The sequence below is a fragment of the Desulforhopalus sp. genome, from assembly GCA_030247675.1.
Lineage (GTDB): Bacteria > Desulfobacterota > Desulfobulbia > Desulfobulbales > Desulfocapsaceae > Desulforhopalus_A.
In genome coordinates this window covers 1-461,373 of the sequence record JAOTRX010000002.1, presented here as the reverse complement: position 1 = coordinate 461,373, position 461,373 = coordinate 1, and the positions used below count along the sequence as shown (strand labels likewise).

Here is a 461,373-nt window from a genome sequence, read left to right as displayed (position 1 = left end):
TACAATTGTCACGCAGAAGTGTCGGGCAGAACACCCGACGTGTGTATTTCAGCAGCCGAATAAACCCCAATTCCCTTTTTCAGTCAAAGACGGTTATGAGATATTTTCTTTTGAACTTGACCTGTTACGCACAATCCTCCGGATGCCGCGATTTCATTGCGTCGGCACCCTGGAGCCTCCGCTCCCCCCTTATTTTTCAGGCACTCACTTCCACATGACTTTTCCTCCGCCAAATAGCACCCTTACACAGCAATCAACAAAGTTATCAACAATTTCATCATCACATTTATTTCCAATTTCCTCATTTTTTCTAAATCTATGTCCATATTCCTCAATATTCCATATGATCAAACCCCGGATCCACGTCATTTCACGACCTTGTCGGACCATCAGGAAATAATCTTTTTTTCCATCTACTTTACCGCATTCCGCCACGTTGTAGCACCACAACACGTGCCAGGGTAAGTACTCTCACCTCTCTCGCCCCTTCGGACATCAATACCCGTGCACACTCTTCCACCGTAGTTCCGGTAGTAAAAACGTCATCGACGAGACAGACCGCTGTCCCCGCCAGCCGGTTTCCAGCGCGCAACTGAAAAGCGCCCACCAAATTTTTCCGTCGCTCTGCCCCGCCCAACAATGTCTGGGCTGGCGTGTTTCGCGTCCTGACAAGCCAATCCATCCGAATCAGTTGCCTTTTCCCTGGGAAAAACAGCCCGGCAAGGATGGTTGCCTGGTTGAGCCCCCGATAACGATGACGGTCCAGGTGGAGTGGCACCGGGAGTATCCACTGGCAGTCAGCAAATTCGCTCAAATCACAATTCGCCACGATGTCGGTGATACCAGATACTACAGAGGTATCTCCGGCGTATTTCAAGCGTTGAACCAGCTTTTGTACGACCGGTTCATAGCGAACCAGAGATCTGGCGATGGTATAGGGAGGAGGCATCCGTAAACATCTGCCGCATAGGTGAGTACGTTCCTCTGGACCGGCGAGTTCCATGCCGCAGATCCGGCAAAGCGGTTGACAGGAGTAGCGGATTCCGGCAGTGCATTCTGGACAGAGATTTTGTGATTGGTGAGCATCAAGGCGAATCCGGCAAGCCCCACAAACCGGCGGGAACAAGATGTTCATACAATCACGTGCTAAGTGCAGCATCTTACGCATTCAAATCTCTCGCCCGTGTGGGTTCAGAATACTTCCACATGATATCACCGATCCCGGCAACTTTATAAATTCCCAAAACTAAGCCTGTTGAATATCGCAAAAATGCATAATACCCACCTTTTCCCACATTTTTCCCTAATGCCTACAAGCTTCCTTTGCAATTACCAAGAAACATGGCATAATACGCGAGTTTTTTCGGCGAGATTGGCAGTCTACAGTTCAGCCTCTCTCTTATTGCTTCTCGTTATGAAGCAGTTAATCACATATCCGCTGGTTGCCCGCAGTCATGTACAACCTGACTGCGTGGTCATGTACAGGAAGGTACTCTATGACTGTGTCAAGAAATGTGGTCCCTAGCACTTCGCTCAGGCTTTCCCTGGTTGCCCTGTCGTATCTGCTGGTATTTCTCTTTTCGCCCCAGCTCGTGTTTCCGGCCAGCCAGAAAACCAGCTTTCTGCCTCTCAACGTCCACAGTCCAAGTGATGCAAAGGCCCTTCAGACAGCTGCAGATAAAGCGTTGCAAACTGCCATCGGCCAGACGACTATCCGCCTGATCCCCAGGAACGATGCGGAAAAGCTGGTCAATTACAATGAGGCATGGCCGCCTTCAGCAAAAACGCTAAGATCCCTCGCGGAAAAAATCGATTCAGACAATATCGCCGTAGGCGACTTAACCCTTATAGGCAGTAAAATCAGTATCGACATCAAAGTATTTGACATCCTCTCCCCCGGTACCCCGGCCTTCTTTTTTCAAACTGCCGAATCACTCGACGGATTGCCACAGGCGCTCAGCAAAATTGCCGCCGAGATGAAGAATCATCTTGAGCGGGAATCTCGCATTGCATCAATTGCTCCGGAAGGCAATCAACGGATTGACTCCGGTGCCATATTGAGCAAAATACTCACCAAGGTAGGCGACCCCTATAGCCAGACCGGGCTTCGAAACGATCTTAAGGAAATATTCAAGATGGGTTTTTTCAATGATGTGCAAATCGACATCAAAGATAGTGCCCAGGGGAAAAAGGTGGTCTTCCGGGTTATCGAAAAACCGGTCATCAACACCATCGTCTATGAAGGAATTAATGAACTGAAGGAAGACGATGTAAAGGCCGCAGCCAACATCAAGGAACACTTCATTCTCAACCCGGCCAAGATCACCGCGGCTGAGGAAGCGATCAAAAAACTCTATAAGACCAAAGGCTTTTATAACAGCAAGGTCACCTCGACTATCACCTATCCGGACGACAAAGGCGCGAACATTCGCTTTGCCATCAACGAGGGGCAGAAAGTCTTCATCAAGGAAATCAGCGTTGAAGGCAACACCACCTTTACCGACAAGGAGCTTCTCGCCGACATCGAGACCGATGAAAAATGGTTTATGTCCTGGCTGACTGACGCTGGTCTCCTTGACATGGCCAAGGTTCAACAGGACGCCCAAAAAATCATCAGCTTCTATAACAACAATGGTTTTCTGGAGGCAAAGGTCGGTGAACCAGTCATCACCCAGCAGGAAGAATGGCTCTTCGTAAAATTCATAGTCGAAGAAGGTCCACGGTTTCGGGTCGGTGCAGTTGATGTTACGGGAGACCTGATCGGCGACAAAGAGAAGATGCTTTCCTTGCTTTCCATTCGTAATGAAAAATATGTCAGCCGGCAGATAATCAGGGACAATATCCTTGCCCTCACTGATTATTATGCCGAATCCGGCTACGCTTTTGCCAATATCAGGCCTATTACCGCCAAATCTCCAACCGGAGACCGCATGGATGTTACCCTGAAGGTCACCAAGGGTAACCTTGTGTACATCGACAGGATCTCCATCAAAGGCAATTCTCGAACCCGTGATAACGTTATTCGCCGGGAACTGCGCATCGCCGAGGGTGGGGTCTTCGACTCAAAGGCCCTGCGGCAAAGCACTCAGGCCCTCCAGCGCCTCATGTATTTCGAGGAAGTGAACATCACCCCGGAACCGTCACTTGACCCCGACCGCATGAACGTCATCGTTCAGGTAAAGGAAAAAAGCACCGGCACCTTCAGTATCGGCGCCGGCTACAGCTCGGCCGACAAACTCATTCTCATGGGGCAGATCTCGGAAAACAACTTCCTCGGTCGGGGCGACAACGTCTCTCTCAGCGCCAATGTCAGTGCCAACAGTTCCAGGTACAACCTGGGATACACCAATCCGCACCTGAACGACTCCCCTCTGTCCTGGGGGGTGGATCTGTTCAGCACCGAACGGGAATATGATGATTACACCAAGGATTCGCGTGGTGGTGGCATCCGTCTCGGCTACCCGATCTTTGAAAAATGGCAGGTGTACGGCAATTATAGCTATACCGACACCGACCTGACCGATGTTTCGGAAGACGCATCGTACATCATCCGCAAATCGGTTGACCTCCACGTTACCAGCGCCGTCAAGATTTCCCTGGTGCGTGACACCCGTAACAAACGATACGGTGCCTCAGAAGGCTCAAAAAACAGCGTCAGTGTCAAATACGGCGGCGGGCCGTTTGGCGGCGATGCCGAGTTCACCAAGCTTGAAGGCTCCTCCGGTTGGTATTTCCCTATGCCCTTGCGGACCGTCTTTCATGCCAATTTATCCGTTGGCCAGGTGTTTGAAAATTCTACCGACAAGCTCCCGGTTTACGAACGGTTCTATCTGGGTGGCCTCAACTCGATGCGTGGCTTTAAATATGCCAAGGTCAGCCCCATTGATCCTCTAACCGGGGATCGCATCGGCGGTGACCGGATGTGGTTTACCAACACCGAGTTCATCTTTCCCCTTCTTGAAAGCCAGGGGCTGATGGGGGTTCTCTTCCTCGATGTTGGTCAGGTGCTTAACGATGATGAGAGTTGGGGAGATGACAACGATGCGGTGAAGAAGGCATCAGGCGTCGAGGTTCGTTGGTTGTCACCCATGGGACCGCTTCGCCTCGTCTGGGGCTACAATCTTGATCCCGTTAATGGTGAAGATGATTCCGTCTGGGACTTCAGCGTCGGCGGCACCTTCTAATACCGAATTTTCCACATATCCTTTACCTGCTGCCGGTTATGTGTAAGCATAACCGGCAATTTTGTTGATGATTCTTGACACTCTCCTCGATCAACTGAGCAATACTGCCCTTTGTACCGTCTCTGGCATGCGTGGTGCGAGTCCGGCCTGGCTTGCTGCCCAACTCGCTGAGCGCCGGCCGTGCTGCGTCATCGTCCCGGACGAACATCTTATCCCGGTGATTGAACAGGATCTTTCTCTCTTCACCAACGCCCAGATACTCACATACCCAGGCCATGAGATTCCTCCGTACACCCCCCTGTCACCGGACCAGCGCATCGCCGCCACCAGACTGTCAACACTGTACCGCCTGAAAGCGGGTTCAGGGCACATTCTGGTCACCTCCATTGAGGCCCTGTTACGGCGGATCATGCCAGAAACCCTGCTCAGTCAGGTGGCCGAATATATCCTCTCCGGCGAAGACTGCAATCAAGAGGAACTCCTCGCCAAACTTGAATATCTTGGCTATGAAAAAGTGGCCTTAGCACAGTCGGTAGGGGATTTCTCGGTCAGGGGTGGAATCATTGACATCTATCCGCCGCCTTTTCCCTTAGAGGGCGGGGCTGTGCACGACGGCCCGATTCGACTCGATTTCTTCGGGGACACCATCGAATCGCTCCGCCCCTTCGATCCATTTACCCAACGGTCGAGTGGTGAACTTGCCGAGGCAACCCTGCTCCCGGTAACTGACATCCTTCTCGATGCTGGCGCGCCTGAAGAACACAAAAAAGCCGCGGCGCTCTTTCACGAGTACGCGATCAAATACGATTGGGACAGCGAGGAAACCGCCCGGATTGCCGAGCGGATTGCCACCGGCCAGCGCTTTGCCGGAATGGAGTTTTTTCTCCCCTTGTTTTATCACGGCCACGGACGACCAAGCTCGGCGGTTCTCGATTTTGTCGCACAAAATGCCGTTCTCCTCCTTATCGATCCAGAGGGGATTGAGCAGAGCATGGAGCTCACCCTGGAGCGCATCTACCGCAACTACCAAAGTGCCGGAGAAAAGTTCGCCCCGGCCATTCCCCCATCCGACCTGTTTGTCGAAAAAGCGGAATTGCAAAAGCAGGTGGGTGACTTTCGACAGTTGTTGATAACGGATTTCTGCGGGCCAGATGATCCCGCCATAGCCATTGGCGCCGGTAATCATCAACTGCTCAAACAGGACATTGCCCTCAAGCGGGCAAAACTTGGCATCCTCGCACCGCTTTCCGAGGCAATTTCGGCGTGGCAAAAAAATGGGGAGCGGGTGGTAATCTGCTGTCGTTCCAGCCGCCACACGAAAAATCTCGCCGAACTGCTAACCAAGCATTCTCAACAGATTCAAATCCTTCCGGCACCGCTTGACCTCGAGGCACTTGCCGGCAGTCTCAATCATGAGCTGCTGTATCTGGTTGATCACCCCTTATCCGAGGGGTTTTCTCTACCTGCCCTGCGGCTGCATATCCTCTCGGAAAGCGAGTTGTTCGGCGAGATGCGTCTTGGCGGCAAGAAACAACAAAAGCAAAAACAGAAAGAGGATCCCCTGCTCTTTACCGAGCTGCATACTGGCGACATCGTCGTCCATCGCGACCACGGCCTGGGTATCTATCGCGGCCTGGAAACGGTCAGCTTTCAGTCTGTTATCAACGACTTTGTCTGTATCGAGTACCGCGACGGCGATAAACTGTTCCTGCCTGTCGACCGGTTGAACCTCCTCAATAAGTACCAGGGGCTCTCCGACCGGGAGCCGAAGATCGATAAGCTCGGCAGCCAGAACTGGAAGACCACCAAATCGAAGGTGAAAGAAGAGGTCTGGAAGGTCGCCCAAGAGCTTCTCGATATCTATGCCAAACGCGAACTGCGCGAAGGTAAACAGTTTTCTCCGGCGGGCCAGCTTTTTCATGAGCTGGAGGAATCCTTTCCCTTTGATGAGACACCCGGCCAGGAGCAGTCTATCAACGATGTCATCGGTGATCTGACCAGCGACCGCCCCATGGATCGCCTGGTCTGCGGCGATGTCGGCTACGGGAAAACCGAGGTGGCGGTTCGGGCGGCCTTCAAGGTCGTCGAGGATGGCTACCAGGTGGCGATACTCGTACCTACTACCGTCCTCGCCGAACAACACGCCAAAACCTTTGCTGAACGACTGCAGGGCTTTCCGGTTACCATCGCCTGCCTCAACCGCTTCCGCAGCCCGGCCGATCAGCGAAAAATCCTCAAGGACCTCGCCAAGGGTGGTGTGGATATCGTCATCGGCACCCACCGTCTGCTGTCAAAGGACGTGGTTTTTAACAATCTCGGCTTGGTGGTGATTGACGAGGAACATCGCTTCGGCGTAGCCCACAAGGAGCGGCTGAAAAAATTACGCGCCGAGGTGGATATCCTCACCCTCACCGCCACCCCCATTCCCCGTACCCTGCAGATGTCGCTCCTGTCCATTCGCGACCTCTCGGTCATCTCCACCCCACCAGTACACCGGCAACCGGTGAAGACCTTTGTCGCCAGGTACGACGAGCTGGTCATTAAAGAGGCAGTCAGCAAGGAACTCCGCCGCGGAGGCCAGGTGTTTTTTGTCCACAACCGGGTCAGATCCATCCATCAAATGGCCGCTACCGTCCAGAAACTGGTGCCGGAGGCCAGTATCGCCGTGGCTCACGGCCAAATGGGCGGTAAGGAGCTGGAAGAGATCATGGTCAACTTTGTTACCAGAAAGATCAATGTCCTGGTGAGCACAACGATCATTGAATCCGGCCTCGATATCCCCTCCGCCAACACCATCATTATCAACCGCGCCGACATGCTCGGTCTCGCTGAAATCTACCAGCTGCGCGGCCGGGTCGGCAGGTCAAGCACCCAGAGCTTTGCCTATCTCCTCGTCCCATCGCTTGACGGCCTGAGCAAGGATTCCAAAGAACGGCTCCGCGCCCTCATGGATTGTAGCGACCTAGGCGGCGGCTTTAAACTGGCGATGAATGATCTGCAGATTCGCGGTGGCGGCAACCTGCTGGGTATCTCCCAGAGCGGCAATATTGCCGCCATCGGCTACGACCTCTATCTCGATCTGCTGCAAAAAACCGTCGCCGACCTGAAAGCTGAAGCCAATTTGAGCGATACACGCAGCCTTGAAGACCTCGACCCCGAGGTCAACCTGCAACTCTCCGCCTATATCCCGGACACCTATATCCCCGATATCAGTCAGCGCTACATCACCTACCGCAGGATGGCCGCTCTTATCAATGCGCCACCAGAAAGACTCGACGACCTGCGTGAAGAGCTAGTCGACCGCTATGGAGCCTTGCCGGTGGAGGCTTTCACCCTGCTTCGCATCATCACCGTTAAAAAGGAATTGGCGACCATGCGCATCGCCAAACTCGAGCAGGGCCGCGACAGTCTGGTCTTCACCTTTCAAAATGACACCCCTATTGCACCGGAAATGCTCTTGGATTTTCTCGAAAGATGCGCCAAGATCAAAAATCGTATTCCCCCAAAACTGGCACCGGACGGACGATTGATTATCAGCGGCAAACTGGCTTCCACGGAGCATATCTTTGATACTATCGCAACCACACTCCATGAACTCGGCAAACTCATCCCCAGCGCCTGAACCGGCAAAACGGGCACGTCCCGAATTTCTTTGGCAGGAGATCGAAACGGTCTTTCTCGACATGGACGGCACCCTCCTCGATAAGTACTACGACGACTTCTTCTGGGAACACTATGTTCCCGAGACCTACGCCAACAAGAACAATCTTCATCATCCTGAGGCCCGGCAACTGCTGCTTTCGATATATCGAAGCGTCGAGAACACCCTGCAGTGGACCGACCTAGATTATTGGTCAGAGCGCCTCGGCCTTGATATCGCAAGTCTTAAAAGGGAGGTGAGCCATTTAGTAAACGTCCATCCCCATGTTGGCGATTTTCTTTCCTATATGGAAGAACTGGGGAAAAAGGTCTATCTCATCACCAATGCCCACCCGAAGGCACTGGAGGTAAAGATGGAGAAGGTGAAGATCGGCAAATGGTTTCAACGACTCATTACCTCCCAGGAGGTCGGTGCAGCCAAGGAGCAGCCCGAATTTTGGCATAAACTGCAGGAAATCCTGCCGTATAATAAGGCAACAACACTTTTTGCCGATGACACCGAAAAAGTACTCCATTCCGCAGCCGGATACGGGATTGGCCATCTTGTTCATATCGCCAAACCAAGCTCCAGGCTTGACCCGCAACCCTCCCTTTATTACCCGTCTATTCTGTCTTTTCAGGAGTTGCTGTTTAGAAGTTGAATCCTGCTTTTGTAAGCATGCATTCGGTGAAGGTGTGGAACTTGTGTCAATTATCCCTTCAGAGAGGAGCAATTACGACAGGCCAATCAGCGTTTTTTGAACCGGAGAATAATATTGCCAAGGCAAGGCAAGATGACTACAAAATACATGGTAATCGCACATGCCATTTTCCAGTTTCTGCGATCAATTGCTTGTAAACACACCTCATATGGAGAACGTACAATGAAAAAAATCACGCTTTTATTACTGCCGGTATTTTTACTCAGCCTTACCTCTTGTGCCAATGAATACAGTAAGGGCCAACAAGGTGCCCTTATCGGTGCAGGAAGCGGTGCAATAATCGGCCAAGCCATCGGCCGCAACAAGGAAGCAACCCTTATCGGTATAGCGGTGGGCACCCTCCTCGGCTACATCGTCGGTAACGAAATGGATAAATACGACCGCATGCAGTTAAATCATGCGTACGAATTCGGCCCATCAGGGCAAAGCACCGCCTGGAGCAATCCAGACAATGGCAAACGCTACGAAGTTGTCCCGCAACCGGCCTATGTTCAACCCAACCAACCTGACAGACCTTGCCGCCGCGCAGAAATCCTCGCCACCATTGATGGCCGCACCGAGAGGACGTACACAACTGCCTGCCGCAACAATGCCGGCCATTGGGAGCTGCAAAACTGATTCTTCAGGCAAAACAAGAGCAGATCAACAAAACTTAAGCAAGAACCAGCGATATGCTCAACTGGCAAGGTGGAAAAGGGGGCGAAACACGACCCAAATGAGCGGCGCTTAGTGTTCCCTTGTGGGACACTAAGCGCCGCGGAGATACACCGGACATACACCGGTACACCAAGAACTGTCCGGTGTTACTACGCTACTGAATTTGTGGAGTTTCCGCAACTTCCGCCAGAGGCGCTTGCTGCGGGCTGGGATAGTCGACAACAAGGGGTGTCGGCTGCCTGGCGATGCCTGCCCCTCGACTCATCAGATTGTTGTAACTGGCGGTAATCTTGTCCGAGGCCCAAGCCTCGCGGTTTTTGCAGACCATCTGCCGGCAGATGCGTTCTTCAGTCAGCACATCAAGAATAAAGTCCATAAATTCATAATGAAAATCAGGCCAGGCAAGTTTCTTGTGCACCGGGCCGTCATAAAACCAGATATTCTGCTTGTATTCACCACTGGCGGTAAGAAGCGTGTAGCCGAGTTTCTCGTAGAACCGCGGCCCGCCGTCAAGTGCCGGCAGGTGGTCGCTCGTCACCACTATCAGCCCCCGCGGATCAAGGGCTTTCAGCTTTTTGATATAATCGGCCAAGGCCCCAGCACGGTAATAGAATTGCTGAATAGCCAAGTAGGTCTGGGAATCCTTTTCCACGCCAACAATTTCCACCTTGGGCGGGAAACGAGCGACATCGGTATGATGGGGCAGGTGACCATAGGTGCCAAGGACATAGTTGAGGATAGGCCGCCCTTCGGCCATTACTTTCTCGACATAGGCAAGATTTTGCACAAAGAGATCGCCATCGAATATATAATTCTTCGGATCTTCATGTTTCAGGTAGGTTGTTCTGTTGCCGGCAAAAACCGTCGGAAAATTGATCTCCTCAAATCCAATTGAACGGTAGGCCTTCTCAGAATTAAAGAAATCCGGTTTATAAGACTGGGTGGCAATGGTTCGGTAGCCGACCTCGGCAAGCATATTCGGCAGGCAGGGGGTCTTGGCCCCATCAAGCATATTGAATTCGGCCGAGGTGTAAATCTCAAGGGCTGGAACTCCGCAGAGGATCTCAAATTCCGCCTGAGCGGTACCACCGCCAAACACCGTCGAGGTAGCCACATGCAATTTCTTGCGTACCTCAGTAAATTCAGGTGGAGAAGGCGGAGTCTTAAATTGCAGTCCTTTAAAACGCTCTGGGTCAAGAAAGGATTCAAGAACGATGATATGGATGTTGCGCTTCTCCTGCAGGCTGCTCTTCAGCAAGGCCGGGTCCCGACCAGGATCGTCAAACATCGGCATAAGGGCCAATTCACCGGCGGCTTTATGCTTGGCCGCGGCAAAAAGCATGAGGGAGGTAGCTCTTCCCATCAGCGCCACAGTCCACCGGTCTGACCAGGGGACAATGTTTACCCCGCGGCTGTCGGCCATCTTGAGGAACTGCGCCGGGGCGGTAAAGACCATGATAAGCGGGGCCGCCGCCAAGGCAACAAGCACACTCGGAATGACAAGTTCCACCGGGCGGCGCTTGAGCAAAAACAGAAAGGTCAGCACCCAGGAAAGAAATGCAGCCCAGACGCTTATCTGTACCCACGCCGGAGAAACGATCAATCCCTCGGGAAGCAGCAACAGATCATCGAGCTTGGCGATACTGCTCATGAATGTGTAGTACAGATCCATGCCCAAATAGAGGACAATGATCGGGGCTGCCGCAATCAGCACCCGTAGCGCACCCGGCCGCAAACAATACAACAGGGCTGCGAAAGCCAGCAACAAAAAGGGCAATTCAAAGCGAAAGGCCAACAGATACTCATCAATGCCGCCGACTAGGCCAAAGGACAAAGAAATAGTCAGGACAATCGCCGTGACAACAAGAAACGGGGCTATTGCCCTTCCAGCTTTACGGAGAGTTATGCCCCTGGCTTTAAGGGGAAAAGACCTGAATTGAAAAAAGGAAGGGCTTTGCATGGAATTTTTGGAGGCGTCTGATGGCCTGCCACAGGCATAAGGGGGAAAGGCAATAGATAGTAACGGGATGAAAAAACATCCCTCGATGCTTACCTATTTTTTGAAGAAAATAATAATACCCTTTTTCGGTGATTTCTGCAAGATGTATCGGGGTACGGCCGTGGCGGCAAAGCTAAAAGCAAGGATTGACCCCCGTAATCAGTTGACCACTGAATCGCTCAGATTTCTCAGGTATTCTGGGTTGATCATCCGAAAAAACGAAGATCCTTGCCCCAACCACAACCGCATGTCCGCAAAAAAATTGCAGAATATTGCGGAAAAGGGTAGCTTGTCGCAGGGCAAATCATTTTCTAAGGTACTGAAAAGCAATGAAGGGCCCCTGAACTGCAGTCCTACTAGACTGCGCATTGAAGGCAAAAAAGGATCAGGGAATCCTCTTGCCCTGCTTTAATTAACGTTATTTGGGAGGTCAAAATGAAACTTCGTTTGTCGGTCTTGGCCGCGCTGTTTTCCATGTTCCTCATAGCCGTTCCATGCTTTGCTCTCAGTTCCGGAGGACAACGGACTGTGGAGATGCTGGTACGTGGCGGTCCTGAGTCGCAGAGAGATGCCGCCCAGAGTATATATAATAATATCGAAAGGAATCCCGAGGTGCTTGATGTAGTCGCTGAGGTGCTGTTGCAAACATACCAGCGCCCCGGATTCATCCAGACGGACTCCACTGCCTGGCTGTGTAAGGCCCTGGGAGGTTCCAGCAACCCGCGCTACAAATCGGTGCTCCGTGAGGTAGCCGACAAGGCCTCAGAGAGAAAGGTCAGGAAATACGCCTCTCAGGCACTGGAAATGCTCCCGCAAGGAGAAACTGATCAATACCGCGCCGGCATGGTGGACCTTGCCAAGCTTCGCGACGGTGTGTCCAGGGACTACGATAGACCGGCGACAAGCCCTAAAGCAGGCCCGCCTCCTTCCGGCAAGGCCGGTGATGCCTCCTTTGACCACATCACCATCGGTATGAGCATGGAGGAGGTCTTCGACCGTATCGGCCAGCCCACTGCAACCACTTCGCGCATCACCGGTAAAGCCTGGGCCCCTTTCTATCACGGTGGTGACACGGCCCGCATGTTCGCCCTCTACAAAGGCAAAGGCCGCATCATCTTCTCCAACACCTCACGTTACGCCCCGGTCTGGCGGGTTATCGAAGTCGTCAGCGACCCTTCGGAGAGTGGATATCCTTGATTGCTGTGCCACGGCGAGGCACGGATAATAGCTGCCCCACGGCAATTATTACCGGCAAGCTAGAGTAACCAAAAGCCGTTATCTACCTTGAAAGACCCAAGGCAGATAACGGCTTTTTTCTTGCGTCACCTGAGACACAATGCAACCATGGTAACCTGCCGAGATTCATCGTTATCAACAACGATAGCGAGGTCCGGCATCATTACTTTCAATATATCCGCCTGGGATTATTTAAAACAAATTCGTTTCACCTCATCGAAGGTCGCCACAAAGTGGGCGGTGAGTCCTTCTTTGATGTGCGCCGGCAGCATCTCAAAGTCCTCCTGGTTATCCTTTGGCAACAGAACTTCCTGAACCTTGGCGCGCTTCGAGGCGATCATTTTTTCCTTAACTCCACCTATCGGCATGACCAAACCGCTCAGCGTCAGCTCGCCGGTCATGGCGATATTCGGACGAATCGGTTTATTCATCACCAGTGAATACAGGGAACAGGCCATGGTAATGCCGGCTGACGGCCCATCTTTCGGCGTCGCCCCGGCCGGGACGTGGAGATGAATGAGATTATTCTTGAAAAAATCACTCCCCTCTTTATTGTCGCGCATCAACGACCGCACGTAGCTGTAGGCAATCTCCGATGACTCGATCATCACCTGGCCAAGCTGGCCGGTCTGTTTGAAGCCCGGTTGGCCGGTAGGGATAGGGATCGACTCGATATGCAGAGTAGCCCCGCCCATGGTGGTGAATGCAAGACCGGTGATAACTCCCACCCTGGGCTTACGGAAGGCGTGCTCCTCGGAGAAGACCCGCTTGCCGAGAAATTCCTTCAGATCATCAACATGAACACGGATGTTCTCCTCAGGTTTGTCAATGATCTTATTGACTGATTTGCGGAGAATTTTCTTAATGGCATTTTCCAGGCCGCGCACTCCGGCCTCGCGGGCATAGCCATCGGCTATCGCTGCTAGCACCGCCTTGGGCAGGGTAATCTGTCCGGCGGTCAGGCCATGCGCCTTCAGCTGTTTAGGGATAAGGTGGCGTCTGGCAATTTCAATCTTTTCCTCCATTATATAACCCGGCAGCTGGATAACCTCCATCCGGTCCATGAGGGGACTGGGGATGGTATCAAGCTGGTTGGCGGTGCACATAAAGAAAATCTTCGACAGATCAAAACGTACATCGAGATAATGATCAAGGAAATCACGGTTCTGTTCGGGGTCGAGCACCTCAAGGAGGGCTGAGGCCGGATCGCCATGAAAGCTGGCGCCGATCTTGTCGATCTCGTCGAGCATGATCACCGGATTGGCGGTCTTGCAGGTTTTGATCGCCTGAATGAATTTGCCGGGCATCGCCCCGATATAGGTGCGCCGATGCCCCTTAATCTCCGCTTCATCACGCATGCCACCGAGGGAAAAGCGAAAGAACTCCCGGCCAAGGCTCTGGGCCACCGACCGACCGATGGAGGTCTTGCCGACACCCGGTGGGCCCTGGAGAAGAAGAATGGTCCCGGACAGATCGCCCTTGATGACGCCCACCGAGATCAGTTCGAGTATCCTGTTCTTGACATCCTCCAGACCGTAATGATCCCGATCGAGGATCTTCGCCGCCTTTTTGCGGTTGTAGCTGTCCTGGGAATACACCCCCCATGGTAAGACAGTCAGCCAGTCAAGATAGGTCCTGGAGACATTGAATTCCGGGGAAGACGACCCAAGGAGTCGCAATTTTTCGATTTCTTCCTTGACCTTGTCCCGCGCCTCGTCGGAGAGGACAAGCTTTTTCAGTCGATTCTCGTATTTCTCGATTTCCGACTGGGTATCGTCTTTGGCAAGGCCCAGTTCCTTTTTGATCTCCTGCAGCTGGGCCTTGAGGAAGAATTCCCGTTGCTGCTTGGACAATTGTTCTTCGATGCGTTTGGAGATTTTCGCCTTCAGTTTGGAAATCTCCACCTCATTTTTCAGGAGGATCAGCACCGATTCAAGCCGCTGGCGGATATCAGCTGTCTCTAGGATCTTCTGGATCTCCTTGCCGGATGAGGTGGTCATGGCTGCGGCAAAATCGGCGAGCGATCCGGGATCACTGAGATTTATCCGTTCAATGAGCAGCGACAAACCCTCTTTGAACAGGGGGTTCATATTCACCAGATCCTTGATGCAATCGATGATCGCCACCGAATAGGCCTTCAGTTCATCGGTATTTTCCTGAATCGGCTCATACCGGTACCGAACATCGGCAACAAACATACCATCCTTCTGTTTTAGCGCCAGGATGTCAAAACGCTCCAGGGCCTGCACCAAGATCTGTAATGGTTCTCCGGGTTTAAATGGTGAAACCTGGACAACCCTGGCCACCGACCCAACCTTGAAGAAATCTTCGGCACTCTCGGCGGCGTGGGCGAGGCCATCCTCCTTGGGAACCTGCAGAACGAGACCAAAATACAGCGGTGCATTTTGGTTCATATGTTTCATGACTGCCTGTTGCAGCCTCATGTCTTCAAGGATAATCGGTCCCATCATTTTCGGGAACATCGGCCGATCATGAAGGGGAATGATCATCAATTTGTCCGGCAGCAGATCCTTGGCAACCACCAATGATTTTGCCGATCCCTCTTGCTCTCTTTCCTCTCCCGGTGATTCAATTCCATCGGGGGTTAACACCGTAGTTTCCTCAGACATTCTCTTTCTCCTTATCTCTGCGAACAAACATAAACACCGCCTCTCGCAATTCTTGTCTCGGTAGTACAAATTAGCGGCAAAAGACCCATCCTTGTCAAGCCCCTTGTTGGTACCCTGGTCTGTCGCCTTACAAACAAAGATAATCATTTGCAACTGAATGCAAACTCTTTTCCCTTTTTTGCCACTTTTCAGATATCATTCTGCCTGTACCGGCAGCAAGAGGTTCTTGATATCCGCTCAACCGGCCTTATCCTAGTTCCAATAAGATCATAGAAAAACCGGATGAATTTGCCCGATAATTTATCCCAGCCGTAAGCGATGCAGGAAACGCCAGGATGTTGTCCGGCATTCCGGCCCTGCACCTAACCCATACCAAAGGCCACCTATGAATGTCATTGATGCTCTCAGCAAAAGGAAGTCGACCCGAGCCTTTCTCCCTCGACCGGTAGATCGGGAAAAGATTATCTCCATACTAGAGGCTGCCCGCCATTCCCCCTCCGGAACCAACGCTCAGCCCTGGCAGGTTGCAGTGGTAACCGGCAAGAAAAGGGTCGAACTGACCGAAGCCATGGTAAAAACCTTTCAGCAAGATGGTCCTGGCGCCATGGACTATCTTTACTATCCGGAACAGTGGCATGAACCATTCAAGAAGCGTCGCGTCGTCTGTGGCGCCCAATTATATGAAGCACTTGGCATTGATCGGCAGGATAAAGAACGCCGGATCGAACAATGGGTCGCCAATTACCGGGCCTTTGATGCCCCGGTAATACTTTTTTTCTTTCTCGACCCGGTAATGCAAAAAGGCTCCTTCCTCGATTTCGGTATGTTTATCCAATCGATCATGCTGGCAGCGGTGGAAGAGGGCCTCGCCACCTGCGCCCAGGCCGCTCTCGGCGAATATCCTGCTCTCGTTAAGGATATGCTTGGCTATAGCCGCGAGACTATTCTCATTTGCGGTATGGCTCTCGGCTACGAAGATACCTCAGCCCCGGTCAACGGGTACAGGACGGAGCGGGAGGAGGTGGCGGTTTTTACACGGTTTTTCGACTAGGGGTTTTGTTGCCCGTAAAAATCCTGTACAATGGCAAGTCACCTTGCTAACCATCTATTTGCCACAGGAGACCCCAGTGTTCACCATCGCCGATATTCGCAATATCGCCGTGCAGATTGAAAAAAACGGCGAAGAAACCTATAGAAAGGCCGGGCTTGCCAGTGAAAACGTCGAATTGGCCAAACTATTCGCCATCATGGCCGACGATGAAAGACGACATGGAGAGTGGCTGGCGAGAATCACCTCGAACCGAACACTCTCCGAGGAACAAAGAGCTATGGAATCGATGGGCCGGGATCTGCTCCAGGATATGGTAAGAGGCAACCCCTTTCTTCTCGCGGAAGAGGAGCTCAATCAGGCCAAAAACGTTCAAGAGGTACTGGTCCGGGCAAAAGGTTTTGAGGAGGATACGATTCTCTTCTACCAGTTCATCCGCGAGTTTCTCGACAACGACGAGACAATACGGCAGATGGATGTGATCATCGCCGAAGAGCGCAACCATATCTGCCACCTCCAGGCTATGGAGAAAATTCAACAAAAAATGCCGGGCGAAAAGCCTTCCTGATGCGGGTGCCCTACCGCCCATTCATCAGCCAAATGCAGCGCAGGTCTTGTCATTTTCCGCCTTTTTCTATATCCTTGAGCACAACCTGCTGCGGCACCACCTCAACGAAAGGCACCGACCATGCGGAAAAAACATCAATCAACCATACTCGTTGTCACCGTTTGCCTACTCCTCTTCGCCCTGCCCCTGGCCTTCGCCTCCGAAGAAAAACTGCCGACGTCCAAGGGGCAGACCGTCTATGTCCCTGCATACTCGCATATCTACCATGGCAACCGGGAGTCACCACTGTTGCTGACGGTTACGATCAGCATCCGCAACATCTCCCCAACCCGCTCTCTGACAGTCACCGCTGTCGATTATTACGCCACTCAAGGCGGTGTCCTTAAAAAATTCGTCTCCACTCCCTTGGTTCTAAAACCCTTAACTGCTGAGCGGTTCGTCGTCCCCCAAAATGACGATACCGGAGGTTCCGGAGCAAATTTTATCGTCAAATGGCACGCCGCCGAACTGCTCAGTCCGCCGATTATCGAATCAATCATGATCGGCAGCCAAAATCAGCTCGGCATCTCCTTTACCTCACGGGGACAAGCGATTACCCAATAACAGTCAACTTCAGGATGAAAATGACCATGACCAACCAGGACTATGTTAAGCAACTGCCGGGAGACGGTAAGGCCTATCATTTTTATGCCATAAACGAACTTGCCAGGGCGGGTTTTGGGGCCATAGACCGGCTTCCTTTCTCAATCCGCATCCTGGTTGAGAATATTCTGAGAAAATTTGACGGCAAGATCGTCGGTGAAAAGGACCTCATGGCTATTACCGGTTGGCAAAAGCGGTACGCCGCGCCGGTGGAGATTCCTTTCCACCCCGCCCGCGTGCTGATGCAGGACTTCACCGGCGTACCAGCTGTAGTTGACCTGGCGGCGATGCGCGACGCGGTCAAGCAGCTGGGCGGCGACCCGGCCCGGGTCAACCCGCGGGTGCCTGTGGAACTGGTCGCCGACCACTCGGTGCAGATCGATTATTCCGGCACTGGCACAAGCCTCACCGCCAACGTCGCAAAGGAATACGAGCGCAACAGCGAACGCTACACCCTGCTCAAGTGGGCCCAGCGGAATTTCAATAATTTCAAGGTTGTGCCGCCGAATTCAGGCATCTGTCACCAGGTCAATCTCGAGCACCTCGGCCGGGTGACCATCGCCGAGGAGCGTGGCGGCAAGGCCTTCACCTACCCCGACAGCCTGGTCGGCCTCGACTCCCATACACCAATGATCAACGGCATCGGTGTCCTCGGCTGGGGTGTAGGCGGCATCGAAGCAGAGGCGGTAATGCTCGGCCAACCGTACTACATGTCAATCCCCGAGGTTATCGGCGTGCGCCTCACCGGCCGGTTGCGGCCCGGAGTCACCGCCACCGATCTGGTTCTCACCCTTACTGAGCTGCTCCGCCGCAACAAGGTAGTGGAGAAATTTGTCGAATATTTTGGACCGGGCATGGAGCATCTCTCTATCCCCGACCGGGCAACAATTGCCAACATGACCCCGGAATACGGGGCGACCCTCGGCTTCTTCCCCATTGATGGCAAGACCATCGACTACCTGAAAATGACCGGCCGCCGCAAGCAGGCGGCCCTTACCCAGGCCTATGCCACAACCAACAGCCTGTTTTATACCGGCCGAGAAGCGTGCGACTACACGGCGATCATCGACCTCGACCTGGCCGACGTTGCCCCCTGCCTGGCCGGCCCGACGCGGCCGCAGGACCGGGTCCCCCTGCCGGCCATGCGTACCGCCTTCCAGGCATTTCAGGGCGACAAGGCGGAGGCCGCCGATTCGGCAAGCACTGCACAGAGCGGGGCAGTAGCCACCCTGATCAACGACACCCCCGTAACTATCGGCCACGGCAGCGTGGTCATCGCCGCAATCACCTCCTGCACCAACACCTCGAACCCCCACGCCCTGATCGGCGCGGGGCTGCTGGCCAAGGCAGCGGTCCAGCATGGCCTGCGGATTCCGGCACACGTCAAGACCTCCTTCGCCCCAGGATCGAGGGTGGTAAGCAGGTACCTTGAGGAGTCCGGCCTTCTCCCCTACTTCGAGGCGCTGGGCTTTCATATCGCCGCCTTCGGCTGCACTACCTGCATCGGCAACAGCGGGCCGCTCAATCCACAGATCGAGCAGGCCATCAAGGAGCACAACCTCAACGTCGCTGCCGTCCTCTCCGGCAATCGCAACTTCGAGGCGCGCATTCATCAGTCGATCAAGTCGAACTACCTCGCCTCGCCGATGCTCGTCCTCGCCTTCGCCCTCGCCGGTAGAGTCGACATCGATCTCACCACGAGTCCACTGGCAACCGATCCGAACGGTCTTCCGGTCTATCTCAAGGACCTGTGGCCGGGAATGGAGGAGGTTGCCGCGCTTGCCGGCAAATACGTCACCGAACAGGCCTTTACCCTGGAATACGCAAGGATCTTCGACGGCGACGCCTTTTGGCAAGACCTCAAGGTCACGGAGAGCGCCACCTACCAGTGGCAAGACGATTCCACCTATATCAAGAACCCGCCGTATTTCATCGGCTTCACCGACACCCCGGTCTCGCCGCAGGATATCGTTGCCGCCAGGGCCTTTCTCCTTCTTGGTGACAGCGTCACCACCGACCACATCTCGCCGGCCGGGGCCATTTCCAAGTCCTATCCGGCCGGACAATACCTGATGGCCCAAGGTGTCAATCCCGAACATTTCAACTCCTATGGTTCACGCCGTGGCAACCACGAGGTCATGATGCGCGGCACCTTCGGCAACATCCGCATCAAAAATCGCATGGTCGCGCCCAAGGAAGGGGCCTTCACCATCAAGTACCCGGAAGGCAAGGAGATGTATAATTACGACGCGGCCATGGCCTATCTTGCAGAAGGCACACCCCTGATCGTACTTGCCGGCAAGGAATACGGCACCGGCTCCTCCCGTGACTGGGCTGCCAAAGGGACCAACCTGCTCGGGGTGCGGGCGGTGATCGCCGAGTCTTTTGAGCGGATTCACCGCAACAATCTGGTTGGTATGGGCGCCTTACCCCTCGTTTTTAAAACGGGACAGAACGCTGCCACGCTCGGCCTGGACGGGACGGAAACCTATTCCATAATCGGCCTATCCGACATACGTCCCCGCAAGGAACTTGTCGTAGAGGTAAAGAAAACCGACGGCACGACAAGCACCTTTTCAGCCGTCGCCCGCCTCGACACCGAGGTCGATGTCCTCTATTTCCAGCATGGGGGTATTCTCCCCTATGTGCTCCGCCAGATGATGAAGGAATAGCCAAGGGTCGGTAAAAAGAGGGCCATATGGACCAGGAAAAGCTTACCGAATTGCTGCGGGCCAGCGCTGTCGCAAAACACCGGCCGGACAGATCCCCCTACACCGGTCTGCTCCTCGCTGATGCCCAAAAAATTGCAAAATCAACCGGCATCTCCTTGCGCCATGTGGAAAGCGCAGCCCTTGCCTGCGAAATTATCCCGGAGCGTTACAGCCGCAATCAAAGTTCTCTGTCCTGTGCCGACCAACTCCGTCTGCTGCAATGCCATGTGGCGATAATCGGTTTGGGGGGGCTGGGAGGTATCACCGCTGAGATTCTTGCCCGACTTGGTGTCGGCCAATTGACCCTGATCGATGGCGATGTCTTTGATGAAAGCAATCTGAACCGGCAACTACTCAGCTCACCCGCTCGAATCGGCGAAAAAAAGGCAACTGCTGCCTGCACCCGAATCCAGGAGATCAACCCGGCGGTGGAGGTGTTGACGATTGCTGAGTTCTTCACCGCCGCCAATAGCGAAGCGATCCTGACCAATGTCCACCTGGCCGTCGACTGCCTCGACACCATCCCTGCCCGCTATGTTCTGCAGGATGCCTGCGGCAAGGCGGCCATTCCCATAGTCTCCGGAGCCATAGCCGGATCAAGTGGACAGGCGACAACTATCTTCCCGGGCGATCCCGGGTTTGCTTTGATTTACGGGGCACCAGGCAAGGCGAGACAGCGTGGCATTGAGGCATCCCAGGGCACCTTGCCTTTTGCTGCAGTATCCATGGCCGCCGCTCTCTGCGCCGAGGCCACCTCCATTCTCCTCGGCAGGTCGCCACAACTACGGCACCGGCTGCTGATGGCCGATACCATCGATCACACCTCGGAGATTCTTGAATTTCCCGAACGGCCTTAAACACCACCAATACAAAGATGACCCCAGCCGACTTGGCAGTTGCGGCAAAGGCCCCTTCGTATTAAGATTATCCGGACAGACTCCGGCACAAACCCTCCTTCACCCCTACCCCGCCGAAGCATGTACCTTTTTCCTCTCCTTCATCAGGCAAGGTCGATCAATGATAAAAGTATACACAATTGCCGATAACTATCTGGTGCCCCTCGCCCCGGAGCAGCACGATGAAGGCCTCGAAAATGCTGCATGGATCGACATGATCAACCCAACACCCGCCGAGATAGCGAATGTTGAGAAGTTCTGCAATTTGACATTACCCAATATCCAGGATACGGAAGAGATTGAGGCGAGTTCACATTACGAGGTGTATCCGCATGGTTTGTCGATCAACTGCTCTTTCTTGCACCAGGAAAGTGGCTATTTCTCCATCACCAACGTCGCTTTTTTGTTTAATAACAAATGCTTAATAAGTCTTTGCTCACGCGAGGTCTCCACTCTGAACCAGTTACAGGAACGGGCCCAGAAGATGAAGGACCTGGTTGGCGATCCAATGTCGACTATCGTTTCATTGATCGAAGACAAGATTGAAAGATTAGCAGATTTGTCTGAAGAGGCTCATGTGGCCATTGAGAAGATAAGCCGGCAGATTTTCAATCGTGATGGCGTCATTCTTGAGGAAACCATCGACAACCTTTCCCGTCAAGATGACCTCAACGGCAAAATCCGCCTCTGCCTTATGGATGGTCAGCGCGATCTAAATTTCTTGCTGCGCCGCGGACACATGGTAGAGGAAAACACCAACACCACCAATGATACCCTGGAGGATATTAAGACCCTTTTGTCGCACAACACCTTTCTCTCAGAAAGACTGGACTTTTTGCTCAATGCCGCCCTTGGCTTTATCAATATTGAGCAAAATAAAATTATTAAAATATTTTCGATAGTTGCCGTTGTATTTATGCCGCCGACAGTTATTGCCAGCATCTTCGGCATGAATTTCCAGCATATGCCGGAACTTGAGTGGGCTTGGGGCTATCCGCTGTCCCTGCTATCCATGGTCATTGCCGGTCTCGCCCCTTATATCTACTTCAAGCGCAAGGGCTGGCTCTAACCACGGAGTATCTATTCAGGCCCTCTTCATGAATGGTCATACCCAATCCTTGGGGAGCAAGCACCACGCAGTAGTCTCTTATTTGAAAAAATTCAGCAGGGCGTGGAGAGTGGTAAGGGGATGCGGCGGACACCCGGGGATGTAGAGATCCACTGGAACGATACTCCCGAGGTCGCCAATAATCTCCGGGCTGCCATAAAACGGCCCACCGGATATTGAGCAGGCACCGCTGGCGATGACCACCTTCGGTGCCGGAACCGCCTCATAGGTGGCGATCAATGCCGCCTTCATGTTTTTCGACACCGGCCCGGTAACGTGGATGCCGTCGGCATGGCGGGGAGAGGCAACGAAATCGATACCGAAACGGGAAAGGTCGAAAAACGGGGTATTGAGGACGTTGGTATCCGCTTCGCAGGAATTGCAGCCGCCCGCCGACACCTGGCGTAATTGCAGAGACCTGCCGAAGAGCTTTTTGAAATGCTTTTTTGCGTGCTCCGCCAAGGCGGGAAGGGTCCCATCGCAGAGCAAGGCCTCACGGCTGCTTGTCCCCATGGCAAAATCCTGACTGAAGGTCACGAAGGCCCCGTCGCCGACATTTTCGCAACGGCCGCAAAAAGTGCATTTGCCAAGATCAATCTTCCGCTCCTCGCAAAGAATAGCATCCTGCGGGCAGATTGCGGCGCACTGCCCAACCGTGGCCGGGTCGCAGTCGCCGTTTATCTTCGGCAGCCCCCGAAAGCGTTTATACAGGGCGATCGGCTCCTGCGGATAATTACTGGTCTTGCAACCCTGCTCGTAGCGGTTTCTGATAATTTTAAGCATATTCTCTCTACCTTATGTCACGCCGGCAACGGCCCACGTTGAGTGGCCCTGCAAAGCAACCCACCATCAAAGATCAAAGCCGCAATAGGACAGATTGAAGCTTTTATTGCACAGAGGAAAATCGGAGATCTCCTGGTTCCTGAGGGCCATGGCAAGACCGGTCCAGTTGTGGAAGGAGGGGTCTTTGATTTTATACCGTTCAATCCTGCCACCCTTGTCGGTCAGGAGACAATGGGAAACCTCGCCGCGCCAGGCCTCGTTAACGGTCACCACAAAGGAGTCGGGTTCAAGGGAAATTTCGTGCATGGTTCTTTTCGCAGAGACCTCTCCAGCCCGGTTTACCAGGGATTTAATGAGGTGCATGGAGTGCATGATCTCTTCCCGGCGAACCGAGGCCCGGCTGTATACATCGCCGTTGACCATTTCGTTTCGGTTGGCATGAAGCGCGCCATAGGCCTCGGTTGGAAATGCCACCCGGGCATCGTAGGGAAGCCCGGAGGCCCGGCCGCTGTAGCCGACCAGCCCGAGATCCTCGGCCATCTTTGTGGAGACGGTGCCGGTATTTTCAAACCGGGCCTGCACCGTGTGGGCACTGAACAGCAGGTCACAGACATGGCTTATCTCCGGCTCCAGTTCCTTGAGCTTGTCTTCGATAATTTTAGCCTGCTCTTCGCCCATGATCTGCGAAATTCCCCCGGGTAGCACCAGGCTTTTGCCGAATCTGTTGCCGCAGAGCACCTGCAGGAGATTGAGAAACTCGCCGCGCAGGCGTCCAAAATAGGCGGCCGGCGGATTGAAGGCGACATCACCGCTCAGGGCGCCGAGATCGCCGATATGGTTGGCGAGACGCTCAAGTTCAAGAGCAATACAGCGAACAACCTGCGCCCCCGGATCAACAGCCAGTCCAGTCAAGGCCTCCAGGGCCTGGCAGCAACAAAGGTTATGGCCGATGCTGGTATCGCCGGCAATCCCTTCACAGATAATCGACAGGCGCTTCATCGGCACCTGGGTGAGCATCCTCTCGATACCGCGATGCTGATAGCCAAGCTGAATTTCGAGAGAAAACACCTCCTCACCGGCACACTGAAAACGAAAATGTCCAGGTTCGATAATTCCGGCATGCACCGGCCCTACAGCCACCTCATGTACACTATCGCCCTCAACCTGAAAGTACTGGTAATTACCAGGGATATCTTGCCGATAGTCGTTGCCGAAGACATCAGCCGCCTGGCGATAGTTGGCATGATAACGAACCATCTTCAACCAGGGGTGATCAACAGGGGTGATACCATATTGTTCGGCGATCTCCCGCTCAAACATATGGAATTTGCTGCTGGATGAAGCCGTCAGCGAAGGAAAGGTTTCCCCAACCTCGGTTGCTGCGACATAGAGCTGATTATTGCGCACAACCGCCACAAGCTTGTTTCGGCCATCCTCAACATGGGCAAAAAATTGGACGATAAAACCGTCGTTCTTGACAAAGGCGTCCAGCAATTCGGCAAAGCGAGGAAAGGGCAGGCAGGGTATGGATGAGCGTTTAATGGCTTGGCCGTTATTGATCTGCAGGAAATTATCCATGGATTGTTCCGCCAATTATTTTAATGGTATTGAGGATTGTCGTATATATCTCGTCGGGGATCCACACAGTGAGAAGAATCGAGGCACCCAGCAGAACGTAGGGAGGAAGGACCCGAAGGAATTTTTCTACACCGTGTATCTCGGCGATATTTTTTGCAAAAGACATATCGGTGACGATTTGAGCAGCGCCGGCCACGACCAGGATCAGGCAAAAAATGAAGATGGCGGCGCAAACCGGATGACCACTTTTTATCGCTCCGATAAGGATGATCAGTTCACTGACGAAGAGGCCGAAGGGCGGCAGACCGGAGATGCCGACAAATCCGGCAAAAAACGACACGAAGGTCTTTGGTAGAAATTTTACCAGATTGCCGATGCGACCAACCAGCTTGGTCTTAAAACCGAGCATGATGTTGCCGGCAGAGAGAAACAACGACGATTTAATCAGCGAATGGTGGATCATATGGAGAATGGCGCCGTATATCGCTATACCGCCGATCCCTACGCCAAAGGCGATGATACCCATGTTCTCAATGCTCGAATAGGCGAGCATCCGCTTGTAATCCCCCTGTCTGACCATAAAAATCCCGGCCACCAGCATCGAAGTTAAACCGAAACCGATCAAGAGATGGCTGGAAAATTCCCCGAGTCCGGCCAGATACATCAGGGTATGGGCCTTATAGATCCCAAGAAAGGCGCAGTTGAGAAGTGCCCCGGACAGCAGGGCGGAAGCCGGGCTGGGGGCCTGACTGTGGGCGTCTGGAAGCCAGGTATGCATCGGGGCAAGTCCCATCTTGGTGCCAAAGCCGATGATTATAAAGATAAATCCCGCCTTCAGCCACAACGGGTCAAGTTGGGCGGCCACCCGGTTCAGGGAGGTGAAGGTTAATGGCACATCGATCTCGGCAATATCGATGGACAGGGTGATGAAAAAACAGCCGAGCAGCGCCAGGGCAATGCCCACCGAGCAGATGATGATATACTTCCAGGTCGCCTCCAGAGCCTCCCGTGAGTGATGCAGATAAATGAGCGGCGCGCTGAGCAGGGTCGTTGCCTCTATGGCAATCCACAAAACGATGGGATGATCGGCAAGGCTTACCATGCTCATGGTGCCGAGGAAAAGCAGCATACAACCATGGAAAACATGTTCGTTTTCCATCTCCGCTTCGCGCACGTAACAGATCGCATACACCGAGATGCAAAAAAAGATAAAGGAGGTGAGCAGGAGCACCAGAAGACCGATCGGCTCGGCGGAAAAGAACCCCTCGGTATAAACCGGCAGCTTGTCAAGCCAAGCCATGATCATCAATTGGAGATGAAAGAGTGCTGCAACCAGGAGCATCCATCGCCCAAATATGGCCGGCACAAAAAGGGCAGCAAGACCGGTGGATATCGGGAGTAAAAAGATCAGTTCGAGCATTGTGTCATTCCTTTAAGCGATTAAGCTGATCGGTATTGATACCATCGAAGGCGTGATTGATATTGTGTAAAATAATGCCCATGATCATGACCCCTACCAAGAGGTCGAGCAGTACGCCGAATTCCACGACATAAATGGTATGAACATGTTTGGTGAGGGCGGTACCGACCAGATAAATGCCGTTTTCCAGCATCAAATAGCCAATGACCTGGGTGATTGCCTTTCTTCTGCACATCATCAGGAAAAATCCCGCCGACATGGTGGCAATCGCCGTCGTCAGTAGCAACTCGTGGCCTTTCGGCAGGGCGAGATGCAATCTTTCGGTGATAAATATCGAAAGCAGAATAATAATCAACCCGGCAAAAAGAGAGGCGTGGTAACCGATAATCGGCTGGACTTCTCTTTTAATAACCACGCGTTTCAGAGCAACATAGAGAAGTCCGGGAATGAGTACGCCCTTGATGAGGATCATCACCTGAAAAAAGATCAAACCACCGCTCCCCATACGACTATGATGCTGCAGGAGAAGGGGCAGCAGCGACACCATTACCCCCTGCAGGGCCATGACCTTCACCAGGGTAACCAGCCGGCTTGAGGCGAGGGACAACAGCACCGACAGCAAGATGATGACTATGATTATGTTATTTATATCTATCATTTAACGAACTCCATGGTGAGGATTGCCGCGAAAAACACCAGGATCAGAGAGGTCAGGACGAATTTCGGCACAAGGTTCATCTTCAGCCTTGCCATTCCCGATTCGACCAGGCCAATCGCCACATACACCAGGCAGATTCCCCCAAAGAACAACGGCACATTGGCCAATCCCCAGGTTGCCTTGAGCGGACAAACAATGAGAAAGATAAAGGCCGAGTAAAAGAGCAGTTTATAAAAGGAGCCGAGTTCGATAAGGGCCAGGTCGGGACCGCTGTGATCAAGAATCATCACCTCGTGGATCATTGTCAGTTCCAGATGGGTCGCCGGATCATCGACCGGCACCCGCGAATTCTCGATGAGCAGCACCATAAACAGCGAGACAATGACCAGGAGCAACAGGGCCCCCGCCGGACCGGCCAGGCTGATTGGTGTTGCCCCGGTGAAATACTCGGCAAAACTGAGCGCCCCGGTCATCCGATAAAAAAGAATGAGGATGGCAAAAATCGAGGCCTCGGCAAGGGTCCCAAAGAATGCCTCCCGGGCAGCCCCCATCCCCTGAAATGGCGAGGCGGTATCCAGGGCTGCGGCGATAGTGAAAAACCGTCCAAGGCCGAGAATATAAAAAAGGACTATAACATCGCCATGAAAACAGAGAATCGGCGACATTCCGCCCAAGGGAAAAAACAGCAGAATCATCATTGCCCCGGCACAGGAAACAATCGGCCCAAGCTTGAAGACGAAGGTCGTGCTGGTGCTGTATACCGAGCCTTTTCGTAGAAGCTTCGACAAGGTGTAGTATTTAATGAACAGTGGCGGCCCCTTCTTGCCGGCAAAGGCGGCCTTCACCTTGAGAATAATGCCCGGAAAGAGCGGTGCCAGCAGCAGCGCCAGAGCTATTGTGAGCAACGATTCCATACCCAATCCTTTTCCCATCATGTATAACCGAAGAAGATGTTAATACCCCAGAATTTGTATTATTAGAATGTGTGATTACAAATAGATAATCAATCCAGTTGTGGTCGGCTTAGAAGAACGAGGCCAACAGCAGGACACTGATCGCTATGATGATATAACCTATATACAGCTGCACATTGCCGTGCTGTATCCAGCGAAACTTGCCGAGCAGGACCAGAAGCGGCGTGGCAAGCCCCCGGTGCATGGCGATATCAGCGATATCTTCGATCCGGGTAAAGTATTCGGTTTTCCCCGGGAAGATCTTTTCAAGTAATACCTTGCTCTCTCTGACGATGACAAAGGGCCTAAAAAAATTGACCACGCTGCGGGCAAAGGAGGAACCTGTGTACTGGATTCTGGTTGTTCCTTGAGTGAATCCACACCCCCAGGTAGGCCCCTTGGTGATCACCTTGTTGCGGTACAGAAGCCTTCTGAACGTAAGAACGACAACAAAGATCAGGAGGAAAAGACGGGAGGCAAGCGCAAGATTTATTCCTATGGACTCAACGATCGCGGCATCAACTCGGCCGATCCTGACCATGTCGGCAAGACCGGCAAAGGCTAAGTCCATAAAGCTCTGGGGAAAGATGCCAATGGCCAGGCACAGGGCCGCCAGAATGGTCATGGGCAAAGTCAGCAGGCGACCACCCTCCCTCGCCTCCGCCGCATGTTGACTGCGAGGCTCACCGAGGAAAACGATGCCCACTACCTTGGTAAAGCAAAAAGACGCCAAACCGCCAATGGCTGCCAGCGAAATAATTGCCAAAATGGCCAGGAGCAGTGTCGAATGGGTATATTTCAACCCCTGAAAGGCGGCAAAATAGACCAGAAACTCACTGACAAAGCCGTTAAATGGCGGAAGTCCGGAAATCGATACCGAACCCACCAGAAAGGTCCTCCCGGTGATGGGCATCCTCTTCATCAGGCCGCCGAGATGGTCGACATGGCTGGTCCCGGCCTTCTTGATGACCGCGCCGGCCCCAAAAAACAACAACGATTTAAAGATCGAATGGTTGAGGACATGGAGCAGGCAACCGGCAAAACCGAAACCGGCCATGGTGACATTGCCCTTTGCCACCCCAATCATACCGAGGCCCGCACCCATGAGAATAATACCTATATTTTCAACGCTATGATAGGCGAGCAACTTCTTCAAATTATGCGTCCCCAAGGCGTACAGTACCCCCAACACCCCGGAGATCATGCCAAAGACCAACACTGCCTCACCGATGCGCAGATCACTGGTGGCAAGGGCTGCGTACATCCTGAGTATGCCGTATATCCCCATTTTGATCATGACTCCGGACATAATTGCCGAGATATGGCTGGGTGCCGCCGGATGGGCATGGGGCAGCCAAACATGCAGGGGAAAGACACCGGCCTTCGAACCAAAGCCAAGAAATGCCAGGAAAAAGACAATCAGCTTCACCTCTGCCGGAAGCAACGCAAGCTTTGAAAATTCCAGCTCACCGGTTTGGCTGTACGCCACGCCAAAGGCAGCAAATATCAGCAGGGCACCGGCCTGGGCAAAGAGAAAATACAGATAGCCGGCGGTTCTCGTTTCCGGCTTTTCGTAGTCGTACATAACAAGTATATAGGAGGACAGCGACATCATCTCCCAGACCAGGGCAAAGCTGAGGATATTGGCGGCAACCGTCACCAGGGCCATGGCGACGATGAGCATATTCGTGCAAAAAAAACTGATGGCGGTCCTCAACGAGTTTTCGGTCTTATCGAAATAGGCAAATCCATAGATAGCCGCCAGAGGACAGATCAAAAATATCGGTATCAAAAAGAAAAAACTCAGCGAATCGCAGGAAAAGACTAAAGTAAAGCAATGCAGCCACGACCACGCCCAGGTCAAACCGTGGAGATTTGCCGAGGCGGAGAAGAGGGAGATAAGGCCAAAAATGCAACCGAACAAGGTGGTTCCCAAATAGAGCCCTTTGGCAATCGCCATATTTCGATAGGTGGCAAGGGGCAAAAGACCTCCAACCACTATTATGGCCAGGGCGACAAGAAAAGTATTCATGGAGTTTCAGGAGTTATGTTCAAAGGTTGGATGAATTCATACCACGTAATGTTTGTCTTGCTGCCGTAACCGCCCCAAGAGATCATCCTGGACCAGTAAATAATCGTGTTCCGGAGAATCGCCACTCTCGGCTATATATGCCTGGCATGGCACAAAATAATGATCCTCTTCCCCAGTAAATGCAGTCATATCGATGTCCAAGCCGGTGATGTACATCAGTTTTCCAGAGCTCGACTTATGTTTCTCGGCAAGCCTCGCCACGTCCCGGGCAAAGATTCCCAAGAGATGCCTTTGCGCGGCCCGCAGATTGGGGGTTGCATGGGTGACGATCTCCGCCAGGTGCGGCAGAATCGTCGCAACATAGGGGCTGTCGCTGGTAATGATCCGCTCGGCAAATTGAAACGAGAACAGGCCCTTGAGGTACTGGCCGATTGCCATGGTTCTACCCGCTTGCCAATCTTTCAAGAGCTCGGCCATGGATTTAGACAAGCTGCCTGTGACCACGAAGGTTTGTTGGGTATCGCTTGTCATAACAGGGCGCAGGACCCCGCCCGTATCCGCTTCGACAATCCGGTCGAGATGAATCCTCAGTTTGCCGGCAGCGCATGCCACCCCTTCTCGGACGATGGATTCCGGCAGGGTGATAAGGCACTGTCCTTCTGCACTCAGGCTGAGATGGATGTTTTCCTGGGCATAACTGTAACACAGCAAAAAAGGCGCAATAAAATCGGCAGGTGTCTCCTCGTGCATACCGCCATCTTTTTTCTGGTGAAAAAGATGCGGCATACCGCCGAGAACTCCCCAACTTGGGTTATAGGCAACACTTGTTGAGACAACAACGACCTCGTCCTTTCCCTCAAATTGATCAACGCTGCCTACTGATGAGGCCCTTACCGAAGGGCTGGGCATATGAATAGTCACCGGGCCAAAGCCGAGTGAGGTACAAAATCCTTTCAACCGCTCAATAAATTCCTCGTAGGATACCATCCTACCTCTGATCTTGAATGAGGCTACGGCTGACTCCGCCAGCTCAGGCATAAAGGTATTCATGTAAACGCTCCGATTTAAGATTCCAGCCCTTGCTAGTCGTCTTATGGCGCCAGCGAAACAATCATCGAGAGATGGGCAATTGGGGCAAAATGCCGCTATCTCTTACTCTTCAACAGTGAATCCATACCATTGCCTTTCCCGGTTGGTAGTCTCTGCGACAAATGCTATCTCGCTGTTATTGATCCGGCTGTGCAATGAATTCATCCAGGAACATGCCTGATTTTTTGAAAAAAATGGGCCCACCTCGGTCAGGGAGGTGCTGTCCAGCATGCGCCTTTTCATGACTTTGGTTACATCTTCTTTATTTTGAAATATTCCAATAATTATGCGCATTGGAGGTTCTTCTCTTGGGGCTTGGTTTTTTCATAAAAAACTTTTCACTGCGGTACCGGGTAGCACGATTTATGCCACCCGTGAGCACTGGCTCGGCGTTTTACCCACAACACCCTCTCCTGTGCCAGCATCGACAAAGTGTATCACCTTGTTAATCCGGGAAATCTGCATCGGAAACCAAAAGAAAACAGTCTGCTGGACGGCAAGATTTCCCAAAAAGAAGGGCTTCACCAGGAAATCATCCTGGGGCATTTTGCCCCAGTCCAGGCAATTCGCCCCACAGAACTCTACCAACCGGTACACAATGAAATCGCCCGGCGGCATGGTCACAGCTTGTTATTTTATGTACCGAGCATGGGGAAATGGATGGGTGATGGACAGAGTCGTGCAGTACGGCGGGGAGCCGCAGAGAGCAGAAACTCGAACTAACGTTTGATTGAAAATTGGAATTACTCGGTCGGTTTTTGCAAGCGGCGATACAGGGTTTTGCGATCTATTCGCAGAACCTCGGCGGCAAGACTCTGATTGCCTTTGGTGGTCTTCAGGATGTAGGCGATGTAGCGTTGAATCATCTCTTCAAGAGAGATGAGCTCAGGTGGAGCGGCGGTTTCCCAAAAGAGGGTTCGGCCGGTATGGTCCTGAATCTTCTGCGGCAGGTCCTCAGGGACAATTTTCTCAAAGAGGGTCATCGCCACACCGTGCTCCATGGCATTGCGCAATTCCCTGACATTGCCCGGCCATTGATACTGCAGCAGACGTTTTATCGTCGAGTCGGCAAGACCGGTTACCGGTTTGCAAAGTTTTTCGGCAAAATCGCCGATGAACTTTTGGGCGAGAAGGAGGATATCAGAGCCTCGCGCCCGCAGCGGCGGGATATCTACCTTAATGACATTGAGCCGATAGTACAGATCCTCGCGAAATCGCCCCTCTGCCACAGCGGCTTCGATATCGATATGAGTCGCCGCGATAATTCGGGCGTCAAAGGCCTTCTCCCGGTTTCCCCCGACCGGCCGAACGGTGCGCTCTTCCAGGGCACGCAGCAATTTTGGCTGCAAACTAATTGGAATATCGCCTACCTCGTCGAGAAACAAGGTGCCGCCGCTGGCCTCCAGCAAAAGGCCGGTGCGGTCCTGCCAGGCATTGGTGAAGGCCCCTTTCACATGGCCGAAAAGTTCACTTTCGAGAAGATTTTCAGGGAGGGCCGAACAGTTGATGGCAACAAAAGGCCCTCCCTTGCGACGACTGTAGTCATGCAGGGTCCGGGCGGTTATCTCTTTACCGACTCCGCTGTCTCCGGTTATCAGCACCGAGGTCTCGGTATCAGCAATACGCTGCAGCCTGACAAAGAACTCCTTCATAATCGAACTTTCGCCGATGAGTCGTGGGAAGGTGTGGCTACGCTCGATCTTCGCACTGAGGATTTGCACCTGGCGTTTAAGGTTCCTATGGTCCACCGCCCGCAGGAGGGTGAGGGAAAGCAGATCCATATCAAGGGGCTTGGTGATAAAATCATAGGCCCCGGCCCTGATCGCCTCAATGGCCGTGTCGAGGGAACCGAAGGCGGTCATCATGATTACCGGAATTTCCGGCCACTTCTCAGCCACCTCCCGGCATATCTGGATACCGTTGATATCTGGAAGATTGATGTCGGTAAGCAGGACATCCGGTTGCTCTCCCGGTATCGCCTCTATTCCGGCCTGTCCGCTAGGCAGGGAGAGGGTGGTAAAGCCGCGGCGGCTGAGCCCGGCATCGAGCATTTCCCCCATATCTTGGTCATCTTCAATTATAAGAATGTGGCCCTTCATACCCCGGTCTCCTCCAATTTAAAATAGAGTGTAAACTCGGCACCTTTTACCGGTCGATTCCGCACCTCGATCCAACCGCCGTGTTCCTCCAGCAGTTCTCGGGCAATTGACAGCCCCAGTCCCGTGCCCAAACCAACACTCTTCGTGGTAAAAAATGGGGTGAATATCTCCATGAGGTTCGCAACGGGTATCCCCGCCCCTTCGTCGCGGATGTCGACACGGAGAAACTCTTTGACCTGATTATCGGTATGGAGCATCGATTTCAAAAAGATATTGCTAAGCTCTACCTGCACTACCCCTTTATCCGGTGTCGCCTGAATGGCATTCATGATGATATTCATAAAAACCTGTTGAATCTGCTGACTGTCGACAAAACAGCGCACTTTCGCTTCGGGTGCAACTCTGAGAAGCAACTCGACACCCTGCTTGCCGGCCAGGGGAGTGAGAAGATGAAAAACCTGCTTGAGCAGGGTTACCAGGTTTTCATGGGACTTGCTGACAATCTTCTTCTTTCTTGAGAAATCAAGGAGCTGGCGAATAATCAGGGTCATCCGCTCGGCTTGGGTCTTGATGATTTTTGCACAATTGACTATCTCCTCGTGCTCGAGCGGTTCGGAGATAATCATCTTTGCCCGCCCATCGACAACATTCAAGGGGGTACCTATCTCATGGGCTATACCGGCGGCAATCTGCCCTACGGTTGAGAGTTTCTCGGTGTGCCGAAGTTGTTCAAGGGTCTTTAAACGGGCAAGGTTTTCGAAATGGATTTTCTTCTGGGCGATAAACAGCCTTGTACACATATCATTTACTATTCCAGCAAGTTGCACAAGTTCATCGTCACCCTGTATCTCCAGATCGGCGGTAAGATTGCCCTTGCCGATCTCCAGCGCCTTGCTGGACAGTTTTTCGAGAGGTCTTCTTATTTTCCGATAGATAAGAAAATAGGTCACAGTTCCGCTAAAGAGGAGGAGTACGGCCGAAATGGCGAGAATTGTCAGCAGGGTTTTGTGGGTGAAGGCGGTAAGGGCTTCAAGGGATTGGGTAAGTTCCAGCATCCCGCGCCTCTCTTCTCCTGGGATAGCGACAGGAACAAAGGTGTACCGCAGCCTTTTCCGATTTTCATCGAAGGTGATAAAGGTGATCGGCCGACCACCATTCTGGTCATCGAGGTCAGCTATTTCCGGTTGTCGCGGGCCAAACCGTTGTTTCACTTCACCCAACCATACCCAACGGATGGCTATCTCCGGGAGGGCCTCATCAGCGGCGGCAATCTGCAGGCTGGCCATTTCCGCGCCACCATCCATCCATGCCCTGCCTATGGCTCCCGCCAAGCTTTTACCAACCGCCTGAGTGCTGGCCACTAAATCCGCTTCAAACTGCCTGATCTGCATCTCGTAGTGCAAATTCCCGACAATCAGCAGCAATCCAACAATGCCAACCAACAAAGAGGAAAATATCTTTGAAAATAGATTCATGACATTAATGGATCATTCAGCAAAAGACAGTATTTTTATCCAACACTTCTCCCATGCCCCGAACCTTGGCCATCACATCGCCTGCCATTATACAGAGCGTTTTTAAAACCAATCGTCACGGCGACTATACCGCTTCAACCCTTTATACGCAAACCTCCCTTGGAAAAAGCAGGCTGGCACAGAGCGGGCCTAGGGTAAAAAAAATCATGCCGAAGCTTGTACATCACGGCTCTCAGAGCATATACTTCGACATCTATCTCTTTTCGTTGCAATTGAAGGCATGGCCTTAAAATGCCTACGGTTTCCGGCGAACCACTCAGGACAACAAAGTAAAAGTCATATAAAAGGAGATGCAATATGCTCAAACGATTTTCCGTAAAAGGAAGGATGTACTTAATAATTCTCGCTATTTTTACTCTGTTCTTGGTCATGGTGTTCTTTGCAGTGCAGAGTGGCAATCGGGTAAAGGCCTTAGGCCTTAATAAAACCGGCGAAATCATGCTGGCCGATCAGAAGGCGAAGCTCCAGGTCGCCAGCCATTCTCTTGCCCTGGCGATCGGTCACGCCATCGAAAAGGTCGACAGCCCGGAAAAAAAGATCGAGATCATCCGTACCCTGGTGGACGATATCCGTTTTGAAGAGGATAAATCCGGCTATTATTTTGTATATCAGGGTACTACCAATGTTGCCCTGCCGCCGAAGAAGGAATCGCAAGGAAAAGACCTGGGGGAAATGAAGGATAAAAATGGCGTGTATCTCGTACGCGATCTGCAGACCAAGGCCAAGGCCGGTGGCGGGTTTGTCGAATATATCTGGCCAAAACCAGGATCAGAGGACACTCCCAAGCTCAGTTATGCGGAAATGATTCCAGGGACGGATATGTGGATCGGCACCGGTGTCTATCTGGATAATATCTCCGCCTATAAGGCCTCGATGGAAAAGGATATCAACGCCGGGGTCGCCGCCAATCTTACCACCATGCTGATTATCGCCGGGGCAATTTTTGCTGGAATTATAAGTCTTTGCCTTATGATTGTCTTTGGTTTGGTCGGAGCTTTAAAAATAATGATCGGTAAATTCCGGGATATTGCCGAGGGTGAAGGCGACCTGACCAAGCGAATAGCAATCAACTCAAAGGATGAGATTGCCGAATTGGCTACGTGGTTCAATACCTTCCTGGATAAGCTGCAGGACGTTATGAAGACCATTGCGCAAAACACCTCTTCCCTTGGCAATGAAGCCGGAAATTTGGCGGAAATCGCTTCAAATCTCGCTAAAAACGCCCAAACCACATCGGAACGTTCCAATACTGTGGCAACGGCGGCCGAAGAGATGAGCGCCAATCTCAATAATGTTGCTGCTGCCATGGAAGAATCGACGACCAACACCGGCATGGTTGCCAGTGCCGCTGAGGAAATGACCGCAACGATCAACGAAATTGCCAGGAACTCGGCGCAGGCCAATGAAATCTCCGGAAAGGCCGTAAAACAGGCGGTGGCGACCTCGGAACGGATGGCACGACTTGGTGCCTCCGCCGACGCCATCAGCAAGGTAACGGAAACAATCACGGAAATTTCCGAGCAAACCAATCTTCTCGCCCTGAATGCAACCATTGAGGCGGCAAGGGCGGGAGAGGCCGGCAAGGGATTTGCCGTTGTTGCCAATGAGATAAAAGAGCTGGCAAAGCAGACTGCCACCGCGACCTTGGATATTAAAACCAAGATAGATGACGTCCAGCAGACCACCATGGGTACCGTGCAGGATATCGAGGAGATCACCACCGTTATCAATAACGTCAATGCCATCGTCGCAACCATTACCACGGCGGTGGGCGAACAGTCGAAGGCCACGGAAGAGATTGCCTCCAATATCAATCAGGCGGCCGGTGGCCTTGGCGAAGTAAACGAAAACGTCAGCCAGATATCGGTGGTTGCTTCTACCATTACCGCCGAGATCGCCTTGGTTAATTCGGCATCCGGAGACCTGTCAAACAGCAGCACCAGGGTTGACGCGAGCAGCAGCGATTTGCGCCATCTCGCCCAGGAACTACAAAAGGCGGTCGGAAGCTTCAAAATCTAGCAAGCGTCCGTACCGCCGGTGGATCCCTCCCGGCGGTACGGTTAGCGTGGTTAATGTGTTCTTTAAGGTCCATTTATGGGTGATGAAATACAACCAAAAGAATCGGCCATCGAAAAAGCTGCCTATGCAAAGATCACCTGGCACCTTATCCCCTTTCTGTTCATATGCTACATCGTTGCCTATCTTGACCGGGTAAATATCGGCTTTGCAAAGCTGCAGATGCTCTCTGATCTGCAATTCAGCGAAACGGCCTACGGTTTTGGCGCGGGGGTATTCTTTCTTGGCTACATATTGTTCGAAATACCGAGCAATATCATTTTGTATAAAGTTGGGGCGCGAATCTGGATCGCCCGGATTATGATCTGTTGGGGGGTGGTTTCCGGCCTGACCATGTTTGTGACAAGCGAGTGGTCATTTTATGCCATGCGTTTTTTACTCGGTGTGGCCGAGGCCGGGTTCTTCCCCGGCATCATCCTCTACCTCACCTACTGGTTCCCCTCGGAAAGGCGGGGAAAGATAACTACCCTGTTTATGATCGCGGTGCCGGTGTCAGGGGTCATCGGTGGTCCATTATCCGGCTGGATACTGCAGAATATGGCAGGAATCAGGGGCTACGCTGGGTGGCAATGGTTGCTGCTCATTGAGGCCCTTCCGGCGGTGTTGATGGGCATATTGGTTTTAACATACCTGAAAGACGGAATAGAAACGGCAAGTTGGCTTTCAGATGCCGAAAAAACCATCCTCCGAAGGAGAATCCAGGCGGATAACGAAGACAAAGAGGACTACACCTTCAGGCAACTGCTCTTCGATTCGCGGATTTGGCGTTGTGCGCTCATCTACTTCTGCTATGTCATGGGCCTGTACGGCGTGGGGTTTTGGCTGCCGACCATAATAAAGGCGATGGGAGTGGCCGGGATGTTTTCTATCGGACTGCTCTCGGCGATTCCCTCAATAGTCGCCATAATCGGTATGGTCTTGGTAAGCAGCAGTTCCGACAGACACAGGGAAAGACGCTGGCATGTTGCCATGCCGGCAATCTTCGGTGCCGCCGGACTGATCTGCAGCGTTGTCTTTTCCGGGAATACCTGGCTCGCCATGGCCGCCCTGAGCCTGGCCTCATTTGGTATCGTGACGACATTCCCCTTGTTCTGGAGTCTGCCAACTGCCTATCTGCGCGGCGCGGCTGCAGCTGCCGGGATAGCGCTCATCAATTCATGTGGAAATCTCTCAGGCTTTATCAGTCCTTATATGATTGGTTTAATAAAAGATGCCACCAACAGCACCGATGCCGGCATGTATGTGCTTGCCGGCTTTCTTGCCGTTGGGGCCGTCTTGACTCTCAGTTTTCCTTCTCAACTGGTAAACCGATAAGCCACTTCTTATAATTAACATTCCAATATAGCTGGATAATTTCCCCAGAATTGACAATCATTGGCACGTAATGCGGCTGATGAGAAACGCCCCATATTAAGGAGACAGAGCTCGTATGGTACAATCTTTCACTATCGTTTTACTGGTTTTCTGGCTCTTTTCCTTCCCAAGCGCCGCCCTGAGTCTCTGCCCTGAGCCGATTCTGCCCGAATCACTGCGCTGGGGAGGCCCGCCAAACCTGCCGGCACTCCAGGGAGCATGGGTGCTCGGCGCCGAAGGAGTACCGGGCAACTACATTCTGCGGGTAAAGCTTGCAGCCGGAGGGAAGATTCCTCCCCATACCCATCCCGATGAACGTAATACCACGGTGCTTTCCGGAACAATCTCTGTCGGATTTGGCGAGCAATTCGACGCAAGCCAGGTCGTCTCCGTGCCGGCAGGTGCCGTGTACGTGGCTCCTGCCGATGTCCCGCATTACATCTGGGCCAAAGAAGGACCGGTGGTGTATCAGGAGGCAGGGACCGGACCCACCAAGACCTCCTTTATCAAACCGTAGCGAGGACACCCCGCCCAGCAGACCAAAACAGGCGGTGACCGTTTATATTAAAAATACGGGATGCGGGGGATCCGCAGCAGGCCTTCAAAAATGAAGGCGTAGGTTGATAAAAGAAAAAGCGGAGTGAGACCCAGGGCGAGCAGTGAACGGTTGACCGCATCATAATTCACCCCATAGAGAATACCGAAAATCGGCACAATGGGCACAAGATAGCGGCCCTGGGGCTGAAAATCCATCGTCCAGGAATGGTATAGAGAAACCCCGATGAGCGCCACAGAGAGACAGATTGCCCCCATCGCCAACCCCCTGCCGGCCCAATCGCCTCGGCAAAGGATGGATGTAAAAAAAATAACCAAGAGGACGGCGCCGGACCAGCGCACCAGGTCATAATAGGCCTGCGTCCCGAAAATTTTTGAGTAGCCAAAGGTGCCGAAGCTGCTTTGAAAAGTTCGTTCAAACCAGCGGTACTCAAAAATTATCCGTTCGAGGGTCGTGCCCCGGTCTTTCATCAGGAGAGAGAAATGCTTTTTCTCCAGTTCGGTACTCGGTTTATAGTCTTGGTGGGCATAGGTCTCCTGCAATTCTGCAAGCTTGGCCGTGCTGTCATAACCGTTGACCCAATAGTCGGCCCCGACCCGGGTGGTGAAAACTGCCATTCCCACACAGCTCATGAGCACAACCCCTATTACAGCCGTTTTCACCTCCCCGAAAAACTCATAGGTGCAGAAAAGCTTGACCGCCAATACCAGGTAAACGAAGCTTACGAAGGGCAGATAATTTGCCTTGAGTAAAAAGACGATTCCGAAAAGCATCCCAAGGCCAAGAATCCCCGACACCCTGACCGTCCAGCTCTCCTTTTTGAGGCTTCGATACAGCAGACTCTCCGGGTCAACCAGTTGACACCCGGCGACAAAGGCGAAGAACAGGCCAAAGGCATCAGAAGAGCAATAGCTGAACAGATACCAGATCTGCGGGGAAACAAGAAACGGCAGGGCAACCATGCGGGCATACCGGTTAGCGACCGTATACAGGAGGATCAGCCCAAAAAGACCGACATTAAACAGGCGCATGGCAAAGATATCGGATATCTCCAAAATCTTCATCAGGCTGTAAAATTTTCCGGCAAACAGGTAATAAATCTCGCCGTTGTTGAGGCGTGACATACCATAGACGCTGTAGGTGTTGCCGACTGCCGTGTCGCCAAGGACCGGTGGCAGCCAATGATCTTTGTAGTAGGCGGTGGCCGCAAGATGGACATATTCATCAGGGTGGGCGTTTTCCATGCTGATGCCAGCCATGATACCGATCATCAACCAAACGCCAAAGAGCAGGACCGGCACAAAACGCAGGTCTGGTAGAAATGGCCCGGCAAAGTGAAGAATCGCCGCCATGATGAGGAAAATCCCCGCCAGCCTGACGAAAAGCCGTCCATAATCAAGTCCGAGGTACTGCGGGGACAACGCTATCTCAAAGTTTGCGTCCTCGCCGCCGGCCTTGATCCACAGGCCTTCACCGTCAATCCGGAATTCTTCGACATCATGGAGGGGGACAAGCCTGGAAAACTGCTCGGGAGAATCCAGGACAATCGGTGCATATCCTTCCTGCCTGATGGTAATCTTTTTGATTGTGGCCTCGCCCTGATAAGCATGCGGGTCAATGCGCAGCCGGGCCACCGAAGCGATATTAGTCAGAAAGAAATCATAGGTGGTCCGTTCCGGAAATACCTCGGCCATCGCCATGTTTTTCTCGGCATAGGCCTTACCATCCCCCGCCCAGTAGATTTTAAAATCAGTTCTTTGGCTGACCTTGAGCTCCACTTCGACATAGGCCTTACCGACGTAAAAATATCCATACAGTGCACAAGCGACAAGGCAGACAATTAAGCCGAAGCCCCTGCCCAGCCACACCCGCCGGTTGTTGGTTACGTCATGGGAAGACGCAATTGATCCGAACATCAGTTATGCTCCTTTTTCGTGTTCTCTCATCGAAAGTGCGGGGCTCGAAACTACAGACCCAGACTTTTTTCCACCTTTGGATAAATTTTTTCCAGCAAATCTTCGCGCTTAAGATATGGACAGGGGGTGTCGTAAGGGAAGGCACGACATTGTTCCGGTCGTGCCTCATGAATGGTGCAGCGCTTGCTCAGTTTGCCGCTCGCGAGAAAAATGCAAGAACCGTCATTGCGAACCTGGAAGGTATTACGCCCCTCTATATATCGTTTGCGTACCTCCCCGTCGGAAATTTGAAAATGTCTGGCGATACGGTTGATATCGGTTGCGGTGACATAAAGGGTCGATCCCGGTAAACGGTAGCAGCAGAATCCGGGGCAAAAGTTGCAAAAGGCTCTGTTCTTTTCCATCTCAGGCGATACCGCTGTAATTGTCATGATATTCCTTACAATGCCGCAAGGGCATACGTATTGTTTAAGCAGACCAGCTGCGCAACTCAGCTATTTAAAAAGTTAAGAGATATGGCCCTTTACCTTCAAGAACGGCCGATCCGGCAACCTTACCAATGATTTTTCCGGGTCGTGCGAAACGATCGGCTGAACGGGCAAAAAACACCCCCGATGTCCGGCTGGCAATGGCTACTTTGGCCCCTGTACCGGGATTTTTCATGGGTTGCGTAACCAGGGCCACCGCCTCACCGGCAGCCACCAAATCGCCTGGCTGCTTGAGATAGGAAAGAATGCCTGCGCCCGTCGAGGTCAAATAGTCCACTCCTGCAAGTGGCGTTGCTTCAGCAAAAAGTGCCGGCAGTGGCGGTGTATGCCCGCTGATAAAGCCGCGCCGCTGCAAGAAGAAGTAGAGGTTCCGGGCGTCTTGTTCGGTGTGTTCAGGATCCGTGTCGGCAACTCCACGCAATTCAATGGTCGCAGCGAGACAGGCAGGTGGAATCGCCGCCTCGGGAAATTTCTTGGCCAATTCCCACCATATCTTGCTGTTGGCCTCATCAAAAGGCATATCGCCCGAATCATCGGCCAGCAGGGTCGCCATGGCACCCATCTGGGCGGACAGGTCGGCTCCCTCCGGCCACAGGGCCTTGCCCATATAGACATGCAGCACTGCCTGATGATCACAGTGCAGATCAAGAACAATGTCGGCATCGCAGGAGAGGCTGAGGAGCAAGTGTTTCAGGGATTCTCCCTCGGTTGTGGGCTTTTTCTCCCGGAGGATCTCCCTCAGCTGCTTTCTGATCAACCGGACATTGGCCGCACCATCCTCCTGCTGGAGACCCTGCATTCTTTCGACAATGCTGTCAACCAAATCATAGTAGCGCCGGTTGAAATTGACATGGTCGCTATCATCAAATCGGCCCTGCACGGTATCGGTGCCCCACTGGGCTAAGCCTATCGGATTGGCGACCGGGACAACGATGATCTCCTCGCAGATCTCCCCTGCCGCATGCGCCCGGTGGAGTAATTCCACCAGCCGCGCCGCAACCAGATATCCCGGTGCTTCATCGGCATGCAATCCGGCCTGGATATAGGCCTTTCTGGTGGCCTTCGGCGGAGCAAAATGGACACTCAGCAGTTTTCTCGCTGTTCCGATCGCCGCCTCGGGGAGGTGATGTTCCCTTGTAGTGCAGGTTGCCATTGGGGTATCAGTCTTTTCCATAGGCCTTACAAGCCAGCATATCAGATAGATATCATGGTTATCTTAAAGGGCCTTATCCACAAGCGTACGGATATAAACAGTCTATGAGAGCCGTAACGAATATAACCGATGTGGTCAAGTTATTTCAAACAATCCCTTTCTCTCCGGTTTGGCGCTGATTGCCTGCCCTATTCCCGGTAAATCCCCGGCATTTTATCAGCCGTAGGAGGCGATCCGCCTTGCGCAAAGAAAACCTTTGTTTTAATGTCTTCTCTCACCTCCTCCCTCATTAAGAAACAGGTGGCAACCCGCCGGCAGGAAGGCCAAACCACGCTCCAAGATAAAAACAATTGCACCACCGCCCAAGGAACTTCTCCGAATGAAAATCGATAGTCGGCAAATCGCCCCGCGTGTGCTTGGCACGGCGTTCATTCTTTGTCTTGCCGCCTGCACCGCCGTCGGCCCCAATTATCAACCGCCGCCGCAGGAGATGCCACAACAGTGGAACGCCGCCACCCCGGTCATCGATCCCACTCCGGGTCGCACATCCGCAAAATGGTGGTCCGTATTCAATGACCCGCTCCTCGAATCCCTGATAGCGGAGGCTACCGCTGCCAACCCCAGCCTGCGCAAGGCGGAAGCGAGAATTCGCGAGGCAAGGGCGCAGAGGATAATTGCCGGGGCAAGCGGTTCTCTCGATGCCTCTGGCGGGGCAAGTACCAGCCGGCGCAGCGACAACACCGGCTCAACCGGCGGCAGGCAGGATCTCTTCCAGCTCGGCTTTGATGCCGGCTGGGAACTCGACCTCTTCGGCGGTGTGCAAAGGGCGAAAGAGGCTGCCGAGGCCAATCTCGCCGCCAGCCACGAGGACATGCGCGATGTCCTCGTCTCCCTGCAGGCGGAGGTGGCGAGTAATTATCTCGATCTACGCGGCAACCAGAGCCGGCTCGTCACAACCCGCAATAATATCGCCGCCCAGGAAAAGACCGTCGAACTGGTCCGGGGACGTTTTCAGATGGGCCTGGGCAATGAACTCGACCTGATGAACGCCGAGACCCAGCTGGCCCTTACCAAGGCGGCACTTCCGGCACTCCAGCGTTCAATACAGCAGGCAATGCACCAGCTGGCCATCCTTCTCGGCCAGGCCCCGGCCAGCCTGACGAGCCGTTTGTCGAAAGAAACCGGCGATCTCCAAGTGCCGCCGCAGATACCGGTCAACCTGCCGTCGGAGCTACTGCGCCAGCGCCCGGACATTCGCGCCGCCGAGCGGCGGCTGGCAGCGGCCACCGCCGAAATCGGTGTTGCCACCGCCGAACTCTTTCCTAAATTCTCCCTGTCCGGACTCCTCGGCCTGCAGAGCCGCAACCTCTCCGACCTGATCTCCAGCGGCAGCCGCTACTGGTCGATCGGTCCGACACTATCCCTGCCGCTGTTCGACCAGGGAAGGATCCGTGCCGGTATTGAGATCGGCAAGGCCCGCCGCGACCAGGCGCTGGCCGAGTACCAGGGGACGGTCCTTGCGGCCCTTGCCGAGGTGGAGAATGCCCTCGTCGCCTTTGCCGCTGAGCAGGACACCCAAGGCATTCTCACCAAGGCCGTCGCTTCCGGCAAAAAGGCAGTGACCACCGCCAATGGCATGTATGAGGCGGGGCTTACCGGTTTCCTCGATGTCCTGCAAAGTGAACGGGCCCTGTACCAATCCGAAGACCAACTGGCGCAGAGCCGGCAGCGGCTGACCCTCTCGCTGGTAGCTATCTTCAAGGCCCTTGGCGGTGGCTGGCAGGGCGAAAACACCGAGCCTTCGGAAGTTGATAAAATTCCACCCGCATACAATCCGACATGACCATCACCGTCTCTCCCACAACAAGGGCTATCAGCCCAGTCCTGAAAACACCAATTCTCCTGCTGCTTCTTGCCATTCTTAGCCTTGGCGGATGCTCCGACACCTCGAACGGTAAGGCCAAGGCCGAGGCCGGTCCGAAAAAGCGCGCCGTGCCGGTAACCATCGGCATCAGCGACAAACAAATGGTTCCAGTGGAGATCCAGGCCATCGGCACCGCCGAGCCCAATGCCTCGGTGGCGGTTAAGGCGCAGGTCACCGGCACCCTGCAGCGTATCCATTTCAAGGAAGGCGATGATGTGAAGAAGGGCGACCCGCTCTTTTCCCTCGACCCGCGCCCCTTTACCGCCATGCTCAACCAGGCGCAGGGTACTTTAATCCGTGACCGGGCGCAGCTCGACCTCGCCCGTCAGGAACTCGAACGTTACGGCAAGGCGGTGAAAAAGGGCTATGTCTCCACCGAGCAAACCGAGCAGGCGGCCACCAAGGTGGCGACCCTTGCCGCGACCATCAAGGCGGATGAAGCGGCGGTGGAAAACGCCCGGTTGCAGCTGGAATACTGCACGATCTTCGCCCCCATCGACGGCCGCACCGGTGAACTGCAGGTGACCGAAGGCAACCTCATTAAGGCAAACGCCGATACGGCGATGCTGACCATCAATCAGGTGGCGCCGATCAAGATCGCCTTTTCCGTCCCCGGCAGGCATTTTTCCGATATCGTTAAGTACCGCAACGAGGGTAGCTTGCAGATCTTTCTCGCCTCCCCTGGCGGGCCGTTGCCCGCGACCTTCGCCTTTCTCGACAATACCATCGACCAGACCACCGGAACCCTGCGCCTCAAGGCGGAGTTCGCCAATAGCGAACGGACCTTCTGGCCGGGACAGATGACTGATGTCCGTCTGCGTCTCACCTCCCGCCCCGGCCTCACCGTCGTGCCGGCCACCGCGGTACAACTCAGCCAGAAGGGTCCGCACATCTTTGTGGTAAAGGATGACGGCACCGTCGAGGACCGTCAGGTAGCCACCGGGATAAGTCTCGACGGGATGACGGTCATCGAATCGGGATTGATCCCGGGCGAAAAGGTGGTCACCGAAGGCCAGCTTCAGCTGGTGAACGGCAGCCGGGTCGAGGAGCAGGGCAAGGGCAAGAAAGCAGGCGAGGGGACGGATAGCCAGGCCAAAGGAAAGGCCACGCCATGATCTCCATGTCCGATATCTTCATCCGCCGGCCGGTCATGACCGTCCTGACCATGCTGACCATCCTCCTCTTCGGTCTCATCGCCTACAGGCAGCTGCCGGTCAGCGACCTGCCCAACGTCGACTATCCGACCATCAACGTCACTGCCAATCTGCCGGGGGCAAGCCCGGAGACCATGGGCGCCTCGGTGGCCACCGTCCTTGAGAAGGAGTTTTCGAGCATCGCCGGCATCGATTCGATGAGCTCGGTGAGCACCACCGGCCGCACCCAGATCACCCTGCAGTTCTCCCTGGAGCGCGACATCGATTCCGCCGCCCAGGACGTGCAGTCGGCGATCAGCTCGGCGACCCGCCGCCTGCCGGACGGTATGCCCGCGCCGCCAACCTTTCGTAAGGCCAATCCCGCCGATATCCCCATCCTCTATATCTCGCTGTCCAGCCCGACCCTGCCCCTGCCGGCCCTCGATCGCTACGGCCAGACCATGAGCCAGCGTTTGTCGACCATCCAGGGCGTCGCCCAGGTGCAGGTGCGCGGTTCACAGAAATACGCGGTGCGCGTCCAGCTCGATCCAGTGGCCATGCAGGGCCTGGGCATCGATGTCGGTGAGGTCGCTGCCGCCATTGATGCCCAGAACAGCAACCGGCCGATGGGCCAGCTGAACGACGAGCGGCGCCGAGTCACCCTGCAGTCAAACGGCCAGCTGAACGAAGCAAAGGAGTATGCCGAGATCGTCGTCGCCGTGCGGGCCGGCCGGCCGGTGCATCTGAGAGAAATCGCCACAGTCCTTGACAGCGTCGAGAACGACCAGTCGGCCGCCTGGTTCTTCACCAGAGACAGCAAGGCCCAGTCGATCTTTCTCGCCGTCTACAAGCAGCCGGGGATGAACACCCTGGCGGTGGCCGAGGCGGTAAAGGCCACCCTGCCGGGCCTTACCGAGTCCCTGCCGGCCTCGACCAAACTCACCGTTCTCCGCGACGGCAGCCTGCCGATCAAGGACTCGGTCGAGGATATCCAGTTCACCATGGCCCTCACCCTCGCCCTGGTGGTCATGGTCATCTTTCTCTTTATCCGCAATATCTCGGCGACAGTCATCCCCAGCCTGTCCTTGCCGATGTCCATCGTCGGTACCTTCGCCGTCATGTACACGCTGGGTTACAGCCTCGACAATATGTCACTGATGGCCCTCACCCTGTCGGTCGGCTTTGTCGTCGATGACTCCATCGTCATGCTGGAGAACATCGTCCGTCATATGGAGATGGGCAAGAGCCGCATGCAGGCCGCCCTCGACGGGGCAAAAGAGGTCGGCTTCACCATCGTCTCCATGACTATTTCCCTGGTGGCGATCTTCATTCCCCTGTTCTTCCTCGGCGGCATGATGGGCCGGCTGTTCCGGGAGTTCGCCGTAACCATTGGCATAGCGGTTCTCGTCAGCGGCATCATCAGCCTGACCCTGACCCCGATGCTCGCCAGCCGTTTTCTCCGTGAGCCGCACCTCATCCGCCACGGAAAAATCTACCAGGCCACCGAGCGGATATATCAGGCAATGGTCGGCTGGTATGACCGCAGCCTGCTCTTTGTCCTCCGCCACCGCCTCGCCACTTTGCTGTTCTCCCTGATCATGCTGGCCGGCACGGTGTACCTGTTCGCTCTCGTGCCAAAAGGCTTCATCCCCGCGGAAGATCGCGATATGATAATGATTTCAACGGAAACGGCGCAGGATGCATCCTGGCCTTCGGTGGTCGGCAACTCCATGCGGCTGGCGGCCATCCTCCAGAAAAACCCCAACGTCGACCGCTTCATGGTCGACGTCGACTCCTCGGCCTTCATGCTCGTCGTCCTCAAGCCTCGGGCGCAGCGCAAGGAATCGGTCGATCAGGTCATCCAGATCCTCCGGCCGCAGCTCAACTCAGTGCCGGGCATCCGCGCCATGCCCATCAACCGCCCGCCGGTCAACATCGGCGGCCGCCGTGCCCGCAGCCAGTATCAGATGACCCTGCAGGCCATCGACCTCGACCTCCTGTACTCGTCGGCAAAAAAACTCGAACTGGCGATGAAGGAGATGCCGAGCCTCCTTGACGTCTCCAGCGACCTGCAGCTGGAGAACCCCGAGCTGAACATCGAGATCAACCGCGACCGGGCACTGCTCCTTGGTATCTCGCCAAAACAGGTCGAAGAAACCCTGTACAGTGCCTACGGTACCCGGGTGGTCTCGACGATCAACGGCGCCACCGATCAGTACGACGTCATCATGGAGCTCCAGCCGCGCTACCGCACCGACGCCTCGGTACTCGACAAGCTCTACGTCCGCTCCAGCCAGGGCAAGCTGGTGCCGCTCACCTCGGTGGCAGCGCTGCGGCAAGGCGTTGGCCCCCTGTCCATCAATCATACCGGCCAGTTACCGTCGGTTACCCTGTCGTTTAACACCAAACCCGGTGTCGCCCTGGGTGATATCCTCGCCGATCTGAAAAAACTCAACGCCACCGTCCTGCCCGACGGCGTCAACGCCTCCTTCCAGGGCAACGCCCAGCAGTTTCAGGAGGCCCAGGGCAGCATGGGCTGGCTGCTCGCCCTGGCCATCGTCGTCATCTATATCGTCCTCGGCATCCTCTACGAGAGCTTCATCCATCCGCTGACCATCCTCACCGCCCTGCCCTTTGCCGGATTCGGCGCGGTGCTGACCCTGCTCCTCTTCAACACCGAGCTGTCGATCTACGCCTTTGTCGGCATCATCATGCTCATCGGCCTGGTGAAAAAGAACGGCATCATGATGATCGACTTCGCGGTAGTCGCGCAGGCCCAGGGCAAGAGCGCGGAGGAGGCGATCCATGAGGCCTGCATCATCCGTTTCCGGCCGATCATGATGACCACCATGGCGGCGCTGATGGCCGGCCTGCCGATCGCCCTCGGCTACGGCGCCGGTGCTGAGTCGCGGCGGCCCCTTGGCCTTGCCGTGGTCGGCGGCCTGCTGTTTTCCCAGACACTGACCCTCTACGTCACCCCGGTCTTTTACATCTACATGGAAAAGCTGCAGCAGTGGCTGAAGGGTCGATCAAAAAAACCAAGGCCACCAGTATCTGTGGTATAATCGCAACACCCATCAATCAACATTTGCACACACTAACGGAGGAAGTACCATGTCAAGCACGGCGGAAAAGGAGGCCCCATCACAAAATGTCGGTCTCGGACTTGCCGACATCACCATCTGTGAGTCCGAGATCTGCTATATCGACGGCGATGCCGGCACCCTGATCTATCGCGGATACGATGCCATTGAACTCGCCAAGCATTCGACCTTTGAAGAGGTTGCCTACCTTCTTTGGTACGGGGCACTGCCGCGACCCACCGAATTCAAGGCATTTCTTGCCGGATTTACCGGCTCCATGGCCCTGCCCATCGAAACGGTGATGATCCTCAGGATGTTTCCCAAGGCCGCTACGCCGATGGAGGTCATCCGTACCGCCGTTTCCTCCCTAGGCCACTGGGACCCGGACAGCGGCAATACCGGCCTCGACGCCAGCCTGCGCAAGGCACAGCGCCTTGCCCTGCGCATCCCACTGCTTATCGCCGCCCACCAGCGGCTGCGCGAGGGCAAAGAGCCGCTGAAGCCCCTTCCCGGTCACGGCATAGCTTATAACTTTCTCTACGCCCTGTTCGGCAAAGAACCCGACCCGGTGGTTGAAAAGGCCTTCGACGCCGCCCTTATCCTCCACGCCGACCATGAACTCAATGCCTCGACTTTTTCCGCCCGGGTCACCGCCTCGACCATGGCCGATATCTATTCCTCGGTAACCTCGGCGATCGGCACCCTGAAAGGCCCGCTGCATGGCGGCGCCAATACCGAGGTCATGCTCATGCTCCAAGAGATCGGTGAACCCGGCAAGGCCCGGGCCTACATCGAGAACAAGCTGGCGGCGAAAGAGAAGATCCCCGGCTTTGGCCACCGGGTTTACCGTTGTGAAGATCCGCGCGTTGACCCATTGCGTGACTACGCCAGGATTTTATCAGAAAGGGCCGGTGACACCACATTCTTCGAAATCACTCAGGAAATCCAGAAGGTTGTGGTCGAAAAAACCAAGGTCTTCCCCAACGTTGACCTCTATACTGCGTCTCTGTACCACGCCATCGGTTTACCAACGGATCTCTTTACCCCGATTTTTGCCATAAGCCGGACCATCGGCTGGACCTCACACATACTTGAACAATGGAGCAACAACAAACTCATTCGCCCCCGCGCCGAGTATATCGGGCCGAAGTCGTATTGCTACATCCCAATCAAAGAACGGATCCACGGGTAAGCGTCTGCACCAGGAATACCAACTGCGCTTTGCCGGAACACCCATCTGCCGGCCGGTATCTTGACGAATCCGGTCGGCAGCTTAAGGTTTAAAGCTGAGTTGAACAGCTTGCCTGCTCAAACGTAACTTATGCCCTTGCGGTATAACCATGCATACCACCCTGATTATCCTCGATAAGGCCTCCGACTGGAAACCTTATTACGAAACCGAGAGCACCATTACCGCCGGAGAATACCTGCAAAATGAGCAATTGAGCCAGGAGCGGCTGCTGATTATCAATTTATGCAGTGATCTCAGCTACAACTCCGAAGGTTACTACTGCTCCTTGCTGGCGCAGGCCCGTAAACACAAGGTCATCCCCTCCGTCGATGCCATCAACAGCCTTGATTGCGACCGTACCATCAAGCTCCAGGGCCTGCTCAAGAAAACCTGCCATTCCTGGGTCTGCGGCAGCCCTACGCCCCATGGCGACGCCTCGGCCTGCACCCTCGATATCTTTTTTGGCGACTGCGAAGACCCATCACTGCGGCGTCTTGCCAAATTTATCTTCGACCAGTTCCCCTTTCCCATGCTGCGGGCGACCTTTTCCGACAGCAAGTTCACCCAGCTCGAACACTTTCGAACCATGGCCCTCAGCGAACTTGACGATGCCCAGCAGACCCTTTTCGCCAACGCCATCGACCGCTTCAATAAAAAGATCTGGCGATATCCGAAAAGCCGCAAGCCCTTCGGCTACGACCTGGCCATCCTCCACGACCCGAAGGAAAAGATCCCGCCCAGCAACCTGTCGGCGCTGCATCTCTTTGTCTCCGAGGCGAAAAAAATGAATATCAACGCCGAATTGATCACCGCCGACGATTCCTCACGGCTGATGGAGTTCGACGCCCTGTTCATCCGCCAGACAACGGCGGTCAACCACGTCACCTACCAGCTGGCCAAGAAGGCCCAGCAAGGTGATATGGTGGTTATCGACGACCCGACCTCGATCATCCGCTGCACCAACAAGGTCTACCTGAAGGAACTCCTCGACCGGGAGAAGGTCCCCTGTCCGCAGTCGCGCCTGGTTTTTAAGACCAACCCGGCAAGCTACCAGGAACTTAGTCAGGCCCTTGGTAAAACCATGGTGGTCAAGGTGCCGGATGGCTCGTTCTCCATCGGCGTCACCAGGGTCACCAACCAGCAGGAATATGAAAAGACCATTGCCGAACTTTTTTACCGCTCGTCGATTCTCCTGGTCCAGGAATTCCTGCCGACCGATTATGACTGGCGTATCGGCATTCTCGGTGGCGAATGCATCTATGGCTGTAAGTACTACATGGCCCGCGGCCACTGGCAGATCATCCAGCACCGGGCCAACGGCATCCCCAAGGAAGGCGGCTACCAGACCATCCCCCTCTATGATATCCCCACCAAGGTGCGCAAGCTGGCCGTCAGGGCCACCACATTGGTCGGCAAGGGCCTGTACGGAGTCGACATCAAGGTGATCGACGACCAGCCGATGGTCATTGAGATCAACGACAACCCTTCCATCGAGCACGGTGTCGAGGATAAGATCATGGGTAACGAGCTCTACCGGATCATCCTCCGGGAATTTGTCAACCGCCTCAATCACAAACAGCACAAATGACGGGGCAAGAGGTTGTCTTTAGCCCGGCCGTCGTTGCCGATGTCGACCAGCTGGCCGCCCTGGAGATTGCGCTTTTCCATACCGACCGCTGTTCGAAAAAGAGTCTGCGGCACCTGATACGCCACGCCCATGTCATCGTTGCCAGACGACTGCAAGCGCCAGAAATCATCGGCTATGCCGTATTGCTCTCCCGAAAAAACAGCAGAAAAATGCGGATTTACTCATTTGGCATGGTCGCCGCCGCAAGGAACCAGGGACTTGCCGGTAAATTACTGGCGGAGCTGGAAAAGAGAGCGCAAAAGGCCAGCTGCCATATGCTTACCCTGGAGGTTGGCGACGGCAATACCGCCGCCATCAATCTCTATACAAAACATGGCTTTGAACAGTATGGATTTCGCTATGGCTATTATGAAGACGGCGGCCACGCGATTCTCATGCGTAAACCTATCTCCTCGATATAACTAACCATGATCATTCCCTGCACCAAGGTAGCCTACATTAACGACACCAAGGGCAACGGCGTGGTGGCAACGGAGAGAATCCCCCTCGGCACTGTCACTTGGGTGTTTGACGACCTCGACCGGGAGATTCCCATGGCCAAGCTGAACGGCATGTCCGAGCCCTGCCGGGACGCCATCCTCACCTATTCCTATCGTAACAACAAGGGCAACCTGATCTTTTGCTGGGACAACGAGCGGTTTATCAACCACAGCTTCTGGCCGAACTGCTGCCTCACCCCCTACGGTTTTGAGCTGGCCATCCGTGATATCAAGGTAGGCGAGGAACTGACCAACGACTACGGCACCTTCAATATCATCGCCCCTTTTCCAGTGGATGCCGAGGGCGGGGAGCGGTCAGTCGTTTACCCCGACGACCTTCTCAGCTACAGTGACATATGGGACCAGCAGCTGCGAGCCGCCTTCAATCATTTTCTCCACGTTGAACAGCCCCTTCGCCCGCTTTTTGCCAAAGAAACCTGGCAGCTGGCCGAAGCGATCGCCCGGGACGACAAGGCCATTGCCTCGGTAAGGGAATGCTACTTCAACGAAGAGCGGAGGTCTTGATCCTGAACGCGCAGTAGCCGGCGCGCGGCCCTATACCCGGATGGTTGCGACAGGTGTCGGGGCGATTATGGTAAATGGTGCAACGCCTGGCCGCCTCATCAAGGAACAGACAATCGCCGTTGGCGCGTCTGGCAAGGGTGAAAGTGGCCGTCTTGGCGTGAAAATGCTCTACCAGACCCTTCTTCATCAGCCTTCTGGCAATGTATTTGGGGTCTTCCTCTAGAGAAAACTCGTCGATAAGGCCCATGCGAACCAGATCCGTGGCCTTCACCTCCACCGGCAGACCGCAGCAGGAGGCGGCGCAGTGGCTGCAGAGTTTTGAGGTATATCTCGCCCAGGTTGCGGTATTTTCGGGATCGGCATTCTGCCATGGCAGGTGAAACATGGTTGTGCGGTGTTGCTGAATGTGGGAAAAGATCTTGCGGAATAACCAATTGTTTGCAGGGGGAGGATTTCTACCACGGAGGCACCGGCCTTGGCAAGTCATTTTGGCTTGGACCTGCGATTTGGCCCTTGGCATGAAAAAGGCGGTGCAATCTTTAGGATTTCATGGATAATTACAGAAAATTGCAGCAGACAACCCTTGCGTCACCCGGAAATTTGCCAGATCTTCCGCTGCTTGCCGCAAGAGATAAGCCCTTGGTGCTCTAAACCTCACAGATTATGACTATGGATAGATTTACCCGAACCCGCCGGCTACTCGGCGAAGATCGTTTTACCCTGCTCCAGTCACGGATGGTGACGGTGGTCGGTATCGGCGCCGTCGGTGGCTATGTTATCGAGGGACTGGTACGGGCCGGAATCAGCAACCTGCGGGTGGTGGACTACGATACCATCCAGGCAAGTAACCTCAATCGTCAGCTCCTTGCCCTGGAAAGCAATCTGGGCAGGCCAAAGGCCGAGGTTGCCCGGGAAAGAATCCTGGCGATCAACTCGGAATGTCGAGTCGAAGCCCTGCAGCTCTTTGCCGGCGAAGAGACCCTGGAGCAAATCCTCGAACCACGGCCTGACCTGCTCATCGACGCCATCGACTCACTTAACCCAAAGACCCAGCTGCTGCATGGTGCCTATGTCCGCGGGATCCCGATCATCAGCTCCATGGGTGCCGCCCTGCGCACCGACCCGGCCTTGATCCGCAGCGGCGACCTCTTCGATACAGCCAATTGCCCCCTGGCCAGACATTTGCGTAAACGCCTGCGCCGGCGCGACGTCGGCCCTGGGATTTCCTGTGTCTACTCCACTGAAAAGATCGAGTTTGAGTATCAATTAGCAGAGGAAGATGAAGGCGGGATCGCCCCCAGCCCCTACGCCGACCGGGGCCGCAAGCGCAATGTCCTCGGTAGCCTGCCGACCATCACCGGCATCTTCGGCCTGACCATCGCCAATCAGGCGATCATGCGGCTGTCACAGCCGTGACAGTTGACCAAGGTCTTTCTCTTCTTTTTTGATATTTCAAAGCCTGCAAATCGGCCATTATTGCTGCCGCCGTTCCAGCATCCGTTGCCGCTGTTCCGGTGTGGCATTCTCCCATCTATCGAGAAACCTTTCCCGCCTATCAGGCGTCGCCCGGCGAAACCGCTCGCGCATTGCCGCTCTTTGCTCCGGATCAAGCGACCGCCAGCGCTGTCGCAGTTCCTGCCTTTTTTCCGGCGGCAGCTGGCGAAACCTCTCGCGAGCGCTGCGCAGGCGCTGCTTTTGTGTGGGAGAGAGCTTCTGGTATTGGTCGAAACGTTCGCGAATACCCTGCCGCTCCTCCGGCTTGAGATTCTGCCATTGCTTAAATCGTTTTTTGGCCGCGGCCTTCTCCTCCTGATTCATTCCCAGCCAACGTTCAGCGCCCTTGCGCAAACGCGCCTGTTTTTCCGGAGAAAAGGTCTGCCATTCTCCGGAAAAGGGCTGCAGCACACCTTGCTGTTCCTTGGGCAGGTCGGCAAAGGCTTGAGCTGCGGCAGCAGATGGGCGGAGCAACGCCATAGCAAGGACGAGCAGTACAAAAAACCTCGCCAAGACAGGAAGACTACTCGATTTCATCGCTGTCCCCCTTTGCTGATGCATCTTTCTCCTCCATAGGCCGCAAGGGCAGTTGTTTCGTTTGGGCAGACAAGCTGCTCAACGCAGCTATATCTTCCAGTTCAAAAGGATCCACCCAGCCCGACTCTGTATCTTCGAAGGCGCCTAAAAACTCCAGCAACTCGGCATCAGGCGCCTCGACCTTCTGGCCCTGGGACTGGCATCGTCCCTGTTCCGTCGTGAAAAGGACCAGGAACACTGCCAGGACCACCGGTAGCAGGCGCCTCGCCTTCCAGAGCGGAGATCCACTCGTAGAATTCAATATCTTCAAATAAATCAATAGGTTCCTCGGAGGTAATTATGCTTAAATCAGCAACCAGCCCAAGCTCCGACCGGCCTTGGCCGATGGTTTTCGGCATAATCAGAACTATCAGAAGAATGGCACCGGCAAGAGAAGCGGCCGAACCAAACCAAAAAAACGGCCGGTAGATAAAACTCTTTTGCGGTTTATGACCAGCCAAGGCTGCCTTCCTGGCGCGGGCCAATGAGGCCAAGGTTGCTCCATCGATATCTGCAAGTGACTCGTCGAGGAGCCTCTTTGCCGAATCAACAAAGGTTTTCTCTTCTATGGTCATGGCCAATAATCCCCCAACTGTCGCTGCAACACCTGCACCGCCCGAAAATAATGCGTTTTTACCGAGCCCTCGGTACAACCCATGACCTTCGCGGTATCCGCCACGCTGAGTTCCTCCCAGCCGCGCAGCAGAAATGCCTGACGCTGGCGGTCGGGAAGAAGGAAGATGGCCTCCTGCAGGGCGGCATAGGCCTGCCCCACCCCGGCGCGGTGTTCGGGATCAGGACTCTTTGTGTCGGCAATCTTCTCCAATTCGTCACCCTCATCCTCAGCCCTGCCAATTCCAAATCGTCTCAGGCAGCGCCGCACCGTCTTCCGCCGGCCATAATCGCGGATGCCATTGTGGAGGACCTTGTAAAACAGCGGTTTCCAATCCTCCCGCGGCTTGTCCTGGTATTTGTCGACAAATTTATACATGGCGTCCTGCACCAGATCGAGGGCATCTTCCCGTTCCCCGCTGGCAAAGAGCGCCATGCGGTATGCCGACCGTTCAATCGATTGCAGAAAGAGATCCATATCTGGCCGGGCCTATGACGTTTTTTGAGGTGGCTCTGGGCAATGTCCTGACCTTGTTTTATAACGGCAAGGGACGGTACACCGATGTCCCTGCCCCACCAGCCCCAGCATCGTCAACCAATCAATCGTGGTGACGGTCGTAGCGGCGGTCGATCCTTTGCCCCCGATGATCCAGCCGGTTGTCTATCCGGTCGCCTCTCGCATCGAGCCGGTTGTCAATCCGGTCACCCATGCGTTCAAGACGGAGGGCTCGATTCTCATGGCCGTTGGCCTCGGCACGTGCCGATCGTCCGTCCAGCCGGTAATCGATCCTATCACCCCTGGCGTCCAGCCGGTTATTGATCCGGTCTCCCCGAAGATCCAGGCGATCTTCTATGGCGTCGCCACGATCTTCGGCCCTCACAATGGCACCAGGAACAAGCAGAAAACAAGCAACCCCTGCGGCAGCAATAAATGTCTTACATTTCATAGCAATAATCTCCTTTATAGTGAATAGTCAACCTGCCTCTACAGAAGACAACGCACGACGAGGAGATTGGTTGACATGAAGGCTGAAAATTTGGTATCGCACCCTGGCGGACGTGCAGGAACCACATTGACCAGAGATGTCACCGTTGCCATAGTTCTGTTGGCGACGGCCTGACGCGCAGACCCTGGCCGTTGCTATAAAACCGCTCTGAATACCCTTTTTTGCTATTAGCTGTTCTACTCAGCCTTCTTCAACGATAAACCGACGGGATAATAGATCATGCAAAATGCCGACACAAAGAATACCGCAAGCCTCGAACGCTCGGCCTTGATTGTCGCGACCCTGACCTCCTTTATCGGACCCTATATGATTTCCTCGGTAAATGTCGCCCTGCCGGCCATCCAGAGCGAGCTCCACATGGATGCCGTCCAGCTCAGCTGGATCGCCACAGCCTACCTGCTGGCGGTGGCCGTGGGTCTTGTTCCCGCCGGGAAAATAGCCGATATCCATGGGCGTAAAAAGGTATTTGCAACTGGCCTGGGGGTGTATACCATCGGTTCGGGGGCAGCGGCCTTTGTCAATTCCGTCACCCTGCTCATAGCAACCAGGGTCCTGCAGGGTCTTGGCGCGGCGATGTTCGTCACTACCGGCATGGCCATTCTCACCTCGATCTTCCCGCCAAGCCGGCGTGGACAGGTCATCGGCATCTATGTTGCCGCCGTGTATATCGGCCTCTCGGTAGGACCCTTCGTCGGCGGTCTTTTGACCCAACATTTCGGTTGGCGGAGCATCTTCCTGGTCATGCTGCCCCTCGGCCTCTTTTCCTTTGTCCTGACCCTGGTTTGTCTGCGCGGCGAATGGCGTGGCGAACCCGGGCAACGGCTTGATATTGGCGGTTGTCTGCTGTATGCCTCAGCCATTTTTGCCCTGGTCTACGGTGCCACCCGGTTGCCGGAACTGATCGGCATTATCCTGCTGGCAAGCGGATCTCTGCTGTTTTTCCTCTTTGTCCGCCACCAATTGGCAGCCCGCTTTCCGGTCTTTGACATGCAGCTATTCGCCGCCAACAAGGCCTTCGCGTTTTCGAGCCTGGCGGCCCTTCTCAACTACTCGGCGACCTTTGCCGTTACCTTCCTGCTCAGCCTGTACCTTCAATATATCAAAGGCATGTCGCCCCAGGCGGCGGGTACCGTGCTGATAGCCATGCCGATCATGATGGCCATGCTTTCACCGATAGCCGGCAGGCTGTCGGACCGTATCGACCCCCGCAGGCTGGCAACTGCCGGGATGACGATCACCGTCATCTGTGTTTCGTTGTTCGCAACGCTGACAGCGGAGACCGGAGTACACCTGATCGTCATTAACCTGATCCTCCTTGGCACCGGCTTTGCCCTGTTCAGCTCACCAAATATGAGCGCCATCATGGGCTCCGTCGAAAAGCGCCACTACGGCCTGGCCTCCGGGGCAGTGGCCACGATGCGTCTGCTCGGCCAGATGGCCAGCATGGCGGTAGCCACGGTCGTCCTTGCCTTGATTGTCGGCCGCCGGGCGATAACCCCTGACAATTACGATTTATTCCTCAGCAGCATGCACATGGTCTTTTTCATCTCGGCCACGCTCTGCCTTATTGGCGTGTATTTTTCCTGGTTCCGTGGGGCACTGCCCAGAGAGTAAGTAAAAAACAATCACTCGGCTAGAAACCGCTCCAGCTCGCCCTCGTCATAAAAGGCCTTCTCAAAAAACAGTCCGGCCGCCGGAGCGGTGTTATTGAAGGGGATGGCGGAAGAGGTGTGCAGCAAGGTGGCTACCTCCGACTCGGGCAAACGGCCGCAGCCGACTTCAACCATGACTCCGGCCATTCGCCGCACCATATGCCAAAGAAAGTGTGAGCCGACGACGCGCACCCGAATCAGTTCACCGTCGGTCAAAAGCCGCACCTGGTACACCAGGACCTTGGTCGATTTCTTCAGTTCTTGTTTGTCGGCAAAGGCAGCAAAATCGTGCAGGCCGGCAAAAACCTTCCCGGCCCGCTGCATGGCGGCAAGATCCATCTTGTCATGAATCCACCAGCTATAGCGCTTGCCAAAGGCCGATTTGCGGTTGCGGAGCTGGTAGATATAGCTCCTGGCAATACAGCTATGCCGGGCATGAAACCGCGGGTCGGCCAGTTCAACTGCCACGAGCGCGATGTCCTTCGGCAGGGTGTCACCAAGCAACCCGGCCACCGCCGATGGTGGCATGATGCTTGCCACCTCCAGATGGGCGACATACTCCAGGGCGTGAACTCCGGTGTCGGTGCGGCCGCAGCCCTGGATGTCCATAGGTACATCGCCAAAGACCCGGGCAGCGGCCTTGTACAGATCACCCTGAACGGTGCGGGCATCGTTCTGTTTTTGCCAGCCGCTGAAATTAGTGCCATCGTATTCGAGAAGCAGGCAATAGCGGCGAAACACTGTCTTTTTCGTCATCAGATCTGATCACCCTTTTCTCTGCCAGATCGTCACCTGGCTTATGGAATGCTGAAACTTACGTTGCGTCTCGCGGATGACAAAGGGCACATCGCGCGGTTCGCCAATCATGGAAAAATGCGTCCGCAACAGGTCATGCAAACCCTCCAGGGTAAAATACGGCTCGCCGTCCTTGCGAAAGCCGCCCAGCCATTTATCGCGATCGGTGAACTCCGCAAGCCAGGTGTAGGGTGAGGCCAGGACCAAAATCCCCCCGGCATTGAGCCGCTCGTGCACGGAACTCAGGAATTTCCGTGGATCAGCCAGGCGATCAAGAAGATTTGCGGCCAGGATGAGGTCATAATTGGCAAATTGCGGTTTGAGGTTGAGGGCATCGGCCTGAAAGAATTCCACCCGGCTCGTTGTATCCGCAAGGCCTAAATCCACCAGGCGCTTCTCATGGTAGGAAACGATATCCCCCTCCTCCGGCAGTTGGTAGCGAATCACCCCTTTTTCCTGCATCTGATAGGCGATGCGAATGAACCGTGCCGAAAAATCAAGGCCGTTGACAAAGCCGAACTCCCTAGCCAGCTCAAAACTGGCGCGGCCTACCGAACAGCCGAGATCAAGGGCCCGATCCTTCTTTTTATCCTCCATGACTTCCAGGCAGATCTTGGCGCACGCCGCCGGGAAATTGGCCACATCAAAGAAGGTCCTGCCATAATGGGCTTCGCAATACTGGGAAACGGCGGTGTCGCTTTCGTACATTGCCTCAACCACCTCAAGGGCTTGATCGGCCTCGACATAGCGAAAGCCGGCATGCTGAAAGAAGTGGCGGCGGAAGGCGTAGCGGCAATCGCGAGTCGCCTCGTTACCGGTTGAAATCCACGACCCGCCCTTGATCAGGTTGTGCTGGGTATCAAAGGTCGGGGTGGAAAAATCGTCGTACCAGGGGTGGACTGCAAAACCCTCAAAGCCGGTTATCGGCGTCTCCGTCCATTGCCAGACATTGCCGATAATATCGAAGAATTGCCCGAAGGCAAAGCGGTCGACTGGACAGGAAGAGGCCCAGTGTTCCAGATTAATATTGCCGGGCGCCGTCTGCCAGTAGGGCTGATCAGGGATGTTGTGCAGGTCGCGCAGCCGGTACCACTGATCCTCGCTCGGCAAACGAATCTTTGCCGCCTTTTTTTCGGCCAGCCAGTTGCAGAAGGCCTTTGCCTCCAGGTAATTGACCTCAACAGGCCAATTCCAGGGCATGTCAATGATCCGGGCGAGGGTGCGCAGCCGATACCCTCCCGCCTCGCCCTGCCAGAACAGCGGCTGACGGGCCTTGGTGAACTGCCGCCAGCGCCAGCCCTCATCGGTCCAATACTGCTCCTTGTCGTAGCCACCGGCCTCAACAAACTGCAGATATTCTCCGTTCGATACCAGATACTTGCTTGCGGCAAAATCGAGGACCTCCGCTTCACGCCGGCCAAATTCATTATCCCAGCCATAGAGAGGATGATCCTTGTTCTTGCCGAGCACCACCTTGCCGCCGGGAACAGCGACCAGGCTGTTTGCCGGGGCGACCCCGGCATGGGGACACAGCTCCCAGCCGGCAAGAGGCCGGACCTCGTCAATCGGCATGCGGCGGATTATTACCGAGGAGGTCTCTAGATGAATCCGCTGGTGTTCGATACCCATCATAATCGCCCAAAATGTCGAGTCCCAGGTTATCGGCATAGTCAGCGGCAGCTCACCGATACGCTCGGTAACCAGTTGACGGACTGCGTGGCGATATTCTCGTACCTCATCAACCCTTGGCCAATTGTAGTTTTTGGCGCTTAGATCGTCCCAGCTCATCTCGTCGACGCCGATGGCAAACATCGATTCATAGGCCGGATTGATCCGCCGGTCGATGAGTCTGGCGATATTCAGTTTATTGATATAAAAGGAGGCGGTGTGACCGAAATAGAAAATCAGCGGATGGCGTAGCGGCTCGGCACGCCGGTAGAAGGCCGCATCGCTTGCCAGATGGTCGTACAGCTGCTCGTCGAGGTCGAAGGTTTTCTGAAAATAGTCCAGTATCTCTCTTCGTTTTTCCTCTGGATTTCCGGTATTCAGGATGGTGGTACGGGTATTCTTCAGATCCATGGCCTGCTCCTCATTGGCAGATAGTAGAGTGATTTTTAGTACCCGGGAAATTGCTACCCGCTTAAAACTCTAGGTAATCAAGGAGATTGTGTCAACGACGAGGCGCCCTTGGCGACAGCGACATTGATGGTTTGCTGTTGTCCGGCAAGGCTTTTTTGCGTACACTGGCGGCAGTGCACTTTCACTCCCCAGACCTCAACCACCACCCAGAATTGCAGCAGTCATGATACGCCTTTTTATTGCCGTTTCCATCCCCCCATCAATAAAGGACGAGATTGCCGGTCTTGGCAGAGCAATTCCAGGCGCCCGGCCGGTGCCGGTCGAGCAGATGCACCTCACCCTGAAATTCATCGGCGAGGTGGAAGGCAGCAGGCTTCTGGATATTCAGGGGGCACTGACCGAGATCTCTTTGCCGGAATTTGTCCTGAGTTTGCGCGGTGTCGGCACCTTCCCGCCACGCGGCACCCCACGCGTTCTTTGGGCCGGAGTACAGCCAACCGATAAACTCACCATTCTCCGTCAGGCCATTGACAAGAAACTTGCGGCAATTGCTATCCCGCGGGAAAAACAAAAATATTCGCCGCACCTGACCTTGGCGAGGTTAAACGCTCCGCCAATCCATCGCCTCCAGCAGGTTCTTGCCGGCAACGCCTTTCTGCAAACGCCGGAGTTTACGGTATCTGCCTTTGCTCTTTATAAAAGCCAACTCACGCAACGCGGCGCGATACACACACTGATCACGAGCTACCCTTTACAACCGGCATCCGGCGACGACCTCTCCCTATAGCCGGTCAGCCACCTCCGTCCCCTCGGCTATCGCCCTCTTGGCGTCAAGCTCGCCCGCCTTCAGAGCGCCACCAATGAGATGATAGCGCACTCCCAGGGCGTCAAGCTCTTTTGCCAGACCAAGCTCCGGGAGTTGCCCGGCGCAGACTACTATATCATCGACTTTCAGGAGCTGCTCCTTTCCTTCATGACGGATACGAAGCCCATCGGCGGTCACTGCCAGATATTCCACCCCGACCAGCATCTTCACCCCATTTTTTTTGAGGATCGACCGATGGATCCAGCCGGTGGTCTTGCCAAGTCCGGCACCAGGCTTCGAGGTCTTGCGCTGCAACAAGTAGATCTGGCGCCGAGGCGTTTCCTTATGCACCTCGCCCAGGCCGCCTTCACCACTGTAGCTCATATCAACACCCCATTGCCCCATGAACTCTGCAACCGTTTCCGTGCCGTTTTTTTGATGAAGGAGAAAGGTCGCCATGTCAAATCCGATACCTCCGGCGCCGATAATCGCTACCCTGGTGCCGACATTTTTTTTGCCGGTGAGCACTTCAGGGTAAAGAGTGACCTTGCTGCTCTCACTGCCCTCGATGTTAATAGCCCGTGGCCCCACCCCAGTGCTCATGACGATCGCGTCGAAAGGCTGCAAATCGGCTGGACTTGGTTTGGTCTGCAGCCGAAGAGTAATGCCCTGCAGGACAATCTGCTGCTGGTAATATCTGAGGGTCTCGGCAAACTCGTCTTTCCCTGGGATCTGCCGGGCCAGACGGAACTGGCCGCCAATCTCACCTCCTGCCTCAAAAAGCGTCACGGCATGGCCCCTGGCGGCAGCGGTAATCGCGCAGGCAAGCCCTGCCGGACCAGCACCAACCACCGCCACCATCTTCGGCGATTTGGCCTTAACAAAGGGGGCAATCGTTTCTCGGCAGGCCCGTGGGTTGACCAGGCAACTGGCAGACTTTCTCGAAAAGATATGGTCAAGGCAGGCCTGGTTGCAACCGATACAGGTGTTGATCTCCTGCTCCCTGCCGGTTGCCGCCTTTTGCACCCAGTCGGGATCAGCGAGGAAGGGCCTGGCCATGCTGACCATGTCGGCACAACCACTCGCCAGCACCGCCTCCGCCACCTCCGGCATATTGATACGATTGGTGGCCACCAGGGGGATTGCCACCTCGCCCATCAATCTCTTGGTCACCCAGGCGAATCCACCCCGCGGTACCACCGTGGCGATGGTCGGCACCCGGGCCTCATGCCAGCCGATGCCGGTGTTGATGATCGTCGCACCGGCCTGCTCGATCTCTTTGGCGAGGATGACCACCTCATCCCAGGTACTGCCACCCTTTACCAGGTCAAGCATCGAGAGCCGGTAAATGATGATGAACTGGCTCCCAACCGCCCGGCGAACACCTCGGACGATTTCCAGGGGGAAACGGATGCGGTTGGTAAAAGAGCCGCCCCAGTCATCTTCACGCAGATTGGTTTTGCGGGCAATGAATTCGTTGATCAGATACCCTTCAGAGCCCATGATTTCCACCCCATCATATCCCGCCTCCTGGGCAAGCATGGCGGTTTTCACAAAGTCGCCGATCGTCGACCTGATACCCCGGTCACTCAAGGTCCTCGGCTTAAACCTGTTGATCGGTGCCTTGATCGGCGACGGCGCCACACATAAGGGATGGTACCCATAACGCCCGGCATGGAGGATCTGCAGGCAGATCCTGCCGTCTTGTCGGTGAACCGCCTCGGTTATCAGGCGATGTTCCGCCACTTGCGAGGATTTTGCCAGACGGAGGGAGAAGGGAGCAACCCACCCGGCCCGGTTCGGCGCCACGCCGCCGGTGACGATCAAGCCGACCCCGCCCCGAGCGCGGGCTGCGTAATACGCTGCCATGCGCTCAAAGCCGTTTTTTTCCTCCTCAAGACCGGTATGCATCGAGCCCATGAGAACTCGATTCTTCAGGGTTACAAAGCCGAGATTGAGGGCTTGCAGAAGATGCGGGTAGCGCTCGTGCGGAGTATGAATCATTTTTCTTTCCTCTCATGATGGTAATCCGGCAGGTGCAGGTTTTCCATATTGCACCCCAGCCCTTGAGTTCGTATAAAACAAAGTTGAGTAGAGCAGCTCGTCTGCTCAAACGAATCGTATGCCCTTGCGGTACAAGATCCTTTCCCCGTCAACTATTTTTGCCAAACAAAAACCATGCACTATCAAGGTAACATCTTCCGGCCGCCGAGTGAAGCCTACTCGATTTTACTGCAGATAACCACCGGCTGTTCGCACAACAAATGCACCTTTTGCGGTATGTACAAGGGGACCCGGTTTTCTATCAAGGATGAGCAGACTATCGCTGCCGATATTGACTTTGCCGCCCAGCATTGCCGCAACCAGGATCGGCTGTTTCTCTGCGACGGCGACGCCCTGATCCTGCCGCAGGAGCGCTTGCTTAACATCCTTGCCGCTATCCGCACAAAACTCCCCTGGGTGACGCGAATCGGTACCTACGCCAACACCAAGAGTATCCGCATGAAAAGCCCGGAGCAGCTGCGTGAACTGCGGGAAGCCGGCCTGGGTATCGCCTACATGGGCCTTGAATCGGGTGATGATGTCACCTTGCAGGCTATCAGCAAGGGCGCGGATGCTGCCCGGATGATCGAAATGGGCAAGAAACTGCGCGCCGCCGGGATTAAATTATCGATCACTGTCCTCCTCGGCATCGGTGGCAGGGAGCGCTCCCTCATTCATGCCCGAGAAACCGGCCGGGTCCTCACCGCCATAGATCCGGAATATGTCGGGGCGCTGAGTCTCATGCTGACGCCTAATACCCCGCTTTTTGCCGCAACCGAGCGGGGTGAATTCACACTCCTTGACTCCAAAGAGATGCTCGAAGAACTGGCGGTGATGATTGCCGCAACCGAGCTGACCGGCGGCTATTTCCATGCCAATCACGCCTCGAACTACCTGCCGATCAAGGCCAAACTGCCGCAGGACAAGGAGGCCACCCTACAGCTCATCGATCTGGCCCTTCGGGGCAAGGTCAGCCTCAAACCGGAATATCTGCGCGGCCTGTAAGCGCTTGCACCCTGAAACAACAAACCCCCTTACTGCCTATCGGCAATAAGGGGGGGGTACTATTCTTACTTCTAAAAAACTACAAAAACTAGAACCGGTAATTCAAGCCACAAGACACCAAGATTGCCGAGGCATCGGTGAACTCACCGTACACTGTGCCGGTCGGGGTAACTTCAACCTTACGGGTTTCTTTATAATCATACAGGAAGGCAACACCGATATCCATTTTCTCGTTGAGCTTGTATTGAGCGCCAATTGAATACAGCCATGCATCTGAATCAGGTAATTCGAAGCCGATGGTTCTGTCGGGAGCCGGGCTCTCGTCATAGCCAAAACCAACCATAAGATCCAGGGTTTTCGTTACACCATAGGTCACGCCAAGGCGATAGGCATTGGAATCATCCCAGCTTTTATCAACTGGTGGATCATAAGGGTTACCGGGGATGACAGGCGAGAACTCGAAGTCGAGGTTCTCATACTCTGACCAGAAGGTCCTATCCAAGGTCAACTCGACATTGAGGTTTGGCAAGATGTCGTAGGCAACGGAGAGGGCCAATACCGCCGGAGCCGGCAGAGAGACATCGGCATCCAACTCGACCCGGGTGCCCATCAAATTCAGCCGGGCCTTGTCTTCAAAGTCCATATCGATTTTTGAACGGTATGTCGCGGAAACATTGAGTTTCTCAATCGGTTTTACCGAAACTGCGGCATTCCATCCCCATTCCACGGTATCTCCTTCCATCTCCCTGGAGAGTGGACGGCCAATGCCGTTGGCATCACTCTTAACTGTGGCGTCGGCATAGAGCATTCTGGCACCGGCAGCAACGGAAACCATCTTTCCAAAAGTATACGAAGCAGTGGGATTAACCTCGACCGTCACCAATGAAAATTCTTCTGCAAAGGCTTTTGCGTAGGGGTCTTTCCAACGCTTAGCCAAGCCGTAAGGTGCAGTAACAGCCAGACCAATTCGCGCCCCACCGAGTGACGGAGAGACCATGAAGGCAGTCGGGAGGAGGAAGTGCTCATCTTCTGATTCGCTATCATACATAGCGGTACGAGAATCATCATAACTGACTGGGGAAAGATAGATGTATGTGGCATCCATCTGTACTTGCAAAGCATCAGCCATCCAACCCATATTGGCAGGATTGTAGTAGGCTGCATCAGCTCTGGTAGACGAGGCTACGTTGGCACCTACTTTAGCTGTTGAATCAACTGACTGTTCGGGTATTCGATACCCTGAAGCCATGGCCGAGCCCGCAGCCAGAATGGACGTAAATGCCAGTACGGAAATCGCTTTTTTCATACCTTTCTCCCCTTCTGTATTTAAATTGTTACTGCCTCCGACAAAGATCTTCCTCCACAAAGACATTTTGTGGAACGATGAAGGATCAACAACCGCTACGAATTTGCGCATCGCCGCAGTTACTGTCTCTTCGAACCTGTCAATGCCATTGACAGACGCACATTACTCTCCACCCCAGCGGTTTAAGCTTGAATTAGAGAGCCTTCCCTCGACAATATAACTTTTACGTTCAGGTTAAACGGTACCACAAAGCACCGCCAATCCTCCTCGTTGTTGTTGATTAATATATAACCACGATGAATGTCAACTATAAATCCTGTTTGGTGTCCACGAATAGCAAGCCTCATTATGCAGACCAGAACCAGCGGTTAGGGCCACCTCTACGCACAAAGCAGGATGTGAACAATTAGGCCAATTTTTCGATTTCCGTACGAACCTCGCCGTCCATGGTAACCGCGCGACCAGTCCGGTCGGAAATAACAAAGGTGATCAATGCATCAGCTGCAACTTCGCGGCTTTTTTTCAGGAGAATCTCCTGCTTGAGGACAACACTTCTATTGCCGATCTTTTCCAGCTTGGTAGTAACGATTAAGGTCTCGCCAACCGGAACGGCCTTACGATAATTGACGTTGATATTGACCACAAGGAAAATAAGGCCCTTCTCCGCCCATTTCCGCAGATCGATTTTCGACTCCAGGTGCGCCCAGCGATCTTCTTCAAAAAACTCCAGGTATCTGGCATTATTCACGTGACCATAAAAATCGGCATGATAGCCTCGAACCTTTATTTCTGTCAGGTGTTCCATTCGTTGCATCCCTTGTTAAAGAATTGAGGAGTTAAAAAACACGTTGGCCATGCTATCGACCAAGAAGTCCTGCTCTTGGCCGCTACTTGCCAAAACAGCGCAAAAAGTCGAGAAGCGCCGAAGGATTATTGGATTTAATCGTGCCGATCATGAAATCCTTCATCCCCGGCCGATAGTTGTCTTGCCAAATCTTTAAGAAAAATTCCGGGCTGGTTTTACAAACGCAATCGGCATTCTCCAAGGCCTTACCATCAGTAACCCGGCAGCTGTCACTATTCAACTCAACGGTTTTCTTGATTTCGCCCAAAGAAAAGTAAAAGCTTTTCGGTTGGGAAATGGTTTCCGGAACAAAAGACTCTGGCAGGGTGGAAAATATTTCTTCTATCATAGCGCAACCTTGAAATATGTAATTGAAGTTTGAATCATACGTTGACTATCACGAGGGCAAACGCTAAGGACGCAGCGATTGAGAGCACCGCGCCGACGTTAGAGTACTGCTTCGATTTATACCTGCAATGATCAGCGCACCATCCGCACGAACATCGCGAATGATGCGCCAAGACTTGCATAAAAAGGGAGGGGATCTACAGGGCCTGGATTTTTTCGGTAAGCATGGGCACGAACTGCTTCAGATCGGCGACGACCAAGACATCGGCTACATCACCGATGGGCGCGTCCTTATCGGTGTTGATTGCCACAATGAATTCCGACTTCTTCATACCGGCGAGATGCTGGATTGCCCCGGAAATCCCGCAGGCAATGTAGAGTTTCGGGGCAACTGTCTGCCCCGTAGTGCCAACCTGACGATTATGCTCAACCCACTCGGAATCGACAACCGGCCGGCTGGCGCCATATTCGCCGCCTAGGGCCTTGGCGAGACCGGCAATCATCGCCACGTTCTCCGGCTTGCCGATGCCACGTCCGGCTGAAACAATTACCTGGGCCTTGCCAAGATCGACGCCACCGGTTGCCGCTTGCTCGTAGCCGGTGAACTGCACTCTTGCCGCGCCTGCACCGGCAATCTTCTCAACAGCCGGAGTACCGCTCGGCTCATCGGCCAGGCCAAAGGCGCCGGCCTGCAGGGTTACTACCGTCTTGGCGGTTTTGGCCTTTACATCACGACGCAGCTTGGCGTTACAAACGGGAACCACCGGCACACCGCCTTCAACGCCGACAACCTCGGAGATCTGTGCAGCCTTTAAAGCATAGGCAAGGCGTGGTGCCAGATCCCAGCCATAGGACGAATGACAAAGCGCCACCATATCCGGGTTTTCCTTGGCGATTACATCTAAAACCAGCTGTTTATGAACATCTGGATTGTATTCTCCAAAAGTCTTGCTGTCGGCCAGATAGACCTTGCCATTGTATTTCGGCAGAGCAACCTCATCACCGACCAAAAACATAACGCTCTCTGCATTCATCTTGGCGGCAAAGGCCGCGAGCTCATAGGTCCCACCGAGAAGCTTACCTTCCCGACTTTCTGCAATCAGCAATATCTTCATTATCGTCTCCTCCTATGCCAAGACAGCGGTTTTCTCTTTCAAGATCTTGATCAGTTTATCGGCCATTTCGGCTAGATCGCCTTCGAGGACGAGACCTCCACCTTTCTTCTCGGGGAAATACATTTTGGCCGTTTCCTGGCGGGCGTCGACTTTCAGGAGGCCCGCCACCGGAATGGAGAGCAGCTCTTTCTTCTTGGCCTTCATGATATTCGGCAGGGTAGGATAGCGCGGCGTATTCATACCAAGCTGACAGGTAATAACCACCGGGGCCTGCACCTTGACACAGGCCTTGACCCCGCCCTCAAGCTCTCGCTTTGCCGTGACCTCGCCACCAGCGTAAGCAAAATGGACAACGGTTGAAACGCTCGGCAGCCCGAGCATCTCGGCCACCAGAACACCAACCTGGGCGCTGCCCCGATCCTGGGACTGCATGCCGGTAAAGATCAGATCAAAACTTTTATCTTGAGCATATTCAGCGATGATTCCGGCGATCTCGAAGGGCTCTTTGGCCGCGGCATTGTCATCGGCAATATGGGCACCGCGGTCGCAGCCCATGGCCAGGGCCTTTTTCATGGTCTCTTTAACCTGGTCGGAACCTATACAAAGGACGGTGAGATCGGCGTCTTTCACCTGCTCTTTCAGCTGTACCGCCTGCTCGACGGCATACTCATCGTACTCATTCATCCGCCAGGCGAGATCGGTCTTCGCGTACCAGGTGCCACCAGCGTCTACCATGAATTTTGATTCCATGTCCGGAACCTGTTTTATACAAACCAGAATTTTCATACTCTCCCTCCAGTTGCTCTCGTTTACTTTAACTACTAGAATTTCTAACCCTTAATGGATACGTTCCGCCAGTATCTCGGCGATGTCCTTTGGCCTCAGACTTTCCTCAACGCCCGCCCCCTTGACGCCATCCTCAAACATAGTCAAGCAGAACGGACAGTTGGAGACCAAAGTCGATGCTCCGGTCTCGACAGCCATTTTCACCCGTACGATATTGATCCGCTCGCCGATCTTTTCCTCGGCAAGGATTCTGCCGCCGCCGGCACTGCAACAAAAGGCCTCGGCTCGATTTCTGTCCATCTCCACCAGCTTGCCTCCTGCTGCGGCGATGAGTTTCCGCGGCGCCTCGTAGATGTCGTTGTGGCGGCCAAGGTAGCAGGAATCGTGGTAGGTACAGGACAAATCAGCGGCATCGATTTTCAACCTGCCGGTTTCGATCAACCCCTCCAGAAAGACGGTGTAGATCTCAACCGGCACCTCAAGACCAAGGTCACGATAATCCTTGGTCAGGGTATTGTAGCAATGCGGGCAGGTGGTGACGATTTTCTTCACCCCGTAAGCCTTGATGAGTTCAATATTTTCGACAGCCAGACTTTGATACAGGTATTCGTTGCCCATCTTGCGCATCGGCTCGCCGCAGCATTTCTCTTCCTTGCCAAGAATGCCGACCTTGAGGCCCGCTGCCTGGCACAGCTTCAAAAAGCTCTTAGCAACGGCGATATTACGCTTGTCAAAGGAGCCGTAACAGCCGACGAAAAACAGCACATCGACCTCGCCATCCTCGGCCAGTGGTTTAATCCCTAGCCCTTCCGCCCAATCGCCTCTCTCTGCATAACCAATGCCCAGCGGATTGCCGTTGACCTCGGTCGCCTCCATGGCGGTCATGACTTCTTCGCCGGGGAACTCACCTTCCATCAGAACCATGGAGCGGCGCAACTCAACGATCTTGCTAACATGTTCGATTGCCGCCGGACAAATCTCCTGACAGGCGCGGCAGGTGGTGCATGACCATAAAACATCCTTGCCGATGACCTCAATGAGATTGGCCTCTGGATTGGTAAAGGCAGCTTCGCCAATTTGACCTACCACCTTCATCGGCGACAACGGCTTGCCGGTGGCATAGGCCGGGCAACGATCCTGGCAACGCTTGCAGAGGGTGCAGGCGTCGGCATCGAAAATATCCTTCCAGGTCATCTCCTTGATGCTTGTTGCGCCAAAGGTCTCGGATTCCTCGTTTTCCAGATCGAGATTGACCAGTTTGCCCTTCGGCCCAAGATCGGAAAACAGGTAGTTGCTACTGGTGGTGAGAATATGCCGAAATTTAGTCAGCGGGATGATAATGAAAAAACCCATGACCAGAAGGAGGTGAAACCACCAGGTGAACTTATGGAGCAGCAGCAAGCCATCCTTGCCAATACCGCCAAGAATCTTGGCGATTACCAGTCCGACCGGCGACCACATCGCCAGAGGTGTGCCCATCTCGGTGACCGCCATCCGCGAACCTTCAATAATAAAACCGGTAATGAGGATGGTGAACATCAGGCCGTGCATGATTGCATCGTCTTTCTTTGTCTCAAGCCCTTCCGGAGTAAAGACATAGCGGCGGAGCAGAAGACCGCCGAGCATAACGATACAGACGAGACCGGCCAGGTCAAGGACGATGGAAAAAAGCTTATAAAATGTGCCCTTCAAAAATTTCACATTAAAGAACAGATCGGTGAAATCCGCCTGGATGACGATAAGCGTCGTGCCAATAACGAGGAGTCCGAAGCCCCAGAAAAACAGGCCGTGCAACAAGCCGGGCCAGGGTACCCTGGCTACCTTTTTTTGCAGCAGGACATTTTCAAGCATGAGGCTTATGCGCCTGCCCAGCTGGTCCGTCCTGGTGAGCGGCAAGCCCTGTTTATAAAAAGGGATTCGCTGTAGTGCCCCTTTGACCAGCAGTCCGATTGCCACCGCCGCCAGCAGATACATGGGCACCAAGGTCCATGCGCTATGACCGACATTCCAGTAAATTTCTCGGGTAAATTCCATAGCCTTCTCTAGTGTTTGTGAATCATCCCTGGTTGTTCTTTATCCCGATTAACGGGACGTTCCTTGATACCCTTTTCACGGGGTTTCTAATCCTTTTTTTTTCGAATGGTTCTTCAGCGAAACTAGCGGGTCAATGCACTGCCGATGACCATCCGTTGCACCTCGCTGGTGCCTTCGTATATCTCGGTGATTTTCGCATCGCGCATCATCCGTTCAACGGGAAACTCCCGGGTATAGCCGTAACCACCGAGCACCTGCACCGCCTGGGTGGTGACCCGCATTGCGGTTTCGCTTGCCATGAGCTTGGCCATCGCCGATTCCTGTGAGTAGGGGAGGCCTTTGCTGGCCCTGTAGGCGGCCTTATACACGAGCAACCTTGCCGCCTCGACCTGCGTTGCCATATCGGCGAGCTGAAACTGTATCCCCTGGAAGCGGCTGATTGGGCTGTCAAACTGCTTTCGTTCTTTCGCGTAGCCCACGGCAAAGTCAAGCGCCCCCTGGGCTATGCCCAGCGCCTGAGAAGCGATACCGATACGTCCGCCGTCGAGGGTCTTCATGGCTACCTTGAAACCCGCACCCTCCGCGCCAAGGAGATTTCCTGCCGGGATGCGGCAATCCTGAAAAACCAGCTCCATCGTCGGTGACGAGCGAATACCCATCTTCTGTTCCTTCTTGCCGAAAGAGAAACCCGGTGTCCCTTTTTCGACGATAAAGGCGCTGATGCCGTGATGTTTCTCGGCGGTTTTGTCGGTTCTGGCAAAAACCACGTAGGTTTCCGCCTCACCGGCATTGGTTATGAAGATCTTGGTGCCGTTCAGCAGCCAATCTCCGCCGTCCTTTACCGCGGTGGTTTTGGTACCTCCGGCATCCGTCCCGGCCGATGGTTCGGTGAGACCGAAGGCCCCCATTTTCTGGCCCTCGGCCAGTGGCGTGAGAAAGGTTTGCTTCTGAGCCTCACTGCCGAAGAGATAGATGGGGTTGGCGCCAAGCGACAGATGCGCCGACAAGGTCACCCCTGTTGAGGCACAGACCCGTGACAATTCCTCCACGGCGATGGCATAGCTGATATAATCGGCACCTGCCCCGCCATATTCCTCCGGGAAGACAATGCCGGTCAGGCCCAACTCCGCCAATCGACCAAACATCAGCGGCCGGTCAAACCGCTCTTCTTCGTCGCGGGCTCTGGCCGATGGACCTACTTCTTTTTCTGCAAACTCGCGAACCATGTCGCGAAGCAGATTCTGTTCTTCGGTATGTTCAAATTGCATAGCTGGTTCTCCTCAATACGCCGCAGCCCACCTAAGATGGCCCCTAGAATTTTCATTACCCTCTTTTATAAAATGTGTTTACGTAAAGGTCAAGAATTTTTCTGTCGCTATTAGCAACCCCGGCTAAATGCTAACAACACCAGCCGAAACCATATTTTTTTATTTGACAGGGCAATAATCAGCGTGCTACCTTAGCACTCAAACATTACGTAAAGGTAAATAAACACTGCTAACCAACGTACTATACCATTTATCTACCGAACGCTCAATCGCCATGGGCAAGAAGTACCCGATCGCCTCACCGGGACATCATTGACCTTTGAGGTTATTGCGGTAAAGGAAAACCAGTATGAACAATCCAGAAATGAAATCAGTCCAAATCGGTGAGCTTGCCAAGACACTCAATATAACTACCCGGACAATTCGATATTATGAAGAAATTGGTTTGATGGGCAAGACCGAGCGACTGGGGGGAGGCACCAGAACCTATGGCAAAGACGAGGTTCTCCGCCTAAAGTTTATCCTCAAGCTGAAGACCATGGGTATTTCACTCAAAGAGATGAAAGACCTTTCCGATATTTTCGACATCCACGAAAACGACTTCGCCAAAATAACCCCAAAACTTATTGAAATACTCGATAATCACATTGCCAAAGTCGATGAGAAGATGGCCAGCCTGTCATCACTGAGAAAGGATATTGTCGATTATCGCATCCGCATGACCGACTTCCTCACCCATTTTGACCGAGAGTAATCTGCAGCTCAGCCCTTTCTCCCCTCATACTTCACCAACAGCCGCCCCAGCAGGGAGGCTCCCAAGATTACCGCCATGCCAAGCAGCACCGTCCCGGACACCTCCTGGTGGTGAATCACTGCCACCAGGAAAACTGCTAATGGTGGGGTCAGATAACTGAGAAAACCGATGATCACGACGTTTCCGCCGGTCATCGCCCGGTTCCACAGGAAAAATGACAGGCCAAGCGGAATGCAGCCGAGATACACCGCCGCGCCAAGGGCGGCGGGTGCAGGCAACGCATGGGGCATCGACCACAGGAAAAGTACCGTCGACAGCACTGCCGCATATATTGTAAAGGCGGTCATCGGTTCTCTTTTAACTTTTATATGGGCAAGGCCAACGGAAAAACTCGACCAGATCACCCCGCAGAGCAGTGCGAGGAGATAGCCCTTCAAGTGGCTGGTGTCAAAGGACAGCTCCTTGCCGGCACTGATCACCAGTCCCGCCCCGAACAGGCCGACCAATGCGGTAACAACAATCGAGAGCTTGAATTTCTTAAAGAGTAGCAGCGAGGAAAACACCACAATCCAGAAGGACCAGGTGGTGGCAAGGATCGCCCCTTCGGCAAGGGGAGCATTGTCGAGAGCCAGATAGTAGATGTAGTGGTAAAGGAAAATCCCCCATACGCCCATCAGGGACACCTTCACACCTGGAAAGTACACCTTGGCCGTGCGTTGAATAATAAAATCCTGGGTGTAGAGAAACACTGCAGCGCTGGCGAAGCTGTAGAACATCAGCTCCTCAGTGGAGAGCCCCTTGAGCCCGGAACCGGTCGCCGCCGGCAGACTCGCCCAGCACAAAATCGCCCCGAGGGCGTACAGATAGTGTTTCATATTTGCTAGTTTTCCAGTTGGAGCTTGATCAGGCTAGTTCCTGATTAAACCTTACCCACCGCCACTTTCACCACAACCTTATGAATTACCTCGGACGAAATTAACGGCAGATGGGCATCCTCTGGGTAGAAGATGGCAAACATTCCCGGCAGAACAAACAGCAAAGAGGTCGGCGGATCGACAAAAAAGCGGATATCTCCGTCAGGATCATACGGCCCTGATGGCTGTTGACAGAAGGCTCTTGGCCGCCATCCCATCTCGTCGGTCCCGGCCAATACCAGCTGAATATCGATATATTTATCATGTATCTCCAACTGTGCTTCATCCTTGCCGCGCCCTTGGTCTTTTGCCACCATCGCAAAAACCCGCTCACCGTCAATCTCATATCTGCCAACAGCCAGTTGCCGCAGATCTGTTCGTTGCAAAAAGGCAAAGGCCTCGGCAAATCCCACATGCAGACCTTCATAACGGCCGGAGTTTTCCAATATATCGCAAATCATGAATATTCCTCTATCTTTAATCTGAACGGGCAAATATCACAAAAAAGTCTCGCCATCAAGGGCTGAAACCAGGCAACCTAAGGAACAGTAGCCAATTCCATTAGCCGACGCAACCATGCCGTACAGCCAATCAATGCTGAAATGCACCGCAACCTGGGAGAAGACTGAAAAACAAGAAATGACAAAGGAGAAAATTACTGCGGCGGTAGAACTGATTTACGTCGAAAGTCTACTTATACCACAAGGGCATAAGTTTCGTTTGAGCAGACAAGCTGCTCAACTCAGCTTTATCCCATCTTCAAGGTGCGGCGAAGGGCCTTCTTGATACCGCTTACGATATATGGAGCTAATCTCTTCTTTTCTTTAAGTATTTGCTTAAAGAGATCCTTCTTTTTCTCCGGCGGCAGTGGCCGTCCGGCAGCGTATACAAGAGACAGTGATTTGTTTGGGCAGGCACTGATGCAAGCCCCGCACCCCAGGCAGTTGTCGCCAATCACTTGGGCGAGCTTTTTCTTTTTGCCGTTCTCACCATCAATAATTTCCAGCGCCTTGACATTACACGCTTTTTGGCAGAGTCCACAGCCAAGACAGGTCTGGACATCGACCTGAAGGGTGTAATTGGTTTTGGCTACCCCCATGGGATAACCCATCTGCACACCACCCAGCAACTCACAGCAGCAGGAACAGCAATTACAGATAAAAGAGGGTTTGTGGCGAATATTGTCGGTTATGTGGGTCAATTGCAAGTCACGAGCCCGGTCCAGGATTGCCAGAAGCTGCTCGGTGCTGCGCTGTTCGGCAAAACCCCGCCGTACCATAAACTTTGCCGCAGTCCCCAGAGAGATGCAGATTTCCCTGGTCGGTGCCTTTTTTTTGCAGCTCTCGCCCAGATGATCTTTCTTGTGCCGGCAATAGCACATGCCGATGGCACCATACCCGGTCTTCTTGATGATTTCCCTGGCACTTTCGTATGTCGCCACCTGGGAACTTACCGGGATATGTTCCTCATAGGGCAGCGAGCGGGTTAAAGGCGTTTTACTGGTAAAGAATTCCCGGCCCATCTTCTGCTCGGGATCGCCATACAGATATTCAGTCATCAACTGGGCAAGTTCGACCACCGGCAGATCGTTGCGCTGTTTCATGAAGGTGAGTTCGAAAAAACCGATCAATCCCGGCATGAGCAGATAGAAGGTCTTGCCGCTATAAACCGTATCCATGACCAGACCTTTGTCGGCCATTTCCTCAAGTTTGACCTTCAGTTTCGAACTATCCCAACCGGTTGCCCGGACAAGCTCAGCCAGCGTCGCCTCAGTCAGGGGAAACCGTGAGGCGATAAAGGCCTCATCCTCAGAAAACAGGAGGGCAAGTATCCGCCGCAGCGTATCGCTATCGGGCAGACCGATGGGATATTTGTTTAACCGGTCGATGAGAGGTACGATGCTGCTTTTGCCGTCAAGATGATGCCCCATTTTTGCTCCCTGTATTCCCTTTTCATCACCCGAAGTATACGTTGGTGGCCAGCCTATTCGTTCATGATGTACGTGCCCTTAAGACCGTAGACCATTTGCCAGACCCGCTTAAATCCATCGGCATCTTTTACCGGTTTTTTGATCATCTTGGTAAAGATTTCCTCTTGAGCCGTAGAATTTTCCTGGCCAAGGATCATTTGTAGGGCCTGGGTGGAAAAATCTTGCACCATAAAGGTGAAAATCTGCTCCAGCACATCGGCGTTGGTGCTGTAGAGTTTGGCATTTTCGAGGATCAGCTGCCCATAAACAATGAGGGTAAAGAGCTCACCGGCAGCGAGCATATAGTCGATGTTTTTGGCCTGCTCCTTACTCGGCGGGGCGGTGATCAGCAGGGTTCGAAACAGCTCGACCTGCTCGCGGAACACCAGGATATTGGGGGAATCCATTCCCTGGTAGGCCAACCGGTAATCGGGGAAACGGACGGTGGCCAGCCCGCCGGTCTTCTGATTGAAGAGATAGCTGTCATCGCCTGCCTCGCGCTTTTGCCCAACCGCTGGATAGTCAAGAGGTTCAAAAAAGTAGTTGCGGACAAACTTGATAATGAGGGCCATATTGACATGTTCTGTGCCTTCAAGTTTTGGCAGCATGCCGATATCGCGAATGGCCATCTCAAAATAAGTGTCCTGCTCAAAACCTTTAGCGGCAATGATCTCATGGAGGCATTTTACTACCTTCTCGCCCTGGCCGGTCACCTTCATCTTGACGATGGGGTTAAAAAGCAGATAACGGCGATCGTCATCAGAGGCGACCCGCAGGTAATCCGCCGACCGGAAAGCCACCAGTTTCATGGCAATGAGACGGGCATAGCTCTCGGTGAAGAGCTTTTGCACATGGGGGAAATCGGTGACGTAGCGGCCGTAAAGACTGCGATCTGCCGCGTGGTTCAGCGCCTCGTAAAAGCAGTGGGTAGCGATACCGATGGAGGCGCATCCCAGTTCAAACTTGCCGACATTAATGGTGTTCAGGGAGGAATTCCAGGCGTGCTCGCCGCGCGACAAGATATCCGCCTCGGTGATCGGATAGTCATGCAATGCATATTCGGCGACATAGGCCTGGCGAACTCCCGAGGTATCGATTTTCTTGACGCATTCATATTTTTCGTGCTTGGGATCAACCACGAAAAAGACGTACTCGCCTGTGCCCTCAATTTTGGCAAAAGTCGACACTAAAGCAGCGCAGTTGCCGTTACCGATGTAGTATTTCGACCCCCTGGCCAGATAACTGCCATCGCCTTGCGGGACCAGCACCATCTCGCTGGAATAGAGATCGGCGCCGTGCGTTCTCTCCGAAAGGCCAAAGGCAAAGACTCCTCCGTTTGCGAGCAACTCGGCGGTTTTCTTCTTCACCGCCTCATTTTTGCCCATCCAGATCGGCCCAAGGCCAAGGATGGTCACCTGCCAGGCGTACCAGTAGCACAGACCGTAGAAGCCAAGCACCTCATTGAACTCACTGATCCGCCACATATCCCAACGGCCGCCATCTAGGCTGTAATCCTTAGGGGTGAGAAAATCGGCGAAGATCTTTTCTTCCTTGATGAACTGCAGGAAATCCTCATACCAGACCATTGACTGGTCGTCGATCTTAATCTTCTTCAGGCCCTTTTTTTCAAAAAAATCAATGGTCTTTATAACCATCTCCCACGACCTGATATCGGCATGAAAACGTTGATAGTTGCTAGGATTAAACAGTTGCACTGGGTATCCTCCCTAGGAGTATTTTCGGTATTCTCAATCAAATTAATTGTAATTCAAACGATGCTTCTGCCGGCCTTATAGCCCTGATGATTGGCCTCGAATACCGTGGCCGGGGCCAGGGCATCACCGACCACCAGGCAGTCTATCCCTAATTCTTCGGCAACCGGCTGGAGAGGATTGGCCGAGCGAGTTCCAACGGCCAGCACGACGGTATCAGCCGCCAATTCGGCAATCTCACCGCCATGTTCCAGAATTATGCCCTTTTCTGTAACCTCAAGAACCTTGGCCTGCAAAAGGGTTTTTATAGCATAGCGGCCGACATCCTGAAGCATACCCCAACGGGTCGATTTGCCAAAATTGCTGCCGAGGGTGTCGGCCATCTCGACTACCGTTATCATTTTACTGCCCTCGGTTGCGAGTCTGTAGAGTTTATCCGGTGTCACCGCCCCATTGACCAGCAGGAATTTAATTTCATCACCTGACAAGGTTCCCTTTTCGGCGAGAAAAAGTGCTGTCTCGATCCCAACCGCCCCGCCGCCAACTACCACCACCCGGTGACCAGTTGCAACATTACCGGCAAGGACATCCCAGGCCTGTACCACATGTTCTTTGGCAACACCTGGGATCCGTGGAGTGATGGGCTCGCCACCGGTTGCCAGGATGAGGAAGTCGGGTCTTTCAGCCTCAAGCAGAGCACGGTCCACCTGGCAATTCAGCATTACCTTGACCCCGTGCACAGCAACCTGACTCGCCAGGTCACCTGCAAAGATCAAAAACTCGCCACGACCCGGAGGGGCGCCCGCCAGATGCAACTGTCCACCAAGACGCATGCCCTTTTCGCAAAGACTTACCTGGTGGCCGAGTTCCGCCGCGGCAATTGCCGCCGACATCCCGGCGACACCACCGCCAACCACCAACACCTTTTTCGGCTGCGCGCTCCTTGCCGGTTGCACCTCGTATTCATGGCCGGCGCGAGGGTTGCAGAGGCACTCCACCGGCTTCATCTTGAAGATATGGTCAAAACAGCCCTGGCCACAAGCAACACAGTGGACGATTTCCTTCTCCCGCCCGGTCTGGGCTTTTTCCGGGAACAAAGGATCGGCGATGAGCGCCCGGCCCAGGGCCACCATATCGCAAAACCCTTCCTCGACCAGCATCCGGGCGATGGCCGGATCGTTAATGCGATGGCTGGCAATGACCGGCACCGCCACTCGCCGCTTGATGTCACGGGCCAGGTAGGAGAATGCCCCCCGCGGCACCTTGGTGACGATCTGCGGCACCTGCGCCTCGTGCCAACCAACATTGACGCAGAGGGCATTAACACCGGTCGCCTCAAGGGCCACGGCAAATTCCAACAAATCATCCGGGCCAATGCCACCTTCCATAAAATCGTTGCCGTTCAGCCGTACCAGCACAGGGAAATCCTCACCCGCCTTTCTCTTGATTGCCCGGATAACTTCCAGACCAAAGCGCATCCTGTTTTCCAGGCTGCCGCCATACTCGTCCATGCGTTTATTGGTGAGAGGTGACAGAAATTCACTGATCAGATAGCCGGTACCAGCGAGGACCTCGACAAGGTCAAAACCGGCGGTGCGCACCCGGCCGGCGGCATCGGCAAACCGTTCGATGGTGGCCTTGATCCCCTCAAGGCTGAGCTCCTCCGGGGTCTCGCGAGTTAGCCGGGAAGGCACAGGAGACGGGGCTACCGGTTTTTTGCCGCCAAGAAAAAACGAGGCATTATAGCGCCCGGCATGATTGAGCTGGACAGTCGCTTTCGCCCCCCCGTCATGGATCGCCTTGGCTAGAGAGGTAAGGCCGGGCAGATGCTCATCGCGATGGGCACCAATATTGGTCGGGGTGCCGGAAAATTCATCGATTGTGGCATAGCCGACGCTGATCAAGCCGACTCCGCCCTTTGCCCGTTCCCGGTAGAATTCGCATAATTGCTCAGTGACCAGGAAGTTTTTGCACATATTAAGGTGCATGGCCGGCATGTACAGGCGATTCTTCACATTAACCGCGCCGATAAACATTGCCGTAAAGAGTGGATCAGACATGGGTTCTCCTTAGGGAGCCGTTACCGGCCTTGAAAATGACCAAGTTATTCATGAATGCCCGCTTAATGCCCCGTAGCGGCCTGATACTGTTCCCGAACCTGCTCGAAAAGGCCGATCTCCTCCAAGGCCTGTCGAAGTATCTCCGGTTGCTGCAAAAGGTCTTTCATAAAGACCACTTCTGAGGCTTTCAGGTAGAGATGAAAGACATCTTGAATTCCGCCGCCAAGCAGTTTTTCTATCATAACCATCAGGTTCTTTTCATCTTTATGGGGGCGAAGCTGTTCGACTCTGACAAGCAGCTTTGAGATATAGAACAACAGGGTGGTATCAATGCCAGCGATAGTTTGGCGATGACCGGGCAGGATCGTATGGTTTCGCAGGCCGGCCAGTTTCACCAAGGAGCTGCAATAGACCTCATAATTATTAAAACGCTCCCCACTTTCAAGGTCGACATCAAGAAGCGGCGATTGAAAAATGCCGCGCAGCAGAGTGTCGCCGGTGACCGCCCAATCGTCCCCCACATATACCACATCACTTTGCGAGTGACCGGGGCAGTTGAGTATCGTGATTTCTAGATGCTCAGGGAGCTCCTTCTCGGCGACTTTGTACTTCTTGGGAAATGGCGGAAAGAGCAGGCCGCTGTTGAAGATCCGCCGCAACTCGCCAAGGGATGGTTTATCAAAATCAAGGGAAGCAAGTAGTTCAGCCATCCCATCGATCCGCTTATGGTGATGAGCGACCTTCAGACAATCCCGATAGGGCAGATAAATCGTGGCATCGCTGTTTTTTTCAAACCACCTTGCCTGACCGTAGTGATCGATGTGGCCATGGGTGATGATGACATGACGGAGATTGGCCAGATCGATATGCTCCCGCATATAACGCTCTGCTTCAGGGGTTGGTGGGCCGGTATCAAAGAGAACGAGTTCACCCGCCAGCGTCCCGGAATAACAGTGAACCGGGCCGACCATATACGGAGTGTTGATGGTGTGCTGCGTTAATCCGGCCATACGATCAGAGGGAGTTCGCTATAAGGCAGGAAGCCGGCGCCCGCAGGGGGATGCGGACACCGGCCGGGAGGTACTACTGGCTAAAATACGTATTTTTCCGCCTCACATGCAGCCTTGGCAAGGCTCCGCTTGGCGGCGAGAAGGCCGGTGGCGTCGTATTTGCCAAAACGCCTGATACCGGAGAGGATCATATTCAAGGTATCCCCTTCCTCGATAAAGAAGGCACCCTTACGCGCGGAGCTGGCAGCGGTCTCGGAGGCCTCGAAGGCAAAGATCTTCACTGCGGCAAGCAGCTGCTCACGTTTGCTGTCACTGGCCTTGTCAAGGTTCTTCTCAGCGCGCAACACGGTGCTCTCCAGGGCAAAGATCTGGATAGCGATGTCGGCTGCAGCAAGGAGGATCTCCTGCTCGTTGGCCAACTTGTCCATAAATTTCTGGACACCGACGCCGGAGAGGATGAGGAACAGGGTCTTGAGGTTTTTGATCAGGGCCTTCTCCTTGACAAAGGGGATGGTCTCGTCGAGTTCCTCGAAACTCGGGGTCATCAGCGATTCAAAGGCCTTCATCGCCTCAGACTGGAGGGGCAACTCGCCCTTCATTGCCTTGCGAAGAATCATGCCGGGGATGAGCAGGCGGTTGATCTCGTTGGTGCCCTCGAAGATGCGGTTGATCCGCTCGTCGCGGTAATAACGCTCGGCCGGATATTCGGCACAAAAACCGTAGCCGCCATGAATCTGCAGAACCTCATCGACGGTTCTGGCGAGGACCTCACTGCAGAAAACCTTGGCGATGCCGCACTCGGAGGCGTATTCCTCGATGCCCTTCAGGTATTCTTCATAGTAGTTATCAATACCTTTGGTGATGGTCGCAAGCTTGGTGTCAAGAAGACCGGCAAGGCGGTAAACCAGGGACTCAGAGGCGTAGATGTTGGCGGTCAGATCGGCGATCTTCTCGCCGATGGCCCCAAATTTGGCGATTGGAGTATTGAACTGTTTGCGCTCGTTGGCGTATTTAATGCCCGCAACCAGGGCCATTTTCGAGGCGCCGCAGACACCGGCACCGAGTTTGAACCTGCCGACGTTCAGGACATTGAAGGCAATCTTATGGCCCTTGCCCTTCTCGCCGAGGAGGTTTTCAACAGGTACCTTGCAATTATCGAGGATGATCTGGGTGGTGGAGGAACCTTTAATGCCGAGTTTCTTTTCCTCAGGCCCAACAATCAAACCGGGAAAGCTTTTCTCCACGAGGAAGGCGGTGAAATGCTCCTTGTCGATTTTGGCGAAGATGGTGAACAGTTCGGCAAAGCCGCCGTTGGTGATAAACTGTTTGGTGCCGTTCAAGATATAATGTTTGCCGTCCTCAGACAGAACCGCGGTCGCCTGGGCGCCAAGGGCATCGCTACCGGAGCCCGGCTCGGTTAAACAGTAGGCGGCACACCACTCGCCGGAGGTGATTTTTTCAAGATACTTTTCTTTCTGCGCCTTGGTACCATAGTAAACGAGAGGAAGGGTACCGATACCGGTATGGGCCGAAAAGGCCACGGAAAACGAGCCACCTTGGGACATCTTCTCGCTGACCAGCATGGTTGAGGCCTTATCGAGTTCCAGCCCGCCGAACTCTTCCGGGGCGTCCATCATCAACAGCCCGAGTTCCCCGCATTTTGCCATCCCGCCAACAACGATGTCGAAGTTCTGCTTATCGATCTCCTCGACCTTCGGATAGATCTCGGCGGCAAGAAATTGCTCGACGGTCTCACCCATCTGCCGTTGCTCATCGGTGAAATCCTCCGGTGTAAAAACATCGGCACAAGGAGTTTCCGCAATCAGATATTCGCCACCTTTCAATATTTTTTCAGCCATTATCGTTACCTCGTAGGTTGAGAGTCTTTATTATAATCTTTCAAAAATTCCGGCAGCACCCATACCGCCGCCGATACACATGGAGACCATGCCATACCGCAGTTTTCTTCGACCCATTTCATGGAGAAGGCTCGTGGTCAGCTTGGCACCGGTGCAACCGAGCGGATGACCGAGGGCGATGGCGCCACCATTGACGTTGATGATGTCAGGGTTGAGCCCGAGGGTCTTGATGACCGCCAGGGCCTGGGCGGCGAAGGCCTCGTTCAGCTCGATGAGCTGGATATCTTCCTGTTTGAGACCGGCGAGTTTCAGGGCGGCCGGGATGGCGACAATCGGGCCAATCCCCATGACCTCTGGCGCACAACCGTTGGCGGAGAAGGCGAGGAAGCGGGCTATCGGGCTCTTGTGGATCTTTTCAAGGTATTCTTCCGAAACGACCAGGGCAACCGCCGCGCCATCGGTCATCTGCGAAGAGTTGCCGGCAGTAACCGGCCCACCGATCTTAAAGGCCGGGCGAACTTTGGCAAGTGACTCAAGGGTCGTCCCCTCGCGCACGCCGTCGTCGACAGTCACCATTTCTTTGGTGCGCTTGATTTTGCCGCCGACGATGGTGTTTTTCTCAATCTCCACCGGGATGATCTCATCGGCAAATCTGCCGGCGGCGATTGCCGCTGCCGCCTTGGCGTTACTGGCTACGGCAAAGGTGTCCATGGCCAGGCGATCAATACCATAGCGCTCGGCGACCAGTTCGGCGGTGACGCCCATGGAGGCGAAGGCCTCCGGCCAGTCGACCATCATGCCCGGGTTGGCGCTGTATTTCAGTCCACCCAGCGGGACGCAGGACATCGACTCGACCCCACCGGCGACAATACAGTCGGCAAAGCCGCACATGACCCGCTCAGCGGCCATGGCGATGGTCTGCAACCCCGAGGAGCAGAAACGGTTGATGGTCTGGCCCGGCACCTCAATGGGCAGGCCGGCCTTCATCGCCGCCACCCTGCCAACATTCATGCCCTGCTCGGCCTCGGGAAAGGCGCAGCCGAGATAGACATCATTGATAGTCATTGGGTCGATGCCGGTACGCTCGACGAGACCCTTGATGGCCAGTGCCGCCAGATCATCCGGCCGCACATCTTTAAATTTTCCCTTATTTGCCCGGCAGCCAGGAGTTCTGTAACTTGCCAGTATATATGCTTTTTTCATATTGATTCTCCCTCTATGGGTAATTTTCTTGGCAGCAGTCTTAGTTCCGCAATGGTTTACCGGTCTTCAGCATATGTTGGATACGCTCGGCGGTCTTCTTATTACTGCAGAGTTTCAGGAAGCCTTCCCGTTCGAGTTGAAGGAGATACTCTTCACTGATCGGGGTACCGGCGTTGATGTCGCCACCGCACATGATCTGGGCGATAAGCGCTCCCATTTCCATTTCATATTCGGTAATGAAATTACCCATCTTCATATTCCACAGCTGGCTCTTGATGGCCGCGGCAATGCCCCGACCCGGTGCCGGGATATTCTCCACCGGCCGCTTCGGCCGGTAGTTGACCGCAAGCGCCAGCACCTTCTGTTTGGCATCGCCGATCAATCGGTCGATATCCATGCTGATGCTGTCACCGTTGCGCATATAGTCCATGCCGTACAATTCCGCCGCGCCCATGGATACCTTGGCCATGGCAATCTGCTGGAAGTTTTTGATAATGAAGGGCTGGACGTCGGTATTGAACTGCTGGGCCAATTGGATGGCCCGCATGCTCATTTCCTTGGTGCCGCCGCCGGCGGGAAGAAGGCCTACGCCGATCTCCACCAGGCCCATATAAGTTTCCGAATAGGCGTTGATCGCATCGGCATGCAGACAGAACTCCGCACCGCCACCAAGGGTCATGGCAAAGGGTGCGGCAACCACCGGCACCTTGGCGTATTTCACCGCCATGGTCGCCTTCTGGAAGGCCCGCAGGACCATATTGATATCGTCATAGGCGCCTTCGGCAAGCGCCACCGCCATCATCATCAGGTTGGCGCCGACCGAGAAATTCACACCCTGGTTAGCGATAACCAGACCGACACCTTCATCCTCGGCCCGTTTGATGGCCTTGTGGGTCATCGCCAGGATGTCGCCGCTGATGGCGTTCATCTTCGAATGGAACTGGAAGCCGAAGACGCCATCGCCGAGATCAAGCACCGAGCAGTTGGCGTTTTTCTCGACCACCTTGCCGGCTTTTTTGAGAATCTCCAGACGAATCTCGCCATCTTTTACCGGTACCGGCACATAGCTGCCCTTCAGCAGATCGTAATACTGCTTGCCGCCTTTCTCGTCATAACGATAAAAGGATTTGATTCCCTTCAGACACTCCGGCACCTTAACGCCGTCTTTTTCCGCTCGTTTGACGAAGTCGGCAACGCCGATGGCGTCGAACATCTCAAAGGGGCCGATCTCCCAGTTGAAACCCCAGCGCATGGCGTTATCGACATTGACCACATCGTCGGCAATCTCCGGGATACGGTTGACGGCGTAGATAAGGGTGTCGCGGATACTCTTCCAGGCAAATTCGGCGCCTTTATCGCTCCCGCCGACCACCATCTTCACTTTCTGGCCGGGGCTGTCGACCTGCTTAACCGCCATGACCGAGGCAAATTTCGGCTTAGCAAGGGGCTTATACTCACCGGTGGTGTAGTCGTAGTAGAAGAGGGCCTTCTTGCCGCCAACCATCTCTTTCTTGTAAAAGCCGCCACCACTTTTATTGCCGAGCAGGCCACCGTCGATCATCTTCTTCATGAAGTCCGGCATCTTGAACACCCCACGCTCCTCATCGTTTGGCAGGAGGTCGTGGGAGTTGGTGCCAACATGACCAAGGGTATCAAGACCAACCAGGTCGGCGGTACGGAAGGCGGCGCTCTTTGGCCGGGCGGTTGCCGGACCGGCAATGGCATCGACCTCTTCGACCGTCATGCCCATCGCCACCATGTGCTCGATACCTTTATAGATTGCATAGGTACCGATGCGGTTGGCGATAAAATTGGTGGTATCCTTGGCGTAGACGATACCCTTGCCCAGACGCTTGCTCATAAAGTCGGCCATGGCCTTGATGGCTGCCGGATCGGTGTCCTTGCAGGGCACGATCTCCATCAGGCGCATATAGCGGGGTGGGTTGAAGAAATGGGTGGCAAAGAAATTTTTACGAACCTCCTCCGGCAATACCGCCGCCATCTCATTCACCGACAGGCCACTGGTGTTGGTGGTCAGGATCGCACCGGGTGCAAGATTCGGAACGAGTTTCTGCAGGAGATCGAGTTTTATCGGCATGTATTCGACGACTACCTCTATAACCCAGTCACACTCTTTGAGTTTTCCAAGGTCATCGACCAGGTTGCCGACCTGAATCTGCCCCGCATAATCGTTCAGGTAAAACGGAGCCGGTTTCATTTTCAGCAGGCCTTGCAGACCGTTTCTTGCAATCCGGTTACGTACCGCCGGGCTGTCGAGGGTCAAACCCTGCGCTTCCTCTTGCTTGTCCAATGCCTTGGGAACGATATCAAGCAAAAGAATTTCCAATCCCGCGTTGGCGAGATGAGCGGCAATGGTGGCCCCCATTACTCCGGCGCCAAGTACGGCTACTCGATTAATTTGCCTCATGTTTTTTCTCCGTTAGATTCAAATCACAATTTTTCCGAGAGACTGCCTCTCCGACTGATAGCCTTTTTTGCACTAAAGCACTGTCACCCTTCTCACCAGAATCCATTCTTGGGGTGACGTCACTTTTTTCTATCGGCTAGTATCACCACTGCCCTTTCCTGCATAAAGATCCTCGATAAGATCCTTGTATTTTTCAAGAATGACCTTGCGCTTCAACTTCAGGGTAGGCGTGAGTTCACCGCCTTCAATTGAGAAATCATTAGCCACGACTGCGAAATACTTGATGGTCTTATACGGTGGGTAACTCTTATTCAACTCCTTAATGCGGGATGCATACAGGTCCTTAATCTTGGGATTTTGCACCAGATCATCATTGGTGGTAAAATTTATTTTTTCTTCCCGGGCATACTCTTTGAGAACCTCGATATCAGCGGTGATTATCGCCACCAGGTAAGGTTTCAGGTCACCAAAAACGATTGCCGAGGAGATATATTTGTCGAGTTTCAGCTCGTTTTCGATGGGCTGGGGGGCGATATTCTTGCCACCGGCGGTGACGATCAACTCTTTCTTCCGATCAACGATGTAGACATAACCCTCTTCATCAATCTTGGCGATATCACCGGTTTTAAACCAGCCGTCTTGCATGGTATCGAGTGTCGCTTCGTCATTTTTGTAATAACCAAGCATAACCTGTGGCCCTTTAACCAATAACTCTCCATCCGGGGCCAGCTTCAGTTCGGTCTCCCGTAAGGGTTTGCCGACCGAGTCGAAACGCACCTTGCCGGCGCCACTGATGGTCAGCGCAGGACTGGTTTCGGTCAGACCGTAGCCATTATATACCGGCAGACCGATGATCCACATAAACTCACAGACGGTTTTATCGAGGGGCGCTCCACCACAGAGGAAGTAGGTCAATCGCCCGCCGAACCTCGCCCGAATCTTCTTAAAAATCAGCCTGTCATACATTTGGTATTTCAGGTTAAGCAGCAAACTGATGGGCTCTTTGGTAATGTGTTTTTTATTGACGTACTCCCGCCCTACCTCCATCGCCTTCTCGAAGATTTTCTGACGAGCCGGCGGCATTTGTCGGACTCCTTCATAGACACGGGAATAGATCTTCTCAAAGAGTCGGGGTACGCTGACCATCGCAGTCGGTCTGACCTCTGCCATGTTCTCCATAACCAGCGCCGGACTTTCTGCAAAGGCCAGATGGTTACCGTTCATCAAAGTTGCATAGTACCCGCCAGTGCGCTCCAAAACGTGGCTGAGCGGCAAAAAGCTGAGCATTGTCATGCCACTCTGCGGCATACCGAGTTGTTCGATACCGTATTCGGCGTTGATCATGATATTGCGCTGGGTGAGAAGGACACCCTTCGGCACACCCGTTGTTCCCGAGGTGTAGATAACCGTAATGAGATCATTCTGGGTGATCTGGGCAATCTGATCCTCTATCATCTGCCGATCTTCGTCGGAAACGGCAGTGTCGATCTCTGACAGCTGATCTAAAGCGAAGACCGGAAAGGAGCGTCGCCCCATAAAGGGCACGAAGGAAACCACCAGATCGACATTGGGAAGATCGTCTTTTATGGAGTAAAGCTTGTCGTATTGGGATTTTGTCGAGCAAAAAACGACCCGCGCCTCGCAGTGGTTGATAATGTAGGCTGCCTGCTTGCCGGTGTTGGTGGCATAAATCGGCACGGTAATGCCGCCTACGGACTGGATCGCGAAATCGGCAATCGCCCAGCCAAGTCGGTTTTCAGAAAAGATGGCCACCTTGTCGCCGGGCGTGACGCCGTACTTGCTCAGCCCCCTCGCCAACTTCAACACCCGTTCATAAAATTCCTCATAGGTGAGCGTGACATAGGTGCCTTTTTCTTTGTAACTGATCGCAGCTTTGTCGCCGTACTTCTTGGCATTGTCTTTGAGTATTGCCGGGATTGACTGATATGACATGATGCTCATATGTTTTTGGCTCCCCTTTTCCTGATCTCGCTGACCTGAGTATGATAACGTTTACGTTAATCCCTCTGCTTTTTCCCTGTATATATCACCTTAACGTTTAAGTCAATATCAAAATACAAGCCGCAAGGTAGCATTGACAAACTCCTTAACACTCCTTTTAAATTTCCACTTTTACGTAAGAATCAAACATCCGGCTTTTCCATTATCAGTCTAATGTTTCGTTAACGACAAATCGGTGCCACTGACCAACATGTAATAGGCGGTCGACCAAAGTATCGAAGGATACTCTGGAAGGATAGCGAACAACCATCTCCTGCCCACAACAATTGTGAGCTCGCCATGTTGAGATTAAAATCGTAGGCAAAGCCCATGAAAGCATGAGTTGCTTCAGAGACAATCTTGGATCAAAACATACAACGCAAGAAGGGGACGCGATAGGAGCACCCAAGCAGGGAAGGAAATGCAAACAATCCCTCAAAACTGGAGTATTTCAATACTATCCCTCTGCGAGGTGAGGCAGAAGCCTTTGCAGGTAAGAATTTTTCTTTTCTAAAAAGACTACGTAAGGCAATAAACCAGGAAATATCAGACGATTTTTGCCGGAGATTTGTCTTTGACAAACTCAGGATAGAGCTTGGTTGCGCAATCCGGACAGAGACCATGAGAAAATTCTGCAGCTGAGTGACTGGTAACATAATCCTCGATCCGCTGCCAATAGCCCGCATCATCGCGGATATTTTTGCATGAGGCACAGATGGGGATGATCCCGCGGAGTACGGCGATTTCTTCCCGAGCTTGACGCAATTCCGTAATATCCTTAGAGATACAAATAACAAAGGATACTAGTCCCTGCCCGTCCTTCACTGGTTTCACCGTTGTCAGGAAAAATCTCTCGCCTCCTCCCGGCAGAGGCACCCTTACTGCAATGGTTCCTGTTTCGCCGGTTTGGAAGACCTCTTGAACTTTAGCAAAACGCCTATCGGCTTCATCTTTGCTGAATACATCCCAGATCTTCTTGCCGATCACATCCTGCTGCAGTCTCCCTATGGTATCCGCAAATACTTTATTAATATAGAGATATGTACCATCAGCAGAAAAACTGAAAATGGGGTCACTTGATTCGTCAAGAAGGATGTGCACCCGCTCATTTTTTTCCCGAAACACTTCTTCCCGGTCCCGGCTTTGGCGAAGATGGCTTATTAAGGCCTGATAGGGTTTGCGGTCGGTGGCTAACAAGACAACAATCTGGTCATCTTGATGCAGCACCGAAAACGGTGAGGGGAAAATGTTTCTTTTTTCAAGGGGTAAATGCATGATCCCCTGTTGGGCTAATTGGTAGCTCTGTTGCCTTACCAAGGTCGACAATTCGGCAATCCCAACCAATTGTTCCTGAAGCGCATTATGGAAATGCTCCCCCACCTGGAGAATGGTACTGGACGTATCCAACACCAAAATAAAATCTCGGGACTTCTTTAACAATTCACTGAGCCACATCATTTGCACCTTTCCCCCAATAAGAGCCGGCGAAAACCGGTGTCAAGAATTCCGCATGCCTTTCATTATAGGCCTTCAATCAAAGATAATTCAAAGAAAAACAAGCGGAGCTGAGAGAAACTTCCTCCAGCGTTATTCACTGACATGAGGTTGCCACGATGGTGGGAAACAAGCTGGAGATTAGCGGACGATGAAACCGAGCACCCTCAAGTCATGAGCCCAGCTGCCCCAAGGACCCGTTTGAAAGGAAGCTGTCATTTTCTGGGGATCGTAGATGACACGGGCATCTTCATCAAGATGGCACTGGCGGTCATAATTGGTGTGGCTGACCCTGAGCAACCACGTTCCATTGCCATTCTTCATGGCATTTTCAACATAAACCGGATGACCGGTATACATCTTCCGCCGGGGATTGACGTCCAATACCATGACAGTACCACCAGCCGGAACAGTCACGGCGTTGCCCATTTTTTTAGCACAGGAGAACCATTGCACAGGGCTGGTGTCACCCAATCTACAACTCATCATCCCGGTCCGACACCTTGCGTAGATCAAACTTTGCGGTTGACAGCAGCTGACCTTTTCAGTGCCTTTTTTTTTCTTTTTGCCAGTCGATACTGCAGCCGGTTGCAGGTCATAACACAAGGCTCGATCTTTCTTTACACCGAGCACCGAAATTTTATCAGTATTTTCAGGATCATATAGTGGCTGCCACACCTCATCTTCCCCTATATATGGCGATGCGCTGGCATCTGATTCCACTGCAATCGAATCGGCCTCTATCCCTTTTTCAAATAGCTCACTTGGCCGTGGCTGACCACATCCGGCAATCAAAACGAAACTGGCGATAAAAATGAAGGTGATACCTTTATGGAGCATACGGCACCAACATATTGTTGAGCAGTCGAAACAAACCACCGCTGTGGAAACTGCCGGGCCGATGGTTTTGGTAAATGGTTCAATAAAACGCTGCCATGTAACCATCAAACAAGGTGCCTCCGCAATAAAATTCAGCAAAAACGAATGTCTCAGCAACCAAAACAAAAAGGCCCGCTCTCGCAGATGCTGCGAAACCGGGCCTAATACGTCAAAAAAGCAATCGAATAATGTCTTACCCTGTAAAAACGGTAAGATAGCTACTTAGGACTAAACCGTTATCAGACAATGACATGGCTATTGCCCTCCGAACAACATAATGAGCCGTAAGGAAATGGCAGAAAATGACCATGTCACTTTCCTAACGGTTACTAGAAACGAATACCTCCATTGAAGGTCACGACAAAGCCACTAAGGTCGCCATAGTACTCAACCGGAATCGAGGCAACTGTGTCACTGAGCTCGACGTCGTCAGTCCAGCGATACCGGCCTTCCATGCCGACAAAGAAACGATCATTGATATTGTAATTAATACCTGCTACCACATGGGCACCAAAGACCCCATCGGAATCATCAGCATCCAAATCACCATAGTATGTGGAATCGATCTCGCTGTCCAGAAGAACAGAATAAAGGCCCACACCGGCTCCTGCAAACAAATCAACCGGACCAGATGAGAATTCGCCCTTCAAGGTTACGAGCAAAGCGGCACCACTGAGTGTGGTATCCTGATCATAATACCCCGCATGAGAATTATAACCGCTGCTATCCTGGCCAGAACCAAAGAGATCAATGGCACCTTCGAGAACCAAAAACTTATTGAGATGCCGGCCATAAGCCGCGGAAAAATCACCGCCGGTGTCATACCCGGCGTCGTCCTGATCACCGGACGGTTGAATCATACCGACTTTCAACTGGCCATAATTCATTTTATCGCCGCCGGCGGCCGCCATAACAGTCTCAGCAGTAAGAAAACTCACTACACTCACCGCAGCTAACACTCCTACCAGATACCTTTTTTTCATATTCATTTCTCCTCTCCTTGTTGCGATTGTTTTTTCGGTGGAGCCCATATCCCGGTTATTATCTCCCAAACCTCGGCCAACCGGGTGCCATCCATACCTGCAGACTCCAGCCATTGTTATTGTTACGGTAATCCTCCTTCTTCGCAGGGTTTAGGCATTTTCAACTCACTCCCTACAACCCTAAGAAACACACCACCGATATACATTGCTTATTTACCAAACCCAGGACATCACATCTGTAGTGATTATGTAGTAAATTGTATCAATTTGTAGGTTTCGCAAAAGAGTGGCGCAACCATTTCTTTGAGTATTCTACAAATTGTTACAATTGGACACAGAATACCAACAGTCCGTCTCGAATGTTTGTGCTAAGGTACGTTGCACCGTTGCCCAAATAATGCAGTGACGGTCCACAACCTCCCCGCTAGCCAGAGGTTAATTATATCATAAGAAGAGGTGGTTGTAACTATGTCTGAAATGTCCCGTATTTTGCTTATCGAAGATGATGCTCGATTGGCCAAGCTCGTCAAGGAGTATCTCGAAGGCCACGGCTTCTTGGTCTCCATAGAAGGTCGAGGCGATACCGGGTCCGCAAGAATCCTAACCGAACAGCCGGATCTGGTTGTCCTCGACCTCATGTTGCCGGGAATGGACGGCCTGACTGTCTGCCGAACGATCCGCCGCGATTACACCGGACCAGTGCTCATGCTAACTGCCCGGGAGGACGATACCGACCAGGTTGTTGGACTGGAACTTGGCGCCGACGATTACGTTAAAAAACCGGTTGAACCTCGGGTCCTCTTGGCCCGTATCCGCGCCCTCCTTCGCAGGTTCGATAATACCCAGCAAAACAGCCGCAGTGGGCCAGAAGAAACTGAAGAGCTGGTCTTCGGCAACCTCCGTCTCAATCATGCCTCACAAACGGCCATCCTGTGCGGCGCCCCGGTTGAGTTAACCAGCAACGAATTTGCCCTGCTGTGGATCCTGGCAGTCAATGGTGGTCATACCCTCGACCGGGAGACGCTGTTTCGAGCTACCCGGGGAATCAACTATGACGGACTGGACCGGTCGGTGGACATCGCCATCTCCCGGTTGCGGAAAAAACTGGGCGACAATACAACAAAGCCGTGGCGGATCAAAACGGTTTGGGGACTGGGGTACCTCTTCGTCAAAGATGCCTGGGAAAACAATGACCACCGGAGTCCTGATAATCCATGAAAAGGCTTTTTTTCGCTACCTGGGTCTTCCTCATCGCCTCGCTGCTCTTTGTCCAGTTCATCCTCGGACCGATCATCGGCAAGATCGCCAAAACGCATCTTGATGACTCCATAGCCGAATATAGCCGGCAGCTCGCCAGGGGCACCTTCCACATGATGGAACTCGACCTGCTGCGCCTGCCGGAGGATGAGTGGCCAAACCGCATCATCCAGCTGGCACCGCACTTCGGCTATAATATAGTACTGTTACCGATAGGCGAACTGCCGTTAAGCAAATACCAGATGGATCAGCTCCGGGATGGCATAATAGCCGTCGCCGAAGATGGCGAGCTCCTTTATCATCGGATCGGCAAAAGCCATATGGCCCTGCGTAAAGGGCCTTTCTCGGTATTGGAGCCTGATTCCGGCTATTTTAACCTGATTATCTGGCTGGGTATAACCGCGATAATCGGCGTTCTGACCTTTATCTGCGTCCTCCCCTATTGGCGGCAACTGCGCAAGATTAGCAATGCGGCTACGGCCTTTGGCGATGGTGCACTTGACACCCGTGTTGAGATATCAAAAATATCGACCCTTGCCCTGCTCGCCCAGGCCTTTAACACCATGGCCGACCGAATCCAGGAACTGATCAGTTCCCATAAGGAACTGACCAACGCGGTTTCCCACGAATTGCGCACGCCACTGTCGCGCCTGCGCTTTGGCCTGGAGATGCTTGAAACCGCAGAAGATCAAGAAAAACGCCGTCGTTATGCCCGGGGACTGCGGGCCGATGTCACCGAGCTTGACGAACTGGTTTCAGAACTGCTCACCTTTGCCCGCTTCGACCGCGAGAAACCGGAATTACAGCTGAGCATCCTCTCCCTTGAACCTTTCCTCCGCCAGGTTATCGCCGAATCAATCCCCGAGGACCACCCCGTGCACTGTCAGCTGCAATACCGTATCAATTCAGCATCAGGGAACCCATGCTTTGAGCCGAAATACATGGCCAGGGCCATCGGCAATCTGTTGCAGAACGCCTTGAGTTACGCCGAAAAAGACATTGAGATCGTAGCCGAGCGCAACGGCGAGACCTGCATCATCCATATTGACGACGACGGACCGGGGATTCCCGAGGCTGACCGGGTGAAGGTCTTTGAACCGTTTGCCCGCCTTGATGCCAGCCGTAGCAAGGCCTCCGGAGGCTATGGCCTGGGGCTGGCTATCGTCACGCGCATCATGCAGTGGCACAATGGCCAGGCAACCGCCGGCAACTCACCACTGGGAGGAGCCAGGCTGACCATCACCTGGCCGGGATTTTCCAAATAGAAGATCTCTCCGGGAAACCATTCGGGGTTTGCCGGTGGAGGCCCCGGGCATGCGACATTTAGCGGATATCATTTAATCGCCAATCATACTCGAGAAACTCAATTGGTATTTCCCCGGCCGCCAGTGCCTCCCCTTTCTTCCCGGAAAGCCCCAAGGCCTGTGCATAGCCAGCCAAAAAAGCAGCAAGAGAGGGAGATGGCCTGCCCCCGGCAAAGTCGTCGCGGTACCACTTAAAGAGCGAAGAAACCTCCAGCACTTTGCCGTTCAGGCGGTTTCTCAGGCGATCACCAAGGAACAGCCGGGTCGCCTCTTCCAGCTGCCGGTCCAGATCGACGCCGCGGAAGGCTTCGGGCCGCAGGGCCGGGCAACCGATGCTTGCACAGTTTGCGGCAAAATGAATCCGCGGTTCCTGATATCTGCCGGAGCCACGGATCATCCCGTGCTCGATATCATCTAGCGACCGCATTTCCCCGAGGAGGGGGATAAATTTCTTTTTCCAGGGTGACTGAAGAAAACTGCCAAGGTCCTTTATCGACTGCAGATCCGGATATCTGGTAAGGATGAGCTCAACCGTCCAGGCGTTATAGGCATTGAGGAGAAAGGCCAGTTGCTCGCCCTTTGGCCAGGAATCAAATTCCCCAACCGCAACCGCCGTAAGTTTTTGTAAATACTCCTTCAGTTTGGTCCGTTGGGCCATAAAGCCACGGTAATCAACCTGACTTGCCCGCCCCTCCTCCAGCACCCGGACATGGGCCTGCAGCAGCCTATCCCAGGTGCCGTGATCAAAAACCGTTGTCGCCGGTGCCGCCGAGGCCACCAGCAGCAGCCATAAAAGTGCCACAATTCGAATCATCCTTATCCCCTCCTCCAGGCATGATATCTTGCAAGAAGATTAAGAATCCTCGCCGGGGCATGGGCCCGTTTCCATTCTCCCGCCGCATATTTACCCGCCTCGGACATGGTTGGATAGGTGTGGATGGTGCCGAGGATCTTATTCAGGCCAAGGCCATGTTTCATGGCCAGGACAAATTCCGCAAGCAGATCGCCGCCATGCGCACCGACGATGGTCACCCCAAGAATCCGATCCTTGCCGGGCAGAGTCAGTACCTTGATAAAGCCCTGGGCAGCGCCGTCGGCAATGGCCCGGTCAAGCTCGGCGAGGTCAAAGCGCGTCACTTCATAGGCAATGGACTTGGCCCGAGCCTCCTGTTCATTCAACCCTACCCGGGCGACCTCGGGATCGATAAAGGTCGTCCAGGGAATCACCCGGTAATCGGCCTTGAATTTCTTCCATGGGCTAAAAAGGGCATTGACCGCGGCATACCATGCCTGGTGCGCTGCAACATGGGTGAACTGATACGGTCCGGCGACATCGCCTGCCGCGTAGATATTGGGATACAGGGTTTCCAAATAGTCGTTGGTGACTACCGTCCGGTCCGTAGCAATCCCCAACTCACTTAGGCCATAACCGGTCAGGCGGGCACTGCGCCCCAGTGCACAGATCATTACATCGTAGGCAACACGCTTTTCCACCCCCTGGTGCGAAACGATGACCGCCCTGCCCTGATCATCTTTGACGCAGGATAAGGCGCTATGGCCGGTGAGGACGCTCACCCCATCCTTTTCAAGGGCCTGGCGGGCGAAGGCCGAAACCTCGGCATCCTCCCGGGCGAGGATCCTCTCCCCCCGCTCCACCTGGGTCACCCGGGCGCCCAGACGGGCAAAGCACTGTGACAGCTCACAGCCGATCGGACCACCGCCGAGAACCACCAGGCGCTTTGGCACCTCCTCGCAGGAGCGCAGGGCCTCCCACAGGCTGTCGCTGGTGAGATACCCTGAGGTCTCAATTCCCGGCAGAGGTGGGACAACGGGCCTGGCCCCGGCGGCAATGATGATCGACCGGGTGGTGAGGCTCTGTTTTCCCCCACCGACAGTTGTAACCTCGACGGTCCAGGGATCGACAATCCTGGCATATCCTTGAAGAACATCAACACCAAGCCCGGTGTAGCGTGCGATACTGTCGTGCGGCTCGACTTCGGCAATAATCCGCTGCACCCGCTCCATTACCTCACGAAAGTTGAAACAGGGCTGCATATCCTGAAGACCATAGGAGCTGGCGTGTCTCATCTGCTGGGCCAGCTTGGCACTCCTGATCAGGGCCTTACTGGGAACACAACCGGTGTTGAGACAGTCGCCGCCCATCCTGTTGGCCTCAATGAGAGTAACCTTGGCCCCCACAGCGGCTGCAATATAGGAACTGACCAAGCCGGCCGCCCCGGCCCCGATGACCACGAGGTTTCTGTCGAATTTTTTTGGCCTCGGCCACTTGCCGTAGACCCGCCGCCTTGTCAGCCAGTCATTGAATTTCTTGGCAATTAGCGGAAAGATACCGAGGAGGGTAAAGGAAAGAAACAGCCCCGGCGAGAGTATCCCCTGCAGACCGTCGATCTTTGCCAGCTGCGTCCCGGCATTAATAAACACCAGGGTTCCGGCAAACATTCCCAGCTGACTGACCCAATAGAAGGTAAATGTCTTAATTGGCGTCAGGCCCATGAGGATATTGATGAGAAAAAAGGGAAAGATCGGCACCAGGCGCAGACTGAAGAGATACAAAGCACCTTCCCGCGCCACCCCCTGATTGATCGCCTCGAGACGGTCGCCAAACCTCTTCTGCACCCAATCACGCAACAGATAGCGGGCAACGAGAAAGGCAAGTGTTGCCCCGATGGTCGAGGCAAAGGAGATTATGATAAAGCCCCAGACCAATCCGAAAAGCCCGCCGCCGGCAAGGCTCATGACCGCCGCGCCAGGTAGAGACAGAGCGGTCACCAACACATAGATGGCAAAGAAAACCATGCTGACCATAATCGGAGCCCGGTCCCGCCAGGCGATCAGCTCCGCCTGCTGCGACTTGATGTTTTCAAGGGTGAGCAGCTGGTTGAGATCAAAGGCGAAAAAACTGACAATGGTACCGACAATGATAAAGATGATGAGTTTTTTCATGTTCTTTTCCAGGTGGAGAAATAGCACAGCCTACCGAAACGGTTTAACACCGCGATTAAGGAAAACCGGAAGACCAAATGGCAAGGAGAGCCAGCCGATCAGCCGTCAATCATTGCAGCACCTCTTACAATGTCGTGGCGATTCCCTCAATTTTACAGGGTCTTGACAGGTAATCATTCAGCCTCACCGCCAGGCTCCGTTGCTGATCCTCTTGCATAGCGTGGGCGGTAACCCCAAGGATCGAGAGATTAAGGATTTTTCTTATAAATCCTTCGACATACACCACGTGTTTTCCAGCAAGGGCTCCCTTGAGGGATAAGTTCAGCCAAAAAAAATAGATCTGTAAAAAATACCCGGCAACCCCGACGGTGGTGGCCTCGAAAACCCACGACAAGACCTGCGGCCGGAGAGATTTAATTGTCATTTTGCCGGAACAGTTTTACAATAATCACCCAGCGGATAAACCTCAATGCCAGGCGGTCCGACGCCAAATCCCCCTGCCGGCTGCATGGGGGCGACCCGCTCGCCCACCTTCGAAAACCACTATGGCAATGAAAGATTATTATCAGATACTAGGGGTCACAAAAACCAGCACGGCCGAGGAAATTCGCAAGAACTACCGGAAACTGGCCATGCTCCACCACCCCGACCGCAACCCCAACGACCCAACCGCCGAGCAAAAGTTTAAGGAGGTCGCCGAGGCCTACGGCGTACTTACCGACCCGGTTAAACGCCGGCAATACGACAGCTGCCGGGCAAGCGGCGTTACCCATCCAAACAGCCAGCCGGCCGGCGACTTCACCTATAGCCAAGAGGACATTCTTCGGGATCTCTTCAAGGATCCACACTTCCAGCAGCTATTTTCCGGATTACTGAGGGAATTTCAGCGCTCCGGCTGGCGTTACGGCTCGACATTCATCAAGCGAAGTTTTTTCGGCGGCAAGGGCGGCGTTTTCATTGGCGGCATCTTCTTCATCGGCTCACTGGCCGGGCCGCTCCTTGCCGGCGCTGCCAAGAAAGGTCTCTCGGGCAAATCTTCCCTGCTGAAATCAGCCGGCAGAGCCTTGGGCTCCTTAGTCAACACCGGGCTCAAGACAATTACCCAAGGCATTACCCAAAATGCCAAAGCAACATCCCCTCATCTCCTCGAACTCGACACCACCTACACCACACCACTCACCGCTGCGGAGCTGCAATACGGCAAGACCATTCAGATTCTCGTCTACGGCGAGGCAGGCGAGCAGACTCTCCAGGTGAAAATCCCAGCAGGCAGCAGAAGCGGCCAGAAACTCCGCCTGCGCGGTAAGGGCCGCATCGGTACCCTCGGTCGAGGTGATTTGTATCTGCAATTGGTGAGAAAGGAAGGGTGATTTTCCCTTCATCGCTTAGCTGTCTCACCATTTCGCTGCAGGATTAACATTGCGACGAGCACGACCAGGATTCCGGGCAATACCCGCAAGGGCGGCAGTCCATGCCCAAATCCCAGATCGATGAGGAGAACCAGCCCCGGATATAGATAGGAATAGGCCATCACCCTGGTAGGCCCGAGGTAGGGAACGGCGTATTGGGTGAGAAAGAAGGTGATGATCGTTGTGAACACCGCCAGATACCCGACACCAAGCCAGGCAAAAGGGGGAACGGTTGCCCAGGATATGGCCGGTAGCTTGCCGCCGACAAAGGCCAGCAGCCAGATGCTGCCGGTCACCAATACCCAGAAGGTCATGACGGCCATTGATTCCCCTCGGTGGAGAAGTTTAATCAAGGGCGTATACAGTCCCATGGCAAAACAGCCGCCAAGAAAGATCACATCCCCCCGATTCCACTGCATCGCCAGAAACTGGGCCGGATCGCCCCGGAAGATCACCCAGACCACCCCGATCATGCCGCACAGAAGGGCCAGCAATTGTCCCCGTCCCAGCCGCTCACGGTTGAGTATCAGGGCATAGCCCCCGGAAATCGATGGAACTAAGGCAAAAATCACACTGGTATGTAAGGCGGTGGTGTAGCGAAGGGATAAAAACATGCAGCAGAAAAAAACTACCAGACAGCCACTGATCAGCGCGCAACGCAGAAAGAGGGACGGTGAAAAACAAAAACCGTAACGATAATAAACCCATGGGCCGAAGAGACCAGCCGCCAGGACAAAACGGACAAGGGTCAAGACTGCCGGATCAAGCTCCCTGGTGATCGCCGCCCCAACCGTGAATGAGGTAGAAACAAGACCTGCCGCAACAAGCATCAACAGGTGGACGGTGATTATCGAAGAGGTTTTGCCGCCTGCGGCTGACTCACGAAGGTCCTTCCCTGCCGCAAGCCTCAATTCCGCGGCCGGATCTCCGGTGAGCCGGCATCCCCTCTTTCGTCGGCTTCCTCGCCATCCTCGGCTGGGGTGGAGGGAAAAAACCGTTTTTGAAAATATGTTCTGCTACAAAACAGGGTGATAAGCGAGGCAGCGATAAAGAACCCCAGCTGCAAGACAATAGCCGTGGCCGGCAACAGCCAGGCGAGAAGGGCGGTCGCCATCGCACCGACAGCGAAGAAAAACATTATAAAACCAGGCAGAACCAGCCCGAGGACAAGAAGCATTACACCAATTATCAGCCAATACAGGGCGGGATCGACCATCATTTCTTCCACCTTTGACAACCCGGTATCGCCAGTGCCCCGGGGCTTGTTTATAAAAATCATCGGATCATGAAGATGAGGGGAAAAGACCATCCCCATCCCTCACCTTCATCAGCTATACTCGCCCTGTGAGGGCTCAATCCATTTGTCTTTCGATCCCGAATAGCGAGCGATACAACACCCCGCCGAGGACGACGAACATCGGCCAGGTCCAGATAAGGCCAATCCCCAAGGGTATCATGGATACCAGCAAGATCAGACCCATGACCAAGGAAAGTCCAAAAACCTTCCACCACTCGTTGTGAATGGCCTTGCGTGACGTCTCCATAGCCTGCCACGGCGACATCTTCCGGTCAATGATGAGTGGGATGGTCATCGCATAGCCAACCGTCAGATAGATGCCCGGCAGCACGAGGAGTAGAAAACCTATACAAATCAACAGCATCTGTAGAATGAAGGCACCGGCAAGCTTGCCGGCCACAGAAAATCCCTCGAACACCATCTTCCAGGAAATATCCCTGCCCGCGACCTTATTAATACCAATGGCGATAAGTCCCGCCGAGAAAATCATCGACGCCATGTTGGTAACAAACTGAAAAAGGAAGCTGCTCGCCACCCATTGTACAGTCGGCCCCCCCGCCTGCTGCTCCGGCAAAAGGAGGGCCCCGGCTGCGGCCAGAAGCAGCAATACCAGATACATCAATCCTGTTCCCGCCCATATGGCCGCCTTGGCACCGGCAGTTTTGGCCCACGATTCCCGCAAAAGACCATTAATGGTGAAACTGTATCTTGGTTGGTTGGGAGCATCTTCTTTAACATCCTGGCCTTGACCCTCATCCATCATCGCTGCCGTCACGGCATCCCCACTTCCCTCTTCTGCCGGTTTCTCGGCTGGAATGCAATCAGGGCAATACAACCGTCCGCCTTCGGCGATAAACGGCACACCAACGCTGTCCTCTTTCCCGCACTGTGAACACTTCTCCTTGGCGATATCCTGAGATTGCCGGTCGATTTTATCCGGGGCAACCTCTTTCTCACCGTCCCCCTTGCCGGAAAGGCCGGCGGCCAGCGCGCCCCCGGCAACCACCGCAGATACGGGGATATCAATGGCCGGGGCCATGGTTTCAGCCGGCTCTTCAAGCTCCTGTTTCGTTTCGGGAACACCCGGAGTATCAACGAGCGGCTGGCTGTCGACAAAGAAGTCGTTGAGGGCTGCCGGATCCCCTTCCGCTTCTTTCTCCAACTTTGCATCATCGGCCAATTGTTGATCGATCTCCGAGGCGATGTCCGACCAATCAAGGACCTGATCCTGCGGAACCTCGGCCTCGGCCGGGGTATCGACCAGGCCGTCCTCAGGCACGACGTCCTCCAGCGCCTCGACGAGACCGTCTTCTCGCTCGGCATCCGCTGAAACTTGGCGAAGATCATCTGCAGATGCTGTTTCTCTTGGTTCTTCGGCAAGATCATCCTCAAGCAATGCTTCTAGCGATCCCTCGACAGAATCATCCGCAGCCGCAACTTCCATTGGTTCTTCGACAGTATCATCTGCAGGTGCGGCATCAAGCAACTCCTCGGCAACATCGTCGTCAGGTGTGGCACCCATCAGCTCCTGATTTGCTTCAATCGCGGGAGCAGCTTCCATCGGTTCCTCGGCGAGAACTTCGTTGGTAAGGTCCATCAGTTCCTTGGCAACATCGTCGTCACCTGAAACGTCTTGCGCCAAGATATCCTCAAGATAATCGGCAGGTATTTCACTGCTTCCATCCGACTGCAGATCATCAACCGCATCATTTTGCTCACCAACCACCTCTTCGGCAGTCGAAGGGAGATCGGAAGTTGAGGACACATCATCTTCGCTTGGTTCATCGGGAGGGGCTACCACCGGTGGAAGATCAATTTTCGCTTCCTCGACCACATCGGAAAGAACAGCAAATACCCCCTGACATTTTGGGCATTTTACTTTTTGGCCGAGATACGAGTCATCCGCAGAACCTTTCACCCCGCAGTGGGGACATTGTATTTTCATAAAGCTCCTCCAACTCCCTTAGTCAGATCTTCCCGTCAATCATTCGTGGCGCCCCAGCGAACACCCCTGAAGGTGTGCACTGCATACTCCATTACGGTGCAACACCACAACAACCCGGTATTTCGTCATTGCAAGGCAGGCTTTGCCACAACAATTTGCTAATAAACCGAAAATGCGTATAATTGTCGTATTATTAAATAGAACCTGATGTAAATACAATATATTTCTCCACCACACCTGGTGAATGGTCATCCTATGGAAATAATACTCATCGCGGCAATGGCCCGAAACCGCATTATCGGTCGCGACAACAAGCTGCCGTGGCATATCCCCGAGGAGTTGCGTCTATTTAAAACAACTACCATGGGTTATCCGATGATTATGGGTCGAAAGACATTTGACTCATTCCCAGCGCCTCTCCCCGGTAGGCGCCATATCGTTCTCAGCCGCAATAAGGCATTTGTCCCAAAGGGCGCCGAATGCGCACCATCCCTTGAGACAGCTTTGGCGCTGTGCGGCCAATCCGAGAAGGTCTTTATTATCGGTGGCAGGCAGGTCTTCGCTGCGGCAATGGGTATCGTGACAACCATTATTCTGACCATGATCGACGTGGAAGTGGAGGGGGATGTGTCTTTCCCCGAATTTTCCGAAAAGGATTTCCGTGAAACGGGGAGGATCGATTACCCAGAGGCCAGCACGCCATTCACGGTTGTCACCTACCACCGCTGACCGCCAAAGTGCTAAGCGTGGGGTTGCCTGTGGTAAGCAAGCCAACAGCCCGGACAATCAGAACTGGTCTATTTCCTGAAAATCACGGTGAATATCGACGAATTTCTGACGATTGCGTTGATAGCTTTCGACAATCTGGGGATCGAAATGTCGGCCCGTTCCCTCTTTGATTGCGTGTTCTGCATGATATAAAGACAATGGGTCTTTATACGGCCTCCGGGAAAGCAAGGCATCGTAGGCGTCGGCAAAGGCCATAATCCTCCCCGACAAGGGGATATTCTCTCCCTGCAGCCCCAGAGGGTAGCCGCTTCCGTCCCATTTTTCATGGTGAGTCATGGCTATTTCATAGCCCAGGAGTATATAGATGGAGCCACTTTGCTGATACATTTTTCTGAGCAAAGTACCACCGATTGTCGTGTGATCCTTGATGATTTCGTATTCCTTCGGCGTGTATCTGCCGCGCTTGGTCAACAATCCATCCGGCAAGCCGATTTTACCGATATCGTGGAGCACGCTGATCTCGGCAATATCCCCTACCCGCTCCATGGTTAAACCAAGGTCCGGGCAGCGTCGACGAAGGTCGTCAGCGAGTATGTAGCAGTACCTTTTCGTTCGCTGCAAATGCCCGGCTGTCTCTCCACCCCGTTCGGCTGCCAGCTCCGTCAAGCCCGCCAGCAGATCAGTAACATCATGCAATCGCAAGCGCAACTTGGCGGTGTGCAATAAGGCTTCCAACTGATCAATTTCAATCGGTTTATGTATCCATGCATCCACCTCGCCATGGATAATATCCTGCGAATGAGAACTCGTTGCCTGACTAGTTAACGCCACTATATACGTTGCCAAATTTTCTTCGATCCGGATTGTCTTGATGACCTCTGACCCATCAACCTCCGCCATTTCCAGATCAACGACAACAAGACGGATCGCCTTCATTTTTTCCGCCCAGATCTCGATACCGGATTGCCCGCTCTCAGCAAAGAGCACGTGAAACCCCTGGCCGGCAAACATATCGGCGAGCATTTGCTGATATACCGTCCTGCCGGCAATGATCAACGCTGTTGGTTTAAGGCCTATCGAGTGTAACATCTTCCATCTCCTTCCAGCTGCGAGCCAAACGACCTGCTCTGTCATAACGCACCCGATTGTATTCAAGCACAAATAGTTGTCAAAAGACAAGGCGGGATTGCGGCTGTACGAAGGAGCCTGGGTTGAACAAAAAAGGGCCGATCCGCTGCAGGCGAATCGGCCCTTTTTTGACGCTGGTATTACGGTGTGCAGTTTTCCGGCGTTATCAGGAAATAATGAGTGGCTTGCACAAATCGCCACTTTCAGAAGCGACCCTGCCACAGGACTGACAAGAAAATTTCATCGCCGCAAGCTTTTCCTTACAAACATGGGCGACGCCGACATCACTTGCACCACAAAATTCACAGGCAATAGTCTCAACGGACGGATTACACAAATGGCCGGGATCATCAGCCACGGCCCCACAGTTTTTACAGGTATGAGCCATAACAAGCCTCCTTATTTAGCGAAAGAAAAGGTCTTTGTTCCGATCAGCAACAAGCGGAACACCACCGGCAAGCCGAGGATAGAAAGACCGGAATCAATCCAATTACACTAGGAACCGAAATCTACCGAGCTTTGCCGGACGCTGCCACCCTCGGTGAACGAGGCTGGTACTTTCACAAAACTCCCATCTGAAAAACCAGCAAGGAGTTTTCACCCCACAAAAAGAGGTGTGTACCCTGACAAATTCAACAAAAAAACGAGAATGAATGTCTAAGGTACTAGAGACCCTAAGCAAGCTCTATCCGTTGTCAATGGGAGCAGCACTCGGCAACCCTGGGTGATTGTGGGTATCCTTGACAGCAGGTATCACGGAATTCTTCAAGATTTGCAGATCCTGATACAATGATTGGTAGCAGCAAGCCCTTGAAAAACCGTAGTGCAGAATACAAATTCTCTAATGAACGCGTAGGGTTGTCGAGTTTTACAATGCCTTTTCCCATTTTTCATCAACCGACCCCTTTGCGAAAGTAGTATTTGGGCTCTCAGACACCAGGGAGAATCCTGCTTTTCGGTAAAGCTCTCTCGCTTCGATTTGATTGTTTGTTGTCCAAAGACTCAATTTCCTATAGCCAATCTCTTGTGCTTTTTCCAACAGCGCATTAATGAGGAGCCATCCAATACCTTGTCGCCTCGCGCTGTCGGAAACAAATAACACTCGTACTTTCCCAAGATCTTGGGAATCTTCCATGAGCATAATACAACCAACAGGCAAGCCATTTTGTTCCGCAATATAACATGCTTGTCTATTAGATTTCAGGGAGTCAAGGTATTCCACCATAATTTTGGCCACGATACATTCAAAGTCTTCATACCAACCAAATTTCTCGGCGTAGTATTGGCCATGAACCTGAACTATCCATCCATAATCACCAGGTAATGGTGAACGTACTGTAGTTTTATCGATATTTGATTTATATCTCGACAACATAGCCAAGGATCCTAGCGGGTTTTGTCACTATCACAGTGGAGACTTCTTTGATTCATCAGAACAAATTGCGGATACCCCTCTCTACCAGAGGACTCTGCGCGTAAATGGCGGAAAAAATCACAGCCCTAACCGTCTGTGGGACAATGACCATTCCCGATGCAATTCCGGAGTGGATCGCTAGATCAGGCCGGGATGGGATTTAATCTCTTCCTCGATAAGGTCGGGATCTTCAGCGTTATAGCGGATGATATTCTGCAGGTGTAAAAGGTTTTCCGGATCAATCTTGGTAAACTTTAGGCTTATCTCACCCTGACCGGCGCGGATGATCTCCCCATAGACATCGACCCCCGGCCCCATGCGTTGCAGAAGGATGGTGAATTTGCACGGTTGTCCCGGCTCAAGGTGTTCATCAATCTCCAACTGACAGCCGCCTACACTTAAATTGAGTATTCGCTCTACCGGATACACATTTTCTCCAACAGTAAGCCTTGCCCCTACATTGAAGATAATCCGGCTGAAACGCCTTTTTTCTGCTGTCATGAACTCACACCTTTTTGGCTGTTAACGCTTGTGTACATGGGAAAAATCAACGCCATTCAAGAAAACTATAGCCCAATCATTTTTTTATTCAAGGGTTCTTCACCGACATCCCCATGCTTTGCATGGTAAATGGCTTGCCTGCCGATGAGCCACCAGTCGTTTATCTCACTATTTTTCATTGTGCGATGCCCCGCCTGACGGTATACAGAAAGGCTGCTGCTCAAGGGATTGCCGCCACTTCCTGCCAACCTGCGGAATGTCTGCAACTGCCGGCTTGGATAGTATCCTGCGCCATCCGAGATATTGTCGAAGACACCAGATTCCACCTGTTCTTTTTTTGAGGAAACCAACCATGGAAGCAACCACCCGTCCCGAAGGCAAACTCATTCTCAGGACTCTGGCCATGCCGGCCGACACCAATCCACATGGCGACATCTTCGGTGGTTGGATCATGGCACAAATGGATATCGCCGGCGGCATCCTCGCCCGGGAAATTGCCTGTAACAGGGTGGTTACTGTGGCCGTCGACTCAATGGTCTTCATCAAGCCGGTGCATGTTGGGGATGTCGTCTGCTGCTATGGCCAGGTGATACGGATCGGCACCACCTCTCTCACCGTCGAGCTGGAGGTTTGGGTGAAGCCTGCCTTAGATAAACCCGTCAAGGAGATCCCCGAGCAACGGGTGACAAAGGCCGCCTTTACCTATGTGGCTGTTGACCGGGACGGCAAGAAACAACCGATCAATCGCGACTGTCTCTGTTGACCGGCAAGGGAGGAGTTACGCTTTCTTCCTGCTTATAAAATCCTCTGGCTAAGGGTGCCGTTCATTCATTGTTTATAAAACGGAGAATCGCCGGCCAGTAGTCAGGGAACATGTCAATTGTTCCGTGATCGGCCCCAGCGATAAAGACAATCTCCTTTTCACTCTTTATATGGCGGATAAGATTTTCCGTATGCTTCGGCGCAATCACCTGGTCCGCCCCACCATATATCACCAGGAGGGGACAGCGGATTTGCAGCAATGAGTCGAGAGAGGCAAAGCGATGTCGGAGAAGCAGCGTTATCGGCAACCACGGATAATGCGCTCTGGCAACATTTTCGATGCTGTCAAAGGGAGTCACGAGAATCGCCCCCTGAACGGGTCGCCTGGCCGCAACATAGCAGGCCACCCCTGAACCGAGGCTGCGGCCAATGAGATAGATCTCCTTTGGTGCCCAGGTGCGCATGATATCATCGACCACGGCCAGGGCATCGGCGTATAGTTCCGCCTCTCCCGGTTTACCGGAACTTGGTCCGTAACCTCGATAGGCGACAAACAGAGTAGCCGCCTGAACAGCTTGGTATTCATCGATATTATAAAAAATGTCCTCGGCATTGCCGCCATAATAAACGAGCAGTTTCTCCCGAGCATAGAGGGGGTTCACCAACCATCCACGAAGATTTATAGTTTCCTGCTGCAGGTGGTAATCGATGACCTTCTCATTGCCATGGTCTTCATGGCGGGCAGCGGTTAGATAGAAGATAAATGAATCCTGGCGCAGATACATAAAAAGTGCGCAAAATAGATAGAACACCACCAGATAGGCCAAAATCTGTAATACCAATGGCATCTTCATTTCCTCTCGCGCATGGTAGTAATCATGCCTTATACCGCAAGGGCATAGGTTTCGTATGAGCAGACAAGCTGCTCAATTCAGCTTTAGCTTTCCGGCCCCTTCCTTGTTGCACCCTGAGCCAAGAACTACCATGGACACAATGCTCCTGTCAACGAAGCGCGGTATCAGCTCACCCTTGCAGAAACACCGGAACAGCCTGGCTCCCGGCTTACTTTTTTACAAAGGACATGGTAATCTTGGCCAATGCATATTAAAAAATTCCATCACCACGAACTGCTCATAGACGAATTCGTTACCGCTCCCGACCAATCTTGGTGTGTCTTCGGCGAAAACCATTCCGGTATCGATCGCTTTATCGAGTTGCTTTCGGGAAAGCTCACCACCTACTCCGTCGACATCCTCGATCTCCCGAAGGCCCCGGGTATTGTGTCCTTTCGTGCCCAACAGGAACTTTACGAAAACGAGATTCGCAACGATGACAGCGACTTCCTCGACAAACCTGATCCCGGCACACTGGTCCGGGAATTTTTGCCCGGTGATCCAAAGGCCCACCTCACCCTGCTTGACACCTTTGCCTTGAGCCATTGTCTTGACCTTGGTTATCGACAACTCAGCTCCGGCCAAGCAAGAAAGCTTCTCATCCTTTGCCGACTCGTCCAAGGCGTTACTACATTAATCCTTGAAAACCCCTACGACGGCCTTGATGAACAAAGTTGCCAGGAGCTCAATCAGATACTCATGCGCCTCCCTGAAAGCAATGTCGAGGTGGTGATAAGTGTCAATACCCTCTCTGACATTCCCGCCGAGTGTAGCCACCTGGCGATAATCAAAAATGGCCGCATGGTTCTTGCCGGCCCGAGAGCATCGGTGCTATCTGAGGAAAACCGGCTGACAGGTGATGGCAAACCGTGGCTACTTGCCGTTGCCGATATCTTCCGAAATCCATCGCCAAGAGATGCCAAGCAGAGGGAAGAACTGGTCTACCTTCGCAACGGCTTTGCCGGATATGATGGCAAGTCGCTCTTCGACCACCTTGACCTGACAATCTTCCAGGGCGATCATTGCCTGATCACCGGGCCAAACGGCTGCGGCAAATCGACCCTTCTCGACATCATCATCGGTGACAATCCCAAATGTTACGCCAACGAACTCCGCATCTTCGGACGGGCACGGGGCAGCGGAGAATCGATCTGGGAAATCAAGAAAGACATGGGCATCGTATCGCCATCTCTGCATCGTGAGCACCGCGTTCCGGGCAGTGCCCTCCAGGTCGTTGTCTCGGGACTCTTCGACTCCATCGGTATATACCAAAGGGCAGCGAATGCCGAGATCAGAACCGCCCGGAGCTGGCTGGCGTGGATCGGTCTTGCATCCCGCGCTGACACCCCGTTTCGCCATTTGAGTTTCGCCGATCAACGGCTGGTACTCATTGCCAGGGCTCTCATAAAGGGCCCGAAGCTCCTCATTCTCGACGAGCCAACCCAAGGCCTGGACGACACCAATCGCCACGCCCTTCTCAACCTTCTCGAAGAAATTGCCGACCGCCATGTTTCAACCATGCTCTTTGTCAGCCATCGCAGAGACGAACACCGGCCATTTTTTCGCCAGCATATCCACCTCGACGCCTATTCAGCATAATGGTACAATGGCTGCCTTGATAAACTGGCCGCCTGGCCATACCCCTATCAGCAACTGAGGACCATGCAGATGGCCATAAATTTCCGTCATATTCTTACAACCATCTGGTATCGATTAACCTCTCCACAGTATCGTCTTCTCCTCAGATCCGGCCTCTTTGATCCTGACTTCTACCTTGAAAATAACCCAGATGTCGCCGCCTCAGGGGCAGAGCCACTCGCCCACTATCTGACAAGGGGTTTTGCCGAGCTTCGCCAGCCAGGGCCACTTTTTGATGCCAGATACTATATCCATCAGGTTCCTTCTCTTGACCAGGGGCAAAGCAACCCCTTGCTCCATTATCTCACAATCGGCAGATATCAAGGACTCCGTCCCAATCCCCTTTTTGATCCAGAATACCTGGGCCGGCAATCTGGCGATGATGATGCGTCTCAACCTGACCTCTTTTCCCGCTTCCTTCAAGGTGAACTGCCGGGAATGCAACAAAGCTCGCCATCTCCCTACTTCGATCCACACTTTTATTGTCTGAAATATCCGGATGCTGCCCATCTTCTCAGCGATCCGGTCGCGGCCTACATCCACTTTTTAAAGGTCGGTCGAGGCGAAAACCGCCAGCCAAGCGCCTATTTCGACACTGCCTTTTACCTCGACAAAACTCCCGTGCTCCGCGACATGGGCCTTGACCCGATCAGCCATTATTGCATGTTCGGATGCCGCGAATTTAAGAGTCCTTCTCCGGTATTTGACGCCGCATTTTATCTCAGAACCTATGGCCCGGTGGAGAACGACGACCCCTTTGCCCATTATCTGCGAAACCAAGGGCATGATAACCGGCGCCCCTGCGCCTGGTTTGATCCGGCCTTCTACAAAGAGACCTATCTCAGCGAGCTGGGTGATGCCCCGCCGCCCCTCAAGCATTTTCTCGAAAGCGGTCTGAGGGAAGGCCTGTATCCGAATCGGCAGATTTTTGACTGCGCCGAAAAACCGCTGATCTCCGTCATAGTCCCAGTATATAACGTTGAAGCCGCCCATCTTAATAACTGTATCCGCTCCGTGCTTTATCAATCCTATCCCCATTGGCAGCTGTGTCTTGCCGACGACTGCAGCACTGCCCCGAAGGTCCGTCCACTGCTAATGGACTGGGCCGCCGCCAACCCCAGAATTAAGGTAACTTTTCTTCCCGAAAATAGGGGGATATCTCTAGCGACCAACACTGCCGCAAGACTTGCTGAGGGGAGCTATCTCGCCTTTCTTGACAACGACGACGAGCTTGCATTAGACGCCCTGGAAACCATTGCCCAACGTATCAGCACCGACCCTGCCAAACTGTATTATAGCGATGAAGACCTCATTGGCGCCGACGGCCGGCAATTCAGCATCTTCCGTAAACCAGGCTTCAATAGCGAACTGCTGCTCTGCCACAATTATGTCACCCATTTGGTAGTGGCTCAAAAAGAGCTGTTTGATGATGTCGGGGGTTGCGACACGGATCTCAACGGCGCCCAGGATCTTGACCTCTTCCTCAAGCTCTCGGAAAAAGCCGATGCAGTTCTCCACATACCGAAAATTCTCTATCACTGGCGTGCCTCTGCCTCTTCAACCAGTATCAATCATGACCAAAAGCACTACGCCGACGAGGCCGGACGAAGGGCTGTCGCCAAGGCCATGGCCCGCCGTTGCCTTCCTGGAGATGCACTCTTTACCGACTGGAAATTCTTCTACCGCGCCAAGAGATCCGTCAAAAAAGACCATTTAGTGTCGGTGGTGATTAGTTGGGAGCGCGCACCAAGCCTTATGTTGCCGTGGCTGACTGGCCTTTTGGCCCGAGCCGGGTATGCGGTTCACCAACTGCTCATACTCGCGACCAACCGGGAATGCGCGGCAATTGCCACCACCTTTGGCGAAAAGACAGGGATCGCCACCGTCTGCCGAATAGTCGCGGGCGACCTCAACCTAGCCGTGCACTGGCCGTCCCTTCTCCCCGACATCCAAGGCGAATTTGTCACCTTCGCAAGTGGTAGCTTAGAAAATTTTAGTGAAGAGTGGCTTACCGCCCTCCTCGAATACGGGCAATTGGCGGATGTAGGTCTTGTCTCAGGCAGGGTAGATTACCCCGAAGGGTATGAAGACATCGCCAGCCCTATTCCCGATTGCAGCAGAACCTCACCTTTTTACTTTCACCACTTTCTCACCGGCAGTTCACAACTCATGAACGGCCTGCATTGTCCCCAGGAAGCGATTGGAGTCAGTGGCGATCTTTGTCTCATCCGCAGTCAGTTGCTAAAGGCAATGACACCCTGCGATTCCGCTGATTTCCCCTTTATTTTTGCCTTTACCGATATTTCCTACCGGCTGATTGAACAGGGCAAAATACATATGTACACCCCCTATTGTAAGGCGACCATGGCCCAGGACGGCATCGCTCGCCGCCAACTTTGGCCATTGGCAGCCCTGCAGGATGAAAAAGCTCGGTTTCAAGACAAATGGTCCACGTTCTTGAAGAATGGCGATCCCTTTTACAATATCGGCATCGTTACTGACAATGGCATATCAGAGGACGCCTTTCGGCACTGGCTGGCTGGCGAAGGCGGGTGCGCCTGAAATGATAGACCGACAGAAGCCTATCCTCGATAGGTGCCTTTACTTTTTTGAATCCGGCCCAATGGTATAGCTGGAGTTCCCCTGCCAAATCTTGCACGGAGTCATAAGTCACAATGGGTCTTGAAAATCATAACACCAAGCTTTTTCTAGAATTTTTACACCAGATGACATCAGGAAACACCGAAACGCAGGTGTCAATGTATGAAGTCGGCACAGCGATGGGCCTTGCGAAAGTGGAGGCGGGAGCGCTCGCAGAGGAGCTAATGGTTGCAGGATTAGTGGAACTGCGTACCCTCGCCGGGGGTATTAGTATCACCCACGAAGGCATGGAAACTCTTGGTGTTTCTCAACCGGCCGCATATTCTGCAAACATTGGACAGCAGCTCAGCAAGGACTCTATCGCCAGCACAACTGATTGCCAATTACTCAAACACCTCCTTGACGATATCAAGGCCAACCTTTACGAAATGAAGCCCGAATATCAACAACTGGAAGAAATCATTATTGATATCAAGACCATTGAGGTCCAGTTGTTATCCCCCAGGCCGAAAAACGCTGTATTTCGTGAACTTCTCCGCTCACTGCACGCTTCTTTTGTGACCCTTGGCAACGCAGCAATGGCCGCGAATCTTGAGACACTCAGCAGATAAGTTTCGTACACCGCAAGGACAGACGTTTCGTTTGCGCAGATTAGCTGCTCAACTCAGCGAAGCTGCCCCGGTTACCTCTTCATGAAGAATTGAAATCAAAGCACATTTTCATCCCCTTCAATATACTGATGCACCCGATTGCGCCCCCGCTTTTTGGCAATATACAAAGCTTGATCCGCGCACTTAATGAGTTTCTCATATGAAAGTGCACCTACAATCCTGCTGGTAGCAATGCCCAGACTAAGTGTAACAATACCCCCCGTAGTTGAACCTAGGTGCCCGATCTGCAGCTCTTCGATACGGTGCCGGATCCTCTCGGCAACGGTCACCGCACCTTTCAGCGTGCTGTTGGGGAGGACAACCACAAACTCCTCCCCGCCATAGCGAGCACAGAAATCAACCGGCCTTTTCAAGGACTCCTGAATACCTTTCGCTACCCTTCGTAAACATTCATCTCCAGCGATGTGGCCATAATAGTCATTGAACTTTTTAAAATCATCAATATCACACATGATCACAGAAAGTTCGGCATCACCTTTGCGGCAGATTGCGAATTCCGCCAGAATTCTTTCAGAAAAACTGCGCCTGTTGGGAATCCCGGTAAGGGCATCCATAACCGCCTGGCGCCTGATCACGTTGTAGGATCGATCCAATTGGAAGCCAAGAAAATTCATCCCGAGCATACCAATTGCCCATATCAGGAGGTGCGGCAAAGCCATTGCTTCAAGGGCAATATTCATGGAAAATGGTAGAGATACGCTTATTCCGCCACGAACATCACCCTCTTTATATCCCTGCTTCTGGTGACACGCGAGACACGATTTTTCGGTTTGCAAGGGCGCCATATATTTAATGACCGACCGGCCGTCCTCCTCAAGAAAAGCATGCTCTTCTTTTTTACCCTTATCAAAGTTCTGAAGGAATTGTTCCTCTATCGGGCTAGGGGCATTTTCCGGGCGAAGCGGTTTCAGACTGGTGATGTGGAATTGAACGCCATCTTCCCGCATGGCTATCTCGCTCATCTGCCTGGTCATGTAGGCCGGATTGATTTTAGTGAGCAGGAGATTTTCATCAAATCGGAGATCGCGACGGGGATCCTCAAGATACGGATTAGGTTGATTCCTCTCTGTTACGGAGGCATAAACACCTCCGTGGGAGGAATTCCATCTCCTGGCAATAATTATTTGCTTAAATATCGATCGGGCGGAAATTAGGGCGATACGTTGCTGTTCATCGCGGGCCTTATGTACCATCCAGGCCAGGGATGCAGCTATGAGAAGGGCCCAAAGCACATTAAAGATGATTATGTTTCTGCGAATGTTCATCCCTTCTCCTACAAGGTATTTTCCCAAAACCCGTCAGTGGTTGTCTTCTCCGAGGTATTCTTGATGAATCGCCTGTCATCAGGATACCCTGAAAAGCAAACGGAGAGCAAATTCCCGTAAGAATTTCTCTCCGTTTGTTTGGTAAAACAGGATGAACTGCTCTGTTGTCCTATACCGCAAGGGCATAAGTTTCGTTTGAGCAGACAAGCTGCTCAACTTAGCTTTAAACGTGCCACCCTTTTGAGCGAGAAATATCCCCCTCCTTGCCGATGATGAAGCACTGATAATCGGGCCGGCGGTTGATAAATTCGACACCGGCAACAGGTTCCATTACGAATACAGCCGTGGCCAAAGCATCGGCATCCATACAGGTCGGTGCCATAATCGTCACACTGCTGGACAGGTTCGGAGAATGGCCGGTGCGCCCATCAACGATATGATGAAACATCATTTCCTTGTCATAATAGATCTCGTAGCTCCCCGAGGTGGCAATCGCCCCATCGCGCATGGTGATGACATCCGGAAATTCTCGCCGTTTAGCTGGATCCTGTATGGCAACTGTCCAGTCCTTTCCCTGGGCGGCAAGACCGCTGACCCGGATATCACCGCCGGCATTGATAAGATGATTGGTGACGCCGTTCCCACGGAGCACTCCCGATGCCTTATCAACGATGTACCCTTTGGCAATACCATCAAGGGTGATGGCCATGTCGCTTTTCCCGAAAACGAGGCCACCACCCTGAACATGCAGATTCTCAATACCTACGTTCTTGAGGGCAGTATCAATCTCCGCATCAGTCGGCGTTGTATTGCTCGCAAAGCTTGTCTTGTAGAGATCGATGATCGGGAGGACGGTAATATCAAAGGCTCCACCGGTTTCCCGGTTAAGGTACAGTGAACGGGCAATTAATTCCTGCATTTCACCGGGAACAGCTTCAATCTTGCCGCTGGCATTAAAAGACCCAACCGGAGAACTTTTGTCAAAATGGGTCAACATGTTGTTCAGCCGGTCTATTTCCTCGAACGCTAGGCCGATGGCCTGCTCTGCTTCGTCGCGGGACGAGTGAATGGCGGTAATGGCCACAAAGGTGCCCATTGCCAATTTTGTTTTGGTAACCTTGAATTCCTTTTTGCCAAAAAGAAAGGCCTCCGCCTTCTCAGCCGGGAGAAGGGCGGCCGACGCGGCTCCAAGCCCTAAGAGGCCGGAGAGCTTTAAAAAGGATCTTCTTTTTTGATCGAAGGCAGTTTCTGGAGTTTTCATATCAATTTCCAATCATTAATTGTTAGGAGCCGTAATGCACCCAGCCCTTTTGGCCTTATGATTACGTTGCCTTATTCAATAGGAGTACACCTTGGTATTATTTCTCACCCAGCCATCTTCAGGCCGTCGACACCACTGCGGGCAATCACCTGACGGCCCTGGTAATGCCGGAAAATCTCTCGCGGGCACTTAGTCACGCAGGCAGTTTCACATGATGGACCATATGCAATACAGGCTTTATGGTCGATCTTGGTAAGATTGTTTTCGTAAGTGACCGCACCAGCCGGGCAGGCCTTGACACACATCTTGCAGCCGATACATCCCACCTGACAAACCGCTTTAACATTTTTTCCAAGATCTTTTGTCGAACAAGGAACAAAGACCCTCGCCTTGAGGGTCTGAATTTCGATAATCGCCTTCGGACAGGTCCGCACGCAAACCCCACAGCTCACACATTTATCGGGGTTGATGATCGGGAAGTTTTCCACCATGTCGATGGCGTCAAAGGGACACGCGGCAGCACATTCACCTAAGCCGATGCACGCGTATTGGCAAGCCGATGGCCCGCCGAAGCTGAGGTTTGCAGCAGTGCAGGAAGCAAAGCCGTAATACTCATGCTTATGGCTGACCCTTCCTTCGACCCTTGAACACCGCACCACGGCAATCTGATCCTCAACCGCCGCCATCTTCTTGCCAGTGAGCTCGGCTACCCGATTGGCTACTTTCTCCTTACCAGGAAAACAAAGATTAGGTGGAACGTCAGGATCAGTGACAACAGCAATGGCATACCCTTCACATCCCGGATATCCGCACCCTCCGCATTGGGCGAGAGGCAGTGACTCGACCACATGCTCAATAAGCGGATTAACCTCCACTGCGAATTTGTGGGCGGCAATAGCCAGGCCGATTCCAAAGAATAAGCCTATGCAGCCGAGCAAAACCAAGCCCCCTAACGCCAATTTGATTAATTCCGGATCCATATTTTGTTACTCTCAAACGTAATCTGGTTAAACAAATAAAATACCAAGTTAAGGCATCGATAACCGGAGAAAAAACTCCTTCCCGCGAGGAGCAGCGAAATCAAAACAATGTGCCGAATTGTTTCGTTGTCAGCCCCTAAAAAATTTGCAATCCCGAAAACCCAAGGAAAGCCATGGCGAATTGTCCGGCAACGATAAAGGCAATGGGCAATCCCTTAAAGCTTGGTGGTATCTTTGCGAGCTGCAAGCGTTCGCTCACTGAACTCATCAAATACAGAGCTAACAAGAAACCGCCGCCAGCTCCCAACGCCAACATGAAGGTCTCAAAAATGTTGTAATTATTATTGGCGAGTATCAGAGGCACCGCAATAATGACACAGTTGGCAATGACCAGAACCAAGTACACCCCAAAGGAATTGAAGAGTACCGGATTAACCTTCCGGAGTACGGTGTCAACGGCCTGGACGGTCAGGGAAACCAGGCCGATAAATACGACAATCTGCAGGAAATTCAGGTTGAAGGGGGTCAAGATATAATTGAAGAAGAACCAGCTCATCAGGGCCGAAACAACCATAACAATGGTAAAAACGACCCCCATTCCCTTGGCGGTACTCTTCTTCTTGGAAGTGCCGAAAAACACGCAAAGACCAAGATATTTGGTAAAAACAAAGTTATTGATCAGCAGCGCTGAGATAAAAATGCCAAAAAGATACCCAAGATACGATTTGCTCACCCGGATGGTCGTCTTATCGGTTCCTGGTAAGCCTTTTACGGTTACCACATGGGTCTTCACCGAATTGAGCGGTGCCTTAAACTGCAAGGTTACGCTTTTGCCGTCTTGCCCAAGAACTGCCGATTGCAAATCTAAAAGGATGTCTGGATCAGGTTCTTCAAATATCGTGTAGTTACCAATGGTCTCAGCGATATTTTTATCGACCGTACCAGCAAAATTAACGGTAATTTGGTTTTTTGCTGAAAATGTTTGACTGACTATAAATCCCTCCGCCTGTGCCAACAGGGGAGCGAACCAGAAGATCAGCGCCGCCAGTACGAAATATTTACTCTTTGTCAGCCTCATCATTTTAACCCTTTTGAGCGTTTGTAATACACTTCTATCCAGTTGAAAAAGGCCATCATCAAACCAACCACAAAGAAACCAGCGCTTGGAAGAATAAAGAAAAGCAGGGGCTTGAAGCCAAGAACATCGATGCCCAATATTGCCCCCGAACCGAGTATCTCGCGAACAAAACCGATAACCATCATGCCGATCATAAAACCGAGCCCCATGCCCATGCCGTCCCAAAAAGAATCCTTCACCGGTTCCTTACAGGCAAACATTTCAAGACGCATGGTGATTATGGCAAAGGCCACGATAAGCTTGACGAAGATACCCATTTTCGCGTAGGCATCCGGCAGGTAGGCTGCAAGTACAAGGTCGATGACCGTGACCCAGGTAGCGATGGTCAGGGTATACGTCGGGATGCGAATCCTTGGATGGATGACGTTTTTGAAAAGGGAGATCGTCACACTTGAAAAGACCTGTACAAAGAGTACGGCTATGCCGAGCATGAACCCGTTCATGACCGTAGTGGAAATACCAACGGCCGGACACATGGAAAGTGCCAATTTAAAGATCGGGTTTTCGCTTAAGATGCCGCGCGTAATCAGCTGCATGCTTGTTTTATCATTAGCCACGTCGACTTCCTCTCACAGTAATGAGTACCTTCGTGCAATTCTTGGTTTAAAAATGCCTTTTGTGAAGATACTTCTTCCCCCTTGCGGGGTGTTAAAACGACACAGCGAGTTGCTGTTCTTTCAAAATCTTATCCAGGACATTGATACGATACGCGAACTTGGTAACAATGCCCTTCACCCCTTCAGCCACCGCCTTACTGGAAATAGTGGCTCCGGTAAGCGCATACACTGCCTTATCCTTATACTGTTCGCGAAATTTCGCGATGTCCTCTTCACCGACCTTGCCGTTCAAGGCCTGAAGATAATCAGGAGGAATCGGCGCTTTAACAACCTCAATCGCTTTCAATGCCTCAAAGGGTTTGCCTTTAAACTGATTCTTGAAGTAGTCTTGGTCGATCTCCGCACCAAGCCCCGGATCTTCTTCATGCTCAAGAACCTCCAAGCCAAGGAGGGCAAACTTTGGATCGACTGCCAGCATGACGTTGACAAAGGTTTTAAAGCCTTGGAATTTTCCGCCTAGAAGGTAGGCAACGCGGGCGCCATTATTGGTGACGACGATGGTCTGATCGGCAAATTTCACCGCATAGCCTGGGCCAGCCGCCTGTGCAACAGCCTTGTCGCGCGTCTTCGACTCTAGGGCCTCAGTCTCACTGAGAACAACCGCCTTGTTTGCCAGAAGCTTGCCGTTCAGGTCGATGTTAACGAACAGGAAACCCTTCTCCTTGCCATGCCCTTGTGGAACAAGATAGCCGATAGATTGTTTATCGGCGCCGGTGATAACATACCGGTACACCTCGTGCAGAGCCATGGTTGAGGGAATCTTTGCCCCGCCCTTATACCCCAGCAGCTCATACATTACCCGCTGCTCTTGTACATGCTCATTATGCTTTTTGGCGTTGCTGGTGAGGACAAAGCACAAGCCCATTACGCTTGCCGCCAACAGACAAGACACGGTAAGACGAAAGACTATGGTGATGATATTTTTCATTTTGCACCTCCAACCGGCGGTGCAAAACGCACGGGCTTGAACCACCCATCAAGAACGGTACTGAGAGGATTCATCAGCAGGATGGCGTAACAGATACCCTCTGGATATCCCCCCTTCATCCTAATAAGTACAGTCAGTGCTCCGACACCGATTCCAAAAAATATCTTTGCCGTCTTATTGCTCGGGCTGGTCACATAATCCGTGGCCATGTAGAAAGCGCCAAGGATGGCACCACCGGACAACACGGCAAGCAATGGATCCCCGGTCAGATACCCTTCGCCGCCGAATATCCAGGTCAGGACGGCGATGGTGCCTAAAAGGGAAACTGGGATATGCCAGGAAATGTAGCCACGGTAGAGGAGATAGAGTCCGCCGAGGACCAGCAGAAAACCGGAGGTTTCTCCTATACAACCCGGGCGCCAGCCAAAAAAGAAACTGCCGTACAGATCGCTGCCGCTGCCGAAGGCCTCGGTAAAGGCAACCATTCCCTTTTCTTTCATTACCGCCAAGGGCGTTGCCGTTGAGACTGCATCAACCGCACCGCCAAGGTATGAGAAAATTGCCAGATTTTTCACCGGCGGCAACCAGGCGGACGTCATGGCAACCGGAAATGATGCCAAGAGAAATGCCCTGCCGAGCAAAGCCGGATTAAAGAAATTGTAGCCAATGCCGCCGAGAAGGTGTTTGCCAATGTATATTGCGAAGATAGCCGCCAAAATCGGCAGAAGAGGCGACACCCCGGGTGGAATGACAAAGGCCATAAGCATTCCAGTCAACACCGCGCTGCCGTCCTTGATGGTCACCGGCCGACCGAGCAATTTTTGGCTCGCCCACTCGACAACCACGCAACTGACAACTGAAACTGCTGTGATCAGGAGGGTTTGTATGCCGAAGACGAATACCGACAGAATCAGTGGTGGCACCAGACAGGCCACAACAGTCCACATGATTTTTTCGACCGATTCATTGCTTTTCAGATGCGGCGAAGTGGAAACCTTCCACAAACTCGCAGGTGCAGCCGATTGGTCGTCCAACGTTTGCTGTTTGCTCACGACTCTCCCCAAAGCCTCCTCTTTATCGTCCAAACCCCGTTTATCGGGATTAATCATTTTAGGTAAAATCTTGCCGACTCTTCTTCGACCCTGTTATGGTCGCTTCGCCTTCATCTTTGCCAAGCGCACAAATTGCACGAGAGGACGCTTCGCCGGGCAAACATAGGCACAGGAACCGCACTCAAAACAGTCAAAAACCCCAAATGGTTCGGTGGCCTCTGCTTTGTTTGCCTCAACATGAAGAGCTATTTCTTTTGGCTCCAAGCCCATCGGACAGGCCTCAAGACACCAACCACACCTGATACACTGGGAATGGGGTTTGGTATCAACTTCATCTTCAGTTAGAAACAGCACCGCTGAGGTGGTCTTGGTAACCGGCACATCAAGGTTTGAGACAGCAAATCCCATCATCGGCCCACCAAGTATGATTTTCGTCAGACCGGGCTGCGTTCCCCCGAGATACTCGACTATATCACTCACCTTTGTGCCGATCTTCACCAGCAAATTGGCCGGTCTGCCAATGCCTTTGCCGGCCACGGTAATGACCTTCTCGTACAAGGGTTTACGATACACAACCGCATCATAGATGGCCTTGGCCGTTGAGACATTCTGTACAACGACACCGACCGCCGAGGGCAGGGCCATTGCCGGAACCTTTCTGCCGGTGACGGCGTGAATGAGCTGTTTCTCCGAGCCTTGCGGATATTTCACTTGGAGGGTGCGAACCTTGACGGAGGCATCCGGGCTGGAGGCCTTTTCAGCTGCCTGGGTCATTGCCTGGATCGCATCAGGTTTGTTGTTTTCAATACCAATGTGGCATTCCTTTATTCCGAGAATTTTCAGGATGATCTTCGATCCCTCGACAATCTCCTCAGAATATTCGAGCATCGCCCGATGATCGGCGGTGATGTACGGCTCACATTCGGCACCATTGAGAATCAGGGTATCGACCGGCGAATTGGCCGGTGGCTTCAGTTTCACATGGGTCGGAAATCCAGCGCCGCCGATGCCGATAATTCCTCCGTTATGAACCCTGGCCAGCAACTCTGCACTATCAAGGCCTTGCCAAGCTTCCTTCTCATAGTGTGTCGCCTCTGCCTCACGGTTGACCGTCAGGGTGATGGACGGCACACTTACCCGCACCGGATGTACCGAGCTGCCGATATCCTTGACCTTTCCCGCAACCGGTGCATGAAGGGGCACCCCTAATCCCTTAAGCACCTCGCCAATCAAGCCGCCCTCTACGATCTCCTCGCGCTTGGCGACCGTTGGTTGGCACGGAGCACCGATATGTTGTCCGAGGATCAACTCCAGTTCATCGGGCACAGGCATAATTTCTATACCCAAGCTTTGGGTCTGGGCCTTGCATTCGGGTGGATGGATCCCGCCTTTGGGAAATGTCAGCAACGATTTCATAAATATCCGATGGTAGCAATGATGAGGAAGAGTAGATATTTCCTTGTGTTGCCTATGTGGGAAAACCCCTTCAGAGTAATTTGATCAGGATATCCCGCCATAGTATTTCATAAACTGAGTGCGCTCAAAGACTGCAGGATCTGCCGCCTTTTCGTAACTGAGTTTGCCGCGGAATTCAGTAAGGTTGGTATATGATTTCCGGGTCATCCACTCGTCAAGACCCGCTAGCATAGCCGGGATCTGGCCAACGCCATTTTTATAGATGGTTGATACGACCTGAACGGCAGTTGCCCCGGCAAGTAGCTGCTTGACCAGGCCTTCACTGTCATGAACTCCGGTGGATGCCACCAGGTCTTTGTCAATGTGACCGTACATCAGGGCAATCCAGCGCAGAGAATTGCAGCCCTCACTGGGATTACTGAACATTTCTGCCGACTTGACGACCATTTTCTCGATATCAATATCCGGCGTGTAGTAGCGGTTGAAAAGGACAAATCCGCCGACCTTCTTGATCCAGCTCAGTTTTTGGATGAGGTTAGCAAGCGATGCCGAATAATGACTCATCTTTAAAGCAAGAGGGATCGAAACTAATTCGCCTATGCAGTTAATGATTTCTGCGTATTTTTTTTCGTTGTCGGCACTGGTAATTTTAGGATTCGAAGGAAGCAGGGAGACATTGAGTTCGATGGCATCGGCACCCTCTTGCTCGACCGCTTTGGCGAAAGACACCCATTCGTTGGCCGATACACAGTTAATGCTGGCAATGATGGGAATCTGAACAGCCTTCTTGGCCTCGGCAATGAGCTTGAGATAGGCTTCAACTTCATTGCCCCGGGTGTACTCCCGGATATAATCGGAAGCCCCTGGGTAATCAGCAGTGTAACTTTTCAAATTTGCAGAATATTCTGCCTGAATCTGTTCTTCAAAAAGAGATTTCAGGACGATCGCTCCTGCCTGGTTATCCGCAAGCTCCTTAATCTTGGTAAGACTATTGGTAAATCCGCAACTGCCGACAATAATCGGGTTTTTCAAATCCAGCCCAAGGTATTTCGTCGAGAGATCATTCATATCGTTCGGCTAATTCTCCATGTAAATAATCTGCCAGGCCCTCAACACTCAGAATGTGCAGCGTGGGCGTACGTGTTGCAAAACCGGACCAACCTTTCTAGCAAGTGATTCAAGAGCCAAAGAAATACACAACTCTCCCAGAAAATCAACAAGAAATTCCCCGTAAACCTCAAGAAAAATTCGACCAACAAACGATAAAAAAACAAGAATTTATGGAATACTTTTTAAAATTCAAAAAGTTACCGGAATCTCTGCACAAAACGCACAACGACACTTTTTGATTCACCAACCAGCTTGCCTCCCTGATCCTCTCACTGGTCGACTCGAAATAGAACCTAGCGGCTGGCAGATATTCCTTGAAATAGAGTGTTTGCGAAAATTTCCTGCTATTAGCCACTTGTACAATGCGCTTGGGGCGTACTTATGTCTCATTACCACCTTCTCGTTGCATTCAGACTTTTTTGGTCTATTATGTAATTGAGGTTGATCAAGATGCAGGAACAGATAAATAATCACCCGATAACTAACCATGAAAATCGCCAATTACCAAGATTGTCCCGCTCAACGATTTGATACCGAAACAGTGAAAGGAGTTACCGGCCGAGTCGTTATCGGCAAAGCCGACAGCGCCGAAAATTTCTGTATGCGCGTCTTTACCGTTGCACCCGGTGGTTTTACCCCAAGACATAAGCACGCATGGGAACACGAGATCTTCATCCACTCTGGCAAGGGGAAGGCTTATCAGAACGGTGAATGGCGGGAGGTCAGCAGCGGAACAGTGCTTTTCATTCCCGGCAACGAGGAACATCAATTCATGAACGCCGGTGGCGAGGACTTTGTTTTTATCTGCCTCATTCCTTCCGGGGTATCCGAACTCTAAGGTCGGACGGGCGTCCAGACTCTCGTCGGCGGTGGCTCGCCAGGGAACACCTGCCTGAAACGGCAGGCTGAATCACCGTGCTATGGGCAGCCGAAGCAATTGGTTCCTAGGTTGAGATAAACCGCCCGGATCAATCTAACAGCCACCAGAAAAGACCGACGCCGGAGAGTGCAAAGCAGGCACAGGGTGCCACCAGCCTCTTCCAAGTACGCACAAGTTCCGTTTCAAAATAGCTGCAGGTCAGGACAAAACAGATATGGAGGGGAGAAATCATTACCCCGGTAAATCCGGAAAATAGACCGAGGACGAGAAAGGGAATGATGTTCTGCTCCATGCCCAGCGACTGCAGCAACCCGATCAACAGAGGAAATGTGGCACCGACATAGGCAACGGTAACACCGGACACGGCACCCACTAGAAAAGGCAGAAAAACCGCTGCAGCAAAGAGCGCCACCCCGCCACCGGCCCCAGCGGCCATTTCGGTCACAATCCCGGCGGCCCCCATCACATCTTTGAAAATGAAGATGGCGGCGATCACCATCAACATTGACCATAGGCTCTTCTTCCGCAGCACCTCGTACAGGAACCGCATTCCCAGCCGGTTTCGCACCATATTGCTGGCGATGGCAAGCAGCAGGGCGCCAATGACCCCCCATTCAAAGGGAATTGTCGGAGCCAGCCCAGGGAGAAGGCTCTCCATGCCGACCGCACCAACAATGGCAATGATGAGTGGCAGTCCTTCCTTGATGGCCGTTCGGCCACTTCTGCCCGAGGATTGGGTCGTACCCTCGAGGCTCGATGGCTTCAACACCTCCGCCCTGAGAAAAAAATACCAACCGATCGCAAACATGGCGACCACCCCGGGCCACGATCTGACAATCAGATCGCCGATTGGGATATCAGCAAGGGCCACAGTCAAGATTATTCCAGGATACAGCGGCCAGGCCATCTCCCAAACATGCCTGAACCAGTGGTTAATGATGGCCTGTTCAACGCCGGTGAGCTGCATCCCAGTACTAACGGCCTTAACCATCGGGGCGGAAAACACCGCGCCGCCGGGCATCGGCAAAAGACCGATCAGAGCCGGAAAAAAAATCAGCCGCAGGCGCGGCCTGACAAGATATCCCGATAATGCGGTCATGAGCCGTGTCGACTGGCCAGACTTCTCCAGCCCATCGGACAGGACAAGTATAGCGCCGACAATGGCAATCAGGAGGAGAAACTTCTCCTGCACCAAAGCGGTCGCACTTACCCTAAACCAATCGCCAATCGACAGGCCGAAGACCAGCCCCAGAAATGCCCCGCCGAGCAGGATGGATAGGGAGAGGCCAAGCTTATTCCTGATCCCGATCAACATCAGGACAAAGGCTCCGACGACCTTCCCAAAAGGCAATGCTGCGGCCAATACTTCCATCAGCTACCAATAGTCCATTCAAGGAGTGAAAAACTCGGCATTTTGCGGTTTAAGCGTTAAATTCCCGAGATGAAAGACCTGGTAGTGAAGGTATAATCTGCCGATCCTCCAGGTTAAAACCTGCCTGTTTATTTCTTGTAGCTGAGAAGACTGTCCTTCAAGCCGCTGTTAACCGGTTTCTCTCCCAGCCAAATTTTCAGAAGGGCATCATTGAAATCGTTGCCTTGAATAGTCCCTTTTTTCTGTCCATTGAGTGCTACAACCGTACCGGTCGCCTGAGCGTAATCGAGGGTGATGATATCGCCTTTTTTCACATCGACAAAAAGGGCGTTGAACTGGTTGATTCTTTCCTGCAAGGTAGCAAGCTCCTCTGCGCTGCTATTATCCTTAAATCCATCATTCCAAGCGCTCACCAACTTATCTTTACTTACTTCACTATGCAGGAAATGCATAACGATTCTCTTTTTTGCCTTGGCTGCAATCACCTCAGCCGCTATCGCCGATGGTTTTTCCAGATACAGCTCAGCAATATACACATCGACGAAAAATTTTGATCTGATTCCGGCACCATTCAACAGCAAGGTCGTGCCGTCTTCAGTCTGCACAGTGTCGTTGACCATCACCCCGGCGATTTCCTTGGCGTATGCCGGCATACTCATCAATAACAATGTAAAGAGAACAAATATTCGCATAGTTTTACTCCTGATCATGAGGTTATTGGAGGGATACTGGTTGGCGGGGTATTCTACTCTTTTCTGACTGGCACGTAAACGTGAACTTTTTGACTGCTGCTCGAAGGCAATACCCTCCGGCCCTCTGGCCGGTTAAAGCGGTACAATACGGCAGGTTCGCCGGATTTGTCTGCGCGCATGTTTCCCTGCGGCGCCTTCCGTGCTATAGTGACAGCACATTTCTTTATCGCTGCCCCAGACAACCAAAGGGGATTCTTCAAATTATCAGCATCTTCTCTATCGCCATGGCCGACCTTATCGAACGAGTTATCTCCGAAGCGGGCAATTTCTTTGGTGTTGCCTGTACAACCACCACACTCGTGGCCGAGGCCTGTAAAAGGCACGACGTCGGACCACTCGCCGCCACCGCACTCGGTCGGGCCCTGACCGGGGCCGCCTTGCTCGCGGCGCTCCTGAAGGATGACCAAAGCGTCCTGCTCAAATTCGAAGGAAACGGCCCGCTTCGAAAAATCATCACCGAAGCGGGGTCGGCGGGTTGGGTGCGTGGTTACGTCGCCAATCCGCATGGCGAGACTCCACTGGCCAATGGCCGTATTGACGTCGCCTCGGGCCTTGGCCGAGCGGGTTTTCTTACTGTAGTCAAAGACATCGGCTGCAACACCAAATATCCCGGGACCATCCAGCTCTACACCAGCGAAATCGGTGAGGACCTTGCCTATTACCTGACCCAATCGGAACAAACCCCATCGGCGATTGGCCTTGCCACACGCCTCAATAGAGATGGGACAATTGCGGCTGCCGGAGGTTTTCTTATCCAATCGCTGCCTCCGGCCGATGAACCGCTGCTGGCGCGGATCGAAAACCAAATCGCAACCATGCCTCCCCTCTCTACTCTTCTGTGCGAGGGAAAAAGCCCGAGCGATATCCTCTCGGTGCTCTTCCAGGACATACCACACCGAAAAACCGGCAGCAGCGACCTGTACTACCAGTGCAGCTGCACCCGCGCCAAGATGCAAAGTGCTCTCTTTTCCCTTGGCCGGGAAGAGATCAGCGATCTTCTGGAAAAAGAAGGCGGCGCTGAGGTATGCTGTGAATTCTGCCGACAATCCTATCTGTTTGATAAAAAAGAGCTGGAAGCCCTCCTGACGATTCCCGCCAAAGAACTGCATTAAACAGTAGTCTCCCTCTTTTTTTCATTATTACAAAAAATAAAGAGGGGGGCTCGCTCTGTGATACCCCTTCCCAGTTATACTCCCCATAAACCCGATAAACGGGATACGTCACTTATCAAAGATAATATACGCAAAAACGTGCATGTATTTCTTGTGAATGACCACGACACTATAAGGGAGGAGTCTCATGAAAGAGAATTCGGGAAGCATCAATCAGGTTCTGTTCAGTCAGTTCTTCAGTTCGGTCTTAGACGACGGCTACGAAAGCCACCTGCGGCGGATGCGAAGGAGAATCCACTCCTGGATTAAGGAAACTATCCCAAGTGCTATCGCGACCTGCGTAATGGGAGTGGTGTTTTTTGTCTGCATCACCCTCTTTCTCTATCAACTGGCGGAGTTCGGCTGGTAGCCGACTGCTGCCTATCGCCGGAAAGACCCTGCTTACCTGCCGCCGGTGACCACTTTCAGGGCATTCGGGAAACATGCACCGAGAACATTATGCAGCCACACCAGAGAGGCAATGACCGCAAGAGGGACGAGCAGGTATATCAGGAGCATGGTGTAGGGTAGTTGTACGGGAGAATACTGGAAGGCGATTGTACGGATGATGCCAAGGAGAGGCTCATGGGCCGCGTAAACGAAAAAACTCGACCCGCTGAGCCATAGCAGGCTGTCTGTCAATCGTTTATGGGCGAGGATCCGTTTGGTGATAAAGAGCGTTGCAACCAGACCGACGACGATGCCGCAGCGGTGCAGACAAAGGTTGAAAGGGGCTGTATACCAGATCACATCGACAGCCAGGATGATGATATAGGCGGCCACAAACCACGCGCCATATCTATCCAGGATAAAAAGGCTTTTCCTTTTCATACCCATATATCCGCCAAAGGAAAAAAACAGCACCCCCACCACATCGGGGGTGTAAATCGACCAGTTGGCGGTAATCCACAGCCAAAAGATCGCGATGAAAAACGGCCAGGCGGCATATCGCAGCACCACCACAATCAATGGACTCAGAACCATCAAGTAGATAAGATCACGTATAAACCAGAAATGGTAAGCCTCGGGCACCCAGGTCAAGCCAAACATGCTGTTGAGCAGGACATAGACGGAGAAATTGTCCAGCAACTGCTTGAATTCAGGAAAATATGCTGCGACAGCCGGGCTGGAGTGACCGAGAAAGCTGACGGCAAAGATGAGACTTGTCCAAAATAGGTAGGGTGCCAGCAGGGTCTTTATCCTGACAGTCAGTTTTTGCACATAGCCCTGCCAGGACCAGGTGAAACCGAGGAAGAAGAAATACCCGGACATCAGAAAGAACAGCGGTACCGCAATCCGGGCAAGCCCTTGAGAAATAAACAATCGTACGAACTCGGTAAGATAGTTAACATGCTCGACACCAAGCCTTTCCCCCGCGTAGTCAATGGAGATGGAAAAAGCGTGGATATAGACCACCCCAATGATCAGGGGGAAGTTGAGAATTCTAAGACGGACGGACTCCTCGGTTGACAATGCTGGCATGACTTTTGGAAAATGTGGATTGACGGCGGATGACCTGGCCTCTGCAGCCTCCTGGCAGAGGAGCAGCTGAAAGAACCGGAGTGAACAAAGGCCCCGAATATACCTCATTTTGCCCAGCAGTTCGACAGAAATGACCAGTCTTCCGGGCGATTCAGCGTGATTCGAGGAGGATTTCCAGCATCTTGCCGTGAATCAGTGGGGCAGCGGCCAATACCGAATAGGGCGGTGTCATGCATTCGTTACTGCCGTTGATGGCCGTAACTGTCGCCCCTGCCTCTTCAGCGATTAAGGCCCCTGCCGCCAAATCCCAGGGTTTCAGGGAGAGCTCCCAATAACCTTCAAAACGCCCGGCGGCCACATAGCAGAGGTCGAGGGCCGCAGACCCTAAACGGCGCACCCCTTGTGAGATCCTCGAAAATCTGCTGAAATGATCGAGGTTGTTCTGCTCTGTTGTCCGAATATCGTAGGGGAAACCGGTGACGAGTAAGGAGCGGGCAAGCTCGGTTTCCGACCTGACGGCGAGAGGTCGGCCATTGAGCCAGGCACCTTTGCCGCGCTCGGCACTGAACAGCTCACCACGCATCGGATCAAAAACCGCCGCAAGCGTCAACGAACCGGCCACCGCGTAGGCAATCGATACACAGAAAAACGGCACGCCATGCGCGTAGTTCACCGTCCCGTCAAGGGGATCGATATACCATTGATGTCCACCGCCATCCTTGCCGCCACCTTCTTCGGCGAGCACCTGATGGCCTGGAAACTTCTTTCGCAACTCACCCACCAGAAATTCTTCGGAGCGGTGGTCGATCTCAGTCACCAGGTCAATCTCACCCTTAAAGGCAAGCTGGTGTTCTTGTTCGTACCCGGAGGCAAGGATTTCTCCGGCTTGCCGGACCAATTGCTGCACATCAGCTAGTACGGGTTGTGATTCCATATCTTTTTGCTTTTTATTCTACTTTTAATCTCAAACCTATGACCACAACCGCAAGCTCTCCATCCTGCTATTGTTGCCTGGCGTTATATACTAAGCGACCGCTGGCGCTAAACCAGCGAAAAAGATCGAAGGCCTCCTCGCGTAGGACACCTTCTTGAAATGCTATACCCCGCTTAGCCAATTGGTCCAGCCACTGGGGATGGATCGGTCCCTCATCAAAGCCGGTAAGCGTCTCAAGTTCCGGGCCGCTGCCGGCTATCGTCAGCTTTCTGATACCCGACCAAAGCACTGCCCCGAAACACATGGCGCAGGGTCGCCAGTTGACCACCAATTCATGTGCCGGTTGTCGATTCGAATACTCTGGCGGCAAAGGGGCCACCGGTGTCTTCTTCGACATTTAGCCTGACAAACTGGAAGATGAGATCCATACGTTTTTCGACGGTATAAAAAAACTCTGGTAAGGCGGCAAGTCTGTCCTTGGTCCAATGCGGTAAAGAAACAGTAAAACCTAGTGAAATATCATTTATCATACGGGCCACTGGCAATCGAAAGATTCATTCCATAACAATGAACCACCACACACAATGTACTGAACCCATTGCCCAAGAAGAATTGACCGTTGTGAAAAAGGATGCGCAACAGAGGTGAGGATGGTCTGCCCATCCTCACCTCTAGCCGTCATCTATTTGATGTCCGGAACTGGGAAAATGTACCCGCCAAAGAGTATGTATGCAAGTAGCAGGGTCCAGAAAACATTAAATATTTGGGCGAGGATAAAGGCAAAGGCTGGGCGGCCGTTTTCCATACCGACCAATTCACTGAACCGTGTTTCAAGACCGATCGAGGTAAAGGCAAGGGCAAACCAGACAGTCCGCATGCCGGTTAAAAGTCCTTTGGTATCGGTTACAAGTTTGTCATCAAGGAGGAAAGAAAAGACAAACGAACAGATTATAAAACCGAGGACAAATTTTGGGAAACGCTCCCAAATGACCATTGCACTGACCTTCTGACCGGTTTCCGCCCCAGACTTGATGGTCCACCAAACTGACAGGGCAAATGCGGCGACACCCAACAAGACGTTTTGGGAGAACTTGACGATAACACCGGCCTTCATTGCCGGTTCGCTAATCAGGGCACCGGCTGCCACGACCGAGCCGCTGGTATCAAGAGTGCCGCCCAGCCAGGCCCCTCCGACAAGATCCGGAATGCCAAAGAATTTGACAATCCAGGGCATGGCAATCATCATCGGCACTGCAACAATAAGCACCAGAGAGGTTACATAGGACAGTTTTTTCTTATCACCTTCAATGGCACCGCAGGTTGCTATTGCCGCCGATACACCGCAAATGGACACGGCGGAGGACAGTATCACTGCGAACTCTTCATCAACCCGAAGCTTTTTGGCTATCCAGAAACAGGCATACCAAACCACCGTTACTACGCAGAGCGCTTGCACGATGCCAAGTGCACCACCCTGGAGAATTTCTTTAAAAAGGATGCCTGCACCGAGGATGACCAGGCCGGTTTTGATATAATATTCGGTGCGGACCGCCTCCATCAGCCAGGCGGGTACCCCCACCGTGTTGCTGATCAATAGGCCGATGATTAGGGCGAATATAACATATTCTATCCCGTAGTAATTGACTGTGGCATTTCCGGAGATAAACTGGGCAAGGCAAGAAAGCAAAAAGACGAAAGGAAATCCAATCGCATATTTCCCAATGTTACCTCCCATACAAAGGATACCAACCGAGGAAACCACCAGCAAGGCTATGCCGATTATGGCAATATTTTTTAGATTTTCTGCTGAAAACACCTTACTTGATAAGGCCCCAGCCGAAGCACTGAGCTTTTTGCCAAGATCACCGCCCTTTTTCTTCAGCCCGGCATCTTTAGCATCTTTACTGGCATCACTCAGTTTTTTCGCAGCACTGCCGATGGCAGCCCGCTCACCGGAAGCCATTGCCGCCTGTAATGCAGTTGCTGACTGCACCAACGCGGTTTCGCCCTTGGCTTCGGCATCTTTACCGAGCTTTGTAGCTTTCGCTTTGGCGGTTTCAACGGTTGCCGCAAACTCACCGGCCGTTTCCCATTTAAAGGTCGGTAAGGTTGGCCTTAATCCGGCAATAACGCAGATAATAATAAAGAATCCCAGCCAGACTGCCAGCCAATCTTCATTTCTGATTAAGTTTGACCAGCCTTGTTTTTTCGGAATCGCACATTTTTCTTCCATACTTGCACCTCCCCATGTCGAGATATGAAATTGATAATGAACCTTACCGAATAGCCGACGAGCTCGTTCCTACTACCTGGATAGCCGCGTGTGTCACCTCCTTTGTGCAACAAACCTTATTAGAACAATATTTTCAGTATGTTGGAAAAACCCTATAAAGTTCACAACCCTTTTTTGTATACTATCTTATATCCTCCTCCATCGCAATTTGTTTCACGATATCGCACTATAAATACGGCACAATCAAACAAGCGTGCTGTCAGGAACCTCAACTGCTATACCCCCTTTTCAACAGGTTCCCGTCAACTGGATAAAGGCAAATTCTGTACAACCTCGCCCAACAGGAGATCCACTTGCAAAAGTGGAGAATTGGGTCCTTGATAGCCAGTCAGCCGAAGCCCCGCTCCAGCCTCCAACGCACCAAGAACCGTATTTGCCCTTGGGCCTGGATAACTTTTATGGTATGGCTGAGATCTGGCAACGAGGCAATGACACCCCGATTCCCGGCATCGAGCCGGTAATCGGTTTTTATCAACTTCATTCATCAAAACAAATTGTTATGCTGCTAACAAAACTGTGCTATCTGCTCATTGGACTGCTCCTTCTCCCCACTTTCGTCAGTGCCGCCCCCACACCCCAAGCACCACAGCAAGATACCGGGATATCCACACAGACACCGCCCCCGCCGCGGTTTATCGCCAAAGGAGCGAAGATCTTCGACCTCAAGCGTTCCGCTCCGGTCTTTTTTCGGGGAATCGGCTACTCGCCCTATCTGCCTAAAGAGACGCCCCTGCGCGGCGATCCCCCCGGCAACGACGACCGCTACCGGGAACATCTCGACCTCATGAAGGCCATGGGCGTTGATTATCTCCATGTCTTTCCCATGAAAATGCCGCCGAAATTCTTTGCAGCTCTCGACAATACCGAGATGGTTTATGGCCAGGATATTTGGATTTGGGCCTATGAAGAGGATTTCCTCGCCGAGCCGTTTCTTGCCAAGACCATGGAGGACATTAAGGCAGCCATTGACCATGTCTATAAGGTCGGCCGGCCCGACCGGTTGGTGCTGTTTAGCGTTGGTGACGAATTGCAGGCCGATTCGGTGGTACGTACCGACACCCGCCATCCCGAGGTGCGCAACTTCAAGGGAAAACACCTGGAGGTAAGCAACCGGACACCGACTGAGATCGCCCTGGCCCGCCTGATCGACGGTGCCATGGATTACGAGTTGAGCAAATACGGCCAACGCCATCTCTACTGCCACACCAGCTGGACCCATATCGGCCCGATCACTGACCGGCCGGACATTGAAGTGCCGAAAGAAAACGCCATCAACCCAAACCTCGGTGACCTGGTCTGCCTCAACGTCTACACCTATGCCAAAGGCGTGCGCACCTCACAGCCCGGATCGGTGACCGGTACTAGCTACCAGGGCTACCTGGAGGATCTGGCGGCCCAGTCGAACAAGCCGATCTTTATCACCCAGGTTGGACTATCTACCTCGCCCTTTGAACCGAAGTCCTGGGTTCCCGGTTTCGGTGGCCACAAGGTAGAAGACGTACCCCGGGACTTTACCGCCATCTGGCAGGATCTCCGTACGGCCAAGGGAAAGGAAAAATTCTGCGGGGTGTCTTTTTTTGAACTGCAGGATGAATGGTGGAAAAGCGGCGAGGACCCAACCGACTCCACCCGGCATGAGCTACAAGATCCGGAGGAGTGGTTCGGACTGTATGCGGTCGGTAGCGATAATCGCTTAATACCAAAAGGAAAGATCCCAGAAACCCTCGGCAAATTGTACAAGATGCCGTAAAGGCACTGAAGAGCCTTCCAGCTATGAACCCATCTTCCCGGCAGCCAATCGACAACAGGCCATGACTGCCGGGCGTATCTTCGTTACAAGGCTACTGCCGGTTATTCGGTTTCCAAGGCCCTGATCCTATCCTCAAGAGGCGGGTGGCTCCGAAAGAGCATGGCCAAACCGCCCGCCTTTGGCCTGATACCAAAGGCTGCCACCTGCTCGGGCAGATGCGAAGGCTCATGATGGGCCTGCAATCGCCGCAGGGCACTGACCATCTTGCCCTTGCTGGTCAGATACGCCGCACCCCGGTCGGCGGTATATTCCCTTCTCCGCGAAAACCACATGACGATCATCGAGGCAAAAAGACCAAGGACCAGTTCGAGAACGATGGTCACCGCCATATAGCCAAAGAAACCGAGCCCCTCGCCATCTTCGTCACTACTCAGGAAATTGTTGATGACATTGGCCGCAAGCCGCGACAGCAGGATGACGAAGGTGTTCAGAACTCCCTGGATAAGGGCCAGAGTTACCATATCGCCGCCGGCGACATGGCTGATTTCATGGGCAAGTACAGCCTCCACCTCGTCTTTCGACATATTCTGCAAAAGGCCGGTAGATACCGCCACCAGGGCGTCATGCTTCTTCATTCCGGTGGCAAAGGCGTTCATGTCGGGAGAATCGTAGATCGCCACCTCCGGCATGCCGATCTCCGCCTGTTCAGCCATCCGCCTCACGGTAGTGTACAGCCACTGCTCGGTCGGATTACTGGGATTGACGATGACCTGGGCACCGGTTGATTTTTTGGCGATCCATTTCGACATGGCCAAGGAAATAAATGATCCGCCCATGCCGAAAATTGCCGCCATTACTAGCAGCCCCGAGGTCGTCCGCGGATTTACCCCGAGAACACTCATTACCACGCCGAGCAAGACGAGGATGGCCAAGTTGGTTGCCAAAAACAGCACAATTCTAAACACGCTAACCCTCCATTATTAAAGATTTTTCACTATTGTTACTGCGCCAGAAAACGCACACAACCAACTACAACTGTGACTGACAAGGCCTTGTTATACTGTACGCGTACTCTTCATTCTCTCTTTATGCCTCTATCTTTTTTTTGAGTTTGAGCGACTCGCCGGTCCTGTGACGGTGTACTCGTATGTTAAGCATTTCAACCACCACAGAAAAGAGCATCGCAAAGTAAATATATCCTTTTGGTACATGAATATCGAAACCTTCCGCAACGAGGGTAAAACCTATCAAGATAAGAAAAGACAGGGCAAGTATCTTAATGGTCGGATGGTTGTCCACAAAGGTTCCGATAGGTTTAGCGGCAAACAGCATAACCACCACCGCCCCAATTATGGCAATAACCATCACCGAGATATGCTCCACCAGACCGACCGCCGTGATCACCGAATCAAGCGAAAAAACGATATCGATAATGGCGATCTGCACGATGGTAGCATAAAAACTGCTGGAAACGCTTGCTGTCTTGGTGCCTGCCGGAACCACGGCGGCCTCCAGGCTGCCATGGATTTCATGGGTTGCCTTGGCAAGAAGAAACAAACCGCCGCAAATGAGCACCAGGTCCCTCCCCGATATCTGCTGGCCCAGTACCGTGAACAAAGGTTCCACCATACCAATAATCCACGCCAGACTAAACAGTAGAGCAAGCCGGGAAACCATTGCCAAACTGATCCCCAAGGTTCTTGCCAGATCCCTCTTCGCTTCCGGCAACTTACCCACCAGGATGGTTATGAAAATTATATTGTCTATACCGAGCACAATTTCCAGGGAGAGAAGAGTTGCCAACGCCACCCAGGCCTCGGTCATATAGATCCATTCAAACATGTCCGTTATTCCTTGCCTGTATCCTGCAAACAGGCGATCTTCAGACTGTCAATATTTTCAGCCACCGGCCTATCAAGCCATACCTCAACATTCAAGAGGTTTTGTGCTACATCCAGGCAACCGAGCCGGGGAAGGTTACCAGTTTTTTCAATGCCCTGTTGCACCTGTGCCACCTTCTCCGGCAGCCTGGCATCTGCTGCAAAATCAGCCACACCTTTGAAAGCAGCAAACCCCACCCAGAAGACAAGACCGCCGAGGAGGAGGAATCCTCCCAGGGCTATGCCGAGAATAATTTTTAACCTTCGTTTCAATAAATGATTGGTTGGTACATTGTGGTGAGATGACGGTGACATGGTTTGTTTCATTTGGCCTCTCTTATATCGCTTGAACATTATTGCATTACAGGTTTTCCTGTGCAAAAACTCAAACTTCTCGTACTCTGCAGAAGAAGAATTTTTGTAGATTGTGTCTTGCTGGACACGATAGCAATCAACATCAGTTTGAACAAATAGATAATAACAGCTCGCTTATTCGATATAATCGAAAATTAAAATGGAATGGCTTAACTACCACCACCTCCAATACTTCTGGATTGTTGCAAAAGAAGAGAGCATCACCAGGGCCAGTGAACAGCTCCGGCTCGCACCCTCGACGGTCAGTATGCAAATAAGCAGGCTTGAAGAGTCGCTAGGCGGCAAACTCTTCCGGCGGGTGGGACGCAATCTGGAGCTTACTGAATTCGGACATGTGGTTTTTCGCTACGCCGACGAAATCTTTAACCTCGGCCTGGAATTGCTCGATACAGTGAAGGGAAGGGCGGTTGCCGGGCCGCTCCGCTTTGAGGTAGGTATTGTCGACATGCTCCCCAAATTGATGGCGAGAAGAATATTGGAGCCAGCCCTGATGCTTCCCGCAGGCTTGCGTCTTGTCTGCCATGAAGGAAAAGAAAAACAACTCTTGGCGGAACTGGCCATTCACAGCCTGGATATTGTTCTCACCGACACACCGATAAAACCCGGCATGAGCGTCAAGGCATACAGCCATCTTCTCGGTGAATGCGGTGTAACCTTTTGCGCAGTGGAGTCGATCGCCGCCCCGCTGCGCCAAGGCTTCCCGCAATCATTGGACAATGTACGGATGCTCCTGCCAACACCGATGTCGGCATTGCGCGGCAGCCTCGATCAATGGTTTTCCTCGCTTGACATCCGGCCGGAGATTGCCGGTGAATTTGATGACCATGCCCTTCTCAAGGCGTTCGGCCAAGCAGGTGACGGAGTCTTTGCCGTACCAACGGTCATTGAGCAGGAGGTGTGCCGCCAACATAATGTTGCCATAATCGGCAGATCAGATATCGTCAAGGAACGCATTTATGCGATTTCCGTTGAACGGATAATAAAACACCCAGCCGTCGTCGCCATTCGCAACGCGGCCCGCGGTTTCGGTGAACAATGGAACAATGACCGCCCATAAACCACGCCGGCTGCCACACAAAGGATTTGAAGAACACTGTAAGCGCTGCACGCTCAATGCCGACTTTTCGGCCTCTCACGCTAAGGAATGGAAGAAGATGGAAATCGTACCTTTTTCGTTTGTCAGGTTATTGTTCTTTGTCATTGTCACCCTCGTCTTCCTCAGTCTCTCCTGGAAAGCCCTGCAGAATCCGCGATGCCATGGCTTCTATCGATTCTTTGCCTTTGAGGGGATCCTTTTCCTGGTGCTCTACAACCACCCTTTTTGGTTTACTGATGTGTTTGCCCCACAGCAAATTGTCTCCTGGCTGCTGCTGACTGCCTCCATCCTCTTCGTCATCCAAGGACAGCACCTGTTACGAAAGATTGGCGGCGAAAGGCCCAGGGCCGACTCGCCGGAAAACCTCGCCTTCGAGAACACCACCGCCCTGGTCACCGAAGGCATCTACCGCTACATCCGCCACCCCATGTACAGTTCACTGCTCTTACTGACCTGGGGTGCCTTCCTCAAACACTTTAGCCTTCCGGGACTTGCGGTTGCCCTTGCAACAACTGTGCTATTGTTTATTGTCGGCCGCATCGAAGAACAGGAAAACCTGGCATTCTTCGGCCCGGTCTACCAGGAGTACCGCAAATCTACCAAAATGTTCCTGCCGTTTGCCCTGTAGTATCCAGCACCACGCCCATCATCTGCCCCTGATACTGCGCATTGCTTGGCGATAGAGGACCTCTGCCTGGTAAGAGCTGCGGACAAAGGGTCCGGCGGCAACGCCTGCAAAACCAAAGGCCAAGGCCCTCTCAGCCAAATTTGCGAATTCCTCGGGCGGCAGGAAACGCCGCACCGGAAGATGGAGCGTACTCGGCTGGAGGTACTGGCCCATAGTGAGGATGTCGCAGCCAACCGTGCGCAGATCGCGCCAGGCTTCTTCAAGCTCGCTGTCCGTTTCGCCAAGGCCAAGCATGATTCCGGTCTTGGTCGGTATCTGCGGATGGCTTTTCTTGGCCCGGCGGAGCAGCTCAAGGGAGCGACCATATTCGGCCTGCGGCCGCACCTCGGGATACAATCGTGCCACCGTCTCGATATTATGATTGAGGACGTCCGGACCGGCATTGAGGATGGCGGCAAGGGCCTGACGGTCACCCTGCAGATCAGGGATAAGCAGCTCCACCAGGGTGTTTGGCTGACGTTCGCGAATGGATGCCACAGTTTGGGCGAAAAGCGCCGCCCCACCGTCCGGCAAGTCATCACGGGTCACCGAGGTGACCACGGCATAACGCAGACCGAGAAGGGCCACCGCCTTGGCGACCCGCCCCGGTTCCTCAAGATCTGGGGGTGCTTCGGGCGAATGACCGACCGCACAAAACCGGCAGTTGCGGGTGCATTTGTCGCCGAGGATCATAAAGGTCGCCGTCCCCTTGCCATAGCACTCGAACAGGTTCGGACATTTAGCTGCCTGGCAGACGGTGGTCAGACCATGGCCTATCAGCAGCTTACGGATCTTCTCATATTCCGGTCCGGTCGGCAGACTGCGCCTCAGCCATTTGGGTTTGCCCGAAGGGTTCGGGCTTGTGCACGATGACATGAAGATTTTCCTTACTAAGGGGGATAAAAGGGCGACCAAATATCCGTGTAAGTTGTCCAAGGAGGTCTTTTTTTAACGCTCCCACCTCGACTTGCCGGCCACATTCCCGGCTGAGAGAGGTCATCTGCACCCCAGCAAGGCCACAAGGATTGACCCAGGAAAACGGTGCGAGGTCAAGGCTCACATTGAGGGCCAGGCCATGAAAGGTGATGCCGTGGCGGATGGCGATGCCGACGCTGCCAAGTTTTTTCCCGCCCGCCCAAACCCCGTGGTTGCGGGGATCCCGTCCGGCGACGACTCCGCTTTCGGCGGCGAGACGGAGCATGATCTCTTCCAGGCAACACACATACTCGGCAACCCCAAGCCCCGCCTGGCGCAGGTGAACTATCGGATACACCACCAATTGCCCTGGGCCGTGATAGGTTATATCGCCGCCACGTTCGATATGCAGCAGAGGTATCTGCCTTTCCCTAAGAAATTCCTCTGACACCATAAGATGCCGGCGGCCTCCCCGTCTGCCAAGGGTGAAGGTGCGGGGGTGTTCGGTCACCAAAAAGACATCGTCCACCGGTTGGCCACTGCGTCTTTTCTCAACGAGGGCCAATTGCAGGGCACGAACCGCCGCGTAGTCGACTAAACCCAGATCGACTACGCAGGCGGCCTTCCCGTCATGAACCACAGAGGCAGGGGTGTCGTGCCGCCAGGGTTTCATCAAGGCGCCGCATCTTTGCCCTCTGGGGTGCCTGGCGCAGGAGCTCAGGATTTTCCTTGGCCTCGCGGACAATCATCTGCACCACCTCGATGAACTGGTCGATATCGGCCTTGCACTCCGTCTCGGTCGGTTCAATCATGATCGCCCCATGCACCACCAGAGGGAAATAGATGGTCGGCGGATGATAGCCGCAGTCGATAAGACGCTTGGCAAGGTCAAGGGTACTGATCTTATCCTCCTGCAGCCAGGCGTCGGAAAAGACACACTCGTGCATACACGGCCGGTTATAGGCGAGCGGCAAGGTATCTTTCAACTTTTCCTTGATATAGGCGGCGTTGAGCACCGCCAGCTGACTGGCCTTCTTGAGGTTTCTGGCACCCATGGTGCGAATGTAGCTGTAGGCGCGGAGAAGCACTGAGAAGTTACCATGGAAGGCGTGAACCCGGCCAATCGATTCAGAACCGCCATAATCCAAAAGGTAGCCGTTCGCCACTTTTGTTGCGCGCGGCGCGGGCAAATATTTCGTCAGTTCCTCAGTGACGCATACCGGCCCGGCCCCCGGCCCACCGCCGCCGTGGGGGGTCGAGAAGGTCTTATGGAGATTGAGGTGCAGGACGTCCACCCCACAGCTCCGGGCATTGATGATGCCCATAACTGCATTCATGTTCGCCCCGTCGCCGTAGACCAGCCCGCCCTTGGCGTGCACCAGCTCGGCAATCTCGCGGATATTGGTCTCAAAGAGGCCGAGGGTATTGGGGTTGGTGATCATGATTCCGGCGGTTTCTTCGTCCATGACCGCCGCGATGGACTGAACATCAATGATGCCGTTCGGCCCCGACTTGATGGGTACAGGCTTGTAACCGCACAGAGCGGCGCTGGCCGGGTTGGTGCCGTGGGCGGTATCGGGAATAAGGATCTTGTTGCGCAGGGAATTGCGGCTCTTGTGATACGCGGCAAAGATCAGCATGCCGGTCAGCTCACCATGCGCCCCAGCCGCCGGTTGAACGGTCACGCCCGGCAGGCCGGTAATGGCCGCGAGAGACTCCTGTAACTCGTACATCACCCGGAGATTGCCCTGCACCAGCTCATCGGCAAGCATCGGATGGGCAGCGGCCAGCTCAGGCGTTGCCGCCACCTTTTCGTTGATCTTCGGGTTGTATTTCATGGTGCAGGAGCCAAGGGGATACATGCCGGTGTCGACCCCGTAATTCCATTGTGACAGCCGGGTATAATGGCGCACCACATCGACCTCGCTGAGATCGGGAAAATCGATGCCCTGCCCCTGCAACTCGGCGGGTAGCGTGGCCTCCGGCACATCGCTTGCCGGAACGCACATCCCCCGTCGACCTTTTTTGCCTTTCTCCCAAAGCAGGGCTTCGTTTTGAATGATGCCGCTTGCCCCCGGTACCTGTGTTGCGCTCATGACCTCACCTCCCCTGCGACTGCGTCCAGCACCTCTTTTGAAGCCGTTTCCGTGGCACAGAAAAGGTACCGACCGGCATGTTCCGGATAGTATCTTCCCAGGTCGAGACCAGCGACAATTTTTTTTGCGAGCAAGCGGTGGTATGCCGGCCGAAAATCCTCCTGGAATTCAACGACAAATTCATTAAAGGTCGGAGAATCAAAGACGATCTTCGCCCCCTTGGCGCGAAACTGGGCCTTGAGATATTCGGCCTTGCTGTAATTAAGTCGAGCCAGTTCACTGAGACCCGAACCACCCAGCGAGGCCATATACATGGCGGCGATCAAGGTGCAGATCCCCTGGTTGGAGCAGATATTCGAGGTGGCCTTTTCCCGGCGGATATGCTGCTCGCGGGTGGAGAGCGTCAAGACAAAACCGCGTTTGCCGTCGAGGTCCTGGGTCTTGCCGACCAAACGACCCGGCATATTGCGAACAAATTCGTCGCGGCAGGCAAACATGCCAAGGGCCGCCCCGCCAAAGGACCGTGACAGCCCAAAACTCTGGCCCTCGCCACAGACGATATCGGCACCGCAATCCCCGGGATTTTTAAGTAAACCGTAGGCCAGAGGCTCGGTAAAGGCGGTGATAAAGAGCGCCCCAGCGGCATGGATCGTTTTGCCCAACCCGGTAAGATCCTCGACCACCCCAAAGAAATTTGGCGACTGGATCGCCACCGCCGCAAGCTCACCAAGCCCGGCAAGACCACTGAGGTCGGTCCGGCCATCGGGCCCAACCGGCAGCTCGACCATTTCGTAACAGGTTGGAGAAAGATAGGCCCTGGCGACCTCCCGGTAATGGGGATGGACAGCGGCAGAGACCGCCACCCGAACCTTTTTCTTGGCTATCCGCAGTCCCATCAGCAAGCCTTCGGCGAGTGCTGAGGCGCCGTCGTAGATTGAGGCATTGGTGACATCCATGCCGAGCAATCGGGAGGTCAGTGTCTGGTATTCGAAGATGCCCTGCAGGGTGCCTTGGGCCATCTCCGGCTGGTACGGGGTATAGGCGGTGAGAAACTCGGAGCGGCTCATAATCGTCCGGATGGTCTCCGGGATATGGTGGTGATAACTGCCGGCACCGATGAGAACTTTATAGGTGTGATTAACCTGCATCGCCGCCGCCAGTTGCCCGACATGATCGGTTAATTGCCACTCATCCATCGACGGGGGCAGATCCATGTCTCCGACAAAGCGGCAGGCATCCGGTACCGAACAGAACAACTCGTCGAGACTCTTTCGCCCCACAACCGCCAGCATTTCCTGAATTTCATCATCGGTATGCGGTAAGTAGCGCATGAGATTATCCTTTGAGAAGGGTACGATAGGCATCAGCGGTTAAAAGTTGGTCAAGCTCACTGCTGTCGGCAGGTTTGATCTCGACAATCCAGTTGCTGTAGGAATCCTGATTGATCAATTCCGGGGCATCGCCAAGGGCCTCGTTCACCGCCACGATCTCGCCGCCGATCGGCAGGTAGAGTTCGGATACCGCCTTGACCGATTCGAGGGTACCGAACTGGTCTCCTTTGGCAAAGGTCGCCCCTGCTTCGGGCATCTCAACAAAGACGATATCCCCCAGTTGATCCTGAGCATAATCACTTATCCCGACCTTGAGGGTGGCGCCACTGGTGGTCACCCACTCGTGATCCTCGGTATAACGCACTTCCTCACTAAAAATCAGCTCACTCAGTTCCTTCATGATCCAGCCTCCCTTAAGAGTATTATCAAGCCAGCATCTTGTCCATTGGCCTTCTGGCAGTTCTATTCGGACGAATATCCGCTCGTATTTCAACGGCTATCTTTCTTTTTCCATCGGTCAGGACAACCCTTTCACCAGGAGCGCAGTTCCGGTCCAGCAACACGAAACCACAGCATAACCCTTTGGCCGGGAAGTCCTTATTGTCGGCAACACTGACTATCACTCCGTCCACCCGACCAATGGCCATATCGGTGGTGCAGGTCAAGATGGTACCGATGGGCTCGCCGGCCTCGTTCGTCACCCAATTCCCCTCACCGGCATTGATCTTTCGCGGATCAAACCCGGCAAAGGCAAGGGTGTACTTCCGCCATGAGGTCTTCAACAACGCGGCAGCACCAATAAAATCCTTGGTAAACCCAGTCCTTCCATCATTCCAGGCAAGTGCGAATTGCCAGGGGTTGTGCAAGAACGGCCATGCCCCGATATCCTGATGGGAAAGAGGCAGTACCGCTCCCGCTCGAAGCGAATCCCGAGCGGCAAGACCGCAGGCCAGCAGCCCGCTCTCCCGCCCTGCCTCCAGAAGCATTAACCAAAGAGGGAGAAGCCGATCGATGGCGACAAAGAGTTCAAAGCCAAATTCGCCGGTATAGCCGGTACGCGATACAAGCACCGGCGTGCCGTCGACCAGGGTCTGTGGACAATCGGTTGCGAATGTCCCAAAACCGCCTTTAAAGGAAAAGTAGGGCAACTGGTGAAAAACACCCCCGGGGTCGACCAGGACTTTCTGTAAAATCGCCGCCGCCAACGGCCCCTGAATATCCATTTTGCCGACCTTGTCGGTCAGGTCATTAATAACCACATCGGGGCTGCTTGCGTGCTTCTGCAGATGGCCGGCAACAACCCCGCCCATACCGGCATTCACCACCACCATAAAGGATTCGGCCTGTAACTGATAGAGGATGGCGTCGTCGATGACCGTTCCATCATCGTCAAGAAACACTCCGTACACACATCTCCCGGCAACCAGAGGTGTTTTTTCCTTGCCGACGCAGGTACGAAGGTCCTTGCAGAGACACAGCTGCAGGAGCTCTCTAGCTCCCTGGCCGCGCACCGCTACCACTGCCATATGGCTGGTATCAAAAATGCCAGCCGCCTGGATAACCGCCAGATGCTCGGCCTTGGCGCCGGTTTTATACCACAGTGGCATATCGTAATTGCCAAAAGAGGCCATATTTGCCCCCTGCTCGACATGCCAGCCATGCAATACCGTTTTCTTTGGATTGTCCATTTTCCCACCTGGGTTTTAGTGCCCTTATTCAGCTTTGGTCAGCAGATTATCGCTCAAATTGATGGCAGTTTGCAAATATGAATCCCTGTTCTTTTGGAATTACTTTCTTCTTCTCGAGACTGCAGATGAATACCAAGGATGTCTTTCAGAGTGCCGCTCTCCTTTGGGAATCTGAAAAAACAAAAAACGAAGTCCCGGGGCATTAGAGGAATTTGGCAAACACTTCCGATGCCCCAGAGGCGTGGGCATTGCGCAAGGCTTTATCGGCAAGGCGATTGATGGCCGCAATATTACCATGGCTCAAGGCATGAATCTTGCGAATGGTTTCATAGGGAAAAAGGGCAGTTGAGTAGCCGCCCCCGCCGCCCGCAGCAAGTTGCAGGCAGAAACGGAGATAATCAGCAGTATCTTTGATGTTCAGTGGTTCAAGATGGAGCTGGCAATTGGTCTCGTCTTCGAAATATTCAGTCGTGGTTGCAACCATTTTACTGTCCATTTCCTTGGTACCGACGAGGACAATCTGTAGCATCTCCTCGCCATTCTCGTGATCATAGGCATTAGTTAGAGATCGAATCATCCCTTCCATGGCGGCGGGATACATCTGTTCGACATCATCTACCAGGAGCACCACCCGCCGACCGGCCCGCCTCTTGTCACCAAGAACGGCCTTAATTTGACTCAACAGTTCAGACTGGGATGCCTCAGAATAACCAGAAATTTTCAGACCAGCCGCGACTTCCTGCAGAATGGCAATAACCGATCCACTCAGGTCCTTAACAAGAAGAACCTCATAAAACGCCGGCAAGGCCTGCCGCAGCTTTTCGATCAACTGTGATTTGCCGCTACCCGATTCGCCGGTGACCTTGACAAGGTGTTTACCTTTTTCAAGAAGCTCCAGAAGCTGGCTATACATTTCAAGACGTTCCGACCAAGGAACATCCATGCAGCAAGGCCTGATACCTTCTCGAAAGGCTGTAAGTAAGGGGCTAAGGTCAACCACAGGCTGCACTGTACCGACGGTAGCGCATACAACCGGGCCGTTGCCACGTGCTGCACCACTTTGCAAAGCACAATCAAGAATAGCCCCGGGTTCAACGGCAAGCTTTATGGTCTCCACCGTCCCGACATGGCGACCGGTTCGCAGCAAGGTCAAGGACTCGGTAATGACCGACCCTTCCATGTGGCCGGCGCAACTGATCACCTTGGCGGCAATGTCTCCGGCCACCCTTCCGGTTTCCCGAATATCAAGATCCTGGCCGGAGAATGAACCCTCTAGCGCCCCTTCGAGAACCACCCGGCCACGACACTCTACCCGCCCGGAGATAACCATCTGTTTGGTTATTATACTTTCATATTCATGAATCATGAGCCACTCGCCGGGACCCGCATCGGGCCAATCATAAACATCTTTTCGCGATCCATTGGTGCAAATGGTCGCATGTTCCGCGCCAGCCGCAAGAAAAACATGCTTTTTTCTGCAATCATAATTGTACATCCTCCTTTAGCTCGAAGGAGAGTGGATATTGCCATCTATCTACCCATAAAGAGCCAGGTTTTCCCAATCCAGCGGGAGATCCAAGGCCGGCTTTATCATATTTTGACGAGTGCTGACTAAAATAAGGGTTGATAACTGATTGGCGAATTCGTACTTTCTGGCATGAGAGATTACACCTTCAGCCACAGAAGACAATAACGACGTTTTTTCCAACCCAAGGACACCCGATGGATACCAAACCACAAAGCACTATCGATACCGGCAAGCAGCTTGACATTGAAGACGACAAGGCCCTTGATATGGCCTTGCAACAAATGGAAGTCCTCTACAAATCGCGCTGCGTTCAAGCGTCAACCGGTGCGAATATTACCATCCGGGAAGTAAAAAAAGAAGAGTAGTCCCTGATGTTACATAGTGGCACGCTCATCAAGAAGAGAACCGGCCGTATCCCATTCCATCTGGCATTCTCTTTTCGGATCTGGTACAGACTGCCAAACTCATAGCCAAAAGCGCTATCCCACCCGAAAATTCAAATGGAAGTCAGTAACATGATCCTGGATAATCCGGCCCTCCTGCAGTTCATCAAGTACGCCCTGGCAGGCGGCCTTGCCACTGTTACTCATATCACTATATTTCACCTTATCGCCTGGAAAATCTTTCCTTCATTGCAGGAAAGAGACCATGCAGTTCGATTATTCAACTTAGCCATCCACAAAGTCAACGTCACCACCAGGGCCCGCAACTCGATGATCGGCAACTTCATCGCCTTTCTTGTAGCCAATATGGTGGCCTATATCACCAACATTCTCTTTGTCTTTCAGGCTGGAAAATATCCTATTGTTATCGAAATCCTGTTATTTTACGCTGTTTCGGGAATAAGTGCCTTCCTGGGAACCATGCTGATGGGCATTCTCATCAAACGTTTCGGCCTGCTCACGACCTATGCCTTTGTCGCCAACATCTTCACGTCGGTAATGATCAACTACGCGGTGCGGAAGTTTTTCATTTTCCAAGGATAGTCTGCAATTCACTCTCCGACCAATTGCTCTGGGGGACCAGAAAAGTGTTTGGGCGGCACCAAAGAGGGCTCGGGAAGAGATGAATTGAGGGAATGGGGCCCTTCCTCCCATCCCCGATCATCGGAATACATTATTACCAGGTACGTATTCGCGAAGAAGGAGCACACAATTTCCCGAGAAACATAGAAAAGACGAGATAGGTACTCTGGCACATAGCCTTATGGCTCAAGGGATTCCGATTCCCCCCATTTCCAAACCAGCATAGCGCCAATAATATAGTTGTTGTGGGTTTCGACGAGAGGGCTATCCTCAAAGGCCGCACCGCTACTGTTTATCCATCTGCCGTAAGCGCTGACCCAAAAACTGGAGGTCAACTCCTTGGTGATACTTCCGGACAGTTGTAACCCGCTATAGCCACCATCCGCCTTGTAGTATTGCCTGTTTACCGTGACCTCATCACGAGCAACATCGTAGAAGTAGCTATGCATCTCGGCATCGGCAAAGCGTATTCCGGTACTGAGATGAAAGCGAATTTTCTCTTCCTTGAAGATCCTCGAGTCCCTGAATATCAACGTTAAATCTGATACGTACCCTTCATACCCCATATCGAGTCCGTCTTCAAAATCAAAGGAAAACGCCGCCCGCAGATCTGCCTGGAGAAAGAGAGAGTCCCTCTCTCCGTATTCGTAGAAATAGAAATTGACTGCTGGACCAATTTCACCCAGGGCGTCGAGGTCATCCATACCTTCTCTGGCCTTGTTATCTCCTGCTGGAGGGTTTCCGTTCATGGAGATATCCATTTCAACTTTCTTCGACTGCCAGAAAATGCCGCGAATCCCTTCTCGATCTGCCTTTAATACCTCGCCCCGGTAAACAAAATATGGCGCGGGAAAGGCATAGACCTGATATTCATCCGACCCTGTGTAATGCGGGATGGTGGCCCCCAAACCAACAATTCCATACTCGTAAAGCGGCAGTTTTTCCACCGGCGGAGTCGACGATTCACTTGCGTATACCCCTGAGCACCAAAGTGCCGCAGACAACCCAACCAGTAGAAACTTATTTCCTTTACCCATCCTTCTCCTCACTCATCCCACAGTGAAACTTTTGGGCCCTGCGGATTTTTTTCCCAACGCCCTTTGATGACATGGGCAAATCAGCGGGGCTGAGTATCATATATTTATCTGCGATATGCTGCGAAAACAGGCGCACCCTGCTTGTACTGGTTCATGGGTGGTGCCTGTAACCGCCTGGCCTGCCAATATTTTTCCTGCCAATAGGAATCGTCTAGACTGGAAAGGGTTACCCCCTTTGAAAGGGATGCGTGCACAAACTGGTCTTCGGCCAGGTAAATACCCACATGTTTCTTGGCTCGCCCAGTGTTGAAGAAGACCAAATCTCCGGTCCGCAAGGCAGCTCTTGAAACCTCTCTGCCACTTTCAGCCTGCTCAATCGCCGTTCTCGGCAACGACACACCAAACAAATCCCGGTAAGCAAGGAGGGTGAACCCCGAGCAGTCGATACCCGAAGGTGACATCCCGCCATCTACATAGGGCGTTCCCCGCCATTTTTCATAATGCTGTTTCAGCTGGAGGATATTTGTATTGGCAACCACAGGCGCCTCGGCTGCGAGGACCCGCCGTTGTTGCGGAACATAGGTCACATGAACCTTTGTCGCGCAGCCCTGAATCGACAAAACAAAAGATATTATTACAAGTAGATAGCTAATATTAAAAGTCCGGCACCTTCTCTCTGTATCCCTTGCACCGAGCATCATCCCTGCCCCGCCATCCATAGTATCCTCTCTGTCGTTCCGCCTTTCTTAGCAAACTGCTCCGATCCAAACCGACACAACCTCGTTGATAATAAAGGAAATATACGATAAATACAATGATAGGGTTAACGAAATTTTCGGAATATACCAGTTATTGCGATCCGTGTGAGACCACCAGCGGTTCATTTTTTCAGGAAGTCAAATCCGAGGTGCCCCGTGAGCATACAAGATCTCTCTGACCGAAGTTCCAAAACCTATGACCGCGACCGTCGGCGGTTAATCCCGTGTTACGACGATTTCTACTCTATTCCCTTGGAAATCATCCCCTTTCTTCCAGATCGCGAATTGCGTATCCTCGATCTCGGAGCCGGCACCGGCCTTTTGAGCGCTGCCATTGCGGCGCTCTATCCACGGGCCCTGCTCACCCTAGTCGACCTTGCCCCTGAAATGCTGCGCGTCGCCGAGGCAAGATTTGCACCTGGCGACAGTGGTCGATTGACATTCCAGGTCATGGACTACGGCAGTGAACCCCTGAAAGGCACCTACGATTTGATTATCTCCGCCCTCTCAATCCACCACCTGGGCGGCAGCAAGAAGAGAGAGTTATTTCAGAAAGTCCACGACGCACTCGAACCGGGTGGACTTTTTATTAACGCCGACCAGGTACTTGGCGAAAATGCGGTGGCCGAAAGTATCTGTACCCGGATCTGGCTGCAAAAGGTGCGGGCTAGCGGTATCACAGAAAATGCGCTGAGCGAGGCCCTTGAGCGTATGCGAGAAAACCACATGTCCCCTCTTTCCAGCCAGCTCGACTGGCTAGAAATGGCCGGCTTTAACGATATCATCACCTGGTACCGATATTATAACTTCGTTGTTTATTCGGGCACAAAGCCTCTGCCAGCCTGATCTATCAAACGGTAACACCGGCCATTGCGTCCTGGGAAGGAGCCTTAGAAGTGCGATGCTTTTGTGTAACACTTGTCGCGCACTAGCTGCAGAAACGTTGCTTGCAAACATTTTATAACAAACTGCCGCCCCAATTTCGCTGACCGGCACACAACAGTATTCCTCTTTTTCAATATAAATTTCCCTGATACAAAGCTTTGTTTTTTTCTCTGATAATTTTTACCTCCGGTAAAACAAAAATTTCCAAATTGCCGCTTCTATGTTATAAAAGCCTGTTTGCAGTGCCGCCGACTTGCAAATCAGTCCAGACGAAGTTGAGTTTTTAATCAATTTTATTTAATATTGTTTTTCTTTTTGTGCTTCCGCAATGGTGCCGTGAGGCTAACAGTTCGTTTTTATAAACATGAGGAATAACGTATGTATAAAATTTCATATGAAAAAGATGATATTGTCATTCGCTTTGACAAAGAACTGGCAGACAGTGAAGTGTTGTCGAGGTTTCTCGGGCACATCAGCCTCCAGTCAATGTTAAAGAAAAGCAAGGACACGGAAACCACCAAGAAGCTCAGAGAAAAAAATCGCCTCAGCACCTTCCCCTCTGGGTTCAACCTCATTCGCGACCCGGCCTTGAACAAGGGCACCGCTTTCACCATCGAAGAGCGCGAAGCATTAGGCCTGACCGGTCTCCTTCCACCACGGGTCCATACCATTGACGAACAGGTTGAACGGGTATTGTGGAATCTCCGCAAGAAATCCACCGATATGGAGCGGTATATCTTTCTTACCGGTCTCCAGGATCGCAACAAGACGTTGTTCTATCGTGTTATTGTTGATAATATCGAGGACCTGATGCCCATTATCTACACCCCTACAGTGGGGCAGGCATGTCTCGAATACGGGCATATTTTTAGACGTCCCCGTGGTATTTATATCACCACCAACGACAAAGGCAGAGTAGCCGAACTGCTAGGCAACTGGCACAAAAAAGATATCAGGGTAATTGTCGTGACCGATGGCGAGCGTATTCTCGGCCTTGGCGACCTTGGCGCTGATGGCATGGGGATTCCTGTCGGCAAATTGGCCCTTTACACTGCCTGTGGCGGAATCCACCCATCGCTCAGCCTGCCCGTCACCATTGATGTAGGAACCAACAATCAAACCCTCCTGAACGATCCGCTCTACATCGGCAATAAACACCCGCGCATACGTGGCGAAGAGTACGATGATCTGATCGAAGAGTTCGTGCTGGCGGTGCAGCAGGTATTCCCCGGAGCAATGATTCAGTTCGAGGACTTTGCCAACGCCAATGCCTTCAAATTGCTGCAGAGGTATCGGGACCAAATCTGTTGCTTCAATGACGATATCCAGGGAACCGCCTCGGTAACGGTTTCAGGTCTTTTCTCCACCCTGCGGATTACCGAAAGTCGTCTGACTGACCAGAAATTTCTTTTCCTCGGGGCGGGGGAAGCTGGTATCGGCACAGGCGATCTGCTGGTTTCGGCCCTGATGGAAGAAGGCCTTTCCCGGGAAGAAGCGCGAACCCATTGCTGGTTTTTCGATTCCAAAGGACTGGTGGTCAAGGCCCGAACCGACTTGAAAGGGCATAAACTCGACTACGCCCACGACCATGAATGTGCCACTGATTTCCTGGCCGCTGTTGAATCCCTCAGGCCAACTGCGATTATCGGAGTCTCCGGCCAAGCTGGACGGTTTACCAAAGAGGTACTTGAAGCAATGGCGCGAATCAACGAACGTCCTGTAGTGTTTTCCCTGTCGAATCCTACTTCCAAGGCCGAATGTACCGCTGAAGAAGCCTATACCCATACCGCCGGACAGGCAATCTTTGCCAGCGGCAGCCCCTTCGGTCAGGTGATGGTCAATGGCAAGCGACTGGTTCCCGGGCAGGGGAATAATGTTTACATCTTCCCGGGGGTCGGCATGGGAGTCTTGGCCAGCGGAGCTTCACTCGTCACCGACGAGATGTTCCTTGTGGCGGCCCGAACCCTAGCTATGGAAGTGTCCGAGACGGATCTACGTGTCGGCCGCGTGTATCCGCCCCTTCCTAGAATCAGGGAGGTGTCTCTGGCGGTGGCAGTTGCCGTCGCCGACGTTGCTTATGCGAAAGGGCTCGCATCCAGGCCAAGACCGGTCGATCTGCCGGCCTTTATCGAAAGTCTGATGTACGAACCGGAGTATCAGCCATACGTGTAACAATCCTACCCACTCTCTGGAAAGAGTAGGTTCGTAAGGGGAGTTACCATGGAAGCCCTATATTGCAGGTGCTCGCAAAGAGCGAACCGGCCCGAGATTTGGTAGAAACGAAATGGCAACTTTCTGGGGCCGTTATGGGATGTTTCTTGTTCCGTAACGGCTCAATAGAAATAAACCCTACTACTCCAAGCTTTTCCAAAACAATGAAGCTCCATTTCCCAAACCCGCAATGCCTGTTCAGCCTTGATTAGCTCTACTGCTGCCGGATGCCTGCCGGCATAGATCAACTGGTCATAGGGATCTCGCTCCGATTGGCTTACCTGTGCGCATCACTTTGTCCTGTCCGGCTTAAGTCACCCTTTGGACGATAGACAAAAAACCGCTACACACTGAGTTGGTTTGCTTCCCCCCGGCAAGTATGCTAGAATAATGCAACTGCAAAAAGGATATATATTAAAATTTCACGGACTAAGAACATCTTTCGCACTTAGTCGGCGAACGAGCAGTTGTTTGAGAGAGTTGCTAAATTCACCCATATCCGCAAGGAGGAATGTATGATTGGTCCACTCAGGCTAGCAGTTCTTTTTCTTATCGGCCTCTTTTCCTTGGCTGGTTGCTCAAAAGAATATGTTCCCGTTGAACCGGCTCCCAATACCGGCACCGTCTTTCAGAAAACACCGCAAGAGGTACAGGTTGCCGCCCGCAACGCCTTAAGCAAGCTCAGCTTTGCCATTGTCAAGGAAACTGGAGAATACATAGAAGCGGTTTACCTCAAACCGGGAGAAACCGTCGCAGACAACACCGGAGAAAGAGCGTATATCTGGATAAAACCGCGTGAAAACAACGTCCTCGTTCTAACCTATACGCGCATGATTGCCGTCGGAACTAGCGGCATTGCCAAGCAAAAGCTCTGGGATCAACAGATCATTGCCAAGATGATTCAGGAATTGCAGTAAGGCTTGCAGTCAACTTGGCGTCCCGGCCGGCTCCTCCGTGTCGGGACGCCAAGGAGGTTAACCCATGACCTCTTTTTTAATCATTCACCAAACAAGGCTGGCTTGGTGCCTTGCCGTGTTTCTCCCCCTCGCCAGTTCCGCCCTTGTCGCTTCACACGCGGAAGGATCTGCCGGCAGTCCACCGGCCGTTGACTCAACCGCCCCTCAACACGGTCCAATTCATTCTACTCCCGCCGGGAAAAGTATCCCGGTAAGCGTCACTACAGGAGATACTGATGAGATGGTCGAAGTCCGCCTCTATTTCAAGACCATGGCCGCCAAAGACTACCTCTTCCTGCCGATGACCAATTCAACCAAGGGCACATTTACCGCCAATCTACCTCCGGCCAAAAATGACACTAAAGGTATCGACTACCTTCTGCTCTTTAAAAACACGCTGGGAGGAATACGAAAAACCAAACCATTTCGTTTACTGGTTCTAAACGACTACTCCACCCGATCGACAGCAGCCGGGATTTTTCACGCCCAGATCGAATACGATTCAAAGCAACTAATAAATAGTGACTTTGCCGTCCCCATCGAACTCTCACCAGCGGCACAACCCCTCCTCGCTGAAGCAATTGAAGATCCTTATACGCCTTTGGCGAGCCAGGGATCTAATACCAGCAAGGGCTTCACTGGTGGTCTCGGTGATCTGGGTGGTGTATCTTTCTCAATTAACGTGGGCGGGGTAGGCATTTTCTACCGCGGATTTTCAAGTCAATAGGGAAAGTGGATAGCGATACCACACGATCAAGAAAGCAACGGATATAAAGCGAGAAGAACGGTACCAGTGATGAGAGGCACGGAAAGGTTATCGTTGATTTTCAATCTACTTCCGAGGCTGATGGGGAAAAGTTCGAAGAGGGTATTACAGAAAGATGCTATAATAACAAGGGGCAACGGCACCGTCCCCTGCCACCTGTCAAGCAACAGCGGTACATGCGGATACACAAAAAAGAACAGCAATAGACCGAGGAAAAAGCAGGCTGCTGACCCCTCCAAGGACTTTTTGCCGATTTTTATCCGCCCGATACTGATCCCGACAATTGCCGCAACGGCATCTCCCAGAATAAAAAGAGATAATGCTATAAAGGCGATGTGCGGGTGATTCATGAAAATTACAGAGCAAAGAAATGCCGATATAAAAATATAGGTAGATCCGGTCAAGGTATTTTTCTCAGAACTTCTGAGCACGCCCGAACCAAGGGAAGCGAAGAGCCTTTGCAGAGCTGGATGATGAAAGCGCATGTACTCAAAAAGAATGGAACCCACCGTAAACACCCCGAGAAAAATTATTGGGGTCAAGGGAGAATATCCTTCAATCATCGGCAGATATAAAATCCCCGCTGGAATCAGCGTCCCCGAGAGTATATGTAAAAGTTTGCGATTTATTTCTTCTTTGGTAAGGGCCATTCTTATCTCCAAATACCTACACAAATTATGCGGTGCTGGATCTCAACTCTATCGCGGCCCCCAGCTTCAGCCATTATAAAAACAATCAAGACAATCAGCGCCGTTTTCGACCACACCAAATTACGAACTTCTGCACTTTAATCAGCTGTAAAAACAAATACAGGATCACCCACAGCTACAAGCCGATCAATGACCTTACCGTTTGGTACATCCGGTAGATTGAAACTGGCTGAGCCCATTAAATAATTTCCCCTGAATGAAGCCGCGACTTCGCCGATCAGGCTGTCGGCCAAGCTTTGTGCCTGTAGCACAACCACGTCGAGGTAATCAAAATCAAGACTCTGCTTTCACAATCTGTTTAGTGTAACCTGGAAGGGGAGGAAGAGAATAGTGAAAGAATGCAGAACGGCACAAAAAAACTCGCAGCGCAGACAAGCGACCAACCATAGCAGTTTCAACAATGCCTTAGCAACCTATCCCTTATATCATACCGATGCAATGATGGCGCAATTTTTAAAAAACAAGAGCCGAAAGATTCCGTCATCCTGCCAAATTCCCTGAGAATCAAGGGATAGCCACCAAATCAATGCTGCCGGTGAGAGTGTGACTATGAAGCCAAAGTCCTGATGATGTCTCCTTTGCCGATTACTCCGACTAATTTTCCCTCCCGTAAAACCGGCAAGGTATGGACATTCTTTTCCGCCATGATGGTTGCCAACTCATCTAGCGGGGTATCCTCGTCGACCGTCAGCGGATTCTTGGAGTAGATATCTGCAACCGTTGCACCAGCAAATTTGCGGATATCTTTTTCCATTTTATTAGGCCGCTCAAGAAATATCAGGGAATCCAGAATAGCGACGACGGTCGGGATATGGATTCTTTTCGTTTGATCGATCAAATCACTCTCAGTGACCACCCCCAAAAGACCACCTGAACCGTCGACAACCGGCACCCCACCAATATTTTGCGCAGCAAGGAGTCGCGCGAGATCTGTGACCGAAGTCTCAGGAGTTACGGTTATCACGTTGCTGGTCATGATGTCCCTGGCTTTCTGCATAGCGCCTCCTTTTATATTGATACCATCATCAAGGGAATTGTCTGTTACTCTTTTGTGATCTGGAAAAGAACACCGATGCAATTGAACTCCCACAGAATATGCTCAATTACAGGTTAAAGCTTTCCACCGGAGATGTCCAGTCCCCTCTTTTGGTGGAATATTTTCTCTTTTGCGAATTATGACCTTTCGGTCAATTTCGGTTACAATGATTTACTGGAAACGGATATATTGATCTATTTCCAACTATCATCAATCACAGGAGGGTTTCATGAAGAAAGCACTCATCGCCTACCACAGTCGCACCGGCAAAACCGAGGCAATGGCCAATTACATCGGAGAGGGATTGCGGTTCTGCGCCATTGAAGTGGCAGTGAAGAAAATCTCGGAGATTGACAACGAACTGGATATAGTTGGTTACGACGCCTACATCTTCGGCTGTCCGACCTATCACAAAGATATGACCGGGGGAATGAAGCAGTTCCTCTTTAAGGCCGAACTCGCCAACCTCGTTGGCAAAATCGGTGGTGCCTTTGGTTCGCACACCCATAGCGGTGAAAGCGCGCCAATGCTCTTTGATACCATGATGTATGTTTTTAAAATGGATATGACCGACCTCGGACCGCTCAAACTTACCGAGGATATGGTTGGCAACACGGAAGGCATCAAGGCCTGTCAGGACTATGGCAAGTCCCTTGGCGAGAAGTTGGCAAGGCACTGATGCAGGCGACAAAGCTGTGAATCCAACTAGCCGGGCTTGAGATATGGCAAGGAATACTTTTCGCCCTACCTCAAGCCTCTATGACTCTTGTTTCAATCCGTCAGGCACTAATCGGAAAGGAGCTTAAAGGAGAGCTTAACCCTCGCCCGAAATATCGCCGGCTCATTATTCTCAATCTTCATATCGAGAGTCATAACCTCAGCGATGCGCAGGTCACGTAGGCTAAGCCCCGCTGAATTAACGGCATTTTTTGCAGCCTCTTCCCAAGACACAGGACTTGATCCAACCAGTTCAATGATCTTGTAAACACTCTCAGACATGGGCATTCTCCTCGGTTTAAGTTTTTTGTCAACTTCCCTTTTGAGCACCTTTTGTCGATAACGCGCACAGATGAGTTATGCGGCCAGAAAACAACCTGAGCCAAATAATCACCTCAAACCCCTTGAAGTGTTCAGTACCTTATAAATTCATTTCGGCTTTTTGATAGCAATCTAGTGAAATGACAACTCCGTTTTTCGGAGGAAATTTTCCAGGCATTACCGATGTCCCCCTCAACCTCCCCCACTCATGAGATACCGCTCTGCGGTGGATGCGGATTTTTACCGTCATGATATTGTAGCGCTTGTAAAAAAAGAAATGAATCAAATAATCCTGGTCTTTAAAAAAAAAGTGCCGACATCATTTTTTACAGAATTGGTACATCTAACAACACGTTATCACGTGAATATTAAGCATTCAAAACCGAGAATTCTCGCTGAGAATAACTTCAAATCGAAGCAGCCATCGTAATTTCGCTTGTATTAATTCAGGAAGTAAATATAATAGGACGTTCATATCTTCTTAAGTAGAAGCACATTTCCTTCAGGTTCTCCTCGTTAGTCTCATTGTCTCCCTAGCGTCGCTCGTTGCTGTCGAAGTTCATGCTGTTTACTTAAACCGAAGGGGCCAGCAAGAAATCCTTGGATGGGTATCTTTGCCGCACCTTAGCAATTTATTACGATTTTCCTTTGCTGCCTGTTCTTCGGTCATAGCTATCAATCCCATCCGTTATCATTTTATCAGTCAACTGCATTTTTATCGACTCGTTAACGATCATCAAGCCACAAAGCTCGGATTCGTTACAACCCAACGAGATAGAGACAACGCAGAAAATACCGGCGGATTCTTACGGCATCCGCACTTTCGAGCTGTCCGGCAAAAGCCCTGGCAGCTCACCACGAATTACTTTGGAGTTTAAATGAGTTTTAATGATTTCCAGTTCCACCCGACCATAGCCGACGGCATTGCCGCTTGCGGCTACACCAGCCCCACCCCTATCCAAAAAGATGCAATTCCACCGATTTTAGCGGGCCGCGACATCCTTGGTCTCGCCCAAACCGGTACCGGCAAAACCGCTGCCTTCGTCCTCCCGCTTCTTGAGCGGTTACGAACCGCCCCCCGCAAAGGTGTACGAGCGCTCATTGTTGCGCCAACAAGGGAACTTGCCGAACAGATCCACGACAACATCAGCAAGATGGGCCAATATACCAACCTCCGCAGCGTCGTCATTTATGGCGGTGTCGGCAAAGGTCAACAAATCAAGACCCTTCGCGAAGGTGTAGAAATAGTCGTTGCCTGTCCGGGTCGCCTTCTCGACCTGCTGAACGACAAGGCCTTGACCCTGAGCACCGTTGAAGTGCTCGTCCTCGACGAAGCTGACCATATGTTTGACAAGGGCTTTCTCCCGGACATAAAGCGGATCATCAGACTGTTGCCGAGAAATCGCCAATCACTGGTATTTTCCGCCACCATGCCGGGAGAAATTCGCCATCTGGCAGAAGAGATCCTCAACAATCCAGTTACCGTACAGATCAACCATACCCTGCCGGCCCCGTCGATCTCCCATAGTCTCTTTCAGGTGACAACCAGCCAAAAGACCTCTTTACTGAAAAATATCATTAAAGAACGAGAAATGACTAGCACATTGGTGTTTACTCGTACCAAACATAAGGCGAAAAGCCTGGCATTGCAGCTGGAGTCTTCAGGCTTCAATGCCGCGTCGATACAAGGAAACCTTTCTCAACAGAAGCGCCAACAGGCGCTTGACGGTTTTCGCGACGGCACCTATAAGATCCTCGTTGCAACAGACATTGCCGCCCGAGGCATTGATGTGACCGGTATTTCCCACGTCATTAATTATGACATGCCGGATACCGCCGAAACCTACACCCACCGGACCGGGCGTACCGGTCGAGCGTCCCGCACCGGCCAGGCATTGACTTTCGCCGGCCACGAAGATGGCAAGATGGTTGCACTGATCGAGCGTACTCTCGGTAAAAAAATGACCCGCGAAATTACCCCCGTTTTTGCACCTTCAATGGAAGAAGACCGCCGGGACGAAAGACGTGAAACCTCAACCCGGCAGATGCCTCGAGCAAAGAAAGCTACCCCTCGGACCACTGAAGGAAAAAGCCGACGCGATAAGGCCTGTGCCTTCGATTTCGGCACAAGAAAGCCGTACCAGCGGTAATAGAATTTTTTTGTCTGGATTCCCAGACTTCCAGTCGAAGTGTCAGGTGATATTTCGGCTACATGACAAAGGGGGAAAACCCCCGAACAAAGGAGTAGTACAAGATGGCACAAGGAACAGTAAAATGGTTTAACGATGCAAAAGGTTTTGGATTCATTGAGCAGGACGGCGGCAAGGATATCTTTGTTCACCACACTGCCATTCAGGCCCAGGGCTTTAAATCCCTGGAGGAAGGTGCGCGAGTTACCTTCGAGGTCGTCGACGGCCCCAAAGGTCCGGCAGCCGCAAACGTTGTTCAGCAATAACAGCTCGTCGCAAACGCTTGGCAAGACCCCGGTGATGTCCGGGGTTTTTGCATGACCTGACAATAACCAGACGGGTCCCTCAGAGATTTTTCCGCACAACCTGCGGATTATCCCCAGGGACCTTTCTGGTTATATCGTTATCCAAAGGCAACACAACGGAAGGAGACTCTTATGGCGAAACCCAACTATTCATTTGAAAAGCGCCAGAAAGAGCTGGCTAAAAAGAAGAAAAAAGAAGAAAAACGCCAGCAAAAACTGGAAAAGCAGAAAAATCCCGAAACCGACAAAGACGACCTCGATCTTCCGGATGACCAGTCATAACTGCTTATTATTTATGTAAATTCATTTTAGGCCATGGGGATATCCTGTTGGCTTTTCTGAGGACATAACCATGATTACCGCATCCAACATTGCTCTCTCCTATGGCAAGAGGGTTATCTTCCAAGACGTCAACATAAAGTTCACACCCGGCAACTGCTACGGTCTCATCGGAGCAAACGGTGCCGGCAAATCAACTTTTCTCAAGATCCTTGCCGGCCAGCTCGAACCTGACCGGGGAGAGATAAGCAAGGGTCCCCGAGAACGTATTGCGGTCCTCAGCCAAGACCAATTCGCCTTCGACGAACACTCGGTTATCAACACCGTGCTCATGGGCCACAAAAAACTTTTCAAGATCATGGCCGAACGTGAGGCCATCTACGCCAAAGCTGATTTTTCCGAGGAGGATGGCGTCCGTTCCGCGGAACTCGAAGCAAAGTTCGGGGAAATGAACGGCTATGAGGCGGAAGCGGAGGTGGCCGTCCTTTTGAAGGGGCTTGGCGTCCCGGAAGAGATGCGAGAAAAGAAAATGAAGGAACTCGATGGTGCCGACAAAGTGCGGGTGCTGCTCGCCCAGGCTCTTTTCGGTAATCCGGATATACTCCTTCTCGACGAACCAACCAACCAGCTCGACTTACCTACCATTAACTGGCTTGAGGAATTTCTCTCCCGCTTCCAGAATACAGTTATCATTGTCTCCCACGACCGCCATTTTCTCAATCAGGTCTGCACCCATATGGCCGATATCGATTTTGGCAAAATCCAGGTTTACGTAGGCAATTACGACTTCTGGTATGAAGCCAGCCAACTGCATTTTCACCAAAGGGAAACGGAGAGCAAAAAGGCCAAGGCCAAGGCTGAAGAGCTCAAGGAATTTATCCGCCGATTCAGTTCGAACGCCTCGAAAGCAAAGCAGGCAACCTCCCGGAAAAAACTGCTGGAAAAACTCACCATTGAGGAAATGCCCTGCTCTTCGCGAAAATACCCCTATATAACCTTTAAACCCGAGCGGCCCTGCGGTGATATCATTCTCGAGATCAAGGGTCTTAGTAAAACAATTGATGGTGTCTCGATGTTTCGCGACCTCACCCTCACTGTCAACAAGGGTGACAAAATCGCCTTCATCGGCACCAACAGCCTGGCAAAGACCACCCTGTTTCAGATTCTGGCAGGAGAGATGCAGCCGGACGAAGGCAGTTTCCGCTGGGGAGTGACCATGAAAAATTCCTACTTCCCCAAGGAAAACGGCCAATACTTCAACAGTGGCGAAATGGATCTGGTCGGCTGGCTGCGGCAGTATGCGCCAGTCAAGGAAACGGAGAGCTTTATCCGTGGATTTCTTGGTAAAATGCTTTTCTCAGGGGAAGAGGCACTAAAAAAGACCTCGGTCCTCTCCGGAGGCGAACGGGTACGCTGCATGCTCGCCAAAATGATGCTTGCCGACGCAAATGCGCTGATCCTCGATGAACCAACCAACCACCTCGATCTGGAGTCAATTACCGCCCTGAACAATGGCCTGATTGCCTTCCCTGAGATTGTGCTCTTTTCCTCCCATGACCATCAATTTGTATCAACAATCGCCAACCGAATTGTCGAAATTACTCCAGACGGTATTATCGATATGATGATGACCTTCGACGAATATCTCGCAACAAAAGAGACGGGTGAAAACGGCTATCTTGATAAGCAAGCCGCCTGAAAAATCACCACTGCACATTCGTCAAAGCACTTCCACCGGGCCCCTCCTTCGGCGATACTCCATTGAGGGGTCCAGTAAAAAGTGAAGTCGTATCTATTATCTCGCATATCACCAAGCCACATCCCTGATAGACGGAACGTCCTTCCTCAGTCTATCCCCCTGAGTTTGCGCGCCACACAGCCCGCCACTGACTTCCTTCCTTTTTACAAAGCCCGTTGCATTCCTATTGTGATTTGTGATTATATAAAAAAGTGGGTGACAGAGTGCCGATAAAGACCGTCTGACCTTGTGTCTATTACATTCCTTACATAATTTTTCTCTTCGAAAAAAGCATCGAGGATAAGAAGGTGCCATGACTGAGGTAAATGCACGAGAGAAGATACTGATTGTCGACGACGAACGACAGGTTCGGGGCGTTATCGCTGCTATTGTTGAAATGGAAGGATATCGCTACAGCTTAGCGGAAGATGCGGAGTCCGCCCTAACCATACTCGCCGAACAACCCATCGATCTACTAATCAGCGACATTAATATGAACGCCATATCGGGGGTGGAACTTCTCGGTATTGCCTTGCAGCGTTACCCGGACCTCGCCGTCATCATGGTAACTGGTGTCGATGACCGTGAAACTGCCATAGAAACCCTGCGTATGGGCGCTTACGGCTATGTAACCAAGCCCTTTCAGGCTAACGAGCTGGTTATCAATATTGCCAACGCCCTTCGACGCCGGCAACTGGAGATCGAAAACAGGCGGCATCGTGAAGAACTTGAGATCCTGATAGAGGAGCGCACCAGAGAGTTGTTTAAATCGCGGGAGGAGTCGATCCACATCCTCTCGAAGGCCGCAGAATTCAGGGACAACGAAACTGCTAAACATACCATAAGAATGGGCCATTACTCGGAGCAATTGGCCCGGCTGTGCCCGCTTCCGGAATCCTATTGTCAAAAAATCAAGATAGCCGCCCCTCTCCATGATGTAGGCAAAATTGGCATATCCGACACTATTTTGTTAAAACCCGGCAAGCTCACGGCCGAGGAATTCAATATCATGAAGACCCATTGCGTGATCGGTTATCGTATCCTTTCCGAATCCACCTCCGACATCCTCAGCCTCGGCGCGGAAATTGCCCTCAACCATCATGAAAAATTCGACGGCAGTGGCTATCCAAATCGCCTTGCCGGCGAAAAGATCCCGATCACGGGACGAATAGGGGCAATCTGCGATGTATTCGACGCCCTGACCACGGAACGCGTCTACAAAAAGGCGGTGCCTCTTGACGAGGCCTTAGCAATCATGAGCGAGGGCCGCGGACAACACTTCGACCCCATTCTGTTTGAGCACTTTTCCCGAAATTTCGATAAATTCGCAGCAATTCGCAATCGTTTTACCGACTAATTCTATTTCCCAATTAAGATTGGAACAAACCTGCAAACAAGCCGCAATGAGAAAGTACAGTGCAATGCGGCGAGTTGCCGTATTGTACCGCAGCAAAAATTTACGCTTGATTGAGAACCGGAATGATGATGCAATAAAAGCAGAGCAACCGACAATATATTTTGCCTGCGAGCTAGAAGACGGAAGCTTTCAATAGCGGCAGATGCTGTTAATTGGACGACCTAGCCTCTGCAGCCAACCCACCGCTTCTTTGGACCAGGGGAAAACTTAAGATAAAGGTAGTGCCAACCTGGGGTGTCGACTGCACATCAAGGTACCCTTGATGGGCTTCGACTACCTCTTTGACCAACGCAAGCCCCAGTCCCGATCCGGTTATATGGCGTGTAGCCTTGCCTTTTACCCGGAAGAAACGATCGAATATATGGGGAAGGTCTTCTTTGCTAATGCCAATACCAGTATCCTGCACGATGAAATTAACAAAACCGCCGATAACCTCGGTGCTCAAGAGAACTTGACCACCATCCGGCGTGTATTTAATGCTATTTGAAACGATGTTCATAATCGCTGTGCGCATATGATCGTAATCGACGTTGAACGCCCAATCTTCGCCACACGGCCTGTACTGGAGGTCTATGCCCTTGCCGTCCGCCTGCGGCCTGGCAATTTCAATGACGTCGCGGATGATATCCTCACCTCGTACCGGTTCAAGATTGAAGACCACCGTTCCGCTTTCAAGTTTTGATAGATTGAGAAGGTTCTCAATGAGACGCAGCAAATCTTTGGTCCGTGTCGTCATCCTCCCATGCAAGGCATTGCATGAACTGGTCGCCTCATGCTCACAGCCGATCTGCAAGGCATAAATCATCTGCTCGATTGAGGCGAGGGGCGATTTCAATTCATGAGCGACCATGGCCACGAAATCGGACTTCATTTTATCGATTTGTTTGTGGGCGCTAATGTCCTCAAAGGTAGTAACCGAACCGATCACCGCACCCTGCTCGTTGGTGACCGGTGAACAATAGGCCCGGAGAAATTTTCTAGAAATAGAGCCAGGCGGAAACTCCCTTGTTACCACCATGGCTTTGCTCATGGCCTCTTCAATCACCTTGACCGCTGTTGCATCTCGAATAGAGGCTGCCAGATGTTTGCCAATGAATGGATCAGTCTGAATCTCGAGAATTTTAATTGCCGCCGGGTTGTGCAGCACAACTATCCCTTCGGTATCGGTGATAACAACCGCCTCCGCCATACAGCTGAAAACTGTTTTCAGGCGGCTCTGCGATTTATCGATGGCCTCAAGGCCCATGTTTTTTTCTTCCCGGAGCCGCTCGGTTTCGGCACGCATGTTCAGCTTATCGATGGCCCGGCCAACCACTAGCCTGATGTAGTCAGGGGTAAACGGTTTACCGACAAAATCAAAGGCCCCTTGCTTCATAGCACTCACAGCCTTGGTCACCGTGGCAAATCCCGTAATAACGATAACTTGGACTTGTGGCTGGTTTTCCTGTATCCAATCAAGAACGGCAAAACCATCGAGACCGGGCATCATCAGGTCGGTAAGAACAATATCGAATTTTTGTTCCTTCAGCAGCTCTAGGCCCCTATTGCCATCCTCTGCCTTGGCAATTTCATAGCCGCTCTTTACCAGGGCGCGCTCTACTCCTTCTCGGATAACCTTCTCATCATCGATGACCAGAATGCGCACAGTTTCCATAGTAGTATCACTTCGAACCTGAGGATGAACCACCAGTGCAGAGGAGAAACGATCCTCTTGTCATCATTTGCCATCAGAAAACTGACAAGAGATCCTGCCGAATTATTTCAACCAGCTTTTAATCAGCGCCAGCAACTCTGTCGGCTCTACCGGCTTCGGCATATAATCTTCCGCTTCGCTTTCCAGCATATCCCGATGGGTATAGGTACTCGTGGTGACTCGATCTGCCACGGCGGTAAGGAGGATGATCGGGATAGAAGCCGTGGCTTTATCGGCTTTCAGACGGGCGCAAGCCGCATGGCCATTCATTACCGGCATCATCACGTCAAGGACGATCAGATCCGGTTTTTCCTCGGCGACTGCATCAAGACCTTCCTGACCGTCATAGGCCACCCGCACTTGATATCCGCCGCTCTCCACGATAACGCGCACTGCTTCAACAAAATCTGGATCATCATCTACCAGCAGAATTTTCTTTTTCTCAGCCATTTCTTTCCTCCATTATTAAGATTCTTATAACTGTTACATAGAAGATTATCTGTTGTTTTTAATATTTACCAGTATATTATTCTCTTTCACCAACTGTTTCTCTCATGCAAGCTCTGCCATCATTCGATCACTGGCCGAGGAAGCAACCCAGCACCGCCGATGATCTCCGCAAGCTTCTCCTCCCATTCAATTGCCATGACATGAATCCCGGCGACTCCTTCCACCTCTTTTAACTCCTGAATTTGCTCGATACACATCTCGATGCCCTTTGCCGCCTGCTTCTCTTTCGGTTCAGCGGCAATACGGCTGATCACCTCTTCCGGAATATCCATTCCGGCAACCATCTTGCGCATAAATTTAGCCATTCCCGCCGATTTAAGGGGTGTCACCCCGGCGAGGATTTTGACTTTCTCATGAAGCCCCTCTTTTTTGGCAAGCTCCATATATTCTTTGAATTTCTTCATGTTATAAATGCACTGGGTCTGGACGAAATCAGCACCGGCGGAAACCTTCAGTTTCAAGCGCGGCACCCTGATCTCAAAGGGATCGGCAAAGGGATTGACGGCGCAGCCGATAAAAAACTTCGGCGCCCCCTCAAGGGGTTTGCCGGAGGGGAAGGTCCCTTCATCGCGCATAAATTTGACCAGATGAATAAGCTGCATTGAATCGATATCAAAAACATTTTTTGCCTGGGGGTCATCACCGAATTTTTGATGGTCACCAGAAAGACAGAGGATATTGCGCACACCAAGGGCCGATGCCCCAAGCAAATCGGACTGCAGAGCAATCCGGTTCCGGTCGCGAACCACCATCTGAATCAATGGTTCTATCCCCTCATCCTTGATCAGCAAGCATCCGGCGAGAGAACTCATCCGTACAACCGAGGTCTGGTTGTCGGTAACGTTGCAGGCATCGACGTTGCCTTTGACAAAAGACGCCTTCTTTCGAACGACTTCAGGGTCGGCTCCCCGGGGAGGGCCGCATTCCGCGGTTACTGAAAAATGCCCGGCCGCGAGTACCTTTTCCAGATTGCTTCCCGATTTCATTATATCATATCCTCCCTGATAATGCGGCGCGGCCCGCCATCGCGTGCGCTCGACCATCCCTTGAACGGTTTGAATTTCCCGTAATTTTCCATCTGATTAAGGGCCTTCAAACGATCGATTATCAGCTGCCAGCCGCATTTCACTGATTTATCGACCTCGCAAATTCCCTGCGCCGAACCACCGCATGGTCCGTGGAAAAGCGATTTGGCGCAGCGGGTGACAGGACAGATGCCGCCGGTCAAGTGCAGGACACAATCGCCGCAACCTTGACACCTCTCAGACCATTCGCCCTGACGCTCGGTCACCCCGAGAAAACCGGTATTGATACCGGGCAGAAGTGGTGTGGTCGTAAACTTTTCGGCCAGAAACTGAATCCCGGCACCGCAGGCGATAGACAACACCGCCTGGTAATCACTGACATACGGGCGCATTTGCTCGACATATTCGGGATCGCATTGCCTTTCAAGGCTTACCTCCCTAATGCTAATTGCCTTACCCGCCGTCTCCCGGGCCAGCCGCAGCGTCGATGCCAGAACCTGCACCTCCTTCTCGCCGCCTACCCTGCAGACGGTGACACAACCATGACAACCGGCCACGATGATGTTGTCGTATGGTTCGATCATCTCCATGATCTCTTCGATAGGTTTTGGTGTACCAGTTATCATGTCGCCTCCTTCTGAGATACTGCGTAAGCTTGTCCGGCACGCACCAGATTGATGGGACTCGGTCCAAGCTCCCGGATTTTTTCGACAAACTCATTGGCATATGCGGCAAACTTCGAGCCTTCTCCGGCACTGAGGTTGAACATCCGGATGCGTTCGGCGCCAAGTTTGATTGATTCAAGTATTCCGTAAATCCGCTTTACCCGTGCCCGGGCGCGGATATTTCCCGAGATATAATGACAATCTCCCTCAAGACAGCCAACCACCATGACCCCATCGGCCCCGTTTTCGAAGGCCTTGAGGAGTAGCGATTCATCAATACGGCCGGTGCAGGGCAGCATGACGATGCTGATCGCCGGGGGATATCTTCTTCTTTCCGAACCTGCCAGGTCCGCTGCGGAATACGCTCAATGGCGACACGCAAAGACAATGACATTGGGCGAAAAGTCACTCATGATTCTCCTCCTCCTGGATAGACACCTTGCATTCCGACCTAAGACGCACTGTATGCCTCGATTTTTGCTCGAATATTTTTGTCATTATAGCGGCCAAGATAAATGGTCTTGGCCGGACACTCGGCGACACAGATCCCGCAACCCTGGCAGAGGGCCGGGTTGATTTCGGCACTATGCTGGTCATTAATAAACGGCACCCCATACGGACAGGCCCGGACACAGGTCAGGCAGACCGCGCAATGGGTCGGGTCGACTACCGAAACGACGGCTGACATCTTCATGCTCTTCTTCGACAGCAGGGTCGCCACCCTGGCAACCGCTGCCTGGGCCTGGGTGATACTCTCGGTGCTGCTCTTCGGTCCATGGGCCGTGCCGGCCATGTACAGGCCCTCGCTCGGCAGATCGACCGGCCGCAATTTGGCATGTGCCTCGATAAAGAAGCCATTGCTGTTGCGCGGCACGCGGAGCATGGAGGCGAGTTCCTCGGCATCGCGAGGCTTCATGCCGGTGGACAACACCAGTAAATCCGGACGGAAGCGCACCGGTATGCGGATTGAAGGATCGACGACAGTGATCTCGATACCCGATTCCTCGGCAATGATCTGAACGGGATTCTCCTCGGGATCGTATCGCACGAAATTGATACCCTCCCGCCGGGCCAGGGTGTAATCGCCCTCGGCCAGACCATAACAACGCATATCGCGGTACAACACATCGATCCGCGCCTGGGGATGCAGTGCCTTCAAGCGCCGGGCATTTTTCACCGCATGGTTACAACAGACCCGGGAGCAATAGGGCAGATGTTCGGCATCGCGGGAGCCGGCGCATTGCAGCATAACTACCCGTAGATGCTTCCACTCCTTGTCTACACTGTTTTCCAGGGCTGCTTCAAAATCGGTCTGGGTCATGACCGTATCGAGCCGACCCAGGCCATGGATGTCCGGACGATTTTCCTCGGCCCCGGTGGCAATGAGAATCGCCCCGTGCTTTAAGGTTCTTGTCCCCCCGGAGGGCATGGCAATCTCCGACTCAAAGGAACCGACAAAACCCGATTGTTCCACCACCTCGCTGTTGGTAAAGACCTTTATCTTCTCGTTACTCAGCACCTGGTTCTTTAATTCGCCAAGAAAATCGGCAAATTTCCGGCCATCGCTGCTGCGCTGCAAATGAAGGAGCTGGCCACCGAGCTGCGAATCCCTTTCCACCAGATAGACGCCGAATCCCTGACGGGCAGCCTCAAGGGCTGCGGTCATGCCCGCCACCCCGCCGCCGACCACAAGGAGCCGGGCATCGACGGTAAACTCCATCTCCGGCAAAGGCTCGCCAGCCGCGGCATTGGCTACAGCCATACGGGTGAGCCGCTTTGATTTCTCCGTGGCCAGGACCGGATCATCGGGATGCACCCAACTGCATTGGTCACGGATGTTGGCCATTTCAAAGAAATATTTATTCAAACCGGCTTGCTGGAGGGTGGACATGAACAGGGGTTCATGGGTGGTCGGTGAACAGGCGGAGGTGACCACCCTGTTCAACCGGTGTTCCTGAATGATTTTACGCATCCGCTCCTGCGAGTCCTGAGAGCAGGTATATAGCGGGTGCTCGGCATACACCACTCCGGGTAGGGTTTTTGCGTATTCGGTTACCGCGGCAACATCAACCACTGAGGCGATATTGGTGCCGCAGTGGCAGATAAAGACCCCGACGCGCAGCCCCTCATCGGCCTCGATTGCCCGCTCCGGCGGCAGAGGCTCGGAGGTTATCAGGCTACCCCGGGCCTCGGCGAGGCTGGCCGAGGCTGCCTCCGCCGCGGCCGAGGCCTCACAGACCGTTTCCGGGATATCCTTTGGCCCTTTCACCGCACCACTGACAAAGATCCCCGGCCGGGAAGTAGCAAGCGGCTGGTAGCAATCGGTAGTCACAAAGCCAAAGCGGTCGAGATTAATGTCCAGGGTTCCGGCCAAGTCTCTGGCAGCCTGCGGAACCTGGATACCGACGGAAAGAACTACCATATCAAATACTTCGCTCTTTCTAACGCCGCTGTCATCAACGAAACGCAGCTCAAGGTCGCCGCTTTGCGGATCTTCGAAGATCCTGCTAACCATAGCCCGGATGAAGCGAACGTTGTGACCTTTGGCCCTCGTCACATAGTCGTCGAAGTTCTTGCCGAAGGAACGCATATCGATATAGAAGATAGTCGGCTCGATGTTCGAGTCGTGTTCCCTGGCAATAAAGGCCTCCTTGGTGGCGTACATGCAGCAGACCGACGAGCAATAGTCGCGGCCACACGATGAATCGCGGGAGCCTACACACTGAATCCAGGCGATCTTCTTCGGATGTTTGGCGTCACCGGGCCTGGAAACCGTCCCGGAGGTTGGCCCGGATGCCGAAAGCAGCCGCTCGAATTCAATGCTGGTTACGACATTTTTATACAAGCCATAGCCGAATTCACCGCGAATCCGGGCATCAAAGACCTCAATGCCCGGCGAGAAAATCACCGAGCCGACGGCAATCTCGATCTCCTCTTCCCGGTGGTCGTAATGGATTGCCCCCACACCACAAATCGAGGCACAGGTACCGCAGGCCCCGGTATTCAACCGGACGCAACTCGCCTCATCAATAATCGGCACCCTGGGTACCGCTTGAGGATAGAGGATGTTCACCGGTTTACGGCCATTTAAGCCCTCGTTGAAACGGTTGAGAAGCGGTCGCGGTGTTTTGTTGGTGACCTGGTCGATGGAAAGGAAATCCACCGGGCACACCGACACACAGGCACCACAGACCTGACAGATATCAAGCCCGGCCTCAATACCACTCTCAACCATCTTCAGGGCGCCAATATTCATCACTTTATCGCAGGTAACGACACACAGCCCGCAGCGGATGCAGTCGCGCTGCCCCGTCCCCTGAAACTGCTTTTTCAACAGCTGCGACCTGGCATGTACCGCTGCGCCAACGCTCTTCTCAAGATCGACTGCCTGGCTGACAGTGATTGCCGAAAATTTTTCCGGGCAGGCGACATAACAGGCACCGCAGCCGGTGCATTTCTCCTGGTCAATGACCGCCACCTGCTTCTTCTCCCAGCTGACCGCGCCGTGTAGGCATGCCTTGAAACAGCCGCCGCACATGCCACAGAGGGTGTTGTCGACGGTGAAGGTCCACTTGCCATCCTTGGTCGGCTGCGGTAAGCCCGGACCGGGGATTTCCCTCTTTTCTTTGGCGCGCGCCCGAACCTTTTTTTCACCTTCAGCCGGCAACTCGGGGAAATGTGAGATTTGGGTAACCGGGCAGACTATTTCGCAAAGACCACAGCCGGTACAGGCACCAATGTCAACATAGCGGGCATGCCTGACTACGGTAGCCGTGAAACGTCCGGCATCGCCGCTGAGATCCTTCACTTTGCTATGGGTAAAGAGCTGTATATTCTTGTGCCGTCCCACCTCAACCAGTTTGGGCGAGACGATACACATCGAGCAGTCATTGGTGGGAAAGGTCTTGTCGAGCTGGGCCATCTTGCCGCCAATGGCCGCCGAACTTTCCACCAGATACACCTTGATTCCGGCATTGGCCAGATCAAGCGCCGACTGCATTCCACTGATACCCCCACCGATGACAAGCACGGCGGCAGTCGGGTTTTCGATTTTTCCTGAAGGCACCTGTTGTAGCGCTGTCATACCGGTTCCTCCTTCTTCATGCCGACATCCCGGAAAATCTCCGAGAGAACCCCGGGAGAGACGAGATGGGCCTTTTGCTGTTTCGCCGGGTAGGTGCCTGTCATCGCCGCATCAAGAAGTTCGGTAATAAAGAACACCGGCATGGCAACAACGCCGACCTCCTCTTTTTGCCGACTCTCAACATTGGCCTGGCACATCGGGCAGTCGGTTACCATGGCGGTCGCTCCGGCCTTCACTGCAGCGCCGACGATATCACCGACCAGCTTTTCGGCGATATCCGGTCTTGCCATGGTGAGACTGCCGGAGCAGCACTCGGTGCGATGCGACCAATGCACCGGTTTTGCCCCCAGAGCAGTCACGATCCGTTCGAGGGTTTCCGGCCTTTCCCAGTTAGGCGCATCGGTTATCCGTGGGTTACGGAGCGACAGACAGCCATAGTAACAGGCGATCGCCAGCCCACTGAGATCTTGCGTGATTTTAGCCTCTAGGACAGCCAGGATCTCCGGCCGGGAAAGGAAGGTGCTGATATGCACAATGGTGAAGTCAGGTTCATAAGCACCGACATCCCACAAACCCGGATCCGCCCGGAGAGCCTTGTCGGCGGCCTTCAACCGCTGAAAACAGGCGGCACAGGGCACCAGAATGTCGTGCCCGGTCCGAGCGGCCAAAAGAAGATTGCGCATCGGCAAACGCATACCGACCTCGTGATCGGTCATGTGGGCGGATGATGCGCCACAGCAATTCCAATCGGGAATGTCGATCAGGTCGATATCCAGCTTCCGACAAACGGCCCGAACCGAATGATCATAATCGAGCGCCGTTCCTTCGAGGGAACAGCCAGGGTAATAGGATAGTTTCATCTGTCATACTCCTTTCCCTTACCGGCAAAGATTTCTTTGATTTCTGCCTTACCCTTGATCGCATGGGGCAATAGTTTCAGTTTCCCCTTCAAAAACATGCTGAGGCCAAGCTTCATATCACCGGCAAGATCTCCGGACCGCACCTTGTAATTGCCGATCATGCCGATTTCCCAGGCCCGGCCCCAGCTGCGTATCGAACCAAGGAAGGATTGATGAAAGAGTGGAATTCTTGGTTCGGCCGGGGCAATGCCCCGGCGTAAGGCGAGTTCACGCAATACATCCATCAGACCAGCGATTTCAATCTCGTTCGGACACCTGGTGGCGCAGGTCTCGCAGGCCGCACACAGCCAGATGGTATGGCTATGCAGGAGTTTTTCTTCGCTGCCATAACTTGCCAGGCGCACCACCTCCATGACTTGCAAATCAAAGAACTCGCCAATCGGGCAGCCCGAAGAACAGCGGCCACATTGGTAGCAAGCATTCACATCAATATCTCGGTCCTGCAGTTTCCTGAGGAATTTCTCATTCCGGTCATCTGGTGAAATGCAGCTTTTATCCATGGTTTTCTCCAATCAAGTAATCCGTTATAACGGGAAACTTCAAGGTAAAGGTAGTTCCCTTTTCCGAGGTCGAAGTCACCCTGATTGAACCCTTGTGTTCCTTGACTATCGCGTAGGAAAGCGACAATCCCAGGCCGGTCCCTTCACCGGTTTCTTTTGTAGTAAAGAAGGGTTCAAAGATCTTCTCCAGCAAATTATTTGGTATCCCCGGCCCGGTATCCTCAATCAATATTTCGCTGATGTCTTTATTGGCCCTGGTTCTGCTGATAATCCGAAGCTGCCCATTGCCCTTCATCGCCTGCGCGGCATTAACGACGATATTCATGACCACCTGGTTCAGCCTGGTGGCATTACCATGTATGGCAGGCAATTCATGATCCAACTGACGAATTATGGAAATGTTCTGAAAAAGCGGTTGATGCTGGAGGATAGTCAAGGTCTTCTGGATCACCTCATTGAGATCGACGGGTTCCATATCGTAGGTGTTCTGATGCGAGAACTCCAAAAGGTCGGCAACGATCACCTTGCACCTCTCTGCCTCGTGGATGATGGTCTGCAGATCGGCGCTCAGGGGATGGTCTTCCCCCAATTCTTCCTGCACCAGATTCGCGTACAGCATGATTCCCGACATCGGGTTATTGATCTCATGAGCTACCCCTGCGGCAAGACGGCCAAGGCCGGCCATCTTCTCAGAATGCATCAGCATTTTGTGGGTTTGTTCAAGGTTTTCCTCAATCTCCTGCAAGGCACGCAGATCAGTGAAAATGCCAAAGGTGGCGATCTCCTGGGCACGATCATAGATGATGCCACCGGAAAAGCTCACCGGAATATCTTGACCGTTCTTGTGCTTAACGACCATTCTCTGATGCAGTAACCTCCCTTTCCCTCCGAAATCATCGCTACGCATCTGTTTAATGAGCTCATAGGCCACCCCCTCATCGTAGAGCTTGGTCACATGCAGGTTTTTGCCACCCTCCTCATCATAGCCAAGAAGCGCCTGGGCGCCGGAATTGAAGATGACAATCTTCCCCTTCATGTCTGAGGCGATGATTCCGTCCACCGAACTGTCAATCAAATTATGAAAAAAGGCATTGCGCCGCCTGAGCTCACCCTCGAGAATCTTTTGCTGGGTGATATCGATGAGGTACAACAGATAATAGTCAGGGGAAGCGGGAGGATAAACGGCCACCCCATAGAGAATACAGTGTTGACTGCCTCGCGTAAAATCGACTTCCTGCTTGATCTTCCAACCATACACAGGGTTTTCCAATCGGAACTGTTCCTCTATCAGTTTAAAAAGGGCGAGGTTCTTCTCACCGAGGATATCCCGGACTGTACTCCCGACAAGATCACCGTAGGGGACCCCACTGAAGCGGCTGGCTGCTGGATTGGCATGAATCACCCTGTGGTCAAGACCGGCGACTACCACCCCATTCGGCGTTTCTAAGAGGATCGTGTGCAGATAATGATATGGGCCAAGACTCTGCGCCAACGATCCGAGATCCTTGTTTGCTGTTGACTGAACGGCATCGGTCATAAAGACTCGCTAACGACCAATGAGATCCAAAAATTCCGGTAGCCTATCCTTCCAGCCTATGGCAAGTAAGACAATTCCATCTCCCAACGGGGCCAATTCCCTAAGGAGATCTGCAGCTGCCTGCATTCCCGCATCCTTTTTCACCGGTGCCTGAATCATCTTTTTCAAAAACTCGTGAGGGATCGATGGCACACCCGGCAGATTGTTGAGGTAGCGAACCATGGTGACCGATTTCAGAAACATTACCGAAGTGAATATCCGTATGCCGGTCTCTTCAGCCACTGGCAGAAACTGTTCTATGATATTCACATCATAGGTTGGCCCCAGGGTGACTGATTTCACACCATAATCCTGCATTTTCTTGAAAAAATCAGCCCGTTCCCGGTTATACTTGACATCGTCGGAGAGATCGATCCCCACCCCGACCTGAAAATCGGTCGCCCCGTCGAGGGGTTCACCGGCGAGGTCTTTTCCGTTGTTCAGTGCCGCAACACATTGCAGCATCGAGTCAAGGTTGAGATCGCCGCTCGTCCTGGCCACCGGCTGGTCGCCTTCGGCCGGATCATGGCCCTCCTTGAGAACGATCTTTTTTATTCCAAGGGCAGCGGCGGAAAGCAGATCAGCCTGAAAGGAAATCCGGTTGCGATCCCGCCCGGTGATGATCATTTCCGGGTCAAATCCTTTTTCCTTCAAGGCCAGGCATGGGGCTACGGGTGACATACGCATGATCGCATGTTCACAATCAGTTACCCGCACGGCATCAACTCGTCCCCGAACTTGCAAGGCAGTACCGAGAAAGGCTTCCAGGTTTGTGCCCTTGGGAGGATCTACTTCAGAGATAAGGGTAGGTTTTGGGGTTTTGGGAGGGATACTTCCTTGTGCAGCGTCCATTGAACCTCCTGTAAGATGATAATAATGAATTACTTTCTTCAGGGAGACTGGAAATCAAGCGCTTCGTCAATAGCACCTTTCAACTGGTCAGGAAAAATGTCAAAATAACTCCTCTAGAATAATATCAGTTTCATTTAACTAATAATTAAGATAATTATCAAGGCAAATAATTCCCTTAATTTCCGGGTAACTCTCACCTTGGCGAGTTCTTTTTGCATCCATTGCGCAAAAGTTTTAATGCCGTAATAATTCATTTCTTGTTTATTAAGAAGGAGTTTCCTTGGGGCATCAAAGCCCCACAAGGTGGCACCATGCGCAGCCTTTTTTTGCAAACAGGGCAAAGTTTTCTGCAAAGGTGTGGCAATCATCTCCCATGACACACCTGAATCGATTTGTTAGTGTTACCCCTTCTTCTTTTCCACAAGCTTGCGTAGTCCTTAAAACCATTAAAGACTATTTGATCAAAATGTACCCCGATACTTTTGCGAAGACCAATGAACCACCTCGACACAGAACATTTTAAGACCTGCCCAATGTGTGAAAAACGCTGGGCCTCACGGGACACCTTTCTCGACGACCCGACCATCAATTTTAACGGGTATCAGGCCAATTTTGGCATCATGGATCAAGGATTATTCTATTTTACCCATCAAACCGATGAATGCGGTTCAACCATGGTGATTAAGGCTGAAGCCTTTCTTTCTCTATACAACGGCCCAAGATTCTCGGAGGAAAAACAGCTTTCCAAAGAATGTCCGCGTTTTTGTCTGGACAAGAGGCAACTGAAACGATGTCAGGCACACTGTCGATATGCCTTTATCCGAGAGGTAGCGGAAATCATAACGAATCGATCCAACCAGCCTGCCATTAGCGAATAAGATCTTCAAGAATTTCTTCGTGAGCACAATAGTGCTTCAGGCTGCAAGAAGCCTAATCTTTGGGTAAACGCGGTTTCGTTATTGTCTTTATTGATTTATAGCTGTCATAGTTCCAGAAAAACGAGATCCCCGTACTAAACAGGGAGCGGGTCCGCCAAAATGTCTTAAGCCCGCGCGGCAGAGACCGGCGAAAACTTGCAACCTCCTGATAGGCGTCGATCAGGCCCGTATAGAGTGCATCAGGGCTGATATTTTTGGGTTGGAAGACCGGTTCAAAAATATTGTACGCCTCCCAGTCTCCCGGATAATCAGTCAAGAGTAACCGATTGCTCTCCGCCAGTTCCCGGTAGAGCTGGGTTCCGGGCAGCGGTGTTTGGATGCTCAGCTGTACCGCATCGATGCCAGAATCAAAGATGAAATCAAGCGTCGCTCGAAAGGTGTCGAGGGAATCCTCGTCGTCACCAAAGATAAAGCCACCAATAATGGCAATGCCATGATCCTGAATTTTCTTTATAGATTCCTTGAAGTTACGAGTTGTTGGCCGGAGATTCATCTTTTTATTGTAGGCAGCTAACGATGATTCCCGCAGTGACTCAAAGCCGATGAGAAAGGCCTTTGCGCCGCTTTTAGCCGCCGCCGCAAGTAAACCCTCATGTTCGACAATATTCAGGCAGGTCTGGCCACCCCATTCCTTGTGGCAATGACGCAATCTTTCAAAGAGCTCAAAGGCCCGCTCGGTGCAACGATCGCCTGCACCGATAATATTATCATCGATAATAAACAGTCTCTTGTCCGGGATGGCCTCGATCTCCTGGATGACATTGTCGACATTCCGCATGCGGAAGTTGCCGCCATTGAATTTGGTCACCGAACAAAACCTGCAGTTATGTGGACACCCTCTTGAGGTCTGTACTGTCTGAACAAAGTATTTATTGTCAAGCAGATCTCGCCTGGCGGGGAGAAGACCGGAGAGATCGGGCCGGGTAACCGCTGTATATCTTTTTTTCAGCTCGCCGCAGAGAAAATCATTCAGCAACTCCGGCCAGGCCTCTTCACCTTCTCCAATAACCACTGCATCGGCGTAATGCTCTGCCTCCTCCGGCAACATCGATACATGGATTCCGCCCAGCACCACCGCTACACCGCGCCTCCGAAACTCTCCGGCTATTTCATAAGCTCGGGGCGCCAAGGGAGTCATGCAAGTAATGCCAACCAAATCGGCGTCACACTCATAATCGATGTCAGTAAAGGCCTCATCGAGGATTTTCACGGAAAAGTTAGGCGGTGTATAGGCAGCGAGCATAAGGAGATTTAATGGCGGCAGAGCCAGCACTCGGACATTTTCCAGGAGTTTGGTCCGGTAGGCCGGATTAATTAGAATGATCCGTTTCATATCGCTTCTCTCTCCATGCCGATCTCTATCTCGCCGCAAGGTCTTGAATAATTATGTAATTGGCTGCCTGCAATACCGCAAGGGTATACATTTCGTGTGAGTAGATAAACTGCACACTCAGCAAGGAAATACCTGGAAAGGACCTGCACCGACGTTGAGTCAGCATCTATTAATTCTTAGGTATTCTCTTTGCCGGATCGTTATAATAATGCGGATTGGTCGATTCTTCTTTAGTGTCTTTTTGTTGAAGCTTATCAACAATTTCTCTTGGCAGAGTGGCAATGCTTTTTCCCGTCAACAGCTGATAACCGTACATAACCCCTAATATTACAATGAGATAAAGAGCTATCTTTTTTAATAGTCCTACCATATTTCACCCCGTATTCTCGCTGTTCTCTGCGGCTTTTCCGCCTCATGGCAAGTCGATCCTGCCGCCTCTTTTTGCATAGCCGAAAGTATCACTTGGCTTTCAAAGCTTTACCTACATTCCAAGCTTTGCCAAGGTTTTCTCCAACGGACCAGTAGGTATTGTCCGGCATAGTTAAGGCAAACGGATTGATCTTCTTTATGTCCAGCTTGCTATCCGTCATATATTGCTCTTCGGTGAAAACCTCTTTGGCTTCTCCGATAAACAAGGTATCAAACGGCAGTTCAACAGTATCATACACAGAGCAGGCAATGCACACCGGACATTCTTTGATAAGCGGGGCCTTGTCCAGACTCCCGTAGAAAACCTCAAAAAGTCCGGACTTATCGGTTTTACTCCCGGAAACCAAGCCACAATAATCCACCTTTTCGATTAGAGAGACGTTGGGAATGTTGATACTAAATTCTTTGTTTTCCTCAATACCTTTATTGGTATGATGTGGACCCAGGGCGATGGCAAACAACGGTGGCTTGAAATTGACACGCGTCACCCATGCGGCAGCCATGAAATTCGCTTTTCCTTCAACAACAGAGCCGACTACGACCATCGGCATCGGGAATAAAAACGCGGAGTCCTTGTCAATTGTGATTTTTTTCATCATTGTCTCTCTTTGTTAAATTGATGAAGGCAGCAATAAAAAAGCAAACGGTATCTCAAGATTTTTTATTGGAAAAACAGAGCGTTTCCCCTAGTATTTAAACATATTCAAAAATTTTACGAAAGGAATTGGCATGCAGCCATTGATTTTATGAATACCGCCTGGGAGGATGCGATAGGTAGCGGCGATATCCGAATGGTTCGTGAAATTCTTCATAAGGGGATTGATGTCAATTCCCGCAATAGCCACGGACAAACCGCCCTCATGCTTGCCGCACATGCCGGTCACCTGGAAGTTGTCGAAGCACTCATCGGTCACAAAGCCAATTTAAACATCACCGGTAAATTTGGATTGAGTGCCTTGATGCTGGCCCTGGTCTCCGGTTATGAGGATATTGCCCGTGTCCTAGCAAAAGCTGGGGCCGACCTCTCCCTGCTCGGGACGGGGGCGCCAGGATTCACCGGCAAGACCGCCTATGATCTCGCTGTGGCGCGCGGCATGATCGATGTATTAGAGGAACTGAGGCCTAAACCGGCCGGAGGGAAGCGGTGAAATGATGAAAAAAAACGCTGAACGATGTGCCGAATACGCACAATTTCAGAAAATCGACACCGCTTTTCGAGCAGGCGACCTTGCCGCGCTGCGGGAAGCAGTCAGTGATCCAGACAGCATACCGAACGGACCAATGCCGCTGACGATCGGTTCGTGCCTCGAATACGCTATCTACCACAGCCCTTTACCATTCATTCGTACGCTGCTTACGATAGGCGCTGCCCCCAACCCAACAGATCACAACGGATTTCCACCCCTCATCGCTGCCCTCTCATGCAGCCGACCTCGACCTGGCACACGGGAAAAACGTGATGTTCTTGATATACTGAGACTCTTACTTGAATTCAAGAGTGACCCCAACCAACGTGGAATCAACGACTACACACCTCTCCACATAGCAGTGAGCGAATGCAATCTACCGGCGGTTGAATTATTGCTTTCCGCCGGTGCGGACCCGCGTTTGCGGACACGAATAGACGACTTCGAAACAGCACGTGATATGGCTGAAAACTCCGGCCTCCACGAGATCGCCGAGCTGCTTGCTGCCCAGGAGATACGGCTGCAAACCTCATAGTGTAGACAAATGCCGGTTCAACAGGGAAGCTGTTTACACCGCAAGGGCATAGGTTTCATTTGATCAACCAAGCTGCTCAACTCAGCTTTAATATCACGGTTTCTTCGGTCTTCCGAATTGGTCATACTCCACACCGGAGACTACGGAATTCATAATGGCATCGCCGCCACCGGAGATATTTACCCCACCACCTGAAATATTCGTGACACCTGCTGAATTGACGACCGACCCAAGGATTGCCCTGCCACCACCCGCGACATTGACACCTCCGCCAGAAATATTAGTCACCCCTGCGGAGTTAACTACCGAGCCAAGATGAGCGGCACCACCCCCTGCAACATTGACGCCTCCGCCGGAAATATTTGTTACACCTGAGGAGTTAACGACCGATCCAAGGTTTGCCTTACCTCCAGCCGCAATATTGGTACCTCCACCTGAAATATTGGTAACACCGCTGGAGTTAACCACCGAACCAAGATTTGCCGTGCCCCCCATCGCAATGTTGGTTCCTCCACCGGAGATATTGGTAACACCACTGGAATTGACCACTGAACCAAGGTTTGCGGTACCGCCCGCAGCGATATTGCTACCTCCACCGGAGATATTGGTAACACCGCTCGAATTAACTACCGAACCAAGATTGGCCTTTCCACCACCTGTCGCTATATTGGTGCCTCCCGTCGATATGTTGACGGCATCCGATGAATTAACCGTTGAACCAAGGTTCGCAGTCGAGCCTACGGCAACGTTCGTTCCTCCACTTGAGATGTTGACGGAGTTGCTTGAATTGACGACTGAACCAAGATTTGCCTTACCGCCGGCGGTGGCGATATTGGTGCCGCCGGACGAAATATTGACTGTATCTTTGGAATTTATGGTAGAGCCAAGATTTGCCTTAGAACCGTCTGCCGCAACGTTTAGGCCTCCGCTGGAGACATTGACCGTACCTTTCGAGTTTACAGTCGAGCCAAGATTCGCCGTACTACCGCTACCGACAGCGATGTTAGTGCCACCTGTTGAAATATTGACCGCCTGTCCGGAACCCACAACACTCCCGAGATTTGCCTTATTACCGCTGCCAACCGCAAGATTGGTACCGCCTGTGGAGATGTTTACCGACTCCGCAGAGTTCTCAGTAGTGCCAAGATTGGCCTTATTGCCTTCTCCAATCGCCATATTAATTCCAGCTTCGCTCTTATTGACCACCGCGTCGGAATTCTTCACGCTTCCAAGATTGGCCTCATTGCGATCACCGATAGCGGCATTGACTCCGCCCTTGCTCATGTTGATCACACCTTCCTTGATGCCATCGACGGCGACGCTTCCCTGGCTGGCCTTATTGTCTTGTCCCACGGCAATATTGGTACCACCCTCATTCATGTTGAGAATGGTTCCGGTACTGTTGCTCATTTTGACCGAACCAAGGCTGGCCTCGTTACCCTTGCCGACGGCGAGGTTCATACCCTCCTTGGACGTATTGACCACGGTTCCCTGGCTTTGAGTCATGTTAATTGACCCGAGGCTGGCTTTGTTGCCTTCACCTACGGCCACGTTGGTTGTCGGCCCGGTAGTCTTATTGACAACTATTCCTTCGATCGATTTGAGCTTTATCGAACCGGTGTTTGCAACGTTGTTCTCGCCAACTGCGATATTCATTGTTGCAATGCTATCCGACTGATTGGAGACAACGGCATCTGAACCGACCACTCCAGCAGGCTGCAAAAGTAAGACGCCTGAGGCAATAGTGCACAGTATCTTTTTCATAACTCCAACTCCTCGCTACGTGTTTTTCTGAACTCCCAAGCACGACCCAGGATTGACAAACAGGCTCTGACAAAAACCTTTCCCAAGATACTCTCGGCAAAGAAACCTTCCCCAAACACCACAACGAGACTCTAATCATTGAGAAGGCCCATAGCAAATAATACCGGCAGCAAGCTCGGTTAGTCAACTGCTTCATCCTTTATGCCAAAAAGAATTTGCGCACTCATTGCTAAACGCCGAGCAAGAAAACCACGCCGCAGGAAAATCTATCCAACTTTTAGCAGAGCAAAATAGGCCGATTGGCACACTGGTGTTTGCCAATCGGCAGCTACCTGGGAAATTGTTGGCAAGGTGCAGTGTGTTTCGGAGGCCATTGGCGGAGTAAATGACATGGCCCGGCAGAGTGCCGCCCTGGCGACAGGTATCAGTGAGAATGTCGAGTTCCTGCGCGACGATTCAGTGCGGATCTCCTCCTCCAGCACCGAGGTTAACCACAATGCCGACGACCTTTCCAGTATGGCTGAAAAACTCTAGAAGCTCGTGATCAGATCCGCAGTTTAAATTTCCGGAACGACCAACGGAGAATTGTACTTTCGATAAATGGCCAATGTTTTGGCTGTTGGCAGGGCTGCTTGGGCAAGGCATCAATACGGAGGCAGACTATCGGTTTGACGGTGAAGGCAGGGCCCCATCCCTAAAATCCCCCAAACGCCCGGCCTGGCCATATTGTGGCCTGAACCTTTGGCGGCGTTGCTGGGTGCTTCTAGGCCTTGAGCAACATTTCAATGTGAGGGATATCGTCCTCCATATATGCATCGGAGACCACCCGAAAACCAAAGCCCTCATAGAAGCCCCGGAGATACGCCTGGGCGCTGATCCTGATGCCAAGCCCTGGAAAAATCGATTGCGTTCGATCTATACCAACTTCGGTTACCTTCCTGCCAAGTCCTGTGCCCCGATACCTTTTTGATGTGAGTACTCTCCCAAGTGAAGGCTCAGAATACTTATATCCAGGTTCGACAATACGGAGGTAACAGGAAATACCAGAATCATTACAACCAATTAAATGCCATGAATTTTTATCAAGCTGGTCAGCATCTTGATATGGACAGTTTTGTTCGACGACAAACACTGCTTCGCGAGCAGCTAAAAGAGCATGAACCTCAGGCCCTGTGAGATCCTCTAATCGGCACAATTTAAAACGAGTTTGTTTCATTGGTAGAGAATACTACGGCGAGAATGCATCAGCTTGACTGGTACATGGTGTTGTTAAAAATATAGGCAAGATGTCCCCTTATTTTCCGCTAGACCCATGTAGGGAGGTTGTTAGCCAGCTGTATGCGAAACAAATTTGGTCATATCAAGAAAATCTTTCGTATACGAAGGTCCAAGTGGAAATGTCTCTCCTAATTCATAAAATATCATTCTTGCGTTTTCCAGTGATCGGTGAACATCTCTCATTTCAACTGGAGTGGTCAATTCATAGTCATTGACATTTCTGTTTGTGCGCATTGCATCCAACAAACTAGCGGCATGAAGGCTCACACCACGAAGCGCATCAACCACAGCTTTATGTCCATCGCGCCCAGTCGTTGAAGAACCAGTATGATCGCGTGCTGCTATAAGTGCAGCATAATATAATCTATTTACGATAGTTCTTCGTAAAACTGACTCGGTTGGCTCACATCTGGTTCTAAACAGCCAATCTGCAAATACGAATAACTCTTTTGGTTCGCAAGTCATGAAGTATGAAATTAAGCGTTTACAAAAACGACATTATTCAGGGCACCCCCTATCCCAGCACTCTGGATCTCACTAAAGAGTTCTTGTTCTTTTAAAATGAACTCTCCATCAACAGGTAGACCAGAATCAAAGACAAGCCTCATAAGAGGCTCAGACGTATCAGGGTCAGTTATCAGCTGTAATTTTTTATTCGTCCCACATCCTGGATATATTTTCTCTATTATTTTATACAGTTCTGCCAAGAAAACCTGAACATCGGGATAATTATAAAGATATGAAACAATTTCTGCGAGCTCTGGGACATCGTATTTATAATTAGTTAAGATATCATTGGGCGTTCTTAATGGAAATTGATACCCCCTCCCCTCGGATTCTAGGTATCCTGAGCAATATGTTGGAATATCAGTTCTTTCACGAGGTGAATACAAAAAATTACAAAATGTACTATTAAGAGTTGCTACGGCAGTTATCGCTCCAAGAGCTAGAGCCTTCGATAAACCCTTAGGAGAAGATCCAACCGATTCCTCCACCACATACTCACGCTCATGCGTCGGTGTAACATTTGTTGTGCTTATAGGCATAATTTCACCTTCCTGCATTGATTTTTATTCAATAAATCAATGAGAACAGCTTTGTTGGCTGCATGAAGTAAATCAAAAATATCCTTAACATAACTAACGTCGTTGAGGACTGATGCAGAGGTAGGTTTGACGAAAGCGTATCTAGCATTATGATCAATGGTAGTTACAATTCCCTGAGGAGTCTGGTTTGTACTAAGATTGAGATTGTGTAAAATCTTTTCAACCTTTTCATGAACACCTTCGAACCACCCTTGGTGAACATGCCATAACGGACCAGATTCGACAGCCTGTTTCGATAAATATCTCGATCTGGTATTAAACACCTGATTTATTTTATATGTTTCGTAGGGTCCACCAATAAACCTATCTACAACATGTAAAATGAGTTGAACGACGGGATTTCTTCCATCGTCAACAATATTAATCACTTTTGTCAAATCATCTATCGCTTTCTTTGACTCAACATCCCACCTGCCATAATCGAAGCATGAAACAACGATAGACTGAGGCTCAGTTCTTAAAATCCAAGCTGGTTTATTAGTCTTTTCGCTTAATTTCTGCAGAGAAACACCAGCTATTTGGTGTTTAGAAATTGGTGCGTTATCTTTGCTGTCAATTTGAACATTCCATAAAGAATCTATTGAGAAGATCGGATATTCAGTCTTGAAGATTTCCTTAAGGCCCATCAGTGCTTGAATTGAAGAGGCAGGGAAAGGATTTTCAAAGATGCATACAAAATTGGCAACTTCTATAGAATGGTCACCACTTATTGGTAGGCTCATTTTGCGATCCTAATGGAAAAGTAAAGAATTGTTTCTTCTTTATTTCTTACTGATGATTCTACACAAATCGTGAAGCAAGAACCAGTTTAATGAGCTTTTGTGATTAATAATCAAATGATACTAAAGATTAGGAAGTATTTTCCAGCAAGAACATTAACAAGGTTGGTAACAACTGATAACAAAACTAAGACAAAAAGGGGTTAATAAGAATCTACTAACCCCTTGATATTATGGTCGGGAAGAGAGGATTTGAACCTCCGACCCCAGCGTCCCGAACGCTGTGCTCTACCAGACTGAGCCACTCCCCGACGTATTGATTTTATTGTTTCGACAACATGCTTAGGCTGCAAATCCTTCACAGCTCGGCGCGTGCGCATAATGCTTTAGCATAGTCCCTTGAGCATGTCCAGCCATTTCTTGCACGATCAACGGCAAAGGCAGCAGAATCGCCGCAGGCCGCACAAAGCGAAGAAAATCTCCGCCATAAAAATTCTATACGCTTGTGATTTCAACCCACTGACCGGTGTCCTCCGATTTCCGAATAGCCTCGCAAACCGTAACCGCGGCCAGTCCCTCCGCACCGGGAATTGGATTTGGCCCTTGCCCCGTCAGGAAGCTATGCCAGTCCTCCAGCAGGGGCAGGATCGTCGGCCCTACTGGCTGGACAGGCAAGGTAGTGGTATGCATCCCTGTAATTTTCTGGAGAATCCCGTGGATCTGATCACCTTGCAGCTGTCCATGTTCACAAACAAATTCATATCTTCCCGACCGTGCCGGACTCACCTTGCTGGCATCGATAACACCCGGACAATCATCGCCCAGAAGCACCTCCGCCACCAGGACATCCTCCAGACGGGGGTTGAAGATCTGCCGAGCTGTCGCCCGGACCCTCACAATCTCCTTGCCGGTTATAAACCGCAGGGCATCGAAGAGATGGACGGCGGTATGAAAAATTACTCCGCCACCGGCCAGCTCAGGCTGTTCCAACCAGGGCATGGTCGATCGCTCCAGTCGCTGACAGGCTGAAAAGGAAAACATCCTGCCCATGGCCGGCAAAATGTCCCGCAATGCAGCAATAACACTGTTGTAACGCAGGGTCTGAGCGACAGTAAGCGGCAAGTCGAGGTGGTCGAAAAGATCAACCATGTTTTGCGCCTCTTGCACATCGGTAGACAGCGGCTTTTCGATCAGCAGAGGTTTTCTCTGCTCCGCGCAAAGCCTGCCGATCTCCCCATTGAGGTTGGGGGTGACGGCGCTGATTACCGCATCAACCCTATTGCAACGCACCAGATCGCGCCAGTCTGGATACCACTGGGTGTTCCAGGCCGCGGCCTGTTCCCTCCCCTCACTTGAACGTCTGCTGATTGCCGCCAGATGAAAGCGGTCGCCGAGATCCGCCACAATGTGGTTGGCATAGCGACTGCCGTGCTTGCCGGTTCCGATGATACCTATCCCTATTTTGCCCTGCATCGCTCCGCCCCGTTTGAAAAGCCTTGCATCGTGACCTGTAGTTTTCTCGCTGCCCCTTGCTCATCATAGGGTCAAACGGCCCTGCCCGTCAACTGCAGCCGGTTGCCGGCAGGGCCGCAGCACCTGTTACCTACCCTTTTTGGCGCAGGTTGCCAGGGTAACCACCGGGAAGGCCGTGTTCACCACCCTCGAACAGGTCCTGATAACCGCCTGGAAGGTATCCCAATCTTTAACGCCCAACAATGCCTGTTTCGCATACGCCAGTTCTTTCCTGTCCATTTTGCAACTCCTTCAAGGTTAAGGAAGAGCATCGATCCGGCAGCGCATAAAAAAAGGCCCCCGGACCAAATGCAATTTGGTCCGGGGGCCCTGATTTCACCACAGACGTGTACTTTTCCTCCCTGATCCGCGGGGAGAACAGCATAAAGGTCAGGGCAGGTATTCTGACTCCCGGTTCATCCTACCGGTCGCGCCTTCCCGATGATTCTCATCAGTGGCATAAGCGACTTTCGTCCCCGGTTACAGCGGCGGGCCCGTTCCGGATTCACACCGGATTCCCATTGATGTCTATGCGACACCCTGACCATGATAGCTTTATCGCGAAAGCGGCAGCGAGTCAAGAACGATTATCGACCACCGAAATCCGACCGCCATGGCGTTTATTGAGCCTGGATTTTTCTGATCTCTTCGAGCATCTGCCGCCCGCCGCCGGCAAGGATCTTTTCACCGACACGGGCTCCCAGCCCCTGCGGATCACCGGCCGAACCCTTTTCGGTGACGCGGAGTATCTGCGTGCCGTCCAGGCTTGCCAGCCCGGCGGAGAGGCTCAGTTCATCGCCTTTCAAGACGGCGTAACCAAAGGCCGGGATGCTGCAGCCGCCTTCGAGCTTTTTCAAAAAGGCCCGCTCGGCGAGGAGGCAGATTTCGCTTTCCTGGTTATTAAGACAGGCACGAATTTTCTCCATCTTTTCGCGGGCCAGGGATGTAGCCGACTCGATGGCGATGCAGCCCTGGCCGACCGGCGGCACGAACTCATCGGTATCGAACTCTTTGACAATCATCTGGTCGTAGCCCATCCGCTTAACCCCGGCGTAGGCGAGGATCAGGGCCTCGCAGACGCCTTCCTCCATCTTGCGGATTCTGGTCTGCAGGTTGCCGCGCATCTCGACAATCGTCACGTGGGGATAGAAGTGCCTGAGGAAGGCCCGCCGCCGCACCGAAGAGGTACCAACCACCAGGTGCCGCTTCGGGTCGGCGATATCGATCGACCGGTCGAGACTGAGCAGCACGTCGTTGACCTTTTCCCGGGCGGTGAAGGCGATCAGGGAAAAACCTTCCGGCAGCTGCGACTGCATGTCTTTGGCGCTGTGGACGGCGATATCGGTGGTTCCCCCGGCCAGCTGTTCTTCGAGTTCGGCGGTAAAGACGCCTTTACTGCCGATCTTGGCAATGGAGGTATCGAGGATCCGGTCGCCGATGGTTTCCATCGAATGAATGCGGGTGGTCATACCGTGGCCGTGCAGGGCCTCCGCAACCGTCTCGGTCTGCCACATGGCAAGTTTACTTTTTCGTGTTCCAATGGTTATCATAGTATCGTCCAAGCTGTATTCTCCAATCACTAAACACATTAAAATTACAATTTATTTTCTGGATCCCGGCGTCCTTCAGGAAAAGAGCCGGGCGCCACTTACCATGGGCTGCCGGATTCTTGCAATGGTAGTCGCGGCGATTTCTCCACGAGTTTTCGAAGAGTCTCCCGGGAGCCATTGCCTCAAGGGGAGTAAATCAGTATCATACTTGTATGCGCTTACTTCTATACAATATACGATACGCCACAGGCCACAAAAACGCTTACCATCTTCCGGTACCTTTTGCCGGTTTTTTCAAGCGAACATCGGGGAACCTGCAGCGGATAATCACCTTCATCGCTTCGGTCAATCCGGATATCGTCGCCTTGGTCGAGGTTGATTCCGGCTCCTACCGGACAGGGTATTTCTGCCAGGCCCAGGTAATCGCCGAGCAGCTGGGCTATAACTGCATCGTCGAAAGCAAGTACCGAGCCGGCTCAATAGCCCAGAAAGTGCCGGTTCTCAGGCAACAATGCAATGCCCTCCTGACCAAACAGACCATCGAGGACTTTCATTTTCACTATTTTGAGCAGGGCATGAAACGCTTGGTCCTGCAAACTGACCTCCTGTCGGTGGCCATTTTCATCGTCCATCTTTCCCTGAAATACCGGCACCGACAGAACCAGCTTGAACAACTCCATTCCCTGGTCCGCGATATCGGCAAGGATGTAATCATTGCTGGTGATTTCAACACCTTCTGGGGCAGCCGTGAGCTTAATCTGTTTCTCGCCGCAACCGGCCTCAGAAACGCCAATGTCACCAACGCCCCATCCCATCCGAGCCATGCCCCACAGCGCCAGATAGACTTCATCCTCCACAGCCCGGGAATCCGTATTGATTCTTTCTACATCCCTGATGTGCGCCTGTCCGACCATTCACCGCTGGTCTGTGATTTTTCCTGTATGTTCACCTGAGCGCAAGGCAAATGTACGGAAAAACTGCTGCCTTCACGCAGGGCGCTGGTCACTGCCACCGAACCGCCGTGCGCCTCGACCACCGCCCGCACATAGTTCAGACCTAGCCCCAGGCCTTTTTGGGAACGGCTGCGGTCGCCCCGATAGAGTCTCTCCCAGATTCGCCCCTGCTCATTCTCGGAGATGCCCATGCCGTTATCGCTGAAAACCACTTCGACCTCGTCGCCAGCGCGTCGGCCGGAGATTTTTACCCAGCCCCCTTCCTTGCCGTATTTAATAGCGTTATCAAGGAGATTGGCCCACACCTGGGCGATTCGCGTGGCATCGACCCGGGCCGGCAGCGGTTTTTCCGTCGACAGCTCTACCGCTATCTTCCTTTCCTCGGCCACGTACTCGTAAAGAGTTACCACCTGTGCAAGGCTGTCCACCAGATCACATTCACCCAGTTCCAACCGCATCATCCCCGATTCGGCTTCGGCGACGCTCATCATGATCCGCAGCATCGCCAGCACCCTCTCCGACTCCTCCAGACAATCGGAAAGGGCCTCGCGCAGCCGCTGCGGGTCGTCTTCGGCCTGCAGCCCATATTCGGCAACCGATCTGAGCCTGGTCATCGGGGTCCGCAGATCGTGGGCGACATTGTCAAGCGATTGCTGCATCTCGGCCACCAGCCGGCGGTTTTGGATGATCAGCCGGTTGATCTGCTTGTACAGACTGTCCAGTTCCTGGCCATTGCCCTCTTCCGGCAACAGGGCGGAGGTCGGCTGCTGCACCAGATTGTCGATCATCTCCCGGCTTTTCAGCAACGGCGCCAGGCTTTGTCTGATAAAGGCGAGGGAAAGCGGCCAGATGAATAAAACGCTGAGGACGACGATGGCCAAGGTATTCAGCCACATCTTTTGAAACAGGGCATAGCCCTGCTGCCCGTCCTTGCCGGCCTGCAACATCCCGCCATTTTCGTAACGGCGGGTGACAATGGTCAGCATCCGCGTTTCCCCGCCCATCCCGACCGGCACCCAAACCCCGGAGGTCTCGGGAGACAGGTCGATGAAGCCCTTGAAGCTCTGGGCCGGTAATTGGTCACCAACCACAAGCAGCTGTTCCGTTCCCTGGATTACCCTGATAAAGGCCAGCCCCTGCAGCAGGCTGTCGGAGCGGAGAAGAAGGGAACCGGAGTGAAGTACCGGGGTGCGGTGGGAGGCGAGATAGCCGTCAAGCAGACGATCGGTTTCACCGCGCTCGATGCCCTCTAAATGTGACCGGAGCACCAGAAGGTAGATCAGGGCGAGCAGTGCCCCGCCGGTCCACAGCAGAAAGAATACCGGCAGCGCCTTCTTGGCGCGCGGCCAGGTGAAATCCTCCTTACCGAGCTTTAAGAACATAGCCCATGCCCCTGACGGTATGGATCATTTTATCCTCAAAGTCCTTGTCAATCTTGTTGCGCAGGCGGCAAACGAGGACATCAACCACATTAGTCTGGGGATCAAAGGAATAGTCATAGACCCGCTCAAGGATCGCCGTTTTAGAGATGACAATACCGGGATGGCGCATCATATACTCTAGGAGGTTGTATTCCTTGGCGGGCAGTTCGATTTTCTCTCCGGCCCGGAATATCTCATGTTTGAGGAGATCCATCTGCAGATCGCCAACCCGCAGCACCATTGGCTGGGTGTTTTTCTTGTCGCGGCGGATGAGGGCCTGCAACCGGGCGAGGAGTTCACTAAAGGAGAAGGGTTTGACCATATAGTCATCGCCACCCCGCTGCAATCCCTGGATACGGTCATCGACCGATTGCCGGGCACTGAGGATGAGCACCGGCGTATCAACGCCCTCACGGCGCATGGTCTCGATTACCGCCAGGCCGTCGAGTTTTGGCAGCATCAGGTCAATCACCGCGGCGTCGTAGGCGTCGTCCAGGGCCATCTCCAGGCCCGTCTGTCCGTCGCCACGGACATCGACGGTGAATCCGGCCTCTTTCAATCCCTTTTCCAGGAAGGAGGCGATTTTCGCATCGTCTTCAATAACCAGGATTCGCATCGCTGCTCCCACTCCTTACTTTTCAGAAACCCTGCCGGCAGCAGCAGGCCCCATCAACTGCTTTTACGTTCGAGGGCAATAACCGAACAATTCCGGCCGGTTATACCACTATTTTGCCGGGTGGCCCGCCGGTAAGAAAAGTAATCATCAGAGCAACAAGTGCAACGGCCGGTCGTCTCGATATGGGCCTCCGCCACTCCGGCCGCGCTCAGCTGCGCCTTGGTGATCTGCCAGAAGTCAAAGGAGGTGTCACTGACCATGAATTGCTGGAAATCCACCGGCAACTCGCTTCTATAGTTGACGAATTCGGCGCAGCAGGGACCGAGGGAGGGGCTAATGATCGCCCGCAGGTCGCTGGCCTCGGTACCGTAGTTACCGGTCATCACCGCCACCACCTCGGGGACAAGGCCAAGGACGCTGCCTCGCCAGCCGCAGTGTATGGCGGCTATGACCTCCCGCCGGGGATCGAGGAGAAGGACCGCCTGGCAATCAGCCTGTTGAATAGCCAGGCCAATACCCGGAAGATTGGTCACCAAGGCATCAAAACCATCAACTTCCAGATCACTGCCAATCGGCTCGGTGAGACAGTACACCCCCCGGCCATGTACCTGTCTGGCGGTAAGCAGTCGGGGAATGTCCAAGGCCTGACGTACCCGTTGCCGGTTCACGGCCACCGCCTCCGGATCATCCCCGACATACACCCCGACGTTGAGCGAGGTGTAGGGTTCACCACTTGCGCCGCCATGCCGGGCAAACATTCCGTAGCGACACGCCCTCCCGGAATCGCAATGGATTTCACCAATTATAGCCTTTGGCAATGCACCTTCTAATATACTTCCCGCCACCGAAAACCTCTTCTGTTGTCCTTGTAATTGGTACCACTCATTCCCGTTCCGTGCAAAGTAAAGCAGTACCGGCCCAGGGGCAACAAAAAATCAATAGACTCACAGACTGTACAGGCCAAGGCGTTTTGCCAGAGCATGCGTCGAAAAACGCGGCGCCCCATCTTTTTCATCGACAGCATTGGTTTTCTTTGGCGAATGCAAGAGGCATCACTATAATGAAGCGAGGCTGGGCCAGACACTGGAGTCCAACGCCCACCCCGGCACTGTGCCGAAATATCCTGTCCCTCCATGCATTCAACAGCCCCCTATGGATAATTTGCCATGACCATACCCATGCTCATCGCCGCTGTCGGCACCTCGCCCACTGCCATGCATACCTTCAGACATCTCGACATGAAAATGCGCGGTCATTTCCCCGAGCAAGAGATCATTTGGGGCTATTCAACAAGGGCGACAAGGCAAAAGACCGTACAACAACAGGATGTTGCACTCCCTTCCCCGGAGTCGGTGCTGCAGGACCTGGCTGCCAGGGGTGTCACCAGGGCGGTTGTGCAATCGCTGCACCTTCTGCCGGGCAGGGAGTTTCACGACCTCCACCGTTCGCTGCGCCACCCAGGCATTACCTGCGCCTCCGGCATGCCCCTGCTTGCCACTCCAGAGGATTATGAAACGCTTGGCGAGATCCTCCGGCCAACCATTACCGCCAGGCCCGGCAAGGCCATCCTCCTGCTTGGTCATGGCACCGCCCATCCCTCCTGGACGGCGTACTATAGCCTGGAAAAAATCCTCCGTCGCCAATTCGGCGAACGGATCTTCGTCGGTGCTCTGGAGAAGTACCCAAACTCGGCGACCCTCCCTGCCGAGATCAGGGCGACCGGCTTTACCAAGGTCTGCATCATTCCTTTTCTGCTGATCGCCGGAATGCACTACCGCAGGGATATTGTCGGTGACGGCCCAGCTTCTTGGACCTCCCAGCTGCAGGATCACGGCCTTGCCGTCGAAACAATCGACCACGGTTTGGGACTTTTCCCGGGCCTGGAGAAGATTATCATCCGCCATATGAAAGACGCCCTAGCGAGCTTCAAGGCTATCTGATACCTTGGCATTAGCTGGAGACGCCACCGGGAAACACCAGGCAACAACCAGATAAAGCAGCATCGCCACCACCAGTACCGCGTTAAATCCAAAATGGATGGCCAGAATGGTCGCCAGCATGGAACTGATCACCGAGCCACAACCGTTAATGCCCCAGGCCCAAGGCACCAGATACGCCGCCCGACTCGACAGATAGGATAAGGCGAGAGGGAAGGGCATTCCCATAAAGAAGGCCAGCGGCCCAAGAACGGTGGCAACAACAGTAATGCGACCAGGAAGACCGAGGTCGCTGGCTAAAGCAAAGACCTTGCCGAGCAGGAGAAGATAACAAAGGCAGATCAGTACGATACCGTAAATTGCCCGGCGTACCAACTCCTCGGGTGCCGGGTGGTCGGCCAGTCGCTGCGCCGCAAGACTGCCGAGTCCGCCAAAGACAAGAAAGGCGGCAATGACGGTGCTGACCGCATATACCGGATGATCAAGAAACAACACGCTTTTTTGGATACAGGCAATCTCGATGAGAAGAAAGGCCACGCCGACAAAGAAGAAATAGGCAACAACCTGCAACCGGCATATTCCTCCGCCACCCCAGTGCGAAGGATTGTCAAAGCTGCGTTCTGCGGCTCGTCTGCGCAAATGAAACCTATGCCCTTGCGGTATGACAAGGGCCAGCGGGGCGAGAATCAGAAGAAGGCTGAAAACCACGGCAACCATCAGCACGGTTAGCAGGATCAGATAACCGGATTCGAGGAGGGACGCACCGCCGCTTTCCCGCAGTTGGAAGAATTCCCGTAGTGCCGACCACTTAAAAAAGTGATGAAAGTACGGCCGGTCATCACTTGCCGGCTGCAGGTTGTATTTATAGCGGGCGATGAAATCGGCCGAATCCACACCGGTAATCGCTCTTGCCGCCTGGGTAAATGTCGCGTCGGCCATAATATTGTAGCGGTTTGCCTGGTCTTCGCCTGTGGCAAAGCTATAGACAATATCAAAGGCGCGAATCCGGCAGAATTCCACGATCTTTTCAATTTCAGCACGACTCAGGGCACTCCCCTTGACAATCAGGGTGCTGGTCTGCCAGCCACGAATGAGCGCCAGATGCCGGCCGGCATCCACCACCCCCATTCCATGCAGGGCTTCCATGGCGGTTGCCAGAAGCTTCAGGCTGTCGCGGGGCGGATTTTTTACCCAGCGGGTGATTGCCAGGTACCCTTCCGGGGACAGATGGCCGATATAGTCGCGGAGGGCCTCGACTGTGTAGAGGTAGTTTTCTCGCAGGGCGTAAAGACCGGAGGCCGAAGGGAAAAAGGAATCGACCAGGGCCACCTGAATGACATCGAACCGCTCCCTGCTCTTCGTGATAAAACCACGCATATCGCCGATATGCACCTTGGTGTCTTCAAGTAAATTGCCGGAATATTCTGCGTATTCACCGGCAAGAAGATCGACGATTTGCGGGTTCAGCTCCACTGCGGTGATCTTCTCCGGCCGGTGGAACCTGGCCTGGAGAATATCCTGGCCGCCGCCGATGCCGAGGATGAGGACGTTCTTAGGTTTATTGAGATGATACGGCAGGGCCGAGGTCATCTGCTGCAGGTAGTGAAGCTGTTCGATCCGGCCGGGCATCCGGGTAATCACCGACATACCGTCCCCGCTTACAAAAATCCCCTTTTGCGCCGGAGGCTCCCGACCGGTCACCAGGCTCATGCCCGGTGCGTAACGCAACGGCGTACCCTCGCTTTCCAGAACCTGCACCAGGCCCAAGGGGCTTGCCCGCTCCATGGTGATTTTTGTCCCAGCAATGCGCTGATACTGTTGCAGCGGCTTATAGGGTGTCGGTTGCAAAGGGCAGTTACCTCCGATAACGGCAAGCAGGGCAAAGATCGCAAACAAACCCAAGCCCTTGAGAGCCGGTCGAGAAACCGAAAGCTCGACCAGGGCAAATGCCGCGGCGACCAGGCCCATGCCACTGATCGCAACCAGCAAACGGTCAGGCATAAGCAGCCAAAGCAACACAAGGATGAGGAGACTGCCGGTACCGGCCCCGAGCAGATCCGCACCGTAAATGACCGGAACCCTTTGCCGGCAAACGGCCAGTGTCATACCAATGGCAGAAGCTCCAAAGAAAAATGGCAGAAAGAGGAGGAGAAAGAGCAGGCCGAGATAGAAGGTCTGGCGGATATCCCAAAAAAGCTCAAGCCCGTTAAAAGGAACCTTTTGGGCAAGGAGAAAGGAAATTAGGGCGGAGGTGCTGAAGAGCACCACGCAGACAAGGTAAAATCCCCGGTAGCTGTCGCGCAGCCGGTCCTGGAAAATCGCCAGGAAGGTGCCGCTCGAGCCATAGCCGAGAAGAGCAAGGCTGATGATCATGTAGGCAAAATGATGATACTGAATGATGGCAAAGAGATGCATCAAGGAAATTTCGTAGGCAAGCAGGCTTGCCGACAGCAGGCCAAGGGAAAGGAGCGGCGGGCGGATGGTCATGGCGGGGTGCTGGAACCACCGGTGAGCGGCACGAACACCACCGGCAGAATCTGTCGGGTCGTCAGACTGCCGTCGTTTTCTTTGGTAATCAGCAGCAGTTGCTGGGTATGAAAGCCACTGCCCACGGGAATGATCATCCGGCCGCCGACCTTCAGCTGGCTGATAAGTGGCGGCGGTACATGGCTTGCGGCGGCGGTGACAATGATCGCATCATAGGGGGCATGTTCGACCCAGCCGTAATACCCGTCACCGGCCCTGGTATGAATGGAGGCAATTGCCAGACGCCTCACCCGCTCTTTCGCCTCCTTCGCCAGGGGTTCGATGATCTCTAGAGAATATACCTCCGCTCCAAGCCAGGCGAGGATTGCCGCCTGATAGGCTGATCCGGTACCGACCTCCAGCACCTTGCTGGCAGGCAATACCCCCAGCAGGTCGGTCATCAAGGCAACGATGTAGGGCTGGGAGATGGTCTGGCCATAGCCAATGGCCAGCGGCCGGTTATCGTAGGCTGATTCCTGGAGACCCGGCGGCACGAAGAGATGCCTGGGCACCGCGCCCATTGCCGCCATGACCCTCGGATCGAGGGCCTCTTTATCAATGTATGCCCTGGTTGCCTGTACATGCGATTCGATCTGCCGCACAAGCTCCTGACGCGCTGCGGCATAACGGTCAGGCGAGTAAGCCCGGGAGGGAAAGGGCAAGGTGAGAAGGAGGATGATAATTAGAGGGTATATTTTCATAACAGGCTCCCTAGGCGAAAGATTGCCCGTTTCATGGCCATGTCAGAACAGCGCCTTCCTCCTCCATAATAGGCCCAGTCGGGCAATTATTCAATGAAAGATCCGACTGCCGATAATGGTGCTGCGGTTCTGATCACTCGCGGGAAATCACTCCAGCCGCTAAGTCCTGAATCACAATTGATGATGCGGAGATCCCGGCCCAACTCATGGCTTTAATGAGGTGAGGCAGATGGTCACTGCGGGACAAGACGAACACTCCGGATAGCAGTGCGCCTTGGCCATCCCTCGGTGTTAGTCAATTAAAATAGCCCGAAAATCATTGACATTGGTGAGGGTCGGACCAGTGACCACAGCATCGCCCAGGGCACCGAAAAAACCGTGTCCGTCGTTGTTATCGAGGCTTTTCTGGGGCACAAGTCCTCCAGCCCAGGCCCGGCTGAGCGAATCCGGCCCCAGGTAGGCCCCGGCTATCTCGACCTGGCCATCGACACCGTCGGTGTCCCCGGCGATGGCATGGACACCGGCCATGCCGTTTAGAGCAAGGCCAAGAGCGAGTAGAAATTCGACGTTGCGGCCGCCGCATCCCTTCCCGCGGACGGTAACCGTCGTTTCGCCACCGGAAAGGAGGATGCAGGGCCGTGCAACGGGTTGACCATACCGGGCTATCTGCCGGACAAGTCCAGCCATGACCTTGGCAACCTCGCGCGCCTCTCCTTCAATACTATCGCCAAGGATGTAGGCCCGGTAACCGGTGGCCTCCGCCAGGCCTGCGGCGGCGGTGAGGGCCATCTGAGGGGTGGCGATCAGGCGATGGTCAACGCCCGCTAAGCGCGGGTCATCAGGTTTAATCGATTCACCCCGGTCGCTTTCAAGCAATTGCCGCACCTTGTCCGGCAGATCGATTCCATACCTGTGGGCAATGGCCAGGGCATCGGCGCAGGTCGTCGAATCTCCCGCCGTCGGGCCGGAGGCGATATCAGAAAGATTGTCGCCGGGGACATCGGAAATAAGGAGGCTTACCACCCTGGCTGGATAACAGGCGGCAGCAAGCCTCCCACCCTTGATGGCCGAGAGATGACGGCGCAGACAATTAATCTCGCCGATGGTCGCGCCGGAGCGCAGGAGGGCGCGTCCCACCGCCTGTTTGTCGGCAAGGCTGATTCCATCAAGCGGCAGGGCGAGGAGCGCCGAACCACCGCCGGAGATCAGGCAGAGCACGGTATCGTCCGCTGACAGCCCTTCGACCAACCGTAACATGCGCTGAGCCCCGGCCATTCCCGCTGCATCCGGCACCGGATGCGCCGCCTCGACGACCTCAATGCGTTCGCAGGGAACCCCGTGGCCATAACGGGTTACCACAAGCCCCGACAGTTCACCCGGCCATTGTCGCTCAACCGTCCGGGCCATCGCCGCCGAGGCCTTGCCGGCGCCGATGACGATCATACGCCCCTTGGGCGGCTCCGGCAGAAAGGGCGGCAGACACCGCTCCGGCTGAGCGGCAGCTATAGCAGTGGTAAACATCTCCTGTAAAAGGTCACGGGGAATCATGGTCATCCCCTCTCGTCGGCCTCAATTCTGCCGCAGTTTTTACAGATTCCATCGACCCGGATCTCTACCCTGGCGATTTCACCGGAGAAGGTTTTCTTCAGCAGATCGGCGTCAATGCAAAACACCTCCGGACGCAGGCAATCCATCTGGCCGCAACGACTGCAGTAGAAATGGGCATGCGGGGCGTGATGCTTATTGGGAGCCAGGCCATAATAAGCAGCGCGGCCACCGGTACTCAGCCGCTCGACAATGTTGTGCCCTACCAGCAGGTCGAGAATGCGATAAACAGTCACCCGGTTTATCGCCTGAGTGCGACTCAACACATTGTAGATATCGCTTGCCGCAAGCGGACAGTTGCTGCCGCCTATTACTTCCAGAACCTGCAGACGATTGGCGGTTGCTTCAAGACCTGCCGATGCAAGAAGATCGGAGTAGTTACATTCCCGGCACATGGTGATTCATCTATTTGTTATTATTATATTTACAATCACTTCTCGAGGTTTTTCCGGCAGACAAGGATGAACCTGTCGAGGATCAGGGACAGGAAAAATACTACTCCGGCAAGAAATATTATCGCCGCTCCCGAGGTCACGTCAAATTTATAGGACAGCCAAAGCCCGCCGGTGGTAAAAATCATCCCGAGAAAACACGAACAAATCATCATTTTAGCGAGTGATTTTGTATACTTTTCTGATATTGACGGCGGGACGGTAAGGAGGGCAATAACAAGAATGAGGCCGACCACCTGGACTACCATGACCACGGTCACCGCGACCATGCCAATGAGCATATAGTAGAGCCTTTTGACCGGAATACCGCGAATCTGCGCGAACTCCTCATCGTAGCTCATGGCCAGCAGATCCCGAAAATAATAGCCGACCAGGAGAAGGATGCCTCCGCCGATGACAGCCATGCTGACAAGATCAGATCGAGGAACACTGAGAATGCTGCCAAACAGGTAACTCATCAGATCAACATTATAACCGGGCGTCAAGTCAAGGAGCAGGATACCGCTGGCCATGCCTACCGCCCACAACACCCCGACAATCGTATCGGCCCGCTCTTTGGCCTTCAAGGATACGGCAGCCATGATCATCGCCACGACAAAGGAAAAACCAATCGCTCCCAGCATATAGGGCAGGCCGAAGAAAAAGGCGACGCCTATCCCGCCATAGGCGCTATGGGCAATCCCCCCGGCGAGAAACACCAGGCGGTTGACCACAATCAAGGTACCGATTATTCCGCAAATTATGCTGGTTAAGAGACCGGCATAGAGGGCATTGCGCATAAATTCAAACTGCAGGGCTTCAATCATAGCGGGGGATATCCAGAAAGGTATTTTTACTCAGGCCCCGTGCAACCGTCTCCACCGGACAGATCTCCTCGGCCGAACAGGAATAAAAAGCGTTCATCAGTTCGGACGTCGAGCCTACGATATTATGGTAATGGAGGCGCTTGTTGACACAGGCTATCGATTTCGCGTACGAAGAGACCACAAGGAGATCGTGACTGACCACCAGAATGGTCAAATCTTTGTTGAGTGTCTTGAGAAGATTGAAAAAAACCGTCTGGCCTTTGGTATCAATGCTGGCGGTCGGTTCATCGAGAACCAGCAAATCAGGTTCGGTGACCAGGGCCCGTGCTATCAGCACCCTTTGCCGCTGTCCCCCGGAAAGATCGGTGATTTTTCTCTCGGCATAGCTATCCATCTCCATCCGCTCAAGTGCCCGTAAGGCCACCAAACGGTCGTCACGGCCATAGAAGAGGTTCCAGCGTTTTGCCGGGGTATGTCTGCCCATGAGTACAACATCAAGGGCCGACGCCGGAAAATTATGGTTATGGTTAATGGTCTGGGGTACATAGCCGATAACCGCCCCGCCCCGGCCGGGAACCTTGCCACCCACCCGAATCGTCCCGCTGGTTGGCTGCAGTAGGCCAAGCACCATTTTCATAAGCGTCGTTTTGCCACCACCATTGGGTCCGATGATCGCGACAAAATCACCGCTATGCACAACAAAGTTGATTGCTGACAGCACCTCCTGACCAGCATAGGAGAAAGAAAGATCTACCATTTCAACCATTGGCTGCGTATCGTCCATTGTTCGTTCCACGGAGTTTCCCCCTAGTCCTATCTTTTTGCCAATACCCGGCATATAGAGCATCTGCAAATCTGTTACACGAAGATTATAACCAAAACAAAAAGAAGAACGCCCAACCTTACTTCGGCAATTTATTCAGATTTATTGCAATAATTCAGGGGTCTTTCTGAAATCCTATCGATTCAGCAAAAAGACGACTTGCCCTCGCTTCGGAAAAAATCAGCCCCATAAACTGATGCAACTGTATTGCATCATCGACAAATAGCCAATGCTTTTCGCCACGCTATTAGGAGAAAAAGTGTTCGAATGGTGCAGATATCGGGACGACGGCCTTCAGAAAAGGAGGTTTTGAGCAGACTGCAGCCCTTGAAACGGCCGGCTATTTATAGGCGGCTGTGGTTCCGGAGAACTTCTCGGCAAGATTATTGTCAATGACATAAATACAGATTTCCTTCGCCCCCTGTCGTGAATAACGGTGCTTTTTCTGTAAATTGTCGATCATAAAGACAACGTCACTTTGGATCTTCTTGTCGTAAGTCCTGAACTGATCCTGTTCAAAATCCTTTACTGCCCGGCGGAAATTCTCGTTTTTAAGGAAGGGTTCAAGCACTTTTTCTTTGAGATTGTAGGTACATTTCTCATAAAGATGGAGATAGAGTTCGGTCTCGGTAATGGGTCGCCCATCCCGCAACATTTCTTGAGGCAAGGCCGTAGTGGTGTAGGTTTTCTGGACATTATGGCGGAAGGTCGCTGCGTGCCGCGGCTCTATCTGCAACCGCGACTCCATCCGGTGAAAGAACTCCTCTGTTATTTCAATCTTTTCTCCCGTAAAATCACAGTGCTCCACCGCCCCGACCTCAAAGTTGACGGCAAACATATAGTTGATGATCTCTTTCGAAATCTGTTCCTCATTGTAATAATACAGCGACTCCTTGACTTCTTGTAACACTGTGAAATTATACATCTTCAAAAGAGAATCCAAGAATCCCATGGGCAGAATATTACGGTCTTCCTTACAGAATTTACGGAAGAACTTGCCGAGCATGGACATATCGATAAGCTTATCATCACTGACGTAGGTGGAGTAAAACTCATTAAACAGTTTTATCGAATCACGACCGGAAAGTCCCTTCCACCCGTCTTTCTCCGATTCGGCGATGATGCTCTGTCGCCTTTTAGCGGTAAAAACAGCAACATCTTCCTCTTTCAGCCATTCGGGGATATAGCCGGTGAAAATCTCCATCTTGAGAAGCTGCAAGTTGGTGTCGCAATACAACTCGTATTTCTCCGGCTGGCTGATCCATTCCTCCATCGCCTCCGACTTGGTTCTCAGCCTTGTAGCAATAATTACCCTGGCAAAATTATGAAGAACCCTGGGGAGAAAACTCTCGTCGATATGCTTACCAAAATTCTCCCGGTAAATATCTACTTCTGTCTGAAGATCAAGAACATACGGGATATTAATATATTCCACCCGGTCACTGAAGGCCTGCAGGTCCTCGATCAGTTTTTTATCCTCGGGATTCATCACCGCAAAGAGCAGCGAATTGACCTTTTCCTCTATATCGTCAACCTTATGCACTCCATCGCTGATGATGTTATGCAGCTCCATCAATCTTTCAGAGTTGTGCGATTTTATGTCCATCAAGGCGTAAATGCCATTATTGGTCTTGGCATAGCGAGAATAGATATAGCTGACATGCTTGCTGCCGGACAGCATGATATCCAGTTTTTTCTGGAGGATATCATTGGAAAGGATGCTGTGCCGCAGCGGCTTGTCACCTGGATTAAAGACCGAAACACCTTCCCCCAGGCGCCGATTGTACACATAATGGCGGGCGAAGACACATTCCAGAACCTTAAGGGGATCACGGTGCTTTTTCAGCAGCTCATGATACAGGGAGACACAGATGGTGCAGGGTTCTTCGTGAAAAATCCATTCGTATTTCTTTTCGGTGAACAGCTGCCACTTGAACTCATCATTTTCAAAAAGATCGTCAAAAAATTGCCGGCGAATCTCTTTGGGAATAAGCAGCAAAGGATTATCATGACTCGGACAGGGCAGGTCGAAATAGCCCCCCAAATCGTTTTCCGGATTGCAGGCACATTTCATCTCTGTTGCCAGCTCTTTTTTCCCCTCCTTCTCCAACACCCAGGCAAGCTTTTCGGTCAGTGAATTGAGGCTGTGTACTCCTCCCACGAGGTGATCCTGCTTCAGCCGCCATACGACTTCATACCTGCAGCCTTCCTGCGAATTGGCATATTCCTCGAACTTATGCAGCAGGTTATTGAGAAAGGTCGACTTACCACTGCCATGCGGTCCATCGAAGATATAGATCTTGTTCTGCTTGGCGCCCACCTTAAAGCTGTCAACATGGCGCATCAAACGATTGGCGAAGAGGCGATCGGCAAAAAAGGCCCGGTCGGCGCCTTCAACAAAGAGCTTCGAACAGTCATATTTCAGAAAACCTATGGATTCAGGATCATCGCCATACTCGTCGATACCTTCGCTGACCAGGGAATCGACCATATCCGAATACACCTGGTAGATATTGCGAATGACTCGTTTGGGATGGCTGATAACCTCCTGAAGAAATTCCTGGAAGGAGAGAATCGGCGACTGGCTCAACTGGCCCCTGCAATTCTCTAAATTACCCATGGCTTTGCTTAAATCGCGCATGCACCCACCTTTCTCATCTGTTAGTCAACCATCACTCGGGTCATTTTTTTGTCTTTCATGGTGTAGCGAACCCGTCGCCATTTAATTTCCCGGGAGGGCTCCTCCTCTGTGCCGGATTGGCTTGGATCCCTTTTTACCGGTTCCGGCTCGAAGGTATACAGGCAGGTTTTGCCTCCCCACAAAAACTCAATGCCAAGAAGGGCGCCTTCGATGTAGTCACGGTAGAGGGGTTTATTTTCAAAGACATGGCTGAGGATCAGGGCATTGTCATCATCAACATGAATATTGATCGCCGGAGGGTGGTAGAGGGAGTCGGCAATCATCGCCTTATAGTGTTCGGCCTTACGCGACTTGACATAGTACTCCCAGGTCATGCGTTCTTTGTTCAACCGCCGGTCAACGACAAACAGTTTGTGCAAATCGACAAACTCCTGATCAACAAACCTGTTGATGAACATCGAATCGCAGAGATTTTCCCGGATCGAGAAGATGAAATCCTTCCCCCTGCCGGTGCTCTCATTATATTGTTTTCTTTTATGTTGGTCGGATATCCGCCTATAATCAAAGGTCATTTTCCCTTTTTCGCTTTGTTGCTCAAGATACGCAAAAAGGCGCATACCAAGTCCATAGGGATTCAGACCAACCCGAGGCATGGAGGTGACCTTGGCATTGATTACCGCATAGTCCACTTCATGGCCCTTAATCCGGTCATCTTTTAGAAAAAGAGCGTCATGCCAGTAACTTGCCCAACCTTCATTGAGAATCTTGGTGCGGATCTGCGGTTGAAAATACAGGGAGGTAGCGCGAACGACCTCAATGACCGTCAGCATCCACTTATTCTCTTCCCGGCCGAGAAATTTCGAGTTCTCCATGAGAAACTGCAGAACATCACGCCTGCCGCCTTTATGCCAATCCTTCGCTGCCTTTTCAAAAAGCGGTTCAAACTCGGCGTGCTTTTTCTTGACATAATCGATAAAGCGCTCTTCTCCGTCTCCGGGAAACTCCCGGATGGACTTATTATAGAGTTCAATTTCGGCGACATAGGAGGCAATCGATCGCTTTTCCCGTTCCTTGTCCTGTAAAAAGACGTCGAAGTAGTAATCGATCATGGTAAGCTTCTTGCTATTTTCCGACAGCGACAAGAGCACATCAAAATAGCCCACAAGATTATCGACAGATCGAGCAAATTCAATAACATAGTCCACCCACCTGCCCTTCTCCGAACGGAGCTTGGCGATGATCCGCTTGTCAGCAAGGGCCTTGGCGGCGAAATCGTAGTCCCAGGTATTACGGAAGAACAGGTTGTTCTGAAAAAAGTCGATATGGCCGAGGACATGATAAAAAATCATCACATTCAGCCAATCGGGATTGTTGTCGTTATAAAAGGAGATCGGCGGCCGGGTGTTAATGACCGTTTCATACGGGTTGTTGGGGTAGAGTTCGTACTGGCCTTGCTCTTTCAATACCTCGACATCCTGCACCCAATAATCATAGAGGGTGGGGATCATGTTTTTCGGAGACAGCTGCAAGAAATCGCGGTTGGTGACGATATATTCGAGGCTCTGCTCCTGAAATTTCAGACCGGCATCACGAGCCCGCTCCTTGCATCCTTCCATGATCCGTTTGGCATGCTGACTGACTAGTTCCATAGCACCTCACAGTAAACCATCGGTACTGCTCGTAATATCTTTCCCGGTGTTGTGGCCGCTTTTTCACTGCCGCGGCAATCCGTCGCGGTCAGGATATAAGTTCGCGAATCCCCGTAATAAGCCGCGACTCGGTGGAATCTTTTGAGATAACATCGATACGCAGCAGCTTGCTCTGCTCCTCCAACAAGCCGGATTTTCGGACATACTTCTCAACCTCGGTCTGGCCGGAGATCCCGTAACCGTTCTCGGCAATGGTGATACCGACCCGGCTGGCATAGGTCAGCATCTTCCGTAGTTCGGGGATGGCCTTTTCGCCTTTGGTGTCCCAATCATCTCCATCGGTTCCATGAAAGACATAGATGTTATTGTCCCGCTCCAGATTCTCATCTTCAACGATTTTGTTGACCAGGGCATAGGCACTGGAGACCTGGGTGCCGCCGGCAACACTGGAGTTATAATAGGTCTGAAAATTATCCACCTCCTTGGCCTCGGTATCATGGAGGATGAAACGGGTAATAACCTGATTTTTATACTGATAGATAAGCCAGGAATAGATCAGCACATGCTGATTAACCACCAGTTCGGTGGGCTTGCCACCCATGGAACCGGAGTAGTCGCGGACAAAAAACACCACAGCCTGGGATTCGTAATCCTTCTCCTTGGAGAGAATCCGATAAATCCGGTCACCTGGAGAAATGAGCAGATCCTGGCTGTCCACCGCACCATGACCCTTGATCCGTTGCAGGGCGATATTGGTCTGGATGATTCGTCGCAGGGTGGCCTTTTTGTCAAGAATCTGGCCAAAGCCTCTATTCTTGTCGGTCAGATCGTAGGTGTACTTGGTCAGGGACCGCTTCTTGCCCTTATCTTTCAGATTGGGCAACTCGAACTGCTCGGTGAGAATCCGCCCCAGATCGTAGGCGTTCGACTCGATGTCATGGCCGCCACCCTCGCCCTGGCCGGCACCACCCTGGCCGGCGCCTTGTTCCGGTCGCACCGGCTGTTCGCCGATGATCTCTCCTTCTTCACCATCGCCGGAGCCGCCCTGGCCACCCTGACCATCGCCGCCACCATCACCATCGCCACCCGTCCGCACCTGATCGTGGAGGAGTTTTTCCTCCACCGTGGTCGGAACGATAACCACCTTGTCATCGCCTTCCTGGCTCGGCTTGACCATCTTGCCAATGCGGATTTTTCGTGGAAAACCGTCCTTTTCCCGCTGCTTGTCCCTCTCCAGAAGATAGTCAAGGGACTGCACTGAGTTCAAGGCCATCAAGTTCTGCGGCGAGGTATTGCCCTGCATCGCCTGATCATTGTAGGCATATATGCCGCGGATGGCAGGAGCGACGACGCAGTCGTGATCGCCGTTTTGGTTCTGGAGGTCCAATTCACGGCGGATCATGCTGTCCTGTTCCGCCGTCAATCCCCGCTCTTTCAGGCTGTCGTAGAGGGCACGGAGTTGCTTGTTCATCTTGCACATCACCCTGTATCTTAGGTTATTAATGAGCCATTTGGAGCCGTTGCCTGGGCGATAACCTAATTCTCGTCTACCTGGGTACAAAAGTATTCAATAGTCTTCTGGGCGCAGGTCGTACAATAGCCGAGTTTATTCAGCATGGTTTCAATCATCCGGTCATAGAGTTTCTGGTTTTCCTCATTGGTGCGGTTGGCCAGGGCCCCGATAAGACTGCCGGAGCCGGCAATGTCCGACTTCAGGCGAACGTCGGTAACCGCCTTCACCAATTCCAAATTGTCCATAAAATCGTAATCCGGACGCACCGATATCTTCTGGCCGTAGATCTTACGGATCGAGGTCCTGAAGGAATCCTTCTGCTCCTTGGTCTTCAGGCCAAGACAATCCTCGACCGAATTGATATACCGCTCGTCGATCTTCAGTGCCTGCAGTTCGCCGGTCTGCGGATTCTTATACTTCCACATCTTGTCGGCCCCGAGGTTCTCGGCGTCGATACCGATGATCATGTTGACGTAGTTCAGCACGTCCTTTCTGATCGCCAGAGGTTCGTCCATATAGGCGTTGAACATCTCGGTCATGATCCGTTCACGGTACAGGCCCTTGGCGATTTTCAGGTCGTCAAGGAACTTCGCCCGGTCCTTGGCCTCGGAGACATAATCGAGGATGACCCGCTCAAAGGAGTGGAAGGCATCGTAGGCAAACATGCATTTGCCCTCGTTAGTCTCAGAACTCTCCAGCATGAGCTGGATGGTGCGGCCGAGATTGCGCTGACCGAGCCCCTTCTGGCCAAAGCGTTTGGTTATATCATGCTCCTGACTGAGGGTGTCGATGACCTCGGACAGGGTCTTCAGGCTCTTTTCTCCGGCCACCTCGCCAGCGGCAAGCTTCATGGTCTCGATGGGGGTAAGCTTTTCCGACCGGGGCAGGCGGGTGAGGACGGCCGCCACCGAGGCGGCATAGTTGAGGTTGGGATCCTGGTGCATGACGTCACCGGTGAGGGTGGTCTTTGCCTCGTTACCGATGGCGTAGGCGGTCAGCTCCCGCTGCAGGACGTGATTGGTGTTGTGCGAAACGTAACAGATACGGCAACGGTCGACGATCGGCGCCTCTTCCTTCTCGGCGAGAAAACGGTTGAATTCCGAGTTGTTACTGGTGGCAACGATCAGGCTGTCGATCGGCCATTTGTAGCCATCGATCTCAATGCTGCGGTTCTGGATGATGCCGAGATACACCTGCACCAGATCCTTCTTGTTTTTATAGATCTCATCGCTGAAGTGGATGCCGCCTCCCGCCACCCGGGCGAGCGCCCCGCGCCTGAGGTCAAAACGGTAGGGGTTATTGGTATCGGTAATATGCAGCAGCCTCTGGATCGATTCCTCACCCAGGAGATCGACGGCCGACGAAGTAATTTTATCCTTGGCCGGATATTTACCGGTTACCGTACCAAGGCTCTCGACCAGGGGAACGGGCACAATGTCGATAAATTCGAGCATATCATCGAGCTTGCCGCCGGTATATTCGCGAATATTATTCCATATATAGGCGGTACAGGCGCCCAACGGCCGATAGTTATCATACCAGGTTTCCAGAGTCTTTTTGTCCACCCGATACCTTCGCGCCAGGTACTGTGCCGAATCCTCCTTTGCTTCCTCTAGGTTCATGGCCAGGATCATCGGATCTTCATAGGTCTGCGACTCGATTATCTTGATATTACCATAGGATCCAAGCTTGTCGAGACCAACAAAGCGAAAGGTATACTTGCGGTTGGTCGGAACCGATAAAAATTGCCGATACAGCTTGCAGAGGTACTCGACAAGGAAGGTCTTGCCGTTGCCCGGTTCGCCGACCAGGACAAAGGCCATTTCAGCGGAAGATCCCCCTTCGGAGGCATCCTTGATAAACGAGACAAAGGAGTTGATTTCGTCATACATGCCGACGATATGTTTCGGGCCCTTGCGGAATATCCTGAAATCATAGGTGCTCTTGCCGTTGACCATGACCTTGTCAATCTCTCCCTCCAGGACCATGCGGCTGACACTCTGGAAGGCGTTTTCGAAGACCCGCTCCCCTTTTTTCACCGAGGTAATATGGTAATGGAGTGAATTATTCCTTTGCTCTGCCATCGTATTCCTCCTTGACAGGTTAGTGAGGTTGAAGCGTTGTATTGTTAATTCATTATCAGTCTTTAAAAAATTAATTCAAGGCATTCTGACCAATAATTGCCCTGCAAGAAAAGATAACCAATCTCGCAGCAGCGGTGCCGCCACACCCTTCCTGGATAAATATTTTCAACATATTTTATATCTTTCAACATTATTTATTGACTTAATGAAGGACGATAACCACTCTAGAAGAGTACGATGACCATTCCTCAGAATGAACTGTTCAAGGCCGTCGGGAGAATTGCTTTCAAAGTACCTGTTAACCAGCGAAGAATTGACGATGACTGAGAGAAAATGGCTGTTCCAAAACCTTCAGAACCTCGCTGACGCAGTAGTCGCCATGTTCGGCCGCAACTGCGAGACCTGTGTTCACGATCTCACCGCCTTGCAGCGCTCGCTGGTGTACATCCGTGGCGAGGTAACCCATCGCCTGCCGGGTGCCCCGGCCACCGATCTTTTGGTTAAAATGGTCAATAACCCGCGGGAAGCAGGAGATGTCCACAGCTACCAAACAACCAGCGGTGACGGCCGCACCCTGAAATCGACGACAACCCTGATCCGCGATGGTGAAGGACGGCCGGTTGCCGCATTCTGCATCAATTTCGACACCACCGAATTTTATAACGCCGGCCAAGCCCTGCTGCCCTTTATCGGAGTTCTGGAAGTGGGTCCTCCGGCAAAATTAGAGACCTTTGCCCATTCACCCGGCGAGACCTTGGAGGCACTGTTTCTGCAGGCGGTAAAAGACATAGGCAAACATCCGGCTTCGATGAATGGCGACGAGAAAAAACGTCTCATCGCCGCACTTGATTCGGATGGTCTGTTCCAATTCAAAGGGGCGGTGGATCATGTCGCCCGAAAAATGGGCATTACCCGGTTCACCGTTTACAACTACCTCAAACGGGTGCGGGCAATACCCACAACTCACTCATCAGGAAAACAACCATGACCCGTAATGTTATCTTTACCACCCAGGCCCCGGCCGCTATCGGCCCCTATTCCCAAGGCATAGCTACCGATAATCTGCTCTTTGTCTCCGGCCAGCTGCCCATCGACCCAACCACCGGTAAGATGGTCGACGGCGATATCGGGATAAAGACTCTGCAGATCTTAAAAAATATTACAGCAATTGCCAACGAAGCCGGAACCGAGCTGAAAAACACCGTAAAAACAACAATCTTTCTCACCGATCTCGGCGACTTTCAGGCAGTTAATACTGCCTATGCGACCCACTTCCCCGAAGCCCCTCCGGCACGGAGTACCGTGCAGGTTGCCGCCCTGCCACTCGGATCAAAGATTGAGATCGAATGTATCCTGGCCAAATAACCTGTTGCTGGGGCCGGAGAGGTACTATGAAATTTACCGTTAAAGACATCCTGGAGATGGAAGTCACCTTAGCCCTCGGTTGCACCGAACCGGTGGCAATCGCCCTGGGCGCCGCAGCGGCAGCCACCTTACTGCCGAACAAGGCGTTTGATGCCATTGAAATCTGGATCGATCCGAACATCTATAAAAACGGTCTTGCGGTGACCATCCCCGGTTGCGGCGGCATGCAGGGTCTGGATACCGCCGCTGCCCTCGGTGCCTACGGTGGCAATCCCTCCCGCGGCCTGGAGGTTTTGGAAAGTCTGACTGAGGCAACAATCGCAGAGGCCAAGGCACTCCTTGCCGCCGGCAGAGTCAAAGTCAATCTGCGGGATGAGGTGGGACTGTACGTCCGAACAAAGATTACGGCGGGAAAAAATATCGCCGAGTCGTTGATCGTCGATCTGCATAGCAATATCGTCAGTCTGAAACTGAACGGTCTGGAAGTTACCGGATCGCCGCTTCTTCAGCGCGCCCAGAAGAAGGGTGGCCGGCACACCCTGGCGGAACTGGAGACCTGGCTGCGCAGTCTGAGTCTCGAAGAAATCCTCGAATTGACTGCCGAACTTGATGATGATGACCTGAATTTTCTAGAGATTGGTGTCAACCACAATCTGGCCCTGGCCGAATACGGCCTAAAACACGGCAGCGGCCTGGGCATCGGCAAGGCCATCGACCGTTTGATCAAGCAAAAACTTCTGGTCAACGACATGTCGACCTCGGCACGCCGCCTGACCTCCGCCGCCGCCGACGCCCGCATGGGCGGGGCAAAACTGCCGGCAATGAGTTCAGCCGGCAGCGGCAATCACGGCCTCACCGCCATCCTGCCGATCTGGGCCATCAAGGACTTCATTGATCACGACCGCGATACCCTTTTGCGGGCCATCGGCCTCAGCCATATCATCACCGCCTATGTCAAGGCCCATACCGGCAGGCTATCGGCCGTCTGCGGCTGTTCGGTGGCGGCAGGCGCCGGAGCGACGGCAGGAATCACCTATCTGGTCGGTGGCGACGTCCGTCAGGTGGAGGGGGCTATCGGCAACATCCTGGAAGATCTGGCCGGGGTTATCTGCGACGGCGCCAAGGCCGGCTGCGCCATCAAACTGAACACCGCGGCCGGGGCGGCGGTGCAGGCGGCACTCTTCTCCCTGCACGGAGTGAACGTCAAGGATACCGATGGAATCATTGGTGATTCCACCCGCAAGACCATTCAGAACATGGGCGATCTCAGCCATCATGGCATGGGCCAAGCGGATAAGACCATCCTGAAGATCATGCTGGAAAAACAGCTGAAAAGGAGCAAGGAAAGCGAAGATAAGGGGTGAGAAGCAGTGTTGGAGTAAAAACACTCACGGCAGCATCTCACCTTTAGAAAGACGCGCAATCGGATAATGCGCCACTTGCTGTAAAATAATTCGGTATTTTCAAAGCTGCTTGATCAATTCGTTTCTTTTGGAGTTATACTCTTCTTGTGTAATCAGTCCATTTTGCTGGAGTTTTGAAAGTCTTTGCAGTCTTTCCTCTACACTTCCCAGACTGTTGTCATTATTGGGCGGAGATCCACTGGTCAGTTTATCGCGGCTGTTGATTGCATGCATTCGAAGCCTCCACGTCGATCCATTGACGGCAACCTTTCGAAGGGTACCCAGATACTTTCTTTCTCCGCTGTCCCCGAGTACCCTGCAAATCCACGACATCGAATCGGAAAAAACCGCCCCTTTATCTTCCATATGCTGTTCAAGCAATATTTTTTCCGCGGTATCAAGAACCGTCCTGTTATAGATCATCTGGCTTGTATGGATTTCTTTTAAGGCGCTTCTTCGTGTCTCGTCATCCGGAGACTGCAGAAGGGCGACATACCTCTGTTCTTCTGAAGGCTCCGGCAATGGCGGAGTTGCCGGCGGCTGAACCGTTGCCTCCGTTTTTACCGCCGCAGTATTCCTTTGAGTGCCAACCGCAGGTGATGCCCCTTTGATTTGTGAATGCTTCTGGGCGACCTTAGGAGTAGGAGAAGGATTAGGCGGAGCTGATCCCGAAACCTCCTTTTTATGAGCCGTTACGGCTGCTTTAAAGGTATCGTTATGCGCTTGAACCACGCTCTTTTTATTATCCGCGACATCTTCTATTGCGGTTCCTGTCGCTGTATAAATGGAACCCGACACCCTCGCACCCATACCAATCAAACCACCTCGCTGCTGCCCATATTCGCTTAAGGCACCTCCCAGCTGCTTGTTGATGGCACCCCCCGTTTTTATGAGATTCCTCTCGGGAGGTTGTAATGAGAGGTTGGCCTCTCCTTTAGAAACACTGGGCTGGTCAGCAGATTGATCTGCTGCAAAAACTGAGGAAAATTGATGGATAAGAAATAAAAAAGATAAAAAACAGGAGATAAATATTTTCATACGAACCCCGATATATTGATTATCAATCAAAAGGATTGTCAATATATTAGGGCAAGGGGACTAGGAAAGTCAAATCCCCCCGTCACATCCAGGGTCAACCAAAATCAACTGCCAATAACTTCCGAGAACCACCTCTATTTGATTTTCCCACCTGCCAGAAGTATACCGTGAAGCGTGGTACTGCTGTAAAATCACAGTACCACGCTTCATATATCTATTATCAATTGCTCTGGCACCATTGGTAGGCGTTTCTAAACATCTGCATCCACGGTGAGACCTGTAGCCCCTTCATCTCCTCCGGCAGATAGTGGGCCTGCCAAGGCAGGAAAACTCGCTCCGGGTGAGGCATGAGGGCCAGATGACGGCCATCGGCTGAGCACAATCCAGCGATTCCTTCCGGAGAACCATTGGGATTAAAAGGATATTTCTCCGTTGCCAGACCATCGTCATCAACGAAGACCAAGGGCGTTTGGCCACCGTTCTTCACCTTGGCAAACAGGGCGGGGTCGGGGAAGAGGAGGCGCCCCTCGCCGTGGTCGACATGGATGCCGAAGACCAAACCCTCCATACCGGCAAGCATCATCGCCGGGCTTTTCTGCACCTTCACCGTGCTCCACCGCGATTCGAAGCGGCCCGACAGGTTGCGGACAAAGCGCGGCTGGCGTTCGGCGGGCAGCCCCAACTCCGGCACCCAGCCAAGCAGGCCAAAGAGTTGGCAGCCATTGCAGATACCAAGCGTAAAGGTATCCGGCCGGTTGTAAAAGTCCTCGAACATCTGCTTGAGACGGGGATTAAAGAGAATGGTCGCCGCCCAGCCCTTTGCCGAATCCGGCACATCGGCATAGGAAAAACCACCAACCGCTGCCAGACCGCGAAAACCGTCGAGATCCACCGTTCCGGCCAACAGGTCGTTCATGCAGATATCCCAGGGCTCGAATCCCGCGGCATAAAAGGCGGAGGACATCTCCCGGTCGGAATTGGAACCCTCGTCGCGGAGGATTGCCACCTTGGGTTTGCCGGTGCGAGTGAGGATTGCGGCAGGCGCCGGTTCCGGGTTGAAGGGCAGATGGTAGGTCGGCCCTTTACGGTCGTAGATATTGGCCTTTTCGGCATCGGCGCAGTCGGGACTGATCTGCAGCCGTTCCAGCTGGTAGCTGGTTTCCTCCCACCAGTCACGGAGAACAACCATTTCTTTGTCGAGTACCTGGCTGCCGTTATAGCTGATCCGCACACGCTTATCTGGGGTGGCAGTGCCGATTTGCACAAAGGGCACGCCGGCCTGGGCAAGGATCCGTTCCGCCGCCGCAAGGCCTTCCGGCCGACATTCAAGTACCAGGCCGAGTTCCTCGGCAAACAGCGCATCGAATACCGTTCCGGCACCAGCCAGGGAAATATCCAGGCCGCAGTTGCCGCTAAAGGCCATCTCCAGAAGTGTAGTGACCAGGCCGCCATCGCTGCGGTCATGGCCGGCGGAAATAAGGTCGCGGTTTATCAGGTCCTGGACGGCAAGAAAGGCCTTTCGTAAAAGCCCGGCATCGTCAAGATCAGGGCTGACATCACCCATCTGGCCCATGACCTGGGCAAGGGCGCTGCCGCCCATCCTCGTCCGGCCACCACCTAGATCAATATACAAAAGGGGAGAACCCGGTCTCTTGATGTCCGGGGTAATGATCTTACTAATATCCGGCACCGCCGCATACACCGACACCACCAGTTCGCGCGGCGACTTGACCGTTTCCTCGCCGACCACCGTGGCCATGGACAGGCTGTCCTTGCCGCCATCCACCGCCATGCCGAGTTCGATCATCGCCTTGCCCATGGCCTTGGCGGCGTCGAAGATCGCCGCGCCCTCGCCCTTGAGCTTTGGTGCCCACATCCAGTTGGCGGAGCATTTAACCTGATTGAGATCCGCGATGGCCGCAAAGACCAGATTGGTAAGGGACTCGCCCACCGCCATTCTCGCTCCCGCCGCCGGATCAACGAGCATCTTGATCGACTGTTCGCCGATAGCGGTGGCGATGCCAGTTTTACCGAAATGGCTCTGGGCGACAACCGCCACATCGCCCACCGTCAGCTGCAGAGGGCCGCAGCACTGCTGCCGGACGATGAGTCCGGTCACTGCCCGGTCGACCTTGTTGGTCAGAAAGCGCTTCGAGCCGACCGATACCAGGCGCAGCACATTGTGCAGAGCTCTATCCAGAGTCAGGTCTGTCGGCAGGGAGAGGGGAGGGGCAGCATAAGGTCGGCGCTCATCGACAAAGGTCTTCTGCGGGATATTGCCTAAGAGTACCGGCAAGTCAATATCCACCGGGGTGCTGTCGTCATTGGCATCATGGAGGACAAAGCGCAGGTCGCCGGTCACCTCGCCCAGCACCTCGCAACCCACTTTCTCGCGAAGACAGATTGCCTTGAATTTTTCAATGTTTTCGGGAGCTATGAGAAAGCCATTACGCTCCTGGTATTCGGCGACGTAGATCTCCAAAACCGACATGGTTGGATCGCCGACGCGGATATTGCGGATTTCCACCCATCCCCCGGACTTCTCGACAAGTTCCTTGAGGACATTGGCCGGGCCGCCCGCCCCCTGATCGTGGATGACCTCGATCAGACTGCGGTCGCCCATCTCGTTGCAGGCGCGGATGACCCGGTTCATCTTCTGTTCCATCTCCGCGTCGCCGCGCTGCACCGCATTGAAATCGAGGGTCGATTCATTCTCCCCCTGCATCATGCTGGAGGCGGCACCGCCGCCAAAACCGACGCGATAGGCCGGACCGCCCACCTGGACAATGAGCATTCCCTTGGTTGCCGCCATCTTTGCGGTCAGCCGGCCATCGATCTGGCCGATGCCGCCGGTGAACATGATCGGTTTCAGAAAGCCCCAGCGTTCGCCGCCGGCCAAACGCATGTCAAACGACCGGGTAAAGCCCTGGATGAGTGGCTCGCCGAATTTATTGCCGTAATCGGAGGCACCGTTGCTCGCCTCGATCTCGATATCAAGGGCCGTCGCCAGATTGTCCGGGCAGGGAAAATGCTGCTCCCAGGGCAGATCGTAGCCGGGAATATGCAGATTGCCGACGCAGTAGCCGGCGGTACCGGCTATGACATAGCCGCCCCGGCCGGTTCCCTGGACGTCGCGAATCCGCCCGCCGGTGCCGGTCTCCGCCCCGGGAAAAGGCGCCACGCCGGTTGGAAAGTTATGGGTCTCGGCGGTCAGCAACGGGTGCAGGGTCGCCCGAGCCTCAACCAGAGGCGATGGACTGCCCGGCACCTCCGGCATCAGGGTGTTGACCTCATAGCCCTCGATCACCGAGGAATTATCCTTAAAGGCAATGACTGAACCCTTGGGGTTGGCCTTGAGGGTGGCGGTCACCAGGTCAAACAGGGTTTCTGCCATCTCTTCCCCGTCAACGATTTGTTTTCCCTTAAAAAAACCATGCCGAGAGTGTTCGGAGTTGGCATTGTTCAGGTCCATGATCTCGACGATCGTCGGGTTACGGCCTTGCTGCTTGACGAAATAGTCGTAGTATAAATTACGGTCCCGTTCATCCATGGAGATGCCCGGCAATTCGGTCAGACCGTCCGGGCCTTTGCCTTTAAGATCGACTTCATACACCGGCTCGGGAAAGACCCCGGTCTCAAAGGTGGTGAGCGGCGCAGGATAGTGACATTCGGTCATCCGGTCGTGGTTGGCATCGATGAAACCTTGCAGGTCCACGCCCTCCGGGACCAGGTAGCGGCGCGACCGCTCTACCCTGGTAACCGCGTCAAGACCGGTCGCCTTGCAGATCGACACCATGTTCGACGACCAGGCAGTGGCAAAATTCAGCCGCGGGCCGACTTCAACCACTCGCGCCCCCTGCGGTACTGGCGCATCCTGAACCGAATCAAGAAGAAAGCCATCGGCGAGAATGAGGCGCAGACAGGTGGTTTCCTGGGGGGAAAGCGCCCGGCTTGACTCGATATGAAAACAGTAGGCCCGATCCGCGGTAAGTTGCCGATAAAGTTGTGTGACCGTCACACCCATGATATTTCCTTTATTTTAAATAGCTTGCACTGTAAAATAGCTCTAATGGATACTTCCCCGGCCCAATCACCTTGGCAATGGGAAAGGAGGGCAGTCAGCGGCGAGACAGTGTTGATACCTTTGCAAGGGCGTCACACCCGCCGGTGACATCGTTGGTCAACACTAGCATTAATCAATGAAAATTTCCGTATGAATTTGTTCTTGCAGCAGCGACTTCTCGGGTATACTGGAGTGGTTTTTTCAGCCATCGGCGCCCCCACCCGCATCCACAATCAACTCAATTCTTTTGTTGCCCTGAGGTCGAAAAACACATGCTTTTAGACGAAGACGTACCCCTGGAGCAGCAGATCACGAGCCTGCAACGGCAATGCAACGACCTGCGGAGAATGGTTACCAGCCTCCGCCAGCAACAGGCCCAACAGGAAAAATTCGCCAGCATAACCAGCCACTTTCTCAAAGAAACCAACGAACGACTTCTTCGCTACCACCAAGAGGCGCAACAGGAAAACAAATCAAAGTCCGATTTTCTCGCCAACATGAGCCATGAAATCAGGACCCCCCTCAACATCATTCTCGGCATGGCCAACCTGCTGGCCGACACCCGGCTCAATAAAACCCAGACCCAGTATCTGAACAGCCTACGGGTTACCGGCAGGCAACTCATGGAAATACTCAATAATGTTCTTGAGTTTTCGCGTATCGACGCCGGCAAGAGCACCTTTGAGCCCGAACCCTTCAGTCTGGAAAAGATCATCAATCAGCTGGAGGCATCGATCATGCCTCTCTGTATCCAGAAAAAACTCCTCTATACCGTCAACCACGACCCTCTGCTCATTATGGAGCGGATTGGCGATCCACTGAAGATTTACCAGATCCTCCTCAATCTTATTAATAACGCAGTAAAATTTACCGCCACCGGCACAATAGCCCTGCGCTTGGAAGACGACCGGCGCAACCCCGGCAATCTCATCCTCAGTGTCTGCGACAGCGGCATTGGTATCTCAAAAGAACATCAACAGATCATTTTTGACCGCTTCACTCAGGTGCACGATCTCTTTGCCAGGCCGCACAGCGGCACAGGCCTTGGCCTGGCCATCTGCCAGAAGCTCACTACAGCCATGGGCGGGGACCTCCAGGTCAGCAGTGAACTTGGCCAGGGTTCGGTATTCAGCTGTACCCTGCCGCTTCCGCCTGTTGACCCATCAGAAAGAAACCTCGTCCGTCTTGAATCCCTGCATATCATGCCGGACAATTTCCCGGAATTACATATTCTGGCAGTAGACGATATCAAAGACAATCTCGAAGTAATCAAAACATATCTGAAAGATTACCCGATTCACATGGTCACTGCGAACAACGGCGAAAAGGCCCTGAAACTGCTGGAAAAAAACCAATTCGACCTCATTCTCATGGATATCCGGATGCCGGTCATGGATGGAATCACCGCTACCAAAGAGATCAGAAGAAGGGAAAAACTTGGCATGCTCCACCGCCAGACCATTTTGGCGATTACCGCCCATGCCTTTCAGGAACAGAAAAAAAAGATTCTCCAGGCCGGTTTTGACGGAGTGCTCAGCAAACCATTCTTCAAAAGGGAAATTATCCAAACAATTTACAGATTTGCCGCGATCGACCGAATCGCTCTGTCACCGGAGAAACTGGGCAACAAGGCCATAGGCTTTTGCCTGGAACAGGAAAAACCGGAGGAGATCCCCGCCTCTCTCAGGGAACTCCTCCCCGCCCTCATCGAAACAATATCCAATGATTTATCGTTCATGAAAACGGCTTTGGAGCAACAAGACCATGAAGGCCTCCATGCAAAGGCCCATGCCCTGAAAGGTGTGGCCGGGATGTTCGGTTTCCAGGAATTGAGCTCGCTTATTTTTGATCTCTCGCAAACGGTCAAGGCCGGCAATCTGGTGGTCGCCAATGAACTTTTCAGCGCCCTCGAATTCTATCTCGTCAGAGTAAAAAATGCTAAAAAATCATAGATTTTCATGACTATCTCTTGCTGAGACACATGTGCTCCAGCTGTGGCCCAACTACCTTCCAATCAACGCAGGGCCGGGCAAAACCCTTCGGGCGGATGAGGGGGCAACCAAAACCCGAGTCATCGACATAGACATCACCATAGGCCTTGGGGCTGGATGTCCATGAATCCTGGTCGGGGTTCCTGTTGACCCCGTACAAGGTAATGCCGTTTTCCTCAAAAAAGTGCACCGCATCGAGCAGCAGATTGCCGCCTTCCGGACTATTGGCCCGCATGGTGAAGAGGATGAGTTTCGCCCCGTGCCGCTGCAACTTCTTCAACCAGGCCACGGCGCCGGGAACCGGTTCACCTATCTTCGGATAACGGTGATCGACCACGGTTCCGTCAAAATCAACACAAATGTACATACTGTCTCCTGAGGAGTTTGTTACCCCACAAGGGGAACATTATCAAAAAAACCCGTGTATCGGGGATGTGACACAATCTGGCAAGAACTGACCCGCACAAGGGAAGAGTCGCATTATACCATATGAGCATACGTTTCGTTTAATGAGACAAGCTGCTCAACTCAGCCTTACCCTTTTCCTTCGGGCTCGGCCAAAAGTACCTGCAGGGCGGTCTGCCGTTTACTGGTATCCTGGCGCTGCACCGCCATCGCCAAGGCGCGGCGGCTACCGACCAGCACTGCCAACTTCCGCGCCCTGGTCAGTCCAGTATACAGGAGATTGCGGAAAAGCATCTTGAAATGCTGGGTCAGCACCGGAATTATGACCACCCCGAACTCGCTGCCCTGCGCCTTATGAATGGTTATCGCGTAGGCCAGATCAAGTTCCAGGATATCATCCTTCTGGTAGTTCACCCGCCGCCCATCCGGGGAAAATTCCACCACACAGCTGAGAGCAGTATTATCGATGGCGGCAATCCTGCCGATATCGCCGTTAAAGACATTCAGCTCATAATTATTGCGGCGGTGAATGACCCTGTCCCCGACCCGGAAGATCCTCTCGCCTACCTGCAGCTGGGCCTTACCGGCGGCGGATGGATTGGCGGCATCCTGGATGACCTTGTTGAGATTTGCCGTGCCGAGACTGCCGCGCGTCATCGGCGCAAGGATCTGAATCTCAGCGTCTTTCCCGTAATATTTGGGAATCCACTGGAGATACAGGCGAACCACCGCATCAACTGCGGCAAAACCGTAATGGAGGGTTGACCAGGGATGAACCTTGGCGAGAACCGCCTTGAGTTCCTCGACCTGACCCCTTGCCGCCTGGATTTGCCGCAGATCAACGTGCTGGAATTTTTTGGGAATGACAAAATCCTCGGCATAGGCCGAGTGCATCGCTTCCCCCGTCCTGAATTCAAAGAGATTCTCAGCAGTTACCAGACCTTCGAGGTCGGCAGTCTGAAACTTGTAGAACCGCTTTACCCGGCTGACGAAGTCGAGCTGCTCCTTGGTTGCCTCGTCTGAGTCAACGAACAGGCAATCAATTTTATCCGTCCACAGCTCCGGCTTCTTAAAAGGCGATTCGATATGCGGCGTCACCCCCCTGTTGATCTGGTGAGCGAATTCAATAATCTTCGAGGCCCGTGCCTGGCGAAAGATCTCGGTGAGGCGGAACACCGCAACCACCCCCGACAAAATGAGATCCCGCAGGACGTTGCCGGCGCCGACGGCCGGCAGCTGATCGGCATCGCCGATAAACAGTACCTGGCAATCCCGCGGCACCGCCTGCAACAGCGTGGCAGTCAGGGAAATATCAAGCATCGAGCATTCATCGACGATTAGGACATCGGCGCGCAGCGGCTGCTCCTGGTTTTTCTGAAAGGCGCCACCCTGCCATTCAAGAAGACGGTGCAAGGTCTTTGCCTCACGGCCGATCACCTCGCTCATCCGCTGCGCCGCCCGGCCGGTGGGGGCGGCGAGCAACACCCGCTTGCCGAGATGCTCAAAAAGTCGGGCAACCACCAAAGTTGTCGTCGTCTTGCCGCAGCCCGGACCGCCGGTGAGTACTGAAAACCGGCTGGCGGCAATGTGGCGGACCGCCTCGGCCTGCTCGGGGCTGAGGCGGATGCCCTTTTTTTTGCAGTACAGATCGATCCACCGACCGATAAAGCCATCATCCACGCCCAGCGGCGCTACCATGGCGCCGACGGCACGACCAACAAAGGCTTCGTCGTAGTACAGCGATTTCGAATAGTAGCATGGTTGTTCGCCCTCGCCGGGAGCTGCCAGGATGCGCGTTTTCAGCTGATTGGCATCCTCCATCAGACGGAGGATTTCCATCAGACGATCCCCCGGATCAAGGCCCAAAAGAACGCCAACCTCGGTTCTGATCTGGGCCAGGAAGAGGTAGCAATGGCCCTCTTCCCGACCGGCAGCAAGAACATGGCGTACCGCCGCGATGATTCGCTGCTGGCTGTCCTTTGCCAGACCAAGGCTGAGGGCTACCCGGTCGGCGGAGAAGAAGCCGATGCCGTAAAAATCCGCCGCCAGACGATACGGGTCTTCGCTGACCATGCGGATTGCCTGATCGCCATATTTCTTATAGATGCGCACGGCAAAAAGGGTGGAGATGCCATGGCCCTGGAGAAACATCATCACCTCCCGGACCATCCGGTGTTCACGCCAGGCTTCTTCGATCATCTCCAGCTTTTTTTTGGCGATTCCGGGTACTTCTATAAGCCTGCCGATGTCCTTTTCAAAGACCTCCAGGGTCTTCTCCTGAAAATGACGGACAATTCTGCCGGCGGTTTTCGGTCCGACGCCATGAATGAGGCCGGACCCGAGATATTTTTCCAGGGCTGCCGCCGTGGCTGGTTTTATTTCAATCGCCCTGTCGGCCTTGAATTGCCGGCCGAACTGGGGATGAACCGTCCAGACGCCGTGGAACTCCATGGTTGCCCCGGCAAAGACTTGGGTTTGATGAACGGTCACCGTCTCCATGGCATCGGGGCTGTGAAAAGGGCTGACGCGAAGCACCGACCAACCGCTGTCGGCATTGTGGTAGGTTACCCGTTGAACGATGCCTTTGACGGTTTCAGCAATGTCGGCCATGGTCGTTGCAAGGGGGAGATGAAATGCTGCCGGCATCAGCCAAATGCATGATATTTAGTGTGAAAACAGAATAATACAGGACATACTATCAGTTAACCTTTTGCAGACGAATGCCATCACCAAAGCGAATCCCCTGCCCGGCTGCGACCATCGCCTCGATTTTTTCATGTACTTGACCAAGAGGGATATGCAAGGCCTCCGAGAGCTGTTCCGCAGTATAATAGCCAAAACCGGCGTCATCCTGCAACAGAGGAACAAGATCAGGATGGCAGTCCTTAAAGCCTCGATCAAGATCGGCACGAACCGCACTCGGAACATTTTCGTAGAGATATTGCATGGCTGCGTGGGTAAGGTACGACACATCCCCACCCGACACGCCTTCCAATGCCGTAACCACCTTGATCGCATCGGTCAGATCTGTGAACTGTCGGTACAAGGCCTTGATAAGTTTTTCCGAGTCGGCGGGAGACAAACAATTGCAGGTGCAGCCAATGAGGATTTTTCGACAGGCTGGGCATTCTTCATGGGTGCAGCCAAAACTATGTGTTTCGCCCTCGGCCATGCCGCATTCGGGACATGCCGGGCGGCAGGCCATTATCTGTTCCGAGCCAACCCTCAGCCGGTTGAGATACTTCTTCAGATGCATTTCATCCTCCTCTCACCGATGCCCGGAGGGGCAAGGCTTTTGGAAAAGCCGACCTACAGATACAAGCACACCACATAGCCTGTTTTCTATAAGGGCTTTTGAAATACCCGTGAAGATACTATCCCGGCAATATAGCTTCGAGATTCCTCGGCCAAGTCAACAAACTCCATGCCGGTACCAAACTTGCTGCCCACATCCCGGACATATCGTGTCACGGCTCGGCAAATCAGCTTGTGTTTACCGAGGATCAGGCCAACTTTAATTAATTTCCCCTCGTTCAGCTTAGTGCTCAACAGGACTGCCATTCCACCTTGAGCGATATCCATGAGGTAACCGGTTTCTTCACGACCCTGAGAGACCACCTTTACCGGGACAGTCTTCACGCCCAGGATGTCTTGGAGATCAGTGCTGGCAATCCGCAGCCAGGCCCTTTTGCCTAGCGGGTTTTCCGGTTCGTACTGCCAGTCCACTTCCAAGCCTTGAAGTGATGGGATATTATCCCAACCTTTTTTCTCTTTCATAACCGATCCGATACAAAATTATCTGGTAATGCAATCGTCTTCTGCCAAACATCTATCAAATGATATATCTACAGCGTGGCAGAATACAAGTGTTACACTGAACAAAAATGCGACACGGTCGGTTTTTCCGGAAACATATGGATATAGCATGACCAGGGACCGTATTTAGCCGGTATCCCTGCATTTGACCCTATTTCAAAGAAAATAATCAAAAGGACACCCCTGACGGTTTATCACGAGGTATAGACCGACTGGGATGGGAGGCGTTTAAGCCTCCCATCCTAGCCGCTGCTCCATGTTTTCTTATGATATCAGGAGGCGATAAGGAAATCCTCCGCCCTGATTGTCGGTTTAGAGATCAGGGTTGCGAACTGCACCGCGACACCCTGGCCATTACCGTCTGCGTCGTAGAGGAGGGCCCCGGAGGAAGTGTTGTAGAGGATATAGTCATTATTGTCGGCGGCAAGGCCAGTGCAATTTGATCTGAAATAAGAAGAGAAAAGGCTCCCCTCCTCCGGCAAGGCAGTAAAGATATCCTTATCCAACTGGATCTTGTCCTGACCAGTGGCAAAATGCCAGATGTTGTCTTTGTTGGTTCGGTTGTTCAAGGCAGTATCAAATACGAAGATATCGCTCCCGCAACCACCGACCAAGGTATCATTGCCCAGACCACCGATGAGGTGGTCATCGCCGGAGTCAGCCACCAGCTGGTCCTTCCCTTCGCCGCCTATCAAAAAGTCATTTCCCGAGCCACCATACAAACTGTCAATGCCGTGATCGCCGTAGATAGTATCGTTGCCGCTATCGCCGAATATGCGGTCGTCGCCGGTGCCGCCAATAAGCAAATCATCGCCGCAGAGACCCCTGATTTTGTCGTCACCGCCGAAGCCAAGGATCACGTCGCTATTGAATGCCCCAAAGAGGCTGTTTCTCGATTCCGTCCCTGAAACCAGGAGCTTGTCACCCAAGAGGCCCCGGACAACGCCGTTCGCCACTGAGCACAAATTACGGACATCAACGATACATTCCTTCTCGAGACTGACCGGCCCGTCGCTGGTCTCGAGCTGCTTAACCCCATTCTCCGGCGCAAGGAAGTACCCATTGACCCGGATGGAACCTTTATCACGGATATCGATTACCAGGGTGTTTCCATCCCGGTCGAAATGGAGATCCGCTTTGTGGATATTCTGCAGATACAGGGTATCTACCGTTTCTTCCGGGAGATTCAGGTCGCCATTAACGTAGGTGTTCACGAGGAACTGCAGGGTTGTGGCGGCACTTCCACCCTGTCCGTCCGACACCGATACCACCGCCAGATCTTCGCCGTAAAAACCGTCCTCCGGCTTGTACTGCCACTGGCCCTGGCCGTTCACGATCAGAGTGCCGTGAGTCGGAGTGGTGGTGAGGGCGTATTGCAGGGCGTCACCATCAATATCGGTGGCATTTATCCTACCGTCCTGTACGTGCTTGCCAAGCATGATAAAACGCTCCGTCTCCGCCGCAAGTTCCGGAACGTCGTTGACCGATGTAATCGACAGGGAAAGGGTAACTTCTGTGCTTAAACCGTACTCATTGGTCACCACAAGGCGAACGCTGTCCTCGCCGTGATAGTTGGTCCCAGGCACATAACGCCAGCTACCGTTCGCGTCAACGGTGAAGGAACCATGGCCGGCATCCTCCATCACCTGGTAGGCAAGAGGGCCACCCAACGGATTCTCCACCGTCAGGGTGGCGGCGAGGCTTGCGTCTTCATCAAGGTGAAGTTCCTGGTCGGTAATTCCTGGAGCCGAGACCCGCACAGAAAATTCCAGGAAGGTTGAAACCACTCCGCCGTTGCCATCGGCCACCGTCACCGTGGCACTATCGCTACCTATGAACAGACCATTGGCATGGTATTGCCAGGAGCCCTGTTCATCAAGAACCAAGCTGCCATTTACCGGCCCGCTCTGCACGGTGTAGAGAAGGGTGTCGCCATTTGGATCGGTCGCCAAAATCTGGCCACTGGCGTCCCGAACGTCCTGGAGAATGATCGCCTCCGAATCGGCAACTATCGGTGGATCGTTGCTGTTCAACACCTCAATAGTCATATCGGTGGATACCGTTGCACCTGCCTGATCGGTGGCAGTCAAGCGCACCGTGACAGATCCCGCATCGCCGCTGCCGGGAGTACCGGAGAAGGTTCCTGTTGCCGCATCAAAGCTCAGCCAGCTCGGCATTGGCTCACCATTCGCCAAGTTCGCCGACAGTGCTAAACTGTCACCGGTATCAATATCCCAGAAGGTATCATCCGGGACCTGCAAGCTGAACAATTGGCCTTCATCAATAGTCTGTGCGGCAAGTAGTGCATGAACCTGCGGCGCGTCGTTGACGTTGGCCACACTCAAGGCAAAGGACCGCGCGGCACTGCGGCCGAGCGGATCAACGGCGTTGACGGTCAGGGCGAACGAGCCGACAGCGTCGTTATCCGGCAGGCCGCTGAGGGTTCGGGTCTGCCGGTCAAAGTGCAGCCAATCGGGCATCGTGTCATAGCCGGACACCTCAACATTGTAGAGAAGGACGTCACCATCGGCATCACGGAAACTGTCTGCCGGAAGCTGGAAAAGAAGCGGCTGATCCTCAGCCACAGTCAGATCGGCTAGCACCGCCGCACCTGCCTCCGGAGCATGATTGGTCAGCTCACGGTAGCTGATGCTGCTTCCGTCTGCAAATTCGAAGGTGTCGACCGCCCTGGGCCCGAGCCCTATTGCATGAGGATCATAACCCATGAGGCGCAATTCATCGCCGTTGCCAAGGTTGATGACCAATGCCCCTTCATTGCCGTTCTCTGGTACAACAAAGGTGGTATGGCCGACAAGGTCCTCGGCGGTGATCCCTGGCCCGAACTTGAGGATATTTCCGGCGCTGAATTCCACCGAATCCTTGATGGTGACGATGCCGTCGCCCCGGTTGAAGAGATAGGTGTCGTTGCCGCTGCCGCCAAAGAGAAAATCATTACCGGTTCCACCGACCAGGATGTCGTCACCGTTGCCGCCTCGAATACGGTCGGTGAGAGCGGTGCCAAGCAGGAGGCTGTCGGTGTTTTCATCACCTGTTATATCGAAGCCTTGAGCAAGCAGCTCCTCGTAAGAAAGCAGAGTGCCGTTATTGCCGAACTGAAAGGATTGTACCGCTCGAGCGCCCAGAGGATTGAGGCGATCAAAACCGGTCAGGCGGATTTCGTTGTCGGTTGCTGTCTCCCGGATGATCAGGGTTCCGGCATCGGGATCATGACTAAGCCGAATATTGGCGGGAGCGGAGCCATCTGGTAAAATCAAGGTATTACCTTCGCCCCACCTGGCTATATCGTCAATCGTATCAACACCGCCCCCGGCGGCAAAGACATAGGTATCGTCACCGTCACCACCGGCCAACAGGTCATTGTCCTCCAAGCCACGAATCCGGTCATTGCCGGAAGTTCCCTCAAGGAGATCCTGTTCCGGGGTGCCAACAATTCCGTAATTGCTGCCCAACAATTCATCAAAACTCAAGGAAGAGCCATCCTCGAAATAGAACCACCCAACTGGAACCGGCATGCCGGGGATGCCCGGATTATAGCCTTCGAAGCGGATTGCTTCGCCGTCCTCGCCTATCAGCAGAACCAAGGAACCGTCTTCCATCACCGCCCGGATGTTGTCTGCCGAGATACCTTCGCCGAATACAACGTCGTTTTCCATCTCTGGACTACTGATATCGATAATGGTATCGACCCCGTCACCGAGGTTGAAGAAATATTCGTCATAACCGCCGCCGCCCGCCAGGATATCGTTGCCGGACGTACCATGCAGCTCGTCATATTCATCGGTTGGTGGAGTACTGATTCCTTCAGTCAGTGGCTCTTCATGGTTTACCTCACTGCCGTCGGCGAAGCGGAAGACATCTACCGCCCGGGTGTATGTCGGTCGTTCTGAATCGAAACCGGCAAGGCGCAGTTGATCACCGGTTGTAGCGATATCGATGATCAGATAGCCGTCTTTTTCGGAAAACTTGAGATCGGCGGCGGCGATTCCCTCGCCAAACTGGAGGACATTGATGGCAGTAGTACCGCCATAATCCCCGCCATAGTCACCACCATAGTCACCATCGTATTCGCCATCGTATTCGCCATCGTATTCGCCATCGTATTCGCTCATCAGGGCAGCACTTGTAAAACTCGGCTCCTCGCCGCCATATTCACCACCGTAATCGTCTTCCCCACCCTCTTCCAGGTAGCTATCCTCAATGGTGAGGAAACCGTCACCGGCATTAAAGAGATAGGTGTCGTTACCAAAGCCTCCCGAGGAAATGTTAATGCCCGGCCCAGCAATGAGAATATCGTCGCCAAGACCGCCGAAAAGCGCGTCATCGCCGCTTCCGCCCAGGAGCATGTCGTTGCCGCTTCCAGCATCGATTCGGTCTATGCCTTCGCCACCATCGAGGTAGTCGTCGCTGTCCCTGCCCCACAGGAGATCATTGCCCACGAGGCCCGTAAGACTATCACCATTCTGGGTACCAAAAATGATATCGTCACCATCTGTCCCGGTGCTCGCCGTCGCATAAAGCGGGGTGCCGAACATATCACTGTTCTGGGCATAAGAAACCGCGGCATCGCCACCAGTCGGCAGAGTAGTGTAAGTAATATCAAAGCGGTCAGCGTCGTCAAACAGATTTGTCGGCTGCAGGGCGTTCGCATTGACCAGGGAGGCAAGCCTGGCGTGCACCATTTCGACTAGATTAAAAATGCGAACCTGGCCATCAGCCCCGACAAACTGGACATTACGTAGAGGCAGGTTAGTACTTTCCACCATAGTCCCCAGATCTTCAAACCATGGACAGCTGATCCGCCCGCCGACGCCACCATCAACAAGGAGAACCAGCTTACCACCATCATCAAAATAGGCAGAAACATCCCCCGTGCCTATGCCGACACCAAAGGAAAGGGCATTGCGCTCCTCGGCATTCGAGCTGCTTTCGATAGTATCATTGCCATCTCCTCTGTTAAAGAGATACACATCGTCACCATACCCACCACTTAGAGAATCATCTCCACCCCCACCGGCAAGGACATCACTGCCGCTACTTCCTCTCAGATAATCGTTGCCGCTGTCGCCACTGAGAAGATCATCCCCCCATCCGCCATCCAGATAATCATTATTGCCACGGCCCCGGAGCGTATCATTTCCCTCATATCCGTATATTTCATCGTCGGCATTGCTGCCGATCAGGCTACCAGATGAATAAGATCCCCACTGGTAACCGACCATGCCGCCGTCGTTTAGCGCCAGGACATCTTCGAGACTCAACTCGGTACCGCCGGCAAACTTAAAGAGACGCACAGAGGAACGGACGATATCTCTCCAACCGTCAACGGTAATTGCAAAGGCGTCATCGCCACCGATACCGATGACCAGGCGAGAATATCCGGTTCCTGCTGGGAAGTAATCATAGCCAGCATCGCCAAACTGCACCTGCAAGTCGTTGGCGGTAATGCCGGGCGCAAATTCGACGATGTCGTCAGAACCGTCGGCAATCCGGGATTCAATCAGATCAAGGCCGGTACCCCTCTCAAAGCGGTAGGTATTGCTGCCGGTGCCACCGATCAAGGTATCTCTTTCGCTGCCACCAATCAGCACATCATTGCCATCCCTGCCTTCAAGGGTGTCGCTACCACCTGAACCGATCAAGGTGTCGTCACCTTCCAGTCCAAGAATAGCGCTGTCAAGATCGCTGCCGATCAGCACATCGTCAGCTGCTGTGCCGATCAAGGTCTCGGTAGTCGGCGGCACAGTTACCAAATTTCTGACGTCGGCTGCGGTCAGGACTGTGCCATTAGCAAAGGTGTAACGTTCGATTGCATATGTCCCGCCCTTGATCTGTAGCCCTTCTCCGCTAACCTTGTGGGTGATCAGGAGATCGCCGTTATTCATAGTATAACTGAGGTCATTGGCAGTGATTCCACCAAGGAATTCAACCCTATCAGACCCATAATAATCCCAACCCACCTCCTCGATGATGTCTTGGCCATAACCGATAGCAAAGCGGTAGATATCCGACCCATAGCCGCCTTTCAGCGTATCAGCCCCACCAAGCCCATCAAGGATATCGGCACCTGATGTCCCTTCAAGCACATCGTTTCCATCTGTCGCCAACAGAGCGCGGGCCTGAAGGGTGGTATAATCCCAGGTCTGGCCGTCAGCGAAACGAACCTGCTCGATACGGTAGGCCGAGGAAGATTCATAAAACCCTTGTTTAACCAACAGGCGATCGTCAGCTCCAACTATAGTGAGGACCATATCCGATCCCGAGCGGCGGACAATAAGGTTGTCGGGGGAGATCTCAGCTCCTATCTCCACCCTGTCCTGGTAGTACCAGTCGTATTCGATGATGGTGTCATGCCCTGAGCCCAAGCCAAACATATAGGCGTCATTGCCCTCACCACCCTGCAACAAATCGTCGCCGACTCCACCATCAAGGATATCATCACCCCGATCGCCAGAAAGGTTGTCGGTCCCGGCAAAACCAAGCAGGGTCTCGCCACTCTTGCTGCCCTGAAGGCTATCGTCGCCGGCAGTACCAACCTTGGTCAGGTGGGTTTCGACGTATGCCGAATCAACAACACTGCCGTCGGCAAATTCGAAGCGTTCAATTTTGTAATAATTTACATTGTAGCCAAACCAGTTTTTAATCGTGATGGTATCGGCACCATCCCCCAGCACAACGAGAAGGTCGCCGGTGCTGTTGTTGAGACGTTCAAAGCGCACATCGCCACTCCCGACGCCTTCCTTGAAACGCAGGGTATCGAGGTTGCCGGTGCGCCAGTCGTAATCATTGATGGTGTCGTGGCCGTCACCCCAGCCGAACAAATAGGTATCGTTTTCAGTGGCAATTCCAAGGGGACCATCATCCATCCCGGAGGCGTTGGCGTTGCCGTCGAGATAGTCGTTGCCGACGCCCCCGTCAAGCATGTCATCGCCCCGTCCGCCACGGATGGTGTCGTTGCCGGCCCCGCCATAGAGTGCGTCATTACCGCTTCGACCCTCAATGATGTCGTTGCCACCCTGACCGGTAACAAGGTCGTGGCCGCGGTAACCGATAATCGTGTCCGGATTGTCCGAACCAGCCAGCAGGATATCTTTTATGGTGGTGGGGGTCCAGATGGTACCGTCAACAAACCTTATGACTTCGATTTGATCGGGATTGTTTTCAGCTACCTGATACCCTTCTTTAAAATAATTTTGCAGGGTAATCCGGTCATCTGTGCCCTTGATGGCCAGAATGAGGTTAAGTCCGACCCGTAGCACTGTTATGTCCTGGGGCGCGACACCCTCCTTGAGACTGAGGGTATCCTGGTTTGCAAGGCGGGCGTCGTAGTCCTGGATGCTGTCGTGGCCGTCTCCTCTGCCAAACAGATAGGTGTCATTATCGGCCATGGTATTGGCCGACATGCTACCGTACGGGCCCGAGGGTTCGATATTGCCGACAAGCAAATCGTCACCTTCTCCGCCATCAAGCAGGTCATTTCCCCAGCCACCACGCAGGGTGTCGTCGCCTTCCCCACCAAAAATCCGGTCATTTCCCTCGCGACCGTACACCATGTCGTTACCGGCCAATCCCGATATGACATCGGCGGTTTCGTAGCCAAGTAACTGATCATCGCCCGGCGTTGCGACAAGCGCCATAAGCTTGATAGTCGGGATATCCCAGACGGTGCCATCGGCAAACTGCACCTCGTTGACGATATAATTGCCCCGGGCATAATTGTGAAAATAGTTCCTGACCCGTATCTGATCGCCAGTCGCTGGAACTACCAACAACAAATCGTCGCTATTTCTCACCACCCGGACATCAGAGGCAGCTATGGTTGCGTCAAACCTGATGACATCGAAGGCGCTGGTGTTCGGATCGTAGAGATTATCGATGGTATCGCTGCCAAACCCGGCCTGGTATTGGTAGACATCATTCCCTCGACCACCGGTCAGATAGTCGTCATCTGCGCCGCCAATGAGGACGTCGTCGCCGTCATCACCAAATAGCCTGTCGTTACCGACTTCGCCATCAAGGAAATCGGCATCGGTACCACCGGAGAGGGTATCATTACCAATGCCACCGGACAGGGTGTCACCACCGTCATCACCCATCAGGCTATCGTTGCCGATTCCACCACTGACGACATCACCGCCGGATCCGCCCCATATTGAGTCATTGTCTTCATCTCCAGCAATATTGTCATTGCCGGCGCCGCCCTGGAGGGAGTCGTTGCCTTCGCCACCGGACAGGGTGTCAGCACCCACACCACCACTCAAAGAATCATCACCGGCTCCACCGGCAAGGATATCGTCGCCGCCGTTGCCAATGATACTGTCGTTACCACCACCACCTGAGATAGCATTGACTTCTTCGTAGCCGAACAGATAGTCCGCTCCCGGTGTTGCAACGAGGCTTTGCTCGACAACCTCTGTAAAACCGAGCACCGATCCGTCAGCAAAGACAAACTGGTAGGCCGTCCCCGCCGACCGTTCCCCACCCGGCCTAAAATAATCCTCAATGGTCAAGGCATCGGAAGACACCTTTGAAGAAAGATACAGTACCGCCCCATTTCTTCTGACGGCAAAATCGGCTGCTGATATACCCAGGCCAAAGGTTATTGCTACGGAATCCGTTCCACCATAATTATTCTGGAAAATCTTGTCCTGACCGAAACCCTGCTCAAAAATATAGGTATCATTGCCGCTGTGGCCCGACAGCAAATCGTTGCCGCTGCCGCCGACGATTGAATCATTGCCGGTTCCTCCGTAGAGAATGTCATTGCCATTGCCTCCAAGGAGGCTGTCATTGCCAGCATCGCCCCAAAGGGTATCGTCACCGCTGCCGCCGGACAATATGTCGCTGCCTGTTGCACCGCGAACCGTATCGTTGCCTCCTAAGGCATCAATCACGTCATCCGTTGCATAGCCATAAACTTGGTCATTGCCTTCAGTCGTCTTGGTCGTCAGGTGCTTGATAGCGGTAACATCCCAAACCGTTCCATCGGCAAAGCGAATTTCGTTGATGAAATATTTGCCGCCAGCATCAATGTTATTGAAATAATTACTGACAGTGATGGCATCGCTGCCACCGATAACCCGCAGAATCAGATTGTCACCGGATCGATCGGCAGTCATCATGTCTGTAGTGATGCTTGCGCCAAATTCGATGATATCGATGCGGCCCGTGCCACTATCTAAGTTATTGATCAAATCCTCGCCGAATCCGCTTTCGTAATGATAGGTGTCGCTGCCGCTCCCACCATCAAGCACATCGAAACCCGCGCCGCCGGTGATAATATCGTTATCTTCGTTACCGGAAAGATTATCGTTGCCGCTGCCACCCTCAACGATATCGGCCCCCCGTCCCCCACTGAGAATATCATTGCCTTCATCACCGTAAATCTGGTCGTCGCCACCGTAGCCGGAGATAGTGTCGTTGCCCTCCAACCCGTGGAGAACGTCTGGATCGCCGCTGCCATAAAGATAATCGGCGGCGGCGGTACCGGTGCGAACGAAAGCTGCGATCTGTGCAGTGTTCCAGACAACACCGTCGGCAAAACGAATTTCTCTGATCGACGGGACATTGGGCAAAAAGTAATTCGTTACGCGGATCTCGCCGCCACCAGCGATGTTCACCAGTAAATCGGTATAGATTCTCCGAACCGTCACATTTTCGGCCCTGATACCATTGGTCAAATCGAGGACATCTTGGACGTTCACCGCATTATTGTCATTTACGATGGTGTCCAGGCCATCGCCCAGGCCATAACGAAAAATGTCGCTGCCGCTGCCGCCCTGCAGAAAGTCATTGCCGGTGCCGCCAGCCAGCTGATTATCCCCTTCACCGCCTACGAGACTGTCATCGCCGGAACCACCGATCAACTGGTCATTACCCATGCCGCCTACGAGCTTGTCATTACCTGCATCGCCAGACAAGCTGTCGTCACCGCCATCGCCAATGATGACATCGTTGCCAGCCGAACCCTTCAAGATGTCATTGCCCTCCTTACCAAACATCGTATCGTTGCCGCCGAGACCGTCGATAACATCGTTCCCTAGAGTTCCGTGGAGTTCGTCGCCAGCCTCGGTGATGTGGGTGACGAGGGTGTTGAGGACGGCAAAGCCGGAACCTCCGATAGCAAGGGTCGTGCCATCGGCAAAGTGGAGGGAATCAACGGCATGGCCGCCGGCCGAATCCAGATAGAAATGAGACCCAATACGAAGCTGGTCGCCAGTCAGGCCGACATTGATGACCAAATCGTCGCCGGCCCGGAAGAACTGCAGTTCCTCAATGCGGATGTCCCCGGTGAATTCAACGACATCATAGCGACCGGTAGTCGTATCCAAATTATCGATCCGGTCTTTGCCAAAGCCGCGGCTGAACCGGTAGATGTCGTTGCCGGTCCCGCCCTGCAGTACGTCGCTCCCGGTGCCGCCAACCAAAACATCATCGCCCGCCATACCGCGAATGGTGTCGTTGCCGGTGAAACCGTAGAGCAGTTCTCCCTGCTCGCCTCCAACCACCGTGTCATCGAGGTCTGTGGCTCCCGCAGCAAGGCTGGTCATGATCCCCAAGGACTCCTCGGAATAGATCTCGTCTGGATCGCGGTTGGTCAGCCAGTTCTGCAGGTCGCGGCGCAAGGCCGCCTGATTGAGGTTGTTATAGGGGTTGATACCGCGTACGGCCCTGACAAAATCCAGCACCAGATCGTGGCTGGTCTCTGAGGATTGCTCAATATTTGCGGCAAGCATCGGCACAAGATTGTCAAAGCGTCCAACGTACGTTCCCGAGGTAGTATTTAAGGCATAGGTTACGTTGGCAAAGAGCGGCTGCAAATGGGAGGCACGCATCAGTTGAAAATAAACGGTGTCCAGCACCTGATCGAAGCGGTTCATGGCCCGTAGCCAGTTACCTCCGAGGTTGGTACCGATAAACGAATCCAGGACATTAATTTTCCTTGTGGTATCGGTTGCCAGTACTTGATCCTGGCCAGTCCAAGCGTAGACGATCTTTTCCGTCAGAGCCAACCGAGTCATGCGATCGGTACAGGCAACAAAGTCCTGCACCAACTTTTTCAATCGGCCACTTTCGTCCCGCACCATGGCCTGATGCAGGCTGTACGTCGTGCCGTAACCGACCGCGTCGGGCAAAACTGCGATATCCGCCGGCACTTCAAGCATCTCCGTCTCGGAAAAGGTCCGGTTCATGGCAAAAACTACATCGGTCATGGTACGAACCTCACCTGCTTCAGTGACATAGGTTCCCAACTGCCGGTGGGCATTGCCGAATTTGTCGATAAAGGGCGAGTTCTGGTAAGCCATGTTCAAACCGGCGATCTTCTTTTCTTCCAGAGTGAAGAGTTCGCCGACATCGGCTTTGCCATTCTGATTGAAGTCCTGAAAGATTCTCAGTTTATCGAAGATGGCGTCATCATTATTAATAATTCCATCTTTATCATCGTCAAATTCACTGAGTGCCGCAAAACCATGCGGAGAGATAGTCCCATCCAGCAGTCGGGTGCTGTCACCGAACAACTCGCCACCGTTGTTGATCGTGCCGTCTTCATTGCGGTCGAGGACAACAAGACCATCCTCGGAATTGACAAAACCGGAGAGTTCCCGAAAGCCATCGCCATCATGATCGAAATGGATTCCAGCATTCAACCCGGTGGTAATGATACCGTTGCCGCCCAGGTCTAATACCAGCGGGTCGCCCCCTCGGGGTGGAGGTGGTGGTTCGGGTGGGGGAGGTGGATCGGGCGGCGGCTCTTTGGGCTCCAGGTGAATGCCTAGTGAATCGTTGGAGAAATTCTTAATGGTGAGTGACTCACCGCCGCTCTCCACCTGCAGTGTGCCGCCCGACCAGGTGTAAGTCTCGCCGCTGTTGCCGTTGTAGATTGCCGAACCTTTTTCCTCTTGCTCACCCCCGGATAAGGTTATGCCGGTAAATCTTACAATCCCACTACGATCCGAATCCCTGATAATGTCGCTGTCACCCGCAATGTAGATGTCACTGCCCCCACCACCTTCCAGTGTATCGGCACCTTCGCCGCCTTCCAGAGTGTCCCCATACCTGCTGCCGGATAGCTGGTCATCTCCACCATCACCGTAGAGCTTCAAGCGGCGACCGGCGCTTTTCCCGTCGATGGTGTCGCTGTCAGCCCCTCCCCGGTATTCCTCTGGGCCTTTATTTGATTTCGAGGCCGTAACTGTATCGTCACCGGCGCCCATGTCGACCTTCTCAATATCGAAGACCTTTACCGAGCTTAGATCAATGGTATCGGCCTCAGCCGAGCCGCGGATTGCGTCATCGCCTTCCCCGCCATAGAAATTACTCTTTCCATCAACCTTTCCTGTAACCAGAAAGATATCATTTCCCCCACCTCCGAGCAGATAATCTGTACCATCACTGACATTTAAGGTGTCGTTGTCTTCACCGCCAACCAGCAGATCATTTTCATCGCCACCGGTCAGGTTGTTCTCTCCCTTCCCGCCCAACATGAAAGCCCGCTTTTCCCCTGCCACAGCAGACATGGCTTCGCTACCCGCCTGGATATACCAGTCGAGCAGGTCAGGCAATTGTTGTTCGATAAGAATTCGGTCATCGCTCGGCAATGACAAGAGGTAGCTGCTGAAATATTTTGTGTAGCCTTTTGCATCTTCCAGGGAATCGGCGACATCGTTACGGTCAAAGCGGATACCGCCGGTAATACCGTCGGTGGTAAAAAGCTCACGATCTGTGCGAAGCCGGTCGTCGTAATAGGCCTGCATGGCAAAGGCGATAAGGGTCTTGGTCAGGTCGGGTTCCGGTGCGGATGCGGCGCCTGCATCGACGAGTTTTTGCATGTCGTTGGTGAAGCGGGTCAGCATGTCGTCCGGTGAAACCGAGCCTTTTACGCCAAGTTGATGGCGAAGCAGCTTGCGGAGGAAATCAGCTTTTCGCTCATCTCTTGAATCTGCGGCAAACAGGTCTTTATCCAACATTTCCGTTACTAAGTCAGGCAATTTTCCAGCAACATTCTTAAAGAAACCCGAGAGTTTCAGAAGAGTAAGCAACGTAATGGAATGCCTATCGACAGCCGATGCATTTGAGCTTCCAAGATCATAAGGAGTACTGCTGCCAGCTATTGTGCTCAGAGGAACCGCTCTAGCCGTAGCCAAAATCTCACCTTCAATAAAATATTCCTTCACATTCGATTCACGCATCGAAAGAAGGCTTCCATAAGAATCGAGATAATGTGCTAATTTTGTGTCATAATATCCCGCGTCATTCATGGTATCGGCAGCTTCTGACAATACAGCTCCACTTATAGCGGCAAGCCTGAAGGGCGCTTGATCGAAGACCTCCGCTTGTTTATCAAAAAATACTGCCATCAGCGATGCCAATCCTCCGCCAAGCGAATGGCCTGTGAAAGATATATTGGTTGCATCGCGATGGGTTTTTCTGAATTCAAAATAAAAATTCATCGCATCAAATATCTGCGGAGCAGGGATGCCCATTCCAGCAGTCCAACTCAGCGTATCAACAGCCTCATTAGTCCCTGTGTAGGAAATGACATATTCGTTGGTCATTTCGTTTTTGTAGACTCCCGCAGAAAAACCCAAGAATCGATCAGGCACCCAGTTTATTTGAGCCCAATGCTCAGGAAGGTCTATTTTGTTTCTGTCGGATGCGTCGTAAACTCGTGTTGCAAGCTGCATGTATTCTAATGTTGTTGGCATGGATAACTCTTCTTGTAAGTTCGTTCTGGCATTTAATTCGCTTTAATCAGAACCGCAAATTTCCCGATTTGGTCCAACTTTTCTTAAAGATTTTGCATATCCGACTTGGGAATTCATCTTTTTTTTGTCTTCCAGATCGACAAATCTCGGCATGCTCGTTCCATCCCTGATAAGGAGATTTGTCTTACGTTCGGGGAATTTCTCGGGCAGATTTTCTTCATCCCACCTGTCGTTCTTGAAGACATATTTTAAATAGTTCTCACATCCATCTCGCACAAAAACACTTCCATAAAGAACCGGGTGGCCATTTTCAATGTCGAGTATGAGTGATATTTCCGGCCGATTAGAAGGGGTCATCTTTGTCGATCTCCATTCAATTTTCTTGCCCGATCCGTCTGGGTTGGTGAACTGAATACGATGCTCCTTTGGTTTTGAACCACTCGAATTTATAGATATTTCATCCCCTCCTCCTTCACGAATCGTCTCCCTGTGGATAACAATTATCCGGCCGTCACTTAGCTGCACCTCTTCTTTCCATTTCTCCGAGCCACCGAAAAACAGCCACCAGAGAAAACCCACGGCTAGAACACCTAGGATAATCTTTTTCTTACTCATGCAACTGACCTCCATGTTTAAACACCGATCTTCGCAATACATTCAGCGGCAAAATCACATAAGAATTAAGAAGGATGTAACTTTCAAAAAATCGGCAAAAGGCTTTAAGCTTGTATGTCATGTTGTTCACTGAGCAGAATAACTAACAGGAATTGGTTTGCTACACAACTGGCAACTACCTATAATTTCGCAACAAAACATCTCTAGATCACTCCACTATCGGAATAGTACCTGTATTATGAAGGTCTCCAGCCAATTCTGCAGAAACTCTTTTTACGAAAATATTTGATGGTGGCTGGTTGTCCCCTACTTGTGAAATTTACTTAAGATACAAGGGAGTTCTCACATCCTTCTTACAATTGGCTGGTGAATGAACTTATTCTGAAAATAATTGGCGGGTTTTCGCTTCTGCTGCTCCCCGAAAGAATACTTACTGCACGTCGTGGTCAGTCGATGCTGAGGGAAAGGAGCTACTGCCGACAAAGGCGTCCAGCACATTGACTTTTTTTGGGTCTCCGCGGCCAGTACCTGATCCTTGCCAGTCCAGGCATAGACGATCTTCTCGGTTAGCGCCACGCGCTCCACCCAGTCGGTACAGGTAACATAGTCCTGCACCAATTTTTTCAGCTGGCCGCTTTCATCGCGAACCATCGCCTGATGCAGGGTATGGGTCTTACCATAGCCGACCACATTGAGCAGGATGGCAATATCCGCATACACCGGCAGCATATCCGTTTCGGTGCAGGTACGGTCGAAGACGAACTTACATCGGTCATGGTGCGGGTTTCATCCGCCTCGGTCACTCATGGTTGAAATGCATGGGAGGCGGGGCATTCATAACATGTGGGCATTATCCAACTTAACCAAACACCCATATATCATGCCTGGCCCTAATGCCTCCCCCAAGTGTTATTCCGAACAAAAATGCTACACAGCCGGTTTTATGCGAAACATATGGATACGGCATTGCAAGGGACCGTATTTCACTGGTATCCCTGGCGGTTTATCACCAGGGATACCGACCGATTAGAATAGGAAGCGCATTCGCCTCCCATCTCAGCAAGCACCCCATGTTTTTTTATGTTATCGATATCCGGCAGGGCCGGAGCAGTATCAATAGAGGTTGTTGGCCGAATGGATGATGGCTTTGTTGAGGCTCAAGCCCATATGCTCTGTAAGCTTGTGATAGACGTGGAGGACCAGTTTCTCCTGGAAGAGCATTATGCGCCTTCATTATGACGAGTATTGGGCTCAATAGAGCATTTAGTTATTGGCACAATGAGGGAAAGTCTGCCGATATGTTTACCGGTTGAGAAAACGTGGGCTAGCAATCGTATCAGTAAGGATTCGCAACCCTTTTCCGTTTGTCACCTCAGCATATTTATTAGCAAATTGGTATGCGTTTGATCTGAACGAGGCGTCGCCTAGAAGACTGGCGAGGGCCGGGGCAAAATCACTGTCGATCTTGCCTTGGTCGATAAAAAGCCCCATCTGCTGCCGTTGCACATGAGTGCTTAATAGCCACTGGTCGATATTGCCAGGGATCATGAGCTGGGGTGCTCCGGCCAGCAGTGCCCTGGCAACAAGGCCATGACCGCCATAGCCAAGAACAAGGTCGGCGGTCTGAAGCAGGGCTTTCAACCGTATCGGAGTTACCCCAAGTCGCCAAGCCCCCTCAGCCGCAAACATTGCCGCCAAGGTCGTATCGATGCCGGGAATGCAGGCTATCAACTGGACTTCATTTTCCTGCAAAATCTCAAGAACCTTGGCAAGATACGGTGCTGGCCGCAGATAGGCAAATACACGCCGCCTGCCATCATCAAGCCAATGGCAATCGAGGCCTTCATCCGGCAAAACAAGGGGCCCGATGTACCGCCCGTTTTTCCGCCCGCGGTAATGGTCAAGTTCCGGAACGGTCGCCAGGAGGGTATCTCGCCCTTGTATGGCCTCTTGTACACTCTGGAAAACAGGCTTCTGCAAGCGGGTACAAATCTTTTCAATCTTTTGCTGCAAACCGACTTCGCGGAGTACCAGCTCTTTCCGCGAAATGTTCAACCAAGGGCGAAAGCACGGATAGGGGGCAACAGGAGGAGGTGAGCTAAAGCCGGTGGTCACCTGGAGACTTGGCAAGGCCATCAGGTTTGCTGCAAATCCGGCGACTGGGGCGTATTCGGCAACCAGTATCTCCGCCCGAAAAAGACCAAAAATCCCATGCCAAGCGGAAACCAAGCCAAAAAGGACCTCTTCATCGTCAAAACCAGCTCGGGCGAGAATATCGGCAAAACTTACCGACACTCGGCGACGCATTTTACGCGAAATCGGTCTTGGGGTTGGCACGAAAGGAAAACCCTTGTCACCCAGAATCAGCCCGGCAAGAGTCGGATCTTTAACGGCACAGAGTACCTCGTGACCATGCTCACGAAGATGACACGCAATTGCCAGTAACTGGGCGAGGTGACCCAAATTGCTCCCCAGTTCCCACGCCAACAAAATCCGACTCATGGTCTTTTCACTCCCAGCGAGAACCAGCCAGCGAAAGTAGCTTTTTGCACGCCACCTCAAAGATTACACAATATTCTTCCGCAACCTTTTCCGTCTGGTGGCGAACAAACCAACAAAGCCAGAGCCGAAGAGGAGCATAGTGGCCGCTTCAGGCTCCGGTTGCGAACCATAATTGATGCCCCGACGCAGTGCATCAATATAGGGTATTGGCCGAATCGATGATGGCCTTATCGAGGTTCAAGCCCATGCGCTCTGCGGCCTTGGGATTGACGTGGAAGACCAGTTCCTTCTGGAATTCAACAGGCAGAGCCTCGGGTTTGGCGCCGGCGAGGATCTTTCTGGCCATGGCGCCGGTCTGCTTGCCGTGTTGGTAGTAATCGAGCCCCATAGCGGCGATGGAGCCGCGCTTGACCGAGTCGGTGTCGGCGCTAAAGAGCGGCAACTTGGTGCGCTCGCAGACCTTGATGACCGCCTCAAGCGCTGAAACCACGGTATTGTCGGTGGGTACGAAGAGGGCGTCGACCTTGCCGACGAGACTCTGGGCCGCCTGAAAGACATCGGCCGAATTGGTCACTGGGCCATCAAGGACGGTGATATTCATTTTGGCCGCGGCCTCCTTCAGTCGTTTGACGTTTGACACCGAATTCACCTCACCACTATTGTACAGCACACCGAGATTGGTAAGTTTCGGCAGCACCCGGCGGAGCATTTCCAGGTGTTTTTCCATCGGCATCTGATTGGAAACACCGGTTATATTCGGGCCGGGATGGGCCAGGTCCTTGACGAGGCCTGCTGCCAGGGGATCGGTAATGCCGGTAAAGAGCATCGGTGTCTGGGCCAGTTGCGGCGCCTTCTCGTACGACTTGGCACAGGCCTGGGCGGTCGGGGTGGCGATGGCCACGATCAGATCCGGGGCATCGGCAACGATCTGGGTGGCAATCTGCCCAGCCGTGCCCATATTGCCGTTGGCATTGTAATCTTTGTACTCAGTGGCGACACCGTTCTCCTGCAGGTCGTCCTTGAAACCCTTGTTGATGGCATTGAGGGCCGGATGTTCAACGAACTGACTGATGGAAATCTTTGCCGGACCAGCATTTGCCGTAGCCGTTGTCATCAGAAAGGCCGCGACCAGAAACACCTTGAAAATTCTCTTCATTTTCTACTTCTCCTCTGTTAATTTGCTTGGAATAATCCTTATTATGGTCTTCGTGAAGAGTTCTCCTTCCCTCGTCGGGCTTGCTGGAGAATTCTCGCGTATCGAACCTTCAAACATGCCGGGAAAATTGCGCCCCATCTCTTCTCTTGACCTTTGTAGAGGATTATGGGAATTGCTTCAAGCAAATAGCTCTACCTAAAATCTTGATTGCCTGAGAATTGCATGAGCCATTTCCGATTCAACAGCCCGCAGAAGCGTCGTTGATCCACCAAGACTACAAACGTTTTACCTCTGATTCAAAGGAGATATAATGACTGGAACACCAGTATCACTCTTTATTCAATGCCTGGTCGACAGCATGTTTCCGGAGGTGGGCGAGGCCATGGTTACTGTCTTCGACCGCCTGGCCATCCCTCTCGTCTACCCGAAGGGCCAGACCTGTTGCGGCCAACCCGCCTTTAACAGCGGCTATCGCCTTGAAGCAGCCGCCGCGGCCCGGCACTTTATCGAACTGTTCGAGGATGCCGAAGTCGTCGTCTGCCCATCCGGCTCCTGCGTCCATATGGTTCGTCATCACTATCCGGTGCTTTTTAAGGACGATCCGGTGATGGCCGCACGGGCGACCGCAATAGGCGCAAAAACCTATGAATTTACCCAATATTTAGTCGATGTCCTTGGTGTTACCGATGTCATGGCCGAATACCCCGCAACCGTTACCTACCACGACTCCTGCCATCTCAGCCGCGGCCTCGGTATTGCCCGGCAACCGCGATTGCTCCTCGAAAAGGTACGGGGGCTGGAACTGATCGAGATGGCCGACAGCGATACCTGCTGCGGTTTCGGCGGCACCTTCAGCATCAACTATCCGGAGATCAGCGTCGCCATGGTCGATGAAAAAATTGCCAATATCCTCGCCACTGGAGCCGAGGCGGTGGTCGGCTGCGATATCAGCTGCCTGATGAGTATCCTCGGCCGCATGTCGCGACGCGGCGAAAAGGTTGCAGTTCTGCATATCGCCCAGATACTTGCTGGAAATAAAGGAGGGCTGGTATGAGCAAGACAACACCGATACCCCCATCCGACTACCGCACCGCAGCCGCCGCCGGAATCGCATCGCCGCGCCTGCAAAAGAGCTTACAGGGTATCCAGAATCGTTTCGGCAAGGGGGCCATGGAGTTTTGGGCCAAGATGGATGACCAGGAGCTGCGCCACCGAGTGAAGGAGTCGCGGATGAACACCCTCGCCCATCTGGATATCGTCCTCGCCGAGCTTGCCAAGAACATCCGGGCCCGCGGCGGTCAGGTGTACTTTGCGGCCACTGCCCAGGATGCCATCGATTACACCCTGGCTGTGGCCAAAAAGAACAATGTCAAACGGGTCGTCAAAGGCAAATCAATGACCTCGGCGGAGATCGCCATCGATCCGGCCCTTGAGGAAGCAGGCATCGAGGTCGTCGAAACCGACCTGGGGGAATACATCATTCAGCTGGCAGGCGACAAGCCCTCCCATATCATCGCCCCCTGCATTCATCTTGATCGGGCGCAGATCGGCCAGCTGTTCACCGATAAACTTGGAATCGACTACAGCGACGACCCGCCGACCCTGACCATGGCCGCCCGCAAGGCCTTGCGAGAGAAGATGCTCGGCGCCGAGATGGGCCTTACCGGCTGCAACCTGGCCTGTGCCGAAACCGGCCATATCAGCCTGGTTTCCAATGAGGGCAACATCCGCATGGCGACCACCATGCCGGATGTGCACGTCGCCCTGATGGGCATGGAACGAGTCGTTGCCACCTTCGATGAACACCGGGAGACCCTTCAGCTGCTCACCCGTGGCGCGGCGCTGCAAAAACTTTCCACCTACGTCAGTTTCCAGGGCGGCCCAGCGGCCTTAACCGACCCGGACGGCCCGCGGGAATTCCACCTGGTGATCATCGACAACGGCCGGAGCAAGATCCTCGCCGACCCCGAGTTCCGCGAGGTGCTCGCCTGCATCCGCTGCGGCGCCTGCCTGAATATCTGCCCGGTCTATGGCAAGATCGGTGGCCATGCTTATGATTCTCCGTACTGCGGGCCGATCGGCGCGGTGGTAACGCCGCTCCTCGACGGTATCAATAAGCATGCCGACCTCTGCAAGGGCGAGACCCTCTGCGGCGCCTGCCGCGACGTCTGCCCCGTCGAAAACGACCTGCCGCGGATGCTGGCCGCCCTCCGTCATAAGCTGGCCTACGGCAGCGACCGCTGGAACACCAGCCAGCACAACCCCGCGGAGGCCTACGCCTTCGCTCTTTGGAAGCTGCTGGTCAGTCATCCTGTTCTCTATCGAACATCGCTATGGTTCGGTAAGTTGTTTCAGTGGCCGTTTGTCCGCAAAAACAAGATGATTGGCAGCCTGGCCGGCCTTGCCACCGGCTGGACCAAGGACCGCGACCTGCCGCCCCTAGCCGGGCAAACCTTCGCCCAGCTGTGGAAGAAGAAATATGCAGCCCGCAGGCCGAACGAATCAAGGGCCCAGAGCAAGGAGGCCAGCTGATGGACAGCCAGCAAACATTTCTCACCACCATCCGTAAAAGCCTTGGCTTGCCACCGACGGAGGAGCGGTCAAAAACGACCTTTCCCGGCCTGTTTCGCCAAACGAACAAGGCGGAGATCCTCGCGCGCATTAGGCAGCGGACGCCTCAGGAACTGGATAAGCTCGTTGGGATTCTCCTCAGCAATGCCAAGGATCTCAATATTTCCGCCTCGGTTGTTGCAAGCCGTGACGAGGCGGCGGCCGCGATTGTTCATCTGGTCAAGACCAAGAACCTGGAGTTCACTCCGACCAAGCACGTCGTCCACCACGACCATCCCGATCTCAACGCCCTGCAGCTCTGGAAATGTCTAGAGGGCGAGGGAGTCACCATCCATACCACCTTCGGCCCGGATCGGCAGCTGCGGGAAAAGACCATTGCCTCCTTTATCGGCATCACCGCCCCGGCAATCGGTGTTGCCGAATCGGCCACCATTATCCAACTCACCAAACCGGGCCAACCGCGCTCCACCTCTCTGGTGCCGTCCATCCATATCGCCGTCCTCGACCGGAAAAATCTGGTCGCCGACCTGGCGGAGGCCTACGCACTATTGAAAGAAATGGCCCTCCCCGACAGCTTTGTCTGTATCTCCGGGCCATCGAAGACCGCCGACATCGAGGCGACAATGGTGCATGGCGCCCATGGCCCGCGTGAGCTACATCTGCTTGTTCTGTCTCCCCCAACAAATGAAATTGCTATCGACACAGGCATACCGGGGACAGAAGAACCGGTTGCTTTCCAGGAGGAATACCTGCAATGCAAAAAGTAAATATTGGCGAAAACAATCGGGTTACCATCGTCTGTCCACGCTGTGGGAAAAGTAAGAACATTGATACTACTCCCTACTTAACTGCTCGGAAAACTGCCCAAATCACCTTAAGATTAAAATGCAGCGCCTGCGATTGCGGCCATATAAGCTGTCAAGATTGCCTTGAATACAACTGTACCAATGGCAATGTCTTTGCAATCCAATTGGAGCGACGGAAATTTTACAGAAAAAAAGTTCTCCTTACCGGCACACTGTTCGATATTGAGGATCGAAAACATCCTATCAAAATCCTCGATCTCTCACGGACCGGTTTGCAAATGTCCATTCACGCGGTCAAAAACATCACTCCCGGCCAAAAGCTGAAAGCTTCGTTCATTCTCGATGATGCTAAAGAATCAAAGGTGTACAAAGAATTCATCGTCAAAAAGGCAGCAGACAAAATCATCACCGGCGAATTCATCGATACCCAGAGTTTTGACCATTCCGACAAGATGATCGGCTTCTATCTCATGAAACCGTCGGATGGCTCTACAACTCAAGCCGGTTAGCAATACCAGCACACTCAGGCTGCCACAAAAGTAACAACTCTACGGCAAAGTGATACCCCCATGAATAAAACCCACATCAACAAAGTCACCCTGCTCAGTCTGGTGGTACTGATTTCCGGCCTCTTCCTCACCATGATCCACCAGTTTCTCATGGCGATCTTTATGGCCGGCCTCTTCACGGCGATGGTCAGTCCCCTGCACCACCGGCTCACGGCAAAGTTGCGCGGCCGGGAGACCCTCGCCTCGATACTGACGGTGGTCGGCATCGTTCTGCTCGTCCTCACCCCTCTCGCCATTCTCATTACCTTGGTAGTCGCCCAGGCGATAAGCGTCGGCCAGTCGGTAACCCCTTGGGTGCAAGGTTTTATCAAAGAACCATCAACCCTCTCGGCACTTCTCGCCAAAGTTCCCTACTACGAGCAGATTCTCCCCTACCGGGACGTCATTATCGAGAAGGCCGGAGAGCTTGTCGGCACCGTCTCCACCTTCCTCATCGACTCGCTCTCAGCTTTTACCAAGGTGACCATTGACGCCATTTTTTCTACGATCATCATGCTCTATGTGATGTTCTATTTTCTCTCCATGGGCGACCTGCTCCTCCAAAAAATCCTCTATTTTCTGCCCCTTGACGACAACAGCGAACAGAAGCTGCTGCACCGCTTTACCTCGGTTACCAGGGCGACGATTAAAGGCACCCTGATCATCGGGGTTATGCAGGGGGCAATCTGCGGCATCGCCTTTGCGCTGGCCGGAATCCATGGCCCGGTCTTCTGGGGCACGGTGATGGCGGTCATGTCGATCATTCCGGCCTTCGGCACGGCAATCATCTGGCTACCGGCCCTGGTTATTCTTGGCCTTACCGGACACTACGGCGGGGTGGTTATCCTTGCCGTCCTCTGCGGCGCGGTGGCCGGAAACCTCGACAATGTCCTGCGGCCGCGCCTTGTCGGTAAAGACACGGAAATGCATGATCTTTTTGTCCTGTTTGGCACCCTTGGCGGGATCACTATGTTTGGCCTTTTGGGGATAATGCTCGGACCGATCGTCGCTGCTCTGTTCATCACTATCTGGGAAATTTACGGCGAGGCCTTTAAGAACTACCTGCCGCATGTCGAAATTATCTTGAAAAACCCACAAGATAACGGACAGAGCTAACTCTCCCTTCTTTGCAATTCGAGACTATACACTCCATGCCCTACCTCCTTCTTGTTCTCACCACCCTGTTTTGGTCAGGCAACTTCGTTGTCAGCCGGGGAATGCACACCGTTATGCCACCCATGGCCCTGTCCTTCTGGCGCTGGGCCCTGGCCTTGCTGATCCTCGCCTGCTTCGGCATGCACCATCTTCTCGCCCAGCGACAATTGGTCAAACAACATAAGACCTTTCTCATAACCCAGGGCCTTTTGGGAGTGACCGGCTTCAACAGCCTCATCTACCTGGCCATGCACAGCACCACAGCGATCAACGCCGTTCTGGTCAACTCCTGCACCCCAATCATTATTGCCCTGGTGGCATGGGCCAGATTTGGCGATCGTCTCAGCCCCCGCAGGTGTCTTGGGGTGGCCATTTCCCTTTGCGGTGTTTTATTGATCATCTCCCGCGGCGAATTGACCAGCCTTCTCCAGCTGCAGTTCAACAGCGGCGACATTTTGGTATTTATTGCCTCCTGCCTCTGGGCCTTCTATTCGGTTGGCCTGAAAAAGTACCCGCAGGGCCTGCACCCCCTCGCCTACCAAACCGCCATTGCCATGGTTGGTCTGACTGCCCTGCTGCCCTTGTATCTCCTGGAAATAGCCTCCGGTAAAAGCTTCGTCGTCAATTCCGGGACGGTGGTGACGATCGTCTATGTGGCGGTCTTTGCCTCGGTCCTTGCCTTCATCTTCTGGAATCGGGCGGTAAGCATGCTGGGAGCGAATATTGCCGGGCCCTTCATTCATCTCATGCCGGTCTTCAGCACTATCCTCGCTGTCATCTTCCTGGGTGAGACCCTCACCAAAAACCACGTCACCGCCATCCTCCTCATCTTCGGCGGAATCTTCATGACCACCTTTCGGGCAAAGAGGATGTAACAATCTCCCGGCATTCCAATCTCGGCCGTAAAACCACCTGGCGAAATAACATGCTCCTCTTGCGGTTTTCACCCTTGGTACTTATAATGCCGACCGTTCAAACAACTGTTTGAATACCTGTCATCTTGCATTTATCCTAATAATGATCCCCCGAGGGAGACCTCTTGAAGAAACTATTAAGAATCCTTTCCATCTGCCTCCTGTTAGCAGGCATGCTCAATCACCAGCCATTCCCGGCCAGTGCTGGAGAAACCGCCATCGGTTTTGCCGAGGCCTGGCAGAAGATTGCCAAAGAAAATGATACCCTGGCGGCCGCACGGGAAAACCTTGATCAAGCCAGGCATAAAAAAGATGCGGCCCAAGATCTCTATATGCCGGAGATTGCGGTGTCGGCAAACTATATGCGCCTCAATGACGAGGTGACCCTCTCGCCTAACGATATCCTTGAGAGTATGCCGGCCGGCAACCGTCTTGCTCCGCTGCTTGAAGGGATGGGACGAAGCTATGGTCTGTCCGGTTCGGCTCTCAATGAGGCCTTCACCTCGACAATCGCCGAACGTAACAACCGTTCCAGCAGAGTCAGCGGCTCCTGGCCCATTTATGCCGGCGGACGAATCGATGCCGCCCAGGACATCGCCGCAGGCCAGGAAAAGGAAGCCGGGGAAAAGCTCAACATGAGCCGTCAGGAGCAGTTTGAAAATGCCACCCGGCAGTACTTCGGCGCCGTTCTGGCACGCCTGGTGGCCAATACCAAAGGCGAGCTTGAACACGGCCTGAAACAGCATTTTGACCATGCCCTTCTCCTGGAGCAGCAGGGGCAGATAGCCAAGGTTGAACGTATTCAGGCGGAGGCCGCCTACGACAAGGCGAAGGTTGAACACCGCAAAGCCCGTAGAGATCTGGAGATAGCCGTGATCGCGCTCACCAGATTGCTAAAGAGCAGCGAACCGGTTATCCCGACCGATGCCCTGTTTGTTCAGTGCACGTTGCCGCCGCTAGCAACCTTTCTAGAACAGACCCTCAGCGATTCGCCCGGCCTGGCGGTCCTCAAGGCCAAACAACACCAGGCAGCAGGCTTGGCGACAGTTGAGGAAGGCAAATATTATCCGACAGTTGCCCTCTTCGGAAATTACAGTCTCTATGAGGAAGATGACCTGGCGGGCAAAATTCTGCCCGATTGGGTTGTCGGTATCGGCCTGAAAATTCCCATCCTCGAACGATCTGGACGTTCCGGCAACCTCAAGGCAGCGAAAAGCGCCATTCGCCAACTCGAACACCTGCAAAGTCAGGCGGAAAGCGATCTTGCCGTGCTGGTGGAGAAGACCTACCGCCAGGCCGAACAGGCTGTTGAAGAATACCAGGGCCTGGGCTCAAGCCTTACCCTGGCCGAAGAGACGGTCAGCCTGCGCAGCAAGTCTTTTCAGCAGGGTCTGGCCACGTCACTTGATGTGGTCGATGCCGAAACCTTTCTCGCCGGGATCAAGATCCAGCGCGCAGCCAGCGTTTACAGGTACGTCATCGCCCTGGCAAAACTCCTTGCTCTCAGCGGCCAGATGGAAACATTCTTTAGTTATCAGTTATCCCAAGCCCTATAAATGGGAAAAGAGGTACCTTCATGCGTTCTCTGAAAATCTTGCTGATCGTCGCCGTTGTTCTTGCCGGTGTTTCCTGGCTCGGCTACTCATCCTGGCTCGCCTACCAACCCAAGCCCACGAAGTTACAGGGTCAGATTGAGGCACAACAGTACAATATCAGTTCCAAGGTGGCCGGGCGGATCAATGAGGTTTTGGTCAAAAAAGGCGACCAAGTTCAACAGGGCCAGTTGATTTTCACCATCCAGAGCCCGGAGATCGATGCCAAGCTGGCCCAGGCAATGGCCGGCCAGGATACCGCCCAGGCAGTAGCCGAAGGGGTGAGTTCCGGAGCCAGAAAACAGCAGATCGCCGCCGCCAAAGACCAATGGCAACAGGCCAAGGCAGCCGCCGGGCTGGCGGAAAAGACCTTTCTGCGCATAAACAACCTGTATCGCGACGGCGTTGTTGCCGAACAAAAACGGGACGAGGCCGCAACCCACTTCCAGGCGGCCAGTCATGCGGCCGACGCCGCCTACCAGAACTACAAGTTGGCGGAAGAAGGTGCCCGCGCCGAAGATAAAAGAGCTGCCCAGGGTAAGGTTCAAATGGCGGCCGGAGCGGTGGCCGAGGTCGAGGCCTATGCCTCGGAAACACGGATTGAAAGCCGGTATGACGGTGAAATCAGCCAGATTCTCCTACAGAGCGGCGAGTTGGCACCGCAGGGATTTCCCGTGGTCACGGTTATGGATATGAATGATGCCTGGGCAATCTTTCATGTCCGGGAAGATCGCCTGGCGGAATTCCAGAAAGGCCATGAATTTTCCGTTATCATCCCGGCCCTGAATAATTCCCGTCACGCTTTTCGCGTCAGCCATATTGCGGTTATGGGCGATTTTGCCACCTGGCGGTCGACTACTGGCGATAAGGGCTTTGACATGCGCAGCTTCGAAATTGAAGCAAGGCCCTTGCAACCCATAGACGGCTTGCGGGCAGGGATGAGCGTCCTGGTGCAGCAATGACCGATCAGCCTTTTGCAAGGCTGATTAGCAGGGAATGGCAGGCCTTACTCAGCGACCCCTGGCTGCTTAGCCTGGTGACCTGGATCCCTCTCCTGTTGTTCTTTCTGCTCTGGGCCATTATGTCGGCGGGGATCGCCAGGGATCTGCCCATCGCCATTGTCGATCTCGACCACAGTGCCATGTCGAGGGCCCTTGTCCGCCACTACGATGGCAGTCCATCCCTGGCAGTCGATACCGGTTTTAGCGATCCGCAGCAGGGCGCTGCCGCCCTTCGGGCCGGCAAGATGTACGCCATGATTATTATCCCCGCGGATTTCGAAAAGATGACAATCCTTGGCCATCCGCCTCAGGTAAGTGCCTTTGTCAACAGCCAGTTTCTTCTGATCGGCAGGATTGTCAACGCCGCTCTCCTGCAGGCACAGGCAACCTTCGTCACCAAGGTCGAGATGAGAACAAACCTGGCGGTCGGCCCACCGATATTTGACCTGGCTCTGGCCACTGCCCTACCGGTCGGCACCCAAGCCACGCCGCTTTTCAATATCAATACCGACTATGCACAGTTTCTGGTTGCGGCGATGTTGCCCGCGGCCTGGCAGATTCTGATGGTCGCTGCAACCGTCCTTTCTCTGGCCGGCGAACAACGCCGCCAAGGAATGAGACAATGGCTGGGTACTTCCCCGGTTGCCGCTTTTTTCTCTAAACTCTTACCGCTGGCCCTCCTTTTCTGGCTGCACGGCCTGCTCTTTCTCTGGTTTATGTACATTCAGCAAGGCTGGCCGATGCATGGCAGCTGGCCACTGCTTGCTTTTGCCCAGTTACTGACGGTCTGTGCCAGCCTGTCCGCCGCCTCGGTGTTCTTTTTCATCACCCTCGATGCGACAAGAGGGCTCAGTCTTGCTGCCGCCTACGCCGCCCCCGGGCTTGCCTTTATGGGGATAACCTTCCCGGTTACCGATATGAGCCTCTGGGCGAAAATCTGGCGCAGCTTGCTGCCGATAAACCACTATATCGAGGTCCAATTCGGACAGGTGAACTACGGCGCGTCGCTGACATCGGCCCTCCCTCAACTGACTGTTCTTGCACTGTTTATCCTGCCTCTGTTGTTTTCCATCTACCGGGCCGGACGGTTGGCCGTACCCCCCACCAAGGACACTCCATGTACATGACTTGGTGGGATACCCTGAGGCATGAATGGCAGGCCGTCTTCACCAATTCGGCCATCCTCTTGACGGTGATCGGCGGAGTACTGCTCTATTCATTTCTCTATCCACTGCCTTACATCCAGCAGGTCCCAAGAAATCAGGAGGTGGTCGTCGTCAATCTCGACAACAGCCAGCTGAGCAGGCGCCTGGAGCTGATGGTCGATGCCACGCCCCAGGTTCGTTTGAGCGCACGGGCCCACAGCCTGGATGAGGCAGAGGAAATATTCTTGAGCCGCAAACTTTCAGGGATCCTGGTGATCCCGGAGAATTTTTACCGGGACCTCCTGCAGGGCCGTCGTCCGACCCTCGCCTTTGCCGGTGATGCCAGCTACTTTTTGATCTACGGCACGGTATTGGAGGGGATGGCCGGCGCCGGCGGCACCCTGGCGGCGGAGGTGAAAGTACATAGAATGATCATGTCCGGCCAGCCACCGTCCCTGGCAACGGAACGGCTGAGCGGCGCAAAGCTCAACCTCGTGCCGGTCTTCAATCCGACTATGGGCTATGTCAACTACGTCATCCCGGCGGTTTTTATTCTTATCCTCCATCAGACGCTGATCATGGGCCTTGGCATTCTCGGCGGCGGACAGAATGAGCAACAAGGCGCAGGCCAGGAGGGCTACTGGCAAAGGGTTGCGCCACTGCGGCTTCTCGCCGTACGCACCGGATTCTTTGTCGCCATCTACTGGCTGCTCTTTATGTACTATTTCGCCGTCTGTTTCACCTATTACCAGATTCCCAGGCTGGCTGGGCTGGCCGAGCTTCATCTCCTCCTGCTGCCCTTCCTGCTCAGTGCCACCTTTCTTGGGGTCTGCATGGGATCACTCATGCCGCGGCGCGAGCTCACCACTCTGCTGGTGCTTATCAGCTCCCTGCCGCTTATCTTCGCCTCCGGCTTTATCTGGCCGCTCTCCGCCATCCCCGCGCCGATTGTCGCGGCAAGCCAGCTGGTTCCGGTCATCCCGGCCATTAAGGCATTCCTTGCCTTAAACCAAATGGGGGCCGAATTTTCCGATATTCTGCCTCTTTGGTATCAACTCTGGCTTTGTGCTGTTCTGTATGGCGCTCTCGCCTGGTGGCTGCTGCGAAGAAGACGAAACAATAAGATTGAAGGTGATGGTGGAACCTCCTGAAAAACCGAGGGGTTTTTCAGGAGGGGAGTAAATCGGGTCTTACTCTTTCCAGTCGGGACGGATATGCAACTCGGTGAGTTGTTTTCTGGCAACCGAGGCCGGGGCATCGGTGAGCGGGCAGGTGGCCTTCTGGGTTTTCGGGAAGGCAATGACGCTGCGAATAGAGTCGCTGCCGGTGATGATCATCAACAAACGGTCCAGTCCGAAGGCCAAGCCACCGTGCGGTGGGGCTCCGAGCTCAAGAGCACGGAGGAGAAAGCCGAATTTTTCATTGGCCTCCTCGGCACCGATACCGAGAACTGCCAGCACCTTGGCCTGCAGGCTCTTCTGATGGATACGGATGGAGCCACCACCGATCTCGGTGCCGTTCAGTACCAGGTCGTAGGCCCGGCTGAGTACCGCTGCCGGATCACTGTCCAGCTTGGCGATGTCCTCTTCCTTTGGCGAGGTAAAGGGGTGATGCAGGGCCTGATAGCGTTTTTCCTTGTCATCGTACTCCATGAGCGGAAAGTCGGTGACCCAGGTGAAACGGAAATCGTCTTTTTTCAGGAGATTCAGACGCCTGGCCAGCTCGACGCGCAGCTCGGAGAGTACCTGGAAGACCACCTTGGCGGAGTCGGCACCAAAAAACAGCAGATCCCCCTCGACCGCGTCCATGGCGGTGGCGATTGCCGTCCGCTCTTCCTCGGTAAAGAACTTGCCAATCGGCGACTGCCACTCGCCACCGGCCTTCATCTTCACATAGGCCAGGCCCTTGGCGCCGAACTGAGCGACGAACTCGGTAAGCCCGTCAATCTCCTTTCTCGACAATTCAGCGCAGCCCTTGGCATTGATCGCCCGTACCGTGCCACCGCGGTCGGCAGTATCGCGGAAGACCTTGAAACCGCAGCCGGCTGCGATCGGGGTCAGGTCGACCAGCTCCATACCAAACCGCACATCCGGCCGGTCGGTACCGAAACGGTTCATCGCCTCGGCAAAGGTGAGGCGGGGGAACGGCGGGGCAAGGTCGATGCCCAGGGTGTCCTTGAACACAGCGGCGATCATGCCCTCGTTGATCGCCATGATCTCCTCCTCGTCGACGAAGCTGAGCTCCATATCGATCTGGGTAAATTCCGGTTGGCGGTCGGCGCGCAGGTCCTCATCGCGAAAGCACTTGACGATCTGGTAGTAACGGTCCATACCGGCAATCATCAGCAGCTGTTTAAATAACTGGGGTGACTGGGGCAGGGCATAGAATTTCCCGGCATTAACCCGGCTCGGCACGAGGTAGTCACGCGCCCCTTCCGGGGTCGAGCGGGTCAGCATCGGCGTCTCGATATCGAGGAAGCCATTATCGTTGAGATAGTTACGGACGGTCATCACCGCCTTGTGGCGGGTAACCAGATTGGCAGCCATCTCCGGGCGCCGCAGATCGAGATAGCGGTACTGGAGACGCAGGTTGTCCGAAACCTCGACATCTTCATCAAGGGGAAAGGGCGGGGTCTCGCTGCTGTTTAAGAGGCGGAGTTCACCGGCTAGAACCTCGATTGTTCCCGTGGCAAGCTTCGGATTGGCCATATCCCCAGGCCTTGCCTCCACCTTGCCCCGCACGGCGATAACCCACTCACTACGAATCTGATGTGCCTTGGCGTGAACCTCGGGATTGATCTCGGGGTTGAAAACCACCTGGGTAATCCCCCGGCGATCGCGCAGATCAATAAAAATTACCCCGCCATGGTCGCGCCGACGGAGCACCCAGCCCATCAAGGTTACCTGCTCGCCAACATCCTTGATGCCGAGATCATTACAAAAATGCGTCCGGCGCAAACTTCCCATCGATTCCATAAGTGCTCAATAAGTTAAATTTTTCTAGAATATCGCCGGCCAGGTTCTGCAAGACTCATTGGCCATGCAGCCGTCCCCGGACGGTACGTTACAGACACAACCCAATTTTTACTTGGCGATTCGGGCGATAATCGCTGTGGCCTCAAGTACCACCTCTTCCTGCTGTTCCGTCGCCATATTGCGCAGTAGCCCTTTACCGGCCTCCAGTTCGCTATCGCCGATGATCAGGACAAACCGTGCTCCGGCCTTATGGGCCTGCTTCATCTGGCTCTTCAGGCTGCGCCCCTCGTGGTCAACGGCAATCTTCAGTTTTTCCGCCCGCAGGGCATGGGCCAGGGTGAATCCTGCCTGGCCACCATTGTCACCAAGCCCGGCGACAAAGAGATCGACCTCTTCCGCCGCTACAACAGCCTTTTCCTGTTGCTGCAGAAGGAGCACCAGTCGTTCCATGCCCATAGCAAAGCCGATGCCGGGGGTGTTTTTGGGCCCGCCCAGGGTCTCGACAAGGCCGTCATAACGGCCGCCGGCACCAACGGCCGCCTGCGCTCCGAGATCGGCGGTGATGAATTCAAAGGTGGTGCGGCAGTAATAATCCAGGCCGCGCACCATAAACTTATTGAGGCTGTACGGGACACCCAGCTGACTAAGCCCTTCCTGGACCTTTTGAAAATGATCGGCACAGGGTGCACACAGATGGTCAGGCAGGGCCGGGGCATCGTGCATCTGCTCGCGGCAGGTCGGTACTTTACAATCAAGGACCCGCAGGGGATTGGTGGCGCTGCGCCTTTTACAGTCGCCGCACAAGTGGTCAAGCCGATCGGTGATGTAGGTAAGTAGCTGCGCCCGGTAACCTGGCCGACAGGACGGGCAGCCGAGGGAGTTAAGTTCAAGACTGACCGAAATCCCCAGTTCACCAAGGAGCATCGCCCCCATCGCTATCAACTCGGCATCGACCCGTGGATTTTCCGAACCGAGCACCTCGGTATCGATCTGATGGAATTGCCTGAGCCGGCCCTTTTGCGGGCGTTCGTGGCGAAACATAGGCCCGATGGTAAACAGCCGCTGCACCGGCTTCTGCACATACATTCCATGTTCTATATAGGCGCGAAGCAGCGAGGCGGTTGCCTCCGGGCGCATGGTGACCTTTTTGTCGACAAAGGTGTACATCTCCTTTTCAACAATATCGGTGGCCTCGCCAATGGATCTGGCAAATAGCTCGGTCTCTTCGAGAATCGGCAGCCGGATCTCGGAAAAATTAAAGCGCAGAAAGATGTCCCGGGCCACCCTTTCTAGATGTTGCCAGAGTTCAACCTCCCCTGGCACGATATCCTTAAACCCTTTCAGGGCTTGAATTTTCACAACATTCACCAACGATAAAATAAAATTACGATACCGCGGGGATTCTTCCCGGCACGGATAGGGGACCAGTAAAGTAAAAAAGGTATGAATCTAACCGCAATGCTGCCGTTTTGTCAAGCTATCCACCGCAGTATTCCATACCCTCCGCTCCGGATTTTCGCCTGGATACAGGCATTTTTATTGTTCTGGCAAACATTTCTCAAACCATCTTCCGGCCCACACTTTTCTTGACAAATACCGGCAAGGAGTGCATTATCTGGTTCTCATAATTCAAGCATTCTACTTAGGAGTTCTTTTCGCATGAAGTTACCTTCACTGAAAATCGGCCCATTTACCGCTTCATTTCCGCTCATCCAGGGTGGTATGTCCATCCGTGTATCTACATCTTCGCTGGCAGTTCCCGTTGCCGATTGCGGAGGAATTGGGGTTATCGGCGGTTCCGGTCTGCCACCCGAAGAACTCAGCGCCGATATCAAAAAGGCCAAGGCCGCCACCAAAGGAGTTGTGGCGGTCAACATCATGTACGCCATGAAGGACTTTTACCAATTGGTGATGAGCTCCATTGATGCCGGTATCGACATGATTATCACCGGTGCCGGATTTTCCCGGGATATCTTCAAGATAGGTAAAGAGTACAATACCCCGATTGTCATGATCGTCAGCTCCCCGACGCTTGCCAAACTCGCCGAGAAACTCGGCGCCTCAGCAATTATCGTCGAGGCGAAAGAGGCCGGCGGCCATCTCGGCACTGACCGCCCTCTGCGCGAGATTTTCCCGCCTATCCGCGAGGTTATTAAAAAAATTCCGCTGATCGCCGCCGGCGGCCTCACCAATGGCTACGAAATGGCTGAAATGATGGACCAGTATGGCGCCGACGGCATCCAGATCGCTTCCCGCTTCGTGCTCAGCAAGGAATGCGACGTCTCCGACGAGTTCAAGCAGGCCTATCTGAACGCCAAGAAGGAGGATATTGTCCTCACCTCTTCACCGGTTGGCATGCCCGGCCGGGCCTTAAACAATCCCTTTGTTCAGGCGATCAATGCCGGCGAGGACGTAAGCACCAAAAAATGTCCGCAATTGTGTCTGAAAAAATGTGATCACCATTACTGCATTAACGAGCGTTTGATGATGGCCCACGATGGCAACACCCGTGATGGCCTTATTTTCTCCGGCGAAAACACTTACAAAATGGACAAGATCCTCTCGGTTGCTGAAATTTTCAAGCAATTCAGAGAACAAGCCGAAGCAGTGTACAAAGAGGGATTAGGTTTCAGCCCGGCAGTTTGACCCAATGAGTCTCTGAGCATGGATTTACCTGAAGAAGAAGTCGCCGCGGAGGTTCCACCATCCACGCTTTCCGCCCGCATTCTTTTACCAAAAGATCACCCCATCACCCCCGAGAAAATTGACCGGGACGCCCTTTTTGTCCTCCGTAAACTCGCCGGTGCCGGCTTTGCCGGGTATCTCGTCGGCGGTGGGGTCCGCGACCTGTATCTCGGCAAGACCCCCAAGGATTATGACATCAGCACCGATGCCCGGCCCGGCCAGCTCCGCAAGATCTTTCCCAACAGCAATACCATCGGCCGCCGGTTTCGCCTCGTCCAGGTGTTCTTTAAGGGCGGAAAAACCATTGAAATCAGCACCCTTCGTTCACTGAGCGAGTATGAGATTGACGGCCCGGAGGAAGTCCTCGCCCCGAACAATACCTTCGGCACTTTGAGCGAGGATGCCCGGCGGCGTGACCTGACGATCAACTCCCTTTTTTATGAAATTGAACAGGGCACGATTATTGATTATGTCGGCGGCACCGAGGACCTGCAGAAGGGCATAATCAGAATAGGCGGGGACCCGGTGCGCAGGATCGGCCGCGATCCGGTGCGGATTATGCGCGCGATCCGCCACGCCGCCAGGAACAGCTTCACCATTGAGGCAGAAACCTGGAAGGCCATCTGCGACCAGAGTGGCAAACTTACCCTCTGCCCGCCGTCCCGGCTCCGCGATGAACTCCTCAAAGATCTTTACGGTGGTGCAAGTGCCCCTTGGTTTCAACTGGCCGCCGACTCGGGAATTTTCTGCAGCCTTTTTCCTTTCTACCGTAAGATCCTCCTGAGAAACCCAGACGGACAGAATAGCCAGAAAGAACTGCTGATGCGTCTTTTCCAGGTCATTGACCGCACTAACACCCTTGCCGTCAGCCGCCACAGCCACCGGCAGCCCGACTTCTTTTTATTCGCGCTCATCCTCATTCCCTGGGTGGAGGCACGTTGGCAGCTGTTCAGTGAATTCCGAAAAAGTAACGCCCTCTTCCAGCTGGCAAAACAGATCCGTGAGGAGATAGACCGAACTATCGGCATCAGCCTCAACCTGCGCCGTTCCCTCCGTCAGGATGCAGTCAGCCTGTTGCTCAATCTTGCTCTCCTTATCCACAACAAGGGTCCGGCCGGATGGCCCAAGTGGCTGAAACGAAAGAGTTACTATAAAACAGCCAGATTGTTTTACGATTTTTATACAGAGGCCCTCACCGGCGAGACGGTCGATGATGAATTGCTTGCCTCAGGCACCCTGTCCCAACCACCGGCAGAACTCCCCCTCGTAACCGACCAAACCACATCCACTCCAGATGAACGGAGAGGTGCCCCCAAATGCAAACCCGCCTTTTCACAAAAAACCAAGGGCGGTATTTTCGGCTTCAAGAAGTAGTCCTCTTGCCCCAATCGCTGTCGCATCGACAAACTGGACAGTGACACAACATTTACGGCCAGGAAATAGACCGCACAGCACTTGCTCTGCAAGTAGCAGCTTTTATCGCAAGTGGACCAGCGCCACGCCCCTCTCCCTTCTCAACCCATTTGAGGTTCACCGCGAACCAACCAATGTTCCTGTATTTATAATATTATTCTAAATCGTTAGCACACATTTAAGCTCCACCTAGTACAACCAAACAGAGTATTTTCGACAAGGTCTTGAGGTGCTACGCACACCATCACCTTGTGCGTGTTGTGCATACCCAGCATTCACATGCCAAAAACAGCAAAAGCGGCCTAGGTTTAATAAATTAGGTCTTGTGTTGCTCCTACAAAGGTGGTAGTTTTTGCCATCTCAACCGTCGAGGGATATTGAGTAATGCGCATCTTTGTATTTCTGCCATCAACATCGACGCACTTTCTGCACAATGGCAACAAAACAACCCAAGCGCTGTTTACGCCACACACTTGCCCCCTCTTCCCGACTAAATTTTGGCGTACAACAGCCCATTTCGAAATCAATTTCTAAGCGGCGAAACCCCGCTTGCGGCTTTGTCGTCGCCGCGTGTCTTTGCCTTTCCCATCTGATCTCCTTCTTTTCCGCCCCACTTACGCTGTGCACTTTTAAATCACCTTCGGCACTTTGTTTCAACGGCACATCGCCAAGAAATACCGGCCTGGATGTCGATATTCAAAAATATAAAGGCCCTCAAGCCTTACGTTTTCTTTTTTGTCGTTCGTTTATTTCTTCGGCATAGATCGTGCCGAATTAACCGCGCATTGGCGCACATTTGTCGTCACACAGCAATAGGAGGTTGATATGGCAGACAAGGTAAATACAACTTTGGAACCGCAGCTTGATCGGCGCGGCTTCCTCAAGGGATGCACGATGGCTGCAGCAGCGTTAGGGCTGTCCGAAGCTATGATCCCGAAACTCGTCGAAGCGGCAGCAACCGCCGAACGCCCACGTGTTATCTGGCTCCATTTCCAGGAATGCACCGGCTGTACGGAAAGTCTCCTGCGTTCTTCGCATCCGGATTTGGCCCGGCTGTTACTCGACATAATCTCCCTTGATTATCATGAGACAGTCATGGCAGCCGCCGGTCATCAAGCCGAGAAAAATCTGCATGATACCGTTGACAAACATCCCTTTATCCTGGTTGTTGAAGGCGCTATCCCGACCAAGGATGGTGGCATCTATTGTAAAATCGCCGGCAAAACCGCCGTTGATATACTCGCCAAGGTTGCACCTAAGGCCTCAGCAATAATCGCTATCGGTACCTGCGCGACCTTCGGTGGTGTTCAGGCTGCAGCACCAAACCCAACGGGGGCTGTCGGTGTTCAGGATCTGGTAAGCGGCAAACCGATCGTCAATATTCCCGGCTGTCCGCCAAACCCGGTGTCCTTCCTGGGTACCATTCTTCACTATCTGACCTTCAAGAGGCTGCCTGCCCTTGATAACCTGAACCGTCCGCTCTTTGCCTATGGCAGAAGAATCCACGACCATTGTGAGCGCCGTGCCCATTTTGACGAAGGCCGTTTCGTTGAGCAATTCGGCGATCAAGCCCACAAACTCGGATACTGTTTATATAAAGTTGGCTGCAAGGGTCCTGAGACCTTCTCCAACTGTCCGGCAGTTCGCTTCAATGACGTCGATGTTTGGCCGGTAAGTGTCGGCCACGGCTGCATCGGCTGTACCGAGCCGAATTTCTGGGATACCATGACTCCATTCTACGAAAGACTACCAATGGTGAAAATCCCCGCCAGCGGAATCATCGACAACGCTGACCAGGTTGGTAAAACCGTTCTTGGGGTAACTGCCGCCGCCGTCGGTATCCATGCTGCAGTGGGTATTGGCAAACGGCTGATTAAAGGCAAAAGCGAAGAATAATAAGAGAAATTTTTTTGCCTGATTGAATTTGGCGATTAATAAAACATTTACTGGCTCTGGGAAAAATGCAATTTCCCTTTACCTGGTAGTCAAAATTTGGAGGTTTCACACATGGCTCAGAGAATCACCATTGATCCGGTAACCCGGATTGAGGGTCACTTAAGAGTAGATATCGAAGTAGACGGAGGCAAGATCACCAAGGCCTGGTCCTCCGGTCAGATGTACCGCGGTCTTGAGAACATCCTCAAAGGTCGTGACCCGCGCGACGCATGGTTGTTTGTTCAACGCATATGTGGTGTCTGCACCACCGTTCATGCCCTCGCTTCAGTACGTTCGGTTGAGAATGCTCTCGGCATCGAGATTCCCCTCAATGCCCAGTTGATCCGTAATATGGTGCAGTCTATTCACTGTCTGCATGACCATATCGTCCATTTTTACGCCCTCTCTGCCCTTGACTGGGTAGATGTTGTCTCAGCCCTCAGTGCCGATCCTGTTGCAACCGCAAAACTCGCCGACAGTCTTTCCGACTGGCATGGCAATAGCCCCAAACGTTTTGCCGCAGTAAAAGAGAAATTGAAAACTTTGGTTGCCAGCGGCCAACTCGGCCCCTTCGCCAATGCGTATTGGGGTCACGCAGCCATGAAACTGCCACCAGAGGCCAACCTCATGGCGGTATCCCATTATCTGGAGGCCCTTGATTATCAGCGCAAGGCCACCCAGGCTCTGGCCATTCTCGGCGGTAAAAATCCGCATATCCAGAACCTCACCGTCGGTGGTGTCACCACCAATATCAACCCGGAGAATCAGACCGCTGTTACCATGGAGCGGCTCTACTTCATCAAGCAGCTTGTTGAGGAAGTAAGCACCTTCATCAAGATGGTATATATGACCGACGTCGTTGCAGTTGGAGCCCTCTACGCCCACTGGATTCCTTACGGCGCAGGTGTCACCAACTACCTGGCCGCACCGGACATGTTCCTCGACGCCAAGGCAACCAAGGCTGACCTTCCCGGTGGAACCGTATTTGGCGGCGACCTGAAGACCATCAAGCCGATCAATATCCACGCCGATCCGTACTTCAAGGAGAACGTCCAGGAGTCCATCGCCAAGGCTTGGTATGACGGCAACTGGTCGAAGCATCCATGGGATTCCTCAACCGATCCGAAGTTCACTGATTTCCAGGATGAAGGCAAATACACCTGGTTGAAGGCCCCGCGTTTCCAAGGCAAACCGATGCAGGTTGGTCCTCTGGCGCAAATGGTTGTAGGCTATGCCCAGGGCCATGAGCTGACCGTGAAGAGTGTCAACGACTTCCTTGGTCGTGTCAGTGCCGTTGCCGGCGCCAAAGTTGGTCCAGAAGCTCTCCATGGCACCATCGGACGGCATGCTGCCCGCGCCGTTCGCGCCGGAATGATGGCCGACCTGTGTCTCAAGCACTGGAACCTGCTGGTCAACAATATCTCCTCCGGAGATTACGAAATCTTCCGGCCCTGGTCGTATCCGAAGGGCGAGCAACGCGGCGTCGGCGTTCATGAGGCGCCACGCGGTCTGTTGTCACACTGGATCGTTATCCAAGATGGAAAAATCAAGAATTACCAGTGCGTTGTCCCTTCCACGTGGAATGCAGGTCCCCGTGATGACAAGGGTCAACTCGGCCCCTACGAGGCATCCCTCGTTGGCAATCCGATTGCCGATCCGGAGAAACCCCTGGAAGTTCTGCGTACCATCCATTCATTCGATCCGTGTATAGCCTGTGCTGTCCACATGCTCGATCCGGAAGGTAAGGAAGTTGTGAAAGTAAAAGCAATGTAAGCTTTTCCCCAACACGTAAAACTTTTCTTTCCGGCTCAAACCGCAGGAGGTAATAGAATGGCAACATATGAAAAACATCATTGCTGGAGCATACTGCTCCGGCTGTTCCACTGGATGTTTGCCCTGTCTATCGTTTTTCTGGTAGCGACAGGGTTTTACATCAACACCCCATGGACAAATACCATGATTGAGGGGAGTTTCAGCTTCCCCATGGCTACCATGCGCTACATTCACTATCTTGCAGCGTATACCTTTTCCGCCGCAGTGGCGATCAGGCTGTTTCTCTACATCTTTGGCAACGCCCAAGAGAGAATCTTAGATATCCTGCCGGTTACCGGCCGGAATATCAACAACCTGTTCATGACCCTGTTGCAGTACAGCTACATCAGCGATAAACATGACGAAAGACTCGGCCATAACATCCTGGCCGGTCTGGCCTATCTCTTCACCTTTATCGCAGCGATCTTCATGATTGTCAGCGGTTTCTATATGCTGTACCCAGAGGCCTCCTTTTGGGCCGATTGGGGGGTGAAGATTTTCGGTAGCCAGCAATTTGCCCGGTATATTCACCACATTCTCATGTGGTGGTTTATGATCTTTGCGGTCATCCATATCTATCTCTGTATATGGAATGACACAAAAGAGCCAGAGGGACTCATTTCCTCTATCTTTACCGGTGTTAAATTCAAGCACAAAGCCTAAGCAGCAAGGGGTCGAAATACTTGTCCAAGGTACGGTTCAGGGCGTAGGATTTCGACCCTTCATTTACAATTTAGCCTGTCGTTTTGGGATTTCCGGATCGGTGACCAACACCGGTGCCGGGGTGGTCATCACAGCCGCCGGACCAAGCGACAGGCTTCAGCTTTTTCTAGGCGCCATCACCGCCGATGCCCCACCGCTGGCACGGATCTCCGGCGTAGAAACCAGGGATCTTACCGGGCCTCTGCCAACCGAGCCATTTACCATCCTGCCCAGCGTCGCCGGCGCTTCCACCAACACGGCCATCCCCCCGGACGTGGCCCTTTGTGACGACTGCCTGCGCGAGCTCCTCGACCCGGCCGACCGGCGCTTTCATTACCCCTTTATCAACTGTACCAACTGCGGACCGCGGTTTACCATCGTCCATACCATCCCCTACGACCGGCCGAAAACCTCTATGCAGGTTTTTCCGCTGTGCACGCAGTGTGACAGTGAATACCACAACCCCGGGAACAGGAGATTTCACGCCCAACCCAACGCCTGCAAGGCCTGCGGACCAGCAATCACCCTGCACTCGCCAAGCGGCGAAATGGTCAACACAACAAGCCCCCTGGCCGAGGCCGCCACCCTGTTACAGGCTGGACGGATCTTGGCAATCAGGGGAATGGGCGGTTTTCATCTTGCCGTAAATGGTTGTTCGACCTCTGCCGTTGCCCTGCTCCGCACAAGGAAAGGCCGACCTGACAAGCCCCTGGCAATCATGGTTCGCGACCTGACAGCGGTAGAGAAATTCTGCGTCCTGGGACCGGTCGAGACGGCCATTCTTACCTCACCGGCCCATCCCATCGTCCTCCTGGAAAAGCGGGGCAATACCAGTCTCGCCGCCAACCTTGCCCCGGGCATTGATGAAATCGGCATCATGCTCCCCTATACCCCCGTCCACCACTTGCTTTTTCAGATGCCCAGCTGCCCTGAGGCCTTGGTCATGACCTCCGGCAACAGCAGCGGCGCCCCGATCTGCACCGCCAATGCGGATGCCCTGGACCGCCTTGCCACCATCGCCGACTACTTCCTCCTCCACAACCGGGAAATCGTCACTCGGGTGGATGACTCGGTGGTAAAGGTAGTGAACGGCCAGCCCTTGGTGCTGCGCCGAGCCCGTGGTTTTGTCCCGGCGCCGGTGCATGTCAAATGGCAGCTTCCAAAGATTCTCGGCTGCGGTGCCGGGCTGAAAAGCACTTTGAGCCTGGGCCGCGACACCAGTGTCTTTCCCAGCCAGCATATCGGCAATCTCGACAATCTTGCCTCTTATGATTTTTATGTTGAATCGGCGAACCACCTGAGCAAAGTGCTGCAGCTTCAGCCGGAGGCGGTTGCCTGCGATCTCCATCCAGACTATATGAGCAGCCACTATGCAGCAGGCCTGAACCTTCCCCTGTACCCCGTGCAGCATCACCATGCCCATGCAGTTGCGGTCATGGCCGAACATGGCCTGGATGGGCCTGTTCTGGCGGTGGTGCTCGACGGCACCGGCCTGGGCGACGATGGCACGGTCTGGGGGGGTGAAATTCTCCTTACTGAACCGACCTCCTATCGCCGCCTCGGCCACCTCAGTCATCTGCGCCTGCCGGGCGGTGATGCGGCCGCCACTGAACCTTGGCGTATGGCCATTGCCGCTGTATACCAGACCTTCGGGCCAGGGTCTTTGGTCGGCAAGCTGCCACCCTCCTTGGCAAACCTTGACCCTAATGCGGTCGCCACTATAGTTTCCATGCTGGCAAAGGATTTTAATTGTCCGCTCACCTCCAGCTGCGGCAGATTGTTCGACGCTATCGCAAGCCTGCTTGGCATCCGGCAGAAAATCAGCTATGAGGGGCAGGCAGCCATGGAGTTGGAGGCATTGGCCAAACGCGGCCGCAGTCATGCCTGGCGTGAAGATATTTTGCTCAATTCGCACAAGAACTTAGCAATTCTCCACAACGAAACAACAGGAAAATGGGAGATTAGTTGCCCGGAATTTGTTACAGTGGTCCTCGAAGGCATCGCCCAGGGAAGGCCATCAGCCGACATCGCCTGGCACTTTCATAAGATGCTCATCGGCAGCATCTGTAGAGTCGTTGAAATTCTTGCCCAGCAGACCGGTATCAGACAAATAGTGCTTTCCGGCGGATGTATGCAAAACACCCTTCTGCTGGAGGGGCTGCTTTATGCTTTTCAATCCACGCATCTTCAGACGTTTACTGGAAACCTGCTGCCAGTCAATGACGGCGCGGTTTCTTTTGGTCAGACTATTATAGGAGGTCTGCGACATGTGTCTCGCAATTCCCATGAGGGTAACCAGCGTTCAAGGTGACCCCGATGATTTTACCACCAGCCAAATCGCCACGGTCGATGCCGACGGCATCAGCCGGGAGGTTCGCCTCGACATCGTCGATCATTGGCCGGCCGTTGGCGACTACGTGATCATTCACGCCGGCTTCGCCATCCATTCCCTGGACGAGGAAGAGGCCTTGAAAAACATCACTCTGCTTCGCCAACTCGCTGAAAGTACACCAGAAGAACTGCTCTCCTAGCAAAGGCTGAACATGAAACATCTCGACGAATACCGTGACAGCAAGCTGGCCATGCCCCTTGTCGAAGAATTACGAAAGGCTGTAACCAAGCCGTTACGGGTCATGGAGGTTTGCGGTTCGCACACCATGGCCATCTTTCGCAACGGAGTGCGGTCGATCCTTCCGGAAGGTATGCAGCTGGTTTCAGGCCCCGGCTGCCCGGTCTGCGTCACCTCCGCGTCGCATATGGACGCTTTTATCGGCATGGCCGACCGGCCGGGGGTGCGGGTCGCCATCTTCGGCGATCTCTTTCGGGTCCCCGGCAGCCATGGCTCACTTGCCGAGGCCAGCTCACGGGGCGCCAAGGTGGAGATCGTCTATTCGCCGATGGACGCCCTTGATCTGGCGGTGAGAAATCCGGAGGAGTTGGTGGTCTTTCTCGGCGTCGGTTTTGAGACGACGACTCCCGGCATTGCTGCCACCATACTCGCCGCGAAAAACCAAAATGTGAAAAATTTCGTGGTATTTTCCACCCAGAAAACTATGCCCGCGCCAATGGAGGCCTTGCTCAGCGATCCCGCCCTGCAGATCGACGGCCTGCTTTGCCCCGGCCATGTCTCCTCGATTATCGGCGCCGGGGCATGGGAGCCTCTCGCCCAAAAATACCATTTGGCCTGCGTCGTCGGTGGCTTTGAGACCGCCGATCTATTGAAAAGCCTCATCCTTCTCGCTCGGCAGGTTGCCAATAACGACATCAAGGTCGAAAATGTCTACCCCCGGGCCGTTGCCTGGGAAGCCAACCAGCGGGCGGCCAAGATGGTCGCCGAGATCTTTGAACCGGCCGACATGGATTGGCGCGGCCTCGGCCGTATCCCCCTCAGCGGTCTGAAGATTCGTAAGAAATACGCCGACTTTGATGCTGAGGTCCGCCTCGACATCACCCTGCCCGAGGCCCACGAACCGAAGGGTTGCCTCTGTGGCAACATCTTGAAAGGTATGAATACCCCTAGAGAATGCCCGCTTTTCAGCAGCCGCTGCACTCCGGCAAACCCGATCGGGCCCTGCATGGTGTCCAGCGAGGGTACCTGCGCTGCCTACCACAAATACGGCCAGGATGAATAGCCATCGAACACGATAACCATCTATGGCTGGCGAACTTTTGCGCCTCTTATGAACTTCGCAACCTAAGGATACACCAGGAATGTCCGAAAAAAAAATCTTACTCGATCACGGCAGCGGCGGACTGGCAAGCCAGCAACTGATAGGCGAACTGTTTCTCAAGTATCTCGACAACCGGACCCTGCACAGTCTTGAAGACAGTGCCATCCTCGATAATCGGTCTGGCCGGTTGGCCTTTACCACCGACAGCTATGTCGTCGATCCGATTTTTTTCCCCGGCGGCGACATAGGCAAGCTGGCAGTGCACGGCACCATCAACGATCTGGCAATGCGCGGCGCCTCTCCCTATTGCCTGAGCCTCGGCCTCATCCTTGAGGAGGGCTTTAGCATGGATGAATTGGAACGGATCATCATCTCCATCAGCGAGGCCTGCCGTGAGGCCGGCGTACCGGTGGTAACCGGCGACACCAAGGTTGTCCCCAAGGGCAAGGGCGACAAGATCTTTATCAATACCTCGGGCATCGGCTTTGTCCCGGAACATATTGATATCTCCTCAAAAAACGCCAAGGAGGGCGATGCGGTCATCGTCTCCGGAACCATCGGCGACCACGGCATCACCATCATGACCCGGCGTGCCGGTATTGCCGTACAAGGCGACCTGCGCAGCGATACCATGCCCCTGCACGGCCTGGTCGAAAAACTACTCACCGAACTCCCCGGGGCAATTCACACCCTCCGCGACCCAACCCGCGGCGGCGTCGCCACCTCGCTGAACGAGATTGCCGGCAGCAGCGGCCTGTCCATTGAACTGTCCGACGAAGCCCTGCCGATACGTCCGCAGGTGCGGGCCGCCTGTGAACTCCTCGGTCTTGAGCCCCTGTATCTTGCCAATGAAGGGAAGTGCCTGGTGATTGTCAGCGGCGACCAGGCAGCCAAGGCACTGGCGATCATGCAGGCAACCACCGAGGGCCGCGAGGCGGCGATTATCGGCAGACTGACCGCCGGAAAAGCGGGAAGAGTGGTGATCAACACGCCAATCGGAGGCGCCAGGGTGGTTACCCCCCTGCACGGCCTCCCTCTACCGCGAATTTGCTAAAGACTTCACAAGGAATCCCATGACCAAAGAGAAAAAAATAGGCATTGCCGGGGTCGGTAATTATATCGTTTCCGATGAAGGTTTTGGCGTCCATGTCGTCCATTATTTGCAGGAGCATTACGACTTTCCCGAGCAGGTAGAGATCCAGGATGTCGGTACCGCCGGCATTTATATGGCCCCCTTTCTGGAAGAATGCGATCCGATCTTTGTCATCGACGTGGTAGATATCGAAGGCGAGCCCGGGTCCTTTCATTTCTATGATTTGGAGGATGTTAAAGCTGGCAATTTCCAGACCCGTATGTCACCTCATCAACTTGGTTTCCTTGAGATTCTTGAAGTTTCAAAGCTTCGCGACCGTGCCCCGCAGCACGTCGAGTTCTATACGGTCATTCCCAAGAACCTTCACGACTCCATCGAACTCTCCGAGGAGGTGGCGGCGCGCAAGGTGGAGGTCGCCGAAATGATCCTGGCGCGACTTGCCGAACTCGGCGCAGCCGGTGTCCGCAAAACTCCGCTGGGGGCCGTCTAGCTATGCATGAGATATCACTCGTTCAGGGCCTTGTGCAACAGCTGAAGGAGCTGGCTGCAGAAAATCAGGCCACCAAGGTTATCAGTGTCACCATGGACATCGGCCCGTTATGCGGAGTGGTGGTCGATTCCTTCCAATTCGGATTTGATATCATCTCCGCCGAGGAAGAACTGATGCGCGGTGCCCAGTTGATAGTCAACGTCCCGCCGGTTCGTTATACCTGCACTGGCTGCGGCGACGTCCTGATAACCGCCGGCCCCCGGCCGGACTGCTGCCCGAAATGCCAAGAGCTGGCCCTATTCCCGGAGGGAGGCGACGACCTTATCCTCCGCCAGGTGGAAATGGAATAAGAGAGACTACGGAAACCTTGCCGGATCGATTTCGCTGATTTCGTACCGGCAATTCTTGACCAAACATATATGACGGGAAAATCCCTGCGTCGTGTGACAATGACGCTGTTACTCCATACACACCAATACGATGAGGTTCAATTATGTGCGATACCTGCGGTTGCCCCAGCCCCTCCGACCACAGCCACGATCATGACCACGACCATGGCCATAGCCATTCTCACACAAGCGGTCACAGCCACAGCAAGACGGTGGACGTCCATACCAGCCTTTTCGCCGCCAACGACGCCCTGGCCAGGGCCAACCGCGAGCACTTCAACGAGGTCGGGGCAGTCGCCCTCAATCTGATCAGCAGTCCCGGTTCCGGCAAGACCACCTTGCTAGAGCACACTATAGATGCCCTGCGCGGCGAGATCAAAATCGGCGTCATTGAAGGGGATATCGAGACCGAACGCGACGCCATGCGCATCAGGGCCAAAGGGGTGCCAGTCATTCAGCTCACCACCGGCGGCGCCTGCCATCTCGACGCGGCCATGACCCACAAGGGTTTTCACCGGCTGCAGAAAGAGCCGGGCGGCGAGGATATCGATCTGCTCTTTATCGAAAACGTCGGCAATCTGGTCTGCCCATCAACCTTTGATCTTGGCGAACATGAGCGGGTTGTCCTGGTTTCCGTACCGGAAGGACCGGACAAACCGGCAAAGTATCCGAAATCCTTCACCAGTTCCCACACCTTTGTAGTAACCAAAACCGATCTCCTCCCCTACTTTGACTTCCCCGTCCCCGAAGCGGTGGGCGACGCCCTGCGGCTCAATCCGAAACTTCGGACCATGAACCTCTCTTCAAAAACCGGCGAGGGTATGGATGTTTGGCTCAATTACCTGCGGGAACTGGTGGCCAATAAAAAGGCCGTAAAGCTCAAGTAACTGAACTCTCTAAGTTCCCAATCTCGAAGAGCCGTTACGAACCGCGCTGGTTATTTTCCAGCGATTTCGTCACGGCTCATACCATCCCCGGAAAACCGAGATAACGCCAATCCTGCCTGCCGTCAATCGCTGTTCCCCGTTGAAAAGGAGCCAGAGGGTCTCCTTGTACAGTCCTCAATCGGCGGCCGTTTCGCCTGTTGCAGCCATTCCTCTCTGCTCTCCCAGCCAACATTTAGCATAATAGAACAAGCCGCGGTGGAAAAAGGGATCGTCAGCCGCTTCATTTGAGCTTCGTGGATTTTCCTGAGTACTTGTCGTGGCAACTTGTCAACGAATCGTAAACAGCTCTTGGTGCAGCAGCAAAGACGTGTCAATGCCCCGACAATCGACATGACCTTGATTGACAGTTTTAGCGAAAAATCATAGGATCTTATTATCTCGCTGGAAATTCAGTTCTTGTTTTGCAAAGCATTACCACGGTAATCCACCCCCCCTGTGGGGATTTTATCTTGCGGAAATGCATATCGATTTTACCGAGACAATTTTCAGCGAAGGTTGATAGCCCCAAGCACGGGGGATCATTACGGGTTTCACCATTTGGGTACTCCGATTAAATAATTGGATAGGTTACCCGTGGAGAATTGCCATGGCACACCCCACAAGCCCAAACAGTCCGGCGCGGTACTTTCAAGTAATTCAACTGATCCTCCTTGTCTATTTGTGCATCTTCAGCCACCCGGCCAGCGCCGAGGTGGTTGGCAACCGGAAGGTGGTTGTTGGCATTTACGAAAATCCCCCGAAGGTCTTTACCAGCCAAGCCGGCAAGCCGACCGGCATCTTTGTCGACATCATCGAACACATCGCTAACGTCGAGGGCTGGGAACTGCAGTATCTCTCTGGTACCTGGGCCGAGGGCCTTGACCGTCTGACAAAGGGCCAAATCGATTTTATGCCCGACGTTGCTTATTCCGCTGAACGGCAGCACCTCTTTTCCTTTCACCGGGTGCCGGTGCTGTCCTCATGGTCTCAGGTATACGCCAAAAAAGGCAGTAAAATCCAATCAATCCTCGACCTCAACGACAAGAAGGTCCTGGTGCTCGAAGGTTCGGTGCAGCAAGAACGGTTCAGCCGCTTTGCCGGTGGTTTCGGGTTGACCGTAAGCCTTGCCACCACGCCGGATTATAAAACCATGTTCGAGGCCATGACCAGGGGTGAGGCCGATGCCGCCATCACCAATCGTTTTTACGGCCTCGCTCACGCCAAGGCCGCCGGGCTTGAAGATACCGCAGTGGTTTTCGATCCCTCCGATCTGTTCTTCGCCGCGCCGTTGAAGGCCGATAAAGAGCTACTCGATATTGTCGATCTCCATCTTACCAGTCTCAAAAAAGACTCGGAATCGGTGTATTACCGGTCACTGAAACAATGGCTCGCTGATGAGGTCAAATTCCAGATACCACTCTGGCTGAAGGTCTCCGGCTTTGTCGGCATAGGTTTCCTGCTTGCCAGCATAGTCGGTAGCTTTATTCTCAAGCACCAAGTCAATTTGCGCACCCGGGAACTGCGAATTGTCAACCAGGAGATGGAGCAGCGCATCATCCAGCGCACCGCCGAGTTGGCCGCCGCCATGGAAAAGGCCCAGGCTGCCGACAAGATCAAATCGGCCTTTCTCGCCACCATGTCCCACGAACTGCGAACGCCCCTCAACTCGATCATCGGTTTTACCGGCATCATGCTGCAAGGCCTCGCCGGCCCCCTCAATGCCGAACAGCAAAAGCAAATGGGCATGGTACAGAACAGTTCCCGCCACCTCCTGGCCCTGATCAACGATGTCCTTGATATCTCAAAAATTGAAGCAGGGCAGTTGAATCTTGCCATAACAACCTTCGATTTACGGCAGTCCATCGAGAAGATGGTTAAAGTGGTTTCACCCCTCGCCGATCAGAAAGGTCTGGCCATTGAACTGGCTATCGCTTCTGACATCGGCAACATCAACACCGACCAGCGCCGGTTGGAACAGGTCATACTCAACCTCCTCAGCAATGCCGTGAAATTCACCGAACAGGGCCATATCCACGTGTCCTGCCGGGGGGAAGGCGACACCTATGTACTGTCCTTTGCCGACACCGGTATCGGTATGCAGGCCGAAGAACTTATTAACATCTTCCAGCCGTTTCATCAGATAGACACCGGCCTTGCCAGGAAGCGCGAAGGGACCGGTCTTGGCCTGTCGATCTGCAAGAAGATCGTCGAGTTGATGGGCGGTTCCATCGATGTCGACAGCACCTGGGAGAAAGGCAGCATCTTTACCATCCGTATTCCCCGACAACTCGGAGATTTGTCATGAATAATAGACTGTTGATCATCGAGGATAACGACCAGAACCTCTACCTGATGCGATTTCTCCTGGAAAAAAGCGGTTTCGTGGTGATCGGGGCGGAGGATGGACGAACGGGGATTGACATCGCCCTGCGTTGCGACCCGCTGGCCATTCTTCTCGATATCCAGCTGCCGGAGATGGACGGCTACGCGGTCGCCACCGAACTGAAAAAACACCGCGAGCTTGATGCGGTACCGATTATCGCCGTGACCTCCTACGCCATGGTCGGCGACCGCGAGACCATCATGGCCGCCGGAGCCACCGGCTATATTGAAAAACCCATCAATCCGGAGACCTTTGTTGCGGAAATCATGAGTTGTCTACCAAAAACCGGTGAGTAAGGAGAAGCATGCGCATTTTGAACGTCGATGACCGGGAAGATAACCGTTACCTCGTGGAGGCATTGTTCCGCGGCAACGGTTATGAAGTGCATTCGGTCGCCAATGGAGCCGAGGCCCTCAGTCAGCTGGAGAGCAGTGACTTTCATGTGATCATCAGCGATATCCTCATGCCGGTCATGGACGGCTTCGAACTGTGCCGCCGGGTCAAAAAGGATGAACGGCTGCGAAAAATCCCCTTTATCGCCTATACCGCCACCTATACCGGCGCGCAGGATGAGGCCTTTGCATTGCAGATCGGGGCGGACCGGTTCATTGTCAAACCCTGCGAGCCGGATGTCCTTCTGTCAGCGGTTCGGGAACTGCTATCCTCTCCTGACACAGATACCCATGACCCAGCCTTTTCCCAGCCCGCGGAAGAGGAGGTGTTAAAGCTCTACAGTGAACGCCTGGTCCAAAAACTCGAACAGAAGATGCTGCAGCTCGAACAGGAAACTGCCACCTTACGGGCAACCCAGGAAGCGCTGCGCACTTCAGAGAAAAAATACCGCCGCCTGCACGAAAGCATGACCGACGGCTTCATCTTCTTCGATATGCTGGGAAATATCCTGGAAACCAATCAGTCCTTGTGTACGATGCTTGGCTACGGCGCCGAGGAACTTTCCCGGATGACCAATATCGACCTGACCCCGGAACAATGGCATGAATTTGAAAAGGATATTGTAATCAACCAAATCTTGCCCAATGATTTCTCCCAGGTTTACGAGAAAGAGTACATACGAAAGGACCGCACCATATTTCCTGTCGAACTGCGAACCTTCCTGGTACGCAACGACCAAGGCCTGGAAGAAGGAATGTGGGCAATTGTCAGGGACCTCAGCGACCGCAAGCGGGCCGAAAGGATCCGCAATGAGCTGGAAAACCAATTACATCAAGCGCAAAAAATGGAATCTGTAGGGCGCCTCGCCGGAGGGGTGGCCCACGACTACAACAATATGCTCAGTGTTATTCTCGGTTGCGCCGAGCTGGCCCTGAAAAAAACCGAACCCGGCTCGCCCTTGCACAGCGACCTGCAGGAGATATTTGACGCCGCAACCCGTTCAGCCAATATAACCCGGCAGCTATTGGCCTTTGCCCGCAAGCAGGCGATTTCCCCGCAAGTCCTCGATCTCAATGCGACCGTGGAGGGAGCGCTGAAGATCCTGCAGCGGCTGATCGGTGAGGATATCACCCTCGTGTGGCAACCGGAGATGAATCTCTGGCCGGTGAAGATCGATCCTTCCCAGATCGATCAGATTCTCGCCAATCTCTGTGTCAACGCCCGCGACGCCATCGAAGGTGTCGGCACCCTGACCATCGAAACCGCCACGACAGTTCTTGAACAGAACTTTTGTATCGCCCAGTCTGGGGTGTTCCCCGGTGACTACGTTGTTCTTTCGGTCAGCGATACCGGCTGCGGCATGACTCCCGACATCCTCTGTAAGATTTTCGAACCCTTCTTTACCACCAAGGAAATTGGCGAAGGAACCGGCCTTGGCCTGGCAACGGTATACGGCATCATCAAACAGAACCACGGCTGCATTACCGTAGCCAGTGAACCCGGCAAGGGAACAACCTTTACCATCTATCTGCCACGACATATGGACCCGATTGTCCAGGTAGCGGAGGAAAAAAAGAAATCCCCTGAACCCGGCCGGAGCGAGACCATTTTAATTGTCGAAGATGAAGCGGCAATTTTGCGTTTAGCCGGAAAAATCCTCAAAGATGCAGGATACACTGTATTGACGGCGGACAACCCCGCCGAGGCGATCGCCATCGCCCGTGACCATAGGAAATCGCTGCAACTGCTGATCACCGATGTGATCATGCCAAAAATGAACGGACGGGATCTAGCGGTGTTCCTCGCAAACGAAATCCCCGGCCTCAAATGCCTTTTCATGTCCGGCTATACCTCAAGCCTCATGACCAGGCAAAACGCCAACGAACAGGGAATATATTTCATTCAAAAACCATTTTCGCCGGAAGGTCTGACAATCATGGTAGGAGAAGTTTTAGCCGCTCCGTGAAGGTGGAATCTGCTGGCGTGGTTGACAAATCCTTCCGACTCTTTTATAGACATAGCTATCGCTAGGGGTGCAGTCTCTGCTGAGAGGAATCTTCCAACCCTATGAACCTGATCTGGATAATACCTGCGAAGGGAAGCGGCTAAGACGATGAACTCTGGTAAACCAGTTTTCCTGCTCATACGCCGCCTGTCCTTTTCCAAAGGGCAGGCGGCTTTTTTTTGGAGGACTTGCTATGGAGCTTGTTATCAACGGACAGCGAGAGATCTGTTCGGCCGGTACCGTTGACACATTGGTGGCGGACAAGGGGCTACCCCCCGAGTCGCTGGTAGTGGAGTTGAACGGGACCATCATCAGGCAAGCGGACTGGCCGGCCATCCGCTTACATGATGGTGATACACTTGAATTACTCAGTTTTGTCGGAGGAGGTTGAAGGATGATGGAAGATCTGCTGCACCTTGGAGATGTCGCTTTCAGTAACCGCCTGTTCACCGGCACCGGCAAGTTCGCATCCAATGCCCTGATCCCCAGGATGCTTGCTGCCAGCGGCTCACAGATGATCACCGTCGCCCTGCGCCGGGTCGACAACTCGGCCGGTTCGGAAAACATCCTGGCCCACATCCCCAAGGATGTCACCCTGCTGCCCAATACCTCCGGTGCCCGTACCGCCGGAGAGGCGGTGCGCATCGCCCGGATTGCCCGCGAGGCCGGTTGCGGCGATTTCATAAAGATCGAGGTGATCACCGACATGAAATACCTGATGCCGGATACCATCGAGACCCTCAGGGCCACTGAAATTCTCGCCGGGGAGGGCTTTGTCGTCCTCCCCTACATCCTGCCCGATCTGCCGCTGGCCAAAAGATTGGAATCGGCCGGGGCCGCGGCGGTGATGCCGCTCGGCGCTCCGATCGGCTCAAACCGGGGCCTGGAGACCCAGGCGCTGATCGCCCTACTCATTGAAAACTGCAAGGTCCCGGTGATTGTCGACGCCGGGATTGGCCGGCCTTCTCAAGCCGCGGCGGCCATGGAGATGGGCGCTGCCGCGGTCCTCGTCAATACCGCCATTGCCACCGCCAGCGACCCGGAGGCCATGGGCCGGGCCTTCGACCTGGCGGTCCGGGCCGGCCGGGCGGCCTATCTCGCCGAGATGGCCGAAATATCTGTTGCAGCCAGGGCCTCATCACCGCTAACGGGTTTTCTCTATGAAAACCGCTCGGAGAAATAACCGTATGTCACTGTATTCGATCATTGACCGCTACCGGGAAGTTGATTTTGCCGGTTTTTTTGCCGGGGTCACCGATGAAATGGTAGAACGCAGCCTGGCCAGGGACACGCTCAGCGCCAGCGACCTCCTCGTCCTCCTCAGCCCCAAGGCCGGTGAAGGCAGGTATCTTGAGGCAATGGCCCGAAAGGCCCAGCGCCTCACCGTCCAGCATTTCGGCAGGACAATCCAGCTCTTCATCCCTCTCTATATATCCAACTACTGCGCCAACCAGTGCGCCTATTGCGGCTTCAACCGCCGCAACCCCATCCACCGGCAAGTGCTCAGCCTGGCTGAGATCGAGACCGAGGCCCGGGCCATCGCCGCCACCGGCATGCAGCATGTGCTGATGCTGACCGGCGAGTCGCAAGCGCATACGCCGATGGATTACCTGACCAGAGCCGCCGAAATTTTGAAGCGGCACTTTGCCTCCGTGGCCATTGAGATCTTCCCGATGGATACCGCCGACTACCGCCGCCTGCAGGGAGTCGGCGTCGATGGCATGACCCTGTTCCAGGAGACCTACGACGAGGAGGTCTATGCCCGGGTCCATCTCGCCGGACGCAAGACCGATTACCACTACCGGCTGACCGCACCGGAACGGGGTGCCGCCGCCGGTTTTCGAATGATAAATATCGGCGCCCTGCTTGGTCTTGCCGAGCCGCGCCGGGAGGTCTTCTTCACTGCCCTGCATGGCCGCTATCTTGAGGACACCTTTCCGGATACCGAAGTTTCGTTCTCCCTGCCACGTTTTAACGAGGCGGAGGGCCATTTCCGTCCCGACTTTCAAGTAGATGACCGGGCCTTTGTCCAGTTCCTGACTGCCCTGCGCCTGTTCTCGCCGCGGGCCGGGATCACCATCTCAACGAGGGAAACCGCCGGTTTCAGGGACCGGCTGTTGGCATTGGGGGCCACCCGCTATTCGGCCGGCTCCAGCACCGGGGTCGGCGGCTATGCCCTGGGTCGGATCGCCGAAAATCGCCAGTTCGAGATCGCCGATGGGCGCAGCGTCACCGAGGTGGCGGCCATGATCATCGCCCACGGCTATCAGCCGGTATTTAAGGACTGGGATTCAATTCAATGAAAATAGGTATCGCCGGGGCCGGCGGGATTGGCTCGAACGTCGCCCAGATACTGGTGCGCAGCGGCCTCACCTCCCTGAAAATTATCGACTTTGACCGGGTGGAGGCAAGTAACCTCAACCGCCAGTTCTATTTCCATGATCAGATCGGTCGGCTGAAGGTGGAGATGCTGACTGAAAATCTCCGTCGCATCCGGCCGGATATACGGATCGAAACCATGACTACCCAGCTGGACGGAGGCAATTGCGCGACTCTCTTTACCGACTGCCAGCTGGTGGTCGAGGGCCTGGACCGGCAAACCGACAAGAAAATGCTGGTGGAATGCCTGGCGGGCAAAGAGCGGATAATCGTTTCAGCCTGCGGCATCGCCGGCTGCGACCTGGAGGGCATTCGCGTGCAGCGACTCGGCAACTGCTTTATTGTCGGCGATTTTTTGACTGACTGCGCGCAGGCACCGATCTTCCCCAGCAAGGTGCTGGCCGTCGCCTGCCGGATGGCTGAAATCATACAGAAAATTGTGAACGACTATGACTAATGCAAGGAAAGATACACCAGGGCTGCCACCGGGCATCTACGGCATTACCGCCGAAAAATATTCCCGTGGCCGCAGCAATATCGAGGTGGTACAGGCAATGATTGCCGGCGGTATCCGTATCATCCAGTACCGGGAAAAGCGCCCGGCAAAGAGCTTCGCGGCAATGTTTGCCGAATGCCGGGAGATACGTCGCCTGACCCTTGCGGCGGGCGTCCTCTTTATCGTCAACGATTATACCGATATCGCCCGGCTGGTCGATGCCGACGGGGTACATGTCGGTCAGGACGATCTGCCGGTGGCGGCGGTCCGTCAGCTCATCGGCCCGGACAAACTGATCGGCCTGTCAACTCACAGCCCGCAACAGGCCGCGGTGGCAGTAACCGCCGGTGCCGACTATATCGGCGTCGGCCCAATCTTTGCCACGACAACCAAAGACGATGTCTGTGCCCCGGTGGGCCTTGAATACCTGCAACACGTCGTTGCCTCCTGCCCCTTGCCTTTCGTAGCAATCGGCGGCATCAAGGAGTACAATATCCGTCAAGTAGCCGGCTGCGGGGCAAAGACAATCTGCCTGGTCACCGAAATCGTCGGGGCAAAGGATATAACCGCAACCTGTCGCAGGCTGCAGGATACCCTGGCCACCTCCGCCGTAGCAGGATAGCCCCACGGCCGTGAAGACAACGCAAAGGCAGAACTGCATTTGCGTGAATTTTCGTTGAAGAGCGTTTCTCAGACTGGTTATATTCGGAATTGTTGTTAGTGTCTCCTTTGTAGGGCGGCACCGGTCCCGGGAAAGGGAGAAAGGTCAGCAGAGGGCTCACAGAATGCCATGCAAAAAATCACAAATGAGCGGCACAATATGATAAAAATCCTCATGCCAATTGATGGCTCGGAGTATGCGGAACGGGCCGTGGTGCAGGTCCTTGACCTGATCAAAAGCGGTGCAACACTGGAAATTGTCCTCCTTAACGTGCAGCTTCCCATCGACTCCGGTCATGCCCGGATGTTTCTGACTCATGAAGAGCTGGAAAACTATCGTCAAGAGGAGGCCTTGTCAGCCCTGGCCGGAGTCCGTGCACTCCTTGATGCGGCGCAGGTGCCCTACTCCCATCACATCGCCGTCGGCCATCCGGCCGAGATCATCGTCAATTTTGCCCAGGAATCGCAGGTTGACAAGATCATCATGGGCACCCATGGCCGTGGCGCTATGCTGGAGGTCCTGCTGGGCTCAGTAGCCAACGAGGTCAGCCAAAAAGCAACCATTCCGGTATTTTTGATCAGCTAACATAATAGAATTACAGCAATATATCCGCTCATGCCTATAGCGACATATTCACCACACGCATTGCATTTCTAAGCCGCTAGCGGATCCTCTTCACATCTGAATGCTTTCTATCTTATTGATGTGTCTTCTTGTTTCCAAAACGAGCTTTTCTAAAATTTCCTTGGCTTTGGTGGACGTCGAGTCGAAATGACTAAAGACATCTCTTTCAATCAGTGATCGTTCCATCTCTCCAGCGTACCTAACCGCCTCGGCCAATGTCAGTTCTCCGTTCTCGGTTTTGAGAATAACCTTTTCCAGATAGTTGTTATACGCATCAATATCCTGGGTCTTGACCTTGCCCTCGGTAAAGACAATGAATCCTCTCTCTCCGGAATCAGCCAGTTGTTTCAACCAGCTCGCATGTTTCTGCTCGTCTCCGGAAAGGTCCTCAAAAAATTGGCAATACTGGGGGAACTGTTTGGCAAACAACCGATAGAGGTTCGCCAGCAGGAGCTCCTGCCATACCAATAAATTGATGATATTTTTCTCATTTGTATCCATCACTGCTCTCTCTTATTGCTAAGGGGTCTGTATTGATCGACAATGGGTTTTCGGCAGGCGATGCCTCCCCCGGCAAGGAGAGGGAACCACCATGACTTTCTAGTTTTTTCCCTTCTCGGCCGCGGCCTGGACCGCGGTGATCGCCACGGTGTTGACGATATCCGGTATCAGACAGCCACGGCTCAGGTCGTTCACCGGTTTTTTCAGACCCTGGAGGATCGGGCCAACCACTACCGCCCCCGCCGACCTTTGCACCGCCTTGTAGGTATTGTTGCCGGTGTTGAGGTCGGGGAAGATAAACACCGTTGCCCGACCGGCCACCTTACTTTCGGGCATCTTGGTCCTGGCAACCTCCATATCCACCGCCGCATCATACTGAATCGGCCCCTCAATCTCCAGGCCGGGGTAGAGGGTCTCCGCCTTGTTCCGGGCTATTTCCGTGGCCTTGCGCACCTTTTCTACCTGCTCGCCCTTGCCGGAGTTTCCCGACGAATAGGACAGCATCGCCACCAGCGGTTCAATACCGAACAGCGCCGCCGTTTTTGCCGAGCTGATGGCAATTTCCGCCAACTGTTCGGCGGTGGGATCAGGGTTCACCGCGCAGTCGCCGTAGGCCAGCACCCGATCGTTCAGGCACATCAGCATAACGCTTGAAACAATTGAACATTCCGGTTTGGTCTTGATAAACTGGAAGGCCGGACGAATGGTGTCGGCGGTGGTATGTTTCGCCCCGGAAACCATGCCGTCGGCGTGGCCTTTGTAGATCATCATGGTGCCGAAGAAATTCATGTCGGCCATGATATCGACGGCGCTGTCCCTGGTAACCCCTTTGTCCTTGCGCAGCTGATAATAGGTCTCGACATAGTCTTCGTACCAGCGCGAGGTCTTCGGATCGATGATGGTCGCCTTATCAAGATGCAGACCAAGATTGCGGATACGGTCTTCAATTTTGCATTCCGAACCAAGCAGGGTGATATCAACCACCTCCCGGCGCAGAAGGATCTCCGCCGCCTGGAGGATGCGGTCGGTCTCCCCTTCCGGCAAAACGATATGCTGTTTGTGGATCTTGGCACGCTGCAGCAGCCGGGACTCGAACATCTTCGGGGTGACGATGGTCGTCTTGGTCTTGATGATCCGGTCGCTCAACTCATCCATGTTGACGTGCTTTTCAAAGACCGCCAGGGCCTGGGTGATTTTCCGGGTGTTGTCGGGGGTAATGAAGGCATGCATGGTATCGACCCGGATTGCCGCCTGAAAAGTATTTTCGTTGACCGCGATGATCGGTACCGTATCCGGAAAACCCTCGATGACCATTTGCACCGGCGCCTCCGGGACCAGGCCACCGGTCAGCATGATACCGGAGATCCTCGGCATGGTATTCGACTGCAGGGCGGCCAGGCAGGCGAGAATGACATCGGACCGGTCGCCGGGGGTAATCACCAGGGCGCCATATTCGATCCGGCCGAGGAGATTGCGCAGCTGCATGGCGGCAATCATAAAGCTGCGGACATGGCGGGTAAGATTCTGCTCACCGTAGAGGATTTCGGCATTGAGAAGCCTTGCCACCTCGCCGACCGAAGGGTTGCCGAGGCTGTCATTGTTAGGAATAACATAGACCAGGCCTTTCGCCGGTATCTGCTCCTCGACAAGCCTGGCCTTGACCTTCTCGACCGATTCCGGATGAACGCGGTTGATGATGGTGGCGAGGAGATCACAGCCGCGATCATCAAGCGATTCGTGGTACACCTTGATGGAACGGATAAGCTCATCGACCCCTTTCATCTTGGCACCGGCCACCAGCAGTACCGGACAACCAAGGTTGTTGCTGATCTCGACATTCATATCAAAATCGAAGGAGGAGGCCGCTCCGCCCATCTCAAGGCCCTCACAGAGCACGAAATCGGCCTGTTCGGCAAGTGCATTATATTTGTTCAGTATTCCCTCATGCAATTCGGCATTTTTGCCCATGGCGATAAGCTGATTCGCCTCCGTCATCGTATAGGCATACATTTCCTCATACTTGGTACCGAGATGAAACTGGCTTTTGATAAGGTTGATGGTGTTGTCCCGCTCACCGGCGCTGTGATCGGCATCGATCAACGGCCGGAAAAACAGCACCTTTTTCACATTGCGGGTCAAAAGTTCCATGAGACCAAGGGTTACAGCCGATTTGCCGCTGCGCGGCCCGGTGCCGGCAATAAACAGATTTTTTGACATGATTTTCTCTTAAAATGAGTCTCTTACAGAATAGGTAAGATCCCTTGCAGCTATTTCTCCATGAAGAGACGAGGAAATAAAGGGATGCAGGTTCGAGGCGACATAATGGTATCACTTCGCGCCGGAGTCAATGAAAACCTTCTATGCAAGCGAAAATGGCTGGGCCGCCTTTGCAAGGCAACCAGCACTCCTGAGCCGTCACGGACCGGCAAGATTTCTCAGGACCTCGGAGCATTTTTCGCCCGCCCGGTTCAGGAGGTGCTCCGCCTCGGCAAGGACCCCTTCCCGGTAGGTCAGGTCGCTAATCTCCGCCAGATTGATGCGGACATTCTGATACGCCCCCCAGATGCCGGTTTCAAGGGCCCGGGCGCCGACCTGGATATCGGAACGGGACGCCGGATTGCCGTAGCGGGCAACGATGCAGAGGCTGTCCCAGCCACTGTCGCCAAGGCGCATGAGATTTAGCGGCACCTGGATTGCGGTTTTCAATCCGGCCTGCATTTTGGCGATCCGGGCACTCTTCTCCTCCTCGGTAATTTGCGGCATGCGCATGCCTTCCATATAGCCATTAAAGGCGGAGGTATCGGCATCGATCAGGGGGATGAGGCGGCGGGTCAGGTGGTGAAGCACCGGGATGACCATTTCCATCTGCGGCTGCACGGCCTCAAATCGTCTGCCGCCATGAGTCAGCTTGGCGACCATCGACCCCAGGGCCACGCCCATGGCGGCGATGGCCGCCGATGCGGAACCGCCGCCGGGGGCGGAAGAACGGGCGCCGATCTCCTCGATGAATCCGCGGACACTCATCCCGGCCAGCGGTTCGTTCGGTTTTTCCGCCACCCGGTAATCGATGATTTTGTCCTGCGGCTGAAACAGGGAGATCGAGCTAAGGCCAAGCCGGTCGATGGCCAGGCGAAGTTTTTGATCTTCCTCGTAAATAAAGAGTTTTTCCTTCTCAATATAAAAATCGGCGGCCATGAGGAGCGCCTCCAGCGGCACCAGACCGACAATCTCCGAACCGGCCACACCGACCTTCAGGGCCTCCGCCTCCCGCTTCACCGCCTCGAAGAGGACATGGATCGGCGTTACCCGGTAGTCGAGGAGATTGACGGTGACCTGGGCCATATTGTACTCCTCGACGAACCAGCCCATTCCCTTCACCTCCTTCAAAAGACCGGGGGCATCATCACCCCGACCCGCCTCGCGCAGGTTGAGGGCGATGCGGTGGGCCTGGTTCGGCGTCCCGAGGATATTGACGTTATAGGCAATAAGAAAGCTCCTCGCCCCGGTGGCGGTCGCTCCCCAGCCGGCAACGAACTCGGCGGGGCCGTAATCCGGTTGCCACCGCGGGTCTTTCACCCGTTCCACCAAGCCCTCATATTCGCCGTGCCGCAGATCAGCGAGACGGCGACGGTAGGCATGGCTTGCCGCTGCCTCGTAGAGATAGACCGGTACACTCAGTTCCTCGGCGAGCCTTCCGGCAAAATCCTTGGCAATCGCCACGCACTCGGCCATGGTCACCCCGGCCACCGGCACAAAGGGACAGACATCAAGGGCCCCGAAACGCGGATGTTCCCCCTGGTGGTTGCGCATATCGATTCGCCCGGCGGCGACCCGGGCGGCGGCAAGCGCCCCGAGGACAACACTTTGCGGATCGCCGACGAAGGTATACACGGTGCGGTTGGTTGACTGTCCGGCATCGACATCGAGGAGGGTACAGCCCTTGGTGTCGGCGATGGCCTTGCCGATGGCGGCAATGGTCTCGTCGTTTTTTCCCTCCGAGAAATTCGGTACGCATTCAACTATTTTCCGCATGTCTCACTCCGCTAATCCTCTATTTTTTCAACAAGCTCCGGCAGCAAAGACCTGCCTGCCGTTTTTATATACCGCTGCTATCGGTGCAACTCCTGCGTGGTAGGCGAGAATGGCCGGGGTCTCGCCATCGAGGAGAAGAAAATCGGCCTGTTTCCCTGGGTCGAGGCTACCGACCTGCCCCGCCATGCCGATGCCGTAGGCGGCGTTTAAGGTGGCGGCGGTCAGCGCCTCGGCTGGACTGAGTCCCATATTGAGAACTGCCAGGCCAATGACAAAGGGCATCGATTCGGTGAGGCTTGAGCCCGGATTACAGTCGGTGGCCAGGGCCACGGGTAGTCGCCTGTCAATCATCAGCCGCGCCCGGGCATAGGGTTTCCGGAGGCTGTAGGCGGTTGCCGGCAGGAGAACGGCCACCACCCCGGCAGCGGCCATCGCCACGAGGTTTTTTTCGCCGGCGGCCAGAAGGTGATCGGCAGACAAGGCGCCAAGTTCGGCGGCAAGCCCGGCCCCACCGAGGTCGTGCACCTCATCGGCATGGAGTTTGACCAGAAGACCGGCGTCTTTTGCCGCTTGCAAAATGCGGCGACTGTCGGCCAGCGAGAAGACCCCCTGCTCGCAGAACACATCGCAAAACCTGGCGATACCCTGTGCCTTTACCGCCGGCAGCATCTCCTGTATCAGCAGATCGACAAAGGCACCGGGATCATCCCGGTACCTCTCGGCAACGGCATGGGCACCAAGAAAGGTGGCGACCACATCGACCGGACAAGTCCCCGCCACCCGGTGTATTACCCGGAGCATCTTCAACTCGTTTTCCGTATCGAGTCCATAGCCACTCTTAATCTCCAGGGTCGTCGTACCGAGGCTGAGGGCGATCTCGACACGCCGGAGGGTCGCGGCATACAGCTCTTCCTCCGTTGCCGCGGCCACCGCCCGGACGGTCGCAAGAATTCCGCCGCCCTGCCGGAGAATCTCCAGATAATGGGTGCCGTCCAGGCGCTGGATGAATTCCGCCTCGCGCAGACCAACAAAGCACATATGGGTATGCGGATCGACAAAACCGGGAATCAGACACCTGCCGCCGCAGTCGACCTCGTCTCTCTCCTCGCCACCCGGCAACTGAGAGGCAAGCTCGGCTTCATGGCCGACAGCGACGATCCTGCCACCCTCGACCAGCATCGCCCCGTGCCGGTAATATGCCAGTTCGCCCTGGGCTTTGCCGCCCCGCGGCCGCCCCTGGTCCACCGGCGTGTATATCCTGGCGTTACGAAACAGCTGCTGGACGGTCATCGATCTCCTCCGCATCCCTTACCCTGAAACTCGGCAAATAGTGCCGCCACCGCCTGTGTTACCCGGCCGTCTTCCGCCAGAAAGGGGATGGTGATCTGGTCGCCATTGCCGTTATCCCGGTTGTAGGCCATCGCCACCTCCATGGCATTGGGATTGCGCGCCCAGCTGCGCCGGGCAACACCGCCCATGACATCCCAGGACATGGCGGTGCGGAGGATGTCGTCGACGCGGCTGCTGCCGTCGAGCACCATACCGAAACCACCGTTGATCGCCTTGCCGATGCCGGTGCCGCCGCCGTTATGCAGGGCGACCATGGTCATCCCCCGGGCGGCGTTGCCGGCAAAACAGTGGGTGGCCATGTCGGCGCAGACATTGCTGCCGTCTTTAATATTGGCGGTTTCCCGGAAGGGTGAATCGGTGCCGCCCGGGTCATGGTGATCGCGGCCGAGCATGATCGGTCCGACCGCGCCGCGGCGCACCATCTCGTTGAATTGTAAGGCAATGGCCTTGCGGCCGTAGGCGTCGGAGTAGAGAATCCGCGCCTGGCTGCCGACCACCAGGTGGTTGGCCTCGGCATCCCTGATCCACAGGTAGTTGTCACGATCCTCCGGCCGACGCTCCGGATCGATGCAGGCCATGGCCGCCCGGTCGGTTTTGGCGAGGTCATCCGGCTTACCGCTCAGGCAAATCCAGCGGAACGGCCCGTAGCCGTAGTCAAAGAGAGGTCCCATAATATCCTCGAAATACGAGGGAAAGATAAACCCATCCTTGGCATCGACGCCGTTTCTGGCAATTTCTTTAACCCCGGCGTCAAACACCGCTTTGAGAAAGGCATTGCCGTAATCGAAAAAGTACGCCCCCTGGCCGACCAGTTTTTTAATCGCCTGAAAGTGGCAGCGAAGGCTTTGGTCGACGAGCTGGCGGAACTTCCCCCGATCGGTTGCCAGCATGGCGGTTCGTTCGGCAAAGGTCAGGCCTTGCGGGCAGTAGCCGCCGTCGTACACCACATGGCAGGATGTCTGGTCGGAAACGAGATTGACCGGAATTTGCCGGTCGCCGAGAAAGGTCAGGAGATCAACCACATTACCATGATAGGCGATGGAGGTGTTGGCCCTTTCGGCGACCGCCTTCTCGGCCAGTTGCAGCACCTCGCCGAGATCGCTGGAAACCCTGTCGACCCAGCCCTGGCGATAGCGGCTGTCGATCCGCGACATATCGACCTCGGCGGTAATCGACACGGCACCGGCAATCTTGGCAGCCTTCGGCTGGGCGCCGCTCATCCCGCCCAGGCCGGAGGAGACAAAGAGCAGGCCGGCGAGATTGCCGTCTCCGGCCACCCCGCACATCTTCCGCCCAGCGCCCAGCAAGGTGTTGTAGGTACCGTGGACGATGCCCTGCGGGCCGATGTACATCCAGCCGCCGGCGGTCATCTGGCCGTAGGAGGATACCCCCATCTGGGCGGCGATCTCCCAGTCATCCGGGTTGTCGTACAGGCCGACCATCAGGCCGTTGGTGATGATGACCCGCGGCTGGTCCGGGCTTGACTGAAAGAGTCCGAGGGGATGGCCGGACTGCACCACCAGGGTCTGCTCTTCGGTGAGGACCTGCAGGTATTTTTTAATGAGACGGAACTGCATCCAGTTCTGGCAAACGCTGCCGGTCTCGCCGTAGGTCACCAGCTCATAGGGGTAGAGGGCCACCTCGAAATCGAGATTGTTGTCGATCATCAGCTGGAAGGCCTTGCCGGCCAGGCAGTTGCCGGTATAGTCGTCGATCGGCCGTGCCTTGAGAGGGCCATGCGGTCGAAAACGATAACCGTAGATCCGCCCGCGACTTTGAAGTTCTGCTAGAAATTCCGGGATAAGGACTGGATGGTGCTGCTCCGGGAGGTAGCGCAGGGCGTTTTTCAGGGCTATCTCGGTCTGTTGTCTGGTCAGGCGAAAGCCGCGATCCGGGGCCCGGCGGATTGCCTCGTCAAACTCCTCCGGTTCCGGAAGGTCTTGATCCAGGCGCACCCGCATCGCCCCGGCTATCCGGCAATTGCTCCCCTCCATCTCCGCCTCCCATCCCGTCACTTGCAGAAACCGTTCAACTCCCGTGTCCGGTTATTCTATCATCGCCAAATTGTATATACAAGTAATTTACAATCAAGGATTTACGTTGCAGGTACCCCCTCTTTGCAGATACAATTGAGAGGGAAAAACCGGAGCGGGCGGCAGCCCTCCGGCGATGGATTTTTTAAAAAACCAAGGCGAGATATCATGACCTGGCAACTCCTCCTCACCCCCGGCCACCTCACCCTGGCACAGTTGCGCCGTATCGCCAAGCAGCCGGTGGCAATCAGTCTCGCCGAAAGCTGCAAAGGAAAGATCCAGGCCTCGGTGCAGACGGTCAGGACCCTCATCGACCAGGGGCGGGTTATCTACGGTATCAACACCGGCTTCGGCCTCCTGGCCAAAACCCTCATTCCCGACAACGAACTTGAACATCTGCAGCGCTCCATCGTCCTCTCCCATGCGGCTGGAGTCGGGGCCTTTATGGATGAATCAACGGTCCGGCTGATGATGGTTCTGAAAATCAACAGCCTCGCCAGAGGCTTTTCAGGCATTCGTCTGGAGGTTATCGAGGCCCTTATCCGCCTGGTGAACGCCGGTGTCTATCCGTGCGTGCCCCGCAAGGGCTCGGTTGGGGCGTCCGGCGACCTGGCACCGCTGGCCCATATGAGTACCGTCCTCCTTGGCGAAGGCGAGGCCTTCCATCGGGGACAGCGGATCAGCGGCAGGGAGGGCCTGGAATGCGCCGGACTCAGCCCGGTTACCCTCGGCCCAAAGGAGGGTCTGGCCCTGTTGAATGGCACCCAGGCCTCCACCGCCTTTGCCCTGGAAGGGCTCTTTGCCGCCGAGGATCTGTTCGCCGCGGCGGTAGTTTCCGGCAGCCTGTCAGTTGAGGCGGCGCTTGCCAGCCGCAACCCCTTTGACCCCCTTATCCACACCGTTCGCGGCCATAAGGCGCAGATCGATGTGGCGGCGATCTATCGCCGGCTCCTGGCGCATAGCGAGATCGAGATCTCCCATAAAAACTGCGAGGCGGTCCAGGACCCCTACTCCCTGCGCTGTCAGCCCCAGGTCATGGGCGCCTGCCTTACCCAGATCCGCAATGCCGCCGCGGTCATCGCCACCGAGGCCAATGCGGTCTCCGACAACCCCCTGGTCTTCACCAGAGAAAACGACATCCTATCGGGCGGCAATTTCCATGGCGAGCCGGTAGCCATGGCCGCCGACAATCTGGCTCTGGCTATTGCCGAGATCGGCGCCCTGGCGGAAAGGCGAGTGGCTCTGCTGATCGACGCCAACATGTCAAAACTGCCGCCCTTTCTTGTTGAAAAAGGCGGCCTCAACTCCGGCTTCATGATTGCCCAGGTCACCGCCGCAGCCCTTGCCAGTGAAAACAAATCCCTGGCCCACCCGGCCTCGGTGGACAGCCTGCCGACCTCGGCCAATCAGGAAGACCACGTCTCCATGGCCACCTTTGCCGCCAGACGCCTTGGCGAAATGGCCGAAAACACTGCCGGAATAGTCGCCATTGAACTGCTCGCCGCCTGCCAGGGCCTGGATTTCCGCGCCCCGCTAAAATCGTCGCCACTGCTTGAAGAGGCGAGGGCCCAGGTGCGAAGCATTGTTTCCTTCTACGACCACGACCGTTATTTTGCACCGGATATCCAGAAGGTCCAGGCGCTGGTCGAGGCCGGGGTTTTCAACACCCTGGTCGGCACATGGCTGCTGCCGAGTTTTGCCGAATAGGCCAAGGCCTGACTGGTATTTTGCAGCAAATCCGCTCTCTTCCACCTTATATCGAACCGGTACTGTCCGGTCCCGCCTGTCCAGGATGGAGGTGAACCGCCAGCCATATCGCCCCCTCCGAGGTCCGTCTGACGGTATGTGGTACACCGGCCGGCAGGAAGAGGTAATCGCCCGCTTGCAGCGCCAGCTCTTCACCGGCAACGTCCAGCTCCGCCTCCCCCTGTACCAGAAGAACCCACTCATCCTGCCCTTGAATGTATTCCTGCGGGCTGACTGCTGCCGAGCTGACGATACGTTCGACAACGAGATTTCTGTGGCGGAGAAGGGTCTCGAAACGCTCTCCCTCGGCAGGTGGTGCCACATCGGTAAAGAGATTGCTGATATGCATGCAAAAAACCCCCCAATGATATCTGCGGTGATGTATTCGCCGGTTCCGCCTCGCCGAGATCGTCTGCTGGTGTACTTTCACCAAGACCCGGGAATAACCTCGACTCCCCTGCAGCACTTACCAGTTACCCGGAAAAGGCTAAAACAGGCAACCAATTTTAGCCGCCACATGCAACCTTGATACGATGCCTATCGATATTTCCCCAGCCCTCTCTCCTGTGGGCATCTCGTGTTGCCTTGAGGTCTGACGAGGTGAGCGAGCAACCGGCCTTGCAGACGGCGGATGAGAACCAGCCGGTTCCAGTAGGTGGAAGGAGCCCGGGCGACCTTTGCCACGCCCTTACCGGCAGCATCCGGGAAAGCCAATAGATCGGCGAGATGCGTAACCGACCTATCGCGCCCTAGGCGACCTGCGCAGCCGGCGCAATAGGTGACAATCCGCTTGCCCGAGGCCTCGTCACAGCAAAGGTCTGCCCACTCCCTGGCCCGCCGCGGACTGACGGCGGCAACGCTGCCGCCCTCGCCGCAGCACAATGTCCTTTCGCCACTATGCTCCCTTTCCTCGACCGAGTAGCCCAGATCAGTGAGAATACGCCGCACCCCCTGCTGCGACGCCAGGTCATCGCGCAGGGCGCAGGGATCGTGGATGGTGATCGCAGCCGCTGCCACCGGGCGGGAGGTCGCGGTCTTCCCGGCAAGGTACTCATACACCGTGTGCACGGTAAGACCCTGGCCGTACTGCCGGAAGATTTTTGTGCAGTTAGGACAGGCAGTTACAACGGCTCGTACCCCCGACCACAGCAGCCGCTCGTGAATTCTGTCAAAGGCCCGGTGAAAACTGGCGGTGCGACCGAGATCGTGGGAGGGGCTGGCGCAGCAGGCAAACACAATGCCGATGCCGGGGATACCCCGGCGAAGCTGATGAAACAGCCATTTAGTTGCCGCCGGACGGCTGCCCGGCAGGGTGCACCCCGGGAAAAACACGGTGTCGCAGCCATCCGCCAGGCCATACCAGGAAAACAGAGAAGAGTTGCCGAGAAATTCGTAGCCGAGAATAGTGCGGTAGGGAAATGCCCGGAAATTGCCGTCCTCGACACACCTTCTGCGGATTTCGAGGAACAGGCGGCAGGGATCGAGTTTTTCCGGACAGACGGCGGTACACAGCCCACACAGGCTGCACTGATAGGCAAGGCCTTGGGCGGCGGGCGAGGCAAGGTCATATCCGTCAACAATGCTCTTTGGTGTGCCGTATTCCCTCAGCAGCGAGCATGCCTTGGAACAGATGCCGCACTGGCTGCAGTGCGCGCCAATCTTCCACTGCAGTGAGGCCAGCGATGCGGGACCAGGTAGGGCATGGGAGCCGCACCCTGCCGCTTTATTCCTCCACCTGCCAAACCAACCGCAAATCCGCCGCACAACTGGCGACAGGATACCGGCCGCCGGGAATATCACGCGCAACGGGCGCCCCGGCCCTGTCAGCAGCCGCATCCCCCGGAACCACAGGATCCGGAGCTGCAGCCACCACCGCTTTGGGGAAGAGGGTTTGCGGAACTGATACTGAAGCCGGAACGGCTCCCGGCATCGACATAGTCGATGGTGATGCTGCCGCATTGCTGTAGCAGCGTCTTTTCAATGAGAAAGGTCAGATCATGGCATTTAAACTGCTCGTCCAAGGGTTTTTCTTCGTCAAGGGCCAGGCCTAGGGAGGGGCCGGAGCAGCCCCCTTGCATCATCATCACCCTGAGGGCCGAGGTGATATTATTGTCATTTAAGTATCCCACCAGTTTTTCATTTGCCAATTCGGTCACATCGATCATGATTCCTTCCTTTTTGGGCCAGTTGATATTTATTGGTATTTAAACCTCCGCCGGTCCTCCCACAACGGAGGGCCGATTGCCGGACACACAAAACATAACTATCTGTTTTTAAAATTAATTTACACTGTCAACCAACAGTGATCACCTTGTCGGCGAACTGCATGGCTGTAACGATATCGAGCATATTGGTAGTTGCACCGACCTTTTTCCGCGCGGTCAACTGGAAGTGCTCCAGGCAGGTGCCACAGGCGAGGATAATGACGCCAAGTCTCTCGTATTCCTGCAGTTCGGTGAGAACCGGCGAGGTGTCGATGGTCAGCTGTACACCGCTGTTGACAAAGATCAGCTGCCACAGGTCACCTGCCATTTCCTTGAGGGTTTTAAGGTAGTTGACCATGAGCTTGCCACCGAGGCCCTCATCGCCATGACCGAGCTGTGATGCGGTGACAAGGACAAGAATCTTCGTCCGGGCTTCGGCCACTGGGGCAGGCTTCGCCTCAGATCCCATCACCGACCGACCGCCTTCCCTATGCCGTGCCAGCAGGTGAAACTCTCCGTTTGTTTCTTCCTCCGTCACCAGATACTGGTGAGTCCCAAGGAAGCGCGCAACATTCTCGCACGAGGCGGCGTTGTCGACGAGAACCAGCAGTTCGGCCGGCTGCTCTTTCTCCACGAAGTCCTTGACCATCAGCACCGGCGCCGGGCAGGTGAGTCTTCGGGCATCAAGACGTTTTGCCATGTTTACGACTCCTTAACGATTTCTCCGTCGTTCATCTCTTGCCAAGAGACAAGTAAATTTTCTCTTCTTTTCCACTTGTTACATGACCAATACACCCTGCATCGGTAATACCCGCATCATGCAGGCGCTCAATCAGAAAACCGGCTTCCTTGTCCGGACAGCCGATGAGCAGGCCCCCCGATGTCTGCGGGTCAAACAGTACGTCACGAAAAACCGGATCGAAATCCTCTTCATATTCAACCATCTTCTGGCGAAACAGTCGGTTCTTATGGGCGGCGGCCGGGACCATGCCCATGGCGGCAAATTCCAGCGCCTCGGGGATGACCGGTACCGCCCGGCAGTCAATCTTCATCCCGAGACCCGTGCCGGCGATCATCTCGGCGAGGTGGCCAAGAAGTCCGAAGCCGGTGATATCGGTACAGGCGGATACCGGAAAACCGGCCATGACCTCAGCGGCATATTTATTCAAAGTCGCCATCAGGTCGGTTACCCGACGCTGGGTATGCGGGGCAACCAGACCGCCCTTGGTGGCGGTGCTGATTATGCCAGTACCCAGAGCCTTGGTGAGAATAAGGTAATCACCGCTCCGCAGGCCCTGGTTGGCCAATATCCTGCCGGGATGGACAAAGCCGGTAATCGCCAGACCATACTTCATCTCCTCGTCAACGATGCTGTGCCCGCCGAGAAGTACCGTTCCGGCCTCGCGCAACTTGTCCAGACCACCGGCGAGGACCGCGCGGAGGATAGCGCCGTCGAGGGTTCCCACCGGGAAAGCGACGATGTTTAACGCCGTCTTTGGCACGCCCCCCATGGCGTAGACATCGGAGAGGGCGTTGGCGGCGGCTATCCTGCCGAAGTCATACGGGTCATCGACAATCGGCGTAAAGAAATCGACGGTCTGGATCAAGGCCAGCTCGTCGGAGATCCTGTAGACCCCGGCATCGTCAGCGGTCGCCAGGCCGATGAGGACATTTTCGTCGGTCGGGATAGCCAGCCCACACAGTATGCTCTCCAGGTCCCCCGGAGAAATCTTTGCGGCTCATCCCGACCCCTTGACCCTGCTGGTCAGCTTGATCGTTTTGAAATCTCGTGCATTCATGGTGATTGTAGTTCGTTATCGAATGGTCAGCGGACAGGTCAGGTCCTCAGCGCGAAAACCGTGCAGTTCCTGACAGTGCGGGCAGGGGGCGTTGATTCCTCCTGCGGCGTCTTAATAGGCGACACAGGGCGAGCCATTGGACAGCCACTCCACCAAAGCCGCGCCACCCGCCGGGGTAGCTCCGGCAACCAGGTCGGCCTCGCCGATGCCGCGCTTTTTCATGCACGGTGTGCAAACATAGATCTTGCCGCCTGCCTTGATGAATTTTTCCCCACCAGGTCTTTCAGCTGGGCAAAAGGGCCTCCTTCATTGACCTTGGCCATCTCATCGGGGACCGCGCACCAGACGCCGTCGGAACTGAGGAAGACCATGGTCTCCTTCTCGCTGCCCTGGGCGGCATTGGCAACGACGAAGCCGAGGGTGGCCTTGTCGCCATCGGTTTTACAGTGGGTGATTGTCACACAAAAGGTCTTGGACATCGACTTACTCCTTGATCAGTTCGGGTTTGAGGGTAATGAGGTAATAGGGATGCTGCACGTCCGTCAGCTGATTCTTGGTCATCCGGCACCAGGCGGGCAGTTCCACCGGTGCCCCCGGATCGCGGGAAATAACCAGAATGCGGCGACCGGGTGGCTGGTTGCGAATGTATAGATACAGATTGACGATGACCCGTCCGCAGGTCTCTTCGCCGCCGTCAAATTCATCATCGAATCGCCAGGCAGGCATGGTGCTTGAGCTTGTCATAGGGTGGAAAGAATCAAGAATGGGTGACGGTGGCAGGACGGCGCTTTTACTATTGCAGTTTGTAATCGTAAGCCTGCGAATTTACAAACAGGAATCTCCTATCGATCAGCGCCAATCAATAACAAAATGGGATATCTGGCCGGAGATGAGACCTTCAAGCTTCCTTCTCTCCATCCCGAAACCGACTACACCGAGCAGCTTCGCGTATGCCTTGAAGAGTATGTGAAAGGCGATTTCCTATCACCCGGCATCTTGTGTTCACCCGGTAAGGGTGGTACCTTCAAAAAGAAAACGGTTGTTCTCCTGAAATCTTCATCCGAAGGCCTTGCGAAAGGCCTTGCTTTTCCTTTCCTTTCTTTTGCAAAAGGAGTCTGTAATGGGGCGATTTTCAACGAGTCTCCTCGGCGAAACCAAGGTCCTGTTGCTTGCCACCGACGGCTCGCATTTCAGTGACGGCGCGGTACAGGAGGCGATATTTTTCGGCCAGTCATGCGGTGCCAAGGTGATTGTCCTGCATGTCATCAAGACCGACGCCGAATCCCTCAAATCGGCCGAATCAACGGTACGACGCCGCCGCCTCGAACTGGCTCCCTACTTCGACGGCTTCCGGAAAATGGCCAAAGACAGCGGCGTGGAATATGAGATCGTTGTTATCGGGGCAAGCAACCTGGAAAAAGCGATCATCGAACAGGCCCAGCTGCGTCAGGCCAATGTCATCCTCATGGGCCGTCACGGCAAGACCGGCCGCCTCTCGCTGCTCATCGGCCGGATGACCGCCAAGGTGATCGACCTCGGCTTTCCCCGGGTGCTGGTGGTGCCGAAAGACTTCATCATCTCCGGTGCCCCGCGTATCCTGGTGGCTACCGACGACTCGGCCGGCGGACAAAAGGCGGTGGAGGAGGCGCTCAGCCTGGTGCAGAAAAATTGCACCCTGCAACACTTGACTGTTGTCTCGGTGGCCAGGCGGGAAAGTGACATCTCCGCGGCGCAACAAATCGTCGAGACAACCTGCCTCAGAGTAAGTCAAGTTGGAACACAGATCGTTTGCGAACCTTTGATAGAAACTGGTGACCCGGCCGAAATCATCGTCCGGGCGGCCCGGGAGCGGCAGATCGATATGATCGTCATCGGCGGACAGGGCAAACGGGGCATAAAGAGAAAGCTCCTTGGCCAGGTCACCGAAAACGTTACCGGCGGCGCACCATGTGCGGTGCTGGTGGTCAACGTTTAGGAAGATGTCCCTGCATTGCCTCCCACCTTATTGGTGATCCCATGGAAAATAAAAGGCTCTTTCGCTTCTTCCCCTTCCTTCTCTGGTTTCCGGTTCAGACCACCATCCTGCGCGGCGACCTCATCGCCGGCGTCACCGGCGCCCTGGTGCTGGTACCAAAGGCCATGGCCTATGCCCAGCTGTCCGGGCTACCGCTGTATTTCGGCCTGTATACTGCCTTTATTCCGGCCATCATCGGCGCGCTGTGGGGCTCATCGCGGCAGCTTGCTACCGGCCCGGTGGCCATTGTATCGCTCATGACCGCCGCCGCGGTGACGCCACTGGCCATCCCTTTCTCGGACGAATACATTGGTTTTGCAATGCTTCTCACCCTTCTTGTCGGGATCATCCAGCTTGGCTTGGGGGTAATGCGGCTCGGAAGTATCGTCAATTTTGTCTCGCACCCGGTCATCCTCGGTTTCATGAACGCTGCGGCAATTATCATCGGCCTCTCCCAGCTGGATATGCTGCTCGGTATACCGAAGGGACGCAGCGACCATTTTCTCCAGGATGTCTGGGAAATGCTCGGGTTCCTGCCGCAAACCCACCTGCCGACCCTGGCGATGTCCGCCTTTGCCCTGCTGCTCATGCTGACTCTGAAAAAGGTGCCGATGCTGGCCAAGCCAAGCGTCTTGATCGCCGTGGCAATAACCACCCTCCTTAGCTATCTGGCGGGGTATGAACATAAAACCACCGTCGATATCGAGGCCGTCTCACCCCCTGCAGCCCGGCAATTCGTGATCAATTATGACAAGACCGCCAAGCGGATAAACGAACTCAGCACCACCATCACCAGCCTCTCCGCAAAGATCCGTGAAGCGGAAAAAACGGGTGATGCCCGCCAGGCAGCCGAACTTCGATACCAGCAGGATATTGCCGGACTCGATCGCCGTTCCCTGGAAACGGAAAACGACAAAAGATTGAACCATATCCGCAAGCTCACATTCGTCGAGAGCCAGGGCGAGAATGGCGCACCGGATACCTTTTTACAGCGTGGGGTGGACATAACAGCACAAACAGACAACAGCCGCGTCTGGCATATCAAGAAAATTTCCGCCGGCCATGTCCTGATGGCCGGCGGTGGCGATGTGGTCGGTACAGTGCCGGCCGGGCTGCCCTCCTTCCGTTTACCGAGCCTTGATCTTGAAGCCGTCGGACAACTTTTCACCGGCGCCCTGATCATCTCCCTCGTCGCCTTCATGGAGTCTATCTCCATGGCTAAAGCCATGGCCGGCAAGTCCAAACAACGCATCGACCCGAACCAGGAATTGATCGGCCAGGGGCTTGCCAACATCGGCGGCTCGTGTTTCCAGGCCTATCCGGCCTGCGGCTCCTTCACCGGCTCGGCCATCAACCTCCAGGCCGGCGCGAAGACCGGCCTGGCCATGGTCTTCAACGGCACCTTCGTCGCCGCAACCCTGCTTTTTCTCACCCCCTGCCTGTATCATCTTCCTAAGGCGGTGCTGGCGGTGATCATCCTGCTGGCGGTGACCGGTCTGGTCACCCCGGGAGCCCTGAAACACACCTGGAAGGCCAACCGGGCCGATGGCGTTGTCGCCGTGGTGACCTTTATCGTCACCCTCCTTGCCGCGCCCCATCTCGACAAGGGTATCCTGGTCGGCACGACCCTGGCCATCGGCCTCTACCTCTACCGGACCATGGCGCCGCGAGTCGCTATTCTTGGCCGCTACGGTGACGGCACCCTGCGCGACATCAAGGTCAACCCGCATCTGGCGGTCTCGCCCCATGTCATCGCCATCCGCTTCGATGGCTCCTTATACTTCGCCAACGTCGCCCACTTCGAGGATGCAGTCCTTGCCGCGGTGGCGGGCCGGCGTGATGCCAGACACCTCCTGGTCGTCGGCGACGGTATTAACCACCTGGATTCCTCGGGTGAGGAGATGCTCCATAATCTGGTATCGAGGCTGCACGAATCCGGCGTCGAGGTGGTATTCTCCGGCTTAAAGCGCCAGATCCTTGAGGTTATGCGGGCAACCGGTCTGTATCAGGTAATCGGTGAAGATAATATCTTCGCCACGGAGGGGCAGGCCCTTGCCGCCATCTCCCAACGCCTCGGCGAAACGGCCGAGGATGACGCCCTTTTTGCCCATCCATAATGGAGACAAGCATATGAACATACTCGCTTTGCCGGGAATCAGCCCGAAGACGGAACGTTGGGCGACCAACCTCCTCAAGGAAATTGAGGCCCCCGGCCAGACGCAGCTGGTGCAAAGGTACCGGCATTGGGACTGTGGCGATGCCGAGCAGTGCCTGGATCTGGACGGCGAAGTGCAGCGCCTCATGGGATCTGCGGTAAACCTGTTGGTCGCCAAATCGCTTGGCGTTATGATTGGTCTGCAGGCCTGCGGAAAGAAGATGATCAGTCCGGATAAGGCGGTCTTTGTCGGCACCCCGGTGACAAGCTTTAAAGAAAACAACCTGGACCTCAAACAGTTGGTTTCGGACCTCCATTTGCCCTGTCTCTTTATCCAGCAAGCCCATGATATCGTTGGGTCTTGCGCTCATCTCCGGGCTGAAATCGCCGCCATCCCCGCTGTGACCCTGGTGGAAATTCCCGGCGACAACCACCAGTATAAAGATCTCAAATTATTGGCCAGGCACATTAAAAAGTGGCTATAGCAGCCCCTTGCCGTCACCTCCCGGCCCTTCCCACGGCAAACGGTAAAAAACATTTGCCCGGGCGGCGGTTCTTTTGATAGGCTGAAAACAACAGCATCCCCGGCGTATAATAAGCTTGAGTTGAGTTGTGCCTGTTCACGCGAAACGTATGCCTTTGCGGCAGACGTTATCGATGCGCCGTGTATCATGGTTTTTCAAGAAAGGGTGCAATGTGCAGACTCCCAGCGAAACCATACTGACATTCGGCCTGGCAGATTCGCTGACCGCTCTGGTCAATAGCCTGGTTTCGTCCTTTGAGATCGATACCGTTCCACTGACCATCGGCACCGTACGTAACTTCGTCAAAAACAACCCGGACAAGAAAATTTGTCTGGTCATTTACCATATCGACTCCGAACATCCCCGGCAAACCCGGGTCATCCAGCTCATTCGCGACTTCGTCGGTCCCCTGGTACCTTTCCTGGTGCTGGTTCCGGAAGTAAATCTCGGTGAAATCAAACGCTACCTCGATGCCGGGGCCGATGACTTTATCGAGCTGCCCCTCAATGAGAGCAGATTCTCCATAAGCTTTCTGATCCTCCTGGAGATGGGTCAGGCCATGAACCAGGGCCAACCCCGGCAGGACTCGGTACAGCCGGCAATACCGGGCAAGGAGAACATCAACCGGCGGGGCTGGACCCGGATAGTCCATTTTTTTCAGGAAGGTTTGGAGTTTTTCTCACCGAAATCGCTTATCAATACCCCGGTAACAGCAAGCATTTCCAACCCCTGGCAGCCTGTTCGCCGCCTCGGCACCGGTGGTTTCGGTGTGGTCTGGCTGGTGCAGAGGCAGGGTACGGGCCGCATCGCCGTGGCCAAAATACCCCACTCCCCCGCCATGAACATCGGGGTGCTACGCTCCGCCGCCATCCTGAAGAGGCTGGTTCACCACCCCAATGTCGTCCAGTTGATCGAAGTCGTCAAGGATAGCGGCCGCTTCCTCCTCATCCAGGAATACGTCGAAGGCCAAAGCCTGCAGGAGCTGCTGGAACGGGGGATTTCACCGCTTAAAAAAGAAAGTTATATCCTGCAGATCGTCTCGGTGGTCGCCTATGCCCACCAGCACAAGATCATGCACCGCGATATCAAGCCGGAAAACATCATCATCAACAAGGCGGGGCAGGTGAAACTCCTCGACTTCGGAATCGCCCGCGACCTCTCCTGGCAATCCGCCGAGGGCAATTCGGCCGGAACCATCAACTTCATGCCGCCTGAACAGCTCGCCGGTAAAAGCTGCAAGGCCAGCGATGTCTGGGCCATCGGGGTGATTTTCTATATCTTCGCCACCAATGCCGTCCCCTTTTTCCAGATGAACGACCACTATCCCCAGGATATCGATGCGGAAAACGTCGAGAGCCAGGCGCCGCATCTCATCAATCCGGCCATCGACCCTGAGCTGGAGCGAATCATCATGCGCTGCCTGGAAAAAGACCTCGGCAAACGCTATGAAAACGCTATTGAGCTGGAAAACGACCTGCGCGAGACCTGCCCTCGTCTCGGCCTTGGTGAAATGCTGCCGGAGTGACTTACAGTCCGTCGATGAGCCGGGTGGCGAAGGACTTCGGCAGGCCGGCCGCAAGGATTTTTTCAGCGGCGCGCTGATAATTATAATCAACCCGGTAAAATTCGATGACCTGCAGTTCGTCATCATAGATCAGATACGAGGCACGGGGGTCACCGTCACGGGGTTGGCCGACGCTGCCGCAATTAAAGATCTGCCTATTGAGCTGGGCCGCCGGTACGGTCATGGAATGCAGCGGAGAGCGGATGTAGATGCAGAAGAAATTCCTCCTGGTGATGGCCACCGGCACATGGGTATGGCCGACAAAGAGGATCTTCGCCTTTGAGCGGGCAAAGGAACTGGAGATATAGGTCTTTTCCGTGACGTAGTACCAGTTGCGCGGCCGGTATGGATTGGAATGGCAGAAGTAGATATCCTGCCACTTGATCAGGTCCTCCATCTCCTTGAGAAACCAGAGGCCCGACTTTGACAGGATGGCGCGGGTCCAGTCGATCACCTGCCGGGCCTCCTGGCGCATATTGATGGGAATCCCCAACACCGCCGCCTCGTGGTTGCCGAGCAGGCATGGGCAATCGGGCAAGGCACGCAACATCTCGATGCATTCATTGGGATTGGCGCCATAGCCAATCACATCGCCCAGGCAAACATAGCGGTTGGCGTGCTGTAACGCAGCATGGGCAAGCACCGCTTCAAGTGCCTCCATGTTTGCATGGATGTCGGAAAAGACTGCAACTCTCATGCGTTCACCAACGGATCCCCCAAAGAAAAAGACCTGTCTGCTTGCAGATCCCTCAATAAAGTATCAAAAGTGGGTGTATCGGGGTATGGCGCCATCAGCATCTCCCACCGGGCAACCAATTCCTCCATACGATATAAAGCAGTTTACCGGGAATAGCAAACTTCCACACAACATGGGACACCCCGGCTAGCATCAGGCAGCCGCCAGCTTGTCCAGTTGCGGCCGATTTTTCCCTTTCCTTTCCCCCTCTTTTCCGCTATTGCTGTAGCCAATTAGCACCACAACAATAACCTTTACCGGACACCCCAATGCTTCCCTCCAAAGAAAAGAAGACCCTCGAAAAACTCCTCCGCCTCGCCCCGGAACCGGAAGGGGCATTTACCTACGATGAACTCTGCGGTTTCCTGTTCGGCCTGGCCATGACCCCGGAGCTTATTTCTCCTGCTGAGTGGCTGCCGGTAATTTTCGGCGGCGAACTGCCGGAGTTCCGCAATGACAAGCAATTCGTGGAAATGACCGATTGCCTGACTAGTGTGTATAACCGCATGGTCACCGGTTTTCATGAAAACAACCTGCACTTTCCATACGATCTCGGCACACTTGACGACGACTTGCTGGAAAAGGTCTACGGCTGGGTATCGGGTTTCGAGGAGGCCCTTGCCCTGCGCGAGGAGTTGTGGGACCCGGAGGAATACCCCAACCTGTCCGGCAAGAAGAAAGAAGACCTGATGCACAGCATCATGACCATCCAGGGCCTGATCGACCCGACCGATATCATGGAAATGTTTCAGAACATGCCGGAAGATGTGTTCCGGGAGACCTTTCCCGAGGCCTCAGGAGAGTTCGCCGACCGGGAGATGCAGGTCCAGGTCTTTCTTCTCGCCACCCTGCCGTTGGCGGTGGAGACCTTTCAGGCCCACGCCCGGACCATCGAAAAGCAGTTGTCCAAGAAGGCTTCAGGGAAGACCATCCCCTTCCCCATGCATTCCGCCAAACCAAACCAGGACAGCCCCTGCTCCTGTCCCGGCGGCGGCTCGTGCGGCAGTCCTCCCCCGAAAAAAAAGGCCAAGATCATCAAGGTCGATTTCCCGAAGCACGGCAGTAAGCGGCCTGCACCCACCGCCCCGGTCTTCCAGCTGAAAATCAGCCTGCAGGGTCTAAAACCACCGGTCTGGCGCCGCGTCCAGGTCCCGGGCAACACCACCCTCGCGCGCCTGCACAAGGTCATCCAACTGTGCATGGGTTGGACGGACAGCCATATGCACGAATTCCTCATCGACGGCAACCGCTATTGCATGCCCGATCCGGATGACTTTTCAGACGATGATGCCGGCGAGAACGAGGCGAAGTTTACCCTGGAATCCCTGCAGGATAAGATCCTTGCCGGTTTCCTCTATGTCTATGATTTCGGTGACGACTGGCTGCACACCATCACCGTCGAAAAGGTCCTGGCGCCGGATGCCGGCAAGGATTATCCGCTATTGCTTGCCGGCAAGCGCGCCTGTCCGCCGGAGGATGTCGGCGGCGTGCCCGGATTCCTCCATCTTTTAGAGGTTCTCGACAACCCCGAGGATGAAGAATATGCCGACCTCATCGACTGGCTCGACGAGGAGTACGACCCGGCCCGTTTCGGCAAGGAAGAAATCGCCTTGATCAACGTGGTTCTTGAGGAAGTCTACGGGTAACCTGGCGGCAATGGATACCGACAACCCCTTGCTGCAGCTTGCCGGTGAGTTCGTCCGGGACACCGGCAGCAATATCTTTCTGACGGGCAAGGCCGGTACCGGCAAGACCACCTTTCTCCACAACATCAAAAAGCACAGCCCGAAACGGATGATCGTCACCGCCCCCACCGGGGTGGCGGCGATCAACGCCGGCGGGGTTACCCTCCACTCCTTTTTCCAGATGCCCTTCGGGCCGTTCGTCCCGGGCAGCGAGCACGAAACCCGCCATAAATTCAGCCGCGACAAGATCAATCTGATCAAGAGCCTCGACCTGCTGGTGATCGACGAGATCAGCATGGTCCGCGCCGACCTCCTCGACGGGGTGGACAGCGTTCTCCGCAGGTATCGCCGCAGCAGCCTGCCCTTTGGCGGGGTGCAGCTGCTGCTGATCGGCGACCTGCACCAGCTGTCGCCGGTGGTCAAGGATGCCGAATGGCGGCTCCTGCAAAGCTACTACGACTCCCCCTATTTCTTCAGCAGCAATGCCCTGAAGGGGACCGAGCTGCTCACCATCGAACTGCAGCATATCTACCGCCAGGCCGACCGCCATTTTATCGACCTGCTCAACCGCGTCCGCGACAACCGCCTCGACGCCAACACCCTGCAGGAACTGAACAAGCGCCATATCGCGGGCTTTGTCGACACCAAAGACCAAGGCTATATCACCCTCTGCACCCATAACAGCAACGCCGACGCCATCAACAGCGCTCGACTGGCCGGGCTGCCGCAAAAGACCCACCGCTTTGCCGCCGAGATCGAAGGGGAGTTCCCGGAACACTCCTACCCGACCGCCGTCACCCTTGAATTGAAGACCTCGGCCCAGGTCATGTTCGTCCGCAACGACGCCTCACCGGAAAAACGATTTTTTAACGGCAAGATCGGCAAGATCACCCGTATCTCCGACAAAAAAGTCACGGTACAATGCCCCGACGACAACGAAGAAATCGTCGTCGAACCGGCTACCTGGGAGAATATCGAGTATTCCCTCAACGAGGAAACCCTAGAGATCAGCGAGAACAAGATCGGCGCCTTTATCCAATATCCGCTGAAACTCGCCTGGGCCATCACCATCCATAAAAGCCAGGGCCTGACCTTCGACCGGGCGATCATCGACGCCCAGGCGGCCTTTGCCCACGGCCAGGTGTATGTCGCCCTCAGCCGTTGCCGGACCCTGGAGGGCATGGTGCTCAGCTCGCCCCTTGCCCCCCGGGCGATTAAGACCGACCACGCCGTCCTCCGCTTTGTCCGGGAGGCAGGCGAATGTGTGCCGACACAGGCCCAGCTGACCGCGGCGAAGATCCGCTACCAGCAGCGGCTCCTCCTTGAATGCTTTGATTTTCAGCGGCTGCAGGAACTCCTTTCCCGGCTTATCGGCACGGTTGAGCGGAGCGGCGAGCTGGTGCGGGTGGACGGGGCCGGCAACCTCCGTGACCTGCAGAACCAGACGGTAAACGACATCTGCAGCGTCGGGACCAACTTCCGCCGGCAGCTGCAGGGGATGTTTACCGACGGCACCGAGCCTGCCGAAGACCAGGCGATCCTCGACCGCCTGCAGAAGGCCTCGGTCTATTTTCAGGAGAAGTTTGCGGCAGGTATCGGCGGGATAGCCCCGGCCTTGCAGGTGGAGGCCGACAACAAGGAAATCCGCAAAAAGGCCAAAGACCTGTGCAAATGGCTGCAGGAGGAAACCGCCGTAAAGATTGCGGCAGTGGGCAGCTGCGCGCCCCGGTTTTCGCCCTCGGAGTATCTGCGGGCAATCTCCTCGGCGGAGGTGACGCCTGCTAAGGAAAAGCGCGAAAAGTCGCAGACCGTCGAATATTCCCAATCAGATATCGGCCATCCACTCCTCTTCCAGCAATTGAAGGATTGGCGAAGCGAAACGGCCACGACCGAGAACCTTGCCCAATACCAGGTCATCCATCTGAAGACCCTGGTGCAGATCGCCGTCCATCTGCCGGACAGCCTCGCCGCCCTTTCGCAACTAAAGGGCATCGGCAAAAAACTTGCGCAAAAATACGGCGATGATCTGGTGGCCCTGGTGGCTGCCTATCGCAACCAAAACGCAATTCAGGAAGTCACCCTCCCCGAAGCCTTGCCGCAGGAACAAGGCTCCCCCAAGGAACCGGAGCAAGTGGAAGCGCCAAAAGGCCCGAAAATCCCCACCCGACTCCTCACCCTCGAACTCTTCAACCAGGGCATCGCCATCTCCGAGATTGCCGAAAAGCGCGGCTTTGTCTTCACCACCATCGAAAGCCACCTCGCCCAATGCCTGGAACAGGGCGAAATCACCATAGACCAATTGGTCGCAGAAGATAAACGCCAGGCCCTTGAAGAAATCGTCCTGCCCGTACTCGACAAAAACCTCGGCGAGATCAAGGCCATCGCCGGCGACGCCTACACCTACGGGGAAATCAAATATATCCTCGCCTATCTTAGACGGACGACTGCCAAAGCCTGAAAGTCGATCTTCACCTTTGCTTCCTTAAAAACAACTCCCTGCCAACAAACAGATTAGACGAGTTGCGTTATTCCCTGACAGGGAATGAAAGGAGATTTCACCAAATCAAAAGTGGTTTTAACATTGTTAATTCGACATGTTGCTGCTGAGGCACTGAGAACTAAAACCAAAAGACTGCTTGACAGATTCATGAATATCAGTAACCACTATCCTGAGGAAAATAAGGAGCGATCCGGCAAGGGATTATACGCAGCCCGACGCATATCCTCCGGCTGAATCGTCCGATGCCTTGAGAAATGCTCCCTTACTCACACCTGCGCATCTATCTGTAACTGCGTGTGTATTTATTGACCATTGCTATAGAACACTCATAAACCCCTTGTTAGAATACATATGAAGCCAGATCCCAGAATAGCAATTACAGTGGTTACTGAAGAAGGTGATAAGGCAGAGGTCATACCATGTTCAATAAAGCCATTAACCTATGAAGATATAATCACAGAAAATACACGCTATCCAATGCAGATGTCTGCAAAGGAAGGCAGTGTAAAAATTAACGGAGAAGTGCTAGAAAAAGACAGAAAAATTGATTTCAAAATTCAATTTAATGAAGAAATAACTATCTATGTCTTAGAATTAGGAGGATGGTTGCCTTTCAGTTTTGCAAACTACAAAAATATGTTGCCAGATCGAAATGTAATCTCTTCAATCAAACAAATAAAAAGCAACAAATTAAGGGACAACACAAAAGCTACAGACTGGTGGCTAAAATCTTACAAGGAGTCCGACTTAACAATAAACCCTTTGCTTTATGCATTTGAAGGTCAGTACCAACGGTTTCCAAATTATATTGAATTTTGTAAATCATTCAATGAAGCCTCAGCTGAACTGAAAGAGTATTTTCCAAAAGCGAAAATAATTGGGTATCCGAGCGAAGAAATATATCAAAAAGTTTATCAACTCTTAATTGAGGTATCAGAACAAAATATCTCAGAACAAGAATTCTTATTGTGTGCCGCTCCTTTAGTTGCTAACAGAGTAAGCGACAAGGAATTAAATGACACTCAAAATGCAATCGATGACCTAGCAGAAAAATATGGCATCTTGGGAGAGTCGTTGTTGTACTATCTCATAGTATCTTGCCTTTACGACCCCAAAGATGGTTCGGGCTATTTGCCAGCTAGAAGGATAGTAAAGCCAAAAGAAAACTATACAAAGGAGATGGCATATAACGCTATTGCTGATGTGAATGCTATTACGTTCTTTATCCAAAGCCTTTCGTTACCAAAACTAATGATGCCAGTGTGTACTTGTGACAAGCCATTGGCAGCTTTTTGGGCAGCAATTAATCCTTTTGAAAGAACAGTTCAAAATAGAAAGATAAATGTTGAGTTCCAGTTAACTAAACATCTATTTCCAAGGCTCAATCCTAAAGAAATAGAAAACTTTGCAAGCACGCTAAATAAAAAGAAACTTCTATCAAGTAGTTCCAAGGGACGCGCAAAAGACGCCCGCCCCTGAACTCCACGTTGGGCCACAATTTGCGCGGAGTGTCGCCAGTGCAAGTAAGGGACAAGGCATACCAAGAACATCGCGTATTCGCTGAACTTCAAAGATACGTGGAGTTCTATGGGCAATTGGCGATTTCCGTTTTCTCATTCGCGACGATGGGTACAAAGGCCATCTGCAATATCGACACCTACGTCTACTCCTCAATGCAGGGCACGTTGGAATCGATGAGAACAGTCTTGCTCGCAGGTCGCATCAACGACGCCTACACGTTGTTGCGGAAGTACCACGATTCCGTAGTAATTAACGTCTACTCGAATCTGTACCTTCACGACAATCTTAGTATCGAGAACTTCATCGTCGAAAAGATAAACAACTGGCTCCAGGGAAGAGAAAAACTGCCAGAATACCGCGTTATGTCCCAATACATAAAGGCCTCAGAAGCCCTAGAACCAATCAATTGCGTATTTGATGTCGATGACCGATACAAGAAACTCCGTGATAGATGCAACGATCACACGCATTACAACTTCTATCGCCACGCAATGCTGAATGACAATGAAATTTACATAGAAAATCGGGGGTGGTGGCTTGACCGCTGTTCTGAGGACGTGCGAGACCTATTCATTCTTCACATGGGCTACATCTTCTTCCTAAACGGACACTACATGATGTCCGGTGACTACATGGATGCACTTGAGTGTGGCATGCAACCAGAAGAAAATTCGCAGTATTGGGTCGCCTCATTTATCCAAGAGATATTCGACGAAATCATTACGCCAAGGCGCCCCGACGTTACGTCGGCGATCAAGGCGAGTTCTGCGATGCAACTCTCATGAACCAATTGAGGCATCCAACCGCATGAGTGTCGACGAAATGCTCTTTAAAAATGTGGGGACATCTTACAGAAACGACATAGACACTTTACCCAAAACGCTGGGATCTCCCATTACAATATTCAAAAAAGCCCGCCGCCATACTAAACAGCTGAATAGAGCAGCTTGTCTACTCAAACGAAAATTATGCCCTTGCGGTATAAGCAACAGAACACGGAGGTGACAATTGACTCCCGATGAAATGAAAACGCTCGTTGAGAGATACATTGCGGCATATAACCGAATGGATGTCGACGAAATGCTCTTGACTGTTCATCCGGATGTTGAGTTCAAGAATATTTCGGCAGGCATGGTGAACGCAAGCACCACGGGTATTTCTGAACTCAGAGCCCTTGCCCAGCAATCGTTATCACTGTTCACCGAGAGGCAGCAGGTTATTGAGTCCTTTCAGTGCGAAGGGTCCAGGGCACAGGTTGCCATTGTATTTCGAGCAGTCGTCGCCAGCGATCTTCCGAACGGCTTAAAGAGCGGGCAAGTCCTGAATCTCACCGGTCGCTCGGAGTTCGAGTTCCACGATGGGGCAATCTCAAAAATCACAGACATCAGTTGAACATCTATCTATTCATACCTCATCATGACCCTGACAATTCACAAAGGCTACATACCCGGTTCCATCGGCAGGATCGTTGAACTTCACGCTTCTTACTACAGCAAACTCGTTGGATTTGGCCTGCCCTTTGAGACCAAGGTAGCGCGCGAGCTTTCCGAGTTCTGCAAGCGATATAACGGCGAGCGCGACGGCCTTTGGCTCGCACTGCAGGACGGCAATATTGAGGGGGCAATTGCAATCGATGGTTCCCACGCCGAGCAGGACGGAGCGCATCTTCGCTGGTTCATAGCTTCCGACACAATACGAGGAACAGGCGTTGGCACCGCCCTGCTGACTTCAGCGATGGAATTCTGTCAGTCGCAGAACTACCACCGGGTATATCTGTGGACTTTTGCAGGCCTTGGTGCTGCAAGGCACCTTTATGAGAAGTTTGGTTTTCGCCAAACCCTTCAGCAGCGCGGCTCTCAGTGGGGGGTAGAAGTAAATGAACAGCGATTTGAATGTCTGGACTGACCATGCGGTGCAGGGGACGCTGGGCGACAAGACTGCGTTTGATTGAAGGGGAAATCTTACCCAATAGAATGATTGGTAAAGGATCAAACCTGACTTATTGACATTTCATTTTGGGTAAACATAGTACCAACAAGCAACCGCACCACGAGAACTCGCAAGTAAAGAGCAAGCAGAGGGGGTATTAATGAATAAGGTATGGAGTCACTGCATTTTTTGCATGATTAGCATCGTCGTTGGTATTTGCTTGGCACTTCTCTATTTGAACATGTTCACGAGTGTGTTCAGTGACTCGTCGGCAATGAGCACCTATCCTCTTGACATCAAAGGCCTTATGGCCCATACCCATAAAACTGCCGATGTCCCTGCACAGCAGGTTGCACCAACCCTTAAAATCGAAGCCAAAGAAGACATGATGAAGAAGGGAAACTTCAATCTCCACCTGATCACCACAGGCTTTGAATTTTCCCCTGATATGACCAGCAAGGAAGCAAAATTTGGCCAGGGACACGCCCATGTGTATGTCGATCATGTTCTCATCGGCAGGGCCTATTCCGAATGGTTTCACATTCCCAGGCTCCGGCCCGGCAAGCATACCGTCTATGTCACGCTAAACGGCAATGATCACAAGGAATATTCTATTGCCGGAAAATCCATCGATGGAACGATTGAATTACATGTGCAGTAGAGGGCGCCACCTTAGGCTTGAACAGCCCAATGAAATATACCTTTGGTAAGAGTTACAACCGGCCTCAGGGCAATTGTCCCCTTGCCAGGCCAAAGATTCAAAACGAGAGTTGCCGATGACTGCCTCAAATCCTCTCCAGGTCGTTTGCCCGCATTGTGGAGTTGTCAACCGCGTGCCTGCACAAAAGCTTGTCGATCAGCCTATTTGCGGCAAATGCCGCGACAGGCTGCTTGCCGGAAAACCCATCGCGGCTCATGACAGCAGCTTTCAACGTTTTATCGACAAAAGTGATTTGCCCGTCGTAGTTGATTTCTGGGCACCCTGGTGCGGGCCTTGCCGGCAATTCGCCCCGGTTTTCAGTGAAATTGCCGCCGAGATGGAAACCCAGGCCTGTTTTATCAAACTGGATACAGAGGCTAATCAACAAACAGCCTCACGCTACCAGATCCGCTCAATACCGACCCTGGCCCTATTCCACCAAGGGCGCGAAGTGACAAGAGTATCCGGGGCCATGAGTAAGAGTCAGTTCCAGCAGTGGTTACAACAAAACCTCCGCCAGTTGAAACCGTAACCCACTGTGGCTCTTGCCGCAGGCAACAAACTGACGAAGAGGCGATTGGTACCGGCAATTATTTTCATCAATCAGGCTTGGTCACTGGAGGTCCCTCATGAATACCGAAGGCAAACTGGCACTCATTGAACAATTCGAAAACCTTTCTTCTGCATTTGATGACACGCTCACCCTCGAAAGGGATATGCTTCTTTTCAGACCAAACAGTGATGCCTGGTCGATCATCGAGCAAGTCGTTCACTGCGTTGACTTTGATGTTGCCAACTTTCACAGATATCGTTGGGGGATTGTCGCCCCCGGAACAACCGTTCTCTCCTTCGATGGTACCTGGACATCCGTCCTGGAGTATCAAGCCTCGGAACTGCCGCTTGCTATAAACACCATCAAGGCAGTGAGGACTTTCATGGCCTCGCATCTGCGGCATATCGCTCAGTCCGACTGGTCGAAGTACCTGTACAACCTTCCCGGCGGCAAGAGCTTTAACCTGGAGGAGGCTCTGCAACATTTCATCAACCATGTTGGTTTCCACCGGGAATTGATCGACCGGAACATCAAGCTGTTTACAAAATAAGCGGGAAACAGGCGGATACCGCACCTGTTTCCGTTGCCAGATATGCTAGGAAGGCAGTATGCACCGCCGAGAGGGCTGGTTCTCGGTAAATTTGCGTTTCTTCTAAGGAGTTTTAACTAAACGATGAAAGCACTGCCAAATCACACCTGCCCGCTCTGCGGCAAACCGAATGATTGTGCCGCAGCCAAATCCGGCCGCCTTGACATTGATTGCTGGTGTCAGCACACGCAAATAGACCCGGAATCACTCGCCCTCGTTCCGGAAAACCTGCGCCATAAGGCCTGCTTGTGCAGGGAGTGCGCAGCCAAAGCACCGGCTGCGGACAATGAGCACGTCTAATCTATCCGAGTGGAGGTTGATCCGATATCCCCTCAAATTCCAGCCGGCTCCTGCTAGAAGAAGCGCCTACTGGCGGACAAGCTCGACCCTTCTGTTCTGGGCGCGACCAAGCTCATTGTCATTACCGGCCACCGGTTTGCTGGGCCCAAAACCCATGGTTGCCAAACGGTCGCCCGCCACACCCTTGTCAACCAGGTAGGCCTTGACTGATGCTGCCCGTTGTTCGGAAAGTGTCTGATTATGCCCGGCCGCGCCGAGGGCGTCGGTATGTCCTTCAATGGTAAGGCGAAGGGAGGTATCGGCTTTCAGGACATCGACGATTTCCGTGAGAATCGGATAGGATGGAGCCTGAATGACAGCAGAGTCCAGGGCAAAACGGATTCCATAGATGCTCGCCCGGCCATTGGCCTTGAGCTTTTTCTGCAACTCACCTTTCAGGGAACCGGACCAGTGCGGGCAGCTGCCGACCGTAGTCGATTTTTTGGTGCCGTCCCAGGTACCAGCAGGGTTGCCCTCGGCCTTGTCACGCCACCAGAAACCCTTAAAGGAGTTTCCTTCTTTGGAAAAAACCATTATCGCCGGTCCTTTGCTTTCCGGACCTTCCTGCCAGGTGATTTTCATGACCCGGCCCTCGATCGCTCCATCCAGTAAGCCATCGTTGTATTCGTAACATCCGGCCAAGGCAGTACCCTGCTGGCGGACATGAAAATCCGCATAGTTTGTTGAATATGTCCCGGACATTTCAGGGGATTTCCCTGGATCCGGCCGGTTGCCGTAGCCGCGAAAACCGAACATTTCGGTATACTCGGTATTGCCGTAGTTGTTCTTGATGGTCAGGCGCACCCATTGGCCGGAGAGTGCTTTTTCGACTTTGAATTTTTGCCCATCGGTCGTGTTGGCAAGAGTTACCTGCAATACCTTGGCAAAGCCCCCAGATGCCGACTGCGCCGAGATCTCGACCAGAATGTCCTTTGCTGCCGCACCCTCTGCATCCGCTGCGGCAGTATCAAATTCGAAAGAATCAAGAGTCGCACCGGCGGCCATCTCAAAAACGAAGACGTTGTTCAGGGTCTTGCCGGTTGCATTGGCCCAACCGGATGCCAGGCTATCGTCCAGCAGATTATAGGCCTCCCAACCATCATACGTCGCCGGGATGGTGACCGGCAGACAGCCTTCGAGGAGTGAAAGTACATTAGTTGCCTCGCTTCTTGCTGAAGACGGAAAAACCACCAGGCAGATACCTAAAACCAGTGTGCAGCTTTTAAACAGGGAACGAAAGACCATATGAAGACCTCCACGTGAAGATGGCGTGAATAATGAGCTTGGGGATTTGAGTTTTTCGCAGGATATCGGCTGTTAAAACGGCCAGATCGATGATATGGCGAGGAAATAATCTTACAGTTTTTTCCCGGCAATTGCCCTCCTGCAGTTAGCAATCCCCGACTTGAATATCCGGTATCGGGTGACGAGCTTCCATGCCCGGGAAGTGTAAATCTGCTGGAGTTCGTTGGCGAGTTGTCGAGCAGTTTCATTGTTGGTTCGAATCTGCGCCTCTGTCTCCGCAGCACGACCCTCGGCGGCACTTGCCCTTGCCTCAACCAGGGCAAGAAGCGCCTCCTTTTCCGCGACAATTCTCTCTGTGTGATCGGCGCGGGCAAAACCGTCGTATCGCGTCTTGAGACTTGGCGCCAAGAGGCTGAGATACCCGGCGGCGGCCCGCAACTGGTTATGAGCAAATGCCTGCTGATCGCCACCGGCAAGGGTCAGCCAGTCGGCCAACACCTCTCTGTAAAGTTGGTCCCATCGATCAACTGCCTTGGTCATCGACGCCTTGTCGCGGACAAGGAGGCTTACTTGCCTCGCATCCTCGGCATTGTAGCGTTGCAATTCAACTATAACGGATTCCTCGCTTACACCCGCCCGTTGCATTGTCCGAACACCGAAGTTTAACCGGCGGAGTGACTCGACATTCTCAGTCGTCACCATACCGCCCAAACCGGCAAAATCGGCAACGATGAGGGCGCACCCTGAAGCGCTGGCTTCTATGGCGCATTTCGCCTTGGCGAAAACAACATCGTAGTCGCCAAGCACTTCTTCAGGGGCGGTCAGGGCCTTGCCCATGCCGATACCGGCGACATCAATACGGGTAATTCCGAATTTCCGGCATGCCGATTCAAGGGTAGCAACCATTGACGCACCGGCATAGTTGCTGAAGATTAGGGCAGATTGCGGCCTTGCCGGCAGAGGTGGGCGCAACTGAAACCGATCCGTATCGACAAAGTTATACAAAACCTCGACACGTTCCGGAGGCACTCCCTTTGTTGTCAAAAGGCGCTCCTTACAGAGGTCATCTACCGCCACATAGCGCAGAATAGAAGGAAATAAGGGGGGAAGTTCCTCCCACGGCAACCAGCCATGGCATATCGAAATAACCGGAGTGCGAGGGAAATGCAGGGCGGCCGTCATCGTCTCCAGATGGTGCTGACCATGGATGATATCAGGAGTAGTGCCCAGGGCATGCAGATCATCGACAACCGGAACCGTCGCCCGGCGCAGATCCTCGGCAACTTCACCAAGCACCGTGCTGTAAACCACCGGATGGTGCCCACGCTTCATCAGTTCAATGGCCAGGTCACGGGCATAGACCTCAGATCCCGCCCTGGCGCCAAGGGTGTTATTGGTGATAAGAATATGCAGGCCGCAAGGAATGGCGTCAGACATGCGAATCCAATCCCAGCGCCCGGCGCACTTCCCGCGGCGTCGCAATTTTTTTACCCATCAGTTCTGCAAGCTTTACGACACGCTGCACCATATCGACATTACTGGCCAAGTGTTTTCTCTCTTTATCAAGCCAGAGGTAATCCTCCAGGCCGACGCGCGCCCCATTGCCATACAACATCCCCATGGTATTCATGGCGAGCTGGTCGGCGCCGATACCGCCGCCACACCACAAGGAATTGGCCGGCAACTCGGCCATCAGCATCCCAAGATGCAGGGGCTTGGCCTGGGCCGTGGCAACGTTTCCCAGGAGAAAATTGAAATAAAAGGGCGGCTGAATCAGGCCACGGTCGGCAAGATAGCGGGCATAATTTACCATCCCGGAATCAAATACCTCCAGCTCGGGTTTGACCCCCGCCTCGGCCATCCGGGCAATAAGCCGCTGGTTCGTCTCCGGACTATTGACGCTTGCGGTGCGGCTGAAGTTCATCGAGCCGAGGGTGAGACTGGCCATGTCGGGCTTGAGATCGCCGGTAAGCAGCAAGGGATCGGCCCGTTCCTCAAATCCGTTGAAATGGCGGCCGCTGAGCGACACACAGATGATCGCCTCTGGATATGCCTCGCGGATACCGGCAATTATCTGGCCATAAACTTCCTTGCGATATGTCGGTTGCCCCAGCTCGTCACGCGCATGCAGGTGGACGATGGACACGCCGAGAGCGAGACAGCGTTTGGCATCCTCGACGATTTCCTCGGCGGAAACCGGCAGATGCGGATTCATCGCCTTGGTGGGCACCATCCCGGTTGGCGCCAGATTGACAATAATACCATCCATAACTGCCTACCGTCCGGCCATCAAACGGGCGGGATTGCCGACAACTATCGCCCCTTCCTGCACGTCCCGGTTGACGACGCTGCCGGCCCCGACCAGCGCTCTAGCGCCAATGGTCACTCCCGGCAAAATGACGCTGCCACCGCCGACCTTCGCTCCCTTGCAGATACGCGGGAAGGCCATTGACTCGCCGCGCAGCTTATCGTTTAAGGTGACTACTCCGGGGCCAATAAACACCTCATCCTCAATCACCACGCCCCGGGTAATATGACAGGCGGTTTGAATGGAGGCACGATCGCCGATGGTGCAATCACAGATATTGCAGTGCGAACCGATGGTGACATCTTCGCCGATTACCGCCCCTTGGTGAATAAGGGTGAATGACCCAACCCGCGTACCCTTGCCGATACGGACGTTGTCCTGCACCTCGGTCAGTGCGGGATTGTAGAAGTGGACACCGGGAAAACGTTCAAGAAGTGTAGACATCATTAATTCCTTAGCTCATTGTCATTCAACTTACGGTCCGGAGAAATCTCACTCACCTGCACCGTGTTTGGCAAATAGGCCTGAGTATAGATCCAGCCGAGAGGTGACGGCAACAGTTTAAATGGCAGAGCCACCTCGACTATATCTATAAATACTGCCTGCTCGTGGTTGTTTATGGGGTGGGTCACCGACAGGCGGAGGGTATAATTCCCCGGGCGAATCGACAACCGCGTTCGATATTCTGCCATGTACATCTTGCCGCGCGACATGGCCAGGAGCGGTTGCTCGGCAATAAGAAAATCGGCGCCAACCACAGCCGTCATATTTTTGTCGCGGAGCTTGTAATTGATAGAAGCGGAGCAGGGCTGGATGCATTCAACATATATCCTGATCACCACTTGATCGTTAAATTCCACTACTTCCAGGGCTTGCCCCCGTTGGTCAAGCATCTCCACTAGACGAATCCGCGCATCACCCGTTCCCTGTCGATATTGCGCCCATTTTTCCTCAAATATGCGGCAACGTTCAGTAAAATCTAGGGAAGGAGCAACTGCACCTCCCTGCGCAGCGCCTTGCTCAACTTCAGGAACAATGGTCACGGCGAAGGCAGCGTTGTTGTGTTGGTGGATATCGCGCAAATAATGGTCGGTGACTGCTCCGACAGCCCCCATCTCTTTTACCCTGCCACTTTCCAGATAAACTGCCCGACTGCACAGGGCACGAACGGCAGCAACATCATGGCTGACAAAAAGTAGGCTGCCACCGGCATTTTGGAAATCGTGCATCCACTTCATGCATTTTGCCTGAAAGGCAGCATCTCCGACCGAAAGGGCCTCGTCAATGACCAGAAGATCGGTGGAGGAATGAATCATCACCGAAAAGGCAAGCCGGACGTACATTCCCGAGGAATAGGTTTTTACCGGCATAAAGGCATAGTCACCGATCTCTGAAAAATCAAGGATCGACGCCAGCCGTTCTTCAATCGTTGCCGGCGACAGGCCGAGCAGTGCGGCATTGATGCGGACATTCTCGACACCAGTGAATTCCGGGTGAAATCCCGCACCCAACTCCAGCATCGCTGAAACCCGGCCGCTGACATTAATCTGCCCCTCGCTTGGACTCAGGATGCCCACGATAAGTTGCAGGAGTGTCGATTTCCCCGACCCATTCCGACCAACAATACCGACTGCCTCACCTTTATACATCTCAAGAGAGACATCCCTCAGCGCCCAAAAACCGGTATGACGATGCTGCTTTTGAAGGCCGATGCAACGTGCCAACAAAGCATTCAAACCCTCCCACCAACGATCCATCGGACGATGGTAGCTGTAATAGCACTTGCTGACCCCTTGACAACTGACGATCACTGGGGAAACTGATTTGGCGATGGTGTCTGATATGGGCATTGAAACGTTGTTATCTCAGAGGGGAATACCTCACGAAATGAGCCACCATTACCTGGAGAGGATGAAGGGGAGCAAGAACTGAGCAGCACTGATATTTTGCCGCCTAAGCTACCCGTTTAGGGAAAACTTCGCAATTTTTTTTGCCGAGACTCGTCGCAATCGTTACGGCTCGAAAGGCAAGCATTTCCAGGATTAAAACGGAGCTGAGCAACTTATCTGCTATGAAAAAAACTATGCCTCCTCGGTATAATAAGGTTCCTTTATGGGCTGAGCGAGATCACCCATGATCTTCAGACATGCATCCTTTTCCTGTTGAGACATCTCCGTCTTCCATCGGTCGATCATTGTTACGTCGGGCGGGCTCATGGTCTTTCTCTGTTGATGGAGCCGTTGACTTTGAGACACCACGAGCGTTCCGTCGCTCGAATATCGAGCACGATGCTCACTGAGCCGGGATGCGGCATTTTGGTGGTACTCCAGCATCTCGGGGGAGAAATCAAGCTCAAGGAACCGGCAGATGTTTCGTAAGATTTTTTCAGTATCAGTGAGCAGCTCCTCATACCGTATCTCAAGGCAGGGTAATCCTTGTGATTGTACTCGTGCTTCGCCGACCAACTTTACCCAGCGCTGCACAAGTTCCAGAGTATCCCGGCTGGGGGCGAACCACATCTGCCGCCAGGACAGTGCCACATCCCGGCCGTCTCTGATGATATGAATAAAACGTGTTTCCGGCAGGATGGCATGGATGGCTTGCATCCGTTGCAGATACATGGGCGTTTTCTCCCCCCAGCGCGGCTTGGCAAATCGGTCGGCATACAAACGGTAAAATAACCGCAACACCTCTGCCAAACCAGCCGATGTCGGGAGGCGAGCAATCTCTCCCATAAAGACCTCTTCCGAGATTCCATAATCTCCCCAAGCTGGTGCACCACTGGGAAAGTCCATTATTTTCCTGGCTATCTCTGCCGGCGAAACGCATGCCTCGAAAGTTCCAGGGTGCAGCAGGAAACCGGTTTCGGGGGGGATCGCCAGTTCCGGATGCGCGTCCAGCATCAATCTCAATAAGGTTGTTCCGGATCGTGGCACTCCAACGATCACCGGTGATGCCGTTAGCTTTCTCATAATTTTTCCTTACTTTTGCGCATTTATTCTAGGAGAAGAAAAAGGCTGTGAAGAAATCATCATGACTTTACCGGCTATTTTTGTATAATGCTGCATCTTCTTCACCCCGGCACCAAACAGACAGTTCTCCAGTGGTGGCCGTAACATCCCCTGACGGCGATACTTTATTCCGTTGAAACCCGCCAGACACGGCTTGTCAATCCACCTTATGAACAAAGAAAACAGCAAAACCCCTTTGCAGGGATTGACTCTTGAACGGATTATCAATAGCCTGTTTGAATACTATGGATGGGAAGAACTTGGAAAGCGCATTGCCATACGATGCTTCACAACCGATCCCTCGGTCAAGTCCAGCCTGACCTTTTTACGTAAAACCCCCTGGGCGAGAAAAAAGGTCGAGAATCTCTACCTCGCCATCCAGAAAAAGGCACGAAAAGATCTTGGCAATACATAACAACCATTTCTCAGGCGCCCTGGCTGAGGCTTTGGGCAAACGGCAACATTCACCTCCGCATCACCGGAGGATTCAATCCCCCTTTACCGAACGAGTTCGACATGAGAAAAGCAACATCCCTCTTCCTCGCGATTTTTTTCCTGCTTGGATGCATCGCCGGCTGTGGTCAGAAAAAAAACACCACCACCAATAATCCACCGGTCGTCCGGGACATCGCAGTCCTGACCCTCGATGGCGAAATGTCCGGACTCACTGCCGACCAGACGAGAGAACTGGGCAACACAGTAGCCTGGATGGACCGCGACCTTATCAAAAATCTCAACAAGGCTGGTTTTCGTGCTGTTCTGATCAAAAATATGCACGAATATAAAGCCGATATGGGCAAACTGCTGATTGCCGAGGTGGAGCGTTTCAACGCCGGCAATCGCGCTGCCAGAGCCCTGGTCGGTTTCGGTGCCGGCGCCGCTTCACTTGATCTGCGCTACAAGCTGCTTGATGAAAAGGGGGGTACCCTGGCGGAATGGCGAGACGGTGTCGGCTCAAGTAAAGGGGCGACCTATTGCGCAGAAACCCTCAACAGAAAGGCTGTTGACAAGATAACCAGCACCTTGCAGTAAGCAATTCGCCACCGACATAGGGCTGAGCAGCTTACCTGCTCAAATAAAACCTCTGCCGTTGCGATACAACCATTTCTTCTACCTGGATTCTTTTTGTGGCAAAGACAATGTACAGCACCCCGGTGCTGCAGCCGATCGTTTCAGCCTTATGCAAATTCTGCCTCGCTGTGCGCGGCTGGAAAATCGAAGGCACCCCTCCCACTGCGCCGAAATACGTGCTTATCGCCGCTCCCCATACCAGTAACTGGGACTTCCCCCTGTCCCTGGCAATGGCCTTTGTATACCGGTTTGAAATGCACTGGATGGGCAAGGATTCCTTGTTTTCCGGATGGCGCGGCCCGGTGATGCGCTGGCTGGGCGGAATCCCAATAAACAGGGAATCTCGAAACAATGTAGTGGCCGAAACCATTGCCGCCTTCAATGCAAGCGACCGCCTGATCATCGCCGTCCCACCGGAAGGCACAAGGGCCAAAGTGACAAAATGGAAGACAGGCTTCTACTATATCGCCCTCGGCGCCAATATCCCGATTGCCCTGGCTTTTCTCGATTACCGGCGCAAGGCCGGTGGCTTTCTATCGACCTTTCTGCCCACCGGTGACGCCGAAAAAGACATTGCCGCAATTCGCGCTTGTTACGTCGGAATAACCGGCAAGTATTCCGATCAATCAGTTGTTGATTAAAGGTGAGTAGACTAGCATATCTGCAGAAACGTATAAAAAACTCATGGAACCAACAACTGTTCTTGTCATAGACGACGACCAGTCCTTCACTGAAATCCTCGGCTTACGCCTCGACAAAAGAGGCTTTACCGTTTGCACCGCTGCCGATGGCGAGGCGGGCCTTACAACCCTCGATCACAACGAGGGAATCGATGTTGTCGTTCTTGATCTGGCCATGCCGGGAATGGACGGGCTGGAAGTCTTGAAAATTATGAAAAAAAGGCGGCCATTGGTTGAGATCCTCATGCTCACAGGCCGGAGCACGGTGACCACAGCGGTTGAGGCAATCAAGTTGGGCGCCTATAATTACCTCACAAAACCCTGTAATATCGAAGATCTCAGCACTATTATCGAGGAGGCGGCCAAGCACCGCAAAAACCGGCAGGCAAAAATCCTAGAGATACGCATGACCCCGTATCTATCGCCGCAGAAACGCGAAGAGCTTATCGGCGCTATCCTCAAGGAATAACACCCTTTCCACCCCAACCTCAACCACGTATTCCGGCATTATGGGAAAGGACAAGTGTCTGTCGACAGTCACCGCCGACATTAAACGCAACCGGCTGCTCATAACTCTCCGGGGGAATATTGCTAAAAAGGACGCGGAACGGATTTATACCGATATTCGATTTTGTGTCTCTGACCTTAAACCTGGCTTCTCGGTCATCAACAATCTCACAGAATCGCGAATCGCCCATCTCAGTACCATCGAAACTTTCAAGAAAATCACCTCCTATCTCAACGAGAAGCAGGTCGGACCGGTTGTCCGCGTCGTGGGGAGGGCCAAGATCATCTTCCAGCAGATGTCCAAGTTAACCAAGATGATAAACTGCTACCAACCGATGTACGCCAAGACCATGGACGAGGCTGAGACGCTTCTTGCCGACCTGACGAAAAAGAACGCGGCACTCTGATCACCACACCTCATTGAGACACAACAGCGTTCCGCAAGCGTGACGATCAATTGAATGGAGAGGTAAGAATGCAGCTGAACGGCGCAGGATCCCGCCCCGTCATGGATTTGCCTTTTTCCAAGGCTTCTCCTGACCATGCAGGAGTCTGGTGATGTTTTCGTGGTGCTTAATCCAGATCAAAGTGGCAATAACCGCCGCAGCGATAATTACCGTTGTCGAAGATCCAAGCAGATACAACCAGAGGGGAATCAAGGCGGAGACCAGGAGTGAACCGACCGAGACAAATTTGGTCAGGGCCACGACGGCAACAAAGATCGCCAGGCTTATTCCAACTGCCGGAGGCGAGAGAAACAAGAAGACACCCAACCCGGTTGCGACACCCTTTCCGCCACGAAAACGCAAATATACCGGGAACATGTGGCCGACGACACTCATGACACCGGTTATGGTGATGACCAGTTCCCTGCCAGCGGTGTCGGGAAGAAAATACCCAGCCAGCCACATCGGCACAAAGCCCTTCAATGCATCGCACACCAGGGTAAGGGCACCGAATTTTTTGCCGAGAACCCTGCTGACATTGGTGGCTCCGATATTGCAACTCCCCGACTTCCGTACATCGGCACCAACCAACTTGCCGATAACCAAGCCAAAGGGAATGGCCCCCAAGAAATAGCCAATTACTGGAAAAAGAATGTCCATACTGGTACCGGCCTCTGCGGTGTTTGAATAAGCCTTCCTGCGGCCAGGGATATTGCCGACGACCAGCATCTCTCCCGGTTTTCGGTGGCGCGCAACGCCCCAATGACACAACACTTCACCCCATAAGTCAAGATTTATTCAGGCCTTAACTTCCAGGGATCGATGTGCCGCTGGGTTCTGGCCTTTTCAGCTATTCCCATCCCAACACCCCCTGCCAATTTCCGGCATTGATGCTTATCTTGCAAATCATGGCGAAAAGAAAAACCTTGTGGTACATTGCCGAAGTCCAGCGGGGCCTGGCCCCCTGTCCAATCACCGAAAAGAGAATTATTCCATGAGCATTCATAAAATATACAAATACCCGGAGCCGGTCTTGCGGCAAGAAACTGCAAAAATCTCCGTCTTTGACGACAAGCTGGCAGAACTGGTCAGGGATATGGCTGAAACCATGTACGATGCCCCGGGCATCGGACTTGCCGCTCCGCAGATCGGCCGAGCCCTCAAATTGATTGTGGTCGACACCACCAAGGACAAAGAAGGTGAACCTGAATATATGCCGCTGATCAACCCAGAGATCGTTGCCCACGAAGGCAGCCAGGTAGATGAGGAGGGCTGCCTGAGCGTTCTTGACCTCACTGCAAGCGTCAAGAGGTTCAAGAAGATCACCGTGTCCTACCAGGATCTCCATGGACAACCCCAGGAACTGACGACGGAAGACCGTTTCGCCGTGGTCCTGCAGCACGAAATCGACCATCTCAACGGCGTCCTTTTCATCGATCATCTGAGCCCCCTGAAAAGGAGTTTATACAAAAGGAAAGTAAAAAAATGGCTGGCCGACGGCCAGGAGTTTTCATGACCATAGAGCCGCTGCGCATCATCTTCATGGGAACACCGGAGTTTGCCGCGGCAACTCTCCGGGCCCTGCTCACCGGTCCGGATCAGGTGGTAGCGGTGGTAAGTCAACCGGACCGGGCTAAAGGACGGGGCAAAAAGGTCAGCCCAACACCGGTCAAAATGGTTGCCGAGGCAGCCGGCATTCCGGTGCTCCAGCCGGAAAAGATAAAAACCGAGGAATTTCGCAACGGTCTGCAGAGCTACCAACCGGACCTTATTGTTGTTGCCGCCTATGGCCGGATCCTGCCGCCCAGCATCCTGCAGCTTGCCCCCATGGGCTGCATCAATGTCCACGGCTCTCTCCTCCCAAAATACCGGGGAGCGGCACCGATCCAATGGGCGGTTATCCGAAGCGAAAGCGAGTCCGGTGTGACCATTATCCAGATGAACGAGGGCATGGACACGGGTGATATGCTACTCAAGGCGAAAATCGCCATCGATCCCCGGGAAACCGCCGGAAGCCTCATGGAAAAGCTGGCACCTCTCGGGGGGGAGACCTTGCTTAAGGCAATCAAAGGCCTGAAAAACGGCACCATCGTGCCTATCCCCCAAGATCACAGCCAGGCGACCATGGCCCCGATGCTAAACAAGGACGATGGCCGTATCGACTGGACAAAGAGTGCCAAAGAAATCGAATCCCTCATTCGCGGCCTCGATCCCTGGCCATCGGCCTTTTGCTTTGTCGGAGAGCACCGTTTGCGACTTTTTTGCCCAGAGGTGGTTTACAGGGACAATAGCTCCCAACCCGGCACCGTCCTGCAGGCCGATCGACGGGGCATTCTCGTCGCCTGCGGCAAAAACGCCCTCCTCATCCACGAACTCCAACCAGAGGGTAAAAAACGAATGACCGCCGAGGCCTTCTGCTGCGGCCATTCTCTCGACCTCGGCGTCGTTTTTGGCCGATAATTTAGAAACAAGGGCCGGCCGTGACATTCTCGACTTCTTCGCCCATTGCCTATGCCGATTGCTTCTCCGGGATCAGCGGCGATATGCTCCTCGGCGCCCTTATTCATGCCGGCTTTGACCGGCAAGTCCTGACCAATGAAATCGCCAAGCTACCTATAAACGGACTCGATCTGCAAATTTACGACACAACCATCCAGTCGATGGCCTGCGTCCGGGTGCAGATAAACAGTGACCGGCACCAGGAACTTCGCACCCTCCCGGCAATCCTTGCCATCCTTGCTGAAAGCGATCTTGCCGAACCGGTCATCAACAGGGCCAAGGCGGTATTTCAGGCTCTGGCCGAGGCCGAGGCAAAGGTCCACAACATCGCCGTGGAGCAAGTCCATTTTCACGAGGTGGGTGCCCTGGACACCATAGTCGATATCGTCGGCAGTGTTTTAGGCCTGGAGTATCTGGGTATTCAGCGGCTGGTCTCCTCGCCCCTGCCATCCGGCCACGGTTTTATTGACTGCGCCCATGGCCGTCTTCCCCTGCCCGCCCCGGCGGTCTGCGAACTGCTGAAGGGCATTCCAACCTATGGCGTCGATCTCCGCCAGGAGCTGGTGACGCCGACGGGAGCCGCCCTGATAGCCTCGCTGGCCGACGACTTCGGCACACTGCCGCCGCTAACCATCACCGCCACGGGCTACGGCGCCGGCAGCCGAACGCTCACCAATGGCCAGCCGAACCTGTTGCGACTGATCATCGGCAAGGACGTAACTAGCCATGAAAGTCAGGTGGTGGAGGTCATCGAGACTAATCTTGATGACTGGAGTCCGGAGGGCTTCCCCCACCTCACCGAACTGCTCTTTGCCAAAGGCGCGCTCGATATAACCCTTACCCCGGTGCACATGAAAAAGGGGCGGCCGGGCTTCACCCTCCAGGTCATCAGCCCTCCGGCCTGCGCCCACCCCCTGAAAGAAGCAATCCTCATCCATACCACCGCTATCGGCCTGCGTTTTCGGCGTGAGGAAAGGCGAACCCTGCCCCGAGAGACCGTTACCGTCTCAACCAAATGGGGAGAATTGCAGGCCAAAAGAGTACAGACCCCGGAAGGCCCTATCGTCCATCCGGAATACGAGGAGTGCCGCCAAGTGGCATTGCGCCATGGGCTTCCTCTTGCGGAAGTGTACCATGCAGTGCGCTGTGCCATGGCAACATCACCATGAACCAGCTCATTATCGCCCTAGCCACTGGCCTGTATGCCGGGAAAATCGGCAAGGCACCGGGAACCTTCGGATCACTTGCCGCCTTTTTGCCCTGGCTGCTGATAAAAGACCTGTCCCTGCCAGTATATGGATTTTTTCTCGGCGCCTTCTTTGTCCTTGGTTTCTTTGTCTCCGGCTCTGCCGAAAAGATCCTCGACGAACCTGACGCGGGTTGCATTGTTATCGACGAATTTCTCGGAATGTTCGTCACCCTGCTCGCCGCCCCCCCACATCCCTTGGCCTGGGCCATTGGTTTTCTGTTCTTTCGATTCTTCGATATATACAAACCCTTTCCGGTTTGCTGGTTTGATACCAAAATCAACGGCGGTATTGGAATCATGATGGATGATGTAATCGCCGGCCTGTACGCCTTCCTTAGCCTCCAGCTCCTTTGGTGGGCCGGTAGTCTGCTTTTTTGAGACAGGCGAGAGAGCGGTAATAAAAAAGCCCCGGCTGAAAAGACACTGCGTCTCTTCTGCCAGGGCTCAAACGGGGGAAACCCGGATTGCTTCTACAAATTATTCGTTTTGGTGAGCACTGCTACAGCCGCCTTGTAGGAAACGGCGATTAACACAACCCAGCCGATCAATAATATTCCGGTCATAATCAACTCTCCTTAATAATCGAATAAGATTTCAATTAGTATGCCTTCTTATCGGCGAGATCCCGACTGTCTATTCTCCTTGAATCCATCTGCCGCCATACATAGGCAACATAGGCGAGTACGCCGGGGATGGCAATTGCCACATAGGTCATAGCCGTCAGGGTATAATGGCTTGATGAAGCATTATAGATGGTAAGACTCGACTGCAGATCTACCTTTGACGGATAAAACGGTGTGCCGTTAAACCCTGCGGTAAAAAAGACCGCCAAGCCAACCAGCACGGTGCCCAGCCCACCGAACCAGATGCCGGTGGTGGACTTGGCCAAACTGGTGCGAGTCACCCCAAGGATGACCAGGACCAGTCCGATGAGCAGCAGGCCAAGTACAAGAGGCATCGCCAACAGGTTATTGAGGTATTTATGGGCGGACATGCTGACCACACCGGCCTTATCGACGGCAAAACCGTCGATAAGCAGAAGGCTCACCACCACGTACAACAGAAACGGCAGGGCCAGGAGAAAGCTCGTGAGACAGGACTTTCTGATCCGCGCCTCAAGTTCCGGCACCCCGTTAAAATCAATATTGTTCACCAGGTACATTGCCCCTAGCACCCGAGCGTTGAAGACCAGGAACAATCCGAGGGAAAGGTTGAAGAGGGAGAAGGCCGCCTCAAGTCCCCGGAGGGGATTGGTCCAGGTCACCTGATTGAAGGCATTCAAAGTAAAGTTTGAACCGGTAAAAAACGTCCCAACAGCCGCCCCAATGAGCAAAACTCCTACCGAACCATTAATAAATAGAAACAGCTCGTACACCTTTGCCCCAAGCAAATTATTGGGCTTCTTGCGATATTCATAACTGACTGCCTGCACAATAAAGGTAAAAAGGATGAGCATCCACACCCAGTATGCCCCACCGAAACTGGTGGCATAGAATTTTGGGAAGGCGGCGAACAAGGCCCCGCCAAAAAGCACCAGGGTAGTAAAAGTCAGTTCCCATTTCCTTCCAAGGGAGTTGATTATCAAGGATTTTTCCCGGTCGTCTTTAGCCACCTGCCACAGCAAGGTTTGCCCTCCCTGTACAAAGGTAAGAAAAAGAAAGAGAGATCCTACTACCGAGCAGAGGATCCACCAGATCTGCTGCAGTGTCAATATATCCAGCTTACCAATCATATCACACGCCCTCCGGTCCTATTTTGATCTGCTTGAGCATAATTTTGATTTCCGCGAGCAACAGCACGGCAAACAAGACGAAGAAAATTAAAAATGTTGCCTGCACATGACCGGCTGAGATATTGGTCGCGGCCATCTTCACCGGCAACATGTCCTGAATCGCCCATGGCTGCCGTCCGACCTCAGCCACCGCCCAACCAAACTCTGAAGCGAGGTATGCGAAAAAGAAGGCAGCCACACCGATGCGGAGTAACATCTTCTTTTCACTGAGCCTGTCCTTCATAGCCGCCCAGAGCATCAGCAAGAAGAAGAGAATGAGGCCAGATCCGACGTACACCATGAAATGGAAGGAATAGTAGACGGAGGCAACCGGTGGCACTGCCTCTTCCGGGGAACTGAGATAGCCAAAACCGAGGTATTCCTGGTTCACCTTGAACCGTTGCAGCGCTGCAGCCTTGGCTTGTTCGTCGCCGGCCTTGCCGGCTGCCTTATATGCGGCAAGATCAGTGATAGCCTCTTTGCCCTTGGCGATTTTCTCAGCCACCGGCATGATTCCCTCCGGCTTATTGCCGTAAACAAGATCATCAATGCCGGGGACAAAGGCATTCATGTCACGTTTGGCAAGAAGTGACAAACCCTTGGGGATGGAGACCTCGAAGGCGAAAGGATCAGTGTTGTCACCCACCTTCTTGCCGCTGTTGAGAACACCAAAGGCTACAATGTCCGCTCCCTTTGAACCCTTATACAGGCCCTCGTAGGCGGCGAGCTTCATCGGTTGGGTATGGGCATTGGCAAAGGCCGACTCATCACCGGTCATCGCAGTGAAAAGACTTGATAAAAGGCCGAATACCGTGGCAACGATAATCGACTTCTTGGCCATGTCGACATGGCGGCCTTTCAACAGATAATAGGAGGAGACGGCGATGACAAAGAGCGATCCAACGACAAAACTGGAACTGGTGGTATGGGTGAATTTCGACACCGCCACCGGAGAGAGAACGACTTCCCAGATGTTCTGCATCTCGAATCGGGCGTTGTCCGGATTAAAAGCCATGCCGACCGGATACTGCATCCAGCCATTGGCAATAAGGATCCATAGCGCCGATAAATTCGAACCGATGGCCACCATCCAGGTAGAAAACAGGTGGAAACCTTTTGAGGTACGTTCCCAGCCAAAAAACATCACCGCAAAAAAGGTCGCCTCGATGAAAAAGGCAAAGATCCCTTCAATTGCCAGCGGAGCGCCAAAAATGTCGCCGACCATCCAGGAATAGTTAGACCAGTTGGTGCCAAATTCGAATTCCAGGATTATCCCGGTGGCCACGCCAATGGAAAAGTTGATGCCGAACAAGGTCATCCAAAATTTGGTCAGTCTCTTCCATTCCTCTCTGCCGGTGCGCACATAAATCGTCTCGTAAAAGGCACAGAGAAACGATAGTCCCAAGGTTATTGGGACAAACAACCAATGATACATCGCCGTCAGAATGAACTGTGCTCGTGCCCAGTTCACCATGCCCAGGTCCAATTCACCCATTACCTCATCCTCCGTAATTATTTATTTCCCCCCGAACCAGTCAATTGCTGCAAAACATGGTCGGCCTTTTGTTGATCTGTTGAAAAATGCGAATTTAAGAAATTTGGAAAGAAGAACAGTTTTAAGACGGCAAACATAATAAAGAGTTTAATAAAAATGATCTTCCAAAGAGTTTTGCCAACGGTCATTTGCTGAAATCCACCACCATAGAGACGAAATATTTTCATAAAAAATGTCGATGTCATGGACCCACACCTCGCGCTTTCTGATAAAACCCGTCCGCTGAACGTACCTTTATACCACAAGGGCATACGTTTCGTTTGAGCAGACAAGCTGCTCAACTCAGCTTTATTGTACAATTGCCAATAAATTTTTTTCCTCTTTCATTGCAGAACCTTAATGATCACCTACCGCTGTACTCTTGGGTCTGGTGACTTCTTTCCGTTCGTTGTCCTCGACGTACATTAACCCTCAAGAGACTTTTCAGTCAAGACAATAATAATCATTCGCAAAAAATCGGCCGACCTCGATTACCCAGATTTTTCTTGCGTTCGAGTTGACGCAAACCGTGTTCGTAAGATATGTTAAAAGGTATATTGATTGAAAATACCTTTCAATCTGGACGTTTTCAAGGCATCACAGGCGGGCTTTCATAGCAAAGCTCAATTCCATGTCGCTGTCTGATGGTAAGCAACCCGTCCTTGACCGAGCAAAGCAGCTCTAATTACTACTTCCCATAGGAAGATTTATGCTACGTGACCTGTCACTCGCCGCTAAGGCCTCATGCAGTTTAGAAGATCAAGAAACCCTCATACCCCTCATCCTCCAGCTCAAGAAATTATCGGAATTAGCCTCGAAGCAAGGTCTGCTCGCCCTGGAGAATGAACTCCCGCAGATAAAGGACTCATTTCTTAATCTTGGGGTTCAGTTAATAATTGACAAGGTTGAGGCAGAAAACATCAAGGATATCCTTGACTCCGACATCTATTACAACCAATCCAACGGAAGGGAATTGTTGAGAAAAATTATAACGAGGGAAGGCTTACTGCGAATTCAGGCAGGAGACACACCAAGAAACGTCCTGATCTGCACGAAAGTTTTTCTCGGCAAGGTACCTGACAGCGCCTTTCGCTAGTCCTCAGGACTGACCGGGAAAGAATATCATGATCCAACCCTGTCAGATTGTCAGGTGATATCTCCCGCTTTGGGAGACCTTCAGCGGCCATCCTCGACCACAACAATCTCCACCCGCCGGTTTTTCATCCGGCCATCACTGGTATCGTTGGGGGCAATTGGTTCCTGGTTGCCCATACCTTTTACCTGGATCATTTCTGCGGCAATCCCGCTCGCAACAAGCATTCTTCGTACCGCTTGCGCCCTGTCTTCTGACAGTTTGATGTTTTCTGGAGAATCTGAGGTAGAAGAAACGAAACCTTTGACGAGCAATTTAGCCCGTGGCCTCTGCCGTAATAATTCGACAAAACCATTGTATTCCCTATTCCCCTCAGCTGTAAGCTTCAAGGAGTTCGGGGCTAAAGGGAGAATGATCTTTGCCGGCAGGGAGGGGACGAGGAGCTGAACGCTGACTGGTGCCACTGGCGGCATCGTGGCCTCTTGGCCGGAGACTATCGCCGGAGTTACTTTTGCCTCGATTGTAACGGGCACTTTCAGAGCCGGGACATCTTTGTCCACTGCCGACTGGAGCACGACCGGGTTTTGCACCACCCTTTCATCGCCTTGGCCGGATTCCGGCAGGCCACTTACCCTTCCGGCGGTAGGACGCAGAGCTGTTTCCGGCTGGGCAAAATCACCATCACCATAGTTCTTTTTCTGGGAGGTCTGGTTCTCTTCCACCACTTTTTGGTCGTCTGGCGTACCGCGATCATTTTCAACAACGGTAACTGCCGACGAATGAGTTCCAGAAGGCGTTTCTACCACAGTTTGCTGCGATGCGGGTTTGTCAGCTTCATTTCTGATATGTATCGGCTCCTTGGCCAACTGGTACCAGAGCACCGTTGCGCCGAGAGCCAGTGCCGCTCCCGCCAGGCCGAATTTCATGCCCGTCGACCTGCCCGCTCCTCCAACACCTCTTTCCCCATCGGCAAATTTTTCCCGAGAAACCGTACGCCGCTCCTTGCCATTCCTCAAACCGTGGGAAGCCCCCTGGTTAAACCCAGGCGGCATATTCAGTGTCCGGATACATTCCTCAATAATCTTGTGATCGATTGAACGCCTTCGCTGCAAACCACCAAGGGTGAGCGCTTGGTCACAGACCATATTACTTTTTCGAGGATTCCCCTGACAATACCGAAAAATACTGTGCAGAGCTTTATCGGTAAAAAGCCGCTCTTCAGAGCCGGCTATCTTTAATCGATGGCGAATATATGAGTCGGTCTCCAAGGCTGTCAAAGGCGCTAAATCAACCTTCAGGGCAAGACGCTGCCTGACAGCTCGATTTCCCTGCTGGGCAAGCATATCAAGAAATTCACGCTGACCGACAAAGAAGATATTGATGAGCTTGGTATCGGATTTTTCAATATTCGACAGCAACCGCAATTCCTCAAGAAGGTCCTGGCTCAGCTGATGGCAATTATCGATCAGCAGCAGCACCTTCTTCTTTTCCTCCTCAGCCTTATGAAGAAAATTACTGAATTGAATAAGAAATTGGACTTTTGAGGTCAATTCCTTGGTAATACCAAACCCCTTGGCTATGGCGTTATAAAAATCGAGGCGAGGCAGATTCGGATTACTGAGTACCGACCACATCACGGTGCGGTCTAAGCTCTCGGTCAACGCATTAATCAGGGTCGTCTTGCCGGTTCCGGCAGCACCTGTCAGCAGCAGGAAGCCCTTGTTTTCCAGGATGCCGTAGCGCATGGTGAAAAGAGCTTCTTTATACCTCCCGCCAAGCCAGAGAAACATAGGATCGGGAGTTATCTCGAATGGCTTCGATTTCAGGCTATAAAATGCTTTGTACATAACCACCCGTTAACTGGAAACACTTCAAACCGGGCCAAGGATCAAGCTTTTTTACTCGATCCTTGGCCCTAACACGAGGATGCCAAGTTTGCAATTGTATTACGCAACCGCTATTATGCAGATAGTACTTAGTTTAGAGGAGAAAATCAAACAACTGAATCTATCCCGTTCTGCCACCTACTGGTTCTCATGGATTGACCATCCCACAGCGACCGTAATTTGCCGACTCTCCCAGTGGCAGTGCCTGAAGACGAAAACTCCTTCAGGGATTGCGAAAGATTCCGATCTCACATCTCACGGCCGGTATGATGAAACACATCCCCCTTATTCAGCTGTTTGCAATCTGCCTTGCCCTTGCAGCATCGGTATCGGCAGCGGATCAAAGTGAACCTTCCGAAAAATATCTCGAAAAAGCTGATAGCTACGTCAAAGATCACCGCCTCATTGAGGCCGTGGATACCCTCAACACAGCAATTGAGTCAGCAGAGACCCCACAGCCAGTAATCCATATGCGATTGGCCACCCTTTACTACGACCTTGGCCTAATTACCGATGCTATTGCCGAGGGCGAGAAGGCCGTTGCCCTGGCGCCTGCTGACAAATGGCACAAATACCATCTCGCAAAGTTCTATTTTGTAGATAAACAATATGCGAGATCCGAAAACCAGTTGACGAGCCTCCTGCAACTCGATCCCGGATTCTCCCAAGGGTATTTCTTATTGGCTGAACTGTATTATCGGTCGAATTACAATGACATGGCATGGCTGAGCTTGCAGAGGGCCTATCTACTCGGTCACCAGGGGAAACACCTGAGGGAAAGGCTAGCGCTGCACTCCAGCAAACCGGCAGAAGATTTCTCGAAATTTTCGAAAAAAGCCACCGTATTCAGATTTATCAAGTACCCCTCGGAAGAGGAGGCAAAGCGGGGCCTTGACGAAATATCGAGGGGAAAACTTTTTGAACACCTTGAACTCGATGTAAAGACCCATGAGCAAAGCGGAGTCAAATTCGGAGCGATGAACTTTGCTGAATTGCCGCGTAGCGCAGCGAAAACCTTAACCACCCGACCACTCTTCTCACCGCCCGTCATCATAAAGGACGGAGCGGAATTTCGAATAGTACAGGCCATTGCCCCGTTTGATCCACGTTTGTGGCAAACCACTATAAAAACTTCTCAACCAACGACACAGGTAAATACAAAATATACTCCAGCGGTTGATATCGCGATGACAGACGGCAATGTACCCGCCGGAACAATCCCGACAACCGCATCGATTGACAATAAGCAAGACAATACCGTAACCCGGGACCTTCCCTGGGAGGTCGGCAAAGATCAGCTGGCAACCCAGCTTGCCGCCCACCACGCCTTGGAAAATTGGAAAAATGCCTGGCAGGCGGCGGATGTCACAAGATACCTGGCAACATACAGTAGCACCTTTATCCCGCCCGGTAATATGGATCTTGCCCAATGGAAAAAGCAGCGAACGGCCAGCCTTACCCGGCCGAAATTCATCCATGTAGAAATTAGGGATACAAACGTCGAATTGCTAAACGATGACCAACTGCAAATTACCTTCAGTCAAAAATTCGAATCCGACACCTACCAGGATGAAGTGGTCAAAACCCTCGTCCTGGTTAAGGAGGAAGGAGGCTGGAAGATTAGTGAAGAAAGATCGGTGCCGGAGCTGTCACGCTAAACGGAGCGCTGTGTATTAGAGCTTAATGTGCCAGGGCTCATATCGAACCCCGAGCATATTGTCACGCCAATACCGGTAATCGACAAAGCCTTGTTCGGCAAGTCGTTTGTAAACCGGCGTCGTGGTGAATAATTCCGAGAAGTTACCCTCTCCAAGACCTTTCTGGCCTATATCGAAGTCTCCGGTGGCGTGATAGGAGTAGCCTGGAGGTGCCAGGGACCGAGAGGCTAAAGAAAGGTTCCCCCCATGCCGCTGCGCTTTCCCGAGAAAGAGCTGAAATTGTTTAACTATCCCCCGAATTCCCGAGGTGAGTATAAGATCCTCTCCGAGGTCCTTCTTTATAAGATTATACTTTTCGAGCGACTCGCCCTTATACAGATAATTGCCTGACTGGGGAATTTTTATTGTTCCGCTCTCCTCGATATCCTGGACAAGTGCCGTCACCTGCTTCGTCCCAAAAAAGCCATAATCTCTGGCATCCCGGTTAAAGATCATCTCCAAGAAGTCCAGTTCGGCCTTGGTAAAACTCCCTACGACTGACTGTTTCCTTGCCACCGCCAGGGCCTCATCAAATCCGAGGGTGGAAAAATGACCGATGCCGACATTCTGACTGAGACGTGCCAGCCTTTGCACTACCATGCTGAGGATCTGCTGTTCCATATCATCGAGAATGATATCGTCTTGATGGAACGAATCAGGATTACGGACTTTGCTCAGATAATCCTTGAGCCGCTCATCACTTACCGGTGGATCTTGGGAGGTGAGTTTTTCGCTGGAGCCGTCTCCTGCTGGGGAAACCACTGCCAACAGTTCTTTTACATTACCTGGAAAGATAGAAGCGGCCGATAAGGTCATCGCCGCCATTTTGAGAAAGGCTCTTCTGGTCATAAAATCGGTTTTCCCCCCGCCTTTTCCGGCCGTATTCCCTCACTCCTTCACTCCTTGACAACTACGGGAAATTACCTGTGAAATATCAACTTGTCAATTCCTTCTTCTTCCCGCTCCGGGTATCTCCTTGCCGATCAGCGCCCGGGGCAACACAAGTCTTCGACCCATCTGCTTCTCCTTGTTATAGGGTCGTTTTCTCCAAAAACCCGGAGAATCTCGGAGACAAAGAAAATAGCTTGAGTTTCGTGCTGATGTCTGTTAGTCATGCGTGCTTGGTTTATTGACAGTCACGCCCATATACCACAAGGGCATAGGTTTCTTTTGAGCAGACGAGCTGCCCAACTCAGCTTTATCCAAGCCAGCTCCCTCTCGAAAATCCGCAACCCTTTTTACATGTACAGCCCACACCCATGAGAGACGAACTCACTGTTATAGTGCCGGTATTCAACGAGCAGGAGTGTCTCGCGGCTTTTTTCCGAGAGCTTGACCGCTTTGTTTCGACCGCGCCGCTGACTGTCCACGCCCTCTTTGTCAACGATGGATCGACTGACAACAGTCTACAGATACTCAATGAAAACTGCCGGGAGCGAACATTCTGCTCCGTCCTCTCGCTGGATGGTAATTATGGTCTGAGCACCGCGATAAAGGCGGGCATTGACCACTGCGCCACCTCGCTCATCGGCTATATCGACGCCGATCTGCAGACCCATCCCAGCGATTTCCTCGCCTATCTCGGATTCTTCCCGGAATACGACATGGTAAACGGCATCAGGCAAAAACGACAGGATGGACTCATTAAAAGATTATCCTCAAAAATCGCCAATTCCTACCGAAGGCTGATGATCAACGACAAGATCCTCGATACCTGTTGTCCCTTAAAAATAATCAAGACATCCTTTGCCCGGCAAATGCCCTTCTTCATAGGCATGCATCGCTTTATTCCTGCTCTCGTTCAGCTGCAGGGCGGCAGGGTGAAGCAGATTCCCATAGCCCATTATCCCCGTCATGCCGGCACGAGCAAATACCATCTCTGGAACCGCCTTATCGGCCCATTTTTTGATACCCTGGCTTTTCGCTGGATCCGCAGCCGCTACATCCGCTATGGGGTAGCGAAGCAAAATTCATGAATCAATATATCGTCTTCGCCATCGGTTTTATTGCCCAGATTCTTTTCTCGGCGAGACTCCTTGTCCAATGGATATCTTCGGAAAAAGCGGGACGCGTGCTCTCTCCCTTAATTTTCTGGCAACTAAGCATTATCGCGTCCTTTCTGCTCGTGCTCTACGGTGTTCTGCGCCATGATCTGGCCATCCTGCTCGGCCAATCGGTGACCTACGGCATTTACATCCGCAATCTCTATTTCCACGATTTTTGGAAAAAGGTCCCGCGCTTTGCACAAATCCTAATAATTGCCTTTCCGATCCTGGCCCTTATCTGGCTGCTCAGCGGCGAGACCTATCATCTGCAAAAAATAATCGGTAATAAAGATGTTTCCTTCGCTCTCATGTGCTGGGGACTGGCCGGACAGATTGTCTTCACCTTCCGGTTTGTCATTCAATGGTACTCTTCCGAGAGGAAAAAACAATCGCTTCTGCCAATAAATTTTTGGATCTTCAGCATCATCGGCTCACTGATGGTCCTCAGCTATGCAATCATCCGCAAGGACCCCGTCCTGTTTGTCGGACAGATCTTTGGCTTTGTCGTTTACTTTAGAAACACTATGCTTTGGCTGCGGCAACGCGGCAAGCTGAACACCGAATGAACAGAGAAACCACCGCCCACAGCCAGCGAAACGATCTCCCCTTGCCGTTTCTCCTGGCCCTCTTTGGCTATTTTGCCCTGCATATTGCCCTGCGGGTGGCCGTCTCCGGCTCTCTCGATTATGATGAGGCGGAACAGGCCCTGCTTGGCCAATGGCTTTTGGCCGGCTATACCGAACAACCACCTCTTTATACCTGGGTTCAATACCTCCTTTTTGGCCTTTTCGGAAAAAACGTCTTCGCCGTCAGCCTGTTAAAAAACGGCCTTCTCCTCTGTACCTACATCTCGGTATTTTTTGCCGCCCGGGAAATCCTCCATGACCATCGCCGGGCAATCCTCGCGACCCTTTCCCTGCTCTTCATTCCCCAGATCGCCTGGGAATCCCAGCGAGACATGACCCACACCACCCTGGTGGTCTTCGCCGCTGCCGCAACCCTCTGGCAGGTATTGCGACTAATTCGAAAGCAAAGTGTCACGAACTATTGCATCTTCGGTCTGCTTCTTGGCATGGGAGTCCTCGGTAAGGCCAACTTCTTCCTTTTTCTGACGGTGCTATTGCTCACTCTCCTGTCTTTTTCCGAAGGGCGAAAAGTGCTCATCTCGCAAAAAATCCTGGTAAGCCTGCTTATTGCCGCAGCAGTTACCAGCATCTACGCAGTATGGATGATCAACAACCAGGATATCGTCTTTTCCGCCACCCACAAATTCAAACGTGCGGTGGAGAATTACTGGCAAAAAGGGGTTATCAGTCTCTTTACCAATAGTTTTCTCTTTCTCACGCCGCTGTGGCTCATCTGGCTTCTGATCTTTCCTCAGGGTTTTCGCCCAACCGGCCCGAACAACAGCGGCTTTCACCGGCAATTCATCGGAAGGTACCTTTTGCTGCTCTTCTTCTGCCTCCTCGTCGTGGTAATCGTCGGTAAGGTTACCTACGTCAAAGATCGGTGGCTACAGCCTTTGCTGTTTATCGCGCCAATCTATTTCTTTGCACGGCTCTCTCCAGGCGCAATTAGTCAAAGCCGTTTTAAACTTTTTCTCCGAATTGCAGCAGCCGTCGCTCTGGTGATATATCTTGCCTTCGCAATGCGAGTGGTGGGCGCCTCCTACATCAACCGATTTTGCCGGATGAACTATCCCTTTGCTCCCATAGCGGAAGACATGCGCCGCCTTGGTTTTGCTGAGGGTCTGATTATCAGCGATGATCGTTTCATCGCCGGTAATCTTCACTTCCAGTTCCCAACCAGCACTGCCCTTGTCCCGGAATACCATTTCGAAAGGCTCGTCGATCCGGCCAGTTCACCCTCCATCGCAGTGGTATGGGAAACAGCGAACAGAGGGAAAATCCCAAGTGATCTGAAAGAATACCTTGAGAAAACCTTTAATCTCCCGGTCACCGACTTTCCGGTTCACTACCTGGAACACATCTATCTTTTTGGGAGAACCGAAACCGTCACTCTGGCCTTTACCCTCCTGCCTTTACCCGGAAATAAAGTTGAGTTGAGCAGCTTGTCTGCGCAAATGGAACGTAAGCCCTTGCGGAATAAACAAGAGTAAAAGATGGAGCTGACGGGTCTTTCGGCACCGAGAGTCCTGTCGACAGAATGAAATAGTATCTGGTTGTTTCCCCTGCTCGAAAACATGTAAAACCGCCACCTTGAATTGGCAGTACCGAGCAAGCAACCTTCGCTCGCCCGTCTCCGCCAAATACATTGACTGCCAGACAGGAGAACACGTATACTAACTGAGGATTGTGGCCACGCTGCAGAACAGGAGGCTCATGGCAGTTTTTCCCCCACCGCAAATAAAACGGAATCGACTCCTTCGCCTAAGACCCGCCTTGCGCTGGGTGCTGAGGTTGCGGAGTTCGCCACGGTCCATCGCCGGAGGCCTGGGACTTGGCATGTTTATCGCCTTCACCCCCACTGTCGGCATCCAGATTATCCTGGCCATTATAGCGGCGACCATTTGTAACGTTAATCGGGCTGCGACAATTGCCCCGGTGTGGATAACCAATCCGGTCACCGTCGCCCCCGTTTATACCTTCAACTATTGGCTGGGCACTTTCATCTGGCCTGGCCCGCCGCTCGCCGAAGTAAAGGAGCTCTTCACCAATCTTGGCACCGCCTTGACCCACCTGCAATTCTGGGACATGAAAGAAGCACTCTTAGCAATGCTGCAGCTCAGCACCGATATCCTCATCCCCTTACTGATTGGCAGTGTCGAGGTGGGGGTGGTGTCGGGGATACTCACCTATATCGTTTCCCTCAAGCTGCTTTCCGTCTTTTTTCGGCGAAGGGCAAAGAAAAGGCTGCTGAACAACCAACCTTGAAGTTCTGTCTATATACTCTTTTCTTTGCGGGTCGACAGGCAGCCTGATTTTAATTCTGGCGTTTTCGGACGGTCATTTCACATTTGTGACAATCAAAGACCAGTTGATACTCTCCGGTATTATCGACGATAACGAGTGGTTCTGTAATCTCCGGGGTATTGCCGGCCATCTTCGAACACATTCCCAGCTGCGCCTTCAGACAGTATCTGCAGGTCATCAGGTCGCAATCCACCACATCCCCGGCACGCAATCCGGATGGTTGGATCTTGGTGATGCCATGCCGCCGGTAAAACTCCAGGGCCTTGCGGTTGCCGATGTTATCCTGATAACTCAGCTGATCCGCCGGCCAGCGATATTCGTTGACTGTCGGCTCGACGCGTTCGCCACGGTACTCTCGCAGTCGGCGCTCCTGATGCCCGGCAAGGGCTGTACGCCGCAGATCATTAAAAACCGCCGCTGGGTAAAAAGACTCCGGCTGAAGGTTTACGGTCACCTCCTCTACCGAAAATACCGTACCGCCACTTTTTTTCAGCTGTTTCTCCGCCATAACAGTAAGTGATGCCGCCTTCTTGGCCACCTCTTTTGTGGCTTTGGCGGCAGTGCAGGAAACAATGCCGTCCTCATCGGTTACTGTCAGCTGCAAACCGTCGGCAATTTCGCAAAGTGATAGCCGCACCGCCATGGTTCGACATTGATCACTCTGGGCAAGGCGCTTGGCAAAGGCTGTGTCAGCGTTGCGATAGACGAGGGTTCCAACCGCAACCACCACGGCATCCCGCAGGTAGATCTTTCCGCCATCAACCCGGTTTACCTTGATGCCGGTAAGTACCCCATCTGGCCCAAAAAAACACAGGCCATCGCCGTTATTGACTTCTTTGTCGGTGGCAAGTGCGAAAACCCCTTGCCCCGACTGAACCACCCGGCCCAATTCCTGGCCTATTGATTTCGGGCTGTCCAGTGCCCCTGGGGTATTTCTTTTGTGGAGGAGGTAATACTCGGTCTTCCCCCGATTAAACGATTTAGCGGTATCGGGAGTAAAGGAATACTTGCATCGCCCCGACGAGCTGCGCTGCAGCCCGGCATCGGCATCAATAAGCTTGTCCAGAGCCTGGCGATAAAAGGCGGTTATATTTTTCACATACCCTTCATCTTTCAATCGCCCCTCAATCTTGAAGGAATCTATGCCGGCATCGATGAGATCGGCAAGGTTGGCGGAGAGATCAAGGTCCTTCAGACTGAGCAGATGGCGGTCACGGACAAAAACCTTCCCCTTGCCGTCTTGCAGGGTATATTGATGGCGGCAGAACTGGGCGCACTCACCACGGTTGGCGCTCCGCCCGGCGATGACCTCGCTTATATAACACTGACCGCTATAGGAAACGCACAGGGCACCATGGACGAAAAACTCGAGGGTTGATGTGGTTGCGCTGCGAATCGCCCGAATTTCGGCAAGACTCAATTCCCGGGCTAAAACTATCTGCCGGAATCCGACTTTCTCAAGAAATTGTACCTTCTGCGCGGTACGGTTGTTGGTCTGGGTCGAGGCATGCAGGGGAATAGGCGGCAATTGGCACTCCAGCAGCCCCATATCCTGAATGATGAGGGCATCTACGCCAATGTCATAAAGCTGGTGAACGAGGCGGACAGCAAGGGCCAGTTCGCGATCATCAAAGATGGTGTTCAGCGCGACATAAACCCGTGCCCGAAACAGATGGGCAGCATCCACCAGCTTCGCGATATCGGTAAGACTGTTGGCGGCTGCGGCCCTGGCTCCAAAATGCGGTCCACCGATGTAGACTGCGTCGGCGCCATGGTCAATGGCTGCAAGTCCACAAGCAAGATTTTTGGCAGGTGCCAACAATTCTATCCTGCGTTTGCCCATAATGGCCTCAAATTCTTTCTCGGAAATGCATCAACAAAGAAGGGGACGGAAAAGCACAGTCACTTTTCGTGCTTCAAAGACGTCAAGAGGGATCCGTCACTCCCGGCAGCACAAGACTAAATCCCTGTCGACTATGGAAATCCGGCTGAACCTCCGGATGTTCGATGGCCCAATGGCTGGTGGCGCCGTCGGCGAATACGACCACCCCGGCAATCGCTACGGCGATTTCTCTGGCGTCCACACAAAGTCTGCTCGTATCGATCCGGCATGATAGAGAGAACATTCCATCTTTTTGCCATGTCTGGCAAGGTAGCTGGTCGATAGCTGCCTCCTCACGCATGCCCTGCCGATACGCGGCGAAAGAGTAAACATTCCAGCTGCCGTCCGGGCCAAGATTGATCTCCCAATAAGCGGGTTGCCCCGGAATGGCAAAAAAAAGCTCAAAGCAGGTATGCCGCCACAGTTCATGACGCCTTGTAACACCTGCGCCGGGAGCTGGCCAGGTAATGTTCCGCAAATCTCCTGCTAGTTGATACTCAACAGTAAGGATTCCCGGTAATCGAGCAAGCCATCCACCGAGTGACAAGGCCTTTGCTTCCCTAGTGGAGGCGAATGGTCGCAATTGAAAAGGATAACCATGCTCCTTGTCCATGGGTATGGTCGTCCCTGGTACCTCTTATTCTTCCTCAACGTCAATACAATCAACCGGGCAGGCGGCAGCCGCGTCTTCGATGCACTCTTCATCGTCAGCATACTGATCATAGACGTAGGCCTTCTCCGTCTCGTCATCAAATCCGAATACATCGGGGCAAAGCTCTATGCAGCTTTGACAACCGATACATTCCCCATCATCCAAAGTAACTTTTACCCCCATCCGCAACCTCCTTCTGGTAACAATTTGCTCAAAATTGCGTTTTCACTATATTTACCGATAGTTCGCACCACCTATAAATCGACTGCCAACATCTACCCAGGCAGGAGGGGCTAGCGAAAATCCAGCCCGCCAAGCCCATCAACAGCCGTAGCCCATGCATCGTCATTTTTGTTATATCCGTATTTTCCCCATAATCAATAGAAAAAAGAATTTTTCTCTCAAAGCAAACGGTCACTTGCAATCCACCGGCAAGGCCAGGCCATGACCTGGGCGCGGTCGCTCTCTGCCTCAACCGTGCCTATACAGCAAGGCTTTGACCGTGCAACGGCACCATTACCTCGTATCCCTCAAGCCGCAGATATTCGGCAAAGGCCAGGGTTTGTTCCTCCTCACCGTGCACCAACGCAATCTTTTTAACCTTCAGATTGGAAGCCTTCAACACCCGCAGCAACTCCTGACGATCCCCATGGGCGCTGAATCCGCCCAGTGTCACCACATGGGCCCGCAGGGGATAGTCTTTATTATAAAAACGTACCATTGGGGCCAGGCCTTCCCGGCCTTCGGCATTGTATTTGTCGCCAACCTCCTGCAGGTGTCGGCCGAAGGTATTTTGCCCCATATAACCGACAATCAGGACCGTGTTTCGCTCGTCGTGGATCTTATGGCGAAGATGGTGCAGCACCCTTCCACCCTCACACATGCCAGATCCGGCAAGGACTATGTGTGACCGTTGATCGCGGTTCAGAGCCATAGATTCCTCAACGCTCTGAATAAATTTCAACTGAGGAAAGTCAAAGGGATTAAGCCCCCTTTTGAGGAAGGCATCATGGGTTTGCTGGTCGTAGGTCTCCGGATGTTCACCAAAAACATGGGTGATCTGAGTGGCCAGGGGGCTGTCCACCCACACTGGCATGGCCGGCACCTCCTTGGCGAGATACAGCTCGTGAAGAAAATACAGGAGCTCCTGGGTTCGCCCATAGGCAAAGGCCGGAACGATAATTGAACCACCCCGGTCAAAGGTGTCGAGCAGGACCTTTTTCAGCAGAGGTTTCATGTCCTGCATCGGTTCGTGTTCCCGATTACCATAGGTACTTTCCATAATCAACAAATCGATATCGCGGTGTTCTTCGGGAAAATCAAGGGTTGGATCTTTGATGATCGGCTTGTTGAAACGTCCCAAATCGCCGGAGTACAGTACAGTTTTTGCCTGGCCTTTGCTCCCCTGGTACTGGATAACCGACATGGCCGACCCGAGGATATGCCCGGCATCATAGAGTGTACAGGTTAATCCCTTGCCGATAGCGACCGTTTCATTATAGGGGATGCCTTGAAAATGACCAAGCGTTTCCTCAACCTCCTCCATGGTATACAGGGGAGTGACCACCTCAAGGTGGTGCTCTGCCAGCAGCTTTTCGATAACTTCACTGCGTAACCCATGATCTCCGAACTTCAGCATACTCTTTATCGTCTGCAGCTCGTCAGCCGAGACCACCTTGCCATTGCCGGATTTCACCTTTGCTAAAAAGGATTTGGCGGTTTTATAGTTGAGATAGGAAGCATCACCCTCCTGTATCTTCGCCGAGTCGCGGAGCAGGTAAGCAGTTGCGGCGGCGGTGGCTCGGGAGCAAAATATCTGGCCAGTAAAGCCGTTTTTTGTTAGCAGCGGCAGACGCCCGGAGTGATCGACATGGGCATGCGAAAGAATCATATTTGTCAGAATTTTTGGATCAACCGGCAGTACCCGGTTCTTCGCCTCCGCCTCTTTACGCTTGCCTTGAAAGAGCCCACAGTCGAGGAGGATAGTGTCAGAATCGGTTGTCAGGGTATGAAACGAACCGGTAACCTCTCGCGTTGCGCCAAGAAATGAAACATGCATGTCTGCTCCTAGGTAGAGTCTTCCCTAATAGCCCCGTCCAGTCCGTCAAGACGGCGCACCGATTTGCCAAGCTGTACTTAACAAAGGGCAGGATAAAACTCAACCGCAAACACTTGCCGGTTCGAGTCTCGGCAATCAGCGTATCTGCGCATCAACGCAGATCCTGTAAGTTCTCGGTCCGCAATGACCGCATTTGATGATGGCCGTACGCTCTATTTGGCGCCCCGCTTTGTCACAAGCCTTTGCAATTTTTACGGTCGAGTCGGCAAAATCATCCTCATTCTGCAAATCGTAAAAATGAAGAAAACCACCTGGTTTTAGTACATGCAAAGCATAAGGCAGAAAAGCCGAAGCCATGGTCGGCAAGGGCATCACCACCCGGTCAAAAGGTTCATGGAGACTGGGTAGAAGGGCAGCGGCATCACCCTCTAGCAAAACGATATTGCACAGTTTCTTATTGAGTTGCAGGTTTGCAAGGGCATAAGCGTGGGCAAGTGGATTCTTTTCTATCCCGACGATGGTCCTTGCCTTACTCAATCGAGAGATAATCAGCGGATAAGGGGCGATACCGGAAAAAGGAACCGCAACAGACTCACCTGGATTGACCAGCAGGGCAACTCGACGCCTTTCATTACCGCTTCTCACCGAGAAGTAGACATTTTCCAGATTGAGGCGCAGACGAACCCCGAACTCCCGTACCTCCGTCTCCTTGCGATGGTCTCCTGCAAGGATAGTGATAGGAATGGTTCTGTATTCGCCGCCGTAGATACCAGCCCGTTTCGCAACAACCTTGATCTTTTTGTTGCTTGCCAATATGGCCTCGGCGATAAGGCGTTCTCTTTCCTCAAGGGCCTCGGGGATAATAATAACGGCAATATCGCCAATGACATCGAACGAGCCCACCAGAACTTCTCGCTCTTCAGCAGTCAACACCCCTGCCAGGGCGTCTTTCAGTCGCCTCGCCATTGGTGAATCCACTTGCAAAAAAAATAGCGCCAGGAAAACAATTGCCTTCCTGACGCTACTGAGGTTGTAACAGAAAAAACGGATGTGGTGTGAAAAGTCAGGATATTAGAGTTTCACAACGTTCTCTGCGGCTGGACCTTTCTGCCCCTCGACGATATCAAACTTCACCCTTTGTCCTTCCTCAAGAGATCTGAAACCCTCGCCCTTGATGGCCGAGTGATGGACGAAGACATCTTTCCCTCCATCCTGCTGAATGAAACCGAATCCCTTAGAATTATTAAACCATTTCACTGTCCCTTCCGCCATGGCACGACTCCTTTCTGGCATAATCAATTATTGACTTTCTGTTGATCAAACAAAAAGTCACCCGAATCCCTATATATACTCGTACATATAAAAAAATTTCAATTAAAAAAATAGCTAACGAAAAAACTTTGGCAGGGAATGGTATTTCACGAGCCATGAGAGCGCATTTTTCCGAGTTTACATCCTCTTCCTGGAAGTCCCATCGCCATGGTCAGACTCTCCTCTACCTGTTCCTCATGAGTTGCTTGTTGATAGGCACCTTTGGCAAACAATCCAAACAATACTGGAGCTCAGATACCTCGCGCATTTATTTTCAGATGCCTTGCTGGGAGCTTTTCGGCTATCAATGTTTGTCGTACGATATCTAAAGGTTTTTCCACCTCTATCAGTTACCTGATAATTGTGCCCGCCTTTTGCCTGAAATAACAATCAGGTTGATTTACCTGCAGCTTTGTGCTTACTTAACCGTGAAACGGCCTGCAACAAAGTTCTGCTGCTGTAAATATTTTTTGCCTTTCAAATTCAATGGTTTTTATCCTCGGAGGGAAAAATGTTTAAGATCGTAAACCGCGAAGAAATGTCTCAAGGAACCGTAATTCTTAATGAAATTGAGGCACCATTAATTGCCAAAAAAGCAAAACCCGGACAATTCGTAATACTCAAGGCCAATGAGGAAGGTGAGCGAATCCCCCTCACCATGGCTGAAACAAACCCCGCCAAAGGCACAATCACTATCATTTACATGGTCGTTGGCAAGTCAACTGCCCTTTTCCGGGATCTGAAGGTGGGAGAGGGATATCAGGATGTTATCGGGCCTCTGGGAAAAGCTACCCATCTGGAAAAGGTTGGCAAGGTTGTCTGCGTTGGTGGCGGTACCGGGGTTGCAGTGCTCCACCCCATCACCAGGGGTCTCAAGGAGATCGGCAACGATGTTACCTGTATCATTGGTGCGCGCAATAAAGGGCTACTGATTATGGAAAACCACATGAAAGCGGCCTCCCATGATTTGCGCATCTGTACCGATGACGGTTCCTACGGCCACCATGGCTTTGTTACCGATGTCCTAAAAGATGTCCTCAAAGGCGGTGATATCAAACTGGTTGTGGCCATCGGCCCGGTCCCCATGATGAAGGCAGTTAGCAACATAACCAAGGAGTTTAACGTCTCCACCATGGTCAGCCTTAATCCAATCATGGTCGACGGCACCGGGATGTGTGGCGGCTGCAGGGTGACCGTGGGTGGCCAGACAAAATTTGCTTGCGTTGACGGCCCTGAATTTGACGGTCACCTGGTCGACTTTGACGAACTCATGCTGCGGCTCAGGGCCTACCAGGAAGAGGAACGAAAATGTCATCAAGACTACTGCAACCTCCGCGATGCCAAATAATCACAGAGTTATTGCAGCATGCCACTTTTTCTAATTTGGTGATTTACACCACCGTGGAGTCGATTACTTTCGGAGGAAAACATGTCAGAAACAGCAGATAAGAAAGCGCAGAAAGCCAGAGTCGCCATGCCCGAGCAAGAACCAAAAATCAGGGCTCGAAATTTCTTGGAGGTACCCACCGGCTATACCGTCAAAATGGCCCAGGAAGAGGCCTCAAGGTGCCTGCAATGTAAAAAACCCGGTTGCGTTGAAGGTTGCCCGGTAGGTGTTGATATACCAGGTTTTATTGATCTCATTGCCCAAGGCGACATGACTGGAGCCATCCGCAACCTGTGGGGCAAAAATGCTTTACCTGCTGTCTGCGGCCGGGTTTGCCCGCAAGAGGTACAGTGTGAGGGAAGATGCATCGTCGGCAAGAAAGGCCAGCCCGTAGCTATCGGCAACCTCGAACGATTCTGCGCTGACTACGAGCGAGAGCACGGCACCGGCGAATTGCCGCCTAAGGCAGCCCCTACCGGGAAAAAGATCGCTGTCGTCGGATCTGGGCCATCCGGTCTCACTGTGGCCGGTGATCTTATTGTCAAAGGCCATGACGTCACAATCTTTGAGGCCTTCCATAAACCAGGCGGCGTTCTGGTGTACGGCATTCCCGAATTCCGTCTTCCGAAAGCCATTGTCGCCCAAGAGGTTAATTTTCTTGAGAGACTTGGAGTCAAAGTGCAATGTAATGCCGTAGTTGGCCGTACCGTTTCCCTGGACGAGCTCTTCGGCGAGGGCTACGATGCCATCTATGTCGGTGTCGGTGCCGGACTACCGAAATTCATGAATATTCCAGGTGAAAATTATGTTGGCATCCTCTCCGCCAACGAATACCTGACCCGCGCCAATCTCATGAAGGCCTATAAATATCCGGAGGTTGACACCCCCATTCCTCTCGGTAAAAACGTCGTCGTGCTCGGCGCCGGCAACGTGGCTATGGACTCGGCGCGGACAGCGATGCGCCTGGGCGCGGACAGCGTGAAGATCGTCTATCGCCGCTCCCGCGATGAAATGCCGGCCCGTAGCGCTGAGATCCACCATGCCGAAGAGGAAGGCATTGAACTCTGCTTGCTCACCAATCCGACCCGCTACATCGGCAATGAAAATGGCAGGCTTACCGGCATGGAGTGCCTGCGTATGGAACTCGGGGAACCCGATGCCTCCGGGAGACGCCGCCCGGTAGCAGTCAAGGGCTCGGAGTTTGAAATTGCTTGCGATCTGTGTATCGTCGCCGTCGGCTCAGGTGCCAATCCCTTGCTCACCAGTGAAACCCCGGATATGAAACTCAACAAATGGGGTAATGTTCTGGCCGATGAGAAAAACGGTAAAACCACCAAGCGAGGCGTCTGGGCTGGTGGCGATATCGTCACTGGGGCAGCAACCGTCATTCTGGCCATGGGTGCCGGAAGGGCGGCAGCGAATTCCATCCATGAATATTTGACCCTTGGTTGGTAATGTAGTTTCCTGACTTCCAAACCATTTTCCCAAAAAACCCTGTCGACCAAGTTAATCGGCAGGGTTTTTTTTCGCATTTTTTTTGTATACCCTCCGAAAAAACTTTCCTGAAAAAAAACGCCATCGCATAATTCTGCCAATCCGTTGATGTGCTGCTTGTGCCAATTTCGAGATTCGCCACAACTCAAGATGCTCTATAAGGGCACAAAGAACGGGGCAGGCGCACCGCTTGCATTTTTTGCACAAAATCCCACCTGATTACGATGTAAGTAGCTGTTTAACAAAGAAAGAGAAAGACTTGACAGGAATCAAAGAGTCCTGTTAATGCATGGAAGATTTAAATTTTCGTTCGGTTTTATGGGGTTGATGCAAGTCGACAATCGGCCATGCATTGGAATGAAAAGAGCGTCAAAAAGGGGAAAAGATGTCAACGGAACTGATTCTCTCGGCGGCGACCTTAATCGGCATTGCCGCACTCGTTCCCTGTCTCATGATCCTGACCGCATTTTTAGGGCCCAGGTCTCGGGGAAAAATCAAAGACGAGGCATATGAAAGCGGCATTGGCCCAATCATCGGCGCGGTCGACCAAAAATTCAGCGTCAAATTCTATCTTCTCGCAATTCTCTTTCTGATTTTCGATATTGAAGCGGTCTTCATGTACCCGTGGGCGGTATGTGTCCGTGAACTCGGCTGGTTCGGTTTTGTCGAGATGGTGACTTTTATGCTGCTCCTCGTCACCGGACTCATCTACATTCTGAAGAAGGGGGTGCTCAATTGGCGTTAGGATTTGAGGCTCATCTCGGCAATACGGTCATCACCACCAAACTTGATGCGATCATCAATTGGGGGCGCGAAAACTCCCTGTGGCCCTTTATTTTTGGCACCGCCTGCTGCGCTATTGAGTTCATGAGCGCAGCAGCCAGTCAGCACGATATCTCCCGTTTCGGCGCGGAGGTGGTCCGGTTTTCCCCCCGCCAGGCGGATCTTCTTCTGGTATGCGGCACAATCAGTTACAAACAGGCTCCGATACTCAAACGCATCTACGAGCAGATGCCCTTGCCCAAGTGGGTCGTCGCCATGGGTGCCTGTGCAAGTTCTGGAGGAATGTACGATAACTACTGCACCGTTCAAGGCATCGACACCATCATACCTGTAGATGTATATATCTCCGGTTGCCCTCCAAGACCTGAGGCAATTCTCGATGCCTTGATGAAAATCCAAAAACAGATTGAAGGGGAAACTATTCTGCAAGACCGCCATAAAGACTTTAAGGGGATTCTCGACTGATATGAATACGACGGCTCTTGAAAAAATGAAGGCCGCGTTCCCGGACGCCACCTGTTCAACTGTTCTCGATGCAGTGGTCGTTGATGTGCAAGCTACAGCCCTCGAAAGCACCCTTTCCCGGCTAAAAAACGACCCGTCCTTCAACTGTGGCCTGCTCCTTGATGTCACCGGCATCGATTACCTTGAGTATCCAGACCCGCCAAAGGCCAGATTTTCGGTGGTTTATACCCTCCGTAACTGGCAGGACAACCTCCTCGTCCAGGTCCGGTGCGCGGTTGCCGACCCGCAGGACGGAGTCACCACCGCCAGCCATCTATGGGGTTCCGCGAACTGGGGTGAACGTGAGGTCTATGACCAATATGGCATTAATTTCAAAGGTCATCCCGATCTGCGCCGGATACTCAATCACTGGCAGTTTTCCGGCCACCCACTGCGCAAGGATTACCCTATTGACAAAGGGCAGATCTGTTACGAAACCGACAGCCTTGAGAAAGAAATTAAAGCGCGCCTTTTCGAAAATGGTATCGACGAAAGTACCATGCGGGATATCAACACCGAGATCATGTTTCTCAACATTGGCCCATCGCACCCCGCCACCCACGGGGCCATCCGGATCCTCACCGCCCTTGATGGCGAGACCATTCTGGCCAATGTCAATGAGATCGGCTATCTACACCGCGGTTTTGAAAAAACGGCGGAAAGTTATACCTATAACCAGGTAGTGCCCCTGACCGACCGGCTTAATTACTGCTCCTCGGTCATCAACAACATCGCTTACGTCAAGGCGGTTGAAGCGTGGCTTGGTGTGAAGATCACCGAACGAGCCCAATTCATGCGGGTGGTTCTCACCGAATTCTACCGGGTTCTTGACCATCTGGTGTGTATTGCCGCCAACCTCGTGGATATGGGGGGACTGACAAACTATTGGTACCTTTTTAATGAGAAAGAGGCGGCCTACGATTTTATCAGCCGCCTTACCGGTTCCCGCCTCACAACTTCATTCACCCGAATAGGGGGCATGTATCGCGATTTCTACGAGGGTTGGGAAGTCGATCTCAAGGCCCAGCTGCTCAGCATTGAAAAGGGCATCGGTGACGCCCTTAAGCTGGTGGAAACCAATCGTATCATCCATGACCGGACCCAGGGTGTCTGCATCCTTCCGGCGGAAACTGCCCTCAGTTACGGTTTTACCGGACCAAATCTGCGGGCCAGCGGGGTACCCTTCGATCTTCGTAAGGATGCCCCCTACTACAATTACGAGGCCTTCGATTTCGAAGTGCCGGTAGGCAGCACCGGCGATATCTACGATCGTTTTATGATTCGCTTCGCCGAGATGACCCAGTCCATCCGCATCATTCGCCAGGCGATGCAACACATTCCCGAAGGTCCAATCAATGTTGGTGATTCGCAGGTCTGCCTGCCGCCGAAGCAACAGGTTTACAGCAAAATAGAAGGATTGGCGAACCACTTTAAATTAATTTTTGAAGGGGTGAAGGCACCTCGCGGTGAATGGTACGATTCCTTCGAGGCCGCCAACGGCGAACTGGGCTTCCATTTTGTTTCCGACGGTTCCGGCCGTCCGTATAAGGTAAAGGTCCGCCCGCCCTGTTTTTACGTTATGGGTGGCTTCCACAAAATGGTTGAAGGATACATGATCGCCGACGCAGTCATCAACCTTGGGTGTATCAATATCATAGGCGGGGAGTTGGACCGATGAGCAACCGTTCACAGCTGATTTCTACCGGAAAACCATTTCAATTCGACCGGGAAAGGGATGCCGAATTCGAGAGACTCAGCACGCGCTACCCGACCAGGGAGTCGTTGATTCTTCCAGCCCTCTGGCTCATTCAGGAACAGGAAGGGTGGATCTGCCAGGAGGCCCTGGCCTACGCAGCCGACCGGATCGGCACCTTCGCCAGCAAGCTGTATGAAGCGGTGACCTTCTATACCATGTTCCATCTGCACCCAATGGGCAGAAACCACATCTGCGTTTGCCGTACCCTGTCCTGCTGGCTGCTCGGCAAGCAAGAAATCGTCGATTTTCTAAAAAACGAGATCGGTATCACCCCCGGACAGATCAGCGAGGATGGCCGTTTCAGCCTGGAAGAGGTTGAGTGCCTTGGCCACTGCGGTACCGCCCCGGTTGTCCAGGTTAACGGCGAATTCCACGAAAACATGGACGCGGGCAAGCTGAAAGAGCTGCTGGCCACATTGCCATAACGAGGCGGACGAATATGGAAGTGAAAATTCTCAGTGCCAAGTTTCATATAGACAATGCCAACACCCTGGCCGTTGCCATAAGCCACGGCGCCTATTCGACCCTCGACAAACTCTTCGCGATGCAGCCGGCCGAGGTCATTGAAGAGGTAAAGAAGAGCGGTCTGCGGGGCCGGGGCGGGGCTGGATTTCCAGCTGGGATGAAATGGGGGTTTCTCCCCAAGAACACCGGTAAGCCAGTGTATCTGGCGGTCAATTCAGACGAATCGGAACCAGCCACCTTCAAAGATCGCTACATCCTCGTCAAAGACCCGCACATGCTCATCGAAGGCATTATCATCTGCAGCTACGCCATCGACTGCCATGATGCCTATATATATATCCGCGGCGAATATACCACCCAGGTCAAAATTCTGCAGGCGGCAATCGATGAGGCATATGCCGCCGGCTACCTTGGCGCCAGCATTGCCGGCCGCGACTTCAAGCTCGATGTCACCATCCACCGCGGCGCCGGGGCCTATATCTGCGGCGAAGAGACCGCGCTCCTCGAATCCATTGAGGGGCAAAAGGGCCAGCCACGCAGCAAGCCGCCGTTCCCGGCAGTTGCCGGACTGTATGGCTGCCCGACGATCATCAACAATGTCCAGACTATTGCCTCCCTGCCCTTTATCATCACAAATGGCGCAGACGCCTACAAAGCTCACGGCACCGAAAAAAGTCCCGGGACCCATCTATTTGGCATCTCCGGCCATGTTGAAAAACCTGGGATGTATGAGCTGCCTCTTGGCCTGCCGATCCTCGAGGTCATCGACAAAATGGCAGGTGGAGTTTGGAAGGGCCGGAAGCTGAAGGGGATCATCCCCGGAGGAAGTTCCACCCCGGTCCTGCTACCCGAAGAGGCCAAGGACGTAACCCTTGATTACGAATCCATGGCCGCCCACAAAACCATGTTTGGTTCGGGCGGCATCGTGGTGCTCGACGAGACCGTCGATATCGTCCAACTGGTTGAAAACCTCATCTCTTTTTACCATCATGAGTCCTGTGGCCAATGCACTCCCTGTCGCGAGGGACTGGGCTGGATGCTGAAGATTGTGCAAAAAATCCTTCGCGGTGAGGGTGTTATCGAAGATGTCCTTCTGCTCCGTGAGCTTTGCGATAATATCGAGATGAAAACGGTCTGTGTACTCTCCGCTGCCTGCACCATGCCGGTACGCAGTTACCTTGATAAGTTCAGGCAGGAATTTCTGGCATATGTGCCAACCGCCTCTCCAGCAGCACAAGAAAAACAGGAATAGGGCTTCCCATGGCTGACAAGATTAAACTTTTTGTGAATGGAGTTGAGGTCGAGGTCGAAGCGGGGAAAAACCTGATCGACGCCATCGGTGCCGTCGGCATTGAGATCCCGCACTTCTGCTATCACCCGGCACTTGGTTCCGACGGCAACTGCCGGATGTGCCTGGTCGGGATAGAAGACGGCAGGCCGCCGCTTGTTCCGGCCTGTAAAACCCCGGCGCAAGCTGGGATGAAGGTTCTGCTGGACGCCGCCCATATCAAAAAAATCCAGCATGATGTCATGGAATTGGAACTCATCAACCACCCCATCGATTGCCCTATCTGCGATCAGGCCGGGGAGTGCAAGTTGCAAGACTTCTACATGTCCTATGACAAGCAACCGAGCCGGATGACCGTCGCCCAGGTCAAGAAAGGGAAAAAACTCGATTATGGCTGCGGTATCGTCCACGATCAGGAGCGCTGCGTCCTCTGCGCCAGGTGTGTCCGCTTTTGCCGGCAGATCACCAAAACCGGCGAGTTGGGCATTGTCAACAGAAGCGATGCGGCGCAGGTCGAATTCTTCCCCGGCAGGCCAATCAACAACCGCTATGCCCAGAACATTGTAGACCTTTGCCCGGTTGGCGCCATGACCAGTGCCGACTTCCGTTTCAAACAGCGAGTATGGTTCTTGAAAAGGGCCAAGGGTATATGCCACGGTTGCGCCAAAGGATGTAATATCACCATTGAGCACAACCGGGAAAAATATCAGGAAGATCGTATATATCGCTTCCTCCCACGACTGAACCCACAAGTCAACGGGTACTTCATCTGTGACAAGGGCCGGTATAGCTACCACAAGGAGAATGAAGGTCGCCTGACCGTTGCCCGGCAGGGTAGTCAGGTTCGTAACCAGGCTGACGCACTGGCCGCCTGCAACCAAGAAATAAGCCGGTCCCCAAAAATTGCCATGATCCTCTCTCCCAACTGTTCCCTGGAGGAAATGGTCGCGGTCAAGAGCCTGGCGGAAAAACTCGGTGCCACGTTGTCCGGTTTTAGCGATGGTTACATCAGTGCCGGAGATGGTGACGGCTACCTTATTCAGGATGATAAATCGGCAAATCGCGCAGGGCTGGGAATCCTGGGCATAAACAGTAACCGTGCGGTCTTTGAAAAAGATCTCGGTGAGGCCCAGCTGCTGGTCAATTTCAATAACGATCTTACCCGCAGTTATACAGAACCGGAACTGCGTGCCCTTCTCAAAGACACCAAGATGATACTTGCTGCCAGTCACGATGACGGGCTTGCGGCAATGGCCGCTATCGCCATACCAATTGCTGCTGCTAGTGAATACTCTGGAAGCCTTGTTAACTGTGACAACATCCTACAAAGCTTTACCAAGGCGGTGAGTAAAAACCACGATCCGGTCGATATCGGGACATTGGCCGCCCAACTCGGTAGCCCCCTGCAAACCCGCGCCGAACAATTTTCCGAGCTGCGCAAATATCTCAGTGTCCTTAAGAACTTTGAGGCAGATACTCTACCAGCCGAGGGATTGAAATTAACCGACAACGAGGCCACCCATGTCACCGCTTGATATCTTTATGGTTGTCGCGAGAGTTGCCTTCAGCGCCTTTATTCCGCTCTGTTTCATCGCCATTTGCGTGTGGATGGAGCGACGTGGGGCAGGCTTTTTCCAGGACCGTTCAGGTCCGAACCGCGCCAATATCTTCGGCTTTCGAGCAGCTGGATTGGTGCAGAATCTCGCTGACGCTGCCAAACTTATTTTTAAAGAAGATGTGATATCGGGCCATATTAAACACAAATTCTACTTTGTTCTGGCCCCTGTGATTGTCTTTTTCACCTCTCTGGTCTCCTTTGCCGTTGTGCCCTTTGCCGATACCCTGGTCCTCGGCGGCAAGAGCTATATCATGCAAGGTATTCCCTTTGATCTGGGAATTCTGTGGTTTCTGTCCCTAGCCGGCTTCAGTGTGTACGGAATCATCCTCGCCGGATGGTCGTCAACCAATAAGTACGGGGTCCTCGGCGGTCTCCGTTCAGCTGCCCAGGTCATCAGCTATGAAATTCCCATGGGCTTGTCCATCGTCAGCATGCTCATTGTGTATGGTACCGTTAATCTGAATGAGATTGCCCAATTCCAGGGCAAGCTCCTCTTCGGTTTCATTCCCATGTGGGGTGCAATATTGCAACCCCTGGCAATGATAATCTTCGTTGTCGCCGCCTTCGCCGAGACCAACCGAACCCCCTTCGATCTTGCCGAAGGTGAGAGTGAGTTGGTCGCAGGTTATCATGTTGAGTACAGCGCCATGAAATTTGCGATCTTTTTCATGGGTGAATACGTCGCCCTGTTTGTGTCGAGCGCCATGATTGTAACCCTCTTTTTCGGAGGGTATCAGTTGCCGTTTCTTTCCACCGCTACTTTATTGAATCATGCCAAGCCGGTGGCCTTCCTGCTCATAGTCATTTTGCCGGTGGCCATGCACTTTTTTGCCGGCTGGATCAGGAGGAGCAACGTCAGCCACTACCAAAGAAAAAATGACCCAAGGATATTCGAGGCGACGGTCTACATCAAATGCCTCTGGGGCCTGGTAATCTTTCTTGAAGCAGTTTTGTTGTCCGTTCTATTCTTTTCCTCCGGCGGTGCCGCAACCCATATCTTCGTGGTATTGCTGCAGGTCTGTACCTTCCTCGTAAAAGTTACCATGATGCTCTTTGTCTATATCTGGGTGCGCTGGACCTTGCCGCGTTTCCGCTATGACCAGCTCCAGACCTTGGGATGGAAAATGCTCCTTCCCCTGGCACTTCTGAACATTTTTATTACCAGCGCATTCGTCGTGGCCTTGAGTTAGGGAGAGAATAACATGGCAGCCTCAGTAAAAACATTGGCGAGAAAGGGAGCAAGCCTCCACGAACGCTTTTATCTCATTGAGATCTTTAAAGGAATGGCCACAACCTTCGGCCACTTCTTCAGAAATCTTCGCGATAACAGAAAGTTGTATGTCCGTCACTATCCAGAAGTTCAACCAGAGATACCAGTACGCTGGCGAGGCCTGCACCGCCTCACCAAGCATGATGACGGCACAGTCAAATGCGTCGCCTGCTTTATGTGTCAGACTAATTGTCCGTCCCACTGCATCATGATAGAGGCCGGCGAAAGACAGGACGGCAGAACCGAGAAAATGCCGGTCAAATTCGTTATCGATCAACTCGAATGCATCTACTGCGGATACTGCGTTGAGGCCTGTCCCCTGGATGCCATCCGCATGGATACCGGCAAGTTCTCAACCGCCGGAGGCACGCGGGAGTCTTTTGTCGTTGGGCTGGAGCAGTTACTGGCAACCCCAGGGGCCTTTTCTGAAGAAGAATACAAAAAAGGGGGCGCTTGATATCATGTTTGCCGAGATATTATTTTTCGGATTTGCGGCACTTTCGGTACTTGGTGCCCTTGGCCTGGTGTTTTTTCGCCACCCGATGAACGGGGCGATGAGCCTTGTCGTGACTATGATCTCCTTGGCAGGGCTGTATGCCCTTCTTTCCGCCAAACTGATCTTTGCCCTGCAACTTATTGTATATGCCGGGGCGATCATGTCACTTATCCTTTTTATCATCATGTTTCTCAATATCGCTGAGAGTGATCTCCCCGAAGAAGCTCGGCATTGGATATATCTCGCCGGTGGCGTAGTCATCATCCTTCCCATCGGCTCCTTCCTGATCAAGATCGTAAAAAGTATTCCAGGTGGTGAAACAACGATCATCGGAAACGGTTTCGGCGGGGTCAAAGAGGTTGGACTGGTGCTCTTTCAAGATTGGTTGCTTCCCTTTGAAATCGTATCAATCCTCCTCCTCGTTGCCCTCATCGGTGCGGTGGTATTGGCCGGCAAAAGGAGAACTGACAAATGATCCAGGACTATCTCATACTCAGCATCATTCTCTTTTGTCTGGGCATTCTCGGAGTCATTACCAGACGTAACGTCTTCACCGTTTTCATGTCTATAGAGCTCATGTTGAATGCGGCAAACCTTGCCTTCATTACCTTCTCACGACTGCATGAGAGTATGGATGGTCATGTTTTGGCCCTGATGGTTATGGCCGTTGCCGCAGCGGAAGCGGCTCTGGCACTTGCCGTGGTCATTCTCCTGCACAAGCATAAGGGCAAGCTGGACACCAACGTATTCAGCCTGTTAAAAGGGTGATAATATGGAACATAGTGTTACATATCTAGGACTTATACCGCTCCTGCCGCTACTTGGAGCACTGGTTATCGGTCTGCTGCACATGTTCACCTGCAGGAAAACCCCACTCCCTGAGATACTTTACGGCACCCTGGCCTGTGTGGGACCGATCCTTGCCTTCTTCATGGCCTGCATGGTCTTTTTCCAGTTAAAGGGATTGCCGGCCGCAGAGCGTTTCCTTACCCACACCGCCTTCACCTGGTTTGCCGTCGGCGAGCTGCATGTCGATATGGCATTTCTGGCCGATCCACTGAGCTCGCTGATGCTCCTTTTCGTCACCCTTATCGGTTCGTTGATCCATATTTATTCAGTAGGTTATATGGCGGGAGACGAAAACTTCGGCAAGTTTTTCGCCTACATGAATCTCTTCCTCGGATCGATGCTTCTTCTCGTGCTCGGCAACGGTCCGGTAGTCATGTTTGTCGGCTGGGAGGGTGTCGGGCTTTGCTCCTACCTGCTAATCAGCTTCTACAGTAAGGACACAGCCAACGTCCAGGCCGGCAACAAAGCCTTTATTGTCAACCGCATTGGCGATCTCGGTTTTGTGCTCGGCATGGCGTATCTCTTTTGGGCCATCGGTGCCGACGGCTTTGACTATCTTTCCTTAAAAGCCAACGTAGCCGACATACCACCTGGGGTTGGCGTGGCTATTTGTCTCTTACTCTTTGTCGGTGCCTGCGGCAAGTCAGCGCAGATCCCCCTGTATGTCTGGCTACCTGACGCCATGGCCGGCCCGACCCCTGTCTCGGCGCTGATCCATGCGGCTACCATGGTTACGGCCGGTGTCTATATGGTCGCCCGCTTCAGTTTCCTTTATACTCCATATCCTATTGCAGGATCGATTGTCGCCTGGGTTGGTATCCTAACCGCCTTGCTTGCCGCAATCTTTGGCCTTTTTCAAAAAGATATCAAGAAGATCCTCGCTTATTCGACGGTCAGCCAGCTCGGCTACATGTTCGCGGGCGTCGGGGTGGCAGCATATTCAGCTGGTATCTTTCACGTCTTCACTCATGCCTTTTTCAAAGCTCTGCTGTTTCTTGGAGCTGGTTCAGTCATCTACGCCCTGCACCATGAACAGGATATCTGGAAGATGGGCGGCCTGAAGGACAAAATGCCGACAACCTACTGGACCATGGTGGTTGGTGCCTTCGCACTGGCCGGTTGCCCTCCCTTTTCCGGATTCTTCAGCAAGGACGAAATACTGTTTTCGGCCTTGGCTACTGGCCATACCGGTATCTGGGTGATCGGTGTTCTCGTGGCTGGATTAACTGCTTTTTATACCTTTCGCATGATCTTCCTGGTTTTTCATGGTGCACCCCGTGTCCCGGAATCTTTTGCCCACGCTCATGAATCACCCAAGGTGATGACCGTTCCCTTAGTGGTGCTGGCTGTTGGTGCCATCTTCGCGGGATTTTTTAATTTGCCTGGCATCTTTGGCGGCAGTCTTGGGGTGAGCCACTGGCTGGCACCAAGTTTGACTGAACAGCACCCCCACGCCTCCGTATGGCTTGAGCTGCTTGCAATAGCCACAAGCGTCGCAGCCTTCGCCATTGGTATAACCATCGCTTATAGAAAATTCGGTCAAGGGGCTACTGAGACGGAATTCACTGGTCTCAGGAAGTTCGCCTACCACAAATTTTATGTCGATGAGATCTACAATGCCGCTTTTGTCCAGCCCTATAAGGCCATCGGCAGTCTTATCTCCAGACTTTTGGAGCCGCATGTCACCGATAGCCATGTCAAGGCTTCCATCTGGCTGTATCGCAAGGCCGGTAAGGCCTTCAAAATATTGCAAGTGGGCTATGTGAGGGTTTACGCAATTTACATGGTCATCGGCCTGAGTCTCATGAGCCTTTTCTTATCGAAAACGATCAACTAGGTAAGGTGCCAGAATGTTCGAATATGCCCTTTCATTCATGATCTTTCTACCGATCCTTGCCGGAATAAGCATCCTTGCCTTGCCAATCGGCAACAAGGCAGCCCGTTTCTCCGGTGGTGTTGTAGCCATGATCGTTCTTCTCATCGGCATTGAGTTGTTTCTTGGTTTTCAGGGCAGCGGTGCTATGGAGTTTGTTGAAAACAGAGCGTGGGTCGAATCGCTGGGAATTCGCTACGGCCTTGGCGTTGATGGCATCAGTCTTCTCGTACTAATGGCCGGGTCAGTACTTTTTCCCATGGTTTTTTGCATTCTTTCGATAAGAGAAAAGGGCTTTTACGGCAACCTCCTGATCACCCAAGGGGCGATGATCGGGGCCATCTGCGCTACCGATTTAATCCTCTTCTATATTTTTTGGGAGATCATGCTGTTACCGATCTTTTTCATGATCGGCATCTATGGCGGGCCGAATCGCCTGCCGGCAACCTTAAAGATCACCCTGTACACCATTTCCGGTTCGCTGCTCATGCTCGCCGGGCTTGTTTACGTTGGTGTTGCCCACCATGAACAGTTCGGCTTCTGGACCTTCGATATCATTCAGCTCAGTAGCCTTGAACTGGGAGGAGGCTACGCTGTTCTGGCCTTTTTCATGATGATGATTGCCTTTGCAATCAAGATACCCCTATTCCCTTTTCACACCTGGCTGCCTGACGCCTATACCGAGGCACCGAACGCAACGACCTTCGTTCTCTCAGCAATAATGGCCAAGATCGGCGTCTACGGGGTGATTCGTTTTGTCGTTCCGGTTTTTGAGCTTGAATTGGCCCGTTTTGCGGTTTTGCTGTCATTTGCCGGGGTTGTCGGCATGATTTACTGCGGGCTTGCCGCAATTGCCCAAAAAGACCTGAAACGCATGCTTGCTTTTTCTTCAGCCTCACACATGGGCATTATCGCTCTCGGGGTCTTCTGCATGAATACCCAGGCCCTAACCGGTAGCCTTTTCCAGATTGCCGCTCACGCCACCAGTACTGGCATACTGTTTCTCTTTATTGGTCTCATGGAAGAACGTTTGCAAACCCGAGAAATCGCTGAACTTGGCGGAATCGCCTATCGGGCGCCAATCTTTGCCACGTTTTTTGCGATCGCCATGCTCGCCTCGATGGGCTTGCCGGGCACCAGCGGTTTTATAGGTGAATTTCTTATCATCCTCGGAGCAATCAAATTCAGTGGATTCATAGGCTTTCTGGCGGGGACCTCGCTGATAATCGGTGTATGTTACATGCTGTGGATGTTCCAGAGAGTCTTCTTCGAGAAGCCAAAGGAACAGACCGATAAATTTCAAGACCTCTCTCTAACCGAGGCCCTGACCTTTTTACCGGTGATTCTACTTATCCTGGCAATGGGAATTTTCCCTCAACCATTCCTTAAGAGGATTGAACCCACCGTCCAGCAGCATATTGCAGCAGCCACAAATACCGCGCCTAACGCCCTGGCTTCAACAGCAAGGCCTCGGACCTCAACGCCCAATTATCAAAAGAACTAAGGCTCTGTGACCATTATGAATGATTTTCTGTCATTGCTCCCTCTGATCGTCATCTGCACAGGAGCCATCCTCTTGATGCTCCTTGCCGCTTTTGAAAAAAGTCGTCTTGAGACGGCCGCCCATCTGAGCATGGGTATATTTGCCGTAGCATTTTTAGTCCAGCTGCTGGTTGGGGGAGGTCCGGCGACTGCTGCCTACAGTGATGTCTTTAACGGTATGTTAGTGGTGAGCGACTTTACCTCTGCGGCCGGACTAATCATCCTTGCCTGCGGTTTTTTTACGGCAATGACCAGTCACTCCTATTTCAAAGTCAACCTGTTCTGCTCCCTGGAGTTTTACGCGGTCATGATGTTTGGAGCCTGTGGCATGCTGTTGCTCACTTTGTCTCAGGAGCTCATGACCAGTTTTATCGCTCTGGAGATTATGTCCCTGGCAATCTATATCCTTGTCGGATATGACCGGGCCAATGTCAAAGGGGCGGAGGCGGTTCTCAAATACCTCATGCTCGGGGCCTTTGCCGGCGCATTTTTTACCATGGGGTCGGCACTCATTTATGGTGGAGTGAAGAGCACCAAATTTATCGATATCGGAACATACTGCCTAAGCCATTCTGCAACATCCCCTCTTCTCCTCGGTGGTGTCTTCTTTATTATCGTGGGACTTCTTTTTAAAGCTGCCGCCTTCCCCTTCCATGCCTGGGTTATCGACGTCTATGATGGTGCCTCTACCCCAGTTACTGGATTTATGGCCACGGCTCTCAAAACCGCAATCTTCACCGTTTTTGCCAACCTCCTTGCCCAAAGCAGCGGACTGCACGGCACCTGGGTGACATTTCTCTTTTACGTCTCCGTATTCACGATGTTCGGTGGCAACCTTATCGCCATCGGCCAAAGCAATCTTAAAAGGATGCTGGCTGCCTCCGGTATCGTCCATTCCGGCTATCTGCTTATCGCCTTGGTTGCCATAAACACCGAGCAATTCACTGGCAGCGTAATAGCCTATTACCTGGCGGCCTACGCCGCCGGCACTCTGGGAATGTTCGCCGCGCTTGCCTACCTTGGGGGCAGCGGAGAGAGAAGATCGACCTTTGATGACTTTAAAGGGCTTGCCAAAGTGCGGCCGTATTCAGCTGCGGCCATCACTGTCTTTCTTCTCTCGATGGCCGGAATCCCCCCCACAGCTGGATTTATGGGAAAATTCTACATCATCACCAGTGCCATATCGGCAGGGGAAATAACCCTTGCAGTGCTCGGCATCGTCAGCAGCATCCTGTCAATGTGGTACTACCTTCGGCTGGTCATCAATATGTATTTTCACGATGCTGTGGAAAACTTTGAAACCGATGGGTCGTGCTTCGCAACTGCCGGTACCTTCTTTCTGGCTGCCTGTGTTTTTATTTTAGGAGTGTATCCTATCGTTATGTAGCTGATTTCGCAAAGAGGGAAGCAAGGGCAATACGGGGGGAGGCGGCAGTTACAGCAGAACGACTATTAATCAAGAATGAGAACAAAGTGAGAGGAAATTGACCTGAGAGAATTGTATATGCTCCATTCTTCCCTCGAATCATTCGGATTACAAATATATTTTTTTATTCTAGCGCATTAGGCCTAGCTGCATCGTTTAATAAAAAAGCTTAATTGACCGAATTCTTCCTTTTCCCCCAGATACATATGTCCCACCCGCTCGCACCAACCATAAATATCAAGATGCGATGAGGGCTTGGCACCTACAACCAGTAACACTTCGCCTATTGCTAGTTTAGCCAGTCTTTTTTTAATCCGCAGGAGCGGGAGGGGGCAGTTGAGTCCCTGCACATCCAGCGAGGCTGCCGGTTGTATTTTTTCAAGAGCCTGTTGCATCTCACCCATTACTTTTCTCCCAAAACAAATCCTGCCAGGGTCTTCTCATTAGATTTTCTTTCGTAACTAGTATAGTTTTCGCCAATTATTAGCGATGTTTCGAAACCATCAAAAAGGCCACCAGGTGTAGTCCTCGTAGCTCACTCCTTCACCAAGAGTGGTGAGATACCTTTCACCCGTTTGTATTCCTTATAATGCTTTAACACCTTCGTCACATATTGTTGTGTCTCCGGGATATCCGGGACGCCACCGGTTCGCGATACCAGTCCCGGCCCGGCGTTGTAAGCAGCCAGTGATAAGCTCAAATTGCCATTGAAGTTATCGAGAAGTTGCCGCAGATACCGGGTTCCTCCATCAATATTTTCCCGTGGATTGAATGGGTTGCCTACCCGCAGCTCACGTGCAGTCTCGGGCATCAGCTGCATCAGTCCCAAGGCCCCCTTCCGCGACACTGCCCGGTGATCAAAATCGGATTCGGCAAGAATAATCGCCTTTATAAGTGGTGGATCGACCTGATAGCGGCGGCCGATGCGGTGGATATCCATATCATACATTTTCGAATCACCGCCACCGCCACCGCCACTACCAAACGATGCACTGAAGCCAGTATCCTGGGTCAGGGAATATATCTGACAGTTCGAACCGACTGGGGCGTTAGTAAAGTTCATCGCCCCCGATTTCCCACGGCAGATATACATCGACCCCCTGGCCTCCAGTGGGCCAACCGCTATCGTGCTCAGGGCAGCAAGGACAAAAAGTCTTGCCAAGCCCTGAAAGAATGCGTGGCGATGCAACCGCTCGGTCAGATTATTCTTCATCTATTTTTTTCTCTTTTCCCAATCGGCAAGAAACTGCTCGATACCAATATCAGTTAGCGGATGTTTGGCAAGTTGCGCGATGACCTTAAAAGGAATTGTCGCGATGTCAGCACCTATGAGGGCCGCATCCAGCACATGCTGAGGACTCCTGACACTTGCCACAATGATCTCGCTCTGGTAGCCATAGTTATCGTAAATGGAAACGATGTCACTGATCAATTCCATTCCCGGATTGCCGATATCGTCTAGACGGCCGACAAAAGGGCTGACATACGTCGCCCCTGCCTTAGCAGCCAACAGAGCCTGTGCCGCCGAAAAAACCAAGGTAACGTTGGTTTTAATCCCTTCAGCACTGAGCTTCTTTACGGCCTTCAGACCTTCGACGATCATCGGAATTTTGATAACGATATTTTCAGCAAGTTTGGCAAGTTTGCGCGCTTCCTCGAGCATCCCCTCTGCCTGAAGGCTCACCACTTCTGCACTTACCGGTCCATCGACCAGCTTGCAGATCTCAGCGATGATCTCTTCAAAAGGCTTGTTTTCTCTGGCTATCAGTGATGGATTAGTAGTGACTCCATCCACCATGCCCATCTCAACACCTTTTTTTATCTCTTCTAAGTTGGCGGTATCGATAAAGAACTTCATTCATTTTCTCCTTGTTTGATTCTAAAGGTATTGCAACACTTCTGGCTGCAAAAATACATTTTTTCCCCCCGCCACTCTATCTGCACAGCCTGGCGACTCGGTACAAGTTTCTTGCAGACCGGGTCCTCCTCCAAGGTATCAGCGACAGGAGCATCCACTGGCCTGGTGCCGCGCATTTTTCCCCCCGCACCCAATGACCTTCCCTTCGCAAAAATCACTCTGTAAGCGATGTAGACGAGGGCAATAAGGATAATAATCCGCAGTGGTGTCAAAATTTCCTCGAGGTTGGATTTCTCATAAAGTGATATTCACCGCATCATTGCTGTTGGCATACAAGTAAAAAGCTCTCGCAACCATGCGCCTTCAATCCCAGCTCCCAACAATAATTTCCTGATTTTTCAAGTGACCGGACATAATTCGCGATTGGAGTTCTTCAACCATTTCGGTAATGGTCTTCCCACTGAGCACATCTCTAAACTCCGGTTCAACCTCACCGAGGGGCGCCAGCACAAACAGTCTGTCGGCAATTCGCGGATGCGGCAAGGTCAATTCAGGGCTATCGGTTGCCACATCACCGTAATACAACAAATCGAGGTCAAGGCTTCGATCTTGATACCCAAAAGACAGGTTGTCTCGAGTGCGACCAAACCTTGCCTCAATCACCAGCAGACTTTGTAAAAGATCTCCGGCCTCAAGGAAGGTGTAAACGCTCCCCACAGCGTTGGTAAACCAATGCCTGCTGATCATGCCGACTGGAGCGGTCATATATGGGCGCGACAGCCCGCCAAGCCGAATGCCTGGAACAGTCCCGAGATATTCCCAAGCCTCCTGAAGAATGGTTCGTCCGTTGCCAAGATTCGAACCCAATCCGATGATCGCCTTCACTTCGTATTGCATTCAAACAGCCCCAGCCCTCACGAGTTCCCAGATATCTTTACGAAGTTAATTCTTAAAAAACAAGAAGCCAATCTGCAAGTTCCTAAAGATCCTGTAGCCCCAGGACGTCAAACATCGAGTAAAGCCCACACTCTCTGCCGGCAATCCAGGCTGCCGCGGCGGCGGCGCCCCGAGCAAAATGGTCACGGCTATGAGCGCGGTGAATCAATTCAATCCGTTCACCAGGGCCGGCAAAGAGAACGGTATGTTCGCCGACGATATCAGCGGCCCGAATCGTCTGGATACCGATCTCTTTAGCTCCTCTCTCGCCGATAATCCCATTCCGTTCCAGTACCGCGACTTCGCTGAGATTTCTGCCCACTCCTTCCGCGGCCATTTCGGCAAGTTTTAGGGCCGTACCGCTTGGTGCATCCTTTTTCTTGTTGTGATGGGCCTCGATGATCTCGATATCGTAGTCGTCGCCAAGAATTGCCGCGGTTTTTTTCACCAGTTTCATCATGACATTGACGCAGACCGACATATTAGGGGCCTGAACACAGGGAAAGTTCTTGGCAAGTTCCTTCAGCTCAAGCAGATTTTCCGGTGTGAGGCCTGTGGTACCAATGACCATGGCCCGGCCATGCCTTGCAGCTAATCGAGCAAACTCCATAGTCGCCTTGTGAAAGGTGAAATCGATTATTACATCACCTTTATCGATCACCGATTCGATACCCTCACCAATGATCACTCCATTCGCCTCACCAAGGGCCAACAGCCCGGCGTCTTTTCCAACAGCGGAATGCCCCGCCGCCTCAAATCCCGCTGTCCATTGCAGCAGTGGATGGCGATTGACCATATACGCCACCCGCTGCCCCATCCTGCCGGCTGCCCCGGCAATGATTACCTTGGTCATATCCCCCTGCTCCTGTGCCTGAATTACTGGTTCATCACCACGCAAAGAACTATATAAGGCCGATAGTCCGCATCGCCGATTGCAATTTTTCCAGATTTGTCGCGCCCATCGGGGCAAGGGGCAAACGAGGATGCCCACTCTTAATCTTACCCATCAACTCCAATGCCTTTTTGGCCGGAACCGGATTGGGTTCGATGAACATCATTTTCATCAGTTCGAACATCTTGTAATGCTGCACATTCGCTTCGTCAATATTGCCGACCAGAGCCGCCTCAAGCATTTTGGCCATACCCTGGGGATAGACATTGGAGACCACGGAGATAACCCCCTTTCCACCGATAAAAGCTGTCGGCATTGAAGTAAAATCATCACCGGAAAGGACGATGAATTCCTTCGGGCAACGACGAATTACGTCGGAAATCTGCTCCAGGCTACCGGATGCCTCTTTAATACCGATGATATTGTCGATTTGTGCGAGACGTGCCACAGTTTCCGGTAGCATGTTCACCACCGTTCGCCCCGGCACATTATAGAGAAACATTGGAATATCAACTTTTTCGGCAATCTCCCGGAAGTGCAGGTACATCCCCTCCTGACTCGGTTTATTGTAATAGGGCACCACCGACAAGACCGCGTCAGCCCCGCTTTCTTTGGCGCTCTCGGTGAGTTCGATGGCCTCCAGAGTATTGTTTGCCCCGGTGCCGGCAACCACGGGAACTCGCCCTTTGACGGTTTTAACGGTCAGGTCAATAACCCGTTTATGCTCATCAAACAAAATAGTAGCCGATTCACCGGTGGTTCCACATGGCACAATGCCATGGGTACCGCCGGCAATCTGAAACTCAATAAGGTCTATCAACCCCTGCTCATCCAATCTACCGTCTATAAACGGGGTCACAAGTGCAACAAGCGCTCCGTGAAACTTTTCCATGACTCCTCCCAAACCAAATTTTCCATCGTTATCAGGTCTCTCCAAAAAACACTTCAAGCACTGTATACCAAGAATTTTTCCGGCTAGAGACACATCCCATTATCGGGGCCAAGAGCTGTTGGGATGTGACCTTATGACTGGCCGCCCAATCCCTTACTGCTCCATATGCCGTCCCGTACATCCGACGGCTATGCTGTTTTCTTGCAATGGTTTTTCTGCGCAGGTTATTTATAGCAGCGCTTCTTCAACCAGTTCTCCGACACAAACCAACCTGGTCAGCCCTTGCATGTAAACATTGTCAGCAACCGGCCCGTCGAACAAATCAAAAAATATAGTCAGGACCTCCCCCCCCGAGGTAACAACCTCCACAGGTGATTCCATGCCTTTTTGTATTACTGCAAAAAGTGCTGAAGCAACCGCCCCGGTGCCACAAGCCATTGTCTCGGCCTCAACTCCGCGTTCGTAGGTACGCACCTTCAACCTGCCGTCAGCCAACACCTTGACGAAGTTGGCATTGGCCCCCTTCGGTTCAAAGAGCTGGTGAAAGCGCACCATCCTTCCCCAAGTTTTCACCGGGATACTATCATCTTTCACAAAAATAACCGCATGCGGTACACCGGTATCGACGTAGCTGACCGGCCGTTCTTCATCACCGATGACAAGGGAGAGACCAAGCCGAAAATCATGGGGTTTGGTCATTTTCACCCTTACCATTGCTTCATCTTCACCGACCTCTGCCTCGATTATACCGGCCAGAGTGGCAAATCTCATTTTTTTACCCGCAATCCCATGGCGATACGCAAATCGTGCCGCGCACCGGGAACCATTGCCGCACATTTCGGCAACAGACCCGTCAGCGTTATAAAAATTCCAGGAAAAGTCGGCAGTAGCCGACTCCTCGATAAAAATCATCCCGTCGGCGCCAAGTGAAAACATACGCCTACAAATCCGCTGTGCTAATTTCGCTTGCTCAGCTGCTGGGATGCGGCAAATGCGGTTATCAACAATCACGAAATCGTTGCCGGCTCCGCTCATCTTTTCAAAAGGAATGGGAAATTGTACCATCTCTTTTGCTGTCTCCTTACGTTATTGTACATGAGCCAAAAACATTTTCAACCTGGCCCCCTTACAAAAACCCCTCTTTCCGAATAACAACCAGGTCACCTTCTATCCCTTCCCGAGACAACAGAGCCCCCCAACCACGTCTCTTGTGGCGGGAGGGCATCTGAAGATGTGGCCTTCTTGTTACGGTTAATCCCTGACGGTGGCCTCGCGTGACTTAGCACTCTCGTTTGCGGGCTTTGCCCCATCAAGAGCGGTGACCGCATAATAGTAGCGAGTTCCCTCAGTTGCCTTGGCATCAACAAAGAGCGTATGCGTCGGCTCTATCGTACCTATTATCTCATGGGTATTTTGATCAGCAGTTCGCCTATAAACCTTGTAGCCGGAGAGATCCTGGATCTCACTGCGGTCCCAAAACACCTTGATACCGGCAGCGGTTTGCACAGCTGTAACTCCGGATGGGGCAGGTGGTGGTGTCTGGTCGATCGGCGTGGCGATAACTGCCTTACTCACCCCTCCTTCCGCCAGCTCAGCCTTATAGGCAGTCAGAGTCTGCACTGAATAGTGATATTTCTGGCCATTGCCGACCTGGCGGTCAGTGTAACCGGTAGCAGTGAGCGGCTCACCGATCTTGGTCCAATCCTTGCCATTGAGGCTGCGGCGAATCTGATATTTGACAGCGAAATCGGTACCAGCCGTTTTCAAGGTTACCGGTTGCCAGGTGAGGGCAATTTGACGATCTCCAGATACGGCGATCACATTTTCGGGGGCCGCTGCCGGCTCAAACCAGATAAAGGTAACCACGTTGGAATCGGCACTATCGGCAAGCCAGCTCGTGCGCGAGCGAACCTTGTAAAAATATTTATACCCGGAACGCAGGAGATCGGAATCATATTTCACCTCTCGCCTTATTTTGCCATCCATCGGCGCCCCACCCTCAACCGTCACCGGGTCCGCATATGGTACCGGGCAACTCTCGCAGTATGCATTCAAGGGGATTTCCGCGCGGAACAATTCAAAAGAAGAGATATCCTCGACAATCGATCCTTTAACGGTTCGAACCGGGTACGACCAGGTCAGCTGCACCCCTTTGTCGGAAATTGTATGCCGCAGGTCACCGATTGCCTCCGGCACGACACTGGCGGGTGGGACTGGTTTGTTCTTAACGCCGCACCCTCCGGCCAAAAACAAGAATGCACCAACAAAGAAAATTCCCATTATCCGTAAAAAGCATCTTTTTCTCATAATCCGATCCCCAGTTTTTTTTCCGCCGTCACTAATGCTTCTTCCACTCTCAGAACACCGGTTCCTCCCGTGGAAATCCGACTATTGACCGACCCTTCGACACGTAACACCTCGAAGGCATCCTCACCGATGACCTCGGAAAACTGCCCGAGCTCAGACAAACTCAGTTCCGGCAATTCGCGCTCCTTTTCGAGACAATAGGCAACTGCCCGGCCGACTATTGCATGGGCTTCGCGGAAGGGTACATTTTTCAATACCAAATAGTCGGCAAGATCGGTTGCCGTCATGCAACCCTTACCGGTAGCCGCCGCCATCCGCTCCGTTTTGAAGGTGAGATTCTCCAGAAGTTCCGCCATAATGGCAAGGGAGGCAGTAACCGTATCGACGGTATCGAAAACCGGTTCCTTGTCTTCCTGAAGATCGCGGTTATAGGTCAGCGGCAAGCCCTTCACCAAGGTGATAAGGGTCATCAGGCTGCCAACGACCCGCCCGCACTTGCCCCTGATCAATTCTGGAATATCCGGATTTTTCTTCTGCGGCATAATTGACGATCCCGTGCAGAATCTATCGGATATGTTTACAAAATCAAACTCTTGACTCGACCAGAGAACGAGTTCTTCCGACAGCCTGGAAAGGTGCAGCTGAATGATGGTGCAACAACTGGTGAACTCGATAGCAAAATCCCGGTCACCCGAGGTATCCATCGAGTTTGCTGTTACCCCGGCAAAACCAAGGTCTTTTGCCACCTGCTCCCGGTTGATGGGCAAGCCGGTACCGGCTAGTGCCGCGCAGCCGAGTGGCGAGAGGTTAAGGCGCTTGCGGCAATCGACCATTCGTTCCCGGTCACGGCTGAACATCTCATAGTAAGCCAGCATATGATGAGCTATCTGCACCGGCTGTGCCCGTTGTAAATGGGTATATCCCGGCATTATCCGACCAAGATATTTCCTGGCAAGAAGCACAAAGGCCCGGCGAACACCATCCAGGAGAACAAGCACCTCGTCACACTGATCGCGCAGATAGAGCTTGAAATCAAGGGCAACCTGATCGTTGCGGCTGCGGCCGCTGTGCAACTTCGCACCCGCTGGACCTATGCGCTCAACTAAGGCCTTTTCGATATTCATGTGGACATCTTCCAGCTCACGCCGGAATTGAAAGGTCCCTTCGCTGATCTCTTTTTCGATTGCCGTAAGACCATCGGTTATGGCCGTAAGCTCTTCCCGGGACAATATGCCACCGTCGGCAAGCATGGCGGCGTGGGCCTTGCTGCCGGCAATATCGTATTTATACAACCGGCAATCGTAGTGGATAGAGGCGGTAAAGGCCTCCACCGAGGCAGCAGTACCCTCGCCAAACCGCCCTCCCCACATCTTTGCCGAGCCGCTCTTTTTCTGCACAGTCATGACCGGGTCCTATTTACTGCACCGCCCCTGCAGGGCATTGATTTTCAAACGCAAGCCGTTGAGCCGGATAAAGCCGGTGGCATCGCCCTGATTGTAGACAGTGTCTTCTTCAAAGGTAGCAAAATTAACCTGGTACAGTGATTGATCGGATTTACGCCCGACCGGGGTGCAATTGCCCTTGTAGAGTTTCAAGCGGACGACGCCGTTCACCGTCTTCTGCGTCTCGTCCATGGTCTTTTGCAACAACTCCCGCTCCGGCGAGAACCAGAAACCGTTATAGATCAGCTCGGAATACCGTGGCACGAGAGAGTCGCGGATACGCAAGACCTCACGGTCGAGGGTGATGGTTTCGAGATCGCGATGGGCAGTGCGCAGGATAGTACCACCCGGGGTCTCATAGACACCGTGCGACTTCATGCCGACGAATCGGTTCTCCACCAGATCAAGACGGCCGATACCGTTGGCACCTCCCAGGCGATTAAGCTCGGTAAAGAGGGCCAGTGGTTCCATGGCCACGCCATCAAGGGCCACCGGGCTGCCGCCCTCGAAGGTGATTTCCAGATAGGCCGGTTTGTCGGGGGCCTTTTCCGGGGCGACGGTCAGCTTGAACATTGCCTCTTCCGGCTCGTTCCAGGGGTCTTCGAGAATTCCGCCCTCAAAGCTGATATGCAGCAGATTCTCGTCGGAGCTATACGGCTTCTCCTTGGTCACCGGCACTGGGATATTATGATCCTGAGCGAACTCCACCAATTTCTGCCGGGAATTGAGACTCCAGATCCGCCAGGGGGCAATGATCTTCAGAGATGGTGCAAGGGCAATATAGGCAAGCTCAAAACGCACCTGATCGTTGCCTTTTCCAGTTGCCCCATGGCTCACCGCATCGGCACCCTCAGCAAGGGCGATGCGCACCTGTTCCTTGGCAATCAGCGGCCGGGCCAGTGAGGTGCCGAGAAGATAGGAGCCTTCGTAGATGGCATTGGCCCGGAAAGCCGGAAAGATATAGTCTTCGACAAAGACCTTCTTCAGATCGGAAACAATCACCTTCTCAGCGCCGGTGGCCAGCCCCTTGCGAGTTACCGCATCCCAGTCCTCTTCCTGACCGATGTCAGCGGAATAGGCGATCACCGAGCATTTATACTCCTCGGCAAGCCACTTTAAAATTACCGAGGTATCGAGACCTCCGGAATAGGCGAGAACAATCTTGTTTACACTCATGGAGCAAACCCCTAATTATTTTTATATTCTTTCCTTTTACAACATCAACCAATCAGGCTTTCGAGAATCGCCTTATGGATGTGCATCTTATTTTCTGCTTGATCAAAGGCCACGCACTGCGTCGACTCAAGAACCTCATCGGTTATCTCCTCGCCGCGATGGGCAGGCAAACAATGCAGGACAATGCAGTCAGCCGGGGCCTTAGCCAATAACTGATGATTGAGCTGATATTTACTGAAAATGCCGATTCTTTCCTCCTGCTCGTCCTCCTGGCCCATGGATGCCCAGACATCGACGTTGATGACGGCCGCACCGCGAACCGCAACCTCCGGGTCTTCGACGAGGACGATCGGTTTTCCGGCTATCTTCCTGCTCTCCGCAAGTATTGCCGCATCCGGCTCATAGCCCTGCGGACAGGCGAGAACCAATTCGAAACCGAGTATCCCGGCCGCCTGAATCCAGGAGTTGGCCATGTTATTGCCGTCTCCCACCCAGGCAATGCGCAGGGGCTCGATCGCTCCTTTTTTCTCAATGACCGTCATGATATCGCTCAGCACCTGGCAGGGGTGATGCAGGTCGGTCAGGGCATTGATAACCGGAACCGTAGCATAGGCGGCCAGTTCCTCGACCACCTCCTGACCGAAGGTCCGAACAACCATACCGTCAACGTAACGGGACATGACCCTGGACATGTCCTTGAGCGGTTCCGATCTCGCCAGCTGGGTATCACGGCCCGATAAAAATATGACCTGTCCGCCCAAGCCGTACATGGCCGACTCGAAGGATACCCGAGTCCTGGTCGATGGTTTTTCAAAAATCAAGCCAATGGTCTTACCCATTAATTGCTGATGGATCTTTCCGGCCTTTTTTTCACTTTTTAGTTCAATTGCCCGGTTAATAAGACCAGTCAACTCATTTTTCGAGAATTCCTGTAATGATCTAAAATGCTTCGGCACTCTGTACACCTCTAAAAACAGCGGGGAGACACCCCCTTGGTTACCTCCCCGTGTTGGTCTTCGTCAAAATCGAGTCCCATTGAGAAGCGGAGCCCCCGCTTCTCTGGATCAGGGGAGAAAGATGTAATCATTACCTAAAAGAACGGCGATTTGCAAAACATTTCCCCCGGATATCCTTGGTTTTAGCGCATTTTCACCGTTATCTATCGCTCATTTCTGCCAGCACCTCGCCAAGAGCATCGATAAAGGTGTCGATTTCCTCGGTCGTGACGATGAGGGGCGGAACAAAGCGCAGGGCTATATTGCCGGCAAAATTCATGAGAAAACCCCGTTCAAACATCTTGGTAACAATGGCCGGTCCTTGGGTTGCACCTTTTTCCGTGAGTACCGCTCCAATCAACAGACCCATGCCCCGCACTGAATCGATAATCGCCGGAAAGCGAACGACGAGGCTGGTCAGTTTTTCCTGGAAATAGGCCCCTTTCCGCCGCACCTCAGGGAAAAAGTCATCGGCCAGCATGATCGACAGCACCGCCACAGCAGCGGCCGAGGCCACCGGGTTGCCACCAAAGGTGGAGGCGTGTGTCCCCGGGGTGAAGGCTGCGGCGATATCAGCGCGAGTCATCATCGCCCCGATAGGCAGTCCATTACCCAAGGCCTTGGCCATAGTCAATATATCCGGGGTGACCCCCAATTGTTCATGGGCAAAGAGCGTCCCGGTCCGGCCAAGTCCGGTCTGGATCTCGTCGAAAATCAGCAACAACCTATGTTGGTCGCATAAGGCCTTAATACCTCTGAGGTATTCTTTATCCAGCGGTCGCACTCCTCCTTCACCCTGCAGAGGTTCGGCGAGAATCGCGCAGGTCTTGTCGGAGATCATTGCCGCGAGGGACTCCAGGTCGCCAAAGGGGGCATGAAGAAAACCCTCGGGCAGCGGCTCAAAACCCTTATGAAATTTCGGTTGCCCAGTTGCCGCGACGGTAGCCAGGGTTCGCCCATGAAAGGAACCGGTTAGGCTGATCACCTGGTACCTGCCAGCACCGGAATGGATTCTCGCCAACTTGATGGCTGCCTCGTTCGCCTCAGCGCCGCTGTTGGCAAGAAATACCCGCTCACCGAAGGAATTGCCGGTCAGCAATTCAGCAAGACGTATCTGCGGTTCGGTGTAGTACAGGTTGGAGACATGAACCAGCTCACCGGCCTGTTGCCGGATGGCCTCGGTCACCGCCGGATGGCAGTGGCCAAGGGCGCACACCGCAATGCCCGACAGAAAATCCAGGTACTCCTTGCCGTCGGCATCGGTGAGCCGACAACCGCTCCCCTTAACCATGGCCGCAGGATACCTGGCATAGGTCCCGATGAATACCTTATCACCCCTTTCCTTCCACTCTTTATTGCCACATGTGTTCATCAAAATATCTCCGTTCCAACCCCTTCTCGGGTAAACATTTCCAGCAAAATCGAATGCTCCACTCTCCCATCTACAATATAGGTCTTGGCTACGCCGCGGCGCAGGGCCTCTTCGCAACAGCGTACCTTGGGGATCATCCCCCCGGCAATGGTACCATCGTCGATGAGGGCCTCCAATTCGCCATGCGCCAGGGAGGAAAGCAGTTCACCGGCCTTATTCTTCACCCCGGGAACATCGGTTAGAAGGATCATCTTCTCCGCCGCCAGGGCTCCGGCAATCGCCCCGGCGACCAGATCGGCATTGATATTGAAGGCCTGACCGTCCTCGCCAACCCCCACCGGGGCAATGACCGGGATAAAATCGTTACCGCTGAGGCTTTCGAGGACGCCGGTGTTGATCTTGGTCACCTGCCCCACCCGGCCGACATCGATAAGCTCGGGCGGGGCATCAGCCAAGGCCTCGTCAGCTTTCTTGCGCTTGACCTTGAGTTTTTTAGCACAGACCAGATCGCCATCCCTGCCGGATAGCCCGACCGCCTTGCCGCCGCAGTGGTTGATCAGTCCGACGATTTGTTTGTTCACCTGGCCGACCAGGACCATCTCAACCACATCCATGGTCTCTCCATCGGTTACACGCATTCCCTGGACATAACTTGCTTTTATTCCAAGACGGTCTAGCAGGCTGTTGATCTGTGGCCCGCCGCCGTGGACAATGACCGGGTTGATGCCAATCTGCTTGAGGAGGATAACGTCAAGGGCAAATTGTTTTTTCAGGTGGTCGTCAACCATGGCATGGCCGCCGTACTTTATGACGATAGTTTTTCCCCTGAATTCCTGCATATAGGGCAGTGCCTCAATGAGCACCTTGGCCTTTTCAATACTTTCAGCAACGCTTTTTACCATAGCAAGCCTTCCCATCACCCAATCATTGGATATATTTAATTGCAATATCAATAAGATATAGCAATTTTTCAAAGCCAAAAACTCTTTCGTATTGTACTGGCTGACGTGCTGTAAGTAAAGCACTCTTTGTTTTCCCAGCCGATACCATGACTTTACATTTCCAGCCCTTTACGCTACGATGCGGCTCGGCAAAACACTGACCATGGACATCATATCAACGAGCGGAGGGTCTTAATGCAGTCGCATGACCGTTGTTCTTTGCTGTTTAGCATTCTTTTTCTTATCGTTTCCTTCGTTATCGGCGGAGCTGCAAACGCCCTGGCTGCCTCCGATGCACCAATCCATATTGAATCGAACCGTATGACCTCCACCGAGAAATCAAATTCAGTAGTATTCTCTGGGGATGTCGATGCAAAACAGGGTGACGTGCGTATTCGCGCAGACGAAATGACCGTCTTCTATAACACCCTCGAAAGTTCCGCCAAGCAACCAGCGCCGAAGGACAAAAAGAAACCAGCAGCGCCCCAGGCAGAAAAGAAAACCAGCCAGCAAGTTGAGAAACTGATCTGCACCGGCAATGTCGAAGTCTCCCGGGGAGAATGGCTGGGAACCGCCAAAAAAATGCTCTACCTCTCCAAAGAGAGACAGGTTATATTGACGGAAAATGCCAAGGCCTGGCAGGGCCAGAATATGGTCAGCGGCGAAAAGATCATTTATTACCTCGACGAGGGCCGTTCCGAAGTCATCGGCGGCACCAAGGCCACCGCCGGTGAAGGCGATGGCGGCAAAAAGAAACCTTCCCGGGTCAATATGACCATCCTTCAGAATTAACAAGATCACCCCACTCCCATGTCGGTACTTGAAACACGCAATATAGTAAAACGGTACGGTGCCAGAACGGTTGTCGACGGGGTCAGCCTCCAGGTTCAACCCGGCGTGGTTGTTGGCCTTCTGGGACCAAACGGCGCCGGCAAGACCACTACCTTTTACAGCATTGCCGGGTTCATCCGTCCCGATCAGGGAAATATCCTCTTTGCCGGTGAAAACATAACCGACCTGCCCATCCACAAAAGGGCATTGAAGGGCATCACCTATCTGGCCCAAGAGCCGTCGGTGTTCAAGAAACTGACGGTTGAGGAAAACGTCCGCATTATTCTTGAGCCGCTGGGGCTTTCAAAAAACGAGATAAACAACCGCCTCGACGAATTGATGGAAGACCTCGGCATCGGCTATCTCCGCAAAAATAAAGGCCATGCCCTTTCCGGCGGAGAACGGCGGCGGGTGGAAATCATGCGCGCCCTGTCAACACGGCCAAAGTTCATCCTCCTCGACGAACCCTTCGCCGGAATCGATCCGCTGGCGGTCATCGATCTGCAGAAGATCATCTTCAAATTGAAAGAGAAAGGGCTGGGCATTCTGATTTCCGACCATAATGTCCGAGAAACTTTACAGGTCTGTGACTTTGCCTATATCATGAACGCAGGGCAAGTTTTGACCAGCGGTGTCGCTGACGATATCATAGAGAGTGAAGTGGCCCGGAAAATGTATCTCGGGGAAAATTTTCGCATGTGATTGTTTATGGCCCTCGAACTCAGACAACAGCTCAAGCTTGCTCAGAAATTGGTGATGACGCAGCAGCTGCGGCAAGCCATAAAACTCTTACAATTGAACAGGCTCGAACTCTCAGACGCCCTCCAGGCGGAAATCGAACAAAATCCTGCCCTCGAAGAAGATTTTTCGACACCGGATGCCCCGGAAAGCAACTTCTCCTTATCCACAACCACCGAACAGCTCATCGGCCCCGCCCCAGAACCGGAGATTACCGAGACTATCAAGGTTGCCGACAACCTTGCTGAAACAAACTGGGACGACTACTCCAATAATTTTGATTCCAACTTTTCCTTTTCCCAGGAAACCCCGCCGGCCGACGCCCCTTCGCAGTTTGATTTCATTTCTGAAAAGCCTGGCCTATCCGCCTACCTGCACTGGCAATTGGCGCACAGCAACCTCGATGCCAAGGAGTGGGAAATCGCCCAGTTTATCGTCGGCAATCTCAACCGCTACGGCTTTCTTGAGGTCGATCTCGACAAGGTCATCGCCGAAACCGGCTGTGAAAAGGACGACGCCGAATATATTCTTGAGGTTGTCCAGGAGCTTGACCCGCCGGGAATTGCCGCACGCAATGTCAGCGAGTCCCTGTACCTGCAACTGGAGCGGCTGGGCAAAGGGGACAGCCTTGCCGCCGAGATCGTCCTGCACCACCTGCCGCTTCTTGAAACCCGCAACTACAAAGCGCTTGCCAAGGAAACCGGAAAAAAGAAGCCGGAACTGGAGCGGGCGATAAAGTACATCATCGCCGAACTTACCCCCTTTCCCGGCCTGCCATATGCCACCGATACCACCAATTATGTCGTCCCGGATGTATACGTCCGGAAGATCGACGGCGAATATGTCATCCAATTGAACGAAGATGACATTCCCCGGCTCAAACTGTCATCTCTGTACCAGGAGTTACTGAAAAAAGAGAACAACCTTGCCAAGGAGTCACGCCAGTACATCCAGGATAAACTGAAAAACGCCGACTGGTTCATCAAGTCTCTGTACCAGCGGCAGCGGACCATCTACAAGGTCATGGAAAGCATCCTCCGCTTCCAATACGATTTCTTCGAGCGCGGCTCCGCCTATCTCAAACCACTCATCCTCAAAGACGTCGCCGACGACATCGAGATGCACGAATCGACGGTCAGCCGGGTCACCTCCAATAAGTACGTGCATACCCCGCAGGGCATCTACGAGCTGAAGTACTTCTTCTCCACCGCCATCGCCCGCGAGGGAGAAGATGACATGGCCGCGGAATCGATCAAGACCCGGATCAGGAAGATGATTCAGGAAGAGGACCGTAACGACCCGCTCAGCGACAACGCCATTTCCGAAAGACTCGCCGAGGAGAATATTAAGATAGCCCGGCGGACCGTAGCAAAATACCGGGAACAGCTGAAAATCCTCCCAGTAAAGCATCGTCGGCACAACAAATAATGCTTCATGGGCCTTCTTGAGCGGATATTCTTTTTCCACCAGGAAACCCACCAGGGCAACTTCCCCAACTCCCGGTCCCTTACCGCCAATTTCGAGATTTCCATCGCTACCGCCAAAAGGGACATCGCTTATCTCCGCGATCGCCTCCTCGCCCCGCTGGCCTATGACTCTGTGAGAAATGGCTACTACTACACCGATGCGGGCTTTCACCTGCCCTTCGAAGAAAGCCCGCGTATCGTTTTTCTCCTGACCATGCTCAGCAAGCTCGCTAAGGAGGCCGGCCTCGGGGAATTGCCGGAGGTCAAACAGCTGCAGCAACGGCTGGCGGCAATGATCTCACCCGAATACGAGAAACTTGTTGAATCCCTGTCTTGTCAATGGATAGAGGTTGAGGCCATTGATCACCGGATCTTTGCAACCATCATTGAAGCGGTGGTGAAAAAACGTTGCCTGTCCCTTGCCTACCGGCCGCTCGGCGGTGCAACCACGACACGAACCGTCGCCCCAATGCAACTCGTCAACCACCAGGGCCGCTGGTATCTGTTCGCCTTCTGCAGCCTCCGCAAGGCCAACCGGCTTTTTCATATTGCCAGAATCAAGAAGGCAACGATAAGCCGCCAAGGGCTTCCTCCGGATCTCCCATTCGACCGGAATCACCTCCTCCAATCCTTCGGTATCTTTCAGGGTCCTCCGCGCTATATAGCGGAAGTACTCTTTACCTCCACCGCCGCAGAACTCGTCGCCAACCAATTCTGGCACAAGGATCAGATCATAACGCCGGTCAGCGAAGGGGTTGTGGTGCGGCTGCCGGTCAACGATGACCGCGAGCTGCTCATGAAAATCCTGCAATACGGGGCCATGGCCAAGGTTCTTTCTCCACCAGAACTCATCCAGCGGCTGCAGTCAGCAATCGCCGCCATGGCCAAGGTCTATTCATGAGAGAAAAGCAACCTCCTGGTAATACTGATTTATTCACATTACGGGAAAGGCATTCTCGGAAAACTATTAAAGAAGAATGGAATTTGTGATAGTATTCGAGAAGGGTTCTTAGAAGTCTTTTCAACTGGCATCAATTCAACACCTTTTCAAAATATGTTCCACTTCCAAAGGGAGAACCAAAAGATGAAATACGCTTTTATCGCCTTAATTGCCTGCTACCTCCTTGTATATGGTTGCGGCCCTGACAAAGACAAAAAGGCCGAAGACAAGAAAGGCCAGACCACCGTCCAGAGTACCGTCACTACGCCCCAGCAACCAGCGGCGCAATCGACCAAGACCGAAAAACCGAAGGATCTCAGCAAACAGCCGGTCTTTGCCCAGACCGAGGCGGCACAACCCGTAACCCAGCCGGACAAGACGACAATGCCGAAAGAACTTGCCAAGCAACCGGTATTTGCCCAACCCGAGGCACAACAAGCCGGATCTCAACCTGCTGTGACAGAGAAACCCCAGGGCCTTAGCAAGCAACCGGTATATGCCCAGGCTGACCAGGCACAATCCGCCGCCCAGCCGGCCCAGACAGCAAAGCCCCAGGGACTCAGTAAACAGCCGGTATACGCTCAGGCTGACAGCCAACCACCGCCACCGCAAAACGCCCCACAGGCGGCCGCGGCCAAGCCCCAACAACCTTCCCCGGAGATGAGCCAAGCGCCTCAACACCCCTGTCCCATGATGACTGATGAGGACGAAGACGATGCAGCCTTGGACCAGGGCGATGAAGAAGAGCTGCTGGCCTTGCCCTGCGGCCATGTCATTATGAAAAGCCAACTGCCGGCCGGTGCCCCCTGTCTGGGAATGCAGGCCCCACCCTGTCTGAAAATGGGGCAACAGCCGGGTGACGGGCAGGATAGCATTGTCCTGCCGTGCGGCCGGGTAATCGCCAGACCGCCCATGCCACCCGCCGATGCCCCGCAGCCACCGCCGCACATGACAGCGCCCGGCCAGGTCCAGGCGCAGCCGCAGATCGTGGAGGAAGAAAAAGAGGATCTCACCGTCGCCGTGCAGAAAATGGTCGAGACCACCAACGATATGGTTATCGTTACCAGGCAGTTGGTTCTGGCCACCCAAGAAATGCTTAAGGCCACCAAGGGAACCGCGACCGAGCAAGTCACTCAACCAAACAAGCAAGGAGTCGGACCTACAACAGATTCCAAGACCGCAGGCGTCGAACAGAACGTGGTGGATGCCATGAACGATGCGGTTATCGCCTCGCAAAAGGCCGTCGAAGCAGCCAACCAGGCAGTCTCTAAGACCGCTGAGCCGAATAGGCCCTAAAGCTGAGTTGCGCAGCTTGCCTGCTCAACCGAAACGTATGCCCTTGCGGTATATGAAGTCCTGCCCTTTTCCCGCCCACTGCCGAGAATATTCTCGGTAGTGGGCCTCTTCTTCTGTACAAAGTTATGATTGCCAAACCGCGCGCCGGCAATTACAATCCGTCCCGATTCCTTTCCGGAAAAATCGACAACTCCGACACACTTTTTAACCTCCAGCCCCGACCAAGGGAGAACAAGTATGTCCGCCCGGCCTTTTCCCGCAATTCTGCCCGCCATCCTGCTTTGTTGTCTCTGCCTCGGTCTGTCTTCCTGCGCCAGCCTGATCACCGGCACGGTTATCAAACCGGCGGTCGGTAACCTCCAGCAACAGCAAGATATTGAGCTGGTCTGCGAAGGTGCCCCGGCCTATCTGCTGATGCTCGACAGCATGCTCGTTTCCTCACCGGAAAGCCAGGATCTGCTGCTCATTGCCAGCCAATCCTACAGCGCCTACGCCACCGCCCTGGAGGAATGCGGCGGTTCCGACGCACGCATCGACGCCATGGCCGCCAAGGCCAAGTCCTACGGCCAAAGACTGCTCCAACCTTTGCTGCCAATAGGCAACAAGGTCGGCGCCGCCGAGTTTGACCGCCATCTGGCAAAGCTTGGTACCGGCGATGTCCCCGAGGCCTTTTGGGGTGCCTCCGGCTGGCTGACCTGGGTACTGCGGCAAAAGGGCTCCCCGGAGGCAATTGCCGATATCGTGCTCATTGAAAAAATCATGGCCAGGCTCCTGCAACTCGACGAAGCCTACCAGGGCGGCAGCATCCATCTGTTCTTCGGGGCCTACCATGCCGCCAAACCGGAGATGCTCGGCGGCAGACCCGATCTGAGCGCCAAGCATTTTGAGAAGGCCCTCAGTCTCTCCAAGGGGCAGTTTCTCCTGGCCCAGACCACCTATGCCGCAACCCTTGCCAGGATAACCATGGACCGTGACCTCCACGACCGTCTGCTCAAGGAGGTTCTCGCCTTCCCCTTGGACAGCGCGCCGGAGTTCGGCCTCAGTAACCGGATCGCCATGAACCGGGCGAAAAGATTACTGCAAGAAGACTATTTTCAATAAAACACACGATTCCAAAGACTTCGCCATTTCCGGAGACCCCATGCAACGCATCGCCACCCTGCTCATCTGCACCGCCCTGCTGCTGACCCTCGACAGCCAATGGCTTCAGGCCGCCCCCAAACATCTCTTTAAGATTGCCAGCCTGGCCCCGGCCGGCTCGGTATGGGTGGAACAATTCGAGAATTTTGCCAAGGAAGTCACCGAAAAGACCGGCGGCGAGGTTGGCTTCCGCGTCTATCCGGGCGGCGTCATGGGTGACGACCAGGCGATGTTCCGGAAGATGCGGGTCGGGCAACTGCACGGCGGCGGCTTTACCATGACCGGCATTGCCACGGTCGTCCCGGACTTCCGGGTTATGGCCATCCCCTCGCTCTTTGAGTCCTACGAGGAAGTCGATTTTGTCAAAGAAGGGCTGATCCCTACCTTCAAGGAGCGCTTCCGGGAAAAGGAACTGGAATTTATCTCCTTAACCGAAGTAGGCTTTATTCACGCCATGTCAACCGGGCCGATCAATGCCATTGAACAGCTGCAACAGTCAAAAAACTGGAGCCCCTCAGGTGACCCGATTTCCGAAAACTACCTGAAGGCCCTGGGGATAACCCCCATCCAGCTATCAATCCCGGATGTCCTGTCTTCCCTGCAAAGCGGCTTGATCGAGACGGTCTACAACTCGCTGTATGGGGCAATCGTCCTGCAGTGGTTCACCAAGACCCAATACGTCATCGATGTCCCTTATGGCTATGCCTATGGGGTATTTGCCCTCGACGGCAAAAAATATGCCGCCCTCTCCGAGGCCCAAAAAGAGGCGATACAGGCGGCCGCAGCGATCCACTTTCCGATACTTCTCGAAAAAACCAGGACAAGCAACAGCGACTCGCGCAAGGTGATGCTCGACCGCGGCATCGAATTCCAGAAACTCGATGAGAGGGCCGCCCAGGTGCTGCACGAAAAACGAGAAGTGGCGGTCAGTCAGCTGATTCCCGACTCTCTGTCCAAGGATATTTACGACCGGGCCTTGAACCTATTGAAAGAATTTCGCAGCAAATCCGCCGGGAGAAAAACCAATTGAACCAGGCCGAAGCTCTATACCCGACCAACAAGGTATTGGCCTTCTTCGATTCGCTTGAAGAAAAACTGCTCTGCCTGATGCTGGTGGTGATGATTGTCCTTGCCTGCCTGCAGATCTTCCTGCGCACTTTCTATTCCAGCGGCCTGTTGTGGATCGATCCCCTCCTCCGCTATCTGGTGCTGTGGTCAGGACTGCTGGGCGCGGTTGCCGCCACCTCCCAGGGCAAACACATCGCCCTCGACATCTTCGGCAGCCGGATACCCCCGGCCCTCGATCCCTGGATCTCGCTTCTTACCCAGCTGTTCAGCAGCCTTGCGGCGGCGGGGCTGGCCTGGGCCGGCTGGGTCTTTCTCAGTGGCGAGATTGAGGCCGGCGGCGAAGGCCCGCTTGCCCTGCCCTTGTGGGTCTGGAACAGCATCTTCCCCCTCGCCTTCAGCCTGATCGCCGGCAAATCCTGCCTGTTGTTTGTCATGCAGATCAAGGCCTTGGCAACGAAGAAGCCGGCCCTTGGTGACAAGCCGCTATGAACGTCCTGAAACTCTTTATCCTGGCGCTGGCTCTGCTGCGCTCGCCACTGTTTCTGGTTATCGGGGCCCTGGCCCTTTTGTCTTTTTATTCGGCTGAAATCGATATTTCGGTGGTGATCATCGAGATGGCGCGGCTGGCCGACACACCGCTTCTGGTCTCCCTGCCGCTCTTTATCTTTGTCGGCATTCTCCTGTCGGAAAGCAAGGCGCCAGGCCGGATGCTGCAATTTTCGCGGATCTTCCTCGGCTGGCTGCCCGGCGGCCTGGCGGTCATCTCGCTCATTGTCTGCGCCGTCTTCACCGCCTTTACCGGGGCCTCCGGGGTCACCATCTTCGCCCTCGGCGGCCTACTGCTGCCAGCGCTTCTTGAGGAAGGCTACCAGGAAAATTTCTCCATGGGCCTGATCACTTCTTCCGGCAGCCTCGGCCTGCTCTTTCCCCCCAGCCTGCCGCTTATCCTCTTTGGCGTCATCGCCGAGGCGCGGATCGATCATCTTTTTCTCGCCGGAATCCTTCCCGGGGCGCTCATGCTCCTTCTGCTCATCGGCTATGCCGTCGCCAAAAGCCCGGTGCGGCTGAAAAGGCCGACATACACCGCCCAAGAGATGCTCCACGGTCTGCGGGTCATCGCCTGGGAACTACCCCTGCCGGTCATCCTTCTCGGCGGCATCTACGGTGGAATTTTTGTGCCCGGCGAAGCGGCGGCGGTTACCGCCCTCTACGTCCTGCTCGTCGAGGTGTTTATCCACCGCGACATTCCCCTCGGGAAGCTCCCGGCGGTGATGGGCAAGTCGATGGTCCTCTTCGGGGGAATACTAGTCATTATCGCCACCTCAATGGCCTCAACCAACTATCTCATCGACCAGGAGGTGCCGGTCAAGCTCTTCGAATTTATCCGGAGCTTTATCGACAGCAAGTATACCTTTCTGCTGCTTCTCAACATCTTCCTGATCATTGTCGGGATGATGCTCGATATCTTCTCGGCCCTGGTGCTGATCGTGCCGATCATTCTGCCCATCGCCGAGGGCTATGGCGTCGATCCCATCCATCTGGGTATCGTTTTTCTCACTAACCTACAGATCGGCTACTGCACCCCACCGGTCGGCCTGAATCTCTTTCTCGCCTCCTACCGCTTTGAGAAGCCGATTGCCGAGCTGTGCATCGCCACCCTGCCCTTTCTCGCCCTGCTCTTCGCCACCCTGATCATTATCACCTATTTCCCGTGGCTCAGCACGGTGCTGATCCACCTGGTGGGTTAATCCGGTTGCAGCACCCCAACGTAGGGGAGATTGCGGTAACCCTGGGCGTAGTCAAGGCCGTAACCGACGGCAAATTCGTTGGGGATATTCACCCCGCAGAAATCGATGGGAACATCGACCTTTCTCGCCGCCGGTTTATTTAAAAAGGTGCAGACCCTCAGGGAGCGTGGGTTGCGCTTCTGCATCATCTGGATAACCTTGCTGAAGGTTTGCCCGGTATCGACAATGTCCTCGACCAGCAGGATGTCCCGGCCCTCAATTGATGAATCAAGATCCATCACCACCTTCACATCGCCACTGCTGACCGTCCCATCGCCGTAACTGGTAAGGGTCATGAAATCGACCACCAAGGGCACCTTGATCTGCCGTACCAGATCAGCCATAAAGATAAAACAGCCCTTGAGGAGGCCGATTACCATCAGCTCCCGGGTAATTCCCTGGTAGGAGGCGGTAATGTCGGCGCCAAGGCGCGCCACTGTCTCCCGTATCTGGTCCTCGGAAACGAGAACCTTGACAATTTTCTGATTTTCCACGCTTTCTCCCTAAACGTACCAATTTTTTTTAAGGCCCGGACCTGCAAGGCCACCATTGACCGATTTTTTAACATTGAGCCAGGCTTTGAGGGCCATCCAAGTGCCGCAAGGATACAAGCCCTTGCCAACTATTCAAGCTCCTTTTTCAGGGCAAACAACTCACTACGCAACTGGTCTATCTCATCCTTGAGGGATGCCACTGCTCTTTCTAAGTCGGCGATACGATCGATAGCCGATCCTGCGGCAAATATACCAGGATCCTGGCGGATGGTGATATGTTCTATCATTTCCGGCTCTCCCGATAGCAGATGGGCAAACCGCTGTTCCTTCTGGCCAGGTTGCCGCGGCAATTTGGCTACAAACCCGATCTCGGCAAGATTATCGAGGTATTGCAGAACCTCCTCGATACTGTCAAACGAGCAGAGCCTCTCGGTGCGGCTGCGCAATTCTCCGGCGGTCTGCTGGCCACGGAGCAGCAGCATACAGATGAGCGCTGCCTCTCGCCTGATCAAGTTATGCTGCTTATCGAAATCGTGCCAATACTTCGGCACCCGGCTGCTGTCGCTTTGCCCAACCAGACGCTTTTTCTTGAGGGAATGCAAGGCATTGACCACGGTGTCCTCGTCCAGGGAGAGAACCGGGAATCGATTGGACTTCTGATTGCAGGCATTGGTGAGGGCATTCAGCGACAGGGGATAATATTCAGGAGTTGCCAACTCCTTCTCTATCAAGCTGCCAAGCACCCTGGCCTCAATTGCGTCGAGAACGATATCCATTGAGTTATTATTTCCTTATCTTTTCAGTGACCTAAAAATCTCGTTTGTTACAAATCCAACCAACCCTGCTGTTTTACAAAACCACCTGAGGGAATATGTATCCTCGGGTCGGGTGCTGGAATTAGCCTCATTGGCAGTAAGTTTGTCAAGCGATGAATGTTTCCGTCTTTCTGTGCAACCACCCCGGTCGGCATGTTCCAGGCGACCGGCACACTAACACATTGCAAATCATTCGAAATAGGATTTAAATGAATTTTTAGTCGGTTACGATGATACAATGGAGCAGGATTATCTTTCCAAACATTTCTTTAAAAAGCACTGAAACGAAGTTGGAGTATTGGTTCTGCAGAAACCCGTAAATCCCTTTTTCGATGTGAAAAATATGAAAAACATATTTATTAGTAGGCCAACTTGGGTTGCTCCTGAATTTCAAAAGGGGCTTGAAGGATTTATGGCCCTTATATCAAGTCACGAGCTGTCGCCAAGAACGTTAGGTGTTAGCGACCACCCAAACGATTCTCCTTTAGATGAAGTAATATCCATCCTTGATGAGTGTGTTGGAGCTATAATTCTTGGCTATCCCCAAATTGAGATTGAAAAGGGAAAATTAAAAAACGAATCAATAGTCACAATTCCTTTCTTGTTACCGACTGAATGGAATCATATTGAGGCGGGACTGGCATATGCAAGAGGGCTTCCTTTGTTTGTCCTTCATCATGTTAATATACGGAGAGGAATTTTTGACAGAGGGGCGCTAAATAAATTCTTGCACCAAGTAGATTTAAGCGACAATGCTTGGTTTTCGAGCAATTCAATCATGGGAGCGTTTTTAGCATGGAAGAAAAAGTTGCCAGATAATCCACCAACTATATCCCCAAAAAAATCCAATAAAAATCTATCTTTTGAGCATAGATCTGGGACCTTAATATCAAAAGACACAAGCATTCGTTACTGCCACAAATGTTTTAATAGTACTCCTTCAAGAGATATTGAACTGCGTGAATTTACTGAGGGTTGGCAGTGTGCAGTTTGTGGAAAAAGCTATCCAAATCCAGACTGGCATCCTGATACAATTCCTAATTTTGAAAATGACTACTAACCTCAAATAAATAAAAACATCGAACCAACGGCTCCATTCGGAACCCGCAAAGAAAGCGGGCCCGGTGAGCAGCACGTTGGACTGATTGGGGCAGCTCCCTATACAATCACCTGCTGCCTTTTACCTTAGGAGAATATATGAAAAATTCAATCATTCGCCTTAACCCGTCAACCCTGCCGAATGCTGGCGAAATGGGATATTCACAGATATCGATAGTCGAACCAGGGCGTATGGCGTATATCTCCGGCCAAGTTGCATGGAGGCCAAACGGTGAGCCAGTGCCGGATAGTTTGGCTGAGCAAATGAGTATCGTCTCGGTTAACGCAAGAGCCGCACTGGATGCTGTTGGAGCTACACCACAAGATGTCGTGATTGCACGTATCTACATGGTCAATCTCACCTCTGAAAGATTGGAAGAGGTTATGCCACCGTTTCTCGCCACTTTTGATGGCATTCAACCCTGTGTTACCGGTGTTGGTGTCGAAGCACTTGCTGCGCCCGATCTGCAAGTCGAGATGGAGTTGGTTGTCAGGCTTCCCGATTAACTGCTTCTTTCTGGATATCAAGCCAACGTCGTCTCGTGGCGCTACGTAATTTGGGTGCTGTTACAGTCTTCACCTGGATATTCTGACAATTTCCAGCATTCCAATAACTCTTATATCCCGGGAGGGAGCATGCATCTGACTGAAAAGCTGGGCAAAAAATTTGTGATCACCACGGAACTCGGTCCGGTAAAAGGGATACTGACGGATCAGTCCCTGGCCAAGGCCCAAGCCTACCTCCCCCTTGATGGTATCAACGTCCACGATTGTCCGATGGGCAATCTTCGCATCAATTCGGTGGCCATGGGTGTGCTCATCCAGAACAAGCTGAATATCGAGGCAATTCCGCACTTCACCTGCCGCGACCGGAGCCTTCTCGGCACCCAGGCCGATCTGCTCGGCGCCCATGCCCAGGGTATCCGCAACCTTCTCGTTACCACCGGTGATCTGCCCAAACATGGCCCCTATCCGTCGAAAGCGGTTTATGACTACAATACCCTGGAGCTTGTCCGCCTGATCAAGAAGATGAATAACGGCCTGGATTATAACGAAAAGGAATTCGGCGGAAATACCGATTTCACCATCGCCTGCACGGCCATCCCGACGGCCAAGAATCCCGAACTGGAACTGAAGCGAATGCTGAAGAAAATTACCGCAGGCGCCGATTTTTTCCAGACCCAGGTGGTCTATGATGCCGAGAAAACAATCGAATTTCTCAAAGAGGCGCGCAAACTGGAAAAGCCGATACTGGTCGGAGTCATGCCCCTGAAAAGCGTCAAGATGGCGCGGTTTTTAAACAGCAGCGTCGAGGGTATTGATGTTCCGGAAGAGCTGATTGCCCGCATGGAAAACGACGGGGCGACCGGGATTGACATCGCCTGCGATTTTATCAAGGAAATCGTCGACTATACCGACGGCATTCATATCATGGCGATGGGTGATATACAGGGCACAAACAGCATCATCGATTTTGTGAATACCCTAGTTCAGAGATAAGGCGCAACCGAGATTCCCTCGGTTCCCCTGGCGTTAGTCCACTGTCCTTATCATTAAGGCGTTTTTGCCCGGTAGCAGAACAGGCCAATTGCTGCGATAGCGGCAAACGATGCCCCGGCAAAAAATGTCGCCGCCGCGCCGAAGGCGCTCCACAATCCCCCTGCTATAACGCTTGCCAGCAAGAGCGCCGCACCGCTTACCAGGTTAAACACCCCGAAGGCGGTGCCGCGAAGATCGGTTGGCGCATTATCGGCGACAAGCTTAGAAAGCAGGCCCTGGGTGAGGGCCATATGCACGCCCCAGAGTGCTGATCCAAGGAATACGATCCAGGGCGAGGCAGCTATCGCCAAGACAATATCCGCAGCCACCAGGACGGCAAGACCATACACCAAGATCGTCCGCACTGCATACCGGTCAGCGGCCGCGCCCGCCGGATAGGCAAATCCGGCATAGACCAGATTCATGACGATCATGATCACCGGCACGTAACTAACAGCAAGGCCGACATCCTGGGCACGAAGAATCAGAAAGGCCTCGCTGAAACGGGCGAGGGTAAAAACCGCTCCGAGGGCGACGACTAGCCAGTAGCGCCGGGACAGGCGTTTGGTATCGGTCAACTGCAGGCGGCCCTTGGTTCCGGTTGTCTGGTCCGGCGATCTTTTTTCGTCCACCGCGACAATGAGCAGAAAGACGGCGAGGAAGGCCGGTACGACTGCTATCCACAACACCGCCTTGATGTCATTTGCCAACCACAACATGGCTGCAACGGCAAGCAAGGGTCCGACAAAGGCCCCGACGGAATCGAGCGCCTGCCGCAAACCGTAGGCGGCACCCCAAAGATGCGGCGGCGTTATGTCGGCCACCAGCGCGTCGCGCGGCGCACCGCGAATACCTTTACCTATGCGATCAACAAAGCGAGCGCCAAAAACCCATGCCATTGAGGTGGCAAGGGGAAAAATCGGCTTGGTCAAGGCACCAAGAGCATAGCCGATCACCGCCAGCAGCTTGCGCTTGCGGAAGTGATCGCTGATGACTCCGGAGAAGACCTTGGTAATCGCGGCGGTTCCCTCGGCGATACCTTCGATGATGCCGATGGTGACCATGGAGGCGCCGAGTGTTGTCGCCATAAATATCGGCAGAAGGCTGTGAACAAGTTCCGAGGAGATGTCCATGAACATTGACACAAGGCCAAGGGCCCAAATGCCTCTCGGCAGATGAGGAAGGAGGTTTTGTGTGGGGTGTGGCAATTCCTGACCGCCCGGTTGCGAGGATGGCATTGGCGAGGTCTTTGGTATTGTGGGTTTAATGAGTGTCCAGGGGCAAAACGGTTTCTAAAAACCACACCCTCCTCAAGACAGGTGGCCGAGCAATACAAGAAACATCACAATTTCACTTTGCTCCGAAAAAGACGCCCCGCCGGCCGCAACGTAAAATTTTCTGCATGTTTCTGCCATAGCCTACCAGTGTCGTGGCGCTGCAGCTGTTGCCGGTCGTCTTGATAAAAGTGCGGTTCGGCACAGCAATTTTGCCGCCTATTTTATGGTCGAGGACGGTGAATCCGTTGAGGAAATATATGGCTTCGGCATTGGTGTTCCAGACGACGTCGCCGGGTTGGAGCAACACCGGAACCGGCGGGTACAAAACGTGCCCATCGAAATAGGGGACGGTCAGGACAATGGGACGATAATCCTCATGAAAAACCGAGGTCAGCCCTTTTTCTCCTTCAATGGTACGCCGGGCCTCCGACAACTCCCCGAGAAAATCGATACTAAAGGTGGTGGTTTCGCCTAATTCATTAAAGGCCCGGGCCATCTGCAGCAATGTCCGCATCAGCATGACGTCGCCGACAAAATGGGTCCGCTCGTTTTTCACGACAACATCGTCGCCTTCACTCTGAAAAACCCGGAAAGCGGCAGGCGAGATACCGCCACGATCATAGAAACGCTGGGAATATTCACTCGACTCACTGGGTTGGCGTCCCATCAGCAGATCCTTGGTGACCGCCATGAACTCGAGCAGGGAGGGCGCCGCAAAAGGACGGGTGGCAAAACGGCCAATCCGCTCGCCCAGCGAATGCATATTCATTTCATGGGGGGTGAGCGTCTGGAAAACCAGTCTATCGCCAATAATTATTTTACAGATATCAGCAAAAGACACCACCTTCTCTTTTGATTTTTTGGTGGTACTGCTGCCAGTTGCCTGAAGATCCTCCTCCCTTGCCGTAAGCACGGAAAGGGGGTCATCCTCTTTTGGTCTGTACGTTTGCAGATAATGCACCATGGTTTCTCCCGCGGAGTTAGGTATTGAGATACCCAAGCATAGCAAATTATGGCGATCCCCGAAACGCTAATGATCCGCTTATGCCATGTTGCCAATGAAAATACTGTTGTCAGCTGGAAAGACTGCCCTCCTCGGCCCTGCCGATGGCAGTTGATGCCTCCCCGCTTTGTTTTTTGGTCTGCTTTTCGTGATCCTTGGCAATCAGCATATAAATCGACGGGATGACAAAGAGCGTGAACAGGGTGCCGATGGCCATTCCACCGACCAGAACCAGGCCGATGGAATTCCTGGCCAGGGCGCCCGCCCCGGTGACCAGGGTCAGCGGGAAATGCCCGGCGATAGTGGCCCCGGAGGTCATGAGGACCGGACGGAGGCGGGTGATCGCCGCCTGCCTGATCGCCTCCCGTTTGGAGTACCCTTTCTCTTGGAGTTTATTGGCAAATTCAACGATCAGAATACCATTTTTTGATACCAGGCCTACCAGGGTGACCAGGCCTACCTGCGAATAGATATTCATCGTCGTCGTCCAGCCGTGGGTCCAGAAGGCAACGCTTGGATCGGGCATCTTCAGAAAGGTGAACAGCAAGGCACCGAACATACCAAGAGGCACCGATCCTGCAAGGATGATAAAGGGATCGCGAAAGCTGTTGAACTGGGCGGCGAGGACCATAAAAATGAGGACCACCGCCAGACTGAAGGCCGGCAAAAACTTGTTGCCCTCGGTCCGCAACTGGCGGGATTCTCCGGTATAATCGAGAACATAGCCCTTAGGAAGGATCTTTATGGCCTCGTCTTCAAGAAAGCGCAGGGCCTCGTCGAGGGGCCGTACCGCGACGCCGCTGATCTTCACCGCATTGAGCTGCTGGAAGCGGTTCAGGGACCTGGCGCCCGTTGAATTTTTGATGGTTGCGACGGTCGATAGCTGGACCAGTTTGCCATTCGGCCCGGTAACATAGATATCCTCCAATTGATTCGGATTGAGGCGCTCAGCCCTGGCAATTTGCGGAATTACCTTATAGCTCCGGCCGGCAATATTGAAACGATTGACGAAATTACCGCCGAGCATGGTGCCGATATCCGAACCGACCTGTTGAAGGCTCAGTCCAAGATCGGCGACCTTGTCCCGGTCGATGACGATTTCCGACTGGGACTGATCCATCTTCACATCGATGAGCGGCGGAAAGGCGAACATCTTGCTTTGCATGGCCTTCAGCTGGATCTGCTGGGCAAATTCGAGGATCTCGGGGGTTTCGGCGGTCGAGGCAATGATAAACTCCACCGGAAACTGGCCACCGCCGGGAAGGGCCGGCGGGGTCACCGGAAACATCCGGATGCCGGGGATAGCGTGGAGTTTCTGCTGCACCTCGGGCAGAATCTCAAACACCTTTCGCTGCCTTTTATCCCAGGGTTTCAACACCATGCCGCCGAAGCCCGAATTGGGAAAGGTAATCTGAAAGGTGAATTCGGTTTCCGGGGTGCTCATGAAGGCCTCGTTGGCCGCCGCCGCGTAGAGACTATTCTGATCGAGGGTTGAATTGGCCGCACCATCGAGGATGCCGAAGATAACCCCCTGATCTTCCGTCGGTGCCAACTCCTTGGCCGACATGGTAAACATCGGAAAGGCCAGGACGACCAGGATCAGCCAGACCAGATACACCGCTGGCCGCGAGTTCAAGGTACCATCGAGCAACCGCCCGTAAAATGCCTGTATTTTTTTGAAATCCCGAGATATTTTCCCTGCAAAGCCGCGCGGTTCAGACCCCTGCTTGAGGATCTTCGCCGACATGACCGGCGACAGGGTAAGGGCGACTAACCCCGAGATGGTGACCGCGCCGGCCAGGGTAAAGGCAAACTCCCGGAACAGCGAACCGGTCAGGCCGCCCTGCAGACCGATGGGGGCGTAAACCGCCGCCAGGGTGATGGTCATGGCAATGATCGGTCCGATGAGTTCCCGGGCACCGTTGATCGCGGCATCGTGGGGTGATTGGCCCTCGCGGAGATGCCGCTCGACGTTTTCGACCACGACAATGGCGTCGTCGACCACCAACCCGACAGACAAGACAATGGCCAGAAGCGTCAGGAGATTAATGGTGAAGCCGAAGACCTGCATAAGGAAGATGCCGCCGATCAGCGACACGGGGATGGCCACCACCGGCACCAGGACCGACCGGAACGAACCGAGGAACAGGTAGATGATGATCACCACGATGAGCAGGGTATCGAGCAGGGTGACGATGACCTCATGGATCGCATTGGTAATGTAGTCGGTGGCATCGTAGGCGAGGTTGGCCTTCATACCGCTGGGCATCTGCTTCTGAACGGCCTCAAGCTCCGTCCGCACCCTTTTAATGACATCGATAGAGTTAGCGTTGGGCAGTGGCCAGATACCCATGAATACCGCCGACTCCCCGGAAAAATTGACCTCGGCCCCGTAGTCTTCGGCACCGAGAACCACCTCGGCGATATCGTCAAGATGAACGACCGCTCCGCCCTCTTTTTTAATCACCAGCTCCTTGAATTCCCGCGCCGAGCGCAGATCGGTATTGGCGGTGAGATTGATCTGAATCAAAGAGCCCTTGGTCTGGCCTACCGCTGCCAGAAAGTTATTGCTGGCAAGGGCCTGGCGAACCATCGCCGGGCTGATATTGTAGGCGGCCATCCGGTCGGAATTGAGCCAGATGCGCATGGCAAAGGTACGGCCGCCGAGGATATCAGCGCGCTGCACGCCTTCAAGGGCCGACAGTCGTGGCTGGACAACCCGCACCAGGTAATCGGTGATCTCATTCTGCCGCAGGTCGGTGGCGGTAAAACTCAAATAGGCCGAGGCAAACTGGCTATCGGCCGACTGAACGTTGAGGGCCGGGACCTGGGCCTCGGGAGGCAGGTCGCCACGGATCTGGTCGACCTTGGAGCTGATCTCGGCCAGGGCCTTGATCGGATCGTAGTTGAGCTTCAGGCGGACATTGATGGTCGACAAACCCTGGGCGCTCTGCGATTCGATGTAGTCGATGCCGTCGGCGGCGGCTATCGCCCGCTCCAGCGGCGTGGTGATAAAGCCCCGGACCAGATCGGCGCTTGCCCCGACATAAACGGTGGTGACCGAGACGACGGCGTTGTCACTGCGCGGGTATTGCCGGACGTTGAGGCTGCGAATGGCCTGCAGACCCACGATGACAATCACCAGGCTAATGACCACGGCGAGAACCGGTCGGCGGATAAAAAGGTCTGTAAATTTCATAAAGAGGATACCCTCGAGTGAATTACCTGGTGTTAAAGATCATTATATCGGGTCATTACTGTACTTACTGCCGGCCAAAAACCGATTAACTGTCCGCCGGCTTGGGGGCAAGTTTAAATTCAGGGGCAAGTTTATTATCGATGACAACCGGCTGGCCGTTGCGCAGCTTGAAAACGCCAGTGGTAACCACGGTTTCGGTCTCCTTCAGCCCGGAGACCACTGAAATAAAATCGCCCCGTTTCTCACCAAGGCGCACAAACTGCTGGCGGACCGCTTTGCCTGGCTGCCCGGTCTTTTCATCGGTCTTATCCTCGACGACAAAGACTGAATCGCTGTAGGGGGCGTACAACACCGCGGTGGCCGGAACGGCCGTTACCTCATTTTGCCCGGGCAGGACGACCTGGACATCGACGAACATCCCCGGACGAAGATGCTCCTGGGTATTGGCGAGGGTCGCCTGGATGGAGATATTCCGGGTAGCGCTATCCACCTGGGGATTGATGGCGGAAATCTTGCCGTCAATGGCCTGGCCCGGCAGGGCATCCGAGGTGATGCGCACCAGATAGCCCATTTTGATCAGACCGAGCTGATGCTGCGGCAACTGGAAATTGGCAAAGATCGGATTGAGGGTCTGCAAAGAAACGATGGCAGTCCCCTCTTTGAGAATCTCGCCGAGGTTGACGAGACGAATCCCCAGCTGTCCGGAAAACGGCGCGTGAATGTTCTTTTTGGCGATGGCCGTACGTATCGCGTCGGCCTGGGCCCGGTTGGCCTTCAGTTGGGCATCGGCATTGTCATAATCGGCGCGGGAAATGGCATTGCGGTTGAAGAGCTGTTCGATCCGGTTGAAATTGTTCTGGGCAAGGGCGATCTGTGCCTCGGCGGAACGCAGCTGCGCCTCTTCAGTGGTGGTGTCCTGCTTGAGCAGCAGATCGCCCGCCTGCACCTTCGTCCCCGGTTCAAAGGCAATACGGACGACCTTGCCGGGGAGTTCCGCGGCGATTGTCACGCCCTGCACCGCCGTGAGACTTCCCACCGCGTTGAGGGTTGATTCCCAGGAAGTTTTCTGCACCTGGGTCGCTGTGACCACCTCCGGCGGAAAGGTCATGGCCTTACCCTGATCGATCATCTTCTTAATCTGCAGGGCCTTGACACCGCTTATCCCCCCCGCTAGGAGGAGGAGTCCGAGAACCGTAAAGAATATTTTTTTCTTCATGACATGAATCCGTTAGGGGATAGTGAAAAATCAGTGGATTGTTGAAAGGGGTACATTAACAATGATCCATCCTATTGTCGATGCACCCAGCTGACAATATTGCGATTATGAGCCGTGCCAGCCGGTGACAGGGCTAATGCTGTCCAGCCGGGCCTCACACAGGTCAATGGCTCCCTCGATCAGAATTTCGGTGGGGCCAACTCGCCTTTTTTTGCTGCGCGGAAAAACATCGGCACGCCCGGACTCTCACTCTGCCGTCGCTGGTACTCGCTGCGACTTTCTTGGACAAAGCCGAGTTGACGGAGGAGTTCCTGCAACCGGGGATTGCCGGTCAGGGAGATGAACCGGCTATAGCCCTCGGCAAGCATCTCGTGGAGAAAGGCGGTAACCGTGTAGACCCCGACCCGCTGATTGCGAAAACGCGTGGAAATGGCCAGCGCCCCGAGTTCCACCGTCTCGCTGTCGACAATCTTCTGCTCGACACAGCCAACAACGATGCCGTCGATGGCGGTTACAAAAAAATGCCGGCGGTTGCGGCTTAGGTACTCCTTGCTGCGCGGCTTGAGGAAACCGGCACGCTTATAGCTGGTAAGAATGCGGTAGACGATGGCCACCTCCTCATCGGTTTGAACCCTCCGGAATTCCTCGGTAAAGTTGTTGGCAATCATCGTCCCGGTGCCTTCCACGGTAAACAGCTCGTGCTTGATGGTGTCCTTGCCGGCCGGCAGGATATGCACCCGCTCACAGACACCTTTCTCGATCTTCTCGCAGATCCGGTTCATGGTGTCCCGGAAATTGACATTGGCGATGAAATCACCAAAGTCGGCAAGGGACTCGCGCAGCCGCGTCGTGGTGAGAGCATTAATTTTATTGCCTTTTTTGTCGATAAGGTAGCGGCGTTCGAGAAAGATCAATTTGGCCATGGTGTCGGGATGGCTGAGTACCGCCTGGTAGAAATCGATCTCCGGATTGACCCTGACGACATTTGATTCTGGCAGTTTTTTTTCGAGTTCCTTCAAAAGCCGTTGGTTGGCAACGCGATTGGGCAGGTTGTGAAACAGGCTGGTATGGATTTTCTTGCGCACCAGAAACTTCAGATCGTCGACAATCTCGGTGAAATGATCCCGCAGGATTCCCTCTCGGCAGGCGATGCATACCCGGCGACCGGCCAAATTCTTTGCGTATTCCTGGAGATACAGTTGCGGCATGGATAGTTGACAAGGGTTTTAGTGTTTTCAGGAAGGGGAGAAATTGCCCGGCCTTCCCTGAGAAGAGTAAAAGAGATGGAACCTCCGGTAGCGAAACAGGCTCGAATCATACCAAAAATTACCTTTTCCTGCCTTTTTAAAAGGCAATGAGCGGATTTTCCAAATTTTTTCCCGGCAGCAGGTACCTTTGTTGCCAAACATTACAGCTTTGTAATGATCAGGAAAGATTCCGGCAATGTTGACGATTTAATGTGCCCTGGCAAGGAGATATAATTCCTGAAGAGGCAGCCGGTTCACCAAGGTCCGGTCGAAATGACCAGGCAGTTCCTCCCGGCAGGGTCTTTTCATCAATCTAATCCAAATGTTGAGGAAGTCATGTTCGACAAATCCCCCCCCGTTATCAACCTGCCCGGCCCGTCTGGTGGCGAGGGTTCTGCGACCTCTGCCGATGTCTATACCTCTATTCAGAAAATCAATGAGGCAGTCAGCCGCAGTTCCGCATGGATCGCGCCGCTGCGCTACGAACTGGCGAAGGTGATCATCGGCCAGGAACATCTCATTGAGCGGCTATTGATCAGTCTGCTGTCCGGCGGCCATATCCTCCTGGAGGGCCTGCCGGGACTTGCCAAGACCTTGGCGGTAAAGACCCTGGCGGCTGCTATCCAGACCGATTTTCGGCGCATTCAGTTCACTCCGGACATGCTGCCCGCCGACATCATTGGCACGGAGATTTACAATCCCCGGGAAACCAGTTTCGAGGTGAAAAAGGGCCCGATCTTTTCCTCCCTCATCCTCGCCGATGAAATCAACCGGGCGCCGGCCAAGGTGCAGTCGGCCCTCCTTGAGGCCATGCAGGAAAAGCAGGTGACCATCGGCGACCAGAGTTTTGCCCTGCCCGAGCTGTTTCTGGTGCTCGCCACCCAAAACCCCATCGAGCAGGAAGGCACCTATCCGCTGCCGGAGGCCCAGGTCGACCGGTTCATGCTCAAGGTCGTCGTCGGCTATCCGAGCCGCGCCGAGGAACGGCGGATCCTTGACAACTTCGAGCGCACCGACGCGGAGATTACGGTAGCCCCGGTCGCCGCCCCTGAGGACATCCTGGCGGCACGAAAGGTCGTCAACGGCATCTATATGGACGGCAAGATCAAGGACTACATCGTCTCTTTAGTCTATGCCACCCGCGAACCGAAACATTATCAGCTAGAGCTGGAGGAGTACATTGAAACCGGCGCCTCGCCGCGGGCGACCATCAACCTCAAGGTGGTGGCGCGCTGCCTGGCCTTTCTTGCCGGGCGCGGCTACGTCACCCCGGACGATGTGAAGGCGGCGGCCCTCGACGTCATGCGCCATCGCCTGCGCATTAGTTACGAGGCCGAGGCCGAGGGCATCAGCAGCGAGGATATCATCCGCAAGATTCTCGATACGGTACCGGTCCCTTAAGCGGCGGCGATATGACCATGGATGTCAAACTCACCAAAGAGATCCTGAAAAAGGTCCGGCAGATCGAGGTGCGCACCAAGCGCCTGGTCAACGACAGCCTAGCCGGCAGCTACCACTCGGTCTTCAAGGGCCGCGGCATGAACTTTGACGAGGTCCGCGAATACGTGCCCGGCGATGATATCCGCAGCATCGACTGGAACGTCACCGCCCGGACCGGCATCCCCCATATCAAGAAATTTACCGAGGAGCGCGAGCTGACCATCATGCTGATGATCGATATCAGCGGCTCCGGCGACTTCGGTTCGGCCAAGAGCTCCAAGCGCGAACTCATGGCGGAACTGGGTTCGGTGCTGGCCTTTTCAGCGGTACGCAACAACGACAAGGTCGGTCTGGTACTGTTTACCGACGTGGTCGAGCTGTATATCCCGCCCAAAAAAGGCCGCGGCCATATCCTTCGCCTGATCCGGGAGATCCTTTATTTCCAGGGCCAGGGCCGGAAAACCGATCTGGCGGCACCGCTTGATTTCACCAACCGGGTCATCAAGAGAAAATGCGTTGCCTTTCTCATCTCCGACTTTTGCCTGCCGGGCGATTTCGATACCGCCCTGCAGGAACTGCGGCCGAAGCTGCAGATCAGCAACCGCCGCCACGACCTGATCAGCGTTATCGTCTCCGACCCCCGGGAGTTCGAACTTCCCGATGTCGGCTGGCTGACCCTGGAGGATGCCGAGAGCGGCCAACAGGTCGAGCTGAACACCTCGGACGCCATGGTCAGGAGCCGCTATAGCGATATGGCCCGGGAACGGCAAAAAAACCTGCAAAAGGTCATCCGGGCAATCGGCATCGACCTGCTCGACCTTTTGACCGATACCTCATATCTGCCGCCGCTCCTCAATTTCTTTAAGGCCCGCCAGGGGAGGATGTTATGAAAAGGCTGCCGATCGCCCTGCTCCCCTGCTTAGTTCTTCTCAAGGCTCACACCGGCCTGGCCGCAGACCAGGGCGAAGAATCCCTGACCCTGCAAAACAACAAAAGCCAACAGATACAAAATAAAAACGATATATTACACGATATTCAAGGCCCTGTCCCAACCTCCGAATACCCTCCGTATCTGGTGGAAACGGCACTAGTGCTGCTCGTCCTCCTGGCCATCGGCCTGCTCTATTTTTTCCTGAAGAGGCGGAAAAAGCCACAGCCGCCGCCCATACCCCCGTGGGATACAGCCCTTAGCGAACTGACCGAGGCTGGGCAGCTGATGAGCGCCGGCCAAGGCCTTTTGTATATGGACAAGGTTGCGCAAATCCTCCGCCGCTACATCGAATCGCGTTTTGCCATTTTCTCCACCCGACAGACGACGCGGGAGTTTTTCCTCGGCCTGGAGGACAGTGGCCCGCCATCGCTGCTTGCATACCGGTCGGAATTACGGGCCTGTCTGGAGCAGGCGGATATGGCAAAATTTGCCCATCTTCTTCCGGAGTTACAGCATATGCAGGGGATGGAGCAGGCGGTGCGGACCTTTATCACCAGCACCCGCCCGGAGCTTCCGACCGGAGGAGGTCGGCAATGAGATTTCTCCATCCGCAACTGCTGTGGTTACTCGCCTTGCTGCCCCTGTTGGCCGTTCTGCACGGTCAGCGGGGAGCGGCCCCGGCACTGCTGTTTTCCTCAACGTCCCTTGCTGCGACTCTGGCTGGGGCAAGAAAAGCCCGGCCAGGTTCCCTCCTCCTGCTTATTCGCCTGGCCGTGCTTGCCCTCCTGATTCTTGCCCTCGCCAGACCGCAGCAAGGGAATACTACCGCTGAAATAAAGGCCAGCGGCATCGATATCATCCTCGCTGTCGATGTCTCCGGCTCCATGGAGGCCATGGATTTCACCCTCGACGGTAAATCGGCGAACCGTTTGGCGGTAGTTAAAAAGGTAGTGGATGAGTTCATCGACCAGCGCCCCAATGACCGCATCGGCCTGCTCGCCTTCGCCGGCCGGCCCTATCTGGTCAGTCCCTTGACCCTCGATCACGACTGGTTACGCAAGAGGCTGGAATCACTGAGTCTTGGCATGGTCGAGGACGGTACCGCCATTGGCTCGGCGATCGGCAGCGGCATCAACCACCTTCGCGATCAAAAGTCGAAATCGCGCCTGCTCATCCTCCTCACCGACGGCATCAACAACGCCGGAAGCGTGCCGCCGCTGGTTGCCGCCGAGGCCGCCGAGACCCTGGGCATCAAGGTGTATACCATCGGCGCCGGAACACGGGGGGAGGCGACCCTGCCGGTGACCGATTCCATGGGCCGACGCCGGCTGGTCCGGGCCAAGGTCGATATCGATGAGGACACCCTGACCAAGGTCGCTGAAAAGACCGGGGCCGTCTATTTCCGGGCAACCGATACCGCGTCCCTTGCCAAGATCTACGACGAGATCAACACCATGGAAACAACGACCAAGACCATCAAAAAATTCGAGGAGTACCGGGAACTCATGCCCTTCCTGGTGGCCGCCGCCCTGCTGCTGCTCGGCATGGAAATCTTCCTGGCCCGCAAAAGATTGCCGTAACGACGAGGATATTATGGATTTTTCGCAACCTTTCTGGATTCTTGTTGGTCTTGGCGTCTGTTTTGGTTTGGTGCTTTACTTTCGCTCCCAGGAAAGGCAGCGCCAGGCCGCCCTGGAGAAATTTGTAGCCCACCAGCTCATCGGGCGGCTCACCGGCAATATCTCGCCGACCAGGCGCTTGATCAAGAAATCGCTCATTGTCCTGGCGGTGCTGTTCTGCTTTGTCGCCCTGGCCAGGCCACAGTTCGGCCACCACTGGGTTGAGGTGCAACGCAAAGGGATCGACCTGCTGTTTGCCCTCGACACCTCAAAAAGTATGCTCGCCGAAGATATCAAACCCAACCGTCTACAGCGGGCGACACTGGCAATCCAGGACTTCGTCCGGAAAGGAGAAGGCGACCGGGTGGGCCTTATGCCTTTCGCCGGCACCGCCTACCTGATGTGTCCACTGACCATCGATTATGAGGCCTTCATCGATTCTCTGACTGCCGTTAATACCGATCTCATTCCGCTTGGCGGCACCAATATTGCCGCGGTCATCGAACGGGCCGGGCAGACCCTCAAGAACGCAGCAAACCATAAAATCCTCATTATCCTCACCGACGGTGAAAATCTGCAGGGTGATGCCCTGCAGGCCGCGGAGACGGCTGCAAAAGATGGTTTGACAATCTACACCGTCGGCGTCGGCACCAGCCAGGGAGAGCTTATCCCTATCAAAGGCGACAAAGGCCAGGGCTTTATCACAGATACCGCTGGCAATTTCGTTACCTCAAAACTCGACGCGGCAAGCCTCGGCCAGATCGCCGAAAAGACCGGCGGCATTTATGTCCCTTTAGGGTCAGCGGGCGAAGGCCTGGAGACGATTTATCAAAAGAAACTCTCCCTCATCCCCAAAGATACCATGGCCGAGCGCCGCCATAAGGTGCCGATCGAGCGATTTGAATGGCCGCTGGCGATGGCCGCCCTCTTGCTCCTCATCGAGCGGCTTATCGGTGAAAGGAAGGTGAACCTGTCGCTGCCCCTCCTTCCCTGGGCCAAGACACTCATCCACAGATTCAAAGGGCGGAGTAAGGTGACGGCCCTCATTCTTCTGATGGTGGCGAGTTTTCCCGGCAACGGCTACGCTTCAAGCGGTGAGGATGCCTACATGCGCGGTGACTATCTGCAGGCCTCGGAATACTTTCAAAAGAGACTGGCAAAAAAACCCGACGATCCCCAGTTGCAGTACAATTACGGTACGGCCGCCTACAAGAACAACCTCTATGACGAGGCCATTGCCGCCTTTACCAGTGCCCTGAAAAGCGACCGCCTCGACCTCCAGAAAAAGGCCTATTATAACCGGGGCAACAGCCACTATCAAAAAGGCGCGGAGCTGCGCCAAGCCGACCCCAAGGCGACCGCAAACCACTGGCGGCAGGCCCTGAACTCCTTTAATTCGGCGCTGGAACTTGACCCGGCCGATGCCGATGCCAAATATAACCAAGGAATCGTCACCAAACAGCTGGAGGAACTGGAGCAGCAACTCAAACAACAAGAACAGGAAAAACAGCAACAGCCAAAGGGTCAGGACGATCAGAAAAAGCTGGACGACCAGCAAGGACAAACCAAAGACGACACATCGGGCGACGGGCAGGAAAACGACCAGGGTGGCGGCCAGGCTTCTGCCGGGGAGCAACAGCCGGAAAAATCGGCGGGTGAAGATCAGGTCAAACCGGGTGAGCAACAAGCGGAGGAACAGGCCGGGCAAAAAGACAGCGGCGATTCCCAGGAACAAAAGGAACAACAGGCTGAGGCCGCTGCAGCCCAGGAAGACAAGGACAAGGCCGAGGCGACCATGCGCCAGCAGCTCGGCAAAATGACCAAGGAAGAAGCGGAACGGCTGCTCAACGCCCTGAAAAATGAAGAAGGCAACCTGAATTTTGTACCTTCAGGGCAGAAGAAAGCTCAAGACAAAATCGACAAGGACTGGTAATGCAACGCACCTGGAAATCATTCTGCATCCTGGCTTGCCTCCTCATCGTCCTGTGCGGCAGCGGGGCTCGGGCGGAGGTCACCGTGGAGGCCGCTCTCAGCCATCTTTCCTTTCCGGTCGACCAGGGAACCCTGCTGACCATTACCGTCAATGGTGCCAGCCGCATCTCAAACATCGAATTGCCGGAAATCGCCGGAGTCAGCCTGCAAAACCGCGGACAATCAAGCCGAATCAATATCATCAACGGTAGCATGTCCGCTGCTCTTACCAACACCTTTCTGGTTCAGGCACAGAAGCCGGGTACCTATACCATTCCCCCGATAAGGGTGCATGTTGGCAACGAAGCCGTCATCACCAAGGCCCTCAGTTTTGAGGTGACTGCCGTCCAGAGTGGCCCCGGTGGAGCGGCGGAGCGAACGCCGGAAGAGGTGGCCTTCATCCGCATCGCGGAACTTGCCGACCATTATCCCGGGGAGATTGTCCCGATCAAGATAAAGGCCTATTTCAGCCAGCGATATCGCGTCGATATCAATTCCCTGCCGATCCTGCGCGGTGACGGGGTGGTCATGCCGCCACTGCGGGAAAAACCCCTGCAAAGCCAGGAAATGGTCAACGGTTTGCCCTACCATGTTCTCAGCTGGGACACTACCCTCTCCGGCATCAAAGCTGGCAAGCATCCCCTTTCCCTGAGCATGGAGGCCTCTCTGCTCATCCCTCAGAAGAGGCGGCAGAGCTCACCTTTTGGCGGAGGCGGGCTGTTTGACGACTCGATTTTCAATGATCCCTTCTTTGACAGCGTTCTTGGCGGGGCACAGCGTAAGCCGATTGAGGTGACGAGCCCGGAAGCCGTCTTCAATGTCATCCCATTGCCCGATGCCGACCAACCGAAGAATTTTGTCGGAGCGATCGGTGATTTCACGCTGAAGGTTACCGCCAGCCAGCAGGCAGTGGATATCGGAGAACCTATTAAACTCACTTTGGAAATTGCAGGAAGCGGCAACTTTGACCGGGTCGAAGCTCCCCTTTTTCCGGAGGATCCCAACTGGAAAACCTATAGCCCGACGGCAAACTTTACCAGCCAGGGCAACAGCTATACCGGGGTGAAGATCTTTGACCAGGCAATCGTCGCCAAGAGTCCGGCGGTGCAGGAAATCCCTCCTCTTTCCTTTAGCTTTTTCGACCCGGTGAAAAAGACCTATATCACCAAAACCAGCACGGCTATTCCCATCAAGGTTAAGGGGAGTGCCGCAGCACCCGCTCCGCCGCCTGCAACACCTGCAGCCACTGCTCCTACAACCTCTGCAAGCCCGGCAGCACCTGCAACTCCAGCAGCGCCGCAAACCCAACCGGCCTTGGCGTCAACCAGCCGCGGCATTGACGGTCTGGCCCCCCTCATGATCGATCCCGGCACCTTTTCTAAAAAAATCACGCCGCTCTTTGCCAGGGTGTGGTTTATCGGTCTAGTGCTCTTCTGCCTCCTGGCCCTGTTTGCCCTTGGGCTGTGGCAGCTGCGCCAACGGAAGTTGGCGGACAACCCGCAAAAGGCGCAACAGCGGCGAAAACGTCATCTCCTCGCCGCCGATCTGCGGCGGGCTGAACAGGCCTTCCATGCCGGGCAATCGGTTGCCTTTCTGGAAAGTTGCCGAACGGCCATCCAAAACCAGATGGGGCTTGCCTGGAATATGGCGGCAAACGCCATCAGCCTTGCTGACCTGAAGGCCAGGCTTGAGGTGGATTCACCGCTTGTGGAGATCTTTACCGCAGCTGACGCTGCTGCCTATGGGGCGGCAACGCTCTCCAAGGAAAGGATGCAAGACTATTTGGCAAGCATGAAAAAAGCGCTGGAGGCCATGCCATGAAGGGGAAGATACTATACCGTATACTGCCCATCGTATTCGCCCTTGTGCTTTGGCAGAATGCCACGGCCTGCGCTGCCGGCAATGAGGAAACTCTCTTCCAGCAGGGCAACGAGGCTTACAGCCGCGGCGATTACGCCCAAGCCATCGCTCGCTACGAAGAGTTGACGGCTTCTGCCGGCCTGTCGCCGGCGGTGCTCTTTAACCTCGCCAACAGCTACGCCCAGAGCGGCAAAATCGGCAAGGCGGTGGTCAATTATGAGCGCGCCCTGCGCCTTACCCCGGGGGATCCAGACATCATCGGCAACCTCGAACTGGTGCGCAAGGAAAGCGGCCTCTTCGACAGTGAACCTGCGGGGATGGCCATCCGTTTCCTGCAGCTTCTCAGCATCGACCAGTGGACAGTGCTCGGCCTTGTGGCCCTGGCCGGAGTGACCCTGTTGCAAGTGGCCGTCCTGAGGTACCGCGTCGGCGGCAAGACCAGTGCCGGGGTGAGAATTACCTGTGGTCTGGTACTCATCCTCGCCGTCGCCGGAACACTCATCCGCTATCAGAGCTTCAGGCCCTCGGTAGTGGTGGCCGCTGATGCCCGGTTGCTCATCTCCCCCTTTGCCTCGGCAGCCTCAATCGGGGCCATCCAGGAGGGGCGTCTGGTGTATCCGCAGAAAGTCCATGGCCTCTTCACCTCGGTCAAAGATGCAACCAACCGCCAGGGCTGGATTGCTTCAGCAAGCCTTGAGGAGGTTGTCCCGGCGCAATACCGCTAAGGATTCGTCCTCTAGCCGAGAGAGCGGCGAAAGTCTTCAAGCCGTGCTGCCGCTTCATCAAGATCTTCAGCCGAAATATCCAGGTCGAACCGGTAATCGCTCATGCTCCGGCCGTAGCGTTTATCGTAGTAGTCGACGAGGAGGATGCGCACCAGTTCCGGCAAATTGTCCTCGTGCAACAGACGGCACATGGTTTCAACCAGCTCGGTACCCATATTGCGTTTCAACGATCTCAGGATGGCTTCGATCTGCCGCCGGGTTTCATCGCTATCGACTGGATAATCTTCGATAATCCTTGCAATGCGGGTCTCCAGACTGCAATGGATATTGACGAGGACCGCCCTCTTCATCGCCGCCGCCAGGGGTTTGGGGATAAAGACCTTGCCGATCTTCCGGCTTTCCCCTTCGATGAAATAGGGCTCGTCGCCAAGGCTGGCGATTCGCGCCGCCAAGCGGCTTTCAAAGGTTCGCTGATTGCTGACCTGCTGGTCGATGCCGCCGAACAGGGAGCTGCGATGGCCGGCCATCTCCTCCAGATCGATTGCCTGGTGCAGGCGCTGGAGAATCCGGGTTTTGCCGGTGCCGGTCAGGCCATGAATGACGATCAGCCTCGGCTGAAAGCCTTCGATCGCAGCCAAAACCCTTTGTCGGTAATCCTTATAGCCACCGGCAAGCTGGCCTGCGGAATAACCCGCCTGGGTCAAGAGATTGACCACCGACCGCGAGCGCATCCCGCCCCGGGCGCAGCAGACCACCAGGTTTTCGCCGCGATAGGGTTCAAAGGCTAAAAGCAGTTCCGCCAATTTTTTTTCAACAAATTCAAAACCCTGGTCAACCGCCTGGGCATGGCCGCCATGGCGATAGATGGTGCCGATGACACCGCGTTCGTCCTCGTCAAAAAGCGGGATATTGACCGCCCCGGGAATAGTCCCGGCGGCGAATTCGACCGCCGAACGGACATCGATAAGCCGATTCCCCGGACCAAGGGTGCTTTCCTGGCCGACAACCCGCGTCGGCTTTTCAAAAATTGTTGAAAATTCAGGGGGTCTTGCCATCTTCTATCCTTACAGATTGCCGATTATAAATTGCACGACCGAAACAGCGGTCAAGGTCGCGGTCTCCGCCCGAAGGATACGCTCGCCGAGACTGACCGTGATCCAACCGGCTTGCCGGGCCAAATCAACTTCTTCAACGGAAAAACCACCCTCAGGGCCAAGGAGCAGGGCCACCGATTGCGCTCCCGGCAGGGCCGGGAGATCCTGGAGATGCACTGCCTTTTCCTCTTCCCAGAAGAGCAAGCGCAAGACCTGGTCGCCGCCTTCTTCCTGCAGCATGTTTGCCAGGTTTGTCGGGGCGTCCAGGCGCATGAGCTGCGGCCGTAGGCATTGCTTGCAGGCGGCCAGACCAATGCGTTGCCACCGTTCGTGCCTTTTCCGGTTCTGCGCCTGGTCGGCCTTGCCCTGACACCGGGAGCTTTGAAACGGGGTAAAGCGGTTCACCCCCAGCTCCGTGCATTTCTGCACCACCGTGTCCATTTTCTCGCCTTTCAGGATACCTTGCCCAACCCAGAGGGAATTGCCCCGGCCCGCCTCCTGGGCGACGACTCCGACAATGCGCGCCTCCACCTGCCTGCCGGTGGCAACGATGACCGCCTGATACACCGAGCCCTGGCCGTCAAGCATCTCAATAGCACTACCGACGGCCAGCCTGAGAACCTTGGTAAGATGGTGGGACTCCTCCGCCGGCAGGAAGATGCTGTCCCCCCTGCGACCGTCCGGATCAAAGAAAAATCTGTGCATTAAACTCCTGTCCTCCTTCGTCGGCAAAGAGTAGCTACACGACCCCGTGAAAACCGGGCAGCCCTCTTTGAAATTGACATTAGCTCGTACATTCCGTAAGAATTGACTAAACAATCAACGTCCTCAGAGCCACTCCCCTACCCGGAAAGCAGCAATGTCCATTGATAAACGCAGCCAGGAACGGTATTCCCGCAACATCCGGGCACGCATCACCTACCGGCACCAAACCGAAGAAGTGCCGGTCATCGATACGGTAACGGCCAATATCAGTTCCGGCGGCGCCTTCCTGGAAACCGCCCACCCCTTCCCGTTGGCCGCCAAGATAAAGGTTGAGTTTTTGCTCGATTTCGATGACCTCAAACGCCTGAAATTCATCCTCTCTTTGGAAAGCCTCCGAAGCCTTTCCGGCAAAACGGTCTGGGTCTGTGCGACAGCCGTCGTCATCCGCCGCGAAGCCGGAGGTGTCGGTATTATCTTCGACACTGATTACCAGCTCACCCCGATGTGCCCGCCCCATCCCGAGGATAAGCCGAGTATCGTCGAACCGTGACAATCACCTTTTACGAAACCGCAGGGCAGCCCACTCTTGGCTGATCTCCAGGTCAAGCACCTCGAACCCCTTGCCGACAAAAATTCGTTGTATATTGGCGACCTGATCGCCTGCCAGAATGCCGGAGAGAATCAAGAAACCGGCCTCGGCGGTAAGCCTGGTCAGATCGTCGGCCAGAGCCAGCAGGACATCATGAACAATATTGGCGACAACGATCTGATACTGACCGGACAATTGACCAAGGGGCGTCAGGCTGACCTCCATCTTGTCGGCAAGTCCGTTTCGCCGGGCATTGTCGCCGGCTGCCGCGACCGCCTCGGGGTCGTTGTCGATGGCCGTCACCGCCGATGCCCCAAAAAGCGCTGCCGCCATACCGAGAATGCCCGTGCCGGTACCGACATCAAGCAGACGCATGGCAGCCTTGCCTTCCGCCAGGGACTTGCGCAGCAACTGCAGGGAGAGGGTGGTTGTCGCATGGTGCCCGGTCCCAAAGGCCATGCCCGGATCCATGGTGATAACCAACTCTCCGGCATTCGGCCGGTAGTCTTCCCAGGTCGGAGCAATGATCAGGCCGGGGACGATGGAGAAGGGCTTGAAGTGCTCCTTCCAGGTTGAACCCCAGTCCTCTTCTTCAATAAACGAGGAGGTAAGCATCGGCACCGGCACGGCAAAGGCCTTTGCCAGCTCGGCAAGGTGCGTGGAAACCCGCTGGATGGTGTCGGCCACCTCCTCCGGCTCTGGATTTGCCTTCTGCACGTAACAGGTAAGGACGCCGTAATGCGGTTCATCCGGCGCACCGGTTTCGACCCCGCCCTCGATGACCCCGACGAGGAAATCGCTTATGGAATCGGCCAGCACGGGGTCGGTTTCTATGGTAAGTTTCAGCCATCTATTGGCGCTCATTGATACCCTCTTAATTCTTTTTATTCGGCGATGCAAACGGTGGAAGGACCACCCGCCATCTCTGCCGATGTCGCCCGGCACCGGCATGCCTGACCTTGTCAGCGGGCTTTTTTCATATGACAAAGTGCCGCGATGACGTTACTATCATTTAAAAAATCAGAATCTTGCCAAAAACCAGCCATTCTGAGGATAGTATTTTGCCGTCCTTAAGCGATTACACAGCCTGTCCCGATTGTGACCTTTTTCTGCATGAGGCTAAAGCCCCGGAGGGTTACAAGACCATCTGCCCCCGCTGCCGCAGAACAATAAGCAGGAGCTCAACCGCCTCGATCAGCAAGGTGCTGGCCCTTTCCATCGCCGGTCTCTGCCTCTATCTTCCGGCTATTCTGCTGCCCCTGATGACCTTCAAGGCCTACGGCTTCAGCGGCTCCGCCAATATACTCCAATCGATTCTAAACTTTTACCGAAATGATTATTATTTCGTCTCGGTCATGGTCCTGCTCTCGGCGGTTGTCTTTCCGTTCATCCTCCTCACAACGATATGCATCATCTCCTGGCAGCTGCAGCGCCGGAGATATCCTTCCTACCTGACAGGCCTATTCCGGATTCATCTGCACCTGGAAGAATGGGCGATGGTCGAGGTGTACCTGCTGGGTATCCTCGTCACCATCATCAAGATGTCCCACACCTCGGAAATTGACTATCATTCTGGAATATTGTGCTTTTCCTGGCTGGTACTGATCACCCTGGGCATCTCCACCGTCATTGATCGCGATCTCTTCTGGCACCGCATCGAGACAAAGGGGAGGGAAAATGGTATCAACCAGGAAGAAGCAGCAGAGTCCGATGGAGCAGGGCTCACCGCCGCCGAAAGGGGTCTCATCCTCTGCCATACCTGTCATAAGCTTTCCCCGGCTGCCCTCGCCGGGGAACGATGCCCCCGCTGCCGGACCATTCTCCATATGCGCAAGCCGCAGAGTACCGGCCGCACCTGGGCCCTGGTGGTCACCTCGGCAATCTTTCTTGCCCCCGCAAACCTCCTGCCGATCATGGAGGTCGATTTTCTCGGTATCCCCGATCGTTCAACCATCATTGACGGTATTATCTATTTTTTTCAGGACGGCTCCTATCTGATCGGTCTGATCATCTTTGCCGCCTCCGTCCTCGTACCGGTCTTTAAAATCGCCGGCCTGATCATCCTCCTCCGGGCCACCCGACCGGGCAGCAATACCAGGCTCCTCGTGCACAAGGCCCAGCTGTATCGTTTTATTGCCTTTATCGGCAGATGGTCGATGCTTGACATATTCGTTATTGCCCTGCTCAGCGTTCTCGTTGATTTTGGCTTTTTCACCTCTATTCATACCGCCCCGGCCGCCACCTATTTTTCCTTTGTTGTGGCGGCGACCATGTTCGCCGCCACCGCCTTTGATCCCCGAATTATCTGGGATAATTGCTCTTCCGGAGAAAAAACGGAATTTCAAGGCCGGCTTGCAAAACCTTACTGGAAGCACTCATGACCACTGCGCAAATCACGAAAAATCGCGGAATCTCACCAATCTGGACTCTTCCCCTGATCGCCTTGGGCATATGTTGCTGGCTGGTATATTCCAGCTATAAAAATGCCGGGGTGGAAATCACCATCGTTTTTGCCGATGCTACCGGTGTCACCCCGGGCAAAACCCAGGTCATGGCCCGGGGCATCCCCATCGGCCTGGTGACGAAGATCCGGCCCGACCTGAAAAACCGGCAGATAGAGACAAAGGTCAAGATGGAAAAGTCGGTGGTAGACGAGCTTGTCGACGACACCCTCTTCTGGATAGTCCGGCCGGAACTGTCGGCGAGCTCCATCCATGGCCTGGAGACCATTCTCTCCGGCAGCTATATTAGCGTACAGGTCGGGACATCGGATATCCCTCGAAGGGAATTCGTCGGACTGGACTCCGCTCCACCGGTGGCCCTGGACACACCGGGCCTGCACCTCAGGATCAAGGCCGAGGTGCTCGGCTCCATCCAGGCGGGTACCGGTATTTACTACCGCAATATCCAAATCGGCGAGGTGCAGAAATATCAGCTGGAAGGGGACAAGAACGTCATGATCGACGTCTTCATCAAGCCGGAATTCGCCGGTCTGGTGCACGAGGGCAGCCGGTTCTGTAACGCCAGCGGCATCCAGATAAGCGGTAAATTGCCGTCGCTGAAGATTCAGGTCGAGTCTCTGGCCTCACTGCTGAGAGGGGGAATTCTCCTCCATACCCCGGAACAGCTGGCGGAAACCCCCCATGCGACAAATGGTCGGGTATTCCCGCTGTACCCCGACTTCGAATCGGCCAACTTCGGTATTCCAATGACCCTGACTCTGGCCTCCAGCGAAGACATCGTCGAGGGGGCAACGAAGGTCATGTATCGCGGCCTCGAAGCAGGTTTTGTTAAAGAAATTCAAATAAATAACGATAAAGATCGGACGGTTACCGCCCATATCATGCTCGATCCGAGGACAGAACTGATTCTCCGTGAAAACACTAAGTTCTGGTTGGTCAAACCGGAGATCTCGGCCGCCGGTCTCAATAATATGCAACTGCTCCTGTCCGGGGCCCATATCACCTTCCAGCCGGGCGGCGGCGACTTTAAGGACCACTTCGACATTCTTTCCGACCCACCCCCGCAGGTCCCGTTGCGCCCCGGAAAAACCTTTGTCCTCAATGCCGACGGCCCGGTTAGTCTTTCAGTCAAGTCACCGGTATATTTCAAAAATATCCAAGTCGGGGAAGTCGTCAATGTAGAGATCGACAAAAGGGGGGCGACAATCCGAACAACCGTGTTCATATACCAGGATTCCCTGAAGCTCCTCAGCAAGAAAAGCGTCTTCTGGCTCCATTCCGGGCTTGAGGTGAATGGTTCTCTGGCGGATGGTGTATCTCTTTCCACCGGGCCACTGGCCAAAATGCTGCAAGGTGGAATCAGTTTCACTTCCCCGGATATCCTGAAAAAGCAAAAATATATTCAGCCGGATGAGGGTACCGAATTCCACCTCTACAGCAGCCTCAGGGATGCCACTCTGGCGGTGAGTGACCTGCAGCCCGCCGGCAAACGCTTTACCCTCATGGCCCCGGACGCCGAATCCTTGGCGGCCGGGTCACCAATTCTCCACAAAAAAATCAAAATCGGCGAGGTGGAGAACTTTCGCCTTTCCGCCGACCAGAAAACGGTGCTCATTGAATGCATCGTCTTTGACGAGTACAAGAACATCATCCAGCAGAACAGCCGGTTTTTCAACACCAGCGGCCTGCAGATCTCCGGGAGTTTGGAGGGGATAAAATTGCAAACCGGGTCGCTGCAATCGGTATTGACCGGGGGGATTGGCTGCATCAATCCGGCGCCGGGCGCTCCATCGATCGCAGCCGCGCCCTACCCGCTATATGCCAGCCAACAGGAGGCCCAGCAAGCTGACGATACAGAGATGACCATACTCCTTGACAGGGCGCAGGACCTTAAGGAAGGCTCGCCGGTCCGCAGTAACGGCATAGAGATCGGCAGGGTGAGCAAGTTGCGCCTGAGTGATAAACTGGCCATTATCGCCACGCTGCGGATTGATGAAAATGCCACCACGCTGTTTCGTACCGGGACGAAAATCTGGGTCGAGCAGGCCCAATTCAACCTCTCCGGCATCAAAAATGCCGAAACCCTGATCTTCGGTTCTTTCTTCAATATCCTGCCCGGAAACGGCAATCCGACGCGGTCATTCAAGGCCGAGGCCGAACCGCCGCTCACCGAGATTGCCACCCGGAAAGGCCTGGGGATTATCCTCGAAACCGGTCATCTCGGTTCTCTTGACACCGGCTCACCGGTTTATTATCGCCAGTTGCAGATCGGCGAGGTAACCGGCTACGATCTGTCGCCCTCCTTCCAGAAGGTCCGGGTCTTTGTCAGTATCCGGCCGCACTATGCGGCGATAATACGGGCAAATACCCGGTTCTGGCAGGTCAGCGGCGCAAGGATTGAGGGCGGTATCTTTTCTGGAGTGACCGTTTCGGCGGAATCGCTTACCGCCATCCTCCGTGGCGGCATTGCCCTGGCCACGCCGGACGGCCAAGATTCCGGGCAAGCAGTCAGCACCGGGCACCTCTTCACCCTGCACAACCTGCCGGAAAAACACTGGCTGGACTGGAATCCCGATGTCATCTTATTCGACCAGGATGCAGCAAATTTTTTGCCCGCCAAAGGGCAATAGCCGCGCGGTACAGACAACCCTTGGTTGCCCAAATCGGCGGGTCTATGGTAAAGAAGAAACGTGATCGTGAAATTGTCGCACGCCAACCCCAATCCCTACAACCGGGAAAAGTGTCTGCTCAATGAAATTTCTTGAAATTCCACAGAATATTCCCTCAAGATACTGACCCACAGCACATTACAGCAAAAGGAGAATCCATGATTAAGAAGATCGTACTGCGCGATGATGAGATGCCTACCCAATGGTACAATGTCGTTCCGGACCTGCCAAACGGCCTGTTGCCGCCGCTCGATCCGGAAACAAAGCAGCCGATGGGCCCGGAAAAACTCGCTAAGATTTTCCCCATGGGATTGCTTGAACAGGAAATGTCCACCGCCCGTTTTATCGACATCCCTGAAGAGGTCCAGGAAATCCTCAAGATCTGGCGGCCTTCGCCCTTAGTCAGGGCCGCCAATCTTGAAAAGGCCCTGGGCACCAAGGCGAAGATCTTCTTTAAAAATGAGGGGGTCTCCCCTGTCGGCTCTCACAAGCTGAACAGTGCCGTGGCCCAGGCCTATTACAACAAGCGGGAGGGCGTCAAACGGCTGACCACCGAGACCGGTGCTGGCCAGTGGGGCAGCGCCCTGTCGCTGGCCGCCAACAAATTCGGACTGGAATGCAAGGTCTATATGGTCAGAGTATCTTTTGACCAGAAACCCTACCGCAAGTCGATCATGCAGACCTTTGGCGCAACCGTCGTTGCCAGCCCAAGTAACGAAACCAAGACCGGCCGGGCCATCCTCGAAAAGATGCCCGACACCGCCGGATCCCTGGGTATTGCCATCTCCGAGGCACTGGAAGACGCCTTCTCCCGGGAAGACACCAAATACTCCCTGGGCTCGGTACTCAACCACGTCATTCTCCACCAGTCGATTATCGGTCTGGAGGCGAAAAAACAGATGGAAATCGCCGGAGAGTACCCGGACGTCATCGTCGGCTGCTGCGGCGGCGGCTCGAACTTCGCCGGTCTGGCAACCCCCTATCTCCCCGATTACCTTGAAGGCAAGAAGGTCCGTTTCGTCGGCACCGAACCAGCATCCTGCCCGACCCTTACCGCCGGCAAACTGGCCTATGACTTTGGTGATGTTGCCCAGACCACTCCTCTCCTCTACATGTACACCCTCGGCCATGATTTCATTCCGCCGGGTATCCATGCCGGCGGCCTGCGCTACCATGGGATGTCACCGATTGTCTCGGCAATGGTCCGGGAGAAAATCGTCGAGCCGGTGAAATTGCATCAGCTGGAATGTTTCGAGGCGGGCGTGCTCTTTGCTAAGACGGAAGGAATTATCCCCGCCCCGGAGACCTGCCATGCGATTCGCGGTGCCATTATCGAGGCCATGAAAAACCCGGATGAACCGAAGACCATACTCTTTAATTTCTCCGGCCATGGTCTCATCGACATGGGCTCCTACGACAGATACTACGCCGGCGATCTGCAGGACTATGATTATCCGCGTGAGGCAATCGCCCAATCGATGGCCAATTTGCCGAAGATCTGATCCTCAACGGCTTTTTAAAAAAGAAATCGGCCCGTTACCCACGTAAGGGTAACGGGCCGATGGTTTTTTCAATTTCAAGCTTCCGGCAAACGATGCCGGTCAGGATCTAGAGTGGGCTAGCGCCCGCAACCCAGGGGCTATAATCCCCTCCCACTGCAGAGGGATATAAGTGCCTTGGTGGTGGTGTACTCATCACTGCCTTCACAACCTTAATTTATTGTTTTTATGACATTTTTATGGAACAAGGCACTAAAATGTATACTGCATGACAACCTTGAAGAGTGAGGATGTCTGCGACATACCGGCACCATCCTCAAAATAGTAGACAACCCCTTCATCACGATAATCCCATTCCGAATCTCCCTGCATCTCATCGTAGCGCTGGTAGCTGTAACCCAATTTGACGGCGAGGTGATCGGTGAAGGAGAAGGTCCCGGCCACATCAAGGCCGAAAAGCTCTCCCTCTTCCCCTTCGTCATAGGTAACCAGGTTGCGAAGATAGTGGTTGTCGGTCGCCTCACCCTCCACCAGCGGGGAATAAATAAACCGGCCGCTTAGTTCAAGGGCATTGAATTTTGCCGCAAACCCTACACCGATATACGGTGCGGTAAAGGTTTGTTCGTAGCCGATAATCGTGAGATTGTTAGAAAACGTTCCGCTGCTATCACGAAAACCGTCTTCCGAGTAGGTGTACTGGCCGCCGGAGGCCTCCCATGCAAAGTTATCGCGCTTATAGCCGACAATACCCTTCAAGGCCACATTGTCGGTCCTGAGAAAGGCGAACTCGGCATTGAAATCGAGGATACTGCCTTCGGTAACATCGGTATTTTCATGACGGGACCAGTCGGTCCAGTCGCCACCGACATTGCTCCAGTCATAATCGTCCAGGGAACCCTCACCGTCGGTGGCCTTGACCCAACCGGTAAAGTTGACCGCCATCCAGTTGCGAACCTTCAGGGATGCGCCAAATCCGATCATATACAGGTCTTCAATCTCCCAGACCAATTCGCTGGCCTTATGATTGTTGTAGTTCGGCCAATACACCAGCTCCTTTGACTCGCCGGAGAGATAGCCGGCGCCAAGATCAACACTGAAGGTGACCGGCGATCCCGGCTGTTCCGCAACCAGACTGCCGGATCTCGCCGGGGCAACCGCCACCGGCCCGGCCGCCGCAGCACTCTGCGCCCAGGAACAGACCAGCAACGATGCGGCCAACAGGCGGGAACTGCGGGCAAGTATCTTTTTCGATTTCATATTTCCTCCTTCTTATGGTTTGTTGAAACGATACGTCGATCTGTTGCCATCCATTGTACAATACCAGCCGTCTTTTGCCAGAGATTGCCGCAAGAAAATTGCCAGGCTGCAGGAAATTCCACCACCGGCAGCCGCCTTGCAAATTAATTACCAGTTCTTACATTCATAACTACAAAACAGACGGTTATTTCACCCTTTTCCCGGAGCCATCGGCCAAAACTTATGCCCGTCCCCAAACCTCATCATCTTATCTACGGAACCCTTGTCGACTACCTGAGTGGAGAGGTACTCACCGACACCGATGATGAGCGCATTCGCCAGAATCTGAGCAAGATCATGGTCGAGGCCAAGGGCTATCCCAGGGAATCATTGACTCCACGGCTGCGCATCGACACCCTGTTTTCCCGCTGTTTTGTCACCTCGACAATTGAACTCACCGTATCGCTCAAAGGTAAAAGCTTTATGATCCTCCGCTATGGCCCGGGCTCTCTGGTGAGCAGGGAACGCGCCGCCATTGCCGCTGCCCGGGTTCTCTGCCCTGACTACCGCATACCGCTCGCCGTGGTCACCAACGGCCAGGATGCCGAACTATTAGACACAAAAACTGGCAAGATTCGCGGATATGGTTTAGATTCTATCCCTGATTATCCCACCGCTGTCAAAATGTTTGACCAACTGGAGTTCCCTGCCCCACTCGACCACGTTCGAAGGGAGCGGGAACTGCGAATCCTCAATGCCTTTGATGTTGAGCGGTGTTGTTTCTAGTCCCTCCACCAACAATTCTTCGCAACGCTGTTCGCAGCCTCCTTTACTGCGACAGGGAAACATGAAGGTTGAGACAGAAGCCAAACCATGATGCGGCGAAAGCCTGCCACAATCAGAATACTTTCTTAAATTTAAGGTAATTACCATGCCGACTACGCAAAAAAACTGGACCAAATCGAGCTGGAAAAATTTCAAGGCACTGCAACAACCAAATTGGCCGGATCCCCAGGCCGTGGAGAGGGTACTCGCCGACCTGTCGACCCTGCCACCATTGGTTTTTGCCGGGGAAATCCGCTCCCTTAAGCAACTCTTAGCCCAGGCCTCGCGAGGCGAGGCCTTCCTCCTGCAGGGCGGCGATTGCTCCGAAAATTTTTCCCAGGTCACCGCGCCAAACATTCGCGAGACCTTAAAGATTCTCCTGCAGATGGCCGTAGTCCTCACCTATGCCGGCGGCAAACCAGTCATCAAGATGGGCCGGATTGCCGGACAATTCGCCAAGCCCCGCTCCGCCGATACCGAGACCATTGATGGTCTGGAACTGCCGTCCTACCGTGGTGATATGGTCAATAAAGCGGAATTCACCCCGGAAGCGCGGATACCCAACCCGAAATACATGCTCAAAGGCTACAACATGGCCGCCTCGACCCTCAACCTCCTGCGGGCCTTTACCCGTGGCGGTTTCGGCTCGTTGCAGCGGGTCCAGGCCTGGAACCAGGAGTTCGTCGCCCAGTCGCCGATGGGCAGATCCTACGACCGCATGGCCAAACAGATCAGCCAGGCCATCAAATTCATGGAGACCATCGGAATCTCCGCTGACACCCCACAGATCAATCAAACCCAGCTCTTCACCTCGCACGAGGCCCTGCTCCTCCAGTACGAAGAGGCGCTTACCCGGGTTGATTCCATTACCGGCGATTACTACGACTGCTCCGCCCACATGTTATGGATCGGCGAGAGAACCCGCCAGGTGGACGGCGCCCATGTCGAGTTTCTCCGCGGCGTCCACAACCCACTCGGGGTAAAAATCGGTCCCAGCTACGATCTTGATGACATCAAACGGCTGGTGCAGATCCTTAACCCCGACAACGAGGCAGGCCGCCTCACCCTCATTACCCGTTTTGGCATGAAAAAAATCGATAAGGTCCTGCCACCACTCCTCCGGGAAATGAAAAAAGAGGGTTTCAATATCGTCTGGAGTTGCGATCCGATGCACGCCAACACCTACACCGCCACCTCCGGCCATAAAACCCGCAATTTCAATGACATCCTCTCGGAAATCACCTGCTTTTTTGAGACCCACTGGTCGGAAGGCACCGTTCCCGGCGGTGTGCATTTCGAGATGACCGGCAATAACGTCACCGAGTGTACCGGCGGCGCCCATAACATTGTCGATGACCAACTCTCCGCCAACTACCTGACCTCCTGCGACCCCCGACTGAACGCCGAGCAGAGCCTGGAAGTCGCCTTTCAGATCGCCGACATGATCAGAAGCTGAGCTCCATCTTTTTCCTTTCACATGGCGGCATCCCCTGCATACTGGGGTGCCGCCATTTTTTTGCAAGATTACATTTCGGTAATCTTTCTTGACGCCCCATGGTTTTCACTTACAGTTCTTCGGAGAAACAGACTAATTGGCTTACGGTGGAGCAACCCACGGCGGGTCGTCCTCCACGCAGCCCAGAATGCCCTCATAAGGAGAATTGCAATGACCATCAACAAAGCCCAACTTTCAGTTCGCGGCTTGCTCACCCTCCTGCTTCTCTGCCTGACCTTTGCAGCCGGAGAGAGCCTGGCCAGGACCGATGACAATGGCGACACCGCCATCCTTGATAAATCGTCCAAGGCCTTTGTCAATGTGGTGAAGAAGGCCAAGCCGGCGGTAGTGCACATCAAGGTGGAAAAGACCTCGAAAGGCAATTATTTCCGCGATCAGGACCAAGAGGAGATCTTCAACCATCCGTTTTTCGAACAATTTTTCGGCCCGCAATTCCGCCAACAACAACGACAGCCCCAGCAGGAATTCAAACAGCGCGGCCAGGGCTCGGGCTTTATAATCAGCGAGAAGGGACATATCCTCACTAACAACCACGTGGTTGAAGGCGCCGACGTCATCAAGGTCATTCTTTCCGATAACCGCGAGTTTGTCGCCAAGATTGTCGGCACCGATCCGCAGACCGACGTTGCCCTCCTGAAAATTGATGATCCGGCCAACCTGCCCGTTCTGCCACTCGGTGATTCAAGCACCTTGGAGACGGGCGAATGGGTCATCGCCATCGGTAATCCCTTTGGCCTCAGCCAGACGGTCACCGTCGGGGTAGTCAGCGCCACCGGGCGCTCAAGTGTCGGCATCAACGAGTATGAGAACTTCATCCAGACCGATGCCGCCATTAATCCCGGCAACAGCGGCGGACCGTTGATCAATGCCCACGGTGAGGCAGTAGGCATTAATACCGCCCTCTTTTCCCGGACCGGCGGCTATATGGGTATCGGCTTTGCCATTCCCATCAATATGGCCAAGTCGATCGAGGATCAGCTGCAGAAAAAAGGCAAGGTTACCAGGGGTTGGCTGGGGGTTGTCATTCAGAATGTCGACAAGAATCTGGCGGAATCCTTTGGCCTGAAACAGGCTGGCGGTATCCTGGTCAGCGAGGTGCAGAAAGACTCTCCGGCAAGCGCCGCAGGCCTGCAACGGGATGACATCATTATGAAACTAAACGATACTACCCTGACCGATGTGTCCGATCTGCGCAACCGTGTCGCCCTCATTGAACCGGGAAACAAGGCGACTCTGGAGATCATCCGCGACGGCCGGGAGAAGAAGATCCAGGTGACGATCGGCGAACAGCCGACCAGTTTCAGCACCACCGGCAAAACGGCGAAGACTCAGGAAACCCTTGATAAATACGGCCTGACCTTGCAGGAACTGACCCCCGAGCTCGCAGAGAAATTTGATTACAAAACCGCCAGCGGGCTTATCGTCAGCAACGTCCAACCAGGCAGTGCGGCGGATGTCGCCGGTCTTAAACCGGGATATCTGGTGGAAGAGGTGGATAAGGTAAAGGTCAAAAATCTCGAAGACTTGAAGAAAGCGACGGCGGGTGCCGGAAAATCCGGCAAGATACTCCTGCGTGTCCGCTTTGGTGATTTCTCAACCTATGTGGTGCTCGTCACCAAATAGGCCGACTACAAAGACCGCATTTTCTTCAATCTCCAGCGAGTGGAGGAAATGCGGTCTTTTTCTCCGGGACTCCCTTTCTGCCACCAAACTTCTCGCGACGCGCCATGGCGATACGCTCGACAATTTGGATAATCACCGGCAGTTTGTGAAAGTCTTCGGTGGAAATCTTCCGCAGCACGACATCGGTCTTGGCGACAACCGTCGCCGTACGCTTCAGCTCCCCGCCGAAATAGGCCATCTCACCGAATATGGTGCCCGCCTCGATAGTCGACAGCAACTCACCCTGCTCATTGATGGTCTCTGCGGTACCGCTGTCTAAATAGTAAATACCGTCCGGCACACTGTTGATAAGGATTATGGTTTCACCCTTTTTCCGCCATTCGAGCTTGAAGTATTTCTCCCACTCGGTGTTGACCACCAGGGCGTGGTAAAAGTCCGGATTCATTGCCTGCAGCAGCTGTTTTGAAAAGTGGAAGAGCCTCTCCCCCAGGGAATCCCGTTTTTTCTCCATGAGCTTTATGCCGGTTACCGGAAAATCAGCTGCAGGCAACGGCGTCTCGCGAATATACTCAAGAATTCGGTTAATTCCAGGGTCTTCTTTGGTGGTAAGCGACCGGAAAAGTTTCTGGGCCTTGAGGAGCTCTTCCCGCACCCGCGGAAAATCCGGGACGATATCCAGCAGCTGGTTGCCGGTAAAATAATCCATCGCCTGGTTTTTTAAGCGGATGAACTCCTGCAGCCGTGCCGCATCGATATCCGGAGGGCAATTGTGGATGCCCGGTTTGTACAGGGTGAATACGTTCATGGGGTGTTCGACGCTGGCAAGGCTCACCTTGGCAATATTCACCAGTGACTGATCAAAGCCTCTTTGATACCGGGCAACCTCCCGGTCCACCAGAAAATGGGTGCCGAAATAGCCGCACAGCTCCTCAAGCCGGTTGGCCACGGCAAAACTTGCCCCGAATTTGGCCATTCGTGACCCAAGCCGGGCCTCGATGATCCGGCCGAGCAGTACCCCCATGCGGGTGGGGGCCAGGCTGCCCTGGGCCACCGCCTCGGCCATCCGCAATACCGCCTGCAAGGCCCTGGTGCATATCCCGGAGCGGTCCTCGCCCGGCCGTTTTTCAAAAATCACCAGGCAACCATCCCCGGCAGAGGGTTCGATCTCTATGGGATAATTCTCTTCTTGGTGGAGAAGATCATAAATTTCGCCGTGGTAGGTGATAAGGAAATCCCGGATCTCCTCGGGAACCATCCCGAGAGATTTCCGGGAATACTGGACCATGTCGGTCATCAGGATGACGACCTCCCTTTCCAGTCCGGTTTCTACCGTGCCATGTCCCAAATGCAGCCTGTTTTCAACCCGTTCTTGCGCCATACAATCGCTACACCCTTGCAAACAGCATTAGTTGATAAGGCCGATAAAGGTGATGGCGGCAAGTACCATAATAAAAAACAGGGCAATCTTAACATTTACGGAATTATCTTCCTTATGGTGATCATCATGGGCAGCATGAGACATGGTTTTCCCCTTAATTTTATGAGAATTTTTAACTATTTCGAAAATATACCCTGCAAGACCTCGTGAAGATTGGCAACCCCGATAAGCTCGATCTCCGGCTTCCAGGTCAAACGCTCCTTGTTGCCGGCCGGCAGAACGAAACGGGTAAATCCGAGGCGCTGGGCCTCGCGAATCCGCACATCGACGTGGCCTATGGCCCGGACCTCGCCGGCAAGGCCGACCTCGCCACAGACCACAGTGCTTGAAGATATCGGTTTTTCCAAAAGACTTGAGGCGAGGGCACTTATTACCCCGAGGTCAAGGGCCGGTTCGTCGATTCGCATCCCCCCGGCGATGTTTAAGAAGATATCATGGCCATAGAGATCCAGGCCACCCTTTTTCTCAAGCACCGCGCAGAGCAGGGAAAGCCGCTGCTGGTCAGCGCCGATCGCCGTCCGCCGGGCCGTCCCGAGGTTGGTCGGACTGACCAGGGCCTGTACCTCGACGAGGATCGGCCGGGTACCCTCAACGCTTGGCAGTACCACCGATCCGGGCTCATTGAGGGGCCGCTCGGCGAGAAAGATCTCCGACGGATTGCTGACCTGCACCAGGCCCTCTTCCTTCATCTCAAAGACACCGATCTCGTTGGTCGAACCAAAACGGTTTTTCACCGTGCGCAGGATGCGAAAGGCATGGCTGCGATCGCCCTCGAAGTACAATACGGTATCAACCATATGCTCCAGCACCTTCGGCCCGGCAATGGCTCCGTCCTTGGTGACATGGCCGACCAGAATAACCGGGATGTTCTCTTTCTTGGCCATGCCGAGCAAGCGGTAGGCCGATTCCCGGACCTGGCTGACCGAGCCAGGGGAGGAGGCGAGTTCCCCGCACACCAAGGTCTGAATCGAGTCAACCGCCAGGAGGCTTGGCCGCATCGCACAGGTCATGGCGATGATCTGGGCCACCTCATTTTCGGTGGCGAGAAACTCGTCAGGGCGAATGGCATCGAGGCGCCTGGCGCGCATCTTGATTTGCCGTGCCGACTCCTCGCCGGAAACGTAGAGGACTTTCTTATTTTGCCCGGCAATGGCGGCAAGGAGATGGAGGAGCAGGGTGGATTTACCGATCCCCGGCTCGCCGCCGATGAGCACCACTGAACCGGGAACGATCCCGCCACCGAGGACCCGGTCCAGCTCCTCGATGCCGGTGCCGATCCGTTCTTCATCGCCATCCGGCGCCAGGGCAAGGGGCACGGGCGGAATATAGCCGGACGCGACCGGTTGCCGGGTATCGATAATCTCCTCAACCAGGCTTTCCCATTCGCCACACCCCGGACAGCGCCCCAGCCACTTGCCGCTTTGGTAGCCGCACTGCTGGCAGAGGTACACCGGCCGGGGAGGTTTTTTGCTCATAGTGTTCATAAATTTTCCGCTTGACCGAAGGGGAAAGCTTCGGGGGATCTTTACACCCTGCAAAAACGCTCTATACTTTGCAAAGTCGTGGAACGATATCGCCTGGTGCCCGACTGCCCGGCGATAATTCATCGGCATTATCTCCTTGCAACGCCTGGAAAATGCCGGCAACGGTCGATAGACTTCCTTGTTATACCAGCAAATACAATGCAAAAGCAACCGAATGTCACGAGGGGCTTAGCCCCCGACTGGATCCCCCTCAGCCGCTCGCTGCTGCTGATGGTCAGCCGCAAACAACTCTTTGGCTGGAGTCTGGTTCTGATTTTTGTCACCATCCTCCTCACCTGGCTGGGCTATCAACTGTCCATCGATTTTATCGACGGACTAACCGGCAGCTTTACCGCCACCGCTCCGGCCACCGATACGGTCTGGGGCTGGGTCAAACATAAGGGATGGCTGGTTGGGACGTGGCTGCTGCTCATCGTCTCACGGATTGTCGCCTTCTACCTCTCCTTTCTGCTCGCCTACACCCTGACGACGCCTGGTTATGCCATGCTCTCCGCCGCAGCCGAGAAGCTCCATGCCGGAGAGGCCTTCGATACCGGTGCCGAATTTTCCGTGGCCGGGATTATCCGGGATATCCTTGAGGGCATTAAAATTGCCGTGTTTGGAATTGTTGTGACCATTGCCGCCCTCATGCTGAACTTCATCCCCGGCGTCGGCCAAGTGGCGGTGGTGCTTTTGTATTCTTTTTATTCGACCCTGATGTTTATCGATTACCCGGCGTCCCGCAGACGCTGGTCGCTCGGCGAAAAACTGGACTGGCTGCGCACCCACAACGGCAAGGCCTTGCGTATCGGCCTGCTGCCGGCCTTTATCAGCATGATCCCGCTGGTGAACATTTTTGCCATCGCCCTGCTTTTTCCCCTTCTGACCATTCACGCCACCCTCAATTTTTCCGCCATTGAGTTGGCTCACCGATATCCCGCCGTATCACCAGGAGACCGACAATATGGGAACAGAGATTGAAAAAAAATTCTTGCTCGCCTCCGATGATTGGCGGGGCCTTGCCGCCGGTAAGGCCTATTGCCAGGGCTACCTCAACTCGGAAAAGGGCCGGACAGTGCGGGTGAGAATCGTCGGCGACCGGGGGATTTTAACCATCAAGGGACCAAACGACCACGGGGCGCGCCCCGAGTACGAATACGATATCCCCGTCGGTGACGCCCGGGAGATACTCGACCGCTTGTGCCTGAAACCCCTCATCGAAAAGATCCGCCACCGCATCCCCTTTGCCGGATTCATCTGGGAAGTCGATGAATTTAAAGGAGAAAACGACGGCCTATTGCTGGCCGAAATTGAGCTAACCGATGTCGGCCAGGAGTTTGCGAAACCACCATGGATTGGCCGGGAGGTCACCGGCGACAGCAGATATTACAACGCCAATCTGGTGCGCCATCCGTATTCTGCCTGGAAGGAATAAACGCAATTTTCTGGAAAAAAATGGTAAGCATCTCGCCAACACCACGCACTGTCTCTTCACCTTCAACCCTGGAGAAGTCATGAAATATCTACCTGTTACAGCAGAACACACCATCCCAGCCCTTGGTCTTGGAACCTGGAAATCAAATAAAGGAGAGGTCGGGGCGGCGGTCGCCAAGGCAATCGAGATCGGCTACCGGCATATTGACTGTGCCCCAATCTATATGAATGAGCAAGAGGTTGGCGAGGCGCTGCATGGCGTCCTGGTGTCGGGCCAGGTAAAGCGTGAAGAGCTGTGGATCACCTCCAAGCTGTGGAACAATGCCCATGCCAAAAAACACGTTCGCCCGGCCCTGGAAAAGACCCTCAAGGATCTGCGGCTGGAGTATCTCGATCTCTTCCTCATCCATTGGCCCGTACATTTTCAGCCGAACGTCCTTTTCCCACGGAAACCCGAGGAATTCCTCGCCCCGGAAGCCATCCCGCTGAGTGAGACCTGGCAGGCCATGGAGGCCTTGGTCGACAAGGGATTATGCCGGTTCATCGGGGTGTGCAATTTCCATCTTGGCCGGCTGCAGGCCCTGAAGGAGCAGGCAAGAATCCAGCCACTGATGAACCAGATTGAGCTGCATCCCTATCTGCAGCAGGTGGCGATGCTCGAATACTGCCGCGCCAATAATACCCTTCTTACCGGCTATTCGCCCCTTGGCTCGGGCGATCGGCCGGCGGCGATGAAACAGGCCGACGAGCCCTCCCTGCTCAGCCACCCGCTGATCATGGAAATTGCCGGCAGACACGGTTTTACCCCCGGCCAGGTTCTTCTCGCCTGGGCCCTGGCAAGGGGGACGGTGGTCATCCCGAAATCGGTGAATCCCGGACGCCTGCAGGAGAACCTTGCGGCGGCAGATCTGGTTCTTAATGCCACCGATATAGAAACAATAAACACCTTGGAGGCGGGCTACCGGTATGTCGCAGGCTCGTTTTTTACCACACCGGGTTCACCGTATACCCTCACCGAACTCTGGGGATAAAGCTGAGTTGAGCAACTTGCTTGCTCAAACGAAACTCATGCCCTTGCGGTATAAAGCTGAGTTGAGCAGCTTGTCTGCGCAAACGAAACTCATGCCCTTGGGGTATGATCTTAAATCACCGTTTATAGATCAACCCCACCACGGCCATGGCCTTGTCGAGCATTTTACCGTGATACCGAAGCGATAACCCGGCGATAAGCATCTCCCGGGTAAGAAGTCCCTCTCGGGCAACCACGGCAAGAGCCGCCTGGCCCCGCTCCGACGCCCCGATACCCAAACCGGCAAAGTCGACACTGACGACCCTTGCCCGGGTGTCCGGCAAGGGAAGGGCACTGTCTTTGACGACCAAGGCGTCTTCCGGAAGCGCGCCGAAGATCTCTTTTCTCCTCGCCACACCCTCGGCGGCGACGCAGACGACAACAGCCGGAATACCAATGCCCGTATAATCAATCGGTTGGTGATCCAGCACCACCTCGGCAATGGAATGGCCGCGCAGCACGGTGATCGGATAATCGTTTTTCTGGCTGACATGCAGGCCGCCGCTCATCCCGGCAAGGCAAAGGATTTCCCCGAGGGTATTGATGTACTGCCCTGCCGCCCCAAGGAGCAGCACCCCGCAACGCTTGCCAATGGGTGCCTCACCCACCACCGCAACGGACAAAGGTGGCGAAGCGGCGGGGGCGCTGCCCGCCAGGCGGCGATAATGGGCAGCATATTCTTCTCGCTCATTGGCGGCAACCGGCCCCGGCACCACCCCGCTGGCCTTGATATCATCTGCCATCTGCGCCAGGGTGAGTCGATTTTTCTTGGTATAGCGCCCTGGGCACAGGCCCCAGATATCTACCAGGGAAAACCCGGGATAGCGCATCGCCTGTACCAGCTCGTCCGCCAGGGTCTTGCCGGTGGCGAGGGTTCGCTGCACATAGGGGGCGCCTGCGGCCACAGCCACTCGGCAGATATCAAGAGGTGCCTCCAGCTCACCGAGAAAGCCCGAGGCGGTCCGGCCATCCGTCGGTGTGGTGGCGGAACACTGGCCGCCGGTCATGCCATAGTTAAAATTATTGAGTATAAGCAGAGTGATATCGAGGTTTCGCCGACAACTGCTGAGGACGTGGGCGCCGCCGATTCCCAGCCCGCCATCGCCCATGACGACGATAACCCGCAGCTCGGGCCTGGTCATTTTAATGCCGGTTGCATAGGTTAAGGCGCGACCGTGCAAACCATGCATGGCGTGGGTATTAAAAAAGGTGTCAAAGAGCCCGGAACAGCCGATATCACTGACAATTGCCACTTCCTGGCCGGTGAGGCCCTGCTTCTGCAGGGCCTGGTCAAGGGCGCGAACCACCGCTTCATGGCCGCAGCCCGGACAAAAGGCCGGAGGCCGCTGCCGGTTAAGTAAACTGGTCATGACATCACCTTTTCAACTATATCTTCAGGGCGTATCAGTTCGCCATTCATCCGGCCATAAAAGCTCACCGGCAGACCACCGGCCAGCCGTTCGATCTCGCGGACATACTGGCCAAGATTCATCTCGATGACGACGACCCTGCTTTTACCTTGCAGATGTCTGCGGATACAGGCTTCCGGCACCGGATAGAGGGTTTTGAGGATCAACAGGGCGACCTTATATCCCAAGCGCCGCAGCTCCCCTACCGCCCTTTTCGCAGCCCTGGCGGTCACTCCGTAGACCACCAGGAGGATGGAATCGTCGGCTGTGCCATCGTATTCATGGTAGCTAAAATCGCTGATCGCGCCAAGCAACTTTGCCTCCATCCGCAAGATCCCGGCCTCAATGGCTGCCGGGTCGGTGGTGATATAACCATCCTCACCATGGGTCGATGAGGTCTGCCGCGACAACTTCTCTCCACCTACCGGGAAAAAAGAGGGGACATTCCGGCCGGACAGGGGCGTAAAGGGGCCACCCGGAAATCCTTCCGGACACGTCAGTCGCTCTTCGAGGTTTGGCACAGGAAGACTGTCCAGATCGACGTTCTCGCGGGTCATGCCGATTTCCTTGTTCGAGGCGATAAACACCGGGCAGCGGTAACGTTCAGCGAGGTTGAAGGCGTCGATAGTGAGGAGAAAGCAATCCCGAACATCAACCGGAGCAAGGACGATGACCGGCATCCCGCCGCTGTTACCCCAACGGAGAAATTGAATGTCTCCGTCCGCCCCCTTGGTGGCCGAGCCGGTCGACGGCCCGAGCCGCTGAACATCGACGATCACCAGGGGAATCTCACCGCCGATGGCAAAGGAAATCTGCTCGCTGTACAGGCTGATTCCCGGACCCGAGGTGGCGGTCATGGCCTTTGCCCCGGCCATCGAAGCACCCAGGCAGAAACCGATGGAGGCGATCTCGTCCTCGCCCTGCATGCACACACCTCCAGCCGGCGGCAACAATTGCAACATCTGTTGGTAGATCGATGTCGCCGGGGTGATCGGATAGCCGGCAAAGAAACGGCAGCCGGCCGCCATTGCCCCCCGGGCTATCGCCTCATTGCCTTCGAGAAAACTCTGGGTCATTCCCTTTGCTCCTTGTTTATTGCTGCCTTCGCCTAGAGGACAAAGGTCCTGTTCAAGATCGCCACTTTTTAGTAATCCGCTTGTAACATAGCCGTTGGTTTGGAGAAACCATATGCAGAATGATCCAGTATTGGCAGCTGGATGCAAGAGAAAAAATATTGCGGAAACATTTTTGAGAAGGTAGTAGTCATTCGATCAAGTGCCCTGCTAGGGCAGGCGCTTTCACGGACCTCCGAAAAACCCCTGACATCTTAACGAATACGCCGTCCGGCATCATCGGTTTATTCTGCCGGGCAAATACCCTGCTGGTTATGGTTTTTTCATCAATTACCTTTCTCTTCTTCTTTCTGCCGCTGGTTCTCCTGGTATATCCCTTTGCCGGCGCCAGGATGCGCAATGGCATTCTGCTGGTAACCAGCCTGCTTTTCTACAGCTGGGGCGAAGGGCTATACCTCCTGGTCATGCTTGCCTCCATCGGCCTCAACTACCTCTGCGGCAGGCTGATCTTCCTCGGAAACGCCACAAAACCGTCGAAAATGCTTTTAGCGCTGGGCATCACCGGCAATCTCTGTCTTCTCGGGTATTTCAAGTACGCGCATTTCCTCACCGACAACGTCAACCTTCTGCTGACCCATGTACACCTGCCGACGGTTGACCTTACACCGGTTCATCTGCCGGTCGGCATCTCCTTTTTCACCTTCCAGGCGATAAGCTACATCGTCGATGTCTACCGGCGTGAGGTGCCACCCCAGAACAACATCATCTCGCTGAGCCTCTATATTGCCCTCTTCCCGCAACTGATCGCCGGACCGATCGTCCGCTATAACCAGATAGCCTTAGAACTCACCAACAGGCGGGTGACCACCAGTGATTTTGCAGCAGGAGCGGAGCGGTTCTTCTACGGCCTTGCCAAGAAGGTATTGCTCGCCAACCCCATGGCGGCTATTGCCGATCAGGTCTTTGCCCTGCCGGCTGCCGACCTTACTACGGGCCTCGCCTGGCTCGGAGCACTCTGCTATAGCCTGCAGATATATTTTGATTTCTCCGGCTATTCCGATATGGCGATTGGCCTCGGCAAGCTCTTCGGCTTCACCTTCCCCGAGAATTTCAATTATCCCTACCTCTCGGCCTCAATACGAGAATTCTGGAGACGCTGGCACATCAGCCTGTCCACCTGGCTCCGCGACTATATTTATATCCCACTGGGAGGAAACCGAAAATCACCGATGCGGACTCACATCAACCTTGTCCTGGTGTTTTTCCTCTGCGGCCTGTGGCATGGCGCCAGCTGGACTTTTATCGCCTGGGGCCTGTATCACGGCCTGTTCCTGGTCCTCGAAAGGGGCTGGTATGGCAAGGTGCAGTCGGGTTTATGGCTGCCACTCCGCCACATCCTTACCATGTTCCTGGTCATGATCGGCTGGGTTCTCTTTCGCTCGGAGACCCTGACCGCCGCCACCGGCTACCTGGCAACCATGTCTGGATTGACTGCAACCGCAGGCGGCCTGAGCCTTGGTATGATCCTTAACAACAAATCGACCTTCGAGCTCGGCTGTGCCATCCTCTTCGCCTTGCCGGTCTTTCCCTGGTTGCGGGGATATATGACCCGACTGGCAAAAGCTCCTCAGATGGCGGGCCGTACCTGGCTGCAGCACGGATTTTCTGCCGTCCATCTCGGCACCCTCGGCGTCCTTTCCTATCTGACCATCATCAGTTTGGCGGCGGGTGCCTACAATCCTTTCATCTATTTCCGGTTCTAGCAGATGAAGGCAACAGCCATTACCCACAGCTGGCACCAGAAAGGGATCATCCTACTCTTTCTTGCCGTGGTCTTTATCCCCGGCCTGAAAATGCTCTTTCTCCCGGAACCACGCTGGTCGGATGCTGAAAAAAGAGCGCTTGCCGATCCACCTCCCCTGCCAAGCTCGATTGCCGACCTGCCGGCCTTTATCCACAATCTGGAGAGTTTCCTCAGCGATAATTTCGGGTTTAGGGATTTTTTTATCAACCGCTATTACAAAGAGATACGGCATCGGTTCGGCATCTCCGGGGTTGACAAAACGGTTTTGCAGGGCCAGGAAGGATGGCTCTATTTTATCGCCGAAGACCAATTGCAGGACTACCAGGGGAAAGCCGTCCTCGGTGAGGAAAAATTGACCGCATGGATACACGCAGCCCAAAAAAAGCACCAGTGGTTGAAGGCAAGGGGCATTCAATACCTGCTGGTAATCGCACCCAACAAGCAGTCGATCTATCCGGAATTCATGCCGGGTTCCCTGTCACAACTGAATGGCGCCAGCCGTTTTCAACAGCTCCGCCAGCGACTGCAGAGCCAACCCCTGGAGTTTGTGGTGGACCTGCATACGCCAATGCTCTCCGCCAAGTCGCAGCATCAGTTGTTTCATAAAGCCGACACCCACTGGAATCATCGGGGGGCCTTTGTTGCCTATCTGGCTATAATCGGTTCCCTGCAGGAAAAATTCCCCAACAAGGAGTTTCGCCACGATTTTCACTTCGGCCAGGACAGGACCGAACGCTGCTCGGAGACGATAGGCTGCGACCTGGCCCTGATGGCGCGGAGCGACCTCGAGATCTCTGAAACCTATCCGGTGGTCGACGACGTCCACCTGTGCAGGTGGCCCTTTCCCGTATCCCAATTCGGCCTGACCAACATTGACACCAGCAAGGGTCAGTATCATTTTTCCAAGAGATGTCAGACAAAGCAGATGCGGGCGGTCATCTTCCGCGATTCCTTTATGAATGCCCTCGAACCTTTCCTTTCAGAGAACTTCAAGGAATCGATCTACCTGTGGAAACCCTACGACCAGCAAAATATGGAGGAGATCCTTTCTCGCTTCACCCCTGATCTCGTTATTGAAGAGGTGGTTGAACGGGATTTCTATAAGGTACCGACACGATAAGCGGTCGCATGGCAAGAGAAGCTCAGCGGTTTATTGGACAAATTATCGACGATTTCAAAAAGAGCAGTACCCAGGTGCAAAAAGGCCTCAGCATGGAACTCATCGACACCCATTGTCATATCGACATCTGCCAGTTTTCAAGCCGTTTCGAGCATTTAGTCTCCAATGCCAAAGGGGTGGGCGTGGGGAAAATGGTCATGCCGGGGGTTGACCGGGCGGGGTGGCAACGAATCATGCACCTAGCCAGTCAGGATGATGGCCTCCTCGCCGCTCCCGGCCTGCATCCCATGTACCTTGCCCACCATCGCCCCGAGCATCTGCAGGAGCTTGAGGGGTTGGTGGCCGGGGGTGGCCTTGTGGCAATCGGCGAGATAGGCCTTGACTACCATGTCCCGGGTCTTGATCGAAACGTCCAGCAGCAGCTCTTTGAGCGGCAGCTGCAGATTGCCGCCAGCGCAGGTCTGCCGGTTCTCCTCCATGTCCGCAAGGCCCACGACCAGGTCCTGGCAACGCTCAGAAGAAAGGCCTTCCGCCATGGCGGCATTGTCCATGCCTTCAACGGCAGCAAGCAACAGGCAGACCAGTTCATCCAGCTCGGCTTTCTCATCGCCATCTGCGGTACCATCACTTATGACCGCGCCAGACGGATCAGAAAAACCGCCACCGAACTGCCGCCTGAGGTTCTCGTGGTCGAGACCGATGCCCCCGACATACCCCTTGCCGGCCACCGCGACGAAGACAACCTGCCGGAACACCTCCCCGAGGTGGTTGCCGCACTGGCCGCTCTGAGGGGCGAAGGGCCGGAGGTCGTCGCCCGATACACCACGGCCAATGCCAAACGGATACTGCGGCTGCCGGACTAATTGCATAAAGGAGGAAAATGCCCTCGCTCTCGGCGACTCACGGCTCCAGCCTAATCGATTTGCCTTTCCGTTAAAGGTTGTTATAATCTTGTCGTCAAAACGAGGATACACAACACTGTGCGTCCTCCTTACCCACCTTTACCACAGGCCAAAAACACCATGTTCAACGCTGAACAACTATTGGGAAAAGTTCTAAGTGAGGTGATGGGATCAGGTCACTCCCACCATAAAAAAAAGAAGAGTTCCCTCCTAGGCAGCCTCGCCACCGGTGGCGGTTTGATGACCGCAATCGGCCTTGGAATAGGTGCCTATGAAATCCTGAAAGAAAAAAAACAGAGCCCGGCACCGCCCGCCAACCTCCCGGCCCAACCGCCGCCACCGCCATCCGCTCCCGCCTGGGGCGGTCCGGCCACACCACCACCGCCGCCGCAACCACCGCAGGTTTCACCGGCGATGGCGGAGCCGCAACCGGGTGCTTCAGTCGCTGTAGCTCCGGGGGGCGCCGGCGCAATGGACACCCAGGAACTGGCCATCCGGATGATCAGGGTAATGATTGCCGCCGCCCACGCCGACGGCACCTTTGATGAGGAAGAGGAAAAGGCCATCCTGGCGCGGTTGCGAACCACCGATCTCAGTCAGGAGGAACGGCTGTTCATTCTCGATGAGCTGCACCAGCCACGGTCGATTGCCGAGCTGACCGCCGGAATATCCGATCCCTCAATCGCTAAAACCATGTACATCCTGGCCACCAATGCCATCGCCATCGACAGCCCCGGCGAACGTGCCTGGCTCGATAATCTCGCCGCAGGGCTCTCGCTGAGCAAGGCGGTTCAGGATTTTATAGAGGAGCAACGCTGAACGAGCACTCTTCAGTCAAATACCGCTACGCCGGCCACAATCTGGGCTGGCGTAGCAGCGTCCCCATACCAAATGCTGCCGGCTACCCCTTCTCAACCACCTGGAAAATTGTTTCAATAGCCGGTCTATCTGCCGGCCCCCTACCAATATGGTGGAAACGCACCCACCCTTGCGGATCAATGAGCACATCTCCGCCGCGCTGGTGGATATCAGCTGCCGACGACTCGATTTTTCGCCCTTTCAACAAAAGCAGGAGATAGGCAAAGAGACTGCGCGGCCCCCAAAGATCCCAAAATCCCGCCTTCAGCATGCCGAAATGCCGATAGAGTTTCCTTTCATCACTATCTGAGCAATATGTAAACATCCCAGTGGCTTTCTGTTGCGGCACCTGAAAGGAGACAACCATCACCTTCATCCGCAAATCTTCTATGCGCTCCTTTTGTTGCCACAACTGTGACACATGCTCCCGGCAGGGCAGTCAAGAGAGGTGGCGGTGAAAGACCAACAACAGCCAGTCCCCCCGAAATTGCACAAGATTGATCTCGCGACCACTCTGATCTTTTACCGTCAGCGGCGGCAGCAGCTGCCCGACCCGGCTACCAGGCAAGGTTTCGAACATCATTGTCTTCCTCGGAAAGGGTTTTTATTGGGAACCGGTGGTAAACCTCACCGGTAAACCCATCCATTCTCCTGGATCCCGGTCAGCAAACCTGGAAAAATCTTGACATCTCCGCCCCACCAAAGCATATCTGACAGGTAAACGACCACAAGATAGGATCAAAAACCCTCAAATACCCACCAAAATGGAAGTACTTGTCACCATAGTACCAATCTTCGCCATTATTATTCTGGGATGGGTGGCGCGGCGGAGAGGCTTCATCACCGCGGAATTTCTCGAACCCGCAAACCGCTTGGTGTACTACCTCTCCCTCCCGGTACTGATCTTCAATTCAATTGCCAAAGCTAGATTTCACGAGCAATTTGATGCCCATGTACTCGCACTCACCCTGCTCGCCGCCGCACTTGTCTATCTGGTCAGCTACCTCCTCGCCAGGCTGACTAAAATGCCGCCGGCCCGCATCGGTCCCTTTGTCCAAGGCTCCGGCCACGGCAATCTCGGCTATATCGGTTTGCCCATCGCTCTGTACTATCTCGGCGAACCTGGTCTTGCGAAGGCCGGTATCATCAGCGGATTTCTCATGATTCTGCAAAATCTGCTGTCAGTTGTCGCCCTGCAAATGCACGACACCACCACCTCAAAACGGCCCGGAATTAAATCGTTTGCTAAAAAGCTGCTCGGCAATCCGGTAATTTTTGGTGCTATGGCCGGGGTGGTCGTCTCGTTCCTGGCTGTTCCTATTCCCCAAGTCATTCTCCGCTGTTTCGATATCTTGGGGGGCCTGGCTCCACCGACCGCCTTATTACTTATTGGGGCATCCTTGTCAGTCCAGCTCATCCGTACCCACCAACGCCCAGCCCTGGGCGCAGTCTGCCTGAAACTTGTGTTGCTGCCGGCAATAGGGCTGCTGCTCTTCAGCCTCTTTCACTTAGCCGCCACTGACTACCTTCCGGCGATAATTCTCCTCTGCTCACCGACCGCAACCGTTGCCTACGTCATGGCCAGAGAGATGCACGGAGACACTGAAGTTGCGGTTGCCACCATTTCGGCAAGCACCTTGTTGTCGTCAGCAACCTTCGTCTTCTGGCTGGCCCTCGTCGCTGCTTTATAGGCAGTTGAATCACCTTGTATGGCAATGCCAAAGGGCCAACTTTTTCTGTACCGATGCAACTCTCTACGCGACGGATGCCTTGCATATCGTCCCGATTTTCCACCGAATTCCCACTATGGTCGGGAGGTGGACCGGTTGACGAAAGATATCCTCATCGCCATGACCTCCCTTCTCGGCGGTCTTTCCTACCTGCAACTTACAGTTACACCACCAACTGCTTACTGTCGGGCAACGAGTGCTCGAATTTCCTCATCCTGAGTAATCTGCATCATGATATTGGCAAGCTGCTCGTTGAGCATTCTTTCCAGTTCCGGCAGACGTGGACGGGTTGCCGAATCGTTGTTAGCCTCTCTTTTAAAAATCTTGGTAAACACGGTACCACGGCTTTCTACCGTAAAGGCAATATGGGTTTTGGCATTGGCGGTATACAGCATTTTTTGGTGAGTTACCTGTACTGAGAGTTCGTTGATGACGAACTTGAGGTGCACCGGTGAAGAAGGCTGGATGTCGAGGCCCTGGTCACGAAATCCGTCGGCGAGCCTTGCCGAGATAAGAATCGGCGGGGTATCGGCGTTGGCGAGACGGGTGGCCGGATCGTCGCTGTGATAGATTATAACCTCCGAAGACTTTCGTGCATCCTGTCCGCTGATAACGGCCGTTGACCCACTCCTATAGATGCCGGGTGGCTGCTCACCAAGAAATGGATTGAGGTTGGCGATCACCGGTTGCTTCGCACATCCGGCGAGCAGCAAAAGACATACGAGAAGTAATATTCTTTTCATGGTATTCTCACTCTTGGAGTTAATGATTGCGATACCCAGCATCCACAGTGGACAAGCTGATATCCTTAAATTTCTTTCTCCTTGGCATGGTATATCATCCGCAAAAGGGAGACAATGCCTGTTTCGCCCTTGGACGGTTGCATTGAAAAAAATATCCGCCACCGCCGCTGGCAAAGACGTAAACCGGCCAACACATATCAGAGGTCATCATCCCATGAAAATTTCCCTGCCCATGGCCAATGGCGGCGAGTACCTGGTTAATCCCAGCAAGATCGTCGCCCTCGGCCTGAACTATCTCGAACATATCAAGGAAAGTCAATCGGTCGACGTACAAAATTTTGCCAATGAAATCCCCAAAGAACCGGTGCTCTTTCCAAAAACCCCGAACGTCCTTATCGGACCCGGCGAGCCGATTATCTTACCGGCATTCGTTCTTACCTACGGCTTTCCCAATTGTCGAACCGATCATGAAGCAGAACTGGCTATAATCGTCAAGGATCGCGTAAAAAACCTCAGGGCAGACGAAGCCATGGGGCACATCCTCGGTTTTACCTGCTTCAACGACATTAGCCAGCGCAACCTCCAGAAAAATGATAAATCGGGTTGGTACCGTGGCAAATCCCTGGATACCTTCGGCCCGATAGGGCCGATTATCGTTCCACCGGAACATATCGGCAATCCACAGAATCTCGAAATAATCTGCCGAGTGAACGGCAAGGTCACCCAACATTCCAACACCCGCCACATGATCTTTAAGATTCCGGAAATTCTTGCCTTTGTCTCGAGAAACTTTACCCTTGAACCGGGCGACATCATCATCACCGGCACACCCAGCGGCGTAAGCCCTCTCAATGATGGAGATATGGTGGAGGTGGAGATTGAAAATATCGGCATCTTGCGCAACCCAGTGCAATCTGAGCCAAGGTCTTGATTTTCTTCACGCCACCGCTCATTCGTTAATTGGAGGAATTCACCGGCACGGGGATGTACGGCTTTTTCGAGAAAATGCCGGCGGTACCTTCCATCTCAGGTGGTATTTCTGCTATGATGATGCCATGGTAGGATTCTCGCTATCCGGGCGAACTCCTCGAAACCATTCCAAAGGGTAGTGTTGTAAGGTTATGGGTATTTCCGAAAAGCGTCAGCATTCTCTTCCGACACAGTCGATTCTCGATCTTGTCAAAGAGCTCACCGTCGGCCAACGTACAGCTAACACTCTGGAAGAACTCGCAATATTTCTCCATAGCAGTATTTTCCCAAAACTTGGCCCGTTCTCAATCGAGATCTACTGTCCGGATCAATCTACTGCCAACTACCTGCCCCTTGAAAGTAACAACAATAAAGTGAGGCATGCGGGCTGGAATGTGCCGCAGCGTATTCCAGCGAATCACCAGCTCATTGCCGATATACGTAACTCCGCCTGCCCATTGGCATTGAATAACGACTCATCCTCACCGGAATTTCTGGCTGCCACCGGCAATGCCAGCCACCTCATTGCTCCAATCCGGGATGGCTGGGATATCTTCGGACTCCTTTATCTAGGCAGTGGCGAATCCGATTCATTTTCAGCCCTGTATCTTGGTGCCATTGAGACCTTGGCTGCAATTATCGGCTCCCGGCTGAAAAGCATGAGTACCATCCTGCAGCTGAAGGAATCGATGCACGCCCTGGAATACTCCGAGCGACTACGCACCGCCCTCTACGAGATCAACGATCAGGCGCATCACGCCAAAGATATCAATGACCTGTACGCCAACCTGCACCAAATTGTCGGACGCCTCATTCACGCCAAAAACTTTTATATCGCCTTGGTCGAAAACCGTAAGGATGGCCAATATATTACTTTTCCCTACTTTGCCGACAGCCAGGCGCCCCAGATTCAGGGAATGGCCGTGCAACTTGGTGAGGAAGACCGGCCGATATGCGGCTACCTCCTCAAAACCGGCCAGCCCTTACTCCTGACTCCCGAAAATTTCCAAAGGATCTGCCAGGAGGAACATATCAGCCACATCGGGCAACGCCCCCATTCATGGCTGGGCGCCCCCTTTTACCTCGATGACCTGGCCGGTGCAGTCGCGGTGCAGAGCTATAATCAGATCGTCTACACTGAAAAAGACAAGGAACTGATGGCCTATGTGGCGCGGCACCTCGGTGATGCCCTCAAACGAAAACGGGCGGTCGATGCCCTGGAACAGGCTAAGAACCGGGCGGAAGTGGCTGAAAAAAACAAGAGCGCCTTCCTTGCTAACATGAGCCACGAAATCCGCACACCGATGAACGGCATCATCGGTCTGACGGAACTTGTCCTTAAATCAGATATCGCCGGCTTCCAGCGCGTCTATTTGGAGATGGTGCATTCGTCGGCGGAACGCCTGTTGAAATTGATCAACGATATTCTCGATTTTTCGAAAATCGAGGCAGGCAAACTCGAACTGGATATCAGCCCGTTCAGCCTGCGCTGCACTATTGCCGACGCCCTTGAGATCCTCGCAATCAGCGCCGCCAAGAAGAACATTGCCATGGACGTCGAATGTGACGACGCTATTCCCGATCAGTTATTGGGCGACCCCGGCAAACTCCATCAAATTCTCATTAACTTGGTGGGCAATGCCATTAAATTTACCCATCAGGGGGGAGTCACCCTGGCTGTCCGTCACCTTGCCACCCACCCTGGGATAAATCCGCAGGTCGAACTTCGTTTTCTTGTTACAGATACCGGCATCGGCATTCCAGAACGGGAAATTGCTAATGTTTTTAAGGCTTTCAGTCAGCTTGGCACGACCCGGGACTCGAACCACCCCGGCACCGGACTCGGTTTGGTAATTGCGGCGCAATTGGTTGAAATGATGGGTGGGAAGATCTCGGTAAAAAGTAGCCCGGGCGAGGGGACGACATTTTACTTTACAGTCCGCCTCCCAGTCGCCCCGCCAGACACCAAAGCTGCCACCATCTGCGGCAAAACTGCATCGCCTGCAGCCAATATGACGGAAAAAGCACGACGATCGCTGCAAATCCTCCTCGTTGAAGATGAGTACATCAATCAAACACTTGCAGTAACCGTCCTGGAGCGGGAGGGCTGGGTTGTTACCGTAGCTGAAAACGGTAATCAGGCCCTCGACCGTCTGAAAAAGCAAGCCTTCGACCTCATCCTTATGGATGTCCAGATGCCGGAATTAAACGGCTATGAAACCACCCGCGCCATTCGCCAGGAGGAACTGAAAACCGGCCACCACCTGCCGATCATCGCCATGACTGCCTACGCAGTTAAAGGCGACCGGGAAAAATGTCTCGCGGCCGGGATGGATGGCTACATCTCCAAACCGATTCGCCGCGACCTGCTGCGTCAAGAAATCGAAACAGTTCTGCTCCGCCAGGAACACCCCTCCTGATTACTTAAGACGTTTCGCTCAGCACGGCTGTCTCCCTTTGAAGCCCGCCCATACAACGGTTCTCCTGGACCTTGGCAACTCCGTCGGTCCATGGTACTCTTTCTTTTTTCAATCAAATCCACAGCGAGAGGTGCCATTCCATGCAGGATCTACAAAGACTTTTTGCCGAAGCGGTTGTCCTCCATCAAGGCAAGCAGCTTGTTGAAGCGGAAAGACTGTATCTGCAGGTGCATCGTTTGTTGCCGGATAACATCAACGTTCTTACCAACCTGGCCATCGTCTGCCGCGATCTCGGGAAACTTGATGCAGCCGAGGCCTACTGCCGACAAACCCTTGCCACAGCACCCGATGATCCAGCCCAGCACCTTAATCTCGGGGCTGTCCTTGAGGCGGGAAATGATCCAGCCAAGGCAAGGGCCGCCTACGAAAAAGCTTTGGAACTTGCCCCGGACCATCCAAAAATCTTAAATAATCTTGGGAAACTACTCCATCAAGAAGGTTTTACGGAAAAAGGCCTGGAACTGATCGAAAAAGCCATCCGGATTGAACCAAACTACCCTCTGGCCCTCAATAACCTCGGGGTCATCCTGAGCGAACGAGGCGATCTCGCCCTGGCTGGCAAGTATCTGCAAAAAAGTGCCGATCTTGATCCCGGAAACGTCAGTACCCTCTATAACTTGGCCGGGCTGTATAACGCTCAAAACGATTTTAATGCAGCCGTAACCATCCTTGACCGACTCCTGGCTATCGATCCAGGGCACCAGCCGGCGCAACATATGCGGGCAGCCCTTTCAGGAACCACGCCAACATCGGCACCACGGCAATATGTGGAAGAAATCTTTGATAAATACGCCCATCGCTTTGACAAGCATCTGGAAAAAACACTCGGGTACACGGCACCCAAGGCCCTGGCGGCGATGGTCCGCGAGACCATTCCGGCGGCCCTGCCTTTTGCCGCCGTGCTCGATCTCGGCTGCGGCACTGGACTTTCCGGGGCGTCTTTTAAGGAGATGAGCAGGCGCTTGGTGGGCGTCGATGTTTCCGGGCAAATGCTTGCCAAGGCCGCCGGAAAAAATCTCTATGATCGTCTTGAACAGGAAGAAATTCTGTCCTTTCTGGAGCGGGACAAAGAAACATATGATCTCTTTATCGCAGCAGATGTCCTGGTGTATTTGGGCGACCCCAAACCCTTGTTCCCGATGCTTGCCGCCAGGTCAACCGCCGGTGCAGTGGTTGCCTGTTCCATTGAACGTGCGCAACAAACCGACAGCTATCAGCTTCACCCATCAGGACGCTACGCCCACAATCCACTCTACCTGGAGCAATGTGCTGCCGACGGGGGGTTTGCCGTACTCAGCCATCAGGCCCATCAAATCCGCAAGGAAAACGGGCAATGGCTGGATGGTGATCTGTATCTCTTGAGAAAAAATAGTTAAATAATTACAGCTGGTTCGTGGTTATGCTCAGCATAACCCCCATATTCCGTAGTTGGGACCAAAGAGCTGCCAATTTTTGGTGTTCTGGACCTCAAACCATTCCTTGAAGCGAAGATCGGTCCGAGTACCAACATAGGGAAAAGACAGATAAAAGCGGGCTGTCCCCTGCCGGTCCGGTTTCCGGCTGAGACGCATATTGGGATAATTGGCCTGAACCATGGCGAGGAGGGCAATTGCCTCCTCGCATTCGGCCAATGGTATTGTCAGGGTAAAATTGTATTCCTCTTTCACGGCACGCGCTCCCGGCAATTACCGGTGAAATTGCGCCCCCAGCACCAGGCCAAGGTCAAAGGCCCGATTGTTCATGGTCAAGAAATCCTTGGGAACCCGGTCGGCAACCGCCGCCATGACCGATTGCGGCTGCAAGATCTCGGTTATGCCAATAAGGGCGCCGAGGACACAGATGTTGAATACCACCGGTTTACCTATCTTTTCCATAACCGCCTCGTACATCGCCAGCTCAATTTGTTTGGCATCCACCTTGCGGGTTGTTTGCACAAAGCGTTTGTCGGTCAATAAGGTGCCACCCGGCCGAATAATTGATGAATAGGTGTTATAGGCCTCCTGGGTTAAACACACCAGGATGTTCGGCTGGCTCACCTCGGGAAAGTTGATTTCCTGCTCGGAGATGATGATATCGCTGCGCGTTGCCCCACCCCTCGCCGCTGCGCCGTAGCTCTGCGCCTGGGTGGCATTTAAACCTTCATAGATGACTGCGGCCTCAGCGAGAATAATGGCCGCGGTAATCACTCCTTGCCCGCCTGAGCCTGAGAAAACCATGCGTACCCTGCTGTTCATCATGATGCCTTCTCCTTCATTGCCATGGCAATAATCTTGTCATACTCTTCGCAGTACTCAGGTCGCTCCTTTTCGACGAAAATACCGCGGGGAATAAGGCCCGGCCGTTCCTCCAATGCCTTAGAGCCAAGTTTGGCCGTGTTGTCTTTGTAAAGCCCCAGCATGCTGACGGCATCGCCCTCCTTGTTTTTCCGGCCAAAATGGGTCGGGCACTGGGACAGTATCTCAACCACCGAAAAACCTTTATGGAGAATGGCTTTGGTCAACATCTCGGTGCATTCCTTGGCATGAAAGGCGGTGGAGCGGGCGACAAAGGATGCCCCCGCTGCCTTGGCCAATTCGACCACATCGAAACTGCTGTCAATGGTCCGGTACGGTGCGGTAGTCGCCTTTACCCCCGGTCCGGAAAGTGGAGAAAACTGGCCGCCGGTCATCCCGTAAATCCGGTTGTTCATGACGATGGCGGTTATATCAATATTGCGGCGTGCCGCGTGGATGAAGTGATTGCCGCCAATGGCCAGGGCATCGCCGTCACCCATGGGTACCAGAACCTTCAAATGCGGCCGGCTCAACTTGACTCCGGTAGCAAAGGTCAGAGCCCTGCCATGCAGGGTATGCAGGGAGTGAAAATCGACATAGCCGGAAATTCTCGCCGAACAGCCGATTCCCGAGACCATGACGATCTCGTTTTTATTGAGCTGCAGGTCTTCAACGGCTCGAGCAAGAGAGTTGAGGATGGTTCCGTGGCCACAGCCCGGGCACCACATATGGGGGAAAAACCGTTCCCGTAAATAATCTTTCACTGCCATGTTTATACTCCCCTCCCCTGGATAACCCGAAGGAGTTGTTTGATGTCCGAGGGGGTAATGAGCTTCCCGTCGATCCGATTGGCAAGAAACACCCTGTCAGGGTTTTTAACTGCTGCCTTAACCTGTGTCAAAACCTGGCCCATGTTCATTTCCACGACAAGCACGGCCTTGGCATCAGAACACTTTTCCTTTACCAGCTCGACTGGGAATGGCCAAATGGACTGGAGCTCAAGCACCCCAATCTTTTCCCCCTTATTCCGCCTGTTTTTCGCCAGGTGAATGGCCGATCTGGCGGACGAACCATAGGACACCAGGATATACTCCGCACCCTCCAGAAAGTGTTCCTTGTGGCGGGTAATGGCGTGAACGTTTTTCTCTATCTTGTCCACAAGATGATGCAGCAACTCGTTGACAATTTGCGGATTATTGGAGGGAAACCCCCACATATCGTGGAACAGTCCGGTAACATTATAGCGGTGTTCGCCACCAAAATCAGACATCGGCAGGCGTCCGTCTTCGCGGGGAAGGTAGGGGTGGTAATCGACGTCCTTGGCCACGGAGGTCCGCAACCGATCGACGATATCCAGCTCACCTTTCTCGGGAAGGATCAGCTTCTCACGCATATGACCGATAACCTCGTCGAAGAGGAGAATAACCGGGGTACGATAGGTTTCCGCCATATTAAAGGCATCAACAGTCATCCGGAAGACATCCTGATGGTTGGATGCGGTAAGGGCAATGATCGAGTGGTCGCCGTGGGTGCCCCAGCGGGCCTGGTTGATATCGCCCTGGCTTACATGGGTGGGATTGCCGGTAGACGGCCCACCTCTCTGTATATTAGCAATAACACAGGGAATTTCCGCCATGCAGGCATAACCGATTGCTTCCTGTTTCAGGGAAAATCCGGGACCGCTGGTGGCCGTCATAACCTTTTTGCCGGTAAGAGATGCCCCGATAATGGCACACATCGAGGCAATTTCGTCCTCCATCTGGATAAACTTGCCGCCAATCTCCGGAAGACGCTCTGAAAGGTGCTCGGCAATCTCTGTCGAAGGGGTTATTGGATATCCCGCAAAAAACTCGAGCCCGGCATAAAGTGCCCCTTCCACGCAGGCTTCATTTCCCTGCACAAATCGAATATTATTTGGCATTTTCATCCCCCTCCTCGTCGATCAACACCTCAATGGCGAGATCCGGACAGCGGAGTTCGCACATTCGACAACATATGCAGTCATCCGGCCGAACCACCACCGATTTATCCGACCCGTCCAATTCGAGGACCTTTTTTGGACATAAATGCACGCAGATACCACAACCCTTGCACCAGTCCCGGTTGATCACAATTGTCTTCAGCTTCAGTTTGGCCATACGTCCCTCGTACTCATGTTGTTTTGCCAACAACCAACTGGTTTTCAGTCTTCCCGTGTACTACTCTGCCGCCATAAAAGGATACGAAAATTCAACAGGAGAAACAAATGTTTCTTTTATCGTCCGGGTTGAAACCCAACGCATCAGATTGGCCATGGAACCCGCCTTATCATTGGTCCCGGAGGCTCTGCCGCCGCCAAAGGGCTGCTGGCCTACCACCGCACCGGTCGGTTTATCGTTGATATAAAAGTTACCCGCGGCATGCTCCAGTCGAGCCATCGCCAGACTCACCGCCGCCCGCTCCTGGGCAAAAATGGCCCCTGTAAGGCCATAGGCTGAAGAGCTGTTACAGAGTTCCAGGGTCTCGGCAAATTGCTGATCTTCGTACACATACACTGTCAATACCGGCCCAAAGATCTCTTCAATCATGGTTTTGAAATGTGGGTCGGACGCCAAGATTACCGTTGGCTCGATGAAATAGCCAATGCTTTTGTCACATTTGCCGCCAATAAGGATCTCCCCTCCCGGATTTTTGCCCGCGTAGTCGATATATCCGGCAATGGTATCAAAGGCCCCTTCATCAATCACCGCTCCGACAAAGTTGCGGAAATCGGTTGGCGGCCCCATCTTGATCCGGGCCATCTCCGTCCGTACCCCGGCCTCAACCGCCGGCCAGAGCGAGCGGGGGATGTAGGCCCGGCTGGCTGCAGAACATTTCTGGCCTTGGTATTCAAAAGCCCCTCGGACCATGGCAGTTACCAGCGGCTGGACAGCAGCGCTACTGTGGGCGAAGATGAAATCCTTGCCACCGGTTTCACCGACAATACGTGGGTACGACCGGTATTTACCGATATTTTCGCCAATAGTCCGCCACATCTGGTGAAACACCCGGGTCGAGCCGGTAAAATGGACTCCCGCGAGGTTTGGATCGGTGAGGCATATGTCCCCGACCGTCGCCCCTGAGCCTGGGACAAAATTGATCACGCCCGGCGGCAGGCCGGCCTCTTCAAGAATCCCCATAATGAGATACGGCGTATATACCAGGGAAGATGCCGGTTTCCAGACCACGGTATTGCCCATGATTGCCGGGGCGGTTGGCAGGTTTCCAGCAATTGCGGTAAAGTTGAAGGGTGTTACCGCAAAAACAAACCCTTCCAGCGGCCGATGCTGGGTGTAATTCCACACTCCCGCCGAGGACTCAGGTTGCTTCTCGTAGATCTCCTGGGCATAGCTGACATTGAAGCGGAGAAAATCTATAAACTCACAGGCCGCGTCGATCTCCGCTTGAAAGGCGTTCTTCCCACCGGCCAGCATAGCACCGGCATTGATCAAAGCCCTGTATTTGCTCGACAAAAGCTCGGCGGCCTTTAAAAAGATCGCGCAGCGCTCTTCCCAACGGAAGGCCTGCCACATACCCTGGGCCGCCACCGCCGTATCAATCGCAAGTCGTACCTCTTCCGGCCCGGCCTGGTGATATGTGGCCAGAACATGCTGGTGGTCATGCGGCATGACTGCTTTACCTAACCGGCCGGTTTTAATCTCTTTTCCGCCAATGATGAGCGGTATCTCCAACTGTTTGCCGGCAGCATCGGCCAGGGCCTTTTTTAAGGTAGCACGTTCCTGGCTGCCAGGGGCATAACTGTAGATCGGTTCATTGACCGGTTTCGGGATATTGATAACTGCATTATTAAGAAGATTCATAACTGCCTTTCCTCCTGTGGAAATCAAAGCACGGAAATATATCGTGAAGGTATCTATGCCCTTCGCATGAACACTCGACGGGTACTACACAAAGCCCAGGCAATTTATCCCTTCACAAAAAGGGCCTTGAGAATTACCCCCGCCATCTTCGGGTTTTCTTTCAATCTTCTGGTGCTATAGCCGAACCACTGTTTACCGAAGGGGACATAAACGCGCATGCGGTGACCTTTGTCGACAATCGATTGACGCAGAGAAGGCGTTACGCCATAAAGCATTTGAAACTCGTACGCGTCTCGGGGAACTTGATATTTCTCAATGAGGGCATACGCCGCATTGATTATCTGTACATCATGGGTAGCGATGGCCGGATACATTTTTTGTTGAAACATATACTCAAGGTCATTTATAAACGCCTGATTAATCTCAGCATATCCTTTATAGACGAGTGTCTCGGGTTCAACATAAATGCCCTTGCAGACCCTGAGGTTGACAGGAGATTCTATCGAGTGAATGTCATTTAGATTTTTGATATCGTTAAGCGTTCTTTTTAAATATGCTTGAACGACTAAGCCGACGTTCGCTGGAAACTCCGCCTTGAGTTTTTTATAGAGTTCGATCTCCATGTCGGTACATGGCGAATCCTCCATATCAATGCGGACAAAGTTGCCAAATGACGCAGCCTTGGCTACGACCTCACGGATATGACCATAGGCGACGTTCTTATCGAGCAGTAAGCCAAAAAAGGTAGGTTTCAGAGAATAATTGCCATTCACGCCCGCCTTTTCAGCTTCTTCAATGACCTCCAGATACTCCCTTTTATTGGCTTCTGCCTCATCCAACGTGGTAATAAATTCCCCCAGAACATCAATGGTGGTCATTATGCCCTGAGAATTCAGCTTTTTGGCATTTTCAATTGCCTCAACGAGGGTTTCCCCGGCTATGTACTCCTTGGAAAACATCCACACAAACTTCTTTGGCAGATAAGGGAGAAGACCGGCAATTATGGTGTTAATCATGGTGCTACCTTTTACTAAGTGGATTGTGAAGTTAACCATTCATGGAAACAAGCACTGGCAGTTGAGGCACTAAGATGATAGCTTTCTCAATCCAACCGACGACGACAGATGGAATGGCGTTCCACTGTCAATACGGGTCAGGATTTGACCGGCAACCCTATAGTGTATCCAATTATGCCAGAAAGGTTTTTGAATGGCAAATCGCCCTGTTTGGGCACAAAATTCTTATTGAGAGTTATTGTATACAATTATTGGACACAATATTAGTACGTCATTTACAGCTGGTATGTCAACATTTTTTGTGTATAGTGGATGTATCCAACTGATCGGTTTTTGTCCTGGAAAATCTTCAACCCACTTAAACAGTTGATTAATATGGCCCAATCCAAAAAAACCAATTCGGAAGATGCCGTTTATCGCAAGCTGAAAACGGCTATTCGTAAGCGATATATAAAACAGGGTAGCCAGCTGGTGGAGATATCCCTTGCCCAACAGCTCGGAGTAAGCAGAACTCCAGTAAGAAGTGCCATCAAGCGCCTCGAGGCCGAAGGTTTGGTCAACAGTATTCCCAACCGGGGAGCCTTTGTCATTACACCGACACGGCGTGAGATCGAGGAAACCTTTCTAGTCCGAGCGCAACTTGAAATAATGGCAGCCCGCCTTACCGCTACGCGTATCACAGGAAAGCAACTTGAAGAACTCCGCGAGCTCATTGTTATCGAAACAAAGGTCTTTGATGAAAGTAATCTTGATGAATATTATACGGCAAACGACAACCTCCACCTCAAGATTGCCGAGCTGAGCGGAAACCGTGTCCTCTATTCGTATATCAAAGAGCTCCTTGATAGAACACGAATATTTCTAATTCTTTATGATCCCTTCTACAAACTTGAGTATAAGCCGACCTCCGAACACGAGTCGATTATTACCGCTCTTGCTGCCGGCGATGCAATTGGAGCTGCGATTGCCATTGAGACACACATAAACAGTTCCATCAATGGCCTCGAGTCGGCAGGCAACATGCCTGAAGATTATCTCTCGATTTAAAAGGCTACACCAGCTCCGCCATAACCCAATTGGCGAGAGATCGACCCTTGGCCGTAAGCTTCAATGAATGCGCCGTAAGCTCGACAAGTTCCATCTCTAAAAGCCTTGTGAGGATCCCACCATAATATTCAACGAGGTCGATACGATAGCGATCTGCCAGCTGTTGCAGCGCCACCCCTGGCGTCATCCGTAGCCCCAGGATCACTGATTCCCGAAATGATGCCTCAAGGGGCAAACACTCCCGCTCAATTATCACCGATTCTCCTGCCTGGATCCGTCGAATGTAATCTTTGGGATTAGCAACACGCCTCTCCCGGACGCCGTTGATGCAGCTGACCGCAGCAGCCCCAGCTGCAAGATAATTACCGTTTTGCCAGTAGATTATATTATGGGCACATTCAAATCCGGGAAGAGCAAAGTTGGAGATCTCGTACTGCTTGATCCCCGCATCGGCACACAGACGATAGGTAATCTCATCCATCAGCAGAATTTCGTCTTCGTCCGGCAAGGTAATCTGCCCTGTCTGCGAAGCGTGATGGAATGGTGTCCCATCCTCAATGGTCAATTGGTACAGAGACAAGTGCTGGGGTCCAAGCGAGATGGCCTCGGTCAGCGTGCTCCTCCATGATTCGGCAGTTTGTCCCGGAAGGCCGTACATGAGATCCAGGCTGATGTTTTCACAACCAGCTGTTTTTATCGCTGCAAATGCTGTATGCGCCATGTAACTGTCATGAATTCTTCCGAGAACCTGCAGTTCATGGTCGTTAAAGGTCTGTACCCCAAGAGAGATGCGATTTACTCCTGCGGCTAAGAGGTGTGCAATATAATGCGCATCAACGGTCCCGGGATTTGTTTCAACAGTAATTTCTGCATCTGGCAGTAAATGAAAATTCTTCAAACAATCATCAATGAGCTCTTCCAGGAGGGCGACGGGAAGGATACTCGGTGTGCCTCCTCCTATAAAAACTGTACTCAATTGCCTTTTGGTATTTTCAAAGGTGTATCCTGTAAGTTCTTTCTGCACTGCAGCAACGTATGAGGAGAACAGCCCAACGCCATTCACGCTTGAGCTAAAGGAACAGTAGTAGCATTTTTTTTGACAGAAAGGGATATGGATATAGAGAGAACACATCAGACTTACAGAGAATTAACAAGAGCGGTACAGTCCTGGCGAATTGAAGTGATCAACCCGTTATCGGCAAAGCTATAGCTTCCATCACCAATTACCAGATGATCGAGAAGCTGAATCTGCATAAGGCTGCACAGCATGTATAAGCTTTTGGTAAGCTTCATATCCTGGGTGGAGGGGTGGAGCGAGCCGGAAGGATGATTATGGGCAATAATCAATGCCGCAGCATGAAAGTCCAGCGCCATTTTCATAATTTCCCGCGGATATACCGTATTGACATTAAGAGTCCCTTCTGCAACCACGGCTGAATCGATAATAGCGTGCGAGCTATCAAGAAAAATGACCGACAGAACCTCTTTTTTCAAACCACGAAGCGAATGGGTAAGATAGTCGATCACCTCCTCAGACGAATGGAGATATCGCTTGCCGCGTATTCGCTCTTTCAGATAATAGCTGGCAACAGCATGAACAAAGTGCAGAGCGAAACTATTTTTCGGACCAACCCCCAAAACATCCTGAAGTGAAACCAATGGAGCTTCCAGGACTTTGGAAAAAGTGCCAAATTTCTTTAATAAGCCACGTGCCGGCTCCTTGCAATCGGTGCGCGGCGTGCCGAACGAAAGAAGAAGCTCAAGAACTTCAGTGTCGCTAAAACCATGAAGTCCATTTTCGAGAAAACGGTCACGTAGACGTGCACGGTGTCCGTCCCCTTTTTTCTGCCAAAGCTCCTTTTCCACCCTATACCTATTGTGTTAACCGGCAAGGACTCTGACAAACAGCTCATTGGCAATATTTGGATTTGCCTTGCCTTTGGTCCGCTGCATCAGCTGGCCCACGAAGAAGCCCAATATTTTGGTCTTGCCATTGCGATAATCCTCTGCCTGCTGTGGATTAGCAGCGATTATTTCGTGGACTAGGGCAAGTATCTCTCCTTCATCGGAAACCTGGAGAAGATTTTGTTCTTTTACGATTATTTGCGGATCCTTGCCAGTCTCCATCATCGATTGAAATACGGTTTTTGCAATCTTACCGCTGATGGTATTTGCCTCAACCATCAAAAGCAGTTCTGCGAGCTGCTGTGGACGTATTCTGCAGACAGTAATAGCCTCCCCTTTCAACTCACGCAGCATTTCAGTCATAATCCAGTTTGCAACCTTCTTCGCCGATCCTCCTGCACGAACGGTCTTCTCAAAGTAATCCGCTAATTCACGATCTCCAGTGAGCAGTGCCGCATCGTAATCAGGTAAACCATATTGATCGATGAATCTTTCTTTTCGTTGATCTGGAAGTTCCGGCAATTGCAGGCGAATTTCCTCAATCCAAGCCTCATCGATTACAACCGGAACAAGATCAGGACAGGGAAAATAACGGTAATCGTGGGCATCTTCCTTGCCTCGCATAGATTCCGTACAGTTTTTATCTGGATTCCACAGAAGAGTCTCCTGAACAATTGTTTCACCCTCCAAAAGTAAATCTCTCTGGCGGCGAATTTCATATTCCAAAGCACTTTGAACATGGCGAAAAGAATTCATGTTTTTCAGTTCTGTACGGGTTCCAAATTCCTTCTGGCCATACGGGCGCAGAGAAATATTGGCATCGCATCGAAAACTGCCCTCCTGCATGTTGCCGTCACAAATATCTAAGTAACGCAAAATGGCATGCAATTTCCGTAAATATGCTGAAGCCTCCTCCGGTGTACGCAGATCAGGGTCTGATACGATCTCCAAAAGGGGTGTGCCAGTACGATTCAGGTCCACGTGAGACAGTGGTTCTGCTTCGTTATGCAGGAGTTTACCGGCATCCTCCTCCATGTGTATACGAGTGATGCCAATATTTTTCCTGTACCCATCAACAGAGATTTCGATGCTCCCCCCTCCAACAATCGGCAGATCGAACTGCGATGTCTGATATCCCTTGGGCAGATCCGGATAAAAATAGTTCTTCCTTGCAAACTGGCTGAAATTGTTGATGGCAGAGTTGGTAGCAAGACCAAGTTTTATAGCGAACTCAACAACTCGCTTGTTGAGAACTGGCAAAACCCCTGGCATGCCTAGACAAATCGGACAGGTATTGGTATTTGCCGGTGCGCCAAAGGCAGTCGAGCAGCCACAGAAGATTTTTGAGTCAGTCTTCAGCTGTGCATGAATCTCCAGACCTATTATTGTTTCAAGCTCCATAGCCTATGAATATCTTTTTGAATTTATTAGGAAACGACAGCCATTCTGGCTACCCATTCTCTTATTTTTTGCAGTTCATCGCGCCAATGATCACCGAGTCTTACAAATAAAAACATACTGAACAAGATATTGACTAGCCGAACAAGTTCTTCAAAAAGAAAGATTCGCTCGAGAATCATTCCTTCAACTTCTTCAGGGCGGTCATCCTTTTCGTTTTCCGTAGTTTCGGTTTTCGGTAACCGTACATTTCTGAATTCCATTAATCCACCAGCCAAAGTAAAGCTGTATTCATAGCTGTTATGATTGATGACGATCCGTGCCTGTTCCAGTTTTTTACCCATTTGCAGGCCGGTCCTCGCTTCCTGCAACTCGGTTTGTAATCCAGTGCAGATAAGTTTCTCGCTGGACTCACCTTCTCCAGATTCAAGCAACATATGTTTTTCGAAAGCTACTGTTATATCACCTTCATTCGCCAAGTATACACTACCACCCCGCTCCTCGCTTTTCCACCAAAGCCATGTAAGAAACTCTTGGCCAAGAAACCTCTTTTCAACTATCAGGTCTACTAAATCCATCTTCTGCCCCCAACTTTATTTATCGCACTAGCAGCATTTAAACGAAAATCTCCTGTGTGAGCCGCTCCAGCCGTGGCAATTGCTCCCCTCCAACCAGGTGCTCAGCAGTGGTGTACGGTATTTGCTGGCGTAAAAGGAGGCCAAAGCTTTCTTTGAAAAAGTCCTCCAAAATCGAATGGACCTTCTTATTTGTCGAGAAAAATAGCAAAGTAGAATTTGTAAGGTTCCAGCATAATTCAAAAGTTGAAGGAATTGGGATAGCTTTTCGCATCAGCTCCGTTCTGATCCGTTCCTTGATCTGTACCTTAGTCGACCGGCTCAGCTTTGGCACCTGCTGCTCCTGCCGAACTCTTTCTTCTTCCTTTTGTACAATCTTTTTCAAAATCGCCGGTGAAACCTTTCTCTCATCAATTCTGAGCGTCAATGTTATATATTCTCCGGCTACATACGATGCAAAAGCAAATTTTGTGTCAAACATATTAAGTACAGATACCCACCCAATTGAGTATTCATCGTATGTTTCATCGATATCTTGGAACGAGAAACCGATGATTCTTTTTGCAATAAAATCTAGCGGGTTGTCCGGCAGAGTTCCATCCACTGAAAAGCGCACGAAACTCGCTGAGCCTTTTAAAAATCCCATACAATTTAACTCCTATCTCTTTGATTAAGCCGACAACTGCAACCAGCCTTGATACAGAGTAATCACTCCGTCTCAAGGCAGAGTTTCGTTTCTTTAAGCTTTTGCTTCTACTTTGCAAGTTTTGTCATATAGCATTCCTTGCTTTTGTGCTCAACTTTTTTGTCGGTACATAGGTTTCCCTACTTACTTCACACGATCTATTGGTTTCTTCTTCAAGAAGTACTTTTTATCATGCTACTGGCAATTGACTGCAAGAAATTTCTTGACACTCCGTACACGAGCAAGTATATAGACTTCCTCTACGGGTCGTTAACTCAGTCGGTAGAGTATCTGACTTTTAATCAGAGAGTCGCGCGTTCAAGTCGCGCACGACCCACCAGAAAAGAAAAAAGTCCCCATCGTCTAGGCAGGTCCAGGACATCGGCCTTTCACGCCGACAACACCGGTTCAAATCCGGTTGGGGACGCCAATAAAAAGGGCAATCAGGAAACATCCTGATTGCCCTTTCTCATTTGTTCATCACTTGAGTTGTACAGCAGCCGCCGCAATTATTTTTTGGTTCTCTTCATCGTTTTATCATAGCGTTCTTGCTCACTATAGATGCAGCCGCAATACGGTTGACGATACATATTATGTTCTATCGATTGATCAATCCCATTCTGCCATCCTAATCGGAAATCACTATAATAAAAGGGAATTTGATATTTGTTTGATAACATATTGCCGATTGAAATAATAGAATTATGCTTTTGATACCTGCTATAAAGAAGAGTTGTGGTGAACGCATCATAGGCAAACTCTTTAGCCAGTGCAGCGGTTTTCTCCAAACGCATTAGATAACAAATCTCACACCTATTTTCCTCGTTAAACACAACTCTCCTCAGGAAATCTTTAAGACAATATTCATATTCTAAATGAAGACCAAAGGATTCCTGTCGGGAATACAACTCCAGAGTTTCAATTCGTTTTTTAAACTCACGATAGGGATGTATATTAGGGTTATAAAAATACACGTCTACTTTGGAAAATTCCGATTTCAACTGTGAATATGGATAGATAAGACATGGAGCACAGCAAGCGTGGACGAATATTTTCATTAAATCAAACTCTATAATACTTTGGATCTATTGAATACTGATGAATCTTGTAATTTATGATTCTTAAGCTTGTGTCGAGATCCTTTGCAGTTTTTGTCTGGTTCCCGTTATTTCTTTTTAACCCCTCTATAATCAATTCCTTTTCAAAATTGGCAACAGCAACTGATAGTGAATAAGGATTGTCTCTTTTTGAGACTTCAGCTGTTTGTAAAGTTGGTGGCAAATGTATTCCTTTTATCGTATCACAATCACAAATAATTACAGCCCTTTCAATACAGTTTTGCAGTTCACGCACATTGCCAGGCCAGTGGTATTGGATAAGCATATCGATCGCTGATGTGGAAATTCTTCTTATTTGCTTCTTATTTTCCTTGGCATATTTTTCCAAGAAAAATTCTGCAATGAGTAAAATATCCGTTCTTCGTTCTCTAAGTGGTGGAATATAGATAGGAAAAACATTTAACCTATAATAGAGATCCTCGCGAAAAAAACGATCGGCGACAGCCTTTTCGAGATCACGATTAGTAGCAGCCACCAAGCGGACATCACAGCGTATTTGTTGAGTAGAACCTAGACGTTGAAATATTTTCTCTTGCACTACATTCAGGAGCTTTACCTGCACAGAATTACTAATCTCTCCTATCTCGTCCAGAAATAGCGTGCCCCCTTCCGCCTGTTCAAATCTTCCTATTTTTCGTTCGTGAGCCCCGGTAAAAGCACCTTTCTCGTGACCAAATAGTTCACTTTCTAAGAGTGTTTCTGGTAATGCTGAGCAATTAACCGACACGAACGGCTGGTGTTTTCTGCCACTATTATAGTGCAGTGCTTTGGCGACGAGAGTTTTTCCAGTTCCGGATTCTCCGCGAAGAAGTACAGTTGCGTTTGTATCAACCACTCTATGTATCATCTCATAGACATCCTGCATTCTGCTCGAGCTGCCAATTATGTCATTGATTTTATTTTTATCCGACAGTTCTCGTTTCAGTTTCAGGTTCTCATTTTGCAACTCTTCAGTTTCTCTCGTCACCTTTTGTATTCTGATCACTGTCTGAGCAATTATGCTCGACAGTACAGTTAGATACTGAAGATCCGTATTTGCTTGTTCGCCAATCCCATCTTTATAAAATCTATCGATACTCAAGGCACCGATTACATTTTTCCCATCCTTTATTGGGACACAGAGAAAGGATTTTTTCTGGTCAGAGACATTACCCCTAGTTCTTGTTCTATTGAGAAACAGTGGCTCTTCAGATATTTGAGGTACAATTATCGGCTCACCTGTCGAAACTACACGGCCCGTTATTCCTTCGCCTATAGAATATTTTCCGCGTTTTTTTGCCTCAGCGTTTATGCCATGCGCAACTTCAATTTCGAGTTTTCCAGTTAATGGATTGACAATAGTAACCGTCCCATTATCCATTTCCTTCATATCAGCTAACACCTTCATCGTCTTTTCGAGGCATTCTCGAACCTCAAGTGATGAAGCAAGCTGTTTTGTTATTTCATAGAGAACAGTTAGGTCCTCTAATTGTCTTGAAATATCGTTTGTTTTATCCATAATACATCTAATTAAAAGGGTGACAGGGAAGCAAAACATGTTTCAACTAATATAACAAATAACTACCACCCTTTCGACATAATATTACAAATATGTCATCCTGTGGCAACGCAAACTGAATTTATTCAGCAGAAGGTTGACAGAAATTCTACCAAATGTTACAAGAGGGATCCACGGAGGAATGGCCGAGTGGTTTAAGGCGGCGGTCTTGAAAACCGTTGTACGAAAGTACCGTGGGTTCGAATCCTACTTCCTCCGCCAAATATGCCAGTTTTTTTTTTTTAATGCGGAGAGGTGACCGAGAGGCCGATGGTGCTCGCCTGCTAAGCGAGTGTGGGGGTAAAACTCCACCGAGGGTTCGAATCCCTCCTTCTCCGCCATTAGCCCAACACCAATGCATTTTCCAGACTATTACTTCCCCTTTAAATTACCCCATAGAAACTCAGGTTTAGTCCAACCGTTATTTCCCGATTCATGGCTGACCTGAATCCATGAATCCTTTCTTTCTTGTGCAGAGAAGACAACGCCATAGTATGCGTTTGCAACAATTGGATTTTCGATACCCGGGCCGCTGCGAATATTAATTGCCTTCTCTCCCCGAGGGTTTGCTTTAACAATCACAGCTTTCCCTTTTTGTAGTTTGGACTTATGAATCCAGCCAGAATCATTTTCAAAATCCTTCACCATCACCCACTCGCCTTGCCGTTTCAACACCTCCAAAGGAAAACCACTTCCATATTCCCAAATGACCTTTGCCTTTGGATCAGGATCGGTTCGCAGGCTCACTTTTTCACCTTGGACGCTCAATATCTCTGAACTGGCATTATCAGCCAGTGCCAGGAAAGCTGAACAGAAAAAAATAACAAGCACCTCTTTTTTAGAAATTCGCATAAATGAAAATATCATTGTAACCTGTTGATTGTATTTATTGGGTCTTTCCCACTACTTTTCACCCAGAAGAAGATTAAACACGCGAACCAAGTCATCCTGAGAGTAGTATTCTATTTCTATTTTACCGCGCGTACCATTTTGTTGAAGAACAACCTTTGAGCTCAAAACGTTAGTTAACTGCGTAACGAGCGCATTTAAATATGCTTGAGACATTTCGTTTTCCGAACTTACCGCGGTATTTCTAGCCGGAGTTTTATTATTTGCAACCGATTTTTTAATAATCTTTTCCGCCTCTCTAACAGACAAGCCTTTTTTTACTATCAAATCTTTTACTTCTTTCAGTTTGTTTGGTTCCTCAGCGAGTCGTATTAGTGCTCGGCCATGCCCCTCACTCAACAAACCTAATGAAATATCTTTTTGTACGGTTTCTGGAAGCTTTAATAGTCTGAGTAAATTAGTGATAGTCGATCGTTGCTTTCCTACCTTTTTCGCGGTTTCTTCTTGGGTGTATCCAAATTTATCAATCAATTTTTTATATGCATCTGCTTCCTCAATTGGATTGAGGTCTGTTCTTTGAATGTTTTCTATAAGAGCCAATTCAAGAAGTCCATTTTCGTCTATACCATCAATTACCACCACCGGGACCCTTGTCAATCCCGCAAGTTTTGATGCACGTAGCCTTCTCTCTCCAGCAACCAACTCATATGTTCCATTATTGCTACCTGACGTGACGATTAGAGGTTGAATTACTCCCTTTTCTCGTATAGATTCAGCCAACTCTTCTAAATCTTGCTGGTTAAAATTTGATCTTGGCTGATGTTTGTTAGGGATAAGTTTTGATATATCACACTCAAAATACTTCTCCTTATCTTCTCCAAACAAAATGCCCACTCCCAAGCCGAGTCCCGTTTTTTTAACCATTTAGTAACCCTTGTTTTTTAATAAATTCTTTAGCGAGATTCATGTAAGCAATAGCTCCAGAAGATTGAGAGTCATAATCAAAAATAGACTGACCGTGACTAGGACTCTCGCTTAACCGAACATTTCGCGGAACTACAGTTTCAAAAAGCTGCTCATTAAAATGATTTTTTATCTCTTGAGCAACCTGAAAAGTCAATCTGTTCCTTTTGTCAAACATTGTCAGCAACAAACCTTCAACAAACAACGCGGAATTAAAGTTTTTCTTTACTGATCTTATGGTATTTACCAGTTGTGCTAAGCCTTCCATAGCAAAATACTCGCACTGCATAGGTATCAGAACCGAGTTTGCAGCAGTTAGTGCATTAAGTGTTAAGAGACCCAAAGACGGTGGACAATCTATTATTATGTAATCATAAAAGGGTAAAAGAGAGGAAAGTATTTTTTGCATCTTAAACTCTCTTTTTTCCGAACCTATAAACTCGAACTCGGCAGCGACAAGATCTATATTCGTTGGGATTACATCAAGTCGCTCCCTACATCCTTTAACAACGACTTCCCTTGCAACCTGATGGTCAGTGAATGCATGATAAAGATGTAGATCGAGTTTTTTAGTATTTATACCTAACCCACTTGAGGCATTCCCTTGTGGGTCTGAATCAACAAGCAATGTAAATTTTTTCTTCAACGCAAGTGCCGACGCGAAGTTTATCGCAGTAGTTGTTTTACCAACACCACCTTTTTGATTTGCAACGGCAATTATTTTTGATTTTCTTTCCATGGCGATCCTTAAAAAATTTGTTTTTAGTAGCTCTAAATTACCCTTTTTATACTAAAAGTACCTTACATTTTTCATTCAATAATCTTTCTTTCTTCTTTTTCGATTCATAAGTGTCCTTGTGGCGCAATTTTAAACCCTATGTTTCACGTGAAACAATTTTTACGGAGTTGAGTAATGGAAACGGATTTTCTGGTTATTGGCAGCGGAATAGCAGGTTTATCTTTCTCCTTGAAAGCGGCAGACCTTGGAAGTGTCTGTGTCATTACCAAAAAAGGTGAAATTGACAGTGCAACAAATCTTGCCCAAGGAGGCGTTGCTGCAGTAATGAGCAAAGACGATTCGTTCGACGAACATATTCGTGATACTCTTGAAGCTGGAGCTGGTCTCTGTGATCAGCAGGTGGTTCGAATGGTAGTTGAGAATGGACCTGCGAGAGTAGAGGAACTTATTCGAATTGGTGTCGATTTTGTGCGAAAAACCGATGGGGAACTAAGTTTAGGGCGGGAGGGTGGTCACTCGAGAAGGAGGGTTGCTCACTCATACGATTTAACAGGGAAAGAGATAGAGAGAGCGCTCGTTGATAGCGCAGCAAAGCGCCGAAATATTAAAATTCTAGAAAATCACATGAGCGTGGATTTGCTGACTACTTTTGGGCAAAATGGTGAAAAAAGGTGTGTTGGTGCTAGTGTAATAAACGAAAGAGGAGAGTTTATTCATATTTTTGCTAAAAACACCCTTCTCTGTACGGGTGGTGCAGGAAAAGTCTATTTGTACACTAGCAATCCAGACATAGCTACTGGCGATGGTGTTGCGATGGCACATCGAGCAGGTGCTAGCATTATTAATATGGAGTTTGTGCAGTTCCATCCAACCTGCCTTTTTCATCACAAAGCAAAAAATTTTCTTATCTCTGAGGCGGTAAGGGGGGAAGGAGCATTCCTAAAGAACAAATCAGGCGAGAGGTTTATGAAAAATTATGAACCGAAAGAAATGGAGCTTGCCACAAGAGATAAGGTTGCTAGGGCTATTGATAAAGAGATGAAAACATCAGGGGCTGAATGTGTATATTTAGACATAAGCCACAAAGACAAGGATTTCCTTAAAAACAGATTTCCAAATATTTATTCTAAATGTATTTCGTTGGGGATAGATCTGACTACAGATCCAATTCCCGTAGTTCCAGCGGCACATTATATGTGTGGAGGGGTAAAGGTTGACTCCTCTGGAAGAACAAATATTGAAAATTTATTTGCTCTCGGAGAAACATCTTGTACTGGTTTGCATGGAGGCAACAGATTAGCAAGCAATTCGCTTCTTGAGGCCCTTGTATTTTCTGAAAATGCTTTCCAGTTTTGTAAAATCAACAGTGAATGGGAAAAGAATGAGATTGGTAACCTTGCTTTTAACAAATCTTTTCCGGAGAGTTTTAAAGAGCAGATCGATGAGGAAATCCTAATAAATCATAATTGGGATATAATTCGTCGAACAATGTGGAATTATGTAGGAATTGTAAGAAAAACATCGAGACTCTTGGTTGCAAAACAGCGAATTGAAGATGTGAGAAGAGAGATTGATTCAATTATTTTAAAATACAAACTAACCCCAAATATGCTTGAATTGAGGAACATTTCATTAATCGCTTCTTTAATAATTGATGCAGCACTAACAAGAAAAAAATCCATCGGGCTGCATTACATTTTAGATAACAGCTAATTATGATCATCAATTTGTAGCTTTAACAACTCGATTTATAATTTTTTAGATTTTTGGCTATTTTCGTTTTTTAACAAGGATGAACTTCCTACTGTTCGAAAAACGAAAATAGCTGCATTATTAATCAGAATGCCAATTTCATCTTAAGCACCTCCATGGGTTTTTTTCCCACCAAGAGATACACTGGGGCAACAATAGCTAGAAGAAACCTCCCAATCGTCCAGCATCTTTTCTAGATTAAGATCGTCTTTACGACAACATCAAATAGAATTCATGCTAATCATTGTTTTGAGATCTCATTACTTTTTTATTCAAGTAAGGACTTCTCTCGGACTTTTGTAAACTTTTTAAGCCTAGATCATCAACAGGCTGTGAAGATTTGATTGAAATTTGCTTCTAGGTACAGGTTCGTCTTTAACAGTATCCAATCCAAAAGCATCACAACAATCGACATGGTTAATTCTTTACTGAACACATTCAAAGCTAAACCAAATTTTTCCGGAGGGTGTTCGTTCTGTAATAGCCATCCTCCCGGTAAGCTACCTCCAATCTTTACATAAAAGGTGGCCACCATTTATAAAAACGAAATTCAATTTCAGCTAGATCTCGGTTTGCAAAGTTTCTTATCACAATTCGGAATGGAAAACCAATGTTACAAAGCCCTGATTGGTTTGGGGTGGCAAAAAGGTTTCGTTTCCTTTCATGTGGTCATACAAAGTGTTGTCTGCTTAAAAACCAGGGATCTTTTCCAATGTAACAGGTGACGATCTCAGATCTATCACCGCAGGAATAATTTTTTCTTCCACAAACCTCTCGCTGACTACTTGGTTCTCTGCTATCTAACTACCAGATCAAAAATCGTTATATCGAAACTGATCCTCAAACGTACAATCTGTGTTTCATTTAACGCAGCTCAGTTGCCCAAGCATAAAATACAGCAGACTATTTAAGAGAGTGATGATAGCAAACCTCGTGATGTGAACATCAAGATCGACGAGGCCTACTGTCGAGGTAAAAAACGTTATGGCAAGCGAGGAAGAGCGGCTATCGGAAAAAATCCCTTTCTCGCAGCTGTATCTATAGGTGAAAAAGGTGATCAACTCGCCATTCGCTTCAAACCAAGTGACTGCATTTTCCAAATAGGCGATCAAAGACTGGGATCAAAACATCTGACTCTAAAAAGAAATGTGGTCACAGATAGTCTTGAATGTTTCACCCCTTTTCAAGAGAGCGGCCATGAGCATATTGCCATAGATACCGGTGTTGGTACCCAAAACGTTGAAATATCCAAATTCAGATAGATAAACACGATTATTAGTAATGTGAAATTACTCCTTGCATTGTTCTTTTCACGCGATCAATAAAAAGCATTTTCCGCGCTACCTTACTGAGTTTTACTACCGATTTAACCGGTGGTACGACATGAAATACAAAGTCGCCCGCTTCAGTTATATTGCTGTGAAAGCCGTAACCACACCCATGCGGCTGTTCAAATGGGCTAAACTGAAAGATTGTGGGTAGTCAGGTTAAAATATGATCTCCAGGGTCACTTCGCTTTTTCTTGCAAGGCTTTGCCTTAAAGTCTACCTTGATCACGGATGTTCAATTGTTATAAAAAATGCCAATCGATCTTAACCTGATTTGCCATTCCAAATTCGTTATCTGTCTCTATTTAAAACTAAATTGCTGCACCAAATCCTCCCGCTAATAAACATACGTCGAAGCTATCTATCCTTCGCCTCGTCTAAATCAAAATAATTCGATCGGAATCCTTTTGTCATTTTCATCACCTTTTTAATGTCTTTTTTTCGGCAAAGTATGTTGAAGATATGTATTCAGGGTTTGCTCAAAACATTTCTGCAAAGTCTAACACTATTATAACCAAGAAATCTCTCTGCAGTTAGAACCTCAAAAGCTTCTCAACGTAAACCTAATCCTTAAACCATTGTAGTCCTTTGACCTACATCCTAGTAATAGTTTTACCTACACAAAATGCTTTAGATATCAATAACATGTGCGTATAGGTTGTTTTTTGCTATCTAAAGGAATTTTGTTGTATGGAAAAGCGAGAGTGCTATACATCCTTTCGTACTCTACAAAAGGCATCCAAAGTAATCTCTATCCAGCTGATATTTCGTCATAAGGAATAAAAAAACTTTTTCTCGTTTGTTGTTAGATCATATTTGATATATGGGCAGCGACAGTTGAATATATCTAGTATTACAGCACATTTCTCATTAATTAATCCGTGGTACAATCCACGGGTCATTCATTAACCTCATCTTAAGGAGAGCGTATGAAAATTACCAGGAGGAGATTTCTTTCCATGTCCGGAGCGATCGGATCAGGGGTAGCCCTGTCTTCGCTCGGGCTGGATTTGACCGCCTTGAACGCCCATGCTGCCGAACTCGGTAAAATGGACCGAATCAGGACGGCAAAACAGTCAACAACTATCTGCTGCTACTGTTCAGTCGGTTGCGGACTCATTTGCAGCACCGATAGGCTTACCGGAAAAATCTTCAACATCGAAGGCGATCCCGACCATCCTATTAATGAAGGATCGCTTTGCGCGAAAGGTGCAGGTCTTTTTGGTCTTACTGAGGTTAATAAAAATCGTCTTCGAAAGGTTCTCTACCGAGCCCCTAAAAGTGATAAATGGGAAGAGAAAGACTGGAATTGGACTTTTCAAAGAATTGCCCGTCTTGTGAAAGACACTCGCGATGCAGATTTTATAACGAAAAATGAAAAAGGCGAGGTTGTAAATCGGCTCGAGAGTATCGGTCATTACGGTTCCTCTAATATCGGTAACGAGGAGTGTTGGACCCTCAGCGTAGCTTGCAGGGCATTGGGTCTCGTCAATATCGATCACCAGGCTCGCGTCTGACACAGCCCATCTGTTGCGGCTCTGGGAGAGTCGTTCGGACGTGGTTCAATGACCAATCATTACACTGATTTGGCAAACAGTGATTGTATCCTTATCATGGGTAGTAACGCCGCTGAAAATCATCCAATCGCATTTAAATGGATCATGCGCGCCAAGGATCGCGGCGCAAAGATTATTCACGTCGATCCGCGATTTACACGTACATCAGCAAGATCTGATTTCCATGTCCCTCTTCGCTCAGGAACAGATATCGCGTTTCTGGGGGGAATGATCAAACATATTATCGATAACAACCTTATCCATGACGAATACGTTAAATATTATACCAATGCTTCACAGATAGTCAGCCCGGACTATGAGTTTAAAGATGGCCTTTTTACAGGTTATGACGCTGCGAAGAGATCCTACAAGAAAGACACCTGGACGACCATTAAGGACGAAAAAGGAATACCGGTTAGGGATTATACCCTCAAGGACCCTCGTTGCGTCTACCAGATGTTGAAGAAGCATTATGAACGATACACCCTTGATGCCGTTTCATCAATTACCGGCGTTACTAAGGAGAATCTCCTCAAGGTTTACAATGAATACGGTGCAACCGGAGCGAGGGACAAAGCTGGCACCGAATGTTATGCACTAGGCTGGACACATCACACTACCGGTAGCCAAATAATCAGAACTATGTCGATTATCCAGCTGCTTCTCGGTAACATGGGTATCTGCGGTGGAGGAATCAATGCTCTGCGCAGCGAACCTAACGTTCAAGGATCAACCGATCATGCTATCCTCTACAACATCCTTCCGGGTTATCTTAAGATGCCAAGTGGATCAATAGATACCTTGCAAAAATATCTCGATAAGTACACCTCTAAATCAACCGATCCACAATCTGCCAACTGGTACCAGAATTATCCCAAGTATGTTGTCAGTTTCCTTAAGGCTATGTGGGGCGACAAGGCAAATCCGGAAAATGAATTTGGTTACTCTTGGTTACCCAAGTTAGACGACGGCAAACATTATTCAACTTTGCACACCATCGATGCCATGTACGCTGGTAAACTCAAAGGTTTTTTTGCTTATGGTAGTAATATCGCTGTCAGCTCACCAAACTCGAATAAGGTTCGTAAAGGTCTTGCAAAACTGAAGTGGATGGTAAATGTCAATATCTTCGACAGTGAGACATCCTCCTTCTGGAAAGCTCCGGGTGTTGATCCAAAATCTGTCGATACAGAGGTATTTCTCCTTCCTGCAGCTGCCAGCATGGAAAAAGAAGGCAGTCAAAGTAACTCCGGCCGTTGGGTTCAGTGGCGCTACAAAGCAGTAAATCCACCTGGTGACTGCCTCTCCGACGGTGATATAACAATGCGTATCATCGATGCTATCCGTGACCTATACAAAAAAGAGGGTGGCACATTTCCTGAGGCCATTCTAAACCTCAAGTGGGATTACAGGGACGCGTTCGGCAACTTCAACGTCCGTAAGGCCTCACAGATTATTAATGGCCATTACACGAGAGACCTTACCATAGAAGATCCAACAGGCAAGTCTCCAAAAGAGGTTAATCTAAAAGGTGAATTAGTCCCGACCTTTGGTAAACTTATGGCGGATGGCTCCACCTCCAGCGGCAACTGGCTTATGGCTGGCAGCTTTGAGCAAAAAGGGGCAAACAAAATGATGAAGAGGGGCAAAGACGATCCCACAGGTCTTGGCCTTTTCGCAGACTGGTCGTACGCCTGGCCGCTTAACCGCAGAATTATTTACAATCGAGCATCATGCGACCTTGAAGGTAAACCCTATAATCCTAAACGCAAGCTTCTTGAATGGGTTGGTGATAAATGGGTAGGTGATGTTGCCGATGGACCATGGCCTCCTCTTGCCGACAAAGAGAAAGGCAAATTCCCGTTCATTATGAAGGCGGACGGTGTTGGAGCAATATTCGGACCTGGCATGGTTGAAGGTCCTTTCCCAGAACATTATGAGCCCCTTGAGGGCCCACTGGCAAAAAATCCCTTCTCGCCTCAGCTGGTAAATCCAACCATCGCTATCTTCAAAGCCGATGTCGACAAGGTCGCCAATGCAGATGATAAATTTCCTTATGTTTGCACCACATACTCCTGTACTGAGCACTGGTGTTCCGGCTTCACCAGGTGGCAACCATGGCTCCTTGAGTTGCAGCCTGAGGCCTATATGGAGATAAGTGAGGCGCTTGCCCAAAAACTCTCCATTAAAAATGGGGAAAAGGTAAAAGTATCCTCAATAAGAGGGGAAATAAAAGTGGTGGCAATGGTTACAAAACGCCTCAAGCCAATGCAGGTTGAAGGTAAGACCGTTCATGAAGTTGGTATTCCTTTTAACTATGGCTGGCGATGGCCGGAAGGGGCTGCCGATGCATCGGTCAACTACCTGACACCCTCTGTGGGTGATGCCAATACTTTCTGTCCTGAGTATAAGGCATTCATGGTCAACATCAGTAAGGCTTAAGGGGGTGGAAAGATGAAACAGGAACTAATAAAACTGATCGATCTCTCACGTTGTACAGCTTGTCGAGGCTGTCAGGTTGCCTGCAAACAGTGGAACGAGCAACCGGCCTCCAAGACAAATAACTTCGGGAGTTACCAAAATCCACCGGACCTTCAGTGGAATACTTGGACACTTATACGTTTCCAGGAGATAGAGGATAAAGGTATCGTAAAATGGCTGTTCAGAAAAGACGGTTGTATGCATTGTACCGATGCAGCTTGCGTCAAAGTTTGTCCAACCCAGGCCTTATATCATACGGAATTTGGGAGTGTTGGTTTGAAAGCCCAGAAGTGTATTGGTTGTAAAGCTTGTATCCCGGCTTGTCCTTTCGGCATTCCGAAACTGAACGAAGCTACCAATAGGGTTAGCAAATGCGATCTCTGCTATACACGACTTCAAGAAAACCAGCCTCCTGCATGTGTTCTTTCCTGCCCAACAAATGCCATCACTATCGGCGATCGTGACTCAATTCTTGCTAAGGCTCACAAGAGGGCAAAACAATTAGGTGGTGATGCTAATGTCTACGGTGATAAATTTGTTAATGGAACACATGTTGTCTATGTCTTGACAGAAAAACCGGAAGTTTATGACAATCTGCCAATAGATCCTCAGGTGCCAACTTCTATCATGGTTTGGAAGGATATTTTGAAACCGGCGGCTCTAATCGCCGCTGGTGGTGTTGTGGCTGGATCTTTCCTCCATTATATCACCCACGGACCCAAGAACCCTGATGAAGAATCTACATGTGAAGGAGGGAAACAGTCATGAGAAAAGGAATGATCAAGGCCACCGGGCCCTTTGAAAGGGTGGTGCATTGGTGTGTTGCCCTTTCCTGTCTTTTTTTGTGTGTTACAGGAATGGGAATGATGTACCATTCATTGAATGTCTTAGGAACACTAGTTGGAGGTATGGAAAACTTAAAGATTCTCCATAATTATGGTGGAATTTTCTTTGGTCTGAGTTTAGTTCTCACCATTCTTATGTGGTGGAAAGAAGCTGGCCTTTTCTCATTTCCTGAAGATATTCAATGGATAATGGCAGCCGGTGGGTATCTCTGGCATGTAGAAAATATGCCAGAGGTCGGGAAATACAACCCAGGCCAAAAGATGTTTTTTTTAGCTGTAGCTCTCTTTGGCGCAGTAATGGTCGCAAGCGGTTTAATCATATGGTTCCCAGACGGATTTACAGTTGACACATTGCGCTTGATGTATGTTTTTCACGCTCTTGGCTTTGTTGTAATTTTTGCCTTCTTCTTTGTTCATTTGTACCTTGTAACAATTGGAGCCCCTGGTTCGGCACCGGCTATGTTCACAGGCTGGGTAACAAGAGGCTGGGTGAAAAAACAACATCCAAAATGGCTAAAAGAAATGGAAAAAGATGGAACATTAGTTGTTTATAGCGAGAAAAAGTAATACCTATCGCTAACGACGAGTGATTGAAGTAACAAAAAGAAAATGGTCTGATTTATTACATATCAGACCATTTTCTTTGTATACAAAACTGTACATTTTATTAAGGACTTTGGGGATATCTGAATCCCTATCTCACTCATATGTCCACCACATATCTTTCGTTTATAACAAATAGACAAAGTAATAAATAAGGTAAACACCATGACTGTCGAAACAACGGAAGCGGAAATCCTTGCGAATGAACTGCAACTTCTTCGTGAAACTCACCCTCATCTGGAAAGTTTGCTTAAAGCCTTTGGTCCTATTTTTCTTGAAAAAAAACGTTGGCTCTCAGAAAATACCTCTATTCTGCCCAATATTTCTCTTGATCCACTACGCTTCACTGAGGGTGTACCTCTTTGCCGACAAAATCCAATCTTTTCTGCTGAAGATCCCTGGGAAAGTGCAAGTCTGTCTGCAACCAAAGCAATTCGTCTTGGATTTCAAAAATCTGCAGCGGACATGGATAAACTTTCTCTTTATTTCTCTAAAGAAGGAACCTTTAAATGTTTCTCTGGTATTTTCATTGAAAAACAAAATAGTGATCATCATATTGAGGAGTTAGCTACAAAACTTAATATTTCCTCGATTTCGTTATATCTATTTTTAAGAACTCTTTCCCACCTAATTCTAAGTAAAAAAGCTCAATCTGCTAAAGCAGAGCTGTTGAATCATTCCTGGAAAAAAGGATACTGCCCAGTCTGTGGCAGTTTCCCTCATCTTGCAATTCTTGGAGACAATGGACAACGCCACCTTCATTGCCCTGATTGTGGACAATCTTGGCTTTTTTCTCGCCTTACATGTCCTTACTGTGAATATGAAAATCCGGAAAATACAAACTATTTTTATATTGAAGGACAAAAAGAAGACTCAGCTTTTACCTGTGACAAATGTAACAGATATCTCCTCACCGCAAGCTACTCTGCTATTTTGAATATTCCAAATTCCGATATTATCGCCCTTCGATTATCGCCACTCGATATTATTTTACAAGACAAGGGCTTTGTTCCTGTAGGAGAATGTGAGTGGAATATTTATGGTAGCTCTGAAAACCGGGAAACTGTTGTATGAACTTCAGCAGGGTATTTCCCTGCTGGGTTTTGAAGTGATACAGCTACAAACCACTTTAAGGAATGTATTACTTTTATTTCTTCTTTAATCTGTTTATTGAGTTGTTTGTATCTGCTTTTCCGAGCTTTCTATGCGAGAGATAAAAAACTATTTACAGATTTTGCTTTTGAAATTTATTCAGTTTTTTTAATCTCCTTTTTATAAATCTCGGACCGTTATTTTTAACTGTTTTCCTTTATAAAGATCTTATTTACCTGTTCTGTTATTGGCATATCAATTTGAAATTTATCGGCCAAAACATAAACAGATTTTTTTGTATTAACCCTCCGCAACCATACTCATTTCTTTTACAATTTCAGCTAAACATTAACCCTTGCCTTGCTACAAACCAACCATTCTTTTACTACAGAAATCCCATATGCAGATTAAAAACTAACCCTAAAATGTAACATTTACTTTTTAATTGGACGCACATTGAATGTCGAACACTAGATTGTAGTTGGTTATTGGATGCCTAAAAAATAATTTGATCCTACTTGGTAATTTCTACAAAGATCGCAGGATTCCATCATAGTTCCTATGGAACTGCCATAACGACAATTTTTAGCATCTTCTATGGCAACTTTTACATCACCTAAAGGTTCTAGGCGATCATCAAACTGAAAGCCGGGTAGATACTTCAGGTTTTCTCGGTTGGTTTTTATTGTTTTTACATAATCTTAGCTATGTCCAAACAGACGAACGCTGTGCCTGTTTCTAGACAACATCACAACTAATGCAGCCAGCATGGCGCTGAACCAACAACCGCAACAGTAATAGAATTACTCTTCCTGATCAGAGGCTTGATCGCTATTCAAATCTATTTCACTTATACTATCATCGTTCTCAGGATCAAATTCGTCGCTTCTATCCTTTGCCACACTATCCATATCGACAACTTTTTCGTTTTCTTCAAGATTAATAAGTTTAACACCCTGAGTACTCCGACCTATAACTCGAACTGAAGTTAGATCCATTCGTATCATTTTACCAGAATCAGCTATCAGTATGACTTGCTCTTCATCATTCACTTGTTTAGCGGCAATAACGTTTCCGTTCCTTGAACTTCTCTTTATTCCGGTTACGCCCTTCCCTCCTCTTCGTTGAATCCTATACTCCTCAACAGGACTTCTCTTTCCAAAACCGTTCTCGGTTGTTATCAAAATTGAATCATTGCTATTAATTACAATAGCACTTACAACAAAATCGTTATCTGCAAGGGTAATTCCTCGAACACCTGCTGCTGTCCTTCCCATAATACGAATGTCTGATTCTTCAAAATGAATACACATTCCTTTTTGGGTAACAAGAAGAATTGTATCGGAGCCGTTCAAAACATGAGCTGCAATAATCTCATCACCTTCATTTATTGTTAACGCTCTTTTCCCTTTTCTTAATGGTTTAGCAAACTCCTGAATGCTAGTTTTTTTAATTCTCCCATATTTTGTGACCATGAGAAGACTCTTTTCGTTATTTTCGTCTTCGAAATTTTTTATTGAGAGAATTGCAGCAAGTTTTTCATCATCGGCAAGATTCAATAAATTCACTATCGCCTTCCCTCTGGCAGTCCTGCTTGCGAGAGGCAGCTGATAAACCTTACGCCAAAAAACTTTTCCATGATTTGTAAAGAACAAAAACGTGTCAAGAGTTGAAGCCACATAAAGATTTGAAACAAAATCCTCTTCAATGTTTTTTACCGCTGTTACACCTTTACCACCACGGTGTTGAGCTCTATAAAGAGACACAGGGTTTCTTTTTATGTAACCAGAATGGGTTACAGTTACCGCCATGTCTTCTGGAGCAATAAGATCCTCTGGCAGAATTTCGTCTATAGCATCAACAATTTCAGTCCTTCTCTCATCCCCGTATTGCAAGATAACGTCTTCAAATTCACTTTTGATAATATTCATAATCAAAGATTCATCATTTAAAATCTCTTTTAAACGATCAATTTCTAGTAAAACATCTTTATAATCCTGTACAATCTTATCCCTTTCAAGTCCTGTCAATCTTTGTAACCGCATATCAAGAATTGTTTGCGCTTGTATATCACTCAATTCATAAATCCTGGACAACTCCCTTTTTGCTTCACTTGGATTTATCGAACTTTTAATTAAATTAACAATGTCATCTATATTGTTAACGGCAACATTCAATCCTTGCAGAATATGGGCCTTTTCTTCGGCTTTCTTAAGTTCAAAAGTAGTGCGTCTGAAAACAATAACCTTTCGATGAAGAATAAAATGCTCAAGAATTTGTTTAATATTCAGTGTCTCTGGGCGATTATTAACAATAGCTAAAAGGATGATACCAAAAGATTTTTGCATTTGTGTCATAGTGAAAAGCTGATTAATTACAACATCAGAATTTTCATCTTTCTTTAACTCTATGACTACTCGTAAACCATGTCTGTCGGACTCATCTCGTACTTCGTAAATTGAATTAATTTTTTTGTCTTTCACCAATTCTGCAATTTTTTCAACGAGTGCAGCCTTGTTTATTTGGTAAGGAATTTCTGTAATTACTATTGCTTCCCTTTTACCATCCTTTAGTTTTTCAATATGGGTCTTAGCTCTTACTAAAATAACCCCTTTCCCTGTTTCGTAAGCTTCCCTTATACCAGCTCTACCGCAAACTTGACCCCCTGTGGGAAAATCTGGCCCAGAAACAATGGATATAATTTGGCCTACTGTTAGATTGGGATTATTTATTAAAGCAATAAGCGCATTAATTACCTCTACAAGATTATGAGGAGGTATATTTGTTGCCATACCCACAGCTATTCCCGATGACCCATTTATTAAAAGATTGGGAATTTTACTGGGCATTACCGACGGCTCAAGAAGCGAATTATCGTAATTTGGTGTCCAATCAACAGTTTCCCTGTCTAGATCCTCTACAATTTCCCTATCAATCTTCGTCATTCGCGCTTCGGTGTAGCGCATAGCCGCAGGAGAGTCTCCATCTAGAGATCCGAAGTTACCCTGTCCGTCTACAAGGGGGTATCGCATAGAAAAATTCTGCGCCATACGAACAATGGTATAATAGGCAGCAGTATCACCATGTGGATGATATTTACCAATCACATCACCGACTATTCTTGCTGACTTTACATACGGCCTGTTATAATGAACACCTAGTTCGCGCATGGCAAACAAAGCTCTTCTATGAACAGGTTTCAAACCATCTCGTACATCTGGTAAAGCCCTCCCAACAATTACACTCATTGCATATTCGAGATACGACTTCTTCATCTCTTTCTCTATAGAGACGGCTTGAAAAATCTCTTTATTACTCTCAATCTCTGTATTCATATAATAAGGGAAATATAATTAAGGAAATTTTTAAAAACTCTTAAATCAATATATTCAACTCTTTTTGAGCAGATATTATATTACACCACTTTTCTCTTTATCATCAGACATCTAATTCTGTAATTTCTAAAGCATGTGTCTGTATAAAATCCCTTCGAGGCTCAACTTTATCACCCATCAAAGTGGTAAAAATATCGTCAGCTTGTTCTGCGTCATCTATTGTTACTTGAGATAATGTTCTATTTTGAGGGTTCATTGTGGTATCCCATAGTTGTTCAGGATTCATTTCCCCCAATCCTTTATATCTCTGAAGATGACTTCCTTTAAAGGACTCATCTCTGACAATTTTCAACATTTTACCCCAATCATCAGCTATAATTTCTTTTTCTATGCTTCCTTTAGCAGAGTAGGCAACAATGTACTTTGAGTGAAGATATTCTTTAATTGATCTAAAAAGTACTAGTGCGCTTCGATACTCATTGATCAGTGGTATATGTGGCCCTAAAATCATTGCTACTTCAAGTTTACCACGTAAAGTCACATCTACTTCGTAACACTCAGGTCTCCAGCGACAAACTTTAACCGGTCCGATAACAAGCTTATCTGATGGAAGTTTTTCTCTAAGATTTTTTACAAAAGTCTCGTCCTTAAACTGATCAGCCGATCTAATTTCATTTTCTAAGAGAAAAAAAAGCATCTCTTCCCAAATATTTATGCGATTTAAAAATGCAACTATACGTTGATATTTGCTTAATTTTTCTAGAAGATCGATAAAAAGATCTTCATCAAGAAAAAATCCTTCCTTTCCAACAATAGAAATTTTTAACAACTCGCTTGCTTGCTTAAAAAGAAATTTATCGAGTTGACTTTCATCCTGAAAATAATTTTCTTTTTTACCCTTACCAAGCCTATAAAGGGGTGGCTGCCCTATGTAAATGAACCCTTGTTCAACTAACGGCAACATCTGTCTGTAGAAAAATGTCAAAAGGAGAGTTCTTATGTGTGCACCATCTACATCGGCATCAGTCATTATTATTATTTTATGGTACCGAAGCTTTTCTAAATCAAACTCATCCTTACCTATTCCACATCCTAAAGCGCCTATTAGATTTTTTATTTCCTCACTGGATAAAATTCTATCAAAACGAGCTTTTTCAACGTTAAGAATTTTCCCCCGAAGAGGAAGAATAGCTTGATTAGACCTATCCCTTCCTTGTTTAGCCGAACCTCCAGCTGAATCTCCCTCTACTATAAATATTTCTCTTTTTGACGGATCTTTTTCTTGGCACTCGGCTAATTTGCCTGCCATCAGCAAACTAGTTGACCCCTTTTTTCGTGATAAATCTCTCGCTCTTTTTGCAGCTTCCCTGGCTCTTGCCGCATCAACAACTTTAGCTAATATTTTTTTAGCAATTACTGGATTTTGCTCAAGAAAAAAAGTCAATTTATCAGTACAAATTGATTCAACAATTGATTTAACTTCGCTATTTCCGAGTTTTGTTTTAGTCTGACCTTCAAATTGCGGATTTGGAACACGAACAGAAATAATGCAAGTAAGTCCTTCACGAACATCATCTCCACCCATTTTTTCCTTAAGATTTTTTGGAATTAAATCATCGTTTGCATATTTATTAATACATTTAGTTAATGCTGACCTGAAACCAGCTACATGACTGCCACCTTCACGTGTATTTATATTATTAACAAATGAAAAAAGCCTCTCGGAATATCCATCAAAATGCTGCAAAGCCACCTCAACTTCAACACCATCCTTGGCCCCCGAGATTAAAATAGGTTGATCGAAAATAGGCGTCCTATTCCTATTTAGATACTCTACATATGAAACAATTCCTCCAGACGCAAAAAACCTATCCTCTTGCCCACTTCTTTCATCTTTTAGATATATTGATAAACCTTTATTTAGATAGCTTAATTCTCTTAATCTTCCTTTGACAGTCTCATAATCATAAACTGTTGTTTCTGTAAAAATTTCCGAATCAGCTTTAAAGGTAATTTTTGTCCCAGTTTTATCACTATCTCCTATTATTTCAAGATCGCTAACTTTTGATCCTTTTTCATATCTCTGTCTATATATTTTCCCATTTCGTTTTATTTCTGCTTTTAATTCAATTGACAAGGCATTAACTACTGAAACACCAACTCCGTGTAAACCTCCTGATACTTTATAACTAGAATGATCAAACTTACCGCCTGCATGCAGCGTTGTCATAACCAGTTCGAGTGCTGTCATATTTTCAGTCGGGTGTTTATCAACGGGGATACCTCTTCCGTCATCTTCAACTGAAATAATGTCACCTTCATGAATATAGACTCCAATATTGTTGCAGTGTCCAGCAAGGGCTTCATCAATACTGTTATCAACAATTTCCCAAATAAGATGATGTAAACCCTCGCCTGAGGTGTTTCCAATATACATAGAAGGTCTTTTTCTTACAGCCTCAAGACCATCTAAAACCTGAATTTGTTCTGCGCCGTAGCTATTACTATTTTCTGTCACAGATATACCTTTTTTAGTATTAAATTTTTTCTACTAAAGTTGCATTGGCATTATAATACTAATAAAACCTGCATCCTCAAATGATTTCATAAGACATGGACTACTGTTAGAATTAATATATGCTTCAACAATTTCACAATCCATAACCTGTAGCGTTTCTATGAAATATCGACAATTGAATCCCAAAGTTAATGGCTCTCCGTCGTATTCAATATCCAATTCGTCTTTGGCGTTTCCTAAATCTGCATTTTGCGAGGATAGAATCATTTTCCCTTTTTCAATATTCAATTGAATTGTATGAAAAATATCCTCTGTAAAAATATTAATTCTTTTTAAAGAATCTAAAAATAAAGTTCTTTTAATTTTTAGACAATTTGTTAACTCTACTGCGTTTACGATTGTAGAATATTGAGGAAATTCTCCACCCTTTAGACGCACTATTAATATAGCATTACTGTCACGGATGACGAGTTGTTTTTTCTCAAACGAAATTTCAATATTATCTCTGTTTTCACAAAATTTTTTCCACTCTTGTAAACCTTTTTTGGGAATAAGTGTAATATCATTGATTTTCAATTTATCAATATCTACAAAAACCTCTTTTTGCATAATTGACAATCTATGTCCATCAGAGGAAATCATTCTTAGAAAACTTTTATTATCAATCCTTTCTTTTTCAAAAAGAACAGAAGTCAGTGAATAAATATTCTCTTGTTCATTGGCTATGGAAAAAATACTCTTTTCTATTAGTTCAAGAAAGTAATGAGATTCTATAGATAGAAAATTATCCTGCTTATACTCTGGAAACTCCGGAAATTCATAACTCGGCATACCGGCTAGATTATAAGTACTTAATCCGGCTTTTATTATTACCCAACTATTTTCTTTTTCTTCAATGGAAATATTGTCAGAACCTGATTCCCTCACAATCTCGAAAATTTTCTTCGAAGGTAGAGTTATAGAACCATCTGTCTTTACTTCAGCCAAGACAAATAGGCGTAAACCCACCTCTAGATCTGTGGCTGTAAGAAAAATTCCCCCAACAGTTGATTCTATTAAAATGTTTGAAATAATAGCTAACGTACCTTTTTTACTAGTTATATTTTGAAGACTGTTAATATTATTAAGAAAATCATTTTTATTTACTGTAAAATCAAGTGCCATAAAGGAGCTCCTTTATTA

Annotated in this window: 402 protein-coding genes, 5 tRNA genes, 1 pseudogene and 2 riboswitches; of the genes and pseudogenes, 187 read left to right on the top strand and 221 right to left on the bottom strand. The window is 52.8% G+C overall.

Features of this window, described 5'->3' with window-relative positions:
* Positions 1–204: 204 nt before the first annotated feature.
* Positions 205–435: a hypothetical protein gene (locus OEL83_02045; GenBank protein ID MDK9705807.1), complete on the bottom strand. Its 231-nt coding sequence runs from the start codon at positions 433–435 to the stop codon at positions 205–207.
* A complete protein-coding gene (locus tag OEL83_02040) occupies positions 419–1,135 on the bottom strand; it encodes a ComF family protein (protein ID MDK9705806.1) in 717 nt (238 codons plus the stop codon). The genes OEL83_02045 and OEL83_02040 overlap by 17 nt, the downstream gene beginning before the upstream one ends.
* A gap of 361 nt (positions 1,136–1,496) precedes the next feature.
* On the opposite strand from OEL83_02040, the gene bamA reads away from it, so the two are divergent.
* The 4 genes from bamA to OEL83_02020 all read left to right on the top strand — a co-directional run bounded on the left by bamA (position 1,497) and on the right by OEL83_02020 (position 9,163).
* A complete protein-coding gene (gene bamA / locus OEL83_02035) occupies positions 1,497–4,184 on the top strand; it encodes an outer membrane protein assembly factor BamA (protein MDK9705805.1) in 2,688 nt (895 codons plus the stop codon).
* 67 nt (positions 4,185–4,251) lie between these two features.
* Complete coding sequence (gene mfd, locus OEL83_02030) at positions 4,252–7,806, top strand: transcription-repair coupling factor (GenBank protein MDK9705804.1); 3,555 nt, start codon at positions 4,252–4,254, stop codon at positions 7,804–7,806.
* On the top strand, positions 7,775–8,485 hold the full coding sequence (locus tag OEL83_02025) for an HAD hydrolase-like protein (protein MDK9705803.1): 711 nt from the start codon (positions 7,775–7,777) through the stop codon (positions 8,483–8,485). The genes mfd and OEL83_02025 overlap by 32 nt, the downstream gene beginning before the upstream one ends.
* Positions 8,486–8,707: 222 nt before the next feature.
* Positions 8,708–9,163, top strand: a complete 456-nt coding sequence (locus OEL83_02020; GenBank protein MDK9705802.1) for a glycine zipper 2TM domain-containing protein — start codon at positions 8,708–8,710, stop codon at positions 9,161–9,163.
* A 193-nt stretch (positions 9,164–9,356) separates the two neighbouring features.
* On the opposite strand, the gene OEL83_02015 is transcribed toward OEL83_02020, so the two are convergent.
* Positions 9,357–11,162: a sulfatase-like hydrolase/transferase gene (locus OEL83_02015; protein MDK9705801.1), complete on the bottom strand. Its 1,806-nt coding sequence runs from the start codon at positions 11,160–11,162 to the stop codon at positions 9,357–9,359.
* A gap of 474 nt (positions 11,163–11,636) precedes the next feature.
* Here OEL83_02015 and OEL83_02010 point away from each other — a divergent pair, with 474 nt between their 5' ends.
* Entirely contained in the window at positions 11,637–12,398 is a 762-nt protein-coding gene (locus OEL83_02010; GenBank protein ID MDK9705800.1) for a hypothetical protein, read from the top strand.
* Positions 12,399–12,625: 227 nt separating this feature from the next.
* On the opposite strand, the gene lon is transcribed toward OEL83_02010, so the two are convergent.
* The gene (lon, locus tag OEL83_02005; protein ID MDK9705799.1) at positions 12,626–15,067 is read right to left on the bottom strand and encodes an endopeptidase La; all 2,442 of its coding nucleotides are present in this window, start codon (positions 15,065–15,067) and stop codon (positions 12,626–12,628) included.
* A 385-nt stretch (positions 15,068–15,452) separates the two neighbouring features.
* On the opposite strand from lon, the gene OEL83_02000 reads away from it, so the two are divergent.
* From OEL83_02000 to corA, 6 genes are all read left to right on the top strand, one after another.
* Positions 15,453–16,118: a nitroreductase gene (locus OEL83_02000; protein ID MDK9705798.1), complete on the top strand. Its 666-nt coding sequence runs from the start codon at positions 15,453–15,455 to the stop codon at positions 16,116–16,118.
* A 76-nt stretch (positions 16,119–16,194) separates the two neighbouring features.
* Positions 16,195–16,683 carry a hypothetical protein gene (locus OEL83_01995; protein MDK9705797.1) on the top strand — a complete coding sequence of 163 codons (489 nt, stop codon included), beginning with the start codon at positions 16,195–16,197 and terminating at the stop codon, positions 16,681–16,683.
* 120 nt (positions 16,684–16,803) lie between these two features.
* Positions 16,804–17,286, top strand: a complete 483-nt coding sequence (locus OEL83_01990; protein ID MDK9705796.1) for a DUF3124 domain-containing protein — start codon at positions 16,804–16,806, stop codon at positions 17,284–17,286.
* A 26-nt stretch (positions 17,287–17,312) separates the two neighbouring features.
* Complete coding sequence (gene acnA, locus OEL83_01985) at positions 17,313–19,997, top strand: aconitate hydratase AcnA (protein MDK9705795.1); 2,685 nt, start codon at positions 17,313–17,315, stop codon at positions 19,995–19,997.
* Between the two features lie 26 nt (positions 19,998–20,023).
* Entirely contained in the window at positions 20,024–20,893 is an 870-nt protein-coding gene (locus OEL83_01980; GenBank protein MDK9705794.1) for a HesA/MoeB/ThiF family protein, read from the top strand.
* Positions 20,894–21,053: 160 nt separating this feature from the next.
* Positions 21,054–22,001 carry a magnesium/cobalt transporter CorA gene (gene corA, locus OEL83_01975; protein ID MDK9705793.1) on the top strand — a complete coding sequence of 316 codons (948 nt, stop codon included), beginning with the start codon at positions 21,054–21,056 and terminating at the stop codon, positions 21,999–22,001.
* A 78-nt stretch (positions 22,002–22,079) separates the two neighbouring features.
* Here the strand turns inward: corA and OEL83_01970 are convergent, their stop codons facing one another.
* The 11 genes from OEL83_01970 to OEL83_01920 form a co-directional block, all read right to left on the bottom strand.
* On the bottom strand, positions 22,080–22,823 hold the full coding sequence (locus OEL83_01970; GenBank protein MDK9705792.1) for a hydrogenase: 744 nt from the start codon (positions 22,821–22,823) through the stop codon (positions 22,080–22,082).
* Positions 22,824–22,889: 66 nt separating this feature from the next.
* Positions 22,890–24,401, bottom strand: a complete 1,512-nt coding sequence (locus OEL83_01965) for a hydrogenase (protein ID MDK9705791.1) — start codon at positions 24,399–24,401, stop codon at positions 22,890–22,892.
* Positions 24,394–25,821, bottom strand: coding sequence for a proton-conducting transporter membrane subunit (locus tag OEL83_01960; GenBank protein MDK9705790.1), 1,428 nt, complete (start codon positions 25,819–25,821; stop codon positions 24,394–24,396). The genes OEL83_01965 and OEL83_01960 overlap by 8 nt, the downstream gene beginning before the upstream one ends.
* A 4-nt stretch (positions 25,822–25,825) precedes the next feature.
* Complete coding sequence (locus tag OEL83_01955; GenBank protein ID MDK9705789.1) at positions 25,826–26,479, bottom strand: hydrogenase; 654 nt, start codon at positions 26,477–26,479, stop codon at positions 25,826–25,828.
* Complete coding sequence (locus OEL83_01950) at positions 26,476–27,393, bottom strand: NADH-quinone oxidoreductase subunit H (protein ID MDK9705788.1); 918 nt, start codon at positions 27,391–27,393, stop codon at positions 26,476–26,478. The genes OEL83_01955 and OEL83_01950 overlap by 4 nt, the downstream gene beginning before the upstream one ends.
* 109 nt (positions 27,394–27,502) lie before the next feature.
* A complete protein-coding gene (locus OEL83_01945; GenBank protein MDK9705787.1) occupies positions 27,503–29,464 on the bottom strand; it encodes a proton-conducting transporter membrane subunit in 1,962 nt (653 codons plus the stop codon).
* A gap of 36 nt (positions 29,465–29,500) precedes the next feature.
* Positions 29,501–30,514, bottom strand: coding sequence for a hypothetical protein (locus OEL83_01940; GenBank protein MDK9705786.1), 1,014 nt, complete (start codon positions 30,512–30,514; stop codon positions 29,501–29,503).
* A gap of 102 nt (positions 30,515–30,616) precedes the next feature.
* A complete protein-coding gene (locus OEL83_01935) occupies positions 30,617–30,847 on the bottom strand; it encodes a hypothetical protein (protein MDK9705785.1) in 231 nt (76 codons plus the stop codon).
* A gap of 69 nt (positions 30,848–30,916) precedes the next feature.
* Complete coding sequence (locus OEL83_01930; GenBank protein MDK9705784.1) at positions 30,917–31,171, bottom strand: hypothetical protein; 255 nt, start codon at positions 31,169–31,171, stop codon at positions 30,917–30,919.
* 125 nt (positions 31,172–31,296) lie between these two features.
* A complete protein-coding gene (locus tag OEL83_01925) occupies positions 31,297–32,652 on the bottom strand; it encodes a sigma-54 dependent transcriptional regulator (protein ID MDK9705783.1) in 1,356 nt (451 codons plus the stop codon).
* Positions 32,649–34,127, bottom strand: coding sequence for a HAMP domain-containing histidine kinase (locus OEL83_01920; protein ID MDK9705782.1), 1,479 nt, complete (start codon positions 34,125–34,127; stop codon positions 32,649–32,651). The genes OEL83_01925 and OEL83_01920 overlap by 4 nt, the downstream gene beginning before the upstream one ends.
* A 357-nt stretch (positions 34,128–34,484) precedes the next feature.
* On the opposite strand from OEL83_01920, the gene OEL83_01915 reads away from it, so the two are divergent.
* The 3 genes from OEL83_01915 (at position 34,485) to OEL83_01905 (ending at position 38,133) form a co-directional block, all read left to right on the top strand.
* Positions 34,485–36,206, top strand: a complete 1,722-nt coding sequence (locus OEL83_01915) for a methyl-accepting chemotaxis protein (GenBank protein ID MDK9705781.1) — start codon at positions 34,485–34,487, stop codon at positions 36,204–36,206.
* A gap of 75 nt (positions 36,207–36,281) precedes the next feature.
* Positions 36,282–37,577: an MFS transporter gene (locus OEL83_01910; protein ID MDK9705780.1), complete on the top strand. Its 1,296-nt coding sequence runs from the start codon at positions 36,282–36,284 to the stop codon at positions 37,575–37,577.
* Positions 37,578–37,692: 115 nt separating this feature from the next.
* Positions 37,693–38,133, top strand: coding sequence for a cupin domain-containing protein (locus OEL83_01905; protein ID MDK9705779.1), 441 nt, complete (start codon positions 37,693–37,695; stop codon positions 38,131–38,133).
* Between the two features lie 47 nt (positions 38,134–38,180).
* Here the strand turns inward: OEL83_01905 and OEL83_01900 are convergent, their stop codons facing one another.
* The 3 genes from OEL83_01900 to OEL83_01890 all read right to left on the bottom strand — a co-directional run bounded on the left by OEL83_01900 (position 38,181) and on the right by OEL83_01890 (position 41,750).
* Positions 38,181–40,088 (bottom strand): hypothetical protein, encoded by a 1,908-nt coding sequence (locus OEL83_01900; GenBank protein MDK9705778.1) that lies wholly within the window; start codon positions 40,086–40,088, stop codon positions 38,181–38,183.
* A 50-nt stretch (positions 40,089–40,138) separates the two neighbouring features.
* Complete coding sequence (locus OEL83_01895) at positions 40,139–40,519, bottom strand: YkgJ family cysteine cluster protein (protein ID MDK9705777.1); 381 nt, start codon at positions 40,517–40,519, stop codon at positions 40,139–40,141.
* Between the two features lie 67 nt (positions 40,520–40,586).
* Positions 40,587–41,750, bottom strand: a complete 1,164-nt coding sequence (locus tag OEL83_01890; GenBank protein MDK9705776.1) for a M14 family metallopeptidase — start codon at positions 41,748–41,750, stop codon at positions 40,587–40,589.
* Positions 41,751–42,108: 358 nt separating this feature from the next.
* On the opposite strand from OEL83_01890, the gene OEL83_01885 reads away from it, so the two are divergent.
* The 7 genes from OEL83_01885 to OEL83_01855 all read left to right on the top strand — a co-directional run bounded on the left by OEL83_01885 (position 42,109) and on the right by OEL83_01855 (position 51,752).
* Positions 42,109–43,572, top strand: coding sequence for an efflux transporter outer membrane subunit (locus OEL83_01885; GenBank protein MDK9705775.1), 1,464 nt, complete (start codon positions 42,109–42,111; stop codon positions 43,570–43,572).
* The gene (locus tag OEL83_01880; protein MDK9705774.1) at positions 43,569–44,768 is read left to right on the top strand and encodes an efflux RND transporter periplasmic adaptor subunit; all 1,200 of its coding nucleotides are present in this window, start codon (positions 43,569–43,571) and stop codon (positions 44,766–44,768) included. Before OEL83_01885 ends, OEL83_01880 begins: the two co-directional genes overlap by 4 nt.
* Positions 44,765–47,851 (top strand): efflux RND transporter permease subunit, encoded by a 3,087-nt coding sequence (locus OEL83_01875; GenBank protein MDK9705773.1) that lies wholly within the window; start codon positions 44,765–44,767, stop codon positions 47,849–47,851. The genes OEL83_01880 and OEL83_01875 overlap by 4 nt, the downstream gene beginning before the upstream one ends.
* A 49-nt stretch (positions 47,852–47,900) precedes the next feature.
* Entirely contained in the window at positions 47,901–49,061 is a 1,161-nt protein-coding gene (locus OEL83_01870; protein ID MDK9705772.1) for a citrate synthase, read from the top strand.
* Between the two features lie 148 nt (positions 49,062–49,209).
* Positions 49,210–50,688: a RimK family protein gene (locus OEL83_01865; protein MDK9705771.1), complete on the top strand. Its 1,479-nt coding sequence runs from the start codon at positions 49,210–49,212 to the stop codon at positions 50,686–50,688.
* Positions 50,685–51,149: a GNAT family N-acetyltransferase gene (locus OEL83_01860; GenBank protein MDK9705770.1), complete on the top strand. Its 465-nt coding sequence runs from the start codon at positions 50,685–50,687 to the stop codon at positions 51,147–51,149. Before OEL83_01865 ends, OEL83_01860 begins: the two co-directional genes overlap by 4 nt.
* 6 nt (positions 51,150–51,155) lie before the next feature.
* Complete coding sequence (locus tag OEL83_01855) at positions 51,156–51,752, top strand: SET domain-containing protein (protein ID MDK9705769.1); 597 nt, start codon at positions 51,156–51,158, stop codon at positions 51,750–51,752.
* Here OEL83_01855 and OEL83_01850 read toward each other — a convergent pair.
* Positions 51,730–52,137 (bottom strand): YkgJ family cysteine cluster protein, encoded by a 408-nt coding sequence (locus tag OEL83_01850; protein MDK9705768.1) that lies wholly within the window; start codon positions 52,135–52,137, stop codon positions 51,730–51,732. The two genes, OEL83_01855 and OEL83_01850, sit on opposite strands and share 23 nt — an antisense overlap.
* Before the next feature lie 284 nt (positions 52,138–52,421).
* Between OEL83_01850 and OEL83_01845 the strand changes: the two genes are divergently transcribed.
* Positions 52,422–53,168: a tRNA threonylcarbamoyladenosine dehydratase gene (locus tag OEL83_01845; protein MDK9705767.1), complete on the top strand. Its 747-nt coding sequence runs from the start codon at positions 52,422–52,424 to the stop codon at positions 53,166–53,168.
* 57 nt (positions 53,169–53,225) lie between these two features.
* Here OEL83_01845 and OEL83_01840 read toward each other — a convergent pair whose 3' ends face one another.
* The 4 genes from OEL83_01840 to OEL83_01825 all read right to left on the bottom strand — a co-directional run bounded on the left by OEL83_01840 (position 53,226) and on the right by OEL83_01825 (position 55,381).
* The gene (locus OEL83_01840; GenBank protein ID MDK9705766.1) at positions 53,226–53,807 is read right to left on the bottom strand and encodes a DUF3106 domain-containing protein; all 582 of its coding nucleotides are present in this window, start codon (positions 53,805–53,807) and stop codon (positions 53,226–53,228) included.
* Between the two features lie 143 nt (positions 53,808–53,950).
* The gene (locus OEL83_01835; GenBank protein ID MDK9705765.1) at positions 53,951–54,397 is read right to left on the bottom strand and encodes a DUF3619 family protein; all 447 of its coding nucleotides are present in this window, start codon (positions 54,395–54,397) and stop codon (positions 53,951–53,953) included.
* Positions 54,394–54,912 (bottom strand): RNA polymerase sigma factor, encoded by a 519-nt coding sequence (locus OEL83_01830; GenBank protein MDK9705764.1) that lies wholly within the window; start codon positions 54,910–54,912, stop codon positions 54,394–54,396. The genes OEL83_01835 and OEL83_01830 overlap by 4 nt, the downstream gene beginning before the upstream one ends.
* A gap of 121 nt (positions 54,913–55,033) precedes the next feature.
* A complete protein-coding gene (locus tag OEL83_01825; GenBank protein MDK9705763.1) occupies positions 55,034–55,381 on the bottom strand; it encodes a hypothetical protein in 348 nt (115 codons plus the stop codon).
* Positions 55,382–55,660: 279 nt separating this feature from the next.
* Here OEL83_01825 and OEL83_01820 point away from each other — a divergent pair, with 279 nt between their 5' ends.
* Positions 55,661–57,055 carry an MFS transporter gene (locus tag OEL83_01820; GenBank protein MDK9705762.1) on the top strand — a complete coding sequence of 465 codons (1,395 nt, stop codon included), beginning with the start codon at positions 55,661–55,663 and terminating at the stop codon, positions 57,053–57,055.
* Positions 57,056–57,066: 11 nt separating this feature from the next.
* Here OEL83_01820 and truA read toward each other — a convergent pair whose 3' ends face one another.
* Positions 57,067–57,849, bottom strand: a complete 783-nt coding sequence (truA, locus tag OEL83_01815; GenBank protein MDK9705761.1) for a tRNA pseudouridine(38-40) synthase TruA — start codon at positions 57,847–57,849, stop codon at positions 57,067–57,069.
* 9 nt (positions 57,850–57,858) lie between these two features.
* Entirely contained in the window at positions 57,859–59,967 is a 2,109-nt protein-coding gene (gene ovoA / locus OEL83_01810) for a 5-histidylcysteine sulfoxide synthase (GenBank protein MDK9705760.1), read from the bottom strand.
* 223 nt (positions 59,968–60,190) lie between these two features.
* On the opposite strand from ovoA, the gene thpR reads away from it, so the two are divergent.
* A complete protein-coding gene (gene thpR, locus OEL83_01805) occupies positions 60,191–60,754 on the top strand; it encodes an RNA 2',3'-cyclic phosphodiesterase (protein MDK9705759.1) in 564 nt (187 codons plus the stop codon).
* Here thpR and OEL83_01800 read toward each other — a convergent pair.
* Positions 60,749–62,776 (bottom strand): FAD-dependent oxidoreductase, encoded by a 2,028-nt coding sequence (locus tag OEL83_01800; GenBank protein ID MDK9705758.1) that lies wholly within the window; start codon positions 62,774–62,776, stop codon positions 60,749–60,751. The two genes, thpR and OEL83_01800, sit on opposite strands and share 6 nt — an antisense overlap.
* A gap of 174 nt (positions 62,777–62,950) precedes the next feature.
* On the opposite strand from OEL83_01800, the gene OEL83_01795 reads away from it, so the two are divergent.
* On the top strand, positions 62,951–63,820 hold the full coding sequence (locus tag OEL83_01795) for a radical SAM protein (GenBank protein ID MDK9705757.1): 870 nt from the start codon (positions 62,951–62,953) through the stop codon (positions 63,818–63,820).
* 88 nt (positions 63,821–63,908) lie between these two features.
* Here OEL83_01795 and OEL83_01790 read toward each other — a convergent pair whose 3' ends face one another.
* The 7 genes from OEL83_01790 to OEL83_01760 form a co-directional block, all read right to left on the bottom strand.
* Positions 63,909–65,126 (bottom strand): OmpP1/FadL family transporter, encoded by a 1,218-nt coding sequence (locus OEL83_01790; GenBank protein MDK9705756.1) that lies wholly within the window; start codon positions 65,124–65,126, stop codon positions 63,909–63,911.
* Between the two features lie 406 nt (positions 65,127–65,532).
* Entirely contained in the window at positions 65,533–65,931 is a 399-nt protein-coding gene (locus OEL83_01785) for an acyl-CoA thioesterase (protein MDK9705755.1), read from the bottom strand.
* An 82-nt stretch (positions 65,932–66,013) separates the two neighbouring features.
* A complete protein-coding gene (locus tag OEL83_01780) occupies positions 66,014–66,319 on the bottom strand; it encodes a hypothetical protein (protein MDK9705754.1) in 306 nt (101 codons plus the stop codon).
* A gap of 196 nt (positions 66,320–66,515) precedes the next feature.
* Entirely contained in the window at positions 66,516–67,433 is a 918-nt protein-coding gene (locus OEL83_01775; protein ID MDK9705753.1) for an electron transfer flavoprotein subunit alpha/FixB family protein, read from the bottom strand.
* Positions 67,434–67,445: 12 nt separating this feature from the next.
* Positions 67,446–68,219, bottom strand: a complete 774-nt coding sequence (locus OEL83_01770) for an electron transfer flavoprotein subunit beta/FixA family protein (GenBank protein MDK9705752.1) — start codon at positions 68,217–68,219, stop codon at positions 67,446–67,448.
* 51 nt (positions 68,220–68,270) lie between these two features.
* Positions 68,271–70,253 (bottom strand): (Fe-S)-binding protein, encoded by a 1,983-nt coding sequence (locus OEL83_01765; protein ID MDK9705751.1) that lies wholly within the window; start codon positions 70,251–70,253, stop codon positions 68,271–68,273.
* Positions 70,254–70,375: 122 nt separating this feature from the next.
* The gene (locus OEL83_01760; protein ID MDK9705750.1) at positions 70,376–71,521 is read right to left on the bottom strand and encodes an acyl-CoA dehydrogenase; all 1,146 of its coding nucleotides are present in this window, start codon (positions 71,519–71,521) and stop codon (positions 70,376–70,378) included.
* A 349-nt stretch (positions 71,522–71,870) separates the two neighbouring features.
* Between OEL83_01760 and OEL83_01755 the strand changes: the two genes are divergently transcribed.
* Positions 71,871–72,275, top strand: a complete 405-nt coding sequence (locus tag OEL83_01755) for a MerR family transcriptional regulator (protein MDK9705749.1) — start codon at positions 71,871–71,873, stop codon at positions 72,273–72,275.
* A gap of 8 nt (positions 72,276–72,283) precedes the next feature.
* Here OEL83_01755 and OEL83_01750 read toward each other — a convergent pair whose 3' ends face one another.
* From OEL83_01750 to OEL83_01690, 13 genes are all read right to left on the bottom strand, one after another.
* Positions 72,284–73,150 carry an EamA family transporter gene (locus tag OEL83_01750; protein MDK9705748.1) on the bottom strand — a complete coding sequence of 289 codons (867 nt, stop codon included), beginning with the start codon at positions 73,148–73,150 and terminating at the stop codon, positions 72,284–72,286.
* A 44-nt stretch (positions 73,151–73,194) separates the two neighbouring features.
* A complete protein-coding gene (locus OEL83_01745; GenBank protein ID MDK9705747.1) occupies positions 73,195–73,650 on the bottom strand; it encodes a YhcH/YjgK/YiaL family protein in 456 nt (151 codons plus the stop codon).
* A 287-nt stretch (positions 73,651–73,937) separates the two neighbouring features.
* Positions 73,938–75,119, bottom strand: coding sequence for a 4Fe-4S dicluster domain-containing protein (locus tag OEL83_01740; protein ID MDK9705746.1), 1,182 nt, complete (start codon positions 75,117–75,119; stop codon positions 73,938–73,940).
* Between the two features lie 53 nt (positions 75,120–75,172).
* Positions 75,173–76,873, bottom strand: a complete 1,701-nt coding sequence (locus tag OEL83_01735; protein ID MDK9705745.1) for an acyl-CoA dehydrogenase — start codon at positions 76,871–76,873, stop codon at positions 75,173–75,175.
* 53 nt (positions 76,874–76,926) lie between these two features.
* Positions 76,927–78,930, bottom strand: a complete 2,004-nt coding sequence (locus OEL83_01730; GenBank protein MDK9705744.1) for an FAD-dependent oxidoreductase — start codon at positions 78,928–78,930, stop codon at positions 76,927–76,929.
* 62 nt (positions 78,931–78,992) lie between these two features.
* Positions 78,993–79,940: an MBL fold metallo-hydrolase gene (locus OEL83_01725; protein ID MDK9705743.1), complete on the bottom strand. Its 948-nt coding sequence runs from the start codon at positions 79,938–79,940 to the stop codon at positions 78,993–78,995.
* 80 nt (positions 79,941–80,020) lie between these two features.
* Positions 80,021–81,799 (bottom strand): acyl-CoA dehydrogenase family protein, encoded by a 1,779-nt coding sequence (locus OEL83_01720; GenBank protein MDK9705742.1) that lies wholly within the window; start codon positions 81,797–81,799, stop codon positions 80,021–80,023.
* Between the two features lie 30 nt (positions 81,800–81,829).
* Entirely contained in the window at positions 81,830–83,002 is a 1,173-nt protein-coding gene (locus tag OEL83_01715) for an acetyl-CoA C-acyltransferase (protein ID MDK9705741.1), read from the bottom strand.
* A gap of 40 nt (positions 83,003–83,042) precedes the next feature.
* Complete coding sequence (locus tag OEL83_01710; GenBank protein MDK9705740.1) at positions 83,043–85,430, bottom strand: 3-hydroxyacyl-CoA dehydrogenase/enoyl-CoA hydratase family protein; 2,388 nt, start codon at positions 85,428–85,430, stop codon at positions 83,043–83,045.
* Positions 85,431–85,559: 129 nt separating this feature from the next.
* A complete protein-coding gene (locus tag OEL83_01705) occupies positions 85,560–87,392 on the bottom strand; it encodes a long-chain fatty acid--CoA ligase (GenBank protein ID MDK9705739.1) in 1,833 nt (610 codons plus the stop codon).
* 585 nt (positions 87,393–87,977) lie between these two features.
* A complete protein-coding gene (locus OEL83_01700; GenBank protein ID MDK9705738.1) occupies positions 87,978–88,889 on the bottom strand; it encodes a PAS domain-containing protein in 912 nt (303 codons plus the stop codon).
* Between the two features lie 177 nt (positions 88,890–89,066).
* Complete coding sequence (locus OEL83_01695) at positions 89,067–89,930, bottom strand: hypothetical protein (protein MDK9705737.1); 864 nt, start codon at positions 89,928–89,930, stop codon at positions 89,067–89,069.
* 203 nt (positions 89,931–90,133) lie between these two features.
* Positions 90,134–90,793 carry a porin family protein gene (locus tag OEL83_01690; GenBank protein MDK9705736.1) on the bottom strand — a complete coding sequence of 220 codons (660 nt, stop codon included), beginning with the start codon at positions 90,791–90,793 and terminating at the stop codon, positions 90,134–90,136.
* A 462-nt stretch (positions 90,794–91,255) separates the two neighbouring features.
* Between OEL83_01690 and OEL83_01685 the strand changes: the two genes are divergently transcribed.
* Together OEL83_01685 and OEL83_01680 are read left to right on the top strand one after the other, a co-directional pair.
* Positions 91,256–92,005 (top strand): response regulator, encoded by a 750-nt coding sequence (locus OEL83_01685; GenBank protein MDK9705735.1) that lies wholly within the window; start codon positions 91,256–91,258, stop codon positions 92,003–92,005.
* Positions 92,002–93,309: an ATP-binding protein gene (locus tag OEL83_01680; GenBank protein MDK9705734.1), complete on the top strand. Its 1,308-nt coding sequence runs from the start codon at positions 92,002–92,004 to the stop codon at positions 93,307–93,309. The genes OEL83_01685 and OEL83_01680 overlap by 4 nt, the downstream gene beginning before the upstream one ends.
* A 58-nt stretch (positions 93,310–93,367) precedes the next feature.
* Here OEL83_01680 and OEL83_01675 read toward each other — a convergent pair whose 3' ends face one another.
* From OEL83_01675 to OEL83_01665, 3 genes are all read right to left on the bottom strand, one after another.
* Positions 93,368–94,162 carry a DUF547 domain-containing protein gene (locus tag OEL83_01675; GenBank protein ID MDK9705733.1) on the bottom strand — a complete coding sequence of 265 codons (795 nt, stop codon included), beginning with the start codon at positions 94,160–94,162 and terminating at the stop codon, positions 93,368–93,370.
* 2 nt (positions 94,163–94,164) lie between these two features.
* On the bottom strand, positions 94,165–96,312 hold the full coding sequence (locus tag OEL83_01670) for an FAD-dependent oxidoreductase (protein ID MDK9705732.1): 2,148 nt from the start codon (positions 96,310–96,312) through the stop codon (positions 94,165–94,167).
* 124 nt (positions 96,313–96,436) lie between these two features.
* The gene (locus tag OEL83_01665) at positions 96,437–96,736 is read right to left on the bottom strand and encodes a hypothetical protein (protein ID MDK9705731.1); all 300 of its coding nucleotides are present in this window, start codon (positions 96,734–96,736) and stop codon (positions 96,437–96,439) included.
* Positions 96,737–96,857: 121 nt separating this feature from the next.
* On the opposite strand from OEL83_01665, the gene OEL83_01660 reads away from it, so the two are divergent.
* The gene (locus OEL83_01660) at positions 96,858–97,682 is read left to right on the top strand and encodes a DnaJ domain-containing protein (protein ID MDK9705730.1); all 825 of its coding nucleotides are present in this window, start codon (positions 96,858–96,860) and stop codon (positions 97,680–97,682) included.
* An 8-nt stretch (positions 97,683–97,690) separates the two neighbouring features.
* Here OEL83_01660 and OEL83_01655 read toward each other — a convergent pair whose 3' ends face one another.
* The 3 genes from OEL83_01655 to OEL83_01645 are packed head-to-tail and all read right to left on the bottom strand — an operon-like array spanning position 97,691 to position 100,963.
* The gene (locus OEL83_01655) at positions 97,691–98,632 is read right to left on the bottom strand and encodes a DMT family transporter (protein ID MDK9705729.1); all 942 of its coding nucleotides are present in this window, start codon (positions 98,630–98,632) and stop codon (positions 97,691–97,693) included.
* Positions 98,629–99,036, bottom strand: coding sequence for a hypothetical protein (locus OEL83_01650; GenBank protein ID MDK9705728.1), 408 nt, complete (start codon positions 99,034–99,036; stop codon positions 98,629–98,631). The genes OEL83_01655 and OEL83_01650 overlap by 4 nt, the downstream gene beginning before the upstream one ends.
* A gap of 37 nt (positions 99,037–99,073) precedes the next feature.
* Positions 99,074–100,963: a hypothetical protein gene (locus OEL83_01645; GenBank protein ID MDK9705727.1), complete on the bottom strand. Its 1,890-nt coding sequence runs from the start codon at positions 100,961–100,963 to the stop codon at positions 99,074–99,076.
* Positions 100,964–101,218: 255 nt separating this feature from the next.
* On the opposite strand from OEL83_01645, the gene OEL83_01640 reads away from it, so the two are divergent.
* Positions 101,219–101,692, top strand: coding sequence for a dihydrofolate reductase (locus OEL83_01640; protein MDK9705726.1), 474 nt, complete (start codon positions 101,219–101,221; stop codon positions 101,690–101,692).
* A 57-nt stretch (positions 101,693–101,749) separates the two neighbouring features.
* Here the strand turns inward: OEL83_01640 and OEL83_01635 are convergent, their stop codons facing one another.
* A complete protein-coding gene (locus OEL83_01635; protein MDK9705725.1) occupies positions 101,750–102,781 on the bottom strand; it encodes a response regulator in 1,032 nt (343 codons plus the stop codon).
* A 76-nt stretch (positions 102,782–102,857) separates the two neighbouring features.
* On the opposite strand from OEL83_01635, the gene OEL83_01630 reads away from it, so the two are divergent.
* Positions 102,858–103,319, top strand: coding sequence for a hypothetical protein (locus tag OEL83_01630; GenBank protein MDK9705724.1), 462 nt, complete (start codon positions 102,858–102,860; stop codon positions 103,317–103,319).
* Positions 103,320–103,688: 369 nt separating this feature from the next.
* On the opposite strand, the gene OEL83_01625 is transcribed toward OEL83_01630, so the two are convergent.
* From OEL83_01625 to OEL83_01615, 3 genes are all read right to left on the bottom strand, one after another.
* Positions 103,689–104,195, bottom strand: a complete 507-nt coding sequence (locus tag OEL83_01625) for a GNAT family N-acetyltransferase (protein MDK9705723.1) — start codon at positions 104,193–104,195, stop codon at positions 103,689–103,691.
* Positions 104,196–104,372: 177 nt separating this feature from the next.
* Complete coding sequence (locus OEL83_01620) at positions 104,373–104,735, bottom strand: PilZ domain-containing protein (protein MDK9705722.1); 363 nt, start codon at positions 104,733–104,735, stop codon at positions 104,373–104,375.
* A 65-nt stretch (positions 104,736–104,800) separates the two neighbouring features.
* The gene (locus tag OEL83_01615) at positions 104,801–105,097 is read right to left on the bottom strand and encodes a hypothetical protein (GenBank protein MDK9705721.1); all 297 of its coding nucleotides are present in this window, start codon (positions 105,095–105,097) and stop codon (positions 104,801–104,803) included.
* Here OEL83_01615 and yciA point away from each other — a divergent pair.
* A complete protein-coding gene (gene yciA / locus OEL83_01610; GenBank protein MDK9705720.1) occupies positions 105,088–105,498 on the top strand; it encodes an acyl-CoA thioester hydrolase YciA in 411 nt (136 codons plus the stop codon). The two genes, OEL83_01615 and yciA, sit on opposite strands and share 10 nt — an antisense overlap.
* 61 nt (positions 105,499–105,559) lie before the next feature.
* On the opposite strand, the gene OEL83_01605 is transcribed toward yciA, so the two are convergent.
* Positions 105,560–106,345 (bottom strand): lysophospholipase, encoded by a 786-nt coding sequence (locus OEL83_01605; protein ID MDK9705719.1) that lies wholly within the window; start codon positions 106,343–106,345, stop codon positions 105,560–105,562.
* A gap of 249 nt (positions 106,346–106,594) precedes the next feature.
* Between OEL83_01605 and OEL83_01600 the strand changes: the two genes are divergently transcribed.
* The 3 genes from OEL83_01600 (at position 106,595) to OEL83_01590 (ending at position 111,240) form a co-directional block, all read left to right on the top strand.
* Positions 106,595–107,989, top strand: a complete 1,395-nt coding sequence (locus tag OEL83_01600; protein MDK9705718.1) for an ATP-binding cassette domain-containing protein — start codon at positions 106,595–106,597, stop codon at positions 107,987–107,989.
* A gap of 69 nt (positions 107,990–108,058) precedes the next feature.
* Positions 108,059–110,590, top strand: a complete 2,532-nt coding sequence (locus OEL83_01595; protein ID MDK9705717.1) for a glycosyltransferase — start codon at positions 108,059–108,061, stop codon at positions 110,588–110,590.
* Positions 110,591–110,703: 113 nt separating this feature from the next.
* Positions 110,704–111,240 (top strand): hypothetical protein, encoded by a 537-nt coding sequence (locus OEL83_01590; GenBank protein ID MDK9705716.1) that lies wholly within the window; start codon positions 110,704–110,706, stop codon positions 111,238–111,240.
* Between the two features lie 95 nt (positions 111,241–111,335).
* On the opposite strand, the gene OEL83_01585 is transcribed toward OEL83_01590, so the two are convergent.
* From OEL83_01585 to OEL83_01545, 9 genes are all read right to left on the bottom strand, one after another.
* Entirely contained in the window at positions 111,336–112,565 is a 1,230-nt protein-coding gene (locus tag OEL83_01585) for a diguanylate cyclase (protein ID MDK9705715.1), read from the bottom strand.
* Between the two features lie 223 nt (positions 112,566–112,788).
* Positions 112,789–113,826, bottom strand: a complete 1,038-nt coding sequence (locus OEL83_01580; protein ID MDK9705714.1) for an FAD:protein FMN transferase — start codon at positions 113,824–113,826, stop codon at positions 112,789–112,791.
* Positions 113,827–113,930: 104 nt separating this feature from the next.
* Positions 113,931–114,806 carry a Fe-S cluster domain-containing protein gene (locus tag OEL83_01575; GenBank protein ID MDK9705713.1) on the bottom strand — a complete coding sequence of 292 codons (876 nt, stop codon included), beginning with the start codon at positions 114,804–114,806 and terminating at the stop codon, positions 113,931–113,933.
* Positions 114,807–114,942: 136 nt separating this feature from the next.
* Positions 114,943–115,887 carry an NADH-quinone reductase gene (locus OEL83_01570; GenBank protein ID MDK9705712.1) on the bottom strand — a complete coding sequence of 315 codons (945 nt, stop codon included), beginning with the start codon at positions 115,885–115,887 and terminating at the stop codon, positions 114,943–114,945.
* The gene (locus OEL83_01565; GenBank protein ID MDK9705711.1) at positions 115,884–116,501 is read right to left on the bottom strand and encodes an electron transport complex subunit E; all 618 of its coding nucleotides are present in this window, start codon (positions 116,499–116,501) and stop codon (positions 115,884–115,886) included. Before OEL83_01565 ends, OEL83_01570 begins: the two co-directional genes overlap by 4 nt.
* Before the next feature lie 91 nt (positions 116,502–116,592).
* On the bottom strand, positions 116,593–117,489 hold the full coding sequence (locus OEL83_01560; GenBank protein MDK9705710.1) for an FMN-binding protein: 897 nt from the start codon (positions 117,487–117,489) through the stop codon (positions 116,593–116,595).
* The gene (locus OEL83_01555; protein MDK9705709.1) at positions 117,486–118,541 is read right to left on the bottom strand and encodes an RnfABCDGE type electron transport complex subunit D; all 1,056 of its coding nucleotides are present in this window, start codon (positions 118,539–118,541) and stop codon (positions 117,486–117,488) included. The genes OEL83_01560 and OEL83_01555 overlap by 4 nt, the downstream gene beginning before the upstream one ends.
* A gap of 93 nt (positions 118,542–118,634) precedes the next feature.
* Positions 118,635–119,957, bottom strand: a complete 1,323-nt coding sequence (gene rsxC / locus OEL83_01550) for an electron transport complex subunit RsxC (GenBank protein ID MDK9705708.1) — start codon at positions 119,955–119,957, stop codon at positions 118,635–118,637.
* 84 nt (positions 119,958–120,041) lie between these two features.
* The gene (locus OEL83_01545; GenBank protein MDK9705707.1) at positions 120,042–121,025 is read right to left on the bottom strand and encodes a dihydroorotate dehydrogenase-like protein; all 984 of its coding nucleotides are present in this window, start codon (positions 121,023–121,025) and stop codon (positions 120,042–120,044) included.
* Positions 121,026–121,554: 529 nt separating this feature from the next.
* Here OEL83_01545 and OEL83_01540 point away from each other — a divergent pair.
* Positions 121,555–121,905, top strand: a complete 351-nt coding sequence (locus tag OEL83_01540) for a cupin domain-containing protein (GenBank protein MDK9705706.1) — start codon at positions 121,555–121,557, stop codon at positions 121,903–121,905.
* A 130-nt stretch (positions 121,906–122,035) separates the two neighbouring features.
* Here OEL83_01540 and OEL83_01535 read toward each other — a convergent pair whose 3' ends face one another.
* A complete protein-coding gene (locus tag OEL83_01535) occupies positions 122,036–123,319 on the bottom strand; it encodes a DUF401 family protein (protein MDK9705705.1) in 1,284 nt (427 codons plus the stop codon).
* Between the two features lie 128 nt (positions 123,320–123,447).
* Positions 123,448–124,011 (bottom strand): chalcone isomerase family protein, encoded by a 564-nt coding sequence (locus tag OEL83_01530; GenBank protein MDK9705704.1) that lies wholly within the window; start codon positions 124,009–124,011, stop codon positions 123,448–123,450.
* A gap of 89 nt (positions 124,012–124,100) precedes the next feature.
* On the opposite strand from OEL83_01530, the gene hslO reads away from it, so the two are divergent.
* Together hslO and OEL83_01520 are read left to right on the top strand one after the other, a co-directional pair.
* A complete protein-coding gene (gene hslO / locus OEL83_01525) occupies positions 124,101–125,183 on the top strand; it encodes an Hsp33 family molecular chaperone HslO (GenBank protein ID MDK9705703.1) in 1,083 nt (360 codons plus the stop codon).
* Positions 125,184–125,370: 187 nt separating this feature from the next.
* On the top strand, positions 125,371–125,592 hold the full coding sequence (locus OEL83_01520; GenBank protein MDK9705702.1) for a hypothetical protein: 222 nt from the start codon (positions 125,371–125,373) through the stop codon (positions 125,590–125,592).
* Positions 125,593–125,624: 32 nt separating this feature from the next.
* Here the strand turns inward: OEL83_01520 and OEL83_01515 are convergent, their stop codons facing one another.
* From OEL83_01515 to OEL83_01500, 4 genes are all read right to left on the bottom strand, one after another.
* Positions 125,625–126,704 (bottom strand): acyltransferase, encoded by a 1,080-nt coding sequence (locus OEL83_01515; GenBank protein ID MDK9705701.1) that lies wholly within the window; start codon positions 126,702–126,704, stop codon positions 125,625–125,627.
* Positions 126,705–126,855: 151 nt separating this feature from the next.
* Positions 126,856–127,638: an inositol monophosphatase gene (locus OEL83_01510; protein ID MDK9705700.1), complete on the bottom strand. Its 783-nt coding sequence runs from the start codon at positions 127,636–127,638 to the stop codon at positions 126,856–126,858.
* A 67-nt stretch (positions 127,639–127,705) separates the two neighbouring features.
* A complete protein-coding gene (locus OEL83_01505) occupies positions 127,706–128,035 on the bottom strand; it encodes a hypothetical protein (GenBank protein ID MDK9705699.1) in 330 nt (109 codons plus the stop codon).
* Positions 128,036–128,320: 285 nt separating this feature from the next.
* Entirely contained in the window at positions 128,321–129,871 is a 1,551-nt protein-coding gene (locus OEL83_01500; GenBank protein ID MDK9705698.1) for a YeiH family protein, read from the bottom strand.
* Between the two features lie 463 nt (positions 129,872–130,334).
* On the opposite strand from OEL83_01500, the gene OEL83_01495 reads away from it, so the two are divergent.
* Positions 130,335–131,681: a hypothetical protein gene (locus OEL83_01495; protein ID MDK9705697.1), complete on the top strand. Its 1,347-nt coding sequence runs from the start codon at positions 130,335–130,337 to the stop codon at positions 131,679–131,681.
* Between the two features lie 101 nt (positions 131,682–131,782).
* On the opposite strand, the gene htpX is transcribed toward OEL83_01495, so the two are convergent.
* The 3 genes from htpX to OEL83_01480 form a co-directional block, all read right to left on the bottom strand.
* On the bottom strand, positions 131,783–132,646 hold the full coding sequence (gene htpX / locus OEL83_01490; GenBank protein ID MDK9705696.1) for a protease HtpX: 864 nt from the start codon (positions 132,644–132,646) through the stop codon (positions 131,783–131,785).
* A gap of 121 nt (positions 132,647–132,767) precedes the next feature.
* Positions 132,768–133,523, bottom strand: coding sequence for a TerC family protein (locus OEL83_01485; protein ID MDK9705695.1), 756 nt, complete (start codon positions 133,521–133,523; stop codon positions 132,768–132,770).
* Positions 133,524–133,528: 5 nt separating this feature from the next.
* On the bottom strand, positions 133,529–133,888 hold the full coding sequence (locus tag OEL83_01480; protein ID MDK9705694.1) for a hypothetical protein: 360 nt from the start codon (positions 133,886–133,888) through the stop codon (positions 133,529–133,531).
* A 187-nt stretch (positions 133,889–134,075) separates the two neighbouring features.
* On the opposite strand from OEL83_01480, the gene nhaR reads away from it, so the two are divergent.
* Both nhaR and OEL83_01470 read left to right on the top strand, forming a co-directional pair.
* A complete protein-coding gene (gene nhaR / locus OEL83_01475; protein ID MDK9705693.1) occupies positions 134,076–134,993 on the top strand; it encodes a transcriptional activator NhaR in 918 nt (305 codons plus the stop codon).
* Positions 134,980–135,660 (top strand): isoprenylcysteine carboxylmethyltransferase family protein, encoded by a 681-nt coding sequence (locus OEL83_01470; protein ID MDK9705692.1) that lies wholly within the window; start codon positions 134,980–134,982, stop codon positions 135,658–135,660. The genes nhaR and OEL83_01470 overlap by 14 nt, the downstream gene beginning before the upstream one ends.
* An 18-nt stretch (positions 135,661–135,678) precedes the next feature.
* Here OEL83_01470 and lipA read toward each other — a convergent pair whose 3' ends face one another.
* From lipA to OEL83_01430, 8 genes are all read right to left on the bottom strand, one after another.
* Positions 135,679–136,575, bottom strand: a complete 897-nt coding sequence (lipA, locus tag OEL83_01465; protein ID MDK9705691.1) for a lipoyl synthase — start codon at positions 136,573–136,575, stop codon at positions 135,679–135,681.
* The gene (lipB, locus tag OEL83_01460; protein ID MDK9705690.1) at positions 136,496–137,287 is read right to left on the bottom strand and encodes a lipoyl(octanoyl) transferase LipB; all 792 of its coding nucleotides are present in this window, start codon (positions 137,285–137,287) and stop codon (positions 136,496–136,498) included. Before lipB ends, lipA begins: the two co-directional genes overlap by 80 nt.
* Positions 137,244–138,710: an aminomethyl-transferring glycine dehydrogenase subunit GcvPB gene (gene gcvPB / locus OEL83_01455; protein ID MDK9705689.1), complete on the bottom strand. Its 1,467-nt coding sequence runs from the start codon at positions 138,708–138,710 to the stop codon at positions 137,244–137,246. The genes lipB and gcvPB overlap by 44 nt, the downstream gene beginning before the upstream one ends.
* Positions 138,707–140,041, bottom strand: coding sequence for an aminomethyl-transferring glycine dehydrogenase subunit GcvPA (gene gcvPA / locus OEL83_01450; GenBank protein MDK9705688.1), 1,335 nt, complete (start codon positions 140,039–140,041; stop codon positions 138,707–138,709). The genes gcvPB and gcvPA overlap by 4 nt, the downstream gene beginning before the upstream one ends.
* A 4-nt stretch (positions 140,042–140,045) precedes the next feature.
* Entirely contained in the window at positions 140,046–140,441 is a 396-nt protein-coding gene (gene gcvH / locus OEL83_01445; protein MDK9705687.1) for a glycine cleavage system protein GcvH, read from the bottom strand.
* A gap of 25 nt (positions 140,442–140,466) precedes the next feature.
* Complete coding sequence (locus OEL83_01440; GenBank protein ID MDK9705686.1) at positions 140,467–141,729, bottom strand: aminomethyltransferase family protein; 1,263 nt, start codon at positions 141,727–141,729, stop codon at positions 140,467–140,469.
* 202 nt (positions 141,730–141,931) lie between these two features.
* On the bottom strand, positions 141,932–143,095 hold the full coding sequence (locus tag OEL83_01435; protein MDK9705685.1) for a polymer-forming cytoskeletal protein: 1,164 nt from the start codon (positions 143,093–143,095) through the stop codon (positions 141,932–141,934).
* On the bottom strand, positions 143,092–143,214 hold the full coding sequence (locus OEL83_01430) for a hypothetical protein (protein MDK9705684.1): 123 nt from the start codon (positions 143,212–143,214) through the stop codon (positions 143,092–143,094). Before OEL83_01430 ends, OEL83_01435 begins: the two co-directional genes overlap by 4 nt.
* Before the next feature lie 237 nt (positions 143,215–143,451).
* Between OEL83_01430 and OEL83_01425 the strand changes: the two genes are divergently transcribed.
* Positions 143,452–143,622, top strand: coding sequence for a hypothetical protein (locus OEL83_01425; GenBank protein MDK9705683.1), 171 nt, complete (start codon positions 143,452–143,454; stop codon positions 143,620–143,622).
* Between the two features lie 135 nt (positions 143,623–143,757).
* Complete coding sequence (locus OEL83_01420) at positions 143,758–144,243, top strand: GtrA family protein (GenBank protein MDK9705682.1); 486 nt, start codon at positions 143,758–143,760, stop codon at positions 144,241–144,243.
* Between the two features lie 218 nt (positions 144,244–144,461).
* Here OEL83_01420 and OEL83_01415 read toward each other — a convergent pair whose 3' ends face one another.
* The gene (locus OEL83_01415; protein ID MDK9705681.1) at positions 144,462–145,319 is read right to left on the bottom strand and encodes a MipA/OmpV family protein; all 858 of its coding nucleotides are present in this window, start codon (positions 145,317–145,319) and stop codon (positions 144,462–144,464) included.
* Positions 145,320–145,423: 104 nt separating this feature from the next.
* The gene (locus OEL83_01410; GenBank protein ID MDK9705680.1) at positions 145,424–146,038 is read right to left on the bottom strand and encodes an NlpC/P60 family protein; all 615 of its coding nucleotides are present in this window, start codon (positions 146,036–146,038) and stop codon (positions 145,424–145,426) included.
* A 195-nt stretch (positions 146,039–146,233) separates the two neighbouring features.
* Between OEL83_01410 and OEL83_01405 the strand changes: the two genes are divergently transcribed.
* The 4 genes from OEL83_01405 (at position 146,234) to OEL83_01390 (ending at position 150,856) form a co-directional block, all read left to right on the top strand.
* Positions 146,234–146,923, top strand: a complete 690-nt coding sequence (locus tag OEL83_01405; GenBank protein ID MDK9705679.1) for a methyltransferase domain-containing protein — start codon at positions 146,234–146,236, stop codon at positions 146,921–146,923.
* A 417-nt stretch (positions 146,924–147,340) separates the two neighbouring features.
* Positions 147,341–149,134, top strand: a complete 1,794-nt coding sequence (locus tag OEL83_01400) for an NAD-dependent malic enzyme (protein ID MDK9705678.1) — start codon at positions 147,341–147,343, stop codon at positions 149,132–149,134.
* Between the two features lie 554 nt (positions 149,135–149,688).
* Entirely contained in the window at positions 149,689–150,090 is a 402-nt protein-coding gene (locus OEL83_01395; GenBank protein MDK9705677.1) for a hypothetical protein, read from the top strand.
* A gap of 64 nt (positions 150,091–150,154) precedes the next feature.
* Positions 150,155–150,856: a hypothetical protein gene (locus OEL83_01390; protein ID MDK9705676.1), complete on the top strand. Its 702-nt coding sequence runs from the start codon at positions 150,155–150,157 to the stop codon at positions 150,854–150,856.
* A 26-nt stretch (positions 150,857–150,882) separates the two neighbouring features.
* Here the strand turns inward: OEL83_01390 and OEL83_01385 are convergent, their stop codons facing one another.
* Positions 150,883–151,545, bottom strand: a complete 663-nt coding sequence (locus OEL83_01385; protein ID MDK9705675.1) for a hypothetical protein — start codon at positions 151,543–151,545, stop codon at positions 150,883–150,885.
* A gap of 607 nt (positions 151,546–152,152) precedes the next feature.
* Positions 152,153–152,602, bottom strand: a complete 450-nt coding sequence (locus OEL83_01380) for a CBS domain-containing protein (protein MDK9705674.1) — start codon at positions 152,600–152,602, stop codon at positions 152,153–152,155.
* 268 nt (positions 152,603–152,870) lie between these two features.
* On the opposite strand from OEL83_01380, the gene OEL83_01375 reads away from it, so the two are divergent.
* Entirely contained in the window at positions 152,871–153,320 is a 450-nt protein-coding gene (locus OEL83_01375; protein ID MDK9705673.1) for a flavodoxin domain-containing protein, read from the top strand.
* Between the two features lie 107 nt (positions 153,321–153,427).
* Here OEL83_01375 and OEL83_01370 read toward each other — a convergent pair whose 3' ends face one another.
* Positions 153,428–153,640, bottom strand: a complete 213-nt coding sequence (locus OEL83_01370; protein ID MDK9705672.1) for a dodecin family protein — start codon at positions 153,638–153,640, stop codon at positions 153,428–153,430.
* Positions 153,641–154,557: 917 nt separating this feature from the next.
* On the opposite strand from OEL83_01370, the gene OEL83_01365 reads away from it, so the two are divergent.
* From OEL83_01365 to OEL83_01345, 5 genes are all read left to right on the top strand, one after another.
* The gene (locus OEL83_01365; GenBank protein MDK9705671.1) at positions 154,558–155,829 is read left to right on the top strand and encodes a DEAD/DEAH box helicase; all 1,272 of its coding nucleotides are present in this window, start codon (positions 154,558–154,560) and stop codon (positions 155,827–155,829) included.
* A gap of 104 nt (positions 155,830–155,933) precedes the next feature.
* On the top strand, positions 155,934–156,134 hold the full coding sequence (locus tag OEL83_01360) for a cold shock domain-containing protein (GenBank protein MDK9705670.1): 201 nt from the start codon (positions 155,934–155,936) through the stop codon (positions 156,132–156,134).
* 171 nt (positions 156,135–156,305) lie between these two features.
* Positions 156,306–156,455: a hypothetical protein gene (locus tag OEL83_01355; protein MDK9705669.1), complete on the top strand. Its 150-nt coding sequence runs from the start codon at positions 156,306–156,308 to the stop codon at positions 156,453–156,455.
* 70 nt (positions 156,456–156,525) lie between these two features.
* The gene (locus OEL83_01350) at positions 156,526–158,151 is read left to right on the top strand and encodes an ATP-binding cassette domain-containing protein (protein MDK9705668.1); all 1,626 of its coding nucleotides are present in this window, start codon (positions 156,526–156,528) and stop codon (positions 158,149–158,151) included.
* A gap of 352 nt (positions 158,152–158,503) precedes the next feature.
* Positions 158,504–159,547, top strand: a complete 1,044-nt coding sequence (locus OEL83_01345; protein MDK9705667.1) for a response regulator — start codon at positions 158,504–158,506, stop codon at positions 159,545–159,547.
* A 208-nt stretch (positions 159,548–159,755) separates the two neighbouring features.
* Here OEL83_01345 and OEL83_01340 read toward each other — a convergent pair whose 3' ends face one another.
* The 11 genes and pseudogenes from OEL83_01340 to OEL83_01290 form a co-directional block, all read right to left on the bottom strand.
* Complete coding sequence (locus OEL83_01340) at positions 159,756–161,261, bottom strand: response regulator (GenBank protein ID MDK9705666.1); 1,506 nt, start codon at positions 161,259–161,261, stop codon at positions 159,756–159,758.
* 102 nt (positions 161,262–161,363) lie between these two features.
* Positions 161,364–161,750, bottom strand: coding sequence for a response regulator (locus OEL83_01335; protein ID MDK9705665.1), 387 nt, complete (start codon positions 161,748–161,750; stop codon positions 161,364–161,366).
* A gap of 119 nt (positions 161,751–161,869) precedes the next feature.
* The gene (locus tag OEL83_01330; protein ID MDK9705664.1) at positions 161,870–162,796 is read right to left on the bottom strand and encodes a methylenetetrahydrofolate reductase; all 927 of its coding nucleotides are present in this window, start codon (positions 162,794–162,796) and stop codon (positions 161,870–161,872) included.
* On the bottom strand, positions 162,796–163,461 hold the full coding sequence (locus tag OEL83_01325; GenBank protein ID MDK9705663.1) for a methylenetetrahydrofolate reductase C-terminal domain-containing protein: 666 nt from the start codon (positions 163,459–163,461) through the stop codon (positions 162,796–162,798). The genes OEL83_01330 and OEL83_01325 overlap by 1 nt, the downstream gene beginning before the upstream one ends.
* On the bottom strand, positions 163,458–163,913 hold the full coding sequence (locus tag OEL83_01320) for a hydrogenase iron-sulfur subunit (protein ID MDK9705662.1): 456 nt from the start codon (positions 163,911–163,913) through the stop codon (positions 163,458–163,460). Before OEL83_01320 ends, OEL83_01325 begins: the two co-directional genes overlap by 4 nt.
* 107 nt (positions 163,914–164,020) lie before the next feature.
* Positions 164,021–167,584: pseudogene (locus OEL83_01315) on the bottom strand (FAD-dependent oxidoreductase).
* On the bottom strand, positions 167,581–168,444 hold the full coding sequence (locus OEL83_01310) for a heterodisulfide reductase-related iron-sulfur binding cluster (protein ID MDK9705661.1): 864 nt from the start codon (positions 168,442–168,444) through the stop codon (positions 167,581–167,583). The pseudogene OEL83_01315 and the gene OEL83_01310 overlap by 4 nt, the downstream one beginning before the upstream one ends.
* Positions 168,441–169,004, bottom strand: coding sequence for a 4Fe-4S dicluster domain-containing protein (locus OEL83_01305; protein ID MDK9705660.1), 564 nt, complete (start codon positions 169,002–169,004; stop codon positions 168,441–168,443). Before OEL83_01305 ends, OEL83_01310 begins: the two co-directional genes overlap by 4 nt.
* Entirely contained in the window at positions 168,997–170,541 is a 1,545-nt protein-coding gene (locus OEL83_01300; protein ID MDK9705659.1) for an ATP-binding protein, read from the bottom strand. Before OEL83_01300 ends, OEL83_01305 begins: the two co-directional genes overlap by 8 nt.
* A 9-nt stretch (positions 170,542–170,550) precedes the next feature.
* Positions 170,551–171,432 carry a methylenetetrahydrofolate reductase gene (locus OEL83_01295; GenBank protein ID MDK9705658.1) on the bottom strand — a complete coding sequence of 294 codons (882 nt, stop codon included), beginning with the start codon at positions 171,430–171,432 and terminating at the stop codon, positions 170,551–170,553.
* A gap of 134 nt (positions 171,433–171,566) precedes the next feature.
* On the bottom strand, positions 171,567–171,800 hold the full coding sequence (locus tag OEL83_01290) for a hypothetical protein (GenBank protein MDK9705657.1): 234 nt from the start codon (positions 171,798–171,800) through the stop codon (positions 171,567–171,569).
* Positions 171,801–171,926: 126 nt separating this feature from the next.
* Here OEL83_01290 and OEL83_01285 point away from each other — a divergent pair, with 126 nt between their 5' ends.
* Positions 171,927–172,310 carry a hypothetical protein gene (locus tag OEL83_01285; GenBank protein ID MDK9705656.1) on the top strand — a complete coding sequence of 128 codons (384 nt, stop codon included), beginning with the start codon at positions 171,927–171,929 and terminating at the stop codon, positions 172,308–172,310.
* Positions 172,311–172,362: 52 nt separating this feature from the next.
* On the opposite strand, the gene OEL83_01280 is transcribed toward OEL83_01285, so the two are convergent.
* From OEL83_01280 to OEL83_01270, 3 genes are all read right to left on the bottom strand, one after another.
* Entirely contained in the window at positions 172,363–173,703 is a 1,341-nt protein-coding gene (locus tag OEL83_01280) for a B12-binding domain-containing radical SAM protein (GenBank protein MDK9705655.1), read from the bottom strand.
* A gap of 169 nt (positions 173,704–173,872) precedes the next feature.
* Positions 173,873–174,073, bottom strand: coding sequence for a hypothetical protein (locus OEL83_01275; protein MDK9705654.1), 201 nt, complete (start codon positions 174,071–174,073; stop codon positions 173,873–173,875).
* An 88-nt stretch (positions 174,074–174,161) separates the two neighbouring features.
* Complete coding sequence (locus tag OEL83_01270) at positions 174,162–174,731, bottom strand: flavin reductase family protein (protein ID MDK9705653.1); 570 nt, start codon at positions 174,729–174,731, stop codon at positions 174,162–174,164.
* Positions 174,732–174,878: 147 nt separating this feature from the next.
* Here OEL83_01270 and OEL83_01265 point away from each other — a divergent pair, with 147 nt between their 5' ends.
* Both OEL83_01265 and OEL83_01260 read left to right on the top strand, forming a co-directional pair.
* Positions 174,879–175,280, top strand: a complete 402-nt coding sequence (locus tag OEL83_01265; GenBank protein ID MDK9705652.1) for an ankyrin repeat domain-containing protein — start codon at positions 174,879–174,881, stop codon at positions 175,278–175,280.
* A gap of 1 nt (position 175,281) precedes the next feature.
* On the top strand, positions 175,282–175,854 hold the full coding sequence (locus tag OEL83_01260) for an ankyrin repeat domain-containing protein (protein ID MDK9705651.1): 573 nt from the start codon (positions 175,282–175,284) through the stop codon (positions 175,852–175,854).
* Positions 175,855–175,947: 93 nt separating this feature from the next.
* Here the strand turns inward: OEL83_01260 and OEL83_01255 are convergent, their stop codons facing one another.
* Complete coding sequence (locus tag OEL83_01255) at positions 175,948–177,618, bottom strand: hypothetical protein (protein ID MDK9705650.1); 1,671 nt, start codon at positions 177,616–177,618, stop codon at positions 175,948–175,950.
* A 390-nt stretch (positions 177,619–178,008) separates the two neighbouring features.
* On the opposite strand from OEL83_01255, the gene OEL83_01250 reads away from it, so the two are divergent.
* Entirely contained in the window at positions 178,009–178,152 is a 144-nt protein-coding gene (locus OEL83_01250; protein MDK9705649.1) for a hypothetical protein, read from the top strand.
* Positions 178,153–178,381: 229 nt separating this feature from the next.
* Here the strand turns inward: OEL83_01250 and OEL83_01245 are convergent, their stop codons facing one another.
* The 8 genes from OEL83_01245 to hemC form a co-directional block, all read right to left on the bottom strand.
* Positions 178,382–178,834 carry a GNAT family N-acetyltransferase gene (locus OEL83_01245; GenBank protein MDK9705648.1) on the bottom strand — a complete coding sequence of 151 codons (453 nt, stop codon included), beginning with the start codon at positions 178,832–178,834 and terminating at the stop codon, positions 178,382–178,384.
* 110 nt (positions 178,835–178,944) lie between these two features.
* Positions 178,945–179,361, bottom strand: a complete 417-nt coding sequence (locus tag OEL83_01240) for a hypothetical protein (protein MDK9705647.1) — start codon at positions 179,359–179,361, stop codon at positions 178,945–178,947.
* Between the two features lie 11 nt (positions 179,362–179,372).
* Positions 179,373–179,942, bottom strand: a complete 570-nt coding sequence (locus tag OEL83_01235) for a hypothetical protein (protein MDK9705646.1) — start codon at positions 179,940–179,942, stop codon at positions 179,373–179,375.
* Entirely contained in the window at positions 179,933–180,724 is a 792-nt protein-coding gene (locus OEL83_01230; protein MDK9705645.1) for a hypothetical protein, read from the bottom strand. The genes OEL83_01235 and OEL83_01230 overlap by 10 nt, the downstream gene beginning before the upstream one ends.
* 231 nt (positions 180,725–180,955) lie before the next feature.
* Positions 180,956–181,032, bottom strand: a tRNA-Pro gene (locus OEL83_01225).
* A 184-nt stretch (positions 181,033–181,216) separates the two neighbouring features.
* Positions 181,217–182,194 carry a Gfo/Idh/MocA family oxidoreductase gene (locus OEL83_01220; protein MDK9705644.1) on the bottom strand — a complete coding sequence of 326 codons (978 nt, stop codon included), beginning with the start codon at positions 182,192–182,194 and terminating at the stop codon, positions 181,217–181,219.
* A 126-nt stretch (positions 182,195–182,320) separates the two neighbouring features.
* Complete coding sequence (locus tag OEL83_01215) at positions 182,321–182,473, bottom strand: hypothetical protein (protein MDK9705643.1); 153 nt, start codon at positions 182,471–182,473, stop codon at positions 182,321–182,323.
* A gap of 136 nt (positions 182,474–182,609) precedes the next feature.
* Positions 182,610–182,791: riboswitch (cobalamin riboswitch) on the bottom strand.
* A gap of 62 nt (positions 182,792–182,853) precedes the next feature.
* A complete protein-coding gene (hemC, locus tag OEL83_01210) occupies positions 182,854–183,795 on the bottom strand; it encodes a hydroxymethylbilane synthase (protein ID MDK9705642.1) in 942 nt (313 codons plus the stop codon).
* Positions 183,796–183,995: 200 nt separating this feature from the next.
* On the opposite strand from hemC, the gene OEL83_01205 reads away from it, so the two are divergent.
* Entirely contained in the window at positions 183,996–184,736 is a 741-nt protein-coding gene (locus tag OEL83_01205) for an endonuclease/exonuclease/phosphatase family protein (GenBank protein ID MDK9705641.1), read from the top strand.
* Here OEL83_01205 and OEL83_01200 read toward each other — a convergent pair.
* The 3 genes from OEL83_01200 to pgeF are packed head-to-tail and all read right to left on the bottom strand — an operon-like array spanning position 184,667 to position 187,618.
* Positions 184,667–186,118, bottom strand: a complete 1,452-nt coding sequence (locus OEL83_01200; protein MDK9705640.1) for a HAMP domain-containing histidine kinase — start codon at positions 186,116–186,118, stop codon at positions 184,667–184,669. The two genes, OEL83_01205 and OEL83_01200, sit on opposite strands and share 70 nt — an antisense overlap.
* The gene (locus OEL83_01195) at positions 186,099–186,773 is read right to left on the bottom strand and encodes a response regulator transcription factor (protein ID MDK9705639.1); all 675 of its coding nucleotides are present in this window, start codon (positions 186,771–186,773) and stop codon (positions 186,099–186,101) included. The genes OEL83_01200 and OEL83_01195 overlap by 20 nt, the downstream gene beginning before the upstream one ends.
* A gap of 53 nt (positions 186,774–186,826) precedes the next feature.
* Complete coding sequence (gene pgeF / locus OEL83_01190; GenBank protein ID MDK9705638.1) at positions 186,827–187,618, bottom strand: peptidoglycan editing factor PgeF; 792 nt, start codon at positions 187,616–187,618, stop codon at positions 186,827–186,829.
* Between the two features lie 321 nt (positions 187,619–187,939).
* On the opposite strand from pgeF, the gene OEL83_01185 reads away from it, so the two are divergent.
* Positions 187,940–188,713, top strand: coding sequence for a sirohydrochlorin cobaltochelatase (locus OEL83_01185; GenBank protein ID MDK9705637.1), 774 nt, complete (start codon positions 187,940–187,942; stop codon positions 188,711–188,713).
* On the opposite strand, the gene OEL83_01180 is transcribed toward OEL83_01185, so the two are convergent.
* The 10 genes from OEL83_01180 to OEL83_01135 form a co-directional block, all read right to left on the bottom strand.
* Positions 188,690–191,197 carry a hypothetical protein gene (locus tag OEL83_01180; GenBank protein ID MDK9705636.1) on the bottom strand — a complete coding sequence of 836 codons (2,508 nt, stop codon included), beginning with the start codon at positions 191,195–191,197 and terminating at the stop codon, positions 188,690–188,692. The genes OEL83_01185 and OEL83_01180 overlap by 24 nt on opposite strands.
* The gene (locus OEL83_01175; GenBank protein MDK9705635.1) at positions 191,194–191,937 is read right to left on the bottom strand and encodes a protein-L-isoaspartate(D-aspartate) O-methyltransferase; all 744 of its coding nucleotides are present in this window, start codon (positions 191,935–191,937) and stop codon (positions 191,194–191,196) included. The genes OEL83_01180 and OEL83_01175 overlap by 4 nt, the downstream gene beginning before the upstream one ends.
* Positions 191,938–192,228: 291 nt before the next feature.
* Positions 192,229–193,491, bottom strand: coding sequence for a glycerate kinase (locus OEL83_01170; protein MDK9705634.1), 1,263 nt, complete (start codon positions 193,489–193,491; stop codon positions 192,229–192,231).
* Complete coding sequence (locus tag OEL83_01165; GenBank protein MDK9705633.1) at positions 193,488–193,937, bottom strand: transcriptional repressor; 450 nt, start codon at positions 193,935–193,937, stop codon at positions 193,488–193,490. The genes OEL83_01170 and OEL83_01165 overlap by 4 nt, the downstream gene beginning before the upstream one ends.
* A 35-nt stretch (positions 193,938–193,972) precedes the next feature.
* Positions 193,973–194,800 carry a metal ABC transporter permease gene (locus OEL83_01160; GenBank protein ID MDK9705632.1) on the bottom strand — a complete coding sequence of 276 codons (828 nt, stop codon included), beginning with the start codon at positions 194,798–194,800 and terminating at the stop codon, positions 193,973–193,975.
* Positions 194,793–195,584, bottom strand: a complete 792-nt coding sequence (locus OEL83_01155) for an ABC transporter ATP-binding protein (protein ID MDK9705631.1) — start codon at positions 195,582–195,584, stop codon at positions 194,793–194,795. Before OEL83_01155 ends, OEL83_01160 begins: the two co-directional genes overlap by 8 nt.
* 379 nt (positions 195,585–195,963) lie before the next feature.
* Positions 195,964–198,264, bottom strand: coding sequence for a serine protein kinase PrkA (locus OEL83_01150; protein MDK9705630.1), 2,301 nt, complete (start codon positions 198,262–198,264; stop codon positions 195,964–195,966).
* A gap of 20 nt (positions 198,265–198,284) precedes the next feature.
* Positions 198,285–199,913 (bottom strand): SpoVR family protein, encoded by a 1,629-nt coding sequence (locus tag OEL83_01145; GenBank protein MDK9705629.1) that lies wholly within the window; start codon positions 199,911–199,913, stop codon positions 198,285–198,287.
* 88 nt (positions 199,914–200,001) lie between these two features.
* Positions 200,002–201,384 (bottom strand): DUF444 family protein, encoded by a 1,383-nt coding sequence (locus tag OEL83_01140; GenBank protein MDK9705628.1) that lies wholly within the window; start codon positions 201,382–201,384, stop codon positions 200,002–200,004.
* Positions 201,385–201,449: 65 nt separating this feature from the next.
* Positions 201,450–203,510, bottom strand: coding sequence for a serine protein kinase PrkA (locus tag OEL83_01135; protein ID MDK9705627.1), 2,061 nt, complete (start codon positions 203,508–203,510; stop codon positions 201,450–201,452).
* Positions 203,511–203,829: 319 nt separating this feature from the next.
* On the opposite strand from OEL83_01135, the gene OEL83_01130 reads away from it, so the two are divergent.
* The 3 genes from OEL83_01130 to OEL83_01120 are packed head-to-tail and all read left to right on the top strand — an operon-like array spanning position 203,830 to position 206,239.
* Positions 203,830–204,498 carry a PAS domain-containing protein gene (locus OEL83_01130; GenBank protein MDK9705626.1) on the top strand — a complete coding sequence of 223 codons (669 nt, stop codon included), beginning with the start codon at positions 203,830–203,832 and terminating at the stop codon, positions 204,496–204,498.
* The gene (locus OEL83_01125; GenBank protein MDK9705625.1) at positions 204,495–204,875 is read left to right on the top strand and encodes a RidA family protein; all 381 of its coding nucleotides are present in this window, start codon (positions 204,495–204,497) and stop codon (positions 204,873–204,875) included. Before OEL83_01130 ends, OEL83_01125 begins: the two co-directional genes overlap by 4 nt.
* A 26-nt stretch (positions 204,876–204,901) precedes the next feature.
* Positions 204,902–206,239, top strand: coding sequence for an L-serine ammonia-lyase, iron-sulfur-dependent, subunit alpha (locus OEL83_01120; protein MDK9705624.1), 1,338 nt, complete (start codon positions 204,902–204,904; stop codon positions 206,237–206,239).
* Positions 206,240–206,338: 99 nt separating this feature from the next.
* Here the strand turns inward: OEL83_01120 and OEL83_01115 are convergent, their stop codons facing one another.
* Positions 206,339–207,316 carry an SHOCT domain-containing protein gene (locus tag OEL83_01115; protein ID MDK9705623.1) on the bottom strand — a complete coding sequence of 326 codons (978 nt, stop codon included), beginning with the start codon at positions 207,314–207,316 and terminating at the stop codon, positions 206,339–206,341.
* A gap of 220 nt (positions 207,317–207,536) precedes the next feature.
* Entirely contained in the window at positions 207,537–211,340 is a 3,804-nt protein-coding gene (gene purL, locus OEL83_01110; GenBank protein ID MDK9705622.1) for a phosphoribosylformylglycinamidine synthase, read from the bottom strand.
* A 311-nt stretch (positions 211,341–211,651) separates the two neighbouring features.
* Here purL and OEL83_01105 point away from each other — a divergent pair, with 311 nt between their 5' ends.
* Complete coding sequence (locus OEL83_01105; GenBank protein MDK9705621.1) at positions 211,652–213,331, top strand: ATP-binding protein; 1,680 nt, start codon at positions 211,652–211,654, stop codon at positions 213,329–213,331.
* Positions 213,332–213,341: 10 nt separating this feature from the next.
* On the opposite strand, the gene OEL83_01100 is transcribed toward OEL83_01105, so the two are convergent.
* The 9 genes from OEL83_01100 to OEL83_01060 all read right to left on the bottom strand — a co-directional run bounded on the left by OEL83_01100 (position 213,342) and on the right by OEL83_01060 (position 235,588).
* A complete protein-coding gene (locus OEL83_01100) occupies positions 213,342–213,737 on the bottom strand; it encodes a hypothetical protein (GenBank protein MDK9705620.1) in 396 nt (131 codons plus the stop codon).
* A gap of 167 nt (positions 213,738–213,904) precedes the next feature.
* Positions 213,905–216,421 (bottom strand): AAA family ATPase, encoded by a 2,517-nt coding sequence (locus OEL83_01095; protein MDK9705619.1) that lies wholly within the window; start codon positions 216,419–216,421, stop codon positions 213,905–213,907.
* A gap of 52 nt (positions 216,422–216,473) precedes the next feature.
* Complete coding sequence (locus tag OEL83_01090; GenBank protein MDK9705618.1) at positions 216,474–217,031, bottom strand: hypothetical protein; 558 nt, start codon at positions 217,029–217,031, stop codon at positions 216,474–216,476.
* Between the two features lie 86 nt (positions 217,032–217,117).
* Positions 217,118–217,552 (bottom strand): PilZ domain-containing protein, encoded by a 435-nt coding sequence (locus OEL83_01085; protein ID MDK9705617.1) that lies wholly within the window; start codon positions 217,550–217,552, stop codon positions 217,118–217,120.
* Positions 217,553–217,863: 311 nt separating this feature from the next.
* Entirely contained in the window at positions 217,864–231,165 is a 13,302-nt protein-coding gene (locus OEL83_01080; GenBank protein MDK9705616.1) for an Ig-like domain-containing protein, read from the bottom strand.
* A 192-nt stretch (positions 231,166–231,357) separates the two neighbouring features.
* Positions 231,358–231,930, bottom strand: a complete 573-nt coding sequence (locus tag OEL83_01075; protein MDK9705615.1) for a hypothetical protein — start codon at positions 231,928–231,930, stop codon at positions 231,358–231,360.
* A gap of 342 nt (positions 231,931–232,272) precedes the next feature.
* Positions 232,273–232,659, bottom strand: coding sequence for a hypothetical protein (locus tag OEL83_01070; protein MDK9705614.1), 387 nt, complete (start codon positions 232,657–232,659; stop codon positions 232,273–232,275).
* 573 nt (positions 232,660–233,232) lie between these two features.
* Positions 233,233–234,432, bottom strand: a complete 1,200-nt coding sequence (locus OEL83_01065; protein ID MDK9705613.1) for a hypothetical protein — start codon at positions 234,430–234,432, stop codon at positions 233,233–233,235.
* A 193-nt stretch (positions 234,433–234,625) separates the two neighbouring features.
* The gene (locus OEL83_01060) at positions 234,626–235,588 is read right to left on the bottom strand and encodes an ABC transporter substrate-binding protein (GenBank protein MDK9705612.1); all 963 of its coding nucleotides are present in this window, start codon (positions 235,586–235,588) and stop codon (positions 234,626–234,628) included.
* 310 nt (positions 235,589–235,898) lie between these two features.
* Here OEL83_01060 and OEL83_01055 point away from each other — a divergent pair, with 310 nt between their 5' ends.
* The 10 genes from OEL83_01055 to OEL83_01010 all read left to right on the top strand — a co-directional run bounded on the left by OEL83_01055 (position 235,899) and on the right by OEL83_01010 (position 246,471).
* Positions 235,899–236,642: a (Fe-S)-binding protein gene (locus tag OEL83_01055; GenBank protein ID MDK9705611.1), complete on the top strand. Its 744-nt coding sequence runs from the start codon at positions 235,899–235,901 to the stop codon at positions 236,640–236,642.
* Positions 236,639–238,120 carry a LutB/LldF family L-lactate oxidation iron-sulfur protein gene (locus tag OEL83_01050; GenBank protein ID MDK9705610.1) on the top strand — a complete coding sequence of 494 codons (1,482 nt, stop codon included), beginning with the start codon at positions 236,639–236,641 and terminating at the stop codon, positions 238,118–238,120. Before OEL83_01055 ends, OEL83_01050 begins: the two co-directional genes overlap by 4 nt.
* Positions 238,120–238,926, top strand: a complete 807-nt coding sequence (locus OEL83_01045; GenBank protein MDK9705609.1) for an LUD domain-containing protein — start codon at positions 238,120–238,122, stop codon at positions 238,924–238,926. Before OEL83_01050 ends, OEL83_01045 begins: the two co-directional genes overlap by 1 nt.
* Positions 238,914–239,474: a PilZ domain-containing protein gene (locus OEL83_01040; GenBank protein ID MDK9705608.1), complete on the top strand. Its 561-nt coding sequence runs from the start codon at positions 238,914–238,916 to the stop codon at positions 239,472–239,474. The genes OEL83_01045 and OEL83_01040 overlap by 13 nt, the downstream gene beginning before the upstream one ends.
* 60 nt (positions 239,475–239,534) lie before the next feature.
* The gene (locus tag OEL83_01035; GenBank protein MDK9705607.1) at positions 239,535–240,629 is read left to right on the top strand and encodes an AI-2E family transporter; all 1,095 of its coding nucleotides are present in this window, start codon (positions 239,535–239,537) and stop codon (positions 240,627–240,629) included.
* Between the two features lie 35 nt (positions 240,630–240,664).
* Positions 240,665–241,543: a DMT family transporter gene (locus OEL83_01030; GenBank protein MDK9705606.1), complete on the top strand. Its 879-nt coding sequence runs from the start codon at positions 240,665–240,667 to the stop codon at positions 241,541–241,543.
* Positions 241,544–241,707: 164 nt separating this feature from the next.
* Entirely contained in the window at positions 241,708–243,138 is a 1,431-nt protein-coding gene (locus OEL83_01025; protein ID MDK9705605.1) for a TolC family protein, read from the top strand.
* Positions 243,139–243,158: 20 nt separating this feature from the next.
* Positions 243,159–244,136: an efflux RND transporter periplasmic adaptor subunit gene (locus tag OEL83_01020; GenBank protein ID MDK9705604.1), complete on the top strand. Its 978-nt coding sequence runs from the start codon at positions 243,159–243,161 to the stop codon at positions 244,134–244,136.
* Positions 244,133–245,302, top strand: a complete 1,170-nt coding sequence (locus OEL83_01015) for an ABC transporter permease (protein MDK9705603.1) — start codon at positions 244,133–244,135, stop codon at positions 245,300–245,302. Before OEL83_01020 ends, OEL83_01015 begins: the two co-directional genes overlap by 4 nt.
* Positions 245,299–246,471 (top strand): ABC transporter permease, encoded by a 1,173-nt coding sequence (locus tag OEL83_01010; GenBank protein ID MDK9705602.1) that lies wholly within the window; start codon positions 245,299–245,301, stop codon positions 246,469–246,471. The genes OEL83_01015 and OEL83_01010 overlap by 4 nt, the downstream gene beginning before the upstream one ends.
* A 39-nt stretch (positions 246,472–246,510) precedes the next feature.
* Here the strand turns inward: OEL83_01010 and aspS are convergent, their stop codons facing one another.
* Positions 246,511–248,295: an aspartate--tRNA ligase gene (gene aspS, locus OEL83_01005; GenBank protein MDK9705601.1), complete on the bottom strand. Its 1,785-nt coding sequence runs from the start codon at positions 248,293–248,295 to the stop codon at positions 246,511–246,513.
* 108 nt (positions 248,296–248,403) lie between these two features.
* Entirely contained in the window at positions 248,404–249,654 is a 1,251-nt protein-coding gene (gene hisS / locus OEL83_01000; GenBank protein ID MDK9705600.1) for a histidine--tRNA ligase, read from the bottom strand.
* 300 nt (positions 249,655–249,954) lie between these two features.
* Here hisS and OEL83_00995 point away from each other — a divergent pair, with 300 nt between their 5' ends.
* Together OEL83_00995 and OEL83_00990 are read left to right on the top strand one after the other, a co-directional pair.
* The gene (locus tag OEL83_00995) at positions 249,955–250,941 is read left to right on the top strand and encodes a nitronate monooxygenase (GenBank protein ID MDK9705599.1); all 987 of its coding nucleotides are present in this window, start codon (positions 249,955–249,957) and stop codon (positions 250,939–250,941) included.
* Between the two features lie 18 nt (positions 250,942–250,959).
* Positions 250,960–252,354 carry a polya polymerase gene (locus OEL83_00990; protein ID MDK9705598.1) on the top strand — a complete coding sequence of 465 codons (1,395 nt, stop codon included), beginning with the start codon at positions 250,960–250,962 and terminating at the stop codon, positions 252,352–252,354.
* A 447-nt stretch (positions 252,355–252,801) separates the two neighbouring features.
* On the opposite strand, the gene OEL83_00985 is transcribed toward OEL83_00990, so the two are convergent.
* Positions 252,802–253,050, bottom strand: coding sequence for a hypothetical protein (locus tag OEL83_00985; GenBank protein ID MDK9705597.1), 249 nt, complete (start codon positions 253,048–253,050; stop codon positions 252,802–252,804).
* A 168-nt stretch (positions 253,051–253,218) separates the two neighbouring features.
* Between OEL83_00985 and OEL83_00980 the strand changes: the two genes are divergently transcribed.
* The 19 genes from OEL83_00980 (at position 253,219) to OEL83_00890 (ending at position 272,313) form a co-directional block, all read left to right on the top strand.
* Positions 253,219–254,289 (top strand): hydrogenase small subunit, encoded by a 1,071-nt coding sequence (locus tag OEL83_00980; protein MDK9705596.1) that lies wholly within the window; start codon positions 253,219–253,221, stop codon positions 254,287–254,289.
* A gap of 111 nt (positions 254,290–254,400) precedes the next feature.
* On the top strand, positions 254,401–256,101 hold the full coding sequence (locus tag OEL83_00975; protein ID MDK9705595.1) for a nickel-dependent hydrogenase large subunit: 1,701 nt from the start codon (positions 254,401–254,403) through the stop codon (positions 256,099–256,101).
* 57 nt (positions 256,102–256,158) lie between these two features.
* A complete protein-coding gene (gene cybH, locus OEL83_00970; protein MDK9705594.1) occupies positions 256,159–256,803 on the top strand; it encodes a Ni/Fe-hydrogenase, b-type cytochrome subunit in 645 nt (214 codons plus the stop codon).
* Entirely contained in the window at positions 256,733–259,153 is a 2,421-nt protein-coding gene (gene hypF / locus OEL83_00965) for a carbamoyltransferase HypF (protein ID MDK9705593.1), read from the top strand. The genes cybH and hypF overlap by 71 nt, the downstream gene beginning before the upstream one ends.
* The gene (locus tag OEL83_00960) at positions 259,110–259,373 is read left to right on the top strand and encodes a HypC/HybG/HupF family hydrogenase formation chaperone (protein ID MDK9705592.1); all 264 of its coding nucleotides are present in this window, start codon (positions 259,110–259,112) and stop codon (positions 259,371–259,373) included. The genes hypF and OEL83_00960 overlap by 44 nt, the downstream gene beginning before the upstream one ends.
* Positions 259,374–259,385: 12 nt before the next feature.
* Entirely contained in the window at positions 259,386–260,474 is a 1,089-nt protein-coding gene (hypD, locus tag OEL83_00955; GenBank protein ID MDK9705591.1) for a hydrogenase formation protein HypD, read from the top strand.
* 79 nt (positions 260,475–260,553) lie between these two features.
* Positions 260,554–261,567, top strand: coding sequence for a hydrogenase expression/formation protein HypE (hypE, locus tag OEL83_00950; GenBank protein ID MDK9705590.1), 1,014 nt, complete (start codon positions 260,554–260,556; stop codon positions 261,565–261,567).
* Positions 261,568–261,586: 19 nt separating this feature from the next.
* Positions 261,587–262,096 (top strand): HyaD/HybD family hydrogenase maturation endopeptidase, encoded by a 510-nt coding sequence (locus OEL83_00945; GenBank protein ID MDK9705589.1) that lies wholly within the window; start codon positions 261,587–261,589, stop codon positions 262,094–262,096.
* A 2-nt stretch (positions 262,097–262,098) separates the two neighbouring features.
* Positions 262,099–262,446, top strand: coding sequence for a hydrogenase maturation nickel metallochaperone HypA (locus tag OEL83_00940; protein MDK9705588.1), 348 nt, complete (start codon positions 262,099–262,101; stop codon positions 262,444–262,446).
* 143 nt (positions 262,447–262,589) lie between these two features.
* A complete protein-coding gene (gene hypB / locus OEL83_00935) occupies positions 262,590–263,372 on the top strand; it encodes a hydrogenase nickel incorporation protein HypB (GenBank protein ID MDK9705587.1) in 783 nt (260 codons plus the stop codon).
* A gap of 646 nt (positions 263,373–264,018) precedes the next feature.
* Entirely contained in the window at positions 264,019–265,716 is a 1,698-nt protein-coding gene (locus tag OEL83_00930; GenBank protein MDK9705586.1) for an ATP-binding protein, read from the top strand.
* Positions 265,713–266,090 carry a response regulator gene (locus OEL83_00925; GenBank protein MDK9705585.1) on the top strand — a complete coding sequence of 126 codons (378 nt, stop codon included), beginning with the start codon at positions 265,713–265,715 and terminating at the stop codon, positions 266,088–266,090. The genes OEL83_00930 and OEL83_00925 overlap by 4 nt, the downstream gene beginning before the upstream one ends.
* Before the next feature lie 8 nt (positions 266,091–266,098).
* Complete coding sequence (locus tag OEL83_00920) at positions 266,099–268,153, top strand: response regulator (GenBank protein MDK9705584.1); 2,055 nt, start codon at positions 266,099–266,101, stop codon at positions 268,151–268,153.
* Between the two features lie 53 nt (positions 268,154–268,206).
* A riboswitch (TPP riboswitch) is annotated at positions 268,207–268,304 on the top strand.
* Between the two features lie 81 nt (positions 268,305–268,385).
* On the top strand, positions 268,386–268,583 hold the full coding sequence (gene thiS / locus OEL83_00915) for a sulfur carrier protein ThiS (protein ID MDK9705583.1): 198 nt from the start codon (positions 268,386–268,388) through the stop codon (positions 268,581–268,583).
* A gap of 15 nt (positions 268,584–268,598) precedes the next feature.
* Positions 268,599–269,375 carry a thiazole synthase gene (locus OEL83_00910; protein ID MDK9705582.1) on the top strand — a complete coding sequence of 259 codons (777 nt, stop codon included), beginning with the start codon at positions 268,599–268,601 and terminating at the stop codon, positions 269,373–269,375.
* 4 nt (positions 269,376–269,379) lie between these two features.
* Positions 269,380–270,495, top strand: coding sequence for a 2-iminoacetate synthase ThiH (gene thiH, locus OEL83_00905; GenBank protein MDK9705581.1), 1,116 nt, complete (start codon positions 269,380–269,382; stop codon positions 270,493–270,495).
* Complete coding sequence (gene thiF / locus OEL83_00900) at positions 270,492–271,028, top strand: sulfur carrier protein ThiS adenylyltransferase ThiF (protein ID MDK9705580.1); 537 nt, start codon at positions 270,492–270,494, stop codon at positions 271,026–271,028. The genes thiH and thiF overlap by 4 nt, the downstream gene beginning before the upstream one ends.
* Positions 271,021–271,689 carry a thiamine phosphate synthase gene (gene thiE / locus OEL83_00895; protein MDK9705579.1) on the top strand — a complete coding sequence of 223 codons (669 nt, stop codon included), beginning with the start codon at positions 271,021–271,023 and terminating at the stop codon, positions 271,687–271,689. The genes thiF and thiE overlap by 8 nt, the downstream gene beginning before the upstream one ends.
* A gap of 168 nt (positions 271,690–271,857) precedes the next feature.
* Positions 271,858–272,313: a universal stress protein gene (locus OEL83_00890; GenBank protein MDK9705578.1), complete on the top strand. Its 456-nt coding sequence runs from the start codon at positions 271,858–271,860 to the stop codon at positions 272,311–272,313.
* Between the two features lie 90 nt (positions 272,314–272,403).
* Here OEL83_00890 and OEL83_00885 read toward each other — a convergent pair whose 3' ends face one another.
* The 5 genes from OEL83_00885 to OEL83_00865 form a co-directional block, all read right to left on the bottom strand.
* Positions 272,404–272,853, bottom strand: coding sequence for a hypothetical protein (locus tag OEL83_00885; protein MDK9705577.1), 450 nt, complete (start codon positions 272,851–272,853; stop codon positions 272,404–272,406).
* Between the two features lie 99 nt (positions 272,854–272,952).
* Positions 272,953–275,070, bottom strand: coding sequence for a phosphate acetyltransferase (pta, locus tag OEL83_00880; GenBank protein ID MDK9705576.1), 2,118 nt, complete (start codon positions 275,068–275,070; stop codon positions 272,953–272,955).
* A 198-nt stretch (positions 275,071–275,268) separates the two neighbouring features.
* On the bottom strand, positions 275,269–276,885 hold the full coding sequence (gene ftcD / locus OEL83_00875; GenBank protein MDK9705575.1) for a glutamate formimidoyltransferase: 1,617 nt from the start codon (positions 276,883–276,885) through the stop codon (positions 275,269–275,271).
* Positions 276,886–276,912: 27 nt separating this feature from the next.
* Positions 276,913–278,175 carry an imidazolonepropionase gene (gene hutI / locus OEL83_00870; GenBank protein MDK9705574.1) on the bottom strand — a complete coding sequence of 421 codons (1,263 nt, stop codon included), beginning with the start codon at positions 278,173–278,175 and terminating at the stop codon, positions 276,913–276,915.
* Positions 278,172–280,229 (bottom strand): urocanate hydratase, encoded by a 2,058-nt coding sequence (locus OEL83_00865; GenBank protein ID MDK9705573.1) that lies wholly within the window; start codon positions 280,227–280,229, stop codon positions 278,172–278,174. Before OEL83_00865 ends, hutI begins: the two co-directional genes overlap by 4 nt.
* A gap of 207 nt (positions 280,230–280,436) precedes the next feature.
* On the opposite strand from OEL83_00865, the gene hutH reads away from it, so the two are divergent.
* Positions 280,437–281,975 carry a histidine ammonia-lyase gene (gene hutH, locus OEL83_00860; GenBank protein ID MDK9705572.1) on the top strand — a complete coding sequence of 513 codons (1,539 nt, stop codon included), beginning with the start codon at positions 280,437–280,439 and terminating at the stop codon, positions 281,973–281,975.
* A gap of 46 nt (positions 281,976–282,021) precedes the next feature.
* Here hutH and OEL83_00855 read toward each other — a convergent pair whose 3' ends face one another.
* From OEL83_00855 to OEL83_00820, 8 genes are all read right to left on the bottom strand, one after another.
* Complete coding sequence (locus OEL83_00855; protein MDK9705571.1) at positions 282,022–282,363, bottom strand: cupin domain-containing protein; 342 nt, start codon at positions 282,361–282,363, stop codon at positions 282,022–282,024.
* Positions 282,364–282,551: 188 nt separating this feature from the next.
* On the bottom strand, positions 282,552–283,814 hold the full coding sequence (locus OEL83_00850; protein ID MDK9705570.1) for a (Fe-S)-binding protein: 1,263 nt from the start codon (positions 283,812–283,814) through the stop codon (positions 282,552–282,554).
* A 23-nt stretch (positions 283,815–283,837) separates the two neighbouring features.
* Positions 283,838–284,179, bottom strand: a complete 342-nt coding sequence (locus tag OEL83_00845; GenBank protein ID MDK9705569.1) for an IscA/HesB family protein — start codon at positions 284,177–284,179, stop codon at positions 283,838–283,840.
* A gap of 127 nt (positions 284,180–284,306) precedes the next feature.
* On the bottom strand, positions 284,307–284,918 hold the full coding sequence (yedF, locus tag OEL83_00840; protein MDK9705568.1) for a sulfurtransferase-like selenium metabolism protein YedF: 612 nt from the start codon (positions 284,916–284,918) through the stop codon (positions 284,307–284,309).
* Positions 284,919–284,949: 31 nt separating this feature from the next.
* Complete coding sequence (gene selD / locus OEL83_00835) at positions 284,950–286,017, bottom strand: selenide, water dikinase SelD (protein MDK9705567.1); 1,068 nt, start codon at positions 286,015–286,017, stop codon at positions 284,950–284,952.
* A 111-nt stretch (positions 286,018–286,128) separates the two neighbouring features.
* Positions 286,129–286,239 (bottom strand): hypothetical protein, encoded by a 111-nt coding sequence (locus OEL83_00830; GenBank protein ID MDK9705566.1) that lies wholly within the window; start codon positions 286,237–286,239, stop codon positions 286,129–286,131.
* Positions 286,236–286,496, bottom strand: a complete 261-nt coding sequence (locus OEL83_00825) for a hypothetical protein (protein MDK9705565.1) — start codon at positions 286,494–286,496, stop codon at positions 286,236–286,238. Before OEL83_00825 ends, OEL83_00830 begins: the two co-directional genes overlap by 4 nt.
* Positions 286,497–286,500: 4 nt before the next feature.
* Positions 286,501–286,761 (bottom strand): sulfurtransferase TusA family protein, encoded by a 261-nt coding sequence (locus OEL83_00820; GenBank protein MDK9705564.1) that lies wholly within the window; start codon positions 286,759–286,761, stop codon positions 286,501–286,503.
* Between the two features lie 376 nt (positions 286,762–287,137).
* Between OEL83_00820 and OEL83_00815 the strand changes: the two genes are divergently transcribed.
* The 4 genes from OEL83_00815 to OEL83_00800 all read left to right on the top strand — a co-directional run bounded on the left by OEL83_00815 (position 287,138) and on the right by OEL83_00800 (position 292,235).
* Positions 287,138–287,992 (top strand): universal stress protein, encoded by an 855-nt coding sequence (locus tag OEL83_00815; protein ID MDK9705563.1) that lies wholly within the window; start codon positions 287,138–287,140, stop codon positions 287,990–287,992.
* Between the two features lie 41 nt (positions 287,993–288,033).
* Entirely contained in the window at positions 288,034–290,148 is a 2,115-nt protein-coding gene (locus OEL83_00810) for a SulP family inorganic anion transporter (protein MDK9705562.1), read from the top strand.
* 13 nt (positions 290,149–290,161) lie between these two features.
* Complete coding sequence (locus OEL83_00805; protein ID MDK9705561.1) at positions 290,162–290,671, top strand: hypothetical protein; 510 nt, start codon at positions 290,162–290,164, stop codon at positions 290,669–290,671.
* Between the two features lie 211 nt (positions 290,672–290,882).
* Positions 290,883–292,235, top strand: coding sequence for a serine/threonine protein kinase (locus OEL83_00800; GenBank protein MDK9705560.1), 1,353 nt, complete (start codon positions 290,883–290,885; stop codon positions 292,233–292,235).
* A gap of 1 nt (position 292,236) precedes the next feature.
* Here the strand turns inward: OEL83_00800 and OEL83_00795 are convergent, their stop codons facing one another.
* Positions 292,237–292,971, bottom strand: a complete 735-nt coding sequence (locus OEL83_00795) for a metallophosphatase family protein (GenBank protein ID MDK9705559.1) — start codon at positions 292,969–292,971, stop codon at positions 292,237–292,239.
* 308 nt (positions 292,972–293,279) lie between these two features.
* Between OEL83_00795 and OEL83_00790 the strand changes: the two genes are divergently transcribed.
* The 10 genes from OEL83_00790 to OEL83_00745 all read left to right on the top strand — a co-directional run bounded on the left by OEL83_00790 (position 293,280) and on the right by OEL83_00745 (position 302,787).
* Positions 293,280–294,656, top strand: coding sequence for a UPF0149 family protein (locus tag OEL83_00790; GenBank protein MDK9705558.1), 1,377 nt, complete (start codon positions 293,280–293,282; stop codon positions 294,654–294,656).
* Between the two features lie 10 nt (positions 294,657–294,666).
* On the top strand, positions 294,667–297,153 hold the full coding sequence (locus tag OEL83_00785) for an AAA family ATPase (GenBank protein ID MDK9705557.1): 2,487 nt from the start codon (positions 294,667–294,669) through the stop codon (positions 297,151–297,153).
* 393 nt (positions 297,154–297,546) lie between these two features.
* Positions 297,547–298,674: a hypothetical protein gene (locus OEL83_00780; protein MDK9705556.1), complete on the top strand. Its 1,128-nt coding sequence runs from the start codon at positions 297,547–297,549 to the stop codon at positions 298,672–298,674.
* Positions 298,675–298,712: 38 nt separating this feature from the next.
* Positions 298,713–299,501: a hypothetical protein gene (locus tag OEL83_00775; GenBank protein ID MDK9705555.1), complete on the top strand. Its 789-nt coding sequence runs from the start codon at positions 298,713–298,715 to the stop codon at positions 299,499–299,501.
* Between the two features lie 223 nt (positions 299,502–299,724).
* Positions 299,725–300,108 (top strand): nuclear transport factor 2 family protein, encoded by a 384-nt coding sequence (locus OEL83_00770; protein ID MDK9705554.1) that lies wholly within the window; start codon positions 299,725–299,727, stop codon positions 300,106–300,108.
* A gap of 24 nt (positions 300,109–300,132) precedes the next feature.
* Positions 300,133–300,621, top strand: a complete 489-nt coding sequence (locus OEL83_00765; protein ID MDK9705553.1) for a GNAT family N-acetyltransferase — start codon at positions 300,133–300,135, stop codon at positions 300,619–300,621.
* Between the two features lie 298 nt (positions 300,622–300,919).
* A complete protein-coding gene (locus OEL83_00760) occupies positions 300,920–301,306 on the top strand; it encodes a hypothetical protein (GenBank protein ID MDK9705552.1) in 387 nt (128 codons plus the stop codon).
* Positions 301,307–301,421: 115 nt separating this feature from the next.
* Complete coding sequence (gene trxC, locus OEL83_00755; protein ID MDK9705551.1) at positions 301,422–301,877, top strand: thioredoxin TrxC; 456 nt, start codon at positions 301,422–301,424, stop codon at positions 301,875–301,877.
* Positions 301,878–301,974: 97 nt separating this feature from the next.
* A complete protein-coding gene (locus tag OEL83_00750) occupies positions 301,975–302,448 on the top strand; it encodes a DinB family protein (GenBank protein ID MDK9705550.1) in 474 nt (157 codons plus the stop codon).
* A 123-nt stretch (positions 302,449–302,571) separates the two neighbouring features.
* A complete protein-coding gene (locus OEL83_00745; GenBank protein MDK9705549.1) occupies positions 302,572–302,787 on the top strand; it encodes a cysteine-rich CWC family protein in 216 nt (71 codons plus the stop codon).
* 66 nt (positions 302,788–302,853) lie between these two features.
* Here the strand turns inward: OEL83_00745 and OEL83_00740 are convergent, their stop codons facing one another.
* The 6 genes from OEL83_00740 to OEL83_00715 form a co-directional block, all read right to left on the bottom strand.
* On the bottom strand, positions 302,854–304,071 hold the full coding sequence (locus tag OEL83_00740) for an OmpA family protein (protein MDK9705548.1): 1,218 nt from the start codon (positions 304,069–304,071) through the stop codon (positions 302,854–302,856).
* Between the two features lie 111 nt (positions 304,072–304,182).
* Positions 304,183–305,508, bottom strand: coding sequence for a glycosyltransferase family 4 protein (locus OEL83_00735; protein MDK9705547.1), 1,326 nt, complete (start codon positions 305,506–305,508; stop codon positions 304,183–304,185).
* Positions 305,501–306,340: a 3-keto-5-aminohexanoate cleavage protein gene (locus tag OEL83_00730; GenBank protein ID MDK9705546.1), complete on the bottom strand. Its 840-nt coding sequence runs from the start codon at positions 306,338–306,340 to the stop codon at positions 305,501–305,503. Before OEL83_00730 ends, OEL83_00735 begins: the two co-directional genes overlap by 8 nt.
* A gap of 6 nt (positions 306,341–306,346) precedes the next feature.
* Entirely contained in the window at positions 306,347–306,823 is a 477-nt protein-coding gene (locus OEL83_00725) for an N-acetyltransferase (protein ID MDK9705545.1), read from the bottom strand.
* Positions 306,824–306,825: 2 nt separating this feature from the next.
* The gene (locus OEL83_00720; GenBank protein ID MDK9705544.1) at positions 306,826–308,229 is read right to left on the bottom strand and encodes an ABC transporter ATP-binding protein; all 1,404 of its coding nucleotides are present in this window, start codon (positions 308,227–308,229) and stop codon (positions 306,826–306,828) included.
* Between the two features lie 231 nt (positions 308,230–308,460).
* Entirely contained in the window at positions 308,461–309,351 is an 891-nt protein-coding gene (locus OEL83_00715) for a sulfotransferase (GenBank protein ID MDK9705543.1), read from the bottom strand.
* Positions 309,352–309,559: 208 nt separating this feature from the next.
* On the opposite strand from OEL83_00715, the gene OEL83_00710 reads away from it, so the two are divergent.
* From OEL83_00710 to OEL83_00690, 5 genes are all read left to right on the top strand, one after another.
* The gene (locus tag OEL83_00710) at positions 309,560–309,805 is read left to right on the top strand and encodes a VF530 family protein (GenBank protein MDK9705542.1); all 246 of its coding nucleotides are present in this window, start codon (positions 309,560–309,562) and stop codon (positions 309,803–309,805) included.
* Between the two features lie 101 nt (positions 309,806–309,906).
* Positions 309,907–310,422, top strand: a complete 516-nt coding sequence (locus tag OEL83_00705) for a DUF4410 domain-containing protein (protein ID MDK9705541.1) — start codon at positions 309,907–309,909, stop codon at positions 310,420–310,422.
* A gap of 95 nt (positions 310,423–310,517) precedes the next feature.
* The gene (locus tag OEL83_00700) at positions 310,518–311,102 is read left to right on the top strand and encodes a lysophospholipid acyltransferase family protein (protein ID MDK9705540.1); all 585 of its coding nucleotides are present in this window, start codon (positions 310,518–310,520) and stop codon (positions 311,100–311,102) included.
* 43 nt (positions 311,103–311,145) lie between these two features.
* Positions 311,146–311,610, top strand: coding sequence for a response regulator (locus OEL83_00695; GenBank protein ID MDK9705539.1), 465 nt, complete (start codon positions 311,146–311,148; stop codon positions 311,608–311,610).
* Between the two features lie 40 nt (positions 311,611–311,650).
* The gene (locus OEL83_00690; protein ID MDK9705538.1) at positions 311,651–312,055 is read left to right on the top strand and encodes a hypothetical protein; all 405 of its coding nucleotides are present in this window, start codon (positions 311,651–311,653) and stop codon (positions 312,053–312,055) included.
* Positions 312,056–312,154: 99 nt separating this feature from the next.
* On the opposite strand, the gene plsY is transcribed toward OEL83_00690, so the two are convergent.
* A complete protein-coding gene (plsY, locus tag OEL83_00685) occupies positions 312,155–312,754 on the bottom strand; it encodes a glycerol-3-phosphate 1-O-acyltransferase PlsY (GenBank protein ID MDK9705537.1) in 600 nt (199 codons plus the stop codon).
* A gap of 334 nt (positions 312,755–313,088) precedes the next feature.
* Here plsY and def point away from each other — a divergent pair, with 334 nt between their 5' ends.
* The 4 genes from def to OEL83_00665 are packed head-to-tail and all read left to right on the top strand — an operon-like array spanning position 313,089 to position 316,220.
* On the top strand, positions 313,089–313,610 hold the full coding sequence (gene def / locus OEL83_00680) for a peptide deformylase (protein MDK9705536.1): 522 nt from the start codon (positions 313,089–313,091) through the stop codon (positions 313,608–313,610).
* Positions 313,607–314,554, top strand: a complete 948-nt coding sequence (gene fmt, locus OEL83_00675; GenBank protein ID MDK9705535.1) for a methionyl-tRNA formyltransferase — start codon at positions 313,607–313,609, stop codon at positions 314,552–314,554. The genes def and fmt overlap by 4 nt, the downstream gene beginning before the upstream one ends.
* 20 nt (positions 314,555–314,574) lie before the next feature.
* Positions 314,575–315,762, top strand: a complete 1,188-nt coding sequence (gene larC / locus OEL83_00670) for a nickel pincer cofactor biosynthesis protein LarC (GenBank protein ID MDK9705534.1) — start codon at positions 314,575–314,577, stop codon at positions 315,760–315,762.
* Entirely contained in the window at positions 315,759–316,220 is a 462-nt protein-coding gene (locus OEL83_00665; GenBank protein MDK9705533.1) for a phosphatidylglycerophosphatase A, read from the top strand. Before larC ends, OEL83_00665 begins: the two co-directional genes overlap by 4 nt.
* 220 nt (positions 316,221–316,440) lie before the next feature.
* Here OEL83_00665 and cydB read toward each other — a convergent pair whose 3' ends face one another.
* From cydB to OEL83_00650, 3 genes are read right to left on the bottom strand one after another with little or no spacing between them, the layout of a single operon-like run.
* Positions 316,441–317,574: a cytochrome d ubiquinol oxidase subunit II gene (cydB, locus tag OEL83_00660; GenBank protein MDK9705532.1), complete on the bottom strand. Its 1,134-nt coding sequence runs from the start codon at positions 317,572–317,574 to the stop codon at positions 316,441–316,443.
* A 1-nt stretch (position 317,575) separates the two neighbouring features.
* Positions 317,576–319,108 (bottom strand): cytochrome ubiquinol oxidase subunit I, encoded by a 1,533-nt coding sequence (locus OEL83_00655; GenBank protein MDK9705531.1) that lies wholly within the window; start codon positions 319,106–319,108, stop codon positions 317,576–317,578.
* 17 nt (positions 319,109–319,125) lie between these two features.
* On the bottom strand, positions 319,126–319,353 hold the full coding sequence (locus OEL83_00650; GenBank protein ID MDK9705530.1) for a DUF4492 domain-containing protein: 228 nt from the start codon (positions 319,351–319,353) through the stop codon (positions 319,126–319,128).
* 503 nt (positions 319,354–319,856) lie between these two features.
* Here OEL83_00650 and OEL83_00645 point away from each other — a divergent pair.
* Complete coding sequence (locus tag OEL83_00645) at positions 319,857–320,243, top strand: hypothetical protein (GenBank protein ID MDK9705529.1); 387 nt, start codon at positions 319,857–319,859, stop codon at positions 320,241–320,243.
* An 80-nt stretch (positions 320,244–320,323) separates the two neighbouring features.
* On the opposite strand, the gene OEL83_00640 is transcribed toward OEL83_00645, so the two are convergent.
* Complete coding sequence (locus OEL83_00640) at positions 320,324–322,087, bottom strand: AAA family ATPase (protein MDK9705528.1); 1,764 nt, start codon at positions 322,085–322,087, stop codon at positions 320,324–320,326.
* 305 nt (positions 322,088–322,392) lie between these two features.
* Between OEL83_00640 and OEL83_00635 the strand changes: the two genes are divergently transcribed.
* On the top strand, positions 322,393–323,784 hold the full coding sequence (locus OEL83_00635; protein MDK9705527.1) for a hypothetical protein: 1,392 nt from the start codon (positions 322,393–322,395) through the stop codon (positions 323,782–323,784).
* A gap of 15 nt (positions 323,785–323,799) precedes the next feature.
* Here the strand turns inward: OEL83_00635 and OEL83_00630 are convergent, their stop codons facing one another.
* Positions 323,800–324,672, bottom strand: coding sequence for a M15 family metallopeptidase (locus tag OEL83_00630; GenBank protein ID MDK9705526.1), 873 nt, complete (start codon positions 324,670–324,672; stop codon positions 323,800–323,802).
* A 410-nt stretch (positions 324,673–325,082) separates the two neighbouring features.
* Here OEL83_00630 and OEL83_00625 point away from each other — a divergent pair, with 410 nt between their 5' ends.
* The 4 genes from OEL83_00625 (at position 325,083) to OEL83_00610 (ending at position 328,762) form a co-directional block, all read left to right on the top strand.
* Complete coding sequence (locus OEL83_00625) at positions 325,083–325,799, top strand: glycosyltransferase family 2 protein (protein ID MDK9705525.1); 717 nt, start codon at positions 325,083–325,085, stop codon at positions 325,797–325,799.
* Positions 325,796–326,434, top strand: coding sequence for a lipid-A-disaccharide synthase N-terminal domain-containing protein (locus tag OEL83_00620; GenBank protein ID MDK9705524.1), 639 nt, complete (start codon positions 325,796–325,798; stop codon positions 326,432–326,434). Before OEL83_00625 ends, OEL83_00620 begins: the two co-directional genes overlap by 4 nt.
* Positions 326,431–327,987, top strand: a complete 1,557-nt coding sequence (locus OEL83_00615; GenBank protein ID MDK9705523.1) for a glycosyltransferase family 39 protein — start codon at positions 326,431–326,433, stop codon at positions 327,985–327,987. Before OEL83_00620 ends, OEL83_00615 begins: the two co-directional genes overlap by 4 nt.
* A 223-nt stretch (positions 327,988–328,210) precedes the next feature.
* The gene (locus OEL83_00610) at positions 328,211–328,762 is read left to right on the top strand and encodes a DUF2062 domain-containing protein (GenBank protein ID MDK9705522.1); all 552 of its coding nucleotides are present in this window, start codon (positions 328,211–328,213) and stop codon (positions 328,760–328,762) included.
* Positions 328,763–328,811: 49 nt separating this feature from the next.
* Here the strand turns inward: OEL83_00610 and OEL83_00605 are convergent, their stop codons facing one another.
* From OEL83_00605 to OEL83_00580, 6 genes are all read right to left on the bottom strand, one after another.
* On the bottom strand, positions 328,812–330,644 hold the full coding sequence (locus tag OEL83_00605; GenBank protein ID MDK9705521.1) for a U32 family peptidase: 1,833 nt from the start codon (positions 330,642–330,644) through the stop codon (positions 328,812–328,814).
* Between the two features lie 82 nt (positions 330,645–330,726).
* The gene (locus OEL83_00600) at positions 330,727–331,296 is read right to left on the bottom strand and encodes a DOMON-like domain-containing protein (protein ID MDK9705520.1); all 570 of its coding nucleotides are present in this window, start codon (positions 331,294–331,296) and stop codon (positions 330,727–330,729) included.
* Positions 331,297–331,320: 24 nt separating this feature from the next.
* On the bottom strand, positions 331,321–331,518 hold the full coding sequence (locus tag OEL83_00595; GenBank protein MDK9705519.1) for a ferredoxin: 198 nt from the start codon (positions 331,516–331,518) through the stop codon (positions 331,321–331,323).
* A gap of 298 nt (positions 331,519–331,816) precedes the next feature.
* On the bottom strand, positions 331,817–333,394 hold the full coding sequence (locus OEL83_00590) for an MBL fold metallo-hydrolase (GenBank protein ID MDK9705518.1): 1,578 nt from the start codon (positions 333,392–333,394) through the stop codon (positions 331,817–331,819).
* A gap of 135 nt (positions 333,395–333,529) precedes the next feature.
* A complete protein-coding gene (locus tag OEL83_00585) occupies positions 333,530–334,360 on the bottom strand; it encodes a hypothetical protein (GenBank protein MDK9705517.1) in 831 nt (276 codons plus the stop codon).
* Positions 334,361–334,465: 105 nt separating this feature from the next.
* On the bottom strand, positions 334,466–334,666 hold the full coding sequence (locus OEL83_00580) for a cold-shock protein (protein ID MDK9705516.1): 201 nt from the start codon (positions 334,664–334,666) through the stop codon (positions 334,466–334,468).
* Positions 334,667–335,216: 550 nt separating this feature from the next.
* On the opposite strand from OEL83_00580, the gene OEL83_00575 reads away from it, so the two are divergent.
* From OEL83_00575 to OEL83_00505, 15 genes are all read left to right on the top strand, one after another.
* Positions 335,217–336,053 carry a sulfide/dihydroorotate dehydrogenase-like FAD/NAD-binding protein gene (locus tag OEL83_00575; GenBank protein ID MDK9705515.1) on the top strand — a complete coding sequence of 279 codons (837 nt, stop codon included), beginning with the start codon at positions 335,217–335,219 and terminating at the stop codon, positions 336,051–336,053.
* A gap of 81 nt (positions 336,054–336,134) precedes the next feature.
* Positions 336,135–337,547, top strand: coding sequence for an NADPH-dependent glutamate synthase (gene gltA / locus OEL83_00570; GenBank protein MDK9705514.1), 1,413 nt, complete (start codon positions 336,135–336,137; stop codon positions 337,545–337,547).
* A 424-nt stretch (positions 337,548–337,971) separates the two neighbouring features.
* A complete protein-coding gene (gene ndhC, locus OEL83_00565) occupies positions 337,972–338,331 on the top strand; it encodes an NADH-quinone oxidoreductase subunit A (GenBank protein MDK9705513.1) in 360 nt (119 codons plus the stop codon).
* Positions 338,322–338,834, top strand: coding sequence for an NADH-quinone oxidoreductase subunit NuoB (gene nuoB, locus OEL83_00560; GenBank protein MDK9705512.1), 513 nt, complete (start codon positions 338,322–338,324; stop codon positions 338,832–338,834). The genes ndhC and nuoB overlap by 10 nt, the downstream gene beginning before the upstream one ends.
* 1 nt (position 338,835) lies before the next feature.
* Positions 338,836–340,551 (top strand): NADH-quinone oxidoreductase subunit D, encoded by a 1,716-nt coding sequence (locus OEL83_00555; protein MDK9705511.1) that lies wholly within the window; start codon positions 338,836–338,838, stop codon positions 340,549–340,551.
* Positions 340,548–341,054 carry an NAD(P)H-dependent oxidoreductase subunit E gene (locus OEL83_00550; GenBank protein MDK9705510.1) on the top strand — a complete coding sequence of 169 codons (507 nt, stop codon included), beginning with the start codon at positions 340,548–340,550 and terminating at the stop codon, positions 341,052–341,054. Before OEL83_00555 ends, OEL83_00550 begins: the two co-directional genes overlap by 4 nt.
* Positions 341,055–341,068: 14 nt before the next feature.
* Entirely contained in the window at positions 341,069–342,346 is a 1,278-nt protein-coding gene (gene nuoF / locus OEL83_00545) for an NADH-quinone oxidoreductase subunit NuoF (GenBank protein ID MDK9705509.1), read from the top strand.
* Positions 342,347–342,354: 8 nt separating this feature from the next.
* On the top strand, positions 342,355–343,917 hold the full coding sequence (locus OEL83_00540; protein MDK9705508.1) for a 2Fe-2S iron-sulfur cluster-binding protein: 1,563 nt from the start codon (positions 342,355–342,357) through the stop codon (positions 343,915–343,917).
* The gene (locus tag OEL83_00535; protein MDK9705507.1) at positions 343,904–345,190 is read left to right on the top strand and encodes an NADH-quinone oxidoreductase subunit H; all 1,287 of its coding nucleotides are present in this window, start codon (positions 343,904–343,906) and stop codon (positions 345,188–345,190) included. Before OEL83_00540 ends, OEL83_00535 begins: the two co-directional genes overlap by 14 nt.
* Positions 345,191–345,202: 12 nt before the next feature.
* Positions 345,203–345,727, top strand: coding sequence for an NADH-quinone oxidoreductase subunit I (locus tag OEL83_00530; protein ID MDK9705506.1), 525 nt, complete (start codon positions 345,203–345,205; stop codon positions 345,725–345,727).
* 4 nt (positions 345,728–345,731) lie between these two features.
* A complete protein-coding gene (locus OEL83_00525; GenBank protein ID MDK9705505.1) occupies positions 345,732–346,241 on the top strand; it encodes an NADH-quinone oxidoreductase subunit J in 510 nt (169 codons plus the stop codon).
* Positions 346,238–346,534 carry an NADH-quinone oxidoreductase subunit NuoK gene (gene nuoK / locus OEL83_00520; GenBank protein ID MDK9705504.1) on the top strand — a complete coding sequence of 99 codons (297 nt, stop codon included), beginning with the start codon at positions 346,238–346,240 and terminating at the stop codon, positions 346,532–346,534. The genes OEL83_00525 and nuoK overlap by 4 nt, the downstream gene beginning before the upstream one ends.
* A 4-nt stretch (positions 346,535–346,538) precedes the next feature.
* Complete coding sequence (gene nuoL, locus OEL83_00515) at positions 346,539–348,452, top strand: NADH-quinone oxidoreductase subunit L (GenBank protein ID MDK9705503.1); 1,914 nt, start codon at positions 346,539–346,541, stop codon at positions 348,450–348,452.
* Between the two features lie 13 nt (positions 348,453–348,465).
* Positions 348,466–349,992, top strand: a complete 1,527-nt coding sequence (locus OEL83_00510; GenBank protein ID MDK9705502.1) for an NADH-quinone oxidoreductase subunit M — start codon at positions 348,466–348,468, stop codon at positions 349,990–349,992.
* Between the two features lie 15 nt (positions 349,993–350,007).
* A complete protein-coding gene (locus tag OEL83_00505) occupies positions 350,008–351,417 on the top strand; it encodes an NADH-quinone oxidoreductase subunit N (GenBank protein ID MDK9705501.1) in 1,410 nt (469 codons plus the stop codon).
* A gap of 182 nt (positions 351,418–351,599) precedes the next feature.
* Here OEL83_00505 and OEL83_00500 read toward each other — a convergent pair whose 3' ends face one another.
* The 13 genes from OEL83_00500 to argB form a co-directional block, all read right to left on the bottom strand.
* Positions 351,600–351,860: a sulfurtransferase TusA family protein gene (locus OEL83_00500; protein ID MDK9705500.1), complete on the bottom strand. Its 261-nt coding sequence runs from the start codon at positions 351,858–351,860 to the stop codon at positions 351,600–351,602.
* Positions 351,861–351,991: 131 nt separating this feature from the next.
* Entirely contained in the window at positions 351,992–352,669 is a 678-nt protein-coding gene (locus tag OEL83_00495) for a lytic transglycosylase domain-containing protein (protein ID MDK9705499.1), read from the bottom strand.
* On the bottom strand, positions 352,670–353,314 hold the full coding sequence (fsa, locus tag OEL83_00490) for a fructose-6-phosphate aldolase (protein ID MDK9705498.1): 645 nt from the start codon (positions 353,312–353,314) through the stop codon (positions 352,670–352,672).
* A gap of 363 nt (positions 353,315–353,677) precedes the next feature.
* Positions 353,678–354,211, bottom strand: coding sequence for a 2-amino-4-hydroxy-6-hydroxymethyldihydropteridine diphosphokinase (gene folK, locus OEL83_00485; protein ID MDK9705497.1), 534 nt, complete (start codon positions 354,209–354,211; stop codon positions 353,678–353,680).
* Between the two features lie 82 nt (positions 354,212–354,293).
* Positions 354,294–355,103 (bottom strand): 4-hydroxy-tetrahydrodipicolinate reductase, encoded by an 810-nt coding sequence (gene dapB / locus OEL83_00480; protein MDK9705496.1) that lies wholly within the window; start codon positions 355,101–355,103, stop codon positions 354,294–354,296.
* Positions 355,104–355,152: 49 nt separating this feature from the next.
* Positions 355,153–356,034: a 4-hydroxy-tetrahydrodipicolinate synthase gene (gene dapA / locus OEL83_00475; GenBank protein ID MDK9705495.1), complete on the bottom strand. Its 882-nt coding sequence runs from the start codon at positions 356,032–356,034 to the stop codon at positions 355,153–355,155.
* 228 nt (positions 356,035–356,262) lie between these two features.
* Complete coding sequence (gene dapF / locus OEL83_00470; GenBank protein ID MDK9705494.1) at positions 356,263–357,099, bottom strand: diaminopimelate epimerase; 837 nt, start codon at positions 357,097–357,099, stop codon at positions 356,263–356,265.
* 186 nt (positions 357,100–357,285) lie between these two features.
* Positions 357,286–358,341: a hypothetical protein gene (locus OEL83_00465; protein MDK9705493.1), complete on the bottom strand. Its 1,056-nt coding sequence runs from the start codon at positions 358,339–358,341 to the stop codon at positions 357,286–357,288.
* Positions 358,338–359,744, bottom strand: coding sequence for an argininosuccinate lyase (gene argH, locus OEL83_00460; GenBank protein MDK9705492.1), 1,407 nt, complete (start codon positions 359,742–359,744; stop codon positions 358,338–358,340). Before argH ends, OEL83_00465 begins: the two co-directional genes overlap by 4 nt.
* A 9-nt stretch (positions 359,745–359,753) precedes the next feature.
* Positions 359,754–360,959, bottom strand: coding sequence for an argininosuccinate synthase (locus OEL83_00455; GenBank protein MDK9705491.1), 1,206 nt, complete (start codon positions 360,957–360,959; stop codon positions 359,754–359,756).
* A gap of 44 nt (positions 360,960–361,003) precedes the next feature.
* Positions 361,004–361,915: an ornithine carbamoyltransferase gene (gene argF / locus OEL83_00450; GenBank protein ID MDK9705490.1), complete on the bottom strand. Its 912-nt coding sequence runs from the start codon at positions 361,913–361,915 to the stop codon at positions 361,004–361,006.
* 199 nt (positions 361,916–362,114) lie between these two features.
* Complete coding sequence (locus OEL83_00445; GenBank protein ID MDK9705489.1) at positions 362,115–363,326, bottom strand: acetylornithine transaminase; 1,212 nt, start codon at positions 363,324–363,326, stop codon at positions 362,115–362,117.
* Complete coding sequence (gene argB, locus OEL83_00440; protein ID MDK9705488.1) at positions 363,326–364,228, bottom strand: acetylglutamate kinase; 903 nt, start codon at positions 364,226–364,228, stop codon at positions 363,326–363,328. The genes OEL83_00445 and argB overlap by 1 nt, the downstream gene beginning before the upstream one ends.
* A 234-nt stretch (positions 364,229–364,462) precedes the next feature.
* On the opposite strand from argB, the gene OEL83_00435 reads away from it, so the two are divergent.
* From OEL83_00435 to OEL83_00395, 9 genes are all read left to right on the top strand, one after another.
* Positions 364,463–365,059, top strand: coding sequence for a lipopolysaccharide transport periplasmic protein LptA (locus OEL83_00435; GenBank protein MDK9705487.1), 597 nt, complete (start codon positions 364,463–364,465; stop codon positions 365,057–365,059).
* An 18-nt stretch (positions 365,060–365,077) separates the two neighbouring features.
* A complete protein-coding gene (gene lptB, locus OEL83_00430) occupies positions 365,078–365,800 on the top strand; it encodes an LPS export ABC transporter ATP-binding protein (protein ID MDK9705486.1) in 723 nt (240 codons plus the stop codon).
* 6 nt (positions 365,801–365,806) lie between these two features.
* A complete protein-coding gene (rpoN, locus tag OEL83_00425) occupies positions 365,807–367,264 on the top strand; it encodes an RNA polymerase factor sigma-54 (protein MDK9705485.1) in 1,458 nt (485 codons plus the stop codon).
* Positions 367,265–367,270: 6 nt separating this feature from the next.
* Positions 367,271–368,203, top strand: coding sequence for a WYL domain-containing protein (locus tag OEL83_00420; protein ID MDK9705484.1), 933 nt, complete (start codon positions 367,271–367,273; stop codon positions 368,201–368,203).
* 183 nt (positions 368,204–368,386) lie between these two features.
* The gene (locus OEL83_00415; protein MDK9705483.1) at positions 368,387–369,538 is read left to right on the top strand and encodes a hypothetical protein; all 1,152 of its coding nucleotides are present in this window, start codon (positions 368,387–368,389) and stop codon (positions 369,536–369,538) included.
* A 237-nt stretch (positions 369,539–369,775) separates the two neighbouring features.
* Entirely contained in the window at positions 369,776–370,639 is an 864-nt protein-coding gene (locus OEL83_00410) for a TRAP transporter TatT component family protein (GenBank protein MDK9705482.1), read from the top strand.
* A gap of 40 nt (positions 370,640–370,679) precedes the next feature.
* On the top strand, positions 370,680–371,708 hold the full coding sequence (gene dctP, locus OEL83_00405; GenBank protein MDK9705481.1) for a TRAP transporter substrate-binding protein DctP: 1,029 nt from the start codon (positions 370,680–370,682) through the stop codon (positions 371,706–371,708).
* Positions 371,705–372,235, top strand: coding sequence for a TRAP transporter small permease subunit (locus tag OEL83_00400; protein ID MDK9705480.1), 531 nt, complete (start codon positions 371,705–371,707; stop codon positions 372,233–372,235). The genes dctP and OEL83_00400 overlap by 4 nt, the downstream gene beginning before the upstream one ends.
* Positions 372,232–373,494: a TRAP transporter large permease subunit gene (locus tag OEL83_00395; GenBank protein ID MDK9705479.1), complete on the top strand. Its 1,263-nt coding sequence runs from the start codon at positions 372,232–372,234 to the stop codon at positions 373,492–373,494. The genes OEL83_00400 and OEL83_00395 overlap by 4 nt, the downstream gene beginning before the upstream one ends.
* Here OEL83_00395 and hpt read toward each other — a convergent pair.
* Complete coding sequence (gene hpt / locus OEL83_00390) at positions 373,491–374,012, bottom strand: hypoxanthine phosphoribosyltransferase (protein MDK9705478.1); 522 nt, start codon at positions 374,010–374,012, stop codon at positions 373,491–373,493. The genes OEL83_00395 and hpt overlap by 4 nt on opposite strands.
* A 143-nt stretch (positions 374,013–374,155) precedes the next feature.
* Complete coding sequence (locus tag OEL83_00385) at positions 374,156–374,803, bottom strand: YceH family protein (protein ID MDK9705477.1); 648 nt, start codon at positions 374,801–374,803, stop codon at positions 374,156–374,158.
* A gap of 382 nt (positions 374,804–375,185) precedes the next feature.
* Between OEL83_00385 and OEL83_00380 the strand changes: the two genes are divergently transcribed.
* The 3 genes from OEL83_00380 to OEL83_00370 all read left to right on the top strand — a co-directional run bounded on the left by OEL83_00380 (position 375,186) and on the right by OEL83_00370 (position 377,440).
* Positions 375,186–375,902: a hypothetical protein gene (locus tag OEL83_00380; GenBank protein MDK9705476.1), complete on the top strand. Its 717-nt coding sequence runs from the start codon at positions 375,186–375,188 to the stop codon at positions 375,900–375,902.
* 137 nt (positions 375,903–376,039) lie between these two features.
* Positions 376,040–376,447 carry a RidA family protein gene (locus OEL83_00375; GenBank protein ID MDK9705475.1) on the top strand — a complete coding sequence of 136 codons (408 nt, stop codon included), beginning with the start codon at positions 376,040–376,042 and terminating at the stop codon, positions 376,445–376,447.
* A 129-nt stretch (positions 376,448–376,576) separates the two neighbouring features.
* Positions 376,577–377,440 (top strand): methylenetetrahydrofolate reductase, encoded by an 864-nt coding sequence (locus tag OEL83_00370; GenBank protein ID MDK9705474.1) that lies wholly within the window; start codon positions 376,577–376,579, stop codon positions 377,438–377,440.
* Positions 377,441–377,493: 53 nt separating this feature from the next.
* Here OEL83_00370 and OEL83_00365 read toward each other — a convergent pair whose 3' ends face one another.
* The 5 genes from OEL83_00365 to OEL83_00345 form a co-directional block, all read right to left on the bottom strand.
* A complete protein-coding gene (locus OEL83_00365) occupies positions 377,494–378,618 on the bottom strand; it encodes an MFS transporter (GenBank protein ID MDK9705473.1) in 1,125 nt (374 codons plus the stop codon).
* A 211-nt stretch (positions 378,619–378,829) separates the two neighbouring features.
* On the bottom strand, positions 378,830–379,720 hold the full coding sequence (locus tag OEL83_00360; GenBank protein ID MDK9705472.1) for a hypothetical protein: 891 nt from the start codon (positions 379,718–379,720) through the stop codon (positions 378,830–378,832).
* A gap of 109 nt (positions 379,721–379,829) precedes the next feature.
* Entirely contained in the window at positions 379,830–382,958 is a 3,129-nt protein-coding gene (locus OEL83_00355; protein ID MDK9705471.1) for an efflux RND transporter permease subunit, read from the bottom strand.
* A gap of 85 nt (positions 382,959–383,043) precedes the next feature.
* Positions 383,044–384,174 (bottom strand): efflux RND transporter periplasmic adaptor subunit, encoded by a 1,131-nt coding sequence (locus tag OEL83_00350; protein ID MDK9705470.1) that lies wholly within the window; start codon positions 384,172–384,174, stop codon positions 383,044–383,046.
* Between the two features lie 179 nt (positions 384,175–384,353).
* Positions 384,354–385,382, bottom strand: a complete 1,029-nt coding sequence (locus OEL83_00345) for a GNAT family N-acetyltransferase (GenBank protein MDK9705469.1) — start codon at positions 385,380–385,382, stop codon at positions 384,354–384,356.
* Positions 385,383–385,757: 375 nt separating this feature from the next.
* On the opposite strand from OEL83_00345, the gene OEL83_00340 reads away from it, so the two are divergent.
* From OEL83_00340 to OEL83_00310, 7 genes are read left to right on the top strand one after another with little or no spacing between them, the layout of a single operon-like run.
* A complete protein-coding gene (locus OEL83_00340; GenBank protein MDK9705468.1) occupies positions 385,758–386,822 on the top strand; it encodes a MoxR family ATPase in 1,065 nt (354 codons plus the stop codon).
* An 11-nt stretch (positions 386,823–386,833) separates the two neighbouring features.
* Positions 386,834–387,751, top strand: coding sequence for a DUF58 domain-containing protein (locus tag OEL83_00335; protein MDK9705467.1), 918 nt, complete (start codon positions 386,834–386,836; stop codon positions 387,749–387,751).
* Positions 387,748–388,389, top strand: a complete 642-nt coding sequence (locus OEL83_00330; protein ID MDK9705466.1) for a DUF4381 family protein — start codon at positions 387,748–387,750, stop codon at positions 388,387–388,389. The genes OEL83_00335 and OEL83_00330 overlap by 4 nt, the downstream gene beginning before the upstream one ends.
* Entirely contained in the window at positions 388,386–389,372 is a 987-nt protein-coding gene (locus OEL83_00325; GenBank protein ID MDK9705465.1) for a VWA domain-containing protein, read from the top strand. The genes OEL83_00330 and OEL83_00325 overlap by 4 nt, the downstream gene beginning before the upstream one ends.
* A gap of 13 nt (positions 389,373–389,385) precedes the next feature.
* Entirely contained in the window at positions 389,386–391,344 is a 1,959-nt protein-coding gene (locus tag OEL83_00320; protein MDK9705464.1) for a VWA domain-containing protein, read from the top strand.
* Entirely contained in the window at positions 391,344–393,203 is a 1,860-nt protein-coding gene (locus tag OEL83_00315; GenBank protein ID MDK9705463.1) for a BatD family protein, read from the top strand. Before OEL83_00320 ends, OEL83_00315 begins: the two co-directional genes overlap by 1 nt.
* The gene (locus tag OEL83_00310) at positions 393,200–393,967 is read left to right on the top strand and encodes a tetratricopeptide repeat protein (GenBank protein MDK9705462.1); all 768 of its coding nucleotides are present in this window, start codon (positions 393,200–393,202) and stop codon (positions 393,965–393,967) included. Before OEL83_00315 ends, OEL83_00310 begins: the two co-directional genes overlap by 4 nt.
* A gap of 11 nt (positions 393,968–393,978) precedes the next feature.
* Here OEL83_00310 and mnmH read toward each other — a convergent pair whose 3' ends face one another.
* Positions 393,979–395,022 (bottom strand): tRNA 2-selenouridine(34) synthase MnmH, encoded by a 1,044-nt coding sequence (mnmH, locus tag OEL83_00305; protein ID MDK9705461.1) that lies wholly within the window; start codon positions 395,020–395,022, stop codon positions 393,979–393,981.
* A 9-nt stretch (positions 395,023–395,031) separates the two neighbouring features.
* Positions 395,032–395,766 (bottom strand): 16S rRNA (uracil(1498)-N(3))-methyltransferase, encoded by a 735-nt coding sequence (locus OEL83_00300; protein ID MDK9705460.1) that lies wholly within the window; start codon positions 395,764–395,766, stop codon positions 395,032–395,034.
* Positions 395,767–395,920: 154 nt separating this feature from the next.
* Here OEL83_00300 and OEL83_00295 point away from each other — a divergent pair, with 154 nt between their 5' ends.
* Complete coding sequence (locus tag OEL83_00295; GenBank protein MDK9705459.1) at positions 395,921–396,316, top strand: PilZ domain-containing protein; 396 nt, start codon at positions 395,921–395,923, stop codon at positions 396,314–396,316.
* Positions 396,317–396,319: 3 nt separating this feature from the next.
* Here the strand turns inward: OEL83_00295 and prmA are convergent, their stop codons facing one another.
* Positions 396,320–397,219, bottom strand: a complete 900-nt coding sequence (gene prmA / locus OEL83_00290) for a 50S ribosomal protein L11 methyltransferase (protein ID MDK9705458.1) — start codon at positions 397,217–397,219, stop codon at positions 396,320–396,322.
* Positions 397,220–397,416: 197 nt separating this feature from the next.
* Between prmA and OEL83_00285 the strand changes: the two genes are divergently transcribed.
* The 3 genes from OEL83_00285 (at position 397,417) to OEL83_00275 (ending at position 402,988) form a co-directional block, all read left to right on the top strand.
* Positions 397,417–398,736, top strand: coding sequence for a PqiA/YebS family transporter subunit (locus tag OEL83_00285; GenBank protein ID MDK9705457.1), 1,320 nt, complete (start codon positions 397,417–397,419; stop codon positions 398,734–398,736).
* Positions 398,733–401,447 carry an MlaD family protein gene (locus OEL83_00280; protein MDK9705456.1) on the top strand — a complete coding sequence of 905 codons (2,715 nt, stop codon included), beginning with the start codon at positions 398,733–398,735 and terminating at the stop codon, positions 401,445–401,447. The genes OEL83_00285 and OEL83_00280 overlap by 4 nt, the downstream gene beginning before the upstream one ends.
* Positions 401,448–401,644: 197 nt before the next feature.
* Positions 401,645–402,988 (top strand): TrpB-like pyridoxal phosphate-dependent enzyme, encoded by a 1,344-nt coding sequence (locus tag OEL83_00275; protein MDK9705455.1) that lies wholly within the window; start codon positions 401,645–401,647, stop codon positions 402,986–402,988.
* 249 nt (positions 402,989–403,237) lie between these two features.
* Here the strand turns inward: OEL83_00275 and OEL83_00270 are convergent, their stop codons facing one another.
* Entirely contained in the window at positions 403,238–404,242 is a 1,005-nt protein-coding gene (locus tag OEL83_00270) for an omptin family outer membrane protease (protein ID MDK9705454.1), read from the bottom strand.
* Between the two features lie 222 nt (positions 404,243–404,464).
* On the opposite strand from OEL83_00270, the gene OEL83_00265 reads away from it, so the two are divergent.
* The 3 genes from OEL83_00265 to OEL83_00255 all read left to right on the top strand — a co-directional run bounded on the left by OEL83_00265 (position 404,465) and on the right by OEL83_00255 (position 408,185).
* Positions 404,465–405,007, top strand: coding sequence for a type I restriction enzyme HsdR N-terminal domain-containing protein (locus OEL83_00265; protein ID MDK9705453.1), 543 nt, complete (start codon positions 404,465–404,467; stop codon positions 405,005–405,007).
* Positions 405,008–405,152: 145 nt separating this feature from the next.
* Positions 405,153–406,502: a 3-deoxy-7-phosphoheptulonate synthase class II gene (locus OEL83_00260; GenBank protein ID MDK9705452.1), complete on the top strand. Its 1,350-nt coding sequence runs from the start codon at positions 405,153–405,155 to the stop codon at positions 406,500–406,502.
* Positions 406,503–406,712: 210 nt separating this feature from the next.
* Positions 406,713–408,185 carry a DegQ family serine endoprotease gene (locus OEL83_00255; protein MDK9705451.1) on the top strand — a complete coding sequence of 491 codons (1,473 nt, stop codon included), beginning with the start codon at positions 406,713–406,715 and terminating at the stop codon, positions 408,183–408,185.
* Positions 408,186–408,210: 25 nt separating this feature from the next.
* On the opposite strand, the gene OEL83_00250 is transcribed toward OEL83_00255, so the two are convergent.
* Both OEL83_00250 and radA read right to left on the bottom strand, forming a co-directional pair.
* Positions 408,211–409,563 carry a cyclic nucleotide-binding domain-containing protein gene (locus tag OEL83_00250; protein ID MDK9705450.1) on the bottom strand — a complete coding sequence of 451 codons (1,353 nt, stop codon included), beginning with the start codon at positions 409,561–409,563 and terminating at the stop codon, positions 408,211–408,213.
* A gap of 176 nt (positions 409,564–409,739) precedes the next feature.
* Positions 409,740–411,098 (bottom strand): DNA repair protein RadA, encoded by a 1,359-nt coding sequence (radA, locus tag OEL83_00245; GenBank protein MDK9705449.1) that lies wholly within the window; start codon positions 411,096–411,098, stop codon positions 409,740–409,742.
* A gap of 207 nt (positions 411,099–411,305) precedes the next feature.
* On the opposite strand from radA, the gene OEL83_00240 reads away from it, so the two are divergent.
* From OEL83_00240 to OEL83_00230, 3 genes are all read left to right on the top strand, one after another.
* Positions 411,306–412,127 (top strand): EI24 domain-containing protein, encoded by an 822-nt coding sequence (locus tag OEL83_00240; protein ID MDK9705448.1) that lies wholly within the window; start codon positions 411,306–411,308, stop codon positions 412,125–412,127.
* Positions 412,111–412,581 carry a CYTH domain-containing protein gene (locus OEL83_00235; GenBank protein ID MDK9705447.1) on the top strand — a complete coding sequence of 157 codons (471 nt, stop codon included), beginning with the start codon at positions 412,111–412,113 and terminating at the stop codon, positions 412,579–412,581. Before OEL83_00240 ends, OEL83_00235 begins: the two co-directional genes overlap by 17 nt.
* A gap of 79 nt (positions 412,582–412,660) precedes the next feature.
* Positions 412,661–413,611: an aldo/keto reductase gene (locus OEL83_00230; GenBank protein MDK9705446.1), complete on the top strand. Its 951-nt coding sequence runs from the start codon at positions 412,661–412,663 to the stop codon at positions 413,609–413,611.
* Between the two features lie 115 nt (positions 413,612–413,726).
* Here the strand turns inward: OEL83_00230 and OEL83_00225 are convergent, their stop codons facing one another.
* Positions 413,727–415,019 (bottom strand): thiamine pyrophosphate-dependent enzyme, encoded by a 1,293-nt coding sequence (locus OEL83_00225; GenBank protein ID MDK9705445.1) that lies wholly within the window; start codon positions 415,017–415,019, stop codon positions 413,727–413,729.
* The gene (locus OEL83_00220) at positions 415,016–416,134 is read right to left on the bottom strand and encodes a pyruvate flavodoxin/ferredoxin oxidoreductase (protein MDK9705444.1); all 1,119 of its coding nucleotides are present in this window, start codon (positions 416,132–416,134) and stop codon (positions 415,016–415,018) included. Before OEL83_00220 ends, OEL83_00225 begins: the two co-directional genes overlap by 4 nt.
* 311 nt (positions 416,135–416,445) lie before the next feature.
* Between OEL83_00220 and OEL83_00215 the strand changes: the two genes are divergently transcribed.
* The 4 genes from OEL83_00215 (at position 416,446) to OEL83_00200 (ending at position 420,776) form a co-directional block, all read left to right on the top strand.
* Complete coding sequence (locus OEL83_00215) at positions 416,446–417,894, top strand: MBOAT family protein (GenBank protein MDK9705443.1); 1,449 nt, start codon at positions 416,446–416,448, stop codon at positions 417,892–417,894.
* Positions 417,895–417,897: 3 nt separating this feature from the next.
* A complete protein-coding gene (locus tag OEL83_00210; protein MDK9705442.1) occupies positions 417,898–419,055 on the top strand; it encodes a hypothetical protein in 1,158 nt (385 codons plus the stop codon).
* A gap of 8 nt (positions 419,056–419,063) precedes the next feature.
* The gene (locus tag OEL83_00205) at positions 419,064–419,918 is read left to right on the top strand and encodes a TatD family hydrolase (protein ID MDK9705441.1); all 855 of its coding nucleotides are present in this window, start codon (positions 419,064–419,066) and stop codon (positions 419,916–419,918) included.
* 159 nt (positions 419,919–420,077) lie between these two features.
* On the top strand, positions 420,078–420,776 hold the full coding sequence (locus tag OEL83_00200) for a tellurite resistance TerB family protein (protein MDK9705440.1): 699 nt from the start codon (positions 420,078–420,080) through the stop codon (positions 420,774–420,776).
* 82 nt (positions 420,777–420,858) lie between these two features.
* On the opposite strand, the gene OEL83_00195 is transcribed toward OEL83_00200, so the two are convergent.
* Together OEL83_00195 and OEL83_00190 are read right to left on the bottom strand one after the other, a co-directional pair.
* Positions 420,859–421,236 (bottom strand): AhpC/TSA family protein, encoded by a 378-nt coding sequence (locus OEL83_00195; GenBank protein MDK9705439.1) that lies wholly within the window; start codon positions 421,234–421,236, stop codon positions 420,859–420,861.
* Positions 421,237–421,254: 18 nt separating this feature from the next.
* Positions 421,255–421,398 carry a peroxiredoxin family protein gene (locus tag OEL83_00190; protein ID MDK9705438.1) on the bottom strand — a complete coding sequence of 48 codons (144 nt, stop codon included), beginning with the start codon at positions 421,396–421,398 and terminating at the stop codon, positions 421,255–421,257.
* Between the two features lie 181 nt (positions 421,399–421,579).
* Between OEL83_00190 and OEL83_00185 the strand changes: the two genes are divergently transcribed.
* Entirely contained in the window at positions 421,580–422,506 is a 927-nt protein-coding gene (locus OEL83_00185) for an AEC family transporter (GenBank protein MDK9705437.1), read from the top strand.
* A gap of 218 nt (positions 422,507–422,724) precedes the next feature.
* Here the strand turns inward: OEL83_00185 and OEL83_00180 are convergent, their stop codons facing one another.
* On the bottom strand, positions 422,725–423,288 hold the full coding sequence (locus OEL83_00180) for a YajG family lipoprotein (protein MDK9705436.1): 564 nt from the start codon (positions 423,286–423,288) through the stop codon (positions 422,725–422,727).
* A 142-nt stretch (positions 423,289–423,430) separates the two neighbouring features.
* Here OEL83_00180 and OEL83_00175 point away from each other — a divergent pair, with 142 nt between their 5' ends.
* The 3 genes from OEL83_00175 to OEL83_00165 all read left to right on the top strand — a co-directional run bounded on the left by OEL83_00175 (position 423,431) and on the right by OEL83_00165 (position 428,113).
* On the top strand, positions 423,431–424,219 hold the full coding sequence (locus OEL83_00175) for a fumarylacetoacetate hydrolase family protein (GenBank protein ID MDK9705435.1): 789 nt from the start codon (positions 423,431–423,433) through the stop codon (positions 424,217–424,219).
* A gap of 190 nt (positions 424,220–424,409) precedes the next feature.
* Entirely contained in the window at positions 424,410–426,677 is a 2,268-nt protein-coding gene (locus tag OEL83_00170) for a response regulator (GenBank protein MDK9705434.1), read from the top strand.
* 140 nt (positions 426,678–426,817) lie between these two features.
* On the top strand, positions 426,818–428,113 hold the full coding sequence (locus tag OEL83_00165; protein ID MDK9705433.1) for a tetratricopeptide repeat protein: 1,296 nt from the start codon (positions 426,818–426,820) through the stop codon (positions 428,111–428,113).
* Positions 428,114–428,140: 27 nt separating this feature from the next.
* Here OEL83_00165 and OEL83_00160 read toward each other — a convergent pair whose 3' ends face one another.
* The 7 genes from OEL83_00160 to OEL83_00130 form a co-directional block, all read right to left on the bottom strand.
* Positions 428,141–428,404, bottom strand: coding sequence for a hypothetical protein (locus tag OEL83_00160; protein MDK9705432.1), 264 nt, complete (start codon positions 428,402–428,404; stop codon positions 428,141–428,143).
* Between the two features lie 18 nt (positions 428,405–428,422).
* On the bottom strand, positions 428,423–428,974 hold the full coding sequence (locus OEL83_00155; GenBank protein MDK9705431.1) for a 2-oxoacid:acceptor oxidoreductase family protein: 552 nt from the start codon (positions 428,972–428,974) through the stop codon (positions 428,423–428,425).
* Positions 428,971–429,780, bottom strand: coding sequence for a 2-oxoacid:ferredoxin oxidoreductase subunit beta (locus tag OEL83_00150; protein MDK9705430.1), 810 nt, complete (start codon positions 429,778–429,780; stop codon positions 428,971–428,973). The genes OEL83_00155 and OEL83_00150 overlap by 4 nt, the downstream gene beginning before the upstream one ends.
* 2 nt (positions 429,781–429,782) lie before the next feature.
* Positions 429,783–430,931 (bottom strand): 2-oxoacid:acceptor oxidoreductase subunit alpha, encoded by a 1,149-nt coding sequence (locus OEL83_00145; GenBank protein MDK9705429.1) that lies wholly within the window; start codon positions 430,929–430,931, stop codon positions 429,783–429,785.
* A complete protein-coding gene (locus OEL83_00140) occupies positions 430,921–431,148 on the bottom strand; it encodes a 4Fe-4S binding protein (protein MDK9705428.1) in 228 nt (75 codons plus the stop codon). The genes OEL83_00145 and OEL83_00140 overlap by 11 nt, the downstream gene beginning before the upstream one ends.
* A gap of 60 nt (positions 431,149–431,208) precedes the next feature.
* Positions 431,209–432,849: an L-glutamate gamma-semialdehyde dehydrogenase gene (gene pruA, locus OEL83_00135; protein MDK9705427.1), complete on the bottom strand. Its 1,641-nt coding sequence runs from the start codon at positions 432,847–432,849 to the stop codon at positions 431,209–431,211.
* Positions 432,850–432,953: 104 nt separating this feature from the next.
* Positions 432,954–433,865 carry a proline dehydrogenase family protein gene (locus OEL83_00130; protein ID MDK9705426.1) on the bottom strand — a complete coding sequence of 304 codons (912 nt, stop codon included), beginning with the start codon at positions 433,863–433,865 and terminating at the stop codon, positions 432,954–432,956.
* 375 nt (positions 433,866–434,240) lie between these two features.
* Here OEL83_00130 and OEL83_00125 point away from each other — a divergent pair, with 375 nt between their 5' ends.
* Entirely contained in the window at positions 434,241–434,912 is a 672-nt protein-coding gene (locus tag OEL83_00125; GenBank protein MDK9705425.1) for a GntR family transcriptional regulator, read from the top strand.
* A 4-nt stretch (positions 434,913–434,916) separates the two neighbouring features.
* Here OEL83_00125 and hemW read toward each other — a convergent pair whose 3' ends face one another.
* From hemW to OEL83_00100, 5 genes are read right to left on the bottom strand one after another with little or no spacing between them, the layout of a single operon-like run.
* Positions 434,917–436,044 (bottom strand): radical SAM family heme chaperone HemW, encoded by a 1,128-nt coding sequence (hemW, locus tag OEL83_00120; GenBank protein ID MDK9705424.1) that lies wholly within the window; start codon positions 436,042–436,044, stop codon positions 434,917–434,919.
* Between the two features lie 5 nt (positions 436,045–436,049).
* Positions 436,050–436,778: a DNA repair protein RadC gene (radC, locus tag OEL83_00115; protein ID MDK9705423.1), complete on the bottom strand. Its 729-nt coding sequence runs from the start codon at positions 436,776–436,778 to the stop codon at positions 436,050–436,052.
* Positions 436,779–436,793: 15 nt separating this feature from the next.
* Positions 436,794–438,218, bottom strand: coding sequence for an Asp-tRNA(Asn)/Glu-tRNA(Gln) amidotransferase subunit GatB (gene gatB, locus OEL83_00110; protein ID MDK9705422.1), 1,425 nt, complete (start codon positions 438,216–438,218; stop codon positions 436,794–436,796).
* A gap of 26 nt (positions 438,219–438,244) precedes the next feature.
* A complete protein-coding gene (locus OEL83_00105) occupies positions 438,245–438,793 on the bottom strand; it encodes a hypothetical protein (protein ID MDK9705421.1) in 549 nt (182 codons plus the stop codon).
* A 37-nt stretch (positions 438,794–438,830) separates the two neighbouring features.
* Positions 438,831–439,436: a recombination-associated protein RdgC gene (locus OEL83_00100; protein MDK9705420.1), complete on the bottom strand. Its 606-nt coding sequence runs from the start codon at positions 439,434–439,436 to the stop codon at positions 438,831–438,833.
* Between the two features lie 303 nt (positions 439,437–439,739).
* Between OEL83_00100 and OEL83_00095 the strand changes: the two genes are divergently transcribed.
* A tRNA-Lys gene (locus OEL83_00095) sits at positions 439,740–439,815 on the top strand.
* Between the two features lie 12 nt (positions 439,816–439,827).
* A tRNA-Glu gene (locus tag OEL83_00090) sits at positions 439,828–439,905 on the top strand.
* Between the two features lie 79 nt (positions 439,906–439,984).
* On the opposite strand, the gene OEL83_00085 is transcribed toward OEL83_00090, so the two are convergent.
* Both OEL83_00085 and OEL83_00080 read right to left on the bottom strand, forming a co-directional pair.
* Positions 439,985–440,533 carry an epoxyqueuosine reductase QueH gene (locus OEL83_00085; GenBank protein ID MDK9705419.1) on the bottom strand — a complete coding sequence of 183 codons (549 nt, stop codon included), beginning with the start codon at positions 440,531–440,533 and terminating at the stop codon, positions 439,985–439,987.
* A gap of 4 nt (positions 440,534–440,537) precedes the next feature.
* Positions 440,538–442,091 carry a sigma 54-interacting transcriptional regulator gene (locus OEL83_00080; GenBank protein ID MDK9705418.1) on the bottom strand — a complete coding sequence of 518 codons (1,554 nt, stop codon included), beginning with the start codon at positions 442,089–442,091 and terminating at the stop codon, positions 440,538–440,540.
* Positions 442,092–442,266: 175 nt separating this feature from the next.
* Here OEL83_00080 and OEL83_00075 point away from each other — a divergent pair.
* Positions 442,267–442,352, top strand: a tRNA-Ser gene (locus OEL83_00075).
* Positions 442,353–442,379: 27 nt separating this feature from the next.
* Positions 442,380–442,471 (top strand) — tRNA-Ser (locus OEL83_00070).
* A 31-nt stretch (positions 442,472–442,502) separates the two neighbouring features.
* On the opposite strand, the gene OEL83_00065 is transcribed toward OEL83_00070, so the two are convergent.
* From OEL83_00065 to OEL83_00055, 3 genes are read right to left on the bottom strand one after another with little or no spacing between them, the layout of a single operon-like run.
* Positions 442,503–442,997, bottom strand: coding sequence for an SH3 domain-containing protein (locus OEL83_00065; GenBank protein ID MDK9705417.1), 495 nt, complete (start codon positions 442,995–442,997; stop codon positions 442,503–442,505).
* Positions 442,998–443,033: 36 nt separating this feature from the next.
* Entirely contained in the window at positions 443,034–443,903 is an 870-nt protein-coding gene (locus OEL83_00060; protein MDK9705416.1) for a ParB/RepB/Spo0J family partition protein, read from the bottom strand.
* A complete protein-coding gene (locus OEL83_00055; protein ID MDK9705415.1) occupies positions 443,896–444,681 on the bottom strand; it encodes an AAA family ATPase in 786 nt (261 codons plus the stop codon). The genes OEL83_00060 and OEL83_00055 overlap by 8 nt, the downstream gene beginning before the upstream one ends.
* 174 nt (positions 444,682–444,855) lie before the next feature.
* On the opposite strand from OEL83_00055, the gene nadB reads away from it, so the two are divergent.
* The 6 genes from nadB to OEL83_00025 all read left to right on the top strand — a co-directional run bounded on the left by nadB (position 444,856) and on the right by OEL83_00025 (position 454,320).
* The gene (nadB, locus tag OEL83_00050) at positions 444,856–446,394 is read left to right on the top strand and encodes an L-aspartate oxidase (GenBank protein ID MDK9705414.1); all 1,539 of its coding nucleotides are present in this window, start codon (positions 444,856–444,858) and stop codon (positions 446,392–446,394) included.
* Between the two features lie 977 nt (positions 446,395–447,371).
* Positions 447,372–447,695, top strand: coding sequence for a hypothetical protein (locus tag OEL83_00045; protein ID MDK9705413.1), 324 nt, complete (start codon positions 447,372–447,374; stop codon positions 447,693–447,695).
* 995 nt (positions 447,696–448,690) lie between these two features.
* Positions 448,691–451,759 carry a formate dehydrogenase-N subunit alpha gene (fdnG, locus tag OEL83_00040; protein ID MDK9705412.1) on the top strand — a complete coding sequence of 1,023 codons (3,069 nt, stop codon included), beginning with the start codon at positions 448,691–448,693 and terminating at the stop codon, positions 451,757–451,759.
* Between the two features lie 12 nt (positions 451,760–451,771).
* Positions 451,772–452,566 carry a 4Fe-4S dicluster domain-containing protein gene (locus OEL83_00035; GenBank protein ID MDK9705411.1) on the top strand — a complete coding sequence of 265 codons (795 nt, stop codon included), beginning with the start codon at positions 451,772–451,774 and terminating at the stop codon, positions 452,564–452,566.
* Positions 452,563–453,210, top strand: coding sequence for a formate dehydrogenase subunit gamma (locus OEL83_00030; GenBank protein ID MDK9705410.1), 648 nt, complete (start codon positions 452,563–452,565; stop codon positions 453,208–453,210). Before OEL83_00035 ends, OEL83_00030 begins: the two co-directional genes overlap by 4 nt.
* Before the next feature lie 201 nt (positions 453,211–453,411).
* Positions 453,412–454,320 (top strand): formate dehydrogenase accessory protein FdhE, encoded by a 909-nt coding sequence (locus OEL83_00025; protein ID MDK9705409.1) that lies wholly within the window; start codon positions 453,412–453,414, stop codon positions 454,318–454,320.
* Positions 454,321–455,141: 821 nt separating this feature from the next.
* On the opposite strand, the gene gyrA is transcribed toward OEL83_00025, so the two are convergent.
* The 3 genes from gyrA to dnaN all read right to left on the bottom strand — a co-directional run bounded on the left by gyrA (position 455,142) and on the right by dnaN (position 461,355).
* On the bottom strand, positions 455,142–457,673 hold the full coding sequence (gene gyrA / locus OEL83_00020) for a DNA gyrase subunit A (GenBank protein ID MDK9705408.1): 2,532 nt from the start codon (positions 457,671–457,673) through the stop codon (positions 455,142–455,144).
* Between the two features lie 103 nt (positions 457,674–457,776).
* A complete protein-coding gene (gene gyrB, locus OEL83_00015; protein ID MDK9705407.1) occupies positions 457,777–460,191 on the bottom strand; it encodes a DNA topoisomerase (ATP-hydrolyzing) subunit B in 2,415 nt (804 codons plus the stop codon).
* A gap of 33 nt (positions 460,192–460,224) precedes the next feature.
* A complete protein-coding gene (gene dnaN / locus OEL83_00010; GenBank protein ID MDK9705406.1) occupies positions 460,225–461,355 on the bottom strand; it encodes a DNA polymerase III subunit beta in 1,131 nt (376 codons plus the stop codon).
* Positions 461,356–461,373 lie beyond the last annotated feature (18 nt).

Excerpts from the sequence above, each read along its gene's own strand:
- OEL83_00200 (MDK9705440.1), top strand. The coding sequence starts at position 420,078 with ATGTTCAACGCTGAACAACTATTGGGAAAAGTTCTAAGTGAGGTGATG.
- thiH (MDK9705581.1), top strand. The coding sequence starts at position 269,380 with ATGTCACTGTATTCGATCATTGACCGCTACCGGGAAGTTGATTTTGCC.
- OEL83_01705 (MDK9705739.1), bottom strand. The coding sequence starts at position 87,392 with ATGAGCATCATGTCATATCAGTCAATCCCGGCAATACTCAAAGACAAT.
- OEL83_00865 (MDK9705573.1), bottom strand. The coding sequence starts at position 280,229 with ATGGAGGGGAGCAATTGCCGGATAGCCGGGGCGATGCGGGTGCGCCTG.
- cybH (MDK9705594.1), top strand. The coding sequence starts at position 256,159 with ATGGCAACATATGAAAAACATCATTGCTGGAGCATACTGCTCCGGCTG.
- OEL83_00640 (MDK9705528.1), bottom strand. The coding sequence starts at position 322,087 with ATGTACAAAGCATTTTATAGCCTGAAATCGAAGCCATTCGAGATAACT.
- OEL83_01710 (MDK9705740.1), bottom strand. The coding sequence starts at position 85,430 with ATGAGGCAAATTAATCGAGTAGCCGTACTTGGCGCCGGAGTAATGGGG.
- OEL83_01870 (MDK9705772.1), top strand. The coding sequence starts at position 47,901 with ATGTCAAGCACGGCGGAAAAGGAGGCCCCATCACAAAATGTCGGTCTC.
- OEL83_00105 (MDK9705421.1), bottom strand. The coding sequence starts at position 438,793 with ATGGATTTAGTAGACCTGATAGTTGAAAAGAGGTTTCTTGGCCAAGAG.
- OEL83_01365 (MDK9705671.1), top strand. The coding sequence starts at position 154,558 with ATGAGTTTTAATGATTTCCAGTTCCACCCGACCATAGCCGACGGCATT.
- OEL83_01300 (MDK9705659.1), bottom strand. The coding sequence starts at position 170,541 with ATGACCGATGCCGTTCAGTCAACAGCAAACAAGGATCTCGGATCGTTG.
- OEL83_00825 (MDK9705565.1), bottom strand. The coding sequence starts at position 286,496 with ATGTCCAAGACCTTTTGTGTGACAATCACCCACTGTAAAACCGATGGC.
- OEL83_00315 (MDK9705463.1), top strand. The coding sequence starts at position 391,344 with ATGCAACGCACCTGGAAATCATTCTGCATCCTGGCTTGCCTCCTCATC.
- OEL83_00665 (MDK9705533.1), top strand. The coding sequence starts at position 315,759 with ATGAACCAGCTCATTATCGCCCTAGCCACTGGCCTGTATGCCGGGAAA.
- OEL83_00170 (MDK9705434.1), top strand. The coding sequence starts at position 424,410 with ATGGGTATTTCCGAAAAGCGTCAGCATTCTCTTCCGACACAGTCGATT.
- OEL83_01410 (MDK9705680.1), bottom strand. The coding sequence starts at position 146,038 with ATGGATGGCGGGGCAGGGATGATGCTCGGTGCAAGGGATACAGAGAGA.
- hutH (MDK9705572.1), top strand. The coding sequence starts at position 280,437 with ATGACCTGGCAACTCCTCCTCACCCCCGGCCACCTCACCCTGGCACAG.
- gcvPB (MDK9705689.1), bottom strand. The coding sequence starts at position 138,710 with ATGAGCGCAACACAGGTACCGGGGGCAAGCGGCATCATTCAAAACGAA.
- thiF (MDK9705580.1), top strand. The coding sequence starts at position 270,492 with ATGAAAATAGGTATCGCCGGGGCCGGCGGGATTGGCTCGAACGTCGCC.
- gyrA (MDK9705408.1), bottom strand. The coding sequence starts at position 457,673 with ATGAATACAGAGATTGAGAGTAATAAAGAGATTTTTCAAGCCGTCTCT.
- OEL83_00975 (MDK9705595.1), top strand. The coding sequence starts at position 254,401 with ATGGCTCAGAGAATCACCATTGATCCGGTAACCCGGATTGAGGGTCAC.
- OEL83_00790 (MDK9705558.1), top strand. The coding sequence starts at position 293,280 with ATGCTTCCCTCCAAAGAAAAGAAGACCCTCGAAAAACTCCTCCGCCTC.
- OEL83_00335 (MDK9705467.1), top strand. The coding sequence starts at position 386,834 with ATGACCATGGATGTCAAACTCACCAAAGAGATCCTGAAAAAGGTCCGG.
- OEL83_00495 (MDK9705499.1), bottom strand. The coding sequence starts at position 352,669 with ATGAAGAATAATCTGACCGAGCGGTTGCATCGCCACGCATTCTTTCAG.
- OEL83_01570 (MDK9705712.1), bottom strand. The coding sequence starts at position 115,887 with ATGATGAGGCTGACAAAGAGTAAATATTTCGTACTGGCGGCGCTGATC.
- gatB (MDK9705422.1), bottom strand. The coding sequence starts at position 438,218 with ATGGAGCTTGAAACAATAATAGGTCTGGAGATTCATGCACAGCTGAAG.
- OEL83_01645 (MDK9705727.1), bottom strand. The coding sequence starts at position 100,963 with ATGAAAATACAATGTCCCCACTGCGGGGTGAAAGGTTCTGCGGATGAC.
- OEL83_01100 (MDK9705620.1), bottom strand. The coding sequence starts at position 213,737 with ATGTACATTTGTGTTGATTTTGACGGAACCGTGGTCGATCACCGTTAT.
- yciA (MDK9705720.1), top strand. The coding sequence starts at position 105,088 with ATGGAAGCAACCACCCGTCCCGAAGGCAAACTCATTCTCAGGACTCTG.
- dnaN (MDK9705406.1), bottom strand. The coding sequence starts at position 461,355 with ATGGCACTTGATTTTACAGTAAATAAAAATGATTTTCTTAATAATATT.
- OEL83_01960 (MDK9705790.1), bottom strand. The coding sequence starts at position 25,821 with ATGCTCGAACTGATCTTTTTACTCCCGATATCCACCGGTCTTGCTGCC.
- OEL83_01715 (MDK9705741.1), bottom strand. The coding sequence starts at position 83,002 with ATGAAAAAAGCATATATACTGGCAAGTTACAGAACTCCTGGCTGCCGG.
- OEL83_01355 (MDK9705669.1), top strand. The coding sequence starts at position 156,306 with ATGGCGAAACCCAACTATTCATTTGAAAAGCGCCAGAAAGAGCTGGCT.
- acnA (MDK9705795.1), top strand. The coding sequence starts at position 17,313 with ATGACCAACCAGGACTATGTTAAGCAACTGCCGGGAGACGGTAAGGCC.
- OEL83_01635 (MDK9705725.1), bottom strand. The coding sequence starts at position 102,781 with ATGTTACACTCGATAGGCCTTAAACCAACAGCGTTGATCATTGCCGGC.
- OEL83_01480 (MDK9705694.1), bottom strand. The coding sequence starts at position 133,888 with ATGAAACAAACCATGTCACCGTCATCTCACCACAATGTACCAACCAAT.
- OEL83_01625 (MDK9705723.1), bottom strand. The coding sequence starts at position 104,195 with ATGTTGTCGAGATATAAATCAAATATCGATAAAACTACAGTACGTTCA.
- OEL83_01345 (MDK9705667.1), top strand. The coding sequence starts at position 158,504 with ATGACTGAGGTAAATGCACGAGAGAAGATACTGATTGTCGACGACGAA.
- lipA (MDK9705691.1), bottom strand. The coding sequence starts at position 136,575 with ATGTCATCGTGCACAAGCCCGAACCCTTCGGGCAAACCCAAATGGCTG.
- rpoN (MDK9705485.1), top strand. The coding sequence starts at position 365,807 with ATGGCCCTCGAACTCAGACAACAGCTCAAGCTTGCTCAGAAATTGGTG.
- OEL83_00810 (MDK9705562.1), top strand. The coding sequence starts at position 288,034 with ATGGAAAATAAAAGGCTCTTTCGCTTCTTCCCCTTCCTTCTCTGGTTT.
- OEL83_01680 (MDK9705734.1), top strand. The coding sequence starts at position 92,002 with ATGAAAAGGCTTTTTTTCGCTACCTGGGTCTTCCTCATCGCCTCGCTG.
- OEL83_00310 (MDK9705462.1), top strand. The coding sequence starts at position 393,200 with ATGAAGGGGAAGATACTATACCGTATACTGCCCATCGTATTCGCCCTT.
- OEL83_00240 (MDK9705448.1), top strand. The coding sequence starts at position 411,306 with ATGCAAAAGCAACCGAATGTCACGAGGGGCTTAGCCCCCGACTGGATC.
- OEL83_01740 (MDK9705746.1), bottom strand. The coding sequence starts at position 75,119 with ATGGGGCATCATCTTGACGGCAAAAGCAGCATCGTACCTCTCATCGAC.
- OEL83_01990 (MDK9705796.1), top strand. The coding sequence starts at position 16,804 with ATGCGGAAAAAACATCAATCAACCATACTCGTTGTCACCGTTTGCCTA.
- OEL83_01435 (MDK9705685.1), bottom strand. The coding sequence starts at position 143,095 with ATGATTCATGAATATGAAAGTATAATAACCAAACAGATGGTTATCTCC.
- OEL83_00885 (MDK9705577.1), bottom strand. The coding sequence starts at position 272,853 with ATGGATACAAATGAGAAAAATATCATCAATTTATTGGTATGGCAGGAG.
- OEL83_01295 (MDK9705658.1), bottom strand. The coding sequence starts at position 171,432 with ATGGACGCTGCACAAGGAAGTATCCCTCCCAAAACCCCAAAACCTACC.
- ndhC (MDK9705513.1), top strand. The coding sequence starts at position 337,972 with ATGTCAACGGAACTGATTCTCTCGGCGGCGACCTTAATCGGCATTGCC.
- OEL83_00845 (MDK9705569.1), bottom strand. The coding sequence starts at position 284,179 with ATGATCGATGTGACCGAATTGGCAAATGAAAAACTGGTGGGATACTTA.
- nadB (MDK9705414.1), top strand. The coding sequence starts at position 444,856 with ATGGAAACGGATTTTCTGGTTATTGGCAGCGGAATAGCAGGTTTATCT.
- radA (MDK9705449.1), bottom strand. The coding sequence starts at position 411,098 with ATGAGCAAAAAACCTCCCCGGCCGGTGTACCTCTGCCAGCAGTGCGGC.
- bamA (MDK9705805.1), top strand. The coding sequence starts at position 1,497 with ATGACTGTGTCAAGAAATGTGGTCCCTAGCACTTCGCTCAGGCTTTCC.
- OEL83_01395 (MDK9705677.1), top strand. The coding sequence starts at position 149,689 with ATGATTGGTCCACTCAGGCTAGCAGTTCTTTTTCTTATCGGCCTCTTT.
- OEL83_01105 (MDK9705621.1), top strand. The coding sequence starts at position 211,652 with ATGCTTTTAGACGAAGACGTACCCCTGGAGCAGCAGATCACGAGCCTG.
- OEL83_01470 (MDK9705692.1), top strand. The coding sequence starts at position 134,980 with ATGACCGCCCATAAACCACGCCGGCTGCCACACAAAGGATTTGAAGAA.
- fmt (MDK9705535.1), top strand. The coding sequence starts at position 313,607 with ATGACCATAGAGCCGCTGCGCATCATCTTCATGGGAACACCGGAGTTT.
- OEL83_00535 (MDK9705507.1), top strand. The coding sequence starts at position 343,904 with ATGTCACCGCTTGATATCTTTATGGTTGTCGCGAGAGTTGCCTTCAGC.
- OEL83_00735 (MDK9705547.1), bottom strand. The coding sequence starts at position 305,508 with ATGTCTGACGCCATTCCTTGCGGCCTGCATATTCTTATCACCAATAAC.
- OEL83_00190 (MDK9705438.1), bottom strand. The coding sequence starts at position 421,398 with ATGATGTTCGAAACCTTGCCTGGTAGCCGGGTCGGGCAGCTGCTGCCG.
- OEL83_00635 (MDK9705527.1), top strand. The coding sequence starts at position 322,393 with ATGATGAAACACATCCCCCTTATTCAGCTGTTTGCAATCTGCCTTGCC.
- OEL83_01245 (MDK9705648.1), bottom strand. The coding sequence starts at position 178,834 with ATGAAACAAACTCGTTTTAAATTGTGCCGATTAGAGGATCTCACAGGG.
- lipB (MDK9705690.1), bottom strand. The coding sequence starts at position 137,287 with ATGAAACCCTGGCGGCACGACACCCCTGCCTCTGTGGTTCATGACGGG.
- plsY (MDK9705537.1), bottom strand. The coding sequence starts at position 312,754 with ATGGACATTCTTTTTCCAGTAATTGGCTATTTCTTGGGGGCCATTCCC.
- argB (MDK9705488.1), bottom strand. The coding sequence starts at position 364,228 with ATGGTAAAAAGCGTTGCTGAAAGTATTGAAAAGGCCAAGGTGCTCATT.
- OEL83_01430 (MDK9705684.1), bottom strand. The coding sequence starts at position 143,214 with ATGATTGCAGAAAAAAGCATGTTTTTCTTGCGGCTGGCGCGGAACATG.
- OEL83_01075 (MDK9705615.1), bottom strand. The coding sequence starts at position 231,930 with ATGAGTAAGAAAAAGATTATCCTAGGTGTTCTAGCCGTGGGTTTTCTC.
- cydB (MDK9705532.1), bottom strand. The coding sequence starts at position 317,574 with ATGATTGGTAAGCTGGATATATTGACACTGCAGCAGATCTGGTGGATC.
- OEL83_01150 (MDK9705630.1), bottom strand. The coding sequence starts at position 198,264 with ATGCGCGATTTAAGCAAAGCCATGGGTAATTTAGAGAATTGCAGGGGC.
- OEL83_02020 (MDK9705802.1), top strand. The coding sequence starts at position 8,708 with ATGAAAAAAATCACGCTTTTATTACTGCCGGTATTTTTACTCAGCCTT.
- OEL83_00690 (MDK9705538.1), top strand. The coding sequence starts at position 311,651 with ATGGGAAAGGACAAGTGTCTGTCGACAGTCACCGCCGACATTAAACGC.
- OEL83_01200 (MDK9705640.1), bottom strand. The coding sequence starts at position 186,118 with ATGTTCTTAAAGCTCGGTAAGGAGGATTTCACCTGGCCGCGCGCCAAG.
- OEL83_00960 (MDK9705592.1), top strand. The coding sequence starts at position 259,110 with ATGTGTCTCGCAATTCCCATGAGGGTAACCAGCGTTCAAGGTGACCCC.
- OEL83_00530 (MDK9705506.1), top strand. The coding sequence starts at position 345,203 with ATGGCAGCCTCAGTAAAAACATTGGCGAGAAAGGGAGCAAGCCTCCAC.
- OEL83_01375 (MDK9705673.1), top strand. The coding sequence starts at position 152,871 with ATGAAGAAAGCACTCATCGCCTACCACAGTCGCACCGGCAAAACCGAG.
- OEL83_01760 (MDK9705750.1), bottom strand. The coding sequence starts at position 71,521 with ATGCAATTTGAACATACCGAAGAACAGAATCTGCTTCGCGACATGGTT.
- def (MDK9705536.1), top strand. The coding sequence starts at position 313,089 with ATGAGCATTCATAAAATATACAAATACCCGGAGCCGGTCTTGCGGCAA.
- OEL83_01080 (MDK9705616.1), bottom strand. The coding sequence starts at position 231,165 with ATGACCAACGAATATGTCATTTCCTACACAGGGACTAATGAGGCTGTT.
- trxC (MDK9705551.1), top strand. The coding sequence starts at position 301,422 with ATGACTGCCTCAAATCCTCTCCAGGTCGTTTGCCCGCATTGTGGAGTT.
- OEL83_01115 (MDK9705623.1), bottom strand. The coding sequence starts at position 207,316 with ATGAAAATATTTATCTCCTGTTTTTTATCTTTTTTATTTCTTATCCAT.
- OEL83_01800 (MDK9705758.1), bottom strand. The coding sequence starts at position 62,776 with ATGATTCATACTCCGCACGAGCGCTACCCGCATCTTCTGCAAGCCCTC.
- OEL83_01940 (MDK9705786.1), bottom strand. The coding sequence starts at position 30,514 with ATGAATACCTTTATGCCTGAGCTGGCGGAGTCAGCCGTAGCCTCATTC.
- OEL83_01310 (MDK9705661.1), bottom strand. The coding sequence starts at position 168,444 with ATGAAACTATCCTATTACCCTGGCTGTTCCCTCGAAGGAACGGCGCTC.
- OEL83_00385 (MDK9705477.1), bottom strand. The coding sequence starts at position 374,803 with ATGGATATCGTTCTCGACGCAATTGAGGCCAGGGTGCTTGGCAGCTTG.
- OEL83_01175 (MDK9705635.1), bottom strand. The coding sequence starts at position 191,937 with ATGAAAATATACCCTCTAATTATCATCCTCCTTCTCACCTTGCCCTTT.
- OEL83_00230 (MDK9705446.1), top strand. The coding sequence starts at position 412,661 with ATGAAATATCTACCTGTTACAGCAGAACACACCATCCCAGCCCTTGGT.
- OEL83_00325 (MDK9705465.1), top strand. The coding sequence starts at position 388,386 with ATGAGATTTCTCCATCCGCAACTGCTGTGGTTACTCGCCTTGCTGCCC.
- OEL83_01205 (MDK9705641.1), top strand. The coding sequence starts at position 183,996 with ATGCGCTTACTTCTATACAATATACGATACGCCACAGGCCACAAAAAC.
- OEL83_01370 (MDK9705672.1), bottom strand. The coding sequence starts at position 153,640 with ATGTCTGAGAGTGTTTACAAGATCATTGAACTGGTTGGATCAAGTCCT.
- OEL83_01825 (MDK9705763.1), bottom strand. The coding sequence starts at position 55,381 with ATGAAATGTAAGACATTTATTGCTGCCGCAGGGGTTGCTTGTTTTCTG.
- OEL83_00620 (MDK9705524.1), top strand. The coding sequence starts at position 325,796 with ATGAATCAATATATCGTCTTCGCCATCGGTTTTATTGCCCAGATTCTT.
- prmA (MDK9705458.1), bottom strand. The coding sequence starts at position 397,219 with ATGAGCGCCAATAGATGGCTGAAACTTACCATAGAAACCGACCCCGTG.
- OEL83_00740 (MDK9705548.1), bottom strand. The coding sequence starts at position 304,071 with ATGGTCTTTCGTTCCCTGTTTAAAAGCTGCACACTGGTTTTAGGTATC.
- dapA (MDK9705495.1), bottom strand. The coding sequence starts at position 356,034 with ATGGAAAAGTTTCACGGAGCGCTTGTTGCACTTGTGACCCCGTTTATA.
- hypD (MDK9705591.1), top strand. The coding sequence starts at position 259,386 with ATGAAACATCTCGACGAATACCGTGACAGCAAGCTGGCCATGCCCCTT.
- mfd (MDK9705804.1), top strand. The coding sequence starts at position 4,252 with ATGATTCTTGACACTCTCCTCGATCAACTGAGCAATACTGCCCTTTGT.
- OEL83_00340 (MDK9705468.1), top strand. The coding sequence starts at position 385,758 with ATGTTCGACAAATCCCCCCCCGTTATCAACCTGCCCGGCCCGTCTGGT.
- OEL83_00945 (MDK9705589.1), top strand. The coding sequence starts at position 261,587 with ATGACCAAAGAGAAAAAAATAGGCATTGCCGGGGTCGGTAATTATATC.
- OEL83_01360 (MDK9705670.1), top strand. The coding sequence starts at position 155,934 with ATGGCACAAGGAACAGTAAAATGGTTTAACGATGCAAAAGGTTTTGGA.
- OEL83_00605 (MDK9705521.1), bottom strand. The coding sequence starts at position 330,644 with ATGGGCAAACGCAGGATAGAATTGTTGGCACCTGCCAAAAATCTTGCT.
- OEL83_00995 (MDK9705599.1), top strand. The coding sequence starts at position 249,955 with ATGAAGTTACCTTCACTGAAAATCGGCCCATTTACCGCTTCATTTCCG.
- OEL83_02010 (MDK9705800.1), top strand. The coding sequence starts at position 11,637 with ATGAAACTTCGTTTGTCGGTCTTGGCCGCGCTGTTTTCCATGTTCCTC.
- OEL83_01165 (MDK9705633.1), bottom strand. The coding sequence starts at position 193,937 with ATGTGCCGGGAATGTAACTACTCCGATCTTCTTGCATCGGCAGGTCTT.
- OEL83_00060 (MDK9705416.1), bottom strand. The coding sequence starts at position 443,903 with ATGGTTAAAAAAACGGGACTCGGCTTGGGAGTGGGCATTTTGTTTGGA.
- OEL83_00270 (MDK9705454.1), bottom strand. The coding sequence starts at position 404,242 with ATGAAATCGAAAAAGATACTTGCCCGCAGTTCCCGCCTGTTGGCCGCA.
- OEL83_00145 (MDK9705429.1), bottom strand. The coding sequence starts at position 430,931 with ATGCCAAATAATATTCGATTTGTGCAGGGAAATGAAGCCTGCGTGGAA.
- OEL83_01220 (MDK9705644.1), bottom strand. The coding sequence starts at position 182,194 with ATGCAGGGCAAAATAGGGATAGGTATCATCGGAACCGGCAAGCACGGC.
- OEL83_00250 (MDK9705450.1), bottom strand. The coding sequence starts at position 409,563 with ATGGCGCAAGAACGGGTTGAAAACAGGCTGCATTTGGGACATGGCACG.
- OEL83_01120 (MDK9705624.1), top strand. The coding sequence starts at position 204,902 with ATGAAATTTACCGTTAAAGACATCCTGGAGATGGAAGTCACCTTAGCC.
- OEL83_00300 (MDK9705460.1), bottom strand. The coding sequence starts at position 395,766 with ATGCACAGATTTTTCTTTGATCCGGACGGTCGCAGGGGGGACAGCATC.
- OEL83_01920 (MDK9705782.1), bottom strand. The coding sequence starts at position 34,127 with ATGAATCTATTTTCAAAGATATTTTCCTCTTTGTTGGTTGGCATTGTT.
- OEL83_01890 (MDK9705776.1), bottom strand. The coding sequence starts at position 41,750 with ATGGAAAAGACTGATACCCCAATGGCAACCTGCACTACAAGGGAACAT.
- OEL83_01895 (MDK9705777.1), bottom strand. The coding sequence starts at position 40,519 with ATGACAATTACAGCGGTATCGCCTGAGATGGAAAAGAACAGAGCCTTT.
- OEL83_01250 (MDK9705649.1), top strand. The coding sequence starts at position 178,009 with ATGGCCCGGCAGAGTGCCGCCCTGGCGACAGGTATCAGTGAGAATGTC.
- OEL83_01855 (MDK9705769.1), top strand. The coding sequence starts at position 51,156 with ATGATCATTCCCTGCACCAAGGTAGCCTACATTAACGACACCAAGGGC.
- OEL83_00265 (MDK9705453.1), top strand. The coding sequence starts at position 404,465 with ATGCCCGTCCCCAAACCTCATCATCTTATCTACGGAACCCTTGTCGAC.
- OEL83_00395 (MDK9705479.1), top strand. The coding sequence starts at position 372,232 with ATGAACGTCCTGAAACTCTTTATCCTGGCGCTGGCTCTGCTGCGCTCG.
- OEL83_00890 (MDK9705578.1), top strand. The coding sequence starts at position 271,858 with ATGCAAAAAATCACAAATGAGCGGCACAATATGATAAAAATCCTCATG.
- OEL83_00815 (MDK9705563.1), top strand. The coding sequence starts at position 287,138 with ATGGGGCGATTTTCAACGAGTCTCCTCGGCGAAACCAAGGTCCTGTTG.
- OEL83_01290 (MDK9705657.1), bottom strand. The coding sequence starts at position 171,800 with ATGATTGCCACACCTTTGCAGAAAACTTTGCCCTGTTTGCAAAAAAAG.
- lon (MDK9705799.1), bottom strand. The coding sequence starts at position 15,067 with ATGTCTGAGGAAACTACGGTGTTAACCCCCGATGGAATTGAATCACCG.
- OEL83_00185 (MDK9705437.1), top strand. The coding sequence starts at position 421,580 with ATGGAAGTACTTGTCACCATAGTACCAATCTTCGCCATTATTATTCTG.
- OEL83_01790 (MDK9705756.1), bottom strand. The coding sequence starts at position 65,126 with ATGAAAAAAGCGATTTCCGTACTGGCATTTACGTCCATTCTGGCTGCG.
- nuoK (MDK9705504.1), top strand. The coding sequence starts at position 346,238 with ATGATCCAGGACTATCTCATACTCAGCATCATTCTCTTTTGTCTGGGC.
- OEL83_00295 (MDK9705459.1), top strand. The coding sequence starts at position 395,921 with ATGTCCATTGATAAACGCAGCCAGGAACGGTATTCCCGCAACATCCGG.
- OEL83_00255 (MDK9705451.1), top strand. The coding sequence starts at position 406,713 with ATGACCATCAACAAAGCCCAACTTTCAGTTCGCGGCTTGCTCACCCTC.
- fsa (MDK9705498.1), bottom strand. The coding sequence starts at position 353,314 with ATGAAGTTCTTTATCGATACCGCCAACTTAGAAGAGATAAAAAAAGGT.
- OEL83_00465 (MDK9705493.1), bottom strand. The coding sequence starts at position 358,341 with ATGAGAAAAAGATGCTTTTTACGGATAATGGGAATTTTCTTTGTTGGT.
- OEL83_00555 (MDK9705511.1), top strand. The coding sequence starts at position 338,836 with ATGAATACGACGGCTCTTGAAAAAATGAAGGCCGCGTTCCCGGACGCC.
- OEL83_00610 (MDK9705522.1), top strand. The coding sequence starts at position 328,211 with ATGGCAGTTTTTCCCCCACCGCAAATAAAACGGAATCGACTCCTTCGC.
- OEL83_01850 (MDK9705768.1), bottom strand. The coding sequence starts at position 52,137 with ATGTTTCACCTGCCATGGCAGAATGCCGATCCCGAAAATACCGCAACC.
- dctP (MDK9705481.1), top strand. The coding sequence starts at position 370,680 with ATGCAACGCATCGCCACCCTGCTCATCTGCACCGCCCTGCTGCTGACC.
- thpR (MDK9705759.1), top strand. The coding sequence starts at position 60,191 with ATGATACGCCTTTTTATTGCCGTTTCCATCCCCCCATCAATAAAGGAC.
- OEL83_00370 (MDK9705474.1), top strand. The coding sequence starts at position 376,577 with ATGCATCTGACTGAAAAGCTGGGCAAAAAATTTGTGATCACCACGGAA.
- dapF (MDK9705494.1), bottom strand. The coding sequence starts at position 357,099 with ATGGTACAATTTCCCATTCCTTTTGAAAAGATGAGCGGAGCCGGCAAC.
- hypF (MDK9705593.1), top strand. The coding sequence starts at position 256,733 with ATGACACAAAAGAGCCAGAGGGACTCATTTCCTCTATCTTTACCGGTG.
- ovoA (MDK9705760.1), bottom strand. The coding sequence starts at position 59,967 with ATGGATCTGAAGAATACCCGTACCACCATCCTGAATACCGGAAATCCA.
- OEL83_00575 (MDK9705515.1), top strand. The coding sequence starts at position 335,217 with ATGTTTAAGATCGTAAACCGCGAAGAAATGTCTCAAGGAACCGTAATT.
- gcvH (MDK9705687.1), bottom strand. The coding sequence starts at position 140,441 with ATGAAGGAACTGAGTGAGCTGATTTTTAGTGAGGAAGTGCGTTATACC.
- OEL83_01590 (MDK9705716.1), top strand. The coding sequence starts at position 110,704 with ATGGGTCTTGAAAATCATAACACCAAGCTTTTTCTAGAATTTTTACAC.
- OEL83_00710 (MDK9705542.1), top strand. The coding sequence starts at position 309,560 with ATGAACAAAGAAAACAGCAAAACCCCTTTGCAGGGATTGACTCTTGAA.
- OEL83_01070 (MDK9705614.1), bottom strand. The coding sequence starts at position 232,659 with ATGCTGCCGGTGTATGCGGATATTGCCATCCTGCTCAATGTGGTCGGC.
- OEL83_01140 (MDK9705628.1), bottom strand. The coding sequence starts at position 201,384 with ATGAACAAGCAACTCCGTGCCCTCTACGACAGCCTGAAAGAGCGGGGA.
- OEL83_01530 (MDK9705704.1), bottom strand. The coding sequence starts at position 124,011 with ATGCGAATATTTGTTCTCTTTACATTGTTATTGATGAGTATGCCGGCA.
- OEL83_00695 (MDK9705539.1), top strand. The coding sequence starts at position 311,146 with ATGGAACCAACAACTGTTCTTGTCATAGACGACGACCAGTCCTTCACT.
- OEL83_01540 (MDK9705706.1), top strand. The coding sequence starts at position 121,555 with ATGAAAATCGCCAATTACCAAGATTGTCCCGCTCAACGATTTGATACC.
- OEL83_01015 (MDK9705603.1), top strand. The coding sequence starts at position 244,133 with ATGACCGATCAGCCTTTTGCAAGGCTGATTAGCAGGGAATGGCAGGCC.
- OEL83_01415 (MDK9705681.1), bottom strand. The coding sequence starts at position 145,319 with ATGGGTAAAGGAAATAAGTTTCTACTGGTTGGGTTGTCTGCGGCACTT.
- OEL83_00795 (MDK9705559.1), bottom strand. The coding sequence starts at position 292,971 with ATGAGAGTTGCAGTCTTTTCCGACATCCATGCAAACATGGAGGCACTT.
- aspS (MDK9705601.1), bottom strand. The coding sequence starts at position 248,295 with ATGGAATCGATGGGAAGTTTGCGCCGGACGCATTTTTGTAATGATCTC.
- pruA (MDK9705427.1), bottom strand. The coding sequence starts at position 432,849 with ATGAATCTTCTTAATAATGCAGTTATCAATATCCCGAAACCGGTCAAT.
- OEL83_01495 (MDK9705697.1), top strand. The coding sequence starts at position 130,335 with ATGGCTGAGATCTGGCAACGAGGCAATGACACCCCGATTCCCGGCATC.
- OEL83_01330 (MDK9705664.1), bottom strand. The coding sequence starts at position 162,796 with ATGAAATCGGGAAGCAATCTGGAAAAGGTACTCGCGGCCGGGCATTTT.
- purL (MDK9705622.1), bottom strand. The coding sequence starts at position 211,340 with ATGGGTGTGACGGTCACACAACTTTATCGGCAACTTACCGCGGATCGG.
- OEL83_01575 (MDK9705713.1), bottom strand. The coding sequence starts at position 114,806 with ATGGATCCGGAATTAATCAAATTGGCGTTAGGGGGCTTGGTTTTGCTC.
- OEL83_01945 (MDK9705787.1), bottom strand. The coding sequence starts at position 29,464 with ATGAATACTTTTCTTGTCGCCCTGGCCATAATAGTGGTTGGAGGTCTT.
- OEL83_01515 (MDK9705701.1), bottom strand. The coding sequence starts at position 126,704 with ATGCCAGCATTGTCAACCGAGGAGTCCGTCCGTCTTAGAATTCTCAAC.
- OEL83_00205 (MDK9705441.1), top strand. The coding sequence starts at position 419,064 with ATGGCAAGAGAAGCTCAGCGGTTTATTGGACAAATTATCGACGATTTC.
- OEL83_00630 (MDK9705526.1), bottom strand. The coding sequence starts at position 324,672 with ATGACCAGAAGAGCCTTTCTCAAAATGGCGGCGATGACCTTATCGGCC.
- OEL83_00925 (MDK9705585.1), top strand. The coding sequence starts at position 265,713 with ATGAATAATAGACTGTTGATCATCGAGGATAACGACCAGAACCTCTAC.
- OEL83_00065 (MDK9705417.1), bottom strand. The coding sequence starts at position 442,997 with ATGATATTTTCATTTATGCGAATTTCTAAAAAAGAGGTGCTTGTTATT.
- OEL83_00725 (MDK9705545.1), bottom strand. The coding sequence starts at position 306,823 with ATGTCTACACTTCTTGAACGTTTTCCCGGTGTCCACTTCTACAATCCC.
- OEL83_00510 (MDK9705502.1), top strand. The coding sequence starts at position 348,466 with ATGTTCGAATATGCCCTTTCATTCATGATCTTTCTACCGATCCTTGCC.
- OEL83_01055 (MDK9705611.1), top strand. The coding sequence starts at position 235,899 with ATGACTGGAACACCAGTATCACTCTTTATTCAATGCCTGGTCGACAGC.
- OEL83_01085 (MDK9705617.1), bottom strand. The coding sequence starts at position 217,552 with ATGAAAGAGAAAAAAGGTTGGGATAATATCCCATCACTTCAAGGCTTG.
- OEL83_01045 (MDK9705609.1), top strand. The coding sequence starts at position 238,120 with ATGGACAGCCAGCAAACATTTCTCACCACCATCCGTAAAAGCCTTGGC.
- gcvPA (MDK9705688.1), bottom strand. The coding sequence starts at position 140,041 with ATGCGCTACTTACCGCATACCGATGATGAAATTCAGGAAATGCTGGCG.
- OEL83_01400 (MDK9705678.1), top strand. The coding sequence starts at position 147,341 with ATGTATAAAATTTCATATGAAAAAGATGATATTGTCATTCGCTTTGAC.
- OEL83_01035 (MDK9705607.1), top strand. The coding sequence starts at position 239,535 with ATGAATAAAACCCACATCAACAAAGTCACCCTGCTCAGTCTGGTGGTA.
- ftcD (MDK9705575.1), bottom strand. The coding sequence starts at position 276,885 with ATGCGGAAAATAGTTGAATGCGTACCGAATTTCTCGGAGGGAAAAAAC.
- OEL83_02015 (MDK9705801.1), bottom strand. The coding sequence starts at position 11,162 with ATGCAAAGCCCTTCCTTTTTTCAATTCAGGTCTTTTCCCCTTAAAGCC.
- OEL83_01905 (MDK9705779.1), top strand. The coding sequence starts at position 37,693 with ATGGTACAATCTTTCACTATCGTTTTACTGGTTTTCTGGCTCTTTTCC.
- yedF (MDK9705568.1), bottom strand. The coding sequence starts at position 284,918 with ATGGCAAAACGTCTTGATGCCCGAAGACTCACCTGCCCGGCGCCGGTG.
- OEL83_00855 (MDK9705571.1), bottom strand. The coding sequence starts at position 282,363 with ATGCATATCAGCAATCTCTTTACCGATGTGGCACCACCTGCCGAGGGA.
- OEL83_00035 (MDK9705411.1), top strand. The coding sequence starts at position 451,772 with ATGAAACAGGAACTAATAAAACTGATCGATCTCTCACGTTGTACAGCT.
- OEL83_00130 (MDK9705426.1), bottom strand. The coding sequence starts at position 433,865 with ATGATTAACACCATAATTGCCGGTCTTCTCCCTTATCTGCCAAAGAAG.
- OEL83_01335 (MDK9705665.1), bottom strand. The coding sequence starts at position 161,750 with ATGGCTGAGAAAAAGAAAATTCTGCTGGTAGATGATGATCCAGATTTT.
- OEL83_01040 (MDK9705608.1), top strand. The coding sequence starts at position 238,914 with ATGCAAAAAGTAAATATTGGCGAAAACAATCGGGTTACCATCGTCTGT.
- OEL83_01030 (MDK9705606.1), top strand. The coding sequence starts at position 240,665 with ATGCCCTACCTCCTTCTTGTTCTCACCACCCTGTTTTGGTCAGGCAAC.
- OEL83_00055 (MDK9705415.1), bottom strand. The coding sequence starts at position 444,681 with ATGGAAAGAAAATCAAAAATAATTGCCGTTGCAAATCAAAAAGGTGGT.
- OEL83_01535 (MDK9705705.1), bottom strand. The coding sequence starts at position 123,319 with ATGGAAGTATTGGCCGCAGCATTGCCTTTTGGGAAGGTCGTCGGAGCC.
- OEL83_00540 (MDK9705508.1), top strand. The coding sequence starts at position 342,355 with ATGGCTGACAAGATTAAACTTTTTGTGAATGGAGTTGAGGTCGAGGTC.
- OEL83_02040 (MDK9705806.1), bottom strand. The coding sequence starts at position 1,135 with ATGAACATCTTGTTCCCGCCGGTTTGTGGGGCTTGCCGGATTCGCCTT.
- OEL83_01380 (MDK9705674.1), bottom strand. The coding sequence starts at position 152,602 with ATGCAGAAAGCCAGGGACATCATGACCAGCAACGTGATAACCGTAACT.
- OEL83_00375 (MDK9705475.1), top strand. The coding sequence starts at position 376,040 with ATGAAAAATTCAATCATTCGCCTTAACCCGTCAACCCTGCCGAATGCT.
- OEL83_01670 (MDK9705732.1), bottom strand. The coding sequence starts at position 96,312 with ATGAAAAAACTCATCATCTTTATCATTGTCGGTACCATTGTCAGTTTT.
- OEL83_01260 (MDK9705651.1), top strand. The coding sequence starts at position 175,282 with ATGATGAAAAAAAACGCTGAACGATGTGCCGAATACGCACAATTTCAG.
- OEL83_01060 (MDK9705612.1), bottom strand. The coding sequence starts at position 235,588 with ATGAAGAGAATTTTCAAGGTGTTTCTGGTCGCGGCCTTTCTGATGACA.
- OEL83_01560 (MDK9705710.1), bottom strand. The coding sequence starts at position 117,489 with ATGAAAAATATCATCACCATAGTCTTTCGTCTTACCGTGTCTTGTCTG.
- OEL83_01605 (MDK9705719.1), bottom strand. The coding sequence starts at position 106,345 with ATGCCATTGGTATTACAGATTTTGGCCTATCTGGTGGTGTTCTATCTA.
- OEL83_01270 (MDK9705653.1), bottom strand. The coding sequence starts at position 174,731 with ATGATGAAAAAAATCACAATTGACAAGGACTCCGCGTTTTTATTCCCG.
- OEL83_00100 (MDK9705420.1), bottom strand. The coding sequence starts at position 439,436 with ATGGGATTTTTAAAAGGCTCAGCGAGTTTCGTGCGCTTTTCAGTGGAT.
- OEL83_01725 (MDK9705743.1), bottom strand. The coding sequence starts at position 79,940 with ATGGCCGGATTAACGCAGCACACCATCAACACTCCGTATATGGTCGGC.
- OEL83_01765 (MDK9705751.1), bottom strand. The coding sequence starts at position 70,253 with ATGGAATTTACCCGAGAAATTTACTGGAATGTCGGTCATAGCGCATGG.
- OEL83_02025 (MDK9705803.1), top strand. The coding sequence starts at position 7,775 with ATGAACTCGGCAAACTCATCCCCAGCGCCTGAACCGGCAAAACGGGCA.
- OEL83_00380 (MDK9705476.1), top strand. The coding sequence starts at position 375,186 with ATGAAAAACATATTTATTAGTAGGCCAACTTGGGTTGCTCCTGAATTT.
- OEL83_00220 (MDK9705444.1), bottom strand. The coding sequence starts at position 416,134 with ATGACCCAGAGTTTTCTCGAAGGCAATGAGGCGATAGCCCGGGGGGCA.
- OEL83_00505 (MDK9705501.1), top strand. The coding sequence starts at position 350,008 with ATGAATGATTTTCTGTCATTGCTCCCTCTGATCGTCATCTGCACAGGA.
- OEL83_01700 (MDK9705738.1), bottom strand. The coding sequence starts at position 88,889 with ATGATGTGGCTCAGTGAATTGTTAAAGAAGTCCCGAGATTTTATTTTG.
- OEL83_01755 (MDK9705749.1), top strand. The coding sequence starts at position 71,871 with ATGAACAATCCAGAAATGAAATCAGTCCAAATCGGTGAGCTTGCCAAG.
- OEL83_01545 (MDK9705707.1), bottom strand. The coding sequence starts at position 121,025 with ATGAATGATCTCTCGACGAAATACCTTGGGCTGGATTTGAAAAACCCG.
- OEL83_01240 (MDK9705647.1), bottom strand. The coding sequence starts at position 179,361 with ATGACTTGCGAACCAAAAGAGTTATTCGTATTTGCAGATTGGCTGTTT.
- OEL83_01340 (MDK9705666.1), bottom strand. The coding sequence starts at position 161,261 with ATGGAAACTGTGCGCATTCTGGTCATCGATGATGAGAAGGTTATCCGA.
- OEL83_01485 (MDK9705695.1), bottom strand. The coding sequence starts at position 133,523 with ATGTTTGAATGGATCTATATGACCGAGGCCTGGGTGGCGTTGGCAACT.
- OEL83_00745 (MDK9705549.1), top strand. The coding sequence starts at position 302,572 with ATGAAAGCACTGCCAAATCACACCTGCCCGCTCTGCGGCAAACCGAAT.
- OEL83_01180 (MDK9705636.1), bottom strand. The coding sequence starts at position 191,197 with ATGACCATCCGCCCGCCGCTCCTTTCCCTTGGCCTGCTGTCGGCAAGC.
- OEL83_01965 (MDK9705791.1), bottom strand. The coding sequence starts at position 24,401 with ATGGATAATTTCCTGCAGATCAATAACGGCCAAGCCATTAAACGCTCA.
- OEL83_01385 (MDK9705675.1), bottom strand. The coding sequence starts at position 151,545 with ATGGCCCTTACCAAAGAAGAAATAAATCGCAAACTTTTACATATACTC.
- OEL83_01095 (MDK9705619.1), bottom strand. The coding sequence starts at position 216,421 with ATGCCGGCAGCATTTCATCTCCCCCTTGCAACGACCATGGCCGACATT.
- OEL83_00590 (MDK9705518.1), bottom strand. The coding sequence starts at position 333,394 with ATGCATGTTTCATTTCTTGGCGCAACGCGAGAGGTTACCGGTTCGTTT.
- OEL83_00830 (MDK9705566.1), bottom strand. The coding sequence starts at position 286,239 with ATGAAAAAGCGCGGCATCGGCGAGGCCGACCTGGTTGCCGGAGCTACC.
- OEL83_00650 (MDK9705530.1), bottom strand. The coding sequence starts at position 319,353 with ATGACATCGACATTTTTTATGAAAATATTTCGTCTCTATGGTGGTGGA.
- OEL83_00720 (MDK9705544.1), bottom strand. The coding sequence starts at position 308,229 with ATGCCCATATCAGACACCATCGCCAAATCAGTTTCCCCAGTGATCGTC.
- nuoF (MDK9705509.1), top strand. The coding sequence starts at position 341,069 with ATGGAAGTGAAAATTCTCAGTGCCAAGTTTCATATAGACAATGCCAAC.
- OEL83_01780 (MDK9705754.1), bottom strand. The coding sequence starts at position 66,319 with ATGATAGAAGAAATATTTTCCACCCTGCCAGAGTCTTTTGTTCCGGAA.
- hutI (MDK9705574.1), bottom strand. The coding sequence starts at position 278,175 with ATGACCGTCCAGCAGCTGTTTCGTAACGCCAGGATATACACGCCGGTG.
- OEL83_00180 (MDK9705436.1), bottom strand. The coding sequence starts at position 423,288 with ATGAAAAGAATATTACTTCTCGTATGTCTTTTGCTGCTCGCCGGATGT.
- OEL83_01420 (MDK9705682.1), top strand. The coding sequence starts at position 143,758 with ATGGAAGTCAGTAACATGATCCTGGATAATCCGGCCCTCCTGCAGTTC.
- hypB (MDK9705587.1), top strand. The coding sequence starts at position 262,590 with ATGTGCGATACCTGCGGTTGCCCCAGCCCCTCCGACCACAGCCACGAT.
- thiE (MDK9705579.1), top strand. The coding sequence starts at position 271,021 with ATGACTAATGCAAGGAAAGATACACCAGGGCTGCCACCGGGCATCTAC.
- OEL83_01840 (MDK9705766.1), bottom strand. The coding sequence starts at position 53,807 with ATGCATCAGCAAAGGGGGACAGCGATGAAATCGAGTAGTCTTCCTGTC.
- OEL83_01775 (MDK9705753.1), bottom strand. The coding sequence starts at position 67,433 with ATGAAGATATTGCTGATTGCAGAAAGTCGGGAAGGTAAGCTTCTCGGT.
- OEL83_00625 (MDK9705525.1), top strand. The coding sequence starts at position 325,083 with ATGAGAGACGAACTCACTGTTATAGTGCCGGTATTCAACGAGCAGGAG.
- truA (MDK9705761.1), bottom strand. The coding sequence starts at position 57,849 with ATGACGAAAAAGACAGTGTTTCGCCGCTATTGCCTGCTTCTCGAATAC.
- OEL83_01795 (MDK9705757.1), top strand. The coding sequence starts at position 62,951 with ATGCACTATCAAGGTAACATCTTCCGGCCGCCGAGTGAAGCCTACTCG.
- OEL83_01860 (MDK9705770.1), top strand. The coding sequence starts at position 50,685 with ATGACGGGGCAAGAGGTTGTCTTTAGCCCGGCCGTCGTTGCCGATGTC.
- OEL83_01500 (MDK9705698.1), bottom strand. The coding sequence starts at position 129,871 with ATGGAAGAAAAATGTGCGATTCCGAAAAAACAAGGCTGGTCAAACTTA.
- OEL83_00155 (MDK9705431.1), bottom strand. The coding sequence starts at position 428,974 with ATGATGAACAGCAGGGTACGCATGGTTTTCTCAGGCTCAGGCGGGCAA.
- OEL83_00645 (MDK9705529.1), top strand. The coding sequence starts at position 319,857 with ATGCTACGTGACCTGTCACTCGCCGCTAAGGCCTCATGCAGTTTAGAA.
- OEL83_01865 (MDK9705771.1), top strand. The coding sequence starts at position 49,210 with ATGCATACCACCCTGATTATCCTCGATAAGGCCTCCGACTGGAAACCT.
- lptB (MDK9705486.1), top strand. The coding sequence starts at position 365,078 with ATGTCGGTACTTGAAACACGCAATATAGTAAAACGGTACGGTGCCAGA.
- OEL83_00085 (MDK9705419.1), bottom strand. The coding sequence starts at position 440,533 with ATGAAAATATTCGTCCACGCTTGCTGTGCTCCATGTCTTATCTATCCA.
- OEL83_00150 (MDK9705430.1), bottom strand. The coding sequence starts at position 429,780 with ATGGCAGTGAAAGATTATTTACGGGAACGGTTTTTCCCCCATATGTGG.
- OEL83_00225 (MDK9705445.1), bottom strand. The coding sequence starts at position 415,019 with ATGACCAGTTTACTTAACCGGCAGCGGCCTCCGGCCTTTTGTCCGGGC.
- OEL83_01585 (MDK9705715.1), bottom strand. The coding sequence starts at position 112,565 with ATGAACATTCGCAGAAACATAATCATCTTTAATGTGCTTTGGGCCCTT.
- OEL83_01255 (MDK9705650.1), bottom strand. The coding sequence starts at position 177,618 with ATGAAAAAGATACTGTGCACTATTGCCTCAGGCGTCTTACTTTTGCAG.
- OEL83_01155 (MDK9705631.1), bottom strand. The coding sequence starts at position 195,584 with ATGGACGATACGCAGCCAATGGTTGAAATGGTAGATCTTTCTTTCTCC.
- OEL83_01065 (MDK9705613.1), bottom strand. The coding sequence starts at position 234,432 with ATGAGTCGGATTTTGTTGGCGTGGGAACTGGGGAGCAATTTGGGTCAC.
- OEL83_00080 (MDK9705418.1), bottom strand. The coding sequence starts at position 442,091 with ATGGATAAAACAAACGATATTTCAAGACAATTAGAGGACCTAACTGTT.
- OEL83_00140 (MDK9705428.1), bottom strand. The coding sequence starts at position 431,148 with ATGGCCAAACTGAAGCTGAAGACAATTGTGATCAACCGGGACTGGTGC.
- OEL83_01835 (MDK9705765.1), bottom strand. The coding sequence starts at position 54,397 with ATGACCATAGAAGAGAAAACCTTTGTTGATTCGGCAAAGAGGCTCCTC.
- OEL83_00760 (MDK9705552.1), top strand. The coding sequence starts at position 300,920 with ATGAGCACCTATCCTCTTGACATCAAAGGCCTTATGGCCCATACCCAT.
- OEL83_01090 (MDK9705618.1), bottom strand. The coding sequence starts at position 217,031 with ATGCATCTGAAGAAGTATCTCAACCGGCTGAGGGTTGGCTCGGAACAG.
- OEL83_01930 (MDK9705784.1), bottom strand. The coding sequence starts at position 31,171 with ATGCCGCCGGGCGATTTCATTGTGTACCGGTTGGTAGAGTTCTGTGGG.
- OEL83_00990 (MDK9705598.1), top strand. The coding sequence starts at position 250,960 with ATGGATTTACCTGAAGAAGAAGTCGCCGCGGAGGTTCCACCATCCACG.
- nuoL (MDK9705503.1), top strand. The coding sequence starts at position 346,539 with ATGGAACATAGTGTTACATATCTAGGACTTATACCGCTCCTGCCGCTA.
- OEL83_01215 (MDK9705643.1), bottom strand. The coding sequence starts at position 182,473 with ATGGACAGGAAAGAACTGGCGTATGCGAAACAGGCATTGTTGGGCGTT.
- OEL83_01875 (MDK9705773.1), top strand. The coding sequence starts at position 44,765 with ATGATCTCCATGTCCGATATCTTCATCCGCCGGCCGGTCATGACCGTC.
- OEL83_00360 (MDK9705472.1), bottom strand. The coding sequence starts at position 379,720 with ATGGTGCATTATCTGCAAACGTACAGACCAAAAGAGGATGACCCCCTT.
- OEL83_00215 (MDK9705443.1), top strand. The coding sequence starts at position 416,446 with ATGGTTTTTTCATCAATTACCTTTCTCTTCTTCTTTCTGCCGCTGGTT.
- OEL83_00260 (MDK9705452.1), top strand. The coding sequence starts at position 405,153 with ATGCCGACTACGCAAAAAAACTGGACCAAATCGAGCTGGAAAAATTTC.
- OEL83_01265 (MDK9705652.1), top strand. The coding sequence starts at position 174,879 with ATGAATACCGCCTGGGAGGATGCGATAGGTAGCGGCGATATCCGAATG.
- OEL83_00595 (MDK9705519.1), bottom strand. The coding sequence starts at position 331,518 with ATGGGGGTAAAAGTTACTTTGGATGATGGGGAATGTATCGGTTGTCAA.
- OEL83_01170 (MDK9705634.1), bottom strand. The coding sequence starts at position 193,491 with ATGACCATGATTCCCCGTGACCTTTTACAGGAGATGTTTACCACTGCT.
- OEL83_01745 (MDK9705747.1), bottom strand. The coding sequence starts at position 73,650 with ATGATTTGCGATATATTGGAAAACTCCGGCCGTTATGAAGGTCTGCAT.
- OEL83_00580 (MDK9705516.1), bottom strand. The coding sequence starts at position 334,666 with ATGGCGGAAGGGACAGTGAAATGGTTTAATAATTCTAAGGGATTCGGT.
- OEL83_01580 (MDK9705714.1), bottom strand. The coding sequence starts at position 113,826 with ATGAAAACTCCAGAAACTGCCTTCGATCAAAAAAGAAGATCCTTTTTA.
- OEL83_01925 (MDK9705783.1), bottom strand. The coding sequence starts at position 32,652 with ATGAAGGGCCACATTCTTATAATTGAAGATGACCAAGATATGGGGGAA.
- OEL83_01130 (MDK9705626.1), top strand. The coding sequence starts at position 203,830 with ATGACTGAGAGAAAATGGCTGTTCCAAAACCTTCAGAACCTCGCTGAC.
- OEL83_01235 (MDK9705646.1), bottom strand. The coding sequence starts at position 179,942 with ATGCCTATAAGCACAACAAATGTTACACCGACGCATGAGCGTGAGTAT.
- OEL83_01845 (MDK9705767.1), top strand. The coding sequence starts at position 52,422 with ATGGATAGATTTACCCGAACCCGCCGGCTACTCGGCGAAGATCGTTTT.
- OEL83_01600 (MDK9705718.1), top strand. The coding sequence starts at position 106,595 with ATGCATATTAAAAAATTCCATCACCACGAACTGCTCATAGACGAATTC.
- OEL83_00820 (MDK9705564.1), bottom strand. The coding sequence starts at position 286,761 with ATGACAAGCTCAAGCACCATGCCTGCCTGGCGATTCGATGATGAATTT.
- OEL83_00980 (MDK9705596.1), top strand. The coding sequence starts at position 253,219 with ATGGCAGACAAGGTAAATACAACTTTGGAACCGCAGCTTGATCGGCGC.
- OEL83_01665 (MDK9705731.1), bottom strand. The coding sequence starts at position 96,736 with ATGACAATTAAATCTCTCCGGCCGCAGGTCTTGTCGTGGGTTTTCGAG.
- OEL83_00525 (MDK9705505.1), top strand. The coding sequence starts at position 345,732 with ATGTTTGCCGAGATATTATTTTTCGGATTTGCGGCACTTTCGGTACTT.
- dapB (MDK9705496.1), bottom strand. The coding sequence starts at position 355,103 with ATGACCAAGGTAATCATTGCCGGGGCAGCCGGCAGGATGGGGCAGCGG.
- pta (MDK9705576.1), bottom strand. The coding sequence starts at position 275,070 with ATGTCAAAAAATCTGTTTATTGCCGGCACCGGGCCGCGCAGCGGCAAA.
- OEL83_01830 (MDK9705764.1), bottom strand. The coding sequence starts at position 54,912 with ATGGATCTCTTTCTGCAATCGATTGAACGGTCGGCATACCGCATGGCG.
- OEL83_01185 (MDK9705637.1), top strand. The coding sequence starts at position 187,940 with ATGACCATACCCATGCTCATCGCCGCTGTCGGCACCTCGCCCACTGCC.
- OEL83_00705 (MDK9705541.1), top strand. The coding sequence starts at position 309,907 with ATGAGAAAAGCAACATCCCTCTTCCTCGCGATTTTTTTCCTGCTTGGA.
- OEL83_01750 (MDK9705748.1), bottom strand. The coding sequence starts at position 73,150 with ATGAAACACTATCTGTACGCCCTCGGGGCGATTTTGTGCTGGGCGAGT.
- hypE (MDK9705590.1), top strand. The coding sequence starts at position 260,554 with ATGTCCGAAAAAAAAATCTTACTCGATCACGGCAGCGGCGGACTGGCA.
- OEL83_00805 (MDK9705561.1), top strand. The coding sequence starts at position 290,162 with ATGAACATACTCGCTTTGCCGGGAATCAGCCCGAAGACGGAACGTTGG.
- OEL83_00420 (MDK9705484.1), top strand. The coding sequence starts at position 367,271 with ATGGGCCTTCTTGAGCGGATATTCTTTTTCCACCAGGAAACCCACCAG.
- OEL83_01900 (MDK9705778.1), bottom strand. The coding sequence starts at position 40,088 with ATGTTCGGATCAATTGCGTCTTCCCATGACGTAACCAACAACCGGCGG.
- OEL83_00655 (MDK9705531.1), bottom strand. The coding sequence starts at position 319,108 with ATGGGTGAATTGGACCTGGGCATGGTGAACTGGGCACGAGCACAGTTC.
- OEL83_01880 (MDK9705774.1), top strand. The coding sequence starts at position 43,569 with ATGACCATCACCGTCTCTCCCACAACAAGGGCTATCAGCCCAGTCCTG.
- OEL83_01980 (MDK9705794.1), top strand. The coding sequence starts at position 20,024 with ATGGACCAGGAAAAGCTTACCGAATTGCTGCGGGCCAGCGCTGTCGCA.
- OEL83_01950 (MDK9705788.1), bottom strand. The coding sequence starts at position 27,393 with ATGGAATCGTTGCTCACAATAGCTCTGGCGCTGCTGCTGGCACCGCTC.
- OEL83_00615 (MDK9705523.1), top strand. The coding sequence starts at position 326,431 with ATGAACAGAGAAACCACCGCCCACAGCCAGCGAAACGATCTCCCCTTG.
- OEL83_00445 (MDK9705489.1), bottom strand. The coding sequence starts at position 363,326 with ATGAACACATGTGGCAATAAAGAGTGGAAGGAAAGGGGTGATAAGGTA.
- OEL83_01660 (MDK9705730.1), top strand. The coding sequence starts at position 96,858 with ATGGCAATGAAAGATTATTATCAGATACTAGGGGTCACAAAAACCAGC.
- OEL83_01505 (MDK9705699.1), bottom strand. The coding sequence starts at position 128,035 with ATGTCGAAGAAGACACCGGTGGCCCCTTTGCCGCCAGAGTATTCGAAT.
- OEL83_01915 (MDK9705781.1), top strand. The coding sequence starts at position 34,485 with ATGCTCAAACGATTTTCCGTAAAAGGAAGGATGTACTTAATAATTCTC.
- OEL83_01785 (MDK9705755.1), bottom strand. The coding sequence starts at position 65,931 with ATGGAACACCTGACAGAAATAAAGGTTCGAGGCTATCATGCCGATTTT.
- OEL83_00930 (MDK9705586.1), top strand. The coding sequence starts at position 264,019 with ATGGCACACCCCACAAGCCCAAACAGTCCGGCGCGGTACTTTCAAGTA.
- OEL83_01230 (MDK9705645.1), bottom strand. The coding sequence starts at position 180,724 with ATGAGCCTACCAATAAGTGGTGACCATTCTATAGAAGTTGCCAATTTT.
- OEL83_01910 (MDK9705780.1), top strand. The coding sequence starts at position 36,282 with ATGGGTGATGAAATACAACCAAAAGAATCGGCCATCGAAAAAGCTGCC.
- OEL83_00455 (MDK9705491.1), bottom strand. The coding sequence starts at position 360,959 with ATGAGTGTAAACAAGATTGTTCTCGCCTATTCCGGAGGTCTCGATACC.
- OEL83_00345 (MDK9705469.1), bottom strand. The coding sequence starts at position 385,382 with ATGCCGCAACTGTATCTCCAGGAATACGCAAAGAATTTGGCCGGTCGC.
- OEL83_00025 (MDK9705409.1), top strand. The coding sequence starts at position 453,412 with ATGACTGTCGAAACAACGGAAGCGGAAATCCTTGCGAATGAACTGCAA.
- OEL83_00320 (MDK9705464.1), top strand. The coding sequence starts at position 389,386 with ATGGATTTTTCGCAACCTTTCTGGATTCTTGTTGGTCTTGGCGTCTGT.
- mnmH (MDK9705461.1), bottom strand. The coding sequence starts at position 395,022 with ATGGCAAGACCCCCTGAATTTTCAACAATTTTTGAAAAGCCGACGCGG.
- OEL83_01280 (MDK9705655.1), bottom strand. The coding sequence starts at position 173,703 with ATGAAACGGATCATTCTAATTAATCCGGCCTACCGGACCAAACTCCTG.
- OEL83_01720 (MDK9705742.1), bottom strand. The coding sequence starts at position 81,799 with ATGGCTGAAAAAATATTGAAAGGTGGCGAATATCTGATTGCGGAAACT.
- OEL83_00920 (MDK9705584.1), top strand. The coding sequence starts at position 266,099 with ATGCGCATTTTGAACGTCGATGACCGGGAAGATAACCGTTACCTCGTG.
- OEL83_00030 (MDK9705410.1), top strand. The coding sequence starts at position 452,563 with ATGAGAAAAGGAATGATCAAGGCCACCGGGCCCTTTGAAAGGGTGGTG.
- OEL83_00415 (MDK9705483.1), top strand. The coding sequence starts at position 368,387 with ATGAAATACGCTTTTATCGCCTTAATTGCCTGCTACCTCCTTGTATAT.
- OEL83_00600 (MDK9705520.1), bottom strand. The coding sequence starts at position 331,296 with ATGGACAAGGAGCATGGTTATCCTTTTCAATTGCGACCATTCGCCTCC.
- OEL83_01275 (MDK9705654.1), bottom strand. The coding sequence starts at position 174,073 with ATGGTAGGACTATTAAAAAAGATAGCTCTTTATCTCATTGTAATATTA.
- OEL83_01520 (MDK9705702.1), top strand. The coding sequence starts at position 125,371 with ATGAAAGAGAATTCGGGAAGCATCAATCAGGTTCTGTTCAGTCAGTTC.
- OEL83_01010 (MDK9705602.1), top strand. The coding sequence starts at position 245,299 with ATGACTTGGTGGGATACCCTGAGGCATGAATGGCAGGCCGTCTTCACC.
- nhaR (MDK9705693.1), top strand. The coding sequence starts at position 134,076 with ATGGAATGGCTTAACTACCACCACCTCCAATACTTCTGGATTGTTGCA.
- OEL83_00435 (MDK9705487.1), top strand. The coding sequence starts at position 364,463 with ATGCAGTCGCATGACCGTTGTTCTTTGCTGTTTAGCATTCTTTTTCTT.
- OEL83_01440 (MDK9705686.1), bottom strand. The coding sequence starts at position 141,729 with ATGGACAATCCAAAGAAAACGGTATTGCATGGCTGGCATGTCGAGCAG.
- OEL83_01620 (MDK9705722.1), bottom strand. The coding sequence starts at position 104,735 with ATGACAGCAGAAAAAAGGCGTTTCAGCCGGATTATCTTCAATGTAGGG.
- OEL83_01955 (MDK9705789.1), bottom strand. The coding sequence starts at position 26,479 with ATGATAGATATAAATAACATAATCATAGTCATCATCTTGCTGTCGGTG.
- OEL83_01820 (MDK9705762.1), top strand. The coding sequence starts at position 55,661 with ATGCAAAATGCCGACACAAAGAATACCGCAAGCCTCGAACGCTCGGCC.
- OEL83_01285 (MDK9705656.1), top strand. The coding sequence starts at position 171,927 with ATGAACCACCTCGACACAGAACATTTTAAGACCTGCCCAATGTGTGAA.
- OEL83_00125 (MDK9705425.1), top strand. The coding sequence starts at position 434,241 with ATGGCCCAATCCAAAAAAACCAATTCGGAAGATGCCGTTTATCGCAAG.
- OEL83_00355 (MDK9705471.1), bottom strand. The coding sequence starts at position 382,958 with ATGAAATTTACAGACCTTTTTATCCGCCGACCGGTTCTCGCCGTGGTC.
- OEL83_01305 (MDK9705660.1), bottom strand. The coding sequence starts at position 169,004 with ATGGATAAAAGCTGCATTTCACCAGATGACCGGAATGAGAAATTCCTC.
- OEL83_01425 (MDK9705683.1), top strand. The coding sequence starts at position 143,452 with ATGGATACCAAACCACAAAGCACTATCGATACCGGCAAGCAGCTTGAC.
- OEL83_01125 (MDK9705625.1), top strand. The coding sequence starts at position 204,495 with ATGACCCGTAATGTTATCTTTACCACCCAGGCCCCGGCCGCTATCGGC.
- OEL83_01050 (MDK9705610.1), top strand. The coding sequence starts at position 236,639 with ATGAGCAAGACAACACCGATACCCCCATCCGACTACCGCACCGCAGCC.
- OEL83_01685 (MDK9705735.1), top strand. The coding sequence starts at position 91,256 with ATGTCTGAAATGTCCCGTATTTTGCTTATCGAAGATGATGCTCGATTG.
- OEL83_01640 (MDK9705726.1), top strand. The coding sequence starts at position 101,219 with ATGGAAATAATACTCATCGCGGCAATGGCCCGAAACCGCATTATCGGT.
- OEL83_00500 (MDK9705500.1), bottom strand. The coding sequence starts at position 351,860 with ATGGGTGAGATGCAACAGGCTCTTGAAAAAATACAACCGGCAGCCTCG.
- OEL83_00730 (MDK9705546.1), bottom strand. The coding sequence starts at position 306,340 with ATGGATGGTATTATTGTCAATCTGGCGCCAACCGGGATGGTGCCCACC.
- OEL83_00275 (MDK9705455.1), top strand. The coding sequence starts at position 401,645 with ATGATTAAGAAGATCGTACTGCGCGATGATGAGATGCCTACCCAATGG.
- OEL83_01160 (MDK9705632.1), bottom strand. The coding sequence starts at position 194,800 with ATGATTGAAGCCCTGCAGTTTGAATTTATGCGCAATGCCCTCTATGCC.
- OEL83_01730 (MDK9705744.1), bottom strand. The coding sequence starts at position 78,930 with ATGTCTGATCCACTCTTTACGGCAATGTTTATCGGCGCGGTTAATGTG.
- OEL83_01350 (MDK9705668.1), top strand. The coding sequence starts at position 156,526 with ATGATTACCGCATCCAACATTGCTCTCTCCTATGGCAAGAGGGTTATC.
- OEL83_00210 (MDK9705442.1), top strand. The coding sequence starts at position 417,898 with ATGAAGGCAACAGCCATTACCCACAGCTGGCACCAGAAAGGGATCATC.
- OEL83_01935 (MDK9705785.1), bottom strand. The coding sequence starts at position 30,847 with ATGCGCATAATTATTGGAATATTTCAAAATAAAGAAGATGTAACCAAA.
- OEL83_02000 (MDK9705798.1), top strand. The coding sequence starts at position 15,453 with ATGAATGTCATTGATGCTCTCAGCAAAAGGAAGTCGACCCGAGCCTTT.
- OEL83_00765 (MDK9705553.1), top strand. The coding sequence starts at position 300,133 with ATGACCCTGACAATTCACAAAGGCTACATACCCGGTTCCATCGGCAGG.
- OEL83_00780 (MDK9705556.1), top strand. The coding sequence starts at position 297,547 with ATGAAGCCAGATCCCAGAATAGCAATTACAGTGGTTACTGAAGAAGGT.
- OEL83_01390 (MDK9705676.1), top strand. The coding sequence starts at position 150,155 with ATGACCTCTTTTTTAATCATTCACCAAACAAGGCTGGCTTGGTGCCTT.
- OEL83_01885 (MDK9705775.1), top strand. The coding sequence starts at position 42,109 with ATGAAAATCGATAGTCGGCAAATCGCCCCGCGTGTGCTTGGCACGGCG.
- OEL83_00365 (MDK9705473.1), bottom strand. The coding sequence starts at position 378,618 with ATGTTCATGGACATCTCCTCGGAACTTGTTCACAGCCTTCTGCCGATA.
- gltA (MDK9705514.1), top strand. The coding sequence starts at position 336,135 with ATGTCAGAAACAGCAGATAAGAAAGCGCAGAAAGCCAGAGTCGCCATG.
- OEL83_01325 (MDK9705663.1), bottom strand. The coding sequence starts at position 163,461 with ATGATAACTGGTACACCAAAACCTATCGAAGAGATCATGGAGATGATC.
- OEL83_00550 (MDK9705510.1), top strand. The coding sequence starts at position 340,548 with ATGAGCAACCGTTCACAGCTGATTTCTACCGGAAAACCATTTCAATTC.
- thiS (MDK9705583.1), top strand. The coding sequence starts at position 268,386 with ATGGAGCTTGTTATCAACGGACAGCGAGAGATCTGTTCGGCCGGTACC.
- hemW (MDK9705424.1), bottom strand. The coding sequence starts at position 436,044 with ATGTGTTCTCTCTATATCCATATCCCTTTCTGTCAAAAAAAATGCTAC.
- OEL83_01690 (MDK9705736.1), bottom strand. The coding sequence starts at position 90,793 with ATGAATATGAAAAAAAGGTATCTGGTAGGAGTGTTAGCTGCGGTGAGT.
- OEL83_00350 (MDK9705470.1), bottom strand. The coding sequence starts at position 384,174 with ATGAAGAAAAAAATATTCTTTACGGTTCTCGGACTCCTCCTCCTAGCG.
- OEL83_00785 (MDK9705557.1), top strand. The coding sequence starts at position 294,667 with ATGGATACCGACAACCCCTTGCTGCAGCTTGCCGGTGAGTTCGTCCGG.
- OEL83_01650 (MDK9705728.1), bottom strand. The coding sequence starts at position 99,036 with ATGGGGATGGTCTTTTCCCCTCATCTTCATGATCCGATGATTTTTATA.
- OEL83_01020 (MDK9705604.1), top strand. The coding sequence starts at position 243,159 with ATGCGTTCTCTGAAAATCTTGCTGATCGTCGCCGTTGTTCTTGCCGGT.
- argH (MDK9705492.1), bottom strand. The coding sequence starts at position 359,744 with ATGACTGTGCAGAAAAAGAGCGGCTCGGCAAAGATGTGGGGAGGGCGG.
- OEL83_00165 (MDK9705433.1), top strand. The coding sequence starts at position 426,818 with ATGCAGGATCTACAAAGACTTTTTGCCGAAGCGGTTGTCCTCCATCAA.
- OEL83_01145 (MDK9705629.1), bottom strand. The coding sequence starts at position 199,913 with ATGGAACTAGTCAGTCAGCATGCCAAACGGATCATGGAAGGATGCAAG.
- OEL83_00280 (MDK9705456.1), top strand. The coding sequence starts at position 398,733 with ATGACCACTGCGCAAATCACGAAAAATCGCGGAATCTCACCAATCTGG.
- OEL83_01510 (MDK9705700.1), bottom strand. The coding sequence starts at position 127,638 with ATGGAATCACAACCCGTACTAGCTGATGTGCAGCAATTGGTCCGGCAA.
- corA (MDK9705793.1), top strand. The coding sequence starts at position 21,054 with ATGATAAAAGTATACACAATTGCCGATAACTATCTGGTGCCCCTCGCC.
- folK (MDK9705497.1), bottom strand. The coding sequence starts at position 354,211 with ATGCAATACGAAGTGAAGGCGATCATCGGATTGGGTTCGAATCTTGGC.
- OEL83_00330 (MDK9705466.1), top strand. The coding sequence starts at position 387,748 with ATGAAAAGGCTGCCGATCGCCCTGCTCCCCTGCTTAGTTCTTCTCAAG.
- rsxC (MDK9705708.1), bottom strand. The coding sequence starts at position 119,957 with ATGAAATCGTTGCTGACATTTCCCAAAGGCGGGATCCATCCACCCGAA.
- OEL83_00235 (MDK9705447.1), top strand. The coding sequence starts at position 412,111 with ATGGGAACAGAGATTGAAAAAAAATTCTTGCTCGCCTCCGATGATTGG.
- OEL83_01135 (MDK9705627.1), bottom strand. The coding sequence starts at position 203,510 with ATGGCAGAGCAAAGGAATAATTCACTCCATTACCATATTACCTCGGTG.
- OEL83_01595 (MDK9705717.1), top strand. The coding sequence starts at position 108,059 with ATGGCCATAAATTTCCGTCATATTCTTACAACCATCTGGTATCGATTA.
- OEL83_00750 (MDK9705550.1), top strand. The coding sequence starts at position 301,975 with ATGAATACCGAAGGCAAACTGGCACTCATTGAACAATTCGAAAACCTT.
- OEL83_00940 (MDK9705588.1), top strand. The coding sequence starts at position 262,099 with ATGCATGAGATATCACTCGTTCAGGGCCTTGTGCAACAGCTGAAGGAG.
- OEL83_00410 (MDK9705482.1), top strand. The coding sequence starts at position 369,776 with ATGTCCGCCCGGCCTTTTCCCGCAATTCTGCCCGCCATCCTGCTTTGT.
- OEL83_01675 (MDK9705733.1), bottom strand. The coding sequence starts at position 94,162 with ATGATTCGAATTGTGGCACTTTTATGGCTGCTGCTGGTGGCCTCGGCG.
- OEL83_01970 (MDK9705792.1), bottom strand. The coding sequence starts at position 22,823 with ATGCTTAAAATTATCAGAAACCGCTACGAGCAGGGTTGCAAGACCAGT.
- OEL83_01770 (MDK9705752.1), bottom strand. The coding sequence starts at position 68,219 with ATGAAAATTCTGGTTTGTATAAAACAGGTTCCGGACATGGAATCAAAA.
- OEL83_01195 (MDK9705639.1), bottom strand. The coding sequence starts at position 186,773 with ATGCGAATCCTGGTTATTGAAGACGATGCGAAAATCGCCTCCTTCCTG.
- OEL83_00715 (MDK9705543.1), bottom strand. The coding sequence starts at position 309,351 with ATGAGAAAGCTAACGGCATCACCGGTGATCGTTGGAGTGCCACGATCC.
- OEL83_00585 (MDK9705517.1), bottom strand. The coding sequence starts at position 334,360 with ATGGCGAGGCGACTGAAAGACGCCCTGGCAGGGGTGTTGACTGCTGAA.